Raw genomic sequence first — 461,373 nt, forward strand, 5'->3', positions numbered from 1 at the left:
CGCTGGCGCGGAAGTTGCTCAACCAGCCACTGCTCAATTTGATGATGCTGTAAATTATCGTGCTTTTCGCCAACGATGACGCGAGGCTGGGTGCTCAGCTTAGCAAGCAGCTGCTGTGGGGTAAGTTTTTGTCCGGTATGCAGATCGACGATATTGTCTTGCGGTACTGCGCTGATAGTCTGGGCGTGCTGGCCAATTCCGCAGGCGCTCAGCAGGAAAGCCGCCGCCAGTAGTCCAATCTTTTTCATGCCATAACCTTTGAGTCCATTAAGTTTCCATCTAGTTTAAACTTAATGATAATCATTGTCATATGACATTCACCTGCAGCGGCAGGTCAACTAGTCGAGATTGAGGCTCATCACAGAAACCCATTCGCCTGAGACTTCGCGTTTCTCAATTTCTTGCCAGCCCAATTTCTGATACAGACTTTGCTTATCGGGGGTGTAAAGATATAGCTGTTTGATGCCTTTCTCTTGGGCGTGGGCTACACAGGCTTTGGTGAGTGCAGAGCCAACGCCTTTGCCACGGTGTTCCGGAGGCGTAAACACTTCACCTAGCCAGAATTTGCGCTCTGGACGATCGTCCAATTCATGAACAATCACGCTCGCGGTGCCCAGCAGTTGGCCATCCTCAACGTAAGCCACCAGAGTAAACTCTTCACTGTCTGGCTGATTACGCGTGATAAAGCGCTGCTGGATACCTTCCTGCGTGCTCCAACGCGGTAGGCTTGACCATTCCCAATGCAGCAATGCGGCTATTTGCGGGATATAGGGTGAGTTATCGTTAATTTTTGCAATCAACATAGCAATTCCCTCAGCAATTGAAATGCCGTCCGCGGTGCGCAGACGGCATTAGAAAACCCAACAATAACAGCTTTTACAGCGGTTGCGTTTGTGCTTCTACCACGGATAACGCCACCATATTAACGATGCGACGCACAGAGGCAATTGAGGTCAAAATATGCACGGGTTTGCTGACGCCCATTAATACCGGCCCAACGGTCACCCCCTCAGAAGAAGAAACGCGCAACAGGTTATAGCTGATACGTGCAGCCTCCATGTTCGGCATGATCAAAATGTTTGCCGCGCCCTTCAGCGGGCTGTCTGGCATGACATCATTACGAATACTTTCGACCAGCGCGGCATCACCGTGCATTTCGCCGTCGATCTCAAGCTCAGGCGCTGCGGCATTCACTAATTCTAGCGTACGACGCATTTTACGCGCGGCAGGACAGTCTGATGCCCCAAAGCTAGAATGAGATAACAACGCAACTTTCGGCTCAATGCCAAAACGGCGCACCGTCTCCGCCGCCATCAGCGTAATTTCAGCCAGCTGTTCAGCGGTTGGGTCGTCGTTGACGTAGGTATCAGCAATGAAGGTGTTGCCGCTTGGTAGCAACAACGCGTTCATGGCACCCGCTACGTGCGCCCCTTCACGGAAACCAAACACGTTGTGCACCACTTCATAATGCTCGTGGTAATTACCGATAGTGCCGCAAATCATGGCGTCGGCCTCACCGCGTTGCAGCATGATGGCCGCAATCAGAGTCGGATTACCAATCACCGCACGACGCGCCTGCTCTTGGGAAACACCGCGACGCTTCATGATCTCGTAGTATTCACGCCAGTATTCATTGAAGCGCGGGTCGGATTCGTTATTTACGATCTCAAAATCTTTACCCGCTTCAATTTGCAGGCCAAGCTTTTTCAGCCGCATTTCGATAACGTCAGGACGGCCAACCAGAATCGGTGAAGCAATACCCAGCGTAACCAGCTCTTGGGTCGCATGTAACACGCGCTCTTCTTCACCTTCTGCCAGCACCACGCGTTTTTTCTCTTTCTTCGCCTGAGAGAAAATTGGCTTCATAAACAGGTTGGTTTTATAGACGAACTCGGTCAGATGCTCGATGTAAGCATCAAAATCTTCGATTGGCCGCGTCGCTACGCCAGAATCCATCGCTGCTTTAGCCACGGCTGGGGCGATTTTCACAATCAGGCGAGGATCGAAAGGTTTTGGAATAATGTATTCTGGGCCAAACGAGAGATCCTGATCGCCATAGGCGGAAGCCACAACGTCGCTCTGCTCTGCCAATGCTAAATCAGCAATCGCATGCACGCAGGCCAGCTTCATCTCTTCGTTAATGGTGGTTGCGCCAACGTCGAGTGCACCACGGAAAATGAACGGGAAGCACAGAACGTTGTTAACCTGATTTGGGAAGTCGGAACGTCCCGTACAGATGATCGCATCGGGGCGAACAGCCTTAGCCAGCGGAGGTAAAATTTCTGGCTCAGGGTTAGCCAACGCTAAAATCAGCGGATCTCGTGCCATGGTTTTCACCATGTCTTGCGTCATTACGCCTGGCCCCGAGCAGCCGAGGAAAATATCCGCATTAGGGATCGCATCAGCAAGCGAGCGCCAGCCGTTATCTTTGATCGCATAGGCCTGTTTGCTTTCGGCCATATTCTCTTCGCGACCTTGATAAATCACGCCTTTGGAGTCACAGGCCGTGATATTTTCACGCTTCAGCCCTAATGCCACCAGCAGATTTAAACAGGCAATGGCCGACGCGCCCGCGCCAGAAACCACAAGACGCACATCGCTAATCTGTTTTTTCACCACGCGCAAACCGTTAAGCACGGCGGCGGTACAGATAATGGCGGTTCCGTGCTGATCGTCATGGAAGACCGGGATCTTCATGCGCTCGCGCAGTTTCTTCTCAATGTAGAAACACTCGGGCGCTTTGATATCTTCAAGGTTAATACCACCAAAAGTCGGCTCCAGCGCGGCGACCACGTCGATCAGTTTATCAGGGTCGAGCTCATCAACTTCGATATCGAACACATCGATACCCGCAAACTTTTTAAACAAAACGCCTTTGCCTTCCATCACGGGCTTACCCGCCAAGGCACCGATGTTACCCAAACCAAGCACCGCCGTACCGTTAGAGATAACGGCCACTAAGTTTCCACGCGCGGTGTATTTATAGGCAGCAAGCGGATCGGCGGCGATCTCCAAACAGGGGGCCGCTACACCTGGGGAGTAGGCTAAAGCCAAATCACGCTGAGTAGCGAGGGGCTTCGTCGGAACGACCTGAATTTTGCCTGGAATTGGGAACTCGTGGAAATCAAGCGCACTTTGTTTTAATTGTTCGTCCATCGTAGGGTCCTTTTTTTACTTTATTTCATCGGTGTTTAACGCAAAGGAAACCCCACCAGTATAGTGAGCAAAACAACTTAATCTATGAAGCACGCCATAAACAACAAAACAAAAAGTGTTATTTATCGCAACAATTTGCTAATGGCTAGGAAACCAACAGGACATATCAGAAGGGAATACCGAAAGGGTGGCCCATCGTATTCACGCTAGGCCATAAGCAGGTTAATTCATCCAGCCCTGTATTTGGGCGTACTGCAACAGCATGATGGTTTTGCCATCTTTAATCTCGCCGCTCTTAATCATTTCAAGAGCCTGCTGGAAAGGCAGCTCTAAGATTTCAATATCTTCATCTTCAATTCCGCCACCGGCCGCCACTTTTTGGCTGTTAGTGTACGGGGCCGCAAAGAAATGAATAATTTCAGTTACGCCGCCGGGTGACATATAGGCCTCAAAGACTTTAGTCACTTGGCCAACTTCAAAACCGGTTTCTTCCATCGCTTCTCGACGCACGCAATCTTCTGGCGCATCGTTATCCAGCAGGCCCGCAATGGTTTCGATCAACAGACCGTCGCGGTTACCGTTAAGATAGGTTGGAATACGGAACTGACGAATGAGCACAACCGTTTTTTTCTCCACGCTGTACAGCAACAGCGTAGCGCCATTTCCACGGTCATAGACCTCGCGCATTTGGCGCACCGTGCCACCATTATGTCGCGTTAAATCATAGGTATATTGACGCAGGACTGCCCAATGATCGGATAACACCTTGTTGCTGATCATTTCAATTTTCACGCAGTACAACTCCCTTACAGATGCAGGGCTCATAAGATTCGAGCGGAAGAAGCAATGTACGCCAACGAATGTGGGACATCAATGCGCAGGAAGGTGCGAGCCAGTCCATTGGCTTAGCCACGAAAGCATAAGCGAGGGCTGTTTACAGCGATAAAATCTCTTTTACAAATGGAATAGTCAGCTTGCGCTGCGCCGTTATCGACGCATGATCCAGCTGATCCAGCGTCATAAAGAGCGTTCGCATTTCACGATCTAACCGCTTTAATAAGAATCGGCCAACGTCCTCAGGTAGTTCAAAGCCGCGTAGTTTTGAACGCAGCTGTAAAGCCAAGAGTTTATCTTCATCACCGAGCGGCTGGAGTTTATAGATTTGTCCCCAGTCTAGGCGCGAAGCCAGATCGGGCAAATGAAGATTAAGCTGACGAGGTGGGCGATCGCCGGTGATCAGCAATCGGGTACGACCGGTTTCAAGAATGCGATTATAGAGATTGAAAATCGCCATTTCCCACTCAGCTTCTCCGGCGATGCATTCAATATTATCAATGCAAACCAAGGAGAGCTGCTCCATGCCATCTAACACTTCGGGCACAAAGTAGGCACGTTTATCCAAAGGCACATAGCCCACGGCTTCACCGCGCTGAGAAAGCTCTGCACAGGCCGCATGCAACAGATGGCTACGCCCTCCGCCCTCACGCGACCAAAAATAGATATAGGTACCATGCTCCTGCTGCAAAGCGCCCTGCAATGCGGCTAACAGAGAAGAATTCTCTCCCGGATAGAAACTCGCAAAAGTCTCGTCATCAGGCAAATAAAGTGGCAGTGAAAGCTGTGCCGGCGTGTTCAGAAGCACCTCAAACCAAAACAGGCAAAAAAACGCCGCCAGTTTAACACATAAACTGGCGGCTGTTGAGCGAGGATCGTCAGGATCAGATTAACGCGCAGGCGTTTGTTCTTCGTCTGCTTCGTCGAGGATCACTTCTTCACCACGAACCATGCTGATCACTTTGAATAACAGACTCATGGCAATACCAACAATCGTCGCCAGCGCCATACCTTTCAATTCAGCGGCACCAATGTGGATGGTCGCGCCGCTCACGCCAATAATCAAAATAATCGACGTCAGGATCAGGTTCTGCGCTTTGTTGTAGTCCACTTTTGATTCAATCAGCACACGAATACCCGATGCACCGATGACGCCGTACAGCAGCAGAGAGACACCGCCCATCACCGGCACGGGCACCATCTGAATCGCCGCTGCCAGCTTGCCGATACAAGACAGCAGAATAGCCAGAACCGCTGCGCCGCCAATTACCCAGGTGCTATACACTTTGGTAATCGCCATCACGCCGATATTTTCGCCGTAGGTGGTATTTGGCGTTGAGCCGAAGAAACCCGAGAACATGGTTGATAGACCATTCGCAAACATCGAGCGATGCAAACCAGGATCACGCAGCAAATCTTTCTTCACGATATTCGCCGTCACCACCAAATGGCCCACGTGCTCGGCAATTACCACCAGCGCAGCAGGCAGAATGGTCAGGATCGCAAACCACTCAAATTTTGGCGTATAGAAAGTCGGTAACGCAAACCAATGAGCTTCACGGATAGGCGTTAAATCCACCACGCCCATGGCAAATGACAGTGCATACCCTGCCAACACACCGATTAAGATAGGGATAATCGCTAAAAAGCCGCGGAACAGCACCGAGCCCAATACGGTCACCCCTAAAGTCACCATAGAAATGGTGATCGTGGTGGTATCTACCGATGCTCCGCTGGCTGGCAATAAGCCCGCCATATTCGCGGCAACGCCCGCAAGCTCAAGTCCGATAACCGCAACAATCGCCCCCATCGCCGCCGGAGGGAACATCACATCCAGCCAGCCCGTTCCGGCTTTCTTCACAATCAACGCCACCAAGCAGAACAGCGCGCCGCACACAATAAAGCCACCGAGCGCCAGCTCATAGCCTAAAGGTAACAGCAGCATAACCGGTGAAATAAAGGCAAAACTCGATCCCAAATAAGCAGGGATTTTTCCCTTACAGATAAATAAATACAGCAGCGTACCGACGCCGTTGAACAGCAAGACCGTCGCAGGGTTTATCTTGAATAGAATAGGCACCAGAACCGTTGCGCCAAACATGGCGAACAAATGCTGGAAGCTCAACGGAATCGTTTGCAAAAGCGGTGGGCGTTCGCTTACTCCGATGACGCGACGAGTCATGTTTTTTATCCTCTAAGTGATTTTATTGAATAGCCGGGTGTTGTGTTTTTAGCTTGGTCTACCCGCTTTAAGAATGCAGGGTATATACAGACTAATGCTGGTCACTGAAGCATGATTTTAGGGGAAGTACACCGATGGGGTCGTAGCAGCTTTAGCTGCCGACAACTTTGCCAGGAGCAAAGTTGAACAATGCTTCAGCATTGCCCTTTAGGGGGGAACACATGGATGTGTTCCATAACGGCCCCGCGGTGTGCTAGCCCCGTGTATCTCGATCTCTTAAACGATCGGCATTAGGGTATAGACCAAAAAAAAGCCGACTCTCAAGTCGGCTCAATCATTATTTCGTACCAAATATCTTATCGCCCGCATCGCCCAAGCCAGGAATGATGTACCCCTTCTCATTCAAGCCCTGATCGATAGACGCAGTGTACAGCTCAACGTCTGGGTGCACTTTTTCTAACGCCGCAATACCTTCTGGCGCAGCAACCAGTACTAATACTTTAATACTGTGACAGCCTGCTTTTTTCAGCAGATCGATAGTTGCAATCATAGAACCACCGGTTGCTAACATTGGATCAACCACCAGCGCCATACGCTCATCGATGTTTGAAACCAATTTCTGGAAGTAAGGCACAGGCTCCAGAGTTTCTTCGTCGCGGTAAACACCAACAACGCTGATACGTGCGCTTGGAACATGTTCCAGCACGCCTTCCATCATGCCCAAACCTGCGCGCAGGATTGGAACCACGGTGATTTTTTTACCTTTGATCTGATCGACTTCGACTGGACCACACCAACCATCAATTGTTACTTTTTCTGTTTCGAGGTCTGCGGTCGCTTCATAGGTCAGTAAACTCCCGACCTCTGATGCCAGTTCACGAAAACGTTTGGTGCTAATATCGTTCTCGCGCATCAAGCCCAGTTTATGTCTTACGAGCGGGTGTTTTACTTCGACGATCTTCATCATTTCATCTCCCAGGTTGCGGTCAGCGCAAAAAAAAATCGCGAGATTATAACGCCTTTTAAAATCCGCGCCACCGTTAAAATCATGATCCAGATCAGCTTAGATGAGATCTCCACTGTTTACAGGAAAAAATCAGATCCCCTTCACAAGCCGCTCGCAAACGTTTGCCTAGACTGTTAGAATTGCCGCGCTTTTGAATATTTCAGTGTGCGTTCTGTTATCCGATGCAAGTGCAAGCCGCACCGTTACTGAGTTAGCGGTTCCTCTTCACTCCTGATATCAGAACTCATCCTAACCGCCATGGGGATTTTCGCAGTGACCGACAAAACCGCTCTCAGTTATAAAGACGCAGGTGTAGACATTGATGCTGGCAATGCCTTAGTTGATCGCATTAAAGGTGTGGTAAAAGAAACTCGTCGCCCGGAAGTCATGGGTGGTCTGGGTGGATTTGGCGCACTTTGTGCCCTGCCGCAAAAGTATCGCGAACCCATTCTGGTTTCAGGCACCGACGGCGTTGGCACCAAATTACGTCTGGCGATGGATTTAAAACGTCACGACACCATCGGTATTGATTTGGTCGCGATGTGCGTTAATGACTTGGTCGTGCAAGGCGCCGAACCGCTGTTCTTCCTCGATTATTATGCGACCGGAAAATTAGACGTAGACACCGCCGCTAGCGTTATTACCGGCATTGCCGAAGGCTGCAAGCAGTCAGGCTGCGCGCTGGTCGGTGGTGAAACCGCTGAAATGCCGGGGATGTATCACGGCGAAGATTACGACGTTGCAGGCTTCTGCGTTGGCGTGGTTGAAAAGTCCGAAATCATTGACGGCAGCAAGGTTCAAGCGGGCGACGTACTCATCGCGCTGGGCGCAAGCGGTCCACATTCCAACGGCTATTCGCTGGTGCGCAAGATTTTAGAAGTCAGCCATACCGATCCGCTCAAAGAAGAGCTGGATGGCAAACCGCTGGCAGACCATTTACTGGCGCCAACCAAGATCTACGTAAAATCCATTCTTAAGCTGATTGAAGAACACGACATCCATGCGATTGCCCACCTCACCGGCGGCGGTTTCTGGGAGAACATTCCACGCGTGCTGCCAGAAGGCACACAGGCCGTTATCGATGAATCCAGCTGGCAGTGGCCATCGGTCTTTAACTGGCTGCAACAGGCTGGCAACGTCAGCCGACATGAAATGTATCGTACCTTCAACTGCGGCGTTGGCATGATCATCGCGCTGCCTGCTTCAGAGGTGGATGCGGCGATTGCGCTCATGAATGCCCACGGCGAAAAAGCATGGAAAATTGGTGCAATTGCGGCGTCAAATACCGATGAACGCGTTGTGATCAACGCCTAAGCGACTGAGCAAATGAAAAACATCGTCGTTTTAATTTCCGGCAACGGTAGCAACCTACAGGCATTAATTGATGCCTGTAACGATGGGCGCATCCGTGGACGCATCAGTGCGGTGTTCAGCAATAAGGCAAATGCCTATGGACTTGAACGTGCAGCACAGGATGGAATTCCCGCGCACTGTCTAGACCCAAAATCCTATGCCGACCGCGATGCTTTTGATCTGGCGCTAATGCAAGAGATCGACGGATACCAGCCAGATTTAGTGGTTCTAGCGGGCTATATGCGTATTTTATCTCCGCGTTTTGTGCAGCATTATCAGGGCAGGATGCTCAATATCCACCCTTCTCTGCTGCCCAAATATCCGGGATTACACACGCACCAGCAGGCGCTAAACAACGGTGATGAAGAGCATGGTACCTCGGTGCATTTTGTCACCGATGAGCTGGACGGCGGGCCGGTTGTTCTACAGGCCAAAGTTCCGATCTTCGAGCATGACAGCGAAGATGAAATTATTGAGCGTGTTCAGGTGCAAGAGCATTCTATCTATCCGCTGGTTGTCAGCTGGTTTATTGATGGACGCTTAAAAGCCAAAGACGATGCTGCATGGTTAGACGGCGTATGCTTACCTGCGCAAGGGTACGCGCCAGACTAAACCACGCTTCACTGCCGTTATAAACAAAATCCCTAGCCTTGGCTGGGGATTTTTGTATTTGCCGCCTTCAAGCAACTTGAATTATTTTGGGTATAATACAGTCTGTAGTATTCACTACATCGGCTATCCTGCTGAAACTTATGACAGTGAGAGGAATCAACATGTCCAGCGACAACAACGTCAGATTGCGCCCCCTGGAACGGGAAGACTTGACGTTCGTTCATCAACTCGACAATAACGCTAGCATCATGCGCTATTGGTTTGAAGAACCCTATATTGCCTTTGTAGAACTCTCTGAGCTGTATGACAAACACATTCACGATCAGAGCGAACGCCGCTTCGTGGTTGAACACGACGGGGTTAAAATTGGCTTAGTTGAACTGGTTGAGATTGACCATATTCACCGCCGCGCCGAATTTCAAATCATCATCGACCCTGCCCATCAAGGCCACGGTTATGCCAGCAAAGCGGCACAGTTGGCTTTGGATCATGGTTTTTCGGTGCTCAATCTCTACAAACTGTATTTAATCGTCGACAAAGAAAACCAAAAGGCGATTCATATTTACAGCAAGTTAGGATTCAAAATCGAAGGCGAACTGATCCACGAATTCTTTATCAACGGCGAATACCGCAACGCAATCCGTATGTGTATTTTCCAGCCGGATTATTTGGCGAAATATAAATCCCCTACCCCGCCGGTGAATCCGAATTCAATGTAAGGTTGGGGCGCAAAACAAGCCTTTATGTAAGGTTTCGAGCGCTTTGCTTATGAAGCCTTGGTGTAAGATTTCGTCCGCCTATTTATACCGAGCTACATGGGTACATTACTGAAGGCGTACGATGAGGGGCGCCAGCGCGCGCCCCTTCAATCCTCGCGCTTTTATCCGAGACGCCATCTCCGCACCGGGTCGGCATGCGCCATCCCTGGCGCCTCCTCCCCTAACGCTAACATCCTGTTAGCGTTGCTCTTTCTCCCAAAACTTAAACTAAAAAACAGATGTTTTTTTGTCTTTTGGGTTTGACCTTCTCCGGCACGTTACCGGACAGCCGAGTGAATCATGCAGGTTAGAATTCGCCGACAGGGACGTCGGCGAAAGAACGGAGGAGCCAGGATGGCGATTGCCGTTCGTTCCGTTAAGACCGGAATGATGAAATGAGGGCACCCGCGTAGCGGGCTGGAAGGGGGTGCCAAGCCGGGTTGTTAGGGGGCGGCGATTGGCCCCCTAACACGGACGTCTGCACCATGCACAGGTAGAATTCGTAGTTTTAGACGGACGTAACCTTTCACCACGCTTAAGCTATAACGGCGATTGAGCCACCTTGCTCGGATGCCTGCACAATGTATATGTAGGACTCAGTATCTTAGGCGGACGTAACACACCAAATCTATTGCATCTATCACCCATATCTCCCCGTAATATAATCTTCCGTCTTCTTCTGCCTTGGCGAGGTAAACAACGTATCAGTATCGGCGTACTCCACCACTTCCCCCTGATGGATAAACGCAGTGTAATCAGACACGCGAGCCGCCTGCTGCATGTTGTGGGTGACCAGCACCACGCTGTAATTTTCTTTAAGCCCAACTATCAGCTCTTCAATGGTCAACGTAGAAATAGGATCCAGCGCCGACGTCGGTTCATCGAGCAACAATACCTCGGGCTCAATCGCAATCGCGCGCGCAATCACCAAACGCTGCTGCTGGCCGCTGGATAATTTGAAGGCGTTATCGCTCAAGCGCCCTTTCACCTCATGCCAAAGCGCAGCCTGACGCAGCGCCCGCTCTACGGTTTCATCCAGTATCCGTCGATCGCGTATGCCGTTTAAACGCAGGCCATACACCACGTTTTCATAGATCGATTTCGGAAACGGATTGGGCCGTTGGAATACCATTCCGACGCGGCGGCGAAGGGCGGCAACATCAATATCGTCACCGCTCACACGGCTCCCATTGACGCTCACTTCCCCTTCAACGCGGCACTGCTCAACCAAATCGTTCATACGGTTAAAACAGCGCAGCAGCGTTGATTTTCCACAGCCGGAAGGCCCAATCAGCGCCGTAACACGATTCTTTGGCAGTGATAGATTCACGTCAAACAGCACCTGCTTCGTGCCGTAAAACAGATTTAAATTTTTGGTCGCTAATGCCGTTTGCTCTGGCGGCAACTGATGCACATCCAGCAGGGGCAGTATTTCCGGTGCGGTTAAACCCACGGGCAGGACTCCTCAGAAAAAATAACTAGAGCGACAGCGCGCGATATTTCTCACGCAGGTAATGACGAATCGACATCGCGGCCAAATTTAGTCCCACCACCAGCGTCACCAGTAAAAATGCGGTCGCAAAGACCAGAGGACGGGCGGCTTCCACGTTAGGACTTTGCAACGCCCCGTCATAAACCTGAAACCCCAGATGCATAAACTTTCTATCCAGATGCAAATAAGGGAACACGGCATCAATCGGTAATTCAGGTACCGATTTCACCACGCCCACCAGCATCAACGGTGCGGTTTCACCCGCCGCGCGCGCAATGGCCAAGATCAATCCGGTCAGCATCGCGGGTACCGCCAGTGGTAAAACCACCCGCCGCAAGGTTTCCGCCTTGGTTGCGCCTAGCGCCAGCGAACCCTGCCGCAACGACGCAGGAATGCGAGCCAGCCCCTCTTCGGTGGAAACAATCACCACCGGCAACGTCAGCAACGCGAGCGTTAACGATGCCCAAAGCAGCCCAGGGGTTCCGAACGTTGGGTTAGGCAACGCCTCGCTGAAAAACAGCTGATCGATGGAACCACCCAGCACATAAACGAAGAAGCCCAAACCAAAGATCCCATATACAATCGACGGCACGCCCGCCAAGTTGACCACGGCAATACGAATCAAGCGGGTGAACCAGTTTTTACGCGCGTATTCGTGCAGATACACCGCCGCAATCACGCCTAATGGCATCACGATCACCGACATCAGTATCACCATCAGCATGGTGCCAAAAAGCGCCGGAAAAACACCGCCTTCCGTGTTGGATTCGCGTGGATTATCCACCATGAACTTTTTAATCTGTTTCGCCCAGTGTCGAACCTTGTCACCGGTGCTCATCGCATTAGGCATCCATGCATCATGGATTTCATAAACGGGAATTTCTCGCTGAACGCCATTCATATCACGCAGCAGCAAGCTATCGCTTTTTTGGTCATGCTCAAGCGCTTCCAAACGAATCATTAATTGCTGATGCTGACGTTCTAACTCCAGCCGTTCGGCACGAATCTGCGCCTGTAGGCGATCGTTCCACGTCCCATTCATCTCGGCTTGACGCTGACTTAAGCGCATTTTTTCAAACTGTGCGCTGATCGCCGAAAGCTGATGCTGGCGCAAATGCGCAATCTTCTGAGTCAACCCACGCGTGCGCGCAATGCTACTCTGAAGATCGCGCACCACTTGGCGCCCCACCAGCGGTTGACCGTTTTCTAGCAGACCAACCAGATAACCATAGGCGTTCCCGTTGTGCTCGCGTTCAAGCACCAACAGATCCTTCGGTTTCCGCGTATGGCGAATATCCTGCGCCAACAGGGTAACAAAATCTTGGTTTTGCCATTCACGGTTGCCTGTTTTGATGAGATAACGCGGCAGCGTTGTGGGTGCATCCGGCGCAAGCTTGATGCCCGCGTCTAGCAGCTGCTGGCGTGGGATCTGATTTATCGCATAGCGTTCGCCAATAATTCGCTGGCCATTGTTCAGTTCAAATTCATAGACCGAATGTGGCCAGAAATAACGCATTCCCTGCCCTGCCAGCAACACAATCAGCCCCAATAACGCCAATAGGCTGATCGTGACCGCGCCCGCACTTAGCCAAATCCAAGGCCGCCCGCTATGGAACCACCGACGCATGTTTTGCTGATGATTCGGCGCTTGAGCAGTTTGCTGATGACTCATAATCCCTCTCGCTCAGCGCTATAGCGCGTACGCAGTTTTAAGCGCACCGTTTCAGCTAAGGTATTCACCACAAAGGTAAACATAAACAGCACCAGCGCCGTCAAAAACAGCACGCGATAGTGTGCGCTGCCCACCACTGCTTCCGGCATTTCAATCGCAATATTGGCGGCTAGCGCTCGCAGCCCTTGGAACGGCGTGTTATCCAACAGCGGCGTATTCCCTGTCGCCATCAAGACAATCATGGTTTCACCCACGGCGCGCCCAAGGCCAATCATCAGCGCCGAGAAAATCCCCGCGCTGGCGCTTGGCAAAAGCACCCTCACCATGGTTTGCCACTGGGTCGCGCCGAGGGCCAGTGAGCCTTGCTCCAACGAAGCAGGCACGCTGAACAGTGCATCTTCTGCCAGCGAGAAAATGACCGGAACCAATGCAAAACCCAGCGCAATCGCCACCACTAGCGTATTCCGCTGATCGTAACCATCACCTAAACGCTCATGCAGCGGCATTCCCCACAGCAAAATCTCAAGATGTGGAGCCAGCATAAACCACAGCGTCAGTAGCCCTGCGAGCACCGGTAGCAAAAGACAAACATCGAGGCGATAGCCTGAGCGCCGAGCCCACGTAGGGAAAATACGCGTCCACAGCGCGGCGCTGGCCACAATAATCAGAGGAACCAGAATCGGTAGCGCGAGCAATGCTAAAAGATGATTTTCGATAATAGGCGCGAGCCAAATCGCAGCCACTAAACCGATCACCACGGTGGGAAACGCGCCGATCATTTCAATCGCGGGTTTCACCACGCTTCGTTGACGGGGCGACATAAAGCATGCGGTGTACATGGCTCCGGCGACGGCCAACGGCGTTGCAAACAGCAACGCATAAAATGCGGCTTTCAAGGTGCCAAAAATCACTGGCCACAGGCTATATTTGGCCTGATAGTTATCGCTGCCGGAGGTGCTTTGCCACACATAGTCTGGGGCTGGGTGATTCTCAAACCACGTTGGCTTCAACAAGGTTTGCCAACTAATTTCCGGGTAGTCATTACTCAGTGGATACCAAAACGTCCCCTGTGCCGTTTCAGCCAATAACCCTTTCCCCTGCGGATCAAACCAGGCCGTTTTCACGCCAGGCTTAATCGATGCCCGTAACACCGCGTTCTCTCGCAGTGAAGAGTAAATGGCGAGCTCTCCCGTGGGCGCAATCGCGGCAAACACGCGGCGGTACGGTTCGTTAACCATCAGGCTACCGGCTAACGCAGGTTGATAACGACGGATCTGAGTCAGCTCGCGCTCGCCATCGCGTTGCACATCAAACCACTGACCGATCTGCCCTTGGCTGTTTTGTAGCAGAAGCGAACTTGCACCGGGTAAAAGCGCCATCGACACCATTTTTTGCTGATCAAACGTCAGCGTTTTCCCCACGCCCTCGAGCGCCGCATTCAGCGTGAACACCGTAAGGCTAGTTGGGCTCAACACAAACAGGCGACGAGCGTCGGGAGAAAGCAAAACCTGAGTGACCGGCGTATTTACCACGACCGGATGCACCTGCCAGCCCGTTGGCGTAGATTGCCCGAGCAGCAGGCGGCCATCCTGCGCAATGGCGGCAATAACCGGCCGCTTTTGCATCATGCCAAGACTGATTTGGCGTAAAGGCTGGTGTTGAGTATCGAAAACTTCTGGCGTAGCGCCGCGCAGATAGAGCCAGTCAGGCACAAAATGTCCGGTATCGCCCGTTTTTCCCACCGGATGAAACTGTGGGCTGACCAATAGGATTTTGCCATCGGCGGTGGCGAGCGCCGTTGTTGGGAGATCGCCATTCACCGATGCGGCCGCGCTCGGGGCTGACGGGGTGAATTGACGCATCTGTAACGGCTGAGGATCTTTTCCCTGCGGCTGCAAGGCAATAAACATGCCTTTACCATCCGCATCGATACGCCATGCCATTTGATGGGTGGCGTCAACGCCAACGGCAAGCGCCGTCGTATTTTGGGGCCAAAGAAGCGCCTGAGGCTTACCGATGCTCGCCGGTTTAAATAACGGCCACACCGCAACCAGCAGATACACAAAAATCAGCATCAGCATGGCTAACACAACCATTCCACCCGCACTCACGACGTAGCGCGTCAGACGATCTCGCCAAGCTCGGCGCTTATCACGCATTATTAACGCTGGAGTGGTGTGCTGCATGCATATTCCATTCAGAGGCCATCAAAAAGCAGGTAGCATAATATGGCAACATTGTTAACGCCACATTACTGTTTGGTCATTGGACTTTCTCGTCAACTTCTCGCCATAATAAAGGCAGACACTGGGTACTCCCACTTCTATACCCAAAATCATTGAATCGAGCGATACAGATTCAAGCGTGGCGGGTATATCGTCGCCGTTTAGTATTGGAGTCACAATGGGTCAGGAAAAGCTCTATATCGATAAAGAACTGAGTTGGTTGTCATTTAACGAACGTGTTCTACAGGAAGCCGCGGACAAGAGCAATCCGCTCATTGAGCGTATGCGTTTTCTCGGGATCTATTCCAGCAATCTGGATGAGTTCTACAAGGTCCGCTTTGCCGATCTGAAACGCCGCATTCTGATCAGTGAAGAGCAAGGCTCGACGGGCGCCTCACGACATCTCCTCAAAAAGATTCAGGCCAAGGTGCTGAAAACCGATCAGGAGTTCGATTCTTTATATAACGAACTGCTGCTGGAGATGGCGCGTAATCAGATTTTCTTGATCAACGAACGTCAGCTTTCAGAAAACCAGCAAGTATGGCTGCGCCAATATTTTAAAAATCATCTGCGCCAGCACATCACGCCGATCCTGATAAATAATGAAACCGATTTGGTTTCATTCTTAAAAGATGACTATACCTATTTAGCCGTCGAGATTATTCGTGGCCATCAGACAAGCTACGCGCTGTTGGAAATTCCGTCGGATAAAGTCGAACGTTTCATCATTCTGCCGCCGGAAACCCCTCGCCGCCGCAAGCCAATGATTCTGGTTGATAACATTCTGCGATATTGTCTGGATGATATCTTCAAAGGCTTCTTTGATTACGACGCCTTGAACGCCTACTCCATGAAAATGACCCGCGATGCTGAATACGATCTGGTCACGGAGATGGAATCCAGCCTGATGGAACTCATGTCATCAAGCCTAAAACAACGCTTAACCGCTGAGCCGGTGCGCTTTGTCTATCAACGTGACATGCCTGATGAATTGGTCGAATTACTGCGCCAGAAGCTCGGGATCTCCTCCTACGATTCCGTCATCGCAGGCGGGCGCTACCACAATTTCAAAGACTTCATCAAATTCCCTAACGTGGGCAACGCCAACTTAGTGAATAAACCGCTGCCGCGCCTGCGCCATATCTGGTTTGATAAATTCCGCAACGGTTTCGACGCCATTCGCGATCACGACGTGCTGCTCTACTATCCGTATCATACGTTCGAGCACGTGCTTGAGCTGCTGCGCCAGGCGTCCTTCGACCCGAGCGTGCTGGCGATAAAAATTAATATTTACCGCGTGGCTAAAGATTCTCGCATCATCGAATCGATGATTCACGCGGCGCACAACGGTAAAAAAGTCACCGTGGTAGTTGAGCTACAGGCGCGTTTCGACGAAGAAGCCAACATCCACTGGGCGAAGCGTTTAACCGAAGCCGGTGTGCACGTAATTTTCTCGGCTCCAGGTCTGAAAATTCACGCCAAACTGTTCCTGATTTCGCGTAAAGAAGGCGACAACATCGTGCGCTATGCGCATATCGGCACCGGCAACTTCAACGAAAAAACCGCGCGCGTCTATACCGACTACTCGCTGCTCACCGCCGATGCGCGTATCACCAACGAAGTGCGTCGGGTGTTCAACTTCATTGAAAACCCATACCGTCCAGTCAGCTTTGAACACCTGATGGTATCGCCGCAAAACTCGCGCCGTATGCTGTATCAGCTCATCGATCAGGAAATTACCAGCGCACAGGCCGGACTCAGCGCAGGGATCACCCTGAAGCTGAATAACCTCGTAGATAAAGGCTTAGTTGATCGCTTATATACCGCCTCTTCAGCCGGGGTCAAAATCCGCCTGCTGGTGCGTGGCATGTGCTCGCTGGTGCCTAACATCCCGGGCGTTAGCGACAACATTCAGATCACCAGTATCGTCGATCGGTTCTTAGAGCATGCGCGCGTCTATGTATTTGAGAATCATGGCGATCCGCTGGTTTATCTCTCCTCGGCCGACTGGATGACCCGCAACATTGACTATCGTATCGAGGTGGCCGTTTCGCTGCTCGATCCCACGCTGCGCCAGCGCGTGTTAGATCTGCTCGAACTGCAATTCTGTGACACCGTTAAGGCGCGGTATCTTGATAAAGATCTCAGCAACCGTTATGTTCCGCGCGGAAATCGCCGCAAGGTGCGATCTCAGTTAGCGATTTATGATTACCTCAAGGCCCTTGAACAGCCTGATAACCAATAACAATTACAGACTTATAGGCCGCTTATGCCGCTAAATCATTCCAATAATAAACCGCAGGAAATTGCTGCAATCGATCTGGGCTCTAACAGTTTCCACATGGTTATTGCCCGTATCGTGAACGGCGCGCTTCAGGTTCTGGGACGCCTGAAGCAACGAGTCCATCTGGCCGATGGCCTTGATAGCAATAATATGCTCAGCGAAGAAGCCATGGAGCGCGGCATTGCCTGCCTCGCGCTGTTTGCTGAACGTTTACAAGGATTTCCTGAAGAAAACGTCTGTATCGTCGGTACGCACTCACTGCGCCAAGCCGCCAACGCCGAGGAATTTCTCAAGCGGGCAGCGAAAGTGATTCCGTATCCGATTGAGATCATCTCTGGCCACGAAGAGGCGCGACTCATTTTTATGGGCGTGGCGCACACGCAGCCAGAAAAAGGCCGCAAGCTGGTGATCGACATCGGCGGCGGCTCTACTGAAATGGTTATCGGTGAAGACTTTGATCCACTGCTGGTTGAGAGCCGTCGGATGGGCTGCGTGAGTTTCGCGCGCCAATTCTTCCCTAACGGCGAAATCAGCAAAGATAACTTCCAGCGCGCTCGTTTAGCGGCGGCGCAAAAGCTGGAAAATATGGCGTGGCAATATCGCATTCAAGGCTGGCAATCAGCGCTCGGTGCGTCCGGTTCCATCAAAGCCGCTCATGAAGTGTTGATTGCACTGGGTGAAAAAGATGGCCTCATCACGGCGGAGCGCCTTGAACTGCTGCGTCATGAAGTGCTTAAGTACAAGCGTTTCAGCGAATTAGCCTTGCCGGGGCTTTCGGAAGATCGTCAGGCGGTGTTTGTGCCTGGGCTATCAATTCTTTGCGGCGTGTTTGATGCGCTGGCGATCAAACAGCTGCGGCTGTCGGATGGCGCGCTGCGTGAAGGCGTGCTCTACGAGATGGAAGGACGTTTCCGCCATCAGGATATTCGCAGCCGAACCGCGCGCAGCCTTGCGGAACACTACAATATCGATCACGAACAAGCCTATCGCGTGCTCAGTACGGTACAACAGCTTTACGCGCAGTGGATGGCGCAGAACAGCAAACTGGTTCATCCACAGCTAGAGGCGTTGCTCAACTGGGCCGCTATGCTGCATGAGGTGGGTCTGAGCATTAACCACAGCGGCATGCACCGCCACTCAGCCTATATTCTGCAAAACACCAACCTACCGGGGTTTAATCAGGAGCAACAATTGTTGCTGGCGACGCTGGTACGCTTCCATCGCAAAGGGGTGAAGCTGGATGAACTGCCGCGCCTGACGTTGTTCAAGAAAAAGCAGTATATCCCGCTAATCCAAATCCTGCGCTTGGCGGCGTTGCTGAATAATCAACGCCAGTCCACCACTACGCCAGAATCACTGGAGCTTGAAACCAACGGTTTTCATTGGATCCTGCGTTTCCCACAGGGTTATCTGCAACAAAATAACCTCGTGCAGCTCGACGTGGAAAAAGAGCAGTCATACTGGAAAGACGTGGAAGGCTGGAGTTTGCTGGTGGAAGAACAGCTGTAGTCACTACCAATGCCCCTCCTTTGGTTGGGAGGGGCGAAAATCAAATCCCCAACTCCGCCCTCGCCTGTGCAATATCTGCCGCCGATAACGGCATATAACCGTCTTGTGACACCTGTTTTTGGCCCTGTGCCGACAGCACGCTGTCCATAAAGGCGGCGGTTAGCGGTGATAAAGGTTTCCCCGGCGCTTTGTTCACATAGATATACAGATGACGCACTAATGGGTAGCGGCCTTGCACAATATTTTCCGCCGTCGGCTCAATCGCTGGACCGCCAAACTGGCTAACCGCCAGCATATGTACGCCGCTGGCACGAAAACCGATGCTGGCGTAGCCAATGCTATTGAGAGAACCCGCAACCGCCTGCACGACCGATGCCGAACCTGGCAGCTCGTTGACGCGTGGGCTGAAATCACCGTTACACAACACCTGCTGTTTGAAATAACCATAGGTGCCCGACGCTGAGTTTCGCCCATAGAGCGAAATTGCTCGCGACTTCCACTCTCCGCCCAAACCCAGCGCTTTCCATTGGGTAATCGGCGTTGAATCACCACAGCGCAGCGTGCTGGAATAGATGCTGTCTAATTGATTAAAACTGATTTCACGCAGCGGATTGTCTTGATGTACCAGTACCACTAAGGCATCTAAAGCGACCGGCACCGCTAGCGGAGGATAACCATAATGTTGCTCGAAAGCCGCGATTTCCGCCGCTTTCATCGGGCGACTCATCGGGCCTAGCTGAGCAGCGCCCGCAGCCAACGCCGTGGGCGCGCTGGACGAACCCGCCGCCTGAAGTTGCACGTTGACATTAGGGTTACTCTGCGAAAAGTTATTGGCCCACAGCGCCATCAGGTTCACCATCGTATCCGAACCGGCACTGGACAAATTCCCCGACAGCATCGATTGGCCTATGGCCAGCGCGGGTAACGAGATAAAACCACAAACGACGCCAATCAGCGCAGCCTTCCATTGTTTGATTTGACGTCCCTGCATCAGATTTCCTTGCTCGGTAGCCCTTTCTGGCCTTTGTTTTTTTGCGTCATGCTCTCACCTGCCAGTGGCACGATGAGATGCGGCGGCAGTGTAAACACAAAGCGCGTGCCCAAGCCAATTTCACTCATGATGTTGAGCGTGGCTTCATGATGATTCAGCGCGTGTTTGACTATGGCAAGCCCCAAACCGCTGCCGCCGGTTTGACGCGAGCGCGCTTTATCGACCCGATAAAAACGCTCCGTTAAACGCCCCAAATGCTCCGCCGCAATACCGGGCCCATTGTCGCTAACTTCAAACTGCGCCCCTTGGGTGGTTTGCTGCCAGCAGACTTCAATTTTGGTGCCGTCCGGCGTGTGGTTCACCGCGTTATATACCAGATTAGAAACCGCGCTACGCAGCTGATCGTCGTTGCCGAACACTTTGAGTTTATCGTTGATGCGGAAGGTGATTTCATGACGACCGTTGCTCAACGACAGCGCCTCACGCTCCAGCATATGCAGCATCACCGGCACATCAACAATTTCATTCAAGGCAATGGGCGGAGCCGCTTCGATTTTAGAGAGAGTTAATAGCTGTTTCACCAAGCTGTCCATGCGCTTGGTCTGCTCTTGCATGGTCGCCAGCGCCTTTTGCCGCACCGGAGCCGCCATATCGTCATCGTTCATCATCTCGAGATAGCCCTGTAACACGGTCAGCGGCGTACGCAGTTCGTGGCTGACGTTGGCAAAGAAGTTACGTCGCGTGCCCTCTAACTGCCGCGTTTGCGTCACATCACGAGCCACCATCAGCAGTTGGCCTTCGGCATACGGCATCACACGAAATTCAACGAAACGGCCATTATTGAGATGCAGCGTGAGCGGACGGGAAAAATCTTGCGATTGCAGATAATGCGTGAATTCGGGGTAGCGCAGAAGGTTAAGAATATGCTGACCATTATCCTCCGGCCAACGAAAACCGAGCAGGTGTTGCGCCAAGCCATTACACCAGAAAATATTGCCTTCTTCGGTCGTCATAATCACCGCATCGGGCAATGACTCAGCGCCGCTGCGAAAACGTTTAATCAGCAGTGCCAGTTCGCGACGACGGCGTCGATTACGCTGCTGCATCTGATACAGCCCGTAGAACAATGGCTCCCAGCTTCCTCGCCCCGCGGGTGGCGTCATACTCCGATCGACCCATAGCCAGTGCGAAAGGCGCAGCTGGTTATAGAAATGCCAGCCTAAAAGCGCAGACACCGCAGCCAGCAGGAACCACGGCAAATAGCCGATCAGCAGCCCAAGGATCACCGCCGGAATGCAGCAAAACAGCAACTCCAACAGCAGTCTTTTCCACGATAGGCGTTCAAGCACGATGTTGGCTCTTTGTTCTTAACAACATAAACGGATTTAACCGCATAGAAATAGTCGACATAGTGATACCCAAAATCAGTGAGGCCCGACTAAGGGTCCCAATGCATAATCATACCGTTTACTTAAGCTCGATTTTAGGGGGAGTACACCGATGGGGTCGTAGCGGCGCAAGCCGCCTGAGCGACCCGCGGTGTGCTAGACCCGTGTATCCCGATCTTTTAAACAAGCGTCACGGCATATGCATAGCGGGTTAGAAACGCGCCGAAAAACGATACCCCGTCCCACGTACGGTTTGCACCATTTTATCATGCCCGCTCAGCTCCAACGCTTTGCGCAGCCGACGGATATGAACATCCACGGTGCGGTCTTCTACATAAACGTTAGTGCCCCAGACATGATTTAGCAACTGCTCGCGGCTATAAACGCGCTCGGGATGAGTCATGAAAAAATGCAGCAACTTAAACTCAGTCGGTCCCATATCCAGCGGGGCTTCGTTGGCCATCACGCGATGTGACGTCGGATCGAGACTCAGCCCCTGCACTTCGATCACCTCTTCCACCGCCATCGGAGAAATACGGCGCATCACGGCTTTAATTCTGGCCACCAGCTCTTTGGGCGAAAAAGGCTTGGTGATGTAATCATCTGCGCCCACTTCCAAACCGCGCACGCGATCTTCTTCTTCACCGCGAGCGGTCAGCATCATCACAGGAATTTCACGCGTTAACGCCTCGCGCTTCATATGTTTGATGAACTGGATCCCAGAACCGCCCGGCAGCATCCAATCCAGCAGCACTAAATCAGGATAAGGCTCAGAAAGCGAGTTCACCGCGCTGTCATAATCTTCGGCTTCAACCGGTTGGTAGCCGTTTTGCTCTAAAACAAAACACACCATTTCACGAATTGGCGCTTCATCTTCTACTACCAATATGCGTCTGGCCATTGTTAATCCTGCTTAAGTTTGGTTGCGGGCGCCATTATGCGTCAGATTTATGACAGATTTATGAAAAAAAACAATATGCCAAGCATCACTGTAATAAATGGTTTTGTAAACCCAGACTGATTATGGCCTCAGTGCCGGACATAGGTTCACCTCCCTCATAGATTGCGTATAATCGATTTCATTCTCCGTCGTGGCTCACGCTACGCTCAGCAAGGACAGCAGGACTCGCATGCGTCTTATCCATACTTCAGACTGGCACCTTGGTCAGCATTTTTATACCAAAAGCCGTAGCGCTGAACATCAGGCCTTTCTGCGCTGGCTCATTGAACAAGCATCGGCGCATCAGGTCGATGCCATTATTGTGGCGGGTGACGTGTTTGATACCGGTTCACCGCCGAGCTACGCGCGCGAACTGTATAACCGCTTCGTGGTGGAATTACAGGCAACGGGCTGCCAGTTAGTGGTGTTAGGTGGCAACCATGACTCCGTCGCCACGCTGAATGAATCTCGCGCTTTGCTGGCCTGCTTGAACACACAGGTTATCGCCAGCAGCGCGGGCGATTTACAACAGCAGGTATTACCGCTTAAACAACGCGACGGTTCCGTCGGCGCGATTCTGTGCGCGGTGCCTTATCTGCGCCCACGAGATATCCAAACCAGCCTGGCGGGGCAATCTGCCGCAGAAAAACAAAACGCGCTACAGCAGGCTATCGCGGCACATTACCAGTCGTTGTACGATCTGGCCGTTGCCGAACGCGACGCCTTAGGTGGAAATCTGCCGATTATTGCCACCGGACATCTCACCACTATCGGTGCCAGCACGTCTGACTCAGTGCGTGATATCTATATTGGTTCACTCGATGCGTTCCCGGCCTCCGCGTTTCCTCCTGCCGATTACATTGCACTGGGCCATATCCATCGTCCGCAGCGAGTGACCAGCAGCGAGCATATTCGCTACAGCGGCTCGCCGATCCCCCTTAGCTTCGATGAACTGGGCAGCGAGAAAAGCATCTGCTTAGTGGATTTCTCTGGTGCTACGCTGGACAAAGTGACGCTCTTGCCGGTTCCCCAATTTCAGCCAATGCAGCTCATCAAAGGCAGCATTGAGCAAATCGAGCAACAACTCGCCGCCTTTAAACCCATCAAGGCGGATCATAGTGAGAGCGAAAAACCGGTCTGGCTAGATATTGAAATCAGCAGCAGCGCCTATTTAAACGATCTGCAACGTCGGATCCAGCAGCAGGCAGAAAGCCTTCCCGTTGAGGTGATTTTGCTGCGCCGCAGTAAAGAACAACGCTTAAGCGCCCTCACGCGCCAAGACAAAGAAACGCTGAGCGAGCTGAGCGTTAGCGATGTGTTTGAACGCCGTTTGGCACAGGAAGAAACCGACGATGACGCGCTACTCGCACAGCAATCACGCATTCGAAATCAATTCCATCAGGTGTTGGATGAACTGGTGTTAGCGCAACAGCAAGACGACACTCGCGAGGAGAATGGCGCATGAAAATCCTCAGCCTACGGTTAAAAAATATCAACTCGCTCAAGGGCGAATGGAAGATCGATTTCACCCGTGAAGACTTTGCCAATAACGGCTTATTTGCCATCACCGGCCCAACCGGCGCAGGGAAAACGACGCTGCTCGACGCACTCTGTTTGGCGCTGTATCACCAAACGCCGCGCTTGAAAGTGTCGCCAACGCAAAATGAGCTGATGACACGCGGCACCGCCGAATCGTTGGCCGAAGTTGAATTCGAAGTGAAAGGCGTCGGCTATCGCGCCTTCTGGAGCCAGCGCCGCGCCAATAACAAGCCAGATGGCAATTTACAAACACCAAAGGTAGAGCTTGCACATATCGCCGATGGTGAAATCATCACCGACAAAATCCAAACCAAGCTGCATAAAATTGCCGATATTACCGGTTTAGATTTTGGCCGTTTCACCAAGTCGATGATGCTGTCACAGGGCCAGTTCGCCGCCTTCCTCAACGCCGATCCGGCCGAGCGGGCTGAATTACTGGAAGAACTCACCGGCACCGAAATTTATGGTCAGCTATCCGAGCAAATATTCCAGCGTTTCAAACAGGCAAAAATCGATCTTGATACCCTGCATGAACGCGCCGCAGGCGTAGAGCTGCTCAGCGAAGAAGCGCTTAACCAGCTTTCCGAGCGTTTGTCTGAATTACAACGTGAAGAGCAGCAGCAAACGTCTTTGCGTCAAACGCTGATGACCGATCTCCATTGGCTGCAAAAAAGTCAGGAGCTCAGCCAAAACCGAGAACAGTGCACTCAGCGCGTTACCGTGGCATCGCAACAATGGCAGACCGCCCAGCCAGAAGTTTTACGCCTTGAACGCAGTGAACCAGCTGAAAAACTGCGTCCTCTATTATTCACGTTACGCCAGACACGCGCTGATTTAGCATCAACAACTCAAAGCCAGCAACAGCGTGAGCAGCAGCGCCAACAGCTGACTTCGCAGCTAGCGTTACTGCAAACTGCGTCATCACAAGCGCTGCATGCCAAACAGCAACACCAGCAGCAACGTACCGCCACGGAAACGCTGATCAACCAACACGTGGTGCCACTTGATTCGCGGCTGACGCAGATCCGCGAAGACCTGTTAGCTCAGCAGCAAAAACTCACGCAAATCAGTGAAGAAAAGCAGAAACAAGAAACTGCGCTGAAGCAAAACCGAGAAAAGTTGCACGCTCAGCAGCAGGAAATCAGCCAGCTTCAGCAACAGTTGGCAGACACGGCTCAACACGCGGAATGGAATAATCACTTAGGCCGTTGGAAAAGCCAGTTCGAGCAATCTGCCGAACACTGCCAAAGCTTAAACGAACTGCGTAAACGCATTGCCGATGCAGAAAAAAACATCGCCACCGAAACCGAAAAACTCACGGTTCTGCAACAGGCAGGCGCCCTGCTCAATCAGCGTTTAGCTCAACAGCAAAAAATCTGCGCCGAAACGGAATTACAGCATCAGCAGTTGGAGCAGAAACACAGTTCAGCGCAGTTAGAAGCACAGCGTGAAAAATTACACCGCGGGCAACCTGCACGCCAAATTTTGATACAAATCAGTCCACTGTTCGAAAAATCCTCACTGCGACAGAAACAACTGCACGCGCAAAGTACGCAACGCACGCAGGAACTGCTCGCGCTTGAACAGCTTTTAGCCGCCAAACGCTTAGCCTATAAAGAGAAACGTCAGCATCTGAACGATCTGGAAAAGCAGATCGACCTACAACGTCGAGTGATCGGACTAGAGCAAGAGCGCGCGCGTTTAGTGGCTGGCGATCCCTGCCCGCTCTGCGGATCGCGGGAGCATCCGGCGGTTAAAACCTACCAAACACCGGCACTTTCAGACACCGAGCAGCGCCGCGATGCGCTACGCATTGAAGTTGAAAACCTCAGTCGCGAAGGCAGCGAGCTGGGGGAGCGCCACAAGCTGATGCTGCAAACCCAAAATCAGCAACAGCAAGAAATCCAAGCCGTTGAAGCTGAAGTCATGCAGTATCAGCAGCGCTGGGCTCAGGCCACAGCGGCGCTCGAACTCAGCTTAGCGATTGATGACCGTGAGGGGCTGGAAAGCTATCTCAACGAAATCAATCAGCAAGAAGAAATGCTGCAAAACACGCTGCGCCAGCGAGAGATGTTGAGCAAAAACTGGCAGCAGGCGAAAGATGCGCTGAACAGCATTCAGCAAGAAGCGAACCAAACGCTACAGCAAATCAGCCTGTTGGAATTGAGCACTCAAACACAGAGCAAACAGCTCAACGATTGGCACGAGGACTACGGTAAACAGTTAGCGCAGCAGCAGCAACGTGACATCGCCCTCACCGATGAACTGCATAAACTGCAGTTAACTGCGCCTGTCTCTGGAAACGAAGCCGAATGGCTGGAACAGCGCAGCAACGAGTTTACGCTCTGGCAGCAGCGCCAAAACCACAGCCAAAAACTGGCGCTAGAAAACACGCGCCTGATGGCGGAAGAGCACAGCCTAAGCCAAACCTGTACCGCACTGGAAACACAGTGGCAAACACAGCATCAGCTTTGTTCTGAGCTTGAAACCCGCCTGAAACAGATGCAGGCCGAACGCCAAAGCCTTCTCGATGGACGCAGCGTAGACGAGGTACGTCGTTCATTAATTGAAGCTGAACAGCAGGTTGAAAACCAACTTCAGCAAGCGCAGCAGGCTGAAAACCAGATACGACAACAGCTCGATAAACTGGGCGGTGAGCTCGAAAGCGCTCAGCAACAGCGCCTGTTGTTGGAACAACGGCTCAGTCAGCAGCAAACTGAATTCGAGCAGGCCCTCGCCAACAGCCAATTTACTGATGAAGATACGCTGATTGCCGCGCTGTTAGACGAAAATGAACTCAAACGGCTGATTGCGCTGCGAGAGCAATGCAAAAACCAACTCTCGCAGGCACACGCCTTCTTGCTGCAGGCCGAAAGCGAACTCGCCCAGTGGATGACGCAACGCCCTGAAAACCTTGATATCAATGCCACGCTAGAAAATCTCAATCAACAACTGGCTACGCTAGCTGAGCAGCTACGCGAAAACAGCGTGCAACAGGGGCAAATTCAGCAACAGATCCGCAGCGACGCCGAGCGAAAACAGGGGCAGCAAAGCCTATTTGCGCGTATTGAACAGAGCAGGCAAGAGTATGAAGACTGGAGCTATCTCAACCAGCTGATTGGCTCGAGCAGCGGCGATAAATTCAGAAAGTTTGCGCAGGGTTTAACATTGGATCATCTGGTCTATTTGGCTAACCAACAGCTTGCCCGCCTGCATGGTCGCTATTTGCTGCAACGCAAAACCAGCGACGCGCTGGAGTTAGAAGTGGTCGATACATGGCAAGCCGATGCGGTACGCGATACGCGCACCTTATCCGGTGGCGAAAGCTTCTTGGTGAGTTTGGCGCTGGCGCTGGCACTATCCGATCTGGTCAGCCATAAAACCAGCATTGACTCGCTGTTCCTTGACGAAGGTTTTGGCACGCTGGACGCAGAAACGCTTGATACCGCGCTTGATGCCCTCGATACGCTCAACGCAACCGGCAAAATGATTGGCGTCATCAGCCACGTTGAAGCCATGAAAGAACGCATACCGGTACAGATAAAAGTGAAGAAGGTGAATGGGCTAGGGATCAGCCGTTTGGAAGCGCAGTATGCGGTGGGGAGTGGGGAATAAAATATCCCCTATTCTTTATATTTTAATCAGCTCCGTTTTTGCGAGAGGATGAAGTTCTAATGAACTTCATCCTCTCGGAATGTCAGTCGGAGCGGTATTTCATGCCATTCGTTCAATTTTTCTAAACGCATGGTTATCAATAAGTTGATTATTTTAACGGTTTCGCATTGGTACAATCCTTTAGGTCTTTTAGGTGGAGCAACTTAAATTGAGCCAATTGGGATTAGAATATGAAAAGAGAAAAATGTGTTATCCAAAGTTTTCCTGCTGTAATAGATTGGATTAATCAAAATATCCACCAAGGAATCAATGCGTCCGACGTGATAAAAATATCTGGGTATTCGCGCTCTTATTTTTTACGTGAATTTCAATTACACCACGGCGTTAGCGTTTCATCCTTCATCAAAACGACACGGTTAAAAGCATCTGCACAAAAGCTTATATCTACTGAGTTAAAAATTTTCGAAGTTGCACAGGAAATGGGATTTCCCAGCCAGAGTACCTTCTGTCAGATATTTAAAGGCTATTTTAATATGTCGCCAACAGAATTCCGCTATCGTTCAATGCGGCCGACAATGCTATAAAAGGTAATGCAATAAAAGATAATGCAATGAAATAAGCTATCACCATTATTCTGGCATAAGTTTTTATATTTTTACGCCAAGGTAAACCATGTTTAAAAACTTAGTAGCATTGCTAAATATGAAAGAAGATTTTTATCATAACTAAAGAATAGGAAAGGGATAACGTTTACTAGAGCAAAACACCAATCGTTATCCCCCATTGGATAGGAGTTTTCTACCACTGAACGCCTATCCCATACTGATAAACCCAGTACATCGCCCCAATCGTGACAGCTAAATTCACGATCACCGTGATAATAAAATAGGTTTTAAACGGTTGTTTTTGCGTCTTATGGCGGAAAATTTGCTGACCTAAAATTGCGCCTACCCAGCCGCCGATCAGGCCAAAGAATAACAATGTTATCTCAGGGACTCGCTGCCACGATTTCACGGCGGCTAATTTATCAATGCCATAAATAATCAGCGTTAGCGCATTGAGCAACAGGCACCACATCACAAACGGATGCAGAGAAAACAGACTACCAATGGCTGCCAGTGCGAGAAACAGATAACAAAAACGATTAAGATTCATGCAATAAACCGATTGAAAAGAATTAAGAAACCGCGCGTATAGTGGCCCTCGACGCAGCATGATGCAATGTTATCACCTCTGAAAAAATACGCTAACGTAATGCGAGAGAGCTCACACTTCATTATCAGTGCTACAAATATCCAGTAAATGCATTCTTTGTCCCATAACATCCCCTCATTTTTAAACGCCATACTCCTTTCATGATTTCATGCTACGTATAGCAGCAAGCAACGTAGCGCGATTGGTTTCCCTTCCTGACTCAGAGGTCGTTATGACTAAAAAATTTATCGCTGTTTGTGCATGTCCAATGGGATTAGCTCATACGTTTATGGCCGCTCAGGCGCTTGAAGATGCCGCAAAAGCGGCTGGTTATGACCAGATTAAAATTGAGACTCAGGGTGCAGACGGCATCGAAAATCGCTTAACCGCACAGGATATCGCGGAGGCCGACATCATTATTCATTCGGTTGCCATCACGCCTGAAGATAACGAACGCTTTGAAAGCCGCGACGTATATGAAATCACTCTGCAAGACGCCATTAAAAATGCGGATGGGATCCTGCGTGAAATTGAAGAGATGATTCAATCCGAACAATAAGAAACGCGGTTGTTTTTCAATCAATTCATCAGGGAGATATACCTATGGCTATTAAGAAAAGGAGCGCAGTGAACCCTTCGTCTGGCGGCGAAGCAACGCTGACTAAAAATCCCAATGCGATGCCAGCGGCAAAACCCAGTATGTGGGGCGATCTACCACAGCATGTGATGTCTGGTATTTCACGCATGGTGCCGACGCTTATCATGGGCGGCGTCATCTTGGCCTTCTCACAGCTTATTGCCTATGCGTGGCTGAAAGTGCCTCCTGAGATGGGCATTATGGAGGCCATCAACACCGGGAAATACGTTGGTTTCAATCTCTCCTTGATGAAGTTTGCTTATTTGTCGCAGTCGTTTGGTGGAATTCTATTTAGCTTCGCCATCCCAATGTTTGCCGCATTTGTCGCCAACTCGATCGGAGGAAAGCTGGCGTTCCCTGCGGGGTTTATTGGCGGATTAATCGCAACTCAGCCAACCCCTGAATTAACATGGGATTTAAGCAAGCTACAGTGGGTCACCAACTCACCGGTTCCTTCAACGTTTATTGGCGCACTCATCATCGCCATTGCCGCCGGTTATTTAGTGAAATGGATGAATGCCAAAATCCAATTACCTGCTTATTTGCTGGCATTTAAAACCACCTTCTTATTACCTATTCTGTCGGCCGTTTTTGTCATGCTGGCCATGTATTACGTTATTACGCCGTTTGGCGGTTGGGTGAATGCCGGTATTCGCGTCATGTTACAGGCGGCGGGAGATAAAGGCGTGCTGATGTATGCCGTGGGGATTTCCGCCACCACCGCTATTGACCTCGGCGGGCCAATTAATAAAGCGGCAGGTTTTATCGCTTTTAGCTTCACCAGCGATCACGTTCTGCCTATCACCGCACGCGCTATTGCGATTGTGATCCCTCCTATCGGTTTAGGGTTGGCAACGCTCATTGACCATCGCCTCACTGGCCGCCGCTTATTTAGCAGCCAACTGTATCCTCAGGGAAAAACAGCGATGTTCCTCGCCTTTATGGGGATTAGTGAAGGTGCCATTCCATTCCTGCTCGAAAGCCCGCTAGCCTCTATTCCGGCCTACATGACGGGCGCTATCGTAGGCTCAACCACCGCCGTCGCATTAGGCGCCGTGCAATGGTTCCCTGAATCAGCGATATGGGCGTGGCCTTTAGTCACCAATTTAGGGGCTTATATGTTTGGCATTGCGTTAGGTGCCGTCGTGACTGCACTGATTACCGTATTTATTCGCAATATCCTGTTCAAAAAAGGCAAATTGCACATTGAGGTGATGTCTTAACTGATAACGGTGCTGCCTCCGCCACAAACGGTGGCAGCAAGTATGACCCGCCGGTCTTATCATGATATTTAAGCGAGTGTCTCATGTATAAATCGCCCTCTTCAGCGCTCACCGCCTGTCAAATATGGCTAGCCAAGCGCAACTTAGACGCCGTTATTATTAACGCCAAGCAGAATAAATTTAGCCATACAGGATTACTTAGCGCCTCGGGATACCTCTTTATCACCCGCACCAGCCAGCATATTTTGGTCGACTCTCGTTATTATCATGAGCTATCCGCAAAGGCAGATAGCTATCAGTTGCACATGACAGATACACAGCACCCTGCTTCGGCCATCATCAATCAAATCATTGCACAGGAAAAACTCGCTTGCGTTGGGTTTGAAGCCGAGCATCTGAGCTACAGCCAAAGTCTGTCTCTCATCGAAAAAATTAACGCTGAGATGAGCCCCATTTGTCTCGATGAACTGCGCCAAATAAAAACGCCATCCGAGATCGATACCATCAAATCGGCATGTTTAATTGCCGACTGCGCCTGTGCGCACATTCGCCAATATATTCGCCCCGGCATGACGGAACATCAGATCGCCAACGAGCTTGAGTGGTTCATGAAAAACGAAGGTGCGGAGAAGACGTCATTCGATACCATCGTTGCCAGCGGAGTACGCGGAGCCATGCCTCATGCCAAAGCCTCACAGAAAGCCGTTGAGGCCGGAGAGTTCATTACGCTCGATTTCGGTGCTCAATATCAGGGGTATTGTTCAGACATGACCCGCACTTTTTTGGTTGAGGGTAACGGCGATAACTCGCCACAAGAGCACCCGCTTTATGCCATTTATCAGGTGGTGTTGCAGGCTCAACTCGCTGCCATCGCCGCTATTCGACCCGGCGTACGCTGTTGTGATATCGACAGCGTGGCGCGTTCTATCATTTCAGCCGCAGGCTATGGCGATTTCTTTGGCCACAATACCGGCCATGCCATTGGTATTGATGTGCATGAAAACCCGCGTTTTTCCCCGACAGACACCACCGTGCTACAGGCTGGTATGCTGCTGACCGTGGAGCCAGGCATTTACCTGCCCGAACCGGGCGGCGTGCGCATTGAAGACGTGGTATTGGTCACCGAAAACGGCTGCGAAGTTTTATACCAAATGCCCAAACAATTGCTGACCACCGGCGGGGATATCCAATGAATATCGACCTATTACAGGCTCTCTGCGAGGCCGATGCCATCGCCTCTTCCGAACAGGAGGTTCGCGATATTCTCTTACAGCACGCGAGCCTATGCGGCAAAAAGGTTTCTTTTGATGGGCTAGGCTCAACGCTGATTCAGCTCAACCAGTCCTCAGGGCCTAAGATTATGATTTGCGCCCATATGGATGAAGTAGGTTTTATGGTGCGTAGCATCACTCGCGAAGGTGCCGTTGAGGTTATCCCCATTGGTAACGTGCGCATATTAGCCCGTTTCATGCAGCCTGTGCGCATTACCACGCAGCACGGCAAGAAAATCCACGGGTTGCTGGACGCTGAGCTGCACGGCGCTGAAGCGCGTAATTTGTGCGTAGATATTGGTGCCACCTCGGCGGAAGAAGTGAATCAGTGCGGAGTTCGCATTGGCGATCGCGTTACCTACGCCAGCGACTTTAAAGTTCTCTCTCCGGAATCGCGCATCATGGGAAAAGCCTTTGATGACAGACTCGGCTGTTTCTTGCTGATTGAATTAATGTACGCCCTGCGCAACGTTGAATTAGATGCCGAAATTTGGCTAGTTGCCTCTTCCAGCGAAGAGGTGGGGATGCGCGGGGGTAAAACCGCAGCACACATGATTCAACCTGATTTGGCCTTAATCCTCGATACCGCATGTTGGTCAAAAAACTTTGATTACGGAGCCGCTAATCATCGGCAGATTGGGCAAGGGCCGATGCTGGTGATGTATGACAAAACGCTCATTCCCTCCCCTCGCCTGCTGAACTTTATTCAAGACACCGCGCAACAACATTCCATTCCATTGCAGACCGATATGTTCAGCAACGGCGGTACCGATGGCGGCAGCGTACACCTTTGCGGAAACGGTATTCCAACTGCGGTACTGGGCGCGCCAACGCGGCACGGCCATTGCGCCGCATCAATTGCGGATTTGCGGGATATCGAACACACCAAGCAGCTTCTCGTTGCCGTCATCCAGCAACTGAACGCCGACACACTCCATCATCTAACGGACTTTTCGCAGTAGCGCGAGTTTAGAAAAGGATTCATGCCATGCTAAAGATAGAATTTCTCTGCCCTCTGCCAAACGGCTTACATGCCCGCCCCGCCTATGAGCTCAAAGGCCAGTGCGGTCTATTTGACAGTGAGATTATCTTTATTAACCAGCGCTCCAATCACCGCGCCGACGCGAAAAGTTCCCTCGCGCTTATCAGCACCGGAACATTGTTCAACGACGCTTGCCTGCTCGAAATCCACGGGCACGATGAGGAAAAAGCCTACCGCGCATTAGACACCTACATTAAACAGAGTTTTGCCGACAGCGACAGTGAAATTGAACCTCTGCCCGTAGCCACCACGCGCCCTATTCCACGATCGCTTTCTCGCTTTCAGCCTAGCCTGATCCACGGCTGTGGGCTATCCAGCGGCATCGGACATGGCGCGCTGTTGATCTACCGTCACGCTAATATCGACATCTATAAATCTCAACCGGCCAACGTGCAGGACCCACTCCTGCTTGAGCATAGCCTGATTGCGCTTGCCGAGCAGCTTAACCACCAGTTGACCAGCCTAAAAGGGCAAAGTAAAACCATTATCAATGCCCATCTCTCGCTGATTCAGGACAAAGAATTTAGCCAAAATATTTTGCGTCATCTGAACCAGAGAAAGTGCAGCCTGGCGACCGCAGCCATTGAAAGCATGGAAGAGGTGTGTGGCAAATTAGCCATGTCAGCAAGCGAATATCTGCGCGAGCGCGTGCAAGACATCAGAGATATTACCGCGCAGCTGCTGCAAGTTGCCTATCCCAACGTTAATTTGGGCGCTCCTCTGGTTTTGCATAAACCGACGATTATTGCCGCCGAAGATATCACGCCGAGTCAATTTTTAAGCTTAGACAAACAGCTTCTGGCAGGGATGGTGTTAACGCAAACCGGACGCACCTCGCATACGCTCATTTTAGCGCGCTCATTGGGTATCCCCGTGCTTTCGGGGATCGAACTCTCGGCCTTACAGCACTTGGATGATAAAACCGTCTTTATCGATGCGCAAACCGGTATTCTGGTTATTGAACCCAACGAAGACGTCAGTGGCTATTTCTCCGTAGCACTCGAGCTGGAACAACAAAACCGTGCGCGTCAGCTGAATATGGCAGATCTTCCCGCGGTCACGCAGGATGGGCGCTGCATTGAAATAGGTGCCAACATCGGTACCGCGCAAGAAGCCCCCGCCGCGTTTAGCCAAGGCGCGGAAGGCATTGGCCTATTTCGCACCGAAATGCTGTTTATGGATCGCGACAAAGCGCCCGATGAACAAGAACAGTTTGAAGCCTATCAGCAGGTGCTGATGAATGCTGGCAACCATCCCGTGATTTTTCGCACCATGGATATCGGCGGCGACAAAAAAATCAGCTATCTGAATATCCCTCAAGAAGAAAATCCGTTTCTTGGCTATCGCGCGGTGCGCATTTATCCCGAGTTTACCGAGCTATTTACCCTTCAGCTACGCGCCATACTTCGTGCCGCAACCACGGGGTATGCGCGTTTAATGATCCCAATGGTACACACGCTCGATGAAATTCTGTGGGTGAAGCAGCAAATTGCCTCGGCTCAGCGTTCGCTGAAAGCAGAAGGTTTACGATATGCCGAAACCCTAGAGCTCGGCATTATGGTTGAAGTCCCCTCGGTGTGCTTTATCATCGACCACTTCTGCGATGAGGTGGATTTCTTTAGCATCGGTTCCAACGATATGACGCAATATCTGTATGCTGTCGATCGCAATAACCAGCGCGTTGCGCACCTTTATAATCCGATTACCCCTTCGTTTCTGCGTATGCTGCGCCAGATTATCGACGTTGCGCATCGACGTGAACGCTGGGTGGGGCTGTGCGGTGAACTCGGAGGCGAGCCTCGCTATTTGCCTCTGCTCATTGGTCTAGGTTTAGACGAGCTGAGCATGAGCGGCGCTCGCATTCCGGCCATTAAAGAATTGGCGAGAAAACTGACTGCCGAAGAGTGCGTTACGCTGGCCAATCGCGCCTGTGAGTGTAAATCGGCTAACGATATTGAAGCGTTACTGGATACGCAGGCGATTCCCGCTGAACAGAAACCGTTGCTGGCGCTAGAGAATATTATCGTTCCCGCTCACCTAACGAATAAAGAGCAGGTGATTCAATATCTGTGCGGCAACTTAGCTATTCAAGATCGTACCGATCACCCTACCGAGCTAGAAGAGGATGTCTGGCAGCGTGAGGATATTGTCACCACCGGTGTCGGCTTTGGCTTTGCGATCCCGCACACCAAATCGACTCATATTAAACACTCCAGTATCAGCATTGCTCGGCTTGAAAAGGTTATTGATTGGCAATCCGAAATGGGGGAAGTCGATTTCGTTATTATGTTGACCCTCGGCGCACAAGACAGCGTTAGCCACGTCAAAGTCTTTTCCCAGCTCGCGCGCAAATTGGTGAAGAAAGAGTTTCGTGAAGCGATGCGTTCAGCGCCGGATGCTGAGGCCATTCTCTCATTGCTACAAAGCGAATTAACCTTTTAACTCGATAAGAAACGCTCTCGGTATTCCGAGGGCGTTACCTCAAACTGCCGCTTAAACAAGCGGCAAAAATAGCTCGCGTCGCTATAACCACAGCGCTGGGCAACTTCATTCACGTTCAAATGGTATTTTTGCAAGATCATCTTGGCTTTACCCAACCGCACCCAATGCAGATAATCAATAAAGCTCATACTTCCCTCTTGCTGAAAAATACGAGACAGATGATTAGCGCTGATATTGAACATAGCGGCGGTATTTTCGCGAGTTAGCGCATTGGAAAAATTATCCTGAACGTAGATACAGATGCTTTTATATAAAAAAGCCCCACGCTGCATTTTATTTGCCAGCGGTAAGGCCAGTTGATGGCGGCAAACATGCAGCAAACTCAGCACTAAATAACGCCCAATATCGGGATCTGCCGTTCTTGCCGCCAACGCGTTTAGCGCCTGTAAAATATGCTCGATCTCTTCGGCATTTTGTTGGGTTATTTCCAGCGTTCTTAAACGATGAAAACCCGCCGTCGCAGCGCGTTTATCAAAGAAATGAAACCCAATGTACGACGGCGCAAACAGCACGCTGAGCAATAACACATCCTTGTCCCACGTCGGCTGACTGCTCGCAAATGCAGGGATATACAGCGCATCGCCGTGAGCCAACGTAATGCTCGTACCCGCAGGCTTTTCTGCCGTATAGCTGCCACGCAAAACAATCTCAAGGCGCGGGAATTTAACACCAAGGCCATTGCCTGACGCATGGCCTTGGTTATCATGCGAACGCTGAGCAAAATAAGTGTGTTTAAGCTGCTGAGGATTCAAAACCAGCCCGCTTAATAACTCGGTGAAAAACGGATGATCCGTTAGCGACATATCACTTCACATATCAGTTCACACATGCACATCATCCCGTATTCCCTCACCCATATTTCCCCAGCCGTCATGAGGTAAATATACCACGCCCTCTACTTACGCTTTCTGAACAGGCACACACATTTCAAAATCCCAGATGCCGCTTTCGGTGCCATCGTTGTGGTATTTTTCAAAACACGGCGCATTAATGGGCACATAGCCGCTTCGCGGCAGGACTTCGTTGAAAAACTCCATCCACGGGCGGCCAAAATCACCGTCCTCAACGTGCGCCTGCGCCACCGCATATAAGCCGCCTTTCAAGGTATCAATGCGAACCCCTTCGCTATTGGCAGGTAACACAAAATCAGGCTCGACGGTTATCGCGGTATCAACGCGCATCTCTTCCGGTGGAACTTCTTCTGGATTGTCGTAATAGATCGCAATCCAGTCACCGTTTTCATCCACCTTATTATTGTCAATCCATTGATATAGTTTCTGAAAACCGACACCCACATTTTGGTCTAACGGCCCAACCATGCGAATACCGGCGAAAATGCGCTCGGCGCGCTGCTCTACAATCATTTCCATTGTAACGCCCTCTCTCATTGCCAAGTGAAATACTGTATCCATAAACAGTATTGTCAAAATAAACCAAATTGCCAACTGCCGATTTTCACTTCTGTGATTCGCGCCGCGTTACGGATCTTGGTGAAAAAATAAGCACCCTATTTTACAGATCGTTACATTGGTTTTTATGCACAAAAAAGAAACACCCACCAACATCACACTTTCAGTTGTCATTAACTTGTAAAAAAAATACAAACAAAAACATAGGAAGTAACACATGACTTCATCTGCCTCAAAGCCCTCTCAGGCTAACGCCCGAACCGTGTTCCGCGTCACAAGCGGTAACTTTCTCGAGATGTATGATTTTATGGTGTTTGGCTATTACGCCAGCGCGATAGCCGAAACCTTTTTCCCCACTCAAAGCCCTTTTGCCTCTCTCATGCTGACGCTGATGACCTTCGGCGCTGGCTTCTTAATGCGGCCATTAGGCGCGATTGTGCTGGGTGCCTATATTGACCATCACGGTCGCCGCCGAGGTTTACTGATTACCTTGGGCCTGATGGCGCTGGGAACATTAACCATCGCCTGCACGCCGTCGTACCACAGTATTGGCATGGCGGCGCCGCTGCTGATTCTGGCCGGTCGCCTGCTACAAGGGTTTTCAGCCGGTGTGGAACTGGGTGGTGTGTCAGTCTATCTGTCGGAGATAGCCCCAAAAGATCGCAAAGGGTTTTACGTTAGCTGGCAATCCGGCAGCCAACAAATTGCCGTTATCTTTGCGGCGCTGCTGGGCGTGGGATTAAATCAGTATCTTGGCAAGAGCGTGATGACGGATTGGGGTTGGCGCATTCCGTTTATCGTGGGTTGTCTGATTGTGCCTTTCTTGTTTTATATCCGCCGTATGTTGGAAGAAACTGAGGCGTTTAACCAACGCAAACATCGTCCAAGCATGAGCGAAATTACCCGTTCGGTTGCCAGTAACTGGCAGTTGGTTCTGGTGGGTATGTTTATGGTGGTGACCACCACGGTGTCGTTCTATCTCATCACGGCGTTCACGCCAACCTATGGCAAAACGGTGTTGCAGTTTACCGCTCAGCAAAGCTTTTTGGTCACGCTGTTAGTGGGGATTTCAAACCTATTCTGGCTACCGGTGATGGGTTCTCTGTCAGACAAAGTCGGCCGCCGGCCACTGTTGTTACTGTTTAGCGTGCTGATGTTGCTAACGTCTTATCCATCGCTGAACTGGCTGGTAGCGCATCCCAGCTTTGCGCATTTGATTGAGGTGGAACTGTGGCTGTCGTTTATGTATGCCAGCTATAACGGTGCGATGGTGGTATGCCTAACCGAAATCATGCCAGCAGAAGTGCGCGCTTCGGGCTTTTCCATGGCTTATAGCTTGGCAACGGCGATTTTTGGTGGATTTACACCGGCCATCTCCAGCTATCTGATCCACGCCACCGGTGATAAAGCGATGCCGGGAATGTGGCTTTCTGCCGCAGCAGCCTGTGGCTTAATCGCCGCGCTGGCGCTACCGGCAATCCAACGTTTGAATAGCAATCGAGCCGTCACGGTGCCTAGCGGCAGCGCGGTAGAGCCAAAGTAAGTTTCTCGCACCAAAAATGAATCTTCCCGACTTTTTCATCAAGAGAAAGTCGGGATTTTTTTGGCCTTAAAGCGGCCACAGCCACGCAGCACCGCGCACGCCGCTGGAGTCACCGTGTTTAGCTTTACGCACCGGCGTTTCGCATTCCCGTCCGAATACCCACGTTGAGATCAGCGGCGGCACCGTGGTATATAACCGGTCCACATTACTCATCCCGCCACCAAGCACCACCACGTCAGGATCGATGATGTTAATTACGTGGGCTAACGATTTTGCCAGTCGCTGTTCATAGTGAGTAATCGCACGCTCAGCCAGCCCATCGCCTTGACGAGATAACGCCATAATTTCAGCGCCCGCTAGCGGCTGACCACCTAAGCGCTGGTAGTCCGTTTCAAAACCGGTGCCCGAGATAAAGGTTTCAATACAGCCTGATTTCCCACAGTAGCAGGGAACATCTTTCTGATACTGCCACTCGTCGTCATTGAGCCAAGGCAAGGGATTATGTCCCCACTCGCCCGCAATACCGTTTCCACCCGCATGTACCCTCCCATCGATTGCGATACCTGAGCCACAGCCGGTGCCAATAATCACCGCAAACACCAGATGTGCCCCAGCCGCCGCACCGTCGGTGGCTTCTGAAACGGCAAGACAGTTGGCGTCATTGGCTAAACGAACCTCACGCGACAGACGCTTGGCAAGATCTTTGTCTAATGGCTGACCGTTCAGCCAGGTGGAATTCGCATTTTTCACCAGTCCAGTAAAAGGCGATAATGTGCCAGGGATCCCCACACCAACGCTTCCTCGCTGACCCGTTTGCTTTTCGGCTAACTCCACTAGCCCCGCAATCGCCTCAACGGTTTTTGTGTAGTCATCGCGCGGGGTAGCAATACGATGCCGAAACAGCTCCTGACCGTTGTTTTCCAAGGCGATAACTTCAATTTTGGTACCGCCTAAATCTATACCAATACGCACATAGCCCCCTAAGCAGACGAATACTGAGTCGAGCTAGTGTGCAAAATTTCTCGGGCAATTAATACTACAGTCGCCCTTCTTTATTCGTTATCATGCGGCCTGTTTAACACATTGCCATACCCCAAATAATGGGAGTTGCATCAAGGCGGCAAGGGAGCGCAGCCAACATAGAGGCAACTTCAAGTATGAAGGGTATAAAACATGGCGCGCGATGCGTCACGATCAGGGACAACGCTAATGCTATGGTTTAAGAATTTATTGGTTTACCGTCTGAGCCGCGATGTTCATCTGGTGCCAGATGAAGTTGAGAAAATGCTGGGCTCTATGGCCTTTACGCCGTGCGGTAGTCAGGATATGGCGAAAACGGGCTGGGTCTCTCCGATGGGTTCCCACAGCGACGCGCTGACTCACTACGTCAACGACCAAATCCTGTTGTGTGCACGTAAAGAAGAAAAAATCTTGCCATCGCCGGTCTTGAAACAGGCGCTACAGGCTAAAATTGAAAAGCTGGAAGGCGAGCAAGGCCGCAAGCTTAAGAAAACTGAAAAAGATTCGTTAAAAGACGAAGTGCTGCACACGCTACTGCCGCGCGCCTTCAGCCGCTTCAGCCAAACTTGGCTGTGGATTGATATGGCGAATGGTCTGATCATGGTCGATGCCGCCAGCCCGAAAAAAGCAGAAGACACCTTAGCGCTGTTGCGTAAAAGCATTGGCTCGCTGCCGGTGGTGCCATTAACCATGGAAAGCCCTATTGAGCTGACGATGACCGAATGGGTCCGTTCAGGCGAAGTTCCCGCGGGTTTTGCCCTGCAAGACGAAGCCGAACTGAAAGCGATTCTGGAAGAAGGCGGCGTGATACGCTGCAAAAAACAGGATCTGGTTTCTGACGAAATTGCCGTTCACATTGAAGCGGGCAAACTGGTGACCAAGCTGGCGCTGGACTGGCAGGAACGCATTCAGCTGGTGCTGTCCGACGATGGTTCGCTGAAACGTTTGAAGTTCTCTGAAACGATTCGCGATCAAAACGAAGACATCGACCGCGATGATTATGCACAACGTTTCGATGCCGATTTCATTTTGATGACCAGCGAACTGGCTGCGTTAATCAAAAATATTATTGAAGCGCTAGGCGGCGAATCAGAAAAATAAGCCGTACTAATACGCAGTACCAATAAAATAAATAGCACCTACAAAAACGGGCTGAAGTTAAACTCCAGCCCGTTTGTTTGAGACTAAGAAAACTTAGCTCAGATATTTGCACAGATACGAAGTGGGTTCCGCAACCTGCAAGTTAAACTCACTATGGCCCGGAACAAAGAACGTTTCACCTGATGAGAACACCTGCCAATCAGGCGCACCCGGAATTAACACACGCAATGCACCTGTAATCACCGTCATCTCTTCCGGCTTATCGGTTGAGAAGGTGTATTCCCCTGCGTCCATTACGCCAATGCTCTGACGCCCAATGCTGCCACTGTCAAAACCAATCGACTTCACTTTACCAGCAAAATACTCATTTACATTCAACATACTATGGCACCTGTATTGAGAAGGGGTTACTGCATCTTGTATGAAAAAAACAGTGCTGTCACTGACTTAGTTCACACTGTGAGAGAACCGCGCCGGTTATAGCCTCAAGCGCTCATTAACTGAACGTTTGTTTAGTAGGCGCTGGCATCGGTAATCACCCTAACCTGTTCCGTGCTCAAGCTGAGATTAGCCGCCACCGCGAGTTCGTTCAGCTGTTTTAATGACGTTGCGCTCGCAATTGGCGAAGTAATCCCCGGCTGAGCGATTTGCCACGCTAGCGCCACCGCCACCGGCGAGGCATTGACCTCATGGGCCACCTGCTCAAGCGCATCCAGAATCCCCAACCCGCGACTATTGAGATACTTCTCCACAATTCCGTTACCACGTGCGCTTTTGTGTGCATCTTCGGCGCTGCGGTATTTTCCCGAGAGGAACCCGCTGGCCAGCGCGTAATAGTTAATCACGCCCAGACCTTCTTTTTGTACCAGCGGTGCCAGATCAACTTCGAAATCATGGCGGTCGTATAAATTGTATTCGGGTTGAATGGTTTCATAGCGCGCTAAGCCCAGCTTAGCACTCACGTCTAACGCCTTAGCCAAGCGTTCCGCGCTGTAGTTCGACGCCCCAATCGCGCGCACCTTGCCCTCTTTGATCAACGCGTCAAAGGCGTTCATCGTTTCTGCCAGCGGCGTATTTTGGTCGTCATCATGGGCCTGATAGAGATCGATATAGTCGGTTTTCAAACGGCGCAAAGAGGCTTCCACCGCTTCGCGGATATAACGTGCCGATAGCCCTTTCAACTGCGGGCCCATCGGTTTACCCACCTTGGTAGCCAGAATAATTTGGTCACGCTTGCCGCTTTTTTGCAGCCAGTTGCCGATAATAGTTTCAGACTCACCGCCGAAATTCCCCGGCACCCACGCAGAGTAAACGTCGGCGGTATCAATGAAGTTCAGTTGGTGGTCTAGCAATGCGTCTAGCAGGCTAAACGAAGTTGCCTGATCCACGGTCCAACCAAATACGTTCCCCCCGAAGGTAATGGTTGGAACTCGAATACCAGAACGTCCTAGCTCACGTAAATTCATTATTGGCTCCTGTATTGAGATTTGAGAAAACAACGCTGATAACGAATACTATTAGCACTAATTATTCGTATAGGGGATAGACATTGCGGGCTAAATCCAGAAAGGTCTTACCCTATCTGACTTATCTTCCACATTTCCTTCATTTTTAGATAAAGCTGACAGCCTAGAATAGTAAACTGACACGAGTCACTAATTTGTTTGTGATTGGGCCACTAAGTCCAATTTTTATATTCCCGCTGCGGCGGGGATATTTCTCTGGAGAATTCAGTCTGCAATGAGTGCTTTCAATAAACCGACCTCCCGTAAACGCCTTTGGTGGGCTATCGCCGTTCTTGTTGTCGCTGGCGTCATTGTTTGGCGTTATACCAGCAGCGGCGCCGAAGCGCCCACAGCTGGCGCAGAACAGGCACAAAAAGGGAAAGCAGGTGGCAAAGCCGGCGGTCGTCGTGGCGGCAGTGGCATATTGGCTCCGGTTCAGGCGGCAGAAACACGCATATCTAACGTGCCTAACTATCTCACTGGTTTGGGAACAGTCACGGCAGCCAATACGGTTACCGTGCGCAGCCGCGTCGACGGTCAACTGATGAAAATTCACTTCACCGAAGGCCAACAGGTCAAAGCCGCTGATTTGCTGGCAGAGATCGACCCACGTCCTTTCCAAGTTCAACTGGCGCAAGCCCAAGGGCAATTGGCCAAAGATCAGGCCATTTTAGCCAATGCGCGTCGCGACTTATCGCGTTATCAACAGCTTAGCAAAACCAATATGGTTTCTAAGCAAGAGCTAGATACACAGGCCTCTCTGGTGACGCAAACGCAGGGCAGCATCGTGGCCGATCAGGGTGCCGTTGACAGCGCCAAGCTTCAGTTGACCTACAGCCGTATCACCGCCCCCATTGATGGTCGCGTGGGGTTGAAGTTGGTTGATGAAGGCAACTACATCACCAGCGGTGATACCACCGGTTTAGTGGTGTTAACCCAAACCCATCCGATTGACGTGGTCTTCACGCTGCCAGAGGCGAATATCGCCAGCATTCAGCAGGCGCAGAAAGAAAACGGCAAGTTAGAGGTGGAAGCATGGGATCGCTCCAATCAGCACTTACTCACCACCGGCACCTTGCTGAGCATGGATAACCAGATCGATACCAGCACCGGCACCATCAAAATTAAGGCGCGTTTTGATAACCAAGACGACACCTTATTCCCCAATCAGTTTGTTAACGTGCGCCTGAAAGTCTCCACCCAAAGCGACGCCGTGGTAGCGCCTGCGGCCGCGGTTCAAATGGGGAACGAAGGTAACTTTGTCTGGGTATTAAATGATAAAAATCAGGTGAGTAAGCACGCCGTCTCCGTGGGAACCCGCGATGCCTCTGACGTGGTTATTACCGGTGGGCTCTCCGCAGGCGAGCGCGTGGTGACTGACGGTATCGATCAGTTAACCGAAGGCGCAACCGTCGAAGTGATTGCCCCGCATAGTGAAAATACCGCACAGACTCAGGCACAAGCAGGCAAAGATGCTCCTGCTAAGCCAAACACGGATAAGCAGAACGCTGGTAAACAGGACAAGTCATAATGCAACACACGCCTGTCGGTTCTGAAGAGCCTAAAAACGAAACGCCCGCCGCCGGTGGGCCTTCTCGCCTGTTTATTCTGCGCCCAGTAGCCACCACGCTGCTGATGGTGGCTATTCTGCTGGCCGGTATCGTCGGTTATCGCTCACTGTCGGTTTCCGCGTTGCCAGAGGTGGATTACCCAACGATTCAGGTGGTGACGCTTTATCCGGGCGCCAGCCCTGACGTCACCACGTCTGCGATTACCGCACCGCTAGAACGTCAGTTCGGCCAGATGTCGGGCTTAAAACAGATGTCGTCACAAAGCTCCGGTGGCGCGTCGGTGATTACCTTACAATTTCAGCTAACGCTGCCGCTCGACGTCGCAGAGCAAGAGGTTCAGGCTGCGATTAACGCCGCCACCAATTTGCTGCCAACCGATCTGCCCTATCCGCCTATTTACAGCAAGGTTAACCCTGCCGATCCACCGATCATGACCATCGCCGTCACCTCGGATGCCGTGGCGATGACGCAGGTTGAAGATATGGTGGAAACCCGCATTTCACAGAAAATCTCGCAGGTTAGCGGCGTGGGTCTGGTGACGATTTCAGGCGGTCAGCGTCCTGCGGTGCGCGTGCGTTTGAACGCACCGGCGGTTGCTGCCTATGGTTTAGACAGTGAAACCATCCGCACCGCTATCGTTAACGCCAACGTTAACTCGGCGAAGGGGAGCTTTGACGGCCCAACGCGCTCGGTTACGCTGTCTGCCAACGACCAAATGAAGTCGGCAGAAGACTATCGCGATCTGATCGTCGCCTATGCCAACGGTGCGCCGGTTCGTTTAAGCGACGTAGCAACCATCGAACAGGCGGCAGAAAATACCAAACTGGCCGCGTGGGCTAACACCAAACCCGCCATCATTTTAAACGTTCAACGCCAGCCGGGTGCGAACGTTATTACCACGGCCGACAGCATTCAGGCATTGCTGCCGCAGCTGACAGAAAGCCTGCCCAAATCAGTAAAAATGACGGTGCTGACTGACCGCACCGAAACCATTCGCGCCTCGGTCAGCGATGTTCAGACCGAACTGCTGCTGGCGATTGCGCTGGTGGTGATGGTGATTTACCTGTTCTTACGCAATGTTCCCGCCACGATCATTCCTAGCGTGGCGGTGCCGTTGTCGCTGGTGGGTACGTTCGCCGTTATGTATTTCCTCGATTTTTCGATCAACAACCTCACCTTGATGGCGCTGACTATTGCCACCGGTTTCGTGGTCGATGACGCCATCGTGGTGATCGAAAACATCTCGCGCTATATCGAAAAAGGCGAAAAACCGCTGGATGCCGCGTTGAAAGGCGCGGGAGAAATTGGTTTCACCATTATTTCTCTGACATTCTCTCTGATTGCAGTGCTGATCCCACTGCTGTTTATGGGCGATATTATCGGGCGGCTGTTCCGCGAATTTGCAGTCACCTTGGCGGTGGCGATCCTGATTTCGGCGGTGGTGTCGTTAACCCTAACGCCAATGATGTGCGCACGTATGCTCAGCCATGAATCGCTGCGCAAACAAAACCGCTTCTCGCGTGCCAGCGAGCGTTTCTTCGAACGCGTCATCGCCAAATATGGCGAATGGCTCAAAGTCGTATTGAATCACCCGATGCTCACGCTGAGCGTGGCGCTGAGCACGCTGGTGCTGACCGTTCTGCTGTATATTTTTATTCCTAAGGGCTTCTTCCCGATTCAGGATAACGGTCTGATTCAAGGCACCGTTCAGGCACCGCAGTCGGTTTCCTTTAGCGAAATGGCGCAGCGTCAGCAAGCGCTGGCGGCTGAAATTCTTAAAGATCCGGACGTCGCGAGCCTGAGCTCATTTATCGGCGTGGATGGCACCAACGCCACGCTAAACAGCGGACGATTACAGATCAATCTCAAACCGCTGGACGAACGTAAAGATCGCGTTCAGCAGATCATCCCGCGTCTGGAAAAAATGGCCGACAAGATCCCCGGTATCCAGCTTTATCTGCAACCGGTTCAGGATCTGACCATTGATACGCAGGTGAGCCGTACACAGTACCAGTTCACTTTGCAGGCCATGTCGCTGGACGAATTGAGCACGTGGGTACCGAAGCTGGTGGGTGAACTGCAAAAATCACCGATGCTGAAAGACGTGAGCAGTGACTGGCAGGATCAGGGATTAGTGGCCTTTGTGAACGTTAACCGCGACACCGCCAGCCGCTTAGGCATTACCATGGCCGATGTGGATAACGCGCTGTATAACGCCTTTGGCCAACGGTTGATCTCCACGATTTATACTCAAGCCAACCAGTATCGCGTGGTGATGGAGCATAATCAGGATCACAACACGGGTTTAGCCGCGTTTAACGATGTGTATCTCACCAGCAGCGATGGTAAAAACGTACCGTTGAACGCAATTGCGACTATTGAGGAGCGCTTTGGGCCGCTGTCGATTAACCATCTCGACCAGTTCCCATCCACCACGGTGTCGTTTAACGTTACCGACGGCTACTCACTCGAGCAGGCGATGAAAACCATCACCAGCACCGAGCAGCAGCTCAATATGCCGATTGATATCACCACGAATTTCCAAGGCGCAACGCTCGCGTTTGAATCGGCGCTGGGCAACACGCTGTGGCTTATCGTGGCGGCGATTGTCGCAATGTATATCGTTCTGGGCGTGCTGTATGAAAGCTTTATTCATCCAGTCACCATCCTGTCGACGCTGCCGACCGCTGGCGTGGGTGCATTATTGGCGCTGATTATGGCGGGCAGCGAGCTCGACGTGATTGCCATTATCGGCATCATTTTGCTGATTGGTATCGTGAAGAAAAACGCCATCATGATGATCGACTTCGCCCTTGCCGCCGAGCGTGAGCAAGGAATGGCCCCGTATGACGCCATTTATCAAGCCTGTTTGCTGCGTTTCCGCCCAATTCTTATGACCACGCTGGCGGCGTTGTTGGGCGCTCTACCGTTGATGCTCAGCACCGGCGTTGGGGCCGAACTGCGACAGCCGCTGGGCATTTGCATGGTCGGCGGTTTGATCATGAGCCAAATTCTAACGCTGTTCACCACGCCGGTGATTTACCTGCTGTTTGATAAGGTTTCGCGAAACACGCATCCGGCTAAAGATCCGCAGGAGAACGTCCAGTGAAGTTCTCTCCGTCGAAAGGCTTCTTCGCCCTGTTCATCAACCGGCCCGTCGCCACCACGCTGCTGACGCTGGCCATTACGCTGTGCGGCATTTTGGGCTTCAGATTATTGCCCGTCGCACCGCTGCCGCAGGTGGATTATCCGGTCATTATGGTGAGCGCCTCGCTACCGGGCGCTTCGCCTGAAACCATGGCGTCATCGGTGGCGACACCGTTGGAGCGCGCGTTAGGGCGTATTGCCGGAATCAGCGAGATGACCTCATCCAGTTCGCTCGGCAGTACGCGTATCATCATTCAGTTTGATTTTAACCGTGATATCAACGGCGCCGCACGCGACGTGCAGGCCGCGATTAATGCGGCACAAAGCCTGCTGCCGTCTGGCATGCCGAGTCGCCCAAGCTATCGCAAAGCCAACCCGTCTGATGCGCCGATTATGATCATGACGCTGACATCAGACACCTATGACCAAGCGAAGCTTTACGACATCGCCTCCACTCAGCTGGCGCAAAAAATCGCGCAGGTAGACGGCGTGGGCGACGTTTCGGTTGGCGGAAGCTCTTTGCCCGCGGTACGCGTTGAGCTCAATCCTGAAGCGCTGTTTAATCAGGGCGTTTCACTCGATAGCGTACGCACCGCCATTGCTAACGCGAACGTGCGTCGTCCTCAAGGGGCCGTTGACGCACAAAACCAACGCTGGCAGGTGCAAACCAACGATGAAATCAAAACCGCGCAGGACTATCAGCCTTTAATCATTCATTACAACAACGGCTCTGCGGTGCGACTCAGCGACGTTGCCAACGTTAAAGATTCGGTAGAAGACGTGCGTAATGCGGGTATGACCGACGCCAAGCCCGCTATATTGATCATGATCCGCCGAAGCGCCGACGCCAACATTATCGAAACCGTCGATCGCATTCGTGCCGAGATCCCAGAGTTCAAAGCGCTGATCCCCGCCTCTATCGATCTGCAAGTTGCTCAGGATCGTTCACCCACCATCCGTGCTTCGCTCGACGAAGTAGAAAGCTCGCTGTCTATCGCCGTGGGCTTGGTGATCATGGTGGTATTCCTGTTCTTGCGTTCTGGCCGAGCCACGCTGATCCCCGCCGTCGCCGTGCCGGTTTCGCTCATCGGCACCTTCGCTGCCATGTATCTATGCGATTTTAGTCTGAATAACCTTTCGCTGATGGCGCTGACGATCGCGACTGGATTTGTGGTCGATGACGCCATTGTGGTGCTGGAGAATATTTCACGCCACGTGGAAGCGGGCATGGAACCGAAAAAAGCGGCGCTAATTGGTGCGCGTGAAGTAGGGTTCACAGTGCTATCCATGACCCTATCGCTGGTGGCGGTGTTTATTCCGCTGCTGTTGATGAGCGGTTTGCCGGGGCGTTTGTTCCGTGAGTTTTCGGTCACGCTTTCGGTGGCTATCGGTATATCACTGGTGATTTCACTCACGCTCACACCAATGATGTGCGCGCATCTGCTTAAAAAGCGCCCGTCACGCCATCAGGAACGGATCCGCGGTTTTGGTAAGCTGCTGCTGAAAATGCAGCAAGGCTACGGCAAGAGTTTGGGCTGGGTATTAAACCATGCGCGCTGGGTGTTGCTGATCCTAATCGCCACCATCGGTCTGAATATCTGGCTGTATATCTCCATTCCAAAAACCTTCTTCCCAGAGCAGGATACCGGCCGTCTGATGGGCTTTATCCAAGCCGACCAGAGCATCTCGTTTCAGGCGATGCGGGGCAAGCTGCAAGACTTCATGAAAATTGTGCGCAGCGATCCCGATGTAGATAACGTGACCGGCTTCACCGGTGGCTCGAACGTTAACAGCGGCATGATGTTTATCTCGTTGAAACCGTTAGGTGAGCGCAAAGACGATGCTCAGCACGTAATTGCACGTCTGCGCGGCAAGCTGGCCAAAGAACCAGGGGCGAATTTGTTCCTGATGGCGGTACAAGATATTCGCGTGGGCGGTCGTCAAGGCAACGCCAGCTACCAGTACACGCTGCTCTCGGACGATCTTTCCGAGCTGCGTAAATGGGAGCCTAAAATTCGTGCGGCCTTTGCCAAGCTTCCTGAACTGGCCGATGTGAGTTCCGATCAGCAAGATAAAGGCTCGGAGCTGGCGCTGACCTATGATCGCGAAAGTATGGCGCGCTTGGGCATTAACGTGGCTGATGCTAACGCCTTGCTCAATAACGCCTTTGGTCAACGGCAGATTTCAACTATCTATCAGCCGCTGAATCAGTATCACGTGGTGATGGAAGTGGCGCCGGAGTATACGCAGGATGAAAGTTCGCTGGATAAAATGTTTGTGATTAACAGCGACGGCAAAGCGATTCCGCTTTCCTATTTTGCAAAATGGCAGCCTGCCAACGCGCCGCTGTCGGTTAACCATCAGGGGTTAACCGCCGCATCGACGATCTCTTTCAATCTGCCGGAAGGAGGCGCGCTGTCAGATGCTTCCGCCGCGATTGAACGCACCATGACCGCACTGGGCGTACCGAATACGGTACGTGGTAGCTTCGCGGGTACTGCGCAGGTTTTCCAAGATACCCAAAACTCGCAGATCATTTTGATTCTGGCCGCCATTGCGACGGTGTATATCGTGCTGGGTGTTCTCTATGAAAGCTACGTGCATCCGCTGACGATTCTGTCTACGCTGCCGTCGGCAGGCGTGGGCGCGCTGTTGGCGTTAGAGATGTTTGGCGCACCTTTCAGCCTGATTGCGCTGATCGGCATCATGCTGCTGATAGGGATAGTGAAGAAGAACGCTATTATGATGGTCGATTTTGCGCTAGAGGCCGAACGTAACGGCGGAATGAGCCCACGCGATGCGATATTCCAAGCCTGTCTGCTGCGTTTCCGCCCGATCATGATGACCACCATGGCGGCGCTGTTTGGCGCATTGCCTCTGGCGTTTAGCAGCGGCGACGGCGCAGAACTGCGTCAGCCTTTAGGTATCACGATTGCCGGTGGTTTGGTGATGAGCCAGTTACTCACGCTCTACACCACGCCGGTGGTGTATCTCTATTTTGACCGACTACGCAGCCGCTTTAGCAAAGTAAAAACGCTAAAACCACTGCCGAGATAGACCCCACCCTAGCCCTCCCCTTCTCAGGGGAGGGAACTGACCGAGCACTTGTGTCACAGCCAAGTGCTCTCGGCCCCTCCCCCTGCAAAGGGGGAGGTTGGGAGGGGGTTATGGTTTATTGCACTCACACATTCAATGAACGGAGCGCTACCCCATGCCTGAACAATCCGCCTCGGTCCGCTGGCAGCTATGGATTGTCGCTTTTGGCTTCTTCATGCAAACGTTGGATACCACCATCGTCAATACGGCGTTGCCCGCAATGGCCGCAAGCCTTGGGGAAAGCCCGCTGCGCATGCAGTCGGTGGTGGTGGCCTATGTGCTCACCGTGGCGGTGATGTTACCCGCCAGTGGCTGGCTGGCCGACCGCGTGGGCGTGAAGCGTGTTTTCTTCAGCGCAATTGTGTTGTTTACGCTGGGATCGCTGTTTTGTGCTCAGGCTGAAACCCTAAACCAACTGCTGATGGCTCGCGTACTGCAAGGCATTGGCGGCGCGATGATGGTGCCGGTTGGGCGTTTAACCGTGATGAAGATCGTGCCGCGTAGCCAATATATGGCGGCAATGACCTTCGTTACGCTCCCCGGCCAAATTGGCCCATTGGTTGGCCCTGCACTCGGCGGATTTCTGGTGCAATATGCCAGTTGGCACTGGATTTTTTTAATCAACTTACCCGTTGGTATTATCGGTGCCATCGCAACGCTGTGGCTGATGCCCAATTACAGTATGCAAACGCGGCGTTTTGATATCAGCGGATTTGTGATGCTCGCCGTTGGCATGGCAACGCTGACGCTGGCGCTCGATGGTCATAAAGGGCTTGGGCTTGAGGCCAATATGATTTACGGCCTAATACTGTCCGGAGGTATCGCGTTAACCAGTTACTATTGGCACGCCAAGCGCAGCGATGCCCCACTGTTTAGCCTCGATCTGCTAAAAACTAAAACGTTTTCTCTCGGGCTGAGCGGTAGTTTTCTCGGGCGGATCGGCAGCGGAATGCTGCCCTTCATGACGCCCATTTTCCTGCAAATCGGCATGGGATTCTCACCGTTTCACGCTGGGCTGATGATGATCCCGATGATTATCGGCAGTATGGGTATGAAGCGTATCGTGGTGCGGGTGGTGAATCAGTTTGGCTATCGTCGGGTGTTGGTGGGAGCTACGTTGGCGTTAGCGGTTGTGAGTTTGGCTCTGCCGTTTACCGCAATGTATATCAGCCTTTGGGCAATTCCGCTGGTGCTGTTCTTCCAAGGGATGATTAACGCCATGCGTTTTTCATCGATGAATACGCTCACGCTGAAAGATTTGCCCGATGAACTGGCCAGCAGCGGTAACAGTTTACTGTCGATGATCATGCAACTTTCCATGAGTTTGGGTGTGAGCGTTGCGGGTATCCTGCTCGGCATGTTCTCACATCATCAAATCACCGCGAATAGCCTAGAGATCCATCAGGCATTTTTATTCACCTATGTCTGTATTGCTCTGATTATTGCCCTACCCGCGCTGGTATTTTTACGCGTACCGGACGACACGCTGGAAAACAGCACTCTTGAACGCACAGCGCGCCGTCGCAAGGAGGAACCATGAAGCTCGGTATCACAGGCAAGCTGTTTCTTGCCATTTTCTCCACCTGCATTCTGGTGTTGATCACGATGCACTGGGGCGTGCGCGTGAGTTTCGAGCGCGGCTTTATTGACTACATCAAGCACGGCAATGAGCAGCGGGTGCGGCTGTTAGCCTCTGAACTGGAAGAGCGCTACGCACAGGCCGGAAGCTGGCGCTTTCTTCGCCATAACGACCGTGTCATTTTCCAGATTATGCACAACATTGAGCAAAGCAACGAAGGCAACGATACGCTACCTCCACACGGTTGGCGCACGCCGTTTTGGGTGATTGATAGCAACAATCGCAAAATGGTTGGGCCGCCGGGCGAAATCCCCACCGAAGGCACTCGCCAGCCGGTCACGTACCAAGGGAACACGGTAGGATGGGTGGTTACAACGCCGCCGGAGCGTTTAACGCGAAATACCGATATCAATTTTGATTTGCAGCAACGGCGCACCAGCTGGCTGATTGTGGCGCTGGCAACGCTGCTAGCGGCAGGCGTGACCTGGGCGCTATCACGCAGTATGCTGGCACCGGTTAAACGTTTAGTCGACGCCATGCATCGGCTCGCCGCCGGTAATTTTTCTACCCGCGTTGAAGTGGAATCGCGCGACGAATTGGGCAAGCTGGCACAAGACTTCAACCAGCTCGCCATCACGCTGGAAAAAAATGAGCATATTCGCCGCGCACTCATGGCCGACGTTTCCCATGAGCTACGCACGCCGCTGGCGGTGCTGCGTGGCGAATTAGAAGCCATGCAAGACGGCGTTCGCCAAATGACGCAGGATTCGTTGGCATCATTGCAGGCCGAAGTGAGCACGTTAACCAAACTGGTCAATGACCTGCATCAGCTCTCTATGTCTGACGCCGGTGCCCTTGCCTATCGCAAAGAGCACATTGACGTCATTCATCTGGTACAAATCGCCGCCAGCGCATTCCACGACCGTTTCGCAATGAAAAACATCGTGCTTTCGCTCGACCTGCCCGAAAAAGCCTGTGTGTTTGGCGATCCCGATCGCTTACTACAGCTGTTCAATAATTTATTCGAAAATAGCCTGCGGTATACTGATGGCAATGGGCAACTTAAGGTACAAGGTCAAATCCGCGATACCTATTTGCAGCTTTATTGGCAAGACAGCGCCCCCGGCGTGACCGATGAGCAGCTTCAGAAAATATTTGAACGTTTTTATCGAGCCGAAGGTTCACGCAACCGCGCCAGCGGCGGCTCCGGTTTAGGATTATCTATCTGCCAAAATATTGTGGAAGCGCACGGTGGACAAATGACCGCAGAACACTCGCCGCTGGGAGGCTTAACCATCAGCCTGCAACTGCCGCTTGATACAAAGAGCTAAGAGGAAGGTAATGGGTATGAACAGTATTGCTGGAAGCATGGACGTTGATCCCGCAGGACAACGCGTGTTGATCGTCGAAGACGAACCCAAATTAGGACAACTGCTGATCGACTATCTGACCGCTGGCGGCTATCAGCCCCACCTGCTGGCGGATGGAAATCAGGTATTGCCCTATGTCCACCAAACGCCACCGGATTTAATTCTGCTGGATTTAATGCTGCCCGGCACCGATGGTTTAACGTTGTGCCGCGAGATCCGTCGTTTCTCTGATGTTCCGATTGTGATGGTAACGGCGAAAATTGAAGAAATAGACCGCCTGTTGGGGCTGGAAATTGGTGCCGATGACTATATCTGCAAGCCTTACAGCCCGCGAGAAGTCGTGGCGCGCGTCAAAACCATTTTACGTCGCTGCGTGCGCCAAAACGAGGCGAACGCCGAACCGGTTCTAATCATCGATGAAAACCGCTATCAAGCCAGTTTTAAAGATCAGCTGTTAGATTTAACGCCTGCCGAATTTCGTCTTTTGAAAACGTTGGCAACGCAGCCAGGCACCGTGCTATCACGCGAGCAACTGCTCAATCATCTGTACGATGATTACCGCGTCGTCACCGACCGTACCGTGGATAGCCACATTAAAAACTTACGTCGTAAGTTGGAGCAGCTCGAAAACGGCGAGCCGTTTATTCGCTCGGTTTACGGCATCGGTTACCGCTGGGAAGGCGCGCCGTGTAAAGTGCTGTAAAACCGCCGTCATCGCTCCAGTACCTGTCGCTGGAGCGTCTTTTCTTATCATTTTCCTATCCGGTAAACACCTGCAAATATCCAGCCATTGTCTATACTTATCCTGATTTATTCAGCGTAAACGACATCCATCTCACTCTCATTGACGCAGTTAATCACTGCAAAACTTATCCGTCATTATTCACGTGGCTAGCGCGGCTAACGCTGACACGGCGTCAAGTATGGCGGGGATAGATTAAGGAGATACCCATGGCAATCGGCTATTACGAAATCAAAAAAGCGAAGAACGGACAGTTCCACTTCAATCTAAAAGCCAGCAATGGAGAGATTATTCTTTCCAGCGAAATGTATGCCAGCAAGGCATCTGCTGACAACGGTGTCGCATCGGTACAATCAAACTCCCCCGATGAAGCACAATTTGAGATCAAAAACAGCAGCAGCGATCAGCCCTATTTCATTCTCAAAGCGAAGAATCATCAGGTGATCGGCACCAGTGAAATGTATAGCTCCGAGAGCGCCGCGCGAAAAGGGATTCAATCAGTGGTGAAAAACGGCGCAACGACGGATATCAGAGATTTGACGCACGGATAGTCGCCCTTAGACTTTCTTCAATCCTAAAATAGAATGAGTGCTCTCCCTTAACGGGGAGCATTCATTTTTTGAGCCTATCAATATATATATCCAAAGGCAGATATTTAACTATTGAATATATAAAACTTCTTACACCTTTCTCATTGCCTGATAAAAAATCAAGCGTAATGTTATGTTTTATCATTAGCGTCACTCATGAAACATGAGAGTACTTAATACGTTATTAAAGAAATCATTAATAAACATTCTATTTTGAATTGGCTTCATAGAAAAAGCTAACGATTACATATCTTTTAATATTTAAAATCTCTATCGCTATTCAGATAAATAATAAATGAATAGCCTCTAGAATTCTTAATAGTTGAAGGAATAACACAATGAGCATAGGACGCTTTATCGTTATCGGCGACAAAACAACATGTGGCGGTGTTGTTCTTGAAGGCGACCCTAATCAAACCATCATGGGCAAACCAACGGCATGTGAAGGACATAAAGTCACGTGTGGTAAAGATGGTAAAGTTTATGTCATCACCGGAGGTATTAGCAGCTACTGGGTTATGTCTCCTAGAGCTGCCGGAGATTTAGACAGCTATTCTACCTGTAGCTGCCGTGCAAGGCTGATACCATCTAGTTCAGCGATGACCTATGAGCATGTATCATCGTCGCTTGGAGCCACGCATAGCACTACAGAACCAGTACAGCCTATGCAATATGCTCAATCAGCCAAAAAAGCTAACCATTCTGAGTTTGTCCAGAAAGATCCTGAACCGCAAACAGAGCCACAACCGGAACCTCGTCAGACGGTAGATGCAGGGTTTTGTGTTGTGGAGATCCCATCTAATCCCAAAGAGTACGGCGATGAAAAAATATTTCGTGATCCACCTGCGGGAACACGTGAGCTGTATGATTCATTAAACGGTAGCGGTCGGCTTAAAACGGGTTCAATTTTGTTGGTTGTTGATCCCCTCAAACAAGATCCGCACCAAATCGCCACGCTGCAAAAAGCAAAAGCCAGAGTTGATGCAGCACTAGCGCCACTCTCAGATGAAGAAGCAAATTTCCTGTACAAGCACAGAGGGGCAATTGATACGTTTACTGCTTATGGCAGTGGAACATTAGGCATGCTTTCAGAGGTGGGTAAAGCCTATTTTGACGAGATAAATAAAATACTAATGAAGATTCAGGAAACCTATAAAAACGCATACATAACTCGTGGCGCTCTAATAGGACAACAATTTTATGCTTAACGAGAAGTGCATTTTAAGCAGATAGATATTCTTCTGAATCGTTTCATTAAGACAAAACTTAATATGCCACAATACGAAAGTATTAAAAGAACGCTAGGGTTATCGAGCCGCTCAATCATGCATCAATGGAACCAAAGCGGCGTTAGCGATATCGAGGGGTATGCCACCTTTATTGAAGGTTCAGCAAAATTAATCAAGGGGATGAAGAGGCTAAGCTATATCGGTATTGCGCTAGATTTCGGCAATACCAGTAATACCGTTTATGATGCCTGTAGCGTTGGACGAAAGGATGAATGTACTAAAGCTGCATTTGTGGAGTATTCACGATTTGCTGGGAGCACTGGTTTTGGAGCCGTAGGAGGACAGGCGGTAGGTTTCGGATCAATGTCTTTGTGCATGTGGGGGCTCGGTTTGGCTACGGCAGAAGTCGGAGGGGCAGGCGCTTTACTCTGTACTGCTGTTAGTGTAGTTGGTGGAATAGCTGGAGGAGCAAAAGTAGGGCAATATGGAGGAGATATAGGGGAATCAATCGGATATAAATTATATGAAATTACATACTGACTTACCTTTTATCGTAGTTTTGCTAAGTTTCTTCATTACATTATTAGCGGTAATTATGCATGCCATTTTCTCATATCTAAATGATAAAAGGTTTAAAATGGTATGTGATTTATATGAAAAACAAGTAGGGGCGCTACCATTAGCGACCCTTCTTTTAAAGAATAGTAATACATTGTGGTTCATTTCTGGGTATACTCAAAAGATGATGTTTATTGTGCTTCCATTAATTTTCAAAAAAAATTCATTTCTTAATAGACAGTACAGTAACAAACACTATGATTTCATCAATAATTTACCAAAAGAAATCAAATCTTGGTTTTATGCAGAACAGATAATTGTAGCCATCGGGATGGTGTCCGCTTGTATATGTATGTTTGTTTATTATACATTCTGGACACAAAATTAATCTAATGCATATAAAGAAATATTGATAATTGATAGTTACTAACTAATTATTTATATTTACCACTCTAATTAAACCTTGTGATACGAAAAGAACATAAATTAAAAATAAATATAATTAATGAAGTTAAATTCTGTAATTTTGTGGCTTGACTCACATTATAAAAAACAATAGCAAGTTCGAAGCATTGCAGTGTTTAATGATTTTTCATAAAAAACATTTTAATCAACGCCCTAGAATGTACGTATATTAGCAATAGCGTTTCACTCTAACGTAAAATGAAAGCATTTCGATGCAATTTGATAAAGTTAAAAAATATGTTTAACTTCACAATTTAACGAAAGAAATGCTGCTGTAATTACCTCTCAAATAAGTAGATATTATGAAGCAGCCAAATATTTTATTAACTCGAATAGATACCAGATTAGTTCATGGATAGGTTCAATCAGTGCCAATCTGATTATATTGATATACAAGGAGAAAAGCTGATCAAATTCTTATACACACCAATACGCTCTTCGGTTCTCTCTGACCTAAGCAGGTACAGGCTAGTGCGGGGCTAACCAAGCCATAAGATCAACCCAAATGCCCCCACATTCATTGTGCTCCCTCGCCGAACCCTCTATAATGCCCGCCTTCACTGTACCTACAGGTACAGACTGACTTGTGATCAGACCTTAAAGAGAAATACAAACCTATGTTTACTCCGGAATTACTCTCTCCGGCCGGTACGCTGAAAAACATGCGTTATGCGTTCGCCTATGGCGCAGATGCTGTTTATGCCGGTCAACCTCGTTATAGCCTGCGTGTTCGCAACAACGAATTCAACCATGAGAATCTTGCCCTCGGCATCAACGAAGCGCATGCGCTGGGTAAAAAATTCTACGTGGTGGTGAATATCGCGCCGCACAACGCCAAATTGAAAACCTTCCTCCGTGACCTGAAGCCGGTCATCGAAATGGGGCCGGACGCGCTAATTATGTCCGATCCAGGATTGATTTCCATGGTGCGCGAAGCCTTCCCTGAGATGGCGATTCATCTTTCCGTACAGGCTAACGCGGTTAACTGGGCGACGGTAAAATTCTGGAAGCAAATGGGGTTAACCCGCGTGATCCTGTCGCGTGAGCTTTCTCTGGAAGAAATTGAAGAAATTCGCCAGCAGGTTCCTGATATGGAGCTTGAGATCTTTGTGCATGGTGCACTGTGCATGGCCTATTCTGGCCGCTGCCTGCTTTCCGGCTATATCAACAAGCGTGATCCTAATCAGGGCACCTGCACCAACGCCTGCCGTTGGGAATATAAAGTTCAGGAAGGCAAAGAAGATACCGTAGGCAATATCGTTCACGTGCATGAACCGATCCCTGTCACCGAAGTGCCCGCTGAGCCAACGCTGGGTATCGGCGCGCCGACCGATAAAGTCTTTATGTTGGAAGAAGCGATGCGCCCCGGTGAATACATGAGCGCATTCGAAGACGAGCACGGCACCTACATCATGAACTCCAAGGACCTGCGTGCCATCCAGCACGTTGAGCGCCTGACTCAAATGGGCGTTCATTCATTGAAAATTGAAGGCCGTACTAAGTCTTTCTACTACGTCGCTCGCACCGCTCAGGTCTATCGTCGCGCAATTGATGACGCCGTTGCGGGTAAACCGTTCGACCCAACGCTGCTCACCACGCTGGAAGCGTTGGCGCACCGAGGCTATACCGAAGGTTTCCTGCGTCGCCACGTGCATGAAGATCAACAAAACTACGACTATGGCTATTCGGTTTCCGATCGCCAGCAGTTTGTTGGCGAACTGACAGGCGCACGCCGCGATGGTTATGCCGAAGTCTTAGTGAAGAATAAGTTCACCCTAGGCGACAGCGTTGAAATGATGACGCCAAAAGGCAATGTGCAGTTCACGCTTGAAGCGATGCAAAACAAGAAAGGCGAGCCTACCCAAGTCGCGCCGGGAGATGGACATATTGTTTACATCCCTGTTCCCGATGATTTGGATCTCGAATTCGCGCTATTGATGCGTAATTTAGCAGGCACCGATACGCGTAACCCGCATACTGCGGCGTAATTCGACCTGTTAAACGCCAAGGCGTAGCTTATTTCTTATAAGCTGCGCTTTTTTTATCTCTTTTTTATGCTTAATATTCCTATTATAAGATTAAGATCACACTTAAATTTATCGCATATAGATATTATCGAGTGGCAAAAAGATATAACGAAAAAGCAATACTAGGAACCACCTCCTTGCCAGCCCAATCTCCCTTGGGCTGGTTTTCTTTTTATTTACTATTTTATACCCCCCTACGTCAACTATTAAAACCCTTCTCCCTTGTTTTTAACCCGTCTTTTGTATTGATTATTTTCCAATAAAATCAATATCATAAAATAATAGTTACTTAAGTTAAGTAATTTGTTTTTCAAATTAATCTCAAAATAATTCATCTGAAATTAAATAACTAAGAAAACATACAATAAGAAATTAAGCGTTTAATTTAGTGAATCACTTAATTAAAGTTTATTTAAAATTAAATCAATTCATTTATTCCTTTCAACTGAAACCATTCAGCGCCAGTTATTGCATTATATTTCCCGATGAGAGCGGTTTCATTAATATTCATTGATGAATACAATTTATGCGGGTAAAACAGAATGAATATTTATGTTATAACAATGTAAGAGTTGAATTTTTTACCCCTTTCAGGAGATCACACATGCCTCAGTTACACTCCGCGTTAGTCATCTTGAACGGCAAAGGAGCCGGCAATCAGGACGTGCGTGAAGCGATTGACGGGTTACGCACCGAGGGAAATACCCTTCATGTCCGCGTGACGTGGGAACATGGCGATGCCAAGCGCTATGTGGCAGAAGCCGTAGAGCTCGGCGTCGAAACGATTGTGGCCGGCGGCGGCGATGGCACCATTAACGAAGTGTCTGATGCGCTGAGCCAGCACAGCGAATCCTCCCGTCCCGTATTGGCGGTATTACCGCTTGGCACAGCCAATGATTTTGCGACCGCCTGTTTAATCCCTGAAGAACCTCAGGCGGCGCTTCAGCTAGCTCTACAAGGCCGCGCAGTGCCAATCGACTTTGCACGCATCAACGATAAACGCGTGTTTATCAATATGGCGACCGGCGGCTTCGGCACCAAAATCACCACCGAAACGCCGGAGAAACTAAAATCCATTCTCGGCGGTGCCTCTTATTTCCTGCATGGGATTTTGCGTATGGATACGCTCAAGGCTGATTTTTGCCAGATTTCCGGTCCTGATTTCCATTGGGAAGGCAATGCGCTAGTGGTCGCTATCGGCAATGGCCGTCAAGCCGGTGGTGGGCAGCCGTTGTGCCCCGAGGCCTTAATCAATGATGGAAAACTGGATCTGCGCGTTTTAACCTCTGATGAGCTGCTGCCCGCGCTGCTAGAAAGCCTGCTTAAAGGCGAAAGCAATAAAAACGTCATCGAGGCCTCATTGCCGTGGTTAGAAATTACCTCACCTCATGAAATGACGCTCAATTTGGACGGCGAGCCCTTGAGCGCCAAGCATTTCCGCATTGAAATCGAACCTGACGCCATCAGCCTACGCCTGCCGCCAAACTGCCCACTGATTGGTTAAATCAGGTCGTGGTAAACCCTAATCCGCTCTAATTTTCATTCTGCCCTTCCCCATTTGGGAAGGGCAATCTCTGCGCACCTCTCATTTTCTTCTCCAATTCTTCCTCCAACTAAAACCGTGATCTCATCGGGCAAATTTCGATCATTATACTTGTATGGTAGTCATGTCAGGTTTATGTTTCCGTCATCATTAAGGTCACATTCCCAGCAGAGAAAAGTCCGCGCTAAGGAAATTCAAAGATGAAGATTGTTAAAGCTGAAGTATTTGTTACCTGTCCAGGGCGTAATTTTGTCACGCTGAAGATCACCACTGACGACGGGCTGACCGGTATCGGTGACGCCACGCTTAACGGACGTGAATTGCCGGTGGCTTCCTATTTAAAAGATCACGTTTGCCCACAGTTGATCGGACGCGACGCACATAGGATCGAAGATATTTGGCAGTTTTTCTATAAGGGCGCTTATTGGCGTCGCGGCCCGGTCACCATGTCGGCCATTTCTGCCGTGGATATGGCGCTGTGGGACATCAAAGCCAAAGCCGCCAATATGCCGTTATATCAGCTGCTCGGCGGCGCATCCCGCGAAGGCGTCATGGTTTACTGCCACACTACCGGCCACTCGTTGGATGACGTGTTGGAAGATTACGCCAAACACAAAGAGCTCGGCTTTAAAGCCATTCGCGTGCAGTGCGGCGTACCGGGAATGAAAACCACCTATGGAATGTCCAAAGGCAAGGGTTTGGCCTATGAACCCGCCACCAAAGGGAATTGGCCTGAAGAGCAGCTATGGTCAACGGAAAAATATCTCGATTTCACCCCGAAGCTATTTGCCGCCGTCCGCGATCGTTTTGGCTTTGACGAACATCTGCTGCACGACATGCATCATCGCCTCACCCCGATCGAAGCCGCGCGTTTTGGTAAGAGCATCGAAGACTACCGTCTGTTCTGGATGGAAGATCCAACGCCCGCAGAAAATCAGGAATGCTTCCGTTTGATCCGCCAGCACACGGTCACGCCTATCGCCGTGGGTGAAGTCTTCAACAGCATCTGGGACTGCAAACAGCTGATTGAAGAGCAGCTCATTGATTATATCCGCACCACCATCACCCACGCGGGCGGCATCACCGGTATGCGCCGTATTGCCGACTTCGCCGCTTTATATCAGGTACGTACCGGCTCTCACGGCCCATCCGATCTCTCGCCAATTTGCATGGCTGCCGCGCTGCATTTTGATTTGTGGGTGCCTAATTTTGGCGTTCAGGAATACATGGGCTATTCCGAACAAATGCTGGAAGTGTTCCCGCACAGCTGGACCTTCGATAACGGCTACATGCATCCGGGTGACAAACCAGGGCTCGGTATCGAATTCGATGAAAAACTCGCGGCTAAATATCCGTATGAGCCAGCCTATTTACCCGTTGCGCGCCTTGAAGATGGCACGTTGTGGAATTGGTAACTAAGAGGAATTTCCAATGAAAAGCGTCGTTATTCAACAGCCAGAAAAGTTGGTCATTGAGGATCGTCCGACCCCGCAGCCACAAGCAGGTGAAGTCAGAGTTCGCGTGCGTCGTGCTGGGATCTGCGGCTCAGACGTGCATATTTTCCGTGGGCATAATCCTTTCGCCAAGTACCCACGCGTTATTGGTCATGAGTTTTTCGGCATTATTGATGCCGTAGGTGAAGGCGTAGGCGCCAGCCGACAAGGTGAGCGCGTGGTTATCGATCCCGTGGTCAGCTGCGGTCATTGTTACCCTTGCTCCATTGGGCGGCCCAATGTCTGTACCGAGCTACAGGTGATCGGTGTCCACCGCGACGGAGGGTTCAGCGAATATGCCTGTGCGCCTGCACGTAATGCTTATGTCGTCCCCGATAGCATCCCTGAGCCAGAAGCCACCATGATTGAACCCTTTACCATTGCCGCAAATATTTGTGCTCAGCTCAAACCACAACCCAATGATGTGGCTTTGGTATACGGCGCGGGGCCAATGGGCTTAACCGTAATTCAGGCATTACGCGGCGTGTATGGCGTATCAACGATTATTGTCGCCGACCGTATTCCTGAACGTTTGCAGATGGCGCAGGCGAACGGTGCCGATCGCATCATCGACAATACCCACCTCGATTTAGCAGAAATATTGAAGCAAGAAGGCATTCGCCCGACGCTGATCGTTGATGCCGCCTGCCATCCTTCAATTTTACCTCAGGCTATCGCGCTGGCCTCTCCCGCGGCACGCATTGGCATTATGGGATTCTCTTCCGATCCATGCGTACTCAATCAGCAAAGCATCACCAGTAAGGAGATCTCAATCTTCAGCTCGCGTCTCAATAGCGCTCGTTTTCCTCAGGTTATTGAATGGATGAAGGAAAAGAAAATTCATCCAGAAAAGTTGATCACCCATAGCTTTCCACTTGAGCGCGTTACCGACGCACTCGTTCTGTTCGAACAAGATCAGAAAACCTGCTGCAAGGTACTTCTAGATTTTAGTGAATAAATTTTAGTGAAGAGATTTTAGCGATTAATTTTTATCCAAAAGATTAGATACACGTGTGTCTGCCAATAACGGGCAGGCACACACCCAACAACATAATGATAAAAGTACCGCGTGGGGTAGTTATGGCTAAGAATTTACGTTGGACTATCGTTTTTCTGCTGTTTTTAGTCTACATGATCAACTATTTAGATCGTGTCGCACTGTCAATTACGTTACCGATGATCGAGCAAGACTTATCTCTCAATGCAGAGCAGTTCGGCATTATCTTTGGCAGTTTTTTCTTTGGTTACGCCGTATTCAATTTCATCGGCGGTCTCGCCGTCGATAAATTTGGTCCGCTATTAGTACTCGGCGTCGCTGTGGGGCTGTGGTCAATTTTCTGCGGTTTCACCGCGCTGGCCTCCGGTTTTTATTCAATGCTGATCCTGCGCGTATTGTTCGGTATGGCTGAAGGCCCTATTTGCTCCTCGGCCAACAAAATGATTAACGGCTGGTTTCCACGTAAGCAAGCGGCAACCGCCATGGGTTTGCTAAGCGCGGGCTCTCCGCTAGGCGGCGCCGTTGCAGGCCCAATCGTGGGATATTTAGCGTTAGCTTTCGGTTGGCGTCCTGCGTTTATGATTATCTGCGCCATCGGTATCGTGTGGGTAGTGATCTGGTTCTTTGTCGCTTCAGATTCGCCGGAGAAAAGTCGCCACGTCAGTCAGGAAGAGCGGACGCTGATCGCTCAGCAAAAAAGTGAAGATCTGAGCGCGGATAGCAATCAGCAGCCCGGTCATTCGCTGATGTTTTACATGAAGCAGCCAATCATTCTGGCCACGGCGTTTGCTTTCTTTTGCTACAACTACATCCTGTTTTTCTTTCTCAGTTGGTTCCCGTCCTATCTGGTTCAGGCTCACGGCCTGAATATCAAAGAGATGAGCATCACCACGGTCATTCCTTGGATCGTTGGCTTTATTGGCCTAGCGGTGGGCGGCATTATCTCTGATTGGATATTCCGTCTTACGGGCAAACTGTTGCTGTCGCGTAAAATTGTGTTGGTCGTTTGCCTCTTGGCCGCCGCAATCTGCGTTGCGTTGGCGGGAACGGTGAGTCAGGTAATTCCTGCGGTGATCCTGATGTCGGTGTCTATTTTCTTCCTCTATGTTACCGGATCGATTTACTGGGCAATCATTCAAGACGTGGTGCATAAATCACGTATCGGCGGTGCCAGCGGCTTTATCCATTTGGTCGGTAGCGTGTCAGGAATTATCGGGCCCATCGTGACCGGATTTATTGTGCAAAACACCGGTAAATTCGACAGCGCTTTTATCTTGGCAGGCGGCGTGGCGGCATTGGGCGCGCTGCTGGTGTTCTTCGTTATCCGTCCGGCAGCCTCAACGCCCGCGGTAATGAACCACGTTTAATCTTTGGTGAAAATACAACCGTTAGATACTCGTCAGACTTAATGGACATATTGATGAAAAACGACTTACTCCAAGCGAACGCTATCGTTCCTAGCTACTCCCGAGAACAGTTGAAAACCCGCATCGTGCATCTCGGTTTTGGGGCTTTTCACCGCGCTCATCAGGCCGTATATGCCGACCAATTAGCTGCCGATCACCAGAGTGACTGGGGCTACGGCGAAGTGAATCTGATCGGCGGTGAGCAACAGATCCTCGCTCTACGCCACCAGCACAATCTCTTCAGCGTGGCAGAAATGTCGGAGCAAAACTGGCAGTGCCGTGTGGTAGGAATTGTTCGCGAGGCGTTACACGTTCAGCTTGATGGATTAGATCGCGTTATGAACATGCTCTGCCAGCCGGACGTGGCTATCGTCTCGCTGACGATTACCGAGAAAGGCTATTGTCACCATCCCGCCAGCGGCAGGCTTGATCTCGACCATCCGTTGATAGCACACGATATTGAACATCCGCAGCAACCACAGTCGGCAGCGGGCGTTATCGTTGCGGCGCTAGCACAACGACGCGAGCTGGGCTTACCTGCATTCACCGTGATGTCATGCGACAACATGCCCGAGAATGGCCATGTTACCCACAACGTTGTCTGCGGGCTGGCGGCGGCGCAGTCGCCAGAGCTGGCAAAATGGATTGAGCAGAACGTCACGTTCCCTTCTACCATGGTTGATCGTATTGTTCCTGCCGTCACCGCCGAAACGCTTGATCAAATCGCCCTTCAACTTGGCGTACGCGATCCCGCAGGCGTCGCCTGCGAACCCTTTAGGCAGTGGGTCATTGAAGATAATTTTGTCGCCGGTCGCCCAGCATGGGAACGGGTTGGCGCAGAGTTGGTCAACAACGTGTTGCCTTATGAAGAGATGAAGCTACGCATGCTGAACGGCAGCCACTCGTTTTTAGCCTATTTAGGCTATCTGGCGGGGTATGCACATATTAATGACTGCATGCAGGACGAAAACTATCGTCGCGCCGCACGGGCACTGATGCTGAATGAACAAGCTCCCACGCTCAACGTTCCCAACGTGGATTTGCAGGCATACGCCGATTCGCTTATCACACGTTATTCAAACACGGCACTTAAGCACCGCACATGGCAAATTGCGATGGACGGCAGCCAAAAGCTACCTCAGCGCATGCTCGACTCTGTGCGCTGGCATCTGGCACACGGTTCCCGCTTCGATTTGTTGGCGCTGGGCATCGCGGGATGGATGCGCTATGTCAGCGGCATCGATGAAAGCGGGCAGCCTATTGAGATTAGCGATCCGCTGCTGGTTGATATTCAGCGCTGTGCACAAAACTCAGCGGAAGGGCATGCAAGAGTATCAGCACTGCTTTCTCTCGAGGCCATATTTGGTACTGATTTACCTCAAAATTCTGAATTTGTGCGGGCGATAGACGCGGCGTATATCTTGTTATTAGCGCGGGGGGCAAAAGACAGCGTTGCCCACACGTTGAAATCAACGGTACGTTAGTTTTCTGGCCCGCCCCCGCGGGCCTTTCTTAAAAGCATTCCCCTCCCGCCGTCACCATGCTCACAAGATTTAGGCAAATTTCTGCCTGAATGCTGTTAAAATGCAGACACTTTATTTAAAACCCGACGATCTCACACGTATGCCGATGTCTACACCTCAGCAGAACTACGACCTTAATGGCACTGTTCCAGTGAACCAACAAATCTATCGCTACCTGCGTAAAGATATTGTTGAATGCACCATTCCTCCCGGTACGCTGCTTTCAGAGAAAGAGATCTCGGCACGGTTTAACGTTTCACGCCAGCCGGTGCGCGAAGCATTTATCAAACTGGCGGAAAACGGATTAGTACAGATCCTGCCGCAGCGCGGGACCTTTGTGCAGAAAATATCGGTGAAGCGCGTCGCTGACGGACGTTTTATTCGCAGCGCGATCGAATGCAGCATTGCACGTCGCGCCGCAGAGCTGGCAACCCCCAGCCAATTGCTGCTGCTTGAGCACAGCATTAGCCGTCAAAAACTGGCCGCGCAGCATCAACAAACCAGCGAGTTTTTAGCCTTGGACGATCAGTTCCATCAGCTACTAACCGACATAGCGGATTGCCCTCTGGCATGGGAAACCATTGAGAACATCAAGGCGACGATGGACCGAGTGCGTTTTCTCACCTTAAGCAAAGTCTCACCGCCGGAAAGCCTGATCAGCCAGCACGAAAAAATCTATCAGGCGATCGCCAAAGGTGACGCCGACGCCGCGGAAGAGGCCGTGCTGGCACATCTACAACAGATGATTCACACCATTACGCCGATTGAACAGCAAAACAAAGAGTGGTTCGAATAGCGTTAAGCGCTGCTGTCCTTTCAGGCTGACAGCGGCAAGCCTCACTTTTTCTCCCTTCACCTAGAGCTGATGCAATAAAGCATGTATTGTACCGGCTGGCTGTAAGCAAACCGCTAATATCTTGTTAAGTAATTTCACTCATTGCTCGAGGCCTTTGCCTGAGCCAAGACGGGAGTTCACCATGACTGATATCGCTAAGTTGTTAGGTAAAGAAGCCGATTCACTGCTCCAACATCGCTGCACCACCCTACCCGCTGAACAGTTTTACCTTCCCGGAGCGGACTTCGTTGACCGCGTCATGATCGATAACAACCGCTCTCCGCGCGTGCTGACCGCCATGCAGAATCTGTACAACACTGGCCGTTTAGCCGGAACAGGCTATTTGTCGATTCTGCCAGTCGATCAGGGCGTTGAGCATTCAGCGGGTGCCTCTTTCGCAGCAAACCCGCTCTATTTTGATCCTAAAAATATCGTAGAACTGGCGCTTGAGGCAGGCTGCAACTGCGTGGCTTCAACCTACGGCGTGTTGGCTTCTGTATCGCGCCGCTATGCGCATAAGATTCCGTTCCTCGTTAAACTTAATCATAACGAAACCCTAAGCTACCCCACGCAGTATGACCAAACGCTGTATGCCAGCGTCGAACAGGCCTTCAATATGGGCGCACAGGCCGTGGGTGCCACGATTTACTTCGGGTCCATTGAGTCACGTCGCCAGATAGAAGAAATTTCAGCAGCCTTTGAACGTGCGCATGAGCTGGGTATGGTCACCGTGCTGTGGGCCTATCTGCGTAATCCGGCGTTCAAAAAAGATGGCGTCGACTATCATGCTAGCGCCGATTTAACCGGACAGGCCAACCATCTGGCCGCCACTATTGGCGCTGATATCGTGAAGCAAAAAATGGCGGAGAATAATGGCGGCTACAAAGCGGTGAACTTTGGTTATACCGATGAACGTGTCTACAGCAAACTCACCACCGACAATCCGATTGATTTGGTTCGTTATCAGCTCGCTAACTGTTATATGGGCCGCGCTGGGCTAATTAACTCCGGCGGAGCCGCCGGTGAAAATGATATGTCTGAGTCCGTACGCACTGCGGTTATTAATAAAAGAGCTGGCGGTATGGGTCTAATCTTAGGTCGTAAAGCTTTCAAGAAATCGATGAAAGATGGCGTCGCGTTAATCAACGCCGTGCAGGATGTCTATTTAGATAAGAGCGTGACTATCGCTTAATAGATAGCGCTTAATGAACACCGCCTAGCGGCTAAACGACGGGCTACTGCTGAGCCCGTCATTCTATTTCTCTCACTTCTTTCTTTAGCGATTCAGGGATCTCTTTCTTCAAACGCTCCAACATCACAGAAAAAGCGGGGTTATGCACTGAGGCTCGGTTATAAATCATGTACATTCTCACCTGCGGCATAATAAAGTCTGTTTTTAACACCTGAATATTAAAGTTATCTGCAAAACGCTGTAATGAACCCGCGGGAATAACGCCAACAGTATCGGTATTTTCAATTACACTCATAATCGTTAGCATCGAGTTGCTGGTAAAAGCGACATTTCGATTGCCAAGCGCTTCATCAATCTTAATCTTCCCCGCAATAACCTCAGGGTCATCAATGTTGATTGTCGTGAATCTCTCCTTAACAGCCAACTCTTTCGTTAACCGCCCTTTTAATCGTGGATGATCCTTGCGGCAAACAAATAAGATCTCAGTATCGGCACAAGGGATACACACCGTTGAAAAACTGGTATACGGGCTGGTACTGAAAATAATATCCGCCTTACGGAAACTCAGTAACTCTTCGGTTTTTACCGATTCGGTGTAGCCACTATGATGAACAATTTCATAGTCCATACCATCATGTTGCAGGCTATTCAGGACAGCAGGCAGCAACTCCATCCCCATAAACGGCGGCGAGTAGATAACAAATTTCTTTTTCAAATCATTATCGGATGAAGCACTGACCACGCGGCCAAGTTGCTCCATGCTTTGCGTCAGTTGTTGATGCAAATTAACCGCCACCGTGGTGGCTGAGATTCCTTTCCCTTCACGGATAAACAGCGGATCGTTAAAATGATTACGTAATTTTTGCAAAGACTGGCTGACCGCGGAAGGCGTCATCCCCATAGATGTGGCTGCTAAACTCACGCTCGAATGGGCGTATACCATTTCAAAAACAGTCAGTAAGTTCAGGTCAAAGACTTTTATCTTTCCCAAAGCGTTGCGTTCGGTATATCCGCTCATAGATGGTGCGCTCATGTTTATATAAAAAATATATGAAACAATATCGATTAATAATCACAATAGATCCATAAACCCTCACTACATTACTTATTAAGTAATTATAATCAATAAAAATTAGCAGAAATATCCAGATCCGTTGGGCTATCCTAATATCTTTCAAACGCAAAAAAAAAGCTTCGTATTTTTAATAACATACGAAGCTTTTTATCGGGATAAATATTAATGTCGATTACGCACTAGCTGATAGCGGCGGGTAAGATACTCTACCGGAACGCTCCAGATATGGACTAAACGACAGAACGGAAATAGCACGAATAGCGTCATGCCTAGTACGATATGCAGCTTAAAGATCAGCGCAACACCGTCTAAATGCGTAGCCGCACCGGTATGGAATGTCACGATAGACTGCGCCCACGCCACCAGCTTCATCATTTCGCTGCCGTCCATATGCTGGGCGGAGAAAGGAATGGTGAGAAGTCCCAAGCACACCTGAACCACCAACAGCGTCAGGATTAAGATATCGCCTACGCTTGAGGTTGCACGCACACGTGGATTCGTTAAACGGCGCTTGAGCAGCATCACACCGCCAATCAGCATCATCACGCCGCAGGCACCACCGGCAAACATCGCCATTTTTTGCTTAATTGGCACCGGCAGAAAGGATTCATACATCCAGTGCGGCGTAAGCATTCCTAGGAAATGCCCAGCAAAAATACCTAAGATTCCAATGTGGAAAAGATTAGACGCTAGGCGCATGCCTTTTTTATCCAGCATTTGGCTAGAGCCCGCACGCCAACTATATTGTCCATAGTCGTAACGGATCCAACTGCCAATCAGGAAAATTGCCCCCGCCAGATACGGATAGATATCGAAAAAGAATTGGTTGAGATAATTCATTAGCGTTCTCCTGCCACCGGCGTGGCGTCCAAACTGAGATACTGCGGCGCAACCGCACCTGCGAAACGACGGTGATGGGCATTCTGCTGTGCCGAAGCACAGCCTTCTTCGCCCAGAAACTTCACCTGTTCCTCTTCCCACACCGCATCTAATGCCGCCGGCGTATCGTCACGCGTTTCCTGCGCAACTTTATCGCTTAGTTGTTCACTAGCGACGTGAGTGCCTGAAACGGCCAGCAGCAGATCAAACAGCACGGCATAATGGCTTTGGCGATCTTTTAAACGCGCGCCCAGCAACGCCAGAATCGGCACGATGTCCAACAATCCCTGACGCGCCGTTTCACGATCGCGGCTCGCAAGGAACTCGAGATACATCGGCAGGAAATCAGGCAGTTCGCGGCTGTCGATCTCTAGACCCGCAGCGTTATATTGCGCCATCAGATCGACCATCGCCTGACCGCGATCGCGGGATTCACCGTGTACGTGCTCAAACAGCAATAAAGAGGTCGCACGACCACGGTCAAACAGTTCACAGTATTGCGCTTGAACATCCATCAGATCGTTTTCGGTGAAATCACGAATAAAGGTCAGCAACTGCACCGACTGCGCCAGCGTCAATTCACTGGCGTCATCTAATGCGTCCACCAGCTCTTGCCGATTTTCCCATAATGCCTCATCGGGGTAATCCAGCAGACGAGCAACGATTCGCAGCGTCATCATCAGCTTTTCTCCCCATGAATATCGGCATCACGCGGCGTTTTCTGCGTCACGTCGATAGCGTCGATACGGCGGCTGTTAAACAGGTTGAATTTGGTATCGCTGCCGTGACAGCCATCGCCAAAGCTAAACCCACAGCCTTTGCTTTCAGGGAACGCTTCACGCGCTTGTTCACGGTGGCTTGATGGAATCACAAAGCGATCTTCGTAATTCGCAATAGCCAAGTAGCGGTACATTTCCTGCGCCTGAGCTTCGGTTAATCCCACCTGCTCTAATGCGCTGGTGTCGATAACCCCGTCAACGGTTTCTGCACGTTTGAAATGGCGCATAGCCAACATGCGTTTCAACGCCAGCAGCACCGGAGCGGTATCGCCCGCCGTCAGCAGATTAGCCAAGTATTGAACGGGGATACGCAGGCTTTCAACATCAGGCAATACGCCGGTATGCGGTAAAGCACCTGCATCGGCCGCCGACTGAATTGGCGACAACGGCGGTACATACCACACCATTGGCAGCGTGCGATATTCAGGGTGCAGTGGCAGAGCCAGCTTCCAATCCATCGCCATTTTGTACACCGGTGATTTCTGCGCAGACTCAATCACGCCCTGCGGTATGCCGTCTTTCAAGGCCTGTTCAATCACCGCAGGATCGTTAGGATCCAAGAAGATATCCAGCTGACGCTGATAAAGATCTTGCTCATTTTCCGCCGAAGCCGCATCGGCAATTTTATCTGCGTCATACAACAATACGCCGAGGTAGCGGATACGCCCTACGCAGGTTTCAGAACAGATAGTTGGCTGTCCAGACTCGATGCGTGGATAACAGAAAATACACTTCTCAGACTTACCGCTTTTCCAGTTGAAGTAGATCTTTTTGTACGGGCAACCGGTCAAACACATGCGCCAGCCGCGGCACTTGTCCTGATCGATCAGCACAATGCCGTCTTCCGAACGCTTATAGATCGCGCCGCTTGGGCACGTCGCCACACACGCCGGATTCAGACAGTGCTCGCACAGGCGTGGCAAATACATCATGAAGGTATTTTCGAACTGGCCGTACATCTCTTTTTGCATGTTGGCGAAGTTCTGGTCTTTGGCGCGCTTGGAAAATTCGCCGCCCAGAATATCGTCCCAGTTCGGGCCGTTTTCGATTTTCTTCATGCGCTGACCGGTAATCAGCGAGCGTGGACGCGCAATCGGCTGATGCTTACTTTCCGGCGCGTTTTGCAGGTGATGATAATCGTAGTCAAACGGTTCGTAGTAATCGTCTAATCCCGGCACGTCAGGGTTAGCAAAGATTTTCGACAACAGCCCCACGCGGTTACCCATGCGTGGTTCTAGCTTGCCGTTAATCTTGCGGATCCAGCCACCTTTCCATTGTGACTGGTCTTCCCAGTTGTGGGGATAACCCACGCCGGGTTTACTTTCTACGTTGTTAAACCACGCGTATTCGGTGCCTTCACGGCTGGTCCAGACGTTTTTACAGGTCACCGAACAGGTATGGCAGCCAATGCATTTATCGAGATTCAGCACCATGCCGACTTGAGAACGGATTTTCATTTGGCTTTCTCCTGCTGGCTACCCTGTGAGTAGTCGTTACCTTCTTCGTCTAACCAGTCGATACGGTTCATCTTACGTACCACCACAAACTCATCACGGTTGGAACCTACGGTACCGTAGTAGTTAAAGCCGTAGGCCAACTGCGCATAGCCACCAATCATGTGCGTCGGTTTCGGTGAAATACGCGTGACCGAGTTATGAATACCGCCGCGCTGGCTGGTAATTTCTGAGCCAGGAATATTCACGATACGTTCCTGCGCGTGATACATCATGGTCATGCCCGCAGGGATACGCTGGCTCACCACCGCACGCGCCGTTAATGCGCCGTTGGCGTTGAAGGCTTCAATCCAGTCGTTATCTTCAATACCTAACTCTTTGGCGTCATCTTCGCTCAGCCAAACAATTGGACCACCGCGGCCTAACGTCAGCATCAATAAGTTGTCGCTGTAGGTTGAGTGAATGCCCCACTTCTGATGCGGAGTCAGGAAGTTCAGCGCTTTCTCTTTGTTGCCGTTCGGGGATTTCCCCATCACCGGTGCCGCCGCGCGGGTATCAATCGGTGGACGATAGACCAGCAAGCTTTCCCCGAAGGCACGCATCCATTCATGATCCTGATAAAGCTGCTGACGGCCGCTCAGGGTGCGCCAAGGGATCAGCTCATGAACGTTGGTGTAGCAAGCATTATAAGAGACATGTTCGTCTTCCAAACCAGACCACGTTGGGCTAGAGATAATCTTGCGCGGCTGCGCCTGAATATCGCGGAAGCGGATTTTTTCGTCTTCTTTGTTCAGCGCCAAATGGGTGTGGTCACGGCCGGTAATATTGCTCAGCGCCTGCCAGGCTTTCACCGCCACCTGTCCGTTAGTTTCAGGCGCCAATGACAGAATGACCTCTGCCGCATCAATCGCCGTGTCGATTTTTGGACGTCCGGCTGCTGCACCGTCTGGCTGGGTATAGTTCAGTTGCTTGAGGAAATCGACTTCGGTCTGAGTATTCCAGCTAATGCCTTTGCCGCCGTTGCCCAAGGTGTCCATTAATGGGCCCAGAGACGTAAAGCGCGCATAGGTATTTGGATAGTCACGTTCAACCGCAATGATATGCGGCGCAGTTTTACCCGGAATAAGATCGCATTCGCCTTTTTTCCAATCCTTCACGCCAAACGGCTGCGCCAATTCGGCAGCGGAGTCGTGCTGGATAGGCAATGTAACGATATCGGTTTCTTTACCTAAATGGCCGTCACACATACGCGAGAAGGCGTCAGCGATCCCTTTATAGATCTCCCAGTCGCTTTTGGATTCCCACGCAGGATCGACCGCGGCTGACAGCGGATGAATAAACGGATGCATATCCGACGTATTCATATCGTCTTTTTCATACCACGTGGCGGTTGGCAGCACGATATCGGAATAGAGACAGGTGCTCGACATACGGAAATCAAGCGTGACCACCAGATCCAATTTGCCTTCACCCGCGTTGTCTTTCCATTCCACGTCTTCAGGCTTCACACCGCCCTGCTGGCCCAAATCCTGACCTTGAATACCGTGTTCGGTACCCAGCAGGTATTTCAGCATGTACTCATGGCCCTTACCGGAAGATCCCAGCAGGTTTGAACGCCAGACGAACAGGTTACGCGGGAAGTTTTTCTCATCGTCCGGCTGCTCAGCGGCAAAGCGAATCGAACCTTCTTTCAGGCTTTTCACCGTGTAATCCACCGGAGACAGGCCTGCGGCGCGGGCTTGTTCAGCGATATGCAGCGGGTTTGTCCCGAGCTGAGGCGCAGAAGGCAGCCATCCCATTCGTTCGGCACGTACGTTTAAATCAATCAGGCTGGTGCTGAAGCGAGATTTATCCGCCATTGGCGACAGCAGTTCTTCAGTGCCCACGGTTTCATAGCGCCACTGGCTTGAATGATTGTAGAAGAATGAGGTGCTGTTCATATGGCGCGGTGGACGCTGCCAATCCAAACCAAAGGCCAGCGGAGTCCAACCCGTTTGTGGACGCAGTTTTTCCTGCCCCACGTAGTGAGCCCAACCGCCACCGCTTTGGCCGACACAGCCGCAGAAGATCAGCATGTTGATCAAGCCGCGGTAGGTCATATCCATGTGATACCAGTGGTTCACACCGGCACCCACGATGATCATGGAGCGACCGTGAGTTTTCTCGGCATTTTCCGCAAACTCACGCGCAATACGCACGATGTTTTCTTTGCTTACGCCGGTAACCAGTTCAGCCCAAGCTGGAGAATAGGCTTTAACGTCGTCATAGCTTTGCGCACAGTTTTCATCGTTTAAGCCGCGCTCAATGCCGTAGTTTGCCAAGGTTAAATCGTAAACGCTGGTCACTAACGCCGTAGAACCATCGGCCAACTGTAGGCGTTTAACCGGTAGCTTATGCAGCAGCACGTCTTTCAGCTCAACGCTGTTGAACGGATCGCTTTCGCTGGTTTTAATGCCGCCGAAGTACGGGAAGCCAACTTCGGCAATCTCGTCATAGTTATCGAGCAGGCTGAGCTGAAGTTTGACTTCTTCACCGCTCACGCCGTCACGCTGTTCGAGATTCCATTTGCCTTTCTCACCCCAACGGTAGCCGATAGACCCCTGCGGCGCCGTAAGCTCGCCGTTTTGGTTAATCGCAACGGTTTTCCATTCAGGGTTATTTTCTTGGCCTAAACCATCCACCAAGTCAGAAGCGCGCAGCATACGACCGGCAGCATAATGACCTTCTGCACGTTGCTCCAACAGCACCAGCATTGGCATGTCGGTGTAGGTGCGCACGTAGTCGGCAAAATATTCGGTCTGACGCTGAACGTGGAACTCATTGAGGATCACATGGCCCATCGCTAGCGCCATGGCGCTATCGGTACCCTGTTTCGGGTTCAGCCAATGGTCACACAGTTTGGCAATTTCCGCGTAGTCAGGCGTCACCGCCACTGTCTTCGTGCCCTTATAACGCACTTCGGTGAAGAAGTGCGCATCAGGCGTACGCGTTTGCGGAACGTTAGAACCCCAAGCGATGATATAGGAAGAGTTATACCAGTCGGCCGATTCAGGTACGTCGGTTTGCTCGCCCCAAGTCATTGGCGACGCAGGCGGTAAATCGCAGTACCAGTCATAGAAGCTCAAGCATACACCGCCGATCAGCGACAGATAGCGAGCGCCTGCCGCGTAGGAAACCATCGACATCGCAGGGATCGGCGAGAAGCCGATAATACGGTCTGGGCCATACTGCTTGGCGGTATAAACGTTGGATGCCGCAATCAGTTCGTTGACTTCTTTCCAGCTCGAACGAACGAAACCACCGCGACCACGCGCCTGTTTGTACTCTTTCGCTTTCTCAGTGTCGCTAACGATAGAACCCCATGCGTCGACCGGATCGCTGTGCAGGGCTTTCGCTTCACGCCACAGTTTCATTAGGCGCTTGCGCATCATCGGATATTTCACGCGGTTAGCGCTATACAGATACCAAGAGTAGCTCGCGCCGCGCGGGCAGCCGCGTGGTTCGTGGTTTGGCAAATCAGGGCGAGTGCGAGGATAGTCAGTCTGCTGGGTTTCCCAAGTGACTAGACCGTTCTTGACGTAAATCTTCCAGCTACATGAACCGGTACAGTTTACCCCATGGGTAGAGCGCACGATTTTGTCATGTTGCCAGCGGCTGCGGTATCCGTCTTCCCAGTCACGGTTAACGTTCAGTTCTTGGCCGTGGCCATCAGCGAACGTTTCGCCTTTCTGTTTGAAATAACGGAACCGGTCAAGAAATTTGCTCATCCGGAGTTCTCCTGATACGGGGATTAAATCCCCTGTCATTATTGTGAAATATGCGTGATGCATTGCTCAGATTGCGGCCAGACTACCGAGCGTTACGCGCGCGGAACTTGATTGCGATCAAGGCAGAATGCGGGGCCTATTCCAGTATCAGTGCGAAATACCACCAAAGGATAAGATCACGAAAAACATATAATTAAATGAAAAATAAGGATTAATTTTAAATCTGTATGTTTTATTGAGGATAATTTGATAGGCAGGACTATTTGGGGGTAGGTAAGTCGTTGATGGCAATCAGGTCAGCCTTTTTGCTCAATGCTTCAATATCAAAGCATAAGGAAAAAGAGTAACAACATGAAAATGGGATATTGTATTTACCACCCAGACATATCAGCATCACGCCGAAAATATCCCCTTCTGGATTATTCATTCAGCCAGAAGTTGCGTTTTACTCTTGAGATTGACACCTGATGAGTCATATAAAATATGTGATGTTCCCTATTTTGGCGGCACTTCCCTCATTCGCTAATGCCATTGAGCCAGACACTAGTTCTCCCATTGAGCATCAAAAATGCGGAAAAAACATCAACCTAACGTTGAGAAACGTGGCCGATGGTCACGCCGTTATCGGTTTGATTAACCGTAAAACCAAGGCTTGGGATTATTTTTACTCTCATAATGGCTTTGTCAGCGATTACAAATATTCCCAATATGTTCCCGCTATCCATAACGCTAAATCCGGTAGCTATGAGTTGGCCAAAGAAACAGCCAACAGCGGCCCTGCAATTTATTGGGGAGTGGATAAAGCGGGTAATTATCAATTAGTCCTTGGCAAACACACCTATCGCTGTGGGCTGCTGATCGCACCGGAAACGAATCCATCGCGTGTAAACGACAATTTAAACGCGGCCTATGGGGAATAGTCCCCCTGCTGCTCGCCAATAGTAAAAAGCCCCCGCGAGAAATCAGCGGGGGCTTTTTTATCAGAACAAGCAAACTTATTGACGTGTTACCGACCGTTTAAAAGATCGAGATACACGGGTCTAGCACACCGCGGGGCGCTCCGGCGGCTTACGCCGCTACGACCCCATCGGTGTACTCCCCCTAAAAATAAGCTTAAGTATCTTACTTTAAACCTATTAGCGGGCTTTCTTTGTTGCCAGCGTTTTCAAATTACGGCCATAAACAAACCACGTAATCAGAATACAGACGACGTAAAACACCACAAAGACCTTCATAGCACCGGCCGGAGAACCGGTCAGCGCCAACGATGTACCAAAGGCTTTAGGAATGAAGAAGCCCCCTGCGGCACCAATCGCGGAGATAAAACCTAACGCCGCTGCGGTATCGGTGACGGCTTCACGCTGAGCCTGATCGTCACTGCCGCCACGCGCTTTCACGCTGTCGATGGTGATTTTACGGAATACCACCGCAATCATTTGGAACGTAGAACCGCTGCCTAACCCTGCGGTTAAGAACAGCAGCATAAACACGCTGTAGAAGGCAATAAACGAACCGCCCACGCCGTGGGTTGGCAGCGTCAAGAACAGCAACGCGGCAAAGATCGCCATCAGCACAAAGTTGATCAGCGTAACGCGAATACCGCCAAAGCGATCGGACAGAGCACCACCAACCGGACGAGCCAACGCCCCAAGGAACGGACCAAAGAAGGCGTAATGCAGGATCACCACGTCAGGGAACTGGGTTTTTGACAGCATGGCAAAGCCTGCCGAAAAACCGATAAACGAACCGAACGTCGAAAGATACAGCACGCTCAAGATCCACAGGTGCCCACGCTTAAGCACGGGCAGCTGTTGGCTGAGAGAGGCTTTAGACGCGGCTAAATCGTTCATGCCAAACCAAGCAAACAGCGTGGCAATAATCAGGAACGGCACCCAGATCCACGCGGCGTTTTCCAACCACAGGCTACCGCCGTCTGGCTGGGTATGGCCTGTACCACCGAAGATACCGAAAATGCTGATGGAAATAGCAATCGGCGCAATCAGCTGCATAACGCTGACGCCTAAATTACCCAAACCACCGTTTAAGCCCAGCGCTCCACCCTGTTTGTTCTTAGGGAAGAAGAAGCTGATGTTAGCCATGCTGGAGGCAAAGTTAGCACCGGCAAAGCCACACAGCAGGGAAATCGTCACGAAAACGCTAAACGGCGTCGTTGGGTCCTGCACCGCATATCCCAGCCATAGGCAAGGAATTATGAGGAAAATAGTGCTGATTGCCGTCCAGCGACGCCCACCAAACATAGGGATCACAAAGGAGTATGGCACGCGCAAAATAGCGCCCGAAACAGAAGGCAGCGCGGTCAACATAAACAGCTGATCGGTGGTGAAGTTAAACCCGACCTTATTGAGATTTACCGCTACCGCGCTGAACAGCATCCAGACGCAAAAAGCGAGTAATAAACAGGGAATTGAAATCCATAGATTACGTTGAGCTGTTTTTTGGCCAATTTGCTGCCAAAAATCAGGCTCTTCAGGGCGCCAATCCTGGATCACGCCCCCTTTCGATTGTGTATTTGGAGCGGATGCTTGTGTCATAAAAACCTCTGCCTTTATCCGGTTAGTAGCGGAGTTGTACGCATCACGCACCTGAGCAAACTTGATACAAATCAAGCCGCTGTAAGGTAGCAATTTGGCGAAATCAGCCATAACTCCCTTAATGAGTAGGCTATAATTGTAAAAATATTTTCGAAGAATCATTCGTTTAAAGCTTTAAAAATTGAGCCTTCGCTACGTGAGTGGCACAAGCAAATATTAAGGGTTACTTCCTTATGGGTATGGGGTTATAGGCTAGGATGATTTAAAAAGGCTTTTCAAAGGTATCTTTCCTTTTTCCCGCAGCTGGTAGATTTTCATGAAACATTTCTGTGCACGTTTTTCCATCGTCAGTCAGGTAGCCGTTTTGATGCTACTGCTTGGCATATGTGGTATTGCAGGAATGAGCGTTTCCAGCTGGATGGCACAGAGCATTCAAGGCAACGCGCACGCGATCAACACATCGGGATCGCTGAGAATGCAGAGCTACCGTTTACTCTCGATGGTACCGCTAAATGCCAATACAGATAGCAAGCGCTGCTTAGATGAATTAAATAACGATTTAAACAGCCCAGTGTTACTGTCAGCCGTCAAGGAAGAGCATCTCAACACGCAGTTCTCCGCCCTACAACAAGCTTGGCAAGGCGATCTGCGCCCCGCACTACTTGCGGCACAACACCCCGATGATGCACGGGATAACGTCGCCAAATTTGTCGGCCATCTCGATGAACTGGTTTCTGCCATCGACCATCAAACCGAACAGCGTTTGACGATGGTCAGCATGGTACAAAAGATTTTTATTATCCTGACGTTGTTACTGCTGGTTGGCACCGTGGTCTATTTACGCCGCCGATTACTCCATCCTTGGCGCCAACTGGTCGGCATGTCGCAGGCGATTGGACAAGGGAATTTCAGCCAGCGTTTTCAGCAAACCGATCATCAGGATGAAATGGCTATTTTAGGCTCGACGCTGAATGCCATGTCGTCTGAACTCTCGCTGATGTATGGCAAACTCGAGCAGTTGGTCGAGCAAAAAACCACGGATTTACAGAAGAAGAATCAGGTTTTATCGTATCTGTATCGCGCTAGCCGCCAGCTCCATTCTCGTGCGCCATTATGTTCTCGGCTGCTGCCGGTGCTCACGGAGCTTCAAGAGCTCACGCCCCTGCACTCGCTACAGATTCGCTTGTATGAAAACAACAGCGACGAACAGTTTGATGAACTGAACTGTGTGGAAACACAGCGTCCCAAACACTGTCCTGATACGCATTGCGTCCAGTGTTTGAACCATTCTGAGCATGTTCCAAATAAACCCAGCTCTACGGTTAGCTGGAGCTTGAACGATCAAAGCGGTCGCTATGGTTTGATTTTGGCCCAGTTGCCAGAAGGCGTGACGCTACAACCCGAACAAAAGCAGCTGATGATGACATTGTCCGAACAGATCACCAGCACGTTGGCTCTGGAACAGCAGGCCGACCAACAGCAACAGCTGGCAGTCATGGAAGAACGTTCTGCCATTGCACGTGAGCTGCACGACTCCATCGCCCAATCGCTCTCGTGTTTAAAGATGAAGATCAGCTATTTGCAGATGCAGTCCACAGCGTTACCTGACAATATTCAAACCCAACTGCAAGAGATGCGCGAAGAACTGAACGCGGCCTATCGCCAACTGCGCGAACTGCTGACGACTTTTCGCCTGAAGCTGAGCGAACCGGGATTGCTGGCTGCTTTGCAGGTCACCGTCGCCGAATTTAATCAACGCTTTGGTTTTACTATCGATTTTGACTATCAGCTTCCGGCCAAAAGTGTTCCATCCCATCAGGCAATTCATTTAGTACAAATTGCCAGAGAAGCCCTAAGCAACATACTTAAACACGCACAGGCAACGCAGGTTGATATGACCATCACCCTACAAGATGATGAAATCGTTATGTCTATTTGCGACAACGGCCTGGGTATTAGCACTTCCCCTGAGCGACAGAACCACTACGGTCTCGTGATTATGAGCGATAGAGCCCAGAGTCTGAACGGAGAATGCCAAATTTCACGCCGTGCGAGCGGTGGCACCGAAGTACGAGTCACATTCCCACAGGAAATACGCTAATCCCACGGCATCTGGTTTAGAGGAGAAATTGATGAATTCCACATTAGCTCAAGACGATCAATATACGATTCTGTTAATTGACGATCACCCGATGCTTCGCAGCGGTGTAAAACAGCTGATTAGCCTTGAGCCACAGCTAAAGGTGATCGGTGAAGCCAGCAACGGCCAGCAAGGCATAGAATTGGCGGAAGAGCTCGATCCTGATTTGATTTTGCTCGATCTCAATATGCCGGGTATGAACGGGCTAGAAACACTGGATCAGCTTCGCACCCGCACACTATCGGGCCGTGTGGTGGTTTTTAGCGTTTCTAATCATGAAGATGACGTCATCAGCGCGCTAAAACGCGGTGCCGACGGCTACCTGCTTAAAGACATGGAGCCCGAAGATCTGCTGCGCTCACTCCATCAGGCCGCTGCCGGACAAGTGGTCATCAGTGAAGCGCTCACGCCGGTATTAGCCGCTAGCCTGCGTGAAAGCCGCCCTTCTTCAGAGCGCGATGTGCAGCAATTAACCCCGCGCGAATGCGATATTTTGAAGCTGATTGCGCAAGGCTTACCGAACAAAATGATCGCCCGTAAATTAACGATCACCGAAAGTACGGTTAAAGTTCACGTGAAACATTTGCTGAAAAAAATGAAGTTAAAATCACGTGTAGAAGCCGCCGTATGGGTATTGCAAGAAAAGGTCTTTTAATTAAAAAATAAAAAGCCCGCGAGAAAATATCAGCGGGCTTTTATTACCGTATTAAAAACTATTTATTCTGATCGACCAGGAATTTCACAACATCTGCAAATTCAGTGCGGTAACCGTCAATGGTTTTACTCTGCATTCCATCATTTTTAATCTGATATTGACCACCAACATAGAATGATGGCGTACCGCGCACACCGAAAGCCTCGGTGGCATTTTGCTGTTTTGCGGTGATCGATTTCACCATAAAGCTGTGTAGCGCGCCGTCATATTCTTCGGCTGGAATACCCGCTTTAATAAACACTTGGCGAATATCCTCTTTATTCTTTATTGATTGTTCTTTTTGAACCGCATCGAAAAGAGGTTTTTCTACTTTATTTTCAATCCCTAATGCAATAGCAACAGACCATGCTTCGGTCAGTTCTTCGCCCATAGAGCCCATGGCGCTGACGTGGTACTTCACCACTTTATCGTTCTGAGGCAGACGTTCGTTAACGGCTTCACTCACTTTATAAACATTCGCAAACTGGTTACATGGCGGGCAATAAAAGGAGAAAAATTCAACTACGGCAGGGGCATTTGGCACCTTATTTTTCAGTTTTACGTACTGTTCGCCTTCCTGATAGTCTGCAGCGTGTGATGCAAAAGAAAATAAAGAGAATGTGCTGAGTAGCGCCAGCAAAAGATATTTTTTCATATTTGTGAACATTACCGTCATTAGAGAGTTAAACAACGGCCAAAATGTTAGCATCAACGGTTATAAAACCCTGCCGACTTTACGGTTTATTACACAATCAAAGGCATAGAAATACAAACTCGATTATTAATTGCGCTCTTATAGTTTCAAAAGTAAATACTTTTATATGCAATACTTTATAAATAGGATGCATTGAAGTATCAAAATATATTCCCCAAGCGATAAACAGACCTTGGGGAATATTCGATGAAAATGCGTTAAAACATCAGTTCCAATCAGGCGCGCTTTCAATTTGCTTGGTGAGCATCGCTTTTACCTGATTATCTGGCTTGCCTAGCCACTGGTATTTTGCGTGTTTACTTGGATGGTCGAGCGCGTCAGGCCTATCCGCTATTTCCACACGAACGCCCCAAGCCTGTTTCTTATCGTTGCTAAACGCCACGTACATAAAATTATTAGCGCAGTCATGTGGCTTGCAGATATTGCCAACCTGATATTTTTTGCCTTGCCACGTTACCCATTCTGGTGGCGTTGAAGTGCCTGAACCTTTACGTGCCCACACAGGCAAATTTTTCTGCCCTTTCACCATCTTCTGCCATGTTTGCTGATAGCCTGATTGTTGTACCAGCTCAGAGGTGGAGACCGGTATAGAAGCAGCCAAGCTGACGGTGCTCAAACTCATGACAGTACCTAGCAGCGCCACTCGTAGCATTTTTTTATCAATCATCATCAACATCCTTTGCAGTCAAATATCTATTACAAATTAAACAACGATAAATCATACATACATTTTATATGACCACGCCATACGACAAAAGTTGATCCATACCACGAAAGTTATGACAAAAAAGCGGGAAATCCTCGTTGGTATGACAACTTAAGGTAAGCTATCAACCATAAGAATCGACCAGAGAAAATCAGCATGTTCACACTCCCTTCGTTGCCACCGTTAGAAAAAAGCCTGCATAGCGCAGAACTTGCACACCCATTAAACAAGCTAGAAGAAGATAAAATTTCACAGATGGTGGCCGATCTGGATTTGAACGGTTCGATCAAAGAACATTACTTAACCGGCTGGATGGGACTTTGCCCACTGGTGATGATCCGTAATTATCAGGATAAACGCGGCACCTCCAATGGTTTTATGCTGACGAGTCCGGGCCATTTTCGCTTTAGCGTACAGGCCATTACCTTCCGTATTCCCAAGTTTCTGCTGTGGGCAACGTTTCGCCGCAAGCCGCGGACAATGTCGCTCATTGCCTATCAGCAATTAGGTGAAAACGGCGGTGGCCTGATGCAATATCGCAACATTCTCGACGCCGAGATGAAAGAAACGGTCAACCAGCAATGGCGGGATATCAATGATTATCTCGGTGCGGCGTGCTATCAGGTTGAAAACGACTATCCGCTATGGCAAATGCTCGAGCAGACGGTAACGGAAGAGAAAGCTAACTGCTTAGCCACGATGTTAGCGTCCAATGGCAAAAAGCTGCAAAAAGATGATGAGTTTAGCGGGCTATGGCAGGGCGAACTCTTCATTGCCACACGCCCTGCTGGTGAAACATCGCCTGCCACATCGGTCATCATCAGCTGGCACGTCGGCGATGACATTGGCAGTTACCTTTATGGCTGGCTGAATAACGAACAAGGCGAAAAGCAACTTGCGTTAGCTATTCGCCCTGGGAAAAATGAGCAGTTTTTCACGCTAAACCGCTTTGATGCCGAACACGTTCAGCGCGCAGTCGCATTGTTTAAGTTAGTAACCTCTGAATAAAAAAGGGGCCAGCTCATTGGCCCTTTTTTATCTATCAATTACGGCATAATGCACGCTACACCTTCCGTTTTCTCAGCAAGGTTCGACGTTATATGTCCTGTTGCGGTATACACATAATAATAAGCATCTTGATCGGCAATAGCTTCTTCCGAAGTCCAGAACACCGTACCCGCATGTGAAACATCATCCAGACTCGCTCCCCACTCTTGCCACAGTGAGTCACTTGGCACCGTACGATTGCCGTTTCCTGTAGATAAATCATCACGGGTTGGCATTCGGTATCCCTGATTTTCACACCAGGCTTTCGCGTCATACCAGTTAAGTTTCCCTGCGGCTTCGTCTCTAAAAATAAAGAACTTCTGCGGATTGAAAACAATGGATCCTTTCGCTTCATTATGACGAGCCATTATTCTGAATGCCCCCTTAGCCTTAATCGTGACAACGCCTTTATCGCTCACTGTAGCAATAGATGGATTGCTCGTTGTCCATTCATCAACTTGATCGTCCTCGTTATCCGTTTCTAACTTAAGTTGAGCACCGGGAAACGCGGTATGCACTGTGGCATCCGCAGTAGCATAATAGGTAGCACTGTTATTTGAAGGCGCGATTAAATAGCCAATCACATTTAGCGTATGTGGGTTAACCGGGCCCGTCGGGATATTGTCGTTAACATCATAGGTACTAATATCTTTAATAGAGAGCACAGTATTTTCTCGAGGTATACCAGTAACCGTTGTCGGTGTGATGTTAACTCCGACTGTACAGCCTTTATCATTAGGATGAATCACATACTGATTAATCCCCGTAGCCAACACACGTTTATTGTTACTAGTGTCTGTACAAAACCACTCAACAGTTGGGAGCGTGACGTCCTCATCACCTTCGGCATCAGCGACCGTCCAGGACATTTTTATGATATCGGTAATATCCAACTCATCGTCTACGCCCATAGTTTCATTGACACGAGTGAAGCTCACTTTGCCTGCTTCATTTTTGTCATTATAAATAACAGGGGCAGTACCATTAATTATGCCCGCAGAGCCTGTCATATCCGTTGCATTAACTATATTCAAGGAGCTAGAGATAAAAAAAATAAGTGCTACTGTGCAGCTATTGAAACGCTTTATTTTCATAAAACCATCCTGCAATAAACGTTGAGCACCGAAGCACTCAACGTTTATTATTTGCGCAGATTATTTACGCTTGGTCGATTTCAGTACTGATTTAACTTTAGCGGTGTAATCAACTTTCAGGCTGTAACCCTGAACACCGTCTGCGCCTGCCGTTGCAAACACATTTTTCGCATTGACGTTAGTTGCTGGGATAACCAGATCTTTATTATCTGTGCTGCTAACAGCATAACCACCTGCGGTACCGGTGGTTGCACTGGTGCCATCGAAGAACCATTTGTAGCTATAGTTAGCCGATGCATCAAGTTCGCCCGCATCTTGCTTACCGTTATTATTAACGTCATACCAAACTTTGAACTGATAGGTATGGCCAACCAACAGTTTGCTATCTGCTTTGCCGATCAGGTTCACCGTTGGTTCTGCACTATCGACAATCGCGGTACCGATAGTGCCACCCACAATTGGACCATCTGGAATATTATCGCTGCTATCGTATTTACTGATATCGTTGATAACGATGGTCTGGCCGGTTGTTGGCACACCCGTTGATGTTTGTTCAGTAATTTCCGCGCCTAAATAAAGACCGGCATCTGCATTCTGAATGGTGTAGTCGGCTTTGCCGTCGTTACCACTCAGCATCACTTTGTTGGCCCCAGCGCCATCGGTGGTGGTGAACCACTTAATGGAAGTCGTACTGCTGTCGGTATCGCCTTCAGCATCTTGTAACACGTAGCTCAAGGTAATTTTATCGCCTGGAGACATCGCATCGGTGGAACCACTGTGGTGATCGTTGGCGAAAGCAACGCTGTGAGCAGCACCTGCGGCGCTCGCTTTAAGCACCGGGAGTGTACCATTGAGCGTTCCCGCTGAATCCGTCATAACCGCCATTGCAAACGGGCTGCAACTCGCGAAAACAAAGGTTGCAAGTAGTGTTTTATTAAATTTTTTCATATCGAAATGACTCATTAAGTTAATATTAATTAAAATCTAAATAATCTGAGCTTATTATTTTTCGCGCAGCTTATTCATGATTTGTTGTCCTTCTGGCGTTAGTTGATAGTCAACTTTCAGCTCATAGCCCTGCACACCATCGACACCCGCACCCGCTAATACTTGACTCGCTTCTGCATTCGTTTTAGGAATTAAAATAGTATTATTATCCGTCGTGCTTACCGCATAACCGCCTTTCGTTCCATTTGGAGAAATACCGTCAAACATCCATTTATAATTAACCAGTGAAATTAAAGGAATCGGATCGCTATCAGAAACAGTTTCACGATCGGTGGCATCCCACTGGCCATTATTGTTGCTGTCATAGGCAATTTTAAATTGATATTTATGACCTAATTGAAGCAAATTCCCTTTTTTCGCCGTTAAATTAACGGTTGGATTTTCACTATCAACAATTGCGGTATATATCATTGTGCTTGCAGAACTAAATTCGACGAGCACAGCATTCGTTTTTTGTGTGTTGTCATCACTCTTTGATGCGATGATAGAAAACACGCCATTCGTTGTACTGCCTAATATTGCTTTAGCCCCCGATGGCGGCTCTTTATAGAACAGACATTCACTTCCTGATTTACAATCATTTTTCGAGGCATGGATAGCAATTTCATGAGAGCGAGACTTGTCTTCCATTTTGTAGGCATGGAAGGTTAGATTCAGATTCTTAGAGTCCAATGGCGTCGTTTCACCAGCAAGCCCGGTAATTTTTGCACCGCTAGCTACCAAGTTTGCGAAATTATTACCATTCGCTACGAGCTTGACCGCTTTTTTCTGTTCACCGCTATCATCAATAACCAATTGGTAATCAATTGGGGCTTCCGCCACAATAATATTGACGGTGTTCGACTGTTTCGTATGGCCTTTTTCATCCACCAGCGTGACTGCAAGTCGGTATTTATTCGCGTTAGGATCGGTAGAATTCACCCATGCAGGGAAGGTCAGCGTCCAGTGGTTATTTTGCCCATTGCTAATGTTTTCTGCCGTTAGCGCTGGCAAGCCGAGCGTACTTTCAGGGCTAAAATTGCCTATCGGCACCCATTTCGCACTTTTAATTTTTAGATGCGAAGTCACGGTGGCATTCGCTGTCCAATGGCAGCCTTCATAAGCCTCGGCGCTGTCGGGATCATCAGACAGAATACAGGCCGTCGCAGTGCCGGTTGGCTTAAGATAAAGCCCTACATCGAGATCGTTTTTCTCGCGATATTCCAGCACGATGTCATTATTCCGATCGACAAAATCCATGCGGCTACCAGCCAGGCTACGCATATTCGCAACTTCATCACCATCAAGCTGTTTTGATAAAGGAACTCCGATGCGGTAATCCAAACTAAGATTAGCCGTCATCTCATTTTGATCCGAATCTCCTTTTTTATATCCTGCCTGCAGCGTAATTAGCGGAACCGGGGTGTAGTCGATACTGACCGTCACGGCTGATGGGTCTTCCTGCAAACTATCTTTGCCAAATAACGCGACCTGATTGCCGTAGTATTGTTCATATACCACCGATGAGCCCAGTTGCGGGTAAGCGGGGAGATAGGCCTGTAAACGAACATCCCAACCACGTGCAGGACGTTCCTGATAATCATCAAAATCAGGGGAATCCTTCCAAGAAGAGAGTGGCATATAATAGTTGCTGCTCAACTTTAGAAAGTTTGTCCAGGCTTCGCCGCCTAATCCCGCTCGATGATGACCACGCGTTATATCATGATCATAAAAAATATTAGAACCAAGCATCCAGTCTTCAGTAATATTATGGCGAAGGCCGATCCCCATATTTGCAATCGTGCGCCCGTCTTTATTATGAACTGAAAATTGGCTAAACCAGAGGTCACTCTCACCGTCATACCACGGAACCAAATAATCAAGAGACGAGCCATCAAGACTCCCCTGATCATTAATGTTCAAATTCGTGGCAATGTGACCATAAGGTGAAAGCAGAGATTCTATTTCTGATTGCGCTGAAGCAGTGGCTAGATTTTTGCCATACTGCAATGCTTCTGACTTCATACCTTCTGGTGTTAAATTCTTGAAATTATCTTGAGCTTCATTAACTATAATTTCTGACGTTTTTTCCTCTGTAGGATTATTTTTTTTATTTGAATTTTCCGTTGAGGATGAGTTATTTTGTTTTGGCGCAGAATCACTGATACCGAGATCAGGTAATTTAATATTTGTAGATGAATAGCCAACGCCTGAAATTGCAATACTTAACGATGGCGCTATTAGGCAATACAAAACTATTTTTTTCATATTTACCGATAAGTATCATAAATGGAGAGTTACTTTATATAAAGTATATTTAAAATATCTCCTCCAGACCGTGAGCACGACAAATTATGAGCGAGTCGCCTAAACATTAAAACATCCAAAACTGGATAAATATTCAACTTGACTTGGAAAAAATCGCAGAAAAATAGTTATCATGAGAATAAATTCAATTAAATTCAAAATGATAAGTAATATTTAATTTATATGTTTAGCATTGCTACATTATAAATTTTTATAGAATAACTTTCTTGCGTATTAATATGAAGAAGCACTTACACCACATACAATAAAGATAACGCGGCTAATAACGATAAGACGCAACAAAAATAGCATGACCATTTAACACATAAGCGTTATTTAATAATTCCTCGGAAAGTTATTAAGGATTTTGATCAGCTTACCATGCTGAATATCAATGTAACCACCAAAGCGCAGGTCTGCTAGCACTTTCATAACACCACTTCGTGCCAGGTTTGAACGCTGTAAAATATAATCTGCGACGCTTAATTTCGCGCGTTCGCTATCAGAGTAATGAGATAAGTCCTTCAGAAATAGACAAACAATTTCATAGGTAGAACTGTTTATTAGCATTGATTCATGGTGCAACTGACGATCGTTGAGATACCCTTGATAGTAAAAAACATCACGCCATAGAGACTGCGACTCTATTATTTCCATAGCTGCTTGTAAGGGTATCGTGCTGACTTCAGCACCTGCAGGAAACTTTAAATGATAGTGATGAGAACGATAAACCGAACCTTGTAGCCCAAGAATTGAGGGCGCAAACGCCGTTTCAACAAGTCGATTATCCACTTCACGCCATATGTCCACTCGCCCTTTCGTCAGCAGATAAACGTCAAACCCAGCATCTTTACCTTTTAGCCGCGCTTCTATGTTCTTGCTGTCGAGTAGGTAGGGTTTGGAGATACTGACAAAAGCAGTCATCAAACGATGAATACTCTCCAGAGGCTTTTCTATGATGCTACGTTTAATAGAGTTACCCATAAAAATGCCAAATTTATTGTAAGTTCAGTCAGTATATCCTAAATCATCTTAGGTGTAGAAAAGCCCCTCTTGACAGTAGTTGGCTTTTCTCACTTGCCCATAGCATGCCACGGTTCCTTTAAAACGGTGGCAATCTCACACCTACCACCATTGATGGAAATGGTGTACTGGCCCTATACCATGGCCAACTTCTAATGAATCTGCGGCCTCTAAGGCTTTTTGCAGATAACTTTTGGCGGCAAGCACCGTTTCATTCCAGTTCTGATATCGTGGACGTAGCGCCGCAAGCGCCGCCGATAGCGTGCAACCAGTACCGTGGGTATGACGAGTATTCACCCGTGGTGCGGTAAAGCGCTGTTCGCCATCGCGACTAAATAGCCAATCCGGACTTTCGCTGTCGCTCAGATGCCCGCCTTTCATCAATACCGCTTGGCATCCCATATCCAACAATGCGTGGCCTTGTCGGCGCATTTCATCTTCATTGGCCGCCATTGGACAATCTAAAAGCGCGGCAGCTTCAGGCAGATTTGGGGTGATAAGCGCGACTTTGGGGAGCAGCAAATCCCGCACGGCCTGCACCGCTTCTGGGGCTAGCAATGGATCGCCGCTTTTTGCCACCATCACCGTATCCAACACCACAAAAGGAATAGGATACAGGTCTAACGCCCGCGCGACCTGCGCGACGATATCGGCGTTGGCCAACATGCCAATTTTTGCGCTGTCGATACGAACATCGGTGAGCACGGACGCCAACTGGGCACCCACAAACTGAGGTTCAATCTCATAAACAGACTGCACACCGCGCGTGTTCTGCGCCACCAGCGCCGTGATCACGCTGGTGCCGTAGGCACCCAACGCGGAGAACGTTTTGAGATCGGCCTGAATGCCTGCGCCGCCGCTCGGATCGGTTCCTGCGATGGTTAGTGCATTAATACGTTTCATGAGCGATCTCCAGAGCGAATAAAATCCTGCGGGGTTAAGTGATATAGCGCGTCGATAAAAGCGGGTACAAAGCTGCCGGGGCCATGGGATACAGCAACCGCGCGCTCACCAGCTAATGACACCGCTTGGCAGGCGGTGGCAACGGCCAACAAAAGGTCGGTCTGCCGAACGCTAAACGCCGCTACCACGGCGGACAATGCGCAGCCAGTTCCTACGACACGAGTCATCAGCGCGTCACCGCCGGTTACGCCATACACTCTTTGGCCGTCGGTGACATAATCCGTTGCACCGGTTACAGCCACCACGGCTCCCGTTTGCAGCGCCAGAGCCTGAGCCGCTGGCAATGCCGCCGCCGAGTCATCGGTGCTATCAACGCCGCGACCGCCCGCTTCCATTCCGCTCAATGCCAATATTTCTGAGGCATTGCCACGAATAACGCTTGGCTTCAGCGCTAGAAGCTGACGTGCAAATTCGGTGCGATAAGACAATCCGCCAACGGCAACCGGATCAAGCACCCACGGTTTTTGATGCTGATTGGCAGACTCAATGGCCGCTAACATCGACTGCGCTCGTTGCGCATGCAAAGTACCAATGTTGATTAACAGCGCGTCAGCCAATGAAGAGAATTGCGCAGCCTCTTGCGGCTCAACCACCATGGCTGGCGATGCTCCTAGCGCCAACAGCACGTTCGCAGTAAATGTTTGAACGACTTCATTGGTGAGACAATGGACCAACGGAGCGTGATGGCGAAACTGAGCAAAAGCGGCAGCGGCGCTTTCACCGGGTAATTCGATGTGGGGAAATTCGGTAAGGTGTGGATTCGACGCGATGGACATATTCCTCCCAACCGGCGGTCAAGAAGACGATGCGCTCATGCACCGAGACTTCCCTACGCTGGCATAATCCAGATCAGGTAATACGGGTAAGTTCTCAGCCCTTTCATTTTCATGTGGGCACCCCGAGTCAAGGCATTCATTATTGGGAACACGGAGCGCCGCGTCAAGGCCAACGGGCACTCCAGCTCATGTTACTTCTGATGTTCTGCGCAGTCGCAGCCCCAGTTTTTCAACTTGGAGGTTTTACCGATGCCCGGATTAAGCGTGTTAGTCGGGTCATTTTGTTGATAGAAAGCTTTCAGCTGTGGCTTAGCCTTGTACAGATGACCAACGTTATGCTCCGCAGGATATTCCGCGCCGCGCGTATCCAGCAGCGCGAGCATTTTTTCCTTAAGCGCATGCACATCGACGCCTTTTTTAACAATGTAATCCTGATGGAAAACGTAGCACATGAAATGCCCATAATAGAGGCGGTGTACCAGCGCATCGTCAAATTCCAGCGGCAGACGCTCGAACCAATCATGATCGTTGCGGCGCAGCGCAATATCGAGCGCAAGAATGTCTTCAACTTCTTTGCTGTGCACCGCGTTATAGCGGATTGCCGCGCCCGCAGCGGCAAATCGATGTAAGAATGCTTTGGCTCCCTCTTCTGCCGTGCAGGCAAAAAACTCCCCTTCGGCCTGAGCAAAATAGGATTCCAGCCACGCGCGCGCTTCCTCAATGCCCTCGCCCGACATTTTTAGCATCAGATGATGCTCAAAGCGGTTGCGATACTCTTTCAAACGTTTGGGTAAATGCGATGGCAGCAGGTGACTCAGTGTTTGCATGGTGCGATCGACCAAATGACTTGGCAGGAAAGGCACTTTGCCAAAGATGGCATCCATACGCCCTTTCAGGGTAAAGAACATCGGCATTTTGTCGGTGCCCAGTTTGTCGATCATCACAAAAGTATCTTTGCCATACACTTCCGCAATATCGAAAATATCGCGATGCATGTACTCACCCGCCACCGGCAGATTTTTGAAATTCGCCAGCATATGCCGACGCAGTTCGGTCAACACCTGTGGTTGGTTGGTGCCGATATAGAAGACCTGCGATGAGGATTGCGCTGGGAAAGTATCTAAGCGCACCGCAAATACCGCGAGTTTGCCCGCACAGCCTGAAGCTTCAAACAAACGGCGTTCATCGGCGTTAAAGCGTGATGGCGTATCCGCTTCAACGTCGCGAATTCGCTCGGCGTAATCGTGATCGGACGCCTGACGTTCGCTATGTTCAACGTCTTGCGGGCCGTACTTCTGGTTTTCCAAACGCGTCAGGATCTCTTCTGGTGTACTACCCAGCGCAATACCCAGATGGTTAACCAACTCAACCTGCCCGAGCTCATTAACTCGGCCATACAGCGCCATTTCGGTGTACGCAGGGCCACGGTGTACCAGCGAGCCGCCAGAGTTATTACATACGCCGCCCACGACCGATGCGCCAATGCAGGAAGAACCAATCACCGAATGTGGCTCACGCCCCAACGGTTTTAAGATGCGTTCTAGATGCCACAGCGTGCTGCCCGGCAAAGCCACAACCTGCTTGCCTTCGTCCAACAGCTGAATTTTATCCAAGCGCTGGGTGCTAATAATGACGATTTCGCGATCGTAGTCGTTACCGCTCGGCGTGGAACCTTCGGTGAGTCCGGTGTTAGCCGCCTGCATCAGCACAATTTTATCGGCCTCAACGCTGGCCTTAAACACCTTCCATTGTTCGAGCAAACTGCCTGGGAAGACCACCGCCAACGCATCGCCCTGTCCGGAACGAAAGCCTTTGCGATAGCGTTCAGTTTTACGCGCGTCGGTAAGAATATGAGATTTACCCACGATATCCGTGAGTTGTTGAATTAACACCCGCGAGTCGGAAGTCTGACTCGCACCAAGAGGTTGTTCCTGCATAGCCATAGTCCTTTTATTAGTATGATGAATCCTTTCGAGGATACCGCTTTTTGCTTTAATGTGAAAAAAATTATACTGGAAAGTTAAATAAATAATATATGGGCAAAAAAAACCTGACGCTAAGGTCAGGCTGTTTATCTCAGTAAAGGCTACTCATGTAATCCACATTCGCGTTTTAGCCCAAAGAATCGCGTTTCTTCTTCCGCCATTCCCGGCTCCCATTTACGCGTAGTGTGAGTATCACCCACGGACAGATAACCTTGCTCCCACAGCGGGTGATAGCTGAGCCCATGCTGCTGTAAGTATTGATAAATCTGCTGATTATCCCAATCGATAATCGGCAGTATTTTAAACACCCCGCGCTGAATCGCGAGCACCGGTAAATGCGCACGGCTGCCTGATTGCTCGCGCCGCAGGCCAGCAAACCACGTTTGCGCCCCGAGCTCGCGCAATGCACGGTTCATCGGCTCAACTTTGTTAATATCGTTGTAGCGCTCAATGCCCTCAACACCTTGCTCCCAAAGTTTGCCATAGCGAGCCTCTTGCCACGCAGCCGACTGCTCAGCGCGGTAAACCTTGAGATTCAAATTCAGCTTTTCGTGCAGGGTATCGATGAACTGGTAGGTTTCAGGAAACAAATAGCCGGTATCCGTTAAGATCACCGGAATATCCGGTAGCTCACGGGTGACCAAATGCAGCGATACCGCTGCCTGAATGCCAAAACTCGAAGAGAGCGCAAATTCGGCGGGCAAATGCTCTAGCGCCCAACGCACCCTTTCCTGCGCACTCAGTTTTTCTAGCTGAGTGTTAATTTCAGCTAACGCCATGACCTGTTCGACTTTGGGTAAGGCTTTCAGCTCATGTAAGTTTAATGCAGACATAAAATTCTCCGCGATGAACCAGCATCCCCCTCCCAACCTCCCCCTTCGCAGGGGGAGGGGCATAACAGCAACACCTTTTAGCTCTCAGAAAAAGAACATATACAGCATCACCGTTCAGCCCCCTCCCCTGACAAGGGGAGGGTTGGGGTGGGGTATTAGCATCAATCAGTCATAAAAATCTCTTGCCGGATCCAGCACCGGGCGCACGATCCCTGCGCGAATGGTGAAATCACCAAAGCCTTCATCGGCTTCACGCTCTTTCGCCCAGCGACCGACCAGTTCGTCAATCACGCCGAGGATTTCGGCATCGGTGATGTTTTCGCGATACATTCTCGGGATCCGCGTTCCGGCGCGATTCCCACCTAAATGCAGGTTGTAGCGCCCCAGCGCTTTTCCGACCAGACCAATTTCCGCCAGCAGCGCACGACCACAGCCGTTTGGACAGCCTGTGACTCGCAGAACAATATGCTCATCGCCAACGCCGTGGCTTTGCATAATTTCTTCAACCTGAGTCACAAACTGCGGCAGGAAGCGCTCGGCTTCCGCCATCGCCAGCGGACAAGTTGGGTACGACACGCAGGCCATCGAGTTTTTACGCTGCTCGCTGACGCCGTCGTCGATCAGGCCATGTTCACGCGCAATCTGTTCTATGCGGGCTTTGTCTTTTTCAGCCACGCCCGCCACGATCAGGTTTTGATTCGCCGTCAGACGGAAATCGCCCTGATGAATCTTGGCAATCTCCGCCATGCCGGTTTTCAACGGCCGATTTGGATAATCCAGAATGCGCCCATTTTCAATAAACAGCGTCAAATGCCATTTATTATCAATACCTTTCACCCAGCCAATGCGATCGCCGCGTCCGGTAAACTCATAAGGACGTACCGGCTCGAACGTCACTCCCGCACGCTTTTCCACTTCAGCTTTAAAGTTTTCTACGCCGACGCGCTCCAAGGTGTACTTGGTTTTTGCATTCTTACGATTGGTACGGTTTCCCCAGTCGCGCTGCGTTGTCACCACGCCTTCAGCCACGGCCAATGTGTGCTCGACGGGAATAAAGCCAAGCTCGCTGGCCGTGCGGGCATAGGTCGCCTTATCGCCATGAGCAATAGACAGCCCACCACCGACCAGCACGTTGAAGCCGATCAGCTTGCCGTTTTCCGCAATCGCCACGAAGTTGAGATCGTTGGCATGCAGATCCACATCGTTCTGAGGCGGGATCACCACCGTCGTTTTGAACTTACGCGGTAAATAGGTTGCACCGAGAATCGGTTCCTCATCGGTGGTTTCGACTTTTTCCTGATCCAGCCACACTTCTGCATAGGCGCGAGTCCGCGGCAACAGATGTTCAGACAGCTTTTTCGCCCACTCGTAGGCCTCTTGATGCAGCTCAGACTCCACGGGATTCGACGTGCACAGCACGTTGCGGTTAACGTCATTGGCGGTCGCCAGCGCATCTAACCCCAAACGATTAAGCAACTGATGCACCGGTTTGACGTTTTGCTTCAATATGCCGTGAAACTGGAACGTTTGACGGTTGGTAATACGAATGCTGCCGTACAGCGTGCTTTCGTCGGCAAACTTATCGATACCCAGCCATTGCTGTGGCGTCATCACGCCGCCCGGTAAACGGCAGCGCAGCATCATGGCATGACGTGGTTCTAACTTTTGCTCGGCGCGTTCGGCACGAATATCGCGGTCATCCTGCTGATACATGCCGTGAAAACGGATCAGCAGAAAGTTGTCGCCGTTAAAACCACCGGTCAGGCCATCATTTAAATCTTCGGCAATGGTGCCACGTAAAAAATTGCTCTCACGCTTAAGGCGCTCAGCGTCGGCCAAGGGTGCATCAACCACCAAGGGCCCCGGGTGTTTGCTGCTAAAAGCGTAATTATCTTGCATCGATTTGCTCATTATTAGTAAACGTCCCGCTGATAGCGGCGCTCAACGCGCAGCTCACTTAAAAATTCATCGGCCTGTTCGGCATCCATTCCACCGTGTTCAGCCAATAGCTCCAGTAACGCCTGTTCAACGTCTTTCGCCATGCGGTTGGCGTCTCCGCAGACGTAAATATGTGCGCCCTGTTCGATCCAGCGCCAAACCTCGGCCCCTTGCTCACGCAGCTTGTCCTGTACATAGACTTTATGTTTTTGATCGCGTGACCAAGCCAAATCGATACGGGATAGAACGCCGTCTTTAACAAAGCGCTGCCATTCCACCTGATACAGAAAATCTTCGGTGAAGTGAGGATTGCCAAAGAAAAGCCAGTTAAGACCTTCTGCCCCTTCGGCTGCGCGTTGTTGAATAAACGCACGGAACGGTGCAATGCCGGTGCCAGGGCCAATCATAATGACCGGCGTTTGTGGATTCGCAGGCAGACGGAAATTGTCGTTATGCTCAATGAAAACGCGCAGCTCGCCATCTTCTTCCAGACGATCGGCTAAATAACCCGAAGCACCGCCGGTGCGGGCGCGACCATCAATCTCATAACGCACCACGCCAACGGTAATATGCACTTCACTGCCCACTTCCTCTTGGGACGATGCGATGGAATAAAGACGCGGCGTTAGCGGGCGTAACAGCGCCACTAGCTGCTCAGCGTCTAAATCTGCCGGTGCTTGGCGGATCATATCCGGCAGCGGCGTGGTTTGTGCGTATTGTTGCAGTTGATGCTTATCCGCTAAGAGCTCAATCAAACGCTCATCGCGCGAAAGCACCGCGTATTTTTCTACGATAACGGTGGTGTTTTGCGTTAGCTCCAAGCGTTCGGTCAGCGCCTCACGCAGCGTCATCGTTTGGTCGTTGAGAGTGACCGTCTCGTCGCCGGTACGCCAAATCAGGTCAATGATTTCTTCAACCAAATCAGGATCGTTGTGATACCACACGCCCAGTGCGTCGCCCGGCTGGTAACTCAAGCCTGATTCGCCGAGATCGATTTCAATATGACGCACGTCTTTATCGGAGTTGCGTCCGGTAATTTTTTGCTTCACCGCCAAAGAGGCGGTGAGCGGGGATTCTTTGCTGTATGGGCTGCTCACGATCTGCGCCACGCTTCCCGCTACGCTAACCTGAGTCTGCGCCGCCGTTGCCTGTGGCACGCGCTGTTTCAAAACGTCTACGATCTGCTTACGCCATGCTTCTGCCGCCGATTTGAAATCAACATCGGCGTCGGCGCGGTCGAATAAGCGCTCACCACCCAATTCTGCTAAACGGGCATCAAAATCTTTTCCGGTCTGGCAAAAGTTTTCATAAGACGTATCACCAAGGCCAAACACCGCAAACGCCGTTCCTGCCATCTGAGGGGCTTTTTTGGAGAACAAATATTTGTGCAACGCGACGGCCTCTTCCGGCGGTTCACCTTCCCCTTGGGTTGAAGCAACAATCAGCAGCAGTTTTTCCTGCGCGATCTGTTTGAATTTATAGTCACCCGCGTTAACCAACGTCACATCCAAACCCGCGGCGGCCAAATCATCGCGTAGCTGTTCAGCCACCCGTCGCGCGTTGCCCGTTTGCGAAGCAGAAATCACGGTAATTGAAGCGGCCGCAGCCGGTGCTGGCGTCACCGCTACCGTGCCCGGCTGTTGATTAACCATTCCCCAGAAATAGCCGGAGAGCCACGCCAGCTGGTGTGGTGAAAACTCACCAATCGCCGACTGGAGCTTTGCCAATTGCTCCGGCGTAAGGGGAAGCATAGAAGTAGGAGGAGCCTGAGTCGTCATTGCTAAGTGTTCCTTGCACAGTGATCCCTTTGGTACTTCAAGCAGCCTCAGACTTAGCTTTAAGAACCGTGGGTGTGGCGAATTGATGTAGCGCTTTTTGTAAGGTTACCTAGCTGGATAATAACAATTAAATAAGTGATGGAAATAACAAATAACCATTTGAACTAACCACTAATTCAGGTAGGTGATAGAGGCTGGAGTGTTTTAGGTTAAAACCTATAAAATCAATGAATAACAGCTAGTTATTACATAATCATTTCTGCTCACTTTACTATTGGCTTTATTCTTTACATCGGAAGGAGTCTTAATAGATAGGATCAAACTTTTCATAGCCCGTTAAAAAAATAACGGGTCAGAAATAAAACAAGTCGCCTCTTAGACATTAAAGAATAAATTTTCTGCTTATACTCAAACAATCGCGGTAAAACTACCGCCAACGGGCGCTTTCCGGTAGTATGCGCAGGTTTTTTAGGTTACGAGGCGTCATCATGACAACCACCCTGTTTAAAGATTTTCAGTTTGAAGCTGCGCACCATCTGCCCCACGTTCCGGAAGGACATAAGTGTGGTCGCCTGCATGGCCATTCGTTTTTAGTACGCATTGAAATTACCGGCGAAGTGGATGCTTATACCGGCTGGGTGATGGATTTTGCCGAGCTGAAAGCGGCGTTCAAACCCATTCTGGATCGCCTCGACCATTATTATCTGAATGATATTCCTGGTCTTGAGAACCCAACCAGCGAAGTGTTAGCCCAGTGGATTTGGCAACAGCTGAAACCTGAGCTGCCATTGCTAAGCGCCGTATTGGTGAAAGAAACCTGCACCGCAGGCTGCACCTATCGCGGTTGATAGTTGCCATGATGTGACCGGTATGGCACCGGTCACATAAACGTCTTGCCGCTATCGCGCGTATCAATAGCGCAGTGATTGATTAGCGTTTTGACAGCAAGAGCCCCAGAATCAACCCTGCCGTTGCCCCAATTCCCACGCTGTGCCACGGTTTATTCCGCACGTAGCCATTCACATCACAGCAGGCATTTTTCACCCGATCCGTTACAGGACACGGTGTATCGCCGCTGATGCGCGCTTTCACCTCACGCAGCGTATCTTGTGCGCTACGGCGCAGCGAAGCGATTTCATCCTCCGTTTTATCCGCCCCCTCCTGCAACACACCTTCAAGTGCATCCGCCAGCAATGAAACCTCTTCTTCGATGCTACGTTCAACTTTATCGGTTTTTCTAAACATAGTGTTCCCTCTTTGCTGTATCAAAATCATGTTCAAAGGATTGGCGAAAAATGATTAGCAAATTTAATGTTAGCTAACATACCCAAAATAATTGGAGTTGCATCAAGGCGGCAAGCGAGTAAATCCCGATGAGCTTACTCAAGTAAGTGATTACTCGGCCCATCCATGGGCCTCGCCACTAGGGCCGCAGTAAACTGCGTTTAAATCTGCTCCAAGCAGATTTATCGGGTGAGCGAGAGCAGCCAACACAGATGCAGCTTCAAGTATGACGGGTATAAGCATAGTTGAAACTCAGCGATAAGGGCTCGGAGTGTTCTGGAAAGCGCTGTTTAAAAAATCTGCTCGACAGAATCTTCGGCTTCACCTATTTTCGTTAATAGCCTGTAAACAGGCAGCGTCGCTCGGACGGTCCGGGCGCTAACGTCATCTTGAGGTATCTATGACAGACTCACGCACTCCGCGTCGTTTTACTCGTATCGATCGTCTTCCCCCTTATGTATTTAACATTACCGCTGAGCTAAAAATGGCTGCGCGCAGGCGCGGCGAAGACATTATCGATCTCAGCATGGGGAACCCTGACGGCCCAACGCCGCCGCACATCGTTGAAAAAATGTGTACGGTGGCACAGCGTGAAGATACCCACGGCTACTCCACGTCACGCGGCATTCCACGTTTACGCCGCGCGATCTCGCACTGGTATCAAGATCGTTATCAGGTCGATATCGATCCCGATAGCGAAGCGATTGTTACCATCGGTTCTAAAGAGGGTCTGGCACATTTGATGCTGGCAACGCTCGATCATGGCGATACCGTTTTAGTGCCAAATCCTAGCTACCCCATTCACATTTACGGCGCGGTTATTGCTGGCGCACAGGTGCGGTCCGTGCCGCTGGTTTCAGGTATCGACTTTTTCAACGAATTAGAACGCGCCATCCGTGAGAGTATTCCCAAGCCTAAAATGATGATTCTGGGCTTTCCTTCAAACCCTACCGCCCAGTGCGTTGAATTAGATTTCTTTGAACGCGTCATTAAGCTGGCGAAAGAGCACGATATTTTAGTGGTACACGATTTGGCCTATGCCGATATTGTGTATGACGGCTGGAAAGCGCCTTCGATTATGCAAATCCCCGGCGCTAAAGACGTCGCCGTCGAGTTTTTCACCCTGTCGAAAAGCTACAACATGGCTGGCTGGCGTATCGGTTTTATGGTCGGCAATCCTGAGCTGGTTAACGCTCTGGCACGCATCAAGAGCTACCACGACTACGGTACTTTTACTCCGTTGCAGGTGGCGGCGATTGCGGCTCTCGAAGGCGACCAGCAATGCGTGCGTGATATTGCCGAGCAATACCGTCAACGCCGCAACGTGCTGGTCAAAGGCCTGCACGAAGCCGGTTGGATGGTAGAAAACCCTAAAGCATCGATGTATGTTTGGGCAAAAATCCCCGATGCCTATGCGCACCTTGGATCGCTAGAGTTTGCCAAAAAGCTGTTGGCCGATGCCAAAGTTTCCGTTTCCCCAGGGATTGGTTTTGGTGACTATGGCGATACCCACGTTCGTTTCGCCTTGATCGAAAACCAAGATCGTATTCGTCAGGCCGTGCGCGGGATTAAAAGCATGTTTAGAAAAGATGGGCTAATTACAGGCAAGTCATAAGTTCAAGCCCCCCTAACCCTCCCCTTCGCAGGGGAGGGAACTGTTCAGTGATGTTGGTAAGAATCTCGATCGGCTCCTCCCCCTGCGAAGGGGGAGGCTGGGAGGGGGTCTTAGCCACAAAACTAATGGCTTGTCACTTTCGGTCTAAAGAAAATCACCGGCAACACCACCAGCGCCATCGCATAGAACATGCCGCCTTGATAGTGCTCAAACAGGAAGCCCGATAGCATCGTCATAATCGCTACGCTGCCGCCCATGCCTAACGCCGAATAGACCGCTTGCAGACGAATTACATCGCCACCCTGCCGTGCCGAAATAAAGCGCATTGCCGCCAGATGACATACGGTGAAAGAACCCGCATGCAGAATTTGAATCAAAATAAGCCACGGCAGTGCGGTTGTTGAGCCCATTAAGCTCCAACGGATCACTGCACAAAAACACGACAACAGCAGTAGCTGGGAAACCGACATACGGCGGAATAAGCGCTTGCTTAATGCAAAGATGATAACCTCAGCAACAACGCCTAGCGACCACAGATAACCGACTACCGACGCGGAATAGCCCGCCTCCTGCCAGTAAATCGTGCTAAATCCGTAATAGCCGGCATGAGCGCCTTGAAGTAAAGCGGCACACAATAAAAAACGCCATACCGGCGCTTCTTTTAATAAAATTTTCCACGGTGTGGTTTCCTGCACCGCGCTATCTTTTGGTGCATCCTGTGGCATGTGACGCGGGCGTAAAAGCATTCCCACCAGCATGGCCGCCAGACCCGCCCACAGGCAATACATAATAGCCTTATGGCCAAAGGCATTGACCACCTCCCCCGTTACCGCAGAGCCAATAACAAAGGCCATCGATCCCCATAGGCGTACCTTGCCGTAGTCCAGCCCCACCTGGCGTTGCCACGTCGCGGCCAGCGCATCGGTCAGCGGAATTAACGGCCCATAGAAAAGGCTAAATCCGGCCATCACCACCAGCAGCCACGCCCATGCAGTACCAAAGGAAAATGCGATAGAACAAATCAGGGCGAGGAGAGCAATAAGACGGAGAGCGGTAATCAGTTGTGAGGTTTTTTTAACGGCGGGAGCAATGAATAAACTACCAAGAAAACGGGCTATCATCCCTGCGCCAAGCAATAGGCCAATGGATTCGGGAGAAATTCCCTCGCCTTGCAGCCACAAGCTCCAAAACGGCAGAAATATGCCAAAAGAGAAAAAATAGGTGAAATAACTGAGTCCTAACCAACCTGCAGACGGCAACATTTTTCCTCCTTAATTTTAAACGCGTTACTTTGACAGAGGCATCCCATGCTGGCAATGAATATTGTCGCAAAATCAATTAGCAAATGAGATGTACACATCCCCCTCATCAAATTTTTTTCGAGAGGATATATAGGAAATAGGTAACAGTTTTTAACGCGTGTAGGCAGCTTTGTTTATCGGTTGTTTGCCAAGCGTAAACGGCGGTGAAACAGCTTAAACTTTTGTGAGAGGCGGGTCTAAATTTAGGATTTGATTGATTTTATATATCGGAATGCTGGTTAACATAGGCATCCCTGTTTTTGACTAGGAAGCTGACGAGTGACGGAAACCACTTCGTTAAACAAAATTGATGCACTTAAAGCCGAAATTAATCAGGAAATATCCATGATCGAATTCGACCTGAAGCTGCAAATTTCACATGATGCATTAGCCGATCATTCAGAGAAAGAGCCCGACGTCGCTTTAATAGAAGAGGCGTACTAAATCTGACTCCCTTTTCCCGGTTCACTGAGCCGGGATTGTTTGCAGCAGCTCGCAGCGCTTATCCAACAATGACTCCACCGATGCCCTATTTCGCTCTCCCATTCCCACCCGTGTCGCCAATAAAATAAAGCCCGGCTGATTTTCAAACGTCGTTGGCACCACGGCTACGCCATAATAGGCCAGCTGTTCAGGCGTAAGATGAAACCGATCGGCAAGCGATTTGATTGGGTTCACGCCGATGAGCGCCGGTTGCTCGATACGCTTGGCATAAAACCGATGACGCAACAGCAAATCAGGCAGCAAACCCCATTCGCGACCAATATAGGGACGTTCGGCTTTTAGCTGGCGGCGAACATCTTCACGCAAACAGGTGAGATGAATATGAAGCTGATTCTGGCTGCGTCCATAGGCTGAGTTTAACGCCAGCCCCAGAACATCGTCGGGAACCGGTCGGCCATATTCATACGCCAGCCGATAGCGCATCGTCCATGCGTAACCGAAATAATCCGGCGCGTCATTTTCTAGCAGCACAGGGCTCTCAATGCCGCTCATTCGAGCATTGGGGACCAAAATAAAATGAGCGGGAAAGCGCGGGTTTTGAATGACGGTAAACGCAGATCGCCGATCGTGAGTCGGCGAGTAGATCTGGGCGCAGGGTGCGGGATCGTGCTTTTGCTGATAGTTAACGCGACAAACTTTATCCACCACGCCCCACAGCGCGTCAGATTTGGCACAGCCGGTCAGCAAAAATACCAACATCAGAAGCGCGGTGCCAAAAATCATCCGATAATTATTTAGCAGCGCGCTTCTCATCAGCATATTTAGGCGATGTTCAAATACTTATGGGTTTGCATCGACAGGCGCCAGTTGCGCGCAATACAGGTTTCTATACACAGCTTGGTCGCGCTCTCTTTTTGGCTAATCGGCTGGAGCGCGATAATGCGTTTCTTGTCATCGTGAAGCACGGAAAGTAATGCATCTAAATCTTCAATATCGCGCTCACGCGCAACGGGATGCTTAACCTCATCGGCGCGCACCAAAGAGGATTCCAAAACCTTCATTCCGCCTTTCATGTTGACCTTTGGAGAGACGGTCACCCAAGTTGCTTCAGAGCAGCGGATTTCATGGGTGCCGCTGGTTTCTATCTGGCAGGAAAAACCATTTTGATTCAGCAATTCCGTCAACGGACGTAAATCATGGATGCAGGGTTCGCCGCCGGTGATCACCACGTGGCGAGCGGTATATCCGCGATCGCGCAGGATATCCAGCAGTTGCTCAGGAGTAGCGCTGCCCCACGCATCGCTCTCTTCAGTTTTGATCAAGATTTCGTTCATGCCGATTTCTCGTTCAGGTAACTGTTCCCATGTATGTTTGGTATCACACCAGCTACACCCTACCGGACAACCTTGCAGGCGAATAAAAATAGCCGGAACACCGGTGTAAAAACCTTCCCCTTGCAGGGTCTGGAACAGTTCGTTTATCGGATACGACATGACACTCTCATTGTTAATAAAACTTTCTTACCATAAAAAAGCTGCGTCGCATTGTCGCAGATTTGCCCCCGCGACGCCAAATACGCCGCACCTCAGTCGCACATCGCATTTGAAGTCACAATTAAATAACATTTTCATCAAAAACGTTTGACACACATCGGCCTTTCGAAAATAAATGTATATACAACTCTATACAGGTTTGGGGATGCTATGAATTTATTGGAGTCCGACGTTATTTGGCGCAACGGACGCTTAGCCACCATGAGCGCACAAAGCAACGCGCCTTATGGTCTTCTCGATCGTCATGCACTGGTGGTGCGCGATAAGCATATTATAGCGGTGATCCCAGAGGATGAGCTTCCCGCGCAGCATCCCCAGCAGATCGATCTCCAGAATCGGCTCGTAACTCCTGGTCTTATCGACTGTCATACGCATTTAGTCTTCGGTGGCGATCGTGCCTACGAATGGGAACAGCGCCTGAACGGCGTGTCATACACCGAAATCAGCCAGAAAGGCGGCGGAATCAATTCAACCGTGCGCGCCACGCGCGATGCCTCACCGGATACGTTGCTCAGCATCAGCCAACAGCGTTTACAGGCTTTAATGGACGAGGGCGTAACCACGGTAGAAATGAAATCTGGTTACGGTCTGGATCTTATCAATGAAGAAAAACAGCTACGCGTTGCCCAGCAGCTGGCTCGGCAAAATGCCATCGACGTTAGCCCAACGCTGCTTTCAGCACATACCACGCCGCCGGAATATCATGGCCGCTCAGACCACTATATCGACCTGATTTGTGAGGAAATCCTACCGCAGCTGTGGGAGAAAAAACTGTTTGAATCGGTCGATGTATTTTGCGAAAGCGTAGGTTTCTCACTCGCGCAAAGCGAAAAGCTGTTCACGGCCGCTAAGCAGCTCGGAATCCCTGTGCGTGGGCATATGGAACAGCTTTCTAATCTTGGCGGCAGCGAGCTGGTGGCCCGCTATCACGGGCTGTCGACCGACCATATTGAGCATCTGGATGAGGCCGGTATTCAAGCCTTAGCGCACAGCCAAACCGTGGCGGTTCTGTTGCCCGGTGCCTTCTATTTTTTACGCGAAACCAAACGCCCTCCGGTGGATTTATTACGTGAATATCGCGTTCCTATGGCGGTAGCCAGCGATTTCAATCCCGGAACCAGCCCTTTTGCGTCTTTGCGCCTCGCGATGAATATGGCCTGCGTGCAATTTGGCCTTACGCCGGAAGAAGCATGGCTAGGCGTGACTCGACATGCGGCTCAGGCGTTAAACCGCCAGCACACCCACGGACAGCTTGCCGCCGGTTTTCAGGCTAATTTCGCGGTGTGGGAGGCAGAAAAACCGGTTGAAGTGATTTATGAGCTGGGGCGAAATCCACTGTATCAGCGGGTTTATCAGGGTCAGGCGACACTAAAACAGAGCGAAAATGAGGAAATGCAATGAGCCACTGGCAGCCCACCGCTAATGACGTTTGGCAAGGACGTAACGATCTAGCGGAATCTCCTGAAGCGTTACGCTTATTTCAGACCATTGGGCAACACAATGAGCCTCGCCCTATCGTGTTGCTCGGTTTTGCCTGTGATGAAGGCGTTAAACGCAATCATGGCCGCACCGGTGCTGCCGCAGCGCCCGATGCGCTGCGCAAAATGCTGGCTAATCTTGCTGCGCATGCTGGACATGATCGCGTCACCGACGGCGGCACGTTACGCGTTGGCGATACCCCATTAGAAGAAGCACAGGCGCTCTTTAGCCAGAAAGTCACGCAATACCACCAGCAAGGGGTGAGAACCTTAGTCTTTGGCGGCGGACATGAAACCGCCTTCGCTCACGGTTTAGGTATATATCAGGCGCATCCCGACAAAACCGTCGGCATTATTAATTTTGACGCTCATTTGGATCTGCGCCGCAACGACGTGGCGACATCGGGCACGCCGTTTCGCCAGCTCGCTCATTACTGCGAGCAAAACCAGCGACCGTTTCATTATCTCTGCGTTGGCGCCAGCCTCGCAGCGAACACGCAGGCGTTGGTCACCGAGGCCGAGCGCTTGAACGTTGAGATCGTATGGGATACCGACGCGCTTACGCGATCGCTCGACGATCTGCATCGCCAGATCGGCGTATTTATGGAGAAATGCGAGATCGTTTATCTGACGATCGATCTGGACGTACTTCCTGCGTGGCAAATGCCCGGCGTCTCAGCGCCCGCCGCCGTGGGATTACCGATTGAACGACTTTTGCCGTTAGTAGGTACGATATGTGAAAGTCCGTCATTGTGGGGAGCGGATCTGGTGGAATACAATCCCTCTTTGGATATTCAGCAATTCGGTGCCCGCACCGCGGCACGCATTGCATGGCAAATTCTACATCAATGGAACATCGGCGATTGCCCATAAGGAATGTTATCCATGACTCTTCCCGCTGATTTATCACCGCTATCAACGCCTGCGCCGCTGTATGAGCAGGTCAAAAAAATGATTACCGATAACATCAGTAGCGGAGCTTGGCCGCCAAATTATCGCATTCCCTCAGAGGCCGAGCTAGTCGCGCATCTGGGATTCAGCCGAATGACCATCAATCGGGCGTTGCGAGAGTTAACTCATCAAGGATTACTGGTGCGCATGCAGGGCGTTGGCACTTTTGTTGCTGAACCTAAAGGGCAATCTGCGCTGTTTGAAGTTCACAGCATTCGTGACGAAATTCTGGCACGCAATCACCGCCATCACTGCAAAATTATCTTGCTGGATAAAGTGCAGGCCAATAGCGAACAGGCCGCAGCCTTAAATCTCAGCGTGGGCGCGCCAATATTTCACTCCATCATCGTGCATTACGAAAATGACACGCCGGTGCAAATTGAAAATCGCTATGTGAATCCTGTCGTTGCGCCTGATTACCTAAAGCAGGACTTTCTCAAAATCACACCGCACGACTACCTATCGCGCGTGGCTCCCTTAACCGAGGGGGAACATATTGTTGAAGCTCTGCTGCCTTCGGCAGAAGAAAGCCAATGGCTGCATATTCAGGCGAATGAGCCTTGCCTATTGATCGAACGTCGAACTTGGTCTAAACATCATAATGTTACCTTTGCAAAATTGCTGTTTCCCGGAACTCGACATCGTTTAAAAGGACATTTCACCTCATGAATCAATGGCAGATCATACGATGGGCTGATTATCAGGCTATGCCTTGGAAAAATGGACAAGGCGTTACGCAGGAGATCATGCGAGTGGATTCCCCAAGCGGGCGCGATTTCCGCTGGCGTTTATCCATGGCAGAAGTTTCCTCTGACGGTGATTTCTCCAGCTATACGGGATATCAGCGCATCCTTTCCATTTTGGAAGGTGATGGCTTGCAGCTAAAAATCGATGGACGTATTGAACCACCGATTTTGACCTGTGGCATCCAGCGCTTTTCCGGCGACAGTCGCGTGAGCAGCACGCTGCTCAATGGCAAAGTACGCGATCTGAATTTGATTTATGATCCACGCTATTATGGCGCACGCCTTCAGTGGGTCACCACCAGCCCGAATATGCCGCCACTGCGCTGCCACGCTAGCACCATTATTTTATTCTGCCACGACGGCGAAATTTCACTGACGCCGATTGGCGGCGGTGAATCAATTACGCTAAACCGCTACGACAGCGCCGTTATAGTCACGCCTCGCCCACAAACTCACACCGTTAATTTAGACGGTCACGGCCATCTTGGGGTCTTTGAATTAACCGGATTTGATGAATAAACCCGAGATGTCTTAATCTTCGTTAATCTAAAATGATTTATTCCTGTTAATCATGTCAGTCTTACGCACGATTGGTTAAACTAATATCAATCGTGCGGTATGAGGCCGTTCGCTAACAGGAGGTTGTCGATGTTTACCGTTATTCCCGTCTTAGTGGTTGTTGCGTTGGTCATCGTATGGTCAGGGATTAAAATCGTGCCGCAAGGCTTCCAGTGGACCGTTGAACGCTTTGGCCGCTACACCAAAACATTAATGCCTGGCCTAAATTTAATCATTCCATTCATGGATCGCGTCGGTCGTAAGATCAACATGATGGAACAGGTGTTAGACATCCCTGCCCAAGAAATCATTTCAAAGGATAACGCCAACGTCACCATCGATGCCGTTTGCTTTATTCAGGTTATCGACCCAGCCCGCGCCGCCTATGAGGTGAGCAATTTAGAACGTGCCATTGTCAATTTAACCATGACCAATTTCCGTACCGTTCTGGGCTCGATGGAACTGGATGAAATGCTGTCACAACGTGACCACATCAATGGCCGTTTGCTGCATATCGTTGACGAAGCCACTAATCCTTGGGGCGTAAAAGTCACGCGTATCGAAATCCGCGACGTGCGTCCGCCGGTCGAACTGGTTGCTTCCATGAACGCCCAAATGAAGGCCGAGCGAACCAAACGTGCAGACATTCTCGAAGCGGAGGGTGTGCGTCAGGCAGCTATTTTGCGTGCCGAAGGTGAAAAGCAGTCTCAGATCCTGAAAGCCGAAGGTGAACGTCAGTCTGCATTCTTGCAGGCAGAAGCGCGCGAACGTGCCGCGGAAGCTGAAGCTCAGGCCACCAAAATGGTGTCAGAAGCGATTGCCGCAGGGAACATTCAGGCGATTAACTACTTCGTGGCACAAAAATATACTGACGCGCTGCAAAAAATCGGTTCTGCCACTAACAGCAAAGTGATAATGATGCCGCTGGAAGCCAGCAATCTGATGGGCTCCATCGGCGGTATCGCTGAATTGCTGAAAGAAACAGGACCCGTTAAAGGCAAATCATAATGATTGATTACATTGCCCAAAATCCGCATGGTTTTTGGCTGTCGCTGGGCGGTGTGCTATTAGCTGCGGAGTTATTAGGCGCTGGCGGATACCTGCTGTGGTGCGGCATTTCAGCGCTGCTGGTTGGCCTGCTGACGTGGGTACTTCCGTTTGGCTGGGAATGGCAGGCAACGCTGTTTGCTATCATCACCGTCGCCACCGCGCTACTTTGGTGGCGCTGGCTGAGACGCAGCCAGCCGGTATCAAGAAATAACGATGACCTGCTTAATCAACGTAGCCGCCAGCTTATTGGTGCGCGTGCCACGCTTGAAGCGCCGATCGTCAACGGCAATGGACGCATCCGTATCGGCGACAGCAGTTGGCGAGTCACCTGTTCGCAGGAATTACCGATCGGTGCCGTCGTTGAAGTTATCGACGTAGAAGGTATTACGTTAGTGGTGAAAAGTATTTAAATCGCCCAATCCCCCGCGCAGAGGTTTGCCGGGGGATAAACCACTTAAGCCGTATGCCCGTGGCAGCACCCCGCCAGATTATTAATGATCGGGCAATCCGCACTTTCATCGCCGGGGCACTCATCGGCTAACGCCATCAACCGGTGGCGCATCTGCTGCAATTCTTCAATATGTCGTTCCAACTCAGCGACTTTCTCTAACGTACGTCGCTTAACGTCGGCGCTATGGCGGCTTTTATCATGAAAAAGCCCGACCAGCTCACGGCATTCGTCCAGCGTAAAGCCCACCTGCCGCGCCTGACGCAGCAACGTGAGCTCTTCAATATGTTTTTCACCGTAGAACCGATAGCCGTTATCAGCGCGATTTGGCGCAGTCATCAGCCCTTTTTCTTCGTAAAAACGGATGGTTTTACTGGTGAGTCCGGTTTTCTTGGCAACCTCACTGATATTCATTCTGCCTCCCCTCTTGACCTTACCCTTGCAGGAAGGTTTAAGCTTAGTCCAAGTGAAGAATACCATGTGATTCGCCCAACAACAGCACGTGTTCATTGGGCAATACTCGAGAGGATTTTATTATGTCACAAACTCAACTGTTCGCGCTGCAAGGCTTGTCCTGCATGAACTGTGCGAAAAAAGTCAAAACCGCGCTGGAGGCTCGCTCTGATATTGAACTGGCCCAGCTGAATAATCCACGCTATGCCAAAGTCACCGGTGATGCCGATGCTCAGGCGATTATCTCAACCGTAGAGCAAGCGGGCTACCATGCCACGGTTGCGGGAGTGCCTGACGTAGAGCTGGCGCTAAGCGGCCTAAGCTGCGGCCATTGCACCGCCAGTGTCACCAAAGCGCTGGAGGCCGTTGCTGGCGTTGACGCGGTTGAAGTTTCATTAACCGACGCCAAAGTCTATGGTTCCGCCGATCCAACCACGCTGATTAATGCCGTTATAGCCGCTGGCTATGAGGCTTCATTGGCAAGTGGAGAAAGCTACCCAAAAACTGAGCCGCTGACACAGTCTGCAACAGCAAACTCGACAGCACCACAAGCGCCGGAAACTCTGGCAGCGGCTGAAACAACGTCTCCGGCGACAGCAACTCCAAACGCTTCTGACGATGACGATAGCGTTCAGCTGTTGCTCGACGGCATGAGCTGCGCGAGCTGTGTACTGAAAGTGCAGAATGCTTTGCAGAGCGTCCCCGGTGTTCAACAAGCCCGCGTAAACCTTGCCGAACGTAGCGCATTGGTCACCGGGCATAGCGATCCTGATGCCTTAATACACGCCGTTGAAAAAGCCGGTTACGGTGCTGAAATCATTCAAGATGAAGAGAAACGTCGTGCACGCCAGCAGGAATCAGCGGAAAAATCGGTGAAAAAATTCCGCTGGCAGGCCGCTTTGGGCTTAGGGCTGGGTGTACCGCTGATGGCATGGGGGCTCTTCGGTGGAACGATGGAGCTCACGGCGAGTAACCAGAATAACTGGCTGATCGTTGGTCTGGTGACTCTTGCCGTAATGGTATTTGCCGGTGGGCATTTCTATCGCAGCGCGTGGCGTAGTCTGATGAATCGTAGTGCCACCATGGACACTTTGGTCGCATTAGGCACCGGTGCCGCGTGGCTCTACTCCATTACGGTAACGCTGTGGCCAGATGTGTTCCCGATGGAAGCACGTCATCTTTACTACGAAGCCAGTGCGATGATTATTGGTTTGATCAACCTCGGGCACGCCATGGAGGCCAGAGCACGCCAACGTTCTTCCAAAGCACTTGAGCGTCTGTTGGATTTAACCCCGCCGACCGCTCGCGTGGTCACCGAAGAGGGAGAGACAACGTTACCGCTGTCCGAGGTTAAGCTTGGTATGACGCTACGCTTAACCACCGGCGATCGGGTTCCGGTTGATGGTGAGATTATTTCCGGCGAAGTATGGATGGATGAGGCCATGCTAACCGGCGAACCGATTCCACAGCAGAAATCCTCAGGCGATCCGGTGCATGCGGGTACCGTCGTGCAAGATGGTAGCGTTCTGTTCCGTGCGGGTGCCATCGGCAGTCAAACAACGCTGGCGCGCATCATTAAATTGGTGCGCCAAGCACAGAGCAGCAAGCCTGAAATTGGGCAAATGGCTGACCGCATTTCCGCAGTTTTTGTCCCTACCGTCGTTGGGATTGCGGTGTTTAGCGGCCTGATCTGGTATTTCTTCGGCCCACAGCCGCAAATAGTTTATACATTGGTGGTGGCGACCACGGTACTGATTATTGCCTGCCCATGCGCCTTAGGTTTAGCAACGCCAATGTCGATCATCGCCGGTGTTGGGCGAGCCGCTGAGCTGGGTGTATTGGTACGTGATGCCGACGCATTACAACGCGCCAGTGAACTCGATACGTTGGTATTCGATAAAACCGGTACATTGACTGAAGGCCAGCCAAAAGTGGTTGAAATTCACACCTTTAACGGCGTTAGCGAAGCGCAGGCGCTGCAGTGGTCTGCGGCCTTAGAAGTGGGTTCAAACCATCCATTGGCACGCGCAATCACAGAACGAGCCGATCGTTTGGTTATCCCTGAAGTTACCCAGTTCCGCACGTTACGTGGTCTTGGCGTCAGCGGTGACGTTGATGGACATTCGTTGCTGTTGGGGAACGACGCGCTCATGGAGCAGCAACGGGTTGATACTTCAGAGGCTAAATCCCTGCTTAAACAGCAGGCCGAACGCGGGATAACGCCGGTACTGTTATCCGCAGACGGGAAACCTGCCGCATTGCTTTCTATTCGTGACCCGCTAAGAAGCGACAGCGTGGAAGCACTGCAACGCTTGCATGGTTTGGGCTATCAGCTGGTGATGCTAACCGGTGATAACCCACTCACGGCGAATGCAATTGCTAAAGAAGCGGGCATCGATCAGGTTATCGCGGGCGTACTACCTGAAGGTAAGGCCGATGCGATCAAAGCGTTACAGGCTAAAGGACATAAAGTTGCGATGGTTGGCGATGGTATCAACGACGCCCCTGCTTTAGCTCAGGCTGATGTGGGTATTGCGATGGGCGGTGGCAGTGATATCGCCATTGAAACCGCGGCGATTACGCTGATGCGCCATAGCCTGAATGGTGTGGCTGACGCGGTGGAACTTTCCTGTGCCACGTTGCGCAATATGAAGCAAAACCTGTTAGGCGCGTTCGTCTACAACTCGCTGGGTATTCCGATTGCTGCCGGCGTGTTGTATCCGTTAACCGGCGCCCTGCTTAGCCCAGTGGTTGCCGGAGCAGCTATGGCGCTGTCATCCATTACCGTGGTGAGTAACGCTAACCGCCTGTTGCGGTTTAAACCCAAATCACAGGCTAAATAGACCTTGATCGGTAGCCCTCCTAAAAGGCCGCATATGCGGCCTTTTTTATTGCCCTTCTTGCTCGCTTTTCATCAGTTTAAAAATCCTGATCAACAATCCGCTTGCATCGGCAAAAAATGCGCCGCATAATAATTGTTATGTTATAACATCAATTAAGAGCGAAAAAATGAAAACCAATATCCATCCAAACTATCGCACCGTGGTTTTCCACGACACAACGGCAGACGCCTATTACAAAATCGGTTCAACGATCCAATCCGACCGCTCTATCGAGTTGGATGGGGCAAGTTATCCGTATGTCACGCTAGATGTCTCTTCCGCTTCGCATCCGTATTACACAGGGAAGCAGAAAGAGTTTTCTAAAGAAGGCAGCGCAGCCAAATTCCAGCAACGTTTCGGTCACTTTATGACGAAGAAAAAAACCGCAGAGGCCAACTAATGCAAGTCTTAAGCTCATTACGATCCGCCAAAAAGCGCCACCCAGATTGTAAAATCGTAAAACGCCATGGCCGCATATTCGTTATTTGTAAGTCAAACCCACGCTTCAAAGCCGTGCAAGGAGGAAAGAAAAAACGCTAAATATGACCCTTTTTACTCACCACAGCCCCACATCGTGGGGCTGCTGCTACCTCTTCATCTCGTTATCCTGTTTACTCTGCGTTATGCCCAATCTTACATCCAACATATTGAAAAAAAACAAATCAGCTTTTTAGTACTTCGTTAGCACACCAAGACACATAAACACAGCGTAATAAAAGGTAAAATTTCCTTGGTTAGATGCCTATTTGTGCAATAATCATAAAGAGATAATTATCTTCAAGTCATTACCCTATGCTTAATTAGTTAAACACCTTTAGAACCGCAAGGATGATTTGCTTTAGAGTTTTCTGAAAAGTGTTTAAAAAACACGCGAAGCGTCTTAATTAAATACTTATTAACACAAATTATCGCCAATCTAGATGTGCTTTTGCTATGATGCTGCGGCCTTTAGTAATGCTGATGGTTGTACACTGCTTTTGATGTTTATTGTTGTGCTTCACGACGACATAGACTAATTCGTTGAGACAACGTTGAGCAAGATGGAGGCATGATATGGATGAGTACACGTCTTATCAGCACGATATAACTGAACTGAAATACCTGTGTAATATGCTGTATAATCAGGGAATGGAAGTTCTGAGTGATAGCCATCATGGCTGGGTTAATGACCCAACTGCTGTAGCTAATCTGCAACTCAATGAATTAAACGAACATATCGCAACGTTCGGTTTAACGTTCAAGATTAAGTATCCAAAGAGTTCAGAATTAACTGAAATATTAGATGAGTATCTTGACGAAACTTACAGTCTGTTTAGTAATTACAGCATAAACGAACCAGAACTAAAAAAATGGCTTAAAGTAAAAGGCCGTATTTTGCGTTATTTAGCGGGTGAAAAACCAGCATCCGCGTTGAACTTTTAACCTTAGATCAGGAGTTCCTATGACTAAAATTGATTACCTTATGCGCTTACGAAAGTGTACAACGTTAGAAACTTTAGAGCGCGTAATTGAAAAAAACAAATATGAGCTATCCGACGATGAGCTAGAAACTTTCTACTCAGCCGCCGACCATCGTTTGGCCGAACTCACCATGAACAAACTGTATGATAAGATCCCTGCTGAAGTTTGGAAGTATGTTCGCTAAATAGTTAACCTAAATTATCACCTAAGAAATTACCTTTATTTATTGCTTAACGATTAATAAACACTTTTATCAATTGGATTAATCATCAGTGTTTTTCCATTTGTATTTTTGCATCTTACATTAGGTGCTACTGTTTCAGCAGCCAGAAAGAAAAACAGTAAAGGCCAATAACGCTTATATACGCTGGCCTTTGCTTGCTCTATTCACCCGATAAGTTCGTACTACGACGCAATCTATCTAGGTCAATAGCTTTTTCTTTAATCACATTGAGCTTGGTTTCAGCCGCAACCAGACCCCATACGGTCCCCTGCTCTTGTTGGTAAAACGCATTTATCGCTAGAAAGTAATCATCTTTATATTTAACCCACCCTCTTTGCGCAATTTTTAGTTTTTCCTGAGCAGCCACTGATTGATCTTTGAGTAATAACTTATATTGATTATTTAACTCGGCATCCCACGCTTTCATGGCAGTCTGGTAACAGCTAGAAATAGCTTGTGTCGCAGAAGCCACATTTTTACAGCGTGCCAGGGAATCATCGATATCCTTTCCCAAAGGCGCTTTTGCATGTGCTGATACGCTGCATAAAAATAGCACTATTGTCAGTAACCCTTTTTTCATCATGACAACCTCATCAATACATCCAATAGAAAGAATATATACACCTTCTGTCACATTTGCATATTACAGCTGTGATAAAACGATCATAGATAGGGCAATACAACGAATTTGAGAATAGCTGACTAAAGATGAAAAAAACGAATGATTTTACGTTAAGAAAATATGGGGGGCTTAAATGGGTGGAGGCCCTGCCAGCTACATCCCGGCACACACGTCGCCTGCTGCGGCTGCTTCCTTCCGGATCTGACCGAGTTCACAAGTTAGCGTTGCGGGAGAACCAACAGGGCCTCCATTGATGAGCAACTGAATGATTACTGCATAACGTCATGCATCACTTCAGTGCGGGGGCATTATCAGTGATGACTCGGCGAAAAGCAAGGCTAAGGCTGCCGAACGTCGTTTTATTAAACAATCATTTTATCCATCAGCCCCTTATGGCAAACTGCGTTCATACCATGAGCCACTCATTTTGAATTTCAATGCCTTATGCCAAACGATACCCCATCGGTACCTGAAGATAACTTTCGCCAACGTGTTTTGATGTCAATTCACGCTATCCCCTATGGAAAAGTGGCAACATATGGGCAAATAGCTCGCCTTGCGGGGTCTTCACGCGCGGCACGACAGGTCGGTGGTATTTTACGCAAGCTCCCTAAGGGCTCATCAATTCCCTGGTATCGCGTCGTCAATCGTAGCGGCAACATCTCTCTGATTGGCCCTGACTACACGCGCCAACGTACTGCTCTGCAAGATGAAGGCATCACCTTCAACGCGAGCGGCGTTATCGATTTAGCTCTTTACGGATGGGATCCATCGCAGCCATAAAAAAACCTGCCACAGTGGGCAGGTTTTTCATATCGCCTAAACGAATATTAGAAAGGTGATGTTCCTTCAACCTTCTTTTTTTCACTCAGCACGGTGGCAGCACCATCAGCAGAAACAGGCACCAAGACCAGATCTTTCTGCGTACCCGCGTTGTTATTTACCACTTCATTCAACGTATCGGTGATGAACACTAAGCGACCGTCGACTTTGATTGCCGCGCTCAGGTTAATGCGCTGGTTTGGCTGAATATCCTGAGGATTGAACGGCAGAACAAAGTTATAAGGTGGCTGTTTGCCATCGGTGCGGAACACTTTCTGTGACAGCACGCGAGCAGGCGCATCCGCCAGAGAAACATCGGCTAAGGTGACCGTAACTTCCGCATTTGGTGGCAAAGCGATACGCTGACGAATATTCACGCTACCGCGCACCGCTGGGCCGCTAATCTGCGACGCATCTGCAGTCACTTGATTACCTGGAGCAGGCGTTGGGACATCAGCAGCATTTGAAGAACAGCCAGCAACCGTTGCGGTCATCAGTACACCACCTACAATTTTCCAGAGTTTCATAAGTTCGGTCTCCTTCCTTTTATTTTTGTTGTCGAATGCCTATCTACAAAAGCATATTAAGCAACCGACACGAGCCTCTTAAAATAGTTTCTTAAACTAAGATACTTGATAAGCATGGCACAAAGCGCTGAGTTTTCCAGTTTTATCTACTTTACATTAACATTTTCAGATAATTGAACCCTAGAAACGATGGCGAACCCTTAAATAGTTTTGTGATAAGTTCTGCCATAATTGATAATGCAGTTGGGAGTTTCGCTCCTGTTTTCAACACTGGTTAATTAGGATCTCACTCATGAGTCAGGCATTAAAAAATTTACTCGATCTGTTAGATCTGGAAAAAATTGAAGAAGGGATCTATCGCGGGCAGAGTGAAGATCTTGGCTTACGTCAAGTTTTTGGCGGTCAGGTGGTTGGTCAAGCGCTCTATGCCGCGAAACAAACGGTGCCTTTAGAGCGCAATATTCACTCCTTTCACAGCTATTTCCTCCGCCCCGGCGATAGCAGCCAGCCGATAATCTATGACGTTGAAAATCTGCGTGACGGTAATAGTTTCAGCGCGCGCAGGGTGAAGGCGGTGCAACACGGTAAACCTATTTTCTACATGACGGCATCTTTCCAAACTGCCGAACAGGGTTTCGAACATCAGAACGTGATGCCCGATGTACCAGCGCCTGAATCATTAAAATCTGAATCTGAAATTGCCAGTAGCATGGCACACCTCATCCCAGAATCCGTGCGTGAAAAATTTACCTGTGAAAAACCGTTAGAAATGCGTCCGGTGAGCTTCCATAACCCTTTGATGGGCAAAGTAGAAGAACCTATCCGTAACGTTTGGTTCAAAGCCAATGGCGAAATGCCTGACGACCCACGCATTCATCAGTACTTACTGGGATATGCGTCCGATTTCAATTTCTTGCCAACCGCCTTACAGCCACACGGTAAAGGGTTCTTAGAGTCTGGCATGCAGGTCGCAACGATTGACCATTCGATGTGGTTCCATCGCCCGTTCCGCTTGGATGAGTGGTTGCTTTATGCAGTTGAGAGCACCTCTGCGTCTGGCGCTCGCGGTTTTGTACGAGGACAATTTTACAACCGAGCCGGTGAACTGATTGCCTCTACGGTTCAGGAAGGCGTGATCCGCCAGCGTTCGTAAAATCCAAATATCATCCTTACAACAAAAGGGCGGATTTCTCCGCCCTTTTCACATCTGCAATTGCACGATTGAAGAAGAAAACTACTGGTTGTACGCGTTCTCACCGTGGCTATTGACGTCCAGACCTTCGCGCTCTTGTTCTTCCGGCACACGCAGACCTACACAAACATCGGCAATCTTAAAGGCAATTAACGCAGCCACGCCAGACCAAACGATACAGACCACAACGCTGAGTGCCTGCACGCCGAACTGATGGCCCATGGTCACCCCTTCGGCATAGCCGGTTCCTCCCAAAGACGTTGCGGTTAGGATCCCCGTGGCTAAACATCCCACGATACCGCACACACCATGCACGCCGAATACGTCACAGGTATCATCCACCTTCAGCCAGCGTTTCAGCATCACCACGCCCCACAACCCAGCGACACCTGCAATCAAGCCGAGCAACAGCGCGCCACCCACACCAACGGTGCCCGCGGCAGGCGTCACCGCAACCAGCCCAGCGATACAACCTGAACACGCACCCAGCAGAGACGGTTTTCCGCGCGTCATCCACTCCGCTAATACCCAAGATAGAATCGCACCCGCCGTCGCCACCACCGTATTCACAAAGGCCAGCGCGGCAATTTCATTCGCTGCACTTGCCGAGCCTGCGTTAAAGCCAAACCAGCCGATATACAGAATCGCAGTCCCCATAAAGACCATCGGTAGGTTATGGGGCTTAAAGGCTTCTTTGCCAAATCCTGCACGCTTGCCTAGCAGATACGCACCGACCAAACCGGCAATCGCAGCGTTAATATGCACGACCGTTCCACCTGCAAAGTCCAGCGCGCCGTCTGCCGCTAAATATCCGCCGCCCCATACCATATGAGCCATCGGAATATAGGAGATCGTGAACCATAACACGGCGAAAATCAGCACCGCCGAAAAACGAATACGTTCTGCAAACGAGCCCACAATCAGACCCACGGTAATACAGGCGAATGAGCCCTGAAACGCAACGTGGATCATCTTGTAGAATGATCCGGTTAAATCGGTTAGCCCAATGCCTTTCAGCATCACTTCATCTAGATTACCGAAAATGGCGTTACCAGCACCAAACGCCAAAGAGTAGCCATAGACAACCCACAGCACACAGATGGCGGCAAACGTCACCATTACCTGCGTCATCAGCGACAGCACGTTTTTAGAACGTAATAATCCACCGTAAAATAGGCCAATGCCAGGGATGGTCATAAACAAAACGAGCGCAGTACAAATCATCATAAAGGCGTTATCAGCCTTGTCTGCTACGGCTGGCGTTGCGGCCATAGCGGCACCGGGTAGTAATAAAGCACTCCCCAGAGCTAAAGTGGATAAGCGTGTTTTCATCATTAATCCATCCCTATCGGTGTGAGTTATTAATTACAGAGCCGCTTCGTCGGTTTCACCGGTACGAATGCGAATAACGCGCTGTAGTTCGGCAACAAAGATTTTTCCGTCGCCAATTTTTCCGGTGTAGGCTGATTTGCTGATGACATCAATCACCTCATCGAGCTGATCGTCAGCAATCGCCACATCAATTTTCACTTTCGGCAAGAAATTCACGTTGTACTCTGCCCCACGATATAACTCGGCGTGGCCTTTTTGGCGGCCAAATCCCTTCACCTCGGTAACGGTCAATCCCTGGATCCCAACAGAGGAAAGGGCTTCACGTACGTCTTCCAGTTTGAACGGCTTAATCACCACGGTTACAAGCTTCATACGGCCTCTCCTCACATGACTCCGAATAATTTCGTCTACGCATTGATATGAGCAAAGGCTATGCCAACTTTATATAAGGCTAGTTGATGGAAGAAAATGCTGGTTTTAGGGAGGGAGAGACTCAGTTACAGCAGATAAAACGTGAGGTATTTCTCAAAAACGCACCAATAGCGTGCAACCGGGGAAGTTACGGTGCATTTTTTTTACACAATTCGAAGCGATGATGCACTGCAAATGCACAGCGAGGATTGCCGTGATGAACGCTGCAGAAAACAAAAAGCCGGTGCTATGCATTCATGACATAGCAACCGGCTTTGTAGCGATGGACAATATTTAGATCGTCGGTGATTCTTGATGCAATCCAGCCGCCAGCGCCTCTCCCACTAGTTGCAACTGGTGCATTTGGTAGTAACGCCCCTGTTTGGCCAGTAGTTCGTGGTGCGAACCTTGTTCTACCGCCTGTCCTCGGTGCAGAACAAGAATAGAGTCAGCATCTACAATGGTCGACAAGCGATGAGCAATAACAATTAAGGTTGTTTGTTGGCGAATCACATTGAGCGCTTTCTGAATCGCCTGCTCGGTACCGGAGTCTATATTGGCCGTAGCCTCATCCAGAATGAGGATTTGAGGTGCCTGAACCAGCACTCGCGCCATTGCTAACAGCTGTTTTTGCCCCACGGACAGATTATTCCCCTGTTCACCCAGCTGAGTTTGGATTCCCTGCGGCCAGCTTCTAACCAGCGGTGCAAGCTGGACATCCTCCAGCGCTTTCCACACCTGTGCCTCGCTGATATCACGGCCAAGCGTCACGTTATGCATAACCGACTCTGCCATCACGACGGGATCCTGCTGAACCATAGCCACGCCTTCGCGCAGAACCTGATGGCTCAGCGTAGGGATCGGACGCCCATCAATACAGATCTCACCTTGATTTACCGGATAGTACCCCATCAGCAAGTTAGCCAATGTCGATTTACCGCTGCCGGTATGCCCGACTAAAGCCACAAATCCGCGAGATGCAATGTGCAGATTGATATCCTGCAAAACTGGGCGGCCTTCCCGATAGGCAAAAGTCACGTTGTTAACATCGACGCGCCCGCTCTGCAAAGGCTGAATGTCACCGCCGTAGTTCTGTTGAGCATCATCCATCAGCTCGAAAATGCGCTCTCCGGCAACAACGGCCTGCTGCATCATGGACTGTTGGCTGGTGAGCTCAATCAAAGGCTCATTCAGACGGCCTAAATAGTTAATGAAAGCATAAAGCACGCCCACGCCAATCGAGCCTTCGGCGCTGAAGCCAAACAGCATTAACAGCCCACAGAGGATCATGGCAGAGAAAAGGCTCAGCAGCGGTCGCAGTAAAAAACCTTCCAAACGCAATGTCTGCATACGCGCCTGATAATGAGAGCGGCTCACCTCCCCCATTTTTTCACCAAAGCGCGCCTGCTGACGGAACTGTTGGATAACCCCCATGCCATTGATCACTTCGTTAAAACCATCATTGATATCGGCAAGATAGCTACGAACGCGACGTACTACCGGCGTACTGTAGTGCTGGTAAACGGCCATCACCACAAATACGGCGGGGAAAATACAGATAGAGATCAGCGCCATCCGCCAATCAAGGGTAAACATGGCCACCAGCATCGCACCAATCAGCGCCGCACTTTTCAGCACCGTCGCTACCACCGTGACATAAAGATCTTTGATCACTTCGGTGTCGTTGGTCACTCGCGAGATAAGCTGTCCGACAGGCTGATTGTCGAAAGCTGATAAAGGCTGACGTAGCGCAGCATCCATAACGTCGGTACGTAGCTGTTGCACTACCCCAACCGCCGCACGGTTGAACAGTAATGCCTGCGCATACTGCAAACCCGCTGCGGTAAACTCAAGCAGCAGATATAACAGCGCTAAGCCTGTCACCAACCCAAGTCTGAGATCGCCTTTGGCAACCACGTTATCGATGAAGTAGCTGATGATAATCGGGCCACAAACTTCCGCAGCCGCAGCCACCCATAGCATCACTACGGCAATGGCTAACGGTTTTTTATAAGGGCCACCATAGGCAAGCAGGCGTTTCAGGGTCGGCCAGAGTTGTTTGATATTACGCATTATCTGGCTCCTGAATCTGCGAGTCTGGCTCATCGAGCTGAGCTTCAATTTGCTGGAAACGATGCATATCTCGATACCAACCACGCTGTTGACTCAGCTCACTGTGCAAGCCACGCTGAGCGACAGCGCCTTGCTGCAGAACGAGGATCTCGCTGGCTTCTGTCAGCGCAGAAAGGCGATGCGCGCTGATAATAACCGTTCGATTCTCTCCCCATTCACGCAGATTATGCAGAATTTGGTATTCAGTACGGCCATCAACCGCCGACAGCGCATCGTCGAGGATCAAAATCTCCGCGTCCAGTAGCAATGCCCGAGCGATAGAGATGCGCTGCTTTTGCCCCCCAGACAGCATCACGCCGCGCTCTCCCACTTCGGTTTGATAGCCTTCAGGCAAGCGCAGAATATCCTCATGCACGCTGGCCAGCTTAGCCACGCGTTCAATGTCTTCCTGTGTTGCATCAGGTTTACCTAATGCAATATTCATGGCAACAGAATCCGAGAACAGGAAAGGTGTTTGACTCACAACGGCGAGGCGAGCGCGCCATTCATCAAGACGAAGTTCCCGCAAAGAGATGCCGTGGAAACACACTTCCCCTTGGTCGGGATCAAAATGTCGCTGAATCAATGAGAGCAACGCGCTTTTACCCGCCCCCGTTGGCCCACACAGGCCTAGCATCTGGCCCGGCGCGAGATTGAATTGGATGTTATGCAGTACAGGATTAGCCCCTTCGCTATAGGCGAAACGCTCAACATCAACGCTGAGCACACCTCGCCCCTGAGGCAAAGAGCGTTCGCCGTCTTGAACCGTTGACGGCTCAGACAGCATGCTGCGAATACGACTATAGGCCGCACTACCACGCTCCACGATGTTAAACATCCACGCTAATGCCAGCATCGGCCAAATCATTAAGCCCAGATACATCACAAAGCTGGTCAATTGCCCTAACGTTAGGTGACCATGAATCACCATCACCCCACCGCCGCCGATCGCCAATAAGTTGGCACAGCCAATCGCGATAAAAATGGTTGGGTTAAAGCGCGCATCGACTTTAGCCACGTGCATATTACGGGCACCTGCTTCGGCTGCGACATCGGCAAAGCGCTTCGACTGATGATTTTCTAGACCAAAGGATTTGATCATGCGAATGCTGGTCAAGCTCTCTTGAGCCTGATCGTTGAGCATGGAGAAAGCCGCCTGTGCAGACTTAAACCGCGAGTGTAGCTGCGCGCCTTGATGCTTAATCACCATGGCCATAATCGGCATCGGAATAAGAGACAGCAGCGTCAGCTCCCAGCTAATTTGGGTGCTCATCACAAACAGCACCGCCAAGCCCATCACCAGTGAATCCACCAGCGTTAATACACCTTCACCCGCAGCAAAGACAACGCGATCGACGTCGTTGGTCGCTCTGGCAATTAAATCGCCGGTGCGGTGGCGCTGATAAAATGAAGGCGCTTGGTTACTGAGCTGACGGTAATATTTTTCACGCAGTTCAACGGCCAGCAAATAGGACGCGCCGAATAGCAGCACTCGCCACACATAGCGCAGCAGATACACCACCACCGCAACAAGCAGTAAAATGCCAATCCAAAATGCCAGCGTTTTTGCTGGCATATGCTGTTTTGACACGCCGTCGATCACGATGCCAACAATGCGCGGCGGCACCAGTTGCAAAATAGCGATAACGACTAATAAAAGTACGGCTCCCAGATATCGCCGCCATTCACGACGAAAATACCAGCCTAGTTGGGCAAATAATCTCACGTATTTTTATTCCATAGCCTATAGTGGGCTTTGATTTTAAATGCTGTATATATAAACAGCACTAGGATAACACCGATAGGAAACTTAGGTAACCGCGTGATGGGTAAATTTTGCGTGCTTTATTCACCCACGGGCAAGAACGTGGTGCTTTTGATTTGTTCCATCGCAAAACTGGAAGTGACGTCACTTAAGCCTTTCACCGCATTCACCAATCGCTTATAAAAAGCATCGTAGCTTTTCATGTCCGCAACCTGTACCTGCATTAAATAATCGTACTCTCCAGCCATACGATAAAACGCAAGGATTTCAGGCATGTGCTCAACCTGCTGCACAAAATGATGATACCACTCACTGCTGTGATGCTGGGTTTTGATCATAACAAACGCGGTCAAACCAAGGCCAAGTTTGTCTTTGTCTAACAGCGCCACGCGCCCGACGATATAGCCCTCATCTTCTAGGCGCTTCAGTCGTTTCCAGCAGGGCGTGGAGGTCAAGTTGACCGCATCGGCCAACACCTGCAACGACTGAGTGCAGTCGCGCTGTAAGAGCTCCAACAGTTTTCGGTCTGTTTTATCTAACATATATCACTTATGGAGAAATATTTTCTCTTATTAGGCCAATATGAAGTCTATATAGCAACTTCTTTTTCTGCAAAATCCGATAGTCTTATCCCATACGTTCAGACTGACTCACATAGGCCACTATCATGAACAACGCTTGGGTAAAGCACGCTATCAGCGAGATCGAAGCCGATTTTCAACGCTCGGCAGACACACACCTTATTCGTCTAAATCTGCCTACTTTTCCCGGCATCTATTTGTATCTGAAAGATGAGAGCACGCATCCAACCGGTAGCCTGAAACATCGTCTAGCCCGCTCACTCTTTTTGTATGGACTATGTAACGGTTGGATTAAAGAAGACACCACGATTATCGAAGCGTCTTCAGGCAGTACCGCCGTGTCCGAGGCCTATTTCGCTCGACTGCTGAATTTGCCGTTTATCGCCGTGATGCCTTCATGCACCGCACGTAAAAAAGTCGAACAGATCGAGTTCTATGGTGGACGCTGTCATTTTGTTGACAGCGCCAGCCAGATTTATGCGGCGTCAGAACAGTTAGCCAAAGAGTTGAACGGCCATTATATGGATCAGTTCACCAACGCTGAACGAGCAACAGACTGGCGCGGCAACAATAATATTGCCGATAGCATATTTCGTCAGATGGAACGCGAGCCGCATCCTATTCCTGCTTATATCGTCATGAGCGCTGGCACCGGCGGCACCTCTGCAACCTTGGGTCGCTATATTCGTTACCAAGGACACCCGACTCATCTGATGGTGGTGGATCCTGAAAACTCGGTGTTTATGGATAGCTATCTGCAAAAAGACCGCACCATCACGGGTACCTGTGGCAGCAAAATCGAAGGTATCGGACGACCACGTGCTGAGCCCTCATTTATCCCTGAGGCTATCGACAGCATGATGCGTGTTCCAGATGCCGCCAGCATCGCCACCATCCATTGGTTGCAGAAGATATTAGGCCGCAAAGTCGGCGCTTCGACAGGAACAAACATGTGGGGAGCATTAACGCTGGCACGTCAAATGCGCGATCGCGGCGAACAAGGCGCTATCGTTACCCTGCTCTGCGATAGCGGTGAACGTTATTTAGACACCTACTATGATGCTGATTGGGTGAAAAAGAATATTGGCGACTTAAGCCAATATACCCAACAGTTGGAAGCAATGTAGCTTACCCATTCTGTCTAAAGCAGAAATAAAAAACCGGGCGATACACGCTATGTGTAGGCCCGGCGGCTGTAAAAGAATCCTCGTTATTCGGGGGAATGGTGAGGTTTTTTTGGTGAACTCAGCCAATTGTTTAACTGCTGTGCCACCGCCTGTTGCTGGCAATGACCAATAATCTCTAAGTGCGGCAGGCTGGCTTTGAGCTGCGGCAACGCATTACCCATGATGTAACCTTTTCCGACCATGCCCAGCATTTCTCTGTCATTCATCGCATCACCAAATGCCATACAATCAGCAAGATCGATATCTAGGTGGTCGCATAAATGACTCAGCGCAGAGCCTTTGTTCGTTCCCGCGGGCAAAACTTCTAAGCAATCGTAGGCCGAAAAACACAGATCAACAGCCTTGCCAAAATGCAGGCGCAGGCGTGTTTGTAAACTCGTTAAGGCATCGTGATCGCCACAGAAACAAATTTTACTTATGCCATAAGCCGGTAAAGAACGCAGCGGCGTAATGTGATAGCCAAAACCATTTTCCACATGTGGGGCTAAGAGCTCTGGATACTCAACCGAGGTCAACCAGCCATCATCTCTAAAAACGTGAACCGAGGCGGGCGTTTCCCAATGCGAATGCAAAACCTCAAGCGCAATTTCTGGCACTAAATCACTGGAAAATAAGTTATTACCCTCGCGATCGTGTATCCGTGTGCCATTGCCGGTAATCATATAGCCCTGCAGACCTAATCGACGCGCAATAGTACGCACTTCGAGAAAATGCCGCCCCGTTGCAAACGTCAGCGCAATCTGATTTTCAGACAAGCGGTGCAGCACATCCAAGGTTTCAGCCCCAACCTGATGGTTAGGCATCAACAGAGTGCCATCCATATCAAAGGCCGCTAAACGAACCATACCGAAACCTCTTTTGGTGACGAATAATTTTGTGACGAATACAGTGAGATAAACAGTATGGCGTGGCATTTACGGAACTAATAGTGAACAATTAAAGAAAATTGTTCAGGATTTAGCAATGCGTCTGCTACAGAGGCTTAGCCAATACCAACGTTTAAACCAGTTTGCTGGTGACGATCCAATTCAAACAACCGTTGCTGAACTGGCGGGGGTTTTCTGCTGTAGTGAACGCCATGTGCGTACGTTGTTAGCCCAACTTCAGGCGCTGAAATGGTTGGAATGGCATGCCACAGCAGGACGTGGGAAACGCGCGCGCTTGCACTGTGTCATTCCAGAACAGCAGCTACGCGCAAACCTAATGCAACAACTGCTCAACGCAGGCGATCATCAAAATGCGTTAAAGCTGGCTGAACGAGATCCCATCCATCTCAATGAACTGCTTATGCCACATCTGGGTGGGCAATGGGATTCAGATCTTCCTACGCTGCGTATTCCGTACTATCGAACGCTAGAACCTATCGCACCGTTAGCACTAACCGGACGCGCCGAACAACATCTTGCCCATACCATCCATGCGGGGCTCACTCGCTTTGAAACCGGTAATCCACATCCACAGCCCGATTTAGCGCATCATTGGCAAATCAGCGCCGATGGTCTTAAGTGGCAGTTTTTACTGCGCAGCGATTTACGCTGGCAAAATGGGCAGCCAATCACTGCCGAACAGTTGGTTCAGCGGCTAAAACAGCTGTGCCATCATCCTCGCTGCGGTAGTTTTCTGAGCAGCATCGCGGATATATCACTGCCCCACGCGCTATGTATTCGTTTTACCTTAAAGTGTGCTGACTATTGGCTTGCTCACCGTCTGGCTGATTTACTCTGTCTTTTGCCTCATCCTGATTATCCTGAAATCGGCGCGGGGCCTTTCCGTCAGATCAGCTCCTCAGACATGCTCATTAGACTTGAGCAGCACAGCAGCTATCATCTGCACCGCCCTTACCTGCATGCGATTGAATATTGGATCACATCCAATCCAGAGCAAGCATCAGCAGCGCCCAGCAGCCAGCATCCGGTAAAAATAACCATCGGACAGTACGAAGAGTTAGACAGCGTTCGTCCGGTACAACGCAGCACCAGCGTTGGTTTTTGCTATATCGCTCTTAACCAGAAGCGCGGAAAACTCACTACGCCTCAAAGGCGTTATCTCACAACGCTAATTCGAGAGGAAAATACGCTTAATCATTTGCCGATTGAAAATGGCCTGATCGCACGCAGCAGCGCAATGTTGTCTGGCTGGCCGCTGCCGGAACCTACCCCTGAGCCGATTTTGTTGCCCTCAAAACTCACGCTGCTTTATCACCCACCGGCAGAGCTCACCGCGCTTTCCGACCGGCTACAGGAACGCCTCGCCCAGGCTGGATGTGAGTTAGAAGTGCGTTTCTATGACGGTAAACGTTGGGAGTCTAATGAGCAGTTTGCCGAAGTCGATATTATTTTAGGCGACAGATTAATCGGTGAATCACCGGAAGTGGCCTTGGAGAATTGGCTGCGTATTGATGTTCTCTGGCAGGCAATTTTGAGCGATAAAGAGCAGCAGCAATGCCGCATGGTGCTTGATAGCGTGCAACAGTTAGCGGACGAAACGAACCGCCATCATGCCCTGCGCGATTATTACACCCACCTCATGCAGCAGGGCATCATCATGCCGCTGTTTAATTACCAGTATCAAATCAGTGCACCTCCTCGTGTAGAAGGCGTAACGCTTACCGCCTATGGATGGTTCGACTTCTGTCGGGCATGGGTTCCCGCCCCCACGGATGAATAGTCAGGCTGTTCATCTCCTCCCATAGCCGTTACCATAGACCGCGTTATGGCAGACAATTTTATTGTCTGCCTCTCTTTTTTTAGATTGATATAGAGGTAAGGCAATGAAACGCGCGGTGGTAGTATTCAGTGGTGGTCAAGACTCCACAACTTGTCTAATTCAAGCTTTGGAACGTTATGACGAAGTGCATTGCATCACTTTTGATTATGGCCAACGCCATCGTGCTGAAATTGACGTCGCACGCGATCTCGCCATTAAACTCGGCGCATCAGCGCATAAAGTACTCGACGTTGGTTTGCTTAACGAACTAGCAATAAGCAGCCTTACCCGCGACAACATTCCGGTTCCAACCGAAAGCGAAGACGGTATCCCAAATACCTTTGTGCCTGGCCGCAATATTCTATTCCTGACCTTAGCGGCTATTTATGCTTACCAAGTACAGGCTGAGGCCGTGATTACCGGTGTATGCGAAACTGATTTTTCCGGCTACCCAGACTGCCGTGACGAATTTGTGAAAGCGTTAAACAAAGCGATTGTCTTAGGCATGGCACGCGACGTTCGTTTCGAAACCCCATTAATGTGGCTGAATAAAGCAGAAACGTGGGCGTTAGCCGATCATTACCAAAAACTTGATCTGGTTCGTCAGGAAACGCTCACCTGCTACAACGGTATTCAAGGTGACGGCTGCGGCGAATGCGCTGCCTGCCATTTGCGTTCGCACGGGCTCAATGATTATTTAGCAAACCGCGCGGCGGTTTCTGCAAGCCTGAAAGAAAAAACCGGTCTGTAAGATCAATGTTGGTCACTTAAGCCTGATTTTAGGGGAAGTACACCGATGGGGTCGTAGCAGCTTTAGCTGCCGGAGCGCCCCGCGGTGTGCTAGCCCCGTGTATCTCGATCTCTCAAACGGTCATCACGTTTCAATGAGCCGCTATATTCTCGCATTGGCGGCTCATTTTATGATTTTCACTTATCTCCGCTCAATTCCAGCAGACGATCGCGTAATGCGCCTTCCAAAGGCAATGCTTTTTGCGTTCTCAGATCGGTGCAAACAAACGTTAAAGCAGCATCAATGATAATTTCATTATCCGAAGTGCGAGTGATGATTTGATTTAACACGCCGCTACGGCCATTAAGCTGATGCAGTTTACTTTCCACCACCAGCTCATCATTTAGCACCGCGCCGCGACGATAGTTGATGTTGAGATTCACCACCATAAACGCGATGGCCTCCTTCATCATCCAATCAAAAGCACCATGGTCTTCAAGCCACTGCCAGCGCGCCTCCTCAAGGAACTCAAGGTAACGGGCGTTATTGACATGCTGATAGACATCTAAATGATATCCTCGAACCTTAATAATGGTTGCATTGCTCATCGTTCATGTGGCCTTTTCCAGTATTTGACTGAAGCGACTGCAAACATGCAGTCGCCTGCTCAGCTATTTTTAATTCTTAGCGCACTATTGAAAGTAGCAGAGCGCTAAAAAACCAAACTGGTTAGACCACTGAATTTTGTGCTCGGTCACAATTTTAAACGATCGCGGTTGCGTGCGATTAATGCTGCGCCAATTCCCTTCACCTCTTCCAACTGCTCTATCTGGGTAAAGGCCCCGTTTTTCTCACGATATTCCACGATCGCCTGTGCTTTCTTCAGGCCAACACCGTTGAGCACCGTTGCTATTTCTTCCGCACTGGCCGTATTGATATTGATACTGGTTCCCACAATGCCCGGTGAGGCATCTTTAGTTACCGGTTGAGGATCAGTGGCTTTTTGAGTTTGTTCAACGCTTGGGGCTGTTGGTTTAGCCGTCGTCGCTGCTTGAGCCTGTAACGGTAATAGTAAGGCCCCTGTAAGCAAGGCCCATACACCAATTAATTGCGCCATCATTTTTTGCTTTTTCATGCTGAAATTCTCCTGTTGTGTGTCAGCGAACACAGAGTGCAGCAGGATAAAAAACATGACAAACACCATTCTCTAGATATGGAAAAGGCCGCATAAGCGGCCTTTTGTGATTGCATCAGGATGCAAATTTATTGCGATGCTTACTGCATTTCGCTCGCTGCGCTGCCTAATTTAATTTTGGCATTTGAACGCAGATTATCCATCAGTGAATCGAAGGTAATGCCGGTTGCACCAGTCAACATCTGAGAAGAGAAGGCTTTAAGCTCTTCATTACTCAAATGACCCGACTTAACCGCGTCCAATTGGATCAGCACGATGTTGTCTTGACGATCCTGAGCCAAGCCATAAACCGGCTTGTTGTCTTTTGGCTGCGCCATGGCAAACACGGTATCTGCTAACTGACGATCCTCAGAGGCACGCGTTAAGGTCTGTTCTGCACCAAAGCTAATCCCCGCTGCTTTCAGCGCTTCATCACCTTTGCCAGACTGCAAGGCGCTCAGTAACTTGTCGCCTTCATTACGTGCCTGCTGGATGGCTTTCTGACGCTTCACCATATTGGTGATTTGATCTTTAACCTGATCCATCGGCTTAACGCCTTCTGGCTTATGACCAGAAATACGGATCACGAAAGCACGGTCGCCTTCAGCGCTGATCACATCAGAGTTGCTTCCTGGTGCGCCATTCTCACCGATCAGAGAACCGTCGAAGATTGCCTGAGTAACCGGTTTGAAGTTCAGCGCAGCAGGAACGCTGTCGCGCGTAAACCAGCCAGTTTCAGTCGCCTTCACGCCAGCGGCTTCTTCTGCACCGGCCAGTGATTCATTATCGCTGGTTGCAGAGTCGCTCACTTTTTGCTGTAACGCGTAGTAAGCATCCAGTGCTTTCTGCTGTTTAACCTGAGTGGCAATATCCGCACGGACTTCGGCCAGCGGTTTTACCTGCTCTGGTTTCACGTCATTCAGGCGAATAACGAGATAGCCAACGCTTGATTTTACTGCACCAGATAGCTGACCTTTGGTGGTTAACTTAGCACCCAGAATTTCATCTGGCGTAGTGCCCGGTTCTAACCATCCCAACTCACCGCCGTTTTTACGCGAGATGATGTCAGTGGATTTCTCAGCAGCGACTTTGGCGAAATCGGCACCGCCGTTCAGTTCATCCAATACCGCTTTAGCATCAGCTTCAGTTTTTACCTGAATAACGCTGTAATCTTTGCGCTCCGGCTGGGTGTAGCTGGATTTATGCTGATCGTAATAAGCTGCGATATCCTCATCAGAAACGGTAATTTTGTCCTGAATCGCCGCGGCATCCATTTCGATATAGCTAACCTTCACTTCTTCCGGCGCAATAAAACTATTTCTATTTTGCTCGTAGTAGGATTTCAGCTCTTCATCAGTAACCTGCTGAGCTTTTTCCAACGCTTTGATATCAATCGTTGCCAAACGCACATCGCGCTGCTGCATGGTTAACGCAGCCATAGCTTCCACTTCTACCGGCAGCGTGAAGCCCGTTGCGGTGTAAGCCTGAATCAGCTGTTGGCTGGTGAGCTGCTGGCGAACCAACTGCGCATAGTTATCTGGACTTAATCCCATATTGGCAATGATGTTCAGATATTTAGCATTATCGAACTGGTTGTTAGTCTGGAAGTAAGGCATGGCCCAGATAGCTTCTTTCACCTGCTCATCGCTAATTCCCAGACCCAATTTCTTGGCGTACTGATCAAGCAGAGTGTCATCAATTAGGCGGTTAAGAGCCTGCTTACGCAGCTCTTTCATATAGCCTTCGTTACCTGCCAACACTGAAAATTGGTCGCCCAATTGCTGCTGTAAGCGACTACGTTCGCTTTGAACCGCTTGCTCAAGCTGACCACGGCTAATTTCCTGACCATCGACTTTCGCCGCATAGTCACCGGAACCGCCGGTCAAATAACCCCCTACCCCGGTCAAAACAAATGACACGATGATTAGGCCCAGGATGATTTTGAGCACGACGTGATTAGCGGCCGCGCGTAAATTGTCCATCATAGTGTGGCAACACTCCGCTGTGATTGTGGGTAATACAGTAATTTTTGTCGGCTCAGTCTATCTGATTCGTAGCCAACACTGCACACGTAATACGATAAAATTGGGCTATAAGATCAAAAACCTATCCCATTAACCGAATCGACCTACTGGGAAAGGCTCTGTTTCCATGAAACTTTAGCCATAAAAAAAGCGCATCGGTTACGATGCGCCTTGTATTTTACCCTAGCAACTCAGCCACGTCAGTCTAATGTTTCATTGTTTCCACTCACGTGGGTTCATAACATACAAACAAATTCAGACGGTTGAGTCGGACGCGTTATTAATTAACAGCGTCTTTCAGTGCCTTGCCAGCACGGAAGCCAGGTACTTTGGCAGCAGGAATGCTGATTTCTTTACCTGTCTGAGGGTTACGGCCAGTACGTGCTGAACGTTCGCGCACGTCAAAAGTACCAAAACCGACCAGAGCAACAGAATCACCGCTCTGCAAAGACTCAGTAACAGACGCAATAATCGCATCTAATGCACGGCCAGCTGCTGCTTTAGAAATATCTGCGCCTTCGGCAATCTTATCGACCAGTTGTGACTTATTCACTCTTTCATCCCCTTTAGAAATCTTATGCCGTACTGGAATATTGTCCTTAGGGTACGGCTGCGCTGCTGTTATATCAACCCTGTCAGTTCATGGCAAGACACATGAGATGCGGCTTTTCCTAATTTGACAGGGCTCTAAGTTAGCTGCACAAAAAAATGCTGGCAAGTCCGAAATCGACTGCCAGCATAGGTTTTATCAGCGGTTTATGCGATATATCACTATTTCGCGGTAACCACTTCCATTCCGAATGGTGAATTTTGCAGCGCCAAGGCTAAAACTTCATCAATTCGTTTCACCGGATGGATATCCAGATCGGCCAATACGTTGTCTGGAATCTCTTCCAAATCGCGTTTGTTTTCGTCTGGGATCAGCACGGTTTTAATTCCACCGCGGTGAGCCGCCAGCAGTTTTTCTTTCAAACCACCGATAGGCAACACTAAACCACGCAGCGTAATTTCACCGGTCATAGCTACATCGGCACGCACAGGATTACCGGTTAAGCATGAAACCAACGCGGTACACATCGCAATACCCGCGCTTGGGCCATCTTTCGGCGTTGCACCTTCAGGTACATGGACGTGAATATCGCGTTTTTCGTAGAAATCAGGGTTGATACCCAATTTCTCAGCGCGAGCACGAACCACGGTTAACGCAGCCTGAATGGACTCCTGCATGACTTCACCTAAAGAACCGGTATAAGTCAGCTTGCCTTTACCTGGTACGCATGCGGTTTCAATCGTCAGCAGATCGCCGCCGACTTCAGTCCATGCCAAGCCAGTAACCTGACCCACGCGGTTTTCACTGTCCGCACGTCCATAGTCATAGCGCTGCACACCTAAGAAGTCTTTCAGGTTGTCGCCGTTGATCTCAATATGCTTAACGGATTTATCCATCAGCAGGTTTTTAACCGCCTTACGGCACAGTTTTGAGATTTCACGTTCCAGACTACGTACGCCTGCTTCGCGAGTGTAGTAGCGAATAATGCCGCTGATCGCGCTGTCATCAACCGTCAACTCACCTTTTTTCAGTGCGTTGCGTTCCAACTGTTTTGGCAGCAGATGCTGTTTCGCAATGTTGAGTTTTTCATCTTCGGTATAACCCGACAGACGAATCACTTCCATACGATCCAACAACGGCGCAGGAATGTTCATCGAGTTCGATGTTGCCACAAACATAACGTCAGACAGATCGTAATCAACTTCCAGATAATGGTCGTTGAACGCGATATTCTGTTCTGGATCCAGAACTTCCAGCAGCGCTGAAGCCGGATCGCCACGCATGTCCGAAGACATTTTGTCGATCTCATCGAGCAGGAACAGTGGGTTTTTCACCCCAACCTTTGCCATCTTCTGGATCAGTTTGCCCGGCATAGAACCGATATAGGTACGACGATGGCCACGAATTTCGGCTTCATCACGCACGCCACCCAGCGCCATACGCACATACTGACGCCCAGTAGCACGAGCAATAGACTGACCCAAAGAGGTCTTACCGACCCCTGGAGGCCCTACCAGACAGAGGATAGGCCCTTTAATTTTGCTAACGCGACTCTGAACCGCTAAATATTCCAGAATACGGTCTTTGACGCGCTCAAGGCCGTAATGATCGGTATCTAGAATTTCCTGCGCTTTATTCAGATCTTTTTTGACCTTGCTGCGCGCATTCCACGGAACCTGAATCATCCAATCGATATAGCCACGCACTACGGTTGCTTCAGCAGACATCGGCGACATCATCTTCAGCTTTTGCAGCTCAGCTTCCGTTTTCTCGCGCGCATCTTTCGGCATTTTTGCCGCTTCGATTTTGCGTTTCAGCGCTTCGAATTCGTCTGGCGTATCGTCCATTTCGCCCAGTTCTTTCTGAATCGCTTTCATTTGCTCATTCAGATAGTACTCGCGCTGGCTCTTTTCCATCTGCTTTTTAACGCGGTTACGAATGCGTTTTTCAACCTGCAGCAGATCGATTTCAGACTCCATCATCGCCATCAGATATTCCAGACGTTCAGTCACGTCTGACATTTCCAACACGGCCTGCTTGTCGTTTAACTTCAACGGCATGTGTGCAGCAATGGTATCTGCCAGCTTAGCCGCATCGTCAATACTGTTGAGCGAGGTCAGCACTTCTGGTGGGATCTTTTTGTTCAGCTTGATGTAGCCTTCAAACTGATTAATGGCGGTACGAACCAATACTTCTTGTTCGCGCTCGTCCATTTCTGGAATGTCTAAATATTCAGCCTGTGCAGCAAAATGCTCACCACTGTCGGATAACGTAGTGATTTTCGCACGCTGAAGCCCCTCGACCAGCACTTTGACGGTGCCATCGGGTAATTTCAGCATCTGTAAAATAGAGGCAACGGTACCTACAGAGAAAAGGTCATTTACCCCTGGTTCATCCGTTGAGGCTTCCTTTTGCGCGACCAGCAGGATCTTCTTGTCGTGATCCATTGCGGCTTCTAGGCACCGGATTGACTTTTCCCGGCCTACGAACAATGGAATCACCATGTGCGGATAAACCACCACATCGCGCAGAGGCAATACGGGGATTTCTATGCGTTCGGAACGCTCAGGATTCATAGAGCTCTCTCTTAGTTTAGCTTCCGCCAGGTTATGGGAATCTTACAACCCGTTTTACGTTGTTGCTTCACCCAGTTTGTATCTGAGTATATGGGGATGTTTACCAGGGATTCAACGCAAACAACAACAGAAAAAAAAATGGGAGATAAAATCCCCCATTTTATTGATAACCCATCAGTTTACTGGCTAATTATTCGCCAGAAGCTTGTGCTTCTGGTTTACCATAAATCAGCATTGGCTCCGCCTGACCTTCAATGACATTTTCGTCGACAACCACTTTTTCGACGTTTTCCATTGATGGCAAGTCGTACATCGTTTCCAGCAGCGCGCCTTCAACGATAGAACGCAGACCACGAGCACCTGTTTTACGCGCCATCGCTTTTTTCGCGATAGCCGTCAGGGCTTCGTCACGGAACTCCAGATCGACACCTTCCAGATTAAATAATGCCTGATATTGCTTGGTCAGGGCATTTTTTGGCTCTTTCAGGATCTGAATCAGCGCGTCTTCGCTCAGTTCACGCAGAGTAGCGACAACCGGCAAACGACCAATGAACTCAGGGATTAGACCAAATTTGATCAAATCTTCTGGTTCTGCCTGAGCCAGCAACTCGCCTTCGGTTGCTTTTTCAGACAACGCTTTAACCGTTGCGCCAAAACCAATACCGGTGCCGGTATTCACACGCTGGCCAATGACTTTATCCAAGCCCGCAAACGCACCGCCACAAATAAACAGGATCTTAGAGGTATCAACCTGTAGGAATTCCTGCTGTGGATGCTTACGGCCGCCCTGAGGTGGAACCGCAGCGATGGTACCTTCAATCAGCTTCAGCAATGCCTGCTGTACGCCTTCACCTGAAACATCACGGGTGATAGACGGGTTGTCAGACTTACGAGAAATCTTATCGATTTCGTCGATATACACGATACCGCGCTGTGCTTTCTGAACGTCGTAATCACACTTCTGCAACAGCTTCTGAATGATATTTTCAACGTCTTCGCCCACATAACCCGCTTCGGTTAGGGTCGTTGCATCAGCCATAGTAAATGGCACATCAAGGAAACGTGCTAGCGTTTCAGCCAGCAAAGTTTTACCACTACCGGTTGGACCGATCAGCAAAATATTACTTTTGCCCAGTTCTACACCGTTGCTGCTGTCGCCGTTACGCAGGCGTTTGTAGTGGTTATACACCGCTACCGCCAAGACTTTTTTCGCCTGTTCTTGACCAATGACGTAATCATCTAAATGGTTACGGATCTCATGCGGCGTTGGCAGAGAGCTGCGCTCGCGATGCGGAGCAACTTCTTTAATCTCTTCGCGAATGATGTCATTACACAGATCGACACACTCGTCGCAGATATACACTGACGGCCCGGCGATCAGCTTACGAACTTCATGCTGGCTTTTGCCGCAAAAAGAACAGTACAGCAGCTTGCCTGAACCGTCTTTGCGCTTATCTGTCATCAGTAAACCTCTTTCATTAAGTATCTGTCCCGTCGAATCAGCCTATTACGGCTAAGACCGCTCAACGGCAGTGCGACCAATCTGCGCAAAACGGCCTATCAGCGTAGTCTATGCAACCCATTAGCGCGATGCGAGCATCGCTCCGCGCTTTATATTCACTATAGTATATCGGCAACCCGCCGTAACATGATAGTCACGCTATCGGCGGTTGGACGAGATAATAGCGTATGCGTTTGGTTCCACAGACGTCCTGAATCTAGGCCTTAGTCTGACACAATCAGCCGCGGTGAGTCATTACCGAATCAACCAAGCCGTATTCTACAGCTTCGTCCGCTGACAAGAAGCGGTCACGTTCGGTATCACGCTCGATCTCTTCGAGCGATTTACCTGAATGTTTTGCCATCAGCTCATTCATACGAGCTTTAACCTTCAGGATTTCTTTGGCGTGGATTTCGATATCCGTCGCCTGCCCTTGGAAACCACCCAACGGCTGGTGAATCATCACGCGTGAATTTGGCAGGCAGAAACGCTTACCTTTCGCCCCTGCCGTCAGCAGAAACGCGCCCATGGAACACGCTTGTCCCATACAGATGGTGCTCACATCCGGTTTAATAAACTGCATGGTGTCATAAATTGACATACCCGCAGTAATGACGCCGCCCGGTGAGTTGATATAAAGATGGATATCTTTCTCTGGGTTTTCTGCTTCGAGGAACAGCATCTGAGCCACGATCAGATTTGCCATGTGATCTTCAACCTGACCAGTCAGGAAGATGATTCGTTCTTTCAACAGACGGGAAAAAATATCGTATGAACGTTCGCCACGCGAAGTCTGTTCAACAACCATTGGCACTAAGGCCATGTGCGGTGCTAAATCACGCTCGCCACTGTATGACATTAACCGTCTCCTATAGAAATCACTTTGGCATTATTTGCTTTGATTCTACTGTAGATAAACTATGTTGACCATCGTTGACCATGCCCAACTGTCTGTGTCTGTTGTTATAGGTTAGACACTTAGCCAATATTTGGGGACAGTAATCAAAGAAATAAACCTTTTCCCATAAAAAAACCTTCGCCCAAGAGCGAAGGTTTTTATTACTTCGGAACGAATAAGCCGTTCAGAGCAACATTACGCAGCCTGAGTCTGGTTCATCAGTTCGCTGAAGTTGGTCGCTTTTTCAGACACTTTAGCGCTAGCCAGCAGTGCTTCAACAGCTTGTTCTTCCAGAGCAACATTACGCATGTTGTTCATCAGCTCTTTGTTTTTGCTGTAGAACTCAACCACTTCTTTTGGATCTTCGTAAGCAGAAGCCATTTCTTCGATCAGCGCTTTAACGCGATCTTCATCAGCTTTCAGCTCTTTCTTGGTGATAACTTCACCCAGCAACAGACCTACAACAACACGACGTTTAGCCTGTTCTTCGAACAGTTCGCGTGGCAGTTCCAGAGCTTGTTTCTCGTTGCCACCGAAACGCTGTGCAGCCTGACGACGCAGAACGTCAACTTCACCGTCAATCAGTGCAGCTGGAACGTCGATGTCGTTTGCTTTAACCAGACCGTCGATAACCTGAGACTTGATACGGTTACGTACCGCGCCTTTCAGTTCGCGTTCCATGTTTTTACGCACTTCGGCTTTCAGACCATCCAGAGAACCATCAGCAACGCCGAAACGTTTGATGAATTCTTCGGTGAATTCTGGCAATTCACGTTCTTCAACTTTCTTCAGAACGATATCGAATTTAGCCGCTTTACCTTTCAGGTTTTCAGCGTGGTAATCTTCTGGGAAGGTCACTTCGATAGCGAATTCTTCACCCGCTTTGTGGCCCAGAATGCCTTCTTCGAAACCTGGGATCATACGACCCTGGCCCATTGCCAGAACGAAATCAGAGGCTTTGCCGCCTTCGAAAACTTCGCCGTCGATAGAGCCGGTGAAATCTACGGTGACGCGGTCTTCAGCTTCAACTGCACGTTCGGTTGCAGTCCAAGTCGCCTGCTGCTTACGCAGGGTGTCCAGCATCGCGTCAACGTCAGCATCAGTGACTTCAACAACTGGTTTTTCAACTTCGATGCTTTCCAGATCTTTCAGTTCGATCTCTGGGTAAACTTCGAATTCAACTGCGAAAGAGAAGTCTTCGCCCAGTTTGTATTCGCCTGGTACATAGTTAGGCGCGCCAGCTGGGTTCAGTTTTTCTTTGATGATCGCATCAACGAAGTTACGCTGCATCAGATCGCCCAGAACGTCCTGGCGAACAGAAGCGCCATAACGCTGAGAGATAATGTGCATTGGCACTTTACCTTTACGGAAGCCGTCGATACGTGCTTTTTTAGCCACGTTGACCAGCTCACTGTTTACTGCTTTTTCAATGCTGTCGGCTGCAACAGTAATATTTACGCGGCGGCCAAGGCCTTCGGTGGTTTCAACAGAAACTTGCATCTTATACCTCAAAAAATCACAGTGCTCGGTCAACTCCAGAAGTCATTTTCAACGAAGAAAACCAGACTCCACAGAACCGGGACGGCCGCTTTCAGCAGAACCGTGTTCCCTGTTTATCCCTTCTTACTTGAAGCCGCTACGGTGCTAGCTGCGGTTATTCACCCTAATCGCTTACCGGTGTAAGCTCATCGGGATTCACTCGCTGGCCGCCTAGCAACAACATCAAGTACTTTGGGCGTAGAAGCGTCCCGAATACATTCAGGAAAAAATAGACGCGACATTATAGCGATGCATGAGCAATGAGTCGAGAACCGCACGCCAACTGTCCGCGGCGTGATTCACAGTTTCGAGCGATACCTCAGCAACTCGGGTACAAAATTAGAGCGTTGTAGCACCAAGTCCACGGGCCAAAGTCACGAAATCGCGTGCGCACCTAAGTCATAAAGTTGCTACGCAAAAAGAAACGGCCACTCGGGCCGTTTCTCGTCAAACACGCTATTAATACAGCAAAAACGGCTAAGAGTTCCACCTTCGTGGTAATTTACTTGCCTTTTCGCCGCCTATTTAAGCAAGTTAGCTTAGGCTAGGGTGCCAGCCCCGCGACAGGGCGGTGATGCAGGAACCGTATCTTGCAACGCCTCCCACTCTTTATGGGTGTAGGTATGTAGGGCTAACGCATGTACGCCGTCGGCCAGTTCCTCTGACAAAACGCCATATATAGAACGATGACGCGTCAAGAAGCGCTCACCTTGGAAACGATCGCTAACCATGACAACTTTAAAGTGACTTTCAGAACCTGCCGGTACGTTATGGCGATAGCTTTCATCAACCACCTCAAGATAGAAAGGTTCAAACGCGGCGCGTAACTTTGCTTCTATCTGTTCTCTCATCATAAGATATCCCCTCATACTGCATCGGCAGAAAGAGCGCTGCTCTTAATGGAATGTATTTCCCTCTCGGAACCGCTCAGCCATCACCATTATTTTCAGTGACAGCCCACATCAGGCGCGGACAAGCGCCCAATCGAAAAACACATCTTAACGTTAAGCGTAGCTGTTTTTTTGCAACTAACGCCGCTGCGAAACATTTTTATCGTGTTTTGCGTAGCGTAACTTATAAAAAATTTCTGTCTATCATTCAAATGGGTGGCTTGGAAAGTCAGTTTAATGTTTAAGCAGATAGGCAAAACGCCACCACGATAGTGATTTAACTATCCTTAAGATAAAAATATTTATTGGGGGCTTCAACATCCTAATGGCAATGCTATGATGGCGGATATTTTGTCCGTAAAGTCCGTTGATTCATCATAGTCATACTCAGTCTTAACTCGGTCATAGATGAAGGATGAGCACGGCATCTTCCCACGTAAAAATGGTTATTAACTCGATGAATATGATCACAAAACTGTTTTTCCCGCTTTTGGCCGTTTTCGCTTTGGCCGGATGCGCAACCAGCTCGAATACGATAGACGTTAACCCTAAGATGACGTTGCCGCAGCAGGATCCAACCTTGCAAGGCATTACGATCAGCATTAACGGTGCCGACGTTCGCCAAGATAAAGCGCTGGCAAAAGTGAATCGTGATGGCGCATTAGTCACGCTAACACCTTCACGCGACCTGCGTTTCTTGCTGCAGGAAGTGTTGGAAAACCAAATGACCCAGCGCGGTTATATGGTGGGTCCAAGCGGTGCCGTTGATTTGCAGATCGTAGTCAACCAGCTGTATGCCGATGTAAAAGAAGGCAACCTGCGCTACAACATCACCACCAATGCTGATATTTCCATTATCGCACAGGCGAAAAATGGCAATAAGCAGGTGAAAAACTATCGCTCTGTTTACAACGAGCAAGGTGCATTTACCGCGTCAAACAGCAAAATCACTAATGCCGTCAACAATACTATGTCGGATATCGTGTCTAACATGGCGCAAGACACTAGCATCAGCGACTTCATCAAAGCCAACGCACGTTAATCTCTATGCTCAGAGTCATTCGAACCGTTGGATAAAAGCGCAACCGAATGATAATGGGCATACACCGTTTTCACCCCGCACTGCCCGACCTTGGGCAGTGCATGGGAATCAATTGAATGTCTAATTCAAACTTAGCTATTTTCACCCAACGTAACACGGTCATTTTATTACTGTTGGGTTTTGCCTCAGGCCTTCCTCTCGCATTAACCTCCGGTACACTTCAGGCTTGGATGACCGTTGCCAACGTCGATCTTAAAACGATTGGCTTCTTTTCACTGGTTGGCCAGGCCTACGTGTTTAAATTCCTTTGGTCACCGATGATGGATCGCTATACGCCTTCTTTCCTTGGTCGCCGCCGTGGCTGGCTTTTAGTCACGCAAATCCTGCTGCTAATCACTATTTTTGCCATGGGATTACTCAATCCTATCCAGCATCTGTGGTGGCTCGCTGGTTTGGCCGTCATTGTCGCATTCTGCTCAGCCTCCCAAGATATTGTCTTCGACGCCTATAAAACCGATTTGCTTAGCGCCGAAGAACGCGGAACCGGCGCAGCTGTTTCCGTTTTGGGTTATCGACTTGCCATGCTGGTTTCCGGTGGGTTAGCGCTGTGGTTAGCCGATCGCTATTTTGGCTGGCAGGGTACCTATTGGCTGATGGCTGGCTTAATGCTGATCGGTATATTGGCTACATTATTTGCACCAGAACCTCAGGTATCAGCGCCTGCGCCACGCACGCTTGAACAGGCCGTGATTGAACCGCTTAAGGATTTCTTTGGCCGAAACAATGCATGGTTAATTTTATTACTCATTGTGATGTACAAGATGGGTGATGCTTTCGCCGGTAGTTTGAGCACAACGTTTCTGATCCGCGGTGTCGGATTCGACGCGGGTGAAGTTGGTATCGTCAACAAGACACTAGGGTTGTTTGCCACCATCGTCGGCGCTTTGTTTGGCGGCGTACTGATGCAGCGCTTGTCCCTTTTCCGCGCATTAATGCTGTTTGGTATCTTGCAAGGGGTATCCAATTTTGGCTACTGGCTGCTGGCGGTAACCGATAAAAACCTGCTTACCATGGGCAGCGCTATTTTTCTCGAGAACCTCTGCGGGGGAATGGGCACCGCGGCGTTTGTCGCCTTGTTAATGACGCTGTGTAACAAGTCATTCTCAGCAACCCAATTCGCCCTGCTCTCGGCACTTTCAGCGGTAGGTCGTGTCTATGTAGGGCCGGTTGCGGGTTGGTTTGTTGAATTACATGGCTGGCCGTTGTTCTATCTTTTCTCAATCGTCGCCGCCGTTCCTGGACTCTTGCTGCTGGTCGCCTGCCGCAAAACCTTGGAGTACACGCAAACCACCGGTGAATTCTCGCGCCGAACCCGTTTTGCTCGGGCCTATAAGCTGGCCTCTCAATCACTGTTGGTCGGATGCATTCTGATCGCATTGTGGCTACTGGGGCTAGCCGCAGAAAGCCTCTCTGGTTTCAGTGCTGACGTCATCATGGCTTGGCTGTTAAATATTGGCTTATTGCTGAGTTTATTTGGCATTTTACTTGGCGCAGGTTTAGATTATCGCAGCCAACGCGATCTACAGCAGGTCATTTAATTCCGTTGCTAAATTAATTTAAGCCTTAAAATAATAAAAAAAACGCTGTCTATATTTTAGACAGCGTTTTTTTTATTCTTCACATTTACCGCTTAATTATTCCCTAAATAATTTTTTACTGATATTCCGCTGTATTTTCGCCCTCAAATAACTGCTTATTTTTCACGCTAAATTAAATTTAGCGTCGGAAAAACGAAGAACAAAAAATTAACAAATAGAGATCTCTTTCACGTTTCGTGCCTTCTAAGGGAAGAAATAAGCCTAAATGTAACGAGTTACATGTCCCTACGATCTGTGTCACATATTCCTATTTTAAGCTGGTAATACATGGGCTAACCGCAGATTAGGGGCTAGGCTAAAAGTGACAAAACGTGATTTTCAGAGGCAGAGAAATATCTTTTGTTACATTTACTTTGTTACAACAAAGTGAAAATAAGCCTCTGATTTGATAGCTACATTTCGCCTAAAAGACACCATGAAATGCGACATTTTGAACAAACCAACTGGACTTTTTAAACAATAGAGTGACAGACCTTTAAGAATGTTTACAGATCTGCAACCTTCCCGTAAAATGCCCCTACATTTGGGACGACAGAGAGCCTTCGATTGAGGTCGTTAGATGAGACTCAGTAAATTAAATAAAAGCTTTGGGATATTATCTTTAATCGCAGCCTCAGCCTTGCTGAGCGGTTGTGATATGGCGCTTCTGGATCCTAAAGGACAAATAGGTCTAGAGCAGAGATCCCTGATACTGACTGCCCTTGGGCTGATGTTAATCGTGGTGATTCCAGTAATCGTAATGACAATTGTATTTACGCGTAAATTCCGCGCGTCAAATACCGATGCCAAATACACTCCCAACTGGTCTCACTCTAATAAAATTGAAGCTGTCGTTTGGACAGTGCCAATTATCATTATCGCTATCCTCGCAACATTAACGTGGAAAACGACTCACGAACTGGATCCGTATAAACCACTGGTCTCCGACGTTAAACCGATCCGTGTCGATGTAATTTCACTCGACTGGAAATGGTTGTTCGTTTATCCAGATCTGGGGATTGCAACCGTTAATGAACTGGCTTTCCCAGCCAATACTCCGGTTAATTTCCGCATCACGTCAAACTCGGTAATGAACTCATTCTTCATTCCGCGTTTAGGTGGGCAGATTTACGCGATGGCAGGCATGCAGACCCAACTGCATTTGATTGCCAACGAACCGGGTAAATATAACGGGATTTCCAGCAGCTACAGCGGTCCAGGATTCTCTGGAATGAAATTCACCGCTATCGCAACGCCCGATAATGCCACCTTTGATCAGTGGGTTGCCAACGTTAAGAAAGCACCTAATCAGCTGACCACCATGGCAGAGTTCGACGCATTAGCGAAGCCAAGTGAATATCATCCGGTTGAGTACTTCTCTAGCGCTAATCCTGAATTGTTTGTCGATGTGATTAACAAATTCATGGGTAGCAAGAAGATGGACATGAAGAAAGACGAGCATATGGATATGGACATGGGTGAGCACGCTCACGCAGGAGCCGAGGAATAACAGATGTTTGGAAAACTAACACTCGACGCCGTCCCGTACCATGAACCGATTGTTATGGTTACGGTTGCCGGCATTATCTTAGGCGGTCTGGCCCTTCTGGCTTTGATTACCTATTTTGGAAAATGGAAATACCTATGGACGGAGTGGCTAACCTCGGTTGACCATAAACGTCTGGGTATCATGTATATCATCGTGGCGTTTGTCATGCTGCTGCGCGGCTTTGCCGATGCCATCATGATGCGTAGCCAGCAGGCGCTTGCGTCCGCCGGTGAAGCCGGGTTCCTCCCACCGCACCACTACGATCAGATCTTCACCGCTCACGGCGTAATCATGATCTTCTTCGTGGCGATGCCGTTCGTGGTAGGTCTGATGAACGTCGTTGTACCGCTGCAAATCGGTGCTCGCGACGTTGCATTCCCATTCCTGAACAACCTCAGCTTCTGGTTCACCGTTGCCGGTGTGGTTCTGATCAACCTGTCGCTGGGTGTGGGTGAATTTGCTCAAACCGGTTGGTTGGCCTATCCACCGCTATCAGGTAAGGAGTACAGCCCTGGCGTAGGGGTCGATTACTGGATATGGAGTCTACAGATATCCGGCTTAGGTACCTTGCTGACGGGTGTTAACTTCTTTGCCACTATCATCAAAATGCGTGCCCCTGGCATGTCGCTGATGAAAATGCCGGTCTTCACATGGACCGCATTGTGCACCAACGTTCTGATCATTGCTGCCTTCCCGATTTTAACCGTTACCGTTGCTTTACTGACGGCTGACCGCTACCTCGGCACCCATTTCTTCACCAACGATATGGGCGGCAACATGATGATGTACATCAACCTGATTTGGGCCTGGGGCCATCCGGAAGTGTACATCTTGGTTCTGCCAGTCTTCGGTGTGTTCTCCGAAGTGGTGGCAACCTTCTGTAAGAAACGTCTGTTTGGCTACACCTCGCTGGTATGGGCGACCGTGTGTATCACCATCCTGTCGTTCATCGTTTGGCTGCATCACTTCTTCACCATGGGGTCAGGCGCAAACGTCAATGCGTTCTTCGGTATAGCCACGATGATTATCTCGATTCCGACCGGGGTAAAAATCTTCAACTGGCTGTTCACCATGTACCAAGGCCGCATCGTGTTTAACTCTGCGATGCTGTGGACTATCGGCTTTATTATCACCTTTACCGTAGGTGGTATGACCGGGGTTCTGCTAGCGGTTCCGGGTGCAAACTTTGTTCTGCATAACAGCCTGTTCCTGATTGCACACTTCCATAACGTGATCATCGGTGGTGTGGTATTCGGTTGCTTCGCCGGTATGACTTACTGGTTCCCGAAAGCATTTGGCTTCACGCTGAACGAAACTTGGGGCAAACGCGCATTCTGGTTCTGGATCATCGGCTTCTTCGTTGCCTTCATGCCGCTGTACGGCTTGGGCTTCATGGGCATGACTCGTCGTCTGAGCCAGCAAATTGACCCTGCATTCCATCCTCTGCTGATGGTTGCTGCGGGCGGCGCTGCGCTGATTGCATGTGGTATTGCCTGCCAGCTGATTCAGATTTTCGTGTCTGTTCGCGACCGCGATCAGAACCGCGATCTGACTGGCGATCCATGGGGCGGCCGTACGCTGGAGTGGTCAACTTCTTCTCCACCGCCGTTCTATAACTTCGCTATCGAGCCACAGGTTCATTCGCGTGATGCATTCTGGGAGCTGAAAGAAGAAGGTATCGCTTATAAGAAACCAGAGAAATATGCACCCATTCATATGCCACGTAACACGGGCGCAGGCGTCATCATTGCAGGCTTTAGCCTCGTCTTTGGTTTTGCCATGATTTGGGACATCTGGTGGCTGGCGATTGTCTGCTTCCTGGGCATGATTGCCACGTGGATCGTGCACAGCTTCAACGATGATGTTGATTACTACGTTCAAGTTCCTGAAATTGAACGTATTGAGAACCAACACTTTGAACAAATTAGCAAAGCAGGCGTGAAATATGACAACTGATACTTTACATCATACTCACGGTCAGGAGGCCCATGCGGAGCATGGGCACCACGACGCCGGTGACACGAAAGTGTTCGGCTTCTGGGTCTACCTGATGAGCGACTGTATTCTGTTTGCGAGCTTGTTCGCAACCTATGCAGTCTTGGTCAACGGCACCGCTGACGGCCCATCCGGCAAAGATATTTTTGAACTGCCGTTTGTGTTGGTTGAAACCTTCCTGCTGTTATTTAGCAGCATCACCTATGGCTTCGCCATGCTGGCGATGAACAAAGGTAAAGTAGGCACCGTAAATACATGGTTAGGTTTGACCTTCCTGTTCGGCGCTGGCTTCATCGCGATGGAAATCTACGAATTCCATCACCTGATTGCCGAAGGTTTTGGCCCTGACAAAAGTGCATTCCTGTCTGCCTTCTTTACCTTGGTTGGCACGCACGGTATCCACGTTACCAGCGGCCTGATCTGGATTATCGTGATGATGATTCAGGTAGGCAAAAAAGGCCTGACCGCGCGTAACCGTACTCGCCTGATGTGTCTGAGCCTGTTCTGGCACTTCTTGGACGTGGTGTGGATCTGCGTATTCACCGTAGTTTATCTGATGGGGGCAATGTAATGAGTCACTCACCTACAACGGGTCACCATTCTACAGACAACAACGGTGCTAGCCACGGCAGCGCAAAGTCTTACATGATTGGCTTTATTCTGTCGGTCATCCTCACGGTTATCCCGTTCTGGATGGTGATGGAAGGTACCGCGTCGCACCAAACGATTTTGATTACCGTGGTTGCGATGGCTGTGATTCAGATTTTTGTTCATCTGGTGTACTTCCTGCACATGAACACCTCGTCTGAAGAACGTTGGAACCTGATAGCTCTGGCATTTACCGCCTTGATTATCGCCATTGTTGTCGTTGGCTCACTTTGGATTATGTACAACCTCAACATCAATATGATGGTCCACTAAAGAGCTGCCTGTGATGATGAAGCAATACCTGCAAGTAACAAAACCGGGCATTATCTTCGGTAACCTGATTTCGGTTATCGGTGGATTCTTCCTGGCCTCGAAGGGGAGCTTAGATGTTCCCCTGTTCATCGCGACCATGGTTGGCGTGTCGCTGGTTGTCGCCTCGGGCTGTGTATTTAATAACTACATTGACCGAGACATTGATAAAATTATGGAGCGAACCAAAAACCGCGTTTTGGTGAAAGGGTTAATCGCACCTAAAGTGACATTGACCTACGCTACGCTGTTGGGCCTTGCCGGTGTTGCACTGTTATATGTTGCGGCTAATCCATTAGCCGCGCTGTTAGCAGTGATTGGCTTCATCGTCTACGTTGGCGTGTACAGCCTGTATATGAAGCGTCATTCCGTATACGGCACGCTGATTGGCAGCCTGTCTGGCGCAGCTCCACCGGTTATTGGCTACTGCGCCGTCAGCAACGAATTCGACGCTGGCGCGCTAATCCTACTGGCTATTTTCAGCCTGTGGCAGATGCCGCACTCCTATGCGATTGCCATCTTCCGCTTCAAGGATTACCAAGCCGCCAATATTCCCGTATTGCCGGTGGTTAAAGGGATTTCGGTAGCGAAAAACCACATTACGCTATATATCGTGGCGTTTATGGTTGCTACGCTGATGCTGTCTCTTGGCGGGTATGCGGGCTATAAATATCTGGTTGTTGCAGCGGCGGTAAGCGTGTGGTGGTTAGGTATGGCGCTCTCTGGCTATAAAAAAGCGGTGGACGATCGCGTATGGGCACGCAAACTGTTTGTGTTCTCCATCGTGACCATCACTTGCCTGAGCGTCATGATGTCGGTTGACTTCCAGTCTCCGGCAACAGAAAGCCTGCTTACAATGCTGCGTTGATCATTGAGCCTTAATGATTAATCGTGAAAAGCCGGATATCTCATCCGGCTTTCTTTTTTCCCCTCCCCCACTTCGTCCTGAGTCTGTTCAAAACGGGTCAGGTCAAGTAATCTAGCTCGGCTGTAATAACAATAGATACTATTCCTCGGGAATGCTTTCCACCAATTGCCATCAGAGCAATGTTCATTAGAAAGCACCAATAACAAGTATAATTTCAACGCAGTGATAACGCTGGGTTGTTCCCGCACTAAAAGAAACTGAGGTTGTAATGAATGATTTTCAGATGACACCAGAGGAACGGAAAGCCACCTGGGGTCTAGGAACCGTATTCTCATTGCGTATGCTTGGGATGTTTATGGTTTTGCCGGTGCTCACCACCTATGGCATGTCTTTAGCGGGCGCTTCCGAAACGTTAATCGGGATCGCGATTGGGATTTATGGCTTAACACAGGCCGTCTTCCAAATCCCATTCGGCCTATTCTCTGACAGAATTGGTCGTAAACCGCTCATCGTCGGCGGGCTACTCATATTTGCTCTCGGCAGCGCTATTGCCGCCATGACAGACTCAATATGGGGCGTGATCCTTGGCCGTGCATTACAAGGCTCGGGGGCGATTGCCGCCGCTGTTATGGCGCTACTATCCGATTTAACCCGTGAGCAAAATCGCACTAAGGCGATGGCATTTATCGGCGTCAGTTTTGGTGTCACTTTTGCCATTGCAATGGTCGCAGGCCCAATTATTACCCATGCCGTTGGCCTCTCTGGCCTTTTCTGGATGATCGCACTGTTAGCATTAGGTGGCGTTATCATCACGCTATTTTGCATCCCAACGCCGCGCCATCACGTGCTGAACCGTGAATCCAGCATGGTGAAGGGGAGCTTTAGCAAAGTGCTGGCAAACAGCCGGTTGCTTAAGCTTAACTTCGGCATTATGTGCGTACATATCTTACTGATGTCGAGCTTTGTGGCACTGCCACCGCTGATGGAAGAAGCCGGTCTAGCACGAGATAATCAGTGGAAAGTCTATTTAGTTACCATGCTGATCGCGTTTGTCTGCGTTATCCCTTTCATCATCTATGCTGAAAAACAACGCCGTATGAAGCAGGTGTTTCAGGTATGCGTTATTTTAATGCTCGCCGCTGAGGTGATCCTTTGGTACGCCGATTTACATCTGTGGGGCATCATCTTTGGCGTCCAAGTCTTCTTTATAGCCTTCAACGTGATGGAGGCGTTATTGCCTTCGCTGATCAGCAAAGAGTCACCCGCGGGCTATAAAGGCACAGCGATGGGAATTTATTCCACCAGCCAATTTCTCGGCGTGGCCATCGGCGGAAGCTTAGGTGGATTCTTGTATTCGCATAACGGCGCTGCAACCGTGTTTACCGGGTGCGCAGTGTTAGCCGTGATCTGGCTTGCGGTCAGCATGACGATGAAAGAGCCGCCCTACGTCAGTAGCCTGCGCATTGTTATTCCCGATGCGATCCCTGCAACGCCGGAATTAGAGCAGGCGCTTAAGCAACTGCACGGCGTGGCTGATGTGGTACTGATTCCTGAAGAGAAAACGGCGTATGTGAAGATTGATTCTAAGCTCACAAACCGTGGAGACATTGAGTTGTTTGTGGCGGGGCAGACAGTCTAGCTCTGGTATTGTTCCCTTCCATGACCCCCACCCAGCCTCCCCCTTCGCAGGGGGAGGAGCAGATCGAATATCTGATTCAAAACCCAGCGTTAATCGCGGAAGTTATTAAACTGGAACGGTTGTCCCAAATCTGCACCACGAATAAGCGCCATCACGCCCTGCAAATCATCGCGTGATTTACCCGTTACACGCACTTGTTCACCCTGAACCTGCGCCTGCACTTTCAGCTTGCTGTCTTTAATCAGCTTGATGACTTTTTTCGCCATCGCGCTATCAATGCCTTTTTTCAGCGTGGCTTCAATGCTGTACGTCTTGCCGCTGTGTTCAATCTGCTCAGGGATCTCTAATGCAGCACCATCGATGCCACGTTTCGCCAGTTTTTCGCGCATAATATCCACGAGCTGGTTGACTTGAAAATCAGAGACGCTGGAGATTTTGATACTTTCATTTTTCTCATTCAGCTCAAAGCTGGCTTCAACGTTGCGAAAATCCCAACGAGTTCCTAGCTCACGTGAAGCGTTCTCTACGGCGTTACGAACTTCTTGAATATCAATTTCAGAAACGATATCGAATGAAGGCATGTTAAATCTCCTCTCGGTTGAATGCCGAGCATAATAGCGGCTTCCTCCGGCGATGCAAGACCAGCCACAGTCCTTACACCATAACCGATGCTTCTCACTGCGATCTGCGTCATAAAAGTTTATACTGCTTAGATTGAATATTTCTGCTTTGCGCGCAAATCGCCTGATGTATCGGGAAGGAGGCCAAATGAAAATAACAGTTCTTGGTTGCGGGGCGCTAGGGCAGCTATGGTTATCGGCATTAGAACAAGCTGGGCACGATGTTCAAGGCTGGTTACGCGTACCTCAGCCCTATTGTCCGGTTAACATCATCCAACTTAACGGACAGTCATACAATAAAAACCTAGCGGCGAACGACCCTCTACATTTAGCGGAAAGCCAAATCTTATTAGTGACGCTAAAAGCTTGGCAGGTTTATAACGGTTTGGTTCCATTACTGGCGAAAATTCCCCCTCACTGCCGAATTATCCTGCTACATAATGGGATGGGCAGCCAGGATGAGTTTCCAAACCTGATTGAACAGCCCCTATTTCAAGGGGTCACCACCCACGCGGCGCGCCGTGATGGCAATACGATTATCCACGTTGCCGCGGGCACGACACATATCGGTCCAACGAATTCAGCGGCTATTGGGCAAAGCAACATTGCAGAAGTCTTGCATCAGGCACTTCCTGATGTGGCCTGGCATGACAATATCATGCCCGCTATCTGGAAAAAATTAGCCGTTAACTGCGTCATTAATCCATTGTCAGTTATCTATAACTGCCGCAACGGCGATTTGCAAAAATACATGCCGCACGTAGAAGCCATTGTAAAAGAAATCTCCGAGGTAATGGAGGCTGAAGGGTATCGAACATCTCCCGAAAGCTTGCTGCATTACGTGACCAACGTGATGTGCATGACCGCCGATAATTACTCTTCAATGTACCAAGACGTGCAGGCTCAGCGACATACTGAAATTGATTACATCACTGGCTATCTGCTCAGGGCAGCACGCAAGCATGGACTTAGCGTCACTGAGAATGCCCATATTTTTGAAACCATTAAACGAAAGGAACAAACCTATGAGCGCATCGGCTCTGGTGTGTCTGGCTCCTGGTAGCGAAGAAACCGAAGCAGTAACGACCATTGACTTGCTTGTTCGCGCGGGCATTAAAGTCACTACGGCAAGTGCTGCCAGCGATGGCGAATTAGTCATAACCTGCTCACGCGGCGTAAAACTGTTAGCGGATAAACCGCTGGTTCAGGTTGCCGATGAGTCTTATGACGTCATTGTTTTGCCCGGTGGAATGGAAGGCGCTGAGTGTTTTCGAGACAGTGAACTGGTCGTTGAGAAGGTGCGCCAAATGCATCTTGAGGGAAAACTGGTCGCCGCAATCTGCGCCGCTCCCGCATTAGTATTAGCTCACCACAAGCTATTCCCAATAGGAAATATCACCTGTTTCCCAACGCTAAAAGATCAGATCCCCGAGAATCAGTGGATCGACAAACGCGCTTATTTCGATGAGCGCGTTAACCTGCTGACCAGCCAAGGGCCAGGAACCAGTATCGACTTTGCGCTAAAAATTATCGACGTACTTTTAGGCAAAGAAAAAGCCGCCGAAGTGGCAGCCCAGTTAATTCCCGCATCGGGGATCTATGACTATCAGGAGTGGTAGCCCAGTTAATTCCCGCATCGGGGATCTATGACTATCAGGAGTGGTAGCACGCTTCCCCACCCCAACCCTCCCCTTCTCAGGGGAGGGAGCCGAACCTAGCTCTACTTTAACATCAATGTTCGGGCTGCCCCTCCCCCTGCGAAGGGGGAGGCTGGGAGGGGGTTCAATTACGGGCGATACACCTTAACGTTGTTATATCCCTGCTCTTTCAGATACAGCGCCTGCAAGCGGCTCATCACGCCACGATCGCAGTACAACACATAGTTGCGGTTCTGATCGAGATCGCCAAACTGGGTCGCCAGTTTGTAGAATGGCAGGCTTTTCACTTCTAGCCCTTCAATCTTCAGCGGTTTGTCTTCTTGTTCGTCGTTAGAACGGATATCCAGAACCACTTCATCGCCGCTTAATGCATCAACGGTTTCAACTTCAATAACCTGCTCGCTGGTTTGCTCGGCAATTTCACGGATATCCATGTTTTGCGCTTCGGCCACCACACGTTCAAGAATGTCGAAATCGAAGTTTTCTTCTTCGGCTTCAATCTTGGACTTCACGGCTTTTACGGTTGGGCTTTTTGAAATCACACCGCAGAATTCAGGCATGGTTTTGGCAAAATCTTCAGTCCCAATTTCACGAGCCATATCAATGATATGCTCTTTATCGTGTGAAATCAGCGGGCGCAGGATCAGCGTGTCAGTCACGCCGTCAATCAAACGCAGGTTGGTTAGCGTTTGGCTTGAAACTTGTCCCAGTGCTTCACCGGTGACCAAAGCCTGAACGCCATAACGCTCTGCAACTTTCGACGCCGCACGCATCATCATACGCTTGAGGATAACGCCCATCTGGCCATCATCGACTTTTTCCAAAATCTCACCCACCACCGGGGCAAAATCGATGGCAACAAAGCGCACACGATGGGAGCTGCCAAAACGATTCCACAGATAATGAGCGACTTGTTTGACGCCAATTTCATGCGCGGAACCGCCCAGATTGAAGAAGCAGTAATGTACGCGACAACCACGGCGCATCAGCATATAGCTGGAAACACCGGAATCGAAGCCGCCGGAAATCAGCGACAGCACATCTTCCTGCGTACCGATTGGGTAGCCACCTAAGCCTTCATAGCGACCTTTAATCAGCAGCAGGCGGTCGTCTTCAATTTCCAGATGAACGGTCACCTGAGGATGGGACAGTTTGACCTTCGCACTTTCAATATGCTGGTTCAGACCGCCACCGACGTAGCGTTCAACTTCGATCGACGTAAAATCATGCTTACCACGACGTTTAACACGCACGCAGAAGGTTTTGCCTTCCAGCTTGTCACGGTACATTTCGAGCGTTTGCTCAAAGATGTTGTGCATATCGGTGTAAGGGCAGTCATCAACTTCTAAAATGTGATGGATCCCAGGGATTCGCGTTAAAGCGTCACGAACCTGTTCGGTGCGGCTTTCATCTTTAGCGCGAACTTCGATATGATCCCAATGGCGTACGATAGCCACTTCATCAATTTGTTTTTTCAGAACGTTGCGAATGTTCCCGGTCAGGATCTTAATAAAGCGCAAACGCACTGATTGGCTTTTGATAGTAATTTCTGGGAATAATTTAATGATAAACTTCATGATGGCAGTGGCTATTTCGTCGTGATTTACGTTAAAAGGGCTTACACTGCATGCTTAGAAATTGAGGACGCAATGTACAAGGCGCGCAGTATAGCACTAACTTGCTCACTGGCGCACTGAACCTCATCTCACGAGTTTAAAATCCGTAATTTGCCAAGTCCTACAGACTCCGGTAACGTGGCAAAAAATTCTGTCACTCCATCGCAGAACCGCTATTTATTGCAGAACACCATTACAGAACAGCGAAGATAAGACGACTATGGCAAAAAAAGCACCCGCCGCGCCTAGCTTTGAACAAGCTCTGAGCGAACTAGAACAGATTGTGACTCATTTAGAATCTGGCGAACTGCCATTAGAAGACGCGCTCAATGAGTTTGAACGTGGCGTTCAGCTTGCTCGTCTTGGGCAACAGACGCTGCAACAGGCTGAACAGCGCGTACAGATCCTACTCAATGACGATAAGGACGCCCCTTTATCCCCTTTTAACGCGGATCAAGAATAAAACATGGTTGTTTTTGAACAGTTACTCAAAACCTATCATCAACGCGCCGATGCCGCGTTAATACACTATATTGACCCACTGCCCTTTTCTGATGGGCAACTGGTTGCTGCGATGCGCTATGGCGCGCTGCTCGGCGGAAAACGTCTTCGTCCTTTCTTGGTGTATGCCACCGGCGAAATGTTCGGCCTTTCATTAGATAATCTAGACGCCCCCGCTGCGGCCGTTGAATGCATTCACGCCTATTCGCTGATGCATGACGATTTACCCGCAATGGACGACGATAATCTCCGCCGTGGCCAGCCTACCAGTCATATTAAATTTGGCGAAGCCCACGCGATTTTGGCCGGCGATGCGCTGCAAACGCTGGCGTTCTCCATTTTGGCTGATAGCCCAATGCCTGCGGTTGCCGTGACCGATAGATTGGCGATGCTTAGCGAACTGGCACAGGCCAGCGGCGTGGCAGGCATGTGCGGTGGACAAGCGTTAGATTTAGAAGCCGAAGGCAAACACGTTGATTTGCAGGCGCTTGAGCAAATTCACAGCCACAAAACGGGTGCATTAATTCGCTGTGCGATTCGAATGGGCGCTTTGGCCGCTGGTGATGCCGGACGCGCTGCGCTACCGTTGTTAGATCGCTATGCTCAGGCCATCGGGCTTGCATTCCAAGTACAAGACGACATTTTAGATGTGATCGGCGACAGCGCTAAAACGGGTAAACCTCAGGGTTCAGATCAAGAATTAGAGAAAAGTACTTACCCTGCATTGCTCGGCCTCGAACAGGCCCAAAATAAAGCGCTCGATCTGTACAAAGATGCAATACATGTTCTTGAAGAGCTTGAGCAACACCACAGCATTGATACTCTGGCATTAAAATCCTTAGCCAGTTTCATCATTGAGCGCGATAATTAAACCAATAAAAATAGAAACCGCCCTTCGTGCACGTTAAAACGCCGATGGGTCGGAGTCTATACCCTAAGTAGTCCGAGTTGCAGTCAGGCCAACACCTTAGACAGCGCATCTGCAGCTCGAAGTATGCCGGGTATATATTGAAAAATGTAATTCAGACATGAGCCGCTAATGAGTTTTGATATCGCCAAATACCCGACACTCGCACTGGTTGAAGACCCTAACGATCTTCGCCTACTGCCGAAAGAAAGCCTGCCAAAGCTGTGCGACGAACTCCGTCAGTATCTGCTCAATAGCGTTAGCCGCTCTAGCGGACACTTTGCCTCAGGGTTAGGAACCGTAGAACTCACGGTCGCGCTGCACTATATCTACAACACCCCATTTGATTCACTGGTTTGGGATGTCGGCCATCAGGCATATCCGCATAAGATCCTGACCGGGCGCCGCGATCGCATTGCAACCATCCGCCAAAAAGGCGGTTTACATCCATTCCCATGGCGCGATGAAAGCGAGTACGACGTGCTCAGCGTAGGCCACTCTTCAACATCCATCAGTGCTGGATTGGGGATGGCCGTTGCCGCCGAGCGTGAAGGCAAAAATCGTCGCACGGTTTGTGTTATTGGTGATGGTGCCATCACGGCGGGTATGGCTTTTGAAGCCATGAACCACGCAGGTGATATCAAAGCGGACATGCTCGTTATTCTGAATGATAACGAAATGTCGATCTCCGAGAACGTGGGCGCGTTGAATAATCATCTAGCCCAATTGCTTTCCGGCAAACTCTATTCCAGCCTGCGTGAAGGCGGGAAAAAGGTACTCTCAGGCTTGCCGCCCATTAAAGAGCTGGTTAAACGTACCGAAGAACACCTTAAAGGCATGGTTGTTCCTGGAACCTTATTCGAAGAGCTCGGTTTCAACTACATTGGCCCCGTTGATGGGCATGATGTGCAAGGCTTGGCCGCCACGCTAAAAAATATGCGTGATTTAAAAGGCCCACAGCTGCTGCATATTATGACCAAAAAAGGCAAAGGCTATGCCCCTGCCGAAAAGGATCCGATCAGTTGGCATGCGGTACCTAAATTCGATCCAGCGAGCGGAACCTTGCCCAAAAATGCCGGTGGCTTACCCACTTATTCCAAAATTTTTGGCGATTGGCTGTGTGAAACAGCGCTTGATGACAGCAAATTGATGGCGGTCACGCCAGCCATGCGCGAAGGTTCAGGCATGGTGCGATTCTCGAAAGAATACCCGCAGCAATATTTTGACGTTGCGATTGCCGAGCAGCACGCCGTTACGTTCGCCGCGGGTTTAGCCATCGGTGGCTATAAACCGATTGTTGCCATTTACTCCACGTTCCTGCAACGTGCCTATGACCAAGTCATTCACGATGTGGCGCTGCAAAAACTGCCAGTGATGTTTGCTATCGATCGCAGCGGTATCGTGGGTGCAGACGGGCAAACGCATCAGGGCGCCTTTGATATCTCATTCCTGCGCTGCATCCCTAACATGGTCATCATGACGCCAAGTGATGAAAATGAATGCCGCCAAATGCTGCATACCGGGCATCAATATCAGGATGGCCCAACGGCAGTACGCTACCCACGCGGCTCAGGCACCGGCGCTACGCTAGAGCCTTTAGCCTGTCTGCCGATTGGCAAAGGCATTGTTCGTCGTCAGGGCGAGAAGATCGCCATATTAAACTTCGGCACGCTGATGCCAGATGCCTTAGTCGCCGCAGAACAGTTAAATGCCACCGTTGCTGACATGCGCTTTGTTAAGCCACTCGATGAAGCATTGGTGTTGGAACTAGCCGCCACGCACGACGTACTGGTGACGCTAGAAGAAAATGCTATTATGGGCGGTGCTGGCAGCGGCGTGAATGAACTGCTGATGGCTAAACGTAAGCTCGTTCCTGTGCTTAACCTTGGCTTACCGGATAAATTTATCCCACAGGGAACTCAGGCTGAAGCCTTGCATGAAATCGAGCTAGATTCAGCAGGCATCGTTAACCAGATCTCGCGCTGGTTACAAGATTAAATATCTTCCTAAATAACAAAGCTACCAATAACAAAGCTACCTTTCGGTAGCTTTGATTTTTTATGCTTACCACACAAGCTAAGCCAATATTAAGACTCGCTTGGCGCACGCCAGTCATCGGCACCAGAAGTACCGGAAACGGTATGTTCCCAAGTAATTTTACGATATGCCAAAGACACTTTAACTAGCTGAGTGAATTCCGCTTTTACGGCATCTTGGCAGTGTGGCATATGGCAATCAATATCAACGATAGTGGCATCATCCAGAATGGTTGAGAAGAAGTGCTCTTGTTTCCCCTCAATGGAGGTGCGATACCATTTTAGCTCAACTTTCGGCAACATTTCACCTGAAGCTAATGCGTTATATAACAAAGGCACGGCTTTGTTCAACGCAACGGTGAAACGAAACGGCTTATGAACACGCTGACCAGAAGGCTGGCCTGACTGTGGATCGGTTGGCACAGTCACAATGTGTTCAAATTCCTGCACCAGCATTTGATCTTCATGGCCCTGTACGTAAATGTTACCCACAGAATCAGAAGTGAATGCGCCAGACGTAATATTTCCCTGAGTTTTACCTTGGATGGCGATATAACATGGAGTAGGCATTGCAATATCCTTATAAATAAACCGAACTGAGTTAAAAGAGATGTTCCTTAAAAGAAAAAGAGTAGTGCGTCTTTTTCTATCTCCATGCTATCTCTCTCTCTGAGAAATTTGTTTCCAACCATCAAAACGAATGTAAGCAGATATAAACCGCACCTTTCATAAACTAGAAAAAAGCTTCCATTCTGGCGATTTTAATTAGGAAAGGTCAAATAAGCAGGTTAATCAGCTACAAAATTCGTGCACTAAGTTTTTTCTATACCGGAGATAAAAAACATCCTTCCATCGATAGATGGAATTACATGACCAAAGAATTTTGCCTTTTGAATACAGCATGCGCTCGCCCTTTACAGAGCGAGGCTTCATTGAAATAAGGTATTAAGAGACTGCATTCCGAACCACTTAATTAAAACCATCTATTCGGATGAGTAAAGGTAGCCCGTGCAGAAACAGCGAGGCAAGGTATTATGCCTTCGGAGGGGTACCTTCCTCATTGGCTACCACAACTTCTATCTGGATTAGCGCATCTTTAGGCAAATCAGCCACGCCAATAATTCTTCGAGCAGGAATACCGCCAGGGAAGAATGTTGCGTAAACGCTGTCTACTGCGGAAATATCTGCGATATTTTTAAGGGCGATATTAACTTTAACCACATCCCTCATGCTGTGTTCGATGCTCTCTATAATTGCCTTAATATTTTTAAGGCACTGCTCAGCCTGTTCCTTTACCCCACCAGCCACCAATTTACCGGATTTAGGTTCGATAGGTAACTGGGCTGACAAATGATTGTAATGAGAAAAAGCGACAGTCTGTGTAGATAGAGAACATTTTGGCGCATTATCCGTATTGTGCGGTTCTATAATGAGCCCATGTCTGTCTTCAACGGCCTGCGGCGGTGTACCATCACCGTGTGACACCACGGCTTCTATTTGTACCAAAGCCCCCATTGGTAAGCCTGATGCAATAATCACTGTCCGTGCAGGAACATAAGCGATGGTTCGGGCAATCGCTGAATCAGGGAAAAATGTGGCGTAAACTTCGTTGACGGCTTCAAGATCCGCAAGGTTGGTTAGAAAAACACTTATCTTCACAATGTCATCAAAGGGCACGTCAATACTATCGACAATGGCCTTAATATTTTTTAAACACTGCTTAGTTTGCTCTTTTATCCCCCCTTCCACGACTCTGCCAGTTATCGGATTAATAGGTAATTGGGCTGAAAGATTATTATAATGAGAAAAAGCGACAGTTTGTGAAGACAGGGAACAGATTGGCGCATTTACCGTGTTATTTATAAGTTTTATAAGATCACCAGATTGTGGTGCATTCGGAATTGTTCCTTCACCGTTTGAGAGTAGCGCTTCAATTTGCACTAGCGCTCCCATTGGCAAAGCATCAACGGCAACGACCGTTAGCGCGGGTACATAGGTTGGGAAGAATGATTTATAAATTACACTTACAGCGTCAGCATCTTTGATATTTGTAACGAATATCGTGATGCGAACCACATCACTCATCACATGTTTGATGCTTTCCACAACGGCTTTAATATTTTTAAAGCACTGCTCAGCCTGCTTGTTTATACCACCTATGACCAATTCACCTGTTTTTGGGTCAATAGGCAACTGAACTGAAAAATTATTATAATGAGAAAATGCGACAGTTTGTGAATAGAGTCCAATATCGCTTGGTGCATTCTGCGTGTTTCTTGCTAAGACCTCATTGTAACCGCTCATAGTAATGTTCACCGTTAAAGATTAGAGTTTAGTGGGTTATGTGATAAACACAGACTCTACAGCGCTGTCGATCATTGCTGCGGTTGTATCCACGTAACAAACATAAAGGCCTCATAAAAAATGAAGCCTTTATTTCAAGCAAGATAAATGCCATACGTTGAATCACACGGCGTTTATTTTTTACTCAGCTTTTTACTTAACTCATCATTACCGATGCGACAGAATATCTTCGTCACCCCCTACCCGCATTTTGATACTTTCTAATATCCACAGGATCAGCTCCTCGCCGCTGATTTTGTCGCGGTATTCAGCAGGTAGATCGCGAGTATCAATTTCACCGTCAATCATAATCAGCGGCTTGAGACGATTGCCCAGTTCGGTGCCGCTAGGCAGCTATTGAAATTCACGCCCTGTCGGATTGAGTTTATCGTGGCTGGTATAGAGTTCCCCTTTAATCCCCCCAACAACAACCGTGGTGCTCGGGAAGAAGGTTCTGAGTAATTTGCCTTTGGAAGTGCGCTCTTCTAGCACTGATTGTTCATCTTTATTAAGACTTTGAATATCGATGGTGATATAGCTCGAGGTATATTTTCCGCCTGTAATACCGCGCCACGTAATCTCATAGCTGTCCTGTTTCTCAAGGCGTCCCGGATAATATTGATACTCATTGTTAAGACAATAGCCTTGCTCATAGTGCGGATATGAATGATAGGCTATTTTTTGTACATCCCTTATTTGAGAATCAGTTCTGCTTTTTAACTCTCGGTCAAGTTGATCGGCTGACTGCGGGCGAGGTATTTCTATTGTTCTCCCTGTTGCAAGGATCCACTCTTTTCGTTCAGGAAGTGATTTTAAATAATACGGGTGAAAGCGATATAAAGAGCTCATCTCAATATCGGGATTTTTTTCTGTATTTGAATACTCCAATATTAGTCTAGGATTGCTCTCCATATTTTTTTGCACAATCCTGCTACCTACATTGAACTCACTATCCTTAGATATTTTCCCATTAACATAATTCGCCCAATCTTTTTCAATAGTTGGACGCTCAGTTTTTACTGCAGTAACAATTTCTATATCAAAACTATCAAATGCATAAGCGCCGCTATCCATATGCATAAAATTGGGCAATTCAATCTCATAACGGCCAAAGCAGTGTTTTTGTGTGGGAAGTTGAGTGCTCATAGCAATATCCTTATGAAGAGAGTGTGGCCCACAGCTGGTTGTTGATAACACCAAAGTGCCAAGTAATAACCACGATAAATGCCGCATAGCTAATTCCTTTTATTTTTTAGGTGCGCTAATTTCTGCGTTATAGGCCCAACTGGCGATTTGTATGGATTTTATAAGAAGACTGCTCGATACAATTTTATATTTACAACACGACAAATACATTAGTCATATAGCTATTAAGAAAAATATACGTTTGAGTCGCTAACGCCATGCATATAAATAATGGCGTTAGCTTAAAGCAATCTATTTACCGATGAGACAGAATATCTTCATCACCACCCACCCGCATTTTGATGCTTTCCAGTATCCATAGGATCAGCTCCTCGCCGCTGATTTTGTCTCGGTATTCAGCAGGTAGATCGCGCGTATCAATTTCGCCGTCAATCATAATCAGCGGTTTTAAGCGGTTGCCCAGTTCGGTGCCGCTTGGCAGCCACTGAAACTCACGCCCTGTCGGATTGAGTTTATCGTGACTGGTATAGAGTTCCCCTTTAATCCCACCAACAACCACCGTGGTGCTAGGGAAGAAGGTTCTGAGTAGTTTACCTTTGGAAGTGCGGCTATCTAAAAAGTCCTGTTCATCTTTATTTAAGCTCCGAACGTCAATAGTTATATAACTAGAAGTATCTTTACTTCCCGTCGTACCACTCCATGTAATTCCGTAGCTATCTCTTTTTTCTAAGCGCCCTGGATAATATTGATGTTCATTATCAAGGCAGTAGCCTTGTTCATAATGGGGATAGACATGATAAGCTATTTTCTGTATATCACGTATTTGCGCATCAGTTCTTTTTTTTAACTCTCGTTCAAGTCCATCGACTGACTGCGGGCGAGGGATTTCTATTGTCCTTCCCGTGGCCAATATCCATTCTTTACGTTCAACGACTGATTTTAAATAATAGGGGTGAAACATATAAATAGCGTTTAATCTTTTAGATGCTTCCTTTGAGGTATCGATGTACTCTAACATAAGCCTTGGATTATTCTTCATATCCTTATTAATTATTCGACTTCCGGGAGAAATAGCCACATCGGTTGAAACTTTGTTGCTAATATAACTAACCCAATCCTTTTCAATAGTTGGGTAGTCAGTTCTGACTGCCCTTACAATTTCAATATCAAAATTTTCAAAAGAATAGCGTCCACTATTCATGTACATAAAGTTCGGTAATTCAATTTCATAGCGACCAAAACAGTATTTTTGGGTGGGAAGTTGAGTATTCATAGCAGTATCCTTACGAAGAGAGTGTGCTCCACAGCTGGTTGTTGATAACACCAAAGTGCTAAGTAATAACCACGATAAATGCCGCATAGCTAAGTCCTTTTATTTTTTAGGCGCGCTAATTTCTGCGTTATAGGCCCAACTGGCGGTTTGCAGCTCTTTATATACCGCTGCGCGGATTTTTTCGTCTTGATACAGGCTGTCGTGATATTCACTGCATTCGACTTCCGTAGCCTCTTTTGCCGCCGACAGTGGCAATTCACCGTCACCAACGCTGCTGCCTTTTTGCAATACAAACTCGGTTGGCAACACGGTTAAACTCGCCGTTGCTCCGGTCAGATACAGCGTGCCCTGCCCGCTATCAGCTAAGGAGCTAAACAAATGGGTGCCTAATACCGAGTCAATACCGTTGAGCAAGCCACTGGTGTTTGCTACCCGTTGACCAAACTTTTGCCAACTATCCGGTGTTCCCGCTGGAGTCACGCTCTGTGCCTGCCAAACCGCTTTATCTCGCGACATTGGCTTACTGTTCTTGCCGCTCAACTGCTGAGTCTTATCTAGCCCTCCAGCCCCCAAAGTCGAATGAAATAATGAGGCATTTTTTAGATATCCAGACACAATCCGAAAATTATCATCGCAACGATCAGACTCAGCACAAAGCTTCTTCCCATCAATTGCTTTATACCAATGGCTTTCATTTTGGTATTCCACATAAGTATCACTATCCACCTCCATCGCCACCGGAGATGGCGCTTTTTCTCCTTCCACCAATGAAATAGACGGCGGTTGATAGCAAATCCATCCTTTCTCATAGCTATTATTGGGCAACACTTCTAGCGCGCTTTGGCTATAGCTCAGTACCATGGTAATTTCTGCCGCGTTAGCACCGAGCACTTGATTACTGATATAGGCTAAGGTCTTGTCTTGCGCAGCCTGAGCGGGCTTGCTCCAATCCACCGATACCGGCGTTTGCATCCCTGCCCGGAACCAGCAATAGATATCTGGCATACCATTTATCGGCAGGCCAACATGCACTGCTTTAAGCAGGCTTTCCTTATTGAAAGGGGGAATAGACTTTTTGATAACCGCAGCACTGCCACGCGGTGTGCTTTTATCACTGGCTGCCGCCGCCGGGTGATTTTGGCTATCAGCATTATCAAAATTCCCCTTTGAGTTTGAATCCTTCGGAGACGAATTTTCGCCGGAGCTGCTCCCCCCCGACGTCTCCGGTGATAAATTTGCCAGCATCGCTCGCACCACTTGCCCACCAGCACCGTGCGAAATAATCAGCACCTTTTCAACTGGCTTTTTGGTCATCCACGTACCTTCGCCGCCGTCATCTGAGGTTTTGTACATCGCCATAATCTGTGCAATGCGGGTCGTGAGCCGTTGAGCACCGTCGGCACAGCCCTGCATCCAGTTAAAACCCACTACATGTAAAGGAAACGCGTAGCCGCCCATCACCTTGGCAAAGTTGGCATCTGCGCCCCAAGGCAGTGGCGATTGTTTGCTTGAGTTGCTTTCAGGAGCAGTCGAAGGCGTTGGCGTTGACACTGAGGTGACCGTTTTAGGAGCGGCCGCCGCGGCAGGCTTGGATGCCGGTTTATCGCCGAAATCAAACAGCGCTTCAATGGCAGCCAACAAGTCTTTAAGCGCTTTTCCAGTTGGCATCACTGGCTGGGGGATATCACCCGGCAAATTCTGCCCCGCAACGCTAACGTCTTTGATATTAAAACGCGCATCCAAATGCCGCTGCAGCGTCATCAAAAATTCACCGTATTGATGCCAGCACACTTCTCCCCATCCCTGCTTAAAGCGTTGGTCAATATCCTGCACGCGCACCGAGGTCATGGTGCTGAAATAGAGGGTATCTGCGCTGCCTTTAGTTGCATCTTGGCTGATTTCAAGCAGGCTATCATCGCGCCCAACCTGCGTTCCCACCAGAATTTCCCGGCGCTTACTTGCATCACGAAACATCCATTCCAATACTGAGATTGCCCCCCATACGTTACGCCCAATACGCAAGATATCCTCAGCCTTACCCATCGCCTCGAACACATGGGTGATCTCTTTTTCGATATGCGCAATCTTGGTTTTTATCTCTGCGAGTTGGGCTTTGAGTTTGGTGGTGGTTTCTTTGGTGTCTCCCACCGCATCGGTGCTAGCGCCCTCGAGCCGCTTACTGAGGCTATTAAGGCCGAGTGCCTTGGCGATTTTCTGGCTCATCTGATACAGCGCCATCAACGCGCCATGTAACTGCGTCAGTTTTTCCTGCAACGCCAGCAGTTTTTTGACCAAGGGAGAGGCATTAGCCATCGCTGTTTGTTTAGTGATCATCCCGCTTAAATCAATCGCGGCAGTCCCGAGCGGAGTATGATAACTGCCCATTCCCGCCATCGGATCCCACACTGTTTTATGATTTCTGGCATTAGATAAACGCGTTCCTAAAATATCCGGCACAAAAATCACCGGAATAACCACTTTCTTACACTGGCATTCGCCACGACATTCATGATCGCTCATGCGGTTACCTCCTTGTTTGGCGGATACATCATTAAGGCTTGATGTTCCAGTGCGTCGTCAATCAAGCTGTAACGATGGAGTCGTTGCTCTGACCATAAGGGATTAGGATCTGGGCTTATCCAGCGCTGTACTGGGCCAAAGAAGTCCGCTAATCGAAGGGAATCGAGTGTGTTAAGCCACTGAGAAAATACACGCGGATCGTGAAAGCGAAACCGACTATTCTGGTCATCGTGTTGTTTGACATACAGCAGGCCTTGCAGATGGGTGACAAGGTCGTTGGCATCACCGTCTGCGACCAGCCATAACGTATTGAACGCGTAATTTGGACGTGATAGCAGATATTGCATCATACGTGGTTTGGCCCATGCGGCGATTAACCACGGGCCATGACTTTCCAATGCACGATCTGACGCATTGAACAGCGAATGATGAGCCACACCCAAACCACTAGCAAAACCTTGCGGAGCAGCATCTAATGCGCCGTCAATGATGGCCCACAGCGGCAATTCCGCCTCACACCAGCGATAGATAGTGCTGTTAGTCACATCCAATACGGTAGACGTTTGTTTAACCGTATGACGTTGTTCTAACCTCGCCATTTGCAGCAACGTATTTAGCCGAACGCTATCAATGTCCTCGTTATTTAGCACCTCTTGCACATCATCAAGTTGCCAAAATAATTCACCGCCGCGATGTGATATTTCAATCCAAATTGGGAGCCGGTAAGCATCCATTACCTTGTAGTGTTGAGCCAAAGTAATAATGTTCTCTAGCCACCTTTCACCCTCCTCTTCGAGCAATATGGGAGGAATATCCTGTATGGCCATCACCGTACGCAACGCATTCCATATCAGCGTTTGCTCACGCCCGCGCTGAAGATTTTCTTGATCTTGAGCATTCAAATACCAATGTTTCTTTTCCATCATGCTGTCCCTAGCCGATGATAAGACCCGGATCGCCTTGTACGATCACCCCGCCGTGCTTTGTTGATGAGCCCATAACGGCTACTTCAATCCCATTTACCGTCAGTAACGGACTGCCAGTGGCAATGCTGTCGGGGCCGCCAACAACACAGACACATTTGTGACCAACCAACGCAACCGGTATGCCGTTAACCGTGAGTGCGGGATCGCCTTGTATGATTGGCCCACCGACATGAAAAGGAATCGGGCAAACATGTTGATGACCAAGTAGTGCAACGGGTACGCCCATTGTTTTCTCCCTATCACAATGACTGTAAACAAATTGGACAAATTTCTGAAAGTGGATCGCCGTTCATCGCCGTGGCGCTTAGAGCTGACATTGAACTGCTTCCACCGCTGGTAATACGCGTAACAGCCTTGATATTGACCAAATTCGACGATAGCGAAATACCTGAGCTATCGATGACAATCTTGCCGCCGGGGCCTTGCAGTACTACGCTTTTTGCCCCCTGCAACACCAAATCGTTGGTATTGATCAGCACCTTTTCATTAGCCAGTACTTCATAGGTTCCCGCTACCGAGTGGTGATGGTCTCCCGCAATCTCCTCGGAAAAATCAGCACCCATCTTATCTTTACGCTGATTAAGAACATGAAACAAATACTGATTATCTATCTGTATTTGTTGATTATTCATCACATTAATCATCTGATCGTGATGGATGCGTTCGATATGGTCGTGAGTGACATCACTGGTTTTGTCGTTACCAATTTCCTCAACCTGATCGTGCTTGACGGTTTTAGAACGATCTTGCTCTACTACGAGGTATTGGTTGTTTTTAACTTCCGTCTGCTGATCTTTTTGCGCATGCAGATAAACAAGCTGTTGCCCCTGCTCGTCTTCAAATGAGAGCTCGTTATAACCCGCGCCTTTATGGGTAGCGGTGCGCAGCACGGTGCGTGTTTTATGTACGGGTAGTGCATGCGGAGGAACATTAACAACGTGGTAAGTGCGACCAGTAATAATCGGCTGGTCGGGGTCACCTTCAAGAAAATCAACAATAACCTCGTGCCCAATACGTGGCACCGCCATGGCACCATAGCGACTGCCGGCCCAACCTTGGGCGACACGGATCCAGCAAGAGCTGGTTTCATTGCCTTTGCCTTCAAGATCCCAAGGAAACTGAACTTTGACTCGCCCGACCTCATCACAGTAGATTTCTTCATTTTCAGGTCCAACCACCACCGCCATCTGCGGTCCGTCAACACGCGGGCGCACATTAGGTAAAGGTCGCCATGTTTGACCATCGGGAATCATGACTAAGTGACTTTCCAGAAAAGTCCCCAAGACACCGGCTTCTTCTCTTTGTGATTGTGGCTGCTGCCCTTCAGTTTGCAGTGAAATAATTTGCCACTTTTGATTGAATGACTCATGCGGATGAGACGTCATAGCAATGCACTGGCCCGCCATCAAAGCAGGGCTATCTGACCGCCCCTGCGCTTGCATAGCGTCTTGACGCAGCGCATCCAAACGATATCCCGTGTAGGCTTGGCCATTAAAATCCGTTTTATATCGCCCAGGAAAATCATAATGCAGCGTTTCACTTCGCTGATGATCGCCCCGGCTGTGCTCTTGATAGAGCATTTCCCACGCCGGATTTTTGAAGGTGTAGTCTTTAAGCAATACTTGTGCAGCGCGCACATTTTCTTCATAGCTAAAACGCTGAATACTTGCGCCCTCATTCAACCCACGATGATGTGAATTATAGGGAAGCGTTTCTCCCATCGGTAAAAAGGCACAGTCATCAACAAATACAATTTCCTGTTTATTATTTTCAAAACGAAAATACCAAGAAATACCTTCTTCAGCGGCTAATCGTTCAATAAACGCCAGCGTTGATTCACGATACTGTACACAATATTCACGCATTGGATGTTCATAGCGAAGCTGGAAACTAAACTGGATGACATTAGCCTTGCGCAATAGAGTAGTAATAATCTGCTGCGGCGTTTGCTGCTGAAAAATACGCGACGAATGCTCTAATGTCAGCGTCCAGATAGCAGGCCGTAATGTGACGCTATATCGCGTGCGCTCATTGCCCGTATCGCTGTGAGAAAAGCGACTAATCACCCCATTTATCCGCCGCTGAAGCGCTCCGTTGTACCAAATTTGTAGCTCAGCGGTATTATCTAGCAAACGACCAAAACTGATTTCCTGCAATATGCTCGACAGCTCAACCGATAATGAATAAACCTGAGAGAGCCCTTCGTTAAGGGTAAAGCTCACTACGTTAAATGTGTGCTCAGGCAATGATTGAGTGGTAAAGGTGAACTGTAATCCCGTGTTATCAGACATATCACCCCCTAGCCTCTGGCTTTCGCCAAGGCGACGAATGCAGCAATATGCTGGTTCGCGGCCAGCGATTGACAGGTGCTGGAAGCATCAGTGCCGTCCACGGTTATACTCTGCTCAACCTTTTGTCCCATCTGATCGAGCTTGGCGTTATACATTCCCGTAGATTCACCGTTCGGGTAGTATTCGCGGCTATCCCAGCCCATATCCATGGCGGTAACAATAGCAATCATGCTCAGGGATTTATTCGCGGGTATATCTGTCACGCCACAGTGGTCGCGCAGAAAAGCAGCACTACCGATTAAGTCGGCCAATCCATTCATTTGTTCTTGCACAGATGGCGTTGTACCGATCTCCGCTTGGCTAGCGCTAGCTAAAATAGCCAAACTCAGTGCACCTATTTTTATCCATGTATCCTTTTTCATTAACTCGTCCTCGTTAACAAATATGCTATGTGACATGACTTAAAGTTCTATTCTTGAAATTCTCTTTCTTTTGCTGCTTGTAATAATAAATAACGTGCCTGTAGTCCCTTCAGTTGATCATCAATTTGATGTAACTGGGCAGGAGAAGGCTTAATGCCTTGCTGATTTTGCTGTTCTATTTGCATGAGCAAATAGGCAATCGGTGGAGAGGCGCTTAATTGACTCTGAATGTTATATAGCCCTGTTTTAAGACTGGAGATCGTCATATAACCACGGTGTAGTTTCTCTGATTCTAAGAGCTCATTAAGTAAAGCTTGTACTGCCTGTTGTGTAGAGAGATAGCCCGTATCTTTGGCTACTGCCGATAAGTTTTCTAACTGCTGTCGCCATTGAGTAGAAACGCTATTTTGTGGGTAGACTTTTTGTAGCAATTGACTTATTTCTTGCCCACGCTGTAAGTCATTTACCGGGGACGCTTGAGCAATATCCATTAATTTTTGCTGGTAAATGCGAAGAATCTTTTGTTCTTGTTGCTGTAATTCAGCGTTATATGTCATAGCCTGATTAATTGGCATGAGCTCAGGCTCTGGCTGTGCAGCCGCTAAAAAATGCACCACCGGCGCTTCCGGTTCCCACATGTGGTAAACCAATACGCTCCCAAGCGTTAATACACACCCCGCCACTACGCCAGATAGCACTGGGATCCAAGGAAAACGCTTTTTGGTTTTTATCGCATGAATTGAAGTGAAGACTTGTTGAGTATCTGCCGTAGCCGGTATTGAGGAAGAAAAAGAGGCGCTCGTTGAGGCTTCTTGCTGAGGTAGGTAAACCAGCGGCAATACAACGGGGGGCTCATTGGAATACGTACTCGCCGCCGCTTTACTTTCTTTAACGCACTCTTGTAAAAAATAGAGCAAGCTATTGATCAACATAACGTTGATCTCTTTATGTTGCTGCAATTTATCACTCACGCGTTTCAGCGCATATTCTGCTCTAAATACATCTTGCATCGTTTCTGGTGACCGAACGAGCTGCCGTACAAGCGCGCCAACTCGGGCGGCAAACCAATCAAGCATCTCATTACGAGCTCTCATCGCATTGGTATTTGGCCAGAAACTCTCCCACTGCGACACAATAAGAACGGCCATGAGCTCACACCCTTCGGCAAACCCATTCCATCCATTTAAACGCGTTCGAGCCATTGCGTAATAAACTACGCTTTGTAAATCAACACCGTTCTTAGTAAATAGAGCAACCCCAAGCCGTTGTACCAAACTCCAATCCACTGGAGGATGTAGAGGATGGGTCATTTTATTAATCTCACCCCGGATGCGCTCAAACTCATCAAAATCGCGTGGATCTTTCCCTGTTGCTACTTGTTGATAATCGATATTAGCCATATGCGTAGCATCAGTGCCGCCGGTACATCACCAACGACACTGATATTCTCCTGATCAGTAAAGTTGGTCAGTCAAAGTAAACTGACTGAATAAGCCACCAGCAAACGGATTGTTTGATGCATCCATAAATACGCGGTAGGTCATCGTGCCGTTATCTACAGAGAAACGGACATCAAAACTGCTATCCTGCACGTTGGTCAGTTCACCTTTATCCCACAAACGGAACATCGCCCATGGCCCAACATAACCAAAGCTGCGCGGGGATCCTCCACTGATATCAGGCACCAGCGTTAACTTACTTTCATTTCCCGCACGCATGGTATTCGGCCAAACTAAATGCGCCGTATGGCTATTTCCTTGGGTGTAGTCCAGTAGTTGACCATCCAAATTAAGCACCGCACGACGTTTGTTTGAACTCAAATCGACCGGCGCAACGGCAAACTGAATCCCAAAACCATTTTGAGCAGAGAAGAAGGTTGAGCGAATTTTTTCGCCTTGCTCCAACGCCGTTAATATTTCAGGGCGAATGAGGCTATTACCGTCGCGATCCAAAGAACCACTGTCTTCAATAAAGACTTTAAGGTTGTTTTTATAGAAACTATCTAAAGTCCCATTTGGCGCAAAGAAACGCTCCATATCGCTCAGTGCAACTTCTTTAGTCGCTTTAGGATCGAACGGATAGCGGTCGGCCATTTGGGTCGTGAATGGCGTAACGACCGTTTTAGACCATTCGGCCTCGAGCGATTTTAAAGCCAGCGCGGTTACTGTATTCCAACTGTTCTCTGCCAGTTGTTCTACCCAGCGTCCAAGTGGATCAGACAAATTTTTAGAGAGTTGTTGAGCGGTAAAGAAGGCATCCGCATTATTCTGCTGCAACCTCATCTGCACCAGAAGCAACGCGGCTTTACCCGGTTCTGGGGCATTACTAATTCGGTGCAGCTCGTTGCTCATTTCATTGAGTGCTTTGTAGGCCTGCTGGACTTGACCGTTTTGATCATCCCCATTTTCAACCAATGCATTTTGCTCGGAGAACGAACGGCTAATACGATTGAGTAGCAGGTACTCTGGCTGATTGTCGAGCTGATTGAGCGATTCTTTTTGAGCTGAATTCAGAACCTTACTGGCAACAGAGCTGTCTTTTTGCCCTTTGGCTACCACCACTGACGGTGTTTTGACTTCACTCGATAGCGCAGCCACTAAATGAGGCTGAGTATTATCGCCAAGCAAAACAAGCGTGCGCCAGAGAGGCTGCCCGTTGTTGAGCACCGCATCTAACGCATCTGAAGCCTGCTCAACATCATCAAAAGGCCTAATGCTCAGATTATTGACCGCATTACGCCAGGTGCTGGTGTAATCACCGACATAACGCTCTGTGATTTGACGTTCAATCTCGGCCTTATCGGCATCGCTATAATCGACGTTGTCGGTTAAGCCCAAGACCCACGAGTCAAGCGCCGTAATAGAAACCAGCTTATCGGTTTGTTTTACAAAGAAGCGGCTAAGTCCATAGCGGGACCAGAACTGAGGTACTTTGAGAAGTTCTTCGTTGTCAGCAACGAAAACCGTATCAAACTGGGCACCAATTTCGGTGCGTAAATCCATATCCTGAGGAAGCTGAGTTTTCGCCTTAATAATGAGGTTTTGGTAAACACGCTGATACAGGGGTAATTTGCTTAATTCAATCTGGGCAGAACGAATTGAAGAAGCAAATGGCTCATACATTTTGATAGCTTCTGCATTTGATTGGCTGCGATCCAGAGCCCAATCCGTATGCTGTAATGCGTAATCAAGGTGCGTCATCAGGCGCTCTTGTACATCACGCTGTCCGGTATATGCGGTTTGCCAACGCGCACGCATATAATCTTCCACTAGCGGGATATTTCGACCACTCTTATCATCAATCATGCGCATAATACGCAGCAGAGCGAGTTTCTCTTCGCTATTTGCCGGAGCGCTATCAAGATGCTGTTGGAGGTCTTTCATCAGCACAGGCAAGAAGCGCGATTCAAGCAAGCGTAAATAGGTTTTTTCTACTAATTGGCCAATTTTGGCCCCTTGATAAAGCCCCATATCTGACATGAACTGATTTTTCTCACGATAGTCACCGTAAGACATCGTCGCATCACGAATAAGATCCATATGAGGTAGCCAATCAGCCCCCAGAGGTAATTTACTCATGGGTTCACCAAGCTTCTGAAATTCACTTACCTTATTGAGCGCAACTTCTCCGGCATGATAGTTTTTCAAATAATAATAATACCAACCACTCAGTAACAGCAGAGCAAAGCCACCTGAAATCACGGCAATAAGCGTCAGGTTATGACGCCTAATTTTGACATGTTCATGATTTTCACCCGCTAAATTAGGCTCAGAAAAAAGAACCTGATTAAAGAGTTGAGGTATGAAATAGCTGCGCTGGTTATCTTGGTTTGCCCACACGTTTTTATGGCTAACATGGAGCTTATAATGACGGCATACCGCGTCACTGAAAAAATCGCTGCGTCTGTTTTGCTGCAAGCTAGAAGTAAAATAACAGCCACGAATAAGCATTTGCCGGCCAGGGTCACGATTATAATGTCGTTTTAATCCTGTAATCAGCTCTTCAACAACCAGTTTTACGCCCGCAATTTGCCCTACAAAATTGAATAATGCAGAACGAAGGTCGAGCGACGTACGATGAACCATTTGATCCGGCATCAGATTATTAAAGTTTTCCTGCCACTCTCCCCAAAATTGAGTCAGTTCCTTGCGCCACGAGTCATCATCAACCGCGTCTAATGCAAACGTGATACCCAATGTCTCATCAAGTCGTGAACGCTCAAGAACAGGATAAATTGTCTCAAAACCGGTCATAACATCTAACTTAGTGAAAACTAAATAGACCGGTATACGGCAAGCAAAACGATCGCTCATTTCCAGAATATAAGCCTGCCATTTCTGGGACCATTCACGTCGCGCTTCTGCCGTCATCTCCATAATCTCTTGGATATTAATGGTCAAAATCGCCCCATTGAGAGGCTGGCGCTGGCGCACTTTCATTAACCAATCTTGCAAGTTCAAACGTAATGCATGGCCTCGAGTAATTTCATTACTTTTTTCATCAGAACTATTCTGGCCAAAAAACTCACCGGGAGGATCTATTATTACGGCCTGCTGTGTTAACCAAAGTTGTAATGTTTTTACGCCGGAACCTTCTTTATTCGCAATAGTGGGTGTATCAGCGGTGCCAATGGGAATAATTTGATTAGACTTTTGAATCAGGCTCGTTTTCCCACTTAAGCTTTCCCCCATCACGATATACCAAGGACGTGCATACATTGCATTTCGACGATGACTTCGCTGCTGGTATTGCGCTAGCCATGTTTGCAAATATCCAGATTGTTGCTCCATGCTATTTTTATAGGGTTCAGATTCATCCTGCTGCTGAATAGCGACCGTTTTGGAAATTTGCGAATAGAGATAAACAATAATGACCACCAGCGCGAGCAACAACATGCCTAATGTCGCAACGACTTGGCGGCTTGGCGTACTAAGTGGGGACATATCGCCGATATGCCACCGAGGCCCCCACCACCAGATACTAAATAGGCCAATAATCCATAATACCCAGAGGATCGTTAATGAAAACGTAGGGCGTGGTAACGAAAAAGGAATCCGAAAACGCAATAAATTACGGAAATAACGCACCGGTGTTAGCACGTTAGAGGCAAATGAGGAAATTGATGAGATAATTGAAAGAACATTCATGATACTGACTCCTCAGCGGTAACAACAGTGCGCTCAGCAATGTGTTCTTCTAGCTGTGACAGCAGTGAAGGCTCCCACTCCGCAAGGGTCACACCATGGCTATTACGCCATAAATTCTCAAAATGTTGGTTGGATAATGTCGTCATCCCTGCTTCCATAAGCAGTTGCGCAATTGTCAGTTGGTTATAAAACTGCTCACGAGGTTCCTGTTCACGAGATTGTTGGTTTTCTAATTGTTTTAAGGCCGCACTTAAGCCATTTTCACGATATTGCGCCCAAACATTTTCATAAGAGCCCGCTGAAATCTCAGTGTTTTTCTGTTTTTCCTCAAGCCACTGGCGCGTGTCATCACCAATAAACGGCGTTCCATCACTAAATGTCATGGCGTTCAGCGCAGGTATTTTTTCTAGCAGCCGTTGCACCGACTGTCTGATGGATTCAGCCACCGTGCTATACCCTAGCTGGCGAGCAATCTGGGCCGAAAGAAAGTGCCCATCGAACCAATATGGCGCCAGTGTGATGCTCGTTTCTATCTGCTGCCAAAGAGGCAAGCCAGCATTCGCTAGCGCAGTTCGATAATCAGCAACACGGTCGTGAGAAACAGCGGCAAGCTGAGTAATCCGCCCATCCTTACACAGCGGGGCGGTCTTTAAGGTGTACCAGATTGCATGACGGCGCAGGCTATAGCCGATGGGATCATCAGGCTGGCTTTCACAGAGAAGCTCGGCAATTTTCAGCAGCGTTTGCTTCCAAACTCGATCTGAATCGTGCTGAATTTCGACTTTAGGCATCAGCGAGGCAGCAGCATTTTGGACTGTGTGAGATGCTGCGCTGTTACTCTGGCTTTGCAGTGCTGGCATATCGACCTTCTCTGCCACAACCTGTGCAAACTGAGGTATGAGATGAGCGACCTCATTTGCTAATGCAGGATCTGTCGACTCAAATAGCATTTGCAGTTGAAGTAAGCCATTACGTACAAGCTCACGAGAATGGGCATCAGCCAACTGACAGAAATGCCCAGCACTGCTCGCAAAGCGCTTAATAACCTGCAGTAATAGGCGATGCCGTAATTTGCTATCTTGGGGCCATGCTTGCGACCCCAAATGACTGACATAATCAACGAGCAGGGTAGAAGCGAGGGCAATGTTTGATGGTTCACCACCATGCTGCAACGTCCGTAGCAAATGAACCATGATCCGCATGTCTTTACATTCCGACTCCAGCAAGCGCAAACATCCATTTTGGAGCGCTGCAATATCTACCTGCTCATGCGACAATGATCCAAGCTTCGCTATCTCAGTATCAATAAACTCCCATTCAGGAAAATCATCAGGGATCCGAGCAACGATATTTGCTTCTGGTAATAATGCCAAAACCCGCTGACGCCATGGATGCTCCATCAATACCGTATTTTCAATTGTGGTCATTTTTATTACATATCCCTGTAGTTACCGGCTTATCCCGCCAGTATTTTGTTATTACCAGTGACACGCCTTACGTAGCGGCTGTAGCGTTGTTTGGAGATTATTGAGTTGAAAGGTGAGCCCGTTTAGCGCCTTGCTATCCGCAATGATAGTGAGCGTTGTGCTACCGAATAACTGCTGAATTTCGGCTATGCCACTCAGTCCACGGCTAGATTCGAGACGATAGCCACTCGAGCGCCAAAACCAGCGGGTATCAATGTCATTCTTACTGGTTCTTAGTGTTAAAGGACTTTCTCCATCGCCTAATGGCTGGCTAAATACCAGCTGCATTCGAGTAATATTCTCCACGCAGCTTATGGCTAAAATAGCGGGCACCGCACTTCCCTCTTGGCTCGGGGTTGTCATCATTAAAACGGGCTCGCCACTGGTATTATTGAGCTCACGTAATAGCAAGGTTGGGGCATCAACAGAGCGTTGATGTTCTTGAGTCATCACCAACTGCCATGTTTCATCAGGTTTATCTGTTTTCGTTTTACCAAGGGGTATACCTACATTCTGCATTTTGGGATGCCATGCTTGGTCATAACACTGCAAACGTGGCAACGGGAAAGGCTCATTACGGCACGCTTCCATGGCTTGCTGCACATCTGCTGATAGTGGTGCGTTGGCATCTGGCTTTTTAGGTTTTTCCGCAGCAAAAACCAAACACGGAATGAGTGCAATAAAAAGCAGGCCTCTTCTTAGTTTTATTGTCATTTGGATAGCCCTAATTTCTTACATTTCATATCTAATGAACGGCGGGAAATTGCCAAACTATTAGCAACCCTCTCTTTATTTGAGTTTTTCCTAATAAGTCGATGACTAATCACGGCCTTTTCAAAAACAGAAATCACCTCTTTCAAAGTGCCAGATTGTGTGTAGTCAGGCATGGCAATAGGCTCTGTGCTAAGGCTATGAGTTAATCGTTCTGCGAGGATTTCGTGAACTACTGATAATTCCGCATCCGAATATTCGAGTATCAGAATTTCGAGCAATGTTTTCAGCTCTAAGATATTGCCAGGAAAGTGATAACCATGAAGAGGCGCAAGCCATTCATTAGGGATAACAAACTCCGGTCTATGATGCTGCTGACAAAGCTCTGAAATAATATTTGGTACCAGAAGTTCGAGATCTTCACGCCAACAACGTAGCGGTTGCAGCATCAGCGGATAGTGATTAAGTCGTAAATATAAAGAGTGAAAAGATGGAACCGTTGCTGCCAGAGCTGATAAGGATTGGCAACTCGTAGTTAGCATGCGAAATTGGCTTACGGCGAAATCATATTTTTGGCTTGAATGCACCTCCCCACAATCAAGAGCATGCTGTAATCGGCCATACCAACAAGGCGCAAGTTGATCAATATTCTCCAGTAGTATTGTTCCGTTGTTTGCCTCTATCAAAGCGCTTTCACTAACATTATCCGCACCAAAAAGGCGCCTACCCTGTTGCTGTAAATCTAAGCTATTGCAATCGACAATAACCAAAGCGCCTTTCCGCCCAGATAACGTGTGTAGCAAAACCGCCAGCCTGCTTTTACCACTGCCACTTTCGCCTTCAATACTGATAGGAGCTTCATGCGTTATAGCCACCTGGACTTTTTTGCGTAATTGGCAAACATAAGAACTTCTGCCGACAAATGCCCGTTGCACTGCATGCGATATGTTGTTTTTTTCTCTCTGTTGGATATACGAAACTTCATGACGGGCATTATTTTTAGAGACTAAATCAGCGGTCTTTTTTAAATGCTTAACCTGCAACAAATACACCTGTAATAAATAGAGAAAAGCATGCTCTGGCTGCATTAACGTATTAAGAACCTTAGGCATATCGAAAATAGCAAATAACCCTACGAGCCTCTGCTGATTATCAAAGAAAGGCTGAACGGATAAGCCACACTCTTTCCCCATATTTTGCACTAGCGCTCGAAACTCAGGATGCTCAATACGCACCCCATAGTTTAACGTTGACCAGACAGCTGACTTTCCCGTACGCATTACTTGGGCGAATGGATGACTAAAATCGTCAAACTGTAATGTTAATATCGATTCGCCTTTGCCATTTGAATAACAGGCAAGATCTTGCTTACTCGGCGATATATATCCCACAATTAAATATGCCTCAGGCGCCCATTGCAAAATACATTCGCAAAGCGCCTGTCCTAACGTTTCTAAACATTCACATGACAACAGTGCCAACGTGGCCTGCTGCACTGAAAGATTCATCAGCTATCTACCTCAATGCTGAACTCTCCGCTTTTCACACCGAAATGAATTTTCGTGATAGCTTCACCGGAAGCCAAGCGCTGCAATAAAACTAGCGATACAGGAGGTAATAACACGCCATCAATAATCGATTCCAACATACGAGCGCCATTCTCTTTGCGGTGGGCACGTTGCAATATTTCCTCATGAACCTCCTCGTCAATGACAACTTCTGCATGAAAACGCTCTGCCAACGTTTTATTCAGATGAGCCAATTTATTGGCAACAATTTCCCTGAGAACGTCAGGTGCCAATGGTAGATATGGGATCACTTCCATACGCGCCAATAGTGCAGGTTTGAAAAATGCAGCGAGCTCAGGATAAAGAGCATCTTGAATTTCATCAGGTCGATGGTGCAATTCATCGATAACCTGATACCCCAAGTTTGAGGTCAGGAAAAAGACGATATTTTTGCAATCAATGATTCGCCCCTCGCCATCGGCAAGCTCTCCTTTATCAAAGGCTTGATAGAAAAGATTCAGAACATCAGGGTGTGCTTTTTCAACCTCGTCCAGTAGTACAACTGAGTATGGTTTTTGGCGAATAGCCTCTGTGAGAATCCCCCCTTCGCCATAGCCAACATATCCAGGAGGGGAGCCGATAAGCCGAGACACAGTATGTTTTTCCTGAAATTCAGACATATTAATGCTGGTTAACCAAGCGCGCCCCCCGAACAGCAGATCGGCAATGCGCAAAACGGTTTCAGTTTTACCAACACCGCTTGGCCCTACCAGCAAGAATGCTCCTAGAGGCCGTCCCGTTTTACGTAAATCTGCACGCGCGGTTAATAAGTGACGATGTAAATGGCTCAGTGCTAAACTTTGCCCTTTGATATCTTCTCCCAAATAGTCAGGTAGCTCAGTAATAACTTTAAGCTCACTGCGCGATATTTGATTTAAGGGGACACCTGTCCATTCGGCAATAACAGAAGCGATAAGAAGCCGGTCAACATGAGGAGAAACGTTGACGGTTTGCAACTGTAATTCAGCTAATTCATGCTCAAGCTTAACTAGTTTTTCAGCCAGCTGCGGGGTACTTTCGCCCGCTAAAATAGCTTGCCGTTGTTTAATAATATCAATAACCAGCACTTGCTGTTTTTGCCAAGTAGCCTGCTGTTCATCAAGGTCATTTTTTAATACTTGCTGAAGCTGATAAAGATCGCTCAATCGACTGGCGTGGTCGTTTAATCCAATGCGTTGTTCACGCTCTATATTGGAAATTTCAAGCTGGCATTCACATAGTTGTGTTCGCAACGCGCTAATATTGCGCGGCGGTGTTGTCATATTAATTGCACACCGAGCACAGGCCGTATCCAAGACGTCTATCGCTTTATCCGGTAGCTGACGCCCCGATAGATAACGAGCACTGAGCTGAGCTGCTGCCTGAATAGCATCTTCATTGATAAGGACACCATGAGCCTCTTCATAACGAGACTGTAAACCTCGCAGAATAATCGTTGCTTGCTCAATTGAAGGCTCTTTCACCTGCACGATTTGGAAACGTCTTGATAACGCAGCGTCTTTTTCAATATATTTTTTATATTCATGCCACGTTGTCGCCGCTATCGTTTTAAGCTCGCCACGCGCCAATGCCGGTTTAAGCAAGTTTGAAACGTCTAACCCACCTTGCTGGTTTCCTGCGCCTATTAATGTATGGGCCTCATCAATAAATAAAATAATAGAATGTTCAGCTTCTAGGACCTCTTGCATAAGCCCTTTGAAACGTTTTTCAAATTCACCTTTTACCGATGCCCCAGCCTGCATTGCACCTAGGTCTAGACTCAGCAGCTCACTGCCTTGTATTTTTTCAGGCACCTGATTTGCAATAATGCGCAATGCCAGCCCTTCAATGAGTGCGCTTTTCCCCACCCCAGCCTCACCGACTACGATCGGATTATTTTTCCTACGGCGGCATAAAATATCGATCATTAAATCAATTTCAGCATCACGACATAGCACCGGATCCAATTTTCCAGTGCGGGCCTGTTCTGTCACATTCAAGGTAAAACGAGATAAAAGCGAGCCGTCAGCGTTGCCATTTTGGCTGGGTGATGTGCTTGATTCATCTTGAGTTTTAACCACCGGCATCTCTGCTGAGTCTTGGGTTAATACAATAAAATCCTTCGCAATCTGCTCTCGATTTAATTCATCTAAACGATAGCTAATTTCAACCGGTAAATAACGGTGCCGATGGTGCAATAATCCAAGAAGTAGCACGCCACTACGCAAGTTTTCATGCTTTAGCTCGATAGAAGCAAGGAGCCAGCTATCTTGTAGCCACTCGACAAGCAAAGGCGAAAAACTCGGATAACTTTGTGGGTATGGTGAATGGTCGACAGGCTGATTTAACAAGCTTTGCCTTAAGGAATCTATGTTTACGCCGAGTTGACCAAATATCAGCCGCAGATCACACAGAGGCGTATCTAGCAGCTGATATAAAAAATGCCCTACCGTAATTTCCGTAGCCTGCTGGTTTAAACTCGAAGCCGCAGCATTTTCTAAAGCATTACGAGCTACTGGGTTAAGGCGCTCAACTAAGGCAGGAAGATCGATTCTAATCACGTATTTCTCCTTGTGAAAACACGGGGTAAGCGGGATATACACGCTTCTCCTCATCCATGAACAATTTATGGCAACAAATCATTTAACCGAGTAATAATGTCTTGAGTCTGATTATGTAAACCCCACGCAAAAATCCCATAGCCCAATAAGGCCACTGTCACCAGCCCCCAGAAAACTTTTTTCCCGGTTAAATATCGATTCAAGCGATATCGAGATTCACTATTGGATTTCCCAAAATGCACTACGGTAGCATTCAGGATCTCCGAGCCTCGCGTTGGGTCAATTTTATTTAACACCTGTAGTTTTTGGTGGATATTGCGCAGAATCTTTTCTCTATCTTCTTGATATTGCATTGTCATCCGATAGCGCCCTTGGAAACCCAAGCACAAACATAAATGTATAAACGCTAACAAATCACGATACCGAGACGGTTCGAGAAGCAGCCGATCTATCAATTGAAAACACTTCTCCCCTCCCCAAGTCTCGCTGTGAAAACGGACTAATAATGTATGTTGCGCCCAACCATCAACTCCCCACGGTCTAGCCATCACCATTTCGTCGATGAAAGTGCAAAAAAAGTAACTCCAAGACAGCAAAATACCTGGCTCATAGTTTTCAACCTCAAGCCTCTGGAGCGTATTTCTAATTTCTTGCTCCACTTGAGCAATCAAAGGAGGGATCAACGGTGGTTCATTCAATGACTTAATACGATTAATAAGGCCCAGTAGCGGCGCAGAAGCCTCGATCAATGGGTTTCGATGCACGAAGCAAGAAAGTGCATCGTCGCTGGTCGCATGCTCTAAACCAGCCGCACCCACAGCAAACTCAGCGCTATTTTTCCCTGTTTTGTCGCTATTGACGATATCCATTGATGTCATCTCCTAATCGCCCAGAACTGCATATCAAGGTTTGGGAATTTCCCTCCGATATGAAATGCAAACCCACTATCTTTAGTCAGTTCAGGCCAATGTGGACTCTGACGATCGAGAGAAAAATAGATATAACCGCTGTGGTACGGCAGCTGTCTTGGCGTTGAGGTAAGTAGACGAAGTTGGATACCTTGGGTATGTGAGCTAACCAGCTGCATAATTTTCTCTGGCGTCGCCACTTTACTTTGCTGCACAAACTGTTTGCTCAATATGTCTAACGGCATATTTGCACGAATAGCCAATACAAATTCAGCCTCTTGTAGTAACTCAACTTGACCGACTACCGCTACCAGCACACCAAAACGCTGCTCGCGTAGTTGCAATGAGACTGCGCGTGGCGAAAGTACGGTGCTCAATGCTTGGCGGAGCGCTAACATCAGCGGTGTATAGCTAAGTTGCAAATTGTCATGCCGATAAACAGGCGTATCTATGGGTAATCGAGAAGCATCAGTAAATGTCATCATCTCGCCACAAAGACCTATCAATTCATGGAATAAGGGCTCAGGATGAAGCGTTGCCCGACGCGTTAAATGCTGCAACCGCGGTTGAACTCTATTTAGCATTTGCAGCAGCATAAATTCAGCAACGTCAGCAACGCCTTGTTGATTAGGTGAGCCAATTCGCTCAGCTAAGTTTTTGGCTCTTTCTGTTATTAACCCGCTAATTTCTGATAAGAAACTTTTTAATCGTGGTGTTGCACTAATAGAAAGACACGTTGGAATAAATTCACTATCCAGCAGAATGCTGCCATCGGGACGTTTATCCGCAATTTTTGCAATTGGCAACGCCGCATAGGTACTTCTATCTTGGCTCTCCAGCATAAGGCGTAAGTTCACTTTTGCCAGCGGGAGTTCGGTTATATCAGCACTCAGAGAATAGAGATCGCGTACATCTTCTTGGTGTGATTGATAACGAGAGTGGTTTGGCCCAGAATGATTCTGCAGATTAACTTCTGCAACATGGTCGTTCGCTAATGCTTGCACTAAATAAACAGTTTGTCCGACTAAACTGGCATCATTAATTTCGAGTGGCAGAGGCATTACATCGTCATAGGGTAGACTAAAAACACTACCATCGGGCATAACACCTGAGGCACTACTCAGTGTAATTCGGCCAAAGCTGAGATGATCATCATTGATTTTCAATTCGGTAACACCCGAGAAGTGCTCACCTAAAGCAGAAAATCGGCTGTGTAATAGATAATCAATATGACGTTGTTGCTGTTGGAAATGCTGCGGCTTAATAAATAAGCCTTCACTCCAAATAATACGGTTACGTGTCAACATAATTAATCCTCGCTTTCCTTGCGTACATCAATTTCTGCCTTATGCAAATGCACTAGCACTTGGTATTTGTGTCCGATGGGCGCTAGTTTTAATACTTTTTTCCATTGAGCACCATTTGGCTTACTGTAATAAGCAGCCACACCGATATAGTGAACTTTGCTATCTAGCTCAGTAGGATAAATATATTTATATTGACCCGGTAATAACGTGAAGTCTTGATGATCAATATAGTTTTTCCCAAGAACCTCTTTCATATCTTTTGCTGTCAGTTGGTCATAATCCGCAGCTAGCAATTTCGAGTCCTCAGACATCAATATCACCTGAAAAGCCAGCGGAGAGGCTTCATTATCACTATTTGGGTTTATGTCATCGTCTGCCAACAATGTTAATCCCAAAGTAGATGACAACTTACTTGCGTCAGGTTCTTCCTTGCCAAACCAAGGCCCTTTTCCGCACCCACTCAATAGCAATATCGATAGCAGAATTGCGGGTATTTTTCGCCATAGAGTCATCAAGATTCCTCACCTTGAAGCTGACGCAAAGTCTGGTCATAAACTTGCTCATAGACTTCATGAAATAATTTTTCTACGCCAATTTGGCGCCCAGAGAGCAGCTCATTGAAATAGTGTTGATACATTTCCCAGACCCAATTTGGATCATTGATACTCGTTATGCGATCTCTGCGATAACGTTGAAATCGAGCCATTAAAACGGATGGCGAAAAGCTCTGAATCACAGAAGAAAGAGCCGCATCAATAGCCCGATTTGAAGCCTGATAATGCAATCGCATGTGAGTAAGGCTTTCAGCAACTGCCGCTGAAGGAGTGAGATGAACCTGACTTTTTTGATCTCCATAAAGAGTCTCGACCGTTTCTTTATAGTTCAGCCCCAAACGCAGAGGATTATCTTCGATAGGTTGTAGCTGTTTCTTTGTATTTTTTTGAGCTTGATGGAGATCTAATAACCCTTGAACAGTCGCATGCAGTGTTCTTCCCGCTTCTTCAAGAAAACTATTTGCAACCTGACTATCTCTAAAAGGTAAAAATTCACCTAAACCACGCAGTACGGGCGTCAAAGCAACATTTTCAAAGATATCCGCATTGCTTTCATTCAATGGCGCCGAATAAAAAGAGGATGGAACATCAAGATACTCATCATCCATCATATGTTCTTCTTGTGAAGTAACAACCGGCTCTGTACGAGACATTAACGGATTATCTAATAAATGAGAGGATGAGTTATCAGCTACAGAATTACGGTTAACACCTAATGTATTGGGTTCAAAAGATTGCATATTTGGTTCTTTTATTGATGTGCTTAAATTATATTGAGAATGAGTTAGATTTGTTGGTTCATTGATGACACGGTTAACATTATTCAACTCTTCAGTGCTAATAATATTTTGTATCTGTAAATAGTCTGGTGCCGCTGGGGAATGCTCATTTAATTGTAAATGAACACTAAGATTTAATTCCCCAATACTTATAGAATCACTCTGGGATAGGGCAATTAATGTCTCAGAAGGGCAACCATGGCTAGAATGATTAATAAGACAATTACCAATAAGATCTTGTAAACAGAATTGTCCATCACTCCATATAATATTGGCATTTAGGGGTTTGACTTTCTGCGCCGAGTCTTGCAATAACCAATGGTTACCGACACTAATAGGCTCACAGCCAAAGCTTCCCCCTTCGGTTGTAAATACATGCATCCTATCAATACTTCCACGCAACGATTTAATATCTTTGATATAAAGAGTTATTGTTGCAGATGAAAATGCAGAACCATCCATGTTGTTACTCCTGAACACTAATAATTACACGGGGGATAACAGGAGGCTGCCCAAGAAATGTCGTCCATCCTAATAAGCAGCCTTTATCATGACCTAAGCAGGTTCTCACCGACTGCTTTGGCGCCAATCCAAGCTGTAGATCCCAAGCCAACTGGTCTCGCAGAATAAACGAGACAAAAGTGACTAGAGGTCGATAAAGGTCACCATTAGGTAAAAAACGCAAAAAGTGAGCGTGAGAAAGATCATGAATACACAGCGTGAATTTTCCACAAACGTCAGGTGAGTAATCACCAATGACAAAATTTCCACGTAAATCTGAGTTTAATTCGCCCAAACGATTCTGTTGGTGTAACACAATTGGGACTCGGCGATACTGCCAGCTTTCTACTTCAACGTTGGGCAAATCAAAACAATGAGAAATTAGCCCCGATACAACGTCAGGTGATCGACCTGGTGCAGCAAGCAGGCCAGAATAGGCCAGCATTTTGCTGTGGTTAACAGGGATCACATCTCGTAAAGTTCGGCTCCCTAAGCCAACTAACGAAAACATCATCTGAGAAAAGCCATCATTGCCATCTGCCTGATAACGGATGTAATAGCGATATTTTCGCCAAGCCAGATGTAATAACATTAAAAAACGATGATTAAAAAAATCAATAAAATGATAAAGATTACCGTCTTGCTGCGCATACTCCCATGCCAGTCGTTCTAAATAATAACCAGGCATCGGGGACTGACTACCATGCAGTCCCATAAAGGCAACTTCTAAATCATAGCCCCGTTTATCCTTTTTCAAGGATACGATATCGCTAGAAGGAAATCCCAGAGAGGCGCATGAAGAGAAGCGAATAAACTCCTCACTAGGGAGTCTTCCCTTATCACATTCAACCTGCCGATTTTCTATTTTGTATAGAAGCTCAACGAGCTGGTAGAAATTATAATGTTGAATCTTTGTAAGTTCTGTCATATTAGCGACCGACTTCCTAATTGAAGCGGCCAACGATAACTGGCTTGGCTATCTGTATTAACCACGGTTAATTCATGGAAAGCATTCACACTGGCAAACAAAGAAAAAAATCTAGCAAGAACACTACCAAATAGATACATATCTCCTTCACTAGAAAAGGCTGATTGCTTCATATATAACGTTGACTGAATACCTCTAACAGGTTGTCCCTTAATCAACCTATCTACAGGATTAGTTTCTAATCGCTCAATCCCTGACAAACGTCGTTGTGATATTTTAGATGCTTGTTGATCGTTCATTGCTGGAAAATCATAATTCCGAATAATTTGTAACAGTGCATCCTTGTTCAACAAAGACAAATAATTAAGTGATAAATTTGAAACTAACGTCCACTGTAATCCTCCATCCATAATAGGCCTAAGAGGTAAAGTAGGATGAGTTATATTTTTAAAGCTGACAAACGGAGGTGTATCACTATAGCTTACGCTAATATCACCAATACCCAGTTTTGTGGGTATTCGGCGGTTAGAGCATAACAACTCTGCTGATATAGTTTCTTCATCTTCTGTGATTACCGACTCATCGCCACGAACGAAGGTAATACTATGTTCTAGTCCATCAAATTTAAGCGCATTGTGAACACCTAAATGATAATAACGTGTTGAACGATCTTTTTCATATTCAGTCTGGTGACGAAAACTTTCAAATGGGTGATAAATACGTGCAGGCTGAGTTTCATTGCGTTGTTCGTGTCCATGTTTTGTCAGCCACCCTTCTATTTTCTTAACTGCAAATATTTCATAAAACTCTGGTCGTGAGTGGCTAGCTCGTAATGGATAGCTAACACTCCGCCCATCTAATTGCAAAGGTTCACTGTGGTGAGGGAAAAGGTTAACAGCAGGGGCACAATGTAGTTTTAAGCTATCAGAGTGAATTTTTACATCTGCTGGCAACGGCTTATCAAAATTAAAGGATATCTCTATCTTTCTAACTGGTTTTTCTTGAGGTAGAGAACTGAACCCTCTAAAATCCAAAAATAGCAGGCTCTCAGGAAAACAAAAATAATCTTGTAAAATCCTATAACCTGAATATACATTTTTTGGATAAGGTAAAAGAGCATCTTGATTATTAAACCCAACAGGAGAAATATCCATGTTTGGCAGGGAAAACTCAACGCCATCTAGCAATATGGTCGCAGACTTAAAATGATGTAAAAACCATAAATACAATTGCGTTGCACTATGGTCATTATTACCAAGATACAGCCTCATTTTATCTAAATTTATCTTTCCTAAACTAATTTGACCAAAGACATCAAATGACAGTACTAACTTTCCATTTTCATTGCTGTTATTTGACTGTACATCATTTAGCTCAATTGGCAGGATCCATACATCTCGACAGGTCGAAAACTGGCAGGATAATCCATCTATCGCTTTAGCGCCTAATAAAACATTTTCTGAAATATAAGCGGCTTCGCTGATCGATTGCTCCTTAGGTGAAAAATGAACTATTGTCATACTCGGTACAGAGCGCAAATAATTAGGCCAAAGCATATTAAGAAGACCATGAGTCAACTCTGGAAATTCATCTTCAATCTTTTCTCGTAGGCTCCCAGAGAGGAATGCAAACCCTTCCAGCAAACGCTCAACATCAGGGTCTGTACTTTGCTCAGATAAAAAACGCGTTAACTGCGGCCATATCTGAGAAAACTCAGCACCTTGATTACGTAAATACGCCAGCTCATCTCTAAAATAATCTTCTAGTTTCATATTTAATTAATTAGTTTAGCGCAATTGATAGCGAGAACTATCATCAAGCTGAATATTAAAGTTGACGACACTGTCTATATCTTCGAATTGTATATGTGCCTTGACCCTAAAAAATAACGTTAGGGGATCGCTGTCTTTATTAAAGGTAGCAACATCCACTGATTTTATTCTTGGATCAAAGTTCTCAATACATTGTTGAATCGCTTTACAAACTGAAGCGGATATATCGACAGAGCTTCCTGTTGCATCATTAAAATCGACAACACCTAGCTCGGGACTACTTTGGCAGCATCCAGGGCGTGAATTCAACACATCGTTAAGGTTTTGTTTCAGCGACGTAAGTAGGTCACTGGACTTGTCCAGTGACCCTATTGATGCACCTTCATCAATACGCCCAAACAAGCTACACGCCCGAGTTCTTTGCCAAGGGGTGAGTGCAGGCATGCATCTATTCCTTATCTAAGCGACCAACGAGTGATAGCTCAAAACTTGCGCCCATATATTTGAAATGCGGGCGTACAGACATTGAAACTTGATACCAACCCGGCTCACCATCAACATCACTCACCGTAATTGATGCCCCACGTAATGGGCGGCGGCTACGAACCTCAGATGGTGGGTTTTCTTGATCGGCCACAAACTGACGGATCCACTGGTTGAGTTCTCGCTGTAAGTCCTGTCTCTCTTTCCACGCCCCCAGCTGTTCTCTCTGTAGCACCTTAATGTAATGAGCTAAGCGGTTCACAATAAACATATAAGGAAGCTGAGTACCTAACTTATAATTAGTCTCTTGAATTTTCCCTTCGCGAGTAGGTGGGAAAATTTTACATTTCTGTATTGAGTTAGCAGAGAAGAAAGCAGCGTTATCACTACCTTTACGCATAGTTAAAGTGATAAAACCTTCTTCAGCAAGTTCATACTCTCGGCGATCGGTAATCAAGACCTCAGTTGGAATCTTCGCTTGCAGCTGCCCAAGAGAATCAAAAATATGTACAGGTAGATCATTAACACTGCCACCACTTTGAGGCCCGATAATGTTTGGGCACCAGCGATATTTAGCAAAGCTATCCGTGATGTTAGAAGCTAACAAATATGCCGTATTACCCCACAGATAGTGCTCGTGGTCGGCATTCACATCTTCTTGATAATCAAATGACTTAACTGGATTTTCATTGCGATCATACGGTAGACGAAGTAAGAACCTTGGCGCAGTTAATCCAATATAACGCGCATCTTCCGTTTCTCTTAACGCTCGCCATTTTACATAAGCAGGTCCTTCAAAGACGGCTTTTAACTCTTTGATTGCAGATAATTCAGTAAAGCTATTCAACCCAAAGAATGATGGTGATACTGAAGATAAAAATGGAGCATGAGCCATAGCGCCCACAGAGCTAACATACTGCAACAGCTTCATATCTGCTGAGCTTTGGCTAAACTCATAGCTACCAATAACTGAAGCAATCGGCTCGCCACCAAACTGTCCATAACCACTCGCATAGACATGTTTATAGAAGCCAGATTGAGAGATTTCAGGTGAATACTCGAAATCATCTAAAAGCTCACTTTTAGTGGCATGCAAGACATGAATTTTAATATTTTCTTTAAAATCAGTGCGATCAACGAGTAGCTTTAAAGACCGCCATGATGACTCCAGCTCTTTAAACCGTGAGCTATGCAAAACTTCATCCATTTGCTTGCTGAGTTTGCTGTCTAACTCAGCAATCATGCGGTCAACCAATAGTTTATTGATAGGCTCGTTATTGCTTCCACTTTCTAAAATATTACTAATAAATGCTGAAACCCCTTGTTTAGCAATATCATAGGCATCATCGCCGGGGGTCAGTCGTGTTTGAGCCATTATTTCATTAAGTAATGAAGATGAATACCCACGTTCTTCAACGTTGTATCCTTCTAATTCTGTTTCTGATGACATTGGGTTAATTCCTTTTTTACACTCAAAACATTCTCAGAATAAATAACACAGCAATGTTATTTAGATTCACCAGTAGCAATAGACATATTCAATTCGCTTAATAACTGGTCTCTTAATGACTCATCGGACAATAAAGATTGTAAGCGAGAACGAAATGCTGGAATATTCCCTAATGGTCCCTTTAAGGCGACCAGTGCTTCTCTTAGTTCTAAAAGCTTATTTAATTCAGGAACCTGACGAGCCACACGATCGGGGGTAAAATCAACCATTGATTCAAAGTTCAGTCGTACACGTAAATCGTCTTTAGCATTATCTTCTAGGCGATTTGGTACATCCATATCTAGCTGTATGTCAGCTTCTTTCATTACCGATGAGAAATTATACTTATCGATAGATACCGCTGGCCTCTCTTCAATCGAAGCATCTTCGGTTGTCCCTTTTAAATCACCAACAACAAGTAAATTTAAAGGTAATTCAACCTCATCATGCTGCTCTCCCGTAGAAGGTACATACTTTATGTTAATACGCTCCTTGGGGGCGACACTACCTTCTGATTTTTTATTCATATAATAATCCGATTAGTAAGTGACAAATAATAAAACTAAAAAAGAATTGCTTTACCAGCAATCTATGCAATAAGTTTTATAACACCTTTAATCGTCAATTATAATTTCGAAAAATTTATTTATTTATTCAACACAATTAAATCAAGTTACATAAATATAATAGCTGAATGCTAAATATACTTTCATTCGGATGTAACGTAAATATTGTAATTATATCTATGCACGACTATATACAACTTAATAATTAATCAGCTTTAATGTTAGGTCAAGAATAATTTATAATCAATTAAACACAATGCGAGGGAATTACAGAGTTAGAAATGACTTGCCAGCCACGTACGCAGACAGGTTTTGAATAGTTATTGGAGAGAAATAAAACAGTTTTTAGAAAATGCCTACGTAGGGTAATCGCACAGCTTCCTCGCTCTGCGATACCTCATGAAAATGCATCAACCAAATAGCGCTATCGGCCAATGATGACCAATAGCATAGATAATCACCGCAGAGAGAACACCCGCCACGATATCATCCACCATGATACCCATGCCGCCATGAACATTACGATCGAACCAGCGAATTGGCCACGGCTTCCACATATCTAGCACACGAAAGACTAGAAAACCACCTAGCACCCATTGCCAACTATTGACTGGCAGGGCCATCAGCGTGATCCACATGCCAACAAATTCGTCCCACACAATGCTGCCATGATCGTGAGTTTTCATGTCCTTAGCCGTGCGATGACAGATATAAACCCCGATACAAATGCTAAACATCACTACCAGCGAGTAAAGCTGCCACGGTAGCTGAATCAATAATAGCCAAAACGGGATTGAGGCTAGAGACCCCATAGTGCCGGGCATAATCGGACTCAAACCACTGCCGAATCCCGTAGCCAGCAGATGCCACGGGTTGCTCATGCGCAGGCGCGCTTTCGCTGCCTGGCTGTCATACTTGCTAATCTTTGCCAAAATGGTCAAATCCTTGAAGATCTAATTCCACCTGAGCGTTACCACGCCAGAACCGCATACCATCAGCTGCAGGGGCAATTTGTCCAATGCAGGTAAAATCAGCACCCAGCAGGCCTAGTGCGACATCTAATGCACCACGATGCAGCTCAGGAACGGTGAAACACAGCTCATAATCTTCGCCGCCGGATAACGCCCAACGCAGCGCCTGTTCAGGCGTTGTGTTATTCGTTAGGCTCGCTGACATTGGCAGGTCGTCTAAATAGAGATTAGCACCACAATCGCTGGCCTTCAGAATATGCCCCAAGTCTGAGACAACACCATCAGAAATATCAATCGCTGAACTGGCGAGATCTCTCAGCGCTTGCCCTTGTAACACGCGCGGATGTGGGCGCAGATGGCGATGAATTAGCGCGCTGCGTTCTTCATCATTTTCGACTGAAAGCCGATTCTGCAAAATAGCCAATCCAGCAGCGCTGTCTCCCAATGTACCGGTAACATAAATCCAATCACCGATACGTGCACCGCTGCGCAATAATGCACGCCCAGCAGGCACGAGGCCATTAATGGTATAGGTGATGCTTAACGGGCCACGGGTGGTGTCACCGCCAATTAACTGCATACCGTAATAATCAAGCTGTTCGAATAAACTGTCGCTAAAACGTGCAAGCCACGGCTCATTGATTTCAGGGAGCGTCAGAGCCAAAGAAACCCAAGCAGGATCAGCGCCCATAGCAGCTAAATCGCTTAGGTTTACAGCTAAAGATTTATAGCCTAAATCGGCGGGATCGATATCAGGTAAGAAATGGATGCCAGATACGAGGGTATCAGTGCTGATTGCAATCAGCTGTTTTTCAGAAACAGAAAGCAGAGCACAATCATCCCCAATACCCTGCTGTACATCCCGACGAGCCGTCCGATGACGGTTAAAGTAGCGGGCAATAACATCAAATTCGCCGCATGCCATAACACATTTCCTGATTGGTTTAATGGGACCACTCTTCTGCGCCTACCTAATTTTACCCAACAAAAAGGCCGGAAAACCGGCCTTTTTGGGTGAACGAAATGGCCCGAGGGCTTCCGTCAGGTAAACCTGAACAGCAATCTTATCTTTTAGATTTGCGAATCGTTGGAGCAACTTTATCCAGTACACCGTTGACAAACTTATGGCTATCTTCAGCGCCAAAAGCTTTTGCCAGCTCAATACCTTCGTTAATTGCAACTTTGTAAGGGACGTCTTCGCGCTTGCTCAGTTCAAACAGAGAAATACGCAGAACCGCTCTCTCAACCTGACCCAATTCTTCCAACTGACGAGATAATACTGGCGCCATCAGGCCATCCAAGTATTCTGCGTTAGTGGCGACGCCAGATAACAGCTCACGGAAGTAGCTAATATCGACATCTTTGACGTCCTGCTCTGACAAGAACTGATATTCAACATCAGCAATGTCGTTCTTGGATATCTGCCAAGAATAAAGTGCTTGAACAGCACATTCACGGGCGCGGCGACGAGCAGCAGGTTTCACGGAATTCCCCTTACTAAAAATCAGGCTTTAATTGCTTTAAGAACATTGATCATTTCGAGAGCGGTCAGGGCAGCTTCTGCACCTTTATTACCCGCTTTAGTCCCAGCACGTTCAATGGCTTGTTCGATACTTTCGGTAGTCAGTACACCAAATGCGACAGGTACAACGCTGTTCATAGCTACACTTGCCAGACCAGAGCTGCATTCTCCTGCAACAAATTCAAAGTGGGCAGTACCGCCACGGATTACGGTTCCCAAAGCGACAACCGCATCATAGCGGTTAGTGTCGGTCAGTGCGCGAACGGCCAATGGCAGTTCATAGGCGCCTGGAACCCAAACTACAGTGATATTGTCATCAGAAACCTGGCCAATACGTTTCAGGGCATCAATTGCGCCTTCCAGCAAGCTGTCGTTAATGAAATTGTTAAAACGCGCAATAGCGATAGCAACACGAGCCTGTGGAGCAGCAACAACGCCTTCAATCGTTTTCATACAGTTTCCTTAAAATCTTTATGTTCAATACCCCTATCTCTCTTCTAGAGCTAATAGGGGGGCGGATTCTACCACATTCTTTCGTCCCCTGCTCAGGTGCATTTCGCTAACTTGGTGCAGGTGATGAGATGAAACAAAAATAAAGCAGCAAAAACAACGCTCAGAGCATGATTAGTACGCATTACGTAACACTACACGTAAATCAGGGCCTACGGGCATCACTTCGCTAAATACAAACTGAGGCGCGTCTGCGAGCTCAGTCAAGCCGGGCAATACACATAAACCGCGGGCGCTGTCGCCCAGCAGTTTTGGTGCAATATAAACAATCAGCTCATCGACTAAACCAGCCTGCAACATAGCTCCCGCCAAGGATGCCCCCGCCTCCACCCATACGGAGTTAATCTGCTGTTTGCCCAGTTGCATCATTAACACAACCAGATCCAGCCCTTGACCGTACTGTGGAATAGAAAGTTGTTTAACGCCTTCTGGCCACACCTGTTCATCAGGATGAACTCTTGCCAGCAACGTTTCGCCCGGCTGTGAGACAATTTTATGTGCTGGCGTAACGCGGTTTTGGCTATCAACAATAACGCGTAGCGGTTGGCGAAGACGTTCTTTCGGATAGGCCTGCTGGGTCGTTACATCTAATTCATCCCAGCGCACCGTGAGTGAAGGATCGTCAGCCAGTACCGTAGCGCTGGAACTCAATATTGCAGAACTTTGGGCGCGGTATCGCTGCACGTCCTGTCGTGCTTCAACTGACGTGATCCACTTGCTTTCGCCAGATGCCATCGCCGTTTTTCCATCTAATGATGCCGCCATCTTCAGTTGGACGAATGGGAACCCCGTACGCATGCGTTTGAGAAAACCACGATTGACAGCTTCAGCTTCATTCATCATCAGACCGTGACTGACATCAATACCGGCTTGTTGCAGCTTGAATAGACCGCGTCCTGCGACGTTGGGATTAGGGTCCTGCATTGCAGCAACCACTCGGCTAACGCCAGCAGCAACTAACGCATCAGCACAAGGTGGTGTGCGTCCATGGTGGCTACAGGGTTCAAGGGTCACGTAAGCCGTTGCGCCACGCGCTTTATCTCCTGCCATACGTAGCGCATGAACCTCTGCGTGAGGCTCACCGGCTCGCAGGTGATAACCTTCCCCCACAATCTCATTGTTCAGAACGATAACGCAGCCGACATTGGGGTTTGGCGTGGTGGTAAAACGCCCACGGCGTGCTAGCTCAAAGGCTCTCGCCATGTAAAATTCATCGCCACGCTGCTGATCTTGCTGCATAAATATCGTCCAAAAATGAAATAAAACGCTAAGCTGGTACTTTCAGATACTGAGATAGCCTAGTCCTGTAGTTTCGCGATCTCTTCGCCAAACTCTCGGATGTCTTCAAAGCTACGGTATACGGAAGCAAAGCGAATGTAGGCGACTTTATCGAGTTTTTTCAGCGCATCCATAACGAGGTTACCCACCATTTTGGTAGGAACTTCGCGCTCACCGGTGGCACGTAACTGAGATTTAATATGACTGATCGCCATTTCAACGTCATCTGAGTTTACAGGGCGTTTTTCTAATGCTTTTAAGATGCCACTGCGTAACTTATCTTCGTTAAACGGTTCTCGAACGTCATTACTTTTGATGACGCGTGGCATCACCAGCTCAGCAACCTCAAAGGTCGTGAAACGTTCATTACAAACCAGACACTGGCGACGGCGGCGCACTTGAGTACCATCACCAACCAAGCGAGAATCAATGACTTTGGTATCAACGGCGGAACAAAATGGGCAATGCATAGCTCTTCCTGAAAGGCCTGAGATAGCACTAGTGTACCCCGAAGTGACATAACAACAAAAGGAAGTCAGTTTACCAATTATGCGGTAAATGACACATTTCCATTGAACATTGACCAATGAGAGCTATTTTCTGCGTTTTCTCCACGATTTACTTCAGCGCGCATCATTCTAGCGTTTCAAACAAGTGAATCCTGAGGCTCTTACTCAAGTAAGCGAGTGCGCCCAACAAAAATACAGCTTCAAGTATGATGGGTATATACTTATTGATATCGGAAACAAAGCAATTAGCATGTGACATTCAGAGCAAAGGCGATTAATCTTTTATCTATGTCCATAATAAATCGAGCGATCTATGTCTATATTCCGCCCTTTATTCGTGCTTGCCCCCTTGGCATTGATGCTAACGGCATGCGCTTCTGATCCTAAAACTGAAGCTCTTCAGTCTGAAGTTCAGGAGCTGACACAAAAAGTCCAGAAACTGAGCACTGAAGCTGAGTATTTGGAGCGTCAGAAAGCGATGAACGAAAATAACGAACAGCGTATTTACCTGATCCCTGCGGCCAATAGTGACGCATTGGGAATTACCAGTTTGGGTCAGCTGCGCATCCTAATCAGCCACCTTGAACCTGAAGCGGACGGTAGCAAAGCCGTGCTGCAGATCAAAACGGCCAATGGTTCGATTTTGCCTAGTTTCACCGGTTCTCTGGAGTGGGGTACGTTAAATCAGGCCACGCTGGAACCTGACCAAAGCAGTATTCTGTCGCAAAATATAAGCTTCACAAGCCCTGCGACGCCGACCAATGTTACCAGCATGGAAGTCCGCTTTAGCGATATCGCACCGGAAAACCTTGGTTTCATTCGCTTGAGTGGCTTAGAACGTCAATAGTTTTACGCTGATAAGTAACCATAAAAAAAACCCCGCCGAAGCGGGGTTTTTTATCACTGTAACCGACGTTATTTCACGGTTCTTACGGCAGAATTGACGGCTGATCCGCCCCTTCTTTTTCTACCTTCTGCTGCAACATGTGTTCACGCTTCATGCCAAGTTTCAGCGCCAGCGCGGATGCGACATAGATGGAAGAAGCCGTACCGATAGAAACACCAATCAGCATGGTCAGCGAGAAGCCCTTCAACATCGGTCCACCAAATAAATACAGCATCAGGATAACCATCAAGGTGGTGCCTGAAGTGATCAATGTACGATGCAACGTTTGTGTCAGAGACACGTTGAAGATTTCGTAAGGTGTTCCGCGGCGGATCTTACGGAAGTTCTCACGGATACGGTCGGAGACCACGATACTATCGTTAAGTGAGTAGCCGATAACCGACATCAGTGACGCGACGATGGTTAAATCGATCTCAATATGGAATAACGACAATACGCCCAGGGTGATGATCACATCATGCAGCAATGAAATAACCACCCCAGCAGCCAAACGCCATTCGAATCGAACGCCAACGTAAATCAAAATGGCCAGCAACGCGACTAACAGCGCCATCGCGCCGTGCTGTGCCAAATCTTCACCAACGCTCGGCCCAACAAACTCAATACGCTTTACCGCTGCATTCTGGCTAGTGGCCTCGTTAATCACGCCAATGACTTTGCTGCCTAACGCTTCACCGCTCGCTGCGCTTGAAGTCGGAGGCATGCGCACCACGATGTCACGACTGCTACCAAAATTCTGTAACAGCGGATCAACGAAACCTGCTTTCTGCAGCGCATCACGCATCATGTCCATATCCGCTGGTTTCTCCAGCGAAACTTCGATGACGGTACCACCGGTAAAATCGAGCCCTAAGTTGAACTTATTCACGCAAATAATTGCGATAGAAAGGATCAACAGAAAGCCAGAAATACCGAACGCCCAGTAGTCCCAGCGCATAAAGTCATAGACTTTACGCCCGTAGTTTAATTGCTCAACACTATATTCCTGTGCCACAACGCACTCCTCAGATAGACAGCTTGTTGATGCGCTTGCCGCCGTACAGTAGGTTTACGATGGCACGAGTACCGATGATTGCGGTAAACATTGACGTCGCCACACCAATACCGGTCGTGATCGCAAAGCCTTTAATTGCCCCGGTGCCAACGGCATACAGGATGATGACCTTGATAAGCGTCGTAACGTTAGCATCAAAAATGGAGCTGAATGCGCCTTGATAACCTTCATTGATCGCCTGTTGTACTGAACGTCCGTTACTAAGCTCTTCTTTAATACGTTCGTTTATCAGTACGTTGGCATCGACTGCTACCGCAAGGGTTAACACAATCCCCGCAATACCCGGCATGGTCAGAGTCGCCCCCGGTAGCAGGGACATAATCCCTACGATGAGCACGAGGTTAGCCAGCAGCGCCGAAGTCGCAATCAGACCAAATTTCTTATAGAAGAACAGCATGAACAGGATTGAGACAATCAAGCCAGCCAAGCACGCTTCCAGACCCTGAGTGATATTCTGAGCCCCCAGTGTCGGGCCAATCGTACGTTCTTCAACAATCTGAATTGGCGCAATCAACGCACCCGCACGCAGCAGCAACGAAAGCTGGCGAGCTTCATTCGGGTTATCGATGCCGGTAATACGGAAGCTATTACCCAAACGAGACTGAATGGTCGCAACGTTAATCACTTCTTCTTGCTTAGCCAGAATTGATTTGCCGCCCGCATCTTTCTTACCGCTGTCTTTGTATTCAACGAACAGGGTTGCCATCGGTTTACCGATGTTATCCTTCGTGAAGTTAGACATTGCGCTACCACCGGCGCTGTCGAGCGAGATATTAACCTGAGGGCGGTTAAATTCGTCTTGGCTCGAGGTAGAATCGGTAATATGGTCGCCGGTCAGGATGACGCGCTTATACATCACGATAGGACGCCCATCTCGTGTGTATTTAACTTCAGAATCGCCCGGTACACGTCCATTGGCAGCAGCGGTGCTGTCAGCATTCGAGTTCACCAAACGGAACTCCAAGGTCGCAGTTGCCCCCAGAATTTCTTTTGCACGTGCCGTATCTTGGATACCCGGCAACTCAACCACAATGCGATCTGAACCTTGGCGCTGAACAAGTGGCTCGGCAACACCTAGCTGGTTTACACGGTTACGTAGGATATTGATGTTCTGCTGAACAGCATATTCACGCGCTTCTTGCAGACGCTGATCGGTCATTACCGCTTTCAGACCATTATCGCCAACCTTGCTAAAGACGAGATTATTAAGGTAACGAGGCGATAGATAGCTGCTCGCTTTATCACGAGTTTCAGCATCACGGAATGTAATCAGAACACCATAGGAGGAGCCGTCAGTTTTACGGATCGTTGAGTATGGAATGCCCTTTTCACGCAAATCACTGCGCAGCATATCCATACTTTGCTCTTGCAATTTGCTCAGAGCAGTTTCCATATCAACCTGCATCAGGAAATGCACACCGCCGCGCAGATCCAGACCTAATTTCATCGGTTCTGCGCCAATGGCTTCTAACCATCTCGGCGTTGCCGGAGCAAGGTTCAATGCAATAACGTATTTGTCGCCCAGCATATCCATCAGCACTTCACGTGCCCGAAGCTGAACGTCAGTATCTTTGAAGCGTGCCAAAATGGCACCATTTTCCAGCGCAATAGACTTGCTGGCGATGTGCTGTTTTTCAAGCTCATCACGGACTTGGACCAGTGTTGTTTCACTGGCGGCGACACCGCGCGCGCCAGTGATCTGAACAGCCGGATCCTCGCCATAAAGGTTAGGAAGTGCGTAAAGCAGACCAACGGCAAGCGCCACGATCAGCATGATGTACTTCCACAAAGGATAACGGTTTAACACGGCAGTTCCCTTAGGGAAAATCAAAAATTACAGCGCTTTCATCGTACCTTTCGGCAGAACAGCGGTCACGAAATCACGTTTGATGATAACTTCGGTGGTATCGTTCAGAGCAATAGCAATGTAACCCGTCTCAGCAACTTTCGTTACGCGACCGATCAAACCACCGTTGGTCAGAACTTCATCACCCTTGCTGATGGCATCCATCAGTTTTTTATGTTCTTTTGCACGTTTCTGCTGTGGACGCAGGATCATGAAATAGAAAATCAGGCCGAACACTACCAGCATGATAACCAAAGAGTACGGGCTGCCCTGAGCCGGTGCCCCAGCAGATGCCACAGCGTCGGAAATGAATAAACTCATCTAAATATCCCTCATTATTAACTACAGATTGAATGCAACTACAAACAGCCAGAAACAAGCCATTCTAAAAGCCGGTAGGTATCACTCCTACCGGCCTAAATTTACTTAGCGCCCACTGGCGGAACAGGCTTACCCTGTCGGCCATAAAAATCGGCCACGAACTCGTCTAATTTACCGTCTTCAATGGCCTGACGTAAACCAGCCATCAAACGCTGATAATAGCGTAAGTTGTGAATCGTGTTTAAGCGAGCACCCAGAATTTCATTACAACGATCAAGATGATGCAAATAAGCACGGCTATAGTTGCGGCAGGTGTAGCAATCACACTCTGCATCCAGCGTTGTGACGTCATCTTTATATTGGGCGTTACGGATTTTTACAATACCGTTGGTCACAAACAAATGACCATTACGCGCATTTCGTGTTGGCATCACGCAGTCGAACATATCGATTCCACGGCGCACACCCTCCACCAAATCTTCCGGTTTACCTACGCCCATCAGGTAGCGAGGCTTATCTTCCGGAATTTGCGGACAAACATGTTCCAGAATACGGTGCATGTCTTCTTTTGGCTCGCCAACGGCCAAACCGCCCACAGCGTAACCATCAAAGCCGATATCTACCAGCCCTTTTAATGATACATCTCGTAAATCTTCGTAAACACCGCCCTGAATAATCCCGAACAGGGCGTTTTTATTGCCTAACTCATCAAAGCGTTGACGGCTACGTTTTGCCCAGCGCAGAGACATCTCCATTGAGCTCTTGGCGTAGTCCCAATCAGCAGGGTACGGTGTACACTCATCAAAGATCATAACGATATCAGAACCCAGATCGTACTGAATTTCCATCGATTTTTCAGGACTTAAGAAAATGGGTGAACCGTTGATCGGATGACGGAAGTGAACGCCTTCCTCTTTGATTTTACGCATTTTGCCTAGGCTAAATACCTGAAAACCACCTGAGTCGGTTAGGATAGGGCCTTTCCATTGCATGAAATCATGCAAATCACCGTGCAGTTTCATAATTTCCTGCCCAGGGCGTAGCCACAGGTGGAAAGTATTACCCAGCAGAATTTGTGCGCCAGTTTCTTTCACTTCTTCTGGCGTCATTCCTTTAACGGTACCGTAGGTTCCAACAGGCATAAACGCAGGTGTTTCAACCACGCCGCGATCGAAAATCAAACGACCACGACGAGCGCGACCATCTGTAGTATCTAATTCGTACTTCACTCAAAACCTCCAGCATCAGAAAAACAGTCTGATGTTGCATTCCTAATGGAAAGAAGCCCTATTCAACATACCCGTCAGAGCGGGAAGCCAAACATTATATGGGCAAAAATTGGCCCGTGCGCTGCGTCATATCAACAGTTGCACGGGCCACGAAATCACTCAGCAGAGACTTTTTCTTGCTCTGCCTGCTCACTACGGGTGATGAACATGGCATCCCCATAGCTGAAGAACCGATATTCCTTCGCCACCGCTTCGTGGTACGCATGCATAGTATTTTGATAACCCGCAAAGGCAGACACCAGCATGATCAGCGTAGATTCAGGCAAATGAAAGTTGGTTATCAGAGCATCAATCACCTGATAGTGATAGCCCGGATAGATAAAGATTTGCGTGTCATCAAAAAATGGCGCGATGAGTGCGTCTTTTGCCGCCGCTGCCGCACTTTCGATCGAGCGTACGGACGTTGTTCCTACCGCAATAACACGATTGCCACGTGCTTTACACGCCAGTACAGCATCAACCACATCCTGCGGCACTTCGGCATACTCAGAATGCATGGTGTGGTTTTCGATGGTATCAACACGCACTGGCTGGAAAGTTCCCGCGCCAACATGCAGTGTCACAAAGGCCATCTCAACCCCTTTAGCGCGTAGTTTTTCTAGCAACGGCTCATCAAAGTGCAGGCCTGCGGTCGGTGCAGCTACAGCGCCTGGACGCGAGCTATAGACCGTTTGATACAGTTCGCGGTCGGCATCTTCGTCAGGACGGTCGATATAAGGCGGTAATGGCATATGACCCGCCGCATTCAGGATCGTCAATACATCACGACCGTCGTCAAAGCGCAGTTCAAATAACGTGTCATGGCGTGCAACCATGGTGACGCGAATATCTTCGTTATCACCCAGCAACAGCTCAGCCCCTGGCTTAGGTGATTTCGAGGCGCGCACATGCGCTAATACGCGGGTATCATCCAACACGCGCTCGACCAACACTTCTAGCTTGCCACCGCTGGCTTTACGGCCAAACAGACGAGCGGGAATAACGCGAGTGTTATTGAAGATCAGCAGATCGCCTGCTTCGATTTTATCCAAAACATCAGTGAAAACGCCGTGCTCTAATTTTCCCGTTGGCCCGTCCAGCGATAACAAACGGCATGCGCTGCGCTCGGCTTGTGGATAGCGAGCAATAAGGTTATCGGGAAGTTCAAACGAAAAATCAGAAACACGCATGGTTAGTATTCACTCTATATATAGCAGACGTAGGAGCACGCAAAAAACAGGCCGCTTAGTCTAGAGCCGCAAGCGTTCGGCTGCAACTGTTAAGCGGTTAAGGATGTTATTAGTCTTCGTTAATAGGAATTAGTGACCATACAAAAAGCATGGATTAAACATCTACATTCTCATTTATAATGATTAAATGAACTTTCTCGCACACCTCCACCTTGCCTCATTGGCCAACAGCTCACTGTATGGCAATATTCTGGCCGACTTTGTCCGCGGTAATCCGCAAGGAAATTATTCAGATAAGGTTATCGACGGCATATTCATGCATCGCAGAGTTGATGTCATGACCGATCGCCTCCCGCAAGTCTTAGAGGCAAAACGCTTCTTCCGCGAAGAGTTTCGCCGCGTTGCCCCCATTACCCTTGATGTCGTATGGGATCATTTTCTCGCGCTGCACTGGCAAGAACTGGAGCCAGCAATCTCTCTGCAAGCGTTCGTCAACCGCGCTCAAATTGAAATTGTGCCAATGCTGCCAGATTCCCCTGAGCGTTTTCAGAACCTCAATGCCTATATGTGGCAAGAACGCTGGCTAGAACGCTACGCTGAACTGCCATTTATTGCCAAAGTGTTACAAGGAATGGCAAATCGCAGGCCGAAACTCGGTGCGCTGGCGGGCTCTTTTATCGACATCGAAAATAACTACACGCTTCTTGAACAAACATTTTGGCAGTTTTATCCGCAAATGATCGCCCAAGCAAAGGCAAAGACCCTATAAACACTGACGCTGTTAACAGTTAGTGCGTTTCCCTATTGCCCTTTTTTACAAAAGCGCTATGTTATATACCAATCTTTACTTTTACCCTTTTGCATTATTGATAGGTAAAAGCTATCTTATCAATCGGCGCTTTACGCTTTATTCACCAACGTATAATACGTATAGTGACTCCCGACCTAAGAATTTAATCATCCATCCAACATACAATTAACAGGAGTTAATATGGTCCTGGTTACTCGTCAAGCCCCTGACTTTACTGCCGCTGCCGTACTGGGCAACGGTGAAATCGTTGAAAACTTCAACTTCAAAGAATTTACTAAAGGCAAACCAGCGGTTGTCTTCTTCTGGCCAATGGACTTCACTTTCGTATGTCCTTCTGAGCTGATTGCTTTTGACCACCGTTACAAAGAATTCAAATCCCGTGGCGTTGAAGTTGTTGGCGTTTCAATGGACTCTGAATTCGTTCATAACGCATGGCGTAAAACCCCTGTCGACAATGGCGGCATCGGTGAAGTTCAGTACCCACTGGTTGCTGACATCAAACACGAAATCATGCAGGCATACGGCATTGAGCACCCAGAAGCAGGCGTTGCGCTGCGCGGTTCATTCCTGATCGACAAAGAAGGTGTGGTTCGCCACCAGGTTGTTAACGACCTGCCTCTGGGCCGTAACATCGATGAAATGCTGCGTATGGTTGATGCGCTGCAGTTCCACGAAGAGCACGGTGATGTTTGCCCAGCTCAGTGGGAAAAAGGCCAAGAAGGTATGGGCGCTTCTCCAGACGGCGTCGCTAAATACCTGTCTGAAAACGCTGCTAAACTGTAATTCAGTTAGCAATGTGAGAAAAGCGGCCAATTGGCCGCTTTTTTATTACCTAAAGATTGTATTAGGCTGCCGCCCATCGCCACACGGTTGCACTTTCGGAAGGCAAAGTCAGTTCGATATAATCGGCCTCTCGAACCAATTTCCCCTCACCGTTGGCTTTTTCCCAACTGCCAGCCGGAATGATTGGCGAATGAGGTAAAACACAGAGTCCTTCCCCCTCTCGTTGCAACGCAACGAGTAGTGTTTCATCTTCATACTGACGAACAAATACCAGCGTATCAGCGCGTGCATGAACCACCATGCATCCACCGCGCCGTAATGCGCTGCTTTGGTGTCTTAAGGTGGTCATCCGCTGAGTTAACGCCAATAAATCACCGTCCCAGCGTGATTCATCCCATGGGAATGGTTTGCGACAAAACGGATCGTTGCCGCCATCAAGGCCAATTTCATCACCATAATAGAGACACGGCACGCCAATCCAAGTGAAAAGCCAAACCAGCGCCATACGCATGCGCTGTGGCTTATCGGCCAATAACGTTAAAAAGCGTGCGGTATCATGGCTGTCTAGTTGATTGAACATAGCCAACTGTTGAGTGTGCGATAAGCCCGCTCGGTAGCCGTTCATCCACTCGGCACACTGCTGAGCATCAAGGTGGATCGGCTGATAAGCCACATCTACACCGGCTAAAAACGAACGCACCGGCAGGGCAAACCCCATATAATTCATTGCGCCATCTTCCACACCGGTTTGTAGCCAGCGCCGCGCATCACCAAAGTGCTCACCAAACACATAAGCCTGAGGGTTTTCATTTTTCACCGCGCGATACATCCCAGCAAGATGATGTAAATTACCCCGTGCAGTCCCTCCTTCCCCCAGCATATGTACCACATCAAGCCTCCAACCATCGATTTGATATGGCTCTCTCAGCCAGTGCCGCAGCACACTATCGTCCGCCTGATACACGCTATCCACCACCGCCTGACTCGAAAAATCGAGCTTAGGTAAGGTTGAGTTTCCTTTCCAATCAAGCACACGCCCATCGGCGGTAAACGTGAAACGCAGACGATGGGGGGAGGCAGGATCGTAAAATGCGCCTTCCGTTCTTTGCTGATAACGATCAAACCACGGATGAGTGTCACCCGTGTGATTAAACACGCCATCAAGGATCAGGCGCATGCCCAACTTTTGCGTTTCCTCACGTAGGCGCACTAAAGCATCATTACCGCCAAGATAGGGATCGACCTGATAATAATCCTCAGTGTCATATTTATGGTTGCTGGGGGCGGTAAAGATCGGATTAAGATACAGAGCCGTAACGCCAATTCCCTGTAGATAAGGTAAACGTTCAACAATACCGTCTAAATCACCACCGTAAAAAGTGGAAGAGGCGTTTTCTTCTGTTAACGGTTCGTCCCATTCTTTACGTATCACCTTGCGTTGCACCGCATAGTGATAGTAGCTGTCATTTTTTATCGTATGATCCTGCCCGCTTGCCGAGAAACGATCGGGGAAGATCTGATAAAAAACCTGATCGGCAACCCACTCCGGCGATTGAGTTGGGATCTCTATCGCAAATTGCTCCACCTGCGCAGGGGGAACGACGCTGAACCCCCGTGGCCCAAACCATTGCTGCCGGTCGTTCCAGAGAAATTTAAAACAGTAGCGACGCACGGCTTCACCAGCCAACAGCGTGAGATCCGCCTGATAGCAGGTAAAACTGCCCTGTTTTTCCGGCTGCATCGTCAGCAACCACTCCTCATTATCGGGCTCACATCTCAACATAACCTGCTGCGGTAGCTCATCGTCTCCCTGCACCAGAAGACGAATCTCAAGATGCTCCGCGTGATAACGTACATACGGTGGTACCGGTAGATGCCAGGCAAACAACATAAAATTATCTCCCACGAGTTATTAACGCTGAGCATGCCACGTTGCCGTTCTGCCTCACTCCTCTATAACTGTTTTTTGTAGGGATGAGCGGGGGGGAGGATAGCGATGATGATGTTTATATTGGTGCTTTGTTTCGCTTTTGGTTGACTGAAAACGCCAAGTCGTTAGCCTATGTCAGCTTATTGCGTCAAATTATTTGAAAGAAAAGGGAAGCTCAATGCACAACACACTGAGACGATGGCTAGAACAATATGGAATCGAGTTCACACATGTGACTTCGCTTATTCTTGTTATTGGCCTCATTATGGTGACCGCGGTCATCATTCATCTGCTTTTGCATCGGGTGCTACTTTCTCGCTTAGAAAAGCGCGGTCAACACAGCAAAATGCTATGGCTGAAAGTGATCACCCAGCATAAGCTTTTTCATCGCGTAGCCTTTACGTTACAAGGCGTTATCGTCAATATTCAAGCGGTGCTCTGGTTACATCCCGGCACTGACGCGGGCGATGCCCTGATTATCTGCGCACAAATGTGGGTGATGCTGTACGCACTGCTCTCATTCTTTTCACTGCTGGATACCCTGCTCGATCTCACGCGCAGCATGTCGATTGCAGAGCAATTGCCTTTACGCGGTATCTTCCAAAGCCTGAAACTGGTTGCAGCAATCATCATTGGTATTTTGATGATTTCACTGCTGATAGGACAGTCACCGCTGCTGCTAATTAGCGGCCTGGGTGCCATGGCTGCGGTGCTCATGCTCGTGTTTAAAGACCCAATTTTAGGTTTAGTTGCGGGCATTCAACTCTCAGCAAACAACATGCTTAAATTGGGTGACTGGCTGGAAATGGCCAAATATGGCGCGAACGGTACCGTTGTTGACGTTGGTCTGACGACGGTCAAAGTACGCAACTTTGACAATACCATCACCATGATCCCAACCTATGCGCTGGTCTCTGACTCTTTTATCAACTGGCGTGCCATGTCAGAGTCTGGTGGACGTCGAATCAAGCGCAGTTTGAATATTGATACCACCAGCGTTCACTTTATGTCAGATGAAGAACATCAGCGGCTGATGAAAAGTGCATTATTGGCACCTTATATCGATGCCAAAACCCAAGAGATCAAAACCTATAACAACGGGTTGCATGCCGATCTCAGCTCACCGCTAAACGGTCGACGGATGACAAATTTAGGCACCTTCCGTGCCTATCTGATTGCCTATCTAAATGCGCACCCGCAGATCCGCAAAGACATGACGCTCATGGTTCGTCAGCTTGCGCCAACGTCTGACGGCTTGCCTCTGGAAATCTACGCCTTCACCAATACAACGGTATGGGCGCTGTATGAAAGCATTCAGGCCGATATTTTTGATCACACCTTCGCGATTATTTCCGAGTTCGGGCTGCGCGTGCATCAAACCCCGACCGGCAATGACATGCGAGCAATAGGCCATACGCAGCTAAACTAAGATTCACACATCCCTTACCTTCAACTGACATTTCCTCACAGAATTGTTTCTGAAGGTAAGGGAACGATGTCAAACATGGCCAAAAATGTCTGCCCCCTTCCCTTCCAATCAAAACCTGTTATCAATAGCACTCCATTTATTCAAGTCAACGGAGGGGAAATTGTTCAGTACATTTTGCCTTAGTAAGCTAAGGGCACATCTGATGCCATTTTTGTCTGCGCTGATCCTGATGACAAGTCTGCACTCTGCCGACGTCGATATCAGTAAACTCGCCAGCCAAAATATTCAAAGCTACTCTCAACTCACTAGCGATTTACATGACGTTCGTGAAGCCCTAATTCTCAGCGTACGCGAGTCCCGACGAGAAGAGCGCGATGAAGAGCACCATGAAGTCGCAGCACCAACAACAAATGCCGAATCAGGTAGAAATCTCCGTTTAGGTTGATATGACTTCGACATCGGTTACGCCATAAAAAACGGAGCCATTTGGCTCCGTTTTTATTTAGGCAATATTCGGCTTAATTAGCGATGTGTTTTTCTTTGTCATGCGATGCTGCCTTAGCTGACTTCTTCACAAAACAATAGCCCGCCAGCAACACCACAACCCAAACCAGTCCAGCATAAAGCGATACGCGAGTATCTGGGAAATAGCCAATCAGACCAATAATAAACACGAGGAAAATAATACCGATAACCGAGGTGAATATTCCACCACGTAACGGGAACTCCAGCGCTTTAACCTGCTCTGCGCTTAGGCTGCGGCGGAACGCAATCTGAGAGAAAAGGATCATAATCCATACCCAGACGGTAGCAAACGTCGCCAGCGAAGCAATCACCAAGAAGACATTTTCAGGCATGATGTAGTTTAGATACACCGCAATCAGCAGGGCTAAAACCATCACCAATACCGTTACCCACGGAATACCACGACGTGAAACCTTAGAGAAAATCTTCGGAGCATGACCTTGCTGAGCCATACCATGCAGCATTCGCCCCACACCAAACACATCGCTATTAATCGCGGACAGCGATGCTGTAATCACCACGAAGTTCAAAATCCCGGCTGCTACGGTGATCCCCAAATGCTGGAACGTCAGCACAAACGGACTTCCCTGCGTACCCACCTGATTCCACGGGTAGATCGACATAATCACAAACAGCGTGCCCACATAGAACACAAGAATTCGCAGCGGCACCGAGTTGATGGCTTTAGGAATCGACACTTTTGGATTTTCAGCTTCACCCGCGGTGATACCGATAATTTCTATCCCGCCATAGGCAAACATCACCAACTGCAGTGAGAAGATCATCCCTATAAAGCCGTTACTGAAGAATCCGCCGTTGCTCCACAGGTTGTGGATCCCGGTAGGTTGGCCGCCGTTTCCAATTCCCCAGAAGATGATACCAATACCCGCTACAATCATGATGATGATAGTAGCGACCTTGAAGAAGGAGAACCAAAACTCAAGCTCGCCAAACACCTTCACGCTCATCAGATTAACCGCACCGATGATCAGCACAACGCTGAGCACCCAGATCCAATGCGGAACCGCGGGGAACCAGACGCTCATATAGATACCGAATGCGGTAACATCGGCAATCGCAACAATCAGAATTTCAAAGCAGTAGGTCCATCCGGTGATATAACCCGCCATTGGGCCCAGATAATCCTGCGCATAGCGAGAAAAAGAGCTGGCCTGAGGATTATTAACCGACATCTCACCAAGCGCACGCATGATGATAAAGGCGACAACGCCGCCGATCAGATAAGCCAGTAAAACACTCGGCCCCGCCATCTTGATGGCATCCGCGGAGCCATAAAACAGTCCAGTACCAATGGCAGAGCCTAACGCCATAAAGCGAATGTGACGCGTATTAAGCCCACGTTTCAGCTGGTTGGGTTGTTGTTGCATACAAAAATTACCCGTTAGTACCTGTCAAAAAAAACACGGGCGTTATACGCCCGTGCTGCAAATAAACTCATATTTTTTGATTATAAATGCACGGACTTCTGAATACACTATCTAAATATGTAATGAGTTCCGTCTGGAGCCATTTTTAGTTATGCACCGCGACGTTACGCGCGCCCATTGTGCGGTCATAAATGCCCATCACAACCAGAACCGCTAATGACGGTGGTAACCATGCGAGCCCTTGGCCTGCCAGCGGCAAATGCTCTGTCCATGCAGGCATATGGGAAGACAACGCAGAGCTTTTGAGCGCATCCAAGATACCAAATACCAAGCTAATCACCATTACCGGCGAGAAGACGCGTGGCGCCGAATTCCACCAGCGCAGGGTGAAACTCAACACCACCAGCACGATGCACGGTGGGTAAATCGCGGTCAGTACCGGAATGGAGATTTGAATCAAGTGGCTCAGGCCCAGATTCGATACCACCATTGAGAACAGACCCAGAATAAACACCAATGTACGGTAGCTAAATGGCAAATACTGCGCGAAGAATTCGGCACACGCACAGGTCAGGCCAACCGCCGTTACCATACAAGCAATGAAGATCAATGCGGCTAAGAACAGGCTACCGATACCACCGAAGGTATGCTGAACATAGGCGTGCAAAATCACCGCACCGTTTTGTGCATCTGGTACCAACTCACCGCTGCTCGAACCCAGTTTGAACAGGCTCAGGTAAACCAGCGTTAAGCCGATACCGGCGATCAGACCTGCCCAAATAGTATAACGCGTCAGCAAACGGCTATCGCTTACACCACGGGAACGCGCCGCGTTAACGATAACGATACCAAACACCATGGCACCAAGCGTATCCATTGTCAGATAGCCATTAACGAATCCGCTGGAGAATGGTACCTGCTGATAAATTTCAATCGCTGGAACATGAGAACCGGCAGGCCACAGAACAGCAGCGATACCCAGAACGGCCAGCGCAACAATTTTCAGCGGAGCGAGGATATGCCCAACGGTATCCAGCAATTTGCCCGGGTACAGAGAAATGCCGATCACTAAGGCAAAATACACCAAGCTATAAATCAGCAATGGCGCTGCGCCGTCACCGGTCAGAGGGGCAATACCCAGTTCGAAAGAAACGGTTGCCGTACGCGGAGTCGCAAACAACGGCCCCACGGCGAGGTAGCAAACAGTTGCCAGCAGCAAACCCGCCTTACGGCCAATTGGCGTACTCAGCGCATCGATACCACCGCCGACTTTCGCCAAAGCGACAACGGTGATAACAGGCAAACCTACTGCGGTGATAAGAAAACCGATAGCCGCAATCCAGACATGCTCGCCTGACTGCAACCCTACCATCGGAGGGAAGATGATATTACCTGCGCCAACAAACAGCGCGAAGGTCATGAATCCTAATGCCAGGATATCTTTGGAAGTTAAACGATGAGTCATAATGAGATGTCGTGCTGCCTTATAACAGTTTAAAGAGTTTCAATCGAATAGTGAGCCGCGGAGAAATATCCTTACAGATGAGAGGTATGCAGACAGAAGAAAATAGCGTTTTAGGACGATCGCTTTTTTCTACGTAACTTCATAATTCACATCAACACATAAACGTCGCTCTGCCTTGATTTCATAACCCTGACTTCCCCTGAGAAAAGCCATTGGTGTGGGTTACACCACCCGACAGATGATTACTGTATAAGTTATTAGCTGACGTTATATGGCGACTACATGGATAAGTAAACACGTTCTGGCAGGTAAAAGACAAGAGCTAAATTCACTTGCGGAATCATCATCCAGAGAAAGTTGGCAGACCAGTTAATGATTTGGCATTTTAAGAGTATCACCATACATAAATTGCCCCTTAGAGTGGTGTTCTCTGCGGATGATTGTTCAAAAAGTAATCCACATAAAGAATTTTACACTACCAACACAGAACGCAAAAAAAGAATATATATGGCCATTAAACCGTTAAACTCAGACCAATAAAATTAATACAAATCAAAAAGTTAATTTTTTAAGAAACAAAAATGGCCGTCAGAAAACACTGACGGCCATAAAACGTAGATTTCGTTGAGTTATGGTTTAACTTAGAGAGAAGCGAGAGGTTGCGGCTTTCCTAGCAGATAACCCTGAATATAATCAACACCCAGTGCTTTTAACTGAAACTTCTGTGCTTCATCTTCGACGTACTCTGCAACCACTGAAAGCTTTTTCAGACGCGCAATCTGGCACATTGCCGAGACAATCTGCTGATCGATTGGGCTATCGATCAATTCACGGACAAAGCTACCGTCAATTTTTAAGATATCCGCTTCGATATTCTTTAAACGATCATAACTGGCAAAACCAGTGCCGAAATCATCGATAGCAATTCGACATCCCATCTGACGAAGCTGCGATAGCGTTTTTGCCGTGAGCTCTTTAGGCTGTGTAATATTACTTTCTGTTATTTCGAGGATAATCTGGTAGGCCTCAACCTGATGCTGAGCCAATAAGCGGGAAATATCCTGCACCAACGTTGGTCTAGCCAGCGTTGAAGGGGTAAGGTTGATCGAGAAGCACGCAGCTGGAAGACGCTCACGGTTCAAATTAATAAATTCAAGTGCATGAGCCAGCACCCAGAAATCAACATCGTAATTCAGGCCAAATTCGGCCACGACTGGGAAGAAATCGTTGGGCATGATGATATTGCCATCTTCATCGAGCAGGCGAAGCAAAATTTCGTGATAACGGTCACCGCGAAACCCTTCAATTGGCTGAGCCATCAGCATAAACCGGTCTTTATCCAGCCCTTGCTGAATATGATGCAGCATCGCTACTTTGCTATGAATACCTTGCTGCAAACTCTGCGCATTGAGGTGAGTGGATTCCGCATTCCCCGTAATCAAAGAACGCTCAGCCATAGAGCTTAATTCACCAATCACGTTATAGATATGAGCAAACGGCTGGCGAACCGTGCAATAGCCAATACCATAGTGCAAACGCAACGGTAAACCATTCCACAATAAACGGAATAATTTCATTGCATCATTGAGGCTTTTTAGTGTTTCAGCCGCATTCCGGTTATTGAGGCGCAATACCAAATCATAACTCGGGAGCTGGTATACATCTTCGTCGGACGCCAGCACCTTTTTAATCATGCAGGCTAGCCGTTGCTTATATTCAAGCTTAAGCTGCATTCCATACGTGCGACAAAGCGTGTCAAGATTCGCTATACGCAGGAAACAAACAACCGAGCGTTCATGCTGCTGCAAATCATATTGTAGGCAACGAAGGTTAGGCAATTGAATCACGGGATCGATCATTGATGCCCGCTGAGTCTTTTCATATAGCCGACGCTGGCGCGTATTCACTGCTGCCATCAGAATAATCGTCAGCGTAAACATCACCATCATTGACATGATCAACGCAAGGCTATGAACCAAATTATTCCATTGCACAAAACCGTCATAGTTTAGAAGTAACGTGATCACCGAGGCTGACCACACCAAACTGGTGAGCTGATACCCATAGCGCATCGCGCCAAAGAGCATTAATGGCAGCAATAGGGTTAACGTATAGTCAGTATAAAAAATACTACCATCATCAGTAGCAGGAATAACCAGCACGGTTATCATCGCCACCAGCAGCAACAGCCAGATCTGAATCTCCCATGCAGTGACCCCTTTAGCGAGTTCCTTACGGCAGCGATTCACAATAACGCGCAGAAAACGCGGCTTAAAAACAACACGTAACAGGTAATAGCACGCAGGAACACCAGCGAGACAGGCAAGTACCAATGCTTGGTAGCCAATCAGTGTTCTAATGGAAAACGGAGCTGATGCGGCCATTTTTTCAACGGGTTCAAAAATGCCGAGAGCAACAATAATCTGAATCAGCATCACGAAGATAAGCGGCAAAACAACCACCATCCAAAACAGCCGCGGCAGCATGGTTTGCATGCGGCCAAAGCCACACGACCAACGCCGCCCAACGTGTTTCAGGAAACCGTACCAGCTAATACCCAGAGAAAGTATAAGCGCGGTGGCAACCAGCGCCCCCGGTAAATAGCCTATTTTATGAATATAAAGGCCGAAGGAAACAACGGCCAATGCTGGCATCACACGCCAGCTAAAAATCATTAACAGCGAAAGTGAAATCGCCATGGGTAAGAATAAAAGATAAACGACGCCATCACCCGTTACGAGATGGGGAGATGCAGAAAGGCTAAAGGGTAATAATACAAGGGTAAAAAGCAGGGGAATTCCCCACCAATAATTCAAACGATGCAGTAGATGTTGTAATTGGCTCATGGATTAGACTTCAATAGGTCCCGAGGTCACTCCTTGCTACATGTTCTAACACGGTCATTAAAGCAATTTATAAAATAGAGACCGATGAAAAAACAATGATAATGAAAAGTGGCTTCCTAATCACTCTTTTGAACTCAACCTTTGGAGTTCAGAACGTCAACCCAAGCCCATTGTATGGAAATACATCTGAGAGCGGCCTGAAATATTATGTAACGGTGCATTCTACCTTTTGATAATGATCAAAAAACACTAAATTCAATCATAAATTATGCTTAATCCAGATTTATCCTGTAAAACGCACTCAGCATTCATGACACCTAAAGGTTAAATATTGAACCAATGTTAAACCATCATTTAAAAAGCGACTAAAATGCTAGACGCTTTCAACATCGAAAATTACCCTATCAAACGTTAAGCAGCGTGATGAGATAACTCATTAATAGTATGAATTTTTTTTACCACACGATATCCTATGATTGACGCACGAGCCCGACTATGCCTAAATCAGAGGCTGATATCTCTAAAACGAGATGATTAGACAGCGATGAATATTCATAAATTAAAACGACGCACTAACGTCCACATGACCAAAATTGTATTGCTAATCAGCTTCTTTATTTTGATTGGCCGCTTAGTTTATGCTTCCTTTGGCGCGATATCCCATCATCAGGATAAAAAAGAAAACGCGACGCCAGCGCCAACGGAACAGTCTCAGCCTCTGCAAATGAATACCCCAGAATCACCGTCAACGGATAAAAAAGGGGCATAACCCTAGCCGGACAGCTACTATTTAAGAGTCCAGTTCCCACCTGCAGCTTAATAATTTATAAGAAAAAGGAATTACCTTTCCGATGCCCGTCATTGCAAAAAACAGTGTCAAACAGCGCGCAGAAGATCGCTTCCGCATCCTCCAGTTATTACTCAATAATAAATCGTTATCTGAAGGGATACTTGGCAAGCTTGAAGACCCCTCGCAGCTCAACAACCCCGAACTTCTCGACCAAACAGCTGAAATAAAATCGCTGGTGAATAAACTCCCTGCGCCCGACCTGGCGGATACGCTAGAAGCACTTCCCGCAGAAGAAAGACATGCATTATGGCGTTTGGTTGGAAAAGAAAAGCGCGGCAAAACGCTGGTTGAAGCCTCCGAAAGCGTCTGGGATAGCCTGATCGACGAAATGAGTGACAAAGAGTTACTCAAGGCCCTGCAATCACTCGATATTGATGAACAGGTTTATCTCGGACAATACCTCCCCCGCAATTTGATGGGGCGTCTCTTGACGTCCATGGAGCCTGAGCAACGCGCACAGGTTCGCGAAGTTATTCGCTACGGCAAGCATACCGTTGGCGCAATCATGGACTTCGAAATCATTACCGTGCGCCCTGATATTTCTCTCGCTACCGTGCAGCGCTTCTTACGTATGCGAGGAACCATTCCGCTTAACACGGATAAACTGTTTGTCACTGACCGCACTAATCGTCTGCTCGGTGAACTGTCTTTAACCACGGTCTTGCTGAATAAACCTGAGGCGCGGGTTAGTGAGGTCATGGACAAAGACCCTGCCACTTTTGATCCTGAAGATAATGACGAAGATGCAGCGCGCACCTTTGAGCGCGATGACTTACTCAGCGCTGCCGTTATTGATGGCAAAGGCAAGCTGATGGGACGCCTCACCATCGAAGATATCGTTGATGTGGTTTATGAAGAAAGCGACACTGACTTACGCCGTATGGGTGGTTTGAGCGCCGAAGAAGACGTTTTCGCTCCCGTAACAAAAGCGGTCAAAACCCGTTGGGCATGGCTGGCCATCAACCTATGTACGGCCTTTGTGGCTTCGCGCGTCATCGGCTTATTTGAGCACACTATTTCGCAGTTGGTGGCGCTTGCAGCGCTGATGCCAATAGTGGCGGGGATCGGCGGTAACACCGGAAATCAAACTATCACCATGATCGTTCGTGCCCTAGCCTTACAGCACATTCAAGCAGGGAATGTCTCATTCCTATTACTACGCGAGCTGGGTGTGGCGCTGATTAATGGTGTGGTTTGGGGCGGCATTATGGGCATTGTCACTTTTTTGCTTTACCACAATGCAGCGATGGGTGGCGTCATGACGCTGGCAATGGTGCTAAATTTACTCATGGCGGCGTTAATGGGTGTCATTATCCCGATGACCATGATGCGTTTTGGCCGTGATCCTGCCGTGGGTTCTAGTGTGCTTATTACCGCGATCACCGACACCGGCGGATTCTTTATTTTCCTTGGTTTGGCAACCCTATTCTTGCTTTAGCTTTTGTTTCAACATCTCGCCAGATTTTAAGCTAGCGCACACGTTATTCTGTTAACTTGTGTGCTACAGCTCAATACCGAATCAGAGATAAATCAAAATTCATTTGCTATGCTAATTAATGTTGCACAAGATGACATTTAGACTAATATTCGTGAAAATGTTAGCGCAAGAAATATCAGATAAATTAATATATTGAACGTGTCATTTACACGTCACTAAGGCAGGGGTATGGATGTCAGTTTAGATGTTGGCGATGAAAAAAAGCCCTACTTTATTGTGACCCTCACCATTTTCGCCGGTCTAATTTACCTGCTTGCCTGCTTCTGCATCACACTTACTCAGCACGACACCAATCTGGCTTCTCTGTGGTTCCCCACGGCGGCGACCATTGCCTTTTTATTCCACCATAGAAAGCATCAATGGCCTTTTATACTGATCGCGGCTCAGCTAGCGACCATGGCAGCCAACTGGACATTTTTCCCCATCAGTCTTTTTTCGATTCAGCTCGCCCTGATTAATCAGGTTCAAGCCGTGGTCTGCACCTTGCTGTTGAGCCGCTTCTTGAACCACAAATCGCCGATAAACGGCCTCTACACTTGGCTCCGATTCGTTATTTGCAGCGTGATACTTGCGCCGCTATTTAGCGCAATGTTAGCCGCCACCATTGTTTCGCTGCACGGGCTTGCGCCATTCAACCAGATCTTTGGCGTCTGGTTTATGTCAGAATCAATCAGCGTGATGGCACTCACGCCGGTGGGCCTTCTTTATTATCGTGGTTTTTGGCGTAAGAGCCTGAATGAGCGAACGCTGACAGAAAGCATCATGATCATAGCGATTGCGATGGTTTCCTGCTTTTATGCCATGCAGTACCTGCCCTTCCCCTTCACTTTCGCCATTATTCCCATGCTTTGGGCCGCGATTCGCTTACCGCTGCTACAGGCTTTCACCAGTTTTTTATGTGTGATTATCCTGCTGGCAATCATGATGGCCTATCACGTAGTCGATATACGTTCGGCCTACCCTTCAGTGAATGATGTACTGGTTTATACCCCGCTTCTCCTAGTGCTATTGCCCGTTAACTCGGTTGCTGTACTGATGCACGCATTCCGCTTAGAGCGCGACCACATCGAAGAAAGCGAAACTCGTTTTCGCAACGTTATTGAATTTTCAGCCATCGGTACCGCGTTGGTTGCTCTTGATGGCCGCTGGATCCAGGTAAACCCTGCGCTTTGCCAGATGCTGGGCTATCCTGCTCGCACGCTAACCGACATGACGTTTCAAGACATCACGCACCGTGACGATTTGGAGTCCGATCTCAGCCAGCTAAGCGCTTTAGTTGAAGGCAAAATCAGCAGCTACAGCATGGAAAAACGCTACTTACACAGTTCAGGCACCAGCATTTGGACTCTGCTCAGCGTCTCCTTAATTCGCGACCCGCAAGGCGAACCGCTGTATTTTGTATCGCAAATCAAAGACATCAGCGAAATAAAGAATAACGAAAGATACAAACAACAGCTTTTAGACAAACTGCATGAAGAAAAAGAGCGTCTGCATATCACCTTAACGTCGATCGGCGATGCGGTAATCAGTACCGATAGCTTGATGCGCGTGACGTTTATGAACCCTGTGGCAGAAAAGATGACCGGCTGGACACAAGAGGAAGCGCTCGGTTTGCCTATCGACAATATCGTACATTTATACGACGGCATTGATGGTGACAGCGTCTACCCGCTACGTACCGATGAGAATAGTCATACCAGACGTGCCGAAGATCGTCTGATCCTCAAAAATTTGCAAGGCGCACATTTCGATGTGCAGAGTAGGGTCTCCGAGCTCACCGCCATTAACGGAAACTTAATGGGCTATGTGCTGGTGTTCCAAGATGTCAGCGAATCCCGAGAACTGCTACGCAAACTCTCTTATAGCGCATTGCATGACCCTCTTACAGGGCTCCCGAATCGAGTGAGCTTTGAACAGGCGCTTAAACGGGCCCTCCGTCAGGCCGTGGAGGAAGAACGCACCCATGCGCTGATATTCCTCGATCTTGATCGGTTTAAAGCCGTCAACGACAGCGCTGGCCATGCCGCGGGCGATGCCCTATTGCAAAAAATCAGCCAACTCATGCATTCAAATATCCGTACTCAGGATATATTGGCTCGTCTGGGCGGCGATGAATTTGCCTTTATCCTCATCGATTGCGAAGCAGACAAAGCCAAAGAGATCATTACACGCGTCATCAATCAGATAAATGACTACATCTTTGAATGGGAAGGAAAACTTCATCGCGTTGGGGCTAGCGCAGGCATGACGCTTATCAACATAGGCAATGCACTAGCTGTCGATTTGATGAATCAGGCCGATATTGCGTGTTACACCGCGAAGCACAGCGGACGTGGCAAATTGATGAGCTATGAACCCAAACACAAGCAGCACATAAACTATGGCAAAGGGTTGCTTAGCGCAGAAGAAATTGATGATATTTTGACTCAAAACCGCATCAACATTCAGGCCCAGGGGATTGCTCCGCCGAAAACGCCCCAGTCGATTGCTTTTTATAATCTCGAACTTATTCCTCATAGCACCGCGGGCATCAACATTTTACCTGAGCTATTTCAGGAGTCCTGCTTCCAAAACCATCGTAGAGAAGAGATCGATCGCTGGATGCTGCGTGAAGTGCTTGAGAACCAAGCACAAGCATTAAAAAGCAAAGGAATCAGCATAGCTATCCCTGTTGCCACCAGCAGCCTGTGCAACCCAACATTTACCACACAAATGTTTGAGATGATTCAAGCTTCACAGCTTCCTCCTACTCGATTGCTGATTAGAATACCTGAAAGCGCTCTCAACGAAGATTACGCACATGCACAGCCAGCTCTCAATACGCTCACTGAGTTGGGCTGTCGCTTGATCGTTGAAGACTTTGGTCGCAATCTCAGCGTGACTGAACGTTTGCAGTCAGTCAAAATCGAATATGTCATGATCACACCAACGCTTATCACCAACGTACATTGCAACCAAATGGATGAAGTTCTGGTTTCGATCATCCACGGAAATGCATGGCGACACGGCGCACAGACTATCGCAGGACCTGCAGATATACAGGCCTCCTTGCTTACCCTCGATAGCATCAAAATCGACTTAACATTTGGCAATATGATTCAAGAAGTTAAACCGCTTTCGTCCGTTCTCCAGGGCGGATATTTCGGCATTAACTAAAGCGGAATATCGGCGCCCTCTCGCTTCAAAAGCCAGGCTTTCCTATCAATGCCGCCCGCATAACCGGTCAATTTCCCCGAAGATCCAATCACCCGATGGCACGGGATCACGACCGACCACGGATTATGACCGATCGCCTGAGCAACGGCCCGCACGCCCTTAGGGTTACCCACTTTCAGAGCCACAGCCATATAGGTACAGGTTTCGCCGCACGGAATCTCACTCAGCGCCTGCCATACAGCCTGTTGGAATGGCGTGCCACGCACCGCTAGCGGGAAATCAAAGCCATCGTTTTCACCGGAAAAATAAGCCTGTAGCTGCTGACGTGCACGTTCAAGCACGGGATGATTATTGAGTTCCTGATGCTGACGAAAATCAGGCAGATATTTTTGCCCGTCAAAATAGACGCCATGTACAAAGCTATCATCAAACAAGATAAACATCTGGCCCTGAGGCGTTTTAAACTGGCTGTAATTCATCAACATGTCTCCATTGTCCAAGCGTCGTTATGCCAAAGATGTAAATTGGCATAGGCCCGCCATGGCCGCCATCGTTCGGCATATTTCACAATTTTACTCGGCGTCATCTGCGGGAAACGCTGTTTAATCAGATAATCGCCCTGCAAGAAAGCATCTGGCCAGCTCCATGCGCGCATCGCAATATAGGTGGCGGTCCAACTGCCGATCCCCGGAATAGCTGTGATAGCAGCAATACTCCCTTCAATATCCAGAACATCTTCTAAGATCAGACGTCCCTCGCTCACCTCGTGCGCCAAACGCACAATACTAGCAGCACGTTTAAGCGGGATGCCGATGGTTTTCAGCTCTTCCGCAGAAAGCGCAGCCAACCGATTAGCATTAGGGAATATGGCATTCAAACCTTCTAACGGCGTTTCGACGAAATCCCCCCACCGCTCAGCAATCGCCGAAGCAAATTTCGCCGCCATTTTTACACTCACTACCTGCCCTAAAATAGCGCGTACCGACTGTTCAAACGCATTCATGCACCCCGGCAAACGCAACCCTGGATTGTGCATGGCAAGCTTGCCTAAGCCTTCAGCAATAGCCTGTGGGTCCGCATCTAAATCTAACAATTGACGAACTCGGCGCAGCACTTCTGGCGCATGGGCCGTTAAAGAACTCGAAATCTGTACGTTAACCCGACATCGCGACTCATCAGGATGCAAAGCAATCCATCCCGAATCCTGCCCCACGCGCAACGTGCGCTGATACTCTCCTTCCACCGTCACCTTATCTACACCCGCCACACAACGTGTCTGCAAAAACCCTAGCATCCAGCCCCAATCATAAGGAGGACGATAGCTGACCGACAGCATGAGACCTTCTTCTTGTTTCGCCTTATTGGCGCGCAAAGAGCTGGGCGTCATTCGATACCTCGCACTAAATAGTTCATTGAAACGACGCAGGCTGCCAAACCCCGCGCTAAATGCGACTTCTTCTAGTGGCAACTGGCTATCCATTAAAAGCCGTTTAGCCTGTAGCAAGCGATAAGACTGTGCATACTCAATCGGGGAAGCACCAAAATGCTCGGCGAAAACCCGTCGTAGCTGGCGATCCGAAATACCGAGACGCGACGCTAACGCTTCACAACTGTGCTGCGTTAAATAGCCCTGCTCAATCAACTGAACCGCAACCTGTATGTAGCGATTAGAGAGATCGACGATAGATAGCCCAGGGGCAAGCTCTGGGCGACACTTTAAACAAGGACGATAACCATCACGTTCAGCTGCCGCCGCGCTCGGATAAAAATGACAGTTCTCCGCTTTCGGCGTGCGCGCCCCACATACCGTACGGCAATATATTTTTGTTGATGAAACGCCAACAAAAATACGCCCATCAAATTTGGGATCGCGTGCTTTTAATGCGGCATACCAGATTTCATGATTACCGTTCATATTTTCCCCCGCTTCTTCTGTATACAGCTTATCTTTAATTATCCGTCCTGACTCGCGGAAATCGGACATTGATATCACAACAAAATTGGCATCAGCATGCGCTTAAAAAGGAATGACGGGAGGAGTTCATTGATGAAAACGGCACAATAGAGTAAAGTCGCCGCCCTTCATGGCATGGGGAACGCAGGAGAACATATGTTTATTGGATTTGATTACGGTACCGCAAACTGCTCCGTCGCAGTCATGCAAGGTAACCAACCTGAATTACTACCGCTTGAGCAGGACTCTCCGTATCTGCCCTCAATGTTGTGTGCGCCCACGCGTGAAGCAGTAAGCGAATGCTTACATCGCCATTGGCAAGTGCCCACTGGCAGCGATGAAAATCAGCAATTGCTGCGCCGTGCAATAAATTTTAATCGGGAAGAGGATATTCCCGTCACCGCAGACAGCCTACAGTTTGGCTTAAAGGCGCTAAGCCTGTATGTAGAAGATCCTGAAGAGGTCTACTTCGTCAAATCACCAAAGTCATTCTTGGGTGCCAACGGCTTAAAACCTCAGCAAATCGCGATGTTTGAGGATTTGGTGTGCGCTATGATGTTCCACATCAAGCGTCAGGCAGAAAGCACGCTGAATCAATCAATTACCCAAGCGGTTATTGGACGCCCGGTCAACTTTCAAGGTACCGGCGGCGAAGACGCCAACGCGCAGGCGCAAGGTATTCTTGACCGTGCCGCACACCGCGCAGGTTTTCAGGATGTGACTTTTCAATTTGAGCCGGTTGCCGCGGGGCTAGATTTTGAAGCAACGCTGAATGAAGAGAAAAAAGTGCTGGTCGTTGATATCGGCGGGGGTACAACCGACTGCTCTGTGCTGCTGATGGGGCCACAGTGGCGCGATCGTACCGATCGTCATGAGAGCCTGCTTGGGCACAGTGGCTGCCGCGTGGGCGGTAACGACTTGGATATCATGCTGGCCTTTAAACAGCTAATGCCGCTGTTGGGCGCGGGCGGCGTCACCGAAAAAGGCACCGCACTACCGGCCTTACCTTACTGGAATGCGGTCGCCACCAACGACGTTCCCGCACAAAGCGATTTTTACAGCACAGCAAATGGCCGCATGTTACGCGATCTGATCCGTGATGCCGCTGAGCCTAACAAGGTTGAACTTCTGCTGAAAGTTTACCAGCAGCGTTTAAGCTACCGCTTAGTACGTAGCGCGGAAGAGAGCAAAATTGCGCTTTCTCATCAGGATAGCATCAGCACGACGCTGGATTTCATCGCCAACGGTTTGGTACAGCACCTCAACGTTCATGAATTAGCCGAAGCTATCACTCAGCCTCTCGAACGCATTCAGGAACAGGTTAGCAGTGCCTTGACCGTCAGCAACATTACGCCTGATGTCATCTATCTAACCGGAGGAAGTGCTCGCTCACCTCTGATTCGTGATGCGTTGGCGCGTCAGCTACCGGGGATCCCTATCGTCGGCGGCAATGATTTCGGCTCGGTCACAGCCGGCCTAGCACGCTGGGCGCAGCGCATTTATCGCTAAGCGTAAGTAAATACCAACTTACTCATGAAATATGGCACCTATTGAACATCATCTGTAGGTGCCACGTTTTTTGTCTGCTGTGCAGCGGCGTCAAGGCGCTCAGTCAAACGGCGAATCGCTTCCGTGAGTGCCTGAATCTCTTTCTCTTTCAACAAATCGATTTTTTCATGCAACAACTCGATTTCTAGCTCAGCTTTCACGTTAATCTCAAAATCATTTTCCGCCCTTTTTCTATCCATATCACTTTGCCGCGTTTGGCTCATCATAATGGCGGGTGCCGTATAGGCTGCCTGAAATGAAAGCAGCAAATTCAAGAGGATAAATGGGTAGGGATCCCACGCATTATGGCCAAACCATGCATTACCAACCATCCAGCACGCTAGCAAAATGCTTTGGATAATGATAAACCGCCACGAACCAATCACGCTGGTAACGCCATCGGCCATACGTTGGCCTAGCGTTAGAGTAGGCACCGATGCACCTGCTACATTCGCGACCTTTTTCTGATTCAGGAACTTCTCTCGACGTAAACGACGTGATTCACGTAGCTTTTGTAGTAATGAGTTATCGTTAATATTCATGGAGTTTCTCTGTATCAAACATCAGTAGCTTTCATCGTAGAGCAATTGAACCGATGACAGGATACTCCCACTTTGGCAACGACATCTGAATTCGTCAAACATGAGTCCGCAAAGTCGATAAAAAAAGACAAATCAGGCATCTATTCTCATTTGCGTTACATGATTCAAATCACGAATTAAGATTGAAATTTAGTTCTTCAGTGAATGATTAAGGGCAAAATCGGTTGTGAATTTGTTAGCTTTTTGGGCATGTTTTTTGCCGGAGCTAAATAAAACGAAAAAATAGCACGAAAAGCAAAAAAGAAAGGCCTCAAGTACGCTTAGACATCTTGTCAGATTGCCCCCCGTGGGGCAAAATACGCGCCCTGCAAATGGCCGATGTATAAAATGACATCGGTTATTTTTTTGCATCAGGTAATGAGTTTTATAACTGAGGCCGGCTTAAAACCGGACATGATAATCGCTATTAAGCGGCACATTTAGCCGCGCTACTACTGAGGAAACTTAGATGGGGCAATCATTCGCTTTCGCGCCGGGATTCACTGGCATGCGCTGCAGCAGCAGCGACTACGGGGCTGGAGCTTCTTTCTCCGCTCGTGCTTCTTTTACATCTCCCCTGTCCGAATATTATTCAATTTTTAGTAGTCTCTTCACACGAAGTTTTCCTGTGATCTCTCCGCTTTGCGCAACATCGAACCAAAAAGTCGAGAGCATGGGAGGACTGCGTCATGGCGATTAATACCGCACCTCAAAAACGTGTCGAACTCCGTAAAACATTGACGCTTGTACAAGTCGTCATGATGGGGTTGGCCTATCTGCAGCCGATGACCATTTTTGATACCTTTGGTATCGTTAGCGGTCTCACCGATGGCCACGTTGCTACATCTTATGCTATTGCTCTGATTGCAGTGCTGTTCACTGCGGTTAGTTACGGAAAGCTGGTTAAGCGCTTCCCGTCAGCTGGCTCAGCCTATACTTACGCGCAGAAGGCGATTAGCCCGCACGTCGGTTTTATGGTGGGTTGGTCTTCTCTGCTTGATTATCTGTTCATGCCGATGATCAACATTTTGCTGGCTAAAATTTACCTTGAAGCGATTTTCCCAGGCGTACCGTCTTGGATCTTTGTGGGTGGTTTAGTCACGCTGATGACCCTGTTTAACCTACGAGGCATTAACCTCGTTGCAAACTTGAACTCCATCATTGTGGTGATTCAGGTTGCTATCATGGTTATCTTCTTGGGTCTGGTTATCCACGGTATTTACGGTGGTGAAGGTGCCGGTACGCTTATCAGCAGCCGTCCATTCATCTCTGAAAACGCGCATGTGGTGCCAATGATAACCGGGGCGACGATACTCTGCTTCTCGTTCTTGGGCTTTGACGGTATCAGTTCATTGTCCGAAGAAACGCCAGATGCAGGGCGCGTTATCCCGAAAGCGATTTTCCTGACTGCGCTGATTGGCGGTGTGATCTTTATCGTGGTGTCGTACTTCTTGCAGTTGTACTTCCCAGATATTTCACGCTTCGCTAATCCAGATGCATCACAGCCAGAAATCATGCTGTTTGTCGCAGGCAAGTTCTTCCAGTCCATCATTCTGGTGTTCTCCTGCGTCACCGTGCTGGCTTCAGGTATGGCTGCACACGCCGGTGTTTCTCGCCTGATGTACGTTATGGGCCGCGATGGCGTGTTCCCTGAGCGTCTGTTCGGATACATTCATCCGAAATGGCGTACCCCGGCATTCAACGTGCTGTTGGTCGGTTGCATTGCCTTGTCAGCAGTATCGTTTGATCTGGTGACGGCTACGGCGCTGATTAACTTTGGTGCTCTGGTGGCGTTTACTTTCGTGAACCTGTCAGTTATCTCTCAGTTCTACATTCGTGAAAAACGTAATCGTACGCTGAAAGACAACATCAACTATCTGCTGCTGCCGGTATTAGGTGCCGCAACCGTTGGTGTACTGTGGGTGAACTTGGAAGAGAGCTCTATGACGTTAGGCCTGATTTGGGGCGCTATCGGTCTGGGTTACTTAACCTTCCTGACTCGCCGCTTCCGTCAGCCGCCTCCGCAGTATGACGCTGAAGTCGCTCAGTAAAAACTCAACCTGATAAACTAAAAAGCCCGTTCACTGAACGGGCTTTTTTATATCTCTCTGCCAACGAGTAAATACGCCTACAGACGCTTACTCATGCGCGCATTTTCAAGCTGCTGTCCGCCCACCTCAACGTTTTGGCGATAAACCACCTCAAAACCATAGCGCGTAAAGAAAGGCTGAGCCGTCAGACTGACATAGGCATAAATTTCAGGAAGATTGCGCGTCTGTGCTCGTTGTAGGATTTCATCCATCATCACTCGAGCGATGCCCTGATGCGCAAATGCAGCCGCCACATAGAAATGATCGATTAACCCATCTGGCTGCAAATCGAAATATCCAGCGATCTCACCGTCGACTAAGGTTACGGTTGGTTGGATACGTTCGAGCACCTGTAGCCAATATTTAGGATCCGCGCTAGCCTGAATCCATGCCGTACGCTGAGCGAGGTTATATTCACCCACGGTGAGTTGAGAAACCGCAGACTCATACACTAGCCGCAAAGAAAGCGCATCAGAATGATCAAACAGGCGAAATTGAATCTGCGGCATTAGACTAGGCCTTGGTAGCCAGCATAACGCTGGAGGCTTTAATCAATGCAATTACGCGACTGCCAGCGCTTAGCGCCATTTCCTCTGCGCTTTCGTTGGTAATAACGGAAGTCAATTCAATGCCCTGATCGGTTTTCACATGCACCGTTGAGTTCACCGCACCTTTAAGAAAAGCACTCACTTCACCGGCGAATTGGTTGCGAGCAGAAAATACTAAACCACAATCTTCTGAAGCTAAAATAACCCAAGGTGCTTTGATTAACGCGACGGCTTCTTTGCCTGTAGTTAGGCCCATAGCTTGTTTGCTCGCATGAGTAACAACTGCTACGATTTTCGCGCCACCGTTTAAGGTCAATTCAACCTCGTCATTAACGGCTCCATCCGCGACTGCTGAAATGACGCCACTTAATTGGTTGCGTGCTGAAACAGACATTTTGCTCTCCTTGATTAAACAAACTGCATTGAAGAAATAATGGTTTAGACTCTATAAATTACGTAACATCAAGGAGCTAGGTCATGAGTTCACATTGATGTTGCTTGAAATAAACGAATCTACATCAGTCTTTAATACTAACAGAAGTTAATCGTAACAACAGAGACCAACCCGATCTATTCAGCCTGTCGCTTCAGCACCGAAGAAAACTTCGTCTGCGCGGCGTGAGCGTTCATAGCCGGAATAATAATATTCCTGTAAACCCCGATCTTCACTGCCGTGGAAAAAATCAGCAATAGCATCCCGCTCCAGCCCGTAGTCACGCGCTAGCTCACCCGCTCGGCAAGCAGCCATGTAACGGTTATCCACCCGCTTGCCAAAGCTGTGCGCAAATCCACAAACAAAACCACGCCGATAATCGAAGCAGTGCTGGCTCATCTCATTGGCCGATTTAGGTTCATAGGCCCTTACTCCATCCATCACACCTTCGCCAAAATGATTTTTCACATCATCCTCCACGACTCTTTCACCATGAGAGATAACCTCAATAAATTGCTATTATTGAGCAAATAGCAATCGTTATATAAAACATTATACAACGATTATATAAATAAAAGGTATACCCTTCGCGAGGTAGGCTAAAGACAAGTCTGAGAATCAAATGGGGAGTAATTCAAGTGTATGACGATCATCGTTCAACCGAGTATAATCACGCGCTTGATTCGAGAACCGCATCATAACGCTATTCTGTAATCACAATATTCTGTTATTACTCAATTTTGTCACGACTATATAGGGGAAGAAAATGGCTGATGAGTTTGACAACGCCAGTGCACTGGAAGAATTAGAGCGTGACCTCGCTCTTGCGAACCGCCAAAAGACACAAATGCCATTTACCGGTATGTGCTATAACTGCCACGAAAAAATTGAAAGTGGCAACTTTTGTGACAAAGACTGCTGTGAAGACTGGCAGAAAGCACAATGGGCTAAGTCACAACGGCAGCGTTAATATTTTGGTTAATATCAAAAATATAACATACAATTTTACTAAACTAACGGGAAGGTCAGAGATGTCATCAACGCCAGCCGAAGTGTGTTATCACGTCAATAAGACGATCACTGTTGAACAGTTTTCACAATTGTTGTCAGAAACAACACTGGGCCCACGACGCCCGTTAGATAACCCAGAATGTTTGGCAGGGATGTTAGAACATTCAGATATCTTAGTCACTGCATGGGCTGGTGAGCGCCTGATTGGCATCGCTCGTTCAGTGACGGATTTCAACTACTGCTGCTACTTATCCGATCTCGCGGTATCAGAGTCGGTTCAAAAGAGCGGCGTAGGTAAAGCATTAATACAGATGACGTGTCGCCAGCTGAAACCTAGCTGCAAAGTTATTCTGCTGGCAGCACCACTCGCACAGGAATATTACCCACGCTTGGGTTTTGATCAACATCCAAGTGCCTGGACCTGTACCGCCGAAAGTCTCATCTAATTTCCCGCCAAACCCTATTTCAATCACAAATTCATTATAAACATCTGCTCTGTGAATGATTTGTGATTGAAAACTGATCGCGCTCAATACTCGGTTTTTCCTGATTGTTAATCTATTATTTCGGATTTTTAATTGATTGACGCTTATGGAAAAGCATGATGCTTGAGCAATACCTGAATATTTTTTTTCGCGCTGTTTTTGTCGAAAACATGGCTCTAAATTTCTTTTTAGGCATGTGTACGTTTTTGGCTGTTTCAAAAAAAATCGAAACGGCATTTGGGCTTGGACTCACCGTCACCGTATTATTAGCCGTTGCTACACCGCTAAATAATCTCATCTATAACTATCTACTCAAAGACGGCGCTTTAATTGAAGGCCTTGATTTAAGCTTCCTCGACTTTATTACCTTTATCGGCGTTCTTGCCGCACTGGTGCAAATATTAGAAATGATATTGGATCGTTTCTTACCTGCGCTACACCACTCGCTGGGTGTATTTCTACCGCTTTTAACCATTCACTGCGCAATTTTTGGCGCAACCATATTTATGGTTCAGCGTGAATATAACTTCACCGAGTCATTTGTATATGGCACCGGGTGTGGGCTTGGCTGGCTACTTGCGATTGTCGCGATGGCAGGTCTGCGAGAAAAAATGAAGTACTCAAATATCCCCGAAGGGATGCGCGGATTAGGCGCAGTGTTTTGCACGGCAGGCTTGATGTCACTGGGATTTATGTCTTTTGCTGGTATCAATCTTTAAGCTATCTGGAAACTCAATTAGCCATAAGTGCGAAACGACACATCAATTGTACAGGAATGCGTCATTTGTATGACTTATCGAGCATAATGTGAGCAGCATCACAATGAAACACCGTTTTGAAGTATAAAAAGGATCTATACCAATTCATATTTCAAGGCAAAGCTCATGACTACGACTGTAAAAAATTATATCTCAGACAATAAATCAACTATCGACACTCTTGTTCTACGCTTTTGCTGGGGCGTAGCAGCGCTCGGTGTTGTCGCCTGTGTGTTGCTAACCAAAATGTATTGGTAAATGAATTCCTAGATTTTACTCTTAGCCAAAAAAATCCCCAAGTGAGGGGATTTTTTTGCTGCATTAAGCTAACAATATTTTCTGTAGCTCGTTTAACGAGCTCACTTGATAGCTTGGCGAAATACCGTCCGGCAAAGCTGCACCGGTCGTATTCAGCCAGCAGGTATCAATGCCTGCATTGATACCGCCCAAGATATCTGAGTGAGGGTTATCACCCACCATCAAAATTCGTTCTTTTGGCGGATAATTCATCTGTGAGAACGCATATTCAAAGATCCCAACGTCTGGCTTCGCAATCCCCACTTGCTCAGAGATCACCAGTGCAGAGAATGCATCCTTCATCCCAGTTCGCTCTAAGCGCACCGTTTGCAGTTGGGTAAAACCATTAGTAATAATCCCCATATTGGCCTTACCGCTCAGCGCATTCACTAGCTCTCTGGCACCTGGCAATACATCACAGATATCAGCCATCGCCTGTAAAAATGCGTTATTGATTTGGCATGCTGTTACGCCTAAGCGCTGAGCCCAAAGCTCGAAACGCGTGATCTGTAGCTGTTGTGCGTTAATACGGCCATCTTGATAATCCACCCACAGTGGCTGATTAACCGCCTGATACTCTGCATAATCCTGATCGGTAAAATCAACGTTAAAACGAGAGAACATCAGCTTTAAACCTTGAAAAGCATCAAACCGGAACAACGTCTCATCAGCATCAAAAAGAACCCAACTGTATTTCATGGTACTCGCCTCTCTCGTCATTTTTCTTTTCGCTAACTAAACACTGAAAATATCAGGCTTAAAATTCGGGGCTTAGAATAGCGTAAACCCCGAACATTCGCTTAATAAATGGTTCGGGGTTTAGTGTTTAATTAAACTAATTTATGGGTTAATTAGGCGTAGAGAGAAGTATCTCCAACAGGCCGTGTTTTAAATCGGCGATGCAGCCATAAATATTGTTCTGGCGCGCGCAAAATTTCTTTCTCAATCACGCTATTAATAAATTCAGCGGCTGCTTGTTCATTATCGTAAGGATAATCTTTCAGACCGGGCTGAATAATAAGGTGATAGCCGCTACCATCTGGCTTACGAATCAACACCGTTGTCAGCAGAATAGGCTTAGCGAGTTTAGCGATAGTAAAGGTGCCGTTTGTGGTTGCCGCTTTTTTGACAGCGAAGAATGGAGCAAACGAACTTCCCTTCGGTCCGAAATCTTGGTCTGGAGCAAACCACACAGCCTCACCGGCTTTAAGGGCATGAACCATACCGCGCAGGTTACGACGATCAATCATCGCTTTATTAGAGCGAGAGCGCCCGCGAGTTTGAACATACTCCATCACTTTATTATTGTGCTTGCGGTACATCGCCATCATAGGACGACACAGCCCCATCACGCGCCCGCCCAGCTCCAGCGACATAAAGTGTACGCCAATCACCATCACGCCACGGTTTTCCGCTAGGGCCGCATTGAGGTTCTCAATCCCACTCACATCAAACCACTTCTTGATACGCGCATCAGACCAAAACCATGCCATACCGGTTTCTAACAGCCCGATACCTAAAGACGTAAAATTATCCGTTACGCGAGCATCAAGCTCTTCAGGTGACAAATCAGGGAAGCACAGCTCGAGGTTACGTCGTGCAATTGTGACACGGCGTTTCAGGAAACGTTTGGAGATACGGCCCATCGCTCCGCCAAGACGGCGAATGACAGGGTAAGGTAATTGGACCAATAAATATAACAAGCCTAAACCGAACCACAGCGACCAATGGCGCGGGTGCAGTAAGCTTGTTGAAAAACCTGAGTGTTTCACAATAGACCTTCTTTCTTTATACATAGCAGTTTGCGTATCGCATAAAGAAGAATTTATCTATAGCGGTACATATAATCTTTGACTCACTGCGTTTGATTAAGTTGCAGCAAAAATAAAACTTAATGAATTTTATTTTATTCGCACAGCAGATTTATCTTATCTGTCTTAATTTTCAGAATGATACTAGATTTACAAATATTAACGTTGAGAATACATAACCAGACAAAATAAAACGGGTCCTGAATAAACAGGACCCGTTCTAATTAAATGATTACCGGTTTAGCAATTTATGGTTGCCCAAAATCGCAAACTCTGGTGGTCACTTAAAAGCAATATTACAGAGCTACAACGTTAGCTGCTGAAGGACCTTTCTGGCCGTTTTCAACAGTGAACTCAACACGCTGGCCTTCGTCCAGAGTTTTGAATGCGGTGCTCTGGATTGCAGAGAAGTGAACGAAGATGTCTTTGCTGCCGTTGTCTGGAGTGATGAAGCCGAAACCTTTACCAGCGTCAAACCATTTTACTAAGCCAGTCATTTTATCAGACATGATATTTCCTAATATATTTAAAGTAGAGTCGCCGCTCTCGGGCGAAAAAGGTCTGTTCTATCAGAGGACGTACGGGAGCACTAAAGAAGGAAATTCATGAGCGAAGTGATACACATCGCTAAACAAAGAACTGCTTTACTAAAATGTCTTTCATACTGGTTCTGCATTACAAACCGAGAGCATTAACTCATGTTTGGTAGTTTTACGCAAGCACTATCACGAGACAATCTCGAGAATTTTCTCAAAAGAGAAAAAAGACAATAAAATCAAAGAAACAAAACCACGTTTTTTTATTCAAAAATAATCATAACAATAGAAATAATTTCTGATGTGAGCATGTAGCAAAAAACAATCTGCTCTATTACGTAATCATCCTCAATCGCGATTAGGTGTCTCTAACAAGCAAAATGCATGCTGAGATCTTCAGCATGCATTCATTAGGTGACTTATTTTAAGAGCATAAATAGCTTTAATTATAAGATTCGATCAGCGCTATGTTTTCTTGGCTAAGCATTTTTTTATCGGAACGCATTATGCCCAGTGCGATATCAAATAAGCACAGCATAAACGGAAGTTCGTAAAGTTCCTCAAGTAAATCCTGATAATGACTATCTCTAATAAATATCGGTGCGAATAATCGATGATGTTCAATCGTATCTGAAATAAGAAAACACACCACCATCAATAATACGCTCCACAGTGGTATACTTTGATGTTTTATTCTTTCTACAATCTCTTTACGTAATGCAGGTAATAATAGCATTAATATTAAGGTGCCAATTAAAATAACGGAAATTATTCTAAAATAAATTTTAGGTGTTTCGGGAAAAAAATCTCGGCCCCAGCTAATCCCACGACCAAACAACACGATCCACCATACTGTCGCCCAGCACCAGAAGGCCTTTGGGCGTGGGGCAAGCGTTAAAGGCTTCATATAGAACCATGTAAAGATCGCCCCAAAAAGCAACCAGGCTGATTGTACATCTTCAATAACCTGCACCACCACACCGTGAGCTAAGGGGAGTTTAAACAACGCTAGGAAAGGAAAAGTGACGGCAATGATAGCGAGAACTGCCGTAGCAGGAGAAAGTGTTTTATTTATATTCATAGGAATATTCATGGCATATTAAGATCTATTTATTGTGCAGTCCTATCAATTTAACAATGCTTTGTCAGTGATATTTTTCAATTTGTGCTTAGGCATATATATTGACCAAGAAACATTATTTTTATTTATCGCAGTAAAAATTCAGCACAAATTGCTTATCTAAAATATGTCCAATAAACAACTCACTGAACCAATGCAGTTGATATTTTAGACATAGGAATAAAAATACGCACTTTATGTAAAGAATAAAATAAGTTCTTTTAACGCGACAATATATAGAGATTTTGATCTATTCCTCGCTCTCGCTTTGGCACAAAGCCGCATCACCTAATGCAATTAATTCATCCAGTAAACTCGTTAGTTGAACCATCTTCTCCGTTGAAAATGCCCTCTCAATCGCCTGATATCCTTCTTCAACCTGAGAACGCGCTTTCTCATAAAGGCTTTTGCCTTCAGGAGTGAGTGAAACATACAGTTTGCGCTGATCGCTTATCGGCTTTAAACGAAGAATAAGACCATCCCTTTCCATACGCGTCAAAATGCCGGTCAAGCTCGGGCGAACAATGCAGGTTTTACAAGAAAGCTCATGAAAATCAATTGAATTATCGACTGCTAACACTCGAATAATGCGCCATTGTTGTTCCGTGAGATTATGGCTTTTCAATATTGGACGAAAAAAACCCATCGCAGTTTCCCGCGCCTGTAGCAGGGCAATAGTCAAAGATTCATGCATAGATTCACACTCTCAAGAAAATCTAACCAAGGCCATCCCTCGGTACATTTTAGGCATTCTACATGTACTTATCATGAGTTCAAATTGAAACTAATTAATAACTAAATAATTATTCATCTAGACTAGATTTGTTTCATTAAAGTTTCAAATAAATAATATTAAAAATACACAAAAAGACTAACAATATGATTTTTAATACAATTAAAAACAATTATGTAAAAACATTGTTACTAAGATCACACTTCAGGCTGATTTTATTGCCTAAATGTTAAACAAGGATTAAAACATGATCATTAACATATTAATAAAAAACATTTCTCATACCGACACGACCATTTGCAAAGGAGTCGTTCATGAAAGGCACCATCTTTGCCGTTGCGCTCAATCACCGTAGCCAGACAGAAGCTTGGCTCGATGCATTTCAGCAACCGCCTTATCAAACACCACCCAAAACCCCAGTTTGGTTTATCAAACCTCGCAATACCGTTATCCACGGCGGCGATTCAATCCCTGTTCCACAGGGAGAAAGAGTACAAAGCGGAGCCACCATTGCGCTGGTCGTTGGAAAAACTGCCCGTAAAATCGCCATCGCTGACGCCGCAGATTACATTGCGGGCTATGCGCTGGCTAACGATGTGAGCTTGCCAGAAGAGTCCTTTTATCGCCCAGCCATTAAAGCTAAATGCCGCGACGGTTTCTGTCCGCTAGGCGAACTAGTCCCTCTGTCCCACGTTGATGCCGTCGATATCATCACCGAAATCAACGGCAAAGAAGCCAACCGCTGGACAACCGCCGACCTGCACCGCAGCGCCGCAGAACTCCTGTGTGCTCTGAGCGACTTCGCCACTCTACAACCGGGCGATGTCATTTTATTAGGAACTCCCCAGCAACGCGTTGATATCCAGCCAGGCGACAGCATCACCATTAAAGCGGCAGGCCTGCCAACGCTTGAAAACAGCGTATGCCTACAGTTCAAAAGGACGGGAGAAACCGCATGAAACACGCTCGCATTCGCCATCAAGGACAAGATTTTAACGTCACTATCGACGAACAGCACCGCGTCTGCTTACCCAACGGCAACAAAATTCCGGCTGATGAAGTGCAATGGTTACCCCCCGTTGAAGGCACGCTATTCGCGTTAGGCCTGAACTACGCCGATCACGCCGCTGAGTTGGCTTTTAAAGCCCCAGAGGAGCCCCTTATTTTTATCAAGGCGCCGAACTCTTTAACCGGCCACCAGCAAATATCAGTTCGCCCCGATAACGTTGAATATATGCACTACGAAGCCGAACTCGTGGTTGTTATTGGCAAGCGGGCATTTCAGGTCACGCCGGATGAAGCCATGGACTACGTTGCCGGTTATACCGTGTGTAACGATTACGCTATTCGTGATTATTTAGAAAACTACTACCGCCCTAACCTGCGCGTGAAAAGCCGCGACACACTAACGCCCATCGGGCCTTGGATCGTTGATAAAGCAGACATCCCCGATCCGCATAATTTAACGCTCAGCACCTATGTTAACGGCGAGCTACGCCAGCGCGGCACCACCGCCGACCTCGTGTTCGATATCCCATTCCTAATCGCTTATTTAAGTGAATTTATGACGCTACAACCGGGCGACATGATCGCCACCGGCACGCCAAAAGGTCTGTCTGATGTAGTGCCAGGCGATGAAGTTATCGTGGAGGTTGAAGGCGTTGGGCGCCTGATTAACCGCATTATTAGCCAAGCCGAATATGAGGAGAGCCTGCGATGAAAAAAATAAACCATTGGATCAACGGTAAAAACGTTGCCAGCAAACAGTATTTTGAAACCACGAATCCGGCTAATGGCGAAGTATTAGCGGAAGTGGCCTCTGGCAGCGAAGAAGAGATCAATCTCGCCGTGGCAGCCGCGAAAGAGGCGTTCCCTAAATGGGCCAATCTACCAATGAAAGAGCGGGCGCGTTTAATGCGTCGTTTAGGTGAATTGATTGACGAAAACGTCCCAGAAATTGCTGCCATGGAAACCGCGGATACGGGTCTGCCGATTCATCAAACTAAAAATGTGCTGATCCCGCGTGCTTCGCACAATTTTGAGTTTTTTTCTGAAATCTGTCAGCAAATGAACGGCAAAACCTATCCCGTCGACGACAAAATGCTCAACTACACCCTCGTTCAGCCCGTCGGTGTTTGCGCGCTCGTTTCGCCGTGGAACGTCCCGTTTATGACCGCAACATGGAAAGTCGCACCCTGCTTAGCACTTGGCAATACTGCGGTGTTGAAAATGTCTGAACTTTCCCCCCTGACCGCCGATCGCCTAGGCGAATTAGCGCTTGAGGCTGGAATTCCTGCGGGCGTGCTTAACGTCGTTCAAGGATATGGCGCCACGGCGGGTGATGCGTTGGTTCGCCATCACGACGTACGCGCTATCTCTTTCACCGGTGGTACTGCGACCGGCCGCAACATCATGAAAAATGCAGGCCTGAAAAAATACTCCATGGAGCTAGGCGGCAAATCACCTGTGCTGATTTTTGAAGATGCCGACATCGAACGCGCCTTAGATGCGGCTTTATTCACCATCTTCTCCATTAACGGCGAACGCTGTACCGCAGGCTCACGCATTTTCATTCAGCAGAGCATCTATCCCGAGTTTGTTAAACGCTTTGCCGAACGCGCTAACCGCCTACGCGTTGGCGATCCACAAGATCCCAATACCCAGGTTGGCGCACTCATCAGCCGCCAGCATTGGGAAAAAGTATCCGGCTATATCCGCTTAGGCATTGAAGAAGGCGCCACGCTGCTTGCTGGCGGCCCAGATAAACCGAGCGATCTACCCGCCTCGCTTAAAAACGGCAATTTCTTACGCCCAACCGTATTGGCTGATGTTGATAACCGCATGCGCGTGGCACAGGAAGAAATATTTGGCCCCGTTGCCTGCCTGATGCCCTTCAAAGATGAAGCCGAAGGGCTGCGCTTGGCCAACGACGTGGAGTACGGATTGGCCTCCTACATCTGGACGCAGGACGTTAGCAAAGTACTGCGACTGGCGCGCAGCATCGAAGCGGGCATGGTGTTTGTTAACACGCAGAACGTACGCGATCTTCGCCAACCTTTCGGCGGCGTCAAAGCCTCTGGGACCGGACGCGAAGGTGGGGAATACAGCTTTGAAGTCTTTGCTGAAATGAAGAACGTCTGTATCTCAATGGGCGATCACCCCATCCCTAAATGGGGCGTATAGCACCACTTCCCCAGCGCTCACGCTGGGGCCTCCGCAATGTATTAAAACGAGAAGCGAGGAAATATGGGAAAGTTAGCCTTAGCCGCCAAAATTACACATGTTCCATCCATGTATCTGTCTGAGTTACCAGGTAAAAACCATGGTTGTCGTCAAGCCGCCATTGATGGTCATAAAGAGATTGGCAAGCGCTGTCGTGAAATGGGCGTAGACACCATTATCGTGTTCGACACTCACTGGTTAGTGAACAGCGCCTACCACATTAACTGCGCAGATCATTTTGCCGGTACTTACACCAGCCATGAACTGCCGCATTTCATTCGTGATATGACCTATGAATACAACGGCAATCCCGAACTAGGGCAGCTTATCGCCAAAGAAGCCTGCGCTATGGGCGTTCGCGCTCAGGCTCACAACATTCCTAGCCTATCGCTCGAATACGGCACGCTGGTTCCGATGCGTTATATGAACAGCGACCAACACTTCAAGGTGATCTCTATTTCGGCGTTTTGTACCGTCCACGCTTTTGAAGACAGCCGGAAGCTGGGAGAAGCCATTCTAAAAGCAATCGAACAATACGATGGCACCGTGGCGGTTCTCGCCAGCGGTTCACTTTCCCATCGCTTCATTGACGATCAGCGCGCCGAGCAAGGCATGAACAGCTATACCCGTGAATTCGATCACCAAATGGATGAACGCGTGGTCAAGCTGTGGCGTGAAGGAAAATTCAAAGAGTTCTGCGAAATGCTGCCGGAATACGCCGACTACTGCTACGGCGAGGGCAACATGCACGACACCGTCATGCTGCTCGGCATGCTCGGTTGGGACAAATACGACGGCAAAGTGGAGTTTATTACCGATCTTTTTGCCAGCTCGGGAACCGGGCAGGTCAACGCCGTTTTCCCTCTACCAGAACACGCATGAGGTCACGCCATGCCACATTTCTACGCTGAATGTACCGACAATATCCGCGAACAGGCTGACCTCCCCGCGTTATTTGCCAAGGTTAACGCCGAGCTTGCCGCCACCGGTATTTTCCCTATCGGTGGGATCCGCAGCCGTGCCATCTGGTTAGACACATGGCAAATGGCGGATGGAAAACACGATTATGCCTTCGTGCACATGACGCTAAAGATTGGCTCAGGGCGCAGTTTAGAAAGCCGCCAACAGGTTGGTGAAATGCTGTTTGAGCTCATCCAAACGCACTTCGCTGCGCTGATGGAAAGCCGCTATCTGGCGCTCTCTTTCGAAATTGAAGAGCTCCATCCGCAGCTTAATTACAAACAAAACAACGTGCATGCCCTGTTCAAGTCTTAGCTAAAAACTGCCCCTCTCTCATTCGACGAGAGGGGAAACATCAGCGGCCAACATCATAAAAATAACAAGGATCCATTATGGCATCGCCTTTCACCACCCTCGCACCGCGTGAGCTGCTTCGTCATCAGGCTTACATTAATGGCCACTGGCAAAGCGCCACTGATGGACGCACTTTTGTGGTCACTAATCCGGCAAACGGCGAGACCATTGCCGAAGTCAGCGATCTATCCGTGCATGAAACTGAAGCCGCCATTCGCGCAGCCGCCGACGCACTGCCAGCATGGCGTAAGCAAACGGCAAAACAACGCAGCCAAACGCTGCAACGCTGGTTCCAGTTGATTATGCAAAACCAGTCCGAACTAGCTGAATTGCTTAGCTTAGAGCAGGGCAAACCTCAGTCCGAGGCAATGGGTGAAATTGCCTATGGTGCCAGCTTTATCGAGTGGTTTGCCGAAGAGGGAAAACGCGTTTATGGCGAAACCATTCCTTCTCCTTTACTCGGTCGGCGCATCAGCACCATCAAGCAGCCCGTTGGCGTGGTTGCCGCTATCACGCCATGGAATTTCCCCAACGCGATGATCACCCGCAAAGTTGCCCCTGCACTTGCAGCTGGCTGCACCGTGGTATTAAAACCCGCGCCAGAAACACCGCTATCGGCGCTGGCTCTTGCCGTTCTGGCACACGAAGCAGGGATCCCTGCCGGTGTGTTTAACATCGTCACCGGCACCGATGCGGCGGCGATTGGTCAGGTATTAACGCAAAGCTCAATCGTACGGAAGCTCTCATTTACCGGCTCTACTCGCATTGGCAAGCTACTGATGCAACAAAGCGCCGCCACAGTGAAAAAGCTCTCACTAGAGCTCGGTGGCAACGCGCCGTTCATCGTTTTTGACGACGCAGACCTTGATGCCGCTGTCCAAGGTGCTTTAGCGGCGAAGTTTCGCAACAGCGGGCAAACCTGTGTGTGCGCCAACCGCATTCTGGTGCAAGACGGCATCTACGATGAATTTGCTCAGCGTTTGACTCGCGCCGTTAGCGAACTGCGCGTTGGCCCTGCGATTGAACCATCCTCCCAACAAGGTCCCTTAATTAATCAAGCGGCGATTGAAAAGGTGCAGGCGCACATCAGCAACGCCGTTTCGCACGGCGCACACATTCTTACCGGCGGGGAACAACACGCGCTGGGCGGCCTCTTTTTCCAGCCGACCGTTATCAGCCATGTCGCCGAATCCATGCGCATTGCGCATGAAGAAACCTTCGGGCCTGTCGCTCCCCTCTTCCGTTTTCGCGATGAAGCAGAAGCTATTCGCTTAGCGAATCAAACTGAATCAGGCCTCGCCGCCTACTTCTACTCACGCGACATCGGGCGTATTTATCGCGTTGCCGAAGCGCTGGAAAGCGGAATGGTTGGCATCAATGAAGGGCTGATTTCAAACGAAGTCGCGCCGTTTGGTGGGATTAAACAATCGGGTTTAGGGCGCGAAGGTTCGCGCTACGGAATCGAAGATTATCTGGAAGTGAAATATCTCTGCTTTGGCGGAATTGAGAACAACTGAGGTGCCTATGACGGCAAATAACGCAATGTTAACGAAAGAAACAATAAGCCAGATCGCCAACCGCTTACATCAGGCCGAGCAAAGCCGTGAGCAGATCCGCCAGATATCGCTCGATCACCCACAGATTACCATTGAGGACGCCTATGCGATCCAGCGTCAATGGGTCGATCTCAAAATCAACGAGGGCCGTATTCTCAAGGGCCATAAGATTGGTTTGACGTCAAAAGCCATGCAGGCCAGCTCGCAGATCAGCGAGCCCGATTACGGCGCACTGCTTGATGACATGTTTTTTCAAGACGGCAGCGATATTCCCATCGATAAATTTATCGTGCCGCGCATTGAGGTCGAGCTAGCCTTCGTTCTGGCGAAGCCACTGCGCGGGCCAAACTGCACGCTGTTTGACGTGTATAACGCGACGGATTACGTGATCCCAGCCCTTGAGCTCATTGACGCGCGTTGCCACAACATCGATCCAGATAGCCAACGTCCACGCAAAGTGTTCGACACCATTTCCGATAACGCCGCCAATGCTGGCGTGATTTTAGGTGGTCGCCCCATCAAACCCGATGCATTAGATCTGCGTTGGATCAGCGCTCTGATGTATCGCAACGGCGTCATTGAAGAATCCGGCGTTGCCGCCGCCGTGCTCAATCATCCGGCCAACGGCGTCGCCTGGTTGGCCAATAAGCTTGCCGCTCACGATGTGCAACTTGAAGCCGGACAAATCATTCTCGGTGGCTCATTTACCCGCCCAGTCCCTGCCCGACGTGGCGACACCTTCCACGTGGATTACGGCAATATGGGCTGCATTAGCTGCCGCTTTGTATAAGGAAAACCTCATGTCCTCGACCCTACATAACAGCTTTAAGCAGGCCCTCAAAGAAGGGCGTCCACAGATTGGTTTATGGCTTGGTCTGTGCAGCAGTTACAGCGCAGAGCTGCTAGCCGGTGCCGGTTTTGACTGGCTTCTGATCGACGGCGAGCACGCGCCTAATAACATACAAACCGTGCTTACCCAGCTACAGGCTATTGCGCCTTATCCTAGCCAGCCCGTGGTACGTCCTTCATGGAATGACGCGGTACAAATTAAACAGCTACTCGATATCGGCGCACAAACCTTGCTAATCCCGATGGTACAGAATGCCGACGAAGCACTGGCGGCGGTACGCGCCACACGCTATCCGCCGCAGGGGATCCGCGGCGTTGGCAGCGCGCTCGCTCGCGCATCACGTTGGAATCGTATTCCAAACTATCTACAGCAGGCGAATGAACAGATGTGTATTTTGGTGCAAATCGAAACCCGCGAAGCCCTACGCAATCTGCCCCATATTCTGGATGTTGAAGGCATCGACGGCGTATTTATCGGCCCTGCCGATCTGAGCGCCGATATGGGATATGCGGGAAATCCTCAACACCCAGAGGTCAAAAGCGCCATTGAAAACGCGATTTTGCAGATTAAAGCCGCGGGCAAAGCGCCGGGGATCTTAATGGCATCGCCAGAGGTTGCCGAGCACTATCTCCAGCTCGGCGCATTGTTTGTTGCCGTCGGCGTTGATACCACCTTACTGGCACGCGCGGCTGAAAATTTGGCGGCACGTTTTGGCAAGGGCAACGAGCCACCGACCACCGCGGGCGTTTACTGAGTTCATTCTGAGGGGAAAGGCAAATGAGCGATTCAACATCAGCGGTATCAAACGAGGTCGAGCCAGCCCATCGGCATAAAAACCTTACAGAACAGCAGCAGCGGGTTATCAACAAACTCTTCCGCCGTCTGATCGTGTTTTTATTCGTACTGTTTGTATTTTCATTTCTCGATCGTATCAATATCGGTTTTGCCGGTTTAACGATGGGAAAAGATCTCGGCCTTAGCTCCACTATGTTTGGGCTCGCGACCACGCTGTTCTATGCCACCTATGTGATTTTCGGCATCCCCAGCAATATTATGCTGGGCATCGTCGGCGCACGTCGTTGGATCGCAACGATCATGGTGCTGTGGGGGCTGGCCTCAACGGCAACCATGTTCGCCACCGGGCCGCACAGTTTATATGTGCTGCGTATGATCGTAGGCATTACCGAAGCAGGCTTCCTGCCTGGCATCTTGGTTTATCTCACCTACTGGTTCCCAGCCTATTTCCGTGCCAGAGCCAATGCGCTGTTTATGATAGCTATGCCCGTTACCACCGCGCTCGGCTCGCTGGTTTCCGGCTATATTTTATCGCTCGACGGCATTTTGAGCCTCAAAGGCTGGCAATGGCTATTTCTGCTGGAGGGTTTCCCATCGGTGCTATTAGGCATCATCGTTTGGTACTACCTTGACGATAAGCCATCGAAAGCCAAATGGTTAACTCAGGAAGATAAAGACTGCCTGCAAGAAATGATGGACAGCGACAATTTGCAGCTGGTACAGCCTGAAGGCGCGCTTAGCCACAATGCCTTACAGCGGCCAAGCATGTGGCGTGAAATTTTCACTCCCATCGTGCTGATGTACACGCTGGCCTATTTCTGCCTCACGAATACGCTGAGCGCCATTAGTATCTGGACGCCCCAAATCATGCAGAGTTTTAACCAATCGAGCAGCAATATCACGATCGGTTTACTCGCTGCTATTCCGCAGTTTTGCACCATCGCGGGAATGATTTGGTGGAGCAAACACTCCGACCGCATGCAGGAACGAAAACACCATACCGCGCTGCCGTTTCTGTTCGCAGCCGTCGGTTGGCTACTGGCTTCCGCAACCGATCACAACATGATCCAGCTATTGGGGATCATCATGGCCTCTACGGGCTCATTTAGCGCAATGGCGATCTTCTGGACAACGCCCGATCAGTCGATCAGCCTGCGAGCCAGGGCGGTTGGGATCGCGGTAATCAATGCCACCGGCAACATTGGATCAGCGGTGAGCCCGCTACTGATTGGCTGGCTTAAAGATCAAACCGGAAACTTCAACTCGGGACTCTACTTTGTCGCTGGGCTGCTGATCGTGGGCGCGATCATTATCTGGTTGATCCCGATGAAAGGCTCACGGCCACGGGCAACGCCGTAATATGCAAAAACACCGCCTAACCTCCTCCTTATCCTTTCTGAACAAGGGGGCGAGGCTGACTGAGAGACGTTATTAAATAAGTCTCCGTAATGCCCCCCCCTGTGTAGGGGAGGGCTGGGGTGGGGTTCTAGAGGTCAGCGTCACCGCAATCAAGGAATAGCCATGAGCCAAATAACCAATATCGACATCAGCAAAGACTACGACGAAACGCAAGGCTCTGATGATGTGCATTACCAGTCATTCGCCCGCATGGCGGCATTTTTTGGGCGGGATATGAAGCCACACCGCCATGATAGTTTTTTCCAAATGCACTTTCTGAATACCGGCCAAATTGAGCTACAGCTCGACGACCACCGCTATTCGGTGCAGGCACCGCTGTTTGTTCTCACGCCGCCCTCGGTGCCACACGCATTTTTCACCGAACCAGACAGCGACGGCCATGTGCTCACCGTTCGCCAAGAGCTGATTTGGCCGCTGCTGGAGGTGCTTTATCCCGGCAAACGTGATGCTTTCGATCTGCCAGGTATTTGCCTATCACTGGCCGATAAGCCTCACGAATTAGCGGCGTTAGACCACTATTGGGCACTGATTGCCCGCGAGTCCACCAGCGAGTTAGGAGGACGAGAACATACGCTGGTACTTTTAGCGCAGGCGGTTTTCACCCTACTGCTAAGAAATGTTCCACTCGATGAACAATCCTCCAGCGGAATGCGCGGAGAAATGCGCGTTTTCCAGCGTCTTAACCAGCTTATCGACGAAAATTTCCGTCTGCATTGGTCTGTGCCGGAATATGCTAATAAGCTCGGGATTACGGAGTCGCGGCTGACAGACATCTGCCGACGCTTCGCCAACCGTCCTCCCAAACGGTTGATTTTCGACCGCCAGCTACGCGAGGCCAAACGCCTGCTGCTATTTAGCGACAGTGCCGTGAGTGAAATTGCTTATCAGCTTGGATTTAAAGATCCCGCTTATTTTGCCCGTTTTTTTAATCGGTTAGTGGGCTGTTCACCCAGCGCCTACCGTGCTGAACAGATCGCCGTTTCACACTGATCCAGTACAAAATTTGTGCTGGATCACATTCTTCCAACAAACCGCCACTCCCACCTGAAAAGTACCAGTGATTACCTCAAAAGTATCTTCCCGAAACTCGGTTTAAACGCTTCAATTAAGAAACAAAAACAAAACAATAAATTAACAAATAGCCAGTGAACGCCTTTCAGAAGGTCGTTCTTGGATTCTGACCCTACTGTGAGGTAAACATGAAACCTGAAGATTTCCGTGCCGACGCCAAACGCCCGTTAACCGGTGAAGAGTACCTAAAAAGCCTGCAAGATGGCCGTGAGATCTACATCTACGGCGAGCGAGTCAAAGATGTCACCACACACCCCGCATTTCGCAACGCGGCAGCATCGGTAGCACAACTTTATGACGCGCTGCACAAGCCTGAGATGCAGGACAAACTGTGCTGGGGAACCGATACCGGCAGCGGCGGCTATACCCATAAATTCTTCCGCTTTGCGAAAAGCAGCGATGATTTACGCCAGCAGCGCGATGCTATCGCCGAATGGTCACGATTAAGCTACGGCTGGATGGGGCGTACTCCTGATTACAAGGCCGCATTTGGCAGCGCATTAGGCGCAAATCCCGCATTTTATGGGCAGTTTGAAGCCAATGCCCGTCACTGGTATCAGCGTATTCAGGAAACCGGACTCTATTTCAACCACGCCATCGTCAACCCACCGATCGATCGCCATAAGCCCGCTGACGAAGTGAAAGACGTCTACATCAAACTCGAAAAAGAAACGGATGCCGGCATTATCGTCAGCGGTGCCAAAGTGGTGGCAACCAACTCAGCGCTCACTCACTACAACATGATCGGTTTTGGTTCTGCTCAGGTCATGGGTGAAAACCCGGATTTCGCGCTGATGTTTGTCGCGCCGATGGACGCCGACGGCGTCAAACTCATTTCGCGCGCCTCTTACGAAATGGTGGCAGGTGCAACTGGCTCTCCTTACGACTATCCGCTCTCCAGCCGCTTTGATGAAAACGATGCGATCCTGGTGATGGATAAGGTCCTGATCCCGTGGGAGAACGTGCTGATCTATCGTGACTTCGACCGCTGTCGCCGTTGGACAATGGAAGGTGGCTTTGCGCGCATGTATCCCCTTCAAGCCTGTGTGCGCTTGGCGGTTAAACTCGACTTCATCACCGCGCTGTTAAAAAAGAGTCTGGAATGTACCGGAACTTCTGAGTTCCGTGGCGTACAGGCCGATCTCGGCGAAGTTGTCGCGTGGCGCAACATGTTTTGGGCGCTGAGCGATTCGATGTGTTCGGAAGCCACGCCGTGGGTGAACGGTGCTTATTTACCCGATCACGCCGCGCTACAAACCTACCGCGTCATGGCCCCAATGGCCTATGCCAAAATCAAAAACATTATCGAGCGCAACGTCACCAGCGGCCTGATTTACCTGCCGTCCAGCGCGCGCGATCTGAATAATCCAGAGATAGATAAATACCTCGCCCGCTATGTCCGCGGCTCAAACGGCATGGATCACGTTGAACGCATCAAGATTTTAAAACTGATGTGGGACGCCATCGGCAGTGAGTTCGGCGGTCGTCATGAGCTTTATGAAATCAACTACTCAGGCAGCCAAGATGAAATCCGTCTGCAATGTCTGCGTCAGGCACAAACCTCCGGCAATATGGATCGCATGATGGCTATGGTTGATCGCTGTCTGTCGGAATATGACCAGCACGGTTGGACCGTTCCACACCTGCACAATAACAACGATATTAATATGTTAGACAAGCTGCTGAAATAATCAGTAGCGGGAGGCCAGTATGTCTTTAGAAAATGAACACCGTCTACGTTTTCGCGATGCCATGTCCAGCCTATCGGCTGCGGTCAACATCGTAACCACCGATGGCCCTGCGGGTCGCTGTGGGATCACCGCCACCGCCGTCTGCTCGGTAACGGATACACCGCCGTCGCTGATGGTATGCATCAACAGTAACAGCGCGATGAACCCTGTTTTTCAGGAGAACGGCAAACTCTGCGTCAACGTGCTTAGCCATGAGCAAGAACTGATGGCGCGACATTTTGCGGGTATGACGGGAACCAGCATGGAAGAACGCTTTAGCTGGGATATCTGGACTAAAGGCATTCTCGGCCAACCGATGCTGCGCGGAACCCTAGCCAGTCTCGAAGGTGAAATTGAACAGGTACAAACTATCGGTACACATCTGGTGTATTTGGTGCAGATCAAACAGATTACGCTGAGTGAAGCAGGACACGGACTGATTTACTTCAAGCGCCATTTTCATCCGGTGATGCTCGAAGCCGTTGCAGTATAAACTCACCCTAGGCTAATCACATATTGGGCCAAGCAACATCACGTTTGCTTGGCCTTTTTTGGCCGGTTATTTAGCCGTTTTATTCCCCCGCTTCGGCTTGGTCGACAGCCAACAAATAATAGCGCCCGCTGTGACGGCGCAAACGCCTAGCCAGAACGTGGGCGGCAACAAAGAAGATAAAATTAGCGAGGCAAATAACGCGGAAAGGATAGGCGTGAAATAAGAGAGCGTCGCTAACAGATTAATATCCCCTCGAATCATACCGATATTCCACGCGGCATAACCAAAGCCCATCGCCGCACCGGCCATAGCGATATAAAACGCGCTGTGCAAAGAGATAGTAAAACTCTCAGCTCCGCCTAATAACCATTTAATCCACAAACAGACGGCGGTGAGCGCGAAGAACAGCGCCGCTGCATTTTGTCCATTGGCATATTTATTCGTCACAACGCAATACACCGCCCACAGGATCGCGCCAACAAAGGCCAATACATAACTAACCGGATGAGCAACGATATTCTCAGCCATCCCAGAAAGTGAGGCTAATGAACCGCCGCTTATCACCACTGTTACGCCTAATAAAGACAGCAACACACCCAGTAGTAAACTGATTTTTAGCCGGCCACCGCTACACAAAAAAGAGAGCAGCACGGTAAAACTCGGCCACAAATAGTTAATCACGGAAACTTCAATCGACTGAGCTCGCGTGGTGGCATAACCCAGCGCCAAAGAGAGGCAGACTTCATAGCTGGCAAACAAAGCGCCCCCAGCTAACAAATAAACCGGTTTAAAGGCGCGCAGTTTGGGAGAACCCAACAGAATGAAAAGAAATATAGAACCCGCCGTATAGATCAACGCGGCACCTGCTACTGGCCCAACGCCTTCGCTAACGTTACGAATCAGGCCAACGATGGTGCTCCAAAGCAAGATGGCCAAGATGCCACAAGCGTTGGCTTTCGTTCTGCTACTGCCATCCATACTGCCTCGCAGTGAATAAAAGAGAGAGAAAAATTTGTCCCAAAAAGATAGCGCTGATTGGGCAGCTCACGTTAAGCATTCTCACGTATTCAGATAGATAAATCCAACAACATCAGCATGGATATTATCTAAATAGCCATAAACAGTGGTGTAGTGGCACACATAAAATCAGCCGATTTATCGTCTAGCCTCAGGAAAAAAAGTATTAAGCACAATATGTTAAATTGAAAATTTATTTTCACCCAAAGAGAAAGCCACAAAAAGACAATATCCACACAATTTATATGACTTAGAAAAATAGACTTATGATCCAAAAGCATTAATTAACCTAAATTTATTCTTAATTCTAAAAATAATTACCCACCTAACTAAATGAGAATGATAATGAGTATCATTTGATCTAAATCTTTGCTAGCATCCTGTCCGCAATAAATGCAGTTCAATCCAATGAAAAAAATAAAACGGAGGCTCCGCATGGCATTAGCGGAAAACTTTTTGGCACAGTTCACCCTTTTTAACGGCAAGTTCAGCAGGATGCTAAAACAATCTGTGGCGCTATTCCTCAGCTTTGGTATAGCCGGATACGCAGGCGCAGACCCCCTTATTAGCGAGCAGGGAAGCAGCATTCAAAACGTTTCTACCGGTGGAATTTCATCGCTGGATCTTTCTATTTTCGGCATGTATCAGCAGGCTGATATTGTGGTGAAAAGCGTGATGATTGGATTAATCGTTATATCCGTTATCACATGGACCATCTTATTTGCCAAAAGTATTGCGCTACTGCGGGCTAAACAACAATTACGGCGCGAATATCGTTTACTGTTTCCATCTAATTCTTTATCCACGGCCTGTGAATTATCGCAGTCCTTCGCCGAGAACAGCATAAGCGCAGCCCTATTACGCGATGCTCAGGATGAAAAACAGCTTTCAACACACGCCTCCGATCTCAACGGTATTAAAGACCGAACCAATTTCCGCCTCGATCGTCGCGTTGCGGCCTATGGTCGCCAGCTTGCCAAAGGCAACGGCTATCTCGCCACCATTGGTGCCGTTGCACCGTTTATCGGCTTATTCGGTACCGTTTGGGGCATCATGAATAGCTTTATCGGCATTGCACATTCGCAAACGACCAATCTGGCCGTCGTTGCGCCGGGCATCGCCGAAGCATTACTCGCTACCGCCATGGGGCTGATTGCCGCGATCCCTGCCGTGGTGATTTACAACCTGTTCAGCCGCATGATTAACGAACATCGCGCACAGGTGGGAGATGCAGCCGCGCAAATTCTGTTGCTGCTGAGCCGCGATCTAGACCTTAACGCGCCCCAAAAGCAGGTGGGATAGCGGTATGGCACTGCACATTCATGATTATTCCGCTGGCGAATCCGCCGAAAGCCGTGAGATTCACGACATCAACGTCACGCCTTTTATCGACGTCATGCTGGTCTTGCTGATTATTTTTATGGTCGCCGCGCCGCTGGCTACCGTCGATATTCGCGTGAACTTACCAGCATCCTCGGCCCAGCCGCAGCCACGCCCAGATAAGCCGGTCTATCTGACCATTAAAGCAGATAAACAGCTTTATCTCGGTGATGCGCTAACCACCAGCGATCGGCTCAGCGAGCAGCTCAATGAGCAAACCAAAGCAGACAAGGACACCACCATTTTTCTGCAAGCAGACAAAGCGGTGGACTACGCCACGCTAATGACGGTGATGGATACGCTACGCACGGCGGGTTATCTCAAGGTGGGATTAGTCAGTATGGAATCGGTCGCGCCCTAACCTGCGTTGAGCTAATCCCGACTCATTATTAAACATTTTATAATATAGCGGCCAAGCGGCCGCCTTTAGGCCAAAGACATGAGCACACTATTTAGCCTTAAGTCTCTGATTATATTAGCCACATTAGCACTCAGTGCATGCAGCCAACCAACATTGACTCGACCATCACGCGCATCCGCGTTGAACGATGTAAACACCTTGGGCACCATCATCGATTTGCACAACGGTGAAACCCTAACCAGCCAGGAGCTACTCACGCGTATCGCGCCACAGCCACGGCTTATCGTCGGAGAAAAACACGATAACGCGCAGCATCACCTAATTGAAATGTGGTTGATCAAAAATCTACCGCAGCAGCGCCCACAAGGCAGCGTACTGCTAGAAATGCTGACCATCGATCAACAGCCGCGCGTCGATCAGCTCAAAAAATGGTTAAAAGACGATCCGATGGTGCGCGAAGGTCGTATTCAGACCTTGATAAACTGGCAACAAGGCTGGCCTTGGGAGATGTATCACGGCGTCGTGATGCAAACCTTGCGTGCCCCTTACCCTCTACTGGTAGCGAATCTCTCCCGCGAACAGGTGCAGTCTTTATATAAAAACCCACAGCTTCCCGCTGGAAAAATCTCCACCGCGCCACAGGTACAAAACGCGATTCGTGAAACCATCGTCACGATGCACGATGGGAAAATCGAACCCGCGCAGTTAAAAGCGATGCTCGCCATTCAACAGCAGCGCGATCGGTTTATGGCGCAGCAGCTTCTTGCAGCTCCAGCGCCAGCCATGCTGATTGCCGGTGGCTACCACGCAGCGAAAACCATGGGCGTTCCGCTGCATATGCAAGATCTCGCCCCCTCATCGCGCCCTATCGTTTTGATGCTGGCAGAGACAGGCATGAATATTACCTTGGCGCAAGCTGATTACGTTTGGTACGTCCCTCAGCCGAAAACTGAGCAGTAAGTAACCCACTATGGATATTCTCTATAACGCACAGCCTAAATGGGGCCGCTGGTTTATCTTCGCGCTGGCGGTTCATGGCACACTTTTAGCGGCATTAGTTTGGCGTCCATCGGATGCTACTCCGCCCTATCAACCGCCTCCGGCGGTAATGCTGCAATGGTCTGAAACCATCCAAGCACCGGCCTCCCCGACGCCGTTGCCGATTGGCATTGCTCAACAGCAGTCGGCGGCAGCAGAGGAAAAACAACAGGTTAAGGATAAAGCGCAGCCAAAGGTGGTGGTAGCCAAAGAAGCCGTCATTGAGGTGGCGAAACAGAAAAAGTCGGCTGACGGGGAAAAGAAAAAGCCGCGCCCGATAAATAAGATTAAAGATCAAACCAGCGATGCCAGCCATGCCGCCATAGCCAGCAACGCAGCACCTCAGGCAAATACGCTATCACCCAACATTGCGGCACCGTTCAACAGCGATGCCACCAAGCGTAATAGCGAAAAAGTCTCGTGGGAAAGTTTGGTTAAGGGTCATCTAAACCGATACAAAAAGTATCCTCTTGATGCCCGCCGACGCGCCCGTACTGGCCTCGCCGTGGTGACGTTCACCGTAAATGCGGCAGGTTTCGTGCAGGGTAATCAGCTCTATGCTTCATCCGGCACCATTTCGTTGGATCGTGAGGCGGTCGAAGTTTTAGAGCGTGCCCAACCGCTGCCAAAACCACCGGCGGAAATATTAAACGGCGGACTTTATAGCGTAAAAATGCCGATCAACTTTGATTTAGCGGAATTAAAACAGCAGTAAGTCATCGCGGCTGGCACTAATAAATCACTTATTTTCATGCTGAAATTTTCTGGCAGGGCACGCTATTCGCCCAAAAAACCAAAAGGACGCACCATGCGTGAATTGTGGCAAAAACTTTTGTTATTAATGACGCTCACGGCGATGTGCTCTTGGCACGTATCTGCCGCTGAATTATTTTCTCCTGAGCCATTGGCGGCAAATCTACAGCCGCCGCAGGCGCAGAAAATCCCCAAAACGCTCATCGAACATGGCGATCGACGTATCGACAACTATTTTTGGCTGCGTGATGAAAGCCGCGCCAATCCAAACGTGTTGCGCTATTTGCAAGATGAAAATCGTTATGCCAACGCGGTATTAGAACCGTATTCCGCACAGTACGACGCCTTATATCGCGAGATGGTCGGCCGCATGAGCCCTGAAGATCGCTCCGTGCCTTATCAACGTAACGGCTATCGCTATCAGGACGTGTATCTGTCAGGTAAAAATTTTGCCGTAACTCAGCGCCAGCCGCTGGCGGGCAGCGCCGTGTGGCAAACACTGATTGATGGAAATCTGCGTGCAACAGGCCAAGCTTACTATCGCCTAGGCGGTCTGGAGATGAGCCAAGATAATCAGATGATGGCCGTTGCCGAAGATACCCAAGGCCGACGCCAATACCGCATTTCGCTGCGAAATTTACATAACGGGCAGTGGCTCAGCGACGTTATCGAAAACACATCTGGCAATATGCTGTGGTCAAATGATGGACTTACCCTATTTTATGTCCGCAATCATCCACAAACGCTGGTGCCGTATCAGGTTTACCGCCACCGCGTTGGCACGCCGCTAACACAAGACCAGCTAGTTTATCAGGAAAATGACGGCGGTTTTTATCTTAGCCTGTCACGCTCGGCATCTGACCGCTACTTGCTAATAACCCTAAGCGCCAGCACGTCGTCTGAAGTGCGTTTATTAGATGCTGACCAAGCGGATACGCCGCCCGTATTATTTACCGCACGCCAGCCAAACGTTGAATATTATCTGGATCACTTCAACGACACGTTTTATCTGCGCTCCAACCGTGAAAATGCCAATTTTGGTTTATACCAAACCAACGCGATGGGTCATTCATGGCAGCCGTTAGTTGCCCCGCAGCCTAATAAAATGATCGAAGGTTTTACCTTATTCAAAGATTGGCTAGTCGTAGCTGAACGCAGTGATGGCCTGAGCCAGATGCGCAAAATCAACTGGAAATCTCACGCCGAAGACACCTTGCCCTTCGACGATGCCAGCTATATGGCATGGTTAGGCTATAACCCTGAGCCACAGTCCGATCGTTTACGCTACGGCTATTCGTCGATGACGACGCCAACGAGCACCTACGAATGGGATTTATCCAGCGGCAAACGCACGCTGCTCAAGCGTCAGGAAGTTAAAAACACGCAGCCACAGGACTATCACAGCAAGCGAATTTGGATCACCGCACGCGACGGCGTGAAAGTACCGGTGTCCTTGGTTTACAACAAAAAAATGTTCAAGGCCAAACAAAGCCCGTTACTGGTTTATGGCTACGGCGCCTACGGTATGAGTATGGATCCCGCCTTCAGCGCGAATCGTCTTAGCCTACTGGATCGCGGTTTCGTTTTCGCCATGATCCACGTTCGCGGCGGCGGCGAGCTTGGTCAGCAATGGTATGAACAGGGAAAACTGGCGAATAAGCCCAACAGCTTCAACGATTTTATCGATGCAACACACGGTTTGGTTGAGCACGGTTTTGGTCAGCCTGGTCGACTCTATGCCATGGGCGGCAGCGCCGGAGGGCTATTGGTTGGCGCGGTCATGAATCAACAGCCGGAGCTATTTAACGCCATTGTTGCACAGGTTCCTTTTGTTGACGTCGTCACCACCATGCTTGATGACACCCTCCCCCTCACGCTCGGTGAATATGATGAATGGGGAAATCCACATCGGCTGGCTGATTATCAGCAAATGAAGGCCTACAGCCCCTACGACAATATAAAGCCTATGCGCTATCCCAACTTATTAGTGACCACCGGCCTCAACGATTCGCAGGTGCAATATTGGGAACCTGCAAAATGGATTGCCAAACTGCGAGAGAATCAATTAGGAACCGGAAAAATATTATTACTGACCGATATGCAGGCTGGACACGGCGGTAAATCAGGTCGACTCAAGCGAGTAGAAAATACCGCGCTGGAATATAACTTTATTCTGGCCGTAGATAATCAACGCTGAGACAACCGAGCAAAGAAAATAAAAATAGACTGACAGTACCTTTAAGGGGACATATGAAACTCAATAAAATAGCCGGCGTGATCGGCTCGGGCATGCTATTGCTCAGCGCAAGCAGTTACGCACAACAAGCCAGTGAAGAAAGCAGCGGAGAAAAAAAAGGCTCAGCGGTATTTTCTCCACTTAATGTCTCGGCCGGTAAAATAACCAGCGAGCAAGAAGCCTTGGAAAAAACAGGGGCCGTCAGCTCACGCGACACCAATAAAAACTTAGAATCTCTCGACGCAACGTTACGCAGCATGCCCGGGACCTATACCCAAATCGATCCCGGCCAAGGCTCGGTTAGCGTGAATATTCGTGGGATGAGCGGTTTTGGCCGCGTAAACACCATGGTCGATGGCATTACGCAAAGCTTTTACGGCACCTCGACCTCCGGCACCGCCGTGCACGGCTCTACCAACAGTCAGGCTGGCGTGCTTATCGACCCCAACTTCCTCGTTGGCGTTGACGTGACTCGCGGCGACAGCAGCGGTTCCTCTGGGGTAAACGCCCTAGCGGGCAGTGCCAATCTGCGCACGATTGGCGTTGATGACGTGGTGTTTGCTGGGAATCCTTTTGGCGTGCGCTCACGCTTTTCCGTCGGTAGCAACGGCATTGGCCGCAGCGGAATGATAGCCGCCGCAGGCAAAACCGATGCTTTTACGGATACCGGCAGTTTTGGTGCCATGGCCGCCATCAGCGGCAGCTCGGTCTATTCCAACTTTAACAACGGCGATGGAATTAATAGCGAAGAGTTCGGCTATGACGAATTCATGAAGCAGAATCCAAAGTCACAGCTGTATAAAATGGATATCAAACCGAATGAGTTTAATAGCTTTGAACTCTCCGCCCGAACTTATCAAAATAAGTTTTCACGCCGCGACATCACCAGCGACGATTATTACATCAAGTATCACTACACGCCGTTCTCTGAATTAATTGATTTCAACGTCACGGCCAGTACCAGCCGCAGCGACCAAAAATATCAAGACGGATCGTTGTACACGTTTTATAGCACGTCAGCGCGTAACCGTTCTAATGCGCTGGATGTGAATAACACCAGCCGCTTCACGCTCGGTAATAACGATCTGGCTTTTACCATCGGCAGCAAACTGATGCGTACCCGCTATGACAAACTGATCAAATCCAACGCGGGTGATCCACAGTCTTCGCAAGAATCAATTGAAAACAATCCTTTTGCCCCGTCGGGCGATCAGGATATTTCAGCGCTGTATACCGGGCTTGAAATCAAGCGCGGAATTTATCAAGCTAATTTTAATCTTAACTACACTCAGAATAAGATCAGCGGTTTCAAACCCGCCTGCGATCCGCGAGTTATCTGTGTTCCACAGGGGGAATACAATGTTGATCAAAAAGAGAGTGGTTATAATCCTTCAGTAGAGATCTCTGCACAGGTAACACCGTGGCTCCAGCCGTTCGTAAGCTACAGCAAATCAATGCGTGCACCCAATATTCAGGAGATGTTTTTCTCTAACTCCGGCGGTGCATCAATGAACCCGTTCTTAAAACCAGAAAGTGCCGAAACCTATCAGGCCGGTTTTAATATTAAGGCGCACAGCCTATTGGTTGATGAAGATTTACTGCGCTTAAAAGCCTTGGTCTATCGTAGCAAGATTAAAAACTACATATTCAGTGAGTCATATTTAGTCTGCACCAACGGCCGTAAATGCAATATGACTGAAGTTAACGGCAATGACTGGGCTGACGTTAGCGACTACACCGACAATATGTACATCTACGTGAACTCCCAATCACTGGTACGAGCTCACGGTTTTGAATTAGAAATGGATTACGACGCGGGCTACGCGTTTGCACGTTTGGCTTATAGCCAGCAACACACCGACCAACCAACGTCGATTGCCAGCACCTATTTTGGCGCGGGGGATATTACCGAGCTGCCAAGAAAATATATGACGCTCGATACTGGTGTCAGATTCCTAGACAATTCATTAACCGTTGGCAGCATTATTAAATACACCGGAAAATCACGTCGCTTATCACCTAATTTTGATTTTGACGAGAAAACCGGCGCGGTGGTGAAGGAAGATCTCCCACAGATCCCAACCATCATCGATCTCTACAGCACTTATGAGATCAACCGCAACGTGATGCTTAAACTCAGCGTACAAAACCTGATGAATAAAAACTATTCTGAAGCATTGAACAAGCTCAATATGATGCCAATGCAGGGTGATGACAGCACGGCGGCCAATACGGCTCGAGGCAGAACTTATATTTTTGGTGGGGAAATTCGCTTCTAATCACCACGCCGTCATGCTGAATATTTCGGCATGACGGCATTAATATTGCCGGCTTCTCATTGATTACGAAGGCTGCAACACAATTACCGCCATACCTATCAGCGCAACGCAGGCACCAACCATATCCCAGCGGGTTAATTCAACACCGTCAACAAAGCGTAGCCAAAGCAACGCAACGCCAATGTATACTCCACCGTAGGCCGCATAGGTTCGACCCGCCGCAGTGGGATGTAGTGTCAGTAACCAAGCAAAAACAACCAAGCTCAACGCAGCTGGCAGCAATAACCATAGCGGCTTATGTTGCTTCAAAACTAAATAAGGCAAATAGCACCCAACGATCTCTGCGATCGCCGTCAGGCTAAATAATAAGAATGTTTTAACAATTAGCATTAGGGTATTTTTACCTAAAGGTCATGATACGTAGGCAGTTAACCCATTTTGCCCTGAAAAATATATTTGATCCACGTCTCATCTATTTACCCCTACTGATTAGCAGCACTATTACAAAGGCCTATAACGCATTAATTTGAAACAGGTATGCATTTTATGGCTATTTGTACCTATTTTTTCGCAACGTGTTTCTTTTCGCCAAGGCCATTGCTATAACGTCATCACTGGAAGTGAATTTATTATAACAAACACCCCCTATTAATATTAAAGGAACAGCTATGTCTAGAATACGGCAACGTACTCTGGAGAGTATGCAAAAATTCTCTAGGGCGATGATCGGTGCAGTGCTGTTTTTGCCAGTAATAGGTTTAATTCTGGCATTAAGTTCAATTTTAACTAACCCAACGCTTATTTCTGAAACTAGCTTTCTTCATCAACTTGGTCAGCTATTAGGAGACACCTTCTGGCCACTGTTTGGTAATCTTGGTTTACTCTTTTGTGTCGGTATTAGCTATGGATTAGCAAAGGATAAAAAAACAGAGGTCGCCTTAGTTTCCGTTATGTGCTTCATTATGTTTTTAGGTGCCAACCACTCTTGGTTGGAGTATACCCACGGCATTGCCAATAAAATAAACGGTGAATATTACGGAACAGGACAAACTCAAATATTAGGGTTTGTGGTTGTTGATATGGGGATATTCCTCGGTATTATTCTTGGCTGCACCATTGCATGGGTACATAATAAAGTCTCGCAAATAGAACTCCCTGGCGCATTATCTATGTATGGCGGCGCAAAGCTAACGCTTATCGCCATGACGCCGGTTGTTATTATCTACGCCATGGCTTTCACTTGGTTCTGGCCATTTATGACCCACGGCATTGCGGCGTTAACCGGCTTTATGAAAAACGCAGGCGTTGCTGGAGTATTTGTTTATGGTTTCTTCGAGAAATTTTTAATCCCTACCGGCCTACACCATTTCGTGTGGTCGCCTTTCCAACTTACGCAAATCGGCGGTTCGCTGACGGTCGATGGGCAGACGGTTTCTGGCACTCAGGCCATCTTCCTTGCGTATATGCGCCATCCCGATTTAACACCGGTGATGAACGATGCTCTGCGTTTCTCCCAGCAAGGTATGACCACTATTTTCGGCCTGTCTGGCGCTGCACTAGCGTTTTATCACACCGCGAAGCCAGAAAAGAAAATGCTCGCGAAAGCCGTTTTATTACCGGCTATTATTACCTCAATTCTGACCGGAATTACTGAGCCTATTGAGTTTACATTCCTATTTATCTCACCGCTTCTGTGGGTTATTCACGCCACATTAACCGCAGCATCACAGGCTATTTGCGATCTGCTACAAGTGAGGCCATGGGGAGCATCTGGCTTAATTGAGTTTTTAGCCTATAACCTACCACTACCCGTTTCGCTGACACGCTGGCCACTTTATATCGTGATTGGCATTGGACAGTTTATTGCTTATTACGTGATATTCCGCACCGTGGTCGTGAAATTAAAGCTTAAAACACCGGGTCGCGAAGACGATGATGATGTGAAGCTGTATAACAAAAAAGATTATCAAGAAAAAATTCAACAGGAAAAGAAAAATACGGGCTCACAGGCCGATGAAATTATTAAAGGACTCGGTGGAAAACATAACATTATTTCTGTCGATAATTGCTTTACCCGTTTACGCGTCGCTATTCATGATTTAACTATCGTCGATGACGCTGCTTTAAAAGCAACTGGTGCGAATGGCGTGGTGCGTAATAGCAATGAAGTTCAAGTTATTTACGGTGTCAAAGTTGGACAAGTACGCTCGAAAGTTGATACCTGGCTGGCTAATAATTAAATTGGGAGTACATATGAAACTAACAGTATTAGGTGGCGGCGGAGTACGCTCCGCATTTCTGGCAAAATCTCTGGCTTATAATGCCCACCGTATCGGATTAAAACAGGTCGTCTTTCTGGATAATTCAGCTCAGAACTTAACCATCTTTGGCGAAATTGCGCGTTATATATTTAATACTATTCGCCCTGATATTGAATTTAGCTTAACCACCGAGCCAGTATCAGCCTTACAAGACGCCAACTATGTGATTACCACACTGCGCGTCGGTGGCGATGAAAGCCGTATACATGACGAACGTATTGCGCTGGACCACAATACCTTAGGGCAAGAAACCACCGGTGCAGGCGGCTTTGCCATGGCCATGCGCTCTATTCCCGCTATTTTGGACTACTGCAAATTAATCGAAGAACATGCGGCACCCGATGCCATCTTATTTAACTTTACCAATCCATCAGGCTTAGTCACCGAAGCGATTATCAAATCTGGCTTTAAACGCCGCGTTTACGGTATCTGCGATGCACCATCAGAGCTGATTCGTGAACTACCTGACATTCTTAACTGCGACGAAAGTGAACTGCAGGTTGAGTGCTATGGACTCAATCATTTCTCTTGGTTCACGCATTTTACCGTGGGCGGAGAGGATGTAACCGAACAATTGGTTAATTCGCCTGAGCTGTATAAAAAAACGGCCATGCAATACTTCTCACCAGAATTAGTTCGTTTGTGTGATAACCAGCTATTAAATGAATACTTATATTATTATTACTATAAAGAAGAGGCACTAAAAGCTATTCAAGATTCAGGTGAAACACGAGGCGAACAAATTGCACGTATTAATCATGACATGCGTGAAGAGCTTAGCCGCATCGACGTTAAAGAAAATCCAGCCACCGCGTTTGATATTTGGATGAAGCATTATCTACGTCGTGAAAATAGCTACATGCAAAATGAATCTCAGCAGGAAAAATTCCACACCAGGGAACCTTTAACGCTGCAGCAATTCATCGAAGAGCCCGACAGCGGCGGCTACGCGGGCGTGGCATTAGATATTCTAGAAGCAGTCAACAGCAATACCACCAAGCGTATTGTGGTATCGCTTTCCAACAACGATACGCTGAATTTCCTGCATCCCGACGATGTTATTGAAATCAGCTGCGATCTCAGCAAAGAGGGATTAAAACCGGTTAAGCCTATCCATGTACCCGAGGCGCAGAAAAATATGATTTCCTGCGTGAAAGAGTATGAACGTCTCGCGGTGCAGGCAATTTTGACTCAGGATAGAACGCTCGCGGTTAAGGCATTGATGGCACATCCGTTGGTCGGATCATGGTCATTGGCTAGAAAGCTGGTTTCCGCCTATTTGCAGGGCCCTCAGTTTAAAAACTGGCACTAGAGCCTAGCATTGAAACTCTGGGGCGTCGCAGGACGCCCTTTCATTATTTCTTCTGCATAAACCACAGTTTCAGAAGATGTTCAAAGCCGAGAATACAGTAGCCAAAGAACGGATTAGACCAATAAATATCATCATCATATTTTTGTGGATCGTGAATAATAAATGACAGGTTAGCAGCCTGCGCTAACGGACTTTGATGGTCGCCGGTAAAACAAACAAGGTTGATATTTTTATTCTCTAGTGCCTTTACCCAGCTTAATGCGGATGAACTCCGGCCCGATTTAGAGATTAGCCATATCGAATCAAACTTATTGGCGTTTTTTTGTTCCAGAATTTCATAGTCTGGCCATAGCGCTAAGCTGGCGTTGACGCCGGTGACTAAAAACTTATTATAAATATATTGAGCAATAAGCTGCGAGAAGCCGCTACCGTGGATCAGAATCCGTTCGTTTTGTAGTTTTTCTAGCAGAATATCCACTTTCTCCGGCGGCTGAATATTCATAAAATCAACATCGTTGGTAACATCGAGCTTCGGTAGCGTAATGTTAAACTTAATAAAGTAAACCATCTCAAGCCAGCCGCTAAACTCAAGCTTTTTGGCTAACCGAACCAAAGATGAGGGATTGCTACAGCACTTCTCCGCCACGCTGCGTATCCCTTGTTGAATACATAACTCAGGATTGGCCTGTATATATTGAAGCACACCGATCTCAATATTACTCAGTTTAATGTTACGAAATAGATTTTGAATATCCATGATAAACCCCTGTTAAGCAAATTTGAGATTAGCACAGGCATTTTTTAATAACTGAGTAATCAGTCAAAATTATTTCACTTCGTAATGGGAAATAGGGATATGAAAAAACATCTTACGACCGTTGGCGCAACATTCTTTTTATGGGGGTTAATAACGGCGTTCAACAGCACATTAATTTTATTTTTCTATCGCTACTTTCAGCTTTCATGGCCACAGGCAATGCTCGTGAATGTTATATTTTATATTGCTCCCTTTTTAACTTGCCTGCCCTGTTCTAAACTTATCGCGCTATATGGTTACCGCACCATGTTACGCAGCGCCTTGCTGCTTACGATGAGCGGCTGTGGGCTATTAAGCTTAGCACTGGGTTGTTATTCGATTATCGGTGCCCTGTTTGCCGTATTCGCGATTGCAACCGGCGTTGCTGCCATGCAAGTTGTCGCTAACCCTTATCTCACGCTGCTCAGCCAAGAGCATAAGCGTGTAGGTAACCTCACCTTGGCCTCTGCTATAAACTCGTTAGGCACAACGTTAGCACCACTGCTGATTGCCTTAGCATTACGCGCATCGCCTATTGATTATGTTAATCACAACGAGCCGATTAAATGGATTTGGTTTGTCTTGGCCCTCTTTTCTGTGGGATTATTTGCAATAACATTTTCAATCAAACTACCTGATATTATTCAAGATAAAAAAAATAAAACTCACTCACCGACCCTATGGGGTAATACCAAGTTTATTTATTCCGCAGCTGCCATATTTATCTATGTTGGCGTGGAGGTTTCATTAGGAACGAATACCATCAACTATTTATCGACCATTGGAAAATGGAATACAGAAATCGCGATATCATTAATTTCACTGTACTGGGGCGGTGCATTAATCGGGCGTTTTATCTTTGGCATATTTGCCGATCGAATCAGCCTAAAAATTGCATTTCTGTCCGTTACGCTCGTCTCCGCATCTTTCATATTGCTATCCATTCTATTAAACAACGCGGCGGGTGGTTATCTATTACTACTAATAGGTTTTGCCAATTCGATTATGTACCCTATTATTTTTAGCCAAAGCATGGCAACGGTGCCTCACAGGGCAAACTTCGCGGCTGGCGTGTTAATTATGGCAGGGATTGGAGGCGCGATTATTCCTTATATTCAAGCACTAATGATTGATAGCCTGACACTACGTTTTAGTTTTTTACTGCCGCTGGCGCTTTATATATTGTTAGCATGCTGGGGAGCAAAACACCTCAAACCTGCCTCATCGCCTATTTCTGTTTTAGAGTAAATAGTAGCAATAGATCTTAGCCACAGGGTAAAGCCTGTGGCTAAGATAATAACGATTAGAAATCAGCTTTAAGCACCACGCGATAGCGGGCTTTGCCTTCACGCACATGTTTCAATGCTTGATTGATTTGCGACATCGGGTATAGCTCGGTTGTTGGTGCAACTTTAGTTCGTGCGGCAAACTTCATAAGCTTGCGCAGCTCATTTGGAGAGCCCGTTGCCGAACCAGAAATGCTCCGATCGCCGCCGATAAGCGTGAACGCTGGCACTTCTAACGGTTTCATCACCGCTCCCACCGTATGGAAATGGCCACCGTAGGTTAACGCTTCAAAGTACGGCAGCCAGTCTAGCGACACATTGACGGTATTGATAATCAAATCAAACTGTTTTGCCAGTGCGTTCAGCGCCTGAGGATCGCGGCTATTGACGACGCGATCGGCCCCCATGGCTAAAACTTCCTGCTCTTTTGCTGGATTTGAACTAAATGCCGTCACTTCACAGCCCATCGCGTGGAGCAATTTAATGGCGATATGACCCAAACCGCCGATGCCAATCACGCCAACTTTGCTGGTTGCGGTAATATGATGCATCAATAACGGTTTAAACACCGTAATGCCACCGCAAAGCATCGGTCCAGCCGTTGCCATATCAATATCATCCGGTAACGGAATAGCCCACTGCCAGTTACAGCGCAGCTTATCGGCAAAGCCACCTTTATTCATGATGGTCGGCACGCTACCGTTCTGACAGTTAATTTGATTTCCGCTGATACATGCATCGCAGTGCTGGCAGCTGTTTGCCGTCCAGCCCACGCCGACTCGCTGACCGACTTTTAGACCTTTGTTTTTGGCGGCATCCCCCAGCGCGTGGATATGCCCCACCACTTCATGACCTGCAATCAGAGGATAGTCAGAGAATCCCCACTCGTTATCGATCATCGATAAATCCGAATGACAGATACCGCAGTATTCGACTTTAACTTCAACGTCGTCTGGCTGTAGTGCACCAGCGTCATACTCATAAAGTTCCAGATCTGCCCCGGGTTTCAGCGCAGCATAGCTTTTGATTTTTGACATGTGATGACCTCTGAGAAAGTACCCATTCAAGACTACGCCACCCGCGTGAAAATCGATACATCACGCAGACAGTTTTACGGTTGAAATTCTTCACCATACGCGTATTAGCTGGGGAATAAATATTCTTCTTTATTTCAGTCTGTTGCCTTCATCATCCGCGATTTGCTCACCATCTTCCTTAACGAACGAACCTTTTTGGGCCGCAGGAAGAATCCCCAGAACCACTTCGGAAGGACGGCACAGCCGAGTTCCCAGCGGCGTTACCACAATCGGACGGTTAATTAGGATCGGATATTGCAACATAAAGTCGATGAGTTGATCGTCAGTAAATCTATCTTCTGCAAGCGCTAACGAGTCATACGGTTCCACGTTTTTCCGTAGCAAAGCCCGTACTGAAATGCCCATATCTGCGATGAGTTTGATCAACTCATCGCGTGAAGGTGGATTCTCGAGGTAAAGAATAACGGTCGGCTCAGCACCGCTGTTGCGGATCATCTCCAGCGTGTTACGCGACGTGCCGCAAGCCGGGTTGTGATAAATCGTAATATTGTTCATATCAGTATCTCATTACGAAGTGAAAGAGAGACGTAGCGCCAGCGCGGCCAGCGTTACAAACAGCACAGGTAGAGTCATGATAATTCCGGTGCGGAAATAATATCCCCATGTGATGGTCATGTTCTTCTGCGAAAGCACATGCAGCCAGAGCAACGTCGCTAAGCTGCCAATAGGAGTGATTTTTGGCCCTAAATCGCAGCCAATCACATTGGCATAAATCATCGCCTCTTTGATAACGCCTGTTGCGGTGCTGCCATCAATAGAGAGAGCACCAACCAGAACGGTCGGCATGTTGTTCATGATGGAAGAGAGGAAAGCCGTCAAGAATCCGGTGCCAAACGTCGCGGCCCAGAGGCCTTTATCTGCCAACACGTTCAGCACGCCAGAGAGGTATTCGGTTAATCCAGCGTTGCGTAAACCATAGACCACCAAATACATCCCCAGCGAGAAGATGACGATCTGCCAAGGCGCACCGCGCAGCACTTTCCCCGTGTTAATAGCATTGCCTCGTTTCGCCACCGCAAACAGGATCACAGCCCCCGCCGCAGCAATAGCGCTAACGGGAATACCGAGCGGCTCCAGAACGAAAAAGCCAACCAGCAGAAGGATCAACACTATCCAACCAGTCCTGAACGTTGCCGGATCTTTGATTGCTTTTACAGGCTCTTTAAGACGTTCAAGGTCATAGGTTGGCGGGATATCTTTGCTAAAGAACCAGTGCAGCATCACCAGCGTGGCAGCGATCGCGGCAATATCCACGGGCACCATTACCGATGCATATTCGGTAAATCCTAGATGGAAGAAATCCGCCGAAACGATATTCACCAGATTCGACACGATAAGCGGCAAGCTGGCGGTGTCGGCAATAAACCCCGCAGCCATCACGAATGCCAGCGTGGTACTTTTACTAAAGCCAAGCGCCAACAGCATAGCGATAACAATCGGCGTTAAAATAAGCGCTGCGCCATCGTTGGCGAACAGTGCCGCTACCGCCGCACCGAGCAAAACAATATAGGTAAACAGCAGGCGTCCTCGACCGTTTCCCCAACGAGAAACGTGCAACGCTGCCCATTCGAAAAAGCCGGATTCATCCAGAAGCAGGCTGATGATGATAACGGCAATAAAGGTTGCGGTAGCATTCCAAACGATATTCCACACCACAGGAATATCACCTAAATGCACAACCCCAGAAATCAAAGCCAATACCGCGCCCAACGTCGCACTCCAGCCGATCCCTAATCCCCTCGGCTGCCAGATAACCAAAACGATGGTCAGGACAAAAATTGCGCCTGCCAGTAACATAATATCTTCCTCGTTATAATTTCACATACACAAAAACATATGTGTTTAGTTAAATTTTTTAGATACAGACAGCTTTACCGCCGCTAGAACAATTTGCCACGGACAACTTACGGGCGAGAGCTTTAATATCGTCCTGCTGACTTAACCAAGCCTGCTCAATAACCTGAGCCGCCCAAGAAGGCATATGCGGAGATAAACGATAGTAAACCCACTTCCCCTGCTTACGATCCAGCAGTAGACCGCTTTCACGTAGCATCGCCAGATGACGAGAGATTTTCGGCTGTGACTGTTCAAGCGCGGTGCACAAGTCGCACACGCATAGCTCTCCCATTTCCCTAAGCAATAATACAATGCCCAGACGGGTTTCATCAGATAGATTTTTGAAGAGTTGCAGACAAGCTAGCGGCATCGTTCCTCCTGAATATTTGGCAACAGGATACTCTGCGGGTTGATAAAATCAATGATATATTCGGTAAAACATATGTTTTATGACCGAGATTAGGTGAGGTGACAAATTTTGCTCGACAAGGGATTTAGCGATGAATTTAACGACTGAGCCTTTCGAGGCTCTGAGTTTACGGGCTGACATAGCGGTGAAGAAAAGTGATATTGGGTTCATTTTTCCATTGCGTACCCATATCCACTTCCCCGCAGGGAACGGCCTTATATGGTACGTAGGGAATATCGTTTCCCGAATGTACGCCATGACAGAGGATTTGTGAGTGCGGTTGGTTGGTTTTAGATGACACTAAATGCAAAAAGCATCGAGCTATTAATTTGAGGCCTTGAAAGAGGTTATTACAACATAGAAGTAATGCTCTTAGTTTAAAAAAACTTACATGTCTTTCTCAATCGATATACTTCGAAATTGTTATAGAAATATCCATGGTGCACTAATTTACTAAAGAAAAATGGGAAGCGAGTGCACTCACAATACATGCCTATGATCATCGTTGCGCCAAGGACAAACATGACAGTAAGTAATATAAACTTCACGACTTTATGCATTGTAGTAAATAGTTTCAATAAATCATGAAGCAATAAGTTACACCAGATACAGTAAACGTATTGTATATAAACTCATCATGAGCTCCACTTACGGCGGGATTCATCCCCTGCTTGCTTCTGCTGACTCCCTTTCTATCGTTTTTGGTATTAGATAAGTGGCTTTCTTATTGGGTGAACAAGGGGCATTAGCTGGAAGAAGCAAGAAAAGAGCTTGAACTTTTATACCCAAGTTTCAGGCAAAAAAAATCCGACTTGATCAGGGATGCATGTTCAAGTCGGGAAAACTCATATTTCCGTATATGAAAAGGCAAAGTTCACATATAACTTCACTTCTTTGGCAGAAAAATATCATATCAGCTAATCCTTACTCATTTTGTGATTATGCCGAACGTTCATAAGACGTTGATATACCGTAACTAAACAACTTTTAGCAATTAACGCATTACACGCAGTGCATCTTATAGATATTCACTAGGTATGTGCTGAGTGCATGTCTTTAAGAGTCACCTGATCGATTTCCATATGATAATAAGCAGATAGTCTACGGGATGGGTTATGGAATCTTCAGCATTGGCGAGCAAATATGTGTCCACACAGAGTTTTAATTTGGCCCCTCACGTTAGGGGCTTTTTTCTCTACAAACTCAGGCAAAAAAAATCCCGACTTGATCAGGGGTGCATGTTCAAGTCGGGAAAACTCATATGTCCGTATATGACAAGTCAAAGTTCACTTCTAGGATGGACGGCAATCATATCAGCTAATCCTTACTTATTTTGTGCATATGCAGAACGTTCATAAAGCGTTGATATACCTCACCTAAACAAACTTATTCATCGCGCAACGTAGGCGTTTTGCGATGAAATCAATAAGACTGCCAATGAGTGGGATTAGCGGAAGGAAAGTGAATCAAGGATGAAGATGCTAGATGCGCAGCAAATAGACACCATTTTGGCAACGTTGTCCCAAATCTGTCCCACTTAGAAAGTTCAGAGCAATTAGTTTCGTATAAGTGATTGATTTAAATGGTGCGATAATAGGAACCAACAAAAAGGTACATCACGCTGATTTTAAAATAAAATTTAATATCGAAAAATAAAACTATACACATCACTATACACATCGGCGGTGGCGTTCATTTTTTATACTGAAACACGGTCAGTAAAAAAGTTTTTTTGCATGTAACTGTTCACACTGTTCATCATTCAAGTTACTCATTAAAAATCAAATCCTTACATGGTGATTAGTTGGTGAAGAGTGAGCAGTCGATTGTTAACCTAAATAGCTGTGCGGAATAGTTATCCATTTTTGTTCATCCCATGCAGAGTAAGGCATTGTTGCCATTTTCGCTGTCTAAACGCTATGCATCGACCTAGAGTGTTGTCCTTATGCCACATGCCACATGCCACATGCCAGTAGATGTAGCGGTCTTAGACGCAGCTATTTAGTAGGATAATCAGGTATAAACAGACCGGCGATTGCCGGTATGGAGGGGTTTAGCCTGAATCGCTTCCGAAGTTAGTATCAAAGTCACTTTCGCTATCGCTATGTAGTCGACTAAACGTTAATCAGAATATTCTCTCTACAAAATAGAAACAGATACTACTGCTTAAGTTTAACCAATGTCTTTTCGATTTTAGATAAACTTTCAGCTATTTTACGAGAGTTACTATTGTCTGAAGCGTCTATATAAGCCATTGATTGTATTTCAATATAACTCTCATTAGAAATTTCTCTTGAGAAGGGGTTTCTACTATTTGCTTTACGGAAAGTAGTTGTAACTTTTATTTTCTCATTACCAATAAAACCATTAATTCCAGCATAATCACCAAACATGAACACTCGACTGCTTCCTGGTGCAAAAAATGGTATTCCCTTAATAAGCGCGCTATCTTTCATATCACCAGATGCATCACCTGCAAATGCTTGACGTGGCAATACCCTGTCAAAACTGAACTTTACGTCCGCAGCAGCACTCTTCCCAATATTCTTGATGACAATGTTTAAAATTGTTTTTGAGTTCTCATTCTGTTCAAGATATACAATAACATCTGGCGAAGTGCTATCTTTATACACAAGGTAGCTGATTGCAGATGAGCCAATAGCTACTAACATGGTAAGCGTATTTACTACAAATCCGCCAGTTTGCAGAATATCCATTATAAAACCCTATTAGCTTGAAAAATCGCATAAATCCTTAGTCAGCAATAATGTGCCTTTCCTGCAATTTAGTAAAGTTTCTCTGAGGTTAGTGATGAGTCAAGACCGGCGGATGCCGGTCTTGGATAGGTTATGTCGCTGCGGTTTCATCGCACTTCGGCAGCCAATCGCCGTAGCTTTCCTCTTTCAGCGACAGGTTCGTCTGTATTCCCTGCTTTGTGTGCCGCTTCTCATAATTCAGGCCGTACTCTTTCAGCATCATGGGCAGCCCCAGCCCGAACATTTTCAGGCTGAGCACGTTCCTGTACCCGTTAGCCTCCATATAGGCCAGATACGCGTGATAGAGATATTTACGGTAATTTCGCGGGATAATACTGGCATTACCCATAAACATCCCGTTGGTCTGCGGAAGCATCTCCAGATAGCCACAAAAATCAAACGTCGGGTCAGCATCGCGCTTGATGCTGAGCGCTTCGCCGGAGTTTTGCTGCGACTGAAGTAGAGTGCGCGCTGCCATCGGGTCGCTGAATTTCTGCATAAGCTGGCGCACGATAACGGCCAGCTCGCGTGCGATTTTGTCCCTGAGCTGCGGGTCGCGCTCCTCCGGGGCGATTTGCTCCGGGAAGTGAATAATCACCCGGCGGCGTGATACACCGCCGCTGCGGTCGGTAAAGCGCATCGGGTTATTGTTCACGGCCAGAATAACCGCCGGAATATGCGTCGAGTACGGATTCTGGTATTTCGGGTCAACGGAGACCGCATCGCCGCCGGTGATGGCCTTGAGTCCGGCACCGTCTCCGCTCCATTTTTCTTGGTCAGGTAAACGAATAAGCGAGAAGCCAATCAGGGATGCACGCTTGCGGGGGTCTTCCAGCGTGTCAATGTCGGCCGACGTGGCGTTATCTTCCCCAGCGAGCATGGTCGCAATTTCGGCCAGAATACTTTTACCGCTGCCGCCGGGGCCGGTCACCTCGAGAAAGAGCTGCCAGTCGTAGCGGTTCGCCAGCACCATAAACAGCGCGGCCAGAATCACGTTACGTTTTGTCGGATTACCACTGGCCGCCCGGTCGAGCCAGCGCCAGAAGTTAGGCGCGTGAGTTTCCAGCGTTTCCCCCTCGACCGACGGGGTAAAATCCACGTCGCATAGTGTGCGCAGCCAGTGCGATTTGTGGTGCGGGCTGAATACGCTGCTTTGGGTATCGAGTACCCCGTTGCGAAAGCCAATCAGACGACGCGCTGGTGTATCCTGCTGCGGAATGATCAGTTTCAGTGTCTCCACCACAGAGGCAATTTTCCCCGACGAGAACGGGGCGCGAAGACGCTGGAATAAATCAGCCACATTTCGTGAAAAAGTGGCGGCAGGGATATTTTTCCAGATGCCGCTTTCATAGCGGGACAGAAGCTGGCCGTTCGCATCCACCGCCAGCGCTTCGCCGTAATGCTCATGCACCCGCAAAGCCTTTTCACTGGCGCTCATGGCGGTAAATTCCGCCTCGCTCATGGTGTCGAATGGACTTTGTGCCGGTGGCCGGATGGCGTCATAAATGGTCTTACGCGTGACCTCTTCGCCGTGCTGCATAAACGCATCATTCCAGTCACCAAACACTGGCGGCAGGGCAACAATGCCCTCACAGGCTCCTGCGGCCGCTGCGGCTTTGTTCTGGCCGTCGCCGTTCAGGTCGCGGTCGGCAGCGAAGGTAATCTGACAGACTGGGTATTTCTGACGGGCAAGGCTCGCCAGAGAAAGGAGGTTCACGGACGATAGCGCCACCATAACAGTTTCGCCAGTCAGGTGATGCACGGTGAGCGCGGTCGCATAGCCCTCCGCTATCCACAGACGTTTTCCTGACTGTTTCTGCCCCTCAATGATATGACATGCCCCTTTTACCACTCCGCCTTTCAGGGTGCGTTTGAGACCGTCAGCATTGATAAGCTGGAGGTTAACCAATGCGTCGGTATCGTCATGCAGCGGGACAACCATATCACCGGAACGGAACGTCACACCGCCGGTTTTATGCGTGGCCGTCAGTATTACACATTCATGGCCGGGGAAGCCCTTTCGGGTCAGGTAGGCGTTGCCGGTAGCCGTTCGGGTTTTATCCATGAGTTTGACGGCCAGCGCGGCCGCCGCTTTGCGGTCAGCCTTCGTTTCAACTTCTGCGGCCGCAATCACTTCTGGGGCAACCGATGGCAGGTTACCGGTGACGGCATTCACCTTTTGGGCTGCCTCTGACGGTTTTACACCGAACACCTTCTCAACCAGTTTCAGGCCATCCCCCGCGCCGCACTGGTTACAGAACCACGTCCCGCGCCCCTCTTTATCGTCAAACCGGAAACGGTCAGAGCCGCCGCACACCGGACAGGCCTGATGCCGGTTTTTAATCACCTTCATCCCCAACGCCGGGAGAATGCGCGGCCAGTGACCGCACGCCTGTTTTACCGTTTCTGTTACGTTCATTTTCATCGTTATTTTCTCCCTCAGTGCAGTACCGGTGCGGTGATATGACGGGCGCAAAGCTCATCCATCACGGCCAGCCCGAGAAAGGACAGTGAGGGAGCGACCTTGAGTGGTCCGGCTTCCATCAAATCTTCCAGCAGTGCACAGGCAATCTGACGCCCTTTTTCCTCGCCGTGCTGGCGCAAGTAGAAGCCCTCCAGCTCGTCGGCAATGGCGCTTTCCAGCGCGTCGAGGGTGAGCTGCGGGTAGCGGTGCTGATGCTCGCATACCGTCAGCCATGCACAGGCCACGGCGCGACGATACAGTGCGGCGCGTAATACGGGTGGTAATGGCTTTTTCATACGTTACCCTCCCCGGTCAGCCAGCGCTGATTGCAGCGTTCGACCACGCCGTCGAGCTGGGCGGTCATAAGGTAAATCAAGGAGGTGAGCTGTAGCTGCTGTGCCGGGTCACGACGGACAGTGGTACTGTCCTGCTCCAGCATCAGGTCGCTGACGAGCTGGCCGACGTTGCGCATATGCTCCAGACATTCGAGGTCACGGGCGGTAAGGGTGGTGTGTTTCATGCGCGCCCCTCCGCAACCGGCAGACGGCCAGCGAACGAGAGGACGTAATCGCGAACGAGGGAAAGCCGTGCGGCGTGTTCATCACTGGCAACAGTACGGAGCATACAGATACGGGTTTTACGGTCTGCGCGACGAACGGCAGCAAACACAAAGACAAACTGCGGGTGTAGCGGGGTGAGGATAGTAGCCATGATGGCAGCCTCCATTGAGTAGCGGTTACTGCTACCACCGGAAACGCCAATTTCACTGGTGGCAGCCCGAACGGGGTTGGCGTAACCGGCCTCAATGTATACCGGCCAGCCCGAAGGCTGCCCCGCCCGGACTACCATTATCTTGCTGGGACGATAGTGTGCGCATAGACACCACAGCCCGGAAAATGGGTGTACCTGAGCTACGACGAAAAAAAAGACGCTTGGCGCGTCTGGTGTCGCCATTGAGTTTCGCGGAACGCCAATTCCGGCTGCCGATTTTGCGACAGCGGGAAAACTATATCTGGAAATGGCGAACAGATGCAAGCCAGAAAAAGGGGCTTTTTGCAGAACAGGAATAATCATGCGTCATAGCCCCGGTTGCGTTCAGCAATGCGACCCGCCATCCATGCGGTGATTTCAGACTGCGCCCACGCCACATTTTTACCGCCGAGGGAGATTTGTTTCGGGAAAGCCCCCCGGCTGATGAGGTCGTAAATGGTCGACCGGGACAGGCCGCATAAATGCACCACTTCGGGCAGGCGGATAAAGCGCTCCTGAACGGCATCAGATACCGGCATCAGTGGCGCGGCAGGGGCAGAAGACGGGGAAGAAAAAGCAGTGTGCATCGGGCTACCTCATAAAGTCCATACAGTGCCGGTCGTGTCCGTCCGGCTTCGGGTAGCTCTCTATTTTGTGAATATTTTCTCTCAGGGCAACAAGTCTTTTTGTTGTGTCTGACCACACAAATATTGATTTTTCGAAAGTGGAAAACACTGGCAATTATTGACAATCATTGGCAACCCGCTGATTACTTTTATTTATTAACTTCTACTCAACTAATCAGAATAAAATATAAGTCCCAATGAAGTACAAAGAGAGGAGAGTGAACAGTGGTGAACAGACGGTGAACACTCACCCCCTCAACTATTCACCATTTAACATATTGTATTAACTATATTTTTATTTAAGGTGAACAGTGGTGAATAGTTAATAGTATAAAAACAAGCAGAGAGAGATTTTCCTTCAACCTTTCTCTGGCCAGCCTGCTTTTGAAAGTCCCGTCTGTGCCATTCCTGTCACAACTGCAATGAGTCGAGTTGTTGTGTGGCGCACGGCAGAATCTTCTCAACTTGACACTATTGAGGAGACACTCCATGACCGTAACCGCTATCCCTGATTACCTGAAACCTGCATTCCAGAAATTGGACGCAGCCAGAACCGCCCATCTTGAAAGAGCCCGTCAGATGGATGACACCACCACGGCAATTGCCCGAACCGCAGAGCAGAAAGCAGAGATTGAAAAGGTAAACGGCAGTGATACCAGCGTATGGCGCAGGGCATTCCGTGCGGGTGGTGCAGTGCTGACGGATGAGCTGAAACAGCAGCATCTGGAGCGCGTTGCCTCCCGCGAACTGGCGCAGGAATGTGACAGGCTAGCCGAGGTGCTGGCCTATGACAGTGACCGACTGAAAGCCTCCTGTGATGCCACGGCCAGAGAATACCGTCAGGCACATCACAACGTGCTCAGCCAGTACGCCGCGAAAGAGCTGGATAATGCGCTGCGTGATACGTGCGGGGCGCTTGTCCGGGCAATGAAACTGAAAATGCTGGCGCTAGATAATCCACTCGCTAACACCGTCGGGATTCAAGGTTATGTCGAACCCGATAAAGCGATCATGCAGGAAGTGAAAACGTGGCTTGAGAGTGCGGTGAAGAACTGTCACATCCGTCTGACTGATGAGCCGGTGCTGTTTAAAGCTGGGCTATCGGCTGAGACGCTGGCGCATATGAATTACGGCGTGGCAGTGACTATCTGCCAGCGTCAGATCTTCTTTAACAAACTGCGTGAGCGTGAAGCTGACCTGAAAGCGCGGGGGCTGCTGGAGTGATGCTCTGCCCGTTCTGACTGACCCGCAAACAGGAGCTGGCCGACACAGAACAGGAATACAACGAGCTCATTGTCACATGTGATAGCAGTGCCTCTGCGCGATATTATCGATGTGAAAAAGTGGGAAATTAATCAGGCGGCCGGTCGCTATATTCGCTCGCATGAAAAAGTGCAGCGTATCAGTATCCATGACCGGCTGAATGATTTTATGCAGGCGCAGAACTGGCCGCTCAGTCGCCCATCAAAAAAAACCCTTAAATCCCGTCTTTTTTCCCGAATTAAGCCATGCATGCGTAAGGTGCATGGTTTTGCATGCGTTTTCAGCTCCCAAACTCCCTCGCTAACGCCAGTTCTAGTGCGATCTGAGGCTATTTATGCACCTGCATTAAAAGCGCCCTCTTAAGCGGGCAGGCGTGGCGGGGAGAGCATTGCGCGCCAACGGTAAAGTATTTAATTAATTTTGCGACCGGAGCGCGTCGCTACGCCTTGCTGGTTTGCGGAAGTGCCGGGGGCAGCTATTTGCGAAAATTAGAGGCTTCAAAGGCGGTCAGACTAAGGGAAAGAAAAAGCCGCTCGAAAGCGGCAGTAAACAAAAGGTATTTAGAGAACCAGAAATTAATTATTTTTTAAATTATTTATTTAAGCCAATGGTCTTTGACATCAGAAAAATTCACACTGTGCCACTGTTCTTTCCAAACCTCCCAATATTTAATATCATTTGAGGAAGGTTGACGATCTTTTGGACATTCATCAATTGAAACTATTGATGGTAAAACAATTGACTCACCTATTACTAATGCTTCACCAGCTTTAAGTGATGGGAGAGTATCGATAATAGCACCAAGTGTATCTGGTAGTAATCTTTTCACATAATTTTGGTCTATTGGGTTTGTCAATCTCATTGCAATAAAATTATTACATTGAGAAAAAATTGTTTCAGATATTTCTGATGGTCTCTGACTTGCCAAAAGAAGAGTAACTCCGTATTTACGCCCCTCCTTTGCAATACGTTCAATTGATTTTTTAGAGGATCTATACTTTACCAAGTCACTATTTGGAACGTACTTATGTGCCTCTTCGTAGACCAAGAGAACAGGGAAATCAGTATCTTTACCTTGAGATTCCATGAATTTCTTATAAATGTAGCCATATTCAAAAACAAGCCTAGATATCAATGAAACGGTTATACTCAGCACTTCAAAAGGTATGCCACTCAGATCTATTATTGTTACATTTTTATTACTTTCTGGTGCCTCTGAAGCCCCTAGCAAGCTTTTAATGACATTTTCGAATTTTTGATTCCTTGATTCATCTGAAAAAAGAAATGACAGTCTATCTTGATTAATCTTTTCTGAGAAGCGTGATATAAACTTATCTAACGTGCCATCCGCGTAAAAACCTTTTGAAATATTTGACGCTTTTGAATTGTAGAATTCAAACTTACAATTAAAGTATTTCTCAATACGTTCACTATCACTCAGTTTACATCCACATTCTGAAGTAGTTGAACTATCTTTCTTCCCATCAGCAGCTCCCGACTCCCCAACAATCATGTATCTATCACTTGCCTTTGAGTTTCTAGTTTCATCCCTCAGATTTTTCAAAGCCGTTTCAACTTCATTTATGTCAAAAAAGATTGGACTATCATAAAAAACTTTTGACATTGAAGGATTATGCTTTCTTTTATTAGCCGTAACTAACATACGGAATACTGAGGATTGGTTGTAATTATCTCTTTCTCCAGTATCTAAAAGAATCTCTTCTAATTCTTCACTGTTTAACAACCAATACGGTAAAGATAAATTATTGACATCAAGAAAATTAGCGTCAGGAAATGCCGAGTGATATTCAGAATGAATATCGAAAATAATGACATGAGAATTATTTAAATTAAAGTCACCATTTTTCCCAGAAACCGCTGTTTGTATTACTTTTGAAACCGTATGAGATTTTCCTGAACCAGTAGATCCAACTATAGCAATGTGTTTATTGAAAAATTTATTACCATCTAAAGGGATTCGAATATCATCATTGTATGATAATGAACAAAACTCAAAGTGTTTATTTTTATCAACTGAGTTTCTGTAGATATTATCAATATCCTCAAACGTGGCTGGAGCAGCTTGTTTAGGAGGTAATGCTATTGAGTCCCCCCCTCTTTCAAATCTACCATTTTTTATTATACCTAATGGATTAGCCTGTATGAGATACTTTCTTTCCCCATTATCCTTTGCCTCAATAGAGAAATTTTCTATTATCCCTATTAGCATCATTGATTCATCGTCCGATGGAACTTTAATGTAAGAGCCTACTTTTAGATTTTGTCCATCTTTAAATTCATCGAGATTACCAACGATAATTTTAATGCTATTTGGATAAACTGAAATCACTTCAGCATTTACTTCATTAATATCATTATCTACCATTTTTAAGTATCCTTTTGCACATATCTAATGACTTCACTTGGATTTTCATTGACTTTCCGCGCGTTAGCTCACACTCATAAATAGGCTTATTCAAATAAAATTGATAGATCTCTTTTCTTTTAACAGAACAAGCTAAGATTTCATCTAAATATCTAATATCATTAATAAATCTCACCTTATAGTATGATAAATCATTTACATCCTTCATTATTGAATCAGTACTAAAATCATCACCCAAAAAATCAAATCCATCCATTGGGGGAAAACCAGCACTAGCTAACTCCCGTTTTAAATTTTTCAATCGTTCGAGAGACATTCCTTCAATATATATATATGGACTAAAACGATTCTCTTTTGATAGTCTCACAACACCTAACCTTGACCACCTCTTAACAATAACAGCGACTATTTCAATATAATCTTGAATATTAAAATTATTGTCTTCAAATAAGAAAAAACGATCGTAGTTACTTGCATTCATTACTGGTGGGAAAAGCTCATCCTTTAATTTATTGCAATACTCTTTCTCAGTTCTGAAAACCTCAAACCATAGATCAAATAAAATATTTTTATTATCAATGGTACTAAAAAATTCACTAGGTATGATTTTCCTATTTTCGACACCTTTTTTTGTCGCTATTTCCTTAATTTTAGATATGGCATTATTATAATAATAACACTCAGCTTCAAACTCAGTGCAAGAAAACTTACCAGATAAAAGAGTGAATATATTTTTTAATTGAACATCATATGAAGAAGCATGAATATCAACTTTTAAAAGGTTGATAAAATCCGTTAGCTGTTGGTCATCAATATTTAAATCTTCGTGGACGCGAATGGTTTTCTTTGTCTTGACCTTATTAATTATGGGAAACTCATTGTATGTCAAAAAATTTTCTTTAAGGTATTCAATGGTTAGTGGGAGTGCTAACTTCTCATGCCCTGAAGGATAATAACCATACAATGTATAATTATAAATCTCCACTTTCGCAGCTAATCTTTTGGCATAATCCGTTAGCATTAATTGTATAGGATGTGCAATAACAGAATGATTATACTCAGTATTTTCATAATACTTACATTGAATTGCAGTGATTTCATCTGCATTTTTTAGATCTATATCTTCAACACCTTCAACATAGATCACATCATCATCTTTGGCGCGTAATAACTCCACTATGGTTTTATCGAACTGATAGAAATAACCTTTAATTGCATGTATTGCACTACGTGGGCTGTCCATACTCATCCTTCTTTTAATATTTTATCTGAATACCACTGCATCATACTCTGACGTTTTTCAAAATAATGAGCATGATTATACGTTCCTCGAATACTATTTTTGTCAACATGAGCGAGCTGCATTTCAATCCATGCAGAATCAAATCCGTTTTCATGAAGAATTGTAGACAGAGAATGCCTAAATCCATGCCCGGTGACTTTTCCGCCATAGCCAATACGCTTGATAACCTGATTAATACTTGCCTCACTCATAGGCTTACTCGGATCGTTCCGCCCCGGAAAAACATAACGATAGTTCCCTGTCATGAGCTTGAGTTCATTGAGTAAATCTAACGCCTGAACAGACAATGGCACAAGATGTGATCTGCGCATTTTCATCCTTTCAGCGGGAATTTCCCAAATAGCGTTATCCAGATCAAATTCTTGCCATAATGCCGCGCGTAATTCGATGGTTCTCACACCCGTAATCATTAGTAATTTCGTGGCTATCTGGACAAGCTTACTCCCGGAGTAACCCTCTAAGGCACCTAGAAAATCAGGTATCTCATCAGCTTTCAGGAATGGGAAATGATTGGATTGGTGTACTTCGAGAGCGCTGGAGAGATCAGCCGCAGGATTGTACTCCGCCCTACCCGTTGCAATTGCGTAGCGAAACACTTCGGAGCAACGCTGCCGCACTTTGCGCATTTTCTCCAACGCACCACGTTTCTCAATTTTACGCAGAACGTTCAGCAGCTCTAGCGGTTTAATCTCTCCCACTGGCCTTGTTCCGACATAAGGAAAAATGTCGTTCTTAAACGCTTCCATGATGTCTGATGCATATCCCGCCGACCATTTGGCAGATTTCATCTGGTGCCACTCTGTAGCGATCTTTTCGAATGCGCTTTCAGACTCGGTTTGCAAAGCAATCTTCTGCTCTTTTCGAGCCTCACTCGGATTCTTTCCTTCGGCGACAAGTTTTCGGGCATCGTCGCGACGGGAACGGGCATCAGCAAGTGCGATGGTCGGGTACACACCCAGCGAGATCATTTTTGGTTTACCGGCAAAACGATAACGGAATCGCCAACTCTTGCTTCCATTAGGTTCTATAAGCAATGACAGCCCTTGCCCATCTCCAAGTGTATAGGCTTTAGCTTCAGGCTTAGCGCGGCGAATCTGCATATCGTTTAAAGGCATGTGTATAGGAATCCAAGACCGAACAGGGACATATACACAATCCTATACACATTCCGTATCGGATTCTACTGGATGATTACGAACAGTGACGGACTAAAAGACGATAAATTCGTTATAAATCAGTGGTATTATGGATGAATACGGACGCTTGGGGAAGTTGAAATGGTGCCGATAATAGGAGTCGAACCTACGACCTTCGCATTACGAATGCGCTGCTCTACCAACTGAGCTATATCGGCACTGAGGGAATTATTTGCTGAGGAAACGCCTGAAGTGCGGGAATTACGATAGTTAAATTCATCAATAGCGTCAAGGTGCTCGGGATTCGTATGACTATTAAATCAACACAAAAGGCCATTTTGTTCTTAAGGTGATTTTCCTTAGGGAAATTATTTATATCTACAAATCCTATCAAGCCGCACACATACGACATCAGACCGGGCGTTTTTTAGTTAGTCTGGAACACGTATTCCATTATTCAATGGATAATTGGAATTTCCGTTAACCCATCACGGAGTCTGTTATGTCTATCTCATCTCGCCTCAATCGCCGGTATATTCTGGCGCAGCGCCCTCAGGGGATGCCTTCCGATCAAGATATTCGTTTAGAGCAAATTGCTCAGCCAGAACCGGTACAAGGGCAGGTTTTACTGCGCACGCTTTATCTTTCGTTAGATCCCTATGTCCGTGGCCGTATGGATGATACACCGTCTTATTCGCCTCCGTTGGCTATCGGTGAGGTGATCTGCGGCGGTACGGTGTGTCGCGTTGAGCAATCACTGAATGAGAAATATCGGGTTGGCGATCTGGTTTTGGCCTACACCGGTTGGCAGGACTATGCATTATCAGACGGTGAAGGGCTGCAAAAGCTAGATGCCAATATGGCTCACCCTTCCTACGCCTTGGGCCTATTGGGGATGCCTGGTTTTACGGGCTATATGGGCCTCACCGATATCGGCAATCCACAGCCGGGTGAAACCGTAGTTGTGGCCGCCGCAACAGGTGCCGTGGGTTCCGTTGTGGGTCAGGTAGCAAAACTACGCGGCTGCCATGCAATCGGCATTGCCGGTGGTGCTGAGAAATGTCGCTATGCGGTTGAAACGCTGGGGTTTGATATTTGTCTTGATCATCAAGCACCGGATTTTGCCGTGCAGCTAAAACGAGCCTGCAGCAAAGGCATCGACGTCTATTATGAAAACGTCGGCGGCGCCGTTTTTGACGCGGTTCTGCCTCTGTTGAATACCAAGGCAAGAATCCCGGTATGTGGCATGATCAGCCAGTACAACGGTCATCATAGCGACCACCAGCAAGACCGTTTACCTCTGCTGATGTCGACCATCTTGAAAAAACGCATGCGCGTTGAAGGCTTTATTATTTCTCAGGACTATGGCGATCGTTATCCTGAATTTTATGCCCAGATGAGCACATGGCTGGCGCAAGGAAAAATCGCGTTTAAAGAAGATATTGTCGAAGGACTTGAGAACAGCATTAGCGCCTTCCAAGGGCTATTGAGCGGTAAAAACTTTGGTAAGCTGATTATTAAAGTCGCGGAATAACCAAGAATATCTTCCTGTTAAACGGAGAGATATTTTGTAGAACGGGTAGATAGAAAAAACGGCGCTCAATGCGCCGTTTTCATTCTGCGAGAGAAACCATTAGCGACGAATTAAATCGTCACCGTAACCAATCCATTTATAGGTGGTTAAGGCTTCTAGACCCATCGGGCCTCGGGCGTGAAGCTTCTGAGTGCTCACCGCAACTTCAGCGCCTAAGCCAAACTGGCCGCCGTCGGTGAAGCGCGTGCTGGCGTTAACGTAAACCGCTGAAGAATCCACTTCGCGCACAAAACGATCGGCATGGTGCATGTTGCGCGTCAAAATCGCATCAGAGTGCTGAGTGCCGTGCTCGCGGATGTGCTCAATCGCACCGTCCAGCCCGTCAACCACCACCACGTTCAGATCCAGCGACAGCCATTCGTCATCTAATTCCGCCTCTTGTACCGGCGTCACAGGCGCAGGCCCTTGGCTTAGCAACGGCAATGCATGCGGGCAGGCGTGTAATGAAACGCCCACTTCGTGCATACGCTGGCTGAGCTGCGGTAAGAACTGCGCGGCATCCTGTTTGTTTACCAACAGCGTTTCTACCGTATTGCAGGTGCTTGGACGTTGGGTTTTCGCATTCACAATAATCTTCAACGCCTGTTCAGCATCCATGCCCTGATCGACATAGATATGACACACGCCGATACCGCCGGTGATCACCGGGATCGTTGACTGCTCGCGGCACAGTTTATGTAACCCAGCCCCACCGCGCGGGATCAGCATATCAACGTAGCGATCCAGTTTAAGCAGCTCGGTGACCAGCGCACGGTCAGGACTTTCAATCGCCTGCACGGCATCGGCTGGTAGCCCTGCTTTTTCCAGCGCACGCTGAATCACTTTTACCGTGGCCTGATTGGTACGGTGCGTCTCTTTGCCACCGCGCAGGATCACCGCGTTACCGGTTTTAAGGCACAGCGCTGCGGTATCCACGGTCACGTTCGGGCGTGCTTCATAAATCACCCCCACCACGCCTAACGGCACGCGACGACGTTCGAGATTTAACCCGCTGTCTAATACGCTGCCATCAATCACTTTACCCACCGGATCGGTGAGGTTACACACCTGACGCACGTCGTTAGCGATGCCTTCCAAACGGCTCTGCGTAAGCTGTAAACGATCGAGCATCGCTTCGCTCAAGCCGTTCTCACGCGCCTGCTGAACGTCCATCTGGTTCGCTTGCAGAATAGATGCACTATCCTGCTCTAAATAATCGGCAATCAGCGCAAGCGCCTGATTCTTCTGCGCCGAGCTAAGGACGGCTAAGTGATAGGATGCCCGTTTGGCCGCCTTACCCATTTCTTCTAACATGTTAACCCCTTAGCTTACGATCATATCGTCGCGGTGGACGGCAACTGGGCCGTATTCATAGCCCAAAACACCGCTGATTTGCTGTGAATGGTGGCCGGCAATCATACGCAGCGCATCGCTGTTGTAGCGGCTCACGCCGTGGGCCAGATCGCGCCCTTCCAGATTGCGAATGCGGATAACTTCACCGCGCGAGAAATCACCGCTCACATCACGAATACCTTTGGGCAACAATGAGCTGCCACGTTCGAGAATCGCAGCCACGGCGCCATCGTCGACGGTAATTTCACCCGCAGGTGGCGCACCAAAAATCCAGCGTTTGCGGTTTTCCAGCGGCGTTTCCAGCGCATGGAAGCGGGTTCCAACGGATACACCTTCAATAACGTCACCCACAACGCCCGGCTTGCTGCCCGCGGCGATAATCACGTCGATACCGGCACGGCAGGCAACGTCGGCAGCCTGCAGTTTGGTGGTCATACCGCCAGTGCCTAAACCCGATACGCTATCGCCCGCGATGCCACGCAGCGCGTCATCGATGCTATTCACTTCGCGGATAAGCTCTGCGGTTGGGTTATGACGAGGATCGGCGGTAAAGAGACCAGCCTGATCGGTCAACAGCAGCAGCTTGTCGGCTCCTGCCAAAATAGCGGCCAGCGCAGAAAGATTATCGTTGTCGCCAACTTTAATTTCCGCCGTTGCCACCGCATCGTTTTCATTAATTACGGGAACAATACGGTTGTCCATCAGAGCATGCAGGGTATCGCGCGCATTCAAAAAACGCTCGCGATCTTCTAAATCAGCACGCGTTAGCAGCATTTGCCCAATATGGATGCCGTAAATCGAGAACAGCTGTTCCCAAAGCTGAATCAAACGGCTCTGCCCAACGGCGGCCAATAACTGCTTAGAAGCTATGGTTGCGGGGAGTTCGGGGTAGCCCAAATGCTCACGTCCAGCGGCAATCGCACCGGAGGTTACAATCACAATACGGTGCCCCGCCGCGTGCTGTTGCGCACACTGGCGAACGAGTTCCACGATATGGGCACGGTTTAGACGGCGCGAACCGCCGGTCAATACGCTGGTACCTAGCTTTACAACTAGGGTTTGGCTGCCACTCATAATCTTTTTGCCGTTTATTGGTGTTGGAAAAATGGGGAGAAAGAGAAAAAGTATCAGGAGAGGCGCGTTATGCCAACAGGCATAACGCAAAAGCACACTTATTACTGCGCCCGATCAGGCTCGAAGGCGAACTAACTCTTCAGAAAAGTCGTCGGCTGGCTGAATTTTAATCTCAAGCGTAGTTAAAAGCTCTTTGAGGCGGTTATGAAAATTGAGTGAGGTTTGTTCTAATTTGTCAGTCACTTCAGGATCTTTAATCACCTGCTCCTGCCAAACACCGTTCTTATCAAACAATCCAAACGAATAACGATAGGTAAAATGCGTTTCCTCGGCGGCAAGATCGAGCCACCATCCCCAAAACTCACGTTTTTCTGGATTGGGTTTAACGTTGACACACACGGCTAAACAGTCAAAAAAGAAATGATCATCCTGACACTGCCCCGAACGAATATAAGGGCCAAGCGCGGTGAATTTTTTGATTAAGCGGCTTTTAGAGTAACCACCTGGTAATGTCATGCTACATCCTCCTGTTGTGGTTACTCTTTTTTAACAAATTTCCAAACTTTAGCAATCAAATTAACGCGAATGTTCGCCAATCCAGTCACAAACCTGATGCAAAGCCTGATTGAACCCCTCAAATAACGGGGAAGAGGGCACCATCAATAATTTACCATCCAGCGAAGAGTCCGCGATAAGTTTGGCTTCAGATTTAGGGCAAAACGGATCGCGTTCCCAATATCCGGCCAGCATCGGCGTATGGCAGCGGCGGCCAAGCAGACCTTGAGTCTTCAATGAATAACAGCTCAGTTCGGTGCGCAGCGCGACATCGGATACGCTGTTCATCCCCAAACGGCTAGCCAGCACATCGATATACATTTCTGGCACACGTTCCTGAATACATTTATCGCATAGCAGGCTGTGCACCACGGGGCCTAATGTGGCAACCGCTCGCAAACGACGAGGTTCCAAATAAGCTAAACGAACCGCCACGTTTGCGCCAAAGCGGAAACCAAATACTGAAACTCGGGTGTGATCGACCCACGGTACATTTGGCAACGCTTGCAGCACTTGTTGATGCAAACGGCTCGAGTCCTGCGTCAGGCAAAAATGCGAAGACATTCCAACGGAGGGCATATCAATCGTGAGCATCGCCATGCCAGCAGGCGCTAGGTGGTCGCGAAACAGCCGATAGCTGTCGCTCTGCATCATATCCAACCCACCGCAAATCAGCACCGTTGGGAATGGCCCTTTGCTGTTATCCGGCATATGCAGAAAACCGGTGATCTTTTTCCCACCGTCAATCGCAAACTCGACCTCTTTCAGTTCGTATGACAGCAGCGTAGCCGACTCCGCATAGGCGCGATTTGCCAGTGCTTCGGCCTGCTCAGCCAAATCATCACCTTTGAGATGTGGGTAAGCCGCGATGCTGTAAAGATTCGCCGCCTGCAGCCAGTATTCACCGGCCAACGTAGGATCTTTTTCTTCCTGAGCACGTTGCTGCCAGGACATCGCTTGATGCGACCACTCGTATATCCAGTTGCCGCTCCGATAACCCACCACGGTGTCGAGCAAGCGCTCATCGCTACGCTCGGCCGTTGATGCGGCAATATGCGAGAGCACATGCTCAATTTCGATAGGTGAGACACCGCGCCAAACCCACATCAGGCGATTGATGATGCGATACCAATTAGCCTGCGAGGTTCCATCCAGCGCAGAGGCTATCGAAGCCTGCGGAACGTGCCCATGACGCTTAACCAGCGTGGACGTTTCACGATGCTTGAATCGAGGTTTGAATAAGGTTTCAGAAAGGTTTGGTTGGGACATGATAGACGGCAGCCTCCGAGTACTGTCTTTTCAGCCGCAGACAAAAAGCGGCAGAGCTAAGTCTCGCACAGCGAGCGCTCGGAAGTAGTGTAACGAACTCGGATGCTAAAAAACAAACGTCCGGACAAAGCCGGACGTTTCTTTACATCTTATTGCGCTTTTATTGCATTGCCTGAAAGCAAATTAACGATTGCTGATTGGCTCAACAAACGTCACCGCCATATCCCATGGCTGTTCGATCCACGTATTCTGTGGAATATCGATAACGTAATCATCAACCAGAGGACGACCTGCAGGCTTAGCGAAAATGGTGACGAAATGCGCTTTAGGATACATTTCGCGGATCGCCTGAGCGGTGCCACCGGTATCCACTAAATCGTCGATCACGATGAAGCCTTCGCCATCACCTTCAGCACGCTTAACAACTTTGAGCTCACGCTGGTTATCATGGTCGTAGCTGGAGATACAAACGGTATCAACGTGACGGATACCCAGTTCACGCGCCAGTAATGCGGCAGGAACCAAACCACCGCGGCTTACCGCAATAATTCCAGTCCACTGTTCAGAAGGCATCAGGCGTGCAGCCAGCTTACGTGCGTGCATTTGTAGCACGTCCCAAGTTACAACGTATTTTTCGCTCATTAATAGTGTCCCAGCCATAATATTCATGGCTTAAAGATTGGTCGGGGGGGAAAAAAGGTTGCGCGAGATTATAGAGAGCCAGAGCAATAAAAACCAGTCTCTTTCGCAGAAAGCCGGAACCTCGATTGCGGATTTAGTGCCTTAGTCTGTCCACATAAGTAAATATAGTGGTATTCTCTGAAAAAATGGCTTTATCTCTTAACCCCCTATTGTGCCACTGTTATCGGCAGCACAACTGATTATCAGGAGACTTAACGTGTCTGAACTGTCTCAGCTATCTCCACAGCCACTGTGGCAAATTTTTGCGGATATCTGCTCTATTCCTCACCCTTCGTATCATGAAGAAGCATTAGCCACGCACATCGTTGCATGGGCTGAAGAAAAAGGTATCCACGTTGAACGTGACGAAGTAGGCAACGTCCTGCTACGCAAACCAGCCTCTCGCGGCATGGAAAACCGTAAGCCGGTTGTGCTGCAAGCGCATCTGGACATGGTTCCACAAAAAAATAACGATACCGCACACGACTTCACCAAAGATCCTATCCAGCCATACATTGACGGCGATTGGGTAAAAGCACGCGGCACCACGCTGGGCGCAGATAACGGCATCGGTATGGCTTCTGCATTGGCTGTTTTAGCCGATGACAGCGTTTCTCATGGCCCAATCGAAGTGCTGCTGACCATGACCGAAGAAGCCGGCATGGAAGGCGCATTTGGCCTGAAAGCGGGCTGGTTGCAGGCCGATATTCTGATCAACACCGACTCTGAAGAAGAAGGTGAGATTTACATGGGCTGCGCGGGCGGTATCGACTTCATCACCACGCTACCGTTGCAGCGCGAAGCCGTTCCTGCTGGACACGACATTGTTAAGCTGACGCTGAAAGGCCTGAAAGGCGGCCACTCCGGTGGTGATATTCATTTGGGCTTAGGCAACGCCAACAAACTGCTGGCGCGCTTCCTGTCTGGTCACGCTGCTGAATTGGGCCTGCGCGTATTGGATCTGAACGGCGGTACGCTACGCAACGCGATCCCACGCGAAGCCATCGCGGTGCTGGCTGTACCTACCGCGAATCTGGCTAAGCTGAAAACGCTGGCCGAAACGTTCCAAAACATGCTGAAAGTTGAACTGGCTGCGGTAGAAAAAAACCTGAGCGTTCAGGTTGAAACTGCACAAAGCGATTCTCAGGCACTGACCGCCGACAGCCAACAGCGCTTTATTGCCCTGCTGAACGCCACGCCAAACGGCGTGATCCGCATGAGCGACGAAGTGAAAGGCGTAGTAGAAACGTCTCTGAACGTGGGTGTTGTGACCACCGACGCGAAAGAAGCGCAAATTATCTGCCTGATCCGCTCGCTTATCGACAGCGGTAAAGACGCCGTGGTTAGCCAACTGAACTCTATTGGTGAACTGGCAGGTGCGCATGTGGAAGCCAAAGGCAGCTACCCAGGCTGGAAACCGGATGCAAATTCTCCGGTGATGCATTTGGTGCGTGAGACTTACCAGAAGCTGTTTGATACCACGCCAAACATCATGGTTATCCATGCGGGTCTGGAATGTGGTCTGTTCAAAAAGCCTTACCCAGAAATGGATATGGTGTCTATCGGCCCAACCATCACTGGCCCACATTCACCGGATGAGCAAGTTCACATTGCCAGCGTAGGCCAATACTGGCAGTTGCTGACGGCTCTGCTGAAAGCGATCCCAGAGAAAGCCTAAGCGCTAAGTCTTTGCGTATTACAGAAGCCAGCCCTCGGGTTGGCTTTTTTTATCCCTTCACGCCCTCAAAGCCTAGCCATCAATATCCAGCGAAAGCTGCTTTTCTAGCTGTGGATCGAGCAGCGTGACATGTAACCCCACCAGCCGTACGCCTCGGCTATTTCGGCGTTCATCCCACGCCTGCCGTGCCACCTGAAATAAATCACGCTTATCCAGAATCGGCCACACATGCTCTTGCGTTGTCTGCTGAAAATCATGGAATTTGAGTTTTACGCCCTGCCGCGCGATATGCAGATCCGGCTGCACTTTCGCCAAGCGCCGTTCCAGTTCTTCATACAGTTTTTCCAGTAAAACCTCGCACTCTGCCCAGCTGTGAATATCTTCTGACAACGTTCTTTCCACCCCAACGGACTTACGCAGGCGATCGGGCATCACTTCTCGCTCATCCTGACCGTGACAGCGTTCCCAAAGCACGCGCCCAAACTTGCCAAAACGACGTAACAGCTCGGCCAAATTATAGCGACGCACATCGGCACAGGTATTCAGCCCCAGTTCACTCAGTTTGGCGGCGGTTACCTTGCCAACGCCGGGGATCTTTTTCAGCGGCAACGTGAGAATAAAATCGTCAACCTGCGCGGGCGTAATCACATATTGGCCGTTAGGTTTATTGAGATCGGAGGCAATTTTTGCCAGAAACTTGATCGGGGCAATGCCAGCCGACGCAGTAAGATTGAGCTCTTCGGCAATTTGTTTGCGAATCTGCTCTGCAATCAACGTGGCTGAGCCGTAACACTGGGTACAGTCGGTGACATCAAGATAGGCCTCATCGAGCGACAGCGGCTCTATCAGCGATGTATAACGCTGGAAAATCTCACGTATGTGCCGCGAGACGTCTTTGTAAACCTCCATTCTCCCCGGACGCAACGTGAGATGCGGACACAACTTAAGCGCTTGTCCTGTCGGCATAGCACTACGCACCCCGAATTTACGCGCGGCGTAGTTTGCAGTGCTGATCACCCCTCGGCGATCGCGACTTCCGCCAATCGCCAGCGGTACATCGCGTAACTCAGGGAAATCACGCATTTCGACTGCGGCATAAAAGCAGTCCATATCGACATGTATGATTTTGCGCATAGAGAGAATGGTGGAGTTAATGACTGTATAAGTATACAGGTTATTTGTAGGGAAAGGGAAGTGGAGCTAGGGATCGATCATGATTAACAAAAACCCCACCCTAACCCTCCCCTTCGCAGGGGAGGGGACAGTTCAGTGATATTTATAAGGATCTCGATCGACGCTTCACCCTGACAAGGGGGAAGTTGGGAGGAGAGGTGTGATAACCCCACCCTAGCCCATCCCTTCGCTGGGGTGGGGACAGTTCTGCGCAGACGGGGAGAATCTCGATCGGCTCCTCCCCCTGCGAAGGGGGAGGTTGGGAGGGGGTAGCTGTTTATGAAAAACTAAATAATCCTATGCTTCTCCAGCATTTCGCGCCGGGCTTCTTCACGCGCCATACGCTTTTTACGTGCGTCGCAGGGCTCTGGGCAATCACAGACTTTTTCCAGACCGAGGTTGGCGATGCCGCCGCAGCTTCCGTGGATGCTTTTTCGCTTGATGATATAGCCAATAGACATTCCGGCAATCACCGCTAAAAACACCACAAAGGTCGCAATAAATACCGTCGCCATATTATTTACCTTTCTTTGCCTGCACCAAATAAGGCTTAAAGGCATCCGAGTAACGATCTTCAAAACCGTTTTCAGTTTTTACAATCATAAATACCGGAATACCCAGCAGGTTTGCCAACGCCATTCCACGCTCTGGCCCCATCACGTCTAATCCCGTAGATAGACCATCTGCCGTCATACAGCTCGGCGCAAGCACGGTAATCGAAACCAGATGATGCGTGACTGGACGTCCTGTTTTAGGGTCAATCTCATGCGAGAAACGCTGGCCGTTCTGCTCAAAATAGTTGCGATAATCACCGGAGGTCGCGATAGCCATCTCGCCCGGTTGAATAATAACCTGAGCGCTCTGCTGTAATCCTGCCTGCGGTTTTTCAATGGCGATGCGCCACGGCGCACCGTCTCCGTTGATGCCCCGCGTTCTCACTTCACCGCCAATATCCACCATATAATTAGTGATGTTTAACGAAGCAAGATACTCAGCCACAACGTCCACGCCGTACCCTTTCGCAATAGACGACAGATCGAGATAAAGCTGAGGAATATTCTTCACCAGCGCATTACCCTGCACGGATAAATGCTCAATGCCGATCCATGCACGACGTTGATTAATTTCTTCATCCGTTGGAATACGATCGGGACGCCCTTCTGGCCCAAATCCCCACAGATTAACCAATGGTCCAACCGTGATATCCAGCGCACCGTCGGTCACTTTATTAATCCGAATAGCCTCTTCAACCACTTTCGCCGTTGCGGCCGAAACAGGGAATGGCGTATTCACCTCGGTGCTTTGGTTAAAACGGCTCAGCTCAGAGTTGGAACGGTAGGTCGACATCTGGTCGTTAACCTGCTCCAAACGCTTATCCAGCTCGGCTTTAATTTTTTCCGGCGCGGGCATCCCTGTTTCACTGACATACTTGATAGAGTAATAGGTCCCCATTGTTTTGCCTTCAATGTTGACCTGCTCCGGCCCACATCCCGTCAGCAAAAAAGCCAGCCCGCAAAAAGCCAGCCAGCGTGTATTTCGAATAAAAAACGCGGTCGCCCGCGCAGTGTTATTAGTCATTATGTTCAACCAGTTTTGGCTACGCTACAAAAAATCTCATAAGAAAACATATGGTCAAAGGCATTGAAGTTGTGGCTAGGCGGCAAGTGAGTTCATCCCCAGGAGCTTACAAAAGTAAGTGACTGGGGTTAACTCACGCAGCCAACACCGCCACAGCTTCAAGGACGATGGCTATCAACCGCCGAAGTCATCGAGCATGATATTCTCGTCTTCTACCCCGAGATCTTTCAGCATCTTAATAACCGCAGCGTTCATCATCGGCGGCCCACACATATAGAACTCACAATCTTCCGGCGCGGGATGCGCGCGCAGATAGTTTTCGAGTAACACATTATGGATAAAGCCGGTATAACCCGTCCAGTTATCTTCGGGTTGAGGATCCGACAATGCGATGTTCCACGTAAAGTTTGGATTCTCTGCCGCAAGCTTGTCGAAATCTTCAACGTAGAACATTTCACGCGTTGAACGTGCACCGTACCAGAAGCTCATTTTACGCTTGGAGTGCAGACGCTTGAGCTGGTCAAAAATGTGCGAACGCATTGGCGCCATGCCCGCACCGCCGCCGATAAAGACCATCTCAGCCTCGGTTTCTTTGGCAAAGAACTCACCAAACGGCCCGGAAATGGTGACTTTATCACCCGGTTTTAACGACCAGATATAGGAAGACATAATCCCTGGAGGCGCATCTGGCACACCCGGAGGCGGCGTGGCGATACGCACGTTCAGCATGATCAGGCCTTTCTCATCGGGATAGTTCGCCATGGAGTACGCGCGGATCGTGGGTTCGGTAACCTTGGACTCAAAGCGGAACAGATTGAATTTGTCCCAGTCGCCACGGTATTCCTCTGGCACATCAAAATCGGCGTAGCGCACATGATGCGGTTCACATTCGATTTGGATATAACCACCGGCGCGGAACGGCACCGCTTCACCGTCAGGGATGCGCAGCTTGAGCTCTTTGATGAAAGTTGCCACGTTATCGTTAGAGATAACTTCGCACTCCCACTTTTTCACGCCGAAAATCTCTTCCGGAAGCTCAATTTTAAGATCTTGCTTTACGCTCACCTGACAGGCTAAACGGCAGCCCTCTTTGGCTTCACGCTTAGAGATGTGCGCCAGCTCAGTAGGTAAAATATCGCCGCCGCCTTCTTTAACGTGTACACGACACTGGCCACACGAGCCACCGCCGCCACAGGCAGACGAAACGAAAATGCCCTGACTTGAAAGCATGTTCAGCAGTTTGTCACCGGCCGGAGCATCAAAGCTTTTCTCCGGATCGTGGTTAACTTCCACGTGAATGTCGCCGGTATTCACCAGCTTAGATTTGGCGAACAAGATCAGGACGGTCAGCGCCACCACGATCAGGGTGAACATCGCCACACCCAGAATAATTTCTTGCATAGGTTCCTTCCTGTCCTATCAGAGGTGTACGCCGGAGAAGGACATAAAGCCCAACGCCATCAGGCCCGTGGTCACAAAAGTGATGCCCAGCCCACGTAGCCCCGCAGGCACATTGGCATATTTCATTTTTTCACGCAGACCCGCCATCGCCACGATAGCCAACAACCAGCCGATCCCTGAACCAAAACCATAAACCACGGATTCAGTGAAGTTGTAGTCTCGCTGAACCATGAATGACACCCCACCAAAGATGGCGCAGTTAACGGTAATCAGCGGCAGGAAAATCCCCAGCGCGTTATAAAGCGACGGGAAGAAACGGTCGAGGATCATCTCGAGGATCTGCACCAGTGCCGCGATAACGCCGATGAAGGTGATAAAGCTTAAGAAGCTGAGATCAACGCCATCCACCAGCGCACCGTCGCGGAGCACGTAGTTATAGACCAGATTATTGGCGGGAACCGAGATCCCTAACACCACCGTTACCGCCACGCCTAAACCGAAAGCCGTGGTGACTTTCTTGGAGACGGCCAAAAACGTACACATCCCCAAGAAGAACGCTAATGCCATGTTTTCAATGAAAACGGCGCGTACAAACAGGCTGATATAATGTTCCATCTGCCCTTACTCCTTTTCCATCTGTTCAGGTTTCAGCGTGCGCAGCGCCCAAATCAGCAGACCGATAATAAAGAATGCGCTCGGCGCTAACAGGAACAGGCCGTTTGGCTGATACCAACCGCCGTTCTGCACGCTTTCTAACACGGTAATACCAAACAGCTTGCCTGAACCAAACAGTTCACGCAGGAAGCCGACCAAAATCAGAATAACGCCGTAGCCCAAGCCGTTGCCGATACCATCCATAAAGCTCTCAATCGGCGGCGACTTCATGGCATAGGCTTCAGCACGCCCCATCACGATACAGTTGGTGATGATCAAGCCGACAAATACCGAAAGCTGCTTGGAGATTTCATAGGCATAGGCGCGCAAAATCTGGTCAACCACGATAACCAGCGAGGCGATAATCGCCATCTGCACGATAATGCGCACGCTGTTTGGGATCTGATGACGGATCAGTGAAATAAAGAAGTTAGAGAATGCCGTCACCAGCGTGACCGCAATCGTCATCACGAAGGCAGTTTCTAACTTGGTAGTCACCGCCAGCGCCGAGCAAACCCCGAGGATTTGTAAGGCGATAGGATTATTGTCGAGCAAAGGCCCTAACAGGACTTTTTTAATCTCTTTAGTATCAGCCACGATTCAATGCTCCTTCACGAACGCGTTTTAGGAACGGACCATAACCATTGTCGCCCATCCAGAAATCGAAGGTATGCTGCACGCCGTTAGCGGTCAGCGTCGCGCCTGAAAGCCCGTCAACGCCGTGTGGGTCCTGAGGATTTGCGCCCCCTTTAACGATACGAATTGCCGGATGCCCGCCGTCATCAAACAGCTGCTTACCCACCCATTTTTCACGCCATGACGGGTTTTCAATTTCACCGCCCAGACCCGGAGTTTCGCCGTGCTCGTAAAACGTCAGTCCTTTCACCGTATTACCGTCGGTGTCGATAGCCACAAAGGCATACATCACCGACCATAGACCGGTGCCGTAGACAGGCAATACCACTTGGCCGATGTTGCCCTGCTCGTTTTTCACCAGATACACTTCAACCACGTTGCTGCGGCGTTTAATGCCCGCCGGATCCTGCGCGGCATCCAACACCATGCTGGTCGCCGGATCTTTTAACGCTTTGCTCATATCGAAAGTATACGGATCGCCGGAGGTGAACTCGCCGGTTTTCAAGTCAAGCAGACGCGGTTCGATACGCTGACCGAACAATGTTTTCACCTGCTCGCCATCGAGCTTATCGCCCTGCATCAGCCCTGCGACGGCCAGAATGTTGCGCTGTTTATCCAGCTGCTTTTGCTCTTCCTGCATCGGCTTTAAGCCCACCGCCGCACCCGCAACAATCACTGAACACACCAAGCACAACACCACGACTACCATCAGCGTTCGGCCGATGCTGTCGTTTTTACCTACGCCCGCTTTATTTACTGAATCCTTAGCCACGTGCTTTTCTCCTTTTGATGTTGGCGCGCACCACCATGTAGTCGAACAATGGAGCAAACAGGTTTGCGAATAGGATCGCCAACATCATGCCTTCTGGATAAGCGGGGTTAATCACGCGTACCAGAACGCACATCACGCCAATCAAGCCGCCGTACCACCATTTACCTTTGTTGGTAAAGGAAGCCGATACCGGATCGGTTGCCATAAAAATCATACCGAATGCAAAGCCACCCAGAACCAAGTGCCAATACCACGGCATAGCAAACATTGGGTTCGTGTCTGAACCGATGAAGTTAAACAGCGCTGACATAGCCACCATTCCCACCATCACGCCCGCAACGATGCGCCATGAAGCCACGCGGCCAAACATAATGATCAGGCCGCCGAGAAGGATCATCAGCGTGGAGACTTCACCAATTGAGCCGGGAATGTTGCCGATGAAAGCATCCATCCACGTTACGTGCTGACCAGTGATGGTATTCATCAAACCGCTCTGTCCAGCTGCACTCCACTGTGACAGCGGCGTCGCACCAGAATAGCCGTCTGCGGCGTTCCATACTAAATCACCGGAGATCTGCGCTGGATAGGCGAAGAACAGGAATGCACGCCCTGCTAATGCTGGGTTGAGGAAGTTACGTCCGGTGCCGCCGAAGATCTCTTTGGCAATGACCACGCCGAAGGAAATACCCAGCGCGGCCTGCCACAACGGCAGCGTTGGTGGAACAATCAGCGCAAACAGAATTGAAGTAACGAAAAAGCCTTCGTTGATTTCATGTTTGCGGATGATGGAAAACAGCACTTCCCAGAAGCCGCCCACCAAGAACACCACTGCGTAAATAGGCAGGAAATAGACCGCGCCCAGCGTCATCATGCTGACCCAACCAGCGTTGGCCTGTAGGCTAGCGCCCAGCATTTCAGCGAGCCAATAATGCCAATCCGAGGCAATCACCTGAGCCAGTTGTTCTCCCTGATACAGCTGATTAAGCGCGCCAATAGCCTCATGGCCCACGTTGTACATTCCCCAAAACATGGTAGGGAATACCGCCAGCCACACTAAAATCATCATGCGTTTTAGGTCGATGGCGTCACGAACGTGCGATGCACCGTGCGTCACTTTTCCTGACGTATACATCAACGTCGCGGCCGCTTCATACAGCGGATAATACTTTTGCAGCTTGCCACCCGGTTCGAAGTGGTGCTCCATATTCTCGATAAAACTCTTCAGACCCATGAATTATCCTTCCTGCTCAATGGTCGTCAGCACGTCGCGCAGCACCGGGCCATATTCGTATTTGCCCGGACACACGAAGGTACAGAGCGCAAGATCTTCCTCATCCAGCTCTAAACATCCCAGAGCCTGAGCGCTTTCGCAGTCGCCAGAGAGCAGATCGCGCAGCAGCATCGTTGGCAAAATGTCTAATGGCATCACGCGTTCATAGTTGCCGATTGGCACCATGGCGCGTTCACCGCCGTTCATGTCGGTCGAAAACGCGAACAGTTTGCGCTTAAAGAAATGGCCCAGCGTGGTGCGGGTAATCGAGAATTTATTCGCGCCCGGCATCATCCAGCCCAGCAGCTCTTTCTCGCGCCCTTCTTTCACCACGGAGATTTGATGGTGGAAACGCCCCAAGAAAGCTTTGGTGCCGCTGGCCTTCGTGCCACTCAGCACTGAACCGCTAATCACGCGGTTATCGCCTGACTTCAAGCGGCCGGCGGTAATTTCATCCGTGCTAGCGCCTAATCGAGTACGCAGCAACAGGGGTTTTTCTACCTGTGGCCCTGCCAATGCAATCACGCGATCGGTATTCAGCTCACCGGTGGTGAAAAGCTTGCCGACGGCGATAACGTCCTGATAGCCCATGTGCCAAACGGTTTTGGTTAAGCTAACCGGTTCAAGGAAATGGATATGCGTTCCTACCAATCCTGCGGGGTGTGGGCCGGTAAATTCGTTATGGGTAATATTTGGCGCAGACTTGGTTTGCAGCCCCGCACCGGCCTGTTGGCAAACGTAAACTTTACCTTCGGTTAAACGGCTTAGTACGGTCAGACCATGTTCAAAATCAGCCATATTTTCACGCAGGATCAGCAGCGGATCGGCGGCTAACGGCTGAGTATCCATCACGCTGACGAAAATCGCTGCGGCGTTAGATCCTGGTTTTGGCGCATGGCTAAAGGGACGCGTTCGCAGTGCCGTCCACAAACCCGACGCCAACAGATTGCTTTCAACCTGAGCGCGGGTGAGATTCACCAACTCAGAAGCATCGTAGTGGGAAAATGGCACCTGCTCATCGCCATCGACGGCGATAACCACCGACTCCAGAACACGTTTTTCACCGCGGTTAATCGCAATAACCTGCCCAGCGGCGGGAGCGGTGAACAAGACGCCAGGATTCTTTTTGTCTTCAAAAAGCACCTGACCTTTTTTGACCTTATCACCTTCTTGCACCGCCATTGACGGTCGCATACCGACATAGTCGCCGCCTAAAATAGCCACGTTTCGTATAGCCGGGCCTTGTTCAATGATCGGGGCGGGCGCGCCCTCGATAGGCAAATTAAGCCCTTTTTTAATTTTAATCATGTGGTTGCACTATATATATCGTCATGACATTAATGATGTGAACCCTGCAGGCGTTCCTCTACCCTCCATCCGGATGTCACTCCAATGATGTTGGATATGATGGCCTTCCCGTTGCGAAAAAAGCGCATCGTTGCATGCAGATAAGAGATCGCTAATAAGTACCGGAGAATATTAACCCGAGGTATTACAGGGATTAAAAACGATGTTACCGATAACTGTGCGATTTTACCATTTTACGCCGCCTGCATCAGCAACATTGCCGTGACCTACATCAAGCTAATTAAACATAGCCGTGAACCATTCATTTTTAGTAGGCGAACAATTCGGTTTTTATATAACTATCGTTCACTAATTCTTAAAATTAATTTTTGCTACATGTAGATTTCATCCCAAATGAGTTAAAAAACACTCACTACAGATCCGCTCTCTGGATTAAACTGATACTGTTTTGGGAGCTGTCAACAGACTTAATCTGAAGATCTTCTTTCTATGATTTATTAACAGGGTTATCAATGGGCAAAATCATCGCCTTGTTGGCCGTATTTTTTGTACTGCCACTGACTTCATGTAGTTCTTCTGCCAGTGAGCAGACGCAAAATACACCGCTGACAAAACAGCAATTAATGGGCTCTCCGGTTTATATTCAGATCTTCAAAGAAGAAAGAAAGCTCGAGCTATTTGCCAAGGTCCAAGACAAATATCAGCTGGTGCAAAGCTTTAATATCTGCAAGTTTTCTGGCGGACTGGGGCCAAAACGTACCGAAGGGGATTTTAAAAGTCCTGAAGGGTTCTATCAGATTGATGCCCGTCACCTAAAACCGAACAGCAAATATTACCAAGCGATTAATATCGGATATCCGAACGCTTACGATCAGGCTCACGGTTATTCAGGCAAATATCTAATGATTCACGGTGACTGTGTTTCTATTGGCTGTTATGCCATGACCAATGAAGGTATTTCGCAGATATTTAGCTACGTGCAAAGCGCATTCCGTAATGGACAAACTTTGGTCGATATCAATATTTATCCATTCCGTATGACCGAACAAAATATGCAGCGCCATCGTAACTCTGACTATTTGCCGTTCTGGAAACAGTTGCAGCCGGCCTATGCTTATTTCAATGAGTATCACCAAGCCCCACAGGTGAATGTCATCGGTGGTCAATATGTGGTTAACCGTCCATCGCAAAACAATGGACAGTCTTCCTCACAGCTGGCGTTCACCCAAGCAAAATAAGGCAAACTCTCCTGGTTCAATGCGATTCCACATCTCATTGCTGGTCAGGGGCTGAGTTGCAATCACGGTGACGACGTCGTTGGGCGTCGTCTGTGATTGAAAATCAATTTCGACATCCTCATCCAACAGCGTTGCCTTGCCAAAAGGCGCTCGACGCGTGATCCAGTACAGATTGGTCGAGCAATAGGCCATCACAAAGCGCCCATCGGACAGCAGCATATTGAATACGCCTTTGGCGCGAAGCTCATCGGCGCACTGCGCAATAAAGCGAAATACCGCCGGCCAATTACCTGGCGTTCTTGGATAGCGCGCAGCCATTTTATTCAGCAGCCAGCAAAATGCATATTCACTGTCGGTTTGCCCCACAGGCCGGAAATGCCCCGTCTCTAGGCTTTTATATCCCGTCAATTGTCCGTTATGTGCAAACGTCCAATTCCGCCCCCAAAGTTCACGGGTAAACGGATGCGTATTTTCCAGCGACACGGTGCCACGATTTGCCTGACGAATATGCGAAATCACCGCACAAGATTTGATCGGATAATCTTGGACTAAGCGGGCAATCGGAGAGTTGAAACTCGGATGCGGATCTTTAAATGTGCGACAGCCATTACCTTCATAAAAGGTAATTCCCCACCCATCCTTGTGTGGCCCGGTTCTTCCGCCACGCTGTACCAAGCCGGTAAAGCTAAAGCAGATGTCCGTTGGGACATTGGCGCTCATACCGAGTAGTTCACACATGATTGCACCTACTTTTCCTGAAATAAGCCTGACACAGCGGCTAACCTCATAGCCTCTCCAAACAAAGTAAGGAGCGAGTATGGGACAGTCCCCCTCCCAGCCTCCCCCTTCTCAGGGGGAGGGGCCGATCGAGATACTCTCAACCAGTGCTGAACAGTTCCCTCCCCTGCTAAGGGGAGGGTTAGGGTGGGGTCAGCGACTAAAGTCTTAAGCTTTAACCATCTCTTTTTCGATCAGCTGAATCAGGATATGAATCGCTTTGATATGGATTTCCTGAATACGATCTGCGTAGCCAAAGTGTGGTACGCGGATCTCAACGTCTGCGCTTCCGGCCATTTTGCCGCCGTCTTTGCCGGTCAGAGTGATCACTTTCATGCCCTTGGCGCGTGCGGCTTCGATCGCTTTCATGATGTTGCCAGAGTTACCTGAAGTGGAGATGCCTAACAGTACATCACCTTCACGGCCAACCGCTTCTACATAACGAGAGAATACATATTCGTAGCCAAAATCATTGCTAACGCAGGACAGGTGGCTTGGATCAGAAATCGCAATCGCAGCATAACCTGGGCGATTTTCACGATAACGACCGGTTAACTCTTCGGCGAAGTGCATGGCGTCGCAGTGTGAGCCGCCGTTGCCGCAGGAAAGCACTTTGCCGCCTGCCTTGAAAGAGTCTGCCAACAACACCGCTGCACGTTGGATTGCCTCAATGTTAGCGTCATCGCTGATGAAATTTTGCAGCGTTGTCGCCGCTTCGTTCAGTTCACTACGAATAAGATCGTGGTACATAGCAGCCTCTTTTTACATAGAAAATGGCATAGGAAATATTGTAAGAAGTGTAACGGATAGCTCCCCCCCCGAGAAGCACTGCACGCCGCGTTTTACATGATTCTGCACTTTCTTTTTCGCTCACCAACGCTCATCGACGAAAGGATTTAGCTTGGAATGCGGTTTGAGGGCTAAATTGTGAACTGTGTTGTAATTAATATGTAAACACATTGCTAAATAAAATTAACTCAACTACAACCTATATTATCTACAACAGGTCAGACCTCCTACAACTTGGTCCCCTAACCCGACCTCTGAACACGCAGGAGCATTAACATGATGGTTCTTAGTCTTGTGGTTTTTTTGATAGCGATTGGTGTGTTGTTCTATCACCAAGTTAACCTCTATCTGAGCAGCGCTATTTTGCTGGCATACACCGCCGCAATGGGCGCCATTGGCCTATGGTCATTCTGGGCTTTAGTTCCCGTCGCCGTGGTATTGCTGCCGCTGGTGCTGGTTTCAGTCCGTCGCTCGCTGATTTCAGGCCCTGCGTTAAAGGCATTCCAAAAGGTGATGCCACCGATGTCTCGCACAGAGAAAGAAGCCATCGATGCAGGCACAACCTGGTGGGAAGGCGATATTTTCCGTGGTACTCCCGATTGGAAAAAACTGCACGACTATCCGCAGCCGAAGTTAACGGAAGAAGAACAGGCATTTCTGGATGGCCCAGTAGAAGAAGCTTGCCGTATGGCAAACGACTTCCAAATCACCCATGAACTGGCGGATTTACCTCCGGAGTTGTGGGCCTATCTGAAAGAACATCGCTTCTTTGCGATGATCATCAAAAAACAGTACGGCGGTTTAGAATTCTCTGCGTACGCACAGTCTCGCGTACTGCAAAAACTGTCTGGCGTATCCGGCATTCTGGCGATTACTGTGGGTGTTCCTAACTCCCTCGGCCCCGGAGAACTGCTGCAACACTACGGCACCGAAGCGCAGAAAGATCACTATCTGCCACGTTTAGCGCGTGGTCAGGAGATCCCGTGCTTTGCATTAACCAGCCCTGAAGCAGGATCTGATGCCGGTGCGATCCCTGACGTCGGTATCGTCTGCATGGGCGAATGGCAAGGCAAGCAAACGCTGGGGATGCGTCTAACGTGGAACAAGCGCTACATCACCCTTGCGCCTATCGCCACCGTGCTTGGTTTAGCCTTCAAACTTTCTGACCCTGAACGTTTACTCGGCGGTGAAGAGCACTTAGGTATTACCTGTGCGCTGATCCCAACCGATACCGACGGCGTTGAAATCGGCACTCGTCACTTCCCGCTGAACGTTCCTTTCCAGAACGGCCCAACGCGCGGTCAAGACGTGTTCGTACCTATTGATTTCATCATCGGTGGGCAAACTATGGCAGGCCAAGGCTGGCGTATGCTGGTTGAATGCCTATCGGTTGGTCGCGGTATTACCCTGCCGTCTAACGCCACCGGCAGCCTGAAAAGCGTGGCGCTGGCCATCGGTGCCTACGCCAATATCCGCCGTCAGTTCAAAATCTCCATCGGTAAAATGGAAGGGATTGAAGAGCCGTTAGCACGCATTGCGGGCAACGCCTATGTGATGGACGCTGCGGCTACATTAGTGACCTACGGCATCATGCAGGGCGAGAAGCCTGCGGTGCTGTCAGCGATTATCAAATATCACTGTACCCACAGAGGCCAACGCTCAATCATTGATGCAATGGATATTGCCGGTGGTAAAGGCATTATGCTTGGCGAATCTAACTTCATCGCCCGTGCTTACCAAGGTGCACCCATCGCGATTACCGTTGAGGGCGCGAACATCCTGACCCGTAGCATGATGATCTTCGGCCAAGGCGCCATTCGTTGCCATCCATATGTTTTGGATGAAATGGCCGCCGCGCAAGACAACAGCGTTCCACGCTTCGACAAGCTGCTGTTTAGCCACTTGGGGCATGTAGGCAGTCATAAGGTGCGCAGTTTCTGGCTGGGCTTGACCGATGGCCGTACCAGTGCCACGCCAACCAAAGACGCCACGCGCCGTTACTATCAACAGATTAACCGCATGAGCTCAAACTTAGCGCTGCTGTCCGACGTTTCTATGGGCGTACTGGGTGGTTCTCTGAAACGCCGTGAGCGCATCTCTGCGCGTCTCGGAGACTTACTCAGCCAGCTGTTCTTAGCCACCGCCGTGCTGAAACGTTATGAAGATGAAGGACGTAATGAAGCCGACCTACCGCTGGTTCACTGGGGCGTACAGGACGCGCTGCATCAAGCTGAGCAGGCTATCGACGATCTGCTGCGCAACTTCCCGAGTGGCTTGGTTGCCGGAGTGATGCGTGCGGTTATCTTCCCATTAGGCCGTGCGCACTCTGCACCGTCTGACTATCTGGATCATAAAGTCGCCAAGATTTTGCAGGTTCCTTCTGCAACACGTAGCCGTATCGGGCGCGGCATGTACCTCACGCCAAGCGAGTACAACCCGCACGGCCTGATTGAAGCTGCGTTAGCAGACGTGATTGCCGCAGACCCAATCCATCAGCGAATTTGCAAAGCGTTGGGTAAAAATCTGCCGTTCACCCGTTTAGATCAGTTGGCTAAAACCGCGCTGGATAAGGGCTTAATCAACGCCGAAGAACAGGCCATTTTAGTCAAAGCAGAAGAAAGTCGCCTGCGTACCATTAACGTTGATGAGTTTGAACCTGAAGCTTTAGCCGCCGCTGTGGTACCTGAAAAAAATCAGATCGCGACGGAACCCGCGGAGAAAAGCCTGCCGGAAAAGCACAATGGCCTGCCAAAAACGGAGGCCGCATAACCGAGCAAGCGTAATTTGATTCAATAAATTACCTGTGTCAGCGGCTCCTTCGGGGGCCGTTTTTTTGTTTCGATTGACATCGTAGCTAGGCCAATACGTTTACTTTATCATTGGCGTTCGGTTAGGGTGGGTAAATGCTCAAGCTCACTCGTTATGGAAATCATGAATGAAACCAATACGCTTTTCATTGGCGCAAATCGAAGCATTTGCCAGCGTCTGTGAATGCGGCACCCTGACGCACGCCGCCAAAAAGCTAAAAAAAGATCGCACCACCATCAGCGAGCTCGTGGATTATCTGGAACTGGATCTGGGCTATGCCCTCTTCGACCGCAGCACCCGTCCACTCAGCCTTACCGATGCAGGCAAACTCTTATATCGCCAAGCGCGGCTGTTTTTACATGAGGCTCAGGCCTTTGGGCAGATTGCAGAGCATATTCCACAGCAGCTCAGTACCCAGCTCACCCTTTGCTACGATGCCTTTACGCCGCGTGATTTTTTACTTCGCTTGGCTGACAAGCTGCACGGCCAACAGATCCATCTCAATTTAATTGCCACCGAGCGCGCCAACGCCGAACAGATGCTCGAAAAAGGCGAGGCAGATATTGGCCTATTCCAAGCCATGAACCGTTCGATCAATGAGCGTTTTCAATGGAAAGCCATCGGCGGCATTTCACTCGCCGTTTATGCCAAGGTAGGATATTTCCACGTTAAGCCAGTTTCGCTGCTGAGCTTAGCCTCGGGCGTACAGCTCATGCCGTTTAAGGATTTGCCGCCTCATATGGCTCAACGTCTGCAAATCGCCGACAGAATTCAATGCGTGACGGAAATCAGCATGCTAAAAGCATTGCTCACCGCGGGCTATGGCTGGGGATTCTTACCGACTCATCTACATGCTGAACAGTGGCCTGATGTTGAAAAACTTGAGGCCGAATTTGGCGATGCCGGTTTATCCCACCCGCTGGTGGCGTTATGGGATCCCGCACAGAAAAACCAGCCCACCGTGCTTCATGCCCTTTCGTTAATGTCTGAGTTGTTTAGTCATCCCGAAGATGTGATCGAGGCAGCCGAATAGGCAACAAAAAAAGCCCCTGATTTTCATCAGAGGCTTTTTGACTAGCATAAGGTGATCATAACGTCAGTCTGACGCGAATTAGATCGCTTCTTCGTCTTGCTCACCGGTACGAATACGCACCACGCGCGCTACGTCAAAGACAAAGATTTTACCATCGCCAATTTTACCGGTTTGAGCGGTCTGCATGATGGTATCTACGCAGGTGTCGACGATATCATCGGCAACCACAATTTCAATTTTTACCTTCGGTAAAAAATCGACCATGTATTCTGCACCGCGATAAAGCTCGGTATGGCCTTTCTGGCGACCAAAACCTTTTACTTCAGTTACGGTCATGCCAGTAATGCCCACTTCAGCCAACGCTTCACGAACGTCATCCAGCTTGAATGGCTTAATAATTGCGTCAATCTTCTTCATTGCTAATCCCTTTACCAGTTTTTGCGGCCAAAGCCAGATGTAATCGGATAGCGACGATCTTTGCCAAAGTTGCGCGCGGTAATACGCGGGCCAACCGCAGCCTGACGGCGCTTATATTCGTTAATATCAACCAAGCGGATCACTTTTCGCACCACCGCTTCATCAAATCCAGCGGCAACCAGATCGGCCACGGATTTATCTTGCTCGACGTAACCTTCCAGAATCGCATCCAAAATGTCATACGGCGGTAAGCTGTCTTGATCGAGCTGATCGGGAGCCAGTTCCGCTGACGGTGGACGATCGATAACGCGCTGTGGGATCACGTAGGATACCGTATTTCGATATTCTGAAAGCTTGAACACCAGCGTTTTTGGCACATCTTTCAGCACATCAAAACCACCGGCCATATCGCCATAAAGCGTAGCGTAGCCGACGGCCATTTCACTCTTGTTACCCGTGGTCAGCACCAGACGACGACGTTTGTTAGACAGCGCCATCAGCACCACGCCACGGCAGCGAGCCTGTAGATTTTCTTCCGTAGTATCGCGCTCGGTACCCGCAAACATTGGCGCTAACTGCCCCATGAACGCATCAAACATCGGCTCAATAGAGACAATATCAAATTCAACGCCAAGAATTTCAGCTTCTTCTTTCGCATCAGCAATACTGATATCCGCGGTATAGCGGAATGGCATCATCATCGCCTGAACTTTGTCTTTGCCCAACGCATCTACGGCAATCGCCAGCGTTAACGCCGAGTCGATACCGCCAGATAAGCCAAGCACCGCGCCTTGAAAACCATTTTTGGTCACATAGTCGCGAACGGCGAGAACCAGCGCTTCATAAACCTGAGCCAGATCGGGCAAGCTTGCCGCTGGCGCAAGCATAGGCTCAACCTGCAACTCATTGAGATTGAACAGCGCGGTTTGTTCAGCAAAGCCGGCCAGACGGTGAGTCATATTGCCAGCTGCATCAAAGGCTTTTGAGCAACCATCAAAAATCAGCTCATCCTGCCCGCCAATCTGATTCAGATAGACCAAAGGCAAACCGGTGCGCTGGCAGTGGCTGGTTAATAGCGTTTTGCGAATATACGGCTTCTCGCGGTTGTAAGGCGAGGCGTTGATCGATAGCAGCACTTCGGCACCGGCGGCGGCAACCGCATCCACTGGGCCGTCAAACCACAGGTCTTCACAAATCAGCAGACCTAAACGGTAGCCTTTCAGCTCAACCACACAGCTCTCATGACCGGCGGAGAAATAACGTTTCTCGTCAAACACGCCGTAGTTTGGCAGTTGTTGTTTGAAATAGCGGGCAACTAACTGACCATCAGAGAACAGAGATAGCGCATTGTATAAGTGCCCACCTTCACGCCACGGATGCCCAACCAATACAGCGATATCAGCAGATGCCTGCTGCAAACGATCCAATTGCTGCTGGCAGCGCTGATAAAAATCATCGCGATACAGCAGATCTTCAGGAGGATAGCCCGAAAGCGCCAGTTCAGAAAACATGACCAGATCGGCACCGGCATTGCGCTGCTCGTGTAACGTGTTCAGCATGCGTTCGGTGTTGCCTTCAATATCACCCACCAGCCAGTTGAGCTGGGCTAACGCAATAGAAAGAGATCGACTCATAATTACTCACTTCCTTCGTATTTGAAGCATCTACAGCGTTAGCTGCCTTGTCACCGCTTCAGCTACTTTGGATATAAAAAGAGGCTGGTTGAATTCGCCAAGTGTAAAACATTCTCAACGCTTTGTTTAGCGCCCTAAACGCACAAACGCACGCGAATCCCCCCTCCTAGCCTCCCCCTTCACAGGGGGAGGAACCGTTCAGCGCAATCTTTTATATCTGTGTGCTCTAATCTAACGCTGTTGTGCCCCCTCCCCTGCGAAGGGGAGGGCTGGGGGGGGCTGAGAAAACTATTCTTTGAAATCTGCCGCATCCAACTCATGACGCGCCAGTAGCTTATAAAACTCGGTACGGTTACGACCCGCCAAACGTGCGGCGTTGGTGACGTTACCTTTGGTTATTTGCAGGAGTTTGCGCAAATAATTGAGTTCAAAGTGGTTACGCGCTTCCGCAAACGTCGGCAGTACCGTATTTTCGCCTTCCAGCGCCTGCTCAACTAAGGCTTCGCTGATCACTGGCGCGCTGGTTAGCGCAACACACTGTTCGATAACGTTAACTAACTGGCGCACGTTACCAGGCCAACTGGCGGCCATAAGACGGCGCATCGCATCGGTAGAGAAACTGCGCACGAAAGGCTTATGCCGTTGAGCCGACTCACGCAGTAAGTGATTAGCTAATAATGGAATATCTTCAGCGCGTTCGTTTAGCGCTGGAATTTTTAGACTGACGACGTTCAGACGATAGAACAAGTCCTCACGAAACTCACCTTTGGCCATCGCTTTCGGCAAATCGCGGTGAGTCGCCGAAATAATCCGCACGTTAATATCAATATCGCGGTTGCTGCCCAGAGGGCGAACCTTGCGCTCTTGTAAAACGCGCAGCAGTTTAACCTGCAACGCCAGCGGCATATCACCGATTTCATCGAGAAATAACGTGCCACCTTCGGCCGCTTGGAATAGCCCTTCTCGGCTGCTGACCGCGCCGGTAAAGGCGCCTTTGGCATGTCCAAAGAGTTCGGATTCAAGCAGTTGTTCAGGCAGTGCGCCACAGTTGATGGCAATAAACGCCTTTCCTGCTCGCGGGCTAGCTGCATGAATTGCCTGCGCCAGAACCTCTTTCCCGGTCCCGCTTTGCCCGTTAATCAGCACGCTGACGTCTGATTGCGCCACCATGTTTGCCTGCTCAAGCAAACGCAGCATAGTTGGGCTGCGGGTCACAATCCCTTCACGCCAGGTATCGTCACCCGCTGCGGGCATCGACTGAGCCAAAGCTTCATCAATGGCTTTGTACAGCGCATCACGATCGACGGGTTTGGTTAAGAAACCAAATACCCCTTGCTGCGTAGCCGCAACGGCATCAGGGATTGAACCATGAGCCGTCAGTATAATCACCGGCATCCCCGGCTGACGCTTTTGGATTTCCGCAAACAGCGCCATGCCATCCATCTCGTCCATGCGCAAATCGCTGATCACCAGCTCAATCTGCTCACGCCCTAACACACGTAACGCATCATGCCCACTCTCCGCCGTCGTCACGCGAAATCCTTCGCTGCTTAAACGCATCCCCAGCAGTTTGAGTAGGCTTGGGTCATCATCCACGAGAAGTAGGTTAGCGGGTTTACGTTGTGCCATGGGTATTGCTCCTTAATGGGCTTCCGTTTTTTCTGGTTCAGTCACGGGCTTAGCGGTGGCATCTGCCGGAGCTTTGTTCTCAGGTTTTCCTGCGTCAGGCGTATCGTCTTTCGCTGCGGGATCGGGCATTTCACCGGATATCTGCTTGCGTGATGACAGCTGGCGCTCAATATCGGTTAAATTTTCGAGTTTGCGCGTGGTGTCATCCAACTGGAACTGCAGACGCCCTTGCGTTTCCCGCAGGGCATCTAGCTGAGCATCGCTGCTGGCTTGGAGCTTTTGATAGCGCGCTTTTTCATCAACTAAATTGATCGTCAGCATCTGCTTTTCACGCCAAATTTGAATAAGTGGGCGAACCGAGGCGGGGAATTCAGAACGGTAGCTGTTTAAGCGGTCAATAATCTGCCGACGTTCGGCAACCGTAGGCTCAGCGCTGCCCACCAGTAAACTTTGTTTAAACACACGCTGCCAGTTCTCGCTGCCCAGAGAGCGCGCTTGTAGACGCGCCTCCTGACCGCTAAGACGATCGGCGCAGTCCATCGCACGCAGCCAATAAAGCCCATTATCGACGGCGTCTTTGTCGTCATTGAGCCAAATGGTGTCGCAAGACGCCGTTTGGTAATCAACTACTTTGCTATCAGGAATTATCGCCTGTACGGCATGAGCAACGGGATTTCCCGCCCCATTCTTGGCGCATCCGGTCAATAAGAAAGGAACCAACAACACAGCGCCCAAAAGGCTTAATGGACGCAAAGCAGACGCTTTACGGCAGGAGCCGTCAGCGTCAAACAGATGTTCGTTGAATAGGGCGCGAACAGACCACTTATTCATTAGTTATGAGATCTCTGCGGTTAATGGTAATTCAATGCGAAAACAGACGTCGGCTCCGTCTACGGCCACCAGATGTAAATCGCCCTGCATACGGCGGATGCAATCACGGGCGATACTCAGCCCTAAACCGCTTCCTTTGACAGCGCCTTTACGTTGAAGACTTCCCTGATAAAAAGGCTCGAAGATCATGGCCTGTTCCGCGCGCGGGATGCCCGCTCCGGTGTTTGCCACGTCGATCTGTATTTTATCTCCAGCCAAACGACTGCGGATCCAGATGGTACCGGATTCCGCACCGTAGTGCACCGCATTGGAATAGAGATTATCAATAACACGTTCTAATAGCGTAGGTTCTGCCCAGCAAAGGTCAACGTCTAGCTCAGTAAGTGTACGAATAGATTTGGCTCGCGCAGGTAAACTATGAGCAGAAACCACCAGCTCGATCATCTCGCCCAGATTTACGCTCTCTTTTTCCATTGGCGCATCGGCCAATTTGCGGTTGTAATCTAAGAGCTGCTCAATCAGTTGCTGAAGATGACGACTGCTGGAATCCAGAATGCCCACCACCTCTTTTTGATCCTGCGTCAACGGCCCCGCGACCTCATCAGCCAGCAGTTCAGTTCCCTCGCGCATGCTAGCAAGCGGCGTCTTTAACTCATGTGAAATATGTCGCAGGAACTCATGCCGTTGCGATTCCAGCCATGATAGGCGCTCGCTTAACCAGACGATCCGCTGAGCCAGTGAACGAATTTCACGCGGCCCGCGAAATGCCACCATATTACCGACGCTTTTCCCTTCGCCCAGCCGGTTGATCATGCGTTCAACCCCTTTCACCGGCCCGATAATCATGCGTGTAAACAGGAACACCAGCAGCACGCTGACTAAAAACAGCACCAGAGACTGCCAGCCAAAGAACTGACCACGCTCGGCAATCGCCTGCTGAAGTTGCTGCCCACGGGTAAAAATCACGTCTCGAGTGGCTTGAACCATCTGCCCATTCGCCACGGAGAAACCGGCTAATAAAGCCGATGCCTGAGTCACCGGGGCATTATTTTGGCAGTTAAACACCGCCAGTTGGTCAATTAGCCCATTCAATTTTTGGTAGTAACGCGGATCGGGTAGTACAGAAGCCTGACGCTCCAGCATTTGGGAATATTGGCCGCGCTGTTTTTGATACAGCTTAGAGAGCGACTCATCGCCTAAAACGCAAAACTGCCTGTAGCTGCGCTCCATTTCTACCGCAAGGCTCGCCATCGCCTCACTGCGGCGGGCGTCAGAAAGCGTGGTACGGTTGATATCCGCAGCCTGCGAGCTCAAATTGTTGAGCCCCTGATAGGCCTGATAAGCCAGCACCAGCAAAGGAAGCAGGACTAATAAGAACGCCAGCAGAACCAGCTGACGCAGGGAGCGGGGAAATAAACGCCATCTCTTCAAGGAAATCATCTCATTACCCAAAGGTTTGCCCAGATGCTAACTGAGTCCGGCGAGAGGAGCAATTTTCAGATCGCAGATAAACAAAAACCCGAAGTCAGATAGCTGGCTTCGGGCTTTGTTATTTGAATGATATCGCTAATGCAATTCTCGTCTTCAGTTTGATGAGGTAGAACCATCATCGGTGCCGTACAACGGCGGATAAGACGAATGTCATTCATTTTATGTCCCAGGCTGATGAACCAATCATCACAGTCGGACATTGAATAGGTGGTGCCTCACTCAACGTGTCGCCCCGAGTTTGATAAAGCGCATAAGCGACTGTTATCGATAATTGGACGGTAGGCACCTTACTTTGGCGTCATTCGATGGCTTATGTAGCCTGACTCGCTATTGCGGTCGCTGACATAAAAGAGTGAATGAGCAACTGTGTTTTATAATGCAGAAGTCGTGCCAACCTTAAAAAGAAAAACCTAACGATATGAATTAAAACAACTTAAATAAAATCATCGTTCACAAAAAACCAGTAAACATCGGTTTCAGTGATAATAACTGATGTAAACATGCCTGATTTTTCATCAATACGTCGCTAAAAGTAGACAGCCATGCGTAAAAACCACGCCACCAATATAAATCAATTAGTTACATGTCACCTATTGACGACATCACTAATAGCGGTTTGTTGCCTTTTTGCGACATCAGAATTTTAGCGTTAGGCTAAAAACGAAAAAGGCAGCCATTGGCTGCCTTTTCCAACAACCACTTCCCGTTGAGAGAAAGAGGTTAACTCAGATTAACTACCCCAACTGCTTACGCGCATTGCGGAACATGCGCATCCACGGGCTATCTTCACCCCACTCGGCTGGATGCCAAGAGTTGCTGACCGTACGGAACACGCGCTCTGGATGAGGCATCATCACGGTGGCACGACCGTTTGAGCTGGTCAGTGCGGTAATACCGTTTACGGAACCGTTCGGGTTAGCCGGATAGGTTTCTGTCACTTTACCGAAGTTATCGACAAAGCGCAGCGCAACCAGACCATGGTGCTCAATCGCCGCCAAATGCGCATCGTCACGCACTTCAACATGCCCTTCGCCATGTGATACCGCAATTGGCATACGCGAGCCTTCCATGCCCTGCAATAGCAGAGAGGGGCTGCTGGCCACTTCAACCAGGCTAAAGCGAGCTTCAAAACGCTCGGACGTATTGCGCACAAAGCGCGGCCAAAGTTCAGCGCCAGGGATCAGCTCACGCAGGTTAGACATCATCTGGCAGCCGTTACACACACCTAAAGCCAAGGTTTGTGGACGGTGGAAGAAGGACTCAAACTGATCGCGAGCACGCTCGTTGAACAGAATAGACTTCGCCCAGCCCTCACCGGCACCCAACACGTCGCCATATGAGAAACCGCCACAGGCAACAAGCGTGTGGAATTCATCAAGCGTAATACGCCCCGCCAGAATGTCGCTCATGTGAACATCCACCGCTTCGAACCCCGCACGATGGAAAGCAGCAGCCATTTCCACGTGGGAGTTCACTCCCTGCTCACGCAGCACCGCCAGTTTAGGACGGCTACCCGTAGCGATGTAAGGCGCGGCAATATCATCCTGAGGATTGAAGGTGAGTTTCACGTTCAGACCCGGATCGGATTCAACCTGTTTGGCTTGATGTTCTTGATCGGCACACTCAGGGTTATCACGCAGGCGCTGCATCTGCCAGGTGGTTTCAGCCCACCACAAACGCAGCGTCGAGCGCTGTTCGTAGTAAACCTCTTTGCCATGAGACTGAATCGCAAGGTGATTTCCGCTAGAAGCATGACCAATCTGGTGCGTGATATCGGCAATACCTTGATCTGCCAACACGGCTTTCACCATGTCTAGATCGGCGTTACGCACCTGAATCACAGCGCCAAGCTCTTCATTAAACAGCGCGGCTAAGTGATCTTGCCCCAGCGTGCTGATATCAATATCCAAGGCACAATGGCCAGCAAACGCCATCTCAGCCAGCGTAACCAGCAGGCCACCGTCTGAACGGTCGTGGTAGGCCAGCAGCTTGCCTTCCGCCACCAGCGCCTGCATGGCGTTGAAGAAGCCCGCCAGTTTCGGCGTATTACGTACATCAGCAGGTTTGTCCCCCAGTTGGCGGTAAACCTGTGCTAATGCCGTTGCGCCTAAAGCGTTATGCCCTTCACCTAGATCGATCAGCAGCAGCGTATTTTCGCCCTGATCGACATGTAGCTGAGGTGTCACGGTACGACGAACGTCTTCCACTCGAGCAAACGCGGTGATTACCAGCGACAATGGCGACGTCATTTCACGCGGTTGATGACCTTCCTGCCAACGCGTTTTCATCGACATCGAGTCTTTACCCACTGGAATGGTCAGCCCCAGCGCCGGACACAGCTCTTCGCCTACGGCTTTCACCGCTTCGTATAAGCCAGCATCTTCGCCCGGGTGACCGGCTGCAGACATCCAGTTAGCCGAAAGCTTAACGCGTTTAAGTTCACCCACCTGAGTGCAGGCTAAGTTGGTCAACGCTTCACCCACGGCCAAACGTGCCGAGGCGGCGAAGTCGAGTAACGCCACCGGAGCACGTTCGCCCAGCGACATGGCTTCGCCGTAATAGCTATCTAAACTGGCCGTGGTCACCGCGCAATCGGCGACCGGGATTTGCCAAGGACCAACCATCTGATCGCGTGCCACCATACCGGTAACGCTACGGTCACCGATGGTGATCAGGAACGTTTTTTCCGCCACGGCAGGAAGATGCATCACGCGTTTTACCGCGTCGGCAATGCTGATCGTGCCGCGGTTTAGCGAATCGCCCAGCGCCTTGAGCGTGGTGACATCGCGCGTCATTTTTGGCGTTTTGCCTAGCAATACGTCCAGCGGCATATCGATGGGCTGATTGTCGAAGTGACGGTCATTCAGCGTTAAATGCAGTTCTTCTGTCGCTTCACCGATAACGGCGTAAGGCGCACGCTCACGGCGGCAAATCGCGTCAAACTGAGCCAGTTTTTCTGGTGCCACGGACATCACATAGCGTTCCTGCGATTCGTTACACCAAACTTCCAGCGGGCTCATGCCCGGCTCATCGTTAAGAATATCGCGCAGTTCGAAACGACCGCCGCGACCACCATCACTCACCAGTTCAGGCATCGCGTTAGACAGTCCACCCGCGCCAACGTCGTGAATAAACTGAATCGGGTTCTCATCACCCAGTTGCCAGCAGCTGTCGATCACTTCTTGGCAACGGCGCTCCATTTCTGGGTTATCACGCTGCACCGACGCAAAATCCAGATCGGCATCAGACTGACCTGAAGCCATCGAAGACGCGGCGCCGCCGCCCAAGCCGATATTCATAGCCGGGCCACCCAGCACAATAAGCTTGGCACCGACGGTGATCTCGCCTTTTTGCACGTGGTCTGCGCGGATATTACCGATACCGCCCGCCAGCATAATCGGTTTGTGGTAGCCACGTAGCTCAACACCGTTGTGGCTCTTCACCTGCTCTTCATAAGTGCGGAAATATCCCAGCAGCGCTGGACGACCAAATTCATTGTTGAACGCAGCGCCGCCCAGCGGCCCTTCCGTCATAATGCTCAGCGCATTAACGATACGGTCTGGCTTGCCAAAATCCTGTTCCCACGGCTGCTCGAAGCCCGGAATTCGCAGGTTGGACACCGAGAAGCCAACCAGCCCAGCTTTAGGTTTCGAACCTCGGCCGGTTGCTCCTTCGTCGCGGATTTCACCGCCGGATCCCGTTGCTGCGCCCGGCCATGGGGATATTGCCGTCGGATGGTTGTGAGTTTCCACCTTCATCAAGATGTGCGCTTCTTCCTGATGGAAGTCATACACACCCGATTCTGGATCCGCAAAGAAACGGCCAACCGAGGAGCCTTCCATCACGGCGGCGTTATCTTTATAAGCAGACAGTACATAGTCAGGCGTCTGCTCATAGGTATTTTTAATCATTTTGAACAGCGACTTTGGCTGTTCTTGCCCATCGATAACCCAATCGGCATTAAAAATTTTGTGACGACAATGCTCAGAGTTTGCCTGAGCAAACATGTAGAGTTCGATGTCGTTAGGATTTCGCCCTAAGCGCGTGAAGGACTCTAGCAGGTAGTCAATTTCATCATCTGCCAAGGCCAGACCTAAGCGCACGTTGGCATTAACCAGCGCGTCACGGCCTTCGCCCAACATATCCACGCTTTGCACCGGAGCCGGAGACTGGTGCGTAAACAGCTTCTGCGCATCCTGTAGCTCGCTGAACACGCGTTCCATCATGCGGTCGTGCAGCAGGTCTTGCAGCTTTTGCCACTGGGCATCGCTGAGCTGTGGCGCATCAACAGCGCCTGTGGCGTCTATGCTTATATAGTAAGCCAAACCACGCTCTAAACGAATGACCTGAGGAAGATTACAGTTATGAGCAATATCAGTTGCTTTAGACGACCACGGAGAAATAGTACCGGGGCGCGGCGTCACTAACAGCAAGCGGCCTTTCGGTTCGTGTTCTGCCAAAGAAGGGCCATATTTCAACAGACGCTGAAGCGTTGCTTTTTCCTCAGAAGAAAGAGGCGCGCTGACATCGGCAAAATGCACATATTCAGCGTAGATATCGTTGACTGGAAGATTAGCGTCCCGACAAGCAGACAGCAGTTGGGTAACACGAAAAGCCGACAAAGCGGGTGAGCCACGCATGATTTCCATAGGAAATGAGTCCGTCATCTAGGTTCTCTCGTCTTCGAGATGGCTGTGAGAGGTCAAAAAACCTTGTCTACAACCGCCTCAGTGGGCGAAACAGGGGGAAAGCGGAGGCCATTATAGAGAATCTCTGCGTCATACGAAACCGTTTGCGTAGCCTTTATTTCGGATTGACGATTTATCTGCCCGATCAACTTTATGTGCTTTTTGAGTTGCACGCTGACGCTTTGTTGCGCAAAATGCCGCCTTCCTGTTGATTTAGCCATATACTATCCTGCGAACACAGCACCACAATTCGATACACATTCATGAGATAACTATTTGAAACGTATAAAATATAATTATTATCTTATCGGTATCGTTTCTGCCCTGCTGGCGCTTGCGCTATGGCCGAATATTCCGTGGCGTAGCGGAAACGAGAGCCAGCTACAGCAGATTCTCGACCGCGGTGAGCTGCGAGTCAGCACCATTAATTCCCCCCTCACCTATCAAACCGATGGGAAGAACATCAGCGGGCTCGATTATGAGCTGGCAAAGCGCTTTGCTGATTATCTGGGCGTGAAGCTAAAAGTTCGCGTGCGCGGCACGTTGCCAGAATTATTTGATGATTTGGACAGCGGTAAAAGCGATCTTGTTGCCGCGGGCCTACTTTATAATACCGAACGCCTCAGCCGTTTTCGCACCGGCCCTTCTTATTATTCAGTATCACAGCAGTTAGTTTATCGTCAGGGCAAACCACGACCGAAATCGCTTAAAGATTTGAGCGGTATACTCGCCGTGCAGTCAGGCTCTGCGCATGTCACCACCCTAAGCCAATATAAACAGACCAAATATCCCAATCTGACCTGGGAGTCGTCTACCGATTTATCCTCAACCGATCTTATGCAGCGCGTGGTACAAGGTACGCTGGATTATACGATTGCCGACTCTGTTAGCGTGGCGCTTTTCCAACGCATTCACCCGCAGTTGGCCGTAGCTTTCGATATCAGCGATGAAGAGCCGGTAATGTGGTATCTCAATCGCGACGATGATGACAGCCTGTATGCCGCCGTCTTAGATTATTTCAGCAAGATTGTGGATGATGGTTCACTGGCACGCTTGGAAGAAAAATATTTGGGCCACGTGGGTGGATTTGATTATGTTGATATCAAAACATTCTTAGCGGCAATTGATAATGTGCTGCCCGACCTGAGCGAGATCTTTAAAAAATACGCCCAGAAAATCGATTGGAAACTGCTGGCGGCCATTGCCTATCAAGAATCACACTGGAATCCTCAGGCCACGTCACCGACCGGCGTCCGAGGCTTAATGATGCTAACCCGCGCCACGGCCGATGGGCTAGGGGTAAAAGATCGTCTTGATCCCGAGCAAAGCATCGCGGGCGGTGCACTTTATCTCGAACGTTTAATGGATAAACTGCCAGATACCATTCCTGAAGATGAGAAAATCTGGTTTGCGTTAGCGGCTTACAACATGGGCTACGGACACATGCTAGACGTGCGCCAACTGACGCAAAAACAGGGTGGCAATCCGAATAGCTGGGTCGATGTGAAGCAGCGTTTGCCAATGTTAAGCCAGAAGAAATATAACCAGAACCTGACCTACGGCTATGCGCGCGGGCATGAGGCATATCAGTATGTGGAAAACATCCGCCGCTATCTGGTGAGTCTGGAAGGTTATTTGTTAGAAAAAGAGAAGCAGATTGCCGCCGAGCAAACTCGCCAAGCGTTATTAGGTCAAGGCTATCCGGCGGTGCCGCCTGAACAGGCGCTGGAAGGACGAACAAAGCGCAGCCCACGCGGACTGCTGCCGTTCTAATCGGTAGAGCCCGAAAGATTTTGACGCCGAGCCTCACGCTCGGCTTTTTTCTGCTCGCGGCGCTGCTGGAAAAACTGACTCAGCATGTCCGAGCACTCGGTCGCCAACACGCCAGATGCGATCTCTATCTGATGATTCATGCCCGGATGGCGCAGAATATCCAGCAAAGAGCCTGCAGCTCCGGTTTTTAAATCACTCGCACCATAAACCAAACGTTTAATACGGCTGTGCACCATAGCGCCTGCGCACATCACGCAAGGCTCAAGCGTGACATACAGCGTTGCATTTAGCAGCCGATAGTTCTGCACAATCTGTCCGCCCTGCTGCAACGCCATGATTTCGGCATGCGCGGTGGGATCGTGACGGGTGATTGGACGGTTCCAGCCCTGACCAATCACTTTATCATCCAGCACCAAAATCGCACCGACGGGCACTTCGCCCTGATCCCACGCTTTTTGCGCCAACGCTAACGCCTGCTTCATCCAGTAAGCATCATTTAGTTCGCTCACGTGCTCACCTCCATTAATTCAGGGCGCGCATTATACCCTTCTTATCTGAAGTTGCATCTTGGACTTTAATCATAGCGGGGAATCTCTTAGCTTCTGTCTTTTACTCCCTTGATTGAACGTTTTCTCAATATAGTAGGGAGTACGCAAAGTTTTGCGCACTCCGTTGGCGTAATATGCATAAGGCGAAAGCCGTTATTTGATAATCACAAAGGAGATGTATCACGATGTTTGGTCAAACTCGAATGGTAAAAAAAGCGCTGATAGCCAGTGCGCTGCTGATGGCTTCAACTTCACTGTGGGCCGCAGAGCATTGGATTGACGTGCGTACTCCGGATCAGTATCAAGAGACTCATGTGAAGGGCGCGGTGAATATTCCGTTAAAGCAGCTGGATCAGCGGATTAGCGAAGTATCACAGGACAAGAACGACACCCTGCATCTTTATTGCAATACCGGCAATCAGTCAGGTAAAGCAGAGAAAATGCTGCAAAAAATGGGCTACAAAAACGCCGTTAACGAAGGCGGCTTGAAAGACGTTGAAAAAACGCAGACTTTGGTAAAATAATCACACCCTATCCCCTGATGCCAGATAACTACGCCTCAGGGGTTATCACCTATCCCCCTTCGCTGAAGCACTTTTTACGCTCGCGTAAAGAACGGTTAGCGGCGCTAACACATTTAATTACATCCCTATGTTTATAAATGCCACACATCACACATGCCACAAATATATAAATCATCGATATATTAATTTTGCTATTATTTTATTCCTGCCAAATTTTGAGGAAGATCAGATTTCATCTACCCCTTGGGTAGTATCGTGATTGTTAATTTTCTCACATTAAGGAACGACCCGATGACAACTTCAACCTTCTTTATCCCTTCAGTCAATATGATTGGCGCTGGCTGCCTAGCCGAAGCGGCAACCACCATGAAAGGCTATGGCTACAAGCATGCGCTGATCGTTACCGACAACGTATTGAACAAAATTGGTGTTGTCGCCAAAGTTCAGGCTTTGCTATCCGACATGGGCATTGAGAGCGCGGTATATGATGGTACTCATCCAAACCCAACAACGATCAACGTCGCTGAAGGCCTAGAAATTCTGCGCCAGCATCAAAGTGATTGTGTTATTTCCCTTGGCGGTGGTTCTCCACACGATTGCGCAAAAGGTATTGCGCTGGTCGCTGCCAACGGAGGTGACATCCGTGATTACGAAGGCGTTGATCAATCAGCCAAACCACAGTTACCGCTGATTTCTATCAATACCACTGCGGGTACGGCGTCTGAAATGACGCGTTTCTGCATTATTACCGACGTTGATCGTCACATCAAAATGGCCATCGTGGATAAACACGTCACGCCAATTTTGTCAGTAAACGATCCAGAGCTAATGGCCGGTATGCCTAAAGGCCTGACCGCGGCTACCGGTATGGATGCGCTGACTCATGCCGTAGAAGCCTACGTGTCTATCGCCGCTAACCCAATCACCGATGCCTGCGCGCTGAAAGCCGTCACCATGATCAGCCAATCACTGCGTCATGCGGTGGAAAACGGCAGCAACATGGAAGCGCGTGAAACCATGGCCTATGCACAGTTCTTGGCTGGTATGGCGTTTAACAACGCATCACTGGGCTATGTGCACGCAATGGCGCACCAGTTGGGTGGTTTCTACGATTTGCCACACGGCGTCTGTAATGCGGTTCTGCTGCCACACGTGCAGATCTTTAACGCAAAAGTGTCTGCAGGTCGCTTAAAAGATATCGCCGCAGCGATGGGCGTTGATGTGAGCAAGATGAATGACCAGCAAGGTGCGGATGCGTGTATCGCAGAAATCCGTAAACTGGCAAAAGACGTCAACATTCCTGCCGGTTTGACCGAACTGAACGTGAAAGAAGAAGATCTGCCAACGCTGGCAACCAATGCCTTAAAAGATGCCTGTGGTTTCACTAACCCAATTCAGGCTACGCACGAAGAGATCGTTGCTATCTTTAAAGCCGCGATGTAATCGCGCGATCAAGCCTCCCCTTTGCTGGGGAGGCTTTTTTATTCACTCTAACTGCTGTAACTCTCCCGTAGGACTTACTCGGAAGCGGTGCTCGCAAAACGACAATAGCGGGTTGTCTTGCTGGCTGTCGCTATACCCACTGTAAAGCTTGAGCGGTTTACCTAGCTGCTTTTCTAGCTGCACCACTTTTTCCGGCCCTAAACAACGCAGAGCCAACACCCAGCCACCACGACGACGCACCATGCGGCTGCCGATCATGCGAACCTGATGAATAAAAGGTTCATCAGTATAGACTTGCTCCACCAAGCGCTGCGGAGAACCGGTAATCAGCCACACTTCTGCCGTTTGGCTGCTTAAATACTGTTTCAAACGCCCCATGACAACCGGAAAAGGCACCACGTCGCGCTTAAATACCTGCACAAACTGGCGCTCAAGCGCATTCAACCTCGATTCTCGATGACCAAACGTGATGGCCCAAAGCAACAGGCTTATTGGCCAACGCGTTGCTCTCCCCTGAACGATCAGGCCGAAGGCAATCACCGGCAATAGAGGGATCACTAACAGCAGGTTTTGTGGCATATGCCAAAGCATGAAGCGTAAAAAGCTGCCAAACATATCTTGCTGATGCAGAGTGCCATCAAGGTCAAAAAAGACCACGCGTTGTGCTTTTGTCGCTGACTGGCTGTCGGTCAAAATGGCTCCTTGGGAAAGCAAAATCCCATCCTCTCGTTTAAATCAGGTCAATTCATTGAAACTGGATCAATAGTATTAACGGTACCCAGCATCCTACAAAGATACAACCACGTAGCTAAACTAACGCTAACGCGGGAGAGATAACCTGAGTGAAAAAATTGGTGTATGGCACGTCAGGGAGTATAATCTCGCCCCCGCGAGTATTTATCCGCCCCACATTGGGTCGTTTATTTAAAACCACCCTGCAACGTTATGAGAGAGTTATGGCCCTACTGATCACAAAAAAATGTATCAACTGTGATATGTGCGAGCCGGAGTGCCCGAACCAAGCGATTTCTATGGGTATGGATATTTACGAGATTGATGCAGAGCGCTGCACCGAATGCGTAGGCCACTACGATGAACCGACCTGCATGAAGGTCTGTCCCATCGACAACACGATTATTCGCGACCCAGCTCATCTAGAAAGCAATGAACAGCTGTGGGATAAGTTCGTTGTGCTGCATCACGCCGATAAAATTTAAACACTTCAGGGCCGAGCCCTGAAGTGTATTCATTTTGCCTCAGTTTGCGCAGCTGCCTTTAGCATCAAAATGGGGCTGACCGTCAGGAACTAACGCGGTTTCCACCTGCCCTTCTTCCATCGAAGGCGTTACCGCAAAGTGTCCTTGGATTTCCAAGAATACAGGCTGTCCAGGCTCGGACTGCGCATGGCTATAGCCTTGCTCCAGCGCAATATTATTGCTGACTGGGAACTGCTTACCGGTAGCACAATCACGGAAAGTCGCCGCATCCGCCATATAAACATACATGCCTTTAAACGTCATTGGCGTGACGGGTAACGTCGCATCCGTCGCCTTCAACGTATAATTCAGCGCCGAATCGATCTCGTTACCGCTGGCATCCAACATCGTCAAATTATTGCCTTTCGGACGAAAATAGCGCTTATTGCCATCAGTGCCGGTTAGCACTAACTTATCGGCGGTGCGCTGCCAACTGCCATACTCCGCAAAGGTTTGATCGCCATCGCGTGAACCGCGATAGATCTCTTTCAGCACAAAGGTGCCGTCTTTTTCCAAGAACAGCGATGTATCCATGCCCTCGCAGTCAGCACAAGGCAATACGCCCTGAAAACTTTGCGCCATCGGCTTGAGAGGTTGTTCTACATATTGGGAACGAGCGTTACACCCGAACAGTGCCATCGCACCCGCTGCCAAAAACAGCGAAATAGCCAATTTTTTCACAGTTATTCTCCTACTGTGGGTCCCTATTATTTTAATCTTCGGTGACATACCAAGCACAAACGCTAATCTGTACTCACCTTGCCACGTAAAGATTTCGTCACCCCGCGTCGGGTTTTACTTTCTACCCGCTTACGTTTTGCATTTCGACTCGGCTTCGTTGGACGGCGAACTTTCTCCACCACGCCTGCCGATTTAATTAATTCTGTCAATCTTGCCAGCGCCGCTTCGCGATTCATCTCCTGACTCCGATATTCCTGCGCCTTGATAATAATGACGCCGTCGAGGGTTATCAGATGATGACTCATCGCCAGTAAACGCTCTTGGTACAAAGACGGTAAACTGGAACTGCGAATATCAAAGCGTAGGTGAATCGCCGTTGAAGACTTATTCACATTTTGGCCACCGTTGCCCTGCGCGCGGATCGCGGTGATTTCAATTTCGTCATCGCTTACGGATACGGTGTTGGTAATCTGCAACATCTCAGACTCCCGCTGGCTTCCAGTGATCAAACTGGATCTCAACGTTATTTTGTGCGTCAGATAGCCAGACTGCGCCTTCCTGTATTGTTGCCTGTAAGTCCATGGTGCGACTAACAAATTTAGGCAGCATCGCCATAACTTCATCGCTAACAAAACGAATGGAGAGCGCTTTAAGCCCGCTCAGTTTTGCCTGATTCTGCTGCCACCACACGCGTCCAGCGCGTTCACTATAAGCGTAGAGCACCACTTCCTGCGATAACGAACAGGCTTTTTTAAGACGTTTCTCATCGGGTAAGCCGAGTTCAATCCACAGATCGATCCCGTTGTAATCATTACGTAGCCATAATTCAGGCTCATCGTCGGCGCACAATCCTTTGGTAAAAGTCAGGCGCTCGTTTGCATGGCAAATCCAGGCTAAAAGCCGCAGCATCATGCGTTGTTCAGTTTCTGATGGATGCTGCGCCAGCGTCAGAGAAGCATCATGATAAAAATGACGATCCATATCTGCAATATTGACGTTAGCTTTGTAAATCGTTGCCTTTAATGCCATAAAATCCTCTCGTATAATTGTTAACAGTGTACCGTATCCCCCTTCTGGCAACTAGTCAGAGTGGGACTGTCACGTGTAAAGAACAGATTTATTACATCGCGCAGTAACTCAGCCTGCTTTCTAGTGAGGGCGGCTGTGCTATAGTCGATGAGATAAGCAGAGCTTATCCTCGTGCCGATTTTTTCAGACTAACCGTCACAGGGATAAGCTTTAGAGGAGGATAAATTTGCAGCAATATTCTGAGTTAGTACGCCGTATGTACGCCCAGATCGGTAGTGGGGATTTGGGATATATACCTGACGCGTTAGGTTGTGTTTTAAAAGCTCTGGATGAGGTTGCAGCCAACGAAGCGCTGCCCTCTGCCGTTAGGGAACAGGCGGCCTATGCCGCCGCTAACTTATTGGTGAGTGATTATGTCGAAAATTGAAGAGTATCAGCCAATCAACTGTGACGATTACGACAATTTGGAACTCGCCTGCCAGCATCATCTGATACTGGCGCTAGAACTGCGCAACGGAGAGAAGTTGCAAGCCAAAGCCAACGACCTGATTTCACGTAAGCACGTAGAATATCTGGTTATTGAGCAAGACGGCGAGCCACGGGAGTTACGTTTAGACCACATTGCCAGCTTCAGTCATCCTGAGATTGGCACCGTCAACGTAAGCATGTCTTAGCCCCTTTCGGCACACCTCTCCACCAAGATAGATTAACGAAACAGATAGACGAAGGGCGATGATTTCATCGCCCTTTTCATTATGGTTTCAGACTCGCGTAATAAGCGGCTAAATCGCTGATATCCTGCTCGGAAAGATTGCCAACATAGGCTTTCATCACTTCAGCTTGTCCACCTGAGCGCCCGCCGCTTTTGTAATCCTTCAACGCCTGCTCCAGATACATCGCGTTCTGCCCAGCTAAATTTGGGTACATCGGCACCGTGACTTTGCCTTCCATGCCGTGGCAGGCCACGCAGGTCATCGCTTTACTCTTGCCCGCAGCCGCATCTCCCGCCGCCAATGCAGGCAGAGAAACCACCGCTGTCAGCACTACCGCAGCCATTAATTTTTTCATCATTATTATCTTCCTCGACATTGCCATCACTGTAACCAACGCATCTGTAGCTTGAAGTATGACGGAGATTTATCCTCAACGTAATTGGAACCGTATCAAGGCAGCAAGCGAGCGCATCCCGATGAGCTTACATAAGTAAGTGATTCGGGTAAGCAAGCGCAGCTAACGCCGAGACGGTTTCAAGTACGAAGAGGATTTACATCCAGTCTTTGGTCCAGTGTATATTCCACACCGGCCGATCCGCCATCCCCTGCCCTTCTTGGGTAATGAAAACGCCGAGTGCGGCGATTAGCGTTTCACCATAGTAGAGCATAGGCGTTCGTTCACGCTCCCATGGCGGAATGTTATGTTCCTGCCAGATTTTTTTTATTGGGCGTGAATGACGGCGTCCGACGATGCGTAGTGTGCCATGAGCGACAAAACGAATCGAGACGGCTTCATCCGATCTTGGGGCGCGCACGCATATTCCACGCTCACCGAGCTGTAATTCACCGAGACCATCTGGCAGCGGCAAGGATTCACGCGGATCCCAGACGATGACTTCTGTCTTGAGCGAACGCAGCGGAGGTAACAGGTATAGATGCTGACGATAACGACGAACCTGATTTTTACCGAGCTGGAGCTGCGGCTCTGCGTCTTCGCGTGCGGTTGCCACTTCGTGCCAGAGGCGTTGCAGTTGTTCGCGAGTTGGCATCATGACGCCAAAGCAGGCGATCCAGCGGCGCAATAGCGCATAGCGCTTGGCCTCAGACATCGGCAACAGGCCTTCGATATTTAGCGAGTCATCCTCGCTCATCAGAGACTGTAGCGAGTCTAACAAGAGCTCATCGAGCAACTGCTCCTGCTCGGCGCACAGGCTGGCGCTGCGAGCGACGGCTTCAGGGAAGTGTGGCCAGCGGTCGCGTAGATTTGGGATCACGCGCAGGCGAAGAAAATTGCGATCGAAGCGATCGTCTTGATTGCTGTCGTCTTCAACCCACTTGAGATCGTAGCTGGCGGCATATTCTTCTAGCTGGGCACGGCTAATGTCGAGCAACGGACGTATCTGTTCGGTGCTGAAAAACGGCATATGGCTGGCCATGGCAGAAAGTCCGGTCGGGCCACTGCCGCGTTTAAGCGCCAACAAAAAGGTTTCACACTGATCGTCGAGATGCTGCGCGGTCAGCAGGGTTTCGTGATTACCGATAAGTCCGGCTATCGCATGGTAGCGGGCATCACGCGCGGCGGCTTCAACCCCGCTGCGCTGGGCATCCACTTTAACCCGTAGAACATGCAGCGGCACCTGCCATTGCTGGCACACTGACTTGCAGTGGTCGACCCATAAATCAGCATAGCGGCTGAGCCCATGGTGCACATGCGCAGCCCGTAGCTGGAGATGAGGGAAATTCTGCATACGCAGCTGAACGAGCGCATGCAGTAAAACGGTGGAATCAAGCCCACCGCTGAAAGCAACCATCAGATGCGAACGCCCCTGAAGTTTGCTGGCAATTCGCATCTGGATTTCTGAGCTATTCATGACACTTTACGGCGCGGTCACCGCCCTGAACGATTGAATATCAGAACGTTAACCATCCGCTCTGTTGGAAGCAAGTCCTTATTCGCACGACTCGGCGGCAACTGCGTTGCGGCGCACCATAAACATATGACACAGCCAGATCACCGCAACCAGTCCAACGCAGCCAAGCGCACCCCATGCGATATCACTAAACACGCTGACATACGCCATAACGGAGTGTGCCGTCGCTTCACCACCTTGTTCAAATGACACTTCGGCGGTTTGATTAGCGATAATACCCGCAAGATAGTTGGCTATCGATCCAGTCGCCAACATGTAGATCCCGGTAAGGACGCCCGTCACTCCCGGAATTTTCAGCCGAGTAATCTGTGCCATCGCCACTGGATCGATAAAGAGTTCTGCGCATCCCATCACCGCTAGACCTAAAACGGTTAATGCCATGGAGCCTTGGCCATGAACCGCCGCCCAGCGAGCGTTAAAGGTGAGAATGCCGAAGCCTGCGCTGATTAGCGCCAGCCCAAGAGCAAACTTACCCCAAATACGCAATATCCGGTTGCCGTTGCTGTTTTCGCGAACCAGCCAAGCCAGAACCACGCCGCTTAGCATAACGGCAAAACCGTTAACCGATTGGAACACCGCCGTAGGAATGGTGAAAGAGAACCATTGGCGATTCACAAAGCGGTCGATGAACAAGCTGATTGAGCTACCGCCCTGTTGGGCAAACGCCCAGAACAGCGTGCCGAGCAGCATCAAAATCACAATTTGCAGCAGGCCTTTACGCTGATCCGGTTCTGCTCGACGATAAATGCTCACCATAATAATAATGGCCGCAGCGCACACCAGCGCCAGCGCGTAGCTTGACCAGTCGCGCCAGAAAAGAACGGCGACAAAGAGCGGAGAAAGAACCACCGCCGCCAACAGCCATCCCCAGTTAGGAATACGCAGCGTTTTATTTTTCATACCCTGATGGTTCACACCAACGGTATGGCGGAAATGTTTGTGCCCGCACAAGAAGATAATCAAACCGGCAAACATGCCGATCCCGGCTAATGCAAAGCCGACGTGCCAGCCATACTGCTCGGCCGCAAGGCCGCAGGCAATGGGGGCAACGATTGAACCAATGTTACCAGCGGCATACAGCAAGGAGAAACCGCCGTCACGGCGTGGATCTTCAGGGGCATAAAGCTCGCCCAGCAGGCAGCTGATATTGGATTTGAACAGCCCGTAACCACACACGATGATGGCTAAGGCTAAATAGAGAGATGAAGGCGAAACCGCACTGACGCCGAGAACCACATGGCCTAACGTCATCAGGATAGCCCCGGCTATCACCGCCATTCGGTTGCCCAACAGTTTATCTGCAAGGATCCCACCGATAATTGGGGTGACGTAAACCAGTGAAGCGTAAGCACTATAGAGACTGAAAGCGTGGGTGTCGTTATACCCAAGCTGATGGGTGAGATAAAGGATCAGTAACGCACGCATGCCGTAAAAGCTGAAATATTCCCAGATTTGCAATGCTACGACATAGTAGATAGCGCGCGGTTGTGAGGGTGTTTTCATGTCATCTCCCATTTAAGGGGGTTGCATAATAAAAGGGGGCGTCCTTTAGCAGGACGCCCCCTCAGTCAGTCAATTACTTCTGGTCTTTGATAACTTTAACAGTGTAGCGACCGTCAGCCTGACGATATGCACCGTGGATATCAGTTTCAAAGCCTGGGTAATGTGCACCGATTTCGCACAGCATCTGCAAGAACTCCAGAACTGGGCGGCTTTCTTCGGTCAGCATTTCACCTGGCATTACCAAAGGAACTCCTGGAGGATATGGCAGGATCATGTTGGCATTCACTTTGCCGATCATCTCTTCCAGATAGACTTCTTCAGTCTGGCCACGCAGTTCTTTTTGGAACGCTGCATGTGGGTTCATTACCATGGTTGGCAACACTTCAAATGCACGGTACATCAGGTCCGGCAGGTTGTGGTGTTGGATCAGCGCATGGATGCCCTGTGCCAAGTCCTGAATACGCATGTTTTCATAGAACTCTGGATCTTCACGATACAGTGAAGGCAGCATGTTCTTAACGCGCAGGTTCAAGTCGTATGAACGTTTGAACTCGGTCAGCGCACGCAGCAGGCTCAGTGCTTTAGTTTTGTCGATACCGATGCTGAACAGGAACAGCAAGTTGTATGGACCTGTTTTCTCAACGATGATGCCGTGTTCGTCTAAGTATTTAGAAACGATAGACGCTGGGATACCGGTATCAGCCATTGAGCCATCTTTCTGCATCCCTGGAGTCAACAGAGTGACTTTGATTGGGTCCAGATACATGTGGTCGTTATCGATATCTTTAAAGCCATGCCAGCTGTCTTTGGAATCCAAAGGCCAGCATTTCGCTTCGTCGATACCTTCTGGCTGCCATACGTCGAAGAACCAGCCTTCAGATTCGGAGTTCAGACGTTTGATTTCTTTACGGAAACGAATCGCACGTTCGATAGAACCGTTGATCAGACGTTTACCGGCATTACCTTTCATCATTGCAGCAGCGGTTTCGGTAGAAGCCACGATGCCGTAGTGAGGAGAAGTAGAGGTGTGCATCATATAGGCTTCGTTGAAGGTTTCTTCGTTGATGTCACCTTTAACGTGAATCATTGAAGCCTGAGAGAATGCTGCCAGCAGTTTGTGAGTAGACTGAGTTTCATAAATAACTTTGCCTTCTACACGGCCACCGCTCATACCACACAGACCTTTGTAGATAGGGCTGAAGTTGGTGTAAGGAACCCATGCAGAGTCAAAGTGGATGGATTTAACGTCCAGCGCTTCTTTGATGTAATCAGTGTTGTACAGCAGACCGTCGTAGGTAGAGTTGGTCACTACGGCGTGAACTGGCCAGGTTGCATTTGGAGTCTGTGCAACGCGTTCAGCGATGGTGTCGTGCTGGAATTCACTCTTAGGAATACCACCCAAGATACCGTAAGCGTTACGGGTTGGACGGAAGTAAATAGGAGTGATGTCGCTCATCATCATCAGGTGAGTCAGAGACTTATGGCAGTTACGGTCAATCAGAACGGTGCTGCCAGCGGGTGCTGAGTACATACCAACGATTTTGTTCGCGGTAGAAGTACCGTTAGTCACCATGTAGCTGCGTTCTGCGTTGAAAGTACGCGCAATGTATTCTTCAGCTTCTTTGTGTGGACCTGAGTGGTCAAGCAGAGAACCCAGTTCACCCACAGAGATGGAGATATCAGATTTCATCGCGTTAGCGCCGAAGAAATCATAGAAGATGCTGCCCACTGGGGATTTCTGGAACGCAGTACCGCCCATGTGACCCGGAGTACAGAAGGTGTATTTACCTTCTTTAACGTAGTTGAACAGTGCTTTGGTCAACGGAGGCAGAATTTCGTCGATGTATGCGTCGGTGCTCTGACGGATTTTCTGTGCGATATCCTGAGCTGCGCCCAGTGCGTATTCGAAGAACTCAACGTTCAAACGCAGATCGTTCAGGCTAACATCCAGAGTAGAGTGGGTGTTGGCGAACGCATAGACAGGCAGATGTTCGTTCATCGCGCTGATTTCTTCGCACAGGTCGAGATTGTAAGTATCCCAGTCGAAGATAACGCCGCACAGACGTGCGTTGTTGTCGATGAGTTTCAGCAGGTCTTCACGGTCGTTTGGATAAACAATCTGAAAATCGAGTGCTTCCAGTGCCTTGTGCAGTTCACGGATAGGCTCTTCTTTGAAGTAGACGCCCATGTGATTCAAGATGGCAATAATATTCATACTCTAATTCTCCAGGCAAAAAGCTGGCCCCTCTCTACTTTTCAGTAGAAGTACTTCAAACAGAGAGAGGCTGGATAAATTAATTGTCTTGCTGTGTGTAATCGCGAGGATTACTCAATTCGTTGTGTACGTGGCGTTTTAGCCAAGTCACTTATGCGTTGCTGTCTGCGCTAGCTTGTGGTTTGCGAGAGTTCATTTTACGTGCATAGAACATCAGGATAACCAGGCTCACGATGAAGGTACCGGACAGTTCGAATGAACCCGCACCCATCAGAGCGATAAAGCAGAAGCAACAACCCAGAACCGATGCAACCAGGCTCAGCAGGTTTTTCACGTTGGCGCCTTCGAAACGAATCAGGTCAACGCAAGAGTAGAAGTAAGGCAGCATAGTCAGCAGAACCGCGATACCAGTCAGTTCACCGAACAGGTCAGACGCTTTACCGCCGCTAGCGCTCATTACAGTAATCAGAACCATCAGTACGGTCATTTTCACTGCGGCTAACAACAGGCCTTTCTTAGGAATGCCGTTTTTGTCCAGCTCGCCGTACACTTTAGGGAAGTTACCGTCTTTAGCAGCACGCACACCGGCTTGACCCACCAGCATCATCCAAGAACCTAAAGAGGTTAAACATGCGAATGCGGTGAAAGCAGACACTACAGGAGCAGCCCAGCCGCCAACCATAGTTGAAGCACTCATTGCGAACGGTGCACCAGAAGCCGCCATTTGGCTTGCTGGGTAAATACCTGCGATAACCTGAGTTGCTGCGATATAAACGATACCTGCCAGAGCAGTACCCAACATGGTAGCCAGTGGAACGGTACGAGATGGGTTTTTCACCATACCAGTACTTACCGCTGCGGATTCAACACCTACGAACGCCCACAGGCACAGCAGGATACTTTTGATAACCGCGTGGCTATCGGTACCGCCAGAAGTGTTCCAGTTAGCGTGATAAGTAGCAGGGTCAAACCAAGCCCAACCTGCGATAGCAGTACCGATAACTGGGATTAACACCAGCACCAGACCGATAGTGGTTAAGCGGCTTACCCAAGTTCCACCCAGCATATTCACGAAAGTGAAGATCCATACAATGGCGATACATGCTGCGCCAGCTGCAATTGGGCTATTCAATACTGGGAAGAAAGTAGATAGATAAGAAACTGCGGTAATACCGATTGCTAAATTACCAATCCAGTTTGCATGGTAATAAAGAACACCGGTTTGGAAACCGAATGCCGGACCAATTTCACCAGCATAAGCAATAGGGCCACCTTCCTGAGGGTTCTTAGTAGCCAAACGTGCATATACATACGCTAGAGACATTGCACCGATTAATGAAATGATCCAACCAAATATTGCGATGGAACCGAGACTCGCCAGGTTCGCAGGTAATAGTGCAATACCGCTCCCCATCATATTACCAGCTACTACGCCGGTGCAGGCAATTAGCCCGATTTTCTTGCTTGATGACATGGTCAGTTGCTCCTGATTAATTTTCAGAAAAGTCGTATTCACTCATTACCGCAGTTAGGTGTTCGACTTGATGGGATGCATGTTACTGACCAGCAAAATAAAAGTCCTAAAGGTAAAGTTAAATTATCAGCGTGTCCCAAGAAATGACATCTTGACCTTTTTTCCTAGATAATAAAAAAACATCAAGAAACGTAAAATTAAATCAATAAAAACAGCATGTTGACATAAAAATTACCGATGATTTTTCAAGATGAAAAAACGTTTAATGAAACAAAATTAACACATACGAAGACACAAAAAAACAACACACTTAATGCATATATTTTTCATTGTCAGTGAAGAATCCGAGGGAAGTTTATAATTCTTTGGGGGTAAAAAAAGCCTGCTCCTTTATAAGGGAACAGGCCGGATTAAATATCATACAAATTAATTGTTATCGGAGAAGTCGTAATTCGCTAAGTAAGGGGCAACGCGGATAACATTGGTTTGGAAGACGCCATTTTTTATCCAATCCAAGGTATTATTTCCTGGGCGTAAATTGAAAGCGGTAATATAAGCATCCGCAGCAAGGTTATTTTGCCCTTTCAGTTCATAAACTTTGCCAAGTAAGACATAGTTTAGCCAAGACATCTCTAAATCGATGCCTTTATTAATCATCTGAAAGGCTTCGTCAACTTTGCCCTGACTTAAATAATCAACAGCATATATCTGCTGAATAATTGCGCTATTTTGCAATAAAGGAATCGCCTCAACGTCAGTAATCTCTTTACGGAGGTTAGCAAGATCTGACGCATTAAACGGCTGATATGAATTCAGCAATATATCTACCAACGCTTTTTCTGCACGCGCATAGATAAAGTCCGGCGACTGTTTTGTAATCTGGGCAAGTAAAGTACTGGCCTGATTCAATGAATCGCTGTCCCCCTGAATCAAAAGCTGGTGTGCCTGATAATAGAGCTGCAATATCTGACTATGCTGTGGCACCAGTGTTTCAATTCGCTGAACCATGCTTGCAGGTTGAACCACTTTTAACGTTTGGAACATGCTATCGATGAAGTCTTTCTGCACCGTCAGCAAATTATCCGTCGTAATAAAGTAGCGTTTCTCCAACATCACTGAGCTATCAGCATTATCGATCAGGCGCACGGACAAGAAACACTGCTGTGCGCGATAGTGCCTCTGATTCACAAACTCAATGAACATCGACTTGCCAGAACTGCTCGGCCCGCCGTAGTTGTAGTTAGTTTGATCGTGCACTAAAAACGTTGAGTGGGTATTCAGGCCCTGCGCTAGCATTTCGCTTAGGCCAACGACGTACGAAAGCTGATTAGTCCAGTTGGTGCAACTATTCCCGCCCTGAATACGGATATCAATATCACGCGGATTCAGCAACATGGGCGCAGGTGCAACAGGCACTCGCTGATTAAAAACGGCCAAGCCAATCAACGAGATACACAACACCAGAGAGGATAGAAATGCTACCCACACCCAAAAGCGTGAACGCCCAAGCTTAGACGCACGCTTTTTATCACTCGTATCCTTCGGTGCGACGTCAGGGCTGGCCGTTTGGCCATGGCTAAGCGATGATTGCTCAGGATGAACATCAGATGCAGTGACAGTATTCGAGATCGCGCTGCCATCTTCCGGCTCGTGCTCAATCACCACTTTGACCGGTGTTTGAGTCGGCAGAGTAAAATCAGCCCCGCCCTCTTCGCACCAGATAACCGGTTCCACCAGCTTGTAGCCGCGTTTAGGCACCGTCACGATGTACTCGGGCGCGTCAGGTCGCCCGTCTTTTAAATATTTCCTCAGCTCAGAGATACACTGAGTCACCACATGATTGGTGACAATATTACGTTTCCATACGTTATCAATTAGTTCATCCCTGCTTAGTACCGTATCGGGATGATGAGCAAAGTAGCTCAACATATCGATGAGGCGAGGCTCTAACACTAATAAACGACCATCACGGGTGATCTTATTATCAGCGGCTAAAACCAACCATTCGCCAACGCGGAAAGTTTGCTCTTGCATGGTGTGCTAAGGCTCAGAGGGAAATGGAAAGAAGCGCGCAATAGTAGCACAGCGGGACTTGTTACACAGTAAACCGCAGCACCCTATGCACTTTTGGTATTATATTTTCAGCAATTGGTACTATTTTTCAAGTCATCACCCACTTGATAGAGCTCAAGCGGCAGCCCATCAGGATCCGAGAAAAATGTAAATCGACGTTCAGTATAGGGGTCAATGCGTACCTCTTCACAACGCACTGCATGATTTTCCAAATGTTTTACCGCACTATCAATATCATCAACGCTGAATGCCAAATGACGCAAACCGCAGGCTTCAGGCCGAGACACTCGGGCAGGAGGCTTTGGAAATGAAAACAGCTCAATCGTATAGTCACCGTTCAGTGCTAAATCCCCTTTCCAAGAATCACGCTCTGCGCGATACACTTCGCTCAGTAACGTAAAACCTAAAACATCACAGTAGAAAGACTTACTGCGCTGATAATCTGACGCAATAATTGCGATGTGGTGGATTTTATTGAGTTTCACACAGCCTCCAAATGCAAACGATTCTCGGGGAAATTACCCCTTAACAATGCAGAAAGCAATTTTACGCTGACAAAAAGCGCTTCATAAAGTGTAAGCCAAACAAAAGAAACTGAACGAACGATAAAAACAACAAAGCCCGGCATAACCGGGCTTTAGAATGAACATTACTCGTGATGGTAATCAGCAGTAACCGTAGTTCATCAGGCGCTGGTAGCGACGATTCAACAGTTCTTCTGTTTCTAACACATCAAGATCGCCTAAATCTGCTAACAGCTGCGCTTTCAGAGATGCCGCAATCGCAGGAACATCGCGATGTGCACCGCCCAAAGGTTCAGGGATAACAGAGTCAATCAGCTTCAGTTCTTTCAGACGCGGAGCCGTAATACCCATCGCATCGGCGGCTAATGGCGCTTTATCGGCGCTCTTCCACAGAATTGAGGCGCAACCTTCCGGAGAAATAACGGAGTAGGTGCTGTACTGCAGCATGTTAACTTTATCGCCAACGCCGATAGCCAACGCACCACCAGAACCACCTTCACCAATCACGGTGCAGATAACTGGCACGGTCAAACCTGACATTTCACGCAGGTTACGAGCGATAGCTTCGGACTGACCACGCTCTTCAGCGCCAACGCCAGGATAGGCTCCAGGGGTGTCGATAAAGGTAATGATTGGCAGTTTAAAGCGCTCGGCCATTTCCATCAGGCGCAGAGCCTTACGGTATCCTTCCGGCGCTGGCATACCAAAGTTGCGACGGATTTTCTCTTTGGTTTCGCGTCCTTTCTGATGACCAATAATCATCACCGCGCGACCATTCAAACGAGCCATACCACCAACAATCGCCTTGTCATCAGCATAGGCGCGATCGCCTGCCAACTCATCGAAGTCAGTAAAGATATGCTCGATATAATCCAGCGTATAAGGACGACGCGGATGGCGCGCTAATTGCGCAACCTGCCATGCACCCAGATCAGAAAATATCTTACGCGTCAGTTCAACGCTCTTATCACGCAGGCGCTGTACTTCTTCGTCGATATTAATATCTAATTTTTCGTCTTGACGGCTGACTGAAGTTAGCGAGTCAATTTTCGCTTCAAGTTCTGCAATCGGCTGTTCAAAATCCAGAAAATTCAGACTCATAGTATTCCTATATTAGTCAAATTCCAGTTCAACCTGTTCATTACCCACCAGAGTACGAAGGTCAACTAGCAGGCGATCTGTCGGCGTTACCCGCCAGGCCGCGCCAAATCTTAACTTAGCGCGTGCATTATCACGTTGATAGTATAAATGCACTGGAATCGTCCCCGACCGATGTGGTTCCAACGAGTCACGGAGACGGTTTAAAAGCTGGTCATCAATTTGCCTGTCAGTCAGCGAGATAGCAAGCCCACGCGCATATTTTTCGCGTGCTTCACTGATGTCCATTAGCTCGCGGGCGATCATTTTAAGCCCACCGCTAAAGTCATCAAAGCTGACCTGTCCGCTGGCTATCAGGATACGGTCTTTTTCCAGCAAATGTTGATATTTATCGAGCGCATCGGTAAATAGCATCACTTCGAGACGGCCGGAACGGTCATCCAGTGTACAAACCCCGATGCGGTTACCCCGCTTGGTGGTCATGACTCGCGCTGCTACTACGAGTCCAACCGCAGTGGTCATTTTGCCCCGATCCGTCGGATGCATATCTTTTAGGCGCATGCCACCGGCGTAGCGCTCTATTTCCTTCAGGTATTGGGTGATGGGGTGTCCAGTCAGGTATAAACCTAACGTTTCACGCTCGCCATCCAATACCACCTGAGCAGGCCACGGAGCAACGCTGCTATAGGATTTCTCAACTTGTTCAGGTGCTTCGGCCAGCACGCCAAACATATCCACCTGACCAATCGCCTCTGCTTTGGCATGTTGATCTGCGGCTTTCAATGCGTCATTCAGCGAGTTCATCAGTGCAGCACGGTGTGGACCTAAACGGTCAAACGCACCAGACATAATGAGCTTCTCCAGCATACGCCGGTTAAGCTTTTTAGTGTCTGTTCTAGCACACAGATCAAATAACTCTTTGAAATGACCGCCTTCGTTACGCGCGTCGATGATAGCCTCAATCGGCCCCTCACCCACGCCTTTAATCGCACCGATACCGTAAACAATTTCGCCATCGTCATTCACATGGAAATGATACTGCCCGCTGTTAATATCCGGCGGCAGAACTTTTAGCCCCATGCGCCAGCATTCATCCACCAAGCCAACGACTTTTTCGGTGTTATCCATATCGGCTGTCATTACCGCAGCCATAAACTCAGCGGGATAGTGCGCCTTTAGCCACAGCGTTTGATAGGAAACCAGCGCATAGGCAGCGGAGTGAGATTTGTTAAACCCGTAACCAGCAAATTTCTCTACCAAGTCGAAGATTTTAACCGCCAGCTCACCGTCAACGCCGCGCGCTTTGGCCCCGTCTTCAAACCCACCGCGTTGCTTAGCCATTTCAACGGGATTCTTTTTACCCATTGCACGACGAAGCATATCTGCGCCGCCTAGCGTATAACCGGCGAGCACCTGAGCAATCTGCATAACCTGTTCTTGATACAGGATAATGCCGTAGGTCGGCTCCAGCACCGGTTTCAGTGACTCGTGCTGCCACTGAACGTCAGGGTAAGACACCTCTTCACGCCCGTGCTTACGGTCGATAAAGTTATCAACCATCCCTGACTGCAAAGGACCGGGGCGGAAAAGCGCCACCAATGCGATCATATCTTCGAAGCAGTCAGGCTTCAGGCGTTTGATCAAATCTTTCATGCCGCGCGATTCAAGCTGGAATACCGCCGTGGTTTCCGAGCGTTGCAGCATATCGAAGCTTTTTTTATCGTCGAGCGGAATGGCCGCAATGTCGATTGGCTCTTCGCCCGCTTTAGCACGGCGGGCGTTAATCATCTCAAGCGCCCAGTCGATGATCGTCAGCGTTCGCAGGCCCAAGAAGTCAAACTTAACTAGGCCTGCATACTCTACGTCGCTTTTATCAAACTGTGTGACGGGGTGATTACCTTCAGAGTCACAGTAAAGCGGCGCAAAGTCAGTAATTTTGGTCGGTGAGATTACCACCCCACCGGCGTGCTTACCGGCGTTACGCGTGACGCCTTCAAGCTTACGCGCCATGTCGATCAGCGCACGAACCTCTTCATCCGCCTCATAAATTTCTGGCAACTGTGGTTCGGCTTCAAAGGCTTTCGCCAGCGTCATGCCCGGCTCTGGCGGCACTAGTTTTGATATACGATCGACAAAACCATACGGATGCCCTAACACGCGGCCAACGTCGCGGATAACCGCTTTCGCCGCCATGGTACCGAAGGTAATAATCTGCGATACCGCATCACGGCCGTACATTTCAGCCACGTGATCGATAACCCGATCGCGTTTCTCCATGCAAAAGTCGACGTCAAAGTCAGGCATGGAAACACGTTCTGGGTTCAGGAATCGTTCAAACAGCAGATCGAACTCCAGCGGATCCAGATCGGTGATTTTCAGCGCATAGGCCACTAACGACCCCGCACCTGAACCACGCCCCGGCCCTACCGGTACGCCGTTATCTTTCGACCATTGGATAAACTCCATCACGATCAGGAAGTAGCCCGGGAATCCCATCTGGTTGATAACTTTAAGTTCAACCTCTAAACGCTCGTCATACTCAGGACGGCGTTTGGCGCGCTCTTCAGGATCGGGGAATAAAAACTCGAGACGTTCTTCCAAACCCTGCTTGGATTTTGCCACCAAGAAGTCTTCTGTCGACATCTCGCCGGTCGGAAACTGTGGCAGGAAATACTCACCCAACCGGATCGTCACGTTACAACGCTTAGCAATCTCTACGCTGTTTTCAAGCGCTTCAGGGATGTCAGCAAATAGCTCACACATCTCTTCTTCGCTGCGCATGTACTGCTGAGCGCTGTAGTTTTTAGGTCGTTTTGGATCGTCTAAGGTGAAACCATCATGGATCGCAACGCGAATTTCATGCGCATCGAAATCACCGGTTTCTAAAAAACGCACATCGTTGGTAGCCACGACCGGAAGATCGCGCTCTTCAGCCAAGGCCACGGCAAAATGCAGATAGCTTTCTTCATCAGGGCGACCCGTGCGAATAAGTTCCAGATAGTAGCTATCAGGGAAATATTGCTGATAAAAATCAACGCACTCATGTGCTAGCTGCTGGTTGCCGCGCAGGAGCATTTTGCCTACGTCACCTTGGCGTGCGCCAGACAGCAGTATCAGCCCTTCACGGTATTCAATCAGCCAATCACGGTCGATGACCGGGCCATCGGCACCATAACCACGTTGATACGCGTGAGAAATAAGCAGAGTTAGGTTTTGATAGCCGGTGTTATTTGCCGCCAGTATGGTCAAATGCGAAAGCTCATCGCCCAACATTTCGCTTTTAACCAATACATCAGCGCCGATAATCGGCTTAATTCCGGCCCCATGTGCCGCGCCATAAAACTTCACCAGCCCACACATATTAGTATGGTCAGTAATCGCAAAAGCAGGCATACCTAGCGCAGCCACTTTCTTGACCAATGGGCCGACTTTCGCCAGCCCATCGATCATGGAATAGTCACTGTGAACGCGCAAATGTATGAAACGTGGTTCTGCCATATATCAATTACTCGCCTAAAAACCGGTTACTAAAGTAGTACATAGATGGGGATTAATTATATTAACCCAAGAACACGTTTAACCGGCCCAAAGCTGCGGCGGTGGTGTTCTGTTGCTCCCAACTGCGCTAAGCGTTCAAGATGGAAAGCCGTTGGGTAGCCTTTATGCTGTGCAAAACCGTAGTCTGGGAATTGAGCATCCAGAACCGCCATTTCACGGTCACGGGTGACCTTAGCCAAAATAGAGGCCGCGCTGATTTCAGCCACGCGGCTATCACCTTTCACCACCGCCTGCGAGGCCATTGGTAATTTTGGGCAACGATTACCATCGATCAGCACAAAATCAGGTTCGATTGCCAATCCAGCCACCGCTCTTTGCATCGCAAGCATAGTGGCGTGCAGGATGTTCAGCTCATCAATTTCGTGCGGCTCTGCGCGGCCTAAGCTCCAGCTCAACGCTTTCTCAATGATTTCTTCATACAACGCGTTACGGCGCTTTTCGCTTAATTTCTTCGAGTCGGCCAAGCCCACAATCGGACGTGCAGGATCGAGGATCACTGCCGCAGTGACAACCGCGCCAACCAAAGGCCCGCGTCCTACTTCATCTACGCCTGCAATTCGCTGCGCGATGGGATAGACAAAAATGTCACTCACTGAATTGGTGCTCATTGAATTACGGCCTATTGATTAACTTATTGATTAACTAAAGACAGTACCGCATCGGCCGCTTGTTCATCGGCGCCGCAGCGGATACTTTGGTGCAATTCGAGGAAGGTCTTTTGCAAGACTTTAGTGGCTTCGCCACCTTCTAACAGCGGCAGTAAAGCAGCGGCTAATTTTTCAGGCTGGCAATCGTGCTGTAGCAGTTCTTGCACCAACTCACGGCGCGCCAACAGATTCGGCAATGAAACATAATCTGTTTTCACCAGACGCTCAGCCAACCAGAAGGTGAACGGTTTCATGCGATAGCCAACCACCATTGGACATTTCGCCAGCATACATTCCAGCGCTGCCGTACCAGAAGCTAACAGCGCTGCATCGCTGGCGTACATCGCATTACGCGCTTGTCCATCGAGAAGATGAGCGGTTAATTCTGGTGCTACTTCAGCTTTAATGCGTTCAAACTGTTCGCGGCGTTTGGCGTTAACCAGCGGTACGACGATTTCTAATGCCGGATACTTCTCCCGCAAGATCATCGCAGTTTTTAAGAAGTCAGCACTCAACATCTCAACTTCGGCGCTACGGCTGCCCGGCAGTAAAGCTAAGCACAAAGCATCGGGAGCAATACCCAGTGCTTGACGCGCAGCCTGTTTATCCGGGTTGAGCGGCATGGCATCAGCCATCGTATGGCCAATGAAACGACACGGAACATTGAATTTGTCATAAAACGCTTTTTCAAAAGGCAGAAAGGCTAAAACCAAATCGGTTGCCTTGCCAATTTTGAAAACACGCTTCTGTCGCCACGCCCATACTGACGGGCTGACATAATGAATGGTTCGAATACCTTTCTGCTTTAAGCGGCCTTCCAGCGTGATATTAAAATCGGGCGCATCGATACCGACGAAAACATCGGGCTTAAGCTCGGTAAAGCGTTGGGTCAGTTCACGGCGAATTTTAAGCAAACGAGGCAGGCGTTCGAGAACTTCAACAATCCCCATCACCGCCAACTCTTCCATTTCAAACCAGGCTTCACAGCCTTCGGCCTGCATCAGAGGACCGGCTACGCCAACAAAACGCGCATTGGGATGACGCGCTTTCAAAGCACGGATTAAACCCGCACCGAGAATATCGCCGGAGGTTTCCCCGGCGACCAGACCAATCGTCAGCGGACGCGAAGCGCGATCCACCGACAACGAGTCAGAGGCTATCTGAGATAACGTCATGGCTTAGCGGATAATGCCGCGAGTCGAACGCTCAAAGAAATCAACGAACAGCTGAACAGCGGGATGCTGTTTAGCTAACTCGGCAATTTCTGGCTTGGCTTCTTCTAGCGTTTTTCCGCTACGATAAAGGATCTTGTATGCATTACGAATCGCATGCAGAGACTCTTTTTCGAAACCACGGCGCTTCAGGCCTTCAATATTCAGGCCGAACGGAGTTGCATGGTTACCCTGTGCAATCACATACGGAGGCACGTCTTGCGCGACGCCAGAACAGCCGCCGACCATCACATGCGCACCAATCACACAGAACTGGTGAACCGCTGTCATTCCACCGATGATCGCAAAATCATCAACCGTAACATGACCACCTAACGTTGCGTTGTTAGCGAAAATACAACGATTACCGATGACACAATCGTGCGCGATATGCGCATTAATCATCAGCAAGTTATCGCTACCTACTTTCGTTAAGTTACCGCCCTGTGCAGTACCACGATGAATGGTGACACTCTCGCGAATACGGTTGCGATCGCCGATTTCTACGCGGGTAGGTTCACCAGCATATTTCAGATCCTGATTCACTTCGCCAATAGAGGAGAACTGATAGATCTCGTTATCACGGCCAATTTTAGTAATACCATTGACGACGACATGGGACTTCAGCACGGTACCTTCGCCGATTTCCACTTGGGAGCCGACGTAGCAAAAAGGACCGATATGCACACCGGCACCAATGACTGCGCCGTCTTCGACTATGGCACTTGGATGGATAAAGGCGGTTGGGTCAATCACGTATTAGGCCTCCCGGCTACGGGCACACATCATTGAAGCTTCGCAAACAATCTTACCGTCTACTTTGGCAACACCGTTAAAGCGAGCTACGCCGCGGCGCTCTTTAAGGAATTCAACTTCCAGAATCATCTGGTCGCCTGGCTGAACGGGACGCTTAAAGCGAGCATCGTCAATACCAGCAAAATAGTACAACTCGCCTGGCTCCAGTTTGCCCGCGCTTTTAAATGCCAGAATACCGGTGGCCTGAGCCATCGCTTCTAGAATTAACACGCCTGGGAAAATCGGTTTGCCAGGGAAGTGGCCCTGGAAAAACGGCTCGTTAAAAGTAACGTTTTTCACTGCACGCAGGAATTTGCCTTCTTCAAAATCAAGAACGCGATCCACTAAAAGGAACGGAAAACGGTGCGGCAGTAACTCTAAAATCTCGGAAATATTGAGAGTATGAGTGTCAGTAGTCAAAATACTCTTCCTGTAGGAAAACTAATTGTCATCAACAACACGGCCCGCCTCATGTCCATATAAAGACAATGATGCAGGCCGCAAATCGTTTTATACCCAGTAAAACAGGGTAAATGCCAGGAATATGTATTCACTGACAAAGGTATGGCTTTAGTCGTTAGTCATTAGTGACTTTCTTTTCAACGGCTTTTAGACGCTTATTGATTTCATCAATATTCATCACCAGAGCTGCCGTTTTACGCCATGCCTTGTTGGGTTGCAGCGGAATACCAGAGGAATAAATACCCGGTTCAGTGATAGGACGCATCACCATACCCATTCCCGTTACCACGGCTTTGTCGCAAATTTCCATGTGACCATTAATCACACTTGCACCGCCAATCTGGCAGTAACGACCAATCTTCAGACTGCCCGCCATGATAACACCGCCAGCAACTGCTGTATTGTCGCCAATCATAACGTTATGTGCAATCTGGCATTGATTGTCGATAATTACGCCGTTGCCAATAATGGTGTCATCCAAAGCGCCACGGTCGATGGTGGTACATGCGCCAATTTCAACGCGATCGCCGATGCGTACCGTGCCGAGCTGTGGAATTTTAATCCAATTGCCGCGATCGTTAGCATAACCAAAACCATCAGCGCCGATAACGGTTCCTGACTGAATCAGACATTTCTCACCGATTTCGATCTGATGATAAACGCTAACGTTGGCCCACAAGCGTGTGCCTGAACCAATTTTGGTGAACTTACCTACGAAGCAACCAGCACCAATGATGACGTTGTCGCCTAGCACAACGCCCTCTTCAATGACCGCATTGGCACCAACAGAAACATTGTTACCAAGCTGAGCCGTTGCATCAATCACCGCACTCGGCGCAATATCTTTTGCCGGAGCCGGTGTTGTATCCATAATCTGCGCCATCAGTGCATAGGTTAAGTAAGGGTTTCTTACTACCAACGCCGCCGACGTACAGAAAGGCAGATCCGCTTCAGTCAACACCACAGCGCTTGCATTACAAGCAGCTAATTGTTCACGGTAGCGACTGTTAGATAAAAAAGTGATTTGCTGCGATTTTGCCGAATGCATTGAAGCAACGCCGGTGATGACGATATCGCCATCACCGTGAAGCTCTGCATTCAACTGCTGAGCGAGATCAGCGAGTCGAATTGAAGCCATGCCTTATTTAACCTGTTTCAACACTTGTGCAGTGATGTCGTTGGAAGAATCAGCATAAGCAACAGCATTTGCATCAATAACCAGATCGTAGCCTTTGTCTTTAGCAACGGCACGAACGGCATCCTGAATGCGGCTCAACAGCTTATTACGTTCTTCGCCCTGACGACGACGGTTATCCTGCTCAAAAGCCTGAGCTTTCTGAGAGAAAGCGTCACGCTGTGCCATGATGTCTTTTTCCATCTTGGTACGATCGCTGGCTTTCATGGTAGAACCATCACGTTGCAGTTTTTGCATTTTTGACTGCAGATCGCGTTCCTGACCCTGCAACTCAGTTGCGCGGCTCTTGAACTCGTTCTCCAGTTGTTTCGCAACGGTTGCACGCTGTGGCAACTGCTGGAAGATGCTGGATACGTTTACAATTGCAATCTTATCAGCAGCTTGTACGTTAGCAGAAACTGCTAATGCCATGCCCAGACCTGCCGCATATAACCACTTTTTCAATTTAGACTCCTTACCATCACCCATATGTGTCGACGACACGTATACCGCATAGGCACCGACCCATAGTGTCTCTCACAACGTCCATTATAAAAGAACGCTCTGAGTGGAACTTATGCATTCTGGCATGGGGACGTATCCCCATGCCTTATACAGTAGCTTTTATAGAGTAGCTTATTACCAAGTCTTACCGATGTTAAATTGGAACTGCTCCGATTTATCACCGTCGTATTTCTTAACAGGCTGAGCGTATGAGAACACCAATGGCCCCAGTGGAGACATCCACTGTAGTGCGAGACCCGCAGAGACACGAATGTTGCTCGGATCGCTGTAGTCAGGAATACCCTGAGAGCTACAGGAGGTCGCGCCACAGCCGTTGTTATCCCAATTGGTATCCCAAACAGTACCCGCATCCATGAAGATAGAGGTACGCAGTGAGTTAGAATATTTCTCACCCACGAACGGCGTTGGCGTAATCAGCTCAAGGCTGGCCACTGCCATGGCGTTACCGCCCACCGCATCGTTATCATCCGTCTTGCTGCTATCAATGCTGCCGTTCGAGTTCAGATAAACCGCTTTAGGACCGATGTTGTTCGATTGGAAACCACGTACCGAGCTCGAACCACCGGCATAGAAGTTTTCATAGAACGGCATCTCTTTACCGCCCAGACCGTCACCGTAGCCTAAACGGGAACGTCCCATCACGACCCAAGAACGATCGTCATCCAACGGCAGATAGCTTTGGCTATCGAACGTGATTTTGTAGTATTCGTTATCAGAACCTGGGATGGTTACTTTACCGTTCAGAGAGGCTTTCGTACCCTGAGTTGGGAAGAACCCGCGGTCAACGTTGTTATATGACCAGCCTAAGGTATACGTGAAGTCATCAGCGGTATAGTCAGCTTTCTTAGTATCATCCGGATGCTGTCCCATAGAGTCCAGATAACGCCACATAGCCACCTGTGGCTGCATATCAGACAGGGAGTTATGCACGTAACCCAGACCGGTACGCAACGAGTTATTTTCGTTGATTGGGAACCCTAAGGTGCCATCAATGCCATAACTGCTGTTGGTATAGTCAGACAGATCCGCATCATCAGCTTTAAAGTCATTATAGAAAATACGACCACCCAAGCTCACACCGTCAACGGTGAAGTACGGGTCTGTCATAGACAGTTCAGCATAGGTTTGGTAATCATTTTTGGTACCGCTAATACCAACGGTATTACCTGTACCCAACCAGTTTTCCTGCTGAACGCCGACTTGGAAGCTAACGCCACTTTCAGTACCGAAGCCCACACCGAAGTTGAAAGTACCGGTGTTACGCTCTTTCACCTTATAGGTGACATCGACCTGATCCGGCGTACCTGGAACACGCTGAGTATCAACGTCAACGGTTTCAAAATATCCGGTACGGTTCAGACGCTCTTTACCCTGATCGACCAAGTCGCTGCCTAACCATGCACCTTCCATCTGGCGCATTTCGCGACGCAGAACGGAGTCTTTACTGGTGTCATTACCAGCGAACTTGATGTTACGAACGTAGTAACGGTTACCCGCATCAACGCTCATATGCAACTTAACGGTTTTATCCGCATCGTTGATTTCAGGTTGGGTCTGTACTTTTGGATAAGCATAGCCGTAGCGACCGAGGAGTTTCTTAACGTCATCCTCCATCTTGGTCACTTTGGCACCGTTATACAGTTCACCCGGTTCAATCGTGGTCAAGCGGTTGATTTCAGTGCTATAACCCGCCATGTTACCGTTCACGTCAACGCCAGTAAGTTTGTACTGGTCGCCTTCAGTGATATTGACAGTGATGTAAATGCCTTTTTTATCCGGCGTTAAGCTCACCTGAGTAGAATCAATATTGAAACGGGCATAGCCGCGATCCAAATAGAAGCTTCTCAAGGTTTCTAAGTCACCAGACAGTTTTTGTTTTTGATATTTACGGTCACCAACCAAGTTCCACCAAGGAACTTCGTCGCGCAGTTGGAAACGAGCAATCAACTCTTCGGAGGTGAACGCGTGGTTCCCTACGATATTGATTTGCTGAATCTGAGCGGATTTACCTTCAGTAAATACCAGTTTCAAGTCAACACGGTTACGAGGCAGAGGTGTTACCACCGCTTTCACCGTCGCACTGTATTTACCGACGCTGTAGTAGAAATCTTCCAGACCCTTTTCAATGCTAGAAAGCATTGTGCGGTCCAGAGCTTCACCTACGCGCACGCCAGAAGCTTCAAGGTTCTGCTTCAGCATGTCGTCTTTTACAGACTTGTTACCGGAGAAGGTAATACTCGCGATCGTAGGACGTTCCTTAACCTGCACGATCAAGTTCTCACCATCGCGCAGCACCCGAACATCTTCGAAGTTGCCGGTCGCATATAATGCGCGAATAGTGTTACTGAGATCTTCATCGCTGACGGTATCGCCAACGCGAACCGGCATGTTAAGTAACGCCGCACCGACGGCGACCCGCTGCAGGCCTTCGAAATGAATATTTTTCACTACGAATCCATCTGCACCGTATACGGTTGCGCTGCCAAACAGCAGCGACGCTATGAGCAACTTTTTCATCGCCATCGTTGTTATGCGTTCTTCCTAACCTAAATCCCGTCCCTTAGAGGCGCGAGAAATCATTGAAAAGTGCAAGCCCCATTAACAACACCAGTAAAATAGAACCGATGCGATAACTGAAGTCTTGAACTCGCTCGGAAACCGGCCCTCCTTTTAGCTTTTCAATCGCTAAGAAGAGCAAGTGACCACCATCAAGTACTGGGAGTGGGAACAGGTTGATAATTCCTAAATTAACGCTGATAAGCGCTAAGAACATTAGGTAATACACAACACCGTACTCCGCTGACATCCCTGCGCCCTGCGCGATCGAAATCGGCCCACTCAGGTTATTCAGCTTCACATCACCAGTAATTAGTTTCCCTACCATAGAGACCGTTAGCTTCATCAATTGCCATGTTTTATCACTGGCCTGATAGATCGCCATAAACGGCCCATATTGTCGAATCGTCTTATACTCATTGGGTAAAGGAATAACTTTCGGCGCGATGCCAGCAAAGCCTTCCATTTTACCCGCACCAACAGCTTTGCTGTCTGGTGTTAACTGCAATGACTGAATATTTCCATTGCGTTCAATATCAAGTGCTATGCTTTCGTTAGGTCTTTCACGGACCTGTTTAACAAAAGTGTGCCAGTTCAATAACGGCTGACCATCGACTTTAACGATCCTATCGCCGACTTGCAAACCTGCTTTCTGAGCCGCTGAATCCTTCTGCACTTCAGCAAGGATCGGCTCAACCTGCGGTCCACGCGGCACGATGCCAAGCGAAACCACCGGATCTTGTTTATCTGGCTCAAACTGCCAATGCGTCAGATCCAGAGTTTTCTGCGTTTTATCGTCACTACCAAACGGTGCAACTTCAACGGTCGTCTCTTTCGCGCCAATTTTTCCGACCAGCGCTAAACGAACAGAATCCCAGTCAGGCGTTTCGATACCTGCAACGGACTTTAGTTCCAATCCTGGCGAAATATCTGCTTGAGCCGCTACCGATTGAGGAACAATTTCGCCAATAACCGGACGAACGCTAGGTACACCAATCACGAAAACAAACCAGTAGGCAACGATCGCAAACAAGAAGTTAGCAATAGGCCCTGCGCTGACAATGGCCGCTCGCTGCCACACCGTTTTGTTATTAAACGCCTGATGACGAAACTCAGGGGCAACGCTCTCTACCCGCTCATCCAGCATTTTGACGTAGCCGCCAAGCGGGATAAGAGCCAGCACATATTCCGTACCGCTGCGGTCTACACGACGCCACAGCGCCTTACCAAAACCGATAGAAAAGCGTTCTACCTTCACGCCACAGCGGCGAGCCACCCAAAAGTGGCCAAATTCATGCACCGTGATCAACACCCCAAGCGCCACTAAAAACGCAATCAGGCTCCAGAGTATATTGGTCATTGGTAAGCTCCCTGTCTCAAGCGGACTAGTAAAACACTAACAGCATAAGACATGCAAACACCGGTACTGCCGCAGTCAAACTATCAATACGGTCCAGAATGCCGCCATGACCGGGAATTAAATGCCCGCTGTCTTTGATGCCGGCTTCGCGTTTGAACATACTTTCGGTTAAATCGCCCAGCACAGAAACCAGAGCGGCGACAATAGAGCAAACCAGCAGCGTAGCTGGCACCACAGCGAGCGGGGCGTACAAACCAAAACCCCACGAAATTAGCGCTGAGGTAATCAAACCACCGATGAAGCCTTCCCACGTTTTACCCGGAGAAACCTTTGGCGCCAGCTTGTTTTTACCAAACAGTTTACCAAACATGTAAGCGCCAGAATCCGCTCCCCATACCAGGAACATCACGTACAACAGCCACCACGCCCCTTGATAATGATCGGCGTCATAACCGTGTTGACGTAGTGCAATCATTCCCCAAAAGAACGGAATGATGGTCGCTGCGCCAAAAACAATTTTGAGCACGCGAGAGTGTTTCCACCATCCCGCAGACTTGGGATAAAACAGCACCAAAAACAGCGCGACAATCCACCAAACAACTGATGCCCACAGTGAACCGGCAATTAACGGCAGGTGCACGCTTCGATTAAATTCAGGCAGGCTCAGCAGCATCGCAGCCAGCACTAGGCCGCAGATCACGGCGCCCCAAATACGCTGCGAATTAGATGTAAACCCAGCAAGTTGTCCCCACTCCCAAGCGGCTAGCATGCATATGACTAAGGTCACAATCGCAAAACCTACAGGAGGTAATAAAAACAGCGCCGCAATGACAATAGGCACTAAGATCAAAGCAGTGATAATGCGAGACTTCAGCAAGAGATCCCCCTAAGACGCATCTGATGCGTTGATAGGTGTAGTGCCTCCGAAGCGGCGCTCGCGTTGCGCAAATGCATTAAGTGCACCTTCAAAGGTAAGTTCATCAAAATCAGGCCACAGCACATCCGTGAAATAAAATTCGGAATATGCGATTTGCCACAGCAAAAAGTTGCTGACCCGATGCTCTCCACCGGTCCGAATGACAAGGTCAACCGGAGCCAGTTCATGTAAGCAAACTTGCTGGCTCAGCAAGTCCTCAGTGATATCTTCAGGTTGAAGCACTCCGGCCTTAACCTGCTCGGCCAGCGTTTTCACGCCCTGCATGATATCCCATCGCCCACCATAATTAGCGGCAATATTTAACGTTAGCCCATCATTATTTTCAGTTAATTGCTCAGAACGACGAATACGCTCTTGTAAGCGCGAGCTAAAACGGCCGATATCACCGATGATTTTCAGACGTACATTGTGCTTATGCAAGCTTTTCACTTCACCGTCTAATGCCCGAATGAAGAGCTCCATTAGCGCACTGACTTCCTGCGCTGGGCGGTTCCAGTTCTCACTACTAAACGCATACAACGTTAACGCCTTGATGCCATGGCTAACCGCAAAACGTACGGAACGACGTACCGATTTCACCCCAGCTTTATGGCCAAATACACGCATTTTGCCCTGACGCTTCGCCCAACGGCCATTGCCGTCCATAATGATAGCGACGTGCTGTGGACCACAGACCATCTCGTCAGTCATTGGTGATTGAGTGGAAGACATACGTGTAATCAATTCCTCAAAAGCATGGCACTGAAGTAAGCCACAACATCAAGCTCACCTTGCCCATACGACATCAATTGCACAAACTGAACCGAGTATTAAATAACCAAGTGTTTAATGCGCAAAAAAGCCGTGTACTAGTCACGGCTAACCAATTAATCAGCGGCAAAATCAAAATCCTTAGCACACTAAACATCTCGACCCGCCAAAAGTTGTCGCAAACTATATCATTTCACCTGAACCGCCACAAACTACCTACACAGGGAATAACTAATCTATATTAGGAAGTTCGCGCTCAAACGAGTGGCTACTTCGCGCGCTTGGCGATCAATATCCAAGACTTCTGCAATACTTTGCGGCTCACAACAAGATAATGACGACAAAACATCCTGATTTAACGCCGCAATATCCGTAAAGCGAATTTGCCCGCGTAAGAATGCATCCACTGAAACTTCGTTCGCCGCATTCAATGCGGTTGTCGCTGCCTGCCCTGCCCGCGACGCGTCTATCGCCAGTTGCAAACAAGGATAGCGCACCATATCGGGTTGCTCGAACGTAAATGATCCAATTTTGCAGAAATCGAGAGGTTCAACACCGGTTTGCACGCGAGCAGGATAAGCCATCGCATGGGCAATTGGCGTACGCATGTCAGGCGAACCTAGCTGCGCAATGACGCTCCCATCGCGGTAGCGCACCATAGAGTGAATAACGGATTGAGGGTGAATAATCACCTCCATCTCGGACTCAGAGGCATTAAACAGCCAGCGAGCTTCGATATACTCCAGACCTTTATTCATCATGGTGGCAGAATCAACGGAAATCTTACGCCCCATTGACCAGTTCGGGTGCGCACAAGCCTGATCTGGCGTGACCGCAGCGAAGTCACCCATCGGCAATTGACGGAATGGGCCCCCAGAGCCGGTAAGAACAATACGCGATATGCCATTCTCGTTCAGTGAGGCAAAGCCAAGATTCTTTTGTACAGCCTCGGGCAAACTCTGAAAAATAGCGTTATGTTCGCTGTCGATAGGCAACAGCTGAGCGCGGCTCTGCTTCAGCGCATCCATAAACAGACGTCCACAGGTCACTAACGCCTCTTTATTGGCCAGTAAAACTTGCTTATTAGCCTTAATCGCGGCCAACGTTGGTAACAGGCCTGCTGCGCCAACAATGGCAGCCATAACCTGATCAACGTCATCTAGCGCAGCTAAATCGCAGGCGGCCTGCTCTCCAGACATCACCTCAATGCCGCTGATCCCAGCATCTTGTAAGCGTTGACGAAGCGTCTGGGCAGCATGATCATCAGCCATAGAAACGTAGCGCGGAGCAAATTCAACGCACTGTTGGAACATGACTTCGACGTTTTTACCTGCCACCAGCGCGGCAACTTTAAAATTATCAGGATTTGCTCGCACCACAGCCAGTGTACTGGTGCCAATGGAGCCGGTAGAACCAAGAATAGTCAGTTGCTTCATGAGGGGTCTTCTGAATAACTGTTTAGAACAGGAGATGCATCAGTCTGAAACTAAGACGGCGGATTGTCTATGAGAATTAGCCCGTCTTCAGCAAGAGCCTGAGGTTTCTCGGATAGCCCAAAAACAAAAGCGCCGCCGGGGCGACGCTTTTTTCAAGCCAGTGAGGAATTAAACTTCCATCAACTCTTTTTCTTTGTCAGCTAATGCAGCGTCGATCTTTTTGATCATCACGTCTGTCATTTTCTGCACTTCGTCTTGCGATTTACGATCTTCGTCTTCGCTGATTTCTTTATCTTTCAGCAAAACTTTGACTTTATCGTTCGCATCACGGCGTACGTTACGAACAGAAACACGGCCCTGCTCAGCTTCAGCACGAACCAGTTTGATCAGATCCTTACGACGTTCTTCGGTCAGCGCTGGCAATGGAACACGGATAACCGCGCCCGCAGACATTGGGTTTAAGCCCAAATCTGAAGCCATGATCGCTTTTTCTACCGCCGCAGACAGAGAACGATCGAACACGGTGATTGCCAGTGTGCGAGAGTCTTCAGCAACTACGTTAGCAACCTGACGCAGAGGCGTAGCAGATCCATAATATTCTACAGAAATACCATCCAGCAGGTTCGGATGAGCACGACCTGTACGGATCTTGTTGATGTTTGACTTAAATACTTCAACGCATTTATCCATGCGCGTTTCGGCATCTTTTTTGATTTCGTTGATCACGTTGCGAACCCTTGAAAACGGTTAATTAAACTGGCGCTTCATCATGAGAAACGCCGATATATTTTCAATCAAGCGTAACTGGCAAGAAAGCCTGACGCAATATTCATCGAGTAAAAATGACGCGTAAGGCTCTCACGTTCGTAGAGCGCCGTTATGCTCCAAATTATTTGGAGATCAGCGTGCCTTCTTTCTCACCCATAACGACACGACGCAGAGCACCTGGCTTGTTCATGTTAAACACACGAATCGGCAGGTTATGGTCGCGAGCCAAGGTGAAAGCGGCCAGATCCATGACTTTTAGTTCTTTTTCTAAAACGTCCTGATAGGTCATTTGATCGAACAGCGTTGCATCTGGATTGGTGACCGGATCGGCTGAATACACACCGTCAACTTTGGTCGCCTTCAATACCACGTCAGCTTCGATTTCAATACCGCGCAGACAAGCTGCGGAATCAGTCGTGAAGAATGGATTACCGGTACCGGCAGAGAAAATCACTACGCGGTTGTTACGCAGCAGGCTAATCGCTTCTGCCCAGCTGTAGTTATCGCACACGCCGTTAAGTGGAATTGCAGACATCAGACGCGCGTTCACATAAGCACGATGCAACGCATCACGCATTGCCAAGCCGTTCATCACGGTGGCAAGCATCCCCATGTGATCGCCCACAACGCGGTTCATGCCCGCTTGTGCTAGACCTGCGCCACGGAACAGGTTTCCGCCGCCGATGACAACACCGACTTGAATGCCTAATTCGACCAGCTCTTTAACTTCCTGAGCCATACGATCCAGTACGCTTGCATCGATGCCAAAACCTTCTGCACCTTGCAGGGCTTCACCGCTAAGCTTGAGCAAGATACGCTGATATACGGGTTTGGAGTTAGTTGCCATGGTGTTCTGTCCTAAGAAGCAGTCAATAAATAGTCGGAGGTATTTCAATGCACGGTCGTAACCGATCATTGGGATACATTCTAATGCTGGCTGGGATACTTAATAGTGTAAACCTTTCTACGTTGGCTAAGAGCTATGCGCCTAACGTTTCCAGATAAAACAATGGAACCACCCTGCGGCGGTTCCATTTGAAGGCAATTAAGCGCCTTTAGTCATTGAAGCAACTTCTGCAGCAAAGTCTACGGTCGCTTTTTCGATACCTTCACCCACTTCGAAGCGGATGAAATTGGTAACGTCAGCATTGTGCTCTTTCAGCAGCTGACCAACAGTTTTGCTTGGGTCCATAACGAAAGCTTGACCAGTCAGAGAAACTTCGCCGGTGAATTTCTTCATGCGGCCTTCAACCATTTTCTCTGCGATTTCTTTCGGCTTACCAGACTGCATCGCGATGTCCAACTGAACCTGGTACTCTTTTTCTACGACTTCAGCAGAAACGTCTTCTGGTTTAACGAATTCAGGCTTGCTTGCAGCAACGTGCATTGCCAGTTGCTTAGCCAGTTCTTCATCAGCGCCAGTAGCGGCAACCAGAACACCAATGCGAGCACCGTGCAGGTAGCTAGCCAGTACATCGCCTTCCAGAGAAGATACGCGACGGATGTTGATGTTTTCACCGATTTTAGCAACCAGTGCAACACGCTCTTCTTCGAACTGTGCTTTCAGTACTTCAACGTCGGTGATTTTGCCTGCAAACGCAGCGTCCAGCACTTTCTCAGCGAATGCTTGGAAACCACCGTCTTTAGCAACGAAGTCAGTCTGGCAGTTAACTTCCAGAATCACACCGTAGTTGCCTTCAATCTTGGTTTTGATCACGCCATCAGCAGCAACGTTGCCTGCTTTTTTCGCCGCTTTGATCGCGCCAGATTTACGCATGTTTTCGATTGCCAGCTCGATGTCGCCTTGGGCCTCGGTCAGCGCTTTCTTACAATCCATCATGCCTGCGCCAGTACGTTCACGCAGTTCTTTTACCAGGGCGGCGGTAATATCAGCCATTGTATTTTCCTCGGTGGTCTCGTCGTGAAGAGCGAACCTCACGGAGACAGGTTCTCTCGTCTAGGGATTGGTTCTTTATATCGCCGTGATGTGAAAGGCGATTTTTACAAAGAAAGGGGGGGCCATAAAGGCCCCCTAACCAACATATTTTAATACCTGGTTAATAAGGGCTCAAATTTTGAGCTTGCCTTATTATTCAGCTTCTACGAAGCTTTCTTCCGCTTGGGAAACCAGATCCTGAGAACGGCCTTCACGGACAGTTGCCGCTACAGCGCTCAGGTACAGGTTTACTGCACGGATTGCGTCATCGTTACCAGGGATAACGAAGTCAACGCCGTCCGGATCGGAGTTGGTATCAACGATAGAGAATACCGGGATACCCAGGTTGTTGGCTTCTTTAATCGCGATGTGTTCGTGATCAGCATCAACGACGAACAGAGCGTCAGGCAAGCCGCCCATGTCTTTGATACCGCCCAGGCTGTTTTCCAGCTTGGCCAGTTCACGATTGCGCATCAGAACTTCTTTTTTGGTCAGCTTATCGAAAGTGCCATCCTGAGACTGAACTTCCAGATCTTTCAGACGCTTGATGCTCTGACGAACGGTTTTCCAGTTAGTCAGCATGCCACCCAACCAGCGATGGTTCACGAAGAACTGATCGCAGCTGTTCGCAGCTTCTTTTACCGCTTCGCTTGCAGCGCGTTTAGTACCAACGAACAGGATTTTGCCTTTACGAGCAGAAATCTTCTGCAACTCAGCCAGAGCTTCGTTGAACATTGGAACAGTTTTTTCAAGGTTGATGATGTGAACCTTGTTACGAGCACCGAAGATGAAAGGCTTCATTTTCGGGTTCCAGTAACGGGTCTGGTGACCAAAGTGAACACCAGCCTTGAGCATGTCGCGCATGGAAACAGTTGCCATGATTAAACCTCTATATAAAGTTTGGGGTTAAGCCTCCACATATCCCATGAGCCGACCCGGCAAGGCATTGTCCTAAGACTCATCCTGCAAGGCACCCCGGCGCACGTGCCGATATGTGTGTGTTGTTGTCGTTTCTTTGCAAAGAATACAAATAACACAATTGAGATTTACAGCTTCCTTATCAACGCCCCGCTCTATTGAGCAAAAGAAACAGAAGATATAGGAACTGCGGCGCGCTTTATACCATAAACGAGCCACAGACTCCACCTTTTGTTGCATTTTGAGCCCACGGCTATCGTAGGATTTGGCAGCGGTTCCGAGGACTGTTACCATGTTCAGCAATTGATTCTCATTGTCGATTTCACGACACCTGCGGACACATACTTCATGGCAATTTCAATAAAAACACCTGAACAAATCGAAAAAATGCGCGTGGCTGGACGACTGGCCGCGGAAATCCTAGAAATCATCGAGCCTTACGTGGTTCCTGGCGTCAGCACCGGTGAACTTGACCGTATCTGCGACGATTACATTACCCAAAAACAGCATGCGGTCTCCGCTTGCTTGGGCTATCACGGCTATCCAAAATCCGTTTGCATCTCCGTGAATGAAGTGGTTTGCCACGGCATTCCTAGCGACGAAAAAATCTTGAAAAACGGCGATATCGTTAACATCGACGTGACCGTTATCAAAGATGGCTGGCACGGCGATACTTCAAAAATGTTTATCGTGGGTGAGCCTACCATTCTGGGCGAGCGCCTGTGTCGCATCACGCTGGAAAGCCTCTATCTAGCGCTGAAAATGGTAAAACCGGGTATTCGCCTGCGCACAATCGGTGCTGAAATCCAGAAATTCGTTGAATCACACGGTTTCTCTGTGGTGCGTGAATACTGTGGTCACGGCATTGGTGAAGTGTTCCACGAAGAACCTCAGGTTCTGCATTACAATGCCGACGACGGCGGCGTGGTACTGCAAAAAGGTATGACTTTCACCATCGAACCTATGGTCAACGCCGGTGATTACCGCATCCGCACCATGAAAGATGGCTGGACGGTAAAAACTAAAGATCGCAGCTTGTCCGCACAGTATGAGCATACTATTGTGGTGACTGATAACGGTTGCGAGATTTTGACACTGCGTGAGGAAGAGACCGATCTCCCACGCGTTATCGTTCACGAGAACGTATAACCCATCGCTTAACGAGCGAGTCATCATCTCAAGCCGGCTTATGCCGGCTTTTTTTATGTTTTGCGTTCTTAACTCGGCGACAACGGGAGATGCCCATGCCCATTTTACCTTCAGCCACGTCAGAATCCCCCACGGAGCCGCTGATCCAACCGCCCTCTCCAGACAATTTTGCCGCATCCGATCTTGAATGTGCGCCGCTGAAACTGTCGCTTGAACGCTTCCAACAATGGATGGCCGCTGCATTTCAGGCTGGCGAATCGGCTGAATCGCTGATTGCCGCCCGAACGCTTTACATCGACCGGCTGCTCACCCGCCTATGGATTCATTTGGGGTTCAAAGAGCGTCAGGGCATGGCGTTAATCGCCGTGGGTGGCTATGGGCGTGGCGAACTGCACCCGTTGTCTGATATCGACCTGCTGATTTTGAGTCAGGATCCGCTTAACGAACACGACGCACAGCGCATCAGCGAACTCATCACATTGCTGTGGGATTTAAAACTTGAAGTGGGACATAGCGTCCGTACGTTAGATGAATGTATTCAAGAAGGACTTTCAGACCTCACGGTCGCCACTAACCTGATTGAATCGCGCTTGATCTATGGCGATGTCGCACTGTTTCTCCAACTGCAGAAACAGATTTTCAGCGATGAATTCTGGCCATCTCCTCGGTTCTTCGATGCAAAAATTCAAGAACAAAAAGACCGCCATCATCGCTACCACGGCACCAGCTACAATCTGGAACCAGATATAAAGACCAGTCCGGGCGGACTGCGTGATATTCACACTTTACTTTGGGTCGCTCATCGTCATTTTGGCGCGACATCCATGAATGAGATGGTGGGTTTCGGTTTTCTGACCGAAGCCGAGCGCGATGAGTTAAACGAATGTCAAAGTTTTCTGTGGCGTATCCGTTTTGCGCTGCATTTAGTCTTGAACCGCTACGATAACCGCCTGCTGTTCGACCGCCAGTTTAGCGTTGCCCAACTGCTCGGCTATGAAGGCGAAGGCAATGCCCCAATCGAACGCATGATGAAAGATTTCTACCGCATGACACGCCGTGTGGGGGAACTCAACCAAATGCTGTTACAGCTGTTTGATGAGGCGATTCTGGCGCTCGGAACTAATGAGAAACCGCGCCCTCTGGACGAAAATTTCCAGCTACGCGGCAACCTGATTGATTTGCGCGATGCAGAAACGTTCATGCGCGATCCGGTCACCATCCTGCAAATGTTTTATGTGATGGCCAAAAATCAGGAAATACAGGGCATTTATTCCACCACCCTGCGTCACCTACGCTATGCGCGTCGTCATCTGGCTCAGCCGTTGTGCGATCTGCCCGAAGCCCGCAAGCTGTTTATGGCGATATTACGCCATCCAGGATCGGTGAACCGTGCCCTGCTCCCGATGCACCGCCATAGTGTTTTATGGGCCTATATGCCGCAGTGGGGAAAAATCGTCGGCCAAATGCAGTTTGATCTGTTTCACGCCTATACCGTGGATGAGCACACCATGCGCGTCTTGCTGAAGCTGGAAAGCTTTGCGGATGAGAATACTCGCCAGCGACATCCGCTGTGCGTGGAGCTCTACCCTCGCCTCCCTCAGCCGGAGTTATTGCTGCTCGCCGCGTTATTTCACGATATCGCCAAAGGGCGCGGCGGTGACCACTCAATTTTAGGCGCTCAAGACGTCATCGAGTTTGCTCAGTTGCACGGGCTTAATTCACGCGAAACTCAGCTCGTTTCATGGTTAGTGCGCTGCCATCTTTTGATGTCAGTCACGGCACAGCGGCGCGATATCCAAGATCCCGCCGTTATTCAGCAATTCAGCGCCGAAGTGCAGAGCGAAACTCGTTTGCGCTATCTGGTTAGTCTAACCGTTGCAGATATCTGTGCCACCAATGAAACGCTGTGGAATAGCTGGAAACAGAGCCTGTTGCGCGAGCTCTATTTTGCGACAGAAAAACAGCTGCGACGTGGAATGCAAAACACTCCAGATATGCGCGAGCGCGTACGCCATCACCGTTTACAGGCCTTGGCATTGTTGCGCATGGATAACATCAACGAGGAGGCGCTGCATTACATTTGGAGCCGCTGCCGCGCCGACTATTTCCTGCGCCACAATCCTAATCAGTTGGCATGGCACGCTCGCCATCTGCTCAAGCATGACGCCAGCAAACCGCTGGTATTAGTGAGCCATCTCGCCACTCGCGGCGGCACCGAGATTTTCATCTACAGCCCAGACCGACCTTATCTGTTTGCCGCCGTGGCGGGAGAATTAGATCGACGCAATTTGAGCGTGCATGACGCGCAGATCTTCACCAATCGCGACAACTTTGCGATGGATACCTTCGTGGTACTCGAACCCGATGGCAGCCCATTGGCACAAGATCGTCATGCCACCATCAAACATTCGCTGGAGCAGGCGCTTACGCAACAACACTATCGCCACCCACGCACACGGCGTCCGTCACCCAAACTGCGCCATTTTACCGTACCGACAGAGGTCAGTTTCCTGCCGATGCACAATGAACGCCGAAGCTATATGGAACTGGTGGCGCTCGATCAGCCGGGGCTATTAGCGCAGGTGGGAGAAGTATTCGCTGAGATGGGGCTGTCGTTGCACAGCGCCCGAATCACCACTATCGGCGAGCGGGTTGAGGACTTATTTATTCTGGCAGACGGCGAACGTAAAGCATTAAGCATTAAAATGCAGACAGAATTGGCTCAGCGGTTGACAGAAGCCCTCGATCCAACCGATAAAGGGTAATGTATTTGTTACGATTTATACCCAAAATAATTCGAGTTGTCGTCAACGCATCTACAACTCGAAATATGAAGGGGATATGTCAATTAAACTTCGGGAATAGAACAGCATGCAGCAGTTGCAAACACTTATTGAAAACGCCTTTGAACGCCGCGCAGATATCACTCCGGCCAACGTAGACAGCATCACGCGTGAAGCAGTTAATCAGGTTATCGCTCTGTTAGATTCAGGCGAACTGCGCGTCGCAGAAAAAATTAACGGCGAATGGGTCACGCATCAGTGGCTGAAAATGGCAGTGCTGCTCTCCTTCCGCATCAATGACAACAAACTGATGGAAGGCGCTGAAACTCGCTTCTACGACAAAGTGCCGATGAAATTTGCCGACTACGACGAAGCACGTTTCCAGCGTGAAGGCTTCCGCGTAGTACCACCCGCCAGCGTTCGTCAGGGCGCATTCATCGCGCGCAACACCGTGCTGATGCCTTCTTATGTCAATATCGGCGCATACGTTGATGAAGGCTCGATGGTCGATACATGGGCTACCGTGGGTTCGTGTGCGCAGATTGGTAAAAACGTACACCTCTCCGGCGGCGTCGGCATCGGTGGCGTTTTAGAGCCGTTACAGGCGAACCCAACCATCATCGAAGATAACTGCTTCATCGGCGCACGTTCAGAAGTGGTTGAAGGCGTTATCGTTGAAGAAGGCTCAGTCATTTCCATGGGCGTTTATCTGGGTCAAAGCACCAAGATTTACGACCGTGAAACCGGTGAAGTGCATTACGGCCGCGTACCGGCTGGCTCCGTGGTTGTTTCTGGCAACCTGCCGTCTAAAGATGGCAAATACAGCCTGTACTGTGCGGTCATCGTTAAGAAAGTTGACGCCAAGACGCGCGGTAAAGTCGGTATTAACGAGCTGCTGCGCAGCATCGACTAAGAGAATGAGCATAGCGGGCAACGAGCCCGCTATTTTTTTATCAGTCACTTTACGTCGACGATAATTTAATCGGTTCTGCCATTTAGTCTATATTTCATCTTCTCATGAAAAATATCAAAAGGTGCCGCTATGTATGACAACCTGAAAAGTCTGGGGATTAATCAACCCGAAGAGATTGACCGCTACAGCCTTCGTCAGGAGGCCAACAACGACATTCTCAAGATTTATTTCCGTAAAGATAAAGGCGAGTTTTTTGCCAAAAGCGTGAAGTTTAAGTATCCACGCCAGCGTAAAACCATCGTGGCAGATAACGCGGGGCAAGGTTACAAAGAGATCCACGAGATTAACCCAAACCTGCGTTATGTGATTGATGAACTGGATCAGATCTGCAAACGCGATCAGGTTGAAGTCGATCTGAAGCACAAGATCTTGGACGATCTGCGCCACCTTGAAAGCGTGGTTGCGAATAAAATTGCAGAGATTGAGGCGGATCTGGAGAAATTGACGCAGAAGTAAGGTGGGGCAACCTACGTTGTCTTGTATTCAAAACCTTATATGCAAAAACCGTGATAGATTTCGTCCGCTTCATACTCTGTTTGTTTTGTGAAAATTTCGCCCGCTTACTGGCAATATTTTCCCATATAGCTACGGATGAAAGCGGTCAAGCAAGGCGGCAGCGATTGAGCCGCCTTGCATCTTATATGTAAGATGCAGTGAAAGATTTCGTCCGCCAACGAGTATTTGCGTTTCTATGAAGCCACTGGCGTAGGCGTCCGATGAGAGCCCCGTTGCGCGGGGGCTCTCAACTCGCGCGCTTTTTACCGCGTCGTTTGACCGACCGGTCTCGGAGCGCACGTCCTGTGCGCCCTCTACCTGCCACCAGCATCCCTGCTGGCGGCTCTAAAATGCATTTCATCTAACACGGAAAAGACAAAAGACATTTTGTCTTCTTATCTTTTAAATTGTTTAAGCCTTGGTAGAGAGAGCCGCCGGTACAGGGATGTACCGGCGGAGTTTGGGGCGCCCTGGATGGGCGATACCAAACCGGAGCGGAGATGGCGTTTCGGATAAAAGCGCGAGGATTGAAGGGGCGCGCGCTGGCGCCCCTCATCGGACGCCTTCGACTTAGCTACATATGAAAGCAGTTATAGATAGGCGGTCGAAACCTTACACCATATCGCACAGAGAACAGGCGACCGAAACCTTACGCGAAGGCCTCATAAGCAAAGGCATCATAAGCTACACGCTACTTGCAGCCTACTTAATCAACTGCCCCCACTTTTCCACCCACGGCCCCGTGACCACTTCGGGTTCGGCATCAACCTGAGCATCCACTTCCAGCAGTTCGCCAATGCGCGTCGCTTTCTGCTCCTGTAGCAGTTCATCGAATTGATGACCTGCACCACAAAAATGGGTGTAGCTGCTATCGCCTAATGCAATCACGCCATAGCGCAGTTCAGGCTGATAACCAACGTCGTCTTTCACCGCACGAAACAGCGGAGCGATTGAGTCCGGCAAATCGCCCTGTCCAGTGGTGGATGTCACGATCAATGCATAATGATTGCGGTAGAACTGCCATTCTTCGAGCGTGCCTTCCTCAAACAGTTTGACTTCATGTCCTTGCGCTTTGAGGATGTTTTCAGCGTCTTCCGCCGCCATCAATGCGTTGCCGTATACCGTTCCAACGAAAATACCAACCTGAGCCATGATGTTTTCCCTTTTTTTAAGAATTTACGCTGACGTCATTTTGGTTATCGTGAACGCAACTCTCTGGAAACTCAACCCTTTCAAGATGAGGGAGATAACTTTGCCAGCCAAAATGCGACATCATACGCTGCCAGCGATCGTCAAGCCCCGCCTGCAAACAGAGCGGCTCTCCGGTCACTGGATGATCGAGACACAGCTCGCTCGCATGCAGCATCAAACCAGAGCAAGAGAAATGCTGCGCCATGGCGCGATTTTGACGCAGGTCACCGTGTTTAGTGTCACCAATAATCGGGTGACGTAAATGTGACATATGACGGCGTAGCTGATGCTTACGGCCGGTTTCTGGCTTTAGCTCTACCAAACTATAACGTGCGGTTTGGTACTTACCGACGGCAACCGGCATTTCGACCATAGCTAACGAACGGTAATGACTCACCGCCGTCTGTGGTGCTTTATCAGGATCGGCAAACTTATCGGCAATCTTGTCCAGTTCTGGCGTTAACGCATAATCAATCACCGCTTCGCCTTCGAGGTAACCGCGCACCACCGCATGATAAGTCTTATTCATCTCACGCTGTTCAAACTGTTCCGACAGCAGGCGGGCAACGTCGCTAGAAAGCGCCATCAGTAGCACGCCAGACGTTGGGCGATCGAGGCGATGTACGGGAAATACGTGCTGACCAATCTGATCGCGCAGCGTTTGCATCACAAACACCGTTTCATGACGGTCAAGCCAACTGCGATGAACAAGCCAGCCCGCCGGCTTATTTACCGCAACTAAATGTTCATCCTGATAGATAATATTCAGCATTAATTGGCGTCTTCTTGGTTCAGCATACTGTCCAACTCTTGGAGCAGGACGATCAGCGGTTGAACCTCCAGCAAGCGCTCTTTGAAGGCCATTTCAAAATAAGGGGCAATAGCAAAACGGCGCGGTAGTGGCGCACTGCTATCAATCAGCGCAAACATGCGCGGTAGCAGGATCCATTGCAGCCACTGCTCAGGGCTCATGGTGTCCACGCAAAAAGGCTCTTGGCTCTCAAAAGCCTGAGCATCAGGTGCACATTCTTGAGACAAATCAAGGCTGTCTAACTGTTGCTCTATTCTCAGCAAATGCTGTCTGACTTCAGCGTATTCACTCATGCTTTTCTCACTTATGTCTACAGGCGGGATATAAAATGGGGGCAAAGAATAGCATTGAAGCTCGCACGTCCCAATAGCCTAACGTGGTTAAGCGCTTTATGAGCAGTAAGACACATATAGCTTTAGCTTCGCGGTATATTCAGTAAGAAGGTGCTAAATCATTGATAGGGGATAAAAGCGTTGTCTATGGGCAAAAAAAAAGGCGTACTGTTTTTACACAGTACGCCCGGTTCGTTTTATAGCAATCCAGCTACTCATTGTGCTCCCTGCTCATCCGTGAAAACTTTTCCGTACGGCTATCCATTTCCCGACAATCCGTCGTATCGTCCAACTTTCATCCTGACGTTTCATCCTGCATCATCCTGATGCTGTTCCTCAGTCTTCCTGACCCGCCTGTTATCCTAACTGGCTCTCAATCTCCGTCCTGGAGGTGTCCCTGACTTCATCCTGAAGTATCCTTGGCCAACGTCCTGTGGCACATCCTTTATCACTCTTCCTGAGTGTGTCCTTCACTTCATCCTGAAGCAACATCATCCTGATGTGTCCTGCTCCAACCGTCTTCCCTTCCGGTGAAACTAATATCGCCTATTCTTAGGCTTAAAACAATGAACCCAATTGGCTCACAGCTGGCTTACACGGTGAAAGATCACAAAATAAAAGTATTATTCATTGAATCTTATACAAAAAATCAAATCAGCTTACACAATATCTGCATCAATAAGCGATATATCCTACACGGCTTGTGAGAGATCTCTTACACAGCGACGGGCAGCCGTGTAAGCCAAATTCACTTAATGACGACAGGTTGCAGGCGAGACAGGAATTCTGACAGTGATTCAGCCAGCACTTCACGCTGTTTACTGCCGAACTGTTCAAGCAGAACATTGCCGGTAAGGTTACACAGCGAGATCAGCTGTAGCTCGGAATCCGTGGTGGCAAGGAAGAGGGTTGGAGAGAGTTTTAACCGGCGCTGAGTGACTAAATGACCGATCTGATTTTCTTGTAAGCGCTGTAAGTCATCCTCGCTCCAAACCTGCACCAGATCTAGCGCTAAATCACCCAATACCGCGCTCATATCACCGGCATACTGCGAGGTGAAAAAGGGAACGATATCTTCATGCAGCTGAATATCCAAAGCGCGGGAAATACCGTTTAGGCTATCAGAAGCGGCCGCAGGCTGCGGTTTCCAATACACTTTCTCGTTGTCGGTATGCACTACGCAGGGTGATGCGACACCATATAATGCCTCACTAGAGGGGAAATCGCCGCTTTCACGCTGCCAATCATCAATAAAACGCTGGGTAAACTCCGCTAGCGCGGCAGAAACATCATGCACCATGTTTTCTCTCACTAAGGTAAACTATAGGGTATTCACTGATTGTACCGTTCTTATTCGAATATAGGCCACATAATGTCATACCAAGATCATCAGGCCCTTGCTGGCTTAACGCTCGGCAAAGCCACTGAATACCGCGACAGCTACGACGCATCACTGCTTCAGCCCGTTCCTCGCAGTATGAATCGTGAACCGCTGGGACTTTATCCTGATTCACTGCCTTTCACCGGCGGTGATATTTGGACGCTATATGAGCTCTCATGGCTTAACGCCAAAGGCCTGCCGCAGGTTGCCATCGCCGATGTGGAATTGGATGCTTTTAGCCAGAATTTGATTGAGTCAAAAAGCTTTAAACTGTATCTCAACAGCTTCAACCAAACGCGCTTCGCTAATTGGGATGACGTGCAAACTACGCTGCAGCGCGACTTATCACACTGTGCGCAGGGTGACGTGCGCGTGCAACTGATGAAACTTGATGAAGTTGAAGGCCAGCCGATTGCCGCATTCCGTGGAGAATGCATCGACAATCTCGATATTGAAATCGATAACTACGAATTTGACGCTGAGCTGCTCAAGAACGCCGCCGATCCACAGAACGTGATCGAAGAAACACTGGTAAGTCACTTGCTGAAATCCAACTGTTTAATTACCCATCAGCCTGATTGGGGCTCCGTGATGATTCAATACCGCGGCCCGGCCATCAATCGTGAAGCGCTGCTGCGTTATCTGGTTTCTTTCCGTCATCACAATGAGTTCCACGAACAGTGCGTTGAGCGCATCTTCTGTGATATCCAACGCTTTTGTCAGCCGGAAACCCTCAGCGTTTATGCTCGCTATACGCGCCGCGGTGGCTTGGATATTAATCCTTGGCGCACAAATACGCCGTTCGTTGCACCAAAAGGCCGCCTGGTTCGCCAATAAGCCTCGCAAAAATGGCAAATCATTACGTGCGCTTACGTAAGAGTGTTGGCAAAAATCAAAAGACAACGGTAAGGTGTTTGCAGGACGCAAAATGCACGAGTTCACAATAAGCTATTGATGAATCAAGCAACCTATCAGGCCTTGAGCATAAATCGGCTATCAGCTCGGAATGCTAAATTTGTCAGGTGAAGGCGTGCATTAATACAGTAGCAAAACGTATCAGGAACAACGGAATTGAGCCTGCCTAACAATAGACAGGACACGTTATTCCTGATGCCATCGCGGTAACCGCATCGGTAGATGTATAGGAGTGACTTTGATTACACATATCAGCCCGCTTGGGTCTATGGATTTGTTGTCGCAGCTTGAAGTGGACATGCTAAAGCGCACGGCAAGCAGCGATTTGTACCGCCTATTCCGCAACTGTTCCCTCGCCGTACTTAACTCCGGCGCACAAACCGATAACAGCAACGAGCTACTATCGCGCTTCGAAAGTTTTGACATCAACGTATTGCGCCGCGAACGCGGCGTGAAACTCGAGCTGGTTAATCCGCCTGAAGACGCTTTTGTCGATGGGCAGATCATTCGCGCTCTTCAGGCCAACCTATTTGCCGTGCTGCGCGATATTCTGTTTGTTAACGGGCAAATGACCAACACCGATCGCTATCCGCATCTGGATACGAAAAGCCCAGTACATATCACCAACATGGTCTTTTCGATTCTGCGTAACGCCCGTGCCCTGCACGTTGGCGAAGAGCCGAACATGATTGTTTGCTGGGGTGGCCATTCTATTAACGAGATCGAATACCTGTACGCACGTAAAGTGGGTAACCAGCTAGGACTGCGCGAGCTGAATATCTGCACCGGCTGCGGTCCAGGCGCGATGGAAGCACCGATGAAAGGTGCCGCCGTTGGACACGCCCAACAACGCTACAGAGAAAGTCGCTTTATCGGTATGACCGAGCCTTCCATCATCGCCGCCGAGCCGCCTAACCCGCTGGTGAACGAGCTGGTGATCATGCCGGATATTGAAAAACGCTTGGAGGCCTTCGTTCGCTTTGGTCATGGCATCATCATCTTCCCTGGCGGGGTGGGTACGGCAGAAGAATTGCTCTACCTACTGGGTATTCTGATGAATCCAGAAAACAAAGATCAGGTTTTACCGCTGATCTTAACGGGTCCAAAAGAGAGCGAAGACTATTTCCGCGTGCTGGATGAGTTCATCATGAGTACGCTGGGCGAAACTGCGCGTAAGCATTACACCATCATCATCGACGATCCGGCTGAGGTCGCTCGCCAGATGAAACGCGCCATGCCGAAAGTGAAAGAAAACCGCCGCCAAACCGGCGATTTCTACAGCTTTAACTGGTCGATCAAGATTGCCCCAGATTTACAGCTGCCGTTTGAGCCGACACACGCCAATATGGCTGCGCTAAATCTGCATCCTGACCAGCCGCCAGAGCAATTAGCGGCAGCGTTACGCCGTGCATTCTCAGGCATTGTGGCCGGTAACGTGAAAGAAGTGGGTATTGCCGAGATTGAAAAACATGGGCCATTTAAAATCCACGGTGATGCAAAAATGATGCAGCACATGGATCATCTGCTGCAAGGCTTTGTCGCACAGCATCGTATGAAGCTGCCGGGAACCGCCTACGAACCTTGCTATGAAATCATTAAGTAATTAACCATTACTTTATGCAGGGCGGTCGAGTACCGCCCTTTTTCTTTTCCGAATAATGATAACCATCATGCAAATACACCTTCTGATCGTTGACGCGCTAAACCTCATCCGCCGCATTCATGCCGTTCAGGGTTCGCCCTGCGTTATTGCTTGCCAGCATGCGCTACAGCAGCTGTTAGCACACAGCCAGCCAACCCATGCCGTGGCCGTTTTTGATGAGGACGATCGCGATAACAGTTGGCGTCATCAGGCCTTACCGGACTATAAAGCCGGTCGTAGCGCCATGCCTGAAAACTTAGCCGCGGAAATGCCCGCCATCCGTGAAGCATTCAGCAAACTAGGCGTACAAAGCTGGCACTCGGCAGGCAACGAAGCGGACGATCTCGCCGCGACGTTGGCATATAAAATTGCACAAACGGGAAACCGCGTGACGATTGTATCTACGGATAAAGGCTACTGTCAGCTGTTAGCTCCGACCATTGAAATCCGTGATTATTTCCAAAAACGCTGGCTTGATTTGCCTTTCGTTAAAAAAGAGTTCGGCGTAGAACCGCAGCAGCTGACGGATTATTGGGGACTAGCAGGGATCAGCAGCAGCAAGATATCCGGCATACCCGGCATTGGGCCAAAAGCAGCGGCTACGTTACTTAACGAATTTGGCTCGCTGTCCAATATCTTTGAACAGATAGAAAGTGTGCCAGATAAATGGCGCAAGAAGTTGGAAGAACACAGGGAACAGGCGGAGCTTTGTAAGAGAGTCGCTACGCTACAAACCAATCTGACGATCAGCGGCAACCTGCAGCAGCTGCGTTTACCGTAGGATTGACCACGGCTTAAAACTTCCCTCTCCTAACCTTTCTCAAGGGAGGCTAGGAGAGGATCAATCATCTAGCTATTATTACTGTTCTTCAACTGCATACGGCGGTTAAGCTCACGTTCATCGCGGCGGCCAGGGATCGCGCCCCACATACGACGCACGTGCACCGTGATTTCTTCACGATCGTGATAAAGCTGTTTAGCCGCGATCTGAGCATTAATACCGTTGTCTTTCAGCGTTTGCGCCAAAATAGACAGGTTTTGGCTCACTTCTTCATAACGCTTTTTCATCGGCAGCTTCAGGTTGAAGATCGCCTCACGGCACCAACCGTTCACGAGCCAACGCGCGACCAAACTTGAAACCTTCGCCGGTTTCTCAACCATGTCACATACCAACCAATCAACACCGTTGGTGTGCGGTGGCTCAAATTTGAAACCATCGGCTTTATGGTGTGTAACCTGCCCGGTATCCATCAAGCTGGGTGCCATTGGACCGTTATCAACCGAGTGCACCCACATGCTGCGTTTCACCAATTGGTAAGTCCAGCCACCGGGGCATGCACCCAAATCGACCGCTTTCATACCGCCAGCAAGACGCTCATCCCACTCATCGTGCGGGATAAACACGTGCAGCGCTTCTTCCAGTTTCAGCGTTGAACGGCTTGGCGCATCCGATGGGAATTTCAGACGCGGGATCCCCATATAGAACGGAGAGTTGTTATTACTGTAGGAATAACCCACATAACAACAGCCCGGCGCAATAAAGAACACATGCACCACAGGGCGGTGCGCATTTTCATTCTTCAGCAGGATCTTTTGCTCACGTAGCGCAGCGCGCAGCGGCACCGTGAACTTGCGACAGAACTTCATCAGCTCTTTGCTTTCATTGGTATCCGGCACTTCAACGCGCAGTTCACCGGCACCTTCAATCACGTTCATCAGCATTCCAACAATCGGCGAAACGCGATCGTCGGTTGGTAAATCTTTGAGCAACTCACCCACTACAATCATCTGACGAGCAAAAATCAGCTCGCGGAATGGCAAATTTTTGGCGAGTTTATCGGCATCTTCATGCTGATAACATTCAAAGGTCACATAGCCGCTGTTTTCTTTGACTCTTGGGAAGCCAAAGACTTCAAGAGCCGCGGCTTTCTCGGTAATTTCTGCTGCGCATTCTTTTTCGAATCCTGGGCGGCAATATAAAGCTAATTTATTCATGGCGTTCCGCCCTTTTCCTCATGCGTAAGGCACCTACTAACATCAAAGCCCAACCTACTAAAAAGCAAACGCCGCCGATAGGCGTGATGTACACCCACAGTTTAAGATGCGACAGCGCCAGACAATAAAGACTTCCACAAAACAACACGGTTCCCAGAGCCAATAACGCACTGCTCCAATAGAACCACAGATTTTTACGACGCTGCATTAAGGCTGCCAGCCCTAAAATTGCCAGCGTATGGATCCCCTGATACTGCAATCCAGTATGCAGCCAATCCATTTCAGCAGCACCCAAGGTTCGGCTCAAAACATGTGCGCCAAACGCCCCCAGTGCAACAAAAACGAAACCGCTAATCGCGGCAAAAATCATCATTGAACGACTACTCATTCCGATTACCCTGTATTAAGCCGTGTGCATGAATACTTACCATCGACAAACGACGATTAAGACTCATAACGAAAACGGAATTTTTCCTGCTCGCTCGCTGCACGCGCGAGGATCCACTGACGGAATGCCGCGATTTTCCCCAGCTCCGCCTGGCTATCCTGACAGACCAGATAAAATGAATTCTTACTGATGAGCACATCGTTAAACGGACAAACCAGACGACCGGCCTCAATCTCAGTTTGCGCCATCACGTTATTCACTAACGCAATACCCTGACCATGCACCGCAGCCTGAACAACCATGGCACTGTGGCTGAAAATAGGCCCTTGCTGAACGTTAATATGCTGTAACCCTAATTGGCGGGTATACGCTAACCAGTCTCGACGCGACGTATCGTGCAGCAGCGTATGATAAGCCATATCGGCCGGATCTTTTAGTGGATGTTCGCTCAATAATAATTGCGGTGAACAGACAGGGAGCAAATATTCGGCATATAAACGCTCTACGCGCAGTCCCGGCCAATGCCCTCGCCCATAAAAAATGGCAACGTCAACGTCATCGGCCAGCTTCCCTTCTTCGCGATCGACGGCCTGAATACGCACATCGATGCCCGGATAAGCAGAATTAAAACCAGAAAGACGTGGAACGAGCCATTGAATAGCAAAACTTGGTGGCAGGCTGACGGTTAACGCGCCTTTGGCACTACGCGCCTGTAGCTTACGCGTTGCCTCATTAAGGGATGAGAAAATTTCTTTGATATCGAGGTAATAACTTTGCCCTTCTTCCGTCAGTAACAAAGAGCGGTTACGGCGGCGAAATAGCTTCAGCCCAAGGAAATCTTCCAATGATTTAATCTGATGACTTACCGCAGCCTGAGTAACAAACAGCTCCTCTGCAGCCTTGGTAAAGCTGAGATGTCGGGCTGCCGCATCAAACACGCGCAGTGAGTTTAGGGGTGGTAATCGTTTAGACATGGCTGGACACTTTTTATCAAACGGTTGCAGATAATTAACCGTTTATTTACCCATTAGTTTTTTTTATCCGAGCCATTATAAATTGTCCGTTGAGGATAGGCCAGCAAATACCTATAGTGGCGCCACTTCCCGAGCCGGAACGAAAAAGTGTTTGTGGATTTGGTTCCTGAATACTTTTGGCTTTGTGGTTGTGATGTTGTGTTTGCAAGTTGTCTGACGATTTCAGACATAGTAGCTAGGCTACTGTTTTTTTCACTTCCTGTACATTTACCCTGTCTGTCCATAGTGATTAGTAGCACCGCAATTTGCGGTGCTTTTTTTTATCTAAAAACGCCGACCGAAGTCAGCGCTTTTAGATTTACGACGTTGATTTTAATAATCAAATTATTTGCTTTCAGTCATTTCTCTGACGTCGTTACGGTTAATCTGTTGCTGATTGCCGTTAGCATCTTTGTAGCTAATCATTCCGGTTTCGTTATCCACCTGAGGTTTACCATCGCTCACAATGGTGCGACCATCGTTGGTATGCATGACGTAGTTGCTTGAACAGCCAGCCAATACGAAGGTAAACATCACGGCGGATAAAACAGCACCTAATTTCTTCATGATTTACTCCTTGCAGTTTAAAATGCGCTACTAACGCTCTTTTTATCTCCGGCACATTCATTTGCCAGTAGTTAAAAGCATAACAAGCTATTTCAGCTTTGCCAGAAAACTGCCAAATTATTCAGATTAATCTGTCATGCCGCTCTTTGGGCGTGACAACCAAGCGGCCCGCAATGAGGAATTATTTCGCATGACATCCTTTGATTATTCAGCCTTTCGCGGCCACTTCCCTGCACTTTCAGCAACAGATAACGAGCAACATGCGGTTTATCTCGACAGCGCAGCAACCGCACTAAAACCTCAAGTATTGGTTGAAGCTACTCAAGCCTATTACGCTGGCAGCGCCGCTACCGTACACCGCAGTCAACATCAGGCCGCTCTGCGCTTGACTCAGCGCTATGAATCGGCTCGCCAGCAGGTTGCCCAGCTTCTGCATGCTCACAGCGCAGATAGCATTGTGTGGACTAAAGGCACCACCGAAGCCATCAATCTCGTGGCGCAAAGCTATCTGCGCCCCATTTTGCAGGCCGATGATGAAATTCTGGTGAGTGAAGCCGAGCATCACGCAAATTTGATACCGTGGCTGATGGTGGCTGAACAATGTGGCGCTAACGTCGTTAAGCTTCCGGTCAACCAACACGGGTTACCGGCTCTAGTACAGTTACCGGCTCTACTCACTTCGCGCACCAAAATGATGGCCTTGGGGCAAATGTCGAACGTTACCGGTGGCTGCCCCGATCTACGCTATGCGCTAGAGCTGGCGCATCAAAACGGCACGCCAGTTATGATTGATGGCGCGCAAGGCGTCGTGCATCATCCGCTTGACGTCGCCGATCTCAACGTCGATTTTTATGCTTTTTCTGCCCACAAAATGTATGGCCCAACGGGGCTTGGCGTGTTGTATGGTAAGCCGGAATATCTCGAACAGATGCATGCGTGGCAGGGCGGTGGGAAAATGCTAACTAAAGCCGGGTTTGATGGTTTTATCGAACAAGCCATACCCCACCGTTTCGAAGCAGGAACCCCCAACATCGCCGGAGTTATCGGATTTTCAGCGGTATTAGAGTGGTTAGAAAATTTCGATTTGGCTGCTGCGGAAGCTTACTGCGTTTCTCTGGCCGAACAAGCAGAGCAACAGCTTAGCCAGATTAAAGGGTTTATCAGTTACCGCGCACCTAAATCCGCGCTGTTGGCTTTCAATATTGCGGGGATTCATCACAGCGATCTAGTCGCTTTAGTGGCTGAGCAAGGCGTGGCGTTACGCGCGGGCCAACATTGTGCACAGCCGCTGATACAGGCGTTAGGCATTACCGGTTCGCTCCGTGCTTCATTTGCGCCTTATAATTGCCCTGAAGACGTCACCACGCTGGTAAAAGCGGTAAACTATGCGCTATCAATCTTGAACGACGAGGATTTTGCATGATTGCCCCCCATCCTTTTGGCCGGACATTAACGCCTAAAATGTTAGCGGCACGCTTTGAGTCTCTCACGCTTTGGGAAGATCGTTACCGCCAAATCATTCTGCTCGCACGTGAGCTACCTGCATTACCGCCGGCGCTAAAGCAGCAGAAAACCGAGCTAGCAGGCTGTGAAAATCAGGTATGGCTAGGCGGAGAATTACTTGAGGATGGAACGATGCACTATTATGGCGACAGCGACGGACGCATCGTCAAAGGCCTCCTGGCAATCTTGCTAACGGCGTCAGAAGGCAAAACGCCGCAGCAGATTATGACAAGCGACCCACTGGCGCTATTTCAACAGCTCAATATTTTAGAACAGTTAAGCTCTTCGCGCGCCAGCGGTTTAAACTCGCTCGCCGCTGGGATCAAAAATATCGCGCAAAGCTATCTGTAATCACTGAGGCTGTGCAGCCAAACGCTCAGCCTTAGCCAGCATTTTCTTAATCGCATGCGCCACGGCAACAAAACCAAAGGTTGCCGTCACCATCGTGACCGACCCAAACCCAGAGGCACAATCCATACGTTTAGGCCCTTCTGCGGTGCTGCGAGAAGCACATACGCTACCATCAGGCTGTGGATAGACCAGCGGCTCGGTCGAGAATACGCAGTCGATCCCCAGCTTACCTTTGCTATTTTTCACCACGTTGAAATCATTCTTCAAACGCTCACGCAGCTTGGCCGCTAGCGGATCTTGAATAGTTTTTGCCAAATCGGCAACTTCAATACGCGTGGGATCAATTTGCCCGCCCGCGCCACCGGTCGTCACAATCGGGATCTTAAAGCGACGGCAGTAGGCTAACAGCGCAGCCTTTGGCCGCACGCTATCAATAGCGTCGATAACATAGCTAAAGCGGTTATCAATCAGCTTATCAACGTTATCTGGCGTAATAAAATCATCGATGCAGGTAACCTGACACTCTGGATTGATCTCACGAATACGGGCAGCAATCACTTCTGTTTTCGCCTGCCCCACGTTGCTGCGCAGCGCATGGATCTGCCGGTTGGTGTTTGTCACGCAAACATCATCCATATCGATCAACGTAATAGCACCAATCCCCGTGCGAGCTAACGCTTCTGCCGCCCACGATCCCACGCCGCCAATACCGATAACGCACACATGAGCCTGAGAGAATACGCCCAGCGCCTGCTGGCCATATAAGCGAGCAATACCGCTAAAACGCTGCATATAAGCGTCGGAAAAAGATGCTGTCATTGGATTTATTACCTTAGGAATTCTTGATACAGCCTCTCACTAACCGATGAGCAGCAAACAGCTCATCGGTCGGCGAGGGAAAACAATAAAATAGACTATCTATTATAAGCGCTGAACAACGGCCCACCGCTTTGCGGGGTTTTCAGCACCCAGACACGGCCATAGTGATTATAGAAGCCAGCCGCGTGCCCTGCTTCTGGGCCAATGCCCTGATAGATATCGAAGTGTTGGCCTTTAATCGCACCACCCACGTCCAGAGCCACCATCAAACGCATCTCATATTTGCCGGTAAACTTACCTTGATTATCCAGCAATGGCACTTCCGCCAACAGCGTAGAACCGGCTGGGATCAACGAGCGATCCGACGCAACGGACGCTTTTGCCACTAAAGGCACACCGCTTGCCCCTTTCACCGGCGCATACATTTCAGGTTTGAAGAATACGAAGGAAGGGTTTTGCTCCAGCAGTTCGCGAACTTCTGCGGCAGAATGGTTATCCGCCCACTTACGAATCGCCTGCATCGACATCTCTTCACGCGCAACTTCACCGCGATCGATCAACACTTTACCAATGCTGCGGTAAGCATGACCGTTTTTGCCAGAGTAGCCAAAGAAGGTCAATGGTCGGCCATCGCCGTAGTCCACATAGCCACTGCCCTGCACTTCCATCATGAAGTTGTCCATAATGGAGTTGCTATAGCCGATTTCCAGATTGCGGTTATCCAGCGCGCCGGAGTAAATCGCCGAGCGTTCCGGCAGGCGACGGTTCTTACCTTTGCTTGGCATGCGATACAGCGGGTACTGGAATTCGCCCTGACGCGTATAACGCGCTTCAATCACCGGCGTGTAATAGCCCGTGAATTGCACGTTACCAAAGTTATCCATCCCTTCCATCTGATAAGCGTTCAAACCAAACTGGGACAGCTGGCGCGTATCGGCTCCGGCTCGTAACCAGTTGGTCACCGCTTGGAAAGTATCGGTGTTTCTATTATAGAGAGAAGGCGATGCACGTTGGATAGCGGTGAGCTGATCGGAGAAATCCTTTCCGTTAACCGGTTTTCCTTTGGCATTCGGTCTATTAACGAGCTCTAAGGGATCGTTAATCTTCCCATCCTTATACTGCTGGCCTTTATCTGTTGGACGCGACGAACATCCCGCTAGCAATGCCACCAACAGCCCACCTACTACATATTGTCCCCAACGACCTTTCATTTCACGCTCTCTAGAAACCAAATAACCACCGCGGCACGATAACAAACCCACAGCCTGAAAGGAATTCTCCTCACTAAAAAAACGATAAGAGGCAGATATCGATTAAAAAGACCACTTAACGATTAAAAAACATGCATCAAATTGATAAATGAGTGATGTTTGTCAAAAAATTCTTGCATCAAATTCTATCGAGTGTATAGTTCGCCCTCATCGGACGCGGGGTGGAGCAGCCCGGTAGCTCGTCGGGCTCATAACCCGAAGGTCGTCAGTTCAAATCTGGCCCCCGCAACCAATCCGATGAATAGAAGTAAATAGCAGTACATAAAAATATAAAAAGTAGTAACCGGACGCGGGGTGGAGCAGCCTGGTAGCTCGTCGGGCTCATAACCCGAAGGTCGTCAGTTCAAATCTGGCCCCCGCAACCAACTTCAACTTCATAGAAAGTTGATTTAAGAAAGAAAAAAAAAGAACGAAAGAAGAAAGAAAAAAACGAAGAAAAAGCAGTATGTCGGACGCGGGGTGGAGCAGCCCGGTAGCTCGTCGGGCTCATAACCCGAAGGTCGTCAGTTCAAATCTGGCCCCCGCAACCAATTTTCATACTGAAATAAATAAGCACCTTAACGGGTGTTTTTTTATGTCTAAAATTTGAGAAATTCCAATATGAGGAAGAACATACTGCGTTCTTTCTGCATCACCAAACTGTTCCCTCCCCTGCCAGGGGGAGGGTTAGGGTGGGGGTTAAGTTTAAATAACCACGCCCCCACCCAGCCTCCCCCTTCGCAGCGGGAGGAGCCGTTCGGATGTTTTCATACCATCTCGAGCGCTATTCAGTATTTCCTTAACGCCTCGCCAACTCCCCACCATTCGCGAAGTAAGCTTTAATTCCGGCCAGAATAGATTGAGCAACCTGCTGCTGGAAAGCGCTGGTACGCAGTTTACGTTCTTCTTCAACGTTACTGATAAATGCGGTTTCAACCAAAATAGATGGGATATCAGGCGCTTTCAGCACCGCAAATCCGGCCTGCTCCACGCTGTTTTTATGCAATTTGTTCACGCGGCCCATGTTTTTCAGCACTTCTTTGCCGAACTTCAGGCTATCGTTCACCGTCGCGGTCTGCATTAAGTCAAAAATGGTGTGATCGAGGTATTGATCCCCACTGCGGCTAACCCCACCGATTTCATCGGATTCATTCTGGGTTTGGGCTAAAAATCGTGCCGCCGCGCTGGTTGCGCCTTTGGTAGAGAGAGCAAATACCGAAGAGCCTCGCACCGAGCGGCTAGTAAAGGCATCGGCATGAATCGAAATGAACAGGTCAGCACGCTGTTTACGCGCTTTCGCGACCCTAACTTTCAGCGGGATAAAGACATCTTCATTACGCGTCATGTACACCCGCATATTGGGCTGTTTTTTAATCAATGCGCTGAGGCGGCGGGCAATTTGCAACACAATGTCTTTTTCACGCGTTTTATTTTTGCCGATTGCGCCGGGATCTTCACCGCCGTGCCCGGGATCGAGCATGATAACAATCGGTCTATCGCGCCCGGCTTTGCCTTTTTGTGGCCCTTCCGGCGGCAAACTCTTACCTAAATCACCTTTATTGTAATCTTCCAGCAAAGCCAGCAGCGGATCGTTTTCCGCCGCGCTAGTGCCTTGTGCCGGATACAGATCGACCACCAAGCGGTTTTTAAATTCGGCAAACGGCGCGAGCGTAAACAGCTTCGGGCTGATTTCCTGCTTAAGTTCTAACACCAGCCGCACGGTATTTTTATCAAATTGTCCAACGCGCGCGGTTTTTAAATACGGATCGCCCGACTGAACCTGACTGCTGATCCCTTTGAGCACGCTGTTAAGGTGAACGCCCTCAATATCAACGACGATGCGATTCGGGTTGGTGAGCGCAAACTGCTTATATTTCAGGGGCACCTTCGATTCCAGCGTCACGCGAGTATAGGTCGACGCCGGCCATACCCTTACGGCAATCACCTGTGAAGACGCAGCAAAACCCACTCGGCTTACACTTAAAAACCAAGTAGCAGCGGCACCCTGCAACAAACGACGACGGGTCAGATTATGGTTCGAATTTGTCATGCAATCCCAAAATAAAAAGCCAAACACAGCGGAGAATAGCGCTCCAGCACAAATTTTAGGGCAAAACTTTATCGAATCGCGGCGGGGCTGTCATTAGAAAATGCTTAAAGGAGTTTTGCAGATATCCCTATCCGCAGCAGAGATGACTTGAATTTACATAAAATTCACACTTGCCTTTATTCGCAATAAAGAATAAAAATACAGTTTTAGCGAATAAAAATTCAGAGGGTTTCATGAAGGAGCGCAGCACCGAACTGGTTCAGGGTTTTCGTCACTCGGTACCCTACATCAATACTCACCGTGGCAAGACATTCGTTGTGATGCTTGGCGGAGAGGCCATTGAGCATGAAAACTTTGCCAATATCGTCAATGATATTGGGTTACTGCACAGCCTTGGCATCCGACTGGTTGTCGTTTATGGTGCGCGCCCACAAATCGACAGCAATCTGAATGAACACCACTATGAACCGGTCTACCACAAGCACACGCGCGTTACGGATTCCCGAACGCTAGAGCTGGTGAAACAGGCAGCGGGTCAGTTGCAACTAGATATTACAGCTCGCCTGTCCATGAGTTTGAATAACACGCCGCTACAGGGTGCTCACATCAACGTGGTGAGCGGAAACTTTATTATCGCGCAGCCGCTCGGCGTCGATGATGGGGTGGATTACTGCCACAGCGGGCGCATTCGTCGTATCGATGAAGAGGCTATTCACCGTCAGCTCGACAGCGGCGCTATTGTGTTGATGGGTCCCGTTGCCGTTTCCGTTACCGGTGAAAGCTTTAACCTCACGTCCGAAGAGGTCGCAACCCAACTAGCAATTAAGCTGAAAGCCGAAAAGCTGATTGGTTTTTGCTCTTCGCAGGGCGTTACAAACGACGATGGTTCGATCGTTTCCGAGCTGTTACCCAACGAAGCGCAGACCCGCATTGAAACGCTGGAAGCCTCAGGGGATTACAATTCTGGCACCGTGCGCTTTTTACGTGGAGCTGTAAAAGCCTGCCGCAGCGGTGTAGGTCGCAGCCATCTGATTAGCTATCAGGACGATGGCGCTTTGGTGCAAGAGTTGTTCTCCCGCGACGGCATCGGCACCCAGATCGTGATGGAAAGCGCGGAGCAAATACGTCGCGCCAACATTAATGATATCGGCGGTATTTTGGAACTTATCCGCCCGCTAGAGCAGCAAGGTATTTTGGTTCGCCGTTCGCGTGAGCAGCTCGAACGGGAAATTGATCAATTCACCATTATTGAACGAGATAATCTGACCATCGCCTGCGCGGCGCTCTATCCGTTCCCTGAGGAACGTATTGGCGAGATGGCCTGCGTGGCGGTACATCCCGACTATCGCAGCTCTTCTCGCGGCGAAGCCCTGCTTAAACGCGTGGCGGCACAAGCCAGACAAATGGGATTGGAAAAACTGTTTGTGCTCACCACACGCAGCATCCACTGGTTCCAAGAGCGCGGTTTTACTCCCGCAGAAGTTGACGTGCTCCCGATGCAAAAACAGGAGCTGTACAACTACCAGCGCCGTTCCAAGATTTTGCTCGCCGACTTATCTTGAAACTACCTCGCGCTGTCCGCAGGATGCGGACAGCCAGCTAGACGGGCAACATCATCCGTTCCATCAATCCGCTTCTACGCAGAGTTGGCGTGCGGATCGCCGTCTTTAAGATTTGCTCGCGGCTAAACAGCGTTAACTGATTTTTTGCACGGGTGATGGCCGTATACAACAGCTCACGCGTCACGATAGGTGAAAAATCGGCGGGCAGCACCAGCAGAGTATGTTCGAACTCAGAGCCCTGCGATTTATGCACCGTCATCGCGTAGGCCGTTTCGGTCTGCGGTAAACGGCTCGGCTGGACAGATTTAATTGAGCCATCAGGCAGTTGGAAATACACACGAATGTTATTCTCAGCATCAGCCAACGCAATGCCGATATCACCGTTAAACAATCCCAACGAGCTATCATTACGCGTAACCATCACCGGACGACCGCTGTACCACCGCTGATGAGCCTGCGTCGGCTTATGAATAAGCCTTGCTTTAGCTAAGGCCAGCTCAATACGATCGTTCAGTCCAGACTGTCCAAACGGCCCCTCACGTAGTGCACACAGCAAACGAAAACGTGAGAAACTCTCAAGAACTTCAGCCGCATCAGCCTGTTCCCGTACCCGTTGCAACGTTGAACGATAGCCCTCAACGCAGGTTTGGATAAGCGTGGAATAGTCTTCATCCTGCGTCATCGGTGACCATGAGATATCCGAGAACTTCCCGTCAAAACAGCGCCGAGCTGCGGCAACATCTCCGCGATTAACCGCAGAGGCTAGCTGCCCGATGCCAGAGTTAGCGTCAAAGCGATAGCTCTTCCTGAGTAAACAAATGCTGTCGCGTACCGCAACATCTGGCTGTTCGGCTCCCGCGGGGATCGCCGTCTGACACAGCACAGACAGCTGTTTAGCGCGCTCAGGGCGATAGCCAAACTCACTAAAACGGCACAGGTCACCTAAGACCGCCCCCGCTTCCACCGATGCCAACTGATCGCGATCGCCTAATAGAATCAGTCGTGCACGCTGAGGCAGCGCGGCGATAAGTTTAGACATCATCGGCAAATCCACCATCGAGGCTTCATCCACCACCAGCACATCGACATGCAACGGATTTTCGCGGTGGTAACGCAAACGAATACTGTTCGGCTGCGCACCTAGCAGGCGGTGCAACGTATACGCCTCTTGGGGAATGACTTCGCGCTCGGCGGGGGTTAATCCCAAGGCTTCAACGGCTTTACCCAATGATTCGGTCAAGCGTGCAGCCGCTTTGCCCGTTGGGGCTGCTAATTGAATACGCAGTTTACGTTGGGGATGCAAACGTACCAGCGCCGTCAGCAAACGCGCAACCGTGGTCGTTTTCCCCGTACCGGGGCCACCAGAAATAACGGAAACTTGGCGCGTTGCAGCAACGGCGGCAGCGACCTGCTGCCAGTTGACCTCGGCATCCTCGGAACTGGTGGGGAATAGCTGAGACAAAATCGCCGATAAAGCGGGCACTGATTCATCGGATGTAGCCTCGTTGCCCACAAAGAAAGTGGCGACAACGCCTTCATCCTGCCAAAGGCGTTGCAGGTATAAGCGTTGATTTTGCAACACCAGCGGTGCGGGATAGCTGCCATCGCTGACCTCGGCCTCAGCCAGCAAACATGCCTGCCACCCAGCCTCATCCATATCACCAAACAGCTGGCTAAGCTCATGGGCAAAATCAGGAAATTGCTTGGCAAGCGAGGTTGAACTGAGCTGACTCAGCGGCAAACACACATGGCCCGAAGCCGTTTCCAAACTCACCAGCGCCGCCGCCAAAGCCAGATGCGGCTGCCCTTGGTTGGCCATTAAGCGTGCAAACTGAACATCCAGAGACCGTAGGTATTTTTGTGCGCCCATGTTTAACAGCAGATCGAAAATCATCATGTTGCGCCCTCCGAAGCTGAACTAAAGAGCTTATCCATTCCCTCAATGAGCGCGGCATCTGGACGACAATGAAAAACACCCTGCCCTGGCTTATCTGGCGACATCCCGCGTAGGAAGCAGTAGAAAACGCCGCCGAAATGCTGCTCGTACTGGTAATCAGGCAGTCGATGGCGCAAATAGCGATGCAGCGCCAATGAGTAAAGCTGGTATTGGAAGTCGTAGCGGTGTTCTGCCATCGCCCCCGCCATCGCCTCTGGGGTATAGGCATTTTCGTCCGCACCTAACCAATTGGACTTATAATCCAATACGTAATAGCGCCCTTGCCAGAAAAAGACTAAGTCGATAAAGCCTTTCAACATGCCGCGAACCTGACGGAAATCTAACGGATCGCACTGAGCGGAAAGTGGGTCATAACGTTTAATCAGGGCATCCAGTTCAGCGCTTTTTAGCAGCTGTTCAATCGGCAGATAAAACTGTAGTTCGGCCTGAATTTGGCTGGGGGGAAGCTGCGCTAAACAGGGCCCAGTTTCAGCTAACGGGGCGCGTAAAATAGCCTCTAGCCAACGATCGAGTACAGGAACCCACTGGTCATCCAATCCTTGCAGAGTCACCTGCTCGCTCAGCCATTCAAGATCGCGTGGCTGAGTGAAATCCAATGGCTCTAATAAACTATGTAAAAAGGTCCCCGGTGCCGCACCTTTCGGGAACGTATGCGGCGTGAGCTCTGGCGTGGTTTCAAGATCCGACTCCCCCACCGCATCCACATCAAGTTTAGGCAGCAGGTCGAAAAACGGCGTGCTGCTGTGCTGCTGTAACCCTGAATAACTGGTAACACGCCAGTCATCTTGCATCTTGCGGGTAAACAGCTTGGCTTGAAGCTTTTGTGCTTCTGGTGCATTAGGCACCCACGGTGAAGTGTCCTCATTGGAAACAGGCGTCACCACAATATCGTCATTTTGTAGACGCTGGAGACATTCCAACAGCAACGCGGCATCACCGGGCTCCCCTTTTTGCAGCAGGTATCCGATGGCGCTGTTATGCACGTCGGTTTCACCCTGTTTTTTTCGACCACCTAAAAACAGAGGCGCCAGCCCGAGACTACAGTGATAAACAGAACGGGTGAGCGCGACATAGAGCAGACGCAAGTCTTCCGCCAAGCGCTCTTCTTCCGCCAGCTTAACCGCATCATCGTTATAGTTAAGATCGAGCACCGCTTTGAAGTTATCTCTGTCGTGATACAACGGCTGTTTTTGCAGCCGATAACTGCCGATAAAAGGCAACCACACTATCGGAAACTCGAGCCCTTTCGATTTATGGATGGTCACCACCTGCACTAAATGGCGATCGCTTTCCAAGCGAAGTTGTTGGTTTTCCGACTGCACTGCGGGGTTATCAATTTGCTGCGCTAACCAACGCAACAATGCCGGTTCGCTATCTAACGTTAGCGACGCTTCCTGCAACAGTTCACCGATGTGTAGCACATCCGTCAGTCGTCGTTCACCGCCCTCACTGGCCAACAGATTCTCAGCCAGATTTCTGCTCACCATGATTTCACGCAGCATGGGCAATACACCCTGCTTTTGCCAGCGCTGACGATAACCATCGAATTCATCAACCAGCGCGTCCCACAAGCGCTCGTCCTGATTGAAATGGTTAATCTGCTGCGAGTTCAGCCCCATCAAACTGGTTGCCAGAGCGCTTCGCAACAGTCGCTCCTGTTCAGGAGCCAGCACGGCTTGCAAAAGCCACAGCAAATCGCGCGCTTCCGGCGTTTCAAACACGTTATCGCGGTTAGATAAATAGACAGAAGGGATCGCCAGCGCGCTCAGCGCATCACGAATTAACGCCGCTTCAGCACGGCTACGCACCAGAATGGTGATATCTGATGCTTCTACGGGTTTCGGCTGATTTTTGTTGGAGTACAGCAGCGCTTTGCCCTGCTGCCCCGCCGTCAGCCAATCGCGAATTTGAGCCGCACATTGTGTTGCCAATGACTGCTGATATTCAACGGTGCCGCAGCCTTCGCCTGATTGCAGCCAAATATGCATGGCTTGCTGACGCTGCCCTTCAATTTCAAAGCGCAGCGCCTGATTATTCTTGGCCGCTTCAACCGGCAAAAACGGAATATCTTCGAATAGAAAAGGAGATTCAATCGTGGAGAAAACCCGATTGACCGCCGCCACCATACCGGGCGATGAGCGCCAATTAGTGCCCAGCGTATAATGATCTTTTACTTCGCTACGCGCATACATGTAGGTAAAAATGTCTGCGCCGCGAAAAGCATAAATCGCCTGTTTAGGATCGCCAATCAGCAGCAGCGCCGAGTCCGGTTGCTTGGCACGCTCCGTCTGAACATAAATCGCTTGGAAGATGCCATATTGCTGGGGATCGGTATCTTGGAATTCATCGATCATCGCCACGGGATAACGCTGGCGGATCGCCTGAGCCAGCATCTCACCGCCGGGTTGCTGTAGTGCCTGTGAAAGACGGCTAAGCAAATCATCGAAGCCTAACTGCGCATGTTGGCGCTTTTCCTGCTGAACGCTGGTGCGTACTTCACTTAAGGCACGCGATAACAACAAGTCACGCAGGGACAACGGTTCAACCAGTAGCTGATCGATCGCGACAAACACGGCATGCTGTGGAGGCGTACCTTTTTTGGTCTTTTCCAGCAAGATGTTCTGGCCAAAACGTTTGAGCTCATCGGGTAATTGATAATCCTGCGTCTCGGCGGCCGACCAGTCGCCAACCGCAGCTAACCATTTAGGTAGATAACGACTGCTGTAGCTGCGTTTGTCTACGCCGGAATCCGCGATCAGGCTTTCAATCTCACCAGCGGCTGCGCGCCACTGGGACTTCACAGCATCAATGCGCTCAATAATTTGCTGATGTCGCTGAGCCAGCGTTTCGTCATCAGCAATCACTTGCCGTAATTCAGGCAGTTCCCCATGCAGATAGGGCTGCAAATCACTCAGCAACTGTTCAGGGCCACTCCACTCTTGGCTCACCACCGCTGCAATATTCAGCGGCAACGGGTAACAATGCCGCCGCCAAAAATCGGCGCAGGCTTGGCGGCGCAGCGGAAGCTCATCCTGAACCAAGGTTTGCTGAAACAGAATGCCAGACTCAAAGGCATTATTGCTGAGCATTCGCTGACAAAAACCGTGGATGGTGTAAATAGCGGCTTCGTCCATTTGGCGCTCTGCCGCTAATAACTGGCTTACCGCATCCGTTTTATCATCGATAAGATCGAGCAAGTCAGACAACAGTGGATTGGTGCTACTGCCACGTACGCAGGCCAGACGTAGATCGTGGATATTGCTACGAATGCGCCCACGCAGCTCTTCGGTCGCCGCTTCGGTAAAGGTTACGACCAGAATTTCCTCTACGGACAAGGGGCGAGGAAAGGCATTCTCGCCCCCCAGCCCCAACAGCAAACGCAGATACAGCGCCGCGATAGTAAATGTTTTACCCGTACCGGCTGAGGCCTCAATCAGGCGCTCCCCTATCAGCGGCAGCGCCAAAGCATCTAACGTTTGTGCCTGAGTCATTATGGAGCAACCTTAACGGGCAAAGTTTGCTGCAGCGCAGAGGCGTTTTGGTAAGTTGTCCATCCTTTTGGTGCCGCGTAATGCCCATTAGCATGACCACCGAGCACCTGAGACAACAGCGCCATTCCTTGCGGTTTAATCACCGCCTGATGGTAGAACGTCACAATATTATCGCGATGTAACATATCGATTTGTTTGATCAACTTGTCGCGCGTATTGAACTCGAAATTGCCACGGTCAAAATCATTCGCGAAGCGACCGGCTTCTTCATCCAACGTCTGTGGACGCTGACGCAGCTGATTCACCAAAGCAAGTTTATACTGATTAAAATCAGCTTCCTTTAGCGCTTTCAAACGTTTATCTGCCTGACCATAAAACTCTAGGTAGCGGTTATACAGATAGTCCGGTGCCTGATTATTACTTTGCAGCAAGAAGCCGATCCCCCACTGGTTACCAATGGATGATGGGAAAGCGAAGACCGCATATCCCAACTGTTCTTTGGTACGCAACTGGTCGTAGAACCATGGCTGAATAATTTGGCTCAGCAGATTGCTGTAGGCCATCCCCTGAATTTCGTCATATCCCGTTGGGATATAAACGGCGCCTAACGCAGAGTCGCTGCTGCTACCGGCTCGTTGGATATTGGCGAGCTGTTTATGCTCAATCACCACATCCTTTCCATGCCACCAGAGCGTACCGCCGCACTTGAGTCGATCGCGAATATTCTCTGCTAAAGCTTTCACCTGAATGGCGGTCATATTACCCACCACCAGCAGCTCTGGCGTTGCCCCTTCAATTAGCTGGCTGCGATAGTTTTTGATATCGCTTAGCGTAATACCGTCCAGCAGCGCTCTTCGCTCGCTGCGTTCAGTGTAAGGCACACTTGATAGCGCCTGAATAGGCTGCATAGCCTGTTCAAATGCCTTAGCTTTATCCGCTGAATCAAGCTGTTCGCGATACCATGACTTAGCCTGCTCCAGATGCTCTTCGGTGGCGTCAAATCCGGCATAGCCTTCCACCAGCGTCGTCAACAGCTGCGGTAAGCGCTGGGTAAAGCCGTTGGCGTTAATCGTTAAACCATCGTTGTAGGTGGTTGAGAAACTAATCCCACCAATCGAAGCCTGATAGGCAAGCTGATCAAGTTCAATGCCCGCCAGATAATCGGTCAGGGCAAACATTACCTGCTCTTTTGCTCCATCGCGGCCAACTTTGTTACGCAGCGAAAGCGTGATATTGGCCTTTGGCTCATCGGCAAAATAGCGGCTCGGCATATACAACGCACGCAGCCCAGGCTGATCCAACACAATCTCCGGTTTTGTCAGGCGTGGTTGAACCGGTTTAATAAGTGAAAAATCATCTGGAATATAAGGATTTAACGCTGGCAGAGATAAAGAAATACGCTGCTCTAAGTTGTTCCATGCGGCAAACTGCTGCGCGGTAATACGATCAACCTGATAAGGCGCATCAACAAAATACGCAGTTTTGTTATGCGGCTCATTCGGGCTGATAAACCAAATACGGGCATTTTCCGGCGTCATGCTTGCTAAACGCGAATTAATGGCCTGCGGATCATATTTGTCTGCCAGATAGGAAGAATCGAGAACGTTTTGCACTGGCACACGCAGCATGTTGTCGACCAACCATTCGATGTAATCCATGTCGCGCGTGATGGACGGATAGCGGAAATCAAGATCGAGCACGTGAGCAATTTCATCGAAATAGCTTTGCTTAACGCCCTGTTCACGCAGCAATTTTAAATAATCATAGACGGCTGCAATGACGCGATCGCGCTCGGCCAAGCCTTTATCGGTGAGCGAAACGCTGATGGAGAATACGCCACCATTACGATCGATCATCGGGTCTGCACCCGCACCGATAGACTCTGCCAAACCCTGCTTTTGTAACCAATCAGATAGCGTGTTTTTGCTGCGATTACCGATCAGGTAAGCAATATAGGTATCGGTTTTGCTGCGAAACGCCGCGCTATTATTTTCAATGCGGTACTCAATTTTCAGCATCTTGCGCGGCTGCGCAGGGACGTAATGGATAATGATGCCCTGCTGCTCCGGCGTTACCGCCGGTACCGTAATAGGCGGTACGCTCGCATCGCGGTTTGGAATACGGCCAAAAGAGGTCACGGCCAGTTTAGCAAGGTTAGAAAGCGGCTGATTACTGTAAATCACGCCAACCATCAGATTGGCGGAGTAATAGCGATGATAGAACGAGACTAACTCTTGATGGAGTTTGCTGTTCGGCTTATCGCTCAGCGTTTCAAGATTACCACCGGAGAAGCGAGCGCTGGGATGCTCTGGGTTGAGCGTTTCGGCAGAAACCTGAGCCATACGCATTCCATCACGTGAACGCGCCATCGTTAGCTCAGCATTCACCGCGTTACGTTCGCGATCGGCATTCACCGGATCAAGTAAGGGTTCTGCGATGGCATCCGCTAAACGGTCAACGGCTGGCGATAAGGCATCATTTTCGACCTCAAGATAAAACGCAGTACGATAAGACGCCGTGCTCGCATTGTGGCTTCCGCCATGCTTTTTCAGAAACTCGGATAAATTATCAGGCTGTGGATAGCGCTTTGACCCCATCAGAACCATATGTTCAAGGTAATGAGCTAAACCTAGCTGTGAGTTAGGATCTTCAAGCGAACCCACGGGCAGTGCCAGCGCGGCAAGAGACTTAGGCGCATCTTTGTCTGAAACTAAGATCACCTTCATACCGTTATCAAGCTTAATAGCCTGATAGAGACGCGGATCGCTGGCGCTTTTATCAATTTTTTCCGCCAATGCCTGCCAGCCAGCAGGCTCAATTTTTGCTGAACTGGCCGGTATCCACAACAGCGACACGCTCGTCAGCAAGAATGCAAATACCGTCAGGATGGATAACTGCCTACGCATGAAAAACCTAACCATCATTTACCCCAAAATACTGTCAGCGACAGATAGTATAATGCTGAAAAATAGAGTGATTCAGATATCGTTTCAGCTTAAAAATTAATACCACGTTAAGGCAGAGTTAGCGTTCACGCAAATTCAACCTCACAAAATCACATCTGTTTGACCTCTATCAGGCCAAATTACTCCGCGCTAATGGCAAATAATACTGTTCAGCCAGTTGCTGAATTTCGCGCAGCCTCTTTTCGTCCATGGTACGCATAACGCGTTGAATATAGGGATCGGAGCCTTCTCCTATCACCCGTTGGTCGCCCTGCCATGCCAGCAGCAGCTTCATTTGCGCCTTAGACTGAGTTTGTTCATCCCAATCAACAGCGCCAGAATCTTTATCGAAGCAGTTATTCAGCCACGCCCAGCCCGTTTTAGGTAGCAGCAATAACGGGCTGCTGCGGCCTTGTCGATATCCTTCAATCAAGGGCAGTAACGCTTTCTCGGCTTCTTTTTTGCTCAGTGCGGCAAAATGCCACGCCGAGTTTTGACGACCAAAGCAACGGCTTTCACCGTCTCCACCGCTAAGGCAATAAAATAGGTGCTCAATCCAGAGAGCCATGCCGTCTACCGCGCCCAACACCGCAGGCCGCCAGCGCACTAAGCCATTATCCTGAACCTGTTGCAGCCAGCCGGTTAGCCGCACACCGTCTAGCACATTATCAATTTCGATACTGTGGCCCGAGGTGCGATATTCTCGAACCTTGGCTGCCACTTCTTGCATCTCTTCCTGCTGTTTTTCCCAGTAGATCTCGCCAAAAGCCCCGTATGGCAAGCCGCCCGCCGAGCGGATACGACGAAATAGCGCGGTGGGCTCTTCGCCATCAATGAGTTGGTTTAGCAGTTGGCTATTGAGCTGATAGCGGCTGAGGTTATCCAGCGTAAACGGCTCTTCATCAGGCAATTCCGTCTCTTCTAAAATAAAGTTCACCCCAAGACGCATTTGGAAAAAGGCACGTACAGGATGACGGTAGAAACGAATGAGATCGTCAAGCGTGACCATCGAAATATCTTCTAGCGGCAGCGACTGAGCAAATGCCTGATGAGCTTCTCCAACGCGCTGCGCCGCAGGTAGCCACTCGGCGGCGTAGCTCTGGCTTTCGCTGTCATTAATATAGTTTTCGGCGGCAAAAGGCACACGTGGATGCTCAATTTGCAGATAGTCCATTACTCGCTGGGCACTGCTATCAACATCAAGCATTTCATCCCCCGGTAAATGATGGCTTTGCGCAATATATTCCATCAACTCACTGACGAGTACCGAAGGATAACGCGGTGCATTATCCTGAATCGAGCGGCCTATATAGCTGATATACAGGCGTTCCTGCGCGGAAAGCAGCGCTTCAAGAAACAGATAACGGTCATCGTCTCGACGGCTTCGATCACCACGCTGCACCTTGTTTGCCATCAGATCAAAGCCAAGCGGTGCAATGGTGCGAGGATAGATGCCATCATTCATGCCGAGCAGACAAACCACTTTGAAAGGGATGGATCGCATTGGCATCAGCGTACAGAAGTTAATCGGCCCCGCTAGAAAACGTTGGCTAATGCGTTCATTGTCTAGGCGCGAAACCAGCTCATCACGCAGTATTGAGAGCGGGATCGCCTGTGGATACTCAGCGCTGATCCCGTAGCCAATCACTTTTAGCCACTGTTGTTCAATCAATGCTTGAACGGTTTCCGTTTCGCTATCCTGTACGAAGAATTCATTGAGCATCTCACGGCATAACGGCTGCCACTCTTGTACTCGATATTCGCCGCTCAAACGCGTGCGCCACTCACTGAGCCTCATCAATAAGTCTGCAAGCTGGCCGGCCAATTCGGCAATAAGACCGCTTGATTCGTCGTATGGGAGAACCCCATTCCAGTCACCACAGCGGCTATCCATGGCATAGCCCAGCAGCATGCGGGTTAAGCCAAATTGCCACGTGTGCTGGCCTGTCGCCGGAAGATCGAGCTCACGCACGTTGTCATCATCCAACCCCCAGCGAATACCGGATTCATCCACCCAGTGACGTAAGCGGCGCAGACCCTCTTCGCTAATGCCAAAGTGCTCGGCTAAGGCCGGAACCTCAAGCAACGTTAAAACGTGTTCGGAGGTAAAGCGGCTGTTGGGTAGCTCTAATAAGGTGAGAAATGCCTGAATCACCGGATGCGCTTGTCGCGCGCTGCGGTCAGAAATAGCGAAAGGTAAATAACGTTCGCGCGGCGCATTACCAAATACGGCTTGGATAAACGGCGTATAGCTGTCGATATCCGCGACCATAACAATCACATCACGCGGCGTGAGCGAAGGATCTTCGGCAAACAGATCCAGTAGCCGATCGTGCAACACCTCGACTTCACGCTGAGGGCTATGGCATAGATTAACGCTAATGCTGCGATCGCCCAGATCCAGCAGTCGCTTGCCGTTACTACTTGCCAGACGATCGGGCCGATCGACGATTTGGGCATGATCTTCCAGCTCCAGCAGATCGTGCTGGATGCGCTTGAGTAAGTTATCGGGGGCTAGATCTACAAACGCGTGCACTTCCTGTGGTTCACGCTGCGCCAGCAAATACATGTGATCGCGCCCCAGTTTTCCCCATGATGCCAACAGCGGATTACTTAATTCTTGCTCACCGTCGGGATTGAATAACTCAGACGCGGTTTGCGGATCGCGGAAGAGTTCGATCTCTTGCTGCCGCTGAATATGATGACGCCGTTTACGGCTTTGTAACTTAGCAAGAAAGGCATAGTCCTGAATATCCCCCCAATAATAGCGGCATGGATTGGTGAACATCAGATGCACATCAATATGCTTGCCCAGCGCCTGTAGCGCATCGAGATATACCGGCGGCAGCGCCGCAATCCCACAGATAAAGACCCGTTTAGGCAGCCCAGCCGGACACTCGGTTGATTGCTCTAAGGTATGAATAAAGCGCTCATATAAATTGGCACGATGCCATTCAGGCTGATTAAGCTGCGCGGTGTACTCTTTAAGCGCAACCCAAAGCGGAGCCTGCCACTGCTGAGCTTCGTCTAGCCCGTCAATACGCTCGCCGCGCTCCCAAATCTGTAGCCATTCAGGGCGATACACCAAATATTGGTCATACAGATCCGCCACACGGGCGGCCAGTTGGAAGTGCTTGCGGAGGTCTTCATCGTCAGAAAGATAACGCGCCAATGGGGCAAAGGCTTCCTGCTCTAGCATTTGTGGCAGCAGCCACATCAGCTTCCAGGTCATTGCATCTTTGCTAAAGGCGCTTTCTTTGGGAATACCCGGCATTACCTGAGTAAAAAGATTCCAAATAAAGGTGGCGGGTAAGGGGAATTCAATATTCGCCGCAATGCCAAACTGTTTGGCTAACTCCATCTGCAACCACTGAGCCATACCGGGGCTTTGTACCAAAATCACTTCTTGCTCAAAAGGATTCTGCAAAGGTTGGCCTTCAATAAGCGCCGCGATAAGCTGCTTAAGCAGATCCAATTGGTTCGAGTGATAAACAGTAAACATGCTTTCTCCGATAACTCTGGGTTCTGGCGAGTAACAAACGTAGCCAACGCTGAAGCAGCTTCAAGTATGCAGGGTATACACACTTTAGCCTGTCACAGGTAAGGAGGAAATCATTAGCGTTCGCTCACTCGGTCAACTGTTCGCAGATTGTTCTCTCAAGCTTTGCGTGGATGTTCAACGGCGCGGAGATCTTGGCGTTAATCATTTCACAATTCGCCTGCTGCTCAATGTTGACCTCCAACTGCCATGATTTAGGCAGAGACAACCGTGTTGGAATCTCCGCGACGGGAACGCCCATTCGATACAGCGTGATAGCCTGCTCGCTGAATTGCCATGCGCGTTGCTGCTGCCATAATCTCATTTGTGCCTGCATCATCCATTGCTGGTAGTGCAACATGCCGAGAAAACCAACAGATACCAAGAGGATACTCACCATGACCTCAATCAGGCCAAAACCAGACTGACTATGCCCTTTCTGCCTCGATACGGTTAGCATAAATTTTCGCTATCTGCCGATGGGTAATCAAACCAGCCACCTGAAAGCGTTAACATCCTCGTCGTGGCCGGTAAGATCGATGGCGTATTCACCGAACTCCCCATACTCACATAGCTAAATCGTTGTATTTTCATGCCATAAATTTTCGCTTTTACGACCGCACACAATATCCCGATATCAGTACTGATCGCTTTAAAACACACGGTAGCCTGTGCTGATGTTTGGCAAACATCAGTCAGCGGCGCCGGCCATTTATCCGATATTGTCGCCAGATCTAGCGCAGACGCCGCCTGTTGGCGAAGCATCTTGAGCTGTCGTTGATAGCCTAGGTTCTGAACCTGTAACTCCAGACGTCCCTGCTGCGCGCCGACAACCAGCAGTGACAAACTCAACATTAGAAGCACCGAAGGCAATAGCATGCTGCCTGCCTGTGGGTTGTCGTGGCTATACGCTAAATTCATTTACCCGCCACTCGACCATTCTCAGGCAGAACAAAACGCGACTGCTGCTCAGACATAAACGGTGGTTTTAACCGCCTTAACCCTAGCAGTACTTCATATCCCCGATATAGCGGGATCACTTTAAATAGCGAAACGTTAATATCTCTTTCATCGGATACCTTCTCCCAACCATTTCCTGAACATTGCTGTGTTCCACGTGCGGTTTCTAAGGCGCCGTTGCGTAGACGGTAGCCGAAGGCGTCTGCGTTAGCTGGCGGGGTGAGATCGATTCGTCCATTGGCGTTCAAATCGTAAAACAGAATAATGCACGAGTTTGCGACTTCCCCCTCCGCAGACGAAATTTTAGGCTCTGGCACCAAACAGCCCCGCGCACAAAAACCCGCTCGTGTGAGATCTTTATCCACGCGGTCGAGCAACTGGGTCATATTTTCCTGTATTTGCTGCCAGCGTTGGGTTCGAACGCTGCTGGCTCGCAGCATGACCATAATTTGACTGGTTGATAGCAGGACAATACTCGATAGCAGCAGCGTAACCAGCACGTCTGGCAGCGTCATACCGCTTTGGTGATTTAGTTGCATGACGGTATTCCTAACAGGCGTTGAGGCTGCGCGCACAGCCGAAGACGCCCCTGCGCAGACCAAATAACGCTGACCGTTCCAGCCGAATTGCTGAGATCAATATGCCCTGCTAAAGCATTATTACGCACGCCGTAAAACCCTGCGTTTGTGGTCAGTTGAGAGGCAACTGTGATATCCGATGAGGAAGGAACATACATTCGGGACGTATTGTGTACCCGCACGCTACGCTGCTCGGCATTAACCTCAATTTGCCCCTTGCTGTTTTCAGCAAACGCCCGCCGTTGCGCCTGTTGCAAAAAAGTCAGTAATACTTGCCCCGCCTGCTCAAGCTGAAGTGCCATACGCTGCTGCCTAAATCCATGAATGCCATACAGCGCCATGCCTGAAACCAGCAGCATCACTACCATCATTTCCAGCAGCGTAAATCCACTCATCCGTGACCATTCCATTGTAAACCCTTAATCTCTGCCTGATAGGGAGATGAATATAAAACCAATTTTAGATAGGAAAAGCAGAACGAAAGGCTTTAGCAATGCTCGTCGCAGTCAATTTGATTACGCGGTGAAACGTGCATCGGCATTTGCGAAGCACCACGCAAAACCAAACAGTGATGAGGATAAGGATGGATGAAAGCTTCGGTAAAAATTAATAAAAAAACGCCAGCACAAGGGCTGGCGCTTTCAGAGCAAATAACGCGATATCAAATCGCAACAGGTGCTTTAATCCCTGGATGTGGATCGTAGCCTTCGATGTCGAAATCTTCGAATTTATAGTCGAAAATAGATTCTGGCTTACGCTTAATCACCAGCTTAGGCAACGCACGAGGCTCGCGGCTAAGCTGTAGCTGAGTTTGTTCCATGTGGTTGCTGTACAAGTGGGTATCACCACCGGTCCAGACAAAATCACCCACTTCTAGATCTAACTGCTGCGCCATCATGTGCACCAGCAAGGCATAGCTGGCAATATTGAACGGTAGGCCAAGGAATACGTCACAAGAACGCTGATACAGCTGGCAAGAGAGTTTGCCGTCTGCCACATAAAACTGGAAGAACGCGTGGCATGGCGCCAACGCCATCTGGTCTAACTCGCCCACGTTCCACGCCGATACGATAATGCGGCGTGAATCTGGATCTTGTTTCAGCTGTTCCATCACTTTGCTGATCTGGTCAATTTGACGACCATCAGCCGCGCCCCAAGCACGCCATTGTTTGCCATACACCGGGCCCAAATCGCCATTTTCGTCTGCCCACTCGTCCCAGATAGTGACGTTATTTTCGCGCAGGTAAGCCGTATTGGTATCACCGTTCAGGAACCACAGCAGTTCATGAATGATGGAGCGCAAATGACAACGTTTGGTGGTGACCAGCGGGAAGCCTTCTTGCAGGTTGAAACGCATCTGATGCCCAAAAATGGACACAGTGCCGGTTCCGGTGCGGTCGGCCTTTTGTGTTCCCTCTGCGAGCACTTTTTTCATTAAATCCAGATACTGTTTCATGTCACCTCACGACGTTTATGCTTTTGATACCTGCCGCGGCGTGATCGTCCGCGGCAGGCTATGGAACGTTATTTAAAGAGTTTGCTGTGGCTGAGGACGGCGATACGCCCAAACCATCATGATCACACCCGCGATGATCATTGGGATAGAAAGGATCTGCCCCATGCTGATCACGCCATCAAACAGGCCGAGCTGGGCGTCCGGCTGGCGGAAGAATTCAACGATGATGCGGAATGCGCCATAGCCAATCAGGAACAGTCCAGACACGCTGCCCATCGGGCGCGGTTTACGGATGAAGAGATTCAGGATGATGAACAGCACCACACCCTCAAGCAGCAGTTCATATAGCTGTGATGGGTGGCGCGGCAGCACGCCATACTGGTTGAGAATCTCTTGCCACTGTGGATTGGTCGCGGCCAAAGGAATGTCTTCGCTACGAGAGCTTGGGAACAGCATCGCCCATGGCGTATCGGTGCTCACACGGCCCCACAGTTCACCGTTGATGAAGTTGCCTAAGCGGCCAGCGCCCAAGCCAAACGGGATCAGCGGCGCAATAAAATCTGACACTTGGAAGAAATTACGTTTGGTGCGGTGAGCAAATACCATCATCACCACGATGACACCAATCAATCCGCCGTGGAACGACATGCCGCCGTCCCAAACTTTGAAGAGATAAAGTGGGTTTTCGAGGAACAGCGAGAAGTTATAAAACAGCACATAGCCAATACGACCACCGAGGAATACCCCCAAGAAGCCAGCGTACAGCAGGTTTTCAACTTCGTCTTTCGTCCAGCCACTTCCCGGCTTATTAGCACGGCGCACGGCCAACCACATAGCAAAGACAAAGCCCACCAGATACATCAGGCCATACCAATGTAAAGACACCGGCCCAATAGAGAAAATTACTGGGTCAAAACTAGGAAAATGCAGATAGCTCGTCATCTATCACCACGACAATATCGAATATTTATTCCCTATCAATCCCTTAACCAGTAGGCATTAGGATATCAGCGGGAAGGCAAGTTGCGCATGATAGCATAGGAAAGAAATAGAGCGGGCTTGAGGTTGCGGAAAAGTTATGTAAAACCGTGAATCATCTTGCAGCGGAAAACCTGTCATTTCTTCAGCAGAGATAACAGGTTTGCCAAAAAATCAGATATAAACATCGATCTGATTTTCATCGGTTGGGCGGTTAACGCCGTCACCGGTTTTACCCACTTTATCCAACTGGCTTTGCTGCGCCTGCTCCGCCTCTTGCTGGCGAATACGCGCGATTTCGGCCTGTAACGCTTTAATTTGGTTTTGAATCAGCTCTTGCTGCTTTTTAATCTCTTCCGGTGAGCCACCCGAATTGGCTAAATCGCGCAACTGCTGCTGAAGTTCCTGAATTTGTTTCATCAGTTGTTGGACACGACCTGAACCGCCTCCGGACGTACTCGCCCCCACGGTGCTGCCGCTTCCACTACCCACGCTTTCGCCGCTGCCGGTTAACGCGGGCGAAACACCTGCTGCGGGAACCGACATGGTGATAGATACATTTGCCATAGTAATTATCCTCTGTAACGACTAACCCCAAAGATATTTTTAAAATATCTCTGAGTTATCGGCGAAAGAGGAAAAAACCTGAGCGAAGAATTTTGCCGAAGTCAGCAGGAATTACCAGCCTGTCAGCAACAAGAAGGTTTGCCAGAACAGCATCACCACCAGCACCCCACACAACGGCACGCTAATCAGCAGTCGTCCCGACACCAGCTTATTGATACCAATGCCAAGCAGCACTGAAATGGGCATCAGCGCCAGAAAAAACGGCCACGTGTAGAGCAGGAAAAAAGGCGTATTCAGGCCATAGACGATAAATGGCAGAACAAAAGCTAACCAATAGAAAGAAAAGCCCAATACCCCGCCAGCAAAGGCGTAGGAAGGCTCTTCTTTCTCCAATGACTTTTTCTTGTCAGCGGGAATGTTGGCAGCGTTTATTAGCATACATCAACCCTGAATAATCATTACATTCACCAAAGGAATAAATGCAATGCAACAATAACTAGGGTTTGATAATAGCGTGATGGCGTAAAACGTCTAACATTTGTGCGACCAAATTTGTTACTAATTGTTCGCCATTTAGATGAATTTCAGGCCGCTCAGGCGGCTCGTAAACTGAGCTAATTCCCGTGAAGTTTTTAATCTCACCCGCGCGCGCTTTCTTGTAGAGTCCTTTGGGATCACGCTGTTCACATACGGCGAGTGGCGTATCCACAAAGACCTCGATAAATCGCCCTTCCGGCAATAGTTCGCGCACCATTTGGCGCTCATGGCGATGAGGCGAAATAAATGCAGTGAGCACTAACAAACCCGCATCCTGCATTAGTTTGGCTACCTCACCCACGCGGCGAATATTCTCGATACGGTCGTCGTCGCTAAAACCCAGATCGCGCGACAGGCCATGCCGTACGTTATCGCCATCCAGTAAGTAGGTGCTAACCCCAAGCTGATGTAACGCCTGCTCCAGCGCGCCTGCAACTGATGATTTTCCCGAGCCCGAAAGCCCGGTAAACCAAATCACCGCGCCCTGATGCCCATGCAGTTTTTCACGGCTCTCACGGTTGACTGCATGTTCATGCCAGACGATATCAGGGCTAGAGGCGTTACTTTCAGTAGCTGGTTGTAATAAATTGATATCAGTCACCGCTATTTTCCACCCAGCAAATCGCGCGCACCCCAGTGTGGGAAGTGACGGCGAACCAATGCATTAAGCTCAATTTCAAACGCGCTAAAATCGGCTGTATTCGCTTGTGACGGTGCCAACGCTTCACGGATAAGCCCAGCCCCCACGGTCACGTTGGTGAGCCTATCAATAAAAATAAAGCTGCCGGTGTCATGGTTTTGCGCATAGCTGTCGATAACCAGCGGTTCATCGAAGGTGAGCTCAACCAAACCAATCCCATTGAGCGGCAAAGATTCTACCGCACGCTGCGTAAGCGTGTTGATATCCACCTGATAGTCGATTCGCTCCACGCGAGCGCGGGTTTTCTTGCCACCGAGTTTGATATCAAAACTTTGCCCTTGGCTCAGCGGCTGCTCAGACATCCAGACAACATCTACCGTCGCGCCCTGCACGGCAGGAATTGACGCATCGGCGGCCACGATCAGATCGCCACGGCTGATATCAATTTCATCCTCAAGAACCAGCGTGATGGCTTCACCAGGAATAGCGCTTTGCAGATCGCCATCGAAGGTGACAATACGAGCAACGCGCGAAGTGACTCCTGACGGTAACACCTTCACCGACTGCCCCACGCTGAGTACGCCTGCGGACAGCGTTCCCGCATAGCCGCGAAAATCCAGATTCGGGCGGTTCACGTACTGCACGGGGAAACGCAGCGGCTGCTGCTCAGCATCGTGTACCACATCAACGGTTTCCAAAATTTCTAATAAAGTGGGCCCGTGATACCAGCTCATGGCCTCACTTTGTGTCGCCACATTGTCGCCATCAAGCGCGGAAAGCGGAACAAATTTAATCGCTAAATCACCCGGCAGTTGCTCGGCAAAGCTGAGATAGTCCTGCTTGATTTGCTCAAACACATCCTGTTGATAGTCACGCAGATCCATTTTATTCACCGCTACCACCAGATGGCGAATACCGAGCAGCGTGGCAATAAAGCTGTGGCGGCGAGTTTGATCCAGAACGCCTTTGCGCGCGTCGATCAGTAAGATAGCTAAATCACAGGTCGACGCGCCGGTCGCCATATTTCGGGTGTACTGTTCATGCCCTGGGGTATCGGCGATAATAAATTTGCGCTTTTCTGTCGAAAAGTAGCGGTAGGCAACATCAATGGTAATGCCTTGCTCACGCTCGGCCTGAAGACCGTCAACCAGCAGCGCCAAATCAAGCTTCTCGCCCTGTGTGCCAATGCGCTTGCTGTCGCTGTGCAGCGTCGTCAGCTGATCTTCATAAATTTGGCGCGTATCGTGCAGCAGGCGTCCAATCAGCGTGCTTTTACCATCGTCCACGCTGCCGCAGGTCAGAAAACGCAGCAGGCTTTTATCTTGTTGTAGCTGTAAATAGGCCTCCACCCCGCCTTGCTCAGCAATTTGGTCTGCGATGGAATGGTTAATCATCTGGCTCATGGTTCTCGTCCTCTACGAATTCTTAAAAGTACCCTTGGCGCTTTTTCAGCTCCATCGAGCCAGACTGATCGCGATCGATCATCCTTCCCTGACGTTCGCTGGTGGTGGAAACCAGCATCTCCTCGATGATTTCAGGCAGCGTTTGCGCCTGAGACTCCACCGCGCCGGTTAGCGGCCAGCAGCCTAAAGTACGGAATCGAACCATGCGTTGTTTGATCACTTCACCCGGTTGGAGATCGATACGATCGTCATCCACCATCATCAGCATGCCGTCACGCTCTAAAACAGGACGCGGCTTCGCTAAATAAAGCGGAACAATATCGATATTTTCCAAGTAGATATATTGCCAGATATCAAGCTCAGTCCAGTTTGACAGCGGGAATACGCGGATGCTTTCGCCTTTGTTCACCTGACCGTTATAGTTGTGCCACAGCTCAGGCCGCTGGTTTTTCGGGTCCCAGCGATGGAAGCGGTCACGGAATGAATAGATTCTCTCTTTGGCGCGTGATTTTTCTTCATCACGACGCGCACCGCCGAAGGCGGCATCAAAACCATATTTATTCAGCGCCTGTTTTAGCCCCTCGGTTTTCATGATGTCGGTATGCTTGGCGCTGCCGTGAACAAACGGGCTAATGCCCATCGCGACACCTTCTGGATTTTTATGCACCAAAAGTTCACAGCCATAGGCTTTGGCGGTGCGATCGCGAAATTCGTACATTTCGCGGAATTTCCAGCCGGTATCAACGTGCAGCAGCGGGAACGGCAGTGTCCCCGGATAAAATGCCTTACGCGCCAAATGCAGCATCACCGAAGAATCTTTGCCGATGGAGTACATCATGACAGGGTTAGAAAACTCGGCAGCCACCTCGCGGATGATGTGAATACTCTCCGCTTCGAGCTGTCGTAAGTGCGTCAGTCTTTGGTTATCCATGGACGATCCTTAAGCCAGAAATTCTCCCGAAGGCCACACCGGCACAACGGATATTTATCCAAGAGGGTTGGAGTTACAGCAAATCAAACCGAGTGAGCGCAGCGGTAACTTCAAAAAGCAGGATAGGGGCACTATAAGGTGTCAGCTTTGCCCAAATGAAATGACGAAAAGGTATTTGAAATAACCGAAAGAAATATGCAGCAAGCTGAGGCGGCGCAAGATTAAGGAAGTAAACATTTCCTTAAATTTTAGGAGCGCTAGAAATTGTGTAATAAGAGCGAAGACTCCATACTAGCCGCACTGATTTATCATCCCAATTATCACGCTGTTGAACACGTTTTTGGTTTTCAGCAGCGCTAAGGACGCTTTACCCATGTTTTCCTGCCGTTCACTTAAACTGGTTTGCGCAGCGCTATGTCTCAGCAGTAGTTTCGCGGTTTCAGCCGCAGGTATTACCCATCAGCCCGTGGGTAAAATTGCCGAACAAGAAGTACGACATATCTCGACCTACTTCCCCGGCCGCATGGCTGGTAGCCCCGCCGAGCTGATGATGGCGGACTATGTTAATCAGCGTTTCCAAAGCATGGGCTATCAGAGCGACCTAAGAGATTTCAAAACCCGCTATGTGTATACCTCAAGCGAAGGTAAAAAAGATTGGCATAACGTGAACGCCACCTCAGTGATTGCGGTGAAACCCGGCAGCACCGACAAACAGATCTTAATTGTCGCCCACCTTGATACCTATACCCCAATGAGCGACAGCGATGTGAACCATAATCTTGGCGGATTAACGTTGCAGGGCGTAGATGACAACGCGTCTGGCGTTGGCGTGATGTTGGAGCTTGCAGAGCGTCTGCGCAGCGTTAAAACCAAGGCGACCATTCGCTTCCTTGCGCTCAGCGCCGAAGAGTTAGGCAACAAAGGGGCCGAAAACTATCTCAGCAGAATGAGCAAATCCGACAAAGACAACACGCTGTTGGTTATCAATCTCGATTCTTTGATTACCGGCGATAAACTCTATTTCCACAGCGGTGTTAACACGCCGAAAGCCATCGCCGAGAAAACCCGCGACCGCGCCCTTAAGCTTGCTAAGCGCTTTGGTATTAGCGCCGCCATTAACAACGGCCATGGCGAACACAGCCCGAAAGGTACCGGTTGTTGCTCGGATCATATGACGTTCGATGCGGCCAATATTCCAGTACTCGCCGTTGAAGCCAGTAATTGGTCTCTGGGCAAAAAAGATGGCTATCAGCAAACCAGCAAGAATACGCATTTCCCAGAGGGCACCACGTGGCACCAGCCGCAATATGACAATCTTCAGTACTTGGATAAACACCTGCCCGGGCGTATCAAATCGCGTACGCGAGACAGCGTGAGGATTTTACTGCCTCTGGTGGAAGAGGTGGCTAAGTAGTTTCCAGCGATAACGTCATCTGTATAGAAACCTCTGCCTTTGTGACAAAGCGTTAAGCCATATTGATCTTTAATGAATGGGCATTACATTTATTCCAGATTGATCTGTTTTAGTGCCGCTTTGGCATCAATATTCGTTGAGGTTTTTATGTCTGATGAACAATCCGTTGAGCAACGCGTTATCTCTGGCCTTTTCTCTCGCCTACAACAGGCTGAAGCTGGCAGCGGGCCGAGGGATGCTCAGGCCGAGCGTTTAATTCAGGAATGTATCGCCAAACAACCTGCGGCGCCTTACTACATGGCTCAGGCGATGCTGGTACAAGAAGCGGCGATTAAGCGTTTAAACGATCAGGTAAATGCTCTACAGCAACAGGTGACTCAGCTACAGAATCAGCCGAAACAGAGCAGCGGCGGCTTTTTAGCGGGCTTATTCGGCGGTGGCAGCACCAATGCAACCGAGTCACGCCCTGCCGCCGTATCAAACAGCGGAAGCCAGCCTATCCCTGGCGCGGCAAATTATGCCAATAACCAGTACCCCAATAATCAGTATGCCAACAATGCGAATAGTGGTTATGCGCCTGCGGCCTCTCGTGGCGGCAGTAGCTTTTTAAGCGGCGCATTACAGACGGCGGCCGGTGTCGCGGGCGGCGTGGTGATCGCGGATATGCTGACCGGCATGTTCCACAATAGCCAGCCGGAAGAGATCGTGAACGTGGTTGAGGAAAATACGATTGCTCAGCCTGACGCGGCTCAACCAGATATCACGCAGCCCGATAACACTCAGCCCGATCTGCAAAATACGGATTGGCAGGATGATGCGTCTAATCAGAATGGGCAAGACAGCGGGTTCTTCGATTCAGGCTTTGGCAACGATGACGACAGCTACAGTAACAGCGACGATGATTCGTTCTTCTAAAACTATTGCGTAGATATCATATCCGCCGCATGGTGCGGCGGATTGAATCTGCTTATTTCCCCTGCTTGCGCAGTAAGAAAATAAAGTACGGCGCGCCGATGAACGTTGCTAACAATCCGGCGGGGATTTGATAAGGGAACATCACCATCCGCCCACACCAATCTGCAAACATCATCAGAAAACCACCGATTAGCGCAGCAACCATCAGCTGTGGCATCGCTCGCTTAAAGCCTAACATTCGCGCCATATGGGGAGCCATCAGGCCAACAAAGCTGAGCGGACCGGTCATTAGCGTCGCAGCGGCGGTTAACGCCGATGCGATCAACAAAATAGCGACACGCGACGGCATCAGCGCCACGCCCACCGCTTTCGCCGTTACCGAGCCTAAAGGCAGTAGCATGAGCCAACGGCGGCACAGCGGCGTTGCCGCAATCAGCACCACGGCAATACCCACGGTACGTAACGCCTGCGCGCTGTCCACGCCATAGGTCGAGCCCGCTAGCCATGTGAGCAGCATGCCGGTACGCGGATCGCCGCTTGCCAGCACCATCACCACCAGCGTACTAAACACCGTACTCACCGCAATCCCGGCCAACAACATACGCTGGGCGGAAAATCCGTTACGGCTCGAGGTAATCATCACTAACAATAACGTCAGCGCAGCGCCGAGGCTTCCCGCCGGAAGTAGCCATACAAACGCATTGCCCGGTACTAACAGCATCAGCACTAAAACGCCGAGCGCAGCACCCGACGTAATCCCTAATACTTCAGGGCTCGCCATCGGGTTACCGGTGAGCTTTTGGATCATGGTTCCTGCTACGGCTAGCATCATTCCCGCAGCCAAAGCAGCCACCACGCGCGGCCAGCGCCAAGGCATCAGCGCATCTATCTGGGCGCCGTGCGCCCAGTACCAACCTTCGCTACCGCGTCCAAATAGCAAAGCAACGGCCAGAGCCAACGCCAGTAGAGCCATACCGATGATCATCCAGCGCCACAGATGGTGACGTTCTGGCGTAACACGGTCGCCTTGGTTCATATCCGGCATATTGCCGTTGGTCCGCAGCTTCGGTAATAACCACAGCAGTACCGGTGCCCCAATGAGCGCGGTGGCCGAGCCGGTTGGAATTTCATGCCAAACCACGGCCAGCCATTGCACCACCTGATCGGTGAGCCACAGCAGCAAAGCGCCGATAAAAGGCGCCATTAACAACCGTTGAGACAATCGACGCGCACCACAAATGCGCGCTAACAGCGGCGAAAATAGGCCGATAAAACCAATCACGCCTACCGCGTTCACCATCTGTGCGCTGATTAACACCGCCAGCGCGAGGGTAGCTAAACGAGCGCTGCTTAGGCCAAGCCCTAGATTTTTAGCGACGCCGTCATCCAATCCCAGCAGCGTCAAAGGGCGAATCAGCAAAGCGGAAAGCAGCAATGCCACCAGCAAACGCGGAGCTAGTTCGGTCACGTTATGCCAATCGTGTTGGTTCAACGCCCCGCTCGCCCAGACAAACATGCCCTGTAGAGATTCGTAATTAAACAGCGCCATCAGGGAGTTCAGTGCGCCGCAGTACAGCCCCATCACCAGCCCCGCCAGAATCAGCGTCACCGGCGACATGCGTTTACCCCACGACAGGCCAAACACGATAAACGCGACCAACACAGCACCCAGCAGAGCCGCCAGTTGCATCATCCAGCTTTCAGGCGAAACGGCCAACAGCACCGCCGCCGTTACCCCAAACTGAGCACCGGCGGAAACCCCCAGCGTGGCGGGTTCCGCCAGCGGGTTTTTCAATACCTGTTGGAACAGTAGCCCCGCCAGACCGAGCCCTGCGCCCACCAGCAAAGACACAACGTCGCGTGGCAGAATGCTGTAATGCATCACGACCTGTTGGATATTATCCCTATCCGGCGCGGTCGCGGCCTGCCACCATTGATTAAACGGTAGCTGGTGATGCAGATTGAATAAGGTTAATCCCAGCGCAGGCAATGCCAGCAACAACGGGATCAACCACAGGCTGAATTTAGCCTGAGATGCTTTTACGTTAGCGTTCATGATTTCGCTCCTAACGCAGACTCCAGCAAATCACAAAAACGCATCGCGGAGAGCGTGGCACCGTAGAACCAAACGCCCGGCTGGCTGATCACTTTATGGCTTCGCACAAAAGGCAGCGCCTGCCACAACGGGGTTTTCTGCACCTGAGCAAACAATGCGTCATTACCGTGGCTGAAGAAAATGGCCTGCGCCTGCGGGGAAATCGTCGCCAGTTGTTCTATGCCAACGATCGCGCTGCCCCAAAAATTGGTCGCCCCCGTCCACGCATTTTTTAAATCCAGTTCATCCATTACTTCTTGGAACATGCTGCCTTTACCAAATACCAAAGCATGCCCGGCGTCTAACAGCGTAAACAGCAACAGTGGCGTTTTGTCCCACGCACTCAGGCGCTGTTTACTTTGTGCCAACCGCTGTTGGAATAGTGCAAGGTGTGCGGTCGCGCGTTCAGGCACACCCAGTTTTTCCGCCAGATTTTGCAATGACTTTTTAGCCAGTTTCAGCGGCAGGCCTGAGCCATCGTTAAAGGAAAAGCCCATCGCCGGTGCAATGGTTTGCATTTTCGCCACTGAAGGGCCAAATCCCTCTGAGTAGAGGATCAGCGAAGGATCAATCTGTTGCAGCAGCTCCATATTTGGCTCTGTGCGGTTGCCGAGATCGATAACCGTAGGTGCCAATTCAGGCTCTTGTACCCAAAGACGGTAATTGGCGATCTCAGCTACGGCAAGCGGGGTAATACCGAGCGTCAGCAGAAGCTCAATCGGCAGCCATTCGAGCGCCACAATACGCTTGAGATCGGGAGATGTCGTGCTGGTTAGCCCAGAAGCCTGCACCGAAAGCGGAAGTAAAAACGGCGACAACGCCAGCGCCGTAATCAGACGGCGACGGCCAAAATCAGGAGAGTTGGGATCACGCATTGAATCTTGCATCAGTAGACGAAGCTCACCGGCGCACCACCGCTTGGATGCGGCAGCGTCCCCATCGGTATACCGTAAATTTTTTCCAGTACGTCGCCCTGCATAATGTCAGCAGGCGTACCTTGAGCAATCAGTTCACCACCGCGCAGCGCCATCAAATAATCGCAATAACGCGCAGCCATATTGATGTCATGCAGAACCGCAATCACGGTTAACCCCCGTTCGCGGCTAAGGCGTTGAATGAGGGCCAACACTTCAACCTGATGGGCAATATCCAGCGCCGAGGTCGGTTCATCGAGTAATAAACAGCGGCTATTTTGTGCCACCGTCATCGCCAGCCATGCACGTTGACGCTCACCGCCGGATAAGCTGTCAACCAAACGCCCTGCCAGCGGTTTAAGATCGACCAAGGCAATGGCCTCTTCCACTCGTTCACGATCTTCGCTGCGAAAACGCCCGAGCGCACCATGCCAAGGATAGCGACCAATGGCCACCAGTTCACGCACCGTCATTCCCTCAGCGGCGGGCAACTGTTGAGGAAGGTAGGCCACTTCACGGGCAAACGCTTTACTATCCCATTCCGCTAACGGTTTGTCGCCCAGTAAAATCTGGCCACCGCTTGCCGCCTGATGGCGACCGAGCATTTTTAGCAGCGTCGATTTACCTGAGCCATTGTGACCAATCAAGCCACAAACCTGACCTTCAGGAAAAGTGAGAGACACGTTTTGCAGCAATGTGCGGCCAGGAACAGTGAAGCTGACCTGTTGCAAAGTGAACGTTGACGGGGTGGAGATCGCAGTTTTACTCAATTCCGGTATAGCCTTTAGTCTTATGTTCTTTGCAGAAAAGAACGGGCGCGGTAACCGCGCCCTTGAGTGTATATCTTACTAGAAGCGGAAGGTCGCCGTTGCCACAACCTGACGCTCTGCGCCCCAGAAGCAGCCATAGGTATCGAAGCAGCTGGCAACGTACTCGCGGTCCAGCAGGTTATTTACATTAACCGCAATGCTGGAGCCAGGCAGGTTGAAGCGCGCCAGATCATATTTGATCACCGCATCCATCACCGCTGCGCTACCGACTTTGAAGGTATTCGCCGGATCGCCGTAGCTTGAACCGATGAATCGGCCGCCCGTACCCAGCGTTAGCCCGCTCAAAGCACCTTCGTTAAAGGTGTAATCACCCCACAGGGAAGCCATATGTTTTGGCACCTGAACCGGCGTATTGCCCTTTAAGTTGGTATCTTTGGTGTATTCTGCCTCTGTATAGGTGTAAGACGCCGTCATGTTGATATTGGCATTAACGGCAGCTTTTGCTTCAAATTCAAAACCACGTGAGCGAATTTCACCCGCAGGGATTTGATTCAACGCATTCGTTGGATCAGCCATCAAGTTGTCAGTTTTGGTTAACTGATAAACTGCACCCGTGACCACAATCGGCATATCTTTCGGCACATATTTCACACCGGCTTCGTACTGCTCACCTTTCGACGGCGCATAGGCTACGCGTGGTGTGCTGTAGAGGCTAAAGGCATTCGGCTCGAAAGATTGACTGTAACTGAAATACGGTGAAATACCGTTGTCGAACAAATAGTTCACACCGCCACGCCAAGTAAACTGCTGATCTTTACGCTCAATGTAACCATTATCGCTGCGAACAGTCGTGGCCTGAGTAGACCAGTCATAACGACCACCCAAGGTCAGAACCCATTTGTTCCACTCAGCCTGATCCTGAAGATAAAGCCCGGTTTGCTTGCTTTCGTTCATCTGATAAGGAACCGCGCTACCGAAATCAACGTCGGTACGATCGGGTAAATTATCCAGATCCAGTGAAGGTGCATTGCCAAACAGGGCGCTGATGTCATTACGCATACGCATATAGTCAACGCCGGTTAACAGGGTATGATCCACGTCGCCCGTCGCAAACTTACTCTGTAGCTGAGTATCAACGCTAAAGTTCTGTAAACGCTCATGATCAACAACCGTACCGCGTCCCAAGTAATGGGCCTTATCAGCATCAGAAAGCGACTGACAGTACGCGTTAAAACCATTCATACTGTTATTACACAGCCCGGTACCGTATGCACTTTTCTGAGCCGTTTTCATCTCAGAGAAACGCAGGTTCTGGCGCACTGTGAAGGTGTCATTGAAACTATGGTCAAAACTATAGCCCACCATTTTCTGGTTGCGGGAATAAGTGTTGTTGGCTGCGCCTTCATTGAAGCTAGTCGGTAGACGACCACCGTTTGGCAATGGCTCTACGGTTCCTTCTTTCGGCAACCAGCCGTAGTAGCCGGTTTCTGGCTCGTTCTGGAAATATGACAAGAACGTGAAGTTAGTTTGCTCGCTCGGACGCCAAGAGAACGTTGGGGCAATGGCGTAACGTTTCTGCTTGGCACCGTCCTGCTGTTCGTTATTAGAACGCGCCATACCAGTTAAACGGTATGAGAACTCTCCGTTATCATCCAACGCATCGCTGAAATCAAAACCAGTTTGGAACAGGTTATCTGTCCCCATTTTAAACTGCACTTCTTTCAACGGTTCTGTCGTCGGACGCTTGCTGACCATAGAGATGATCCCGCCAGGGTTGCTTTTGCCATAAAGCACTGACGTTGGCCCACGCATGAGTTCGACACGCTCAAGCATATAAGGATCAATGACGGCGTCGTTATAGAAATCGCCCTGTAACTTCAAACCGTTCAAATAGTTATTCTGGTTCAAACCAACCGAAGAGAAACCACGAATGATGGCAAAGTCATAGGTGCTGGAGGCGCCGCGGCTGTTAACCGTTACGCCAGGCGTATAGCCCAAAGCCTCTTTGACCGATTTTGGCTGGCGGATTTGCATTTCTTCATAGGTTACAACCGAGACAGACTGTGGAGTCTTCTCAATTGGCGTATCGGTTTTCGTTGCCGTTGCGCTGCGCTTAGCGGCAATCGTTGGCGCGGGACCCCATGCGCTCTCCTGCTGAACACCACCGCCGGCGGTGACAACCAGCGTGTCGTCATTTTGATTTTTTTGAGTTGTATCAGCAGCATTGGCGAAAGAGGCCCACATCCCCAAGCTGGCAGCAATAGAAACTGCAACCTTGGTTCGTGAATATTTGAACGATGGTAAAGTCATGTTGGTTTCTCTGGCGAAAGACAAATAATAAAGCAAACGAGAATGATTATTATAAAGATCGCATTTTATGCGTAACTAAATGTAAAGTTCAAGAGAAATTAATCCTTATAAGAACCAAGGGAACAAAAAATAGCCTTTATTTTAATAAGGCTTAAATCAATAGGTTTTATCTATCTAAAAAGAGGATTGAATCATGATGTAAATATAAATGAGACGTATTTCATAGTTATGTAATTGTTATATTTGGTTTGCGTAAATGGTTTAATTAAAACCATACAAAGAATGGATTTAAAGATGCGGAATCGGTGCCATATTCTATTTATTGGCGCTTACTCATCACGGTGCAATTTTTCACCTTACAAAACGAGGCTACACCTACCTTTGCGCCTCTACGCATTTTTATTTAAATTAAACAAAACACTTAATTAAGCACCAATTAAATCAATGAAATTTAATACAACATTAAATAAAAAACTCTCAATTACTTATTAAAAAAGTATAATTTCCAACGAATCATAATTCACCAATATTGTAATTTATTATATTTACATTCCTCGTCACAAAATTAATTATTTATTTCATGAACCATATTGTCTTTTAATAACCAAGAGTTTTATCCTGCTAGCGTTTTAAAAAGGAATCCTTATTAAATATAAGGGATAAGAATAATACAAAAGCGTCAATTCAAGGAAATGATAATGAAGCGTAAAATTCTAGCGGTGGTAATTCCTTCTTTATTAATAGCGGGCATGGCACATGCCTCTGAGATTTATAATAAAGATGGTAATAAATTAGATCTGGAAGCTAAAGTCGATGCGCGCCATCAGTTCTCTGACGCCAGCAGCCAAGATGGTGATGAAACCTATTTACGTGTTGGCTTCAGAGGCGAAACCCAAATCAACGATCAACTGACCGGCTTTGGTCAGTGGGAATATAACGTCCAAGCTCAAACCACTGAGTCTGAAGGCGTTGGCAGCAATGGTAATGCCACACGTTTGGCTTTTGCTGGCTTAAAATTCGGTGATTTTGGTTCGTTTGATTACGGTCGTAACTACGGTGTCGTATACGACGTTGAAGCGTGGACCGATATGCTGCCAGACTTCGGTGGCGATAGCTACACCCAAACTGACGTGTTCATGAACACCCGTGCCAATAACCTTGCAACCTATCGTAACACCAACTTCTTCGGTCTGGTTGATGGCCTGAATTTTGCTCTGCAATACCAAGGCGCTAACGATAATGGTGGGGCTGAAGGCAACAACGGCACCAACAATGGCGACCGTAAAATTGCCACTCAAAACGGCGATGGTGTTGGTTTCTCTACCACTTATGACACCGGCATGGGCCTGAACTTTGGCGCATCTTATGCGGCTTCTAACCGTACCTATGACCAAGAACATCGTTCATTGGCAGGCGGTAATACCGCTGATGTTTGGACTTTGGGTGCCAAATATGACGCGAACAATGTTTACCTGGCCGTTATGTATGCTCAAACTCAAAATATGACCGCCTTCGGTGATCAAGATGGGTATATTGCTAACAAAACTCAAAACGTTGAAGTCACGGCTCAGTACCAGTTTGATTTCGGCCTGCGTCCATCTTTAGGCTATGTTTATTCTAAAGGTAAAGACCTTGACTATAACGCCGGCGGCAAACATTACGATAACGAAGATTTAGTTAATTACATTGATGTTGGTACCTACTTCTACTTCAATAAAAACATGTCGACCTACGTTGACTATAAAATCAACTTGCTGGATGACAATAATTTCAGCCGTTCAGCAGGCCTGATGACTGACGACGTTGTTGGTGTTGGTTTGGTATACCAGTTCTAATTTAGCTTAATCATTGCATTAATGAATATCGCGGGTGGCTTAGGCCACCCGCTTTTATTTGTCTATAAAATGATCACCAAAGCGATTTAATACTCCATTGACCACCTTGCTTATTATTCATTATTCATCTAATAAAAAAGGCCTCTTAACAAGAGGCCTTTTCGTTCACACTAGAATATTATTAGTTGCTGCCAAACATATCCTTAATCCAACCGGCTACACCATCACTACTTTGTTGTTGCGGTGCTGGTTGCTGCTGCCCTTCAGTTTGTGGCTGCTGAGTCTGGGCTGCCGGTTGCTGCGCTGCGGATGCAGCACATAACCCCTCAGGGTTTTCCGTCCATACAGGAATGCTGCGCGAACTGCCACCGTTGCACACAAAGTTACCAGATTCATCAATATTCATCGTGGTAATCCCTTCCGGTGGTACCAAATTCAGCGGCAGCGGAGTCTGGTTTTCCAGATAGCGACGATAAAGCGTTAACGCACCGTTTGCACCGGTTAACTTGGCCGGGCCATTGTTATCACGCCCAACCCATGCAATGGTCACCTCTTTACCATCAACACCGGCAAACCAGCTATCTCGCAGATCGTTTGTGGTACCCGTTTTCGCCGCCAGATGGTAATTACCAAATTTAGCCGTCAGAGAACGCGATGTCCCACGTGCAACAACCTGCTGCATACCATACAGCGTCAGATAAGCTGCCTGCGGTGGCACCACGCTTTGTGCCTGCGGCAAGCTTTGATACAGCACGGTTCCATCTTCTGCAATCACCGAACGCACGGCCGACAGCGGCGCGCGATTCCCACCCCCAGCAATCGTTTGATACTCCTGCGCAACTTCCATCGGCGTGAGGCTAATCGCCCCCAGCAACATGGATGGAACCGGATTAATCACATCTTTAGGAATACCTAAACGCTGCAATGTCGCGCTGATTTGATCTAACCCTACCGCCATACCCAGATTCACCGTCGGCACGTTCAGCGAGTTCGCCAACGCATCCACCAGCATCACCTGACCACGATACTGACGATCGTAGTTTTTCGGCTGCCATATGCTGCCATTTGGCTGCTTCAGCGAAAGTGGCTGATCCGCAAGCCACGTGTTCAGACGATATTTATCTGGCTCGCTCAACGCCGTGAGATAAGTCGGTGGTTTTGCCAGAGAGCCCACTGAACGGCGGGCGTCCATTGCGCGGTTAAAACCGGCGAACTGTGGCTGAGCACCGCCCACCATGGCACGAACTTCGCCGCTGAAACGGTCTACAATCACCATGGCAGCTTCAAGATCGTTCACATGACGCGCCGCTTTCAGTGCAGGAACGCCATCTTCCACCGCTTTTTCTGCCGCGTCTTGCGACACCGGATCGAGCGTGGTGAAGATTTTCACCCCAGACAAATCATTGATCTTGTTGCCCAGTTTTTGCTGTAGCTCTTGGCGAACCATTTGCATAAACGCAGGCTGTGGCGAGATAACGCCGCCTTTTGGCTGCACGCCGAGCGGACGAGCACTCAGCATATCGTAAAGCTCTTGGTCGATGATCTGCTGGTTTTCCAGCAATTTCAGCACCAGATTACGACGCTCTAATGCCAGTTTCGGGTTACGCCACGGGTTATACAGCGAAGCACCTTTTACCATGCCTACCAGCAATGCTTGCTGGTCGAGGCTAAGTTCATCAACCGGACGTCCGAAATAGTAGAGGCTCGCTAACGGGAAGCCACGGATCTGATCGCTTCCGCTCTGGCCCAGATACACTTCGTTGAGATACAGCTCCAAGATGCGATCTTTGCTATAGCGATAATCGACGATCAGCGCCATATACGCCTCGTTGATCTTACGCCACAGCGAACGTTCGTTAGATAAAAACAGGTTTTTAACCAGCTGCTGCGTCAGCGTACTACCGCCCTGTACCGCACGTCCGGCAGTAAGGTTAGCCACCACAGCACGACCAATGGAATAGAAACTAATCCCATCATGCTGATAAAAATGGCGGTCTTCGGTCGCAATCAGCGTATCCACTAACAGATCGGGGAATCCGCTGCGCGGTACAAATAAACGCTGCTCACCGTTGGGAGACTGCAACATGGTAATTAAGCGCGGATCCAAGCGGAAGAAACCAAACTGGCGCTGGTTGTCCATATTTTGGATCTGGCTTAGACGATCGTTGCTGAATACCAAACGCGCATGGATCTGCCCTTCTTTTCCGTCTGGAAAATCAAACGGGCGGCGCAACAAATCAATATTGTTGCCGTTCACCGAGAATTCACCCGGACGCGTGATGCGGCTCACCTGACGGTATTGCATACCTTCCAGCAAATTCACCATCTCTTTTTTGCTGTAGGACATTCCAGGCTCGAGATCGACCATCCGGCCATAGACGGTCGCTGGCAGCTGCCAGACTTTCCCATCGATACGGCCACGGATCTGCTGATCCAAATAGAAACCGTAAATCGCCAGCAGCACAAAGACGATCAGCGCTAGCTTGATCAGCAAACCTAACAGCTTGCGTTTACGCGATTTTTTCACTTTCTTACGCGCCACGTCGTCCTCTCTGTCTTCATCATCATAATCATCATCTTCTTCGTAATCGTCATGATCGTCCGCGGTATCACGGAAATCATCGCGATAGTCATCGTCCTCGTCGTCATAACGGCGACGGCGATTAGGTACCGCTTTACGGGACGGTGGAGTGCCACCTTTTTTACCCTTACGTCCGATCGGCTCGCGATCGTCATCCCTAGACATTGTTCAGTTCTCCGGCAGTGGCGCCTAATCTGTTCCTCACCGCCGAAATGGGGAAGAGGAAACCTCCGAAATTAGCGCAGCATCATGGCTGCGCCGTAGGAATTTCTTACTGGTAGCGTTTCGTTCGACGCGTCGGCAGCGCATTTCCCGGATCGTCCGGCCATGCATGCTTTGGATAACGCCCTTTCATCTCTTTTTGCACTTCACGGTATGAGCCCTGCCAAAACGCGGCCAAATCACGGGTAATTTGCAGCGGGCGATGGGCTGGCGATAGCAACTCCAACACCAACGCCACTCGCCCTTCGGCGATTTTAGGGCTGTGCTGCTCACCAAAGACCTCTTGCAAGCGCACGGCTAACACCGGTGGTTTATCGCTAAAATACTGTAGCGGTAAACGCGATCCTGTCGGCACAGTGTAATGAGTCGGCAGCGCAGTATCTAGACGCTGTCGCATCGACCAATCCATTAAGCCCAACAGCGCATCGGTCAGATTGATATTCTGTAAACCGCGCAGATCGCGCACGCCGTCTAGCGCAGGCAATAGCCAGCTTTCTAGCGAATCCAGCAGACTATCATCATCTACCGTAGGCCAGTTAACTTCTGGTAACCACTGCGCTGCACACTGTAACCGTAAACGCAGCTGCTTGGCAGAGTCGCTCCAATTCAAAGCACTAATACCCTGATTGCGAACCCAATTTAGTAGCGCCAGCGACAGCTCCTCAGCCGATGGTTTAGCCAGCGGCTGTGCCTTAATCACTAAGCGCCCTAGCTGCTGGCGCTTCCATGCGCGTAGCGTACCTTTCGCTTCATCCCACTCCACGCTGGTTTGCTCGCTGATCAGATGCGGCAGGCGGGCGGCTAAAAGATCAATATCACAAGGCAACGCCAGCAAAATACGCGCTTCGCTGTTATTCACGCCCTGCAAAAGATTCGCCACAATCAACCACGGCGTCCGCGCCAGCGCGTCATCGGCTTCCATTGCCGCACCGAGACCATTCGCCAACAAATAACGCCCATCTTGCCCACGTAGATTAGCAATACGATCGGGAAAAGCATGAGCAAGCCAAAATGCAGTATCGTCGAGCGCGACGCGCCCCTTCCCGTTCCCCAAACGCTTAATCAGTTGATTGGCGCGGCGTTGCCAATGGCTCTGCGGATGATAAAGCGCATTGCGTAGATCGACGCCGCCGTTCCGCGGTGGCTCTTCAATGATAGCGGCCAGCAACGCCGCCGTCGCAAGCGCATCCTCACCGGCGCTTTGCGCGGCACAGAGCATTGCCGCCAATCGCGGATCGCTACCCGCATCGCCCATAGCGCGACCGGTTGGCGTTAAGCCGCCCTGTTCATTAATTGCCCCGAGCTGAAATAACAGCCGCTGCGCGGCAGAGATCGCCGCAGTCGGCGGCGTATCCAGCCATTTTAACTGAGAGACATCGTGACATCCCCACTGCAAAAGATTCAGCCACAGGCTGCTCAGATCGCTATGGAGAATTTCGGCTTCGCTATATTCTGCGGTACGTTCGGCCTGTTCTGCCGCCATTAGGTGCCAGCAGATCCCCGGTTCTAAGCGCCCCGCGCGCCCGGCGCGCTGCGTCATGGAGGCCTGACTGGCTCTTTGCGTAACCAGCTTCGTGAGCCCGCTACGCACATCGAATTGGCTGACACGCTCAAGCGTGCTGTCGATAACTAAACGAATGCCGTCGATGGTCAAACTCGTTTCCGCAATATTGGTGGCCAGCACCACTTTGCGCCGCCCTGACGGTGACGGATCAATCGCCTTCTGCTGCTCGGTCAGCGGCAACGCGCCATAAAGCGGACAAATATCGGTATTGGCATCCACGCGCTGTTCGAGCAGTTCGGCGGTACGCTTGATTTCTCCCACGCCGGGTAAAAACAGCAGCAGCGAGCCTGACTCTTGGCGTAACAAATTCAGCGCCGCATGAGAAGCGCTGTGATCCAGCCGTTCATGCGCAGACACCGGCATGTAACTGCGCACCACGGGGAAGCTGCGTCCTTCGGAACGGATCACCGGTGCATCGGGCAGTAAATGAGTCAAACGCGCGTCGTCCAGCGTGGCAGACATAATCAGCAAACGCAGATCGTCACGCAATCCTTCCTGCACATCCAACAACAGCGCCAAGGCTAAATCAGCCTGCAAGCTGCGCTCATGGAACTCATCGAGGATGACCAGCGATACGCCTGATAGCTCGGGATCCTGCTGAAGCATACGAGTCAAAATACCTTCGGTAACCACTTCCAGCCGCGTTTGCGCGCTAACTTTGGTTTCGGCACGCATGCGGTAGCCTACGGTTTGCCCCACAGTTTCACCCAGTTGTTGCGCTAAGCGATGAGCCACGCTGCGCGCTGCCAACCGGCGAGGCTCAAGCATGATGATTTTACCGTTCAGCCAATCAGCCTTAAGCAATTGCAACGGTAGCCAAGTTGACTTACCCGCACCGGTGGGTGCATTCAGTAGCACCTGAGCTGAAGATTGCAGCGCGGCCAATAATGATTCAAGAACCGCAGCAACAGGAAGTAAAGACACGAAGGCTCCAAACTAATTAGGATTAAATGCTTTAACATCGACTAGACGGCATTGTAGCATTCAGCGGTGAAACTAAGAGAAACCAGAAAGCATGTCTGATACCCGCCGCCTATTTTTTGCCTTACCAATACCGCCCAAAACCCAACGTGCGTTGGTGAAATGGCGCGCAGATCAGTTTTCTGCCGAAGCGGGGCGCCCTATCGCCGCCGCCAATCTGCACATCACTCTGGCATTTTTAGGTGACATCAGCGAACAGAAATCTCAGGCCCTGCAAAATATGGCTGCGCGGATCAAACAACCGGCTTTTAGCCTCGATCTCGACGACGCGGGCCATTGGCCGGGCGCGGGCGTTGTCTGGCTGGGCACCCGCCGAGCACCGCGGGGGCTGCTGCAATTGGCCGAGCTTTTACGCTCGCAGGCTGCGCGTAGCGGTTGTTATCAAAGCCCTTTACCTTTTCACCCCCATGTCACGCTGCTACGCGGGGCGACGAAAGCCGTAGCACTCCCGCCATCAGGGTTTCATTGGCCGATTGATTTTGAATATTTCACGCTCTACTCGTCCGAGTTCCGCCGTGGCCGAACCCGCTACGAGCAAATTGCCGCTTGGCCGCTCATTACGCCGAAAAAAACGTCGGAAAACACGGAGTACTGAATTTTCAGAATTATCTCGGCATATATATAGAAAGAAAAAAATATAGAGAGAACTTATGATTTTTTCCCCCTCGCTAAAATCAGCGCGCTTGCTTCAACGCTACAAACGTTTTTTAGCCGACGTTCGCCTTAATGATGGCACTGAAATGACGATGCACTGTGCCAATACCGGTGCGATGACAGGATGTGCAACGCCGGGGGATACGGTTTGGTATTCCACGTCAGACAACATTAAAAGAAAATATGCGCATTCTTGGGAGCTTACTCAGACTCAGCAAGATCACTGGATTTGTGTAAATACCATGCGTGCCAATACGTTAGTGCAAGAAGCCATCGAGGCTGGACGCATCAACGAATTATCTGGTTACACAAAACTACGCACCGAGGTGCGCTACGGTGAAGAAAATAGCCGTATCGACTTGTTATTACAGGCAGAAAATCAACCTGACTGCTATATTGAGGTGAAGTCTGTGACCCTGCTAGAACAGGATTGTGGTTACTTTCCCGATGCTGTTACGCTACGCGGGCAAAAGCACCTTCGGGAGCTGGCGCTGCAGGTACAAAACGGACAACGCGCAGTACTGTTTTTTGCCGTACTGCATACCGGTATTACGAAGGTTGCGCCAGCACAACATATTGACCCGCAATACGCGGAATTACTGGCGCAAGCCTGTGCGCTTGGCGTAGAAGTTATATGCTATGGTGCACAGATTAACGCGGAAGGAATGGAGCTAAACATCCCGTTGCCGTTTGGGTTGTCTTGAGCCCGCTATTTCGTCTTCTGTTGAAAAAAACGACAAAAAACGCAGAGCAGCTCGCCAAATACGCCGTCCTTCACACCATTGTCAAGCATTATGCAGGAATAATTGCCAACGTTAACGGCATCTGCTATTTATAGCGGCCTGATTTTTCCCCCATTTGGGGATCGCTAATGCGTGTTATGTAGGAGAAGCAACATGCAAGAAGGGCAAAACCGTAAACCGTCGTCCTTAAGCATTCTCGCCATCGCTGGGGTGGAGCCGTACCAAGAGAAGCCAGGCGAAGAGTACATGAATGAAGCCCAGCTGGGTCATTTCAAACTGATTCTTGAAGCGTGGCGTAACCAGCTCCGTGACGAAGTTGACCGCACTGTGTCCCATATGCAGGACGAGGCGTCGAACTTCCCGGACCCGGTAGACCGTGCGGCACAGGAAGAAGAATTCAGCTTAGAACTGCGCAACCGCGATCGTGAGCGCAAACTGATTAAAAAGATCGAAAAAACTCTGAAGAAAGTCGAAGACGACGATTTTGGCTTCTGTGAGTCTTGCGGTGTTGAGATCGGTATTCGTCGCTTAGAAGCGCGCCCAACGGCCGATCTCTGCATCGACTGTAAAACTCTGGCTGAAATCCGCGAAAAGCAGATGGCCGGTTAATCTGGGATATTAAGATCCTCCAACGCCCTAAACGGGCGTTGATAGTTTCACTAACCCAGCCTCACCACGGCGTTAATGCAGGAAGCCAACACCGTGGTGAATTCTTCCCGTACTGCGGCATGACGCCGACGTAACGAAATTCATCAAACCCATGCCATCACATCACTATATTGGCCGCTTTGCCCCTTCTCCATCCGGTGATTTACACTTTGGTTCACTTATCGCCGCTCTCGGTAGCTATTTACAAGCTCGCTCACAGCAAGGTCGTTGGCTCGTCCGCATCGAAGATATCGATCCGCCTCGCGAAGTTCCCGGAGCCGCCAGCCGTATTTTGCGTACGCTTGAGCACTATCAACTGCACTGGGATGGCAGCGTGCTGTATCAATCGCACCGCCACGATGCCTACCGCGCCGCACTCGACTCCCTGCGCCATGAGCACAAAGCCTATTTCTGCACCTGTACCCGCAGCCGTATTCATTCCCTCGGTGGATTTTATGATGGTCACTGCCGCGCTCTGCATCTGGGGCCTGAGCACGCCGCGCTGCGCTTACAGCAAACCGATCCGGTGTATGGATTTGAAGACGCGCTCCATGGCTGGCTAGCCGCCGACCGCGCCATGGCTGAGGAAGATTTTATTATTCACCGACGCGATGGCCTGTTTGCCTATAATCTGGCCGTGGTGGTAGACGATCATTTTCAGGGCATTACTGAAATTGTGCGCGGTGCCGATCTTATTGAGCCAACGGTGCGTCAGATGGCGCTGTATCAGCAATTGGGTTGGCAGGCCCCGCGCTATCTGCATTTACCTTTGGCGCTGAACCACGATGGAAACAAGCTGTCGAAGCAGAATCACGCCGAACCTATCCCAATGAGCGATCCTCGTCCTGTGCTCATTTCAGCGCTTAGCTTTTTGGGGCAGCCGGTCGTGAAGAGTTGGGAAGATTTAAGCACCGAAGCGCTGCTAGAATATGCAGTCGCTCATTGGGACGTACGACAAATCCCCAAAAACTCACGATTAATGCCGTGAATTTATCAGCGGCATTCTCAAAATGCCCTGCTTAGGCTATGATGACCCGCTATTTTTTCTGCATATACTCATCAGACCTCAAGTTGCTGGCATTAGCTAGGGCTTGAATGATTCAGAGCATACGACTAACAAGACACTATCGAGGTGCACCATTTTTACCCGAGTCGCCAACTTTTGCCGTAAGGTTTTAAGCCGAGAGGCGGAGAGCGCACAAGCGGAGGAGTCACGTTCAATGACGGTGATCCCGCGCGATCAACATAACATTTCGCGCCAACAAATCAGTGAGAACGCCCTCAAGGTTCTCTATCGCCTGAACAAATCAGGATACGAAGCGTATCTGGTTGGTGGTGGCGTGCGCGATCTGCTGCTCGGTAAACAGCCTAAAGATTTTGACATCACCACCAGTGCGACGCCGGAACAAGTGCGTAAACTGTTCCGTAATTGCCGTCTCGTTGGCCGCCGCTTCCGCTTGGCCCATGTGATGTTCGGCCCTGAAATTATCGAAGTTGCTACCTTCCGTGGCCACCATGAACACGCCGGTGATGGCAAAAATATCTCCCAGCAGGCTCAGAACGGCATGCTGCTGCGCGACAACGTCTATGGCAACATCGAAGAAGATGCCCAACGTCGCGATTTCACCATCAACAGCCTGTATTACAGTATTTCAGATTTCACGGTGCGTGATTACACCGGCGGCCTGCGTGATTTGCAGGAAGGCCGTATTCGCCTGATTGGCGATCCTGAAACGCGCTACCGCGAAGATCCTGTTCGCATGCTGCGTGCGGTGCGCTTTGCTGCCAAACTGGACATGACTATCTGTCCACAAACCGGCGAACCGATCCCACGTTTAGCTTCATTGCTGCATGAGATCCCATCGGCTCGTCTGTTTGAAGAGTCGCTGAAACTGCTGCAATCCGGCTATGGTTTTGCAACTTACACGCTGCTGTGCGAATACCAGTTGTTCCAACCGTTATTCCCAGTGATTGCGCGCCATTTCACGCCCAACGGCGATAGCCCGATGGAACGCATCATCAATCAGGTGCTGAAAAACACCGATCATCGTTTGCAAAACGATATGCGCGTGAATCCAGCATTCCTGTTTGCGGCCATGCTGTGGTATCCGCTGATTGAGCTGGCGCAGAAAATCAATGACGAGAGCGGTTTGACCTACTACGACGCCTTTGCATTGGCGATGAACGACATTTTGGATGAGCAATGCCGCACGCTGGCTATTCCAAAACGAATTACCGCATTAGTGCGTGATATTTGGTCATTGCAATTGCGCTTATCCCGCCGTCAGGGCAAACGCGCGCATAAACTGATGGAACAACCGAAGTTCCGCGCGGCCTTTGATCTGCTGGCGTTGCGCGCTCAGGCAGAGAATAACCATGAGCTGCAGCGTTTGACACAGTGGTGGGACGAGTTCCAGAAAGCGCCTCTGACACGTCAGAAAAGCATGGCGAATGAGCTGGGCGATGATGGTGTTCGCCGCCGTCCGCGTCGCCCACGTCGTCGCGCACCGCGCCGTGAAGGCAGCAGCGAATGACACGCGTCTATATAGCCTTAGGCAGCAATTTGGCTAATCCTCTGCATCAGGTTCAGTCGGCGCTTAACGCGCTGGCCGAACTGCCGCAGACGACGCTGATTGCAACCTCATCGCTATATCGCACACCGCCGCTCGGGCCTCAGGATCAGCCTGATTACCTGAATGCGGTGGTGGCTTTAGACACGGATTTATCCGCTGAAAATCTGCTAGACCATACGCAAAAAATCGAGCTGGAGCACGGTCGCGTTCGTAAAGATGAACGCTGGGGCCCACGCACGTTGGATCTCGATATTTTGCTGTTCGGCGATGAAATAATAAACACCGAACGCTTAACCGTGCCGCATTACGACATGAAAAATCGTCAATTCATGCTATATCCACTCGCTGAAATTGCCCCCGAATTGCGTTTTCCTAGCGGTGAAAGCCTGCAAACTGTCATCGCACAACTGAGCGCTGAGCCACTCACGCGGTGGTAACGTATGCCGTTATATCAATGAAATAACTATAAATAATTACTCTCTGATATATATCCTTTCCTTACTACTTTGCTTAATTCCCTTTCTATTTCCATCAGTTACTGATGTTTTCCCCCTAATACCTTTCCCGAGCAATAGGCCGATAAAGCGCTATCCCTAGGGCATAACATCTCTTAGAATGCGCTTTTGTTTCAGTCTGAATGAAGCCGTCAGGGGACACCATGAAGCCGACCAGCATCACCCATCTGTTACAGTTAAAACAACAAAAAACAAAATTCGCCACCATCACCGCTTACGATGCCAGCTTCGCCAAGCTGTTTGAAGATCAGGGCATCCGCGTCATGTTAGTGGGTGATTCACTCGGAATGACGTTACAAGGGCACGACTCCACGCTGCCTGTCACCATTGAAGATATCGCCTACCATACGCGCGCCGTGCGTCATGGTGCGCCACACTGTCTTTTACTCGCCGATTTGCCTTTCATGACCTATGCCACGCCGGAACAAGCCTGCATAAATTCAGCTACGCTGATGCGAGCCGGAGCCAATATGGTCAAGCTGGAAGGCGGTAGCTGGCTCGTTGAAACAGTGCAAATGCTAACCGAGCGCGCGGTGCCGGTTTGTGCACACCTTGGCTTAACGCCACAGTCTGTGAATATTTTTGGCGGCTATAAGGTTCAGGGGCGCGACAAAGACGGTGCCGACAAGCTGCTCGAAGATGCGCTGGCATTAGAATCCGCCGGTGCTCAGCTGTTAGTTTTAGAATGTGTGCCTGCGGCGCTGGCAAAAACCATCACCGAAGCGCTGCGTATTCCGGTTATCGGTATTGGCGCGGGTAAAGACACCGACGGCCAGATTTTGGTCATGCACGATGCCTTGGGGATTACCGGCGGACATACGCCTAAGTTTGCCAAGAACTTCTTAGCGGGCCAAAGTGATATTCGCGCAGCCATTCGTCTATACATTGAAGAGGTTGAACAGGGTTTGTATCCGGCTGCGGAGCATACTTTCAACTAATCGGTCAGTCCGTGTCTAGCCTCTCGTCAAAGGGAGGTTAGCGTGGCTCATAAGTTTGGAGAACCACTGTGTTAATCATTGAAACAATCCCTTTGCTACGTCGTGAAATCCGCCGTTGGCGTCAAGAAGGCAAGCGCGTTGCGCTGGTGCCGACGATGGGAAATCTGCACGAAGGTCATCTCACGCTGGTTGAAGAAGCGAAAGCGCGGGCTGATATCGTCGTCGTTAGCGTATTTGTGAATCCGATGCAGTTTGATCGCCCTGACGACCTCGCTCGCTATCCGCGTACGTTGCAGGAAGATTGTGAAAAATTAACGCGCCTAGGCGTGGATTTGGTCTTCGCTCCGTCTGAAAAAGAAATCTATCCGAAAGGCTTAGAACAGCAGACCTACATCGATGTACCGTCACTCTCTACCATGCTGGAAGGCGCAAGCCGTCCGGGACATTTTCGCGGCGTCTCGACCATCGTGAGCAAACTGTTCAATCTCATCCAGCCAGACATTGCCTGTTTCGGTGAGAAAGATTTTCAGCAGTTGGCGCTGATCCGCAAAATGGTTGCCGACCTCAGTTTTGATATTGATATCGTGGGCGTGCCTATCGTTCGCGGTCAGGATGGGCTGGCGCTGAGCTCACGTAATGGCTATCTCACGCCTGATGAACGTCGCTTAGCCCCTCGCCTATATAACATCATGAGCCATTTAGCGACTCAGTTGGAAAACGGCGAACGCAACATCGACGAGCTGTTAGAACAGACCGCAGGTCGCTTGCGGGAAGCCGGTTTACAGCCTGACGAACTGTTCGTTCGCGATGCTGACACTCTGCTAGACGTGAATGTGGATACACAAACCGCGGTGATTTTGGTGTCTGCATGGTTAGGTAAAGCGCGTCTGATTGATAACATGCGCGTGCCATTCAACGCAGAAAGCTAATTGTTTTGCATACAGTGGTAAACTTATTTATTAAAATATAGTAGACCGCTTAATCGGTAACAAAGAGAACTGCCGCCTCTGATTTCAGGGATGGCCGCCATCAATAGATGTTAATGAAGGTATTGTTATGGTACGCACTATGTTGCAAGGCAAGCTGCACCGCGTCAAAGTGACTCAGGCAGATTTGCACTACGAAGGTTCCTGCGCCATCGATCAGGATTTTTTAGACGCCGCGGGGATCCTGCAATATGAAGCTATCGATATCTACAACGTAGATAACGGTCAGCGCTTCTCGACCTACGCGATTGCCGCCGAACGCGGTTCAAAAATTATTTCCGTCAACGGTGCTGCGGCTCGCTGTGCATGCGTCGGCGATACTATGATTATCTGCTCTTACGTACAGATGTCTGATGAACAGGCTCGCTCACACAATCCTAAAGTTGCCTATTTTGAAGGTGATAATGTGATGAAGCGCTTGGCTAAAGCCGTTCCTGTGCAGGTGGCGTAATTATTTAGTTTCCCCGCTCTCATTGACCCCACCCTAACCCTCCCCTTCGCAGGGGAGGGAACCGTTCGGAGCTGTTTAAACGAATCTCGTGCGGCTCCTCCCCCTGCCAAGGGGGAGGTTGGGAGGGGGTTGCTGCAATAACGAATACCCAACCCTAACCCTCCCCTCCGCAGGGGAGGGAACCGTTCGGCGATGTTTAAACGAATCTCGAGCGGCTCCTCCCCCTGCCAAGGGGGAGGTTGGGAGGGGGCTTTCACAACAGCAAAATATTATTTCACCGCCGCCGCTGGCACCTTAACCACACCAGCATCCGGCTTTTCTGGCACCGGCTGTGGCTTGTTAGCAATGAGTGACGCCATGCTTTGCACCGAATCCGTACGCAGCACATATAAACGCTTCAACGCGAACGGGTTGTCACCCATTCGAACCCTTCCTTTCACCGTCGTCACCGCTAGATGAAATCCTGCATCACGCGCCGCGTCCATCGCCTTTTGGTTATAGCCTCCGAAGGGATACGACAAATATTGAACATGCGGATTAAACTGCGAAAGCGCCCTTCTCGAATGTTGGAAATCAAACAAAATATTATGATAAGAACGGCTGAATAAAATTGGCTGTTTGTTTGCACTCACGCGATGTAAAAAGTGCGTATGCGACTGGATATCAAATACATCCTGCATCTCACGCAGTTCTGAAATGCTCGTAAACTGTAACCCGTTAGGGTTCCAAGCCTGCGGATGACGTTTGATGCGCGAAGAGATAATAAACGCCGTCGCGCGTTGCCCATTCTGTTTGAGCACCGGATACGCATAGCGATAGACCGATTTGAGTCCATCATCAAACGTCAGCACCACCGCTTTGGCAGGTAAGTTCATGGTGCCGTTTAAGTAGCCTTCCAACTGATACATAGAGAGCGTGGTATAGCCCGCCTGTTTCAAATAGGCCATTTGGTTGCTAAATGCCACGTCAGACGTTGTGGTCGACGTATGGCGAAAACGCTTATTCTCTTCATTTTTCAGGATATGATGGTAAGTCAGCACCGCAATGCCGTTATCCAGCTCCGCGTCCAGTTCGCTCACATAGCCAAGACGATCGCCTAAGTTGATTTCATACCATGTCTGGTTAAGGCGATCCTTTTGTTTATTCAGGATCGGATAACGCAGGTTTTCCTCCAGCGTGGCGACTGGCGTACTTTGATTATCAGCTTGGCTATACACGGTCACCGAGCGACTGGTGACAAGATTTTGAAAACTTTTCTTGCGCAGATCGCCCAAGTTATCACGCGGCGCTTCAGGGTTTTTACGCTCGCTCAGATCTTCACGCGCGATAAAGCCAGTGCCGTTGCCAAAGCGAAACTCGTAATACTCAGCATCGGCCTGAAAGACGTTCAGCACCTGTCCCTGCTTAATTTGCCCAACGGGGATCACATGCTCTCCCACCAGCGAATAAATTTCACTATCACGCTCGGCTTGCATGTATTGATATTGCTGCCAGCTATCGGGCAACAAGTCTGCAAGGGCCGTTTGCGGTATAAAAATAACATAGAGAGAAAACAGCAATCCGGCTGTTATTGATTGAAATAGCTTCATTTTTATATTTAGAAAAGTCAGGTGCCATCAGGCATAGAAATCATTCAGGAACAACAGAATAGCATGGGTGATGGGTTAGGTGCATGGTTAAAAGAGGAACAGGAAATGGTGGTGTAAACTTATGAGGCTCCCCCTCCCAGCCTCCCCCTTCGCAGGGGGAGGAGCCGCTCGAGATCCGTATAAACGTCACTGCACGGTTTCCTCCCCTGCGAAGGGGAGGGTTAGGGTGGGAGCAATCCCCCACTAAAGCTTCCCTTCACTCCCACAGATTCTAATCTTCTCCTCAACCACTTCGCGCATGGCCTGTTTACCCGGCGTGATATATTTGCGCGGATCGTTCGCGTCAGGATGTTCGGTAAAGTAGCTTTTTACCGCATCCGCAAACGCGATTTTCAGATCGGTGGCAACGTTCACTTTGCAGATCCCAAGCCCTATCGCTTCACGTACCATATGTTCTGGAATACCCGATGCGCCGTGCAGCACCAGCGGTATATCAACGGCCTTGCGCACTTCGGCCAAACGAGCAAAATCCAAATGCGGTTCGCCATGGTACAAGCCGTGCGCCGAGCCGATGGCCACAGCGAGGGAATCAATGCCAGTGCGCTGAACAAACTCACGTGCTGCGGCAGGATCGGTAAAGAAGCTGTCTGCGCTGTCAACGTTTAGGTCATCTTCTTGCCCGCCTAACCGCCCCAGTTCAGCTTCCACGCTCACGTCATAACGCTGACATAGACGCACCACTTCAGCCACCGTGCGAATATTCTCTTCAAACGCAAAGTGCGAACCATCAATCATGACCGAGCGTACGCCGGCGGCCACTTTGGCACGGATATCGTCCAGTTTTTCGTGGTGATCCAAATGCAACGCTAGCGGTAAATCATGTAGGTGCGCAGCTTCTTGGCAAATAGATACCAAATAATCAGTACCGGCGTAGGTAAATGTGCCCGGAGTACCGGCTAAAATCACCGGCGATCTCAGCGCGGCCGCGGTTTCCACCACCACTTGTACAGTTTCTAAATTATGAACGTTGAATGCGGGTACGGCGTAACCTTCGCGCTGAGCCTTTTTGAGCATTTCCCGGTTTGAAATCAGGTACATAAAATGGGCTCCTTAAATACCGTCTAAGCTGACGGAATCATTTTGTTGTTGATTACACTTTTGTTCTTCGTGCCACAGGCTGGTCACACCACGCCGCCCGCACTCCAGCGCCATATCGCGAAACGACTGAGGGTTCATCCCTTCTCGCTCTAGCATCATCTCTGCCGCAAGCTGCATATTGGTGCCGGTAATCACTTGATAATCTGCATGTTGCTTAGCAATTATCGCTGCCTGCCGAAACGGCGAGCCACCCAGTAAATCGCTCAGGATCACCACGCCTTCCCCGCTATCACAGGCCGCACAGGCTTGCTCTAACATCACCATCAGCTCAGTAGTGCTCACGCCTTCAGGAAAATCCACCGCACGGCATTGCGACTGCTCACCAACCACCTGTTCCACGCCCTGCAACAGTCCGCTGGCAAAGCGGCCATGTCCGGTAATCACTAGACCTAACATCGCGCCTCCTTAAAGGAATCCAATAAACTTGCCAACCACGCCAAACAACACCGTTAAACCGATCAGTTTCACCGGTGAAAAACCGCGTTTCATTAGCCAAAACACCAGCAGCGTGAAGCACAGCGGCAAAAGATTGGGCATCAGCTTATCCAGTACGTCTTTCTGGAGCGCGACGCTGGCTTTACCCGCATGCATCACTAACGGCGTTGAGAGATGAACGTACGACGCCACCAGCGCCCCGATCACCGTCATCCCGACAATTGACGCCGCATGAGATATCTTTTTGGTGTGAGTTTTTAGCAGCGCCAACGCGCTGGTGCCTGCATGGTAGCCGTAATGCGCCAGCCCGAAACGCAGGCCAAAATGCACAACGTTGAACATCAGCAGGAAGACAATCGGCCCAAACAGGCTGCCCTGAAGCGCTAACGAAGCACCGATACCGGCGCAGATTGGCAGCAGGGTGAGCCAAAACAGTGCATCACCAATGCCGCCCAACGGCCCCATCAGCGCCACTTTGACCGCACGGATGGTGGATACCTTTTCTTTGCTGCCTTCCATTGCCAGCACCAGGCCGGAAAGGAATGTCACATCGAAGGGATGCACATTGATAAACTCCATGTGCATTTTCATCGAGTTCGCCAGATCCTGAGGGTTCTTATGAATCTTGCGCAGGCCAGGGATCAGGGTATACAGCCAGCCGCCCGCCTGCATACGTTCATAGTTGAACGAGGCTTGTAACAGCAGAGAACGCCATGCCATGCGATTTAGGTCTTGCTTGGTCAAGGCTTCCGCTGGCGTGCTGTCGATATAGTCGTCTTGCTCAACTTGGCTAGTCGCCAAGGCCTGCGCCATACGCTGCTCGGCTTTGGCCGCCATCACAGCTTCGTTGTCATTAAATCCCATCTTCCATCTCCTGAGCATGAGTCGAAGAAGAAGGCGCGTTAGTATCGCCATCCTGTTCGTTGCGGGAACGGTTAAAGAAGTCGATCAACGCGATGGCGAATGCGCCCAAAGCAACGGCGATAATCGGCATATTGAGAAAGGTCACGGAAATAAAACCAAGGATGAAATAAGCCACATAGGTCTTTTTCATCATGATTTTCATCAGCAGTGAGAAACCGATGGCGGGCATCATTCCGCCTGCAACGGCCAGACCATCCAGCAGCCACGTTGGCGCTTTCTGCACCATCGCACTGGCGGCGTCGGCACCGAAGTAAACCGGTAAGAAGGCCACAATGAAGTAGAAGCAGAATAGAATAGCTATGCCGAGATAGTTCACGCGCTCAATGCCGCGCCAGTTGAGCTCTTGTACCATTTTGTCGCACTTGTGCATCATCGGGGAAAACGCCGTGAACAGCAGCGTGATACAGCCCTGCACCGCGATAGCAAAAGGCACCGCAATGCCTATCGCTACTTTGGGGTCGGCATGGGTCAGAATGGCAAACGCGGTACCAATGACTCCGCCAATCACCACGTTTGGCGGCTGAGCCCCCGCCAGCGGCACCATTCCCATCCAAACCAGCTCTAATGAACCACCGACCAGCAGGCCGGTTTGCACATCGCCTAAAATCAGCCCGACCAGCGGGCCAATCACTACCGGACGATGGAAATGGGTGAGACCATCGAACAGGTCTACCCCCGCCAGTCCGGCTAATAAGCCAATCAATAACGCATCTGTAAACATGGTTTACTCCGGTTATGCTAAGAGTTTGGCAATGGATTCACCGGACTCATCCGGCACGCGCCGAACTTCACAGGTGATACCCAGTCTCTCCAGTTCGCGAAACGCCGCCGTATCGCTGTCATTCACGGATACGGTTTTGTGGATCTGCCGTTTTCCCTCGGCAAAGTGCATATTGCCAACGTTGACGAAGTTGATTGGCACTCCGCCTTTCACCAACGTGAGGACATCCTGTGGGGTTTTGCATACGATGAAAATTTTCTGCCGATCGGCCGCTTTATGAATCACGTCGATGGTTTTCTCCAGCGTGAAATAGCGGGTTTGAACGCCTTCCGCCACCACCATATCCATCAGGTTTTGCTGTACCGGATCGGCTGCTGCGGCGTCATTGGCAACCAAAACCAAATTAGCCCCTAGCGTATTTGTCCACGTCACACCTACCTGTCCGTGAACTAATCGGTTATCAATGCGGGTCATTAAAATATTCGGGGTCGACATGCTCCACTCCTGACTTGTTATTTTGCTAAATGAGTGTTGATGGAACGAACTGCGGTAAACGGATAGATTTCCACCCCTTTCACCACGCGGTTGACTTCCCCTGTCGGGCACGGATTATCTGGCGTCATGCCCAGTGCCAAAGACGTTTCAAACGCCAACATCTGCAAATACATCAGATAAGGAAATAGCAGCCAGATATCATCCAGATCGCTATCGAGTACGGTATGGAAATCTCCCGGCGTACCGCTCAGCGCTACGATCTGCTTAGCCAGATCGTCATGGCGCAGTTCACGCAGTAAATCAGCGTCGTAGCGGTGGCAATAAGCCTCGGAAGACATCATCAGCAGCACCAGCGTGTCGCCATCCACCATGAATTTCGGCCCATGGCGCACGCCCATTGATGAGTCATAGCGCGTGGCAATCCGTCCGGCGGTGAGTTCGAGCATCTTCAGCGCGGCTTCCTCGGCGATACCGGTAAAACAGCGTCCGCCTAAGACCATCGCGCGCTTAAATCCGCTGTTCGCCAGCGCTTTTACCTGCTGTTGCCAATGCTGTTGTTCACGACTGCACAGCGCGGTCATCTGTTGTAACGACGGTGCGCTCTGCGCTAGCGTTAACGGTCCTAGCAGCAGAACGGTAGCCAGCGTCATGCAGCTAAAGCTGGAGGTCATGGCAAAACTTTGATCGTGCGAACCCTGCGGCATAATCAGCGAGCAGACATTGCGTCGCCCTTCTGCGTAGCGCGCCAGTGCCCCATCGGGGTTGCAGGTCAGCATTAAATGGTGGCAATGCGGCAATATCTGATCGGCTAAGCGCACGGCCGCGACGCTTTCAGGGCTATTGCCTGAGCGTCCGTAGGACACCAGCAACGTAGGCCGCTCAGGGTCCAGATATTGCAGCGGCGAAGGCACAATATCGGTGGTGCCATAGGCCACTACGTCCAAACCACATTGCTCGCGCAGCCAAGGAGCCAGCGCACGTCCCACAAACGCCGACGAGCCCGCGCCGCATAACACAATTTGCAGAGTAGGATCGGCCAATAGCGGCTGCAAAAACGGCTTCCAATATCCCTGACTCTCGCTCAACTCATCGTGTAGCTGTCGCCACAGGCGTGGCTGCTGATCGATTTCACGCGCGGTATGTAGCGCATGGTGCTCATGCAGCCATGCTTCAGAATAGGAAAACAGCTCACTCATACTAAGGCTCCTTGCGCCTGAGATTGGATAGTTTCAGCCTTGGGTTCGCAGGCTTCGGCGTAGCTCAAAAGTACACGCTGTATTTTGTCTAGAACCCACTGCTGTGGATCTTGACCCAGCGTTCCGGCGTTCAACGCCTGTGCCTGTTCGGGGAGATACTGGCTGAGCAGCGCCATCGGAACCGGATGACTGCGCAGATTATTCATCAGTAAATCAACGGCCTGTTGTACCTGAGGATGAGGCCAGTAGTAGCGAACGCGGTCGCTGAGGCTGTATTGGCGATCGATAAATTGTTGGTGTGGAGAACCGTGGTAATAGCGATTCCACTGCTGCGGCTGCTCGCGCATCACTTGCTCCAGCGTGTCACGTAGATGTGCCGCTTTAAGCTCACCGTTCCATTCACGATCGATACGATCGAGAGCAAACAGTGCTTCACGTAACGCAAAGGTTAAGGCTGGGCCAACTTTTAAGATCGCAAAGTGATCGCGCACCAGCTCGCGATAGGCATGCGGCGTTTGGTAGTCGGTGGAATGAGCTTCATAAATCATATGCGGCTGGCTTTCGATAAACTGGCTCAACGCCTGTGCTTTTTCCGGCTGGTAATGCACCACGCTGTGGTGATCAAACTCGACGCCCGGCTGTACGACTAGCGCAATCACTCTTTCCCACACGCTGTCCAATCCAGCCTTGCACCATGCCTTTTGGTGGATATCCAGCGTCGCCGCCGCGGCCTGCGGCGTGGTGACCTGCATGCCGTCCATATCTTCTTGAGCACCACCGGGAACCGGAACTTCGGTACCAATCACATACACCGGACGTTCACCGCCCGCCTGCTGCCACGCTTTCTCTGCCACCGTACAAAGACGAGCCGCTCGTGCGGCAACTTCCATATCCCCCAAAGGAACAGGATCGCCGAGGCATGACATAGAACAATCGAGATGGATCTTGCGAAAACCGGCGCTCACGTAATCATGGATCAGCGTTTCCGCGAGCTGCATGGCTTCATCAGCGCTGCGCTCCTGCCAAGCATTGGGCCCGAGATGATCGCCGCCTAACCACACCCGTTCGCGCGATAACCCAACGCGGTCGGCCTGTGCCCAAACCGCATCACGGAACTGCGCGGGAGTCATACCGGTATAGCCACCAAACTGGTTAACCTGATTTGAGGTTGCTTCAATCAAGACCGCGCTGTGGCGGGCTTTCGCCAGCAGTAAGGCACTTTCTAATACCCACGGATGCGCGGAACAGACCGAATAGATCCCCACCGCCTCGCCCGATTTGTGGCGACGGATAAGCTGTAATAAAGGCTGCATGATGTCTCCATGCAGGCATATTTAATCGATCAAGAATGTCGATCAGTCGTCGGCAATAATCACTTCTACGCCGAGTTCTGTTAATGCCCGCTTGTAGTTGTCGGGGATCCGGCTATCTGTGATCAGCCGGTGGATCTGACCGGCCTCACGGATCATGCAGAAGCTTTTGCGGCCAAATTTGCTGGAGTCCACCACGGCGATAATTTCATGTGCCACCTCGCACATCACGCGGTTGAGGTGAGCTTCGCCGGTATGTGGCGTGGTTATTCCTGCTTCCAGGTCAAACCCATCGACGCCCAGAAATAAGGTATCAAAGCGATGTTGACGCAATTGCTGTTCTGCAGCCGGACCATAGAGCGAATAGGAGTTCTGACGAACGCTTCCGCCCAGCACCATCACTTCAATCCGTTCAAACCCCGCCAGTTCATAGGCGATGTTCAGCGCGTTGGTCATGACAACCAGATCGCGTCGCCCCTTGAGGTGCGGCGTAATCTGCGTTGTGGTCGATCCAGAATCTAAAATCAGCGTATCGCCGTCTTTCACGTACTCCGCCGCTTTGGCAGCGATACGCGATTTAACGTCGCGATTCATGCGCCCTTTGTCTTGCAAAGGCCGATCAAACGCGAATTGCTGATTAAGCATGGCGCCGCCGTAAGAGCGCAGCGCACAGCCTTTTTGTTCCAGATAACGCAGGTCGTTACGGATGGTGACGCTCGATACCCCAAACCGCGCGCTAAGAGGTTCAACGCGCACGCTGCCCTCGTGGCACAACAGGTCAATAATCTGTTCGCGGCGTTTTACGGTATCTAACGTCATATCCATGACTCCTTGGAGTGTGGTGTTTGAATCAAGAAGCTTTCGCTCTCTTTCGAATGCATTACAGCAAAGGCAGTGAAGTGAAATTGTGATCGCGGTTACAGCCTACTTTTTGGGCAAAATAGGCCAAAAAACCTTTCGATGTAAAATACAGTGAAAGCCAGACAACGAAACAACGAAGGGGGAAATTTGTGAGTTGAATAGCTCTCTAGCGCTTCTCACAGAGAAAATACCCGTTAAAAAACGAAAGCAGGTTCTTTTGAAGTGAAGGGTTAAGATTTTATTTAGCGAAGTGACAGTGATCACATTTTAAAAAGTTAGCAATAAATCTGACGCGACTTTGCTGTCTGATTTTAGCTATGGATATGGTGGCTGTTAGGCAGGTAATACCGAAATACAGATGGCAGTTTTAACGCGGCGAGAAATAAAAAAACCGCTACAACGGCAGAAGCGTGAGCGGTTTTTTTAACGCCGTTAGAATTAGCCTTTACGCACGCGTGCAGCTAAACCTTTCAGGAAGTAACGCAGCAGTTGGTCACCACATTCACGATAATGTTTGTGGCCGTCGGCGCGGAAAATAGCGCTCAGCTCGGATTCGGTAATCGCGAAATCCTGAGATTTTAAGATCTCAATAATATCCACGGATTTCAGCTCAAATGCCACGCGCAGCTTTTTCAGAATAATGTTGTTGGTGATACGGCGTTCAACTTTTGGCGCAGGATACTTTTCGTCTTTGCCACGTTTGAAGAAGATCAGGCCATTCAGGAAATATCCCATTACGACGTCAGGGCAAACCTTAAAACCTTCTTCGCCTTCTTTGGTTACGAAGCTCGCCATTTCTTCCAGCGTCACCTTGGTGTCGGCCAGAGCTAAGATGCTGATCATTTTCTCATTATTCAGATTCAGCATGTAGCGAACGCTGCGTAAAACATCATTATTCATCATTACCGGGTACATCCTCTCGATTTTAGTTCGCAAAAAGCGTCAGGGCGCATTATAGAGATATTCTGTGCTTCACGTTGAAGAAATCGTCATCCGTTTGCATTGAAGGCTCTATTCCCACGCTTTTGGCTTCTAATTCTCGATGTTACAGGCCTCCGAACTACGCACCATTACCGGTGGATGGCGGTTTTGTTCGTGCCACAAACTGGTCGCTTGCCCACGTGTTAGCTCTAACGCATGGTCGCGGAACTCAGAAGCGGTGAGTATCCCACGCTGAGGGAACAGCTGAATCATCGCACCTAAGCTAATTCCCACCACCACTTCGCATTTAGAATGCTTATGGCTCATCAACGCTGCGCTGCGAAATGGCGCCGCGCCTAAAATATCGGTAATAAAGACGACACCATCACCGCTGTCTGCGGCGTGCAGCGCATCGCACATCATTCGGCTAAGCATATTGGTGCTCAGCCAATCAGTGTATTCCACGCTGATACATTGCTCTGGCAGCGCCCCCAGCAAATGCTTGAGTGATTTTAGCGTACCACTGGCAAAGCCAGTATGTCCTGCTAATACAATCCCTAACATGCGCGTTCTCCCCTTGCTGCTTGATACGGCATCCTGCCGTTCGTCGCCATAATAAATAATAAAATCTGCTGCTGGCTTTTAGGAGCAGACTCTCAGATTAGTCTCATAAGTATTAGGGTTTATCAGGAAATGACGTTCACCGCAGCAAACATAATCAATGACGATGCAGGAGTGTGAGATAAGGCAGAAATGATGCTATTTAAAACAAAAAAGCCCCCGTTTTCACGGAGGCTTGGGGCGATTAGGAACGCAGACCGCGCCCACGCTCAATGAGGTACCACGCCAACAGGTAGAACACCACGATAAATGCCAGCAATACCACGAAGGTAAAGATAAGCGGCACATCGTTAATGCCTAGGAACCCAAAGCGGAAGCCGCTGATCATATAGACGATAGGATTCAGCTTAGATATCGCCTGCCAGACAGGAGGCAGCAGGGTCAGCGAATAGAATACGCCGCCCAGATAGGTCAATGGCGTCAGCACAAAAGTTGGCACCAGGCTGATATCGTCAAAGGTTTTAGCGAATACGGCGTTCAGCAGCCCGCCTAGCGAGAACAGAATCGCGGTACACAGCAGCGTTGCAGCGACAACGCCCCAGCTGTGAACATGGAATGGTACGAAGAATAATGAAACCAGCGTCACCAGAATCCCTACGCAGACGCCACGCGCCACACCGCCGCCGACGAAACCGGCGATGATCACGTGCGTTGGCACTGGCGCAACCAGAAGCTCTTCAATGTTGCGCTGAAACTTCGCGCTGAAAAACGACGACGCCACGTTGGCATAGGAGTTCGTAATCACCGACATCATGATAAGACCCGGCACGATAAACTGCATGTAATCAAAACCATGCATTTCGCCGATGCGAGAACCGATCAGATTGCCGAAAATGATGAAGTACAGCGTCATGGTGATAACCGGCGGCACCAACGTTTGGATCCAAATTCGGGCAAAACGATGAACTTCTTTGGTCCAGATACTTTTCAGCGCGACCCAATAGAGTGCGTTCATGCCTTTTTCTCCGTATTCACACGCGGTTTTTCATCATGGTCGTGGACTAAGGTCACGAACAGCTCTTCCAAACGGTTAGCTTTGTTACGCATGCTCAATACCTGAATTCCCTGTGCGCTTAGCTGGCTGAATACGCCATTCAAACCTTGCTCACGCAGCACTTCAACCTCCAGCGTTGAGGTATCACGCAGGTGGTGCTTATAACCATCAAGCTTCGGTAGTGGGCTTTTCGCCGCCAAATCCAAAATGAAGGTTTCAGATTTCAGCTTTGAAAGCAGCTCTTTCATCGAGGTGTTTTCGACCAGCTCACCGTTCTGGATAATGCCGATGTTGCGGCACAGCATCTCAGCTTCTTCCAGATAGTGCGTGGTCAGAATAATGGTGGTTCCTTGAGCATTAAGCTCTTTCAAGAATCCCCACATTGAACGACGCAGTTCAATATCGACACCCGCGGTCGGTTCATCAAGAATCAGTAGTTTTGGCTCATGCATCAGCGCACGGGCGATCATCAAACGGCGTTTCATGCCGCCAGAAAGCATACGAGCCCGCTCGTCACGTTTTCCCCAAAGATCCAACTGCTTGAGGTATTTCTCCGCACGAACCAAGGCTTCTGAGTGCGTGACGCCGTAATAGCCTGCCTGATGAACAACTATCTGCATCACCGTTTCAAACGGGTTGAAGTTGAACTCCTGCGGCACCAAACCCAACTGGCGTTTAGCGTTAACGATGTCACGGTCGATGTCATAACCGAACACGTTGACCTTACCGGAGGATTTATTCACCAAGGAGCTAATAATGCCGATGGTGGTCGATTTCCCTGCGCCATTTGGCCCAAGCAGGGCATAGAAATCGCCAGCCTCAACCTGTAAATCAATACCGCGCAGCGCCTGCACGCCACCCGCATACGTTTTGGTGAGCTGGGAAAGTTCCAGTGCGTTTGTCATTATGATTAGCGTACCTTTGCGCCTGAGCTATCAGGCTTTTTTTGGAACGGTTCCCAAACAGTAATAAGCAGAAACCGTCAATAATCGGGATGTGAACGTTGACCGAAGAGTGTCTATTTTACATAGCCATAACAGTATTAGCTACCGTATTTACGGCTTATAGGCACCTGATGCTAATATACTTTTTGAGGAACATTTGCATAACTTAATGTTAACGGATGGTAATTTTTTCAAGGAATAACGCCGTTATTTTCTATGCCATTTTTTGCTGAAGGCACTGTTCCGATTTCAAAACTGTGACGATTAGCCTATATTAACCATCGCAAACCGCATGTTACAGACGATTAACCTCAATGAAAGAAATCGAAAAACTTATTGCGAATAACCATGCATGGTCGGATACCGTGAGCCAAGAAGACCCAGAATTTTTTGGTCGTCTTGCTCAATCACAACGTCCGCGCTTTCTATGGATTGGTTGTTCTGATAGCCGTGTACCGGCTGAACAGTTAACAGGGCTGGAAGCTGGCGAACTCTTTGTTCACCGTAATGTTGCCAATCTGGTTATCCATACCGATTTGAATTGCCTGTCGGTTGTTCAATATGCCGTCGACGTATTACAGGTTGAGCATATTATTATCTGTGGCCACTTGGGCTGCGGCGGGATTGAGGCTGCGGTCGAAAATCCTGAGCTTGGGCTGATCAACAACTGGCTGCTGCACATTCGCGACCTATGGTACAAACACAGCTCGCTGCTGGGTGAACTTCCGCCAGAAAAACGCTTGGATACCCTGTGCGAACTGAACGTGGTTGAGCAGGTCTATAACCTCGGTCATTCCACCATCATGCAATCAGCATGGAAACGTGGACAAAAAGTGATGATCCACGGATGGGTTTATGGTCTGAAAGATGGCCGCCTGCGCGATCTGGATATCACGACCACGAGCCGTGAAACCCTCGAACTGCGTTATCGCAACGCCATGTCTACCCTGCTGCAACAAGGCTAATTAGACACTTGCGTGACAACACAACCGCTGACGTTCTTAATGTGATAACAGCGGTTGTGTTTCCTTTCCAATAAACGCTGTCGTCATCTCTAGCGCAACGCTAATGATGATGCCAAACGAAAAAACAACGCATTAACCCCTTCTAATAATGCCAGCTCAACGAGCTTTTCGCGTTGCAGCAACGGTATTTTTCCACACACATCGTCCCATAGCTGTGTCCCAATGCTTTCATCATTCGACTTGAGTCGATAAAACGCCCTCGTCTCGTTTACCTGATGTAAATGCAGCACCTCTTTAACCTCTTCAGGCAGGCTATCGATATGGTATTCAATCGTTTTCCCATCGCGCTTACGCCTTATCCATTCCGATTTTCTCGCATGCGAATGCAATCCCTGCGACGTTGTGGGCAAAGGCGCTATCTCGGTGAGTTGTTTCGCCGTAAACCATTCTGATTCCATAATCACTTCCTTCCCAAGGGATACTCGGTATCCACATTAATAGAAATTGCTGTAACGGGAATTAGTAATAACACCATTTCTTAAAATTGATAATTTAAGAATGTTTTATAGAAAATTAACTATTAAATTTAACCATAGAAACAAGCAATTAATAAAAACAAAATATTCACCACCCAGATCAATTAACGGATGAACATCTAAAGTTTTATTTTATATTGTAATTTAAACTTAAATCACTTTTAACTAACGCTTATTATTGCTAGATTACGCTTCCACAACGCAACAAAAAAACAACATCCATAGGAAGGATAAAAATCGAAAGATAGCTTATGTTTTTAGTTGTGTTATTTAGTTAATGAATAAATTAACTCACCACGCAATGGAAGGCTAAATACTCAATAAACACTATTTGAGGTAATTATGAGCCTATATCGTTCATTTCTTTTTTTAACAACCGCTATTACGCTAATGCTCTCAGCCTATGCCAGTGCAGTTGATGGAGTCATCCATTTTATTGGCAGCATAGTTGATAGTGATTGTAATATCAGCCAAATACAGTCATCGCTTCAGGCAAGCTGTTACAGAAATGGAAAAGTGTTCAGACAGACCACGACAATTAATGAATCGAATGGAAAAGTATTTTTGCCTGAGAATCTTGGCTGGACTCAAATTGAGCCAGTGGATGAAGAGAAGAATTTAAAGCTTCTTACCATTAACTATTATTAAATAGTCTAAACAAAAACGCCGTCAACAATGACGGCGTTTTTTTGTATCAACAAGCTAACTTATTCGTCTAACATGACCACCTTGCCGATATAAGGCAGGTGACGATAACGCTGAGCGTAGTCAATGCCGAATCCAACCACGAATTCGTCAGGAATAGCGAAGCCAACATATTCAACTGGAACATCAACTTCGCGGCGGCTTGGTTTATCTAATAAAGTACAAATAGCCAAAGATTTAGGGCCGCGCAGGGCAAATAACTCACGCACTTTGCTCAGGGTATTACCTGAATCAATAATGTCTTCAACGATCAATACGTCTTTTCCGCGAATATCCTCATCCAAATCTTTCAGGATTTTAACGTCACGGGTGCTATTCATACCGTTGCCATAGCTAGACGCGGTCATGAAATCGACTTCATGCGGAACATCAATCTGGCGGCAAAGATCAGCCATAAACATAAAGGAACCACGTAGCAAACCAACCAGAACCATCTCGCTGCCGCTATCACGGTAATCTGCTGAAATCTGACGGCCTAGTTCAGCAATACGCTGACGCACTTCCTGTTCAGAGATCATTACTTCAACTGTATGTTTCATCGCTATATACCTTTAGACCGAGTCCTGTAAATCGTTCTTTCACCTCTACCAACCCTTCATCATAGCGCCAAAATGCACCGAGTTGCCGCATTCATGCTGACAGTTTTTAATGATGAGAGGAGGAGTGGAGCGTTTAAGGGCGCAGAGTATAGCAAGGTAATAGAGCGCCGTCATGGGCAGCGCTCTTCTCATCACCTACATAAATAATTTTGCTAAGAAATTAAAAACGGTCGGTTTTAACAATTTGCTCAAACGGCAACTTGCCGATACGTGGATACGGTTGGCTCACGCCTTTTCCGATCGCGATCATCAGGCAAATTTCATAGTGTTCTGGCTTATTGATGATTTTCCCAACGGCGTCAAAATCAAAACCATCCATAGGGCAGGAGTCGTATCCATGCGCCTTAGCAGCCAGCATCAGCGTTTGGGCAAAGATACCCGCGCTGCGCATAATTTCGTCGCGTTGGGTCTGCGCTTTGCCACGATAGTAGCTATCCACGGCAGGCACCATATATTGCTGCACAGGCTCGGCGGCTTCTGCCCAAATATTTTTTACCTGAGATTCCCAGCTAGAGAGATCGCCGCACAGCACGACCAGCATCGACGCATCGGTAACCTGAGCTTGGCCCCATGCCGCTTCACGAATTTTCTCACGCTGGGCGCGGTCTTCAATCAGCAATGGACGCCAATGTTGCAGATTAAACGCACTTGGCGCATTTTGCAGCGCAATATTCAGCAGCTCTTTTTTTTCGTCCAAAGTCATGACATAACCAGCATCAAACTGCTTAGTCGCACGACGTTGTTGGATCACTTCGATAGCATTCATTTTCAGTTCCGTCCTCATTATTACTTTCACCAAACCATTGTCATTAAATTAGACCAGTTGTCTAGTGATGCTTTGAGGCTGTTAGATTTTTACGCTTAATAAGCTCAGCTCACCGTAAACGACATCATCATTCCCGTATCTTCATGCTCGAGCAGATGACAATGCGCCATGTACGCGCGTTCTTTCGGTGCTTCGTGATCGAATTTCACCAAAACTTCGCTTCGCCATCCTTCAACACGTACCGTATCTTTCCAGCCACTACGATGAGCCGCTGGCGGTTTACCGTTTTCAGAAAGGATACGGAACTGCGTGCCATGGATATGGAATGGATGCAGCATCATGTCGCCTTCACCGGAAATGGTCCATTTCTCGTAGGTGCCACGTTTCACATCAAACATCGGTTTGGCCATATCAAACGCAATACCGTTGATTTTGTTGCCGTGCATGAAGTCATAACCCGCAGACATTTGGTTATCCTGCTCCATGCCGCCATGATGCATTTTCCCATGGCCCATCTGACCATGAGTCATTTGCCCTTGCATCTGACCGTGATCCATACCGGCCATATTACCGTGACCTTTCATATCCATGCCTGCCATCGACGCCATGCCATAGCGCTGCATCATCATTTGCATGCCCATCATGTCGAGTTGTGGATCCATCATCAGCTGTAACCAACGCGTTTTCACATTATCCGCGGCGGGAACAGCAGGCATATTGACTAAAGCATCAGGCAATTTTGCTTCGTTACTCTTCAGCGTAGGCTGAATATGCAAAACAGGCAGAGCACGATCGAACGGCGGCAGCGTCATCCCCATTTGTTTGACCGGCAACGTGATAATATCGAACGCCTTACCGTCGCGAGTATCCACTAAAACCTCAAAACGCTCACCCATCAGGATCGGCAGTTCCGTCAATTTAACCGGCTCGCCCAGCAATCCACCATCGCTGCCCACCACATACAAAGGGCGTCCGTCGCTGGTCGCCAGATTTAATGAACGCGCATTACATCCGTTGAGGAACCGCAGTCGCAACCATCCACGCGGCGCGAGGTGCTGAGGGTATACTGTGCCGTTGGTCAGCATCATATCGCCAAACCATCCTACCGCCGCCGTCATGATATCGAGCTGGTAATCAATATGGCCTTTGGCATCAAGGCGCTTGTCTTGCAGGATCACCGGCACATCGTCAACGCCCCACTCTTTGGGCAATGGCAGCTTCGCACTTTCCTCATCATCAATAATAATCAGGCCACCTAACCCCATCGCCACCTGACGTCCAGTTAAACCATGCGTATGCGGGTGGAACCATGCGGTTGTTGCCGGTTGATCCACTTTAAACTCAGCCGTCCACATTTTGCCTGGCTCAATCACCGCCTGCGGGCCACCGTCAGACGTGCCCGGAATCTCCATGCCGTGCCAATGCATGGTGGTTGCCTCTGGCAGCGCGTTGGTAACATTAATCGCGACGTCCTTACCTCGCTGCAAACGCATGGCAGGCCCTAACAGCGGGCCATTAATGCCCCACGTTGGGGTTTGCATCCCCGCCTTCCATTTCATGCTACCGGTTTGTACATTCAGCGCTATTTTTCCTGCGGCATCTGGCGTGAGTAGCGCAGGGATCGGTAATGTAGGATGCTCGGCGGCAAAAGCAGCACGGCTCCATAAAGGTAAGGCGCTGGATGCCCCTAGCATGGCAGTCAGTTTGATAAAGTCGCGGCGAAGCATGTCAGATTCCCTTGTGCGTCAGTGAGTAGACTCGGTTAAACTTAGACGTGTTTAGCTTCATACGTGAAGCTACGAAATGTTTAGCTGCAGTTAACTATTGCCATTTTAGGGTAGACCTTCCAGTAAGGGGAAAGTCAAGCTAGCACTTGATTTAATGGAAAGTAGGTTCCAAAAATTGATTGATGAAATGAGCAAGAAACACTGTAGAAACAGGGCTGAAATATGATACCGTCAAGCTACAACTACATAATGTGCATCTGTTTATGAAAAAAACCTCGCTGGTGCTTTTGCTTTTAGGTTTGCTGAGTTTTACCTCTGCCAGCCAGGCTCTTGATGATATGCAATCCGAAGATTTAGCCGATCTCACCGCTATCTTCGTATTTCTAAAAAATGACTGTGGTTATAACGATTTGCCCAATGCGCAAATCAAAAAAGCGATCGTCTTTTTTGCCAATCGTAACGGATGGGATTTATCCAACTATAACACCAAGAAAATGAAAGCGTTGGGTGAAGATAGCTATCACGATCTCAGCCGAATTTCGATGCCAACCGCAACGAAATGCAAGTATCTCGCCCGAGATTCTCTGAGCCTGCTCGCTTACGCTAATTAATCTATCCCCATAGCAGCCATTTAAACGGCAGAGCTTATCTGCCGTTTAATATATCAGTGAAAGATAAACTCAGCGTCTCAACTGAACTAACGTGTCGAAACGATAAAAGCGCGATATTTCTCTAGCGCCAGTAAAAAATCTTCTAAGCCACAGAATGAGAGGCTTTCTTCATCGTAGTAACTCATCCCCTCTTCCATTTCATCACCTTCCACCGCCATCTGATTAGCGCGAACCATCACTTCTTCACCGTCTAACCATAGCGTGTATTCATGCCCGGTTAACTGCCACTGACGTTCGCTGCCTTTCACCTCAGCCGCGGCCTGCTCCACCTGAGTCAGCAAAGCCAAATCGCCTTTAACCTCCTCGTTTAGCCAGTGCCCAACGACCTCGTGCCCCATCGAAAATACGGCGACAACCTGCCCCGTTACATCATGGCGAAATTCATAATCCATCGTTCAGCCCTCCGCGACTTTCCCCTATTTTTTCTGGGGATGACCTACTTATAGTGTAAACATCCATCGCGTAGCTGCACTGTCAAGGCTCGCAAACTGGAAAAATAAAACGGAGGCCTTGGCCTCCGTTGCGCGTTATCTGCCCGATTTTCACTGGAAAACCGGCGCGGTATATCAGCAAAAATAGCGTCGAGGGTCAAGCCAGCTCGCGTTTCTTCTCGCTGATATCGTGCTCAATTCCTTGCTTCACATCGGCGGGGATTTTCAGAGCCTGCGCCAACGCATCCAGATAGCTACGCTCCATAAAGTGATCGATGTCGATCACCACACAGCTGAGGTAATAGACCTCAAGCGCCTCGTCTTCATTCTTAATATCTTGCGCTAGCAGCGCTGGATTTAACGGTTGTGCCAATGCCTCTTGCACCCAATGCTCTGCTTCAGCGCCAAGACCGAGTTCGTGCAGGCTATTGTCAATGGCCTGACGCTCAGCATCGTCAACGTGCCCATCGCTTTTTGCCGCAAACACGATTGCCTGAATCAGGCGCTTGGTTCGTGTATCAATCGGCGACGTGCGCATGCCAAACTGGGGTTCGTCCTGATGCGTCTCTTTGACTCGTTGTTTATATTTATTCCACAACACCGCACCTACCGCGGCAGAACCACCGATAATCAGCGCATTTTTGCCGAACTTACCCGCCATTTTACGGGTGGATTTATTGCCTAAGAGCACACCAACTAAGCCACCTAACGCGGCCGGAGCTAATAATTTACCAAACCCTTCAGACCCGCCGATCGATTTAGTTTTATCACCGAGCATAGATTGAATCTGCTGCATCCAACTGTTTTTCATAACACACCCCATAGGCGCAATTTATTGATGTTATTGCATGCAGATTACGGATTTATCTGTCAGTTTACGTATGGGAAGTGAAAACTTGCTTATGGCGTGAGCTGGAGGATAGCCGATAAAAAAGGAGGCCGAAGCCTCCTCGATATTCAGTTACACCTGAAAACTAAACTGCCGTCTGGAAAATCACGCCGTCAGCTTTTTCAGTGTACTGTTCCAGCTTGTCAAAGTTCAGGTAACGGTAGGTGTCTACCGCCGTTTTATCCACCTGTTCCATGTATTGCTGATACTCTTCTGGATTTGGTAAACGGCCTAACAGTGAAGCCACCGCAGCCAGCTCGGCCGAGGCCAGATACACATTTGCTCCCGTGCCCAAACGGTTCGGGAAGTTACGCGTTGAAGTCGATACCACCGTTGCGCCATCGGCCACTCGTGCTTGGTTACCCATGCACAGTGAACAACCAGGGATCTCAACGCGTGCGCCACTCTTACCAAAGATGCTGTAGTAGCCTTCTTCAGTCAGTTGAGCTGCATCCATCTTAGTCGGCGGTGCAACCCAAAGACGCGTTGGCAGTTGACCTTTATGCCCATCCAACAGCTTACCCGCGGCACGGAAGTGACCAATGTTAGTCATACACGAACCGATAAAGACCTCGTCGATCTTCTCACCGGCAACATCAGACAACAAACGCGCATCGTCTGGATCGTTTGGCGCACACAGAATGGGCTGTTTGATCTCGGCCAGATCGATGTCGATCACTGCCGCATATTCTGCATCCGCATCGCCTTCCAGCAGTTGTGGATCGGCCAGCCATTTTTCCATGCCCTGAATACGGCGCTCAATGGTGCGACGATCGCCGTAGCCTTCTGCGATCATCCATTTCAACAGAACGATGTTAGAACTCAGGTATTCCGTGATCGGTGCTTTATCAAGTTTGATAGTACAACCCGCGGCAGAACGCTCAGCGGAAGCATCCGCCAGCTCAAACGCCTGCTCAACCTTCAGCTCTGGCAAACCTTCGATTTCCAGAATGCGGCCAGAGAAGATATTTTTCTTACCTTTCTTCTCAACCGTCAGTAGGCCCTGCTGAATCGCGTAGTAAGGAATGGCGTGAACCAAGTCGCGCAGGGTAATACCCGGCTGCATTTTACCTTTGAAGCGCACCAGCACAGATTCAGGCATATCCAACGGCATCACGCCGGTTGCAGCGGCAAACGCCACCAAACCAGAACCCGCAGGGAAAGAGATCCCGATTGGGAAACGTGTATGGGAGTCACCGCCGGTACCAACGGTATCAGGCAGCAGCATGCGGTTTAGCCATGAGTGAATAATGCCATCGCCCGGACGCAAAGAGACACCGCCACGGTTCATAATGAAATCAGGCAGCGTATGGTGCGTGGTCACATCTACTGGCTTAGGATAAGCCGCTGTATGACAGAACGACTGCATCACTAAATCAGCGGAGAAGCCCAGACAAGCCAAATCTTTCAGCTCATCGCGCGTCATTGGCCCCGTGGTATCCTGTGAACCGACGGACGTCATCTTAGGCTCACAGTATTGCCCTGGACGAATGCCTTTCGTGCCACAGGCACGTCCGACCATTTTCTGCGCCAGAGAGAAACCTTTGTTACTCGCCGCGACAGGTTTAGCAATACGGAATACTTCGCTGTGAGGCAGATTCAATGCTTCACGAGCTTTGGTGGTTAAACCACGGCCAATGATCAGTGGAATACGGCCACCGGCACGCACTTCATCCAGAAGCACTTCGGTTTTCAGCTCGAATTTTTCCAGCAGTTCATTCGTTTCGTGATTGCGCACTTCGCCTTTGTACGGGTAGATATCAATCACATCGCCCATATTCAGCTTAGAAACGTCAACTTCGATCGGTAATGCACCCGCATCTTCCATCGTATTGAAGAAGATCGGGGCAATTTTACCGCCGAGAACCACACCGCCACCGCGCTTGTTTGGCACATGAGGAATATCGTCGCCCATAAACCACAGCACGGAGTTAGTCGCTGACTTACGCGAAGAACCGGTTCCGACCACGTCGCCAACATAGGCCAGCGGGAAACCTTTTTTGTTCAGTAATTCAATTTGCTTGATCGGGCCCACGCTGCCCGGCTGATCGGGAACAATGCCGTCGCGTTCGTTTTTCAGCATCGCTAATGCGTGCAGAGGAATATCGGGACGAGACCACGCGTCAGGTGCAGGAGATAGATCGTCGGTGTTGGTTTCACCGGTCACTTTAAACACGGTTACGGTGATTTTCTCGGCCAGTTCTGGGCGAGATAAATACCAGTCGGCATCTGCCCACGATTGTAAAACCTGCTGCGCATGCTTGTTGCCAGCTTTGGCTTTCTCTTCCACATCATAGAAGTTATCAAACATCAGCAGCGTATGAGACAGCGCTTTCGCGGCGATTGGTGCCAGTTTGGCATCATCGAGGGCATCAATAAGGGGATGGATATTGTAACCGCCCTGCATGGTACCGAGCAGTTCAACGGCTTTTTCTTGAGAAACCAGAGGAGAGGTCGTTTCGCCTTTAGCAACAGCGGCTAAAAAACCCGCTTTGACATAAGCGGCTTCATCAACACCCGGTGGCACACGATTGATCAGCAAATCTAACAGAAATTCTTCTTCACCAGCGGGCGGCGATTTCAGTAACTCAACCAACCCAGCCATTTGCGTCGCATCCAGTGGTTTAGGAACCACGCCTTCTGCCGCACGTTCAGCGACGTGCTCGCGATATTCTTTTAGCACGACTTTATCCTCGCTCTCATTGTTGGAGTCATTATGTGTGCAGAGGGTGTGTTTCGTAGTACGTTCTCGATACGGTGTAAAAACCTACTACGGAACACACCCACCACCGGGTTACGGGTAAGTAAGATGCCTTTAGAGCGTTGTCCCACGCTCTGAAAGTACCCCCAAAATAATTCAAGCTGATTGAAGGCAGCAAACCTGTGAGTCCCTAGGAACTTACTCAAGTAAGTGACTAGGGTGAGCGGGTGCAGCCAACGCATAAGCAGCTTGAAGTATGACGGGGATAAAACCTTTCAAGTTACAAGGTCTTCATAAGTAGAGTACCCGGTTATGCCCGTCCAGCATATCAGGATTTAACTCGGTTGTTAAACTGTTCACATAAAAGCAACATAAATAGCGCATAATGCAAATTGGTATCGTTCTGTAACAGTATTAAATGTCGAAAACTGATAAATCTTGATCTGTTCTAGGATCTAAGCGCGGTTTTTTTCGCTATGATCCACTATCACCACGAGTAGATGCAGGATGCGGAATGATACTTAAAAGGAAGTCGAAAACTTTTTATCTTACAGTGCTACAGATTGCCTCCGTTTTGTTGGCCGTCGCAGCACTGTTCTTCCTGATAGACAATACTCAGTCGCAGTATCTGGTACTCAACGGAAACGATCTCGCGCACACCGATTTAGACAATGGCCCCATGATTTGGGGAATGAATTTCTTCTTGTTTGCGCTTTTGATTGGAGTATTGCTGTTCACCATCGCCTTTTTTATTGGATTTAAAGACGATTAGCAGCATGAATTGCGGTTGAAAATGACATAAAAAAACGGCTCCCGAGGGAGCCGTTTTGCATTTCAGCGTAGTCCGCGAAAAAATTATTTCTTCTTCGCTTTCGGATTCGGCAGGTCAGTGATGCTACCTTCGTAGATCTCTGCGGCCAAACCAACGGATTCATGCAGCGTTGGGTGAGCATGGATAGTCAGCGCGATATCTTCAGCGTCGCAACCCATCTCAATGGCCAGACCGATTTCACCTAACAGCTCGCCGCCGTTAGTACCGACAATGGCACCACCGATGATACGGTGAGTTTCTTTGTCGAAGATCAGTTTGGTCATACCGTCGGCACAATCGGAAGCGATAGCACGGCCTGAAGCAGCCCACGGGAAGGTGGAAGTTTCATAGCTGATGCCTTTTTCTTTCGCTTCTTTCTCGGTCAGACCAACCCAGGCAACTTCTGGCTCAGTATAAGCAATAGAAGGAATCACCTTAGGATCGAAGTAGTGCTTCATACCCGCGATAACTTCAGCGGCAACGTGACCTTCGTGAACACCTTTATGTGCCAGCATTGGCTGACCGACGATGTCGCCGATAGCAAAGATGTGCGGTACGTTGGTACGCAGCTGTTTGTCGACGTGGATAAAGCCACGCTCGTCAACTTCTACACCCGCTTTGCCTGCTTCCAGCAGTTTACCGTTAGGTACACGACCGATAGCAACCAGAACCGCGTCGTAACGCTGTGGTTCTGCTGGCGCTTTTTTGCCTTCCATCGTGACGTAGATACCATCTTCTTTGGCTTCTACCGCGGTCACTTTGGTTTCCAGCATCAGGTTAAACTGCTTGCTGATACGCTTGGTGAAGACTTTCACCACGTCTTTGTCAGCGGCAGGGATGACCTGATCAAACATTTCAACAACGTCAATCTGAGAACCCAGCGCGTGATAAACGGTACCCATTTCCAGGCCGATAATACCACCGCCCATCACCAGCAGACGTTCTGGGACTGATTTCAGCGCCAGCGCATCGGTTGAATCCCAAACGCGTGGATCTTCATGTGGAATGAACGGCAGCTGAATTGGACGAGAGCCCGCAGCGATAATAGCGTTGTCGAAGTTAATCACGGTCGTGCCGTTTTCGCCTTCAACTTCCAGTGTGTTAGCACCGGTGAATTTGCCCAGACCGTTAACCACTTTCACTTTACGGCCTTTTGCCATCCCAGCCAGACCGCCGGTCAGCTGAGTGATCACTTTTTCTTTCCAGACACGAACTTTATCGATGTCAGTTTTCGGCTCACCGAAAACAATGCCGTGCTCTGCTAAGGCTTTGGCTTCTTCAATCACTTTAGCGACGTGCAGCAAAGCCTTAGAAGGGATACAACCGACGTTTAAACATACGCCACCCAAGGTGGAGTAACGTTCAACGATGATGGTTTCTAGACCTAAATCCGCGCAACGGAAAGCCGCAGAGTAACCTGCAGGGCCCGCCCCAAGTACCACGACCTGAGTTTTAATTTCAGTACTCATCATGACCTCTTTATTGTTTGTCCGGCGGGTGCGACATCATCCACATTGATAACATCACTGCCAACGTCATTGTTTGGCTCACAACCTTTATTTCCAAAGGAAAGAGGAGAGTCATTCATAACGCCCATCTACCACCGGGACGCTCGTACTGCCCATAGTTTACAAAAATGTTAACAATTCTGTAAAGCTTTGATCGGGTGACGAAAGTCTCACTATCCAATGCTGAACCGTATTAGCTCCAGCACTGACGCACTTGAAGAAAAAAGCCGGCCGTTTGGCCGGCTTTTAGGGTTACATCACCAGGCGACGAATGTCTGACAGCATATTGTTGATGATGGTGATAAAGCGAGCACCATCAGCACCGTCAATCACGCGGTGGTCGAAGGAAAGAGAAATCGGCATCATCAGACGCGGCATAAACTCTTTACCATTCCATACCGGCTCAATCGCTGATTTAGAAACACCCAAGATAGCGACTTCAGGCGCGTTAACAATCGGCGCGAAGTGGGTTGTACCCAGGCCACCGATGCTGGAGATGGTGAAGCAACCGCCCTGCATTTCGCCAGCCGTCAGCTTGCCATCACGCGCTTTCTTAGAGATCACCGTCAGTTCACGGGACAGCTCAGTAATGCTCTTCTTGTTAACGTCTTTGAAGACAGGAACAACCAGACCATTTGGCGTATCAACCGCAACACCGATGTTGATGTATTTCTTCAGCGTCAGGCGCTGCGCATCTTCAGACAGAGAGCTGTTGAAACGTGGCATCTGCTCAAGCGCTGCCGCAACGGCTTTCATGATGAAGACCACTGGGGTGAATTTCACGTCCAGTTTACGTTTCTCAGCTTCGGCGTTCTGCTGTTTACGGAACGCTTCCAGATCGGTGATATCTGTTTTGTCGAAGTGCGTAACGTGCGGGATCATCACCCAGTTACGGCTCAGGTTAGCACCAGAGATTTTCTGGATACGACCCAATTCCACTTCTTCGATTTCACCGAACTTGCTGAAGTCAACTTTCGGCCAAGGCAGCATGCCCGGAATACCGCCACCCGCAGCTGCTGCCGGAGCAGATTCAGCGCGTTTAACCGCATCTTTCACGTAAGCCTGAACGTCTTCACGCAGGATACGACCTTTACGGCCAGAACCTTTGACTTTCGCCAGGTTCACACCGAATTCACGTGCCAAGCGACGGATAACCGGCGTTGCGTGAACGTAAGCGTCGTTTTCAGCAAACTCGCCCTTCGATTCAGCTTTAGCCGCTGGCGCAGGGGCCGCTTTCTGTTCCTGTTTAGCCGGAGCCGCGTCCTGTTTAGCAGCTGGTGCAGCCGCAGGAGCCGCGCCTTCGACTTCAAAGGTCATGATCAGTGAACCGGTTTTGACTTTATCGCCGGTCGCGATCTTGATTTCTTTAACCACACCCGCGAACGGAGCTGGGACTTCCATAGAGGCTTTATCGCCTTCTACGGTAATCAGTGATTGTTCAGCGGCCACTTTATCGCCCACTTTTACCATCACTTCAGTCACTTCAACTTCGTCACCGCCGATGTCTGGAACTTCAACATCTTTCACCGCTGATGCAGCCGCAGCAGCTGGAGCCGCTGACTGTGCCGGTGCAGAAGCGGCAGGCGCAGCGCCAGCCACTTCGAAGACCATGATCAGTGAGCCAGTTTTCACTTTGTCACCGGTCGCAATCTTGATCTCTTTAACCACGCCCGCAAACGGTGCAGGAACTTCCATAGAAGCTTTGTCGCCTTCTACGGTGATCAGAGACTGTTCCGCTTCAACGGTATCGCCTACTTTCACCATCACTTCGGTGACTTCAACTTCGTCGGCGCCGATGTCTGGAACTTCAACATCTTTTGCTGCAGCGGCGGCTGCCGGAGCAGGTGCGGCCGCTGGTTTCTCTTCGGCTTTAGCTGGTGCAGCGGCTGCTGCACCTTCGGCTTCAAAGATCATGATCAGTTTGCCGGTTTCGACTTTGTCGCCCACGGAAACTTTAATTTCTTTAACTACACCGGCCTGTGGTGATGGGACTTCCATGGAAGCTTTGTCACCTTCAACGGTGATCAAAGACTGTTCGGCTTCCACTTTGTCGCCCACTTTTACCATCACTTCGGTAACTTCAACTTCATCAGCACCGATGTCCGGTACATTAATTTCGATAGACATTCTTCTGTACCTCTTATGCCAGACGCGGGTTAACTTTTTCTGGGTTGATGTCGAATTTCTTAATTGCATCAGCAACCACAGAAGCTTCGATTTCACCGCGTTTAGCCAGTTCACCCAGTGCAGCAACCACAACGTATGAAGCATCAACTTCAAAGTGGTGACGCAGGTTTTCGCGGCTGTCTGAACGGCCGAAGCCGTCAGTACCCAGTACGCGATAATCGCTGGCTGGAACGTAAGTACGAACCTGTTCTGCGAACAGCTTCATGTAGTCGGTAGACGCAACCGCTGGCGCATCGTTCATCACCTGAGCGATGTACGGTACACGTGGAGTTTCGGTTGGGTGCAGCATGTTCCAACGCTCACAGTCCTGACCATCACGAGCCAGCTCGGTGAAGGAAGTTACGCTGTAGGTATCAGAACCCACGCCGTATTCTTCAGCCAGGATCTTAGCCGCTTCACGAACGTGACGCAGGATAGAACCTGAACCCAGCAGCTGTACCTTACCTTTGCTACCTTCCAGAGTTTCCAGTTTGTAGATACCTTTACGGATACCTTCTTCTGCACCCTGCGGCATTGCCGGCATGTGGTAGTTTTCGTTCAGCGTAGTGATGTAGTAGTAAACGTTTTCTTGTGCTTCACCGTACATGCGCTCCAAGCCGTCATGCATGATGACTGCCACTTCGTAAGCGTATGCTGGATCGTAAGAGATACAGTTCGGGATAGTCAGAGACTGAATGTGGCTATGGCCATCTTCGTGCTGCAGACCTTCACCGTTCAGGGTTGTACGACCTGAAGTACCACCGATCAGGAAGCCACGTGCCTGTTGGTCACCCGCTGCCCAGCACAGGTCGCCGATACGCTGGAAACCGAACATGGAGTAGTAGATATAGAACGGGATCATTGGCAGATCGTTGGTGCTGTAAGACGTTGCCGCCGCCAGCCAAGATGATGCTGCACCCAGTTCGTTGATACCTTCCTGCAGGATCTGACCTTTTTCGTCTTCTTTGTAGTAAGCAACCTGCTCACGGTCCTGCGGGGTGTACTGCTGACCGTTAGGGCTGTAGATACCGATCTGACGGAACAGGCCTTCCATACCAAAGGTACGCGCTTCGTCGGCGATGATTGGAACCAGACGATCTTTGATCGACTTGTTCTTCAGCATCACGTTCAGGGCACGAACGAAAGCGATGGTGGTAGAAATTTCTTTGTTCTGCTCTTCCAACAGAGAACCGAAGTCTGACAGCGCAGGCATTTCCAGTTTCTCGGTGAAGTGAGTCAGACGAGTTGGCAGGTAGCCTTGCAGCGCCTGACGGCGTTCGTGCAGGTACTTGGACTCTTCAGAATCTTTATCAAACGTCACGTATGGCAGTTTTTCGATTTCAGAATCAGCCACAGGTACGTTGAAACGATCACGGAACTGGCGCACGCCGTCCATGTTCATTTTCTTAACCTGGTGAGCGATGTTCTTACCTTCGGCGGTGTCACCCATGCCATAACCTTTAACGGTGTGGGCAAGAATAACGGTCGCTTGGCCTTTGGTATCTTTCGCTTTTTTCAGTGCAGCGTAGACTTTCTTAGGATCGTGGCCGCCACGATTCAATGCCCAGATTTCGTCATCGCTCATGTCTTTAACCAGAGCGGCGGTTTCAGGGTAACGACCGAAGAAGTGCTCACGAACGTAAGCGCCGTCTTTGGATTTGAAGGTCTGGTAGTCGCCGTCCAGCGTTTCGTTCATCAACTGGATCAGTTTACCGCTGGTATCTTTACGCAGCAGCTCATCCCAACGGCTACCCCAGATAACCTTAATCACGTTCCAGCCAGCGCCTGCGAAGATGCCTTCCAGTTCGTTAACGATTTTGCCGTTACCGGTGACTGGGCCATCCAGACGTTGCAGGTTACAGTTGATGATGAAGCACAGGTTGTCCAGTTTTTCACGCGTTGCGATAGTGATCGCACCTTTAGATTCTGGCTCATCCATCTCACCGTCGCCCAAGAAAGCGTAAACGGTTTGTTCAGAGGTATCTTTCAGGCCACGGTGTTCCAGATATTTCAGGAATTTAGCCTGATAGATTGCACCGATTGGGCCCAGACCCATTGATACAGTTGGGAACTGCCAGAATTCAGGCATCAGTTTAGGATGCGGGTAAGAGGACAGGCCTTTACCGTGAACTTCCTGACGGAAGTTGTTCATCTGTTCTTCGGTCAAACGGCCTTCAAGGAAGGCACGAGCGTAAACGCCCGGGGAAATGTGGCCCTGGAAGTACACCAAATCGCCGCCGTCTTTCTGGTTACGAGCGCGGAAGAAGTGGTTAAAGCAGACTTCGTATACCGTTGCGGAAGACTGGAAAGAAGCCATATGGCCACCCAGTTCCAGATCCTTTTTCGATGCACGCAGAACAGTCATGACCGCGTTCCAACGAATCGCTGAACGGATGCGGCGTTCCAGCTCCAGATTACCTGGGTACGCAGGCTCGTCTTCTACCGCAATGGTATTGACGTAGTTGCGGCTGGTCGCTCCGGTAGGCAGGTTTACGCCGCCTTTACGGGCTTCACCCAATACTTGATCAATCAGGTACTGAGCGCGCTCTACACCTTCTTCACGGATGACCGATTCGATCGCCTGCAGCCAGTCGCGGGTTTCGATCGGGTCCACGTCATTGTTTAAACGTTCTGACATGGTGGTATTCCTTATCTGTCTAATGGTTTGTCAGGAGCCTGTCTTCGTGTGTTTTCTTCATGTCGGGAAAAAACACGAAGACAGGCCCAATCAGGGTTTAGTTGCCTAGTGGTGTTGCAATAAAACGGATTATCAAAGGGCTAAGCTTTCACAATCCGTTTTTAATCCTTGCGTTGCTGGAGTCTGCGCAGCGACCGCTCACGGCGGCTATGCTCACGATTGAGTTCCAACAAGATATCCTCAATAAATGCCAGATGGCGGTGCGATGCTTCACGAGCTTTCTCTGGCTCGCGTGCCACAATCGCCTCAAAAATGCTGGCACGATGGTCGTTTACCTTGGCCAACATTTCACGGCGCGAGTAAAGCAACTCAAAGTTCTGTTTCACGTTTTGCTCCAGCATCGGCGCCATACAGCGCAGCAAATGCAGAAGAACCACGTTATGTGCAGCTTCGGTCACCGCGACCTGATACTGCATCACCGCATCCGCTTCAGCGTCTAAATCGCCGCTTTCCTGCGCCTCTTGAATAACCAGATGGCAAGTGCGAATACGGGTTAAATCTTCGTCTGTGCCACGCAGTGCTGCGTAATAAGCAGCAATACCTTCAAGCGCATGACGGGTTTCAAGCAAATCGAATTGTGATTCTGGATGGTCTGCCAGCAGTTCAGCCAAGGGATCGCTAAAACTTTGCCAGAGGTTGGTTTGAACGAAGGTACCGCCTCCCTGACGACGCAACAGCAATCCTTTTGCTTCTAGCCGCTGTATCGCTTCTCTTAAAGAAGGTCGAGACACATCAAACTGTTTCGCCAGCTCACGCTCGGGAAGAAGTTTTTCTCCTGGGCGCAGCGTGCCTTCCAGAATCAGATATTCCAGTTGCTGTTCGATGACATCTGATAGTTTCGGTTGACGAATTTTGCTGTAGGCCATGTCGCTCTTTTCTTCTCTGCGAGTGCTTCTTCTTATTAACGTTATTTTGTTCGCGAGCCGCTTAAAATCTCTGCGAGTGGCGCAAAGTCAATTGGTAATACCAATTTCAAAAACGTGACGCTAAAGTAACAAAGTATTCACCTGCTGTCCATACAGGCTTTGATTGAAATCATGAAAGCGAGCATTTTTTAACAAAGTCACTCAAACAACACAGCAATACTATAACTGTAACGTGGTAATACCATTTACGAGGCAAGAAAGTATTTTAACTTTATTGAAACTAAAAGACACTCAAGCTGAAGCGTGAAAGCAGTGCAAAATTCGCATAACAATTCAAATAAACGAATAGTTATTTAATCACCAGATGTACTAACAATGCTAATTGCTTGAAGATAAATATGTTACGCGCGGTAGGTAAAATTAGGTAAAGAAGTCACGGCTATACGGTGTTTATCAAATCCGCTCGCTCAGCCAGCATGAAATTTATCCAATCGGCAATTCTCCTCGTCCTCCAAAAGAAGTACCTCCACCACCGGTGCTTCATTTTGTAAAATATTGCTTTTTTTTCGTCTCTTTCGCCAATTTCGCTCAAAGCGTCTATTTTATAAACAATGCTCATTTTCTCTGAATGAATGAGCAAAAACTCATTGAGCTCTCTCTGTGATCTATATCGGTATTTAACATTATAAATGTGGTGCAATTTCTTTCGCTTATCATTATTCTCCAGTCATTGGTAGCCAATAAAACAAATCAAATTGGCAATCCATGTAAACAATAAATTACGCATTTCGTATTTTAATAATTACAAATGACAGTAACAGTGAGCCAGAGGTCGTTTTCGACCGGCGTATTTAGAGGATGAAAGACATGAGTGATCAGCAGCATCGCGCTCAGCCTCACGGTGAACAACTGAAAAGGGGATTGAAAAATCGCCATATTCAGCTGATTGCTCTGGGTGGTGCCATCGGCACCGGACTGTTTTTAGGTATTGCACAAACCATCAAAATGGCGGGCCCTTCCGTTATTTTGGGCTACGCAATTGGTGGTTTTATAGCGTTCCTGATAATGCGTCAATTGGGTGAAATGGTGGTTGAAGAGCCTGTAGCAGGGTCTTTTAGCCACTTTGCCTTTAAATACTGGGGGAACTTTGCAGGTTTTGCCTCGGGCTGGAACTATTGGGTTCTTTACGTGCTCGTGGCGATGGCAGAGCTCACCGCCGTCGGCATTTATGTTCAGTACTGGTTCCCCGATATCCCTACATGGGTTTCTGCGGCCGTCTTCTTCCTTGCGATTAACGCCATTAACCTTGCGAACGTCAAAGTCTACGGTGAAATGGAATTCTGGTTTGCCATTATCAAAGTCGTCGCCATTATCGGCATGATTGTGTTCGGCGCATGGCTCTTACTGAGCGGCCACGCAGGGCCTGAAGCCAGCGTGACGAATCTGTGGGAGCAAGGTGGATTCTTCCCTAACGGCACGATGGGTCTGGTGATGGCGATGGCCGTTATCATGTTCTCATTCGGTGGGTTAGAACTAGTTGGCATCACCGCAGCCGAAGCCGATAACCCAGAGAAAAGCATTCCTAAAGCCACGAATCAGGTTATTTACCGCATTCTGCTTTTCTATATTGGCTCTCTGTCTATCCTACTTTCGCTTTATCCGTGGGGCAAAGTAGTGGAAGGCGGCAGTCCATTCGTGATGATTTTCCACGAATTAGATAGCAACGTTGTCGCCACCATCCTGAATATCGTGGTGTTGACCGCTGCGCTATCGGTTTATAACAGCTGCGTGTATTGCAACAGCCGTATGTTGTTTGGTTTAGCCAAACAGGGCAATGGGCCGAAAGCGTTACTGAAAGTCGATGGACGCGGCGTTCCCGTCGTAGCGATTGGGCTATCGGCTGCAGCCACTCTGCTGTGCGTGCTGATTAACTACGTCATGCCGGGCAAAGCCTTTGAGCTGCTGATGGCGCTGGTTGTTTCTGCCTTGGTGATCAACTGGGCGATGATTAGCTTAGCGCACCTGCGTTTCCGTGCGGCTAAAAATCGTGAAGGCGTGGTACCTAAGTTTCAGGCGTTTTGGTATCCGTTCGGCAACTACCTGTGCTTAGCATTCCTGTGCGGGATCTTAGTCATCATGTACTTCACGCCGGGTATTCAGATTTCCGTGCTGCTGATACCGGTATGGCTGATTATTCTCGGTATTGGCTACGCCATCAAACAGCGCAACCAACGCAATACGAATAGCGTATCCAGCCACTCGTAAGCGATTTTCTTTAATATTCTTAAAGCCTCCGCATGTCGGGGGCTTTATTTTTATGATGCGCTTTCTTTGCGAAAGCGAAAATTGTTACCCCGTTCACAGTTCCAAGTCAGTAGCACATTTATCCATCTCGCCAGCTAAACCTTTACCCATAGAATCAAGGTATTCGAGCACATAATCCTCATCAAGATAGCTAAATAATTTCTATGTGAGGATGTTAGCCATGAATGAAAACAAGCTCTCGGTAAAAGAAAAGATCGGGTACGGAATGGGGGATGCGGGTTGCAACATGATCGGCGGTGCCATCATGATGTTCCTGAGCTATTTCTACACCGATATCTTCGGTTTAGCTCCCGCATTAGTTGGCGTGTTGCTCCTCTCAGTGCGTGTTTTGGATGCCGTTACCGACCCGATTATGGGCGCTATTGCCGACCGCACTCAAACCCGCTGGGGGCGCTTTCGTCCTTATCTACTCTGGGTATCATTCCCTTACGTCATTTTCAGCGTATTGATGTTTACCACCCCAGAATGGACTTATAACAGCAAAGTTATCTATGCGTTCGTGACCTATTTCCTGATGTCACTGACCTATACCGCCATCAATATTCCTTATTGCTCACTGGGCGGCGTTATCACCGCCGATCCCAAAGAGCGCGTTTCCTGCCAGTCTTATCGTTTCATCATGGTTGGGATCGCCACGTTGATTTTGTCTTCTACCCTTCTGCCGATGGCGGATTGGTTTGGCGGTGAAGATAAAGCGAAAGGCTATCAGATGGCGATGGGCGTGCTGGCGCTGATCGGTCTCTTCATGTTTCTGTTCTGCTTTGCCACCGTTCGCGAGCGTATAAAACCCGCAGTTCCCAGTAATGATGCTCTGAAACAAGATTTACGCGACGTATGGAAGAACGATCAGTGGGTACGTATTCTGCTACTCACGTTCTGCAACGTCTGCCCGGGCTTTATTCGCATGGCCGCAACCATGTATTACGTGGTGTGGGTAATGGAAAAAAGCACGCATTTCGCCACTCTGTTTATCAGCTTGGGCGTGATTGGCATGATGTTCGGCAGTGCGCTGGCGAAACCGTTAACCGATCGCTACTGCAAACTTAAGGTCTTCTTCTGGACCAATATCGTGCTCGCGATCTTCTCCTGTGGCTTCTATTGGGTAAACCCTCACGCGACCACTCTGGTTCTAGTGCTCTATTTCTTGCTCAATATCCTGCACCAGCTCCCTTCCCCGCTGCACTGGTCGCTGATGGCCGACGTTGACGACTACGGCGAATGGAAAACCGGTAAGCGCAGCACCGGGATCAGCTTCTCAGGCAACCTATTCTTCCTCAAAGTCGGATTAGCCGTGGCAGGTGCGATGGTGGGATTCTTACTTTCAGCTTACGGCTACGACGCCGGTGCAGCACGTCAGAGCGACAGCGCCGTAGGCGGCATTATCCTGCTTTTCACCATCATTCCGGGGATTGGCTATTTGATTACCGCAGGTGTTGTGCGCCTATTGAAAGTTGACCGCAATATGATGATTCAAATTCAGAGCGATCTGGCTAAACGCCGTGAAAACTATCAAGAGCTCAATGCGCTAATCGATGCCAAACAGGCGAAGCCACATACCGTTTAATCCACGAGATATCAGGGAGCTATACATGACCGTTTTTCCTAACCCGCTGATTGAACAGCGCGCCGATCCCTATATTCATTTGCATCAGGATGGTTGGTATTACTTCATCGCTTCGGTGCCCGAATACGATCGCTTGGAGCTACGTCGCGCCCAAACGCTAGAACAACTGGCCGACGCGAAACCCGTGACGGTTTGGCGCAAGCCAGAAAATGGCCCCATGAGCCACCTGATTTGGGCGCCAGAGCTGCATTTCTTCAATGGGCAATGGGTGATTTATTTTGCCGCTGCGCATTCACCAGAGATTAAAGAAGGGCTATTCCAGCATCGTATGTTCGCTCTAACCTGCAACGGCACCGATCCGCTAAGCGGAAACTGGATTGAGCGCGGCAGAGTCATCACGCCGCTGGATACGTTTTCACTCGACGCCACCAGCTTCGAATATCAAGGTAAACGCTATTATCTTTGGGCGCAGAAAGATCCTGAGGTTTACGGTAACTCTAATCTTTACCTCGCTGAGCTTGAAAACGCATGGACGATAAAAGGCCAACCAGTGATGTTGAGCAAACCTGAACTGGAATGGGAAACGCGCGGTTTTTGGGTCAACGAAGGGCCTGCGGTCATTCGTCGTGGGGGAAGAGTTTTTATCACTTACTCCGCCAGCGCCACCGATGAAAACTATTGTATGGGGCTGCTATGGGCGAAAGACGGCGCCGACATTCTAGATGTCTCTCAGTGGCATAAAGCGCAAAAGCCCGTATTTGGTACGGCACGCCATAACCGCCAATTTGGTCCGGGGCATAACAGTTTTACCCAAACCAAAGAGGGTGATGACGTACTGGTTTACCACGCCCGGAACTACACTGAAATTGAAGGCGATCCGTTGTATGACCCCAACCGCCACACGCGTATCAAAATCTTTGCGTGGGATGAGCAAGGGATGCCAGTGTTTGGGGAGCCGTTGGCGGATAATAGGTAGGAGGGTATCTGGGGGGCGATTCAAATGATATTGCGGTGAAAGGTTTCGTCTGCCGGTACTGTATGTGTATATGTTAGAACTGTGAAAGTTTTCGTACGCCAGTACTGTATTAGATCAGTGAAAGGTTTCGTCCGCCAGTACTGTATTAGATCAGTGAAAGGTTTCGTCCGCCTGTGAGCAAATATACTCCCATGAAACCAATGGCGTAGGCGTCCGATGAGAGCCCCGTTGCGCGGGGGCTCTCAACTCACGCGCTTTTATCCGAGACGCCATCTCCGCTCCGGTTTGGTATCGCCCATCCCGGGCGCCCCAAACTCCGCCGGTATATCCCTGTACCGGCGGCTCTCTCTACCAAAACTTAAACAATTAAAAGAAAAGAGAAAAATAAAAAGATAAGAAGACAAAAAAATCTTTTGTCTTTTCATGTTTAAAGAATGCATTTTAGAGCCGCCAGCAGGGATGCTGGTGGCAGGTTGAGGGCGCACAGGACGTGCGCTCCGAAACCGGTCGGCCAAACAACGCGGTAAAAAGCGCGAGAGTCGAGAGGTTGCGCGCCAGCAACCTTTCGTCGGACGCCTACGCCAATGGCTTCATAGAAACACAAATGCTCACTGGCGGACGAAACCCTTCATCGTTCTAACATAAAAGAGCCCGGATGCAAGGCGGCGGCGATTGAGCCGCCTTGCTCGGACGCCAGCACAATGTTTATGTGAAACTCGGTGTATTCGGCGGACGAAACCTTTCACTGTTCTGACATATACAGTGCTGACGCACGAAGCCCCACCCCACCTACATTAACGCCCCATAAATCGTCAGCAGCGCCACAACCACCAGCAACACCATAGTGATCTTTCGCGCTAACGTTACCGCCGCACGCGGCGTCTTAATCGGATCGAGATGTGGATCGCGCGCTAAGGAGAACTGAGCCAAATTAGTCAGCACTTTATATTGCGACGTATGAACATCACCCAGTGACGCGATCCATGCTGGCAGCGCCCTTTCACCATGGCCTAGCAGCGCATAGGTCACACCGGCTAAACGCACGGGGATCCAATCAAGCCAGTTCAGTATCAAATCCACGCCTGATTGTGCGCGCAATAGCGGTGAAGCCTGACGTGTTAGCCATGTTTGGTAAGCACGTAGCATGGCATATCCTGCTAATGCAACGGGGCCATAAGGACCGGCTACCACAAACCAAAATAGCGGCGCGAGATAGAAACGAAAGTTAATCCAAACCAGCGCATTTTGCAGTTCACGCAAACGAACATCAGCCGTGCAATCCGTCGGTAAACCATGAATCAAGGCCAGCTCAGTCGCCATCTGATCGGTGGCATGTTCATCGCCTTTGCGAGCAGCCGCCAGATAGGCTCGATAGTGCTTACGGATCTCACCGGCACCAATACAAAACAGCGCAATGATAATCCACAGCGCCAATGACAGCACACCGAAGAACATGCCGTGTGCAGCCCACAAAGCGGCAAACACCACCGCCATCCAAACAATCGCCATCAGCAATGTTTTGAGCAACGATGCACCCGAACCCATGCGAAATACCGGCTCAAAACGGTGATCGATTTGCCAATGGTGGCCGAGCTTAAACAAACGCTCCCACGCTAATACCAGTAACAACGAAAACAGAGTCATGCTTCTTAACTCCCAACTTTTTATTTATTTTTTATGTAACGACTTAAAATCTGGCGATATTCATCCCAGAAAAACATTGGGCCTGGATCGGTTTTTCGTCCTGGCGCAATATCGCTATGTCCAGTCACACGCTGAGGCGTTATCGGGTATTCATCCATCAGCAATGCGTTAATTTCAGCCAGCTTGCGATACTGCTCGGGCTCAAACATTTGGGAATCCGTGCCCTCTAACTCAATGCCAATCGAAAAATCATTGCAGCGTTCACGCCCTTCAAAACAAGAGACTCCCGCATGCCACGCTCGGCGATTAAAAGGCACATATTGAATCACAGTTCCATCGCGGCGAATCAGGCAGTGTGCTGAGACACGTAAATGCTGAATTTCAGCAAAAAAAGGATGCTCATCGGCACGTAATGTCCCGGTAAAAAGCTGGCTGATATACGGCCCGCCAAACTCACCCGGCGGTAAGCTAATATTATGAACCACCAGCAATGACGGCTCTTCACCATCTGGGCGATCGTCAAAATGAGGCGAAGGCACGCGCTCAACGCCAACAATCCAGCCGTCTTTTAATCGCATTTCTTACTGCTACTCCTGACCGAATGAGTGTTGTCTATAGCCAACATAATTAGAGTTGCAGCCAACACAGATGCAGCTTCAAGTATGACGGCTATATATGGTACTTATAGCGGCAACAGAGTAGCATGATTATTCTTAATACTTGGACCTATATCAACAGTCCAGGTTTATGGCCTGAAGGTCATCACCTGCTACTTTCGGAGTTTTTATTATGCCGACACGCCGCTACAGCGCCGATACGCGCCGAGCCGAGCTGTTAGAACGTATTGAAAACGACATCCCTTACGCGGTGTCTCTGGCTCTACGAGAAGATCTAGGCGGCGAGGTAGACGCTGACCGTGATATCTCTGCGCAACTATTGCCAAACGATAGGGAAGCCACCGCCACCATCATCACCCGTGAAGCCGGTGTGTTTTGCGGCGTTCGCTGGTTAGAAGAAGTTTTTCTGCAGCTAGGGCGGAAAGTCACTATCGAGTGGCAAGTGAAAGATGGTGACACATTGGTTCCAAATCAATGCCTGTGTAAACTGACCGGCCCTGCCCGCATCCTACTGACCGGCGAAAGAACCGCGTTAAACTTTTTACAAACGCTCAGCGGCGTATCAACAACGGTCAGCCACTATGTGAAGATTTTGGCCGGAACAAAAACGCAGCTGCTCGACACGCGAAAAACCATCCCCGGCATGCGAACCGCGCTGAAGTATGCGGTATTGTGTGGCGGCGGAAGCAACCACCGCCTTGGGCTTTCTGACGCTTTCCTAATTAAAGAAAACCACATCATCGCCGCCGGTTCGATAAAAAAAGCCGTCGAACAAGCATTTTGGATGCATACCGATGTGCCGGTCGAAGTGGAAGTCGAATCCATCGACGAGCTCAGAGAGGCGCTGGATGCCGGAGCCGATATTATCATGCTCGATAATTTCACCACCGATATGATGCGTGAAGCCGTGGCGCTAACCGGCGATCTCGCCCAGCTAGAGGTGTCTGGCAATGTGACCGATGAAACGCTGCGCGAGTTTGCTGAAACCGGCGTTGATTTCATTTCGGTCGGAGCCCTCACCAAACATATTAAAGCGCTCGATCTCTCCATGCGTTTTCAGTAGTACCTGATTAAAGCGTTAAGTATTCCCCTACGCCATATTGCGGCGCTGTTCGCAATATGGCGTGGAAACCTGCAACAGGTTTGAATTTCTCGTCAATCACCTTTCCAGTCTTATCCTTCGGCACTTGGCTGCCACGATCGCTCATTGCATGCTGCGCTACACAACACAGCGGAGACTCATCATGCAGCAAACAACGATTCCTCACTTAATAGCCCATCATCAAAGCGGCTTTACCCTCATTGAGCTAATGGTCGTGATCGCCATCATCGCCATTCTCAGCGCCGCAGGCATTCCGGCGTACCAAAGCTATATCCAAAAAGCGGCGATGACCGACATGTTACAGGCCATGATGCCCTATAAAACGGCGATTGAGCTGTGCGCACTGGAACAAGGTAGCCTCTCTGAATGCAATATCGGGGCGAGTGGTATCCCTCAAAGTAAAAGTACAACGTATGTTAGCAGCCTCAACGTGTCTCAAGGCATTATCACTGCGGTGGGGCAACAGGCGTTAAAAGGATTAACCGCATCGCTCACACCACAGTTAGACAGCACCAGCGGCGATCTCAGTTGGCAAAAAAACTGTCAGGCGTCGGGTGAAAACAGCGCACTTGTCACCGCCTGCGAGCAGGTTCTGCGCTTCCCATCTGCAGGAGGCTCTCAGTGAACCAGCCACATATTGAGCAGCTATGCCACCAATTTGGCTGTGTCATGATCGAAGCTGATAGCCAAGCGATCCAGATCGCAGGACCTCACGCAGTGGCTCCGAGCAAACTCATCGACGCAATAAAATTCGCCAGCGGGAAATCCGTCGTTTGGCATGTGTGGGGCGTAGCCCAGCTAGAGTCAGCCCAACAGCATCATGCAACAGTATTAAACCCACCAGATAGCACCGGTGATGATGTTAAAACCAAGCAGTTACTCGAATATATTATTCAGCAAGCGCTCAAGCGAAGAGCCTCAGACATCCATCTTGAACCTAGACGAGACGGCCTAAGCGTTCGCCTACGCATTGATGGCGTATTACAGCCGCTGCGGATCCCGAGCGGCAGCGAAACTCTGCGCATCATCCCTCGGCTAAAAGTGATGGCTGAACTGGATATCGCGGAACGCCGCATTCCACAGGATGGGCAACTTAACATCGCGCTAAATGCCCAGAGCGCGACCTTTCGTATTTCCACCCTGCCCACTCGGCTTGGTGAAAAAGTGGTACTGCGTCAGGTGCAAGATGGGGCTCAGCCTTTTGAGCTCGACGACTTGGGGTTCGAACCCCAAGCGCTTAGCACGTTTAAATCCACATTGAGCAAACCTCAGGGGCTGATTTTAGTCACAGGGCCAACGGGAAGTGGAAAAACAGCCACGCTCTATAGCAGCCTTAACTATTTGCATTCGCCAGAGATCAACATTTGCAGCGTGGAAGATCCGGTTGAGTCGCCGTTGGAAGGTGTCAACCAAACCGCAATTAACACCAAAGCCGCGCTCGGATTTACCACCGTCCTACGTGCGCTGCTGCGTCAAGACCCCGATGTAATTATGATCGGCGAGATCCGCGATGCTGAAACGGCGGAGATTGCTGTCAATGCAGCACAAACGGGGCATCTGGTGCTATCTACACTACATACCAATTCTGCTAGCGAAACGCTGGTGCGTTTATCTCAGCTAAATGTTAAGCCTTACCTTATCGCCGCCAGTTTGAGCCTCGTTATAGCACAGCGGCTGGTGCGCAAACTTTGTCAGCATTGTCGCCAACGCGATCACACCGCTCAAAAACTCACCCCCAGCCAGTGGCAAGGCGATGAGTTTCATCACTGGATAGCCGTTGGCTGCGAGCACTGCTTCAACGGTTACTATGGTCGAAAAGCGGTTTACGAAATCTTGCCGATTTCCCGTGAAATCCAACACGCGCTGCTCGCTCATGCCTCCGCGCTAGACATTTACTCGCTGTCACAGCAACAAGGCGTTGTGTCGCTATGGCAGGCAGGTCTTCAGCTTGCTCATCGAGGAGAAACCTCACTCGCGGAAGTCGTGCGTGTATTGGGTAGTCATTATGCTGACAACACACGGTGAACATAGATGGCTTATGCGCTCTTCACGTGGTTAGCGATAGATCCCGCGCAACAATTGCAAACGGGCATCTGTCTCGCCAAACAAAAAGATCAGGCATTTTTACAGCTACAGAGACAAGACCTCACACCGTTAAAAATGCAGCGGCAGTATAGCCTGCGCCCTTTGGCGTGGAAGAATGCCGATTGCATTCATGCTATCGAACAGCTCGCCACGTTGCTGCATGCGGGATTACCTTTGGCTAAATGCCTACTAATGCTGTCAGAAGATCACCCACATCGCCATTGGCGGTGCTTGCTTCAACGACTTGAACAGCAGGTGAGTATGGGTACACCTCTTTCAGAGGCGATGGTCACTTTCTCAGACATCTTTCCTCCGGTGTATAGCAAAACCATTGCCACGGCAGAATTGACAGGAAGGCTGGATCAAAGCTGTTTTGCGTTAGCAGAACAGCAGAAGCGCCAAGCCGAACTCAAAGCCAAGATCGGCAAAGCGTTGCGCTATCCCGCTCTCTTACTCAGCGTCACACTGATCGTGATCGTCATTATGCTGGTTTGGGTATTACCGCAATTTTCCGATCTCTACCGAAGTTTTAATGCCCCCTTGCCTGCATTCACGCGCGCATTGATGGCTTGCTCTCAGATGCTAATTCAGCATGCGCCATCGATTGTTGGGATTAACACTTCAGCAGCGCTTCTGATGTTATGGCGCTATCAGCGCTCTCCATCATTCAGAAAACAAACCCAGCGAATGTTATTACGGTTACCCATCATCGGTTGTTTGATATCAACGGCAAATCTTAGCCAGCTCTTTTTCAGTCTCGCCATGACCCAACAGGCAGGATTGCCGCTATTAAAAGGGTTAGATAATGCGGCTCAGGCGCAGCAGAATCCTATTTTTCGGCAGGCAGTCGAAGATGTGAGCCAGAATTTACAGCAGGGAGATGCCCTAAGCGTCGCCATAAAACAACAGTCAGTATTTCCAACGCTGTGTTTTCAACTAATACGAGTCGGTGAGGAATCCGGCGGGCTTGACCACATGATGTCGCGCTTGGCACAGCATTATCAGCATCAGGCTAATAGCCTAAGCGACGCGCTGGCACAGATGGTAGAACCTATCATGATGGTGATTATGGGTATTGTTGTTGGCGGCTTAGTGCTTGCAATGTATCTCCCTATTTTTCAGTTGGGCAGCGTATTGCAATAAGAAATGATGACGGGCAAAGAAGGCATAAAATAAAACAAAACAGCCACCCTGTATCAACAGAATGGCTGCATTGAGAGTGCTAAATTAGTTAGAACCGTAAACGCGGTTTTCCTGTTCCGCAACGCGGATAAAGGTGGTGCGCTTGGTCAGCTCTTTCAAACGCTCTGCACCCACATAGGTACACGCTGAGCGCAGGCCACCCAAGATATCACGAACGGTGTTATCTACCGGTCCACGCAGCGGGAGGCGCACGGTTTTGCCTTCAGCGGCACGATAGCCAGCCACACCGCCAACGTGGCGATTCATGGCAGATTCAGAGCTCATGCCGTAGAACAGCATGAATTTATCACCGCTTTCGTCTTCAACGATACGGCCTTCACATTCATCATGCCCAGCCAGCATACCACCCAGCATTACGAAATCAGCGCCACCGCCGAAAGCTTTAGCCACATCACCCGGAACGGTGCAACCACCGTCGGATACAATTTGCCCACCCAGACCATGCGCAGCATCGGCACATTCAATCACGGCGGACAGCTGTGGATAGCCAACGCCGGTTTTCACACGTGTGGTGCAGACTGACCCCGGCCCGATGCCGACTTTTACGATGTCTGCGCCGGACAAAATCAGCTCTTCGACCATTTCACCGGTCACAACGTTACCCGCACAGATCACTTTATCTGGGCATGCTTCGCGCGCTTTACGCAGGAATGCCACAAAGTGCTCTGAATAACCATTAGCAACGTCGATACAGATAAATTTCAGTGATGGGGATAAAGCCAGAATCTGCTTCATCTTCACGAAGTCAGCTTCAGAGGTACCGGTAGAAACCATAACATGACGCAGTACGCTTTCAGACGAACGCTGAACGAACTGCTGCCATTGTTCTACGGTGTAATGTTTGTGAACGGCGGTCAGAACATCGAAAGAAGCGAGCGCTTCTGCCATGCGGAAAGTGCCTACCGTGTCCATATTGGCTGCGATAACCGGAACGCCGGACCACTTCCATCCTGAATGCTTAAAGGTGTACTCACGCTCAAGCTCAACTTCAGAACGGCTTTTTAAGGTTGAACGCTTAGGGCGGATCAGGACATCTTTAAAGCCTAACTTCAGATCTTCTTCAATACGCATGTGTTTGGTTTCCTGGTTAACGGCGACGATTCGCAGGGAATGCAATCATACAAACGATTGGCTGTTGCATGACGCCAGTTCCAGTGACGTTATCATACGCAAGAATTCCACCTCGACAAGACTGCTTTTTCATCAAAATTTAGGTTACACTCCCATAAATTTACTTCAGCCAGCCAACCCCTTCCATATCACATTTTTCTGCATCGAAAAGCGCAAACCTTACAATTGCGCCTGTTTTTTTCTCAAAATAGTCGAGCCAATAAGATCCTTGCTTGCACTTGGCGCTAGGACCATTATGATTCGCATGGCATTTATTTCTCGCACCCATTGTGGGTTGATTAAGGTGTTAGCCAGCAAACAGTGATGCGCTAATTGGCTATGAAAAGGTGGCTTGATGACCTACATCGTTGCATTAACCGGTGGGATCGGCAGTGGTAAAAGCACTGTCGCGGATGCGTTCAGCCAGTTGGGCGTTCCCGTTGTTGATGCCGACGTCATTGCCAGACAGGTCGTAGCCGTTGGCGCTCCCGCGCTACAAAAAATTGCCGCACATTTCGGTCAGAAGATATTGCTGGGTGATGGCTCATTAAATCGGGCATTACTGCGAGAAATTATTTTTAATCAGCCGCAGGAAAAAAGGTGGCTCAACAGCCTGCTGCATCCCATGATCCATCAAGAGACGCAGCGTCAACTCGCCACTATTGATGCCCCTTACGCGTTATGGGTAGTTCCTCTGTTGATTGAAAACGGATTAACTCAGCGAGCACAGCGCGTGTTGGTGGTTGACGTTGATCCTGAAGTACAGCTTCAGCGGACAATGGCTCGCGACGGTGTTTCTCGCGAACAAGCCGCAAACATTTTGGCAGCTCAGGCCACACGTTCACAACGTTTAGCCTATGCTGATGATATTATTGAGAACAGCGGTAGCCCTGAAACCATCGCGCCGCGCGTTGCCTCACTGCATCGTCACTATCTAGATCTGGCGGCAGCGACCCAACAGGATCCACACCATGAGTGATACATCTACGACTGTTTTGTTTGAACATCCGCTAAATGAAAAGATGCGTACTTGGCTACGAATTGATTTTCTACTTCAGCAATTACAGCAACATAGACATCTACAAGATATCACTGGCGCCCTTGCCTTTTTTCGTACCACGGCCGATTTGCTTGATGTTCTAGAGCGCGGCGAAGTGCGCACCGAGCTGTTAAAAGAGCTTGAGCGCCAGCAGCGAAAACTTCTGCAATGGACTGAAGTTCCCGGCGTCGATCAGGAGATGATCCGCCAATTACGTGGCCAACTGAAAAATCAGGCCGCCACATTGATGGCTGCGCCGCGTATTGGCCAACAGCTGCGTGAAGATCGTCTTATCGCCTTGGTTCGTCAGCGTTTGGGTATCCCCGGTGGTTGCTGTAGTTTTGACCTGCCAACGCTGCATATTTGGCTTCATCAGCCGCAAGAAATTCGTGACGAACTCGTCGACTCTTGGCTCATCTCCCTTGAACCATTGTCCGCAACGCTAACGTTAATTCTAAACTTAATCCGTAACTCTGGCGTGTTCAAACCGATGATCAGCCTCAACGGTTTTTATCAGGATAACGCGGAAGATGCCGATCTGCTGCGAATGAATATTGCGTTGAATTTGCAGGTATACCCACAGGTTTCTGGCCACAAAACGCGTTTTGCGATCCGCTTCTTACCGCTTGATAGCGAGCAAGGAACTGTTCCAGAACGTTTGCAGTTTGAACTGGCCTGCTGCTAAAAATGCACTAAAGGCTCACGATGCTGAGGCGTTCTCAAAACGTGAGCACGAAAGGAAATAGAAAATGACAGATGAAACTATGACGGTGAACTGCCCTATCTGCGGCAAATCCGTAATTTGGGGCGAGCAAAGCCCATATCGCCCTTTCTGCTGCAAGCGCTGCCAGCTGATTGACCTTGGCGAATGGGCCGATGAAGAGAAACGCATTCCGAGCAATTCAGATCTTTCAGAAAGCGATGACTGGAGTGAAGAGCTGTAATGCACTCACAGGCGTAGGTTTTGCCTACGCCATTTGAGCTATGTTTTGAGTAACAAAATGCTTTGAACGGCGCTATGCCTTGTTAAGCTGTTCGATAACTGGCTTGTTAGGCTCAGGAAACTCTTCGGCTTTCAGCTGATGTTGATGCACCCAACGCATTGGCTGGCCTTCTCGCCCGTATGGCGTTTTATTCCAACGCTTAACCAAATAAAAATAGAGCGTAACGATACGGTCGCTAAAACGATGATCCAGCTGGTACAGCAATTCACTGTCTAAGACTTCGATCCCCGTTTCTTCTAATAATTCGCGCTGCAATCCCTGAACCGGGCTCTCATTAACCTCAATTTTTCCGCCGGGAAACTCCCACAGGCCGGATAAATGCGAGTCGCCGCCACGCTGAGTAATGAAAATCTCCCCTTCGTCATTGCGAATAATGCCTACTGCAATGTGCAAGTGTTTCAGGCTCATAGCTTATTCCTTCTGATGACATTCTTACCTGAGAAGATAAGAAAAAGGGATACGCCAAAGCGTATCCCTTGATAACGATTATGTTCACAGCGTTAAGTGATTAGCCTTGCAGGCGACCATGACACTGTTTGTATTTTTTGCCAGAACCACAAGGGCATGGATCGTTACGACCAACTTTGCGCTCACCGGTCTGAGAAGCCAGATCCTGTGCAACCAGAGTTGCATCGTCGACGTGGCTCAGTTGCTGTTGGCGAGCCAAGCGCTCAGCTTCTTCACGACGCTGCTGTTCCATTGCCTCAACTTCTTCTGGCATGCGCACCTGAACTTTGCTCAGCACGCTGATCACTTCATATTTCAGCGATTCCAACATGGCGGCGAACATCGCGAAGGATTCACGCTTATATTCTTGCTTAGGATCTTTCTGCGCATAGCCACGCAGATGGATACCCTGACGCAGGTAGTCCATGGCAGCCAAATGCTCTTTCCACAGGGAGTCCAGCGTTTGCAGCATTACGCCTTTCTCAAAGTTGCGCATCATTTCAACGCCCACAACTTCTTCTTTACGCTGATAAACTTCAACAGCCTGCTGGAAAATACGTTCGCGCAGAGTTTCTTCATGCAATTCTGGCTCTTTATCCAGCCACTCTTTGATTGGCATTTCCAAATCAAAGTCATTCTTCAGACGCTCTTGCAGACCTTCGATATCCCACATCTCTTCCAGCGACTGCGGTGGAATATAGGTATCAAGCACGGTTTTAAAGACGTCTTCACGGATGCTGGTAATGGTTTCGCTAACGTCGCTTACGTCCAGCAGCTCGTTACGCTGGGTGTAGATCGCACGGCGTTGGTCATTGGCCACATCATCATATTCCAGCAGCTGCTTACGAATATCGAAGTTACGGCTTTCAACTTTACGCTGCGCATTGGCAATGGCTTTAGTGACCCAAGGATGCTCGATGGCTTCGCCTGGTTTCATCCCCAGTTTACGCATCATGCCGGTAACGCGGTCAGAAGCGAAGATACGCATCAAGGCATCTTCCATAGACAGGTAGAAGCGAGAAGAACCAGCATCACCCTGACGGCCCGCACGGCCACGCAGCTGGTTATCGATACGGCGTGATTCGTGACGTTCGGTACCAATGATGTGTAAACCGCCCGCTGCCAGAACTGCGTCATGGCGGATTTTCCATGCGGCTTTAATAGCCTCAATCTGCTCGTCAGTTGGTTCAACCAGCTCTGCGACTTCCGTCTGCCAGCTGCCGCCCAACACGATGTCAGTACCACGACCCGCCATGTTGGTTGCGATAGTTACCGCGCCTGGCTGACCGGCGTTGGCAACGATATCGGCTTCTTTCGCATGGAACTTGGCGTTCAATACGTTGTGTTTGATACCCGCTTTAGTCAGCTCCTGAGAAACCACTTCTGATTTTTCAATCGAGATAGTACCCACCAGCACCGGCTGTCCACGTTTAGTACATTCACGGATATCTTCAATAATCGCACCGATTTTTTCCATTTCAGTCATATAGACCAGATCTGGCATATCTTTACGGATCATTGGGCGGTTAGTAGGAACAACGATGGTATCCAGCTTGTAGATAGAGCTAAATTCGAATGCTTCGGTATCAGCAGTACCGGTCATACCGGCTAATTTTTCATACAGACGGAAGTAGTTCTGGAAGGTGATAGAAGCCAGCGTTTGGTTTTCGTTTTGGATCTCAACGCCTTCTTTCGCTTCAACCGCCTGATGCAGACCATCAGACCAGCGACGACCTTGCATGGTACGGCCGGTGTGCTCATCGACGATGATAACTTCACCATCTTTAACGATATAGTCAACGTCACGCGTAAACAGCACATGTGCACGCAATGCCGCGGTAACGTGATGCATCAGCATAATGTTAGCTGGAGAGTACAGGGACTCGCCTTCTTCCATGATGCCCGCTTCAACCAGCATCTCTTCAATCAGGATCAGACCACGTTCGGTCAGGTTAACCTGACGGCTTTTCTCATCAACCGAGAAGTGGCCTTCGCCTTGGAAGGTATCCGAGTCTTCTTTTTCCTGACGGATGAGCTTAGGAATCAGCTTGTTCACACGGATGTACATCTCGGAGCTGTCTTCTGCAGGGCCTGAGATGATCAGCGGCGTACGCGCTTCATCGATCAGAATGGAGTCGACCTCATCCACCAGCGCATAATGCAGTTTGCGCTGAACGCGTTCTTCAGGGCTAAACGCCATGTTGTCGCGCAGGTAGTCAAAACCGTATTCGTTGTTCGTACCGTAGGTGATATCAGCGGCGTAAGCGGCACGTTTCGCGGGTGCGGTCATACCAGGCAGGTTGATACCCACAGACAGACCAAGGAACTCGAACAGTGCACGGTTGTTTTCGGCGTCACGCTGTGCCAAGTAGTCGTTCACGGTAACAACGTGCACGCCTTTGCCGCTGAGCGCATTCAGATAAGCCGGCAGGGTTGCTGTCAGGGTTTTACCTTCACCAGTACGCATTTCTGCAATACAGCGGTCATTCAGAACCATACCGCCTAACAGCTGAACGTCGAAGTGACGCATACCAAACACACGCTTACTCGCTTCACGAACGGTCGCAAAGGCTTCTGGCAACAGACTTTCTACCGTTGCGCCTTTGGCCAAACGCTCACGGAACTCATTGGTTTTTGCTTTTAGCTCGTCGTCGGAGAGTTTTTCCATCTCCGGTTCCATCTGATTAATCAGCGCTACGGCTTTGCGCATACGGCGCAGCGTACGATCGTTACGGCTACCAAAAACCTTGGTCAATAATTTAATTAACATAATTCTTAATATCTCTTAAGGAGCGATGCTTGACGATCGCCCAAATTTTATAGTGATGAGATGGTATAAAAACGATTAGATATGGCGCAGTTGGGGTCCGGCACGGATGCCCTGAACCTGAGCAACCCAAAGTGCTGGCGTATGCGCGATAGGCGCAGTATCCGACTCAGGCATCAATAAAACGGGGGTAGAAGGCGTGATAGCTGGCTGTAGCGTTAACAACGAGCTTAAAGAACTGAGTAACACCAGTTGCTGAGCATGTAGCTCATCAACCTTAATATCATTGACGGGTTCACTCGCGGCTGCCTGTGGCGTCATGCGATAGCTTAAATGCCGAATCGCCGTGCGCAGCGCGTGCTGATGCCAATAATCCACGGATTGGAAACTACCGCGGCGTTTGCTGGCCTGAAGCCACGCGAATTCATTTGTGTTGTGGGCGTTGATTAAACGCTGCAAGCTCGCGGAAGGGTCGGCAACTTTAGTCTGTTCGGTATTCGCTAATGCAGTAGGCACACCAAGCGTAGCCGCGACCATCCCCCATAGGAGATGCGGCCAAAAATAGCGTCTGCCAAATTGTCGCCAACGATTGAGAATACCAATCACATCAGATTTCCGTGTTTCCACTTACACATAGGCCGCAGATTTTACCATTATTATCATCAATCCACATCAGGATTCATCAATACCAACCGATAGAAATAATAATAATGATGCGTTTACATCATAGTAGTTTGATTATGAAGAATTAAAGCAGGGAATAAAGCACTAACAGAAGATTTAAGCAGGGGTAAAAATTAGAACGACTGGCTTCATTAGCCGGAGAGAGTACTAACTCCGCCAGTCGTGATCAGAAACAGTAGGCGTTAAGCCAAAACTGTTGTTGGTGCGCGGAATGCGATTGGCATTTCGGCATCATCTTCAAACGTTACGTATTCCCAAGCTTCCTGCTTAGCCAATACTGCTTGTAACAGTTTGTTGTTCAATGCATGACCTGATTTGAATGCGGTGAATGCACCAATGATGTTATGTCCACACATGAACAAGTCACCAATCGCATCCAGCATTTTGTGACGAACAAATTCGTCTTCAAAACGCAGGCCATCTTCGTTAAGAACGCGGTAATCGTCCACAACGATGGCACAATCGAAGCTACCGCCCAGGCACAAACCACGGGACTGTAAATATTCGATATCGCGCATAAAACCAAAAGTACGCGCACGGCTAATTTGGCGCACAAACGATTCGGCGGAGAAATCCATCCGGTAACGCTGTGAGCTGGAATCAATCGCTGGATGATTGAAGTCGATAGTAAAGTCTAAGCTGAAACCGTTATACGGAGACAGTTCGGCCCACTTATCGCCATCCTCAACACGCACAGTCTGCTTCAGGCGAAGGAATTTCTTCGCACAGTTCAGCTCTTCGATACCCGCTTCTAACAGCAGATAAACGAAAGGACTGGCGCTGCCATCCATGATAGGAATTTCTGCCGCATCAACTTCAATAATTAAGTTGTCGATACCTAAACCTGCCAGAGCAGCGTTTAAATGTTCTACGGTAGAAATACGTACGTCATGCTCATTAACCAGGCAAGTACAGAGCATGGTATCACGCACGGATTTTGCATCAGCCGGAAAATCAACCGGTGGATTCAAGTCAGTGCGACGATAGATGACCCCGGTGTTAGCCGCGGCTGGGCGCATAGTCAGCGTGACCTTCTTGCCGGTATGAAGACCGACACCAGTCGCCTGAATAATACGTTTTAATGTCCGTTGTTTGATCATCGTTTTATCTCGCAGTGTTTATCCATCCAACCACCTTTAGCAAAGTTAACTTTATACTAAGGGCGGCGGGACAGTTTAGCACAAAGAGCGGAGATGCCAAATATCTGAGTAAATTAGTCAGCTTGCTTACGCAAGAAGGCTGGAATATCCAGATAATCTGGTTCTTTATTGCTCCCCTGAGCAGTTTGGTCGTTAACGACTTTTGCCGCTGCAGGTTTGTTTTCTTGTGGTAACGGAGACAAGCCGTGCTGCTGATAACGCTGGTCAATCACCGGCTGTGGAGCCTGTTTGCTTGTTACCAGTGTAATTTCAGGACGCTTATCCATGCCGATGCCGGTCGCAACAACGGTCACGCGCAGTTCATCGTTCATCTCTGGATCCAGAGATGTACCGATAACCACGGTTGCATTGTCAGAAGCAAATGCACGAATAGTGTTACCAACGGTTTCGAACTCATCTAAACGCAGGTCGAAGCCCGCGGTGATGTTAACCAGCACGCCGCGCGCACCAGAAAGATCGATGTCTTCCAATAGTGGAGAAGAAATAGCCATTTCAGCCGCTTCTTCTGCACGGTCTTCACCGCAGGCGATACCTGAACCCATCATGGCATAACCCATTTCAGACATAACCGTACGCACGTCCGCGAAGTCGACGTTCATCAGACCTGGGCGTGTAATCAGTTCCGCAATACCCTGTACCGCACCTTTCAGTACGTCGTTAGCTG

394 protein-coding genes, 4 tRNA genes, 1 other RNA gene, 2 pseudogenes and 1 riboswitch (2 of these 402 running past the window's edge) are annotated in these 461,373 nt (G+C 49.3%); of the genes and pseudogenes, 154 read left to right on the forward strand and 247 right to left on the reverse strand.

The features are described 5' to 3' along the window. From CPY98_RS14620 to upp, 7 genes are all read right to left on the reverse strand, one after another. Positions 1 to 248, reverse strand: partial view of a ChaN family lipoprotein gene (locus CPY98_RS14620; RefSeq protein ID WP_096388216.1) — the beginning only. It extends 595 nt beyond the left edge of the window; only the first 248 of its 843 coding nucleotides appear in the window; the start codon lies at positions 246 to 248; the stop codon falls past the left edge of the window. A gap of 90 nt (positions 249 to 338) precedes the next feature. Next, positions 339 to 803, reverse strand: a complete 465-nt coding sequence (locus tag CPY98_RS14625; protein ID WP_046360640.1) for a GNAT family N-acetyltransferase — start codon at positions 801 to 803, stop codon at positions 339 to 341. 73 nt (positions 804 to 876) lie between these two features. Beyond that, positions 877 to 3,156, reverse strand: a complete 2,280-nt coding sequence (gene maeB / locus CPY98_RS14630) for an NADP-dependent oxaloacetate-decarboxylating malate dehydrogenase (protein WP_040045460.1) — start codon at positions 3,154 to 3,156, stop codon at positions 877 to 879. A gap of 222 nt (positions 3,157 to 3,378) precedes the next feature. Next, a complete protein-coding gene (gene nudK / locus CPY98_RS14635) occupies positions 3,379 to 3,981 on the reverse strand; it encodes a GDP-mannose pyrophosphatase NudK (protein ID WP_052439912.1) in 603 nt (200 codons plus the stop codon). Positions 3,982 to 4,090: 109 nt separating this feature from the next. Continuing rightward, entirely contained in the window at positions 4,091 to 4,798 is a 708-nt protein-coding gene (gene hda / locus CPY98_RS14640; protein WP_025797440.1) for a DnaA inactivator Hda, read from the reverse strand. 81 nt (positions 4,799 to 4,879) lie between these two features. Next, positions 4,880 to 6,172, reverse strand: coding sequence for a uracil permease (gene uraA / locus CPY98_RS14645; protein ID WP_040045458.1), 1,293 nt, complete (start codon positions 6,170 to 6,172; stop codon positions 4,880 to 4,882). A 337-nt stretch (positions 6,173 to 6,509) separates the two neighbouring features. Continuing rightward, positions 6,510 to 7,136, reverse strand: a complete 627-nt coding sequence (gene upp / locus CPY98_RS14650; RefSeq protein WP_025797438.1) for a uracil phosphoribosyltransferase — start codon at positions 7,134 to 7,136, stop codon at positions 6,510 to 6,512. Between the two features lie 315 nt (positions 7,137 to 7,451). Between upp and purM the strand changes: the two genes are divergently transcribed. The 3 genes from purM (at position 7,452) to speG (ending at position 9,862) form a co-directional block, all read left to right on the forward strand. Then, the gene (gene purM / locus CPY98_RS14655) at positions 7,452 to 8,492 is read left to right on the forward strand and encodes a phosphoribosylformylglycinamidine cyclo-ligase (protein ID WP_046450189.1); all 1,041 of its coding nucleotides are present in this window, start codon (positions 7,452 to 7,454) and stop codon (positions 8,490 to 8,492) included. A 12-nt stretch (positions 8,493 to 8,504) separates the two neighbouring features. Next, positions 8,505 to 9,143: a phosphoribosylglycinamide formyltransferase gene (purN, locus tag CPY98_RS14660; protein ID WP_043494752.1), complete on the forward strand. Its 639-nt coding sequence runs from the start codon at positions 8,505 to 8,507 to the stop codon at positions 9,141 to 9,143. A gap of 161 nt (positions 9,144 to 9,304) precedes the next feature. Continuing rightward, the gene (gene speG, locus CPY98_RS14665; RefSeq protein WP_025797434.1) at positions 9,305 to 9,862 is read left to right on the forward strand and encodes a spermidine N1-acetyltransferase; all 558 of its coding nucleotides are present in this window, start codon (positions 9,305 to 9,307) and stop codon (positions 9,860 to 9,862) included. A 679-nt stretch (positions 9,863 to 10,541) separates the two neighbouring features. Here the strand turns inward: speG and pstB are convergent. Genes pstB through CPY98_RS14680 form a run of 3 tightly spaced genes read right to left on the reverse strand, consistent with a single transcriptional unit; the run spans position 10,542 to position 15,251 of the window. Continuing rightward, a complete protein-coding gene (gene pstB / locus CPY98_RS14670; RefSeq protein ID WP_043494754.1) occupies positions 10,542 to 11,354 on the reverse strand; it encodes a phosphate ABC transporter ATP-binding protein PstB in 813 nt (270 codons plus the stop codon). Positions 11,355 to 11,379: 25 nt separating this feature from the next. After that, on the reverse strand, positions 11,380 to 13,020 hold the full coding sequence (pstA, locus tag CPY98_RS14675) for a phosphate ABC transporter permease PstA (RefSeq protein WP_096388765.1): 1,641 nt from the start codon (positions 13,018 to 13,020) through the stop codon (positions 11,380 to 11,382). Between the two features lie 41 nt (positions 13,021 to 13,061). After that, on the reverse strand, positions 13,062 to 15,251 hold the full coding sequence (locus tag CPY98_RS14680; protein WP_096388218.1) for an ABC transporter permease subunit: 2,190 nt from the start codon (positions 15,249 to 15,251) through the stop codon (positions 13,062 to 13,064). 217 nt (positions 15,252 to 15,468) lie between these two features. Here CPY98_RS14680 and ppk1 point away from each other — a divergent pair, with 217 nt between their 5' ends. Both ppk1 and ppx read left to right on the forward strand, forming a co-directional pair. Next, positions 15,469 to 17,535 carry a polyphosphate kinase 1 gene (ppk1, locus tag CPY98_RS14685; protein WP_025799777.1) on the forward strand — a complete coding sequence of 689 codons (2,067 nt, stop codon included), beginning with the start codon at positions 15,469 to 15,471 and terminating at the stop codon, positions 17,533 to 17,535. Positions 17,536 to 17,559: 24 nt separating this feature from the next. After that, on the forward strand, positions 17,560 to 19,083 hold the full coding sequence (gene ppx, locus CPY98_RS14690) for an exopolyphosphatase (protein WP_025799778.1): 1,524 nt from the start codon (positions 17,560 to 17,562) through the stop codon (positions 19,081 to 19,083). Positions 19,084 to 19,123: 40 nt separating this feature from the next. Here ppx and CPY98_RS14695 read toward each other — a convergent pair whose 3' ends face one another. The 3 genes from CPY98_RS14695 to phoB form a co-directional block, all read right to left on the reverse strand. After that, positions 19,124 to 20,074: a PstS family phosphate ABC transporter substrate-binding protein gene (locus CPY98_RS14695; RefSeq protein ID WP_096388220.1), complete on the reverse strand. Its 951-nt coding sequence runs from the start codon at positions 20,072 to 20,074 to the stop codon at positions 19,124 to 19,126. Next, entirely contained in the window at positions 20,074 to 21,423 is a 1,350-nt protein-coding gene (gene phoR, locus CPY98_RS14700; RefSeq protein ID WP_025799781.1) for a phosphate regulon sensor histidine kinase PhoR, read from the reverse strand. Before phoR ends, CPY98_RS14695 begins: the two co-directional genes overlap by 1 nt. A gap of 250 nt (positions 21,424 to 21,673) precedes the next feature. Then, positions 21,674 to 22,363, reverse strand: a complete 690-nt coding sequence (phoB, locus tag CPY98_RS14705; RefSeq protein ID WP_004091956.1) for a phosphate response regulator transcription factor PhoB — start codon at positions 22,361 to 22,363, stop codon at positions 21,674 to 21,676. Between the two features lie 229 nt (positions 22,364 to 22,592). On the opposite strand from phoB, the gene sbcD reads away from it, so the two are divergent. The 3 genes from sbcD (at position 22,593) to CPY98_RS14720 (ending at position 28,140) form a co-directional block, all read left to right on the forward strand. After that, on the forward strand, positions 22,593 to 23,867 hold the full coding sequence (gene sbcD, locus CPY98_RS14710) for an exonuclease subunit SbcD (RefSeq protein WP_096388222.1): 1,275 nt from the start codon (positions 22,593 to 22,595) through the stop codon (positions 23,865 to 23,867). Beyond that, positions 23,864 to 27,556 (forward strand): AAA family ATPase, encoded by a 3,693-nt coding sequence (locus CPY98_RS14715; RefSeq protein WP_096388224.1) that lies wholly within the window; start codon positions 23,864 to 23,866, stop codon positions 27,554 to 27,556. Before sbcD ends, CPY98_RS14715 begins: the two co-directional genes overlap by 4 nt. A 230-nt stretch (positions 27,557 to 27,786) precedes the next feature. Next, a complete protein-coding gene (locus CPY98_RS14720) occupies positions 27,787 to 28,140 on the forward strand; it encodes a helix-turn-helix transcriptional regulator (RefSeq protein WP_046450167.1) in 354 nt (117 codons plus the stop codon). A 214-nt stretch (positions 28,141 to 28,354) separates the two neighbouring features. On the opposite strand, the gene CPY98_RS14725 is transcribed toward CPY98_RS14720, so the two are convergent. After that, positions 28,355 to 28,711, reverse strand: coding sequence for a DUF1294 domain-containing protein (locus tag CPY98_RS14725; RefSeq protein ID WP_043494770.1), 357 nt, complete (start codon positions 28,709 to 28,711; stop codon positions 28,355 to 28,357). A 271-nt stretch (positions 28,712 to 28,982) separates the two neighbouring features. Between CPY98_RS14725 and CPY98_RS14735 the strand changes: the two genes are divergently transcribed. From CPY98_RS14735 to ptsP, 5 genes are all read left to right on the forward strand, one after another. Continuing rightward, positions 28,983 to 29,309 carry a PTS fructose transporter subunit IIB gene (locus tag CPY98_RS14735; RefSeq protein WP_025799789.1) on the forward strand — a complete coding sequence of 109 codons (327 nt, stop codon included), beginning with the start codon at positions 28,983 to 28,985 and terminating at the stop codon, positions 29,307 to 29,309. Positions 29,310 to 29,353: 44 nt separating this feature from the next. Further along, positions 29,354 to 30,610 (forward strand): PTS fructose transporter subunit IIC, encoded by a 1,257-nt coding sequence (locus tag CPY98_RS14740; RefSeq protein ID WP_025799791.1) that lies wholly within the window; start codon positions 29,354 to 29,356, stop codon positions 30,608 to 30,610. 83 nt (positions 30,611 to 30,693) lie between these two features. Further along, positions 30,694 to 31,803 (forward strand): aminopeptidase, encoded by a 1,110-nt coding sequence (gene ypdF, locus CPY98_RS14745; RefSeq protein WP_096388228.1) that lies wholly within the window; start codon positions 30,694 to 30,696, stop codon positions 31,801 to 31,803. Beyond that, positions 31,800 to 32,843 (forward strand): aminopeptidase, encoded by a 1,044-nt coding sequence (ypdE, locus tag CPY98_RS14750; RefSeq protein ID WP_096388230.1) that lies wholly within the window; start codon positions 31,800 to 31,802, stop codon positions 32,841 to 32,843. The genes ypdF and ypdE overlap by 4 nt, the downstream gene beginning before the upstream one ends. A 26-nt stretch (positions 32,844 to 32,869) precedes the next feature. Continuing rightward, positions 32,870 to 35,365 carry a phosphoenolpyruvate--protein phosphotransferase gene (gene ptsP, locus CPY98_RS14755; RefSeq protein WP_096388232.1) on the forward strand — a complete coding sequence of 832 codons (2,496 nt, stop codon included), beginning with the start codon at positions 32,870 to 32,872 and terminating at the stop codon, positions 35,363 to 35,365. Here ptsP and CPY98_RS14760 read toward each other — a convergent pair. Continuing rightward, complete coding sequence (locus CPY98_RS14760; RefSeq protein ID WP_096388234.1) at positions 35,362 to 36,228, reverse strand: AraC family transcriptional regulator; 867 nt, start codon at positions 36,226 to 36,228, stop codon at positions 35,362 to 35,364. The two genes, ptsP and CPY98_RS14760, sit on opposite strands and share 4 nt — an antisense overlap. A 96-nt stretch (positions 36,229 to 36,324) precedes the next feature. Next, positions 36,325 to 36,795, reverse strand: a complete 471-nt coding sequence (sbmC, locus tag CPY98_RS14765) for a DNA gyrase inhibitor SbmC (protein ID WP_025799801.1) — start codon at positions 36,793 to 36,795, stop codon at positions 36,325 to 36,327. Positions 36,796 to 37,051: 256 nt separating this feature from the next. On the opposite strand from sbmC, the gene CPY98_RS14770 reads away from it, so the two are divergent. Next, positions 37,052 to 38,377: an MFS transporter gene (locus CPY98_RS14770; RefSeq protein WP_096388236.1), complete on the forward strand. Its 1,326-nt coding sequence runs from the start codon at positions 37,052 to 37,054 to the stop codon at positions 38,375 to 38,377. A gap of 66 nt (positions 38,378 to 38,443) precedes the next feature. Here CPY98_RS14770 and mak read toward each other — a convergent pair whose 3' ends face one another. Continuing rightward, positions 38,444 to 39,349 (reverse strand): fructokinase, encoded by a 906-nt coding sequence (mak, locus tag CPY98_RS14775; RefSeq protein WP_096388238.1) that lies wholly within the window; start codon positions 39,347 to 39,349, stop codon positions 38,444 to 38,446. A 237-nt stretch (positions 39,350 to 39,586) separates the two neighbouring features. Between mak and rdgC the strand changes: the two genes are divergently transcribed. Next, entirely contained in the window at positions 39,587 to 40,498 is a 912-nt protein-coding gene (gene rdgC / locus CPY98_RS14780; protein WP_025799807.1) for a recombination-associated protein RdgC, read from the forward strand. A gap of 93 nt (positions 40,499 to 40,591) precedes the next feature. On the opposite strand, the gene ppnP is transcribed toward rdgC, so the two are convergent. Both ppnP and CPY98_RS14790 read right to left on the reverse strand, forming a co-directional pair. After that, positions 40,592 to 40,879: a pyrimidine/purine nucleoside phosphorylase gene (gene ppnP, locus CPY98_RS14785; RefSeq protein WP_004091927.1), complete on the reverse strand. Its 288-nt coding sequence runs from the start codon at positions 40,877 to 40,879 to the stop codon at positions 40,592 to 40,594. A gap of 131 nt (positions 40,880 to 41,010) precedes the next feature. After that, complete coding sequence (locus tag CPY98_RS14790; RefSeq protein WP_043494795.1) at positions 41,011 to 41,964, reverse strand: aldo/keto reductase; 954 nt, start codon at positions 41,962 to 41,964, stop codon at positions 41,011 to 41,013. A gap of 274 nt (positions 41,965 to 42,238) precedes the next feature. Here CPY98_RS14790 and CPY98_RS14795 point away from each other — a divergent pair, with 274 nt between their 5' ends. The 18 genes from CPY98_RS14795 to fbaB all read left to right on the forward strand — a co-directional run bounded on the left by CPY98_RS14795 (position 42,239) and on the right by fbaB (position 67,366). Further along, the gene (locus CPY98_RS14795) at positions 42,239 to 43,534 is read left to right on the forward strand and encodes an MdtA/MuxA family multidrug efflux RND transporter periplasmic adaptor subunit (protein WP_096388240.1); all 1,296 of its coding nucleotides are present in this window, start codon (positions 42,239 to 42,241) and stop codon (positions 43,532 to 43,534) included. Continuing rightward, positions 43,534 to 46,683, forward strand: a complete 3,150-nt coding sequence (locus CPY98_RS14800) for an MdtB/MuxB family multidrug efflux RND transporter permease subunit (RefSeq protein ID WP_096388242.1) — start codon at positions 43,534 to 43,536, stop codon at positions 46,681 to 46,683. Before CPY98_RS14795 ends, CPY98_RS14800 begins: the two co-directional genes overlap by 1 nt. After that, on the forward strand, positions 46,680 to 49,778 hold the full coding sequence (gene mdtC, locus CPY98_RS14805) for a multidrug efflux RND transporter permease subunit MdtC (protein WP_096388244.1): 3,099 nt from the start codon (positions 46,680 to 46,682) through the stop codon (positions 49,776 to 49,778). The genes CPY98_RS14800 and mdtC overlap by 4 nt, the downstream gene beginning before the upstream one ends. A gap of 154 nt (positions 49,779 to 49,932) precedes the next feature. Then, positions 49,933 to 51,357: an MFS transporter gene (locus CPY98_RS14810; RefSeq protein WP_043494809.1), complete on the forward strand. Its 1,425-nt coding sequence runs from the start codon at positions 49,933 to 49,935 to the stop codon at positions 51,355 to 51,357. Further along, complete coding sequence (baeS, locus tag CPY98_RS14815) at positions 51,354 to 52,727, forward strand: two-component system sensor histidine kinase BaeS (protein WP_043494812.1); 1,374 nt, start codon at positions 51,354 to 51,356, stop codon at positions 52,725 to 52,727. Before CPY98_RS14810 ends, baeS begins: the two co-directional genes overlap by 4 nt. A gap of 37 nt (positions 52,728 to 52,764) precedes the next feature. Continuing rightward, the gene (gene baeR, locus CPY98_RS14820; RefSeq protein WP_038502970.1) at positions 52,765 to 53,469 is read left to right on the forward strand and encodes a two-component system response regulator BaeR; all 705 of its coding nucleotides are present in this window, start codon (positions 52,765 to 52,767) and stop codon (positions 53,467 to 53,469) included. Positions 53,470 to 53,717: 248 nt separating this feature from the next. After that, positions 53,718 to 54,059 (forward strand): YegP family protein, encoded by a 342-nt coding sequence (locus CPY98_RS14825; protein WP_025799824.1) that lies wholly within the window; start codon positions 53,718 to 53,720, stop codon positions 54,057 to 54,059. Between the two features lie 377 nt (positions 54,060 to 54,436). Continuing rightward, positions 54,437 to 55,306, forward strand: coding sequence for a PAAR domain-containing protein (locus CPY98_RS21035; protein WP_231899419.1), 870 nt, complete (start codon positions 54,437 to 54,439; stop codon positions 55,304 to 55,306). A gap of 6 nt (positions 55,307 to 55,312) precedes the next feature. Beyond that, the gene (locus CPY98_RS21040; protein WP_231899420.1) at positions 55,313 to 55,867 is read left to right on the forward strand and encodes a hypothetical protein; all 555 of its coding nucleotides are present in this window, start codon (positions 55,313 to 55,315) and stop codon (positions 55,865 to 55,867) included. Next, complete coding sequence (locus CPY98_RS14835) at positions 55,851 to 56,273, forward strand: hypothetical protein (protein ID WP_096388246.1); 423 nt, start codon at positions 55,851 to 55,853, stop codon at positions 56,271 to 56,273. Before CPY98_RS21040 ends, CPY98_RS14835 begins: the two co-directional genes overlap by 17 nt. 694 nt (positions 56,274 to 56,967) lie before the next feature. Continuing rightward, a complete protein-coding gene (gene yegQ, locus CPY98_RS14840) occupies positions 56,968 to 58,338 on the forward strand; it encodes a tRNA 5-hydroxyuridine modification protein YegQ (protein ID WP_025799825.1) in 1,371 nt (456 codons plus the stop codon). Between the two features lie 643 nt (positions 58,339 to 58,981). Beyond that, on the forward strand, positions 58,982 to 59,881 hold the full coding sequence (yegS, locus tag CPY98_RS14845) for a lipid kinase YegS (protein ID WP_096388248.1): 900 nt from the start codon (positions 58,982 to 58,984) through the stop codon (positions 59,879 to 59,881). A gap of 239 nt (positions 59,882 to 60,120) precedes the next feature. Further along, entirely contained in the window at positions 60,121 to 61,335 is a 1,215-nt protein-coding gene (gene rspA, locus CPY98_RS14850) for a starvation-sensing protein RspA (protein ID WP_046358936.1), read from the forward strand. 16 nt (positions 61,336 to 61,351) lie between these two features. Then, positions 61,352 to 62,371, forward strand: coding sequence for a Zn-dependent oxidoreductase (locus CPY98_RS14855; protein WP_096388250.1), 1,020 nt, complete (start codon positions 61,352 to 61,354; stop codon positions 62,369 to 62,371). A 122-nt stretch (positions 62,372 to 62,493) separates the two neighbouring features. Next, complete coding sequence (locus tag CPY98_RS14860) at positions 62,494 to 63,777, forward strand: MFS transporter (protein WP_043494826.1); 1,284 nt, start codon at positions 62,494 to 62,496, stop codon at positions 63,775 to 63,777. A 53-nt stretch (positions 63,778 to 63,830) separates the two neighbouring features. Next, on the forward strand, positions 63,831 to 65,300 hold the full coding sequence (locus tag CPY98_RS14865; protein ID WP_096388252.1) for a mannitol dehydrogenase family protein: 1,470 nt from the start codon (positions 63,831 to 63,833) through the stop codon (positions 65,298 to 65,300). Positions 65,301 to 65,445: 145 nt separating this feature from the next. Further along, complete coding sequence (locus CPY98_RS14870) at positions 65,446 to 66,135, forward strand: GntR family transcriptional regulator (RefSeq protein WP_043494903.1); 690 nt, start codon at positions 65,446 to 65,448, stop codon at positions 66,133 to 66,135. A 181-nt stretch (positions 66,136 to 66,316) separates the two neighbouring features. Beyond that, complete coding sequence (gene fbaB, locus CPY98_RS14875; RefSeq protein ID WP_040047232.1) at positions 66,317 to 67,366, forward strand: class I fructose-bisphosphate aldolase; 1,050 nt, start codon at positions 66,317 to 66,319, stop codon at positions 67,364 to 67,366. Between the two features lie 58 nt (positions 67,367 to 67,424). Here the strand turns inward: fbaB and CPY98_RS14880 are convergent, their stop codons facing one another. From CPY98_RS14880 to CPY98_RS14900, 5 genes are all read right to left on the reverse strand, one after another. Beyond that, on the reverse strand, positions 67,425 to 68,384 hold the full coding sequence (locus CPY98_RS14880) for a LysR substrate-binding domain-containing protein (protein WP_046450149.1): 960 nt from the start codon (positions 68,382 to 68,384) through the stop codon (positions 67,425 to 67,427). Between the two features lie 219 nt (positions 68,385 to 68,603). Continuing rightward, positions 68,604 to 69,281: a respiratory nitrate reductase subunit gamma gene (narI, locus tag CPY98_RS14885; RefSeq protein ID WP_096388254.1), complete on the reverse strand. Its 678-nt coding sequence runs from the start codon at positions 69,279 to 69,281 to the stop codon at positions 68,604 to 68,606. Continuing rightward, complete coding sequence (narJ, locus tag CPY98_RS14890; RefSeq protein ID WP_025799841.1) at positions 69,281 to 70,000, reverse strand: nitrate reductase molybdenum cofactor assembly chaperone; 720 nt, start codon at positions 69,998 to 70,000, stop codon at positions 69,281 to 69,283. The genes narI and narJ overlap by 1 nt, the downstream gene beginning before the upstream one ends. Beyond that, the gene (gene narH, locus CPY98_RS14895) at positions 70,000 to 71,556 is read right to left on the reverse strand and encodes a nitrate reductase subunit beta (protein ID WP_025799842.1); all 1,557 of its coding nucleotides are present in this window, start codon (positions 71,554 to 71,556) and stop codon (positions 70,000 to 70,002) included. The genes narJ and narH overlap by 1 nt, the downstream gene beginning before the upstream one ends. Continuing rightward, complete coding sequence (locus tag CPY98_RS14900; protein WP_096388256.1) at positions 71,553 to 75,320, reverse strand: nitrate reductase subunit alpha; 3,768 nt, start codon at positions 75,318 to 75,320, stop codon at positions 71,553 to 71,555. The genes narH and CPY98_RS14900 overlap by 4 nt, the downstream gene beginning before the upstream one ends. Positions 75,321 to 75,787: 467 nt before the next feature. On the opposite strand from CPY98_RS14900, the gene CPY98_RS14905 reads away from it, so the two are divergent. Next, positions 75,788 to 76,240, forward strand: coding sequence for a hypothetical protein (locus CPY98_RS14905; protein WP_096388258.1), 453 nt, complete (start codon positions 75,788 to 75,790; stop codon positions 76,238 to 76,240). Between the two features lie 216 nt (positions 76,241 to 76,456). Here CPY98_RS14905 and CPY98_RS14910 read toward each other — a convergent pair whose 3' ends face one another. Continuing rightward, a complete protein-coding gene (locus CPY98_RS14910; protein ID WP_096388766.1) occupies positions 76,457 to 77,872 on the reverse strand; it encodes a NarK family nitrate/nitrite MFS transporter in 1,416 nt (471 codons plus the stop codon). A 316-nt stretch (positions 77,873 to 78,188) separates the two neighbouring features. On the opposite strand from CPY98_RS14910, the gene narX reads away from it, so the two are divergent. Together narX and narL are read left to right on the forward strand one after the other, a co-directional pair. Next, positions 78,189 to 79,973: a nitrate/nitrite two-component system sensor histidine kinase NarX gene (narX, locus tag CPY98_RS14915; RefSeq protein ID WP_096388260.1), complete on the forward strand. Its 1,785-nt coding sequence runs from the start codon at positions 78,189 to 78,191 to the stop codon at positions 79,971 to 79,973. Between the two features lie 31 nt (positions 79,974 to 80,004). Then, the gene (narL, locus tag CPY98_RS14920) at positions 80,005 to 80,667 is read left to right on the forward strand and encodes a two-component system response regulator NarL (protein WP_025799849.1); all 663 of its coding nucleotides are present in this window, start codon (positions 80,005 to 80,007) and stop codon (positions 80,665 to 80,667) included. 58 nt (positions 80,668 to 80,725) lie between these two features. Here narL and CPY98_RS14925 read toward each other — a convergent pair whose 3' ends face one another. Both CPY98_RS14925 and CPY98_RS14930 read right to left on the reverse strand, forming a co-directional pair. Further along, positions 80,726 to 81,373, reverse strand: a complete 648-nt coding sequence (locus CPY98_RS14925) for a DsbA family protein (RefSeq protein ID WP_096388262.1) — start codon at positions 81,371 to 81,373, stop codon at positions 80,726 to 80,728. Between the two features lie 253 nt (positions 81,374 to 81,626). Further along, positions 81,627 to 82,088: an inhibitor of vertebrate lysozyme family protein gene (locus CPY98_RS14930; protein WP_025799851.1), complete on the reverse strand. Its 462-nt coding sequence runs from the start codon at positions 82,086 to 82,088 to the stop codon at positions 81,627 to 81,629. Between the two features lie 195 nt (positions 82,089 to 82,283). Here CPY98_RS14930 and CPY98_RS14935 point away from each other — a divergent pair, with 195 nt between their 5' ends. Beyond that, positions 82,284 to 83,135 (forward strand): hypothetical protein, encoded by an 852-nt coding sequence (locus CPY98_RS14935; RefSeq protein ID WP_043494843.1) that lies wholly within the window; start codon positions 82,284 to 82,286, stop codon positions 83,133 to 83,135. Between the two features lie 38 nt (positions 83,136 to 83,173). On the opposite strand, the gene CPY98_RS14940 is transcribed toward CPY98_RS14935, so the two are convergent. The 10 genes from CPY98_RS14940 to cysJ form a co-directional block, all read right to left on the reverse strand. Continuing rightward, positions 83,174 to 84,268: an Ig-like domain-containing protein gene (locus tag CPY98_RS14940; protein WP_046450144.1), complete on the reverse strand. Its 1,095-nt coding sequence runs from the start codon at positions 84,266 to 84,268 to the stop codon at positions 83,174 to 83,176. Between the two features lie 60 nt (positions 84,269 to 84,328). After that, positions 84,329 to 85,216: a SinI family autotransporter-associated protein gene (locus CPY98_RS14945; RefSeq protein WP_051874168.1), complete on the reverse strand. Its 888-nt coding sequence runs from the start codon at positions 85,214 to 85,216 to the stop codon at positions 84,329 to 84,331. Positions 85,217 to 85,270: 54 nt separating this feature from the next. Beyond that, positions 85,271 to 87,523 carry an inverse autotransporter beta domain-containing protein gene (locus tag CPY98_RS14950; RefSeq protein WP_096388264.1) on the reverse strand — a complete coding sequence of 751 codons (2,253 nt, stop codon included), beginning with the start codon at positions 87,521 to 87,523 and terminating at the stop codon, positions 85,271 to 85,273. A 375-nt stretch (positions 87,524 to 87,898) separates the two neighbouring features. After that, positions 87,899 to 88,546, reverse strand: a complete 648-nt coding sequence (locus CPY98_RS14955; RefSeq protein WP_051874170.1) for a helix-turn-helix domain-containing protein — start codon at positions 88,544 to 88,546, stop codon at positions 87,899 to 87,901. 141 nt (positions 88,547 to 88,687) lie between these two features. Then, entirely contained in the window at positions 88,688 to 89,488 is an 801-nt protein-coding gene (gene thiD / locus CPY98_RS14960) for a bifunctional hydroxymethylpyrimidine kinase/phosphomethylpyrimidine kinase (protein WP_096388266.1), read from the reverse strand. Next, positions 89,485 to 90,324 carry a hydroxyethylthiazole kinase gene (gene thiM / locus CPY98_RS14965; protein ID WP_096388268.1) on the reverse strand — a complete coding sequence of 280 codons (840 nt, stop codon included), beginning with the start codon at positions 90,322 to 90,324 and terminating at the stop codon, positions 89,485 to 89,487. Before thiM ends, thiD begins: the two co-directional genes overlap by 4 nt. A gap of 33 nt (positions 90,325 to 90,357) precedes the next feature. Further along, positions 90,358 to 90,459: riboswitch (TPP riboswitch) on the reverse strand. 56 nt (positions 90,460 to 90,515) lie between these two features. Next, a complete protein-coding gene (gene dld / locus CPY98_RS14970; protein ID WP_369828239.1) occupies positions 90,516 to 92,267 on the reverse strand; it encodes a D-lactate dehydrogenase in 1,752 nt (583 codons plus the stop codon). A gap of 143 nt (positions 92,268 to 92,410) precedes the next feature. After that, on the reverse strand, positions 92,411 to 93,142 hold the full coding sequence (gene cysH, locus CPY98_RS14975) for a phosphoadenosine phosphosulfate reductase (protein ID WP_040047247.1): 732 nt from the start codon (positions 93,140 to 93,142) through the stop codon (positions 92,411 to 92,413). Positions 93,143 to 93,307: 165 nt separating this feature from the next. Then, positions 93,308 to 95,041, reverse strand: coding sequence for an assimilatory sulfite reductase (NADPH) hemoprotein subunit (gene cysI / locus CPY98_RS14980; RefSeq protein WP_046457220.1), 1,734 nt, complete (start codon positions 95,039 to 95,041; stop codon positions 93,308 to 93,310). 14 nt (positions 95,042 to 95,055) lie between these two features. Further along, entirely contained in the window at positions 95,056 to 96,858 is a 1,803-nt protein-coding gene (gene cysJ, locus CPY98_RS14985; protein WP_096388272.1) for an NADPH-dependent assimilatory sulfite reductase flavoprotein subunit, read from the reverse strand. Positions 96,859 to 97,346: 488 nt separating this feature from the next. Between cysJ and queD the strand changes: the two genes are divergently transcribed. Next, a complete protein-coding gene (queD, locus tag CPY98_RS14990; protein WP_008814216.1) occupies positions 97,347 to 97,706 on the forward strand; it encodes a 6-carboxytetrahydropterin synthase QueD in 360 nt (119 codons plus the stop codon). 82 nt (positions 97,707 to 97,788) lie between these two features. On the opposite strand, the gene CPY98_RS14995 is transcribed toward queD, so the two are convergent. Continuing rightward, a complete protein-coding gene (locus CPY98_RS14995) occupies positions 97,789 to 98,103 on the reverse strand; it encodes a YqjD family protein (protein WP_043494938.1) in 315 nt (104 codons plus the stop codon). A gap of 439 nt (positions 98,104 to 98,542) precedes the next feature. Between CPY98_RS14995 and alaC the strand changes: the two genes are divergently transcribed. Next, positions 98,543 to 99,757 (forward strand): alanine transaminase, encoded by a 1,215-nt coding sequence (alaC, locus tag CPY98_RS15000; RefSeq protein WP_043494941.1) that lies wholly within the window; start codon positions 98,543 to 98,545, stop codon positions 99,755 to 99,757. A 122-nt stretch (positions 99,758 to 99,879) separates the two neighbouring features. On the opposite strand, the gene CPY98_RS15005 is transcribed toward alaC, so the two are convergent. Beyond that, positions 99,880 to 101,019, reverse strand: coding sequence for a 3-phenylpropionate MFS transporter (locus CPY98_RS15005; protein ID WP_096388274.1), 1,140 nt, complete (start codon positions 101,017 to 101,019; stop codon positions 99,880 to 99,882). Between the two features lie 318 nt (positions 101,020 to 101,337). Here CPY98_RS15005 and CPY98_RS20920 point away from each other — a divergent pair, with 318 nt between their 5' ends. Then, positions 101,338 to 101,502 carry a hypothetical protein gene (locus tag CPY98_RS20920; protein WP_166493508.1) on the forward strand — a complete coding sequence of 55 codons (165 nt, stop codon included), beginning with the start codon at positions 101,338 to 101,340 and terminating at the stop codon, positions 101,500 to 101,502. 21 nt (positions 101,503 to 101,523) lie between these two features. Here CPY98_RS20920 and CPY98_RS15010 read toward each other — a convergent pair whose 3' ends face one another. Together CPY98_RS15010 and queE are read right to left on the reverse strand one after the other, a co-directional pair. Further along, positions 101,524 to 102,285: a CDP-diacylglycerol diphosphatase gene (locus tag CPY98_RS15010; RefSeq protein WP_248298860.1), complete on the reverse strand. Its 762-nt coding sequence runs from the start codon at positions 102,283 to 102,285 to the stop codon at positions 101,524 to 101,526. A 38-nt stretch (positions 102,286 to 102,323) separates the two neighbouring features. Further along, positions 102,324 to 102,995, reverse strand: a complete 672-nt coding sequence (gene queE / locus CPY98_RS15015) for a 7-carboxy-7-deazaguanine synthase QueE (protein WP_096388276.1) — start codon at positions 102,993 to 102,995, stop codon at positions 102,324 to 102,326. A 210-nt stretch (positions 102,996 to 103,205) separates the two neighbouring features. Between queE and hutI the strand changes: the two genes are divergently transcribed. The 6 genes from hutI (at position 103,206) to CPY98_RS15045 (ending at position 108,248) form a co-directional block, all read left to right on the forward strand. Further along, complete coding sequence (hutI, locus tag CPY98_RS15020) at positions 103,206 to 104,456, forward strand: imidazolonepropionase (protein WP_096388278.1); 1,251 nt, start codon at positions 103,206 to 103,208, stop codon at positions 104,454 to 104,456. Then, positions 104,453 to 105,406 (forward strand): formimidoylglutamase, encoded by a 954-nt coding sequence (hutG, locus tag CPY98_RS15025; protein WP_096388280.1) that lies wholly within the window; start codon positions 104,453 to 104,455, stop codon positions 105,404 to 105,406. Before hutI ends, hutG begins: the two co-directional genes overlap by 4 nt. A gap of 12 nt (positions 105,407 to 105,418) precedes the next feature. Then, entirely contained in the window at positions 105,419 to 106,153 is a 735-nt protein-coding gene (hutC, locus tag CPY98_RS15030; protein ID WP_096388282.1) for a histidine utilization repressor, read from the forward strand. After that, positions 106,150 to 106,749, forward strand: a complete 600-nt coding sequence (locus CPY98_RS15035) for a HutD family protein (protein WP_096388284.1) — start codon at positions 106,150 to 106,152, stop codon at positions 106,747 to 106,749. The genes hutC and CPY98_RS15035 overlap by 4 nt, the downstream gene beginning before the upstream one ends. A gap of 129 nt (positions 106,750 to 106,878) precedes the next feature. Next, positions 106,879 to 107,796 carry an SPFH domain-containing protein gene (locus CPY98_RS15040; protein WP_025799893.1) on the forward strand — a complete coding sequence of 306 codons (918 nt, stop codon included), beginning with the start codon at positions 106,879 to 106,881 and terminating at the stop codon, positions 107,794 to 107,796. Beyond that, on the forward strand, positions 107,796 to 108,248 hold the full coding sequence (locus CPY98_RS15045) for an NfeD family protein (RefSeq protein WP_043494953.1): 453 nt from the start codon (positions 107,796 to 107,798) through the stop codon (positions 108,246 to 108,248). Before CPY98_RS15040 ends, CPY98_RS15045 begins: the two co-directional genes overlap by 1 nt. Positions 108,249 to 108,292: 44 nt before the next feature. Here CPY98_RS15045 and cueR read toward each other — a convergent pair whose 3' ends face one another. After that, positions 108,293 to 108,700 carry a Cu(I)-responsive transcriptional regulator gene (gene cueR, locus CPY98_RS15050; RefSeq protein WP_043494954.1) on the reverse strand — a complete coding sequence of 136 codons (408 nt, stop codon included), beginning with the start codon at positions 108,698 to 108,700 and terminating at the stop codon, positions 108,293 to 108,295. Between the two features lie 122 nt (positions 108,701 to 108,822). Between cueR and copA the strand changes: the two genes are divergently transcribed. From copA to CPY98_RS15075, 5 genes are all read left to right on the forward strand, one after another. Then, entirely contained in the window at positions 108,823 to 111,582 is a 2,760-nt protein-coding gene (gene copA / locus CPY98_RS15055) for a copper-exporting P-type ATPase CopA (protein ID WP_096388286.1), read from the forward strand. 166 nt (positions 111,583 to 111,748) lie between these two features. Beyond that, positions 111,749 to 112,021 carry a type B 50S ribosomal protein L31 gene (locus CPY98_RS15060; RefSeq protein ID WP_043494989.1) on the forward strand — a complete coding sequence of 91 codons (273 nt, stop codon included), beginning with the start codon at positions 111,749 to 111,751 and terminating at the stop codon, positions 112,019 to 112,021. Then, positions 112,021 to 112,161, forward strand: coding sequence for a type B 50S ribosomal protein L36 (gene ykgO, locus CPY98_RS15065; RefSeq protein ID WP_004091741.1), 141 nt, complete (start codon positions 112,021 to 112,023; stop codon positions 112,159 to 112,161). Before CPY98_RS15060 ends, ykgO begins: the two co-directional genes overlap by 1 nt. A gap of 513 nt (positions 112,162 to 112,674) precedes the next feature. Further along, positions 112,675 to 113,043: an Hha toxicity modulator TomB gene (tomB, locus tag CPY98_RS15070; protein ID WP_025799952.1), complete on the forward strand. Its 369-nt coding sequence runs from the start codon at positions 112,675 to 112,677 to the stop codon at positions 113,041 to 113,043. Positions 113,044 to 113,062: 19 nt separating this feature from the next. Next, on the forward strand, positions 113,063 to 113,266 hold the full coding sequence (locus CPY98_RS15075) for an HHA domain-containing protein (RefSeq protein ID WP_025799954.1): 204 nt from the start codon (positions 113,063 to 113,065) through the stop codon (positions 113,264 to 113,266). A 199-nt stretch (positions 113,267 to 113,465) separates the two neighbouring features. Here CPY98_RS15075 and CPY98_RS15080 read toward each other — a convergent pair whose 3' ends face one another. Together CPY98_RS15080 and ffs are read right to left on the reverse strand one after the other, a co-directional pair. After that, positions 113,466 to 113,888, reverse strand: coding sequence for a lysozyme inhibitor LprI family protein (locus CPY98_RS15080; protein WP_226929814.1), 423 nt, complete (start codon positions 113,886 to 113,888; stop codon positions 113,466 to 113,468). A gap of 183 nt (positions 113,889 to 114,071) precedes the next feature. Next, an RNA gene (gene ffs, locus CPY98_RS15085) (signal recognition particle sRNA small type) lies at positions 114,072 to 114,168 on the reverse strand. Between the two features lie 203 nt (positions 114,169 to 114,371). Here ffs and CPY98_RS15090 point away from each other — a divergent pair. After that, positions 114,372 to 114,710 carry an MGMT family protein gene (locus CPY98_RS15090; RefSeq protein WP_043494994.1) on the forward strand — a complete coding sequence of 113 codons (339 nt, stop codon included), beginning with the start codon at positions 114,372 to 114,374 and terminating at the stop codon, positions 114,708 to 114,710. A gap of 47 nt (positions 114,711 to 114,757) precedes the next feature. On the opposite strand, the gene CPY98_RS15095 is transcribed toward CPY98_RS15090, so the two are convergent. Next, a complete protein-coding gene (locus CPY98_RS15095) occupies positions 114,758 to 115,276 on the reverse strand; it encodes a YbaY family lipoprotein (RefSeq protein WP_025799960.1) in 519 nt (172 codons plus the stop codon). A 292-nt stretch (positions 115,277 to 115,568) separates the two neighbouring features. On the opposite strand from CPY98_RS15095, the gene tesB reads away from it, so the two are divergent. Further along, a complete protein-coding gene (gene tesB / locus CPY98_RS15100) occupies positions 115,569 to 116,429 on the forward strand; it encodes an acyl-CoA thioesterase II (protein ID WP_096388288.1) in 861 nt (286 codons plus the stop codon). Between the two features lie 81 nt (positions 116,430 to 116,510). On the opposite strand, the gene amtB is transcribed toward tesB, so the two are convergent. The 5 genes from amtB to CPY98_RS15125 form a co-directional block, all read right to left on the reverse strand. Next, positions 116,511 to 117,800, reverse strand: coding sequence for an ammonium transporter AmtB (gene amtB / locus CPY98_RS15105; RefSeq protein ID WP_096388290.1), 1,290 nt, complete (start codon positions 117,798 to 117,800; stop codon positions 116,511 to 116,513). A gap of 33 nt (positions 117,801 to 117,833) precedes the next feature. After that, positions 117,834 to 118,172, reverse strand: coding sequence for a P-II family nitrogen regulator (gene glnK, locus CPY98_RS15110; RefSeq protein WP_004091732.1), 339 nt, complete (start codon positions 118,170 to 118,172; stop codon positions 117,834 to 117,836). A gap of 333 nt (positions 118,173 to 118,505) precedes the next feature. Further along, positions 118,506 to 120,284, reverse strand: a complete 1,779-nt coding sequence (locus CPY98_RS15115) for a SmdB family multidrug efflux ABC transporter permease/ATP-binding protein (RefSeq protein ID WP_046457239.1) — start codon at positions 120,282 to 120,284, stop codon at positions 118,506 to 118,508. Next, positions 120,277 to 122,049, reverse strand: a complete 1,773-nt coding sequence (locus CPY98_RS15120; RefSeq protein WP_096388292.1) for a SmdA family multidrug ABC transporter permease/ATP-binding protein — start codon at positions 122,047 to 122,049, stop codon at positions 120,277 to 120,279. The genes CPY98_RS15115 and CPY98_RS15120 overlap by 8 nt, the downstream gene beginning before the upstream one ends. 119 nt (positions 122,050 to 122,168) lie before the next feature. Next, the gene (locus tag CPY98_RS15125) at positions 122,169 to 122,630 is read right to left on the reverse strand and encodes an Lrp/AsnC family transcriptional regulator (RefSeq protein ID WP_025799970.1); all 462 of its coding nucleotides are present in this window, start codon (positions 122,628 to 122,630) and stop codon (positions 122,169 to 122,171) included. Between the two features lie 125 nt (positions 122,631 to 122,755). Between CPY98_RS15125 and CPY98_RS15130 the strand changes: the two genes are divergently transcribed. Continuing rightward, complete coding sequence (locus CPY98_RS15130; protein ID WP_025799972.1) at positions 122,756 to 123,796, forward strand: PLP-dependent cysteine synthase family protein; 1,041 nt, start codon at positions 122,756 to 122,758, stop codon at positions 123,794 to 123,796. Positions 123,797 to 123,879: 83 nt separating this feature from the next. On the opposite strand, the gene cof is transcribed toward CPY98_RS15130, so the two are convergent. Further along, complete coding sequence (cof, locus tag CPY98_RS15135; RefSeq protein ID WP_046450114.1) at positions 123,880 to 124,701, reverse strand: HMP-PP phosphatase; 822 nt, start codon at positions 124,699 to 124,701, stop codon at positions 123,880 to 123,882. A 118-nt stretch (positions 124,702 to 124,819) separates the two neighbouring features. On the opposite strand from cof, the gene CPY98_RS15140 reads away from it, so the two are divergent. Continuing rightward, a complete protein-coding gene (locus CPY98_RS15140; protein WP_096388294.1) occupies positions 124,820 to 126,523 on the forward strand; it encodes an SgrR family transcriptional regulator in 1,704 nt (567 codons plus the stop codon). Between the two features lie 103 nt (positions 126,524 to 126,626). Next, entirely contained in the window at positions 126,627 to 127,313 is a 687-nt protein-coding gene (gene queC, locus CPY98_RS15145; RefSeq protein WP_025799977.1) for a 7-cyano-7-deazaguanine synthase QueC, read from the forward strand. A gap of 176 nt (positions 127,314 to 127,489) precedes the next feature. Here queC and CPY98_RS15150 read toward each other — a convergent pair whose 3' ends face one another. The 9 genes from CPY98_RS15150 to bolA all read right to left on the reverse strand — a co-directional run bounded on the left by CPY98_RS15150 (position 127,490) and on the right by bolA (position 138,423). Beyond that, positions 127,490 to 127,900, reverse strand: coding sequence for a YbgC/FadM family acyl-CoA thioesterase (locus CPY98_RS15150; protein ID WP_025799978.1), 411 nt, complete (start codon positions 127,898 to 127,900; stop codon positions 127,490 to 127,492). 146 nt (positions 127,901 to 128,046) lie between these two features. Then, positions 128,047 to 128,427 carry a ComEA family DNA-binding protein gene (locus tag CPY98_RS15155; RefSeq protein ID WP_046450182.1) on the reverse strand — a complete coding sequence of 127 codons (381 nt, stop codon included), beginning with the start codon at positions 128,425 to 128,427 and terminating at the stop codon, positions 128,047 to 128,049. Positions 128,428 to 128,567: 140 nt separating this feature from the next. Then, on the reverse strand, positions 128,568 to 130,451 hold the full coding sequence (gene ppiD / locus CPY98_RS15160) for a peptidylprolyl isomerase (RefSeq protein WP_043495006.1): 1,884 nt from the start codon (positions 130,449 to 130,451) through the stop codon (positions 128,568 to 128,570). A 319-nt stretch (positions 130,452 to 130,770) separates the two neighbouring features. After that, positions 130,771 to 131,043, reverse strand: a complete 273-nt coding sequence (hupB, locus tag CPY98_RS15165) for a nucleoid-associated protein HU-beta (RefSeq protein WP_008814266.1) — start codon at positions 131,041 to 131,043, stop codon at positions 130,771 to 130,773. A 218-nt stretch (positions 131,044 to 131,261) separates the two neighbouring features. Next, positions 131,262 to 133,616 (reverse strand): endopeptidase La, encoded by a 2,355-nt coding sequence (gene lon / locus CPY98_RS15170; RefSeq protein ID WP_025799985.1) that lies wholly within the window; start codon positions 133,614 to 133,616, stop codon positions 131,262 to 131,264. A 190-nt stretch (positions 133,617 to 133,806) separates the two neighbouring features. Next, positions 133,807 to 135,078, reverse strand: a complete 1,272-nt coding sequence (clpX, locus tag CPY98_RS15175) for an ATP-dependent protease ATP-binding subunit ClpX (protein WP_025799987.1) — start codon at positions 135,076 to 135,078, stop codon at positions 133,807 to 133,809. Positions 135,079 to 135,355: 277 nt separating this feature from the next. Beyond that, on the reverse strand, positions 135,356 to 135,976 hold the full coding sequence (clpP, locus tag CPY98_RS15180; protein WP_025799989.1) for an ATP-dependent Clp endopeptidase proteolytic subunit ClpP: 621 nt from the start codon (positions 135,974 to 135,976) through the stop codon (positions 135,356 to 135,358). 234 nt (positions 135,977 to 136,210) lie between these two features. Then, on the reverse strand, positions 136,211 to 137,515 hold the full coding sequence (gene tig, locus CPY98_RS15185; RefSeq protein ID WP_025799991.1) for a trigger factor: 1,305 nt from the start codon (positions 137,513 to 137,515) through the stop codon (positions 136,211 to 136,213). Positions 137,516 to 138,093: 578 nt separating this feature from the next. Beyond that, a complete protein-coding gene (gene bolA / locus CPY98_RS15190; protein WP_172625154.1) occupies positions 138,094 to 138,423 on the reverse strand; it encodes a transcriptional regulator BolA in 330 nt (109 codons plus the stop codon). A 484-nt stretch (positions 138,424 to 138,907) separates the two neighbouring features. On the opposite strand from bolA, the gene CPY98_RS15200 reads away from it, so the two are divergent. The 8 genes from CPY98_RS15200 to CPY98_RS15235 all read left to right on the forward strand — a co-directional run bounded on the left by CPY98_RS15200 (position 138,908) and on the right by CPY98_RS15235 (position 148,131). Continuing rightward, positions 138,908 to 139,486: a lipoprotein gene (locus CPY98_RS15200; protein WP_025799994.1), complete on the forward strand. Its 579-nt coding sequence runs from the start codon at positions 138,908 to 138,910 to the stop codon at positions 139,484 to 139,486. Between the two features lie 116 nt (positions 139,487 to 139,602). Then, the gene (gene ampG, locus CPY98_RS15205; protein WP_025799996.1) at positions 139,603 to 141,084 is read left to right on the forward strand and encodes a muropeptide MFS transporter AmpG; all 1,482 of its coding nucleotides are present in this window, start codon (positions 139,603 to 139,605) and stop codon (positions 141,082 to 141,084) included. Between the two features lie 619 nt (positions 141,085 to 141,703). Next, positions 141,704 to 142,633 (forward strand): cytochrome o ubiquinol oxidase subunit II, encoded by a 930-nt coding sequence (gene cyoA, locus CPY98_RS15210; protein ID WP_025799998.1) that lies wholly within the window; start codon positions 141,704 to 141,706, stop codon positions 142,631 to 142,633. Positions 142,634 to 142,636: 3 nt separating this feature from the next. After that, positions 142,637 to 144,628 (forward strand): cytochrome o ubiquinol oxidase subunit I, encoded by a 1,992-nt coding sequence (gene cyoB / locus CPY98_RS15215; RefSeq protein ID WP_040044358.1) that lies wholly within the window; start codon positions 142,637 to 142,639, stop codon positions 144,626 to 144,628. Continuing rightward, a complete protein-coding gene (locus CPY98_RS15220) occupies positions 144,618 to 145,238 on the forward strand; it encodes a cytochrome o ubiquinol oxidase subunit III (RefSeq protein WP_025800001.1) in 621 nt (206 codons plus the stop codon). Before cyoB ends, CPY98_RS15220 begins: the two co-directional genes overlap by 11 nt. After that, positions 145,238 to 145,588 (forward strand): cytochrome o ubiquinol oxidase subunit IV, encoded by a 351-nt coding sequence (locus CPY98_RS15225; RefSeq protein WP_004091690.1) that lies wholly within the window; start codon positions 145,238 to 145,240, stop codon positions 145,586 to 145,588. The genes CPY98_RS15220 and CPY98_RS15225 overlap by 1 nt, the downstream gene beginning before the upstream one ends. Positions 145,589 to 145,601: 13 nt before the next feature. Beyond that, entirely contained in the window at positions 145,602 to 146,492 is an 891-nt protein-coding gene (cyoE, locus tag CPY98_RS15230; RefSeq protein ID WP_025800005.1) for a heme o synthase, read from the forward strand. A gap of 268 nt (positions 146,493 to 146,760) precedes the next feature. After that, positions 146,761 to 148,131 (forward strand): MFS transporter, encoded by a 1,371-nt coding sequence (locus tag CPY98_RS15235; RefSeq protein WP_046450106.1) that lies wholly within the window; start codon positions 146,761 to 146,763, stop codon positions 148,129 to 148,131. 89 nt (positions 148,132 to 148,220) lie between these two features. Here CPY98_RS15235 and CPY98_RS15240 read toward each other — a convergent pair whose 3' ends face one another. Next, positions 148,221 to 148,712, reverse strand: coding sequence for a YajQ family cyclic di-GMP-binding protein (locus CPY98_RS15240; RefSeq protein ID WP_025800008.1), 492 nt, complete (start codon positions 148,710 to 148,712; stop codon positions 148,221 to 148,223). A 187-nt stretch (positions 148,713 to 148,899) separates the two neighbouring features. Here CPY98_RS15240 and panE point away from each other — a divergent pair, with 187 nt between their 5' ends. Both panE and yajL read left to right on the forward strand, forming a co-directional pair. Next, positions 148,900 to 149,814, forward strand: coding sequence for a 2-dehydropantoate 2-reductase (gene panE, locus CPY98_RS15245; RefSeq protein ID WP_025800010.1), 915 nt, complete (start codon positions 148,900 to 148,902; stop codon positions 149,812 to 149,814). After that, positions 149,777 to 150,370, forward strand: a complete 594-nt coding sequence (gene yajL / locus CPY98_RS15250) for a protein deglycase YajL (RefSeq protein ID WP_046450105.1) — start codon at positions 149,777 to 149,779, stop codon at positions 150,368 to 150,370. The genes panE and yajL overlap by 38 nt, the downstream gene beginning before the upstream one ends. A 167-nt stretch (positions 150,371 to 150,537) precedes the next feature. Here the strand turns inward: yajL and thiI are convergent, their stop codons facing one another. Further along, entirely contained in the window at positions 150,538 to 151,986 is a 1,449-nt protein-coding gene (thiI, locus tag CPY98_RS15255) for a tRNA uracil 4-sulfurtransferase ThiI (RefSeq protein WP_043495025.1), read from the reverse strand. A gap of 259 nt (positions 151,987 to 152,245) precedes the next feature. On the opposite strand from thiI, the gene xseB reads away from it, so the two are divergent. The 3 genes from xseB (at position 152,246) to dxs (ending at position 155,431) form a co-directional block, all read left to right on the forward strand. Beyond that, positions 152,246 to 152,488 carry an exodeoxyribonuclease VII small subunit gene (gene xseB, locus CPY98_RS15260; protein WP_025800016.1) on the forward strand — a complete coding sequence of 81 codons (243 nt, stop codon included), beginning with the start codon at positions 152,246 to 152,248 and terminating at the stop codon, positions 152,486 to 152,488. A gap of 3 nt (positions 152,489 to 152,491) precedes the next feature. Continuing rightward, complete coding sequence (gene ispA / locus CPY98_RS15265) at positions 152,492 to 153,397, forward strand: (2E,6E)-farnesyl diphosphate synthase (RefSeq protein ID WP_043495027.1); 906 nt, start codon at positions 152,492 to 152,494, stop codon at positions 153,395 to 153,397. A 168-nt stretch (positions 153,398 to 153,565) separates the two neighbouring features. Beyond that, entirely contained in the window at positions 153,566 to 155,431 is a 1,866-nt protein-coding gene (dxs, locus tag CPY98_RS15270; RefSeq protein ID WP_096388298.1) for a 1-deoxy-D-xylulose-5-phosphate synthase, read from the forward strand. Positions 155,432 to 155,520: 89 nt separating this feature from the next. Here dxs and CPY98_RS15275 read toward each other — a convergent pair whose 3' ends face one another. From CPY98_RS15275 to nrdR, 31 genes are all read right to left on the reverse strand, one after another. Continuing rightward, on the reverse strand, positions 155,521 to 156,039 hold the full coding sequence (locus CPY98_RS15275; protein ID WP_004096682.1) for an Hcp family type VI secretion system effector: 519 nt from the start codon (positions 156,037 to 156,039) through the stop codon (positions 155,521 to 155,523). 462 nt (positions 156,040 to 156,501) lie between these two features. Next, positions 156,502 to 157,773 (reverse strand): RidA family protein, encoded by a 1,272-nt coding sequence (locus tag CPY98_RS15280; protein ID WP_096388300.1) that lies wholly within the window; start codon positions 157,771 to 157,773, stop codon positions 156,502 to 156,504. 207 nt (positions 157,774 to 157,980) lie between these two features. Then, the gene (locus CPY98_RS21045) at positions 157,981 to 158,121 is read right to left on the reverse strand and encodes a hypothetical protein (RefSeq protein ID WP_231899421.1); all 141 of its coding nucleotides are present in this window, start codon (positions 158,119 to 158,121) and stop codon (positions 157,981 to 157,983) included. Between the two features lie 45 nt (positions 158,122 to 158,166). After that, on the reverse strand, positions 158,167 to 158,958 hold the full coding sequence (locus tag CPY98_RS15285; protein WP_231899422.1) for a hypothetical protein: 792 nt from the start codon (positions 158,956 to 158,958) through the stop codon (positions 158,167 to 158,169). A gap of 295 nt (positions 158,959 to 159,253) precedes the next feature. Next, positions 159,254 to 160,231 carry an IclR family transcriptional regulator C-terminal domain-containing protein gene (locus CPY98_RS15290; protein ID WP_231899423.1) on the reverse strand — a complete coding sequence of 326 codons (978 nt, stop codon included), beginning with the start codon at positions 160,229 to 160,231 and terminating at the stop codon, positions 159,254 to 159,256. 99 nt (positions 160,232 to 160,330) lie between these two features. After that, the gene (locus CPY98_RS15295) at positions 160,331 to 162,751 is read right to left on the reverse strand and encodes a hypothetical protein (RefSeq protein ID WP_096388304.1); all 2,421 of its coding nucleotides are present in this window, start codon (positions 162,749 to 162,751) and stop codon (positions 160,331 to 160,333) included. After that, positions 162,748 to 163,677, reverse strand: coding sequence for a DUF4123 domain-containing protein (locus tag CPY98_RS15300; protein WP_096388306.1), 930 nt, complete (start codon positions 163,675 to 163,677; stop codon positions 162,748 to 162,750). The genes CPY98_RS15295 and CPY98_RS15300 overlap by 4 nt, the downstream gene beginning before the upstream one ends. A gap of 7 nt (positions 163,678 to 163,684) precedes the next feature. Further along, positions 163,685 to 163,963, reverse strand: coding sequence for a PAAR domain-containing protein (locus CPY98_RS15305; protein ID WP_096388308.1), 279 nt, complete (start codon positions 163,961 to 163,963; stop codon positions 163,685 to 163,687). A gap of 13 nt (positions 163,964 to 163,976) precedes the next feature. Continuing rightward, positions 163,977 to 166,028 (reverse strand): type VI secretion system Vgr family protein, encoded by a 2,052-nt coding sequence (locus CPY98_RS15310; protein ID WP_096388310.1) that lies wholly within the window; start codon positions 166,026 to 166,028, stop codon positions 163,977 to 163,979. Positions 166,029 to 166,036: 8 nt separating this feature from the next. Further along, positions 166,037 to 166,450: a molecular chaperone gene (locus tag CPY98_RS15315; protein WP_096388767.1), complete on the reverse strand. Its 414-nt coding sequence runs from the start codon at positions 166,448 to 166,450 to the stop codon at positions 166,037 to 166,039. 47 nt (positions 166,451 to 166,497) lie between these two features. After that, a complete protein-coding gene (locus CPY98_RS15320) occupies positions 166,498 to 167,850 on the reverse strand; it encodes a VasL domain-containing protein (RefSeq protein ID WP_096388312.1) in 1,353 nt (450 codons plus the stop codon). A 54-nt stretch (positions 167,851 to 167,904) separates the two neighbouring features. Beyond that, the gene (gene tssM, locus CPY98_RS15325) at positions 167,905 to 171,597 is read right to left on the reverse strand and encodes a type VI secretion system membrane subunit TssM (RefSeq protein WP_096388313.1); all 3,693 of its coding nucleotides are present in this window, start codon (positions 171,595 to 171,597) and stop codon (positions 167,905 to 167,907) included. Beyond that, positions 171,594 to 173,024, reverse strand: coding sequence for a type VI secretion system protein TssA (gene tssA, locus CPY98_RS15330; RefSeq protein ID WP_096388315.1), 1,431 nt, complete (start codon positions 173,022 to 173,024; stop codon positions 171,594 to 171,596). The genes tssM and tssA overlap by 4 nt, the downstream gene beginning before the upstream one ends. Before the next feature lie 51 nt (positions 173,025 to 173,075). After that, positions 173,076 to 173,777 (reverse strand): type VI secretion system-associated protein VasI, encoded by a 702-nt coding sequence (gene vasI, locus CPY98_RS15335; protein WP_096388317.1) that lies wholly within the window; start codon positions 173,775 to 173,777, stop codon positions 173,076 to 173,078. Further along, a complete protein-coding gene (locus tag CPY98_RS15340; RefSeq protein WP_096388319.1) occupies positions 173,774 to 175,282 on the reverse strand; it encodes a sigma 54-interacting transcriptional regulator in 1,509 nt (502 codons plus the stop codon). The genes vasI and CPY98_RS15340 overlap by 4 nt, the downstream gene beginning before the upstream one ends. Continuing rightward, positions 175,282 to 177,882 (reverse strand): type VI secretion system ATPase TssH, encoded by a 2,601-nt coding sequence (gene tssH / locus CPY98_RS15345; RefSeq protein WP_096388321.1) that lies wholly within the window; start codon positions 177,880 to 177,882, stop codon positions 175,282 to 175,284. The genes CPY98_RS15340 and tssH overlap by 1 nt, the downstream gene beginning before the upstream one ends. 65 nt (positions 177,883 to 177,947) lie before the next feature. Continuing rightward, entirely contained in the window at positions 177,948 to 178,751 is an 804-nt protein-coding gene (gene icmH / locus CPY98_RS15350; RefSeq protein ID WP_227743370.1) for a type IVB secretion system protein IcmH/DotU, read from the reverse strand. 5 nt (positions 178,752 to 178,756) lie between these two features. Beyond that, positions 178,757 to 180,097, reverse strand: a complete 1,341-nt coding sequence (gene tssK, locus CPY98_RS15355) for a type VI secretion system baseplate subunit TssK (RefSeq protein ID WP_063586599.1) — start codon at positions 180,095 to 180,097, stop codon at positions 178,757 to 178,759. A gap of 2 nt (positions 180,098 to 180,099) precedes the next feature. Next, positions 180,100 to 180,609, reverse strand: a complete 510-nt coding sequence (gene tssJ, locus CPY98_RS15360; protein WP_096388325.1) for a type VI secretion system lipoprotein TssJ — start codon at positions 180,607 to 180,609, stop codon at positions 180,100 to 180,102. Then, positions 180,609 to 181,892: a type VI secretion system-associated FHA domain protein TagH gene (gene tagH / locus CPY98_RS15365; RefSeq protein ID WP_096388327.1), complete on the reverse strand. Its 1,284-nt coding sequence runs from the start codon at positions 181,890 to 181,892 to the stop codon at positions 180,609 to 180,611. The genes tssJ and tagH overlap by 1 nt, the downstream gene beginning before the upstream one ends. A 4-nt stretch (positions 181,893 to 181,896) precedes the next feature. After that, positions 181,897 to 182,859: a type VI secretion system baseplate subunit TssG gene (tssG, locus tag CPY98_RS15370; protein WP_096388329.1), complete on the reverse strand. Its 963-nt coding sequence runs from the start codon at positions 182,857 to 182,859 to the stop codon at positions 181,897 to 181,899. Further along, a complete protein-coding gene (gene tssF, locus CPY98_RS15375) occupies positions 182,856 to 184,631 on the reverse strand; it encodes a type VI secretion system baseplate subunit TssF (RefSeq protein ID WP_096388331.1) in 1,776 nt (591 codons plus the stop codon). Before tssF ends, tssG begins: the two co-directional genes overlap by 4 nt. A 15-nt stretch (positions 184,632 to 184,646) precedes the next feature. Next, positions 184,647 to 185,075, reverse strand: a complete 429-nt coding sequence (gene tssE / locus CPY98_RS15380) for a type VI secretion system baseplate subunit TssE (RefSeq protein ID WP_096388333.1) — start codon at positions 185,073 to 185,075, stop codon at positions 184,647 to 184,649. A gap of 4 nt (positions 185,076 to 185,079) precedes the next feature. Continuing rightward, positions 185,080 to 186,564: a type VI secretion system contractile sheath large subunit gene (tssC, locus tag CPY98_RS15385; protein ID WP_096388335.1), complete on the reverse strand. Its 1,485-nt coding sequence runs from the start codon at positions 186,562 to 186,564 to the stop codon at positions 185,080 to 185,082. Positions 186,565 to 186,620: 56 nt separating this feature from the next. Further along, positions 186,621 to 187,130 carry a type VI secretion system contractile sheath small subunit gene (gene tssB, locus CPY98_RS15390; protein ID WP_096388337.1) on the reverse strand — a complete coding sequence of 170 codons (510 nt, stop codon included), beginning with the start codon at positions 187,128 to 187,130 and terminating at the stop codon, positions 186,621 to 186,623. 449 nt (positions 187,131 to 187,579) lie between these two features. Then, on the reverse strand, positions 187,580 to 188,110 hold the full coding sequence (pgpA, locus tag CPY98_RS15395) for a phosphatidylglycerophosphatase A (RefSeq protein ID WP_369828245.1): 531 nt from the start codon (positions 188,108 to 188,110) through the stop codon (positions 187,580 to 187,582). Further along, the gene (gene thiL, locus CPY98_RS15400) at positions 188,088 to 189,065 is read right to left on the reverse strand and encodes a thiamine-phosphate kinase (protein WP_025800025.1); all 978 of its coding nucleotides are present in this window, start codon (positions 189,063 to 189,065) and stop codon (positions 188,088 to 188,090) included. Before thiL ends, pgpA begins: the two co-directional genes overlap by 23 nt. 139 nt (positions 189,066 to 189,204) lie before the next feature. Further along, the gene (gene nusB, locus CPY98_RS15405; protein WP_096388339.1) at positions 189,205 to 189,624 is read right to left on the reverse strand and encodes a transcription antitermination factor NusB; all 420 of its coding nucleotides are present in this window, start codon (positions 189,622 to 189,624) and stop codon (positions 189,205 to 189,207) included. Between the two features lie 20 nt (positions 189,625 to 189,644). Further along, a complete protein-coding gene (gene ribE, locus CPY98_RS15410; RefSeq protein ID WP_025800027.1) occupies positions 189,645 to 190,115 on the reverse strand; it encodes a 6,7-dimethyl-8-ribityllumazine synthase in 471 nt (156 codons plus the stop codon). Positions 190,116 to 190,286: 171 nt separating this feature from the next. Continuing rightward, positions 190,287 to 191,411, reverse strand: coding sequence for a bifunctional diaminohydroxyphosphoribosylaminopyrimidine deaminase/5-amino-6-(5-phosphoribosylamino)uracil reductase RibD (gene ribD / locus CPY98_RS15415; protein WP_096388341.1), 1,125 nt, complete (start codon positions 191,409 to 191,411; stop codon positions 190,287 to 190,289). A gap of 59 nt (positions 191,412 to 191,470) precedes the next feature. Beyond that, positions 191,471 to 191,920 carry a transcriptional regulator NrdR gene (gene nrdR, locus CPY98_RS15420; RefSeq protein ID WP_004096754.1) on the reverse strand — a complete coding sequence of 150 codons (450 nt, stop codon included), beginning with the start codon at positions 191,918 to 191,920 and terminating at the stop codon, positions 191,471 to 191,473. A gap of 352 nt (positions 191,921 to 192,272) precedes the next feature. Between nrdR and CPY98_RS15425 the strand changes: the two genes are divergently transcribed. Further along, on the forward strand, positions 192,273 to 192,806 hold the full coding sequence (locus CPY98_RS15425; protein WP_025800031.1) for a DUF3251 domain-containing protein: 534 nt from the start codon (positions 192,273 to 192,275) through the stop codon (positions 192,804 to 192,806). 82 nt (positions 192,807 to 192,888) lie between these two features. Here the strand turns inward: CPY98_RS15425 and secF are convergent, their stop codons facing one another. From secF to queA, 5 genes are all read right to left on the reverse strand, one after another. Further along, positions 192,889 to 193,860, reverse strand: a complete 972-nt coding sequence (secF, locus tag CPY98_RS15430) for a protein translocase subunit SecF (protein ID WP_043495035.1) — start codon at positions 193,858 to 193,860, stop codon at positions 192,889 to 192,891. A 10-nt stretch (positions 193,861 to 193,870) separates the two neighbouring features. Then, entirely contained in the window at positions 193,871 to 195,727 is a 1,857-nt protein-coding gene (gene secD / locus CPY98_RS15435; protein WP_071842638.1) for a protein translocase subunit SecD, read from the reverse strand. A 27-nt stretch (positions 195,728 to 195,754) separates the two neighbouring features. Beyond that, positions 195,755 to 196,087 (reverse strand): preprotein translocase subunit YajC, encoded by a 333-nt coding sequence (yajC, locus tag CPY98_RS15440; protein WP_004096758.1) that lies wholly within the window; start codon positions 196,085 to 196,087, stop codon positions 195,755 to 195,757. A 101-nt stretch (positions 196,088 to 196,188) separates the two neighbouring features. Further along, positions 196,189 to 197,316 (reverse strand): tRNA guanosine(34) transglycosylase Tgt, encoded by a 1,128-nt coding sequence (tgt, locus tag CPY98_RS15445; RefSeq protein ID WP_046450101.1) that lies wholly within the window; start codon positions 197,314 to 197,316, stop codon positions 196,189 to 196,191. Between the two features lie 155 nt (positions 197,317 to 197,471). Next, positions 197,472 to 198,545 carry a tRNA preQ1(34) S-adenosylmethionine ribosyltransferase-isomerase QueA gene (queA, locus tag CPY98_RS15450; protein ID WP_043495037.1) on the reverse strand — a complete coding sequence of 358 codons (1,074 nt, stop codon included), beginning with the start codon at positions 198,543 to 198,545 and terminating at the stop codon, positions 197,472 to 197,474. 187 nt (positions 198,546 to 198,732) lie between these two features. Here queA and CPY98_RS15455 point away from each other — a divergent pair, with 187 nt between their 5' ends. Together CPY98_RS15455 and CPY98_RS15460 are read left to right on the forward strand one after the other, a co-directional pair. Then, on the forward strand, positions 198,733 to 199,314 hold the full coding sequence (locus CPY98_RS15455) for an ACP phosphodiesterase (RefSeq protein WP_025800040.1): 582 nt from the start codon (positions 198,733 to 198,735) through the stop codon (positions 199,312 to 199,314). 222 nt (positions 199,315 to 199,536) lie between these two features. Beyond that, entirely contained in the window at positions 199,537 to 200,139 is a 603-nt protein-coding gene (locus tag CPY98_RS15460) for a peroxiredoxin C (RefSeq protein WP_004847724.1), read from the forward strand. Positions 200,140 to 200,200: 61 nt separating this feature from the next. Here the strand turns inward: CPY98_RS15460 and malZ are convergent, their stop codons facing one another. Next, positions 200,201 to 202,030: a maltodextrin glucosidase gene (malZ, locus tag CPY98_RS15465; protein ID WP_096388343.1), complete on the reverse strand. Its 1,830-nt coding sequence runs from the start codon at positions 202,028 to 202,030 to the stop codon at positions 200,201 to 200,203. Between the two features lie 217 nt (positions 202,031 to 202,247). Here malZ and CPY98_RS15470 point away from each other — a divergent pair, with 217 nt between their 5' ends. Together CPY98_RS15470 and CPY98_RS15475 are read left to right on the forward strand one after the other, a co-directional pair. Next, a complete protein-coding gene (locus tag CPY98_RS15470) occupies positions 202,248 to 203,498 on the forward strand; it encodes a mechanosensitive ion channel family protein (protein WP_096388345.1) in 1,251 nt (416 codons plus the stop codon). 202 nt (positions 203,499 to 203,700) lie between these two features. Beyond that, entirely contained in the window at positions 203,701 to 203,943 is a 243-nt protein-coding gene (locus CPY98_RS15475) for a hypothetical protein (RefSeq protein ID WP_025800051.1), read from the forward strand. A 73-nt stretch (positions 203,944 to 204,016) separates the two neighbouring features. Here the strand turns inward: CPY98_RS15475 and proY are convergent, their stop codons facing one another. The 3 genes from proY to CPY98_RS15490 form a co-directional block, all read right to left on the reverse strand. After that, on the reverse strand, positions 204,017 to 205,411 hold the full coding sequence (gene proY / locus CPY98_RS15480; RefSeq protein ID WP_043495043.1) for a proline-specific permease ProY: 1,395 nt from the start codon (positions 205,409 to 205,411) through the stop codon (positions 204,017 to 204,019). A gap of 145 nt (positions 205,412 to 205,556) precedes the next feature. Next, entirely contained in the window at positions 205,557 to 206,876 is a 1,320-nt protein-coding gene (brnQ, locus tag CPY98_RS15485) for a branched-chain amino acid transport system II carrier protein (RefSeq protein WP_040044325.1), read from the reverse strand. 641 nt (positions 206,877 to 207,517) lie between these two features. Then, positions 207,518 to 209,722: an EAL domain-containing protein gene (locus tag CPY98_RS15490; protein ID WP_043495045.1), complete on the reverse strand. Its 2,205-nt coding sequence runs from the start codon at positions 209,720 to 209,722 to the stop codon at positions 207,518 to 207,520. Positions 209,723 to 210,266: 544 nt separating this feature from the next. Here CPY98_RS15490 and CPY98_RS15495 point away from each other — a divergent pair. The 3 genes from CPY98_RS15495 (at position 210,267) to CPY98_RS15505 (ending at position 215,226) form a co-directional block, all read left to right on the forward strand. Then, on the forward strand, positions 210,267 to 210,491 hold the full coding sequence (locus CPY98_RS15495) for a YfgG family protein (protein WP_025800059.1): 225 nt from the start codon (positions 210,267 to 210,269) through the stop codon (positions 210,489 to 210,491). Positions 210,492 to 210,573: 82 nt separating this feature from the next. Then, complete coding sequence (gene mgtE / locus CPY98_RS15500; RefSeq protein WP_025800060.1) at positions 210,574 to 212,010, forward strand: magnesium transporter; 1,437 nt, start codon at positions 210,574 to 210,576, stop codon at positions 212,008 to 212,010. 228 nt (positions 212,011 to 212,238) lie between these two features. Then, complete coding sequence (locus CPY98_RS15505; RefSeq protein ID WP_096388347.1) at positions 212,239 to 215,226, forward strand: PAS domain S-box protein; 2,988 nt, start codon at positions 212,239 to 212,241, stop codon at positions 215,224 to 215,226. Here CPY98_RS15505 and CPY98_RS15510 read toward each other — a convergent pair. Beyond that, positions 215,223 to 215,705 carry a methylated-DNA--[protein]-cysteine S-methyltransferase gene (locus CPY98_RS15510; RefSeq protein WP_096388349.1) on the reverse strand — a complete coding sequence of 161 codons (483 nt, stop codon included), beginning with the start codon at positions 215,703 to 215,705 and terminating at the stop codon, positions 215,223 to 215,225. The genes CPY98_RS15505 and CPY98_RS15510 overlap by 4 nt on opposite strands. Then, entirely contained in the window at positions 215,705 to 217,141 is a 1,437-nt protein-coding gene (gene alkA, locus CPY98_RS15515; protein ID WP_043495061.1) for a DNA-3-methyladenine glycosylase 2, read from the reverse strand. The genes CPY98_RS15510 and alkA overlap by 1 nt, the downstream gene beginning before the upstream one ends. 195 nt (positions 217,142 to 217,336) lie before the next feature. On the opposite strand from alkA, the gene yegD reads away from it, so the two are divergent. Next, positions 217,337 to 218,689 (forward strand): molecular chaperone, encoded by a 1,353-nt coding sequence (yegD, locus tag CPY98_RS15520; RefSeq protein ID WP_096388351.1) that lies wholly within the window; start codon positions 217,337 to 217,339, stop codon positions 218,687 to 218,689. 38 nt (positions 218,690 to 218,727) lie between these two features. Here the strand turns inward: yegD and CPY98_RS15525 are convergent, their stop codons facing one another. Continuing rightward, positions 218,728 to 219,270, reverse strand: a complete 543-nt coding sequence (locus CPY98_RS15525; protein WP_043495058.1) for a DUF1003 domain-containing protein — start codon at positions 219,268 to 219,270, stop codon at positions 218,728 to 218,730. 728 nt (positions 219,271 to 219,998) lie between these two features. On the opposite strand from CPY98_RS15525, the gene CPY98_RS15530 reads away from it, so the two are divergent. Continuing rightward, positions 219,999 to 221,360, forward strand: a complete 1,362-nt coding sequence (locus CPY98_RS15530) for an APC family permease (protein ID WP_096388353.1) — start codon at positions 219,999 to 220,001, stop codon at positions 221,358 to 221,360. 77 nt (positions 221,361 to 221,437) lie between these two features. On the opposite strand, the gene CPY98_RS15535 is transcribed toward CPY98_RS15530, so the two are convergent. From CPY98_RS15535 to CPY98_RS15545, 3 genes are all read right to left on the reverse strand, one after another. Beyond that, positions 221,438 to 221,908 carry a GNAT family N-acetyltransferase gene (locus CPY98_RS15535; protein ID WP_096388355.1) on the reverse strand — a complete coding sequence of 157 codons (471 nt, stop codon included), beginning with the start codon at positions 221,906 to 221,908 and terminating at the stop codon, positions 221,438 to 221,440. A 4-nt stretch (positions 221,909 to 221,912) separates the two neighbouring features. Further along, complete coding sequence (locus CPY98_RS15540) at positions 221,913 to 222,341, reverse strand: molybdopterin-binding protein (protein ID WP_096388357.1); 429 nt, start codon at positions 222,339 to 222,341, stop codon at positions 221,913 to 221,915. A gap of 180 nt (positions 222,342 to 222,521) precedes the next feature. After that, positions 222,522 to 222,848 carry a DUF2623 family protein gene (locus tag CPY98_RS15545; protein ID WP_040044316.1) on the reverse strand — a complete coding sequence of 109 codons (327 nt, stop codon included), beginning with the start codon at positions 222,846 to 222,848 and terminating at the stop codon, positions 222,522 to 222,524. 298 nt (positions 222,849 to 223,146) lie between these two features. Here CPY98_RS15545 and CPY98_RS15550 point away from each other — a divergent pair, with 298 nt between their 5' ends. The 3 genes from CPY98_RS15550 to nqrE (CPY98_RS15560) all read left to right on the forward strand — a co-directional run bounded on the left by CPY98_RS15550 (position 223,147) and on the right by nqrE (CPY98_RS15560) (position 224,595). Further along, entirely contained in the window at positions 223,147 to 223,350 is a 204-nt protein-coding gene (locus tag CPY98_RS15550; RefSeq protein ID WP_004095514.1) for a hypothetical protein, read from the forward strand. 61 nt (positions 223,351 to 223,411) lie between these two features. Then, positions 223,412 to 223,837 (forward strand): GNAT family N-acetyltransferase, encoded by a 426-nt coding sequence (locus CPY98_RS15555; protein WP_096388359.1) that lies wholly within the window; start codon positions 223,412 to 223,414, stop codon positions 223,835 to 223,837. A 158-nt stretch (positions 223,838 to 223,995) separates the two neighbouring features. Further along, positions 223,996 to 224,595 carry an NADH:ubiquinone reductase (Na(+)-transporting) subunit E gene (nqrE, locus tag CPY98_RS15560; RefSeq protein ID WP_025800077.1) on the forward strand — a complete coding sequence of 200 codons (600 nt, stop codon included), beginning with the start codon at positions 223,996 to 223,998 and terminating at the stop codon, positions 224,593 to 224,595. 360 nt (positions 224,596 to 224,955) lie between these two features. On the opposite strand, the gene yjjG is transcribed toward nqrE (CPY98_RS15560), so the two are convergent. The 5 genes from yjjG to hpaR all read right to left on the reverse strand — a co-directional run bounded on the left by yjjG (position 224,956) and on the right by hpaR (position 229,092). Then, positions 224,956 to 225,630 (reverse strand): pyrimidine 5'-nucleotidase, encoded by a 675-nt coding sequence (yjjG, locus tag CPY98_RS15565; protein WP_096388361.1) that lies wholly within the window; start codon positions 225,628 to 225,630, stop codon positions 224,956 to 224,958. 152 nt (positions 225,631 to 225,782) lie between these two features. Beyond that, the gene (gene lpxP / locus CPY98_RS15570; protein WP_046358880.1) at positions 225,783 to 226,703 is read right to left on the reverse strand and encodes a kdo(2)-lipid IV(A) palmitoleoyltransferase; all 921 of its coding nucleotides are present in this window, start codon (positions 226,701 to 226,703) and stop codon (positions 225,783 to 225,785) included. A gap of 335 nt (positions 226,704 to 227,038) precedes the next feature. Beyond that, the gene (gene cspA / locus CPY98_RS15575; protein ID WP_004095506.1) at positions 227,039 to 227,251 is read right to left on the reverse strand and encodes an RNA chaperone/antiterminator CspA; all 213 of its coding nucleotides are present in this window, start codon (positions 227,249 to 227,251) and stop codon (positions 227,039 to 227,041) included. Between the two features lie 469 nt (positions 227,252 to 227,720). Next, positions 227,721 to 228,359, reverse strand: a complete 639-nt coding sequence (locus CPY98_RS15580) for a hypothetical protein (protein ID WP_046358879.1) — start codon at positions 228,357 to 228,359, stop codon at positions 227,721 to 227,723. A 289-nt stretch (positions 228,360 to 228,648) separates the two neighbouring features. Beyond that, the gene (gene hpaR, locus CPY98_RS15585) at positions 228,649 to 229,092 is read right to left on the reverse strand and encodes a homoprotocatechuate degradation operon regulator HpaR (protein WP_025800084.1); all 444 of its coding nucleotides are present in this window, start codon (positions 229,090 to 229,092) and stop codon (positions 228,649 to 228,651) included. A gap of 353 nt (positions 229,093 to 229,445) precedes the next feature. On the opposite strand from hpaR, the pseudogene CPY98_RS21145 reads away from it, so the two are divergent. The 11 genes and pseudogenes from CPY98_RS21145 to CPY98_RS15645 all read left to right on the forward strand — a co-directional run bounded on the left by CPY98_RS21145 (position 229,446) and on the right by CPY98_RS15645 (position 241,581). Then, positions 229,446 to 230,851 (forward strand): annotated as a pseudogene (locus CPY98_RS21145) (fumarylacetoacetate hydrolase family protein). Further along, a complete protein-coding gene (gene hpaE, locus CPY98_RS15600; RefSeq protein WP_025800089.1) occupies positions 230,848 to 232,314 on the forward strand; it encodes a 5-carboxymethyl-2-hydroxymuconate semialdehyde dehydrogenase in 1,467 nt (488 codons plus the stop codon). Before CPY98_RS21145 ends, hpaE begins: the two are co-directional and overlap by 4 nt. Before the next feature lie 63 nt (positions 232,315 to 232,377). Next, positions 232,378 to 233,235 carry a 3,4-dihydroxyphenylacetate 2,3-dioxygenase gene (gene hpaD / locus CPY98_RS15605; protein WP_096388365.1) on the forward strand — a complete coding sequence of 286 codons (858 nt, stop codon included), beginning with the start codon at positions 232,378 to 232,380 and terminating at the stop codon, positions 233,233 to 233,235. 9 nt (positions 233,236 to 233,244) lie between these two features. Continuing rightward, positions 233,245 to 233,628 (forward strand): 5-carboxymethyl-2-hydroxymuconate Delta-isomerase, encoded by a 384-nt coding sequence (locus CPY98_RS15610; RefSeq protein ID WP_025800093.1) that lies wholly within the window; start codon positions 233,245 to 233,247, stop codon positions 233,626 to 233,628. A 77-nt stretch (positions 233,629 to 233,705) separates the two neighbouring features. Beyond that, positions 233,706 to 235,184, forward strand: coding sequence for an NAD-dependent succinate-semialdehyde dehydrogenase (locus tag CPY98_RS15615; protein WP_096388367.1), 1,479 nt, complete (start codon positions 233,706 to 233,708; stop codon positions 235,182 to 235,184). A 25-nt stretch (positions 235,185 to 235,209) separates the two neighbouring features. Next, complete coding sequence (gene hpaH / locus CPY98_RS15620; protein ID WP_025800096.1) at positions 235,210 to 236,013, forward strand: 2-oxo-hept-4-ene-1,7-dioate hydratase; 804 nt, start codon at positions 235,210 to 235,212, stop codon at positions 236,011 to 236,013. Positions 236,014 to 236,023: 10 nt separating this feature from the next. Then, on the forward strand, positions 236,024 to 236,827 hold the full coding sequence (hpaI, locus tag CPY98_RS15625) for a 4-hydroxy-2-oxoheptanedioate aldolase (protein WP_096388369.1): 804 nt from the start codon (positions 236,024 to 236,026) through the stop codon (positions 236,825 to 236,827). Between the two features lie 23 nt (positions 236,828 to 236,850). Further along, the gene (gene hpaX, locus CPY98_RS15630; protein WP_025800100.1) at positions 236,851 to 238,227 is read left to right on the forward strand and encodes a 4-hydroxyphenylacetate permease; all 1,377 of its coding nucleotides are present in this window, start codon (positions 236,851 to 236,853) and stop codon (positions 238,225 to 238,227) included. Positions 238,228 to 238,389: 162 nt separating this feature from the next. Then, positions 238,390 to 239,277, forward strand: coding sequence for a 4-hydroxyphenylacetate catabolism regulatory protein HpaA (gene hpaA / locus CPY98_RS15635; RefSeq protein ID WP_038502424.1), 888 nt, complete (start codon positions 238,390 to 238,392; stop codon positions 239,275 to 239,277). A gap of 209 nt (positions 239,278 to 239,486) precedes the next feature. Further along, positions 239,487 to 241,049 (forward strand): 4-hydroxyphenylacetate 3-monooxygenase, oxygenase component, encoded by a 1,563-nt coding sequence (gene hpaB, locus CPY98_RS15640; RefSeq protein WP_046450085.1) that lies wholly within the window; start codon positions 239,487 to 239,489, stop codon positions 241,047 to 241,049. Between the two features lie 19 nt (positions 241,050 to 241,068). Continuing rightward, positions 241,069 to 241,581 carry a 4-hydroxyphenylacetate 3-monooxygenase reductase subunit gene (locus CPY98_RS15645; RefSeq protein ID WP_025800105.1) on the forward strand — a complete coding sequence of 171 codons (513 nt, stop codon included), beginning with the start codon at positions 241,069 to 241,071 and terminating at the stop codon, positions 241,579 to 241,581. 66 nt (positions 241,582 to 241,647) lie between these two features. On the opposite strand, the gene yddG is transcribed toward CPY98_RS15645, so the two are convergent. Further along, a complete protein-coding gene (gene yddG, locus CPY98_RS15650; RefSeq protein WP_096388371.1) occupies positions 241,648 to 242,559 on the reverse strand; it encodes an aromatic amino acid DMT transporter YddG in 912 nt (303 codons plus the stop codon). A 474-nt stretch (positions 242,560 to 243,033) separates the two neighbouring features. Between yddG and exbB the strand changes: the two genes are divergently transcribed. The 6 genes from exbB (at position 243,034) to CPY98_RS15680 (ending at position 250,645) form a co-directional block, all read left to right on the forward strand. Continuing rightward, positions 243,034 to 243,900, forward strand: coding sequence for a tonB-system energizer ExbB (exbB, locus tag CPY98_RS15655; protein ID WP_231899424.1), 867 nt, complete (start codon positions 243,034 to 243,036; stop codon positions 243,898 to 243,900). 4 nt (positions 243,901 to 243,904) lie between these two features. Beyond that, entirely contained in the window at positions 243,905 to 244,339 is a 435-nt protein-coding gene (gene exbD, locus CPY98_RS15660; RefSeq protein WP_043495096.1) for a TonB system transport protein ExbD, read from the forward strand. Between the two features lie 78 nt (positions 244,340 to 244,417). Then, entirely contained in the window at positions 244,418 to 245,299 is an 882-nt protein-coding gene (locus CPY98_RS15665) for a ChaN family lipoprotein (protein ID WP_096388375.1), read from the forward strand. Between the two features lie 10 nt (positions 245,300 to 245,309). Next, on the forward strand, positions 245,310 to 246,092 hold the full coding sequence (locus CPY98_RS15670; protein WP_096388377.1) for an energy transducer TonB: 783 nt from the start codon (positions 245,310 to 245,312) through the stop codon (positions 246,090 to 246,092). Between the two features lie 141 nt (positions 246,093 to 246,233). Beyond that, positions 246,234 to 248,327 carry a S9 family peptidase gene (locus tag CPY98_RS15675; protein WP_369828324.1) on the forward strand — a complete coding sequence of 698 codons (2,094 nt, stop codon included), beginning with the start codon at positions 246,234 to 246,236 and terminating at the stop codon, positions 248,325 to 248,327. A 53-nt stretch (positions 248,328 to 248,380) separates the two neighbouring features. Next, complete coding sequence (locus CPY98_RS15680) at positions 248,381 to 250,645, forward strand: TonB-dependent receptor domain-containing protein (RefSeq protein WP_096388381.1); 2,265 nt, start codon at positions 248,381 to 248,383, stop codon at positions 250,643 to 250,645. 63 nt (positions 250,646 to 250,708) lie between these two features. Here the strand turns inward: CPY98_RS15680 and CPY98_RS15685 are convergent, their stop codons facing one another. Further along, positions 250,709 to 251,035, reverse strand: a complete 327-nt coding sequence (locus CPY98_RS15685) for a YnfA family protein (RefSeq protein WP_043495105.1) — start codon at positions 251,033 to 251,035, stop codon at positions 250,709 to 250,711. 278 nt (positions 251,036 to 251,313) lie between these two features. Here CPY98_RS15685 and CPY98_RS15690 point away from each other — a divergent pair, with 278 nt between their 5' ends. After that, positions 251,314 to 252,885 carry a PTS transporter subunit EIIC gene (locus tag CPY98_RS15690; RefSeq protein WP_046450080.1) on the forward strand — a complete coding sequence of 524 codons (1,572 nt, stop codon included), beginning with the start codon at positions 251,314 to 251,316 and terminating at the stop codon, positions 252,883 to 252,885. 13 nt (positions 252,886 to 252,898) lie between these two features. Then, positions 252,899 to 254,278, forward strand: coding sequence for a glycoside hydrolase (locus CPY98_RS15695; RefSeq protein WP_046450079.1), 1,380 nt, complete (start codon positions 252,899 to 252,901; stop codon positions 254,276 to 254,278). A gap of 43 nt (positions 254,279 to 254,321) precedes the next feature. Here CPY98_RS15695 and CPY98_RS15700 read toward each other — a convergent pair whose 3' ends face one another. Next, the gene (locus tag CPY98_RS15700) at positions 254,322 to 255,035 is read right to left on the reverse strand and encodes a MurR/RpiR family transcriptional regulator (RefSeq protein WP_025800121.1); all 714 of its coding nucleotides are present in this window, start codon (positions 255,033 to 255,035) and stop codon (positions 254,322 to 254,324) included. Between the two features lie 99 nt (positions 255,036 to 255,134). Here CPY98_RS15700 and CPY98_RS15705 point away from each other — a divergent pair, with 99 nt between their 5' ends. Continuing rightward, on the forward strand, positions 255,135 to 256,322 hold the full coding sequence (locus CPY98_RS15705) for an MFS transporter (protein WP_096388383.1): 1,188 nt from the start codon (positions 255,135 to 255,137) through the stop codon (positions 256,320 to 256,322). Between the two features lie 55 nt (positions 256,323 to 256,377). Here the strand turns inward: CPY98_RS15705 and CPY98_RS15710 are convergent, their stop codons facing one another. The 10 genes from CPY98_RS15710 to CPY98_RS15760 form a co-directional block, all read right to left on the reverse strand. Then, on the reverse strand, positions 256,378 to 257,397 hold the full coding sequence (locus CPY98_RS15710) for an NAD(P)-dependent alcohol dehydrogenase (RefSeq protein ID WP_040044383.1): 1,020 nt from the start codon (positions 257,395 to 257,397) through the stop codon (positions 256,378 to 256,380). A gap of 129 nt (positions 257,398 to 257,526) precedes the next feature. After that, on the reverse strand, positions 257,527 to 257,952 hold the full coding sequence (gene arsC, locus CPY98_RS15715; protein ID WP_043495113.1) for a glutaredoxin-dependent arsenate reductase: 426 nt from the start codon (positions 257,950 to 257,952) through the stop codon (positions 257,527 to 257,529). A gap of 12 nt (positions 257,953 to 257,964) precedes the next feature. Further along, positions 257,965 to 259,254, reverse strand: coding sequence for an arsenic transporter (locus CPY98_RS15720; protein ID WP_096388385.1), 1,290 nt, complete (start codon positions 259,252 to 259,254; stop codon positions 257,965 to 257,967). A 58-nt stretch (positions 259,255 to 259,312) separates the two neighbouring features. Next, positions 259,313 to 259,663, reverse strand: coding sequence for a transcriptional regulator (locus CPY98_RS15725; protein WP_043495116.1), 351 nt, complete (start codon positions 259,661 to 259,663; stop codon positions 259,313 to 259,315). A 2,198-nt stretch (positions 259,664 to 261,861) separates the two neighbouring features. Further along, positions 261,862 to 262,419, reverse strand: coding sequence for a hypothetical protein (locus tag CPY98_RS15735; RefSeq protein ID WP_096388387.1), 558 nt, complete (start codon positions 262,417 to 262,419; stop codon positions 261,862 to 261,864). 130 nt (positions 262,420 to 262,549) lie between these two features. After that, entirely contained in the window at positions 262,550 to 264,883 is a 2,334-nt protein-coding gene (locus CPY98_RS15740) for a primase-helicase zinc-binding domain-containing protein (RefSeq protein WP_096388389.1), read from the reverse strand. A 14-nt stretch (positions 264,884 to 264,897) separates the two neighbouring features. Then, complete coding sequence (locus CPY98_RS15745) at positions 264,898 to 265,218, reverse strand: DUF5375 domain-containing protein (RefSeq protein WP_096388391.1); 321 nt, start codon at positions 265,216 to 265,218, stop codon at positions 264,898 to 264,900. Continuing rightward, positions 265,215 to 265,442, reverse strand: a complete 228-nt coding sequence (locus tag CPY98_RS15750; RefSeq protein ID WP_096388393.1) for a hypothetical protein — start codon at positions 265,440 to 265,442, stop codon at positions 265,215 to 265,217. The genes CPY98_RS15745 and CPY98_RS15750 overlap by 4 nt, the downstream gene beginning before the upstream one ends. Next, on the reverse strand, positions 265,439 to 265,996 hold the full coding sequence (locus tag CPY98_RS15755) for a host cell division inhibitor Icd-like protein (protein ID WP_096388395.1): 558 nt from the start codon (positions 265,994 to 265,996) through the stop codon (positions 265,439 to 265,441). Before CPY98_RS15755 ends, CPY98_RS15750 begins: the two co-directional genes overlap by 4 nt. Continuing rightward, on the reverse strand, positions 265,993 to 266,259 hold the full coding sequence (locus CPY98_RS15760; RefSeq protein ID WP_096388397.1) for an AlpA family transcriptional regulator: 267 nt from the start codon (positions 266,257 to 266,259) through the stop codon (positions 265,993 to 265,995). The genes CPY98_RS15755 and CPY98_RS15760 overlap by 4 nt, the downstream gene beginning before the upstream one ends. Before the next feature lie 528 nt (positions 266,260 to 266,787). On the opposite strand from CPY98_RS15760, the gene CPY98_RS15770 reads away from it, so the two are divergent. Continuing rightward, positions 266,788 to 267,522: a glycoprotein 3 gene (locus tag CPY98_RS15770; RefSeq protein ID WP_096388399.1), complete on the forward strand. Its 735-nt coding sequence runs from the start codon at positions 266,788 to 266,790 to the stop codon at positions 267,520 to 267,522. A 17-nt stretch (positions 267,523 to 267,539) separates the two neighbouring features. Then, positions 267,540 to 267,756, forward strand: a pseudogene (locus CPY98_RS15775) (phage polarity suppression protein); the annotation flags it as partial. Between the two features lie 400 nt (positions 267,757 to 268,156). Here CPY98_RS15775 and herA read toward each other — a convergent pair. From herA to CPY98_RS15795, 4 genes are all read right to left on the reverse strand, one after another. Further along, positions 268,157 to 269,947 carry an anti-phage-associated helicase HerA gene (gene herA, locus CPY98_RS15780; RefSeq protein WP_096388401.1) on the reverse strand — a complete coding sequence of 597 codons (1,791 nt, stop codon included), beginning with the start codon at positions 269,945 to 269,947 and terminating at the stop codon, positions 268,157 to 268,159. Beyond that, on the reverse strand, positions 269,937 to 271,190 hold the full coding sequence (locus CPY98_RS15785; protein WP_096388403.1) for a DUF4297 family anti-phage-associated protein: 1,254 nt from the start codon (positions 271,188 to 271,190) through the stop codon (positions 269,937 to 269,939). The genes herA and CPY98_RS15785 overlap by 11 nt, the downstream gene beginning before the upstream one ends. Positions 271,191 to 271,192: 2 nt before the next feature. Further along, positions 271,193 to 272,365 (reverse strand): tyrosine-type recombinase/integrase, encoded by a 1,173-nt coding sequence (locus CPY98_RS15790; RefSeq protein WP_096388405.1) that lies wholly within the window; start codon positions 272,363 to 272,365, stop codon positions 271,193 to 271,195. A gap of 163 nt (positions 272,366 to 272,528) precedes the next feature. Further along, positions 272,529 to 272,604: transfer RNA gene (locus CPY98_RS15795), tRNA-Thr, on the reverse strand. Positions 272,605 to 272,888: 284 nt separating this feature from the next. On the opposite strand from CPY98_RS15795, the gene CPY98_RS15800 reads away from it, so the two are divergent. Continuing rightward, positions 272,889 to 273,920: an NADP-dependent oxidoreductase gene (locus CPY98_RS15800; RefSeq protein WP_096388407.1), complete on the forward strand. Its 1,032-nt coding sequence runs from the start codon at positions 272,889 to 272,891 to the stop codon at positions 273,918 to 273,920. A gap of 99 nt (positions 273,921 to 274,019) precedes the next feature. Here the strand turns inward: CPY98_RS15800 and proA are convergent, their stop codons facing one another. The 5 genes from proA to gpt all read right to left on the reverse strand — a co-directional run bounded on the left by proA (position 274,020) and on the right by gpt (position 278,852). After that, positions 274,020 to 275,273: a glutamate-5-semialdehyde dehydrogenase gene (proA, locus tag CPY98_RS15805; RefSeq protein ID WP_096388409.1), complete on the reverse strand. Its 1,254-nt coding sequence runs from the start codon at positions 275,271 to 275,273 to the stop codon at positions 274,020 to 274,022. A gap of 9 nt (positions 275,274 to 275,282) precedes the next feature. Beyond that, positions 275,283 to 276,386 carry a glutamate 5-kinase gene (proB, locus tag CPY98_RS15810; RefSeq protein WP_025800157.1) on the reverse strand — a complete coding sequence of 368 codons (1,104 nt, stop codon included), beginning with the start codon at positions 276,384 to 276,386 and terminating at the stop codon, positions 275,283 to 275,285. Positions 276,387 to 276,500: 114 nt separating this feature from the next. Then, positions 276,501 to 276,902, reverse strand: coding sequence for a sigma factor-binding protein Crl (gene crl, locus CPY98_RS15815; protein ID WP_025800158.1), 402 nt, complete (start codon positions 276,900 to 276,902; stop codon positions 276,501 to 276,503). 60 nt (positions 276,903 to 276,962) lie between these two features. Beyond that, positions 276,963 to 278,210, reverse strand: coding sequence for an esterase FrsA (gene frsA / locus CPY98_RS15820; protein ID WP_096388411.1), 1,248 nt, complete (start codon positions 278,208 to 278,210; stop codon positions 276,963 to 276,965). Positions 278,211 to 278,393: 183 nt separating this feature from the next. Next, the gene (gpt, locus tag CPY98_RS15825; RefSeq protein WP_025800161.1) at positions 278,394 to 278,852 is read right to left on the reverse strand and encodes a xanthine phosphoribosyltransferase; all 459 of its coding nucleotides are present in this window, start codon (positions 278,850 to 278,852) and stop codon (positions 278,394 to 278,396) included. A gap of 256 nt (positions 278,853 to 279,108) precedes the next feature. Between gpt and pepD the strand changes: the two genes are divergently transcribed. Continuing rightward, positions 279,109 to 280,569: a beta-Ala-His dipeptidase gene (gene pepD / locus CPY98_RS15830; protein ID WP_025800163.1), complete on the forward strand. Its 1,461-nt coding sequence runs from the start codon at positions 279,109 to 279,111 to the stop codon at positions 280,567 to 280,569. Between the two features lie 72 nt (positions 280,570 to 280,641). On the opposite strand, the gene dinB is transcribed toward pepD, so the two are convergent. From dinB to CPY98_RS15875, 9 genes are all read right to left on the reverse strand, one after another. Continuing rightward, positions 280,642 to 281,703 carry a DNA polymerase IV gene (gene dinB / locus CPY98_RS15835; RefSeq protein ID WP_046358854.1) on the reverse strand — a complete coding sequence of 354 codons (1,062 nt, stop codon included), beginning with the start codon at positions 281,701 to 281,703 and terminating at the stop codon, positions 280,642 to 280,644. A 326-nt stretch (positions 281,704 to 282,029) separates the two neighbouring features. Next, a complete protein-coding gene (gene nqrM / locus CPY98_RS15840) occupies positions 282,030 to 282,257 on the reverse strand; it encodes a (Na+)-NQR maturation NqrM (protein ID WP_043495224.1) in 228 nt (75 codons plus the stop codon). 1 nt (position 282,258) lies between these two features. Continuing rightward, positions 282,259 to 283,320, reverse strand: a complete 1,062-nt coding sequence (locus tag CPY98_RS15845; protein WP_369828249.1) for an FAD:protein FMN transferase — start codon at positions 283,318 to 283,320, stop codon at positions 282,259 to 282,261. A 174-nt stretch (positions 283,321 to 283,494) separates the two neighbouring features. Continuing rightward, positions 283,495 to 284,721: an NADH:ubiquinone reductase (Na(+)-transporting) subunit F gene (nqrF, locus tag CPY98_RS15850; protein WP_025800169.1), complete on the reverse strand. Its 1,227-nt coding sequence runs from the start codon at positions 284,719 to 284,721 to the stop codon at positions 283,495 to 283,497. Positions 284,722 to 284,739: 18 nt separating this feature from the next. Beyond that, positions 284,740 to 285,336, reverse strand: a complete 597-nt coding sequence (gene nqrE / locus CPY98_RS15855) for an NADH:ubiquinone reductase (Na(+)-transporting) subunit E (RefSeq protein WP_043495226.1) — start codon at positions 285,334 to 285,336, stop codon at positions 284,740 to 284,742. Between the two features lie 6 nt (positions 285,337 to 285,342). Continuing rightward, positions 285,343 to 285,972 (reverse strand): NADH:ubiquinone reductase (Na(+)-transporting) subunit D, encoded by a 630-nt coding sequence (locus CPY98_RS15860; RefSeq protein ID WP_025800172.1) that lies wholly within the window; start codon positions 285,970 to 285,972, stop codon positions 285,343 to 285,345. Continuing rightward, positions 285,965 to 286,783 carry a Na(+)-translocating NADH-quinone reductase subunit C gene (locus tag CPY98_RS15865; RefSeq protein ID WP_043495227.1) on the reverse strand — a complete coding sequence of 273 codons (819 nt, stop codon included), beginning with the start codon at positions 286,781 to 286,783 and terminating at the stop codon, positions 285,965 to 285,967. Before CPY98_RS15865 ends, CPY98_RS15860 begins: the two co-directional genes overlap by 8 nt. Then, the gene (locus tag CPY98_RS15870; protein WP_043495229.1) at positions 286,776 to 288,014 is read right to left on the reverse strand and encodes an NADH:ubiquinone reductase (Na(+)-transporting) subunit B; all 1,239 of its coding nucleotides are present in this window, start codon (positions 288,012 to 288,014) and stop codon (positions 286,776 to 286,778) included. Before CPY98_RS15870 ends, CPY98_RS15865 begins: the two co-directional genes overlap by 8 nt. Positions 288,015 to 288,017: 3 nt before the next feature. After that, positions 288,018 to 289,361 carry a Na(+)-translocating NADH-quinone reductase subunit A gene (locus tag CPY98_RS15875; protein WP_096388413.1) on the reverse strand — a complete coding sequence of 448 codons (1,344 nt, stop codon included), beginning with the start codon at positions 289,359 to 289,361 and terminating at the stop codon, positions 288,018 to 288,020. A 512-nt stretch (positions 289,362 to 289,873) separates the two neighbouring features. Between CPY98_RS15875 and dpaA the strand changes: the two genes are divergently transcribed. Next, entirely contained in the window at positions 289,874 to 290,599 is a 726-nt protein-coding gene (dpaA, locus tag CPY98_RS15880) for a peptidoglycan meso-diaminopimelic acid protein amidase (RefSeq protein ID WP_025800178.1), read from the forward strand. Here the strand turns inward: dpaA and CPY98_RS15885 are convergent. Next, on the reverse strand, positions 290,570 to 291,337 hold the full coding sequence (locus CPY98_RS15885; RefSeq protein WP_046359621.1) for a class II glutamine amidotransferase: 768 nt from the start codon (positions 291,335 to 291,337) through the stop codon (positions 290,570 to 290,572). The two genes, dpaA and CPY98_RS15885, sit on opposite strands and share 30 nt — an antisense overlap. Positions 291,338 to 291,544: 207 nt before the next feature. Beyond that, positions 291,545 to 292,126, reverse strand: coding sequence for a D-sedoheptulose 7-phosphate isomerase (lpcA, locus tag CPY98_RS15890; RefSeq protein ID WP_025800181.1), 582 nt, complete (start codon positions 292,124 to 292,126; stop codon positions 291,545 to 291,547). A 315-nt stretch (positions 292,127 to 292,441) separates the two neighbouring features. Here lpcA and fadE point away from each other — a divergent pair, with 315 nt between their 5' ends. Both fadE and CPY98_RS15900 read left to right on the forward strand, forming a co-directional pair. Further along, a complete protein-coding gene (gene fadE, locus CPY98_RS15895) occupies positions 292,442 to 294,934 on the forward strand; it encodes an acyl-CoA dehydrogenase FadE (RefSeq protein ID WP_096388415.1) in 2,493 nt (830 codons plus the stop codon). 166 nt (positions 294,935 to 295,100) lie between these two features. Beyond that, on the forward strand, positions 295,101 to 296,006 hold the full coding sequence (locus tag CPY98_RS15900) for a LysR family transcriptional regulator (RefSeq protein WP_096388416.1): 906 nt from the start codon (positions 295,101 to 295,103) through the stop codon (positions 296,004 to 296,006). A 78-nt stretch (positions 296,007 to 296,084) separates the two neighbouring features. On the opposite strand, the gene glnB is transcribed toward CPY98_RS15900, so the two are convergent. The 7 genes from glnB to CPY98_RS15940 form a co-directional block, all read right to left on the reverse strand. Continuing rightward, a complete protein-coding gene (gene glnB / locus CPY98_RS15905; RefSeq protein ID WP_025800186.1) occupies positions 296,085 to 296,423 on the reverse strand; it encodes a nitrogen regulatory protein P-II in 339 nt (112 codons plus the stop codon). Between the two features lie 11 nt (positions 296,424 to 296,434). Further along, positions 296,435 to 298,057 (reverse strand): NAD+ synthase, encoded by a 1,623-nt coding sequence (locus tag CPY98_RS15910; protein ID WP_096388418.1) that lies wholly within the window; start codon positions 298,055 to 298,057, stop codon positions 296,435 to 296,437. A 288-nt stretch (positions 298,058 to 298,345) separates the two neighbouring features. After that, positions 298,346 to 299,686, reverse strand: coding sequence for a two-component system response regulator GlrR (gene glrR / locus CPY98_RS15915; RefSeq protein WP_025800188.1), 1,341 nt, complete (start codon positions 299,684 to 299,686; stop codon positions 298,346 to 298,348). 12 nt (positions 299,687 to 299,698) lie between these two features. Further along, the gene (qseG, locus tag CPY98_RS15920) at positions 299,699 to 300,517 is read right to left on the reverse strand and encodes a two-component system QseEF-associated lipoprotein QseG (RefSeq protein ID WP_025800189.1); all 819 of its coding nucleotides are present in this window, start codon (positions 300,515 to 300,517) and stop codon (positions 299,699 to 299,701) included. Positions 300,518 to 300,520: 3 nt separating this feature from the next. Continuing rightward, positions 300,521 to 301,957: a HAMP domain-containing sensor histidine kinase gene (locus CPY98_RS15925; protein WP_025800190.1), complete on the reverse strand. Its 1,437-nt coding sequence runs from the start codon at positions 301,955 to 301,957 to the stop codon at positions 300,521 to 300,523. Positions 301,958 to 302,742: 785 nt separating this feature from the next. Then, positions 302,743 to 306,657: a phosphoribosylformylglycinamidine synthase gene (gene purL / locus CPY98_RS15935; RefSeq protein WP_096388422.1), complete on the reverse strand. Its 3,915-nt coding sequence runs from the start codon at positions 306,655 to 306,657 to the stop codon at positions 302,743 to 302,745. Positions 306,658 to 306,710: 53 nt separating this feature from the next. Next, positions 306,711 to 306,917 carry a hypothetical protein gene (locus CPY98_RS15940; protein ID WP_046448768.1) on the reverse strand — a complete coding sequence of 69 codons (207 nt, stop codon included), beginning with the start codon at positions 306,915 to 306,917 and terminating at the stop codon, positions 306,711 to 306,713. Positions 306,918 to 306,972: 55 nt separating this feature from the next. Between CPY98_RS15940 and mltF the strand changes: the two genes are divergently transcribed. Further along, complete coding sequence (gene mltF / locus CPY98_RS15945) at positions 306,973 to 308,469, forward strand: membrane-bound lytic murein transglycosylase MltF (protein ID WP_025800194.1); 1,497 nt, start codon at positions 306,973 to 306,975, stop codon at positions 308,467 to 308,469. Here the strand turns inward: mltF and tadA are convergent. Beyond that, positions 308,466 to 308,978: a tRNA adenosine(34) deaminase TadA gene (gene tadA / locus CPY98_RS15950; protein ID WP_025800195.1), complete on the reverse strand. Its 513-nt coding sequence runs from the start codon at positions 308,976 to 308,978 to the stop codon at positions 308,466 to 308,468. The genes mltF and tadA overlap by 4 nt on opposite strands. Positions 308,979 to 309,220: 242 nt before the next feature. Between tadA and pspE the strand changes: the two genes are divergently transcribed. After that, positions 309,221 to 309,541, forward strand: coding sequence for a thiosulfate sulfurtransferase PspE (gene pspE, locus CPY98_RS15955; RefSeq protein ID WP_025800196.1), 321 nt, complete (start codon positions 309,221 to 309,223; stop codon positions 309,539 to 309,541). A 291-nt stretch (positions 309,542 to 309,832) separates the two neighbouring features. Continuing rightward, entirely contained in the window at positions 309,833 to 310,984 is a 1,152-nt protein-coding gene (yiaY, locus tag CPY98_RS15960) for an L-threonine dehydrogenase (RefSeq protein WP_096388424.1), read from the forward strand. A gap of 42 nt (positions 310,985 to 311,026) precedes the next feature. Here the strand turns inward: yiaY and yfhb are convergent, their stop codons facing one another. Then, positions 311,027 to 311,677, reverse strand: coding sequence for a phosphatidylglycerophosphatase C (gene yfhb, locus CPY98_RS15965; protein ID WP_025800198.1), 651 nt, complete (start codon positions 311,675 to 311,677; stop codon positions 311,027 to 311,029). Positions 311,678 to 311,940: 263 nt separating this feature from the next. Between yfhb and CPY98_RS15970 the strand changes: the two genes are divergently transcribed. Next, on the forward strand, positions 311,941 to 312,201 hold the full coding sequence (locus CPY98_RS15970) for a YfhL family 4Fe-4S dicluster ferredoxin (RefSeq protein WP_025800199.1): 261 nt from the start codon (positions 311,941 to 311,943) through the stop codon (positions 312,199 to 312,201). A 39-nt stretch (positions 312,202 to 312,240) separates the two neighbouring features. Here CPY98_RS15970 and nlpE read toward each other — a convergent pair whose 3' ends face one another. The 3 genes from nlpE to CPY98_RS15985 form a co-directional block, all read right to left on the reverse strand. Further along, on the reverse strand, positions 312,241 to 312,921 hold the full coding sequence (gene nlpE, locus CPY98_RS15975) for an envelope stress response activation lipoprotein NlpE (protein ID WP_025800200.1): 681 nt from the start codon (positions 312,919 to 312,921) through the stop codon (positions 312,241 to 312,243). Positions 312,922 to 312,983: 62 nt separating this feature from the next. After that, complete coding sequence (arfB, locus tag CPY98_RS15980; RefSeq protein ID WP_096388426.1) at positions 312,984 to 313,400, reverse strand: alternative ribosome rescue aminoacyl-tRNA hydrolase ArfB; 417 nt, start codon at positions 313,398 to 313,400, stop codon at positions 312,984 to 312,986. Position 313,401: 1 nt separating this feature from the next. After that, positions 313,402 to 313,950 (reverse strand): YaeQ family protein, encoded by a 549-nt coding sequence (locus CPY98_RS15985; RefSeq protein ID WP_096388428.1) that lies wholly within the window; start codon positions 313,948 to 313,950, stop codon positions 313,402 to 313,404. Between the two features lie 226 nt (positions 313,951 to 314,176). Between CPY98_RS15985 and CPY98_RS15990 the strand changes: the two genes are divergently transcribed. Together CPY98_RS15990 and rof are read left to right on the forward strand one after the other, a co-directional pair. Beyond that, the gene (locus CPY98_RS15990; protein WP_008814496.1) at positions 314,177 to 314,377 is read left to right on the forward strand and encodes a YaeP family protein; all 201 of its coding nucleotides are present in this window, start codon (positions 314,177 to 314,179) and stop codon (positions 314,375 to 314,377) included. Next, entirely contained in the window at positions 314,364 to 314,624 is a 261-nt protein-coding gene (rof, locus tag CPY98_RS15995) for a Rho-binding antiterminator (RefSeq protein WP_025800203.1), read from the forward strand. The genes CPY98_RS15990 and rof overlap by 14 nt, the downstream gene beginning before the upstream one ends. A 79-nt stretch (positions 314,625 to 314,703) precedes the next feature. Here the strand turns inward: rof and CPY98_RS16000 are convergent, their stop codons facing one another. From CPY98_RS16000 to rpsB, 24 genes are all read right to left on the reverse strand, one after another. Next, positions 314,704 to 315,021, reverse strand: coding sequence for a cytochrome c (locus CPY98_RS16000; RefSeq protein ID WP_025800204.1), 318 nt, complete (start codon positions 315,019 to 315,021; stop codon positions 314,704 to 314,706). A gap of 193 nt (positions 315,022 to 315,214) precedes the next feature. Next, the gene (gene tilS / locus CPY98_RS16005) at positions 315,215 to 316,534 is read right to left on the reverse strand and encodes a tRNA lysidine(34) synthetase TilS (protein ID WP_096388430.1); all 1,320 of its coding nucleotides are present in this window, start codon (positions 316,532 to 316,534) and stop codon (positions 315,215 to 315,217) included. Between the two features lie 78 nt (positions 316,535 to 316,612). Further along, on the reverse strand, positions 316,613 to 318,097 hold the full coding sequence (gene dtpD / locus CPY98_RS16010) for a dipeptide permease DtpD (protein WP_025800206.1): 1,485 nt from the start codon (positions 318,095 to 318,097) through the stop codon (positions 316,613 to 316,615). A gap of 73 nt (positions 318,098 to 318,170) precedes the next feature. Beyond that, positions 318,171 to 320,312 (reverse strand): lysine decarboxylase CadA, encoded by a 2,142-nt coding sequence (locus CPY98_RS16015; protein WP_025800207.1) that lies wholly within the window; start codon positions 320,310 to 320,312, stop codon positions 318,171 to 318,173. A gap of 151 nt (positions 320,313 to 320,463) precedes the next feature. Continuing rightward, entirely contained in the window at positions 320,464 to 321,786 is a 1,323-nt protein-coding gene (cadB, locus tag CPY98_RS16020; protein WP_025800208.1) for a cadaverine/lysine antiporter, read from the reverse strand. Positions 321,787 to 322,212: 426 nt separating this feature from the next. Then, complete coding sequence (gene cadC, locus CPY98_RS16025) at positions 322,213 to 323,820, reverse strand: lysine decarboxylation/transport transcriptional activator CadC (protein WP_096388431.1); 1,608 nt, start codon at positions 323,818 to 323,820, stop codon at positions 322,213 to 322,215. A 107-nt stretch (positions 323,821 to 323,927) separates the two neighbouring features. Beyond that, positions 323,928 to 324,344, reverse strand: coding sequence for a VOC family protein (locus CPY98_RS16030; RefSeq protein ID WP_025800210.1), 417 nt, complete (start codon positions 324,342 to 324,344; stop codon positions 323,928 to 323,930). Positions 324,345 to 324,524: 180 nt separating this feature from the next. Continuing rightward, positions 324,525 to 325,484 (reverse strand): acetyl-CoA carboxylase carboxyl transferase subunit alpha, encoded by a 960-nt coding sequence (gene accA, locus CPY98_RS16035; RefSeq protein WP_025800211.1) that lies wholly within the window; start codon positions 325,482 to 325,484, stop codon positions 324,525 to 324,527. A 12-nt stretch (positions 325,485 to 325,496) separates the two neighbouring features. Continuing rightward, positions 325,497 to 328,979: a DNA polymerase III subunit alpha gene (gene dnaE, locus CPY98_RS16040; RefSeq protein WP_046359631.1), complete on the reverse strand. Its 3,483-nt coding sequence runs from the start codon at positions 328,977 to 328,979 to the stop codon at positions 325,497 to 325,499. 56 nt (positions 328,980 to 329,035) lie between these two features. After that, positions 329,036 to 329,647, reverse strand: a complete 612-nt coding sequence (gene rnhB / locus CPY98_RS16045) for a ribonuclease HII (protein ID WP_162622609.1) — start codon at positions 329,645 to 329,647, stop codon at positions 329,036 to 329,038. A 23-nt stretch (positions 329,648 to 329,670) separates the two neighbouring features. Further along, positions 329,671 to 330,861, reverse strand: a complete 1,191-nt coding sequence (lpxB, locus tag CPY98_RS16050; RefSeq protein WP_040047102.1) for a lipid-A-disaccharide synthase — start codon at positions 330,859 to 330,861, stop codon at positions 329,671 to 329,673. A 3-nt stretch (positions 330,862 to 330,864) separates the two neighbouring features. Beyond that, positions 330,865 to 331,653, reverse strand: coding sequence for an acyl-ACP--UDP-N-acetylglucosamine O-acyltransferase (gene lpxA / locus CPY98_RS16055; protein ID WP_040047101.1), 789 nt, complete (start codon positions 331,651 to 331,653; stop codon positions 330,865 to 330,867). A gap of 3 nt (positions 331,654 to 331,656) precedes the next feature. After that, entirely contained in the window at positions 331,657 to 332,112 is a 456-nt protein-coding gene (gene fabZ, locus CPY98_RS16060) for a 3-hydroxyacyl-ACP dehydratase FabZ (protein WP_025800216.1), read from the reverse strand. A 157-nt stretch (positions 332,113 to 332,269) separates the two neighbouring features. Beyond that, on the reverse strand, positions 332,270 to 333,292 hold the full coding sequence (gene lpxD / locus CPY98_RS16065; protein ID WP_025800217.1) for a UDP-3-O-(3-hydroxymyristoyl)glucosamine N-acyltransferase: 1,023 nt from the start codon (positions 333,290 to 333,292) through the stop codon (positions 332,270 to 332,272). 3 nt (positions 333,293 to 333,295) lie between these two features. Then, positions 333,296 to 333,793: a molecular chaperone Skp gene (gene skp / locus CPY98_RS16070; RefSeq protein ID WP_025800218.1), complete on the reverse strand. Its 498-nt coding sequence runs from the start codon at positions 333,791 to 333,793 to the stop codon at positions 333,296 to 333,298. A gap of 174 nt (positions 333,794 to 333,967) precedes the next feature. Next, on the reverse strand, positions 333,968 to 336,376 hold the full coding sequence (gene bamA, locus CPY98_RS16075) for an outer membrane protein assembly factor BamA (protein WP_043495268.1): 2,409 nt from the start codon (positions 336,374 to 336,376) through the stop codon (positions 333,968 to 333,970). A gap of 37 nt (positions 336,377 to 336,413) precedes the next feature. Further along, positions 336,414 to 337,769 carry a sigma E protease regulator RseP gene (gene rseP / locus CPY98_RS16080; protein WP_043495270.1) on the reverse strand — a complete coding sequence of 452 codons (1,356 nt, stop codon included), beginning with the start codon at positions 337,767 to 337,769 and terminating at the stop codon, positions 336,414 to 336,416. Positions 337,770 to 337,794: 25 nt separating this feature from the next. Then, positions 337,795 to 338,646: a phosphatidate cytidylyltransferase gene (gene cdsA / locus CPY98_RS16085; protein WP_025800221.1), complete on the reverse strand. Its 852-nt coding sequence runs from the start codon at positions 338,644 to 338,646 to the stop codon at positions 337,795 to 337,797. A 9-nt stretch (positions 338,647 to 338,655) separates the two neighbouring features. Continuing rightward, positions 338,656 to 339,417, reverse strand: coding sequence for a (2E,6E)-farnesyl-diphosphate-specific ditrans,polycis-undecaprenyl-diphosphate synthase (gene ispU, locus CPY98_RS16090; RefSeq protein ID WP_025800222.1), 762 nt, complete (start codon positions 339,415 to 339,417; stop codon positions 338,656 to 338,658). Positions 339,418 to 339,692: 275 nt separating this feature from the next. Continuing rightward, entirely contained in the window at positions 339,693 to 340,892 is a 1,200-nt protein-coding gene (gene ispC / locus CPY98_RS16095; protein WP_025800223.1) for a 1-deoxy-D-xylulose-5-phosphate reductoisomerase, read from the reverse strand. A gap of 168 nt (positions 340,893 to 341,060) precedes the next feature. Continuing rightward, a complete protein-coding gene (gene frr, locus CPY98_RS16100) occupies positions 341,061 to 341,618 on the reverse strand; it encodes a ribosome recycling factor (RefSeq protein WP_025800224.1) in 558 nt (185 codons plus the stop codon). Between the two features lie 163 nt (positions 341,619 to 341,781). Next, positions 341,782 to 342,507: a UMP kinase gene (gene pyrH, locus CPY98_RS16105; RefSeq protein ID WP_020303583.1), complete on the reverse strand. Its 726-nt coding sequence runs from the start codon at positions 342,505 to 342,507 to the stop codon at positions 341,782 to 341,784. A gap of 198 nt (positions 342,508 to 342,705) precedes the next feature. After that, complete coding sequence (gene tsf, locus CPY98_RS16110) at positions 342,706 to 343,557, reverse strand: translation elongation factor Ts (protein ID WP_025800225.1); 852 nt, start codon at positions 343,555 to 343,557, stop codon at positions 342,706 to 342,708. Positions 343,558 to 343,749: 192 nt separating this feature from the next. Then, a complete protein-coding gene (gene rpsB, locus CPY98_RS16115; protein WP_025800226.1) occupies positions 343,750 to 344,475 on the reverse strand; it encodes a 30S ribosomal protein S2 in 726 nt (241 codons plus the stop codon). 387 nt (positions 344,476 to 344,862) lie between these two features. Between rpsB and map the strand changes: the two genes are divergently transcribed. From map to CPY98_RS16135, 4 genes are all read left to right on the forward strand, one after another. Continuing rightward, on the forward strand, positions 344,863 to 345,663 hold the full coding sequence (gene map / locus CPY98_RS16120; protein ID WP_096388432.1) for a type I methionyl aminopeptidase: 801 nt from the start codon (positions 344,863 to 344,865) through the stop codon (positions 345,661 to 345,663). Positions 345,664 to 345,758: 95 nt separating this feature from the next. Continuing rightward, positions 345,759 to 348,428: a bifunctional uridylyltransferase/uridylyl-removing protein GlnD gene (glnD, locus tag CPY98_RS16125; protein ID WP_226929822.1), complete on the forward strand. Its 2,670-nt coding sequence runs from the start codon at positions 345,759 to 345,761 to the stop codon at positions 348,426 to 348,428. A gap of 106 nt (positions 348,429 to 348,534) precedes the next feature. Beyond that, on the forward strand, positions 348,535 to 349,359 hold the full coding sequence (dapD, locus tag CPY98_RS16130; protein WP_025800229.1) for a 2,3,4,5-tetrahydropyridine-2,6-dicarboxylate N-succinyltransferase: 825 nt from the start codon (positions 348,535 to 348,537) through the stop codon (positions 349,357 to 349,359). Between the two features lie 129 nt (positions 349,360 to 349,488). Further along, the gene (locus CPY98_RS16135; RefSeq protein WP_008814520.1) at positions 349,489 to 349,875 is read left to right on the forward strand and encodes a DUF3461 family protein; all 387 of its coding nucleotides are present in this window, start codon (positions 349,489 to 349,491) and stop codon (positions 349,873 to 349,875) included. Between the two features lie 741 nt (positions 349,876 to 350,616). On the opposite strand, the gene CPY98_RS16140 is transcribed toward CPY98_RS16135, so the two are convergent. The 4 genes from CPY98_RS16140 to syd all read right to left on the reverse strand — a co-directional run bounded on the left by CPY98_RS16140 (position 350,617) and on the right by syd (position 353,548). Further along, the gene (locus tag CPY98_RS16140) at positions 350,617 to 351,066 is read right to left on the reverse strand and encodes a flavodoxin (protein WP_025800230.1); all 450 of its coding nucleotides are present in this window, start codon (positions 351,064 to 351,066) and stop codon (positions 350,617 to 350,619) included. A gap of 16 nt (positions 351,067 to 351,082) precedes the next feature. Then, the gene (gene truC / locus CPY98_RS16145; protein WP_096388433.1) at positions 351,083 to 351,877 is read right to left on the reverse strand and encodes a tRNA pseudouridine(65) synthase TruC; all 795 of its coding nucleotides are present in this window, start codon (positions 351,875 to 351,877) and stop codon (positions 351,083 to 351,085) included. Continuing rightward, positions 351,877 to 352,209, reverse strand: a complete 333-nt coding sequence (locus CPY98_RS16150) for a YqcC family protein (protein ID WP_025800232.1) — start codon at positions 352,207 to 352,209, stop codon at positions 351,877 to 351,879. Before CPY98_RS16150 ends, truC begins: the two co-directional genes overlap by 1 nt. A 787-nt stretch (positions 352,210 to 352,996) precedes the next feature. Further along, on the reverse strand, positions 352,997 to 353,548 hold the full coding sequence (gene syd, locus CPY98_RS16155) for a SecY-interacting protein (protein WP_043495276.1): 552 nt from the start codon (positions 353,546 to 353,548) through the stop codon (positions 352,997 to 352,999). A 69-nt stretch (positions 353,549 to 353,617) separates the two neighbouring features. Here syd and queF point away from each other — a divergent pair, with 69 nt between their 5' ends. The 3 genes from queF (at position 353,618) to xni (ending at position 356,967) form a co-directional block, all read left to right on the forward strand. Further along, positions 353,618 to 354,466 carry an NADPH-dependent 7-cyano-7-deazaguanine reductase QueF gene (gene queF, locus CPY98_RS16160; RefSeq protein WP_096388768.1) on the forward strand — a complete coding sequence of 283 codons (849 nt, stop codon included), beginning with the start codon at positions 353,618 to 353,620 and terminating at the stop codon, positions 354,464 to 354,466. 316 nt (positions 354,467 to 354,782) lie between these two features. Further along, on the forward strand, positions 354,783 to 356,147 hold the full coding sequence (ppnN, locus tag CPY98_RS16165) for a nucleotide 5'-monophosphate nucleosidase PpnN (protein WP_025800235.1): 1,365 nt from the start codon (positions 354,783 to 354,785) through the stop codon (positions 356,145 to 356,147). A 67-nt stretch (positions 356,148 to 356,214) separates the two neighbouring features. After that, a complete protein-coding gene (xni, locus tag CPY98_RS16170; protein ID WP_096388434.1) occupies positions 356,215 to 356,967 on the forward strand; it encodes a flap endonuclease Xni in 753 nt (250 codons plus the stop codon). Between the two features lie 68 nt (positions 356,968 to 357,035). Here xni and rlmM read toward each other — a convergent pair whose 3' ends face one another. The 4 genes from rlmM to CPY98_RS16190 form a co-directional block, all read right to left on the reverse strand. After that, entirely contained in the window at positions 357,036 to 358,181 is a 1,146-nt protein-coding gene (gene rlmM / locus CPY98_RS16175; protein WP_043495279.1) for a 23S rRNA (cytidine(2498)-2'-O)-methyltransferase RlmM, read from the reverse strand. Next, positions 358,174 to 358,569 carry a DUF423 domain-containing protein gene (locus CPY98_RS16180; RefSeq protein WP_172625155.1) on the reverse strand — a complete coding sequence of 132 codons (396 nt, stop codon included), beginning with the start codon at positions 358,567 to 358,569 and terminating at the stop codon, positions 358,174 to 358,176. The genes rlmM and CPY98_RS16180 overlap by 8 nt, the downstream gene beginning before the upstream one ends. 56 nt (positions 358,570 to 358,625) lie before the next feature. Further along, on the reverse strand, positions 358,626 to 359,543 hold the full coding sequence (locus tag CPY98_RS16185; RefSeq protein ID WP_025800239.1) for a transcriptional regulator GcvA: 918 nt from the start codon (positions 359,541 to 359,543) through the stop codon (positions 358,626 to 358,628). 384 nt (positions 359,544 to 359,927) lie between these two features. Beyond that, positions 359,928 to 360,149 (reverse strand): YgdI/YgdR family lipoprotein, encoded by a 222-nt coding sequence (locus tag CPY98_RS16190; protein WP_038502437.1) that lies wholly within the window; start codon positions 360,147 to 360,149, stop codon positions 359,928 to 359,930. Positions 360,150 to 360,339: 190 nt separating this feature from the next. On the opposite strand from CPY98_RS16190, the gene csdA reads away from it, so the two are divergent. Together csdA and csdE are read left to right on the forward strand one after the other, a co-directional pair. Continuing rightward, positions 360,340 to 361,572 carry a cysteine desulfurase CsdA gene (gene csdA / locus CPY98_RS16195; RefSeq protein WP_043495334.1) on the forward strand — a complete coding sequence of 411 codons (1,233 nt, stop codon included), beginning with the start codon at positions 360,340 to 360,342 and terminating at the stop codon, positions 361,570 to 361,572. Further along, on the forward strand, positions 361,569 to 362,003 hold the full coding sequence (csdE, locus tag CPY98_RS16200) for a cysteine desulfurase sulfur acceptor subunit CsdE (RefSeq protein ID WP_096388435.1): 435 nt from the start codon (positions 361,569 to 361,571) through the stop codon (positions 362,001 to 362,003). Before csdA ends, csdE begins: the two co-directional genes overlap by 4 nt. On the opposite strand, the gene tcdA is transcribed toward csdE, so the two are convergent. Both tcdA and mltA read right to left on the reverse strand, forming a co-directional pair. Beyond that, on the reverse strand, positions 362,004 to 362,822 hold the full coding sequence (gene tcdA, locus CPY98_RS16205; RefSeq protein WP_025800243.1) for a tRNA cyclic N6-threonylcarbamoyladenosine(37) synthase TcdA: 819 nt from the start codon (positions 362,820 to 362,822) through the stop codon (positions 362,004 to 362,006). 95 nt (positions 362,823 to 362,917) lie between these two features. After that, positions 362,918 to 364,033: a murein transglycosylase A gene (mltA, locus tag CPY98_RS16210; RefSeq protein WP_025800244.1), complete on the reverse strand. Its 1,116-nt coding sequence runs from the start codon at positions 364,031 to 364,033 to the stop codon at positions 362,918 to 362,920. Between the two features lie 215 nt (positions 364,034 to 364,248). Here mltA and CPY98_RS16215 point away from each other — a divergent pair. From CPY98_RS16215 to CPY98_RS16225, 3 genes are all read left to right on the forward strand, one after another. Continuing rightward, positions 364,249 to 364,325: transfer RNA gene (locus tag CPY98_RS16215), tRNA-Met, on the forward strand. Positions 364,326 to 364,381: 56 nt separating this feature from the next. After that, positions 364,382 to 364,458 (forward strand) — tRNA-Met (locus CPY98_RS16220). A gap of 88 nt (positions 364,459 to 364,546) precedes the next feature. Beyond that, positions 364,547 to 364,623 (forward strand) — tRNA-Met (locus CPY98_RS16225). Positions 364,624 to 364,871: 248 nt separating this feature from the next. Here the strand turns inward: CPY98_RS16225 and amiC are convergent. Further along, positions 364,872 to 366,122 carry an N-acetylmuramoyl-L-alanine amidase AmiC gene (amiC, locus tag CPY98_RS16230; protein ID WP_025800245.1) on the reverse strand — a complete coding sequence of 417 codons (1,251 nt, stop codon included), beginning with the start codon at positions 366,120 to 366,122 and terminating at the stop codon, positions 364,872 to 364,874. Positions 366,123 to 366,355: 233 nt separating this feature from the next. Here amiC and argA point away from each other — a divergent pair, with 233 nt between their 5' ends. Then, entirely contained in the window at positions 366,356 to 367,684 is a 1,329-nt protein-coding gene (gene argA / locus CPY98_RS16235) for an amino-acid N-acetyltransferase (RefSeq protein WP_043495288.1), read from the forward strand. A 37-nt stretch (positions 367,685 to 367,721) separates the two neighbouring features. Here the strand turns inward: argA and recD are convergent, their stop codons facing one another. The 15 genes from recD to cysD form a co-directional block, all read right to left on the reverse strand. Beyond that, positions 367,722 to 369,578, reverse strand: a complete 1,857-nt coding sequence (gene recD, locus CPY98_RS16240) for an exodeoxyribonuclease V subunit alpha (RefSeq protein ID WP_046448776.1) — start codon at positions 369,576 to 369,578, stop codon at positions 367,722 to 367,724. Beyond that, complete coding sequence (gene recB / locus CPY98_RS16245; RefSeq protein WP_096388436.1) at positions 369,578 to 373,132, reverse strand: exodeoxyribonuclease V subunit beta; 3,555 nt, start codon at positions 373,130 to 373,132, stop codon at positions 369,578 to 369,580. Before recB ends, recD begins: the two co-directional genes overlap by 1 nt. Continuing rightward, positions 373,132 to 376,038, reverse strand: a complete 2,907-nt coding sequence (ptrA, locus tag CPY98_RS16250) for a pitrilysin (RefSeq protein ID WP_043495292.1) — start codon at positions 376,036 to 376,038, stop codon at positions 373,132 to 373,134. The genes recB and ptrA overlap by 1 nt, the downstream gene beginning before the upstream one ends. Before the next feature lie 169 nt (positions 376,039 to 376,207). Then, positions 376,208 to 379,579, reverse strand: coding sequence for an exodeoxyribonuclease V subunit gamma (gene recC, locus CPY98_RS16255; RefSeq protein WP_096388437.1), 3,372 nt, complete (start codon positions 379,577 to 379,579; stop codon positions 376,208 to 376,210). A gap of 124 nt (positions 379,580 to 379,703) precedes the next feature. Then, entirely contained in the window at positions 379,704 to 380,075 is a 372-nt protein-coding gene (locus CPY98_RS16260; protein ID WP_096388438.1) for a prepilin-type N-terminal cleavage/methylation domain-containing protein, read from the reverse strand. After that, positions 380,069 to 380,536 carry a DUF2509 family protein gene (locus CPY98_RS16265; protein ID WP_096388439.1) on the reverse strand — a complete coding sequence of 156 codons (468 nt, stop codon included), beginning with the start codon at positions 380,534 to 380,536 and terminating at the stop codon, positions 380,069 to 380,071. Before CPY98_RS16265 ends, CPY98_RS16260 begins: the two co-directional genes overlap by 7 nt. After that, entirely contained in the window at positions 380,533 to 381,114 is a 582-nt protein-coding gene (locus CPY98_RS16270; RefSeq protein ID WP_096388440.1) for a prepilin peptidase-dependent protein, read from the reverse strand. The genes CPY98_RS16265 and CPY98_RS16270 overlap by 4 nt, the downstream gene beginning before the upstream one ends. Next, positions 381,105 to 381,563: a prepilin-type N-terminal cleavage/methylation domain-containing protein gene (locus CPY98_RS16275; RefSeq protein ID WP_096388441.1), complete on the reverse strand. Its 459-nt coding sequence runs from the start codon at positions 381,561 to 381,563 to the stop codon at positions 381,105 to 381,107. Before CPY98_RS16275 ends, CPY98_RS16270 begins: the two co-directional genes overlap by 10 nt. Positions 381,564 to 381,814: 251 nt before the next feature. After that, complete coding sequence (thyA, locus tag CPY98_RS16280; protein WP_043495300.1) at positions 381,815 to 382,609, reverse strand: thymidylate synthase; 795 nt, start codon at positions 382,607 to 382,609, stop codon at positions 381,815 to 381,817. 72 nt (positions 382,610 to 382,681) lie between these two features. Further along, complete coding sequence (gene lgt, locus CPY98_RS16285) at positions 382,682 to 383,551, reverse strand: prolipoprotein diacylglyceryl transferase (protein ID WP_043495301.1); 870 nt, start codon at positions 383,549 to 383,551, stop codon at positions 382,682 to 382,684. Between the two features lie 210 nt (positions 383,552 to 383,761). Beyond that, positions 383,762 to 384,154, reverse strand: a complete 393-nt coding sequence (locus CPY98_RS16290) for a FlxA-like family protein (RefSeq protein WP_080723968.1) — start codon at positions 384,152 to 384,154, stop codon at positions 383,762 to 383,764. A 111-nt stretch (positions 384,155 to 384,265) separates the two neighbouring features. Continuing rightward, positions 384,266 to 384,592: a DUF3561 family protein gene (locus tag CPY98_RS16295; protein WP_043495303.1), complete on the reverse strand. Its 327-nt coding sequence runs from the start codon at positions 384,590 to 384,592 to the stop codon at positions 384,266 to 384,268. 58 nt (positions 384,593 to 384,650) lie between these two features. Next, positions 384,651 to 385,292, reverse strand: a complete 642-nt coding sequence (gene cysC, locus CPY98_RS16300; RefSeq protein WP_046448749.1) for an adenylyl-sulfate kinase — start codon at positions 385,290 to 385,292, stop codon at positions 384,651 to 384,653. 2 nt (positions 385,293 to 385,294) lie between these two features. Next, entirely contained in the window at positions 385,295 to 386,734 is a 1,440-nt protein-coding gene (cysN, locus tag CPY98_RS16305) for a sulfate adenylyltransferase subunit CysN (RefSeq protein ID WP_172863850.1), read from the reverse strand. Positions 386,735 to 386,756: 22 nt separating this feature from the next. Then, complete coding sequence (cysD, locus tag CPY98_RS16310; protein WP_025800261.1) at positions 386,757 to 387,665, reverse strand: sulfate adenylyltransferase subunit CysD; 909 nt, start codon at positions 387,663 to 387,665, stop codon at positions 386,757 to 386,759. 373 nt (positions 387,666 to 388,038) lie between these two features. On the opposite strand from cysD, the gene CPY98_RS16315 reads away from it, so the two are divergent. Then, positions 388,039 to 389,079 carry an aminopeptidase gene (locus tag CPY98_RS16315; protein ID WP_096388442.1) on the forward strand — a complete coding sequence of 347 codons (1,041 nt, stop codon included), beginning with the start codon at positions 388,039 to 388,041 and terminating at the stop codon, positions 389,077 to 389,079. Positions 389,080 to 389,226: 147 nt separating this feature from the next. Beyond that, positions 389,227 to 389,994, forward strand: a complete 768-nt coding sequence (locus tag CPY98_RS16320; RefSeq protein ID WP_043495310.1) for a DUF2076 domain-containing protein — start codon at positions 389,227 to 389,229, stop codon at positions 389,992 to 389,994. 52 nt (positions 389,995 to 390,046) lie between these two features. Here the strand turns inward: CPY98_RS16320 and fhuB are convergent, their stop codons facing one another. From fhuB to fhuA, 4 genes are all read right to left on the reverse strand, one after another. After that, complete coding sequence (fhuB, locus tag CPY98_RS16325) at positions 390,047 to 392,050, reverse strand: Fe(3+)-hydroxamate ABC transporter permease FhuB (RefSeq protein ID WP_096388443.1); 2,004 nt, start codon at positions 392,048 to 392,050, stop codon at positions 390,047 to 390,049. Continuing rightward, positions 392,047 to 392,964, reverse strand: coding sequence for a Fe(3+)-hydroxamate ABC transporter substrate-binding protein FhuD (gene fhuD, locus CPY98_RS16330; RefSeq protein WP_096388770.1), 918 nt, complete (start codon positions 392,962 to 392,964; stop codon positions 392,047 to 392,049). The genes fhuB and fhuD overlap by 4 nt, the downstream gene beginning before the upstream one ends. Before the next feature lie 11 nt (positions 392,965 to 392,975). After that, complete coding sequence (gene fhuC / locus CPY98_RS16335) at positions 392,976 to 393,773, reverse strand: Fe3+-hydroxamate ABC transporter ATP-binding protein FhuC (protein WP_162622611.1); 798 nt, start codon at positions 393,771 to 393,773, stop codon at positions 392,976 to 392,978. 78 nt (positions 393,774 to 393,851) lie between these two features. Continuing rightward, a complete protein-coding gene (fhuA, locus tag CPY98_RS16340; RefSeq protein WP_043495317.1) occupies positions 393,852 to 396,083 on the reverse strand; it encodes a ferrichrome porin FhuA in 2,232 nt (743 codons plus the stop codon). A 698-nt stretch (positions 396,084 to 396,781) separates the two neighbouring features. Here fhuA and ompC point away from each other — a divergent pair. Then, on the forward strand, positions 396,782 to 397,918 hold the full coding sequence (ompC, locus tag CPY98_RS16345; protein WP_096388444.1) for a porin OmpC: 1,137 nt from the start codon (positions 396,782 to 396,784) through the stop codon (positions 397,916 to 397,918). 181 nt (positions 397,919 to 398,099) lie between these two features. Here the strand turns inward: ompC and mrcB are convergent, their stop codons facing one another. Together mrcB and hrpB are read right to left on the reverse strand one after the other, a co-directional pair. Then, the gene (gene mrcB, locus CPY98_RS16350) at positions 398,100 to 400,664 is read right to left on the reverse strand and encodes a bifunctional glycosyl transferase/transpeptidase (RefSeq protein WP_096388445.1); all 2,565 of its coding nucleotides are present in this window, start codon (positions 400,662 to 400,664) and stop codon (positions 398,100 to 398,102) included. Between the two features lie 106 nt (positions 400,665 to 400,770). Further along, entirely contained in the window at positions 400,771 to 403,209 is a 2,439-nt protein-coding gene (gene hrpB / locus CPY98_RS16355) for an ATP-dependent helicase HrpB (RefSeq protein ID WP_096388446.1), read from the reverse strand. A gap of 91 nt (positions 403,210 to 403,300) precedes the next feature. On the opposite strand from hrpB, the gene thpR reads away from it, so the two are divergent. The 9 genes from thpR (at position 403,301) to panD (ending at position 410,774) form a co-directional block, all read left to right on the forward strand. Beyond that, complete coding sequence (gene thpR / locus CPY98_RS16360; RefSeq protein ID WP_096388447.1) at positions 403,301 to 403,861, forward strand: RNA 2',3'-cyclic phosphodiesterase; 561 nt, start codon at positions 403,301 to 403,303, stop codon at positions 403,859 to 403,861. 55 nt (positions 403,862 to 403,916) lie between these two features. After that, positions 403,917 to 404,624 (forward strand): DNA/RNA nuclease SfsA, encoded by a 708-nt coding sequence (gene sfsA / locus CPY98_RS16365; protein WP_025800272.1) that lies wholly within the window; start codon positions 403,917 to 403,919, stop codon positions 404,622 to 404,624. 192 nt (positions 404,625 to 404,816) lie between these two features. Continuing rightward, positions 404,817 to 405,272 carry an RNA polymerase-binding protein DksA gene (gene dksA, locus CPY98_RS16370; RefSeq protein ID WP_025800273.1) on the forward strand — a complete coding sequence of 152 codons (456 nt, stop codon included), beginning with the start codon at positions 404,817 to 404,819 and terminating at the stop codon, positions 405,270 to 405,272. Between the two features lie 151 nt (positions 405,273 to 405,423). Continuing rightward, on the forward strand, positions 405,424 to 406,299 hold the full coding sequence (gene gluQRS, locus CPY98_RS16375; protein WP_096388448.1) for a tRNA glutamyl-Q(34) synthetase GluQRS: 876 nt from the start codon (positions 405,424 to 405,426) through the stop codon (positions 406,297 to 406,299). Between the two features lie 151 nt (positions 406,300 to 406,450). Next, positions 406,451 to 407,845, forward strand: coding sequence for a polynucleotide adenylyltransferase PcnB (gene pcnB / locus CPY98_RS16380; protein WP_038503004.1), 1,395 nt, complete (start codon positions 406,451 to 406,453; stop codon positions 407,843 to 407,845). Then, positions 407,842 to 408,321 (forward strand): 2-amino-4-hydroxy-6-hydroxymethyldihydropteridine diphosphokinase, encoded by a 480-nt coding sequence (folK, locus tag CPY98_RS16385; protein WP_096388449.1) that lies wholly within the window; start codon positions 407,842 to 407,844, stop codon positions 408,319 to 408,321. Before pcnB ends, folK begins: the two co-directional genes overlap by 4 nt. 221 nt (positions 408,322 to 408,542) lie before the next feature. After that, positions 408,543 to 409,337: a 3-methyl-2-oxobutanoate hydroxymethyltransferase gene (panB, locus tag CPY98_RS16390; protein ID WP_025800277.1), complete on the forward strand. Its 795-nt coding sequence runs from the start codon at positions 408,543 to 408,545 to the stop codon at positions 409,335 to 409,337. A gap of 68 nt (positions 409,338 to 409,405) precedes the next feature. After that, positions 409,406 to 410,266, forward strand: coding sequence for a pantoate--beta-alanine ligase (gene panC, locus CPY98_RS16395; protein WP_096388450.1), 861 nt, complete (start codon positions 409,406 to 409,408; stop codon positions 410,264 to 410,266). Between the two features lie 127 nt (positions 410,267 to 410,393). After that, positions 410,394 to 410,774 (forward strand): aspartate 1-decarboxylase, encoded by a 381-nt coding sequence (panD, locus tag CPY98_RS16400; RefSeq protein WP_008814566.1) that lies wholly within the window; start codon positions 410,394 to 410,396, stop codon positions 410,772 to 410,774. Positions 410,775 to 411,043: 269 nt separating this feature from the next. Here panD and CPY98_RS16405 read toward each other — a convergent pair whose 3' ends face one another. The 13 genes from CPY98_RS16405 to CPY98_RS16465 all read right to left on the reverse strand — a co-directional run bounded on the left by CPY98_RS16405 (position 411,044) and on the right by CPY98_RS16465 (position 422,904). Further along, positions 411,044 to 412,363 (reverse strand): polysaccharide deacetylase family protein, encoded by a 1,320-nt coding sequence (locus tag CPY98_RS16405; RefSeq protein ID WP_096388451.1) that lies wholly within the window; start codon positions 412,361 to 412,363, stop codon positions 411,044 to 411,046. Between the two features lie 243 nt (positions 412,364 to 412,606). Beyond that, positions 412,607 to 413,461: a tagatose bisphosphate family class II aldolase gene (locus CPY98_RS16410; protein ID WP_096388452.1), complete on the reverse strand. Its 855-nt coding sequence runs from the start codon at positions 413,459 to 413,461 to the stop codon at positions 412,607 to 412,609. 12 nt (positions 413,462 to 413,473) lie between these two features. Further along, the gene (gene agaF, locus CPY98_RS16415) at positions 413,474 to 413,917 is read right to left on the reverse strand and encodes a PTS galactosamine/N-acetylgalactosamine transporter subunit IIA (protein WP_043495348.1); all 444 of its coding nucleotides are present in this window, start codon (positions 413,915 to 413,917) and stop codon (positions 413,474 to 413,476) included. Between the two features lie 9 nt (positions 413,918 to 413,926). Further along, on the reverse strand, positions 413,927 to 414,820 hold the full coding sequence (locus tag CPY98_RS16420; protein WP_025800282.1) for a PTS system mannose/fructose/sorbose family transporter subunit IID: 894 nt from the start codon (positions 414,818 to 414,820) through the stop codon (positions 413,927 to 413,929). Beyond that, positions 414,810 to 415,601 (reverse strand): PTS N-acetylgalactosamine transporter subunit IIC, encoded by a 792-nt coding sequence (gene agaW / locus CPY98_RS16425; protein WP_025800283.1) that lies wholly within the window; start codon positions 415,599 to 415,601, stop codon positions 414,810 to 414,812. Before agaW ends, CPY98_RS16420 begins: the two co-directional genes overlap by 11 nt. 12 nt (positions 415,602 to 415,613) lie before the next feature. Continuing rightward, positions 415,614 to 416,096 (reverse strand): PTS N-acetylgalactosamine transporter subunit IIB, encoded by a 483-nt coding sequence (gene agaV, locus CPY98_RS16430; protein WP_025800284.1) that lies wholly within the window; start codon positions 416,094 to 416,096, stop codon positions 415,614 to 415,616. Between the two features lie 17 nt (positions 416,097 to 416,113). After that, the gene (locus CPY98_RS16435) at positions 416,114 to 417,292 is read right to left on the reverse strand and encodes an SIS domain-containing protein (RefSeq protein WP_043495350.1); all 1,179 of its coding nucleotides are present in this window, start codon (positions 417,290 to 417,292) and stop codon (positions 416,114 to 416,116) included. Next, positions 417,289 to 418,605 carry a D-tagatose-bisphosphate aldolase, class II, non-catalytic subunit gene (locus CPY98_RS16440; RefSeq protein ID WP_096388453.1) on the reverse strand — a complete coding sequence of 439 codons (1,317 nt, stop codon included), beginning with the start codon at positions 418,603 to 418,605 and terminating at the stop codon, positions 417,289 to 417,291. Before CPY98_RS16440 ends, CPY98_RS16435 begins: the two co-directional genes overlap by 4 nt. A gap of 42 nt (positions 418,606 to 418,647) precedes the next feature. Next, positions 418,648 to 419,421, reverse strand: a complete 774-nt coding sequence (gene agaR / locus CPY98_RS16445; RefSeq protein WP_043495353.1) for a transcriptional repressor AgaR — start codon at positions 419,419 to 419,421, stop codon at positions 418,648 to 418,650. Between the two features lie 480 nt (positions 419,422 to 419,901). Continuing rightward, entirely contained in the window at positions 419,902 to 420,366 is a 465-nt protein-coding gene (locus tag CPY98_RS16450) for a DUF1456 family protein (RefSeq protein ID WP_025800288.1), read from the reverse strand. 129 nt (positions 420,367 to 420,495) lie between these two features. Next, entirely contained in the window at positions 420,496 to 420,948 is a 453-nt protein-coding gene (locus CPY98_RS16455; RefSeq protein WP_046448738.1) for a PTS sugar transporter subunit IIA, read from the reverse strand. Between the two features lie 241 nt (positions 420,949 to 421,189). Next, positions 421,190 to 421,960, reverse strand: coding sequence for an ABC transporter permease (locus CPY98_RS16460; RefSeq protein ID WP_040045359.1), 771 nt, complete (start codon positions 421,958 to 421,960; stop codon positions 421,190 to 421,192). After that, entirely contained in the window at positions 421,957 to 422,904 is a 948-nt protein-coding gene (locus CPY98_RS16465) for an ABC transporter ATP-binding protein (protein ID WP_025800291.1), read from the reverse strand. Before CPY98_RS16465 ends, CPY98_RS16460 begins: the two co-directional genes overlap by 4 nt. Before the next feature lie 353 nt (positions 422,905 to 423,257). On the opposite strand from CPY98_RS16465, the gene can reads away from it, so the two are divergent. Further along, positions 423,258 to 423,908, forward strand: a complete 651-nt coding sequence (gene can, locus CPY98_RS16470) for a carbonate dehydratase (RefSeq protein WP_025800292.1) — start codon at positions 423,258 to 423,260, stop codon at positions 423,906 to 423,908. Between the two features lie 89 nt (positions 423,909 to 423,997). Here can and CPY98_RS16475 read toward each other — a convergent pair whose 3' ends face one another. After that, complete coding sequence (locus CPY98_RS16475; protein WP_043495357.1) at positions 423,998 to 424,366, reverse strand: DNA-binding protein; 369 nt, start codon at positions 424,364 to 424,366, stop codon at positions 423,998 to 424,000. 420 nt (positions 424,367 to 424,786) lie between these two features. On the opposite strand from CPY98_RS16475, the gene CPY98_RS16480 reads away from it, so the two are divergent. Next, on the forward strand, positions 424,787 to 425,092 hold the full coding sequence (locus tag CPY98_RS16480; protein ID WP_043495358.1) for a hypothetical protein: 306 nt from the start codon (positions 424,787 to 424,789) through the stop codon (positions 425,090 to 425,092). 59 nt (positions 425,093 to 425,151) lie between these two features. Here the strand turns inward: CPY98_RS16480 and hpt are convergent, their stop codons facing one another. From hpt to cueO, 3 genes are all read right to left on the reverse strand, one after another. Further along, complete coding sequence (gene hpt, locus CPY98_RS16485; protein WP_025800295.1) at positions 425,152 to 425,688, reverse strand: hypoxanthine phosphoribosyltransferase; 537 nt, start codon at positions 425,686 to 425,688, stop codon at positions 425,152 to 425,154. A gap of 220 nt (positions 425,689 to 425,908) precedes the next feature. Then, entirely contained in the window at positions 425,909 to 426,514 is a 606-nt protein-coding gene (locus CPY98_RS16490) for a nitroreductase family protein (RefSeq protein ID WP_043495359.1), read from the reverse strand. Positions 426,515 to 426,618: 104 nt separating this feature from the next. Beyond that, the gene (cueO, locus tag CPY98_RS16495) at positions 426,619 to 428,241 is read right to left on the reverse strand and encodes a multicopper oxidase CueO (protein ID WP_096388454.1); all 1,623 of its coding nucleotides are present in this window, start codon (positions 428,239 to 428,241) and stop codon (positions 426,619 to 426,621) included. A 263-nt stretch (positions 428,242 to 428,504) separates the two neighbouring features. On the opposite strand from cueO, the gene CPY98_RS16500 reads away from it, so the two are divergent. Beyond that, positions 428,505 to 428,852, forward strand: a complete 348-nt coding sequence (locus CPY98_RS16500; RefSeq protein WP_025800331.1) for a YacC family pilotin-like protein — start codon at positions 428,505 to 428,507, stop codon at positions 428,850 to 428,852. A gap of 86 nt (positions 428,853 to 428,938) precedes the next feature. On the opposite strand, the gene yacL is transcribed toward CPY98_RS16500, so the two are convergent. The 3 genes from yacL to acnB all read right to left on the reverse strand — a co-directional run bounded on the left by yacL (position 428,939) and on the right by acnB (position 432,915). Next, entirely contained in the window at positions 428,939 to 429,304 is a 366-nt protein-coding gene (yacL, locus tag CPY98_RS16505; RefSeq protein ID WP_025800332.1) for a protein YacL, read from the reverse strand. Between the two features lie 196 nt (positions 429,305 to 429,500). Beyond that, on the reverse strand, positions 429,501 to 430,154 hold the full coding sequence (locus CPY98_RS16510; protein ID WP_043495365.1) for a tellurite resistance TerB family protein: 654 nt from the start codon (positions 430,152 to 430,154) through the stop codon (positions 429,501 to 429,503). Positions 430,155 to 430,317: 163 nt separating this feature from the next. After that, positions 430,318 to 432,915, reverse strand: coding sequence for a bifunctional aconitate hydratase 2/2-methylisocitrate dehydratase (gene acnB / locus CPY98_RS16515; RefSeq protein ID WP_043495367.1), 2,598 nt, complete (start codon positions 432,913 to 432,915; stop codon positions 430,318 to 430,320). Between the two features lie 532 nt (positions 432,916 to 433,447). On the opposite strand from acnB, the gene CPY98_RS16525 reads away from it, so the two are divergent. After that, the gene (locus CPY98_RS16525; protein ID WP_043495368.1) at positions 433,448 to 433,705 is read left to right on the forward strand and encodes a hypothetical protein; all 258 of its coding nucleotides are present in this window, start codon (positions 433,448 to 433,450) and stop codon (positions 433,703 to 433,705) included. An 83-nt stretch (positions 433,706 to 433,788) separates the two neighbouring features. Here CPY98_RS16525 and lpdA read toward each other — a convergent pair whose 3' ends face one another. The 4 genes from lpdA to pdhR form a co-directional block, all read right to left on the reverse strand. After that, a complete protein-coding gene (gene lpdA, locus CPY98_RS16530) occupies positions 433,789 to 435,213 on the reverse strand; it encodes a dihydrolipoyl dehydrogenase (RefSeq protein WP_025800335.1) in 1,425 nt (474 codons plus the stop codon). A gap of 291 nt (positions 435,214 to 435,504) precedes the next feature. Continuing rightward, complete coding sequence (gene aceF, locus CPY98_RS16535; RefSeq protein WP_046448734.1) at positions 435,505 to 437,379, reverse strand: pyruvate dehydrogenase complex dihydrolipoyllysine-residue acetyltransferase; 1,875 nt, start codon at positions 437,377 to 437,379, stop codon at positions 435,505 to 435,507. Positions 437,380 to 437,392: 13 nt separating this feature from the next. Further along, entirely contained in the window at positions 437,393 to 440,056 is a 2,664-nt protein-coding gene (aceE, locus tag CPY98_RS16540; protein WP_025800337.1) for a pyruvate dehydrogenase (acetyl-transferring), homodimeric type, read from the reverse strand. A 161-nt stretch (positions 440,057 to 440,217) separates the two neighbouring features. After that, positions 440,218 to 440,982 (reverse strand): pyruvate dehydrogenase complex transcriptional repressor PdhR, encoded by a 765-nt coding sequence (gene pdhR / locus CPY98_RS16545; protein ID WP_025800338.1) that lies wholly within the window; start codon positions 440,980 to 440,982, stop codon positions 440,218 to 440,220. An 867-nt stretch (positions 440,983 to 441,849) separates the two neighbouring features. Here pdhR and CPY98_RS16555 point away from each other — a divergent pair. The 3 genes from CPY98_RS16555 (at position 441,850) to CPY98_RS16565 (ending at position 445,847) form a co-directional block, all read left to right on the forward strand. Then, positions 441,850 to 443,247 (forward strand): amino acid permease, encoded by a 1,398-nt coding sequence (locus CPY98_RS16555; RefSeq protein WP_046448732.1) that lies wholly within the window; start codon positions 441,850 to 441,852, stop codon positions 443,245 to 443,247. A gap of 220 nt (positions 443,248 to 443,467) precedes the next feature. Then, on the forward strand, positions 443,468 to 444,871 hold the full coding sequence (locus CPY98_RS16560; protein ID WP_025800341.1) for a glycoside-pentoside-hexuronide (GPH):cation symporter: 1,404 nt from the start codon (positions 443,468 to 443,470) through the stop codon (positions 444,869 to 444,871). Positions 444,872 to 444,896: 25 nt separating this feature from the next. Continuing rightward, positions 444,897 to 445,847 carry a family 43 glycosylhydrolase gene (locus CPY98_RS16565; protein ID WP_096388455.1) on the forward strand — a complete coding sequence of 317 codons (951 nt, stop codon included), beginning with the start codon at positions 444,897 to 444,899 and terminating at the stop codon, positions 445,845 to 445,847. A 789-nt stretch (positions 445,848 to 446,636) separates the two neighbouring features. On the opposite strand, the gene ampE is transcribed toward CPY98_RS16565, so the two are convergent. Both ampE and ampD read right to left on the reverse strand, forming a co-directional pair. Next, the gene (gene ampE / locus CPY98_RS16570) at positions 446,637 to 447,491 is read right to left on the reverse strand and encodes a beta-lactamase regulator AmpE (RefSeq protein WP_025800343.1); all 855 of its coding nucleotides are present in this window, start codon (positions 447,489 to 447,491) and stop codon (positions 446,637 to 446,639) included. Positions 447,492 to 447,511: 20 nt separating this feature from the next. Continuing rightward, on the reverse strand, positions 447,512 to 448,069 hold the full coding sequence (ampD, locus tag CPY98_RS16575) for a 1,6-anhydro-N-acetylmuramyl-L-alanine amidase AmpD (protein ID WP_025800344.1): 558 nt from the start codon (positions 448,067 to 448,069) through the stop codon (positions 447,512 to 447,514). A 211-nt stretch (positions 448,070 to 448,280) separates the two neighbouring features. On the opposite strand from ampD, the gene nadC reads away from it, so the two are divergent. Beyond that, entirely contained in the window at positions 448,281 to 449,171 is an 891-nt protein-coding gene (nadC, locus tag CPY98_RS16580) for a carboxylating nicotinate-nucleotide diphosphorylase (RefSeq protein ID WP_025800345.1), read from the forward strand. Positions 449,172 to 449,178: 7 nt separating this feature from the next. Here the strand turns inward: nadC and CPY98_RS20880 are convergent, their stop codons facing one another. Next, entirely contained in the window at positions 449,179 to 449,361 is a 183-nt protein-coding gene (locus tag CPY98_RS20880; RefSeq protein ID WP_147602447.1) for a hypothetical protein, read from the reverse strand. On the opposite strand from CPY98_RS20880, the gene ppdD reads away from it, so the two are divergent. The 3 genes from ppdD to hofC are packed head-to-tail and all read left to right on the forward strand — an operon-like array spanning position 449,353 to position 452,438. Further along, positions 449,353 to 449,835, forward strand: coding sequence for a prepilin peptidase-dependent pilin (gene ppdD, locus CPY98_RS16585; protein ID WP_052123027.1), 483 nt, complete (start codon positions 449,353 to 449,355; stop codon positions 449,833 to 449,835). The genes CPY98_RS20880 and ppdD overlap by 9 nt on opposite strands. 44 nt (positions 449,836 to 449,879) lie before the next feature. Further along, complete coding sequence (locus CPY98_RS16590; RefSeq protein ID WP_051874178.1) at positions 449,880 to 451,235, forward strand: ATPase, T2SS/T4P/T4SS family; 1,356 nt, start codon at positions 449,880 to 449,882, stop codon at positions 451,233 to 451,235. Positions 451,236 to 451,241: 6 nt separating this feature from the next. Then, positions 451,242 to 452,438 carry a protein transport protein HofC gene (gene hofC, locus CPY98_RS16595; protein WP_096388456.1) on the forward strand — a complete coding sequence of 399 codons (1,197 nt, stop codon included), beginning with the start codon at positions 451,242 to 451,244 and terminating at the stop codon, positions 452,436 to 452,438. Between the two features lie 84 nt (positions 452,439 to 452,522). On the opposite strand, the gene CPY98_RS16600 is transcribed toward hofC, so the two are convergent. After that, positions 452,523 to 453,569, reverse strand: coding sequence for a GMP reductase (locus tag CPY98_RS16600; protein WP_025800349.1), 1,047 nt, complete (start codon positions 453,567 to 453,569; stop codon positions 452,523 to 452,525). Positions 453,570 to 453,963: 394 nt separating this feature from the next. Between CPY98_RS16600 and coaE the strand changes: the two genes are divergently transcribed. The 3 genes from coaE to yacG all read left to right on the forward strand — a co-directional run bounded on the left by coaE (position 453,964) and on the right by yacG (position 455,591). Then, the gene (gene coaE, locus CPY98_RS16605; protein WP_043495381.1) at positions 453,964 to 454,587 is read left to right on the forward strand and encodes a dephospho-CoA kinase; all 624 of its coding nucleotides are present in this window, start codon (positions 453,964 to 453,966) and stop codon (positions 454,585 to 454,587) included. Next, positions 454,580 to 455,332 (forward strand): cell division protein ZapD, encoded by a 753-nt coding sequence (zapD, locus tag CPY98_RS16610; RefSeq protein WP_096388457.1) that lies wholly within the window; start codon positions 454,580 to 454,582, stop codon positions 455,330 to 455,332. The genes coaE and zapD overlap by 8 nt, the downstream gene beginning before the upstream one ends. Before the next feature lie 64 nt (positions 455,333 to 455,396). Next, on the forward strand, positions 455,397 to 455,591 hold the full coding sequence (gene yacG, locus CPY98_RS16615) for a DNA gyrase inhibitor YacG (RefSeq protein ID WP_025800352.1): 195 nt from the start codon (positions 455,397 to 455,399) through the stop codon (positions 455,589 to 455,591). Between the two features lie 72 nt (positions 455,592 to 455,663). Here yacG and mutT read toward each other — a convergent pair whose 3' ends face one another. The 5 genes from mutT to ftsZ all read right to left on the reverse strand — a co-directional run. Then, entirely contained in the window at positions 455,664 to 456,053 is a 390-nt protein-coding gene (gene mutT, locus CPY98_RS16620) for an 8-oxo-dGTP diphosphatase MutT (protein ID WP_040045447.1), read from the reverse strand. 106 nt (positions 456,054 to 456,159) lie between these two features. Next, positions 456,160 to 458,868 carry a preprotein translocase subunit SecA gene (secA, locus tag CPY98_RS16625; RefSeq protein ID WP_025800354.1) on the reverse strand — a complete coding sequence of 903 codons (2,709 nt, stop codon included), beginning with the start codon at positions 458,866 to 458,868 and terminating at the stop codon, positions 456,160 to 456,162. A gap of 75 nt (positions 458,869 to 458,943) precedes the next feature. Next, entirely contained in the window at positions 458,944 to 459,471 is a 528-nt protein-coding gene (secM, locus tag CPY98_RS16630; protein WP_025800355.1) for a secA translation cis-regulator SecM, read from the reverse strand. A 260-nt stretch (positions 459,472 to 459,731) separates the two neighbouring features. Next, positions 459,732 to 460,649 carry a UDP-3-O-acyl-N-acetylglucosamine deacetylase gene (gene lpxC / locus CPY98_RS16635; protein ID WP_025800356.1) on the reverse strand — a complete coding sequence of 306 codons (918 nt, stop codon included), beginning with the start codon at positions 460,647 to 460,649 and terminating at the stop codon, positions 459,732 to 459,734. Positions 460,650 to 460,762: 113 nt separating this feature from the next. After that, positions 460,763 to 461,373, reverse strand: partial view of a cell division protein FtsZ gene (gene ftsZ, locus CPY98_RS16640; RefSeq protein ID WP_025800357.1) — the 3' portion only. The gene runs 550 nt beyond the window's last position; 611 of the gene's 1,161 nt are visible here — the last part of the coding sequence; its start codon lies beyond the right edge, outside the window; it ends in the stop codon at positions 460,763 to 460,765.

The sequence above is a fragment of the Hafnia sp. CBA7124 genome, assembly GCF_002355555.1.
Taxonomy (GTDB): domain Bacteria; phylum Pseudomonadota; class Gammaproteobacteria; order Enterobacterales; family Enterobacteriaceae; genus Hafnia; species Hafnia alvei.

Bases quoted from the DNA above. Each gene is read 5' to 3' on its own strand.
- CPY98_RS14800 (WP_096388242.1), top strand. From the start codon at position 43,534: ATGCAACACACGCCTGTCGGTTCTGAAGAGCCTAAAAACGAAACGCCC.
- yegQ (WP_025799825.1), top strand. From the start codon at position 56,968: ATGTTTACTCCGGAATTACTCTCTCCGGCCGGTACGCTGAAAAACATG.
- CPY98_RS15870 (WP_043495229.1), bottom strand. From the start codon at position 288,014: ATGGGTCTGAAGAGTTTTATCGAGAATATGGAGCACCACTTCGAACCG.
- pyrH (WP_020303583.1), bottom strand. From the start codon at position 342,507: ATGGCAACTAACTCCAAACCCGTATATCAGCGTATCTTGCTCAAGCTT.
- glnD (WP_226929822.1), top strand. From the start codon at position 345,759: ATGCCCATTTTACCTTCAGCCACGTCAGAATCCCCCACGGAGCCGCTG.
- recC (WP_096388437.1), bottom strand. From the start codon at position 379,579: ATGTTTACTGTTTATCACTCGAACCAATTGGATCTGCTTAAGCAGCTT.
- CPY98_RS14905 (WP_096388258.1), top strand. From the start codon at position 75,788: ATGAGTCATATAAAATATGTGATGTTCCCTATTTTGGCGGCACTTCCC.
- dtpD (WP_025800206.1), bottom strand. From the start codon at position 318,097: ATGAAAACACCCTCACAACCGCGCGCTATCTACTATGTCGTAGCATTG.
- CPY98_RS15340 (WP_096388319.1), bottom strand. From the start codon at position 175,282: ATGAATCTTTCAGTGCAGCAGGCCACGTTGGCACTGTTGTCATGTGAA.
- CPY98_RS16000 (WP_025800204.1), bottom strand. From the start codon at position 315,021: ATGATGAAAAAATTAATGGCTGCGGTAGTGCTGACAGCGGTGGTTTCT.
- tssB (WP_096388337.1), bottom strand. From the start codon at position 187,130: ATGAATAAAAAATCAGAAGGTAGTGTCGCCCCCAAGGAGCGTATTAAC.
- CPY98_RS16460 (WP_040045359.1), bottom strand. From the start codon at position 421,960: ATGAACGCACTCTATTGGGTCGCGCTGAAAAGTATCTGGACCAAAGAA.
- pdhR (WP_025800338.1), bottom strand. From the start codon at position 440,982: ATGGCCTACAGCAAAATTCGTCAACCGAAACTATCAGATGTCATCGAA.
- CPY98_RS15705 (WP_096388383.1), top strand. From the start codon at position 255,135: ATGAAAAAACATCTTACGACCGTTGGCGCAACATTCTTTTTATGGGGG.
- CPY98_RS15075 (WP_025799954.1), top strand. From the start codon at position 113,063: ATGACTAAAATTGATTACCTTATGCGCTTACGAAAGTGTACAACGTTA.
- panD (WP_008814566.1), top strand. From the start codon at position 410,394: ATGGTACGCACTATGTTGCAAGGCAAGCTGCACCGCGTCAAAGTGACT.
- CPY98_RS15320 (WP_096388312.1), bottom strand. From the start codon at position 167,850: ATGGCTAATATCGATTATCAACAAGTAGCAACAGGGAAAGATCCACGC.
- nqrE (WP_043495226.1), bottom strand. From the start codon at position 285,336: ATGGAACATTATATCAGCCTGTTTGTACGCGCCGTTTTCATTGAAAAC.
- can (WP_025800292.1), top strand. From the start codon at position 423,258: ATGAAAGAAATCGAAAAACTTATTGCGAATAACCATGCATGGTCGGAT.
- tesB (WP_096388288.1), top strand. From the start codon at position 115,569: ATGAGTCAGGCATTAAAAAATTTACTCGATCTGTTAGATCTGGAAAAA.
- CPY98_RS15300 (WP_096388306.1), bottom strand. From the start codon at position 163,677: ATGATGGAAAAGAAACATTGGTATTTGAATGCTCAAGATCAAGAAAAT.
- nudK (WP_052439912.1), bottom strand. From the start codon at position 3,981: ATGAGCCCTGCATCTGTAAGGGAGTTGTACTGCGTGAAAATTGAAATG.
- CPY98_RS15005 (WP_096388274.1), bottom strand. From the start codon at position 101,019: ATGTTGCCGTCTGCAGGTTGGTTAGGACTCAGTTATTTCACCTATTTT.
- CPY98_RS15045 (WP_043494953.1), top strand. From the start codon at position 107,796: ATGATTGATTACATTGCCCAAAATCCGCATGGTTTTTGGCTGTCGCTG.
- fhuD (WP_096388770.1), bottom strand. From the start codon at position 392,964: ATGCGTGATCCCAACTCTCCTGATTTTGGCCGTCGCCGTCTGATTACG.
- CPY98_RS15790 (WP_096388405.1), bottom strand. From the start codon at position 272,365: ATGCCTTTAAACGATATGCAGATTCGCCGCGCTAAGCCTGAAGCTAAA.
- CPY98_RS15985 (WP_096388428.1), bottom strand. From the start codon at position 313,950: ATGGCATTAAAGGCAACGATTTACAAAGCTAACGTCAATATTGCAGAT.
- xseB (WP_025800016.1), top strand. From the start codon at position 152,246: ATGGCAAAAAAAGCACCCGCCGCGCCTAGCTTTGAACAAGCTCTGAGC.
- CPY98_RS16260 (WP_096388438.1), bottom strand. From the start codon at position 380,075: ATGCTAACCGTATCGAGGCAGAAAGGGCATAGTCAGTCTGGTTTTGGC.
- dksA (WP_025800273.1), top strand. From the start codon at position 404,817: ATGCAAGAAGGGCAAAACCGTAAACCGTCGTCCTTAAGCATTCTCGCC.
- CPY98_RS14870 (WP_043494903.1), top strand. From the start codon at position 65,446: ATGTCTACACCTCAGCAGAACTACGACCTTAATGGCACTGTTCCAGTG.
- crl (WP_025800158.1), bottom strand. From the start codon at position 276,902: ATGACATTACCAGGTGGTTACTCTAAAAGCCGCTTAATCAAAAAATTC.
- purN (WP_043494752.1), top strand. From the start codon at position 8,505: ATGAAAAACATCGTCGTTTTAATTTCCGGCAACGGTAGCAACCTACAG.
- CPY98_RS16600 (WP_025800349.1), bottom strand. From the start codon at position 453,569: ATGCGTATTGAAGAAGATCTGAAGTTAGGCTTTAAAGATGTCCTGATC.
- agaV (WP_025800284.1), bottom strand. From the start codon at position 416,096: ATGTCGACCCCGAATATTTTAATGACCCGCATTGATAACCGATTAGTT.
- mltA (WP_025800244.1), bottom strand. From the start codon at position 364,033: ATGAAAGGTCGTTGGGGACAATATGTAGTAGGTGGGCTGTTGGTGGCA.
- ppx (WP_025799778.1), top strand. From the start codon at position 17,560: ATGCCGCTAAATCATTCCAATAATAAACCGCAGGAAATTGCTGCAATC.
- CPY98_RS16455 (WP_046448738.1), bottom strand. From the start codon at position 420,948: ATGTTAGGGATTGTATTAGCAGGACATACTGGCTTTGCCAGTGGTACG.
- CPY98_RS15675 (WP_369828324.1), top strand. From the start codon at position 246,234: ATGTGCTCTTGGCACGTATCTGCCGCTGAATTATTTTCTCCTGAGCCA.
- CPY98_RS15460 (WP_004847724.1), top strand. From the start codon at position 199,537: ATGGTCCTGGTTACTCGTCAAGCCCCTGACTTTACTGCCGCTGCCGTA.
- ribE (WP_025800027.1), bottom strand. From the start codon at position 190,115: ATGAAAACGATTGAAGGCGTTGTTGCTGCTCCACAGGCTCGTGTTGCT.
- glnB (WP_025800186.1), bottom strand. From the start codon at position 296,423: ATGAAGAAGATTGACGCAATTATTAAGCCATTCAAGCTGGATGACGTT.
- tsf (WP_025800225.1), bottom strand. From the start codon at position 343,557: ATGGCTGATATTACCGCCGCCCTGGTAAAAGAACTGCGTGAACGTACT.
- arfB (WP_096388426.1), bottom strand. From the start codon at position 313,400: ATGTTGCAGATTACCAACACCGTATCCGTAAGCGATGACGAAATTGAA.
- aceE (WP_025800337.1), bottom strand. From the start codon at position 440,056: ATGTCAGAACGTTTAAACAATGACGTGGACCCGATCGAAACCCGCGAC.
- dapD (WP_025800229.1), top strand. From the start codon at position 348,535: ATGCAGCAGTTGCAAACACTTATTGAAAACGCCTTTGAACGCCGCGCA.
- cyoE (WP_025800005.1), top strand. From the start codon at position 145,602: ATGATGAAGCAATACCTGCAAGTAACAAAACCGGGCATTATCTTCGGT.
- tssG (WP_096388329.1), bottom strand. From the start codon at position 182,859: ATGACAGAACTTACAAAGATTCAACATTATAATTTCTACCAGCTCGTT.
- CPY98_RS15530 (WP_096388353.1), top strand. From the start codon at position 219,999: ATGGCGATTAATACCGCACCTCAAAAACGTGTCGAACTCCGTAAAACA.
- CPY98_RS15690 (WP_046450080.1), top strand. From the start codon at position 251,314: ATGTCTAGAATACGGCAACGTACTCTGGAGAGTATGCAAAAATTCTCT.
- CPY98_RS15240 (WP_025800008.1), bottom strand. From the start codon at position 148,712: ATGCCTTCATTCGATATCGTTTCTGAAATTGATATTCAAGAAGTTCGT.
- CPY98_RS15140 (WP_096388294.1), top strand. From the start codon at position 124,820: ATGCGTCTGCTACAGAGGCTTAGCCAATACCAACGTTTAAACCAGTTT.
- narJ (WP_025799841.1), bottom strand. From the start codon at position 70,000: ATGATGACGCTGCGAATCGTTGCTCGTCTGCTGGATTACCCCGATGAG.
- queD (WP_008814216.1), top strand. From the start codon at position 97,347: ATGACAACCACCCTGTTTAAAGATTTTCAGTTTGAAGCTGCGCACCAT.
- CPY98_RS15295 (WP_096388304.1), bottom strand. From the start codon at position 162,751: ATGAGCGATCATGAATGTCGTGGCGAATGCCAGTGTAAGAAAGTGGTT.
- yacG (WP_025800352.1), top strand. From the start codon at position 455,397: ATGACAGATGAAACTATGACGGTGAACTGCCCTATCTGCGGCAAATCC.
- nqrM (WP_043495224.1), bottom strand. From the start codon at position 282,257: ATGGCGACGGTATTTATTGCGACCTTTGTGGTGTTTTTAGCGGTGATT.
- uraA (WP_040045458.1), bottom strand. From the start codon at position 6,172: ATGACTCGTCGCGTCATCGGAGTAAGCGAACGCCCACCGCTTTTGCAA.
- yajC (WP_004096758.1), bottom strand. From the start codon at position 196,087: ATGAGTTTATTCATTTCCGACGCTGTGGCATCTGCTGGGGCACCGGCT.
- CPY98_RS14735 (WP_025799789.1), top strand. From the start codon at position 28,983: ATGACTAAAAAATTTATCGCTGTTTGTGCATGTCCAATGGGATTAGCT.
- CPY98_RS16150 (WP_025800232.1), bottom strand. From the start codon at position 352,209: ATGAGTGAATACGCTGAAGTCAGACAGCATTTGCTGAGAATAGAGCAA.
- CPY98_RS15910 (WP_096388418.1), bottom strand. From the start codon at position 298,057: ATGAGTCGATCTCTTTCTATTGCGTTAGCCCAGCTCAACTGGCTGGTG.
- yajL (WP_046450105.1), top strand. From the start codon at position 149,777: ATGAGCGCATCGGCTCTGGTGTGTCTGGCTCCTGGTAGCGAAGAAACC.
- CPY98_RS15200 (WP_025799994.1), top strand. From the start codon at position 138,908: ATGATCACAAAACTGTTTTTCCCGCTTTTGGCCGTTTTCGCTTTGGCC.
- pstA (WP_096388765.1), bottom strand. From the start codon at position 13,020: ATGCGTCGGTGGTTCCATAGCGGGCGGCCTTGGATTTGGCTAAGTGCG.
- gluQRS (WP_096388448.1), top strand. From the start codon at position 405,424: ATGCCATCACATCACTATATTGGCCGCTTTGCCCCTTCTCCATCCGGT.
- copA (WP_096388286.1), top strand. From the start codon at position 108,823: ATGTCACAAACTCAACTGTTCGCGCTGCAAGGCTTGTCCTGCATGAAC.
- CPY98_RS15760 (WP_096388397.1), bottom strand. From the start codon at position 266,259: ATGCACACTGCTTTTTCTTCCCCGTCTTCTGCCCCTGCCGCGCCACTG.
- hpaE (WP_025800089.1), top strand. From the start codon at position 230,848: ATGAAAAAAATAAACCATTGGATCAACGGTAAAAACGTTGCCAGCAAA.
- hpaD (WP_096388365.1), top strand. From the start codon at position 232,378: ATGGGAAAGTTAGCCTTAGCCGCCAAAATTACACATGTTCCATCCATG.
- lpxB (WP_040047102.1), bottom strand. From the start codon at position 330,861: ATGACGTTATCTCAGATAGCCTCTGACTCGTTGTCGGTGGATCGCGCT.
- queC (WP_025799977.1), top strand. From the start codon at position 126,627: ATGAAACGCGCGGTGGTAGTATTCAGTGGTGGTCAAGACTCCACAACT.
- CPY98_RS14770 (WP_096388236.1), top strand. From the start codon at position 37,052: ATGACTTCATCTGCCTCAAAGCCCTCTCAGGCTAACGCCCGAACCGTG.
- ypdE (WP_096388230.1), top strand. From the start codon at position 31,800: ATGAATATCGACCTATTACAGGCTCTCTGCGAGGCCGATGCCATCGCC.
- CPY98_RS15800 (WP_096388407.1), top strand. From the start codon at position 272,889: ATGTCTATCTCATCTCGCCTCAATCGCCGGTATATTCTGGCGCAGCGC.
- CPY98_RS15615 (WP_096388367.1), top strand. From the start codon at position 233,706: ATGGCATCGCCTTTCACCACCCTCGCACCGCGTGAGCTGCTTCGTCAT.
- rnhB (WP_162622609.1), bottom strand. From the start codon at position 329,647: ATGAGCACCAATTCAGTGAGTGACATTTTTGTCTATCCCATCGCGCAG.
- CPY98_RS15875 (WP_096388413.1), bottom strand. From the start codon at position 289,361: ATGATTAAAATTAAAAAAGGGCTTAATTTGCCTATCGAGGGCGCGCCC.
- fhuB (WP_096388443.1), bottom strand. From the start codon at position 392,050: ATGAACGCTAACGTAAAAGCATCTCAGGCTAAATTCAGCCTGTGGTTG.
- purL (WP_096388422.1), bottom strand. From the start codon at position 306,657: ATGGAAATCATGCGTGGCTCACCCGCTTTGTCGGCTTTTCGTGTTACC.
- truC (WP_096388433.1), bottom strand. From the start codon at position 351,877: ATGCTGAATATTATCTATCAGGATGAACATTTAGTTGCGGTAAATAAG.
- CPY98_RS14925 (WP_096388262.1), bottom strand. From the start codon at position 81,373: ATGTTCACAAATATGAAAAAATATCTTTTGCTGGCGCTACTCAGCACA.
- amtB (WP_096388290.1), bottom strand. From the start codon at position 117,800: ATGAAAACACGCTTATCCACTTTAGCTCTGGGGAGTGCTTTATTACTA.
- CPY98_RS15700 (WP_025800121.1), bottom strand. From the start codon at position 255,035: ATGGATATTCAAAATCTATTTCGTAACATTAAACTGAGTAATATTGAG.
- CPY98_RS15060 (WP_043494989.1), top strand. From the start codon at position 111,749: ATGAAAACCAATATCCATCCAAACTATCGCACCGTGGTTTTCCACGAC.
- CPY98_RS15305 (WP_096388308.1), bottom strand. From the start codon at position 163,963: ATGGGCGTACCCGTTGCACTACTTGGTCATCAACATGTTTGCCCGATT.
- CPY98_RS16440 (WP_096388453.1), bottom strand. From the start codon at position 418,605: ATGCAGCCTTTATTACAGCTTATCCGTCGCCACAAATCGGGCGAGGCG.
- CPY98_RS15455 (WP_025800040.1), top strand. From the start codon at position 198,733: ATGAACTTTCTCGCACACCTCCACCTTGCCTCATTGGCCAACAGCTCA.
- CPY98_RS14810 (WP_043494809.1), top strand. From the start codon at position 49,933: ATGCCTGAACAATCCGCCTCGGTCCGCTGGCAGCTATGGATTGTCGCT.
- ribD (WP_096388341.1), bottom strand. From the start codon at position 191,411: ATGCAGCAAGATCAGCAGCGTGGCGATGAATTTTACATGGCGAGAGCC.
- coaE (WP_043495381.1), top strand. From the start codon at position 453,964: ATGACCTACATCGTTGCATTAACCGGTGGGATCGGCAGTGGTAAAAGC.
- ptrA (WP_043495292.1), bottom strand. From the start codon at position 376,038: ATGCGTAGGCAGTTATCCATCCTGACGGTATTTGCATTCTTGCTGACG.
- queE (WP_096388276.1), bottom strand. From the start codon at position 102,995: ATGTCGTATCCGATAAACGAACTGTTCCAGACCCTGCAAGGGGAAGGT.
- CPY98_RS15280 (WP_096388300.1), bottom strand. From the start codon at position 157,773: ATGAGCGGTTACAATGAGGTCTTAGCAAGAAACACGCAGAATGCACCA.
- CPY98_RS16290 (WP_080723968.1), bottom strand. From the start codon at position 384,154: ATGGCAAATGTATCTATCACCATGTCGGTTCCCGCAGCAGGTGTTTCG.
- bamA (WP_043495268.1), bottom strand. From the start codon at position 336,376: ATGGCGATGAAAAAGTTGCTCATAGCGTCGCTGCTGTTTGGCAGCGCA.
- ypdF (WP_096388228.1), top strand. From the start codon at position 30,694: ATGTATAAATCGCCCTCTTCAGCGCTCACCGCCTGTCAAATATGGCTA.
- CPY98_RS16265 (WP_096388439.1), bottom strand. From the start codon at position 380,536: ATGAATTTAGCGTATAGCCACGACAACCCACAGGCAGGCAGCATGCTA.
- glnK (WP_004091732.1), bottom strand. From the start codon at position 118,172: ATGAAGCTTGTAACCGTGGTGATTAAGCCGTTCAAACTGGAAGACGTA.
- thiI (WP_043495025.1), bottom strand. From the start codon at position 151,986: ATGAAGTTTATCATTAAATTATTCCCAGAAATTACTATCAAAAGCCAA.
- hpaH (WP_025800096.1), top strand. From the start codon at position 235,210: ATGTTAACGAAAGAAACAATAAGCCAGATCGCCAACCGCTTACATCAG.
- csdE (WP_096388435.1), top strand. From the start codon at position 361,569: ATGATTGCCCCCCATCCTTTTGGCCGGACATTAACGCCTAAAATGTTA.
- rof (WP_025800203.1), top strand. From the start codon at position 314,364: ATGTCGAAAATTGAAGAGTATCAGCCAATCAACTGTGACGATTACGAC.
- cueR (WP_043494954.1), bottom strand. From the start codon at position 108,700: ATGAATATCAGTGAGGTTGCCAAGAAAACCGGACTCACCAGTAAAACC.
- CPY98_RS15495 (WP_025800059.1), top strand. From the start codon at position 210,267: ATGAATATTCATAAATTAAAACGACGCACTAACGTCCACATGACCAAA.
- CPY98_RS15115 (WP_046457239.1), bottom strand. From the start codon at position 120,284: ATGCGTAATATCAAACAACTCTGGCCGACCCTGAAACGCCTGCTTGCC.
- lpxC (WP_025800356.1), bottom strand. From the start codon at position 460,649: ATGATCAAACAACGGACATTAAAACGTATTATTCAGGCGACTGGTGTC.
- CPY98_RS15550 (WP_004095514.1), top strand. From the start codon at position 223,147: ATGGCTGATGAGTTTGACAACGCCAGTGCACTGGAAGAATTAGAGCGT.
- CPY98_RS14740 (WP_025799791.1), top strand. From the start codon at position 29,354: ATGGCTATTAAGAAAAGGAGCGCAGTGAACCCTTCGTCTGGCGGCGAA.
- narL (WP_025799849.1), top strand. From the start codon at position 80,005: ATGAATTCCACATTAGCTCAAGACGATCAATATACGATTCTGTTAATT.
- map (WP_096388432.1), top strand. From the start codon at position 344,863: ATGGCAATTTCAATAAAAACACCTGAACAAATCGAAAAAATGCGCGTG.
- ompC (WP_096388444.1), top strand. From the start codon at position 396,782: ATGAAGCGTAAAATTCTAGCGGTGGTAATTCCTTCTTTATTAATAGCG.
- dld (WP_369828239.1), bottom strand. From the start codon at position 92,267: ATGGCTATGCAGGAACAACCTCTTGGTGCGAGTCAGACTTCCGACTCG.
- cysN (WP_172863850.1), bottom strand. From the start codon at position 386,734: ATGAGCCAGATGATTAACCATTCCATCGCAGACCAAATTGCTGAGCAA.
- nrdR (WP_004096754.1), bottom strand. From the start codon at position 191,920: ATGCATTGCCCATTTTGTTCCGCCGTTGATACCAAAGTCATTGATTCT.
- gpt (WP_025800161.1), bottom strand. From the start codon at position 278,852: ATGAGCGAAAAATACGTTGTAACTTGGGACGTGCTACAAATGCACGCA.
- fhuA (WP_043495317.1), bottom strand. From the start codon at position 396,083: ATGACTTTACCATCGTTCAAATATTCACGAACCAAGGTTGCAGTTTCT.
- CPY98_RS15490 (WP_043495045.1), bottom strand. From the start codon at position 209,722: ATGAGCCAATTACAACATCTACTGCATCGTTTGAATTATTGGTGGGGA.
- hpaA (WP_038502424.1), top strand. From the start codon at position 238,390: ATGAGCCAAATAACCAATATCGACATCAGCAAAGACTACGACGAAACG.
- CPY98_RS15505 (WP_096388347.1), top strand. From the start codon at position 212,239: ATGGATGTCAGTTTAGATGTTGGCGATGAAAAAAAGCCCTACTTTATT.
- CPY98_RS15970 (WP_025800199.1), top strand. From the start codon at position 311,941: ATGGCCCTACTGATCACAAAAAAATGTATCAACTGTGATATGTGCGAG.
- pspE (WP_025800196.1), top strand. From the start codon at position 309,221: ATGGTAAAAAAAGCGCTGATAGCCAGTGCGCTGCTGATGGCTTCAACT.
- CPY98_RS15740 (WP_096388389.1), bottom strand. From the start codon at position 264,883: ATGAAAATGAACGTAACAGAAACGGTAAAACAGGCGTGCGGTCACTGG.
- nadC (WP_025800345.1), top strand. From the start codon at position 448,281: ATGCCGACACGCCGCTACAGCGCCGATACGCGCCGAGCCGAGCTGTTA.
- CPY98_RS16015 (WP_025800207.1), bottom strand. From the start codon at position 320,312: ATGAATATTATTGCCATCTTGAATCACATGGGCGTCTACTTCAAAGAA.
- CPY98_RS15235 (WP_046450106.1), top strand. From the start codon at position 146,761: ATGAATGATTTTCAGATGACACCAGAGGAACGGAAAGCCACCTGGGGT.
- sfsA (WP_025800272.1), top strand. From the start codon at position 403,917: ATGATTTTTTCCCCCTCGCTAAAATCAGCGCGCTTGCTTCAACGCTAC.
- cysH (WP_040047247.1), bottom strand. From the start codon at position 93,142: ATGTCTGCATTAAACTTACATGAGCTGAAAGCCTTACCCAAAGTCGAA.
- herA (WP_096388401.1), bottom strand. From the start codon at position 269,947: ATGGTAGATAATGATATTAATGAAGTAAATGCTGAAGTGATTTCAGTT.
- thiD (WP_096388266.1), bottom strand. From the start codon at position 89,488: ATGAAACGTATTAATGCACTAACCATCGCAGGAACCGATCCGAGCGGC.
- CPY98_RS16270 (WP_096388440.1), bottom strand. From the start codon at position 381,114: ATGCAACTAAATCACCAAAGCGGTATGACGCTGCCAGACGTGCTGGTT.
- CPY98_RS15745 (WP_096388391.1), bottom strand. From the start codon at position 265,218: ATGAAAAAGCCATTACCACCCGTATTACGCGCCGCACTGTATCGTCGC.
- tomB (WP_025799952.1), top strand. From the start codon at position 112,675: ATGGATGAGTACACGTCTTATCAGCACGATATAACTGAACTGAAATAC.
- hpt (WP_025800295.1), bottom strand. From the start codon at position 425,688: ATGAAACATACAGTTGAAGTAATGATCTCTGAACAGGAAGTGCGTCAG.
- CPY98_RS15040 (WP_025799893.1), top strand. From the start codon at position 106,879: ATGTTTACCGTTATTCCCGTCTTAGTGGTTGTTGCGTTGGTCATCGTA.
- frsA (WP_096388411.1), bottom strand. From the start codon at position 278,210: ATGTCCCAACCAAACCTTTCTGAAACCTTATTCAAACCTCGATTCAAG.
- cysI (WP_046457220.1), bottom strand. From the start codon at position 95,041: ATGCAAGATAATTACGCTTTTAGCAGCAAACACCCGGGGCCCTTGGTG.
- thpR (WP_096388447.1), top strand. From the start codon at position 403,301: ATGTCTGATACCCGCCGCCTATTTTTTGCCTTACCAATACCGCCCAAA.
- agaR (WP_043495353.1), bottom strand. From the start codon at position 419,421: ATGACGTTAGATACCGTAAAACGCCGCGAACAGATTATTGACCTGTTG.
- narX (WP_096388260.1), top strand. From the start codon at position 78,189: ATGAAACATTTCTGTGCACGTTTTTCCATCGTCAGTCAGGTAGCCGTT.
- sbcD (WP_096388222.1), top strand. From the start codon at position 22,593: ATGCGTCTTATCCATACTTCAGACTGGCACCTTGGTCAGCATTTTTAT.
- ispA (WP_043495027.1), top strand. From the start codon at position 152,492: ATGGTTGTTTTTGAACAGTTACTCAAAACCTATCATCAACGCGCCGAT.
- ppnP (WP_004091927.1), bottom strand. From the start codon at position 40,879: ATGTTGAATGTAAATGAGTATTTTGCTGGTAAAGTGAAGTCGATTGGT.
- CPY98_RS15470 (WP_096388345.1), top strand. From the start codon at position 202,248: ATGCACAACACACTGAGACGATGGCTAGAACAATATGGAATCGAGTTC.
- panB (WP_025800277.1), top strand. From the start codon at position 408,543: ATGAAGCCGACCAGCATCACCCATCTGTTACAGTTAAAACAACAAAAA.
- CPY98_RS16275 (WP_096388441.1), bottom strand. From the start codon at position 381,563: ATGGAATGGTCACGGATGAGTGGATTTACGCTGCTGGAAATGATGGTA.
- amiC (WP_025800245.1), bottom strand. From the start codon at position 366,122: ATGACAAATTCGAACCATAATCTGACCCGTCGTCGTTTGTTGCAGGGT.
- phoB (WP_004091956.1), bottom strand. From the start codon at position 22,363: ATGGCCAGACGCATATTGGTAGTAGAAGATGAAGCGCCAATTCGTGAA.
- CPY98_RS14825 (WP_025799824.1), top strand. From the start codon at position 53,718: ATGGCAATCGGCTATTACGAAATCAAAAAAGCGAAGAACGGACAGTTC.
- CPY98_RS14725 (WP_043494770.1), bottom strand. From the start codon at position 28,711: ATGAATCTTAATCGTTTTTGTTATCTGTTTCTCGCACTGGCAGCCATT.
- folK (WP_096388449.1), top strand. From the start codon at position 407,842: ATGACACGCGTCTATATAGCCTTAGGCAGCAATTTGGCTAATCCTCTG.
- aceF (WP_046448734.1), bottom strand. From the start codon at position 437,379: ATGTCTATCGAAATTAATGTACCGGACATCGGTGCTGATGAAGTTGAA.
- upp (WP_025797438.1), bottom strand. From the start codon at position 7,136: ATGAAGATCGTCGAAGTAAAACACCCGCTCGTAAGACATAAACTGGGC.
- CPY98_RS15750 (WP_096388393.1), bottom strand. From the start codon at position 265,442: ATGAAACACACCACCCTTACCGCCCGTGACCTCGAATGTCTGGAGCAT.
- CPY98_RS14930 (WP_025799851.1), bottom strand. From the start codon at position 82,088: ATGATTGATAAAAAAATGCTACGAGTGGCGCTGCTAGGTACTGTCATG.
- queA (WP_043495037.1), bottom strand. From the start codon at position 198,545: ATGCGTGTTTCTGATTTTTCGTTTGAACTTCCCGATAACCTTATTGCT.
- hofC (WP_096388456.1), top strand. From the start codon at position 451,242: ATGGCTTATGCGCTCTTCACGTGGTTAGCGATAGATCCCGCGCAACAA.
- CPY98_RS15720 (WP_096388385.1), bottom strand. From the start codon at position 259,254: ATGTTACTGGCAGGCGCAATTTTTGTCCTGACCATCGTTTTGGTTATC.
- hutC (WP_096388282.1), top strand. From the start codon at position 105,419: ATGACTCTTCCCGCTGATTTATCACCGCTATCAACGCCTGCGCCGCTG.
- CPY98_RS15275 (WP_004096682.1), bottom strand. From the start codon at position 156,039: ATGCCTACTCCATGTTATATCGCCATCCAAGGTAAAACTCAGGGAAAT.
- CPY98_RS14795 (WP_096388240.1), top strand. From the start codon at position 42,239: ATGAGTGCTTTCAATAAACCGACCTCCCGTAAACGCCTTTGGTGGGCT.
- tssJ (WP_096388325.1), bottom strand. From the start codon at position 180,609: ATGACTCTATGGCGAAAAATACCCGCAATTCTGCTATCGATATTGCTA.
- CPY98_RS14865 (WP_096388252.1), top strand. From the start codon at position 63,831: ATGAAAAACGACTTACTCCAAGCGAACGCTATCGTTCCTAGCTACTCC.
- CPY98_RS16320 (WP_043495310.1), top strand. From the start codon at position 389,227: ATGTCTGATGAACAATCCGTTGAGCAACGCGTTATCTCTGGCCTTTTC.
- CPY98_RS14720 (WP_046450167.1), top strand. From the start codon at position 27,787: ATGAAAAGAGAAAAATGTGTTATCCAAAGTTTTCCTGCTGTAATAGAT.
- hpaX (WP_025800100.1), top strand. From the start codon at position 236,851: ATGAGCGATTCAACATCAGCGGTATCAAACGAGGTCGAGCCAGCCCAT.
- yacL (WP_025800332.1), bottom strand. From the start codon at position 429,304: ATGGATTATGAATTTCGCCATGATGTAACGGGGCAGGTTGTCGCCGTA.
- CPY98_RS14860 (WP_043494826.1), top strand. From the start codon at position 62,494: ATGGCTAAGAATTTACGTTGGACTATCGTTTTTCTGCTGTTTTTAGTC.
- ispU (WP_025800222.1), bottom strand. From the start codon at position 339,417: ATGTCTTCCACTCAATCACCAATGACTGACGAGATGGTCTGTGGTCCA.
- CPY98_RS15310 (WP_096388310.1), bottom strand. From the start codon at position 166,028: ATGTCTGATAACACGGGATTACAGTTCACCTTTACCACTCAATCATTG.
- ppdD (WP_052123027.1), top strand. From the start codon at position 449,353: ATGCAGCAAACAACGATTCCTCACTTAATAGCCCATCATCAAAGCGGC.
- cueO (WP_096388454.1), bottom strand. From the start codon at position 428,241: ATGCTTCGCCGCGACTTTATCAAACTGACTGCCATGCTAGGGGCATCC.
- sbmC (WP_025799801.1), bottom strand. From the start codon at position 36,795: ATGGAAATGATTGTAGAGCAGCGCGCCGAGCGCATTTTCGCCGGTATT.
- tig (WP_025799991.1), bottom strand. From the start codon at position 137,515: ATGCAAGTTTCTGTTGAAACCACCGAAGGCCTTGGCCGCCGCGTAAAT.
- bolA (WP_172625154.1), bottom strand. From the start codon at position 138,423: ATGAGGGGATATCTTATGATGAGAGAACAGATAGAAGCAAAGTTACGC.
- cof (WP_046450114.1), bottom strand. From the start codon at position 124,701: ATGGTTCGTTTAGCGGCCTTTGATATGGATGGCACTCTGTTGATGCCT.
- lpcA (WP_025800181.1), bottom strand. From the start codon at position 292,126: ATGTACCACGATCTTATTCGTAGTGAACTGAACGAAGCGGCGACAACG.
- CPY98_RS15540 (WP_096388357.1), bottom strand. From the start codon at position 222,341: ATGTCTGTTTCAGCACGCAACCAATTAAGTGGCGTCATTTCAGCAGTC.
- rspA (WP_046358936.1), top strand. From the start codon at position 60,121: ATGAAGATTGTTAAAGCTGAAGTATTTGTTACCTGTCCAGGGCGTAAT.
- CPY98_RS15665 (WP_096388375.1), top strand. From the start codon at position 244,418: ATGAGCACACTATTTAGCCTTAAGTCTCTGATTATATTAGCCACATTA.
- brnQ (WP_040044325.1), bottom strand. From the start codon at position 206,876: ATGACTCATCGTTTAACTTCCAAAGATATCCTGGCATTAGGATTCATG.
- cspA (WP_004095506.1), bottom strand. From the start codon at position 227,251: ATGTCTGATAAAATGACTGGCTTAGTAAAATGGTTTGACGCTGGTAAA.
- CPY98_RS16475 (WP_043495357.1), bottom strand. From the start codon at position 424,366: ATGGAATCAGAATGGTTTACGGCGAAACAACTCACCGAGATAGCGCCT.
- CPY98_RS14855 (WP_096388250.1), top strand. From the start codon at position 61,352: ATGAAAAGCGTCGTTATTCAACAGCCAGAAAAGTTGGTCATTGAGGAT.
- CPY98_RS15220 (WP_025800001.1), top strand. From the start codon at position 144,618: ATGACAACTGATACTTTACATCATACTCACGGTCAGGAGGCCCATGCG.
- fbaB (WP_040047232.1), top strand. From the start codon at position 66,317: ATGACTGATATCGCTAAGTTGTTAGGTAAAGAAGCCGATTCACTGCTC.
- CPY98_RS16435 (WP_043495350.1), bottom strand. From the start codon at position 417,292: ATGAGTGAGCTGTTTTCCTATTCTGAAGCATGGCTGCATGAGCACCAT.
- CPY98_RS16450 (WP_025800288.1), bottom strand. From the start codon at position 420,366: ATGATGAATAATGATGTTTTACGCAGCGTTCGCTACATGCTGAATCTG.
- CPY98_RS15525 (WP_043495058.1), bottom strand. From the start codon at position 219,270: ATGAATATTAACGATAACTCATTACTACAAAAGCTACGTGAATCACGT.
- glrR (WP_025800188.1), bottom strand. From the start codon at position 299,686: ATGGCACAACGTAAACCCGCTAACCTACTTCTCGTGGATGATGACCCA.
- CPY98_RS15845 (WP_369828249.1), bottom strand. From the start codon at position 283,320: ATGACTAATAACACTGCGCGGGCGACCGCGTTTTTTATTCGAAATACA.
- hpaB (WP_046450085.1), top strand. From the start codon at position 239,487: ATGAAACCTGAAGATTTCCGTGCCGACGCCAAACGCCCGTTAACCGGT.
- CPY98_RS16490 (WP_043495359.1), bottom strand. From the start codon at position 426,514: ATGAATGCTATCGAAGTGATCCAACAACGTCGTGCGACTAAGCAGTTT.
- dxs (WP_096388298.1), top strand. From the start codon at position 153,566: ATGAGTTTTGATATCGCCAAATACCCGACACTCGCACTGGTTGAAGAC.
- CPY98_RS15010 (WP_248298860.1), bottom strand. From the start codon at position 102,285: ATGATTTTTGGCACCGCGCTTCTGATGTTGGTATTTTTGCTGACCGGC.
- nqrF (WP_025800169.1), bottom strand. From the start codon at position 284,721: ATGCAAGAAATTATTCTGGGTGTGGCGATGTTCACCCTGATCGTGGTG.
- CPY98_RS14695 (WP_096388220.1), bottom strand. From the start codon at position 20,074: ATGCAGGGACGTCAAATCAAACAATGGAAGGCTGCGCTGATTGGCGTC.
- CPY98_RS16410 (WP_096388452.1), bottom strand. From the start codon at position 413,461: ATGTACCTGATTTCAAACCGGGAAATGCTCAAAAAGGCTCAGCGCGAA.
- tssF (WP_096388331.1), bottom strand. From the start codon at position 184,631: ATGAAACTAGAAGATTATTTTAGAGATGAGCTGGCGTATTTACGTAAT.
- CPY98_RS21045 (WP_231899421.1), bottom strand. From the start codon at position 158,121: ATGATTGACGGTGAAATTGATACTCGCGATCTACCTGCTGAATACCGC.
- CPY98_RS14910 (WP_096388766.1), bottom strand. From the start codon at position 77,872: ATGACACAAGCATCCGCTCCAAATACACAATCGAAAGGGGGCGTGATC.
- ppk1 (WP_025799777.1), top strand. From the start codon at position 15,469: ATGGGTCAGGAAAAGCTCTATATCGATAAAGAACTGAGTTGGTTGTCA.
- thiM (WP_096388268.1), bottom strand. From the start codon at position 90,324: ATGTCCATCGCGTCGAATCCACACCTTACCGAATTTCCCCACATCGAA.
- CPY98_RS15670 (WP_096388377.1), top strand. From the start codon at position 245,310: ATGGATATTCTCTATAACGCACAGCCTAAATGGGGCCGCTGGTTTATC.
- baeS (WP_043494812.1), top strand. From the start codon at position 51,354: ATGAAGCTCGGTATCACAGGCAAGCTGTTTCTTGCCATTTTCTCCACC.
- CPY98_RS15900 (WP_096388416.1), top strand. From the start codon at position 295,101: ATGAAACCAATACGCTTTTCATTGGCGCAAATCGAAGCATTTGCCAGC.
- CPY98_RS15680 (WP_096388381.1), top strand. From the start codon at position 248,381: ATGAAACTCAATAAAATAGCCGGCGTGATCGGCTCGGGCATGCTATTG.
- CPY98_RS16560 (WP_025800341.1), top strand. From the start codon at position 443,468: ATGAATGAAAACAAGCTCTCGGTAAAAGAAAAGATCGGGTACGGAATG.
- panE (WP_025800010.1), top strand. From the start codon at position 148,900: ATGAAAATAACAGTTCTTGGTTGCGGGGCGCTAGGGCAGCTATGGTTA.
- tilS (WP_096388430.1), bottom strand. From the start codon at position 316,534: ATGAATAGCTCAGAAATCCAGATGCGAATTGCCAGCAAACTTCAGGGG.
- CPY98_RS14950 (WP_096388264.1), bottom strand. From the start codon at position 87,523: ATGAAAAAAATAGTTTTGTATTGCCTAATAGCGCCATCGTTAAGTATT.
- ampD (WP_025800344.1), bottom strand. From the start codon at position 448,069: ATGCGATTAAAAGACGGCTGGATTGTTGGCGTTGAGCGCGTGCCTTCG.
- ampE (WP_025800343.1), bottom strand. From the start codon at position 447,491: ATGACTCTGTTTTCGTTGTTACTGGTATTAGCGTGGGAGCGTTTGTTT.
- mrcB (WP_096388445.1), bottom strand. From the start codon at position 400,664: ATGTCTAGGGATGACGATCGCGAGCCGATCGGACGTAAGGGTAAAAAA.
- clpX (WP_025799987.1), bottom strand. From the start codon at position 135,078: ATGACAGATAAGCGCAAAGACGGTTCAGGCAAGCTGCTGTACTGTTCT.
- CPY98_RS14900 (WP_096388256.1), bottom strand. From the start codon at position 75,320: ATGAGCAAATTTCTTGACCGGTTCCGTTATTTCAAACAGAAAGGCGAA.
- speG (WP_025797434.1), top strand. From the start codon at position 9,305: ATGTCCAGCGACAACAACGTCAGATTGCGCCCCCTGGAACGGGAAGAC.
- CPY98_RS15785 (WP_096388403.1), bottom strand. From the start codon at position 271,190: ATGGACAGCCCACGTAGTGCAATACATGCAATTAAAGGTTATTTCTAT.
- CPY98_RS15155 (WP_046450182.1), bottom strand. From the start codon at position 128,427: ATGAAAAAGCAAAAAATGATGGCGCAATTAATTGGTGTATGGGCCTTG.
- CPY98_RS15510 (WP_096388349.1), bottom strand. From the start codon at position 215,705: ATGAATTACAGCCAGTTTAAAACGCCTCAGGGCCAGATGTTTATCTTG.
- CPY98_RS14940 (WP_046450144.1), bottom strand. From the start codon at position 84,268: ATGAAAATAAAGCGTTTCAATAGCTGCACAGTAGCACTTATTTTTTTT.
- CPY98_RS15735 (WP_096388387.1), bottom strand. From the start codon at position 262,419: ATGGATATTCTGCAAACTGGCGGATTTGTAGTAAATACGCTTACCATG.
- maeB (WP_040045460.1), bottom strand. From the start codon at position 3,156: ATGGACGAACAATTAAAACAAAGTGCGCTTGATTTCCACGAGTTCCCA.
- thiL (WP_025800025.1), bottom strand. From the start codon at position 189,065: ATGGCATGCGGCGAATTTGATGTTATTGCCCGCTACTTTAACCGTCAT.
- ppiD (WP_043495006.1), bottom strand. From the start codon at position 130,451: ATGATGGACAATTTACGCGCGGCCGCTAATCACGTCGTGCTCAAAATC.
- CPY98_RS16465 (WP_025800291.1), bottom strand. From the start codon at position 422,904: ATGACAAACGCACTGGAACTTTCCCAGCTCACCAAAACGTATGCGGGT.
- CPY98_RS16590 (WP_051874178.1), top strand. From the start codon at position 449,880: ATGATCGAAGCTGATAGCCAAGCGATCCAGATCGCAGGACCTCACGCA.
- CPY98_RS15425 (WP_025800031.1), top strand. From the start codon at position 192,273: ATGTCTATATTCCGCCCTTTATTCGTGCTTGCCCCCTTGGCATTGATG.
- CPY98_RS14955 (WP_051874170.1), bottom strand. From the start codon at position 88,546: ATGGGTAACTCTATTAAACGTAGCATCATAGAAAAGCCTCTGGAGAGT.
- CPY98_RS15080 (WP_226929814.1), bottom strand. From the start codon at position 113,888: ATGATGAAAAAAGGGTTACTGACAATAGTGCTATTTTTATGCAGCGTA.
- ykgO (WP_004091741.1), top strand. From the start codon at position 112,021: ATGCAAGTCTTAAGCTCATTACGATCCGCCAAAAAGCGCCACCCAGAT.
- alkA (WP_043495061.1), bottom strand. From the start codon at position 217,141: ATGAACGGTAATCATGAAATCTGGTATGCCGCATTAAAAGCACGCGAT.
- baeR (WP_038502970.1), top strand. From the start codon at position 52,765: ATGGACGTTGATCCCGCAGGACAACGCGTGTTGATCGTCGAAGACGAA.
- CPY98_RS15770 (WP_096388399.1), top strand. From the start codon at position 266,788: ATGACCGTAACCGCTATCCCTGATTACCTGAAACCTGCATTCCAGAAA.
- CPY98_RS15095 (WP_025799960.1), bottom strand. From the start codon at position 115,276: ATGAAACTCTGGAAAATTGTAGGTGGTGTACTGATGACCGCAACGGTT.
- tssA (WP_096388315.1), bottom strand. From the start codon at position 173,024: ATGACCACAATTGAAAATACGGTATTGATGGAGCATCCATGGCGTCAG.
- CPY98_RS16405 (WP_096388451.1), bottom strand. From the start codon at position 412,363: ATGAAGCTATTTCAATCAATAACAGCCGGATTGCTGTTTTCTCTCTAT.
- CPY98_RS15580 (WP_046358879.1), bottom strand. From the start codon at position 228,359: ATGAATATAAATAAAACACTTTCTCCTGCTACGGCAGTTCTCGCTATC.
- hpaI (WP_096388369.1), top strand. From the start codon at position 236,024: ATGTCCTCGACCCTACATAACAGCTTTAAGCAGGCCCTCAAAGAAGGG.
- CPY98_RS15695 (WP_046450079.1), top strand. From the start codon at position 252,899: ATGAAACTAACAGTATTAGGTGGCGGCGGAGTACGCTCCGCATTTCTG.
- ampG (WP_025799996.1), top strand. From the start codon at position 139,603: ATGTCTAATTCAAACTTAGCTATTTTCACCCAACGTAACACGGTCATT.
- recB (WP_096388436.1), bottom strand. From the start codon at position 373,132: ATGACTCAGGCACAAACGTTAGATGCTTTGGCGCTGCCGCTGATAGGG.
- CPY98_RS16135 (WP_008814520.1), top strand. From the start codon at position 349,489: ATGTATGACAACCTGAAAAGTCTGGGGATTAATCAACCCGAAGAGATT.
- CPY98_RS16555 (WP_046448732.1), top strand. From the start codon at position 441,850: ATGAGTGATCAGCAGCATCGCGCTCAGCCTCACGGTGAACAACTGAAA.
- cyoA (WP_025799998.1), top strand. From the start codon at position 141,704: ATGAGACTCAGTAAATTAAATAAAAGCTTTGGGATATTATCTTTAATC.
- qseG (WP_025800189.1), bottom strand. From the start codon at position 300,517: ATGAATAAGTGGTCTGTTCGCGCCCTATTCAACGAACATCTGTTTGAC.
- dinB (WP_046358854.1), bottom strand. From the start codon at position 281,703: ATGCGCAAAATCATACATGTCGATATGGACTGCTTTTATGCCGCAGTC.
- lon (WP_025799985.1), bottom strand. From the start codon at position 133,616: ATGAATCCTGAGCGTTCCGAACGCATAGAAATCCCCGTATTGCCTCTG.
- exbB (WP_231899424.1), top strand. From the start codon at position 243,034: ATGGCATTAGCGGAAAACTTTTTGGCACAGTTCACCCTTTTTAACGGC.
- ispC (WP_025800223.1), bottom strand. From the start codon at position 340,892: ATGAAGCAACTGACTATTCTTGGTTCTACCGGCTCCATTGGCACCAGT.
- tssM (WP_096388313.1), bottom strand. From the start codon at position 171,597: ATGAATGTTCTTTCAATTATCTCATCAATTTCCTCATTTGCCTCTAAC.
- CPY98_RS15090 (WP_043494994.1), top strand. From the start codon at position 114,372: ATGCCAAACGATACCCCATCGGTACCTGAAGATAACTTTCGCCAACGT.
- CPY98_RS15315 (WP_096388767.1), bottom strand. From the start codon at position 166,450: ATGAAAAAGGATACATGGATAAAAATAGGTGCACTGAGTTTGGCTATT.
- hpaR (WP_025800084.1), bottom strand. From the start codon at position 229,092: ATGCATGAATCTTTGACTATTGCCCTGCTACAGGCGCGGGAAACTGCG.
- secA (WP_025800354.1), bottom strand. From the start codon at position 458,868: ATGTTAATTAAATTATTGACCAAGGTTTTTGGTAGCCGTAACGATCGT.
- agaF (WP_043495348.1), bottom strand. From the start codon at position 413,917: ATGTTAGGTCTAGTGATTACCGGACATGGCCGCTTTGCCAGCGGACTG.
- proY (WP_043495043.1), bottom strand. From the start codon at position 205,411: ATGCAACAACAACCCAACCAGCTGAAACGTGGGCTTAATACGCGTCAC.
- CPY98_RS14880 (WP_046450149.1), bottom strand. From the start codon at position 68,384: ATGAGCGGATATACCGAACGCAACGCTTTGGGAAAGATAAAAGTCTTT.
- CPY98_RS16480 (WP_043495358.1), top strand. From the start codon at position 424,787: ATGAGCCTATATCGTTCATTTCTTTTTTTAACAACCGCTATTACGCTA.
- CPY98_RS15725 (WP_043495116.1), bottom strand. From the start codon at position 259,663: ATGCCGCTAGCTTGTCTGCAACTCTTCAAAAATCTATCTGATGAAACC.
- arsC (WP_043495113.1), bottom strand. From the start codon at position 257,952: ATGAACAATATTACGATTTATCACAACCCGGCTTGCGGCACGTCGCGT.
- cysD (WP_025800261.1), bottom strand. From the start codon at position 387,665: ATGGATAACCAAAGACTGACGCACTTACGACAGCTCGAAGCGGAGAGT.
- CPY98_RS15475 (WP_025800051.1), top strand. From the start codon at position 203,701: ATGCCATTTTTGTCTGCGCTGATCCTGATGACAAGTCTGCACTCTGCC.
- yegS (WP_096388248.1), top strand. From the start codon at position 58,982: ATGCCTCAGTTACACTCCGCGTTAGTCATCTTGAACGGCAAAGGAGCC.
- hutG (WP_096388280.1), top strand. From the start codon at position 104,453: ATGAGCCACTGGCAGCCCACCGCTAATGACGTTTGGCAAGGACGTAAC.
- xni (WP_096388434.1), top strand. From the start codon at position 356,215: ATGCAAATACACCTTCTGATCGTTGACGCGCTAAACCTCATCCGCCGC.
- CPY98_RS16565 (WP_096388455.1), top strand. From the start codon at position 444,897: ATGACCGTTTTTCCTAACCCGCTGATTGAACAGCGCGCCGATCCCTAT.
- alaC (WP_043494941.1), top strand. From the start codon at position 98,543: ATGACAGACTCACGCACTCCGCGTCGTTTTACTCGTATCGATCGTCTT.
- lpdA (WP_025800335.1), bottom strand. From the start codon at position 435,213: ATGAGTACTGAAATTAAAACTCAGGTCGTGGTACTTGGGGCGGGCCCT.
- csdA (WP_043495334.1), top strand. From the start codon at position 360,340: ATGACATCCTTTGATTATTCAGCCTTTCGCGGCCACTTCCCTGCACTT.
- accA (WP_025800211.1), bottom strand. From the start codon at position 325,484: ATGAGTCTGAATTTTCTGGATTTTGAACAGCCGATTGCAGAACTTGAA.
- dpaA (WP_025800178.1), top strand. From the start codon at position 289,874: ATGGGCAAAATCATCGCCTTGTTGGCCGTATTTTTTGTACTGCCACTG.
- CPY98_RS14945 (WP_051874168.1), bottom strand. From the start codon at position 85,216: ATGAAAAAATTTAATAAAACACTACTTGCAACCTTTGTTTTCGCGAGT.
- CPY98_RS16500 (WP_025800331.1), top strand. From the start codon at position 428,505: ATGAAAAAAACCTCGCTGGTGCTTTTGCTTTTAGGTTTGCTGAGTTTT.
- yegD (WP_096388351.1), top strand. From the start codon at position 217,337: ATGTTTATTGGATTTGATTACGGTACCGCAAACTGCTCCGTCGCAGTC.
- argA (WP_043495288.1), top strand. From the start codon at position 366,356: ATGAAGGAGCGCAGCACCGAACTGGTTCAGGGTTTTCGTCACTCGGTA.
- CPY98_RS15925 (WP_025800190.1), bottom strand. From the start codon at position 301,957: ATGATTTCCTTGAAGAGATGGCGTTTATTTCCCCGCTCCCTGCGTCAG.
- exbD (WP_043495096.1), top strand. From the start codon at position 243,905: ATGGCACTGCACATTCATGATTATTCCGCTGGCGAATCCGCCGAAAGC.
- narI (WP_096388254.1), bottom strand. From the start codon at position 69,281: ATGAATTATCTCAACCAATTCTTTTTCGATATCTATCCGTATCTGGCG.
- narH (WP_025799842.1), bottom strand. From the start codon at position 71,556: ATGAAAATCCGTTCTCAAGTCGGCATGGTGCTGAATCTCGATAAATGC.
- cyoB (WP_040044358.1), top strand. From the start codon at position 142,637: ATGTTTGGAAAACTAACACTCGACGCCGTCCCGTACCATGAACCGATT.
- CPY98_RS14995 (WP_043494938.1), bottom strand. From the start codon at position 98,103: ATGTTTAGAAAAACCGATAAAGTTGAACGTAGCATCGAAGAAGAGGTT.
- CPY98_RS15885 (WP_046359621.1), bottom strand. From the start codon at position 291,337: ATGTGTGAACTACTCGGTATGAGCGCCAATGTCCCAACGGACATCTGC.
- CPY98_RS16420 (WP_025800282.1), bottom strand. From the start codon at position 414,820: ATGGGATTTAATGACAACGAAGCTGTGATGGCGGCCAAAGCCGAGCAG.
- tagH (WP_096388327.1), bottom strand. From the start codon at position 181,892: ATGGATGGTTCTGCATTTTCATCTGCAACAATAACTCTTTATATCAAA.
- tssE (WP_096388333.1), bottom strand. From the start codon at position 185,075: ATGCCTGCACTCACCCCTTGGCAAAGAACTCGGGCGTGTAGCTTGTTT.
- CPY98_RS15710 (WP_040044383.1), bottom strand. From the start codon at position 257,397: ATGTCAAAAATCAAAAGCTATGCTGCGCTGAAACCCGGGGCAGATCTG.
- CPY98_RS15555 (WP_096388359.1), top strand. From the start codon at position 223,412: ATGTCATCAACGCCAGCCGAAGTGTGTTATCACGTCAATAAGACGATC.
- CPY98_RS15290 (WP_231899423.1), bottom strand. From the start codon at position 160,231: ATGAATACTCAACTTCCCACCCAAAAATACTGTTTTGGTCGCTATGAA.
- CPY98_RS14935 (WP_043494843.1), top strand. From the start codon at position 82,284: ATGTTCACACTCCCTTCGTTGCCACCGTTAGAAAAAAGCCTGCATAGC.
- proB (WP_025800157.1), bottom strand. From the start codon at position 276,386: ATGAGTGGCAGCCAAACCCTAGTTGTAAAGCTAGGTACCAGCGTATTG.
- CPY98_RS15035 (WP_096388284.1), top strand. From the start codon at position 106,150: ATGAATCAATGGCAGATCATACGATGGGCTGATTATCAGGCTATGCCT.
- CPY98_RS15940 (WP_046448768.1), bottom strand. From the start codon at position 306,917: ATGGCTAAATCAACAGGAAGGCGGCATTTTGCGCAACAAAGCGTCAGC.
- agaW (WP_025800283.1), bottom strand. From the start codon at position 415,601: ATGTTTACAGATGCGTTATTGATTGGCTTATTAGCCGGACTGGCGGGG.
- CPY98_RS16510 (WP_043495365.1), bottom strand. From the start codon at position 430,154: ATGAAAAACAGTTGGATGCAGCAGATTCAATCTATGCTCGGTGATAAA.
- CPY98_RS16185 (WP_025800239.1), bottom strand. From the start codon at position 359,543: ATGTCTAAACGATTACCACCCCTAAACTCACTGCGCGTGTTTGATGCG.
- malZ (WP_096388343.1), bottom strand. From the start codon at position 202,030: ATGTTGTTTGCCTGGCATCTACCGGTACCACCGTATGTACGTTATCAC.
- rdgC (WP_025799807.1), top strand. From the start codon at position 39,587: ATGCTATGGTTTAAGAATTTATTGGTTTACCGTCTGAGCCGCGATGTT.
- lpxD (WP_025800217.1), bottom strand. From the start codon at position 333,292: ATGGCTTCAATTCGACTCGCTGATCTCGCTCAGCAGTTGAATGCAGAG.
- rseP (WP_043495270.1), bottom strand. From the start codon at position 337,769: ATGACCAATATACTCTGGAGCCTGATTGCGTTTTTAGTGGCGCTTGGG.
- CPY98_RS15685 (WP_043495105.1), bottom strand. From the start codon at position 251,035: ATGCTAATTGTTAAAACATTCTTATTATTTAGCCTGACGGCGATCGCA.
- mgtE (WP_025800060.1), top strand. From the start codon at position 210,574: ATGCCCGTCATTGCAAAAAACAGTGTCAAACAGCGCGCAGAAGATCGC.
- CPY98_RS16140 (WP_025800230.1), bottom strand. From the start codon at position 351,066: ATGGCTCAGGTTGGTATTTTCGTTGGAACGGTATACGGCAACGCATTG.
- hutI (WP_096388278.1), top strand. From the start codon at position 103,206: ATGAATTTATTGGAGTCCGACGTTATTTGGCGCAACGGACGCTTAGCC.
- cadC (WP_096388431.1), bottom strand. From the start codon at position 323,820: ATGCAAGAGCAAACTTTCCGCGTTGGCGAATGGTTGGTTTTAGCCGCT.
- CPY98_RS15125 (WP_025799970.1), bottom strand. From the start codon at position 122,630: ATGTTAGATAAAACAGACCGAAAACTGTTGGAGCTCTTACAGCGCGAC.
- CPY98_RS15535 (WP_096388355.1), bottom strand. From the start codon at position 221,908: ATGCCGCAGATTCAATTTCGCCTGTTTGATCATTCTGATGCGCTTTCT.
- vasI (WP_096388317.1), bottom strand. From the start codon at position 173,777: ATGACAATAAAACTAAGAAGAGGCCTGCTTTTTATTGCACTCATTCCG.
- CPY98_RS15225 (WP_004091690.1), top strand. From the start codon at position 145,238: ATGAGTCACTCACCTACAACGGGTCACCATTCTACAGACAACAACGGT.
- CPY98_RS14835 (WP_096388246.1), top strand. From the start codon at position 55,851: ATGAAATTACATACTGACTTACCTTTTATCGTAGTTTTGCTAAGTTTC.
- CPY98_RS16295 (WP_043495303.1), bottom strand. From the start codon at position 384,592: ATGCTAATAAACGCTGCCAACATTCCCGCTGACAAGAAAAAGTCATTG.
- tcdA (WP_025800243.1), bottom strand. From the start codon at position 362,822: ATGACAGCATCTTTTTCCGACGCTTATATGCAGCGTTTTAGCGGTATT.
- rpsB (WP_025800226.1), bottom strand. From the start codon at position 344,475: ATGGCAACTGTTTCCATGCGCGACATGCTCAAGGCTGGTGTTCACTTT.
- CPY98_RS14715 (WP_096388224.1), top strand. From the start codon at position 23,864: ATGAAAATCCTCAGCCTACGGTTAAAAAATATCAACTCGCTCAAGGGC.
- nqrE (WP_025800077.1), top strand. From the start codon at position 223,996: ATGCTTGAGCAATACCTGAATATTTTTTTTCGCGCTGTTTTTGTCGAA.
- zapD (WP_096388457.1), top strand. From the start codon at position 454,580: ATGAGTGATACATCTACGACTGTTTTGTTTGAACATCCGCTAAATGAA.
- ptsP (WP_096388232.1), top strand. From the start codon at position 32,870: ATGCTAAAGATAGAATTTCTCTGCCCTCTGCCAAACGGCTTACATGCC.
- CPY98_RS16180 (WP_172625155.1), bottom strand. From the start codon at position 358,569: ATGAGTAGTCGTTCAATGATGATTTTTGCCGCGATTAGCGGTTTCGTT.
- clpP (WP_025799989.1), bottom strand. From the start codon at position 135,976: ATGTCATACAGTGGCGAGCGTGATTTAGCACCGCACATGGCCTTAGTG.
- CPY98_RS21035 (WP_231899419.1), top strand. From the start codon at position 54,437: ATGAGCATAGGACGCTTTATCGTTATCGGCGACAAAACAACATGTGGC.
- fadE (WP_096388415.1), top strand. From the start codon at position 292,442: ATGATGGTTCTTAGTCTTGTGGTTTTTTTGATAGCGATTGGTGTGTTG.
- CPY98_RS15610 (WP_025800093.1), top strand. From the start codon at position 233,245: ATGCCACATTTCTACGCTGAATGTACCGACAATATCCGCGAACAGGCT.
- syd (WP_043495276.1), bottom strand. From the start codon at position 353,548: ATGGTGCATGATGTTTCTGCCGCGCTAGCGGAGTTTACCCAGCGTTTT.
- icmH (WP_227743370.1), bottom strand. From the start codon at position 178,751: ATGGATATCGTCAATAGCGACAAAACAGGGAAAAATAGCGCTGAGTTT.
- cadB (WP_025800208.1), bottom strand. From the start codon at position 321,786: ATGTCATCAAGCAAGAAAATCGGGCTAATTGCCTGCACCGGCGTAGTA.
- lgt (WP_043495301.1), bottom strand. From the start codon at position 383,551: ATGACGAGCTATCTGCATTTTCCTAGTTTTGACCCAGTAATTTTCTCT.
- CPY98_RS15130 (WP_025799972.1), top strand. From the start codon at position 122,756: ATGAACAACGCTTGGGTAAAGCACGCTATCAGCGAGATCGAAGCCGAT.
- cysJ (WP_096388272.1), bottom strand. From the start codon at position 96,858: ATGACGACTCAGGCTCCTCCTACTTCTATGCTTCCCCTTACGCCGGAG.
- CPY98_RS16315 (WP_096388442.1), top strand. From the start codon at position 388,039: ATGTTTTCCTGCCGTTCACTTAAACTGGTTTGCGCAGCGCTATGTCTC.
- CPY98_RS16190 (WP_038502437.1), bottom strand. From the start codon at position 360,149: ATGAAGAAATTAGGTGCTGTTTTATCCGCCGTGATGTTTACCTTCGTA.
- CPY98_RS15150 (WP_025799978.1), bottom strand. From the start codon at position 127,900: ATGAGCAATGCAACCATTATTAAGGTTCGAGGATATCATTTAGATGTC.
- CPY98_RS15755 (WP_096388395.1), bottom strand. From the start codon at position 265,996: ATGATTATTCCTGTTCTGCAAAAAGCCCCTTTTTCTGGCTTGCATCTG.
- yiaY (WP_096388424.1), top strand. From the start codon at position 309,833: ATGACAACTTCAACCTTCTTTATCCCTTCAGTCAATATGATTGGCGCT.
- CPY98_RS14760 (WP_096388234.1), bottom strand. From the start codon at position 36,228: ATGTCGCTAACGGATCATCCGTTTTTCACCGAGTTATTAAGCGGGCTG.
- CPY98_RS16525 (WP_043495368.1), top strand. From the start codon at position 433,448: ATGATACTTAAAAGGAAGTCGAAAACTTTTTATCTTACAGTGCTACAG.
- tssK (WP_063586599.1), bottom strand. From the start codon at position 180,097: ATGTTGACACGTAACCGTATTATTTGGAGTGAAGGCTTATTTATTAAG.
- yjjG (WP_096388361.1), bottom strand. From the start codon at position 225,630: ATGAAATACAGTTGGGTTCTTTTTGATGCTGATGAGACGTTGTTCCGG.
- dnaE (WP_046359631.1), bottom strand. From the start codon at position 328,979: ATGGCAGAACCACGTTTCATACATTTGCGCGTTCACAGTGACTATTCC.
- CPY98_RS15645 (WP_025800105.1), top strand. From the start codon at position 241,069: ATGTCTTTAGAAAATGAACACCGTCTACGTTTTCGCGATGCCATGTCC.
- thyA (WP_043495300.1), bottom strand. From the start codon at position 382,609: ATGAAACAGTATCTGGATTTAATGAAAAAAGTGCTCGCAGAGGGAACA.
- proA (WP_096388409.1), bottom strand. From the start codon at position 275,273: ATGTTAGAAGAAATGGGTAAGGCGGCCAAACGGGCATCCTATCACTTA.
- tssC (WP_096388335.1), bottom strand. From the start codon at position 186,564: ATGTCATCAGAAACAGAATTAGAAGGATACAACGTTGAAGAACGTGGG.
- CPY98_RS15285 (WP_231899422.1), bottom strand. From the start codon at position 158,958: ATGAGCACTCAACTTCCCACACAAAAACACTGCTTTGGCCGTTATGAG.
- recD (WP_046448776.1), bottom strand. From the start codon at position 369,578: ATGATTTTCGATCTGCTGTTAAACATGGGCGCACAAAAATACCTACGG.
- CPY98_RS14680 (WP_096388218.1), bottom strand. From the start codon at position 15,251: ATGCAGCACACCACTCCAGCGTTAATAATGCGTGATAAGCGCCGAGCT.
- yddG (WP_096388371.1), bottom strand. From the start codon at position 242,559: ATGGATGGCAGTAGCAGAACGAAAGCCAACGCTTGTGGCATCTTGGCC.
- rlmM (WP_043495279.1), bottom strand. From the start codon at position 358,181: ATGAATAAATTAGCTTTATATTGCCGCCCAGGATTCGAAAAAGAATGC.
- CPY98_RS14790 (WP_043494795.1), bottom strand. From the start codon at position 41,964: ATGAATTTACGTGAGCTAGGACGTTCTGGTATTCGAGTTCCAACCATT.
- CPY98_RS14625 (WP_046360640.1), bottom strand. From the start codon at position 803: ATGTTGATTGCAAAAATTAACGATAACTCACCCTATATCCCGCAAATA.